This is a genomic window from Pseudomonas sp. zfem003, from assembly GCF_032621675.1.
GTDB classification, from domain to species: Bacteria; Pseudomonadota; Gammaproteobacteria; order Pseudomonadales; family Pseudomonadaceae; genus Metapseudomonas; species Metapseudomonas otitidis.
The window spans coordinates 279,874-728,108 of the sequence record NZ_JAVYJG010000001.1; the positions used below are offsets into that span (position 1 = coordinate 279,874).

405 protein-coding genes, 4 tRNA genes, 6 pseudogenes and 1 riboswitch (2 of these 416 only partly in view) are annotated in these 448,235 nt (G+C 68.0%); of the genes and pseudogenes, 218 read left to right on the forward strand and 197 right to left on the reverse strand.

The features are described 5' to 3' along the window. Positions 1-333, forward strand: the 3' portion of a protein-coding gene (locus RTK35_RS01290) for an RNA polymerase factor sigma-70 (protein ID WP_160481110.1). 228 nt of this gene lie to the left of the window's left edge; only the last 333 of its 561 coding nucleotides appear in the window; its start codon lies off the left edge, out of view; its stop codon occupies positions 331-333. A 193-nt stretch (positions 334-526) separates the two neighbouring features. On the opposite strand, the gene RTK35_RS01295 is transcribed toward RTK35_RS01290, so the two are convergent. Beyond that, entirely contained in the window at positions 527-1,531 is a 1,005-nt protein-coding gene (locus RTK35_RS01295; protein ID WP_308725587.1) for a GNAT family N-acetyltransferase, read from the reverse strand. 567 nt (positions 1,532-2,098) lie between these two features. Here RTK35_RS01295 and RTK35_RS01300 point away from each other — a divergent pair. From RTK35_RS01300 to RTK35_RS01355, 12 genes are all read left to right on the forward strand, one after another. Further along, positions 2,099-3,409: a nucleotide sugar dehydrogenase gene (locus tag RTK35_RS01300; protein ID WP_044404749.1), complete on the forward strand. Its 1,311-nt coding sequence runs from the start codon at positions 2,099-2,101 to the stop codon at positions 3,407-3,409. Between the two features lie 152 nt (positions 3,410-3,561). Beyond that, positions 3,562-4,989 (forward strand): mannose-1-phosphate guanylyltransferase/mannose-6-phosphate isomerase, encoded by a 1,428-nt coding sequence (locus RTK35_RS01305; protein WP_316907175.1) that lies wholly within the window; start codon positions 3,562-3,564, stop codon positions 4,987-4,989. A gap of 98 nt (positions 4,990-5,087) precedes the next feature. Further along, on the forward strand, positions 5,088-6,602 hold the full coding sequence (locus tag RTK35_RS01310; RefSeq protein ID WP_044404755.1) for a glycosyltransferase: 1,515 nt from the start codon (positions 5,088-5,090) through the stop codon (positions 6,600-6,602). Positions 6,603-6,617: 15 nt separating this feature from the next. Next, positions 6,618-7,766 (forward strand): PilZ domain-containing protein, encoded by a 1,149-nt coding sequence (locus tag RTK35_RS01315; protein WP_142009639.1) that lies wholly within the window; start codon positions 6,618-6,620, stop codon positions 7,764-7,766. 9 nt (positions 7,767-7,775) lie between these two features. Next, positions 7,776-9,230 carry a sel1 repeat family protein gene (locus RTK35_RS01320; protein WP_316907176.1) on the forward strand — a complete coding sequence of 485 codons (1,455 nt, stop codon included), beginning with the start codon at positions 7,776-7,778 and terminating at the stop codon, positions 9,228-9,230. Then, complete coding sequence (locus tag RTK35_RS01325; RefSeq protein WP_279801963.1) at positions 9,227-10,681, forward strand: ion channel protein AlgE; 1,455 nt, start codon at positions 9,227-9,229, stop codon at positions 10,679-10,681. The genes RTK35_RS01320 and RTK35_RS01325 overlap by 4 nt, the downstream gene beginning before the upstream one ends. 11 nt (positions 10,682-10,692) lie before the next feature. After that, entirely contained in the window at positions 10,693-12,120 is a 1,428-nt protein-coding gene (locus RTK35_RS01330; RefSeq protein WP_316907177.1) for an MBOAT family O-acyltransferase, read from the forward strand. 11 nt (positions 12,121-12,131) lie between these two features. Further along, complete coding sequence (locus RTK35_RS01335) at positions 12,132-13,238, forward strand: alginate O-acetyltransferase AlgX-related protein (protein ID WP_316907178.1); 1,107 nt, start codon at positions 12,132-12,134, stop codon at positions 13,236-13,238. Positions 13,239-13,261: 23 nt separating this feature from the next. Continuing rightward, positions 13,262-13,909, forward strand: coding sequence for an alginate O-acetyltransferase AlgF (locus tag RTK35_RS01340; RefSeq protein ID WP_044404773.1), 648 nt, complete (start codon positions 13,262-13,264; stop codon positions 13,907-13,909). Between the two features lie 69 nt (positions 13,910-13,978). Next, positions 13,979-15,370: an alginate O-acetyltransferase AlgX-related protein gene (locus RTK35_RS01345; protein ID WP_316907179.1), complete on the forward strand. Its 1,392-nt coding sequence runs from the start codon at positions 13,979-13,981 to the stop codon at positions 15,368-15,370. Continuing rightward, complete coding sequence (locus RTK35_RS01350; protein WP_316907180.1) at positions 15,361-16,476, forward strand: polysaccharide lyase; 1,116 nt, start codon at positions 15,361-15,363, stop codon at positions 16,474-16,476. Before RTK35_RS01345 ends, RTK35_RS01350 begins: the two co-directional genes overlap by 10 nt. Positions 16,477-16,490: 14 nt before the next feature. Continuing rightward, positions 16,491-18,002: a right-handed parallel beta-helix repeat-containing protein gene (locus RTK35_RS01355; protein ID WP_316907181.1), complete on the forward strand. Its 1,512-nt coding sequence runs from the start codon at positions 16,491-16,493 to the stop codon at positions 18,000-18,002. Between the two features lie 30 nt (positions 18,003-18,032). Here RTK35_RS01355 and RTK35_RS01360 read toward each other — a convergent pair whose 3' ends face one another. Then, a complete protein-coding gene (locus RTK35_RS01360) occupies positions 18,033-18,695 on the reverse strand; it encodes a class I SAM-dependent methyltransferase (RefSeq protein ID WP_316907182.1) in 663 nt (220 codons plus the stop codon). A 336-nt stretch (positions 18,696-19,031) separates the two neighbouring features. On the opposite strand from RTK35_RS01360, the gene RTK35_RS01365 reads away from it, so the two are divergent. Together RTK35_RS01365 and tam are read left to right on the forward strand one after the other, a co-directional pair. Next, positions 19,032-19,679 carry a phosphatase PAP2 family protein gene (locus RTK35_RS01365; RefSeq protein ID WP_316907392.1) on the forward strand — a complete coding sequence of 216 codons (648 nt, stop codon included), beginning with the start codon at positions 19,032-19,034 and terminating at the stop codon, positions 19,677-19,679. 48 nt (positions 19,680-19,727) lie between these two features. Then, on the forward strand, positions 19,728-20,498 hold the full coding sequence (gene tam / locus RTK35_RS01370) for a trans-aconitate 2-methyltransferase (RefSeq protein ID WP_182852654.1): 771 nt from the start codon (positions 19,728-19,730) through the stop codon (positions 20,496-20,498). Here the strand turns inward: tam and RTK35_RS01375 are convergent, their stop codons facing one another. Further along, entirely contained in the window at positions 20,499-20,861 is a 363-nt protein-coding gene (locus RTK35_RS01375) for a DUF3509 domain-containing protein (protein ID WP_044404789.1), read from the reverse strand. Between the two features lie 174 nt (positions 20,862-21,035). After that, the gene (locus RTK35_RS01380) at positions 21,036-22,922 is read right to left on the reverse strand and encodes a diguanylate cyclase (protein WP_316907183.1); all 1,887 of its coding nucleotides are present in this window, start codon (positions 22,920-22,922) and stop codon (positions 21,036-21,038) included. A 250-nt stretch (positions 22,923-23,172) separates the two neighbouring features. Here RTK35_RS01380 and RTK35_RS01385 point away from each other — a divergent pair, with 250 nt between their 5' ends. The 6 genes from RTK35_RS01385 to RTK35_RS01410 all read left to right on the forward strand — a co-directional run bounded on the left by RTK35_RS01385 (position 23,173) and on the right by RTK35_RS01410 (position 30,834). Beyond that, a complete protein-coding gene (locus RTK35_RS01385) occupies positions 23,173-24,879 on the forward strand; it encodes an amidase (RefSeq protein ID WP_316907184.1) in 1,707 nt (568 codons plus the stop codon). Between the two features lie 540 nt (positions 24,880-25,419). Beyond that, entirely contained in the window at positions 25,420-26,448 is a 1,029-nt protein-coding gene (locus RTK35_RS01390; protein WP_316907185.1) for an alpha/beta hydrolase, read from the forward strand. Positions 26,449-26,472: 24 nt separating this feature from the next. Next, complete coding sequence (locus RTK35_RS01395) at positions 26,473-27,522, forward strand: NAD(P)-dependent alcohol dehydrogenase (RefSeq protein WP_316907186.1); 1,050 nt, start codon at positions 26,473-26,475, stop codon at positions 27,520-27,522. A gap of 89 nt (positions 27,523-27,611) precedes the next feature. Beyond that, positions 27,612-28,505 carry a LysR family transcriptional regulator gene (locus RTK35_RS01400; RefSeq protein WP_316907187.1) on the forward strand — a complete coding sequence of 298 codons (894 nt, stop codon included), beginning with the start codon at positions 27,612-27,614 and terminating at the stop codon, positions 28,503-28,505. 171 nt (positions 28,506-28,676) lie between these two features. Next, a complete protein-coding gene (locus RTK35_RS01405; protein ID WP_301150886.1) occupies positions 28,677-29,900 on the forward strand; it encodes an MFS transporter in 1,224 nt (407 codons plus the stop codon). Between the two features lie 25 nt (positions 29,901-29,925). Further along, complete coding sequence (locus tag RTK35_RS01410) at positions 29,926-30,834, forward strand: LysR family transcriptional regulator (protein ID WP_279812119.1); 909 nt, start codon at positions 29,926-29,928, stop codon at positions 30,832-30,834. Positions 30,835-30,841: 7 nt separating this feature from the next. On the opposite strand, the gene RTK35_RS01415 is transcribed toward RTK35_RS01410, so the two are convergent. Then, positions 30,842-31,822: an XdhC family protein gene (locus tag RTK35_RS01415; RefSeq protein WP_301150885.1), complete on the reverse strand. Its 981-nt coding sequence runs from the start codon at positions 31,820-31,822 to the stop codon at positions 30,842-30,844. Positions 31,823-32,043: 221 nt separating this feature from the next. Between RTK35_RS01415 and RTK35_RS01420 the strand changes: the two genes are divergently transcribed. The 3 genes from RTK35_RS01420 to RTK35_RS01430 are packed head-to-tail and all read left to right on the forward strand — an operon-like array spanning position 32,044 to position 35,232. Further along, positions 32,044-32,490 (forward strand): (2Fe-2S)-binding protein, encoded by a 447-nt coding sequence (locus tag RTK35_RS01420; protein ID WP_142009679.1) that lies wholly within the window; start codon positions 32,044-32,046, stop codon positions 32,488-32,490. Positions 32,491-32,501: 11 nt separating this feature from the next. Then, positions 32,502-34,727: a xanthine dehydrogenase family protein molybdopterin-binding subunit gene (locus RTK35_RS01425; protein ID WP_316907188.1), complete on the forward strand. Its 2,226-nt coding sequence runs from the start codon at positions 32,502-32,504 to the stop codon at positions 34,725-34,727. A gap of 31 nt (positions 34,728-34,758) precedes the next feature. Further along, a complete protein-coding gene (locus tag RTK35_RS01430) occupies positions 34,759-35,232 on the forward strand; it encodes a cupin domain-containing protein (RefSeq protein ID WP_083422397.1) in 474 nt (157 codons plus the stop codon). Positions 35,233-35,276: 44 nt separating this feature from the next. On the opposite strand, the gene RTK35_RS01435 is transcribed toward RTK35_RS01430, so the two are convergent. The 5 genes from RTK35_RS01435 to RTK35_RS01455 all read right to left on the reverse strand — a co-directional run bounded on the left by RTK35_RS01435 (position 35,277) and on the right by RTK35_RS01455 (position 40,603). Beyond that, on the reverse strand, positions 35,277-35,729 hold the full coding sequence (locus RTK35_RS01435; RefSeq protein WP_316907189.1) for a cyclophilin-like fold protein: 453 nt from the start codon (positions 35,727-35,729) through the stop codon (positions 35,277-35,279). Between the two features lie 114 nt (positions 35,730-35,843). Continuing rightward, positions 35,844-36,557, reverse strand: a complete 714-nt coding sequence (locus tag RTK35_RS01440) for a TerC family protein (protein ID WP_316907393.1) — start codon at positions 36,555-36,557, stop codon at positions 35,844-35,846. A gap of 71 nt (positions 36,558-36,628) precedes the next feature. After that, the gene (locus RTK35_RS01445; protein WP_316907190.1) at positions 36,629-37,906 is read right to left on the reverse strand and encodes an OprD family porin; all 1,278 of its coding nucleotides are present in this window, start codon (positions 37,904-37,906) and stop codon (positions 36,629-36,631) included. Between the two features lie 67 nt (positions 37,907-37,973). After that, positions 37,974-39,278, reverse strand: a complete 1,305-nt coding sequence (locus RTK35_RS01450) for a CitMHS family transporter (RefSeq protein WP_044404795.1) — start codon at positions 39,276-39,278, stop codon at positions 37,974-37,976. Positions 39,279-39,505: 227 nt separating this feature from the next. After that, the gene (locus tag RTK35_RS01455; RefSeq protein ID WP_316907191.1) at positions 39,506-40,603 is read right to left on the reverse strand and encodes a 4-oxalomesaconate tautomerase; all 1,098 of its coding nucleotides are present in this window, start codon (positions 40,601-40,603) and stop codon (positions 39,506-39,508) included. Positions 40,604-40,741: 138 nt separating this feature from the next. Between RTK35_RS01455 and RTK35_RS01460 the strand changes: the two genes are divergently transcribed. Then, positions 40,742-41,686: a LysR family transcriptional regulator gene (locus tag RTK35_RS01460; RefSeq protein WP_074971267.1), complete on the forward strand. Its 945-nt coding sequence runs from the start codon at positions 40,742-40,744 to the stop codon at positions 41,684-41,686. Positions 41,687-41,725: 39 nt separating this feature from the next. On the opposite strand, the gene RTK35_RS01465 is transcribed toward RTK35_RS01460, so the two are convergent. From RTK35_RS01465 to RTK35_RS01480, 4 genes are all read right to left on the reverse strand, one after another. Then, positions 41,726-42,259, reverse strand: coding sequence for an AraC family transcriptional regulator (locus RTK35_RS01465; protein ID WP_160482161.1), 534 nt, complete (start codon positions 42,257-42,259; stop codon positions 41,726-41,728). A gap of 86 nt (positions 42,260-42,345) precedes the next feature. Beyond that, a complete protein-coding gene (locus RTK35_RS01470; RefSeq protein WP_316907192.1) occupies positions 42,346-47,757 on the reverse strand; it encodes an AAA family ATPase in 5,412 nt (1,803 codons plus the stop codon). Then, complete coding sequence (locus tag RTK35_RS01475; RefSeq protein ID WP_410478623.1) at positions 47,754-48,110, reverse strand: response regulator transcription factor; 357 nt, start codon at positions 48,108-48,110, stop codon at positions 47,754-47,756. The genes RTK35_RS01470 and RTK35_RS01475 overlap by 4 nt, the downstream gene beginning before the upstream one ends. A 55-nt stretch (positions 48,111-48,165) precedes the next feature. Then, positions 48,166-49,143: a response regulator gene (locus RTK35_RS01480; protein ID WP_279812100.1), complete on the reverse strand. Its 978-nt coding sequence runs from the start codon at positions 49,141-49,143 to the stop codon at positions 48,166-48,168. A 431-nt stretch (positions 49,144-49,574) separates the two neighbouring features. On the opposite strand from RTK35_RS01480, the gene ycaC reads away from it, so the two are divergent. Then, positions 49,575-50,198, forward strand: coding sequence for an isochorismate family cysteine hydrolase YcaC (ycaC, locus tag RTK35_RS01485; RefSeq protein WP_074971261.1), 624 nt, complete (start codon positions 49,575-49,577; stop codon positions 50,196-50,198). Here the strand turns inward: ycaC and RTK35_RS01490 are convergent. From RTK35_RS01490 to RTK35_RS01560, 15 genes are all read right to left on the reverse strand, one after another. Next, a complete protein-coding gene (locus RTK35_RS01490) occupies positions 50,179-50,622 on the reverse strand; it encodes a helix-turn-helix domain-containing protein (protein WP_236213603.1) in 444 nt (147 codons plus the stop codon). The genes ycaC and RTK35_RS01490 overlap by 20 nt on opposite strands. 170 nt (positions 50,623-50,792) lie before the next feature. After that, the gene (locus tag RTK35_RS01495; protein WP_236212353.1) at positions 50,793-51,743 is read right to left on the reverse strand and encodes a GlxA family transcriptional regulator; all 951 of its coding nucleotides are present in this window, start codon (positions 51,741-51,743) and stop codon (positions 50,793-50,795) included. A 114-nt stretch (positions 51,744-51,857) separates the two neighbouring features. After that, entirely contained in the window at positions 51,858-52,211 is a 354-nt protein-coding gene (locus RTK35_RS01500; RefSeq protein ID WP_316907194.1) for a RidA family protein, read from the reverse strand. A 91-nt stretch (positions 52,212-52,302) separates the two neighbouring features. Then, positions 52,303-53,721 (reverse strand): aldehyde dehydrogenase family protein, encoded by a 1,419-nt coding sequence (locus tag RTK35_RS01505; protein ID WP_268195043.1) that lies wholly within the window; start codon positions 53,719-53,721, stop codon positions 52,303-52,305. 16 nt (positions 53,722-53,737) lie between these two features. After that, entirely contained in the window at positions 53,738-54,781 is a 1,044-nt protein-coding gene (locus tag RTK35_RS01510) for a homoserine dehydrogenase (protein WP_160480308.1), read from the reverse strand. A gap of 218 nt (positions 54,782-54,999) precedes the next feature. Beyond that, positions 55,000-55,437, reverse strand: a complete 438-nt coding sequence (locus RTK35_RS01515) for an Lrp/AsnC family transcriptional regulator (RefSeq protein WP_316907195.1) — start codon at positions 55,435-55,437, stop codon at positions 55,000-55,002. 13 nt (positions 55,438-55,450) lie between these two features. Further along, a complete protein-coding gene (locus tag RTK35_RS01520) occupies positions 55,451-56,821 on the reverse strand; it encodes a pyridoxal-phosphate dependent enzyme (RefSeq protein WP_316907196.1) in 1,371 nt (456 codons plus the stop codon). Positions 56,822-56,834: 13 nt separating this feature from the next. After that, a complete protein-coding gene (locus RTK35_RS01525; RefSeq protein WP_044403897.1) occupies positions 56,835-57,725 on the reverse strand; it encodes a LysR substrate-binding domain-containing protein in 891 nt (296 codons plus the stop codon). A gap of 38 nt (positions 57,726-57,763) precedes the next feature. Then, positions 57,764-59,146, reverse strand: coding sequence for an amino acid permease (locus tag RTK35_RS01530; RefSeq protein WP_142009708.1), 1,383 nt, complete (start codon positions 59,144-59,146; stop codon positions 57,764-57,766). A gap of 201 nt (positions 59,147-59,347) precedes the next feature. Continuing rightward, the gene (locus RTK35_RS01535; RefSeq protein ID WP_316907197.1) at positions 59,348-60,625 is read right to left on the reverse strand and encodes a cystathionine gamma-synthase family protein; all 1,278 of its coding nucleotides are present in this window, start codon (positions 60,623-60,625) and stop codon (positions 59,348-59,350) included. Between the two features lie 187 nt (positions 60,626-60,812). Next, the gene (locus RTK35_RS01540; protein WP_160480315.1) at positions 60,813-62,651 is read right to left on the reverse strand and encodes an amidohydrolase; all 1,839 of its coding nucleotides are present in this window, start codon (positions 62,649-62,651) and stop codon (positions 60,813-60,815) included. Between the two features lie 115 nt (positions 62,652-62,766). Further along, the gene (locus RTK35_RS01545; RefSeq protein ID WP_316907198.1) at positions 62,767-63,375 is read right to left on the reverse strand and encodes an antibiotic biosynthesis monooxygenase; all 609 of its coding nucleotides are present in this window, start codon (positions 63,373-63,375) and stop codon (positions 62,767-62,769) included. After that, entirely contained in the window at positions 63,372-64,385 is a 1,014-nt protein-coding gene (locus RTK35_RS01550; protein ID WP_316907199.1) for an alpha/beta hydrolase, read from the reverse strand. Before RTK35_RS01550 ends, RTK35_RS01545 begins: the two co-directional genes overlap by 4 nt. Positions 64,386-64,398: 13 nt before the next feature. Continuing rightward, positions 64,399-64,827 (reverse strand): organic hydroperoxide resistance protein, encoded by a 429-nt coding sequence (locus RTK35_RS01555; RefSeq protein ID WP_074971238.1) that lies wholly within the window; start codon positions 64,825-64,827, stop codon positions 64,399-64,401. A 1-nt stretch (position 64,828) separates the two neighbouring features. Then, positions 64,829-65,482, reverse strand: coding sequence for a hydrolase (locus tag RTK35_RS01560; RefSeq protein WP_316907200.1), 654 nt, complete (start codon positions 65,480-65,482; stop codon positions 64,829-64,831). Positions 65,483-65,690: 208 nt separating this feature from the next. Between RTK35_RS01560 and RTK35_RS01565 the strand changes: the two genes are divergently transcribed. Both RTK35_RS01565 and RTK35_RS01570 read left to right on the forward strand, forming a co-directional pair. Further along, positions 65,691-66,254, forward strand: a complete 564-nt coding sequence (locus RTK35_RS01565) for an ankyrin repeat domain-containing protein (protein WP_142009718.1) — start codon at positions 65,691-65,693, stop codon at positions 66,252-66,254. Continuing rightward, positions 66,254-66,661 (forward strand): glycerate kinase, encoded by a 408-nt coding sequence (locus tag RTK35_RS01570; protein WP_142009720.1) that lies wholly within the window; start codon positions 66,254-66,256, stop codon positions 66,659-66,661. Before RTK35_RS01565 ends, RTK35_RS01570 begins: the two co-directional genes overlap by 1 nt. An 11-nt stretch (positions 66,662-66,672) precedes the next feature. Here RTK35_RS01570 and RTK35_RS01575 read toward each other — a convergent pair whose 3' ends face one another. The 14 genes and pseudogenes from RTK35_RS01575 to RTK35_RS01635 form a co-directional block, all read right to left on the reverse strand. After that, positions 66,673-68,601 (reverse strand): hypothetical protein, encoded by a 1,929-nt coding sequence (locus RTK35_RS01575; RefSeq protein ID WP_142009723.1) that lies wholly within the window; start codon positions 68,599-68,601, stop codon positions 66,673-66,675. A gap of 96 nt (positions 68,602-68,697) precedes the next feature. Next, entirely contained in the window at positions 68,698-69,066 is a 369-nt protein-coding gene (locus RTK35_RS01580; RefSeq protein WP_160480303.1) for a VOC family protein, read from the reverse strand. A gap of 87 nt (positions 69,067-69,153) precedes the next feature. Then, a complete protein-coding gene (locus tag RTK35_RS01585; RefSeq protein WP_316907201.1) occupies positions 69,154-69,843 on the reverse strand; it encodes a YafY family protein in 690 nt (229 codons plus the stop codon). Then, on the reverse strand, positions 69,833-70,978 hold the full coding sequence (locus tag RTK35_RS01590; protein WP_316907202.1) for a site-2 protease family protein: 1,146 nt from the start codon (positions 70,976-70,978) through the stop codon (positions 69,833-69,835). Before RTK35_RS01590 ends, RTK35_RS01585 begins: the two co-directional genes overlap by 11 nt. 9 nt (positions 70,979-70,987) lie before the next feature. Beyond that, the gene (locus RTK35_RS01595; RefSeq protein WP_316907203.1) at positions 70,988-71,485 is read right to left on the reverse strand and encodes a DinB family protein; all 498 of its coding nucleotides are present in this window, start codon (positions 71,483-71,485) and stop codon (positions 70,988-70,990) included. 122 nt (positions 71,486-71,607) lie between these two features. Further along, positions 71,608-73,290: a BCCT family transporter gene (locus tag RTK35_RS01600; RefSeq protein ID WP_316907204.1), complete on the reverse strand. Its 1,683-nt coding sequence runs from the start codon at positions 73,288-73,290 to the stop codon at positions 71,608-71,610. Between the two features lie 208 nt (positions 73,291-73,498). After that, positions 73,499-74,020 (reverse strand): annotated as a pseudogene (locus tag RTK35_RS30435) (methyl-accepting chemotaxis protein); the annotation flags it as partial. Between the two features lie 333 nt (positions 74,021-74,353). After that, positions 74,354-75,439: pseudogene (locus RTK35_RS30440) on the reverse strand (cache domain-containing protein); the annotation flags it as partial. 185 nt (positions 75,440-75,624) lie between these two features. Further along, positions 75,625-76,248: a hypothetical protein gene (locus RTK35_RS01610; RefSeq protein ID WP_316907206.1), complete on the reverse strand. Its 624-nt coding sequence runs from the start codon at positions 76,246-76,248 to the stop codon at positions 75,625-75,627. 35 nt (positions 76,249-76,283) lie between these two features. Then, entirely contained in the window at positions 76,284-76,856 is a 573-nt protein-coding gene (locus tag RTK35_RS01615; protein ID WP_316907207.1) for a DUF1993 domain-containing protein, read from the reverse strand. Positions 76,857-76,931: 75 nt separating this feature from the next. After that, positions 76,932-78,584: a ShlB/FhaC/HecB family hemolysin secretion/activation protein gene (locus RTK35_RS01620; RefSeq protein ID WP_316907208.1), complete on the reverse strand. Its 1,653-nt coding sequence runs from the start codon at positions 78,582-78,584 to the stop codon at positions 76,932-76,934. A gap of 2 nt (positions 78,585-78,586) precedes the next feature. Continuing rightward, complete coding sequence (locus RTK35_RS01625; protein WP_316907209.1) at positions 78,587-84,313, reverse strand: filamentous hemagglutinin N-terminal domain-containing protein; 5,727 nt, start codon at positions 84,311-84,313, stop codon at positions 78,587-78,589. Positions 84,314-84,427: 114 nt separating this feature from the next. Continuing rightward, positions 84,428-86,002 (reverse strand): sensor domain-containing diguanylate cyclase, encoded by a 1,575-nt coding sequence (locus tag RTK35_RS01630; RefSeq protein ID WP_316907210.1) that lies wholly within the window; start codon positions 86,000-86,002, stop codon positions 84,428-84,430. Between the two features lie 191 nt (positions 86,003-86,193). Continuing rightward, positions 86,194-87,156, reverse strand: coding sequence for a DMT family transporter (locus RTK35_RS01635; protein ID WP_309040928.1), 963 nt, complete (start codon positions 87,154-87,156; stop codon positions 86,194-86,196). A gap of 98 nt (positions 87,157-87,254) precedes the next feature. Here RTK35_RS01635 and RTK35_RS01640 point away from each other — a divergent pair, with 98 nt between their 5' ends. From RTK35_RS01640 to RTK35_RS01650, 3 genes are all read left to right on the forward strand, one after another. Then, the gene (locus tag RTK35_RS01640) at positions 87,255-88,139 is read left to right on the forward strand and encodes a LysR substrate-binding domain-containing protein (protein ID WP_316907211.1); all 885 of its coding nucleotides are present in this window, start codon (positions 87,255-87,257) and stop codon (positions 88,137-88,139) included. A 64-nt stretch (positions 88,140-88,203) separates the two neighbouring features. Continuing rightward, on the forward strand, positions 88,204-88,710 hold the full coding sequence (locus RTK35_RS01645) for a thioredoxin family protein (protein WP_316907212.1): 507 nt from the start codon (positions 88,204-88,206) through the stop codon (positions 88,708-88,710). Between the two features lie 124 nt (positions 88,711-88,834). Continuing rightward, positions 88,835-90,913 carry a PAS domain-containing sensor histidine kinase gene (locus RTK35_RS01650; protein WP_316907213.1) on the forward strand — a complete coding sequence of 693 codons (2,079 nt, stop codon included), beginning with the start codon at positions 88,835-88,837 and terminating at the stop codon, positions 90,911-90,913. Between the two features lie 7 nt (positions 90,914-90,920). Here the strand turns inward: RTK35_RS01650 and RTK35_RS01655 are convergent, their stop codons facing one another. Beyond that, entirely contained in the window at positions 90,921-91,790 is an 870-nt protein-coding gene (locus RTK35_RS01655; protein WP_172433474.1) for a LysR family transcriptional regulator, read from the reverse strand. 103 nt (positions 91,791-91,893) lie between these two features. Between RTK35_RS01655 and RTK35_RS01660 the strand changes: the two genes are divergently transcribed. After that, complete coding sequence (locus RTK35_RS01660; protein ID WP_172433473.1) at positions 91,894-92,319, forward strand: VOC family protein; 426 nt, start codon at positions 91,894-91,896, stop codon at positions 92,317-92,319. Positions 92,320-92,325: 6 nt separating this feature from the next. Here RTK35_RS01660 and RTK35_RS01665 read toward each other — a convergent pair whose 3' ends face one another. The 6 genes from RTK35_RS01665 to peaA form a co-directional block, all read right to left on the reverse strand. Next, positions 92,326-93,351 carry an AraC family transcriptional regulator gene (locus RTK35_RS01665; protein ID WP_172433472.1) on the reverse strand — a complete coding sequence of 342 codons (1,026 nt, stop codon included), beginning with the start codon at positions 93,349-93,351 and terminating at the stop codon, positions 92,326-92,328. Positions 93,352-93,442: 91 nt separating this feature from the next. Next, a complete protein-coding gene (locus RTK35_RS01670; protein ID WP_316907214.1) occupies positions 93,443-95,143 on the reverse strand; it encodes an AMP-binding protein in 1,701 nt (566 codons plus the stop codon). Positions 95,144-95,366: 223 nt separating this feature from the next. Further along, positions 95,367-96,488: a quinohemoprotein amine dehydrogenase subunit beta gene (gene peaD, locus RTK35_RS01675; protein ID WP_316907215.1), complete on the reverse strand. Its 1,122-nt coding sequence runs from the start codon at positions 96,486-96,488 to the stop codon at positions 95,367-95,369. Positions 96,489-96,517: 29 nt separating this feature from the next. Further along, entirely contained in the window at positions 96,518-96,841 is a 324-nt protein-coding gene (qhpC, locus tag RTK35_RS01680; RefSeq protein ID WP_044403960.1) for a quinohemoprotein amine dehydrogenase subunit gamma, read from the reverse strand. A gap of 1 nt (position 96,842) precedes the next feature. Continuing rightward, positions 96,843-98,273 (reverse strand): quinohemoprotein amine dehydrogenase maturation protein, encoded by a 1,431-nt coding sequence (peaB, locus tag RTK35_RS01685; protein ID WP_316907216.1) that lies wholly within the window; start codon positions 98,271-98,273, stop codon positions 96,843-96,845. 73 nt (positions 98,274-98,346) lie between these two features. Continuing rightward, complete coding sequence (peaA, locus tag RTK35_RS01690; RefSeq protein WP_316907217.1) at positions 98,347-99,912, reverse strand: quinohemoprotein amine dehydrogenase subunit alpha; 1,566 nt, start codon at positions 99,910-99,912, stop codon at positions 98,347-98,349. A gap of 407 nt (positions 99,913-100,319) precedes the next feature. On the opposite strand from peaA, the gene RTK35_RS01695 reads away from it, so the two are divergent. After that, entirely contained in the window at positions 100,320-101,813 is a 1,494-nt protein-coding gene (locus tag RTK35_RS01695; RefSeq protein ID WP_142009762.1) for an aldehyde dehydrogenase family protein, read from the forward strand. 75 nt (positions 101,814-101,888) lie between these two features. Here RTK35_RS01695 and paaX read toward each other — a convergent pair whose 3' ends face one another. Further along, positions 101,889-102,812: a phenylacetic acid degradation operon negative regulatory protein PaaX gene (paaX, locus tag RTK35_RS01700; RefSeq protein WP_044404127.1), complete on the reverse strand. Its 924-nt coding sequence runs from the start codon at positions 102,810-102,812 to the stop codon at positions 101,889-101,891. 88 nt (positions 102,813-102,900) lie between these two features. After that, positions 102,901-103,497 carry a phenylacetic acid degradation protein PaaY gene (gene paaY / locus RTK35_RS01705; RefSeq protein WP_208273972.1) on the reverse strand — a complete coding sequence of 199 codons (597 nt, stop codon included), beginning with the start codon at positions 103,495-103,497 and terminating at the stop codon, positions 102,901-102,903. 336 nt (positions 103,498-103,833) lie between these two features. Between paaY and paaF the strand changes: the two genes are divergently transcribed. The 6 genes from paaF (at position 103,834) to paaK (ending at position 110,035) form a co-directional block, all read left to right on the forward strand. Continuing rightward, complete coding sequence (gene paaF, locus RTK35_RS01710; RefSeq protein ID WP_316907218.1) at positions 103,834-104,607, forward strand: 2,3-dehydroadipyl-CoA hydratase PaaF; 774 nt, start codon at positions 103,834-103,836, stop codon at positions 104,605-104,607. Between the two features lie 41 nt (positions 104,608-104,648). Beyond that, positions 104,649-105,440, forward strand: a complete 792-nt coding sequence (gene paaG / locus RTK35_RS01715; RefSeq protein ID WP_316907219.1) for a 2-(1,2-epoxy-1,2-dihydrophenyl)acetyl-CoA isomerase PaaG — start codon at positions 104,649-104,651, stop codon at positions 105,438-105,440. A gap of 4 nt (positions 105,441-105,444) precedes the next feature. Continuing rightward, on the forward strand, positions 105,445-106,968 hold the full coding sequence (gene paaH, locus RTK35_RS01720; protein ID WP_316907220.1) for a 3-hydroxyacyl-CoA dehydrogenase PaaH: 1,524 nt from the start codon (positions 105,445-105,447) through the stop codon (positions 106,966-106,968). Then, positions 106,955-107,404: a hydroxyphenylacetyl-CoA thioesterase PaaI gene (gene paaI, locus RTK35_RS01725; protein WP_316907221.1), complete on the forward strand. Its 450-nt coding sequence runs from the start codon at positions 106,955-106,957 to the stop codon at positions 107,402-107,404. Before paaH ends, paaI begins: the two co-directional genes overlap by 14 nt. 7 nt (positions 107,405-107,411) lie before the next feature. After that, positions 107,412-108,617 (forward strand): 3-oxoadipyl-CoA thiolase, encoded by a 1,206-nt coding sequence (pcaF, locus tag RTK35_RS01730; protein WP_410478624.1) that lies wholly within the window; start codon positions 107,412-107,414, stop codon positions 108,615-108,617. Positions 108,618-108,721: 104 nt separating this feature from the next. Then, positions 108,722-110,035, forward strand: coding sequence for a phenylacetate--CoA ligase PaaK (gene paaK, locus RTK35_RS01735; protein WP_316907394.1), 1,314 nt, complete (start codon positions 108,722-108,724; stop codon positions 110,033-110,035). Positions 110,036-110,071: 36 nt separating this feature from the next. Here the strand turns inward: paaK and RTK35_RS01740 are convergent, their stop codons facing one another. Together RTK35_RS01740 and RTK35_RS01745 are read right to left on the reverse strand one after the other, a co-directional pair. Next, positions 110,072-110,803, reverse strand: coding sequence for a hypothetical protein (locus RTK35_RS01740; protein WP_316907223.1), 732 nt, complete (start codon positions 110,801-110,803; stop codon positions 110,072-110,074). A gap of 1 nt (position 110,804) precedes the next feature. After that, positions 110,805-111,197 carry a VOC family protein gene (locus RTK35_RS01745; RefSeq protein ID WP_107330723.1) on the reverse strand — a complete coding sequence of 131 codons (393 nt, stop codon included), beginning with the start codon at positions 111,195-111,197 and terminating at the stop codon, positions 110,805-110,807. Positions 111,198-111,362: 165 nt separating this feature from the next. Here RTK35_RS01745 and RTK35_RS01750 point away from each other — a divergent pair, with 165 nt between their 5' ends. Beyond that, the gene (locus RTK35_RS01750; RefSeq protein WP_316907224.1) at positions 111,363-111,719 is read left to right on the forward strand and encodes a DUF1428 domain-containing protein; all 357 of its coding nucleotides are present in this window, start codon (positions 111,363-111,365) and stop codon (positions 111,717-111,719) included. A gap of 8 nt (positions 111,720-111,727) precedes the next feature. Here RTK35_RS01750 and tssA read toward each other — a convergent pair whose 3' ends face one another. The 5 genes from tssA to RTK35_RS01775 all read right to left on the reverse strand — a co-directional run bounded on the left by tssA (position 111,728) and on the right by RTK35_RS01775 (position 119,285). Beyond that, a complete protein-coding gene (gene tssA / locus RTK35_RS01755) occupies positions 111,728-112,804 on the reverse strand; it encodes a type VI secretion system protein TssA (RefSeq protein WP_316907225.1) in 1,077 nt (358 codons plus the stop codon). After that, entirely contained in the window at positions 112,801-116,622 is a 3,822-nt protein-coding gene (locus RTK35_RS01760; protein ID WP_316907226.1) for a type VI secretion protein IcmF/TssM N-terminal domain-containing protein, read from the reverse strand. The genes tssA and RTK35_RS01760 overlap by 4 nt, the downstream gene beginning before the upstream one ends. Next, complete coding sequence (locus RTK35_RS01765; RefSeq protein ID WP_074971099.1) at positions 116,619-117,389, reverse strand: DotU family type IV/VI secretion system protein; 771 nt, start codon at positions 117,387-117,389, stop codon at positions 116,619-116,621. Before RTK35_RS01765 ends, RTK35_RS01760 begins: the two co-directional genes overlap by 4 nt. Before the next feature lie 18 nt (positions 117,390-117,407). Further along, positions 117,408-118,742 carry a type VI secretion system baseplate subunit TssK gene (gene tssK / locus RTK35_RS01770; RefSeq protein ID WP_208273986.1) on the reverse strand — a complete coding sequence of 445 codons (1,335 nt, stop codon included), beginning with the start codon at positions 118,740-118,742 and terminating at the stop codon, positions 117,408-117,410. Between the two features lie 66 nt (positions 118,743-118,808). Further along, complete coding sequence (locus RTK35_RS01775; protein WP_074971095.1) at positions 118,809-119,285, reverse strand: type VI secretion protein; 477 nt, start codon at positions 119,283-119,285, stop codon at positions 118,809-118,811. 204 nt (positions 119,286-119,489) lie between these two features. Here RTK35_RS01775 and tssB point away from each other — a divergent pair, with 204 nt between their 5' ends. The 13 genes from tssB to RTK35_RS01840 all read left to right on the forward strand — a co-directional run bounded on the left by tssB (position 119,490) and on the right by RTK35_RS01840 (position 134,516). After that, the gene (gene tssB / locus RTK35_RS01780) at positions 119,490-120,047 is read left to right on the forward strand and encodes a type VI secretion system contractile sheath small subunit (protein ID WP_044404012.1); all 558 of its coding nucleotides are present in this window, start codon (positions 119,490-119,492) and stop codon (positions 120,045-120,047) included. Between the two features lie 29 nt (positions 120,048-120,076). Beyond that, the gene (tssC, locus tag RTK35_RS01785) at positions 120,077-121,555 is read left to right on the forward strand and encodes a type VI secretion system contractile sheath large subunit (protein WP_074971091.1); all 1,479 of its coding nucleotides are present in this window, start codon (positions 120,077-120,079) and stop codon (positions 121,553-121,555) included. An 82-nt stretch (positions 121,556-121,637) separates the two neighbouring features. After that, complete coding sequence (locus tag RTK35_RS01790) at positions 121,638-122,135, forward strand: Hcp family type VI secretion system effector (protein ID WP_074971089.1); 498 nt, start codon at positions 121,638-121,640, stop codon at positions 122,133-122,135. A gap of 15 nt (positions 122,136-122,150) precedes the next feature. Then, positions 122,151-122,591: a type VI secretion system baseplate subunit TssE gene (gene tssE, locus RTK35_RS01795; protein ID WP_316907227.1), complete on the forward strand. Its 441-nt coding sequence runs from the start codon at positions 122,151-122,153 to the stop codon at positions 122,589-122,591. After that, positions 122,575-124,362 (forward strand): type VI secretion system baseplate subunit TssF, encoded by a 1,788-nt coding sequence (gene tssF, locus RTK35_RS01800; protein ID WP_316907228.1) that lies wholly within the window; start codon positions 122,575-122,577, stop codon positions 124,360-124,362. Before tssE ends, tssF begins: the two co-directional genes overlap by 17 nt. Beyond that, positions 124,326-125,366 carry a type VI secretion system baseplate subunit TssG gene (tssG, locus tag RTK35_RS01805; protein WP_142009789.1) on the forward strand — a complete coding sequence of 347 codons (1,041 nt, stop codon included), beginning with the start codon at positions 124,326-124,328 and terminating at the stop codon, positions 125,364-125,366. Before tssF ends, tssG begins: the two co-directional genes overlap by 37 nt. Next, positions 125,366-127,915 (forward strand): type VI secretion system ATPase TssH, encoded by a 2,550-nt coding sequence (gene tssH / locus RTK35_RS01810; protein ID WP_044404030.1) that lies wholly within the window; start codon positions 125,366-125,368, stop codon positions 127,913-127,915. Before tssG ends, tssH begins: the two co-directional genes overlap by 1 nt. Positions 127,916-127,939: 24 nt before the next feature. Next, a complete protein-coding gene (locus tag RTK35_RS01815; protein ID WP_316907229.1) occupies positions 127,940-128,395 on the forward strand; it encodes a putative adhesin in 456 nt (151 codons plus the stop codon). Between the two features lie 28 nt (positions 128,396-128,423). Next, positions 128,424-129,092: an endonuclease/exonuclease/phosphatase family protein gene (locus tag RTK35_RS01820; RefSeq protein ID WP_316907230.1), complete on the forward strand. Its 669-nt coding sequence runs from the start codon at positions 128,424-128,426 to the stop codon at positions 129,090-129,092. A gap of 46 nt (positions 129,093-129,138) precedes the next feature. Then, positions 129,139-130,578 (forward strand): hypothetical protein, encoded by a 1,440-nt coding sequence (locus RTK35_RS01825; protein WP_316907231.1) that lies wholly within the window; start codon positions 129,139-129,141, stop codon positions 130,576-130,578. Positions 130,579-130,714: 136 nt separating this feature from the next. Next, positions 130,715-131,665 carry a hypothetical protein gene (locus RTK35_RS01830; RefSeq protein ID WP_316907232.1) on the forward strand — a complete coding sequence of 317 codons (951 nt, stop codon included), beginning with the start codon at positions 130,715-130,717 and terminating at the stop codon, positions 131,663-131,665. A 150-nt stretch (positions 131,666-131,815) separates the two neighbouring features. Then, positions 131,816-133,822, forward strand: a complete 2,007-nt coding sequence (gene tssI, locus RTK35_RS01835; RefSeq protein ID WP_316907233.1) for a type VI secretion system tip protein VgrG — start codon at positions 131,816-131,818, stop codon at positions 133,820-133,822. 151 nt (positions 133,823-133,973) lie between these two features. Further along, the gene (locus tag RTK35_RS01840; protein WP_316907234.1) at positions 133,974-134,516 is read left to right on the forward strand and encodes a toxin-antitoxin system YwqK family antitoxin; all 543 of its coding nucleotides are present in this window, start codon (positions 133,974-133,976) and stop codon (positions 134,514-134,516) included. A gap of 18 nt (positions 134,517-134,534) precedes the next feature. On the opposite strand, the gene RTK35_RS01845 is transcribed toward RTK35_RS01840, so the two are convergent. After that, complete coding sequence (locus tag RTK35_RS01845) at positions 134,535-134,927, reverse strand: DUF4280 domain-containing protein (RefSeq protein ID WP_044404039.1); 393 nt, start codon at positions 134,925-134,927, stop codon at positions 134,535-134,537. A 369-nt stretch (positions 134,928-135,296) separates the two neighbouring features. Here RTK35_RS01845 and paaA point away from each other — a divergent pair, with 369 nt between their 5' ends. From paaA to paaZ, 9 genes are all read left to right on the forward strand, one after another. After that, positions 135,297-136,286 carry a 1,2-phenylacetyl-CoA epoxidase subunit PaaA gene (gene paaA / locus RTK35_RS01850; RefSeq protein WP_316907235.1) on the forward strand — a complete coding sequence of 330 codons (990 nt, stop codon included), beginning with the start codon at positions 135,297-135,299 and terminating at the stop codon, positions 136,284-136,286. 53 nt (positions 136,287-136,339) lie between these two features. Continuing rightward, positions 136,340-136,621, forward strand: coding sequence for a 1,2-phenylacetyl-CoA epoxidase subunit PaaB (gene paaB, locus RTK35_RS01855; protein WP_044404046.1), 282 nt, complete (start codon positions 136,340-136,342; stop codon positions 136,619-136,621). A 10-nt stretch (positions 136,622-136,631) separates the two neighbouring features. After that, positions 136,632-137,393, forward strand: coding sequence for a 1,2-phenylacetyl-CoA epoxidase subunit PaaC (gene paaC, locus RTK35_RS01860; protein ID WP_316907236.1), 762 nt, complete (start codon positions 136,632-136,634; stop codon positions 137,391-137,393). Next, the gene (gene paaD, locus RTK35_RS01865; RefSeq protein ID WP_316907237.1) at positions 137,380-137,904 is read left to right on the forward strand and encodes a 1,2-phenylacetyl-CoA epoxidase subunit PaaD; all 525 of its coding nucleotides are present in this window, start codon (positions 137,380-137,382) and stop codon (positions 137,902-137,904) included. The genes paaC and paaD overlap by 14 nt, the downstream gene beginning before the upstream one ends. A 64-nt stretch (positions 137,905-137,968) precedes the next feature. Then, entirely contained in the window at positions 137,969-139,045 is a 1,077-nt protein-coding gene (paaE, locus tag RTK35_RS01870) for a 1,2-phenylacetyl-CoA epoxidase subunit PaaE (protein WP_316907238.1), read from the forward strand. A 182-nt stretch (positions 139,046-139,227) separates the two neighbouring features. After that, complete coding sequence (locus tag RTK35_RS01875; protein WP_074971070.1) at positions 139,228-139,536, forward strand: DUF485 domain-containing protein; 309 nt, start codon at positions 139,228-139,230, stop codon at positions 139,534-139,536. Next, entirely contained in the window at positions 139,533-141,176 is a 1,644-nt protein-coding gene (locus tag RTK35_RS01880; RefSeq protein ID WP_107329814.1) for a cation acetate symporter, read from the forward strand. The genes RTK35_RS01875 and RTK35_RS01880 overlap by 4 nt, the downstream gene beginning before the upstream one ends. A 27-nt stretch (positions 141,177-141,203) precedes the next feature. Then, positions 141,204-142,439, forward strand: a complete 1,236-nt coding sequence (locus RTK35_RS01885) for an OprD family porin (protein ID WP_316907239.1) — start codon at positions 141,204-141,206, stop codon at positions 142,437-142,439. 59 nt (positions 142,440-142,498) lie between these two features. Continuing rightward, positions 142,499-144,559 (forward strand): phenylacetic acid degradation bifunctional protein PaaZ, encoded by a 2,061-nt coding sequence (paaZ, locus tag RTK35_RS01890; protein ID WP_316907240.1) that lies wholly within the window; start codon positions 142,499-142,501, stop codon positions 144,557-144,559. A gap of 208 nt (positions 144,560-144,767) precedes the next feature. Here the strand turns inward: paaZ and zapE are convergent, their stop codons facing one another. Further along, on the reverse strand, positions 144,768-145,871 hold the full coding sequence (gene zapE / locus RTK35_RS01895; RefSeq protein WP_142009818.1) for a cell division protein ZapE: 1,104 nt from the start codon (positions 145,869-145,871) through the stop codon (positions 144,768-144,770). A gap of 187 nt (positions 145,872-146,058) precedes the next feature. On the opposite strand from zapE, the gene RTK35_RS01900 reads away from it, so the two are divergent. From RTK35_RS01900 to RTK35_RS01925, 6 genes are all read left to right on the forward strand, one after another. Then, the gene (locus RTK35_RS01900; protein ID WP_142009820.1) at positions 146,059-146,622 is read left to right on the forward strand and encodes a hypothetical protein; all 564 of its coding nucleotides are present in this window, start codon (positions 146,059-146,061) and stop codon (positions 146,620-146,622) included. 134 nt (positions 146,623-146,756) lie between these two features. Beyond that, on the forward strand, positions 146,757-147,866 hold the full coding sequence (locus RTK35_RS01905) for a tetratricopeptide repeat protein (RefSeq protein WP_316907241.1): 1,110 nt from the start codon (positions 146,757-146,759) through the stop codon (positions 147,864-147,866). 195 nt (positions 147,867-148,061) lie between these two features. After that, positions 148,062-148,703, forward strand: a complete 642-nt coding sequence (locus RTK35_RS01910) for a response regulator (RefSeq protein ID WP_172433443.1) — start codon at positions 148,062-148,064, stop codon at positions 148,701-148,703. Beyond that, on the forward strand, positions 148,697-152,248 hold the full coding sequence (locus tag RTK35_RS01915) for an ATP-binding protein (RefSeq protein ID WP_316907242.1): 3,552 nt from the start codon (positions 148,697-148,699) through the stop codon (positions 152,246-152,248). Before RTK35_RS01910 ends, RTK35_RS01915 begins: the two co-directional genes overlap by 7 nt. Positions 152,249-152,354: 106 nt before the next feature. Next, positions 152,355-153,992: a hypothetical protein gene (locus RTK35_RS01920; RefSeq protein WP_316907243.1), complete on the forward strand. Its 1,638-nt coding sequence runs from the start codon at positions 152,355-152,357 to the stop codon at positions 153,990-153,992. 102 nt (positions 153,993-154,094) lie between these two features. Beyond that, positions 154,095-154,370 (forward strand): hypothetical protein, encoded by a 276-nt coding sequence (locus RTK35_RS01925; protein ID WP_044404075.1) that lies wholly within the window; start codon positions 154,095-154,097, stop codon positions 154,368-154,370. Positions 154,371-154,373: 3 nt separating this feature from the next. Here RTK35_RS01925 and RTK35_RS01930 read toward each other — a convergent pair whose 3' ends face one another. From RTK35_RS01930 to RTK35_RS01940, 3 genes are all read right to left on the reverse strand, one after another. Further along, positions 154,374-154,661: a hypothetical protein gene (locus tag RTK35_RS01930; protein ID WP_044404077.1), complete on the reverse strand. Its 288-nt coding sequence runs from the start codon at positions 154,659-154,661 to the stop codon at positions 154,374-154,376. 100 nt (positions 154,662-154,761) lie between these two features. Beyond that, on the reverse strand, positions 154,762-157,122 hold the full coding sequence (locus RTK35_RS01935; RefSeq protein WP_316907395.1) for a DNA polymerase II: 2,361 nt from the start codon (positions 157,120-157,122) through the stop codon (positions 154,762-154,764). Between the two features lie 57 nt (positions 157,123-157,179). Beyond that, on the reverse strand, positions 157,180-157,434 hold the full coding sequence (locus RTK35_RS01940; protein WP_316907244.1) for a hypothetical protein: 255 nt from the start codon (positions 157,432-157,434) through the stop codon (positions 157,180-157,182). Between the two features lie 307 nt (positions 157,435-157,741). Between RTK35_RS01940 and ppnN the strand changes: the two genes are divergently transcribed. Continuing rightward, the gene (gene ppnN, locus RTK35_RS01945) at positions 157,742-159,124 is read left to right on the forward strand and encodes a nucleotide 5'-monophosphate nucleosidase PpnN (RefSeq protein WP_044404085.1); all 1,383 of its coding nucleotides are present in this window, start codon (positions 157,742-157,744) and stop codon (positions 159,122-159,124) included. A gap of 187 nt (positions 159,125-159,311) precedes the next feature. Beyond that, the gene (locus RTK35_RS01950) at positions 159,312-160,508 is read left to right on the forward strand and encodes a sugar transporter (RefSeq protein ID WP_316907245.1); all 1,197 of its coding nucleotides are present in this window, start codon (positions 159,312-159,314) and stop codon (positions 160,506-160,508) included. On the opposite strand, the gene RTK35_RS01955 is transcribed toward RTK35_RS01950, so the two are convergent. The 3 genes from RTK35_RS01955 to RTK35_RS01965 all read right to left on the reverse strand — a co-directional run bounded on the left by RTK35_RS01955 (position 160,505) and on the right by RTK35_RS01965 (position 163,206). After that, positions 160,505-161,287 (reverse strand): APH(3') family aminoglycoside O-phosphotransferase, encoded by a 783-nt coding sequence (locus RTK35_RS01955; RefSeq protein ID WP_316907246.1) that lies wholly within the window; start codon positions 161,285-161,287, stop codon positions 160,505-160,507. The two genes, RTK35_RS01950 and RTK35_RS01955, sit on opposite strands and share 4 nt — an antisense overlap. A 111-nt stretch (positions 161,288-161,398) precedes the next feature. Next, positions 161,399-162,754 (reverse strand): chromate efflux transporter, encoded by a 1,356-nt coding sequence (gene chrA, locus RTK35_RS01960; RefSeq protein ID WP_316907247.1) that lies wholly within the window; start codon positions 162,752-162,754, stop codon positions 161,399-161,401. Positions 162,755-162,804: 50 nt separating this feature from the next. Further along, positions 162,805-163,206, reverse strand: a complete 402-nt coding sequence (locus tag RTK35_RS01965; protein ID WP_044404095.1) for a hypothetical protein — start codon at positions 163,204-163,206, stop codon at positions 162,805-162,807. Between the two features lie 207 nt (positions 163,207-163,413). On the opposite strand from RTK35_RS01965, the gene RTK35_RS01970 reads away from it, so the two are divergent. After that, positions 163,414-163,635, forward strand: coding sequence for a hypothetical protein (locus tag RTK35_RS01970; RefSeq protein ID WP_044404098.1), 222 nt, complete (start codon positions 163,414-163,416; stop codon positions 163,633-163,635). A 33-nt stretch (positions 163,636-163,668) separates the two neighbouring features. On the opposite strand, the gene fusA is transcribed toward RTK35_RS01970, so the two are convergent. Then, positions 163,669-165,771 (reverse strand): elongation factor G, encoded by a 2,103-nt coding sequence (gene fusA / locus RTK35_RS01975; RefSeq protein WP_044404101.1) that lies wholly within the window; start codon positions 165,769-165,771, stop codon positions 163,669-163,671. A 242-nt stretch (positions 165,772-166,013) separates the two neighbouring features. Between fusA and RTK35_RS01980 the strand changes: the two genes are divergently transcribed. The 3 genes from RTK35_RS01980 (at position 166,014) to RTK35_RS01990 (ending at position 168,396) form a co-directional block, all read left to right on the forward strand. Continuing rightward, complete coding sequence (locus tag RTK35_RS01980) at positions 166,014-166,661, forward strand: DsbA family oxidoreductase (protein ID WP_279803501.1); 648 nt, start codon at positions 166,014-166,016, stop codon at positions 166,659-166,661. A gap of 79 nt (positions 166,662-166,740) precedes the next feature. Further along, positions 166,741-167,373: a TetR/AcrR family transcriptional regulator gene (locus tag RTK35_RS01985; RefSeq protein WP_282885696.1), complete on the forward strand. Its 633-nt coding sequence runs from the start codon at positions 166,741-166,743 to the stop codon at positions 167,371-167,373. 39 nt (positions 167,374-167,412) lie between these two features. Further along, positions 167,413-168,396, forward strand: a complete 984-nt coding sequence (locus RTK35_RS01990; RefSeq protein WP_316907248.1) for an MDR family oxidoreductase — start codon at positions 167,413-167,415, stop codon at positions 168,394-168,396. Between the two features lie 313 nt (positions 168,397-168,709). Here RTK35_RS01990 and RTK35_RS01995 read toward each other — a convergent pair whose 3' ends face one another. Beyond that, on the reverse strand, positions 168,710-168,937 hold the full coding sequence (locus RTK35_RS01995) for a hypothetical protein (RefSeq protein WP_044404113.1): 228 nt from the start codon (positions 168,935-168,937) through the stop codon (positions 168,710-168,712). A 574-nt stretch (positions 168,938-169,511) separates the two neighbouring features. Beyond that, positions 169,512-170,525 (reverse strand): AraC family transcriptional regulator, encoded by a 1,014-nt coding sequence (locus RTK35_RS02000; RefSeq protein WP_208274039.1) that lies wholly within the window; start codon positions 170,523-170,525, stop codon positions 169,512-169,514. 313 nt (positions 170,526-170,838) lie between these two features. Between RTK35_RS02000 and antA the strand changes: the two genes are divergently transcribed. The 3 genes from antA to antC are packed head-to-tail and all read left to right on the forward strand — an operon-like array spanning position 170,839 to position 173,756. Then, positions 170,839-172,233 (forward strand): anthranilate 1,2-dioxygenase large subunit, encoded by a 1,395-nt coding sequence (gene antA / locus RTK35_RS02005; protein ID WP_236215383.1) that lies wholly within the window; start codon positions 170,839-170,841, stop codon positions 172,231-172,233. After that, a complete protein-coding gene (gene antB, locus RTK35_RS02010) occupies positions 172,230-172,721 on the forward strand; it encodes an anthranilate 1,2-dioxygenase small subunit (protein ID WP_316907249.1) in 492 nt (163 codons plus the stop codon). The genes antA and antB overlap by 4 nt, the downstream gene beginning before the upstream one ends. 15 nt (positions 172,722-172,736) lie before the next feature. Beyond that, a complete protein-coding gene (antC, locus tag RTK35_RS02015) occupies positions 172,737-173,756 on the forward strand; it encodes an anthranilate 1,2-dioxygenase electron transfer component AntC (protein ID WP_316907250.1) in 1,020 nt (339 codons plus the stop codon). Positions 173,757-173,760: 4 nt separating this feature from the next. Here antC and RTK35_RS02020 read toward each other — a convergent pair whose 3' ends face one another. Continuing rightward, on the reverse strand, positions 173,761-174,204 hold the full coding sequence (locus RTK35_RS02020; protein WP_316907396.1) for a sn-glycerol-3-phosphate transporter: 444 nt from the start codon (positions 174,202-174,204) through the stop codon (positions 173,761-173,763). 377 nt (positions 174,205-174,581) lie between these two features. On the opposite strand from RTK35_RS02020, the gene RTK35_RS02025 reads away from it, so the two are divergent. Then, positions 174,582-176,963, forward strand: a complete 2,382-nt coding sequence (locus RTK35_RS02025; RefSeq protein ID WP_316907251.1) for an autotransporter domain-containing protein — start codon at positions 174,582-174,584, stop codon at positions 176,961-176,963. Positions 176,964-176,978: 15 nt separating this feature from the next. On the opposite strand, the gene RTK35_RS02030 is transcribed toward RTK35_RS02025, so the two are convergent. From RTK35_RS02030 to RTK35_RS02040, 3 genes are all read right to left on the reverse strand, one after another. After that, positions 176,979-177,797 (reverse strand): shikimate 5-dehydrogenase, encoded by an 819-nt coding sequence (locus tag RTK35_RS02030; protein ID WP_316907252.1) that lies wholly within the window; start codon positions 177,795-177,797, stop codon positions 176,979-176,981. Positions 177,798-177,935: 138 nt separating this feature from the next. Continuing rightward, the gene (locus RTK35_RS02035) at positions 177,936-178,241 is read right to left on the reverse strand and encodes a BolA family protein (protein WP_044406615.1); all 306 of its coding nucleotides are present in this window, start codon (positions 178,239-178,241) and stop codon (positions 177,936-177,938) included. 12 nt (positions 178,242-178,253) lie between these two features. Further along, on the reverse strand, positions 178,254-178,763 hold the full coding sequence (locus RTK35_RS02040) for a DUF2059 domain-containing protein (RefSeq protein WP_044406612.1): 510 nt from the start codon (positions 178,761-178,763) through the stop codon (positions 178,254-178,256). Positions 178,764-179,048: 285 nt separating this feature from the next. On the opposite strand from RTK35_RS02040, the gene RTK35_RS02045 reads away from it, so the two are divergent. The 3 genes from RTK35_RS02045 to RTK35_RS02055 all read left to right on the forward strand — a co-directional run bounded on the left by RTK35_RS02045 (position 179,049) and on the right by RTK35_RS02055 (position 182,136). Continuing rightward, complete coding sequence (locus RTK35_RS02045; protein WP_316907253.1) at positions 179,049-180,056, forward strand: DUF2804 domain-containing protein; 1,008 nt, start codon at positions 179,049-179,051, stop codon at positions 180,054-180,056. Positions 180,057-180,131: 75 nt separating this feature from the next. Continuing rightward, positions 180,132-181,526, forward strand: a complete 1,395-nt coding sequence (locus tag RTK35_RS02050; RefSeq protein ID WP_044406606.1) for a class II fumarate hydratase — start codon at positions 180,132-180,134, stop codon at positions 181,524-181,526. Next, on the forward strand, positions 181,519-182,136 hold the full coding sequence (locus RTK35_RS02055; protein ID WP_316907254.1) for an NAD(P)H-dependent oxidoreductase: 618 nt from the start codon (positions 181,519-181,521) through the stop codon (positions 182,134-182,136). Before RTK35_RS02050 ends, RTK35_RS02055 begins: the two co-directional genes overlap by 8 nt. Here RTK35_RS02055 and RTK35_RS02060 read toward each other — a convergent pair. Next, entirely contained in the window at positions 182,133-182,948 is an 816-nt protein-coding gene (locus tag RTK35_RS02060) for a VanW family protein (RefSeq protein ID WP_316907255.1), read from the reverse strand. The genes RTK35_RS02055 and RTK35_RS02060 overlap by 4 nt on opposite strands. Before the next feature lie 79 nt (positions 182,949-183,027). Further along, positions 183,028-183,909, reverse strand: coding sequence for an AraC family transcriptional regulator (locus RTK35_RS02065; protein ID WP_316907256.1), 882 nt, complete (start codon positions 183,907-183,909; stop codon positions 183,028-183,030). Between the two features lie 134 nt (positions 183,910-184,043). On the opposite strand from RTK35_RS02065, the gene RTK35_RS02070 reads away from it, so the two are divergent. The 12 genes and pseudogenes from RTK35_RS02070 to RTK35_RS02125 all read left to right on the forward strand — a co-directional run bounded on the left by RTK35_RS02070 (position 184,044) and on the right by RTK35_RS02125 (position 201,108). Then, complete coding sequence (locus RTK35_RS02070) at positions 184,044-185,537, forward strand: CoA-acylating methylmalonate-semialdehyde dehydrogenase (RefSeq protein WP_316907257.1); 1,494 nt, start codon at positions 184,044-184,046, stop codon at positions 185,535-185,537. Between the two features lie 97 nt (positions 185,538-185,634). Further along, a complete protein-coding gene (locus RTK35_RS02075) occupies positions 185,635-186,882 on the forward strand; it encodes an ABC transporter substrate-binding protein (RefSeq protein WP_107331419.1) in 1,248 nt (415 codons plus the stop codon). 6 nt (positions 186,883-186,888) lie between these two features. Then, positions 186,889-188,052 carry an isobutyryl-CoA dehydrogenase gene (locus RTK35_RS02080; protein WP_044406590.1) on the forward strand — a complete coding sequence of 388 codons (1,164 nt, stop codon included), beginning with the start codon at positions 186,889-186,891 and terminating at the stop codon, positions 188,050-188,052. A 22-nt stretch (positions 188,053-188,074) separates the two neighbouring features. Beyond that, positions 188,075-188,893 (forward strand): enoyl-CoA hydratase, encoded by an 819-nt coding sequence (locus RTK35_RS02085; protein ID WP_044406587.1) that lies wholly within the window; start codon positions 188,075-188,077, stop codon positions 188,891-188,893. A 10-nt stretch (positions 188,894-188,903) separates the two neighbouring features. Next, complete coding sequence (locus RTK35_RS02090) at positions 188,904-190,007, forward strand: enoyl-CoA hydratase/isomerase family protein (protein WP_236215376.1); 1,104 nt, start codon at positions 188,904-188,906, stop codon at positions 190,005-190,007. 31 nt (positions 190,008-190,038) lie between these two features. After that, a pseudogene (locus RTK35_RS02095) lies at positions 190,039-190,978 on the forward strand (NAD(P)-binding domain-containing protein). Between the two features lie 85 nt (positions 190,979-191,063). Next, positions 191,064-193,025 (forward strand): bifunctional tRNA (5-methylaminomethyl-2-thiouridine)(34)-methyltransferase MnmD/FAD-dependent 5-carboxymethylaminomethyl-2-thiouridine(34) oxidoreductase MnmC, encoded by a 1,962-nt coding sequence (gene mnmC / locus RTK35_RS02100; protein ID WP_316907258.1) that lies wholly within the window; start codon positions 191,064-191,066, stop codon positions 193,023-193,025. A gap of 183 nt (positions 193,026-193,208) precedes the next feature. Then, positions 193,209-194,978, forward strand: a complete 1,770-nt coding sequence (locus tag RTK35_RS02105) for an N-acetylglutaminylglutamine amidotransferase (protein ID WP_316907259.1) — start codon at positions 193,209-193,211, stop codon at positions 194,976-194,978. A 5-nt stretch (positions 194,979-194,983) separates the two neighbouring features. Continuing rightward, complete coding sequence (gene ngg, locus RTK35_RS02110; RefSeq protein ID WP_308725424.1) at positions 194,984-196,747, forward strand: N-acetylglutaminylglutamine synthetase; 1,764 nt, start codon at positions 194,984-194,986, stop codon at positions 196,745-196,747. Between the two features lie 61 nt (positions 196,748-196,808). After that, a complete protein-coding gene (locus RTK35_RS02115; RefSeq protein WP_044406570.1) occupies positions 196,809-198,002 on the forward strand; it encodes an osmoprotectant NAGGN system M42 family peptidase in 1,194 nt (397 codons plus the stop codon). 62 nt (positions 198,003-198,064) lie between these two features. Continuing rightward, positions 198,065-200,818, forward strand: a complete 2,754-nt coding sequence (locus RTK35_RS02120; RefSeq protein WP_316907260.1) for a hybrid sensor histidine kinase/response regulator — start codon at positions 198,065-198,067, stop codon at positions 200,816-200,818. A 47-nt stretch (positions 200,819-200,865) separates the two neighbouring features. Then, positions 200,866-201,108, forward strand: coding sequence for a YheU family protein (locus RTK35_RS02125; protein ID WP_044406564.1), 243 nt, complete (start codon positions 200,866-200,868; stop codon positions 201,106-201,108). A 641-nt stretch (positions 201,109-201,749) separates the two neighbouring features. On the opposite strand, the gene RTK35_RS02130 is transcribed toward RTK35_RS02125, so the two are convergent. Genes RTK35_RS02130 through RTK35_RS02145 form a run of 4 tightly spaced genes read right to left on the reverse strand, consistent with a single transcriptional unit; the run spans position 201,750 to position 206,473 of the window. Further along, positions 201,750-202,625 carry an HlyD family secretion protein gene (locus tag RTK35_RS02130; RefSeq protein ID WP_044406561.1) on the reverse strand — a complete coding sequence of 292 codons (876 nt, stop codon included), beginning with the start codon at positions 202,623-202,625 and terminating at the stop codon, positions 201,750-201,752. Positions 202,626-202,636: 11 nt separating this feature from the next. Further along, complete coding sequence (locus tag RTK35_RS02135; protein ID WP_044406645.1) at positions 202,637-202,837, reverse strand: DUF1656 domain-containing protein; 201 nt, start codon at positions 202,835-202,837, stop codon at positions 202,637-202,639. A gap of 4 nt (positions 202,838-202,841) precedes the next feature. Beyond that, positions 202,842-205,025, reverse strand: a complete 2,184-nt coding sequence (locus tag RTK35_RS02140) for an FUSC family protein (protein WP_142009896.1) — start codon at positions 205,023-205,025, stop codon at positions 202,842-202,844. Further along, on the reverse strand, positions 205,025-206,473 hold the full coding sequence (locus RTK35_RS02145) for an efflux transporter outer membrane subunit (protein WP_316907261.1): 1,449 nt from the start codon (positions 206,471-206,473) through the stop codon (positions 205,025-205,027). The genes RTK35_RS02140 and RTK35_RS02145 overlap by 1 nt, the downstream gene beginning before the upstream one ends. 258 nt (positions 206,474-206,731) lie before the next feature. On the opposite strand from RTK35_RS02145, the gene RTK35_RS02150 reads away from it, so the two are divergent. Then, the gene (locus RTK35_RS02150; RefSeq protein WP_044406553.1) at positions 206,732-207,676 is read left to right on the forward strand and encodes a LysR family transcriptional regulator; all 945 of its coding nucleotides are present in this window, start codon (positions 206,732-206,734) and stop codon (positions 207,674-207,676) included. An 18-nt stretch (positions 207,677-207,694) separates the two neighbouring features. Here the strand turns inward: RTK35_RS02150 and RTK35_RS02155 are convergent, their stop codons facing one another. The 3 genes from RTK35_RS02155 to ptsP are packed head-to-tail and all read right to left on the reverse strand — an operon-like array spanning position 207,695 to position 213,242. After that, on the reverse strand, positions 207,695-209,422 hold the full coding sequence (locus RTK35_RS02155; RefSeq protein WP_316907262.1) for a fructose-specific PTS transporter subunit EIIC: 1,728 nt from the start codon (positions 209,420-209,422) through the stop codon (positions 207,695-207,697). Next, the gene (gene pfkB / locus RTK35_RS02160; protein ID WP_279804180.1) at positions 209,419-210,375 is read right to left on the reverse strand and encodes a 1-phosphofructokinase; all 957 of its coding nucleotides are present in this window, start codon (positions 210,373-210,375) and stop codon (positions 209,419-209,421) included. Before pfkB ends, RTK35_RS02155 begins: the two co-directional genes overlap by 4 nt. Then, complete coding sequence (gene ptsP, locus RTK35_RS02165; protein WP_316907263.1) at positions 210,375-213,242, reverse strand: phosphoenolpyruvate--protein phosphotransferase; 2,868 nt, start codon at positions 213,240-213,242, stop codon at positions 210,375-210,377. The genes pfkB and ptsP overlap by 1 nt, the downstream gene beginning before the upstream one ends. Positions 213,243-213,499: 257 nt before the next feature. Here ptsP and cra point away from each other — a divergent pair, with 257 nt between their 5' ends. Then, on the forward strand, positions 213,500-214,489 hold the full coding sequence (cra, locus tag RTK35_RS02170; protein ID WP_253123829.1) for a catabolite repressor/activator: 990 nt from the start codon (positions 213,500-213,502) through the stop codon (positions 214,487-214,489). A gap of 535 nt (positions 214,490-215,024) precedes the next feature. Here the strand turns inward: cra and RTK35_RS02175 are convergent. The 5 genes from RTK35_RS02175 to zwf all read right to left on the reverse strand — a co-directional run bounded on the left by RTK35_RS02175 (position 215,025) and on the right by zwf (position 219,979). After that, positions 215,025-215,432 carry a DUF4952 domain-containing protein gene (locus RTK35_RS02175; protein WP_309040332.1) on the reverse strand — a complete coding sequence of 136 codons (408 nt, stop codon included), beginning with the start codon at positions 215,430-215,432 and terminating at the stop codon, positions 215,025-215,027. Beyond that, positions 215,432-217,054 (reverse strand): NADP-dependent glyceraldehyde-3-phosphate dehydrogenase, encoded by a 1,623-nt coding sequence (locus RTK35_RS02180; RefSeq protein ID WP_284549451.1) that lies wholly within the window; start codon positions 217,052-217,054, stop codon positions 215,432-215,434. The genes RTK35_RS02175 and RTK35_RS02180 overlap by 1 nt, the downstream gene beginning before the upstream one ends. A 20-nt stretch (positions 217,055-217,074) precedes the next feature. Beyond that, positions 217,075-217,713 carry a bifunctional 4-hydroxy-2-oxoglutarate aldolase/2-dehydro-3-deoxy-phosphogluconate aldolase gene (locus RTK35_RS02185; protein ID WP_410478625.1) on the reverse strand — a complete coding sequence of 213 codons (639 nt, stop codon included), beginning with the start codon at positions 217,711-217,713 and terminating at the stop codon, positions 217,075-217,077. A gap of 90 nt (positions 217,714-217,803) precedes the next feature. Then, positions 217,804-218,520, reverse strand: coding sequence for a 6-phosphogluconolactonase (gene pgl, locus RTK35_RS02190; RefSeq protein ID WP_316907266.1), 717 nt, complete (start codon positions 218,518-218,520; stop codon positions 217,804-217,806). After that, on the reverse strand, positions 218,507-219,979 hold the full coding sequence (zwf, locus tag RTK35_RS02195; protein ID WP_107330213.1) for a glucose-6-phosphate dehydrogenase: 1,473 nt from the start codon (positions 219,977-219,979) through the stop codon (positions 218,507-218,509). Before zwf ends, pgl begins: the two co-directional genes overlap by 14 nt. 182 nt (positions 219,980-220,161) lie before the next feature. Between zwf and RTK35_RS02200 the strand changes: the two genes are divergently transcribed. After that, on the forward strand, positions 220,162-221,022 hold the full coding sequence (locus RTK35_RS02200; RefSeq protein WP_172435076.1) for a MurR/RpiR family transcriptional regulator: 861 nt from the start codon (positions 220,162-220,164) through the stop codon (positions 221,020-221,022). A 443-nt stretch (positions 221,023-221,465) separates the two neighbouring features. Here RTK35_RS02200 and RTK35_RS02205 read toward each other — a convergent pair whose 3' ends face one another. The 6 genes from RTK35_RS02205 to RTK35_RS02230 form a co-directional block, all read right to left on the reverse strand. Then, positions 221,466-222,368, reverse strand: a complete 903-nt coding sequence (locus RTK35_RS02205; RefSeq protein WP_410478621.1) for a D-hexose-6-phosphate mutarotase — start codon at positions 222,366-222,368, stop codon at positions 221,466-221,468. Between the two features lie 12 nt (positions 222,369-222,380). Then, a complete protein-coding gene (locus RTK35_RS02210; RefSeq protein ID WP_044406526.1) occupies positions 222,381-223,604 on the reverse strand; it encodes a maltoporin in 1,224 nt (407 codons plus the stop codon). Between the two features lie 143 nt (positions 223,605-223,747). Beyond that, positions 223,748-224,908 carry an ABC transporter ATP-binding protein gene (locus tag RTK35_RS02215; protein WP_142009923.1) on the reverse strand — a complete coding sequence of 387 codons (1,161 nt, stop codon included), beginning with the start codon at positions 224,906-224,908 and terminating at the stop codon, positions 223,748-223,750. Positions 224,909-224,955: 47 nt separating this feature from the next. Next, positions 224,956-225,801 (reverse strand): carbohydrate ABC transporter permease, encoded by an 846-nt coding sequence (locus tag RTK35_RS02220; RefSeq protein WP_142009925.1) that lies wholly within the window; start codon positions 225,799-225,801, stop codon positions 224,956-224,958. Then, entirely contained in the window at positions 225,794-226,702 is a 909-nt protein-coding gene (locus tag RTK35_RS02225) for a carbohydrate ABC transporter permease (RefSeq protein ID WP_208273559.1), read from the reverse strand. The genes RTK35_RS02220 and RTK35_RS02225 overlap by 8 nt, the downstream gene beginning before the upstream one ends. A 107-nt stretch (positions 226,703-226,809) precedes the next feature. Then, entirely contained in the window at positions 226,810-228,063 is a 1,254-nt protein-coding gene (locus RTK35_RS02230) for an ABC transporter substrate-binding protein (protein ID WP_107331673.1), read from the reverse strand. A 688-nt stretch (positions 228,064-228,751) separates the two neighbouring features. Between RTK35_RS02230 and RTK35_RS02235 the strand changes: the two genes are divergently transcribed. The 9 genes from RTK35_RS02235 to RTK35_RS02275 all read left to right on the forward strand — a co-directional run bounded on the left by RTK35_RS02235 (position 228,752) and on the right by RTK35_RS02275 (position 237,317). After that, entirely contained in the window at positions 228,752-229,489 is a 738-nt protein-coding gene (locus RTK35_RS02235) for a methyl-accepting chemotaxis protein (protein WP_410478626.1), read from the forward strand. Between the two features lie 14 nt (positions 229,490-229,503). Then, complete coding sequence (locus RTK35_RS02240) at positions 229,504-229,869, forward strand: response regulator (protein ID WP_044406509.1); 366 nt, start codon at positions 229,504-229,506, stop codon at positions 229,867-229,869. A gap of 1 nt (position 229,870) precedes the next feature. Further along, positions 229,871-230,188: an STAS domain-containing protein gene (locus RTK35_RS02245; protein WP_316907268.1), complete on the forward strand. Its 318-nt coding sequence runs from the start codon at positions 229,871-229,873 to the stop codon at positions 230,186-230,188. A 12-nt stretch (positions 230,189-230,200) separates the two neighbouring features. Next, positions 230,201-232,411, forward strand: a complete 2,211-nt coding sequence (locus tag RTK35_RS02250; protein WP_316907269.1) for a chemotaxis protein CheA — start codon at positions 230,201-230,203, stop codon at positions 232,409-232,411. Between the two features lie 12 nt (positions 232,412-232,423). Continuing rightward, positions 232,424-234,073 carry a methyl-accepting chemotaxis protein gene (locus tag RTK35_RS02255; protein WP_316907270.1) on the forward strand — a complete coding sequence of 550 codons (1,650 nt, stop codon included), beginning with the start codon at positions 232,424-232,426 and terminating at the stop codon, positions 234,071-234,073. Positions 234,074-234,083: 10 nt separating this feature from the next. After that, on the forward strand, positions 234,084-234,593 hold the full coding sequence (locus tag RTK35_RS02260; RefSeq protein WP_316907271.1) for a chemotaxis protein CheW: 510 nt from the start codon (positions 234,084-234,086) through the stop codon (positions 234,591-234,593). Next, positions 234,593-235,402 carry a CheR family methyltransferase gene (locus RTK35_RS02265; RefSeq protein WP_172433404.1) on the forward strand — a complete coding sequence of 270 codons (810 nt, stop codon included), beginning with the start codon at positions 234,593-234,595 and terminating at the stop codon, positions 235,400-235,402. The genes RTK35_RS02260 and RTK35_RS02265 overlap by 1 nt, the downstream gene beginning before the upstream one ends. 23 nt (positions 235,403-235,425) lie before the next feature. Next, positions 235,426-236,508 carry a chemotaxis response regulator protein-glutamate methylesterase gene (locus RTK35_RS02270; protein ID WP_316907272.1) on the forward strand — a complete coding sequence of 361 codons (1,083 nt, stop codon included), beginning with the start codon at positions 235,426-235,428 and terminating at the stop codon, positions 236,506-236,508. 167 nt (positions 236,509-236,675) lie between these two features. Then, positions 236,676-237,317, forward strand: coding sequence for a response regulator (locus RTK35_RS02275; protein ID WP_282885721.1), 642 nt, complete (start codon positions 236,676-236,678; stop codon positions 237,315-237,317). A gap of 3 nt (positions 237,318-237,320) precedes the next feature. Here RTK35_RS02275 and RTK35_RS02280 read toward each other — a convergent pair whose 3' ends face one another. Beyond that, a complete protein-coding gene (locus RTK35_RS02280; RefSeq protein ID WP_316907273.1) occupies positions 237,321-238,016 on the reverse strand; it encodes a dual specificity protein phosphatase family protein in 696 nt (231 codons plus the stop codon). Between the two features lie 167 nt (positions 238,017-238,183). Here RTK35_RS02280 and RTK35_RS02285 point away from each other — a divergent pair, with 167 nt between their 5' ends. Beyond that, positions 238,184-238,435 (forward strand): hypothetical protein, encoded by a 252-nt coding sequence (locus RTK35_RS02285; RefSeq protein ID WP_044406468.1) that lies wholly within the window; start codon positions 238,184-238,186, stop codon positions 238,433-238,435. Positions 238,436-238,438: 3 nt separating this feature from the next. Here the strand turns inward: RTK35_RS02285 and RTK35_RS02290 are convergent, their stop codons facing one another. Continuing rightward, positions 238,439-238,843: a hypothetical protein gene (locus RTK35_RS02290; RefSeq protein WP_074972655.1), complete on the reverse strand. Its 405-nt coding sequence runs from the start codon at positions 238,841-238,843 to the stop codon at positions 238,439-238,441. Between the two features lie 188 nt (positions 238,844-239,031). On the opposite strand from RTK35_RS02290, the gene RTK35_RS02295 reads away from it, so the two are divergent. Beyond that, the gene (locus tag RTK35_RS02295; protein WP_316907274.1) at positions 239,032-241,404 is read left to right on the forward strand and encodes a glucose/quinate/shikimate family membrane-bound PQQ-dependent dehydrogenase; all 2,373 of its coding nucleotides are present in this window, start codon (positions 239,032-239,034) and stop codon (positions 241,402-241,404) included. 2 nt (positions 241,405-241,406) lie between these two features. Continuing rightward, positions 241,407-242,528, forward strand: coding sequence for a lactonase family protein (locus RTK35_RS02300; protein ID WP_316907275.1), 1,122 nt, complete (start codon positions 241,407-241,409; stop codon positions 242,526-242,528). Here RTK35_RS02300 and RTK35_RS02305 read toward each other — a convergent pair whose 3' ends face one another. Continuing rightward, positions 242,529-242,861 (reverse strand): four-helix bundle copper-binding protein, encoded by a 333-nt coding sequence (locus RTK35_RS02305; RefSeq protein WP_182852505.1) that lies wholly within the window; start codon positions 242,859-242,861, stop codon positions 242,529-242,531. A gap of 150 nt (positions 242,862-243,011) precedes the next feature. On the opposite strand from RTK35_RS02305, the gene RTK35_RS02310 reads away from it, so the two are divergent. Continuing rightward, the gene (locus tag RTK35_RS02310) at positions 243,012-243,773 is read left to right on the forward strand and encodes an EAL domain-containing protein (protein ID WP_142009947.1); all 762 of its coding nucleotides are present in this window, start codon (positions 243,012-243,014) and stop codon (positions 243,771-243,773) included. Positions 243,774-243,889: 116 nt separating this feature from the next. Here RTK35_RS02310 and RTK35_RS02315 read toward each other — a convergent pair whose 3' ends face one another. From RTK35_RS02315 to RTK35_RS02325, 3 genes are read right to left on the reverse strand one after another with little or no spacing between them, the layout of a single operon-like run. Further along, complete coding sequence (locus RTK35_RS02315; RefSeq protein ID WP_316907276.1) at positions 243,890-245,302, reverse strand: efflux transporter outer membrane subunit; 1,413 nt, start codon at positions 245,300-245,302, stop codon at positions 243,890-243,892. A gap of 5 nt (positions 245,303-245,307) precedes the next feature. Continuing rightward, complete coding sequence (locus RTK35_RS02320) at positions 245,308-248,439, reverse strand: efflux RND transporter permease subunit (protein WP_316907277.1); 3,132 nt, start codon at positions 248,437-248,439, stop codon at positions 245,308-245,310. A 26-nt stretch (positions 248,440-248,465) separates the two neighbouring features. Then, complete coding sequence (locus RTK35_RS02325) at positions 248,466-249,614, reverse strand: MexC family multidrug efflux RND transporter periplasmic adaptor subunit (RefSeq protein ID WP_182852502.1); 1,149 nt, start codon at positions 249,612-249,614, stop codon at positions 248,466-248,468. A gap of 183 nt (positions 249,615-249,797) precedes the next feature. Here RTK35_RS02325 and RTK35_RS02330 point away from each other — a divergent pair, with 183 nt between their 5' ends. The 4 genes from RTK35_RS02330 to treS all read left to right on the forward strand — a co-directional run bounded on the left by RTK35_RS02330 (position 249,798) and on the right by treS (position 255,183). Beyond that, on the forward strand, positions 249,798-250,355 hold the full coding sequence (locus RTK35_RS02330) for a TetR/AcrR family transcriptional regulator (RefSeq protein WP_316907278.1): 558 nt from the start codon (positions 249,798-249,800) through the stop codon (positions 250,353-250,355). A 58-nt stretch (positions 250,356-250,413) separates the two neighbouring features. Next, positions 250,414-252,270 carry a PAS domain S-box protein gene (locus RTK35_RS02335; protein ID WP_172433397.1) on the forward strand — a complete coding sequence of 619 codons (1,857 nt, stop codon included), beginning with the start codon at positions 250,414-250,416 and terminating at the stop codon, positions 252,268-252,270. Between the two features lie 82 nt (positions 252,271-252,352). Further along, positions 252,353-253,033, forward strand: a complete 681-nt coding sequence (locus tag RTK35_RS02340; protein ID WP_172433396.1) for an HAD family hydrolase — start codon at positions 252,353-252,355, stop codon at positions 253,031-253,033. 89 nt (positions 253,034-253,122) lie between these two features. Continuing rightward, positions 253,123-255,183 (forward strand): maltose alpha-D-glucosyltransferase, encoded by a 2,061-nt coding sequence (gene treS, locus RTK35_RS02345; RefSeq protein WP_172433395.1) that lies wholly within the window; start codon positions 253,123-253,125, stop codon positions 255,181-255,183. A 1-nt stretch (position 255,184) separates the two neighbouring features. Here the strand turns inward: treS and RTK35_RS02350 are convergent, their stop codons facing one another. Next, positions 255,185-255,388, reverse strand: coding sequence for a hypothetical protein (locus RTK35_RS02350; RefSeq protein ID WP_044406437.1), 204 nt, complete (start codon positions 255,386-255,388; stop codon positions 255,185-255,187). Between the two features lie 270 nt (positions 255,389-255,658). After that, positions 255,659-256,591 (reverse strand): LysR family transcriptional regulator, encoded by a 933-nt coding sequence (locus RTK35_RS02355; protein ID WP_316907279.1) that lies wholly within the window; start codon positions 256,589-256,591, stop codon positions 255,659-255,661. Positions 256,592-256,675: 84 nt separating this feature from the next. Here RTK35_RS02355 and RTK35_RS02360 point away from each other — a divergent pair, with 84 nt between their 5' ends. Next, a complete protein-coding gene (locus tag RTK35_RS02360; protein WP_253125266.1) occupies positions 256,676-257,158 on the forward strand; it encodes a GNAT family N-acetyltransferase in 483 nt (160 codons plus the stop codon). Here RTK35_RS02360 and RTK35_RS02365 read toward each other — a convergent pair. The 5 genes from RTK35_RS02365 to RTK35_RS02385 form a co-directional block, all read right to left on the reverse strand. After that, positions 257,155-258,558: an ATP-binding protein gene (locus RTK35_RS02365; RefSeq protein ID WP_082078228.1), complete on the reverse strand. Its 1,404-nt coding sequence runs from the start codon at positions 258,556-258,558 to the stop codon at positions 257,155-257,157. The genes RTK35_RS02360 and RTK35_RS02365 overlap by 4 nt on opposite strands. 28 nt (positions 258,559-258,586) lie before the next feature. After that, on the reverse strand, positions 258,587-259,312 hold the full coding sequence (locus RTK35_RS02370) for a response regulator (RefSeq protein WP_069564733.1): 726 nt from the start codon (positions 259,310-259,312) through the stop codon (positions 258,587-258,589). 180 nt (positions 259,313-259,492) lie between these two features. After that, the gene (locus tag RTK35_RS02375; protein ID WP_316907280.1) at positions 259,493-260,452 is read right to left on the reverse strand and encodes a glucokinase; all 960 of its coding nucleotides are present in this window, start codon (positions 260,450-260,452) and stop codon (positions 259,493-259,495) included. Next, on the reverse strand, positions 260,449-262,275 hold the full coding sequence (gene edd / locus RTK35_RS02380) for a phosphogluconate dehydratase (RefSeq protein ID WP_316907281.1): 1,827 nt from the start codon (positions 262,273-262,275) through the stop codon (positions 260,449-260,451). Before edd ends, RTK35_RS02375 begins: the two co-directional genes overlap by 4 nt. 242 nt (positions 262,276-262,517) lie before the next feature. Continuing rightward, a complete protein-coding gene (locus tag RTK35_RS02385) occupies positions 262,518-263,324 on the reverse strand; it encodes a dienelactone hydrolase family protein (protein WP_316907282.1) in 807 nt (268 codons plus the stop codon). A 121-nt stretch (positions 263,325-263,445) separates the two neighbouring features. Between RTK35_RS02385 and RTK35_RS02390 the strand changes: the two genes are divergently transcribed. Continuing rightward, positions 263,446-263,874: a copper chaperone PCu(A)C gene (locus RTK35_RS02390; protein ID WP_160479624.1), complete on the forward strand. Its 429-nt coding sequence runs from the start codon at positions 263,446-263,448 to the stop codon at positions 263,872-263,874. Between the two features lie 4 nt (positions 263,875-263,878). Here the strand turns inward: RTK35_RS02390 and RTK35_RS02395 are convergent, their stop codons facing one another. The 3 genes from RTK35_RS02395 to gorA are packed head-to-tail and all read right to left on the reverse strand — an operon-like array spanning position 263,879 to position 266,252. Further along, positions 263,879-264,259, reverse strand: a complete 381-nt coding sequence (locus tag RTK35_RS02395) for a VOC family protein (protein WP_301150766.1) — start codon at positions 264,257-264,259, stop codon at positions 263,879-263,881. Between the two features lie 3 nt (positions 264,260-264,262). Beyond that, positions 264,263-264,886, reverse strand: coding sequence for a trimeric intracellular cation channel family protein (locus RTK35_RS02400; RefSeq protein ID WP_044406412.1), 624 nt, complete (start codon positions 264,884-264,886; stop codon positions 264,263-264,265). 7 nt (positions 264,887-264,893) lie between these two features. Beyond that, complete coding sequence (gene gorA, locus RTK35_RS02405; protein WP_282885733.1) at positions 264,894-266,252, reverse strand: glutathione-disulfide reductase; 1,359 nt, start codon at positions 266,250-266,252, stop codon at positions 264,894-264,896. A 102-nt stretch (positions 266,253-266,354) separates the two neighbouring features. On the opposite strand from gorA, the gene RTK35_RS02410 reads away from it, so the two are divergent. After that, the gene (locus tag RTK35_RS02410; protein ID WP_160479617.1) at positions 266,355-266,777 is read left to right on the forward strand and encodes a VOC family protein; all 423 of its coding nucleotides are present in this window, start codon (positions 266,355-266,357) and stop codon (positions 266,775-266,777) included. Between the two features lie 91 nt (positions 266,778-266,868). Here RTK35_RS02410 and galU read toward each other — a convergent pair whose 3' ends face one another. The 3 genes from galU to RTK35_RS02425 all read right to left on the reverse strand — a co-directional run bounded on the left by galU (position 266,869) and on the right by RTK35_RS02425 (position 269,483). Continuing rightward, positions 266,869-267,708 carry a UTP--glucose-1-phosphate uridylyltransferase GalU gene (gene galU / locus RTK35_RS02415; protein WP_074972625.1) on the reverse strand — a complete coding sequence of 280 codons (840 nt, stop codon included), beginning with the start codon at positions 267,706-267,708 and terminating at the stop codon, positions 266,869-266,871. Between the two features lie 48 nt (positions 267,709-267,756). After that, positions 267,757-269,118, reverse strand: a complete 1,362-nt coding sequence (locus tag RTK35_RS02420) for a UDP-glucose/GDP-mannose dehydrogenase family protein (protein ID WP_316907284.1) — start codon at positions 269,116-269,118, stop codon at positions 267,757-267,759. Between the two features lie 77 nt (positions 269,119-269,195). Next, entirely contained in the window at positions 269,196-269,483 is a 288-nt protein-coding gene (locus RTK35_RS02425; RefSeq protein ID WP_044406399.1) for a hypothetical protein, read from the reverse strand. A gap of 194 nt (positions 269,484-269,677) precedes the next feature. On the opposite strand from RTK35_RS02425, the gene RTK35_RS02430 reads away from it, so the two are divergent. Then, positions 269,678-269,869, forward strand: a complete 192-nt coding sequence (locus RTK35_RS02430) for a carbon storage regulator (RefSeq protein ID WP_044406396.1) — start codon at positions 269,678-269,680, stop codon at positions 269,867-269,869. 7 nt (positions 269,870-269,876) lie between these two features. Here RTK35_RS02430 and RTK35_RS02435 read toward each other — a convergent pair whose 3' ends face one another. Then, positions 269,877-270,578 (reverse strand): YoaK family protein, encoded by a 702-nt coding sequence (locus RTK35_RS02435; protein ID WP_107331521.1) that lies wholly within the window; start codon positions 270,576-270,578, stop codon positions 269,877-269,879. Positions 270,579-270,664: 86 nt separating this feature from the next. Beyond that, positions 270,665-271,543 (reverse strand): oxygenase MpaB family protein, encoded by an 879-nt coding sequence (locus RTK35_RS02440; protein WP_316907285.1) that lies wholly within the window; start codon positions 271,541-271,543, stop codon positions 270,665-270,667. Positions 271,544-271,627: 84 nt separating this feature from the next. Between RTK35_RS02440 and RTK35_RS02445 the strand changes: the two genes are divergently transcribed. After that, on the forward strand, positions 271,628-272,236 hold the full coding sequence (locus tag RTK35_RS02445; protein WP_316907286.1) for a TetR/AcrR family transcriptional regulator: 609 nt from the start codon (positions 271,628-271,630) through the stop codon (positions 272,234-272,236). 16 nt (positions 272,237-272,252) lie between these two features. Here RTK35_RS02445 and RTK35_RS02450 read toward each other — a convergent pair whose 3' ends face one another. From RTK35_RS02450 to uvrY, 7 genes are all read right to left on the reverse strand, one after another. After that, the gene (locus RTK35_RS02450) at positions 272,253-272,690 is read right to left on the reverse strand and encodes a hypothetical protein (RefSeq protein WP_282885738.1); all 438 of its coding nucleotides are present in this window, start codon (positions 272,688-272,690) and stop codon (positions 272,253-272,255) included. A 156-nt stretch (positions 272,691-272,846) separates the two neighbouring features. Continuing rightward, positions 272,847-272,933, reverse strand: a tRNA-Leu gene (locus RTK35_RS02455). A gap of 190 nt (positions 272,934-273,123) precedes the next feature. After that, positions 273,124-273,197 (reverse strand) — tRNA-Cys (locus RTK35_RS02460). A 43-nt stretch (positions 273,198-273,240) separates the two neighbouring features. Next, positions 273,241-273,316, reverse strand: a tRNA-Gly gene (locus RTK35_RS02465). Between the two features lie 68 nt (positions 273,317-273,384). Beyond that, on the reverse strand, positions 273,385-273,945 hold the full coding sequence (gene pgsA / locus RTK35_RS02470; RefSeq protein ID WP_044406387.1) for a CDP-diacylglycerol--glycerol-3-phosphate 3-phosphatidyltransferase: 561 nt from the start codon (positions 273,943-273,945) through the stop codon (positions 273,385-273,387). 32 nt (positions 273,946-273,977) lie between these two features. After that, complete coding sequence (gene uvrC, locus RTK35_RS02475; protein WP_069561179.1) at positions 273,978-275,801, reverse strand: excinuclease ABC subunit UvrC; 1,824 nt, start codon at positions 275,799-275,801, stop codon at positions 273,978-273,980. Further along, positions 275,801-276,445 carry a UvrY/SirA/GacA family response regulator transcription factor gene (uvrY, locus tag RTK35_RS02480; RefSeq protein WP_044406381.1) on the reverse strand — a complete coding sequence of 215 codons (645 nt, stop codon included), beginning with the start codon at positions 276,443-276,445 and terminating at the stop codon, positions 275,801-275,803. Before uvrY ends, uvrC begins: the two co-directional genes overlap by 1 nt. Before the next feature lie 853 nt (positions 276,446-277,298). Between uvrY and RTK35_RS02485 the strand changes: the two genes are divergently transcribed. The 7 genes from RTK35_RS02485 (at position 277,299) to RTK35_RS02515 (ending at position 282,526) form a co-directional block, all read left to right on the forward strand. Then, a complete protein-coding gene (locus tag RTK35_RS02485; protein ID WP_308725208.1) occupies positions 277,299-277,541 on the forward strand; it encodes a hypothetical protein in 243 nt (80 codons plus the stop codon). Between the two features lie 206 nt (positions 277,542-277,747). Beyond that, on the forward strand, positions 277,748-277,921 hold the full coding sequence (locus tag RTK35_RS30445) for a hypothetical protein (RefSeq protein WP_373323463.1): 174 nt from the start codon (positions 277,748-277,750) through the stop codon (positions 277,919-277,921). 577 nt (positions 277,922-278,498) lie between these two features. After that, entirely contained in the window at positions 278,499-278,987 is a 489-nt protein-coding gene (locus tag RTK35_RS02495) for a hypothetical protein (RefSeq protein WP_316907287.1), read from the forward strand. Between the two features lie 183 nt (positions 278,988-279,170). Then, entirely contained in the window at positions 279,171-280,118 is a 948-nt protein-coding gene (locus tag RTK35_RS02500) for a hypothetical protein (protein WP_316907288.1), read from the forward strand. Positions 280,119-280,154: 36 nt separating this feature from the next. Then, positions 280,155-280,559: a hypothetical protein gene (locus RTK35_RS02505; RefSeq protein ID WP_253124140.1), complete on the forward strand. Its 405-nt coding sequence runs from the start codon at positions 280,155-280,157 to the stop codon at positions 280,557-280,559. 1,457 nt (positions 280,560-282,016) lie between these two features. Further along, entirely contained in the window at positions 282,017-282,262 is a 246-nt protein-coding gene (locus RTK35_RS02510; RefSeq protein ID WP_142010144.1) for a hypothetical protein, read from the forward strand. Between the two features lie 12 nt (positions 282,263-282,274). Next, complete coding sequence (locus tag RTK35_RS02515) at positions 282,275-282,526, forward strand: hypothetical protein (RefSeq protein WP_142010146.1); 252 nt, start codon at positions 282,275-282,277, stop codon at positions 282,524-282,526. Between the two features lie 53 nt (positions 282,527-282,579). Here the strand turns inward: RTK35_RS02515 and RTK35_RS02520 are convergent, their stop codons facing one another. Beyond that, complete coding sequence (locus tag RTK35_RS02520) at positions 282,580-283,596, reverse strand: phage portal protein (RefSeq protein WP_316907289.1); 1,017 nt, start codon at positions 283,594-283,596, stop codon at positions 282,580-282,582. After that, positions 283,596-285,353 (reverse strand): terminase ATPase subunit family protein, encoded by a 1,758-nt coding sequence (locus RTK35_RS02525; protein WP_316907290.1) that lies wholly within the window; start codon positions 285,351-285,353, stop codon positions 283,596-283,598. Before RTK35_RS02525 ends, RTK35_RS02520 begins: the two co-directional genes overlap by 1 nt. A gap of 154 nt (positions 285,354-285,507) precedes the next feature. Between RTK35_RS02525 and RTK35_RS02530 the strand changes: the two genes are divergently transcribed. The 31 genes and pseudogenes from RTK35_RS02530 (at position 285,508) to RTK35_RS02680 (ending at position 307,916) form a co-directional block, all read left to right on the forward strand. Next, positions 285,508-286,347 (forward strand): GPO family capsid scaffolding protein, encoded by an 840-nt coding sequence (locus RTK35_RS02530; RefSeq protein WP_316907291.1) that lies wholly within the window; start codon positions 285,508-285,510, stop codon positions 286,345-286,347. A gap of 43 nt (positions 286,348-286,390) precedes the next feature. Beyond that, positions 286,391-287,410, forward strand: coding sequence for a phage major capsid protein, P2 family (locus RTK35_RS02535; RefSeq protein ID WP_316907292.1), 1,020 nt, complete (start codon positions 286,391-286,393; stop codon positions 287,408-287,410). A gap of 5 nt (positions 287,411-287,415) precedes the next feature. Next, positions 287,416-288,120 (forward strand): terminase endonuclease subunit, encoded by a 705-nt coding sequence (locus RTK35_RS02540; protein WP_316907293.1) that lies wholly within the window; start codon positions 287,416-287,418, stop codon positions 288,118-288,120. A gap of 100 nt (positions 288,121-288,220) precedes the next feature. Continuing rightward, a complete protein-coding gene (locus RTK35_RS02545) occupies positions 288,221-288,685 on the forward strand; it encodes a head completion/stabilization protein (RefSeq protein ID WP_316907294.1) in 465 nt (154 codons plus the stop codon). Next, positions 288,685-288,891 carry a tail protein X gene (locus tag RTK35_RS02550; RefSeq protein WP_142010165.1) on the forward strand — a complete coding sequence of 69 codons (207 nt, stop codon included), beginning with the start codon at positions 288,685-288,687 and terminating at the stop codon, positions 288,889-288,891. Before RTK35_RS02545 ends, RTK35_RS02550 begins: the two co-directional genes overlap by 1 nt. Before the next feature lie 35 nt (positions 288,892-288,926). Continuing rightward, positions 288,927-289,241 (forward strand): phage holin, lambda family, encoded by a 315-nt coding sequence (locus tag RTK35_RS02555; RefSeq protein ID WP_107331438.1) that lies wholly within the window; start codon positions 288,927-288,929, stop codon positions 289,239-289,241. Next, positions 289,238-290,059 (forward strand): N-acetylmuramidase family protein, encoded by an 822-nt coding sequence (locus tag RTK35_RS02560; RefSeq protein ID WP_316907295.1) that lies wholly within the window; start codon positions 289,238-289,240, stop codon positions 290,057-290,059. The genes RTK35_RS02555 and RTK35_RS02560 overlap by 4 nt, the downstream gene beginning before the upstream one ends. Further along, positions 290,056-290,421: pseudogene (locus RTK35_RS02565) on the forward strand (LysB family phage lysis regulatory protein); the annotation flags it as partial. The gene RTK35_RS02560 and the pseudogene RTK35_RS02565, both read left to right, overlap by 4 nt. Further along, complete coding sequence (gene lysC / locus RTK35_RS02570; protein WP_240634274.1) at positions 290,342-290,599, forward strand: Rz1-like lysis system protein LysC; 258 nt, start codon at positions 290,342-290,344, stop codon at positions 290,597-290,599. The pseudogene RTK35_RS02565 and the gene lysC, both read left to right, overlap by 80 nt. Then, positions 290,596-291,075 (forward strand): phage tail protein, encoded by a 480-nt coding sequence (locus RTK35_RS02575; RefSeq protein ID WP_316907296.1) that lies wholly within the window; start codon positions 290,596-290,598, stop codon positions 291,073-291,075. The genes lysC and RTK35_RS02575 overlap by 4 nt, the downstream gene beginning before the upstream one ends. After that, on the forward strand, positions 291,068-291,535 hold the full coding sequence (locus RTK35_RS02580) for a phage virion morphogenesis protein (protein ID WP_316907297.1): 468 nt from the start codon (positions 291,068-291,070) through the stop codon (positions 291,533-291,535). The genes RTK35_RS02575 and RTK35_RS02580 overlap by 8 nt, the downstream gene beginning before the upstream one ends. 256 nt (positions 291,536-291,791) lie before the next feature. Continuing rightward, positions 291,792-292,007, forward strand: coding sequence for a hypothetical protein (locus RTK35_RS02585; RefSeq protein WP_111264494.1), 216 nt, complete (start codon positions 291,792-291,794; stop codon positions 292,005-292,007). Further along, complete coding sequence (locus tag RTK35_RS02590) at positions 292,004-292,150, forward strand: hypothetical protein (RefSeq protein ID WP_160158581.1); 147 nt, start codon at positions 292,004-292,006, stop codon at positions 292,148-292,150. Before RTK35_RS02585 ends, RTK35_RS02590 begins: the two co-directional genes overlap by 4 nt. A 13-nt stretch (positions 292,151-292,163) precedes the next feature. After that, the gene (locus tag RTK35_RS02595; protein ID WP_316907298.1) at positions 292,164-292,991 is read left to right on the forward strand and encodes a phage antirepressor N-terminal domain-containing protein; all 828 of its coding nucleotides are present in this window, start codon (positions 292,164-292,166) and stop codon (positions 292,989-292,991) included. Between the two features lie 154 nt (positions 292,992-293,145). Next, positions 293,146-293,802, forward strand: a complete 657-nt coding sequence (locus tag RTK35_RS02600) for a hypothetical protein (protein ID WP_316907299.1) — start codon at positions 293,146-293,148, stop codon at positions 293,800-293,802. A 75-nt stretch (positions 293,803-293,877) separates the two neighbouring features. After that, the gene (locus RTK35_RS02605; RefSeq protein ID WP_316907300.1) at positions 293,878-294,462 is read left to right on the forward strand and encodes a phage baseplate assembly protein V; all 585 of its coding nucleotides are present in this window, start codon (positions 293,878-293,880) and stop codon (positions 294,460-294,462) included. Further along, a complete protein-coding gene (locus tag RTK35_RS02610) occupies positions 294,459-294,803 on the forward strand; it encodes a GPW/gp25 family protein (RefSeq protein WP_107331432.1) in 345 nt (114 codons plus the stop codon). The genes RTK35_RS02605 and RTK35_RS02610 overlap by 4 nt, the downstream gene beginning before the upstream one ends. Next, the gene (locus RTK35_RS02615; RefSeq protein ID WP_316907301.1) at positions 294,800-295,699 is read left to right on the forward strand and encodes a baseplate J/gp47 family protein; all 900 of its coding nucleotides are present in this window, start codon (positions 294,800-294,802) and stop codon (positions 295,697-295,699) included. The genes RTK35_RS02610 and RTK35_RS02615 overlap by 4 nt, the downstream gene beginning before the upstream one ends. Next, positions 295,699-296,316, forward strand: a complete 618-nt coding sequence (locus tag RTK35_RS02620) for a phage tail protein I (RefSeq protein WP_410478622.1) — start codon at positions 295,699-295,701, stop codon at positions 296,314-296,316. Before RTK35_RS02615 ends, RTK35_RS02620 begins: the two co-directional genes overlap by 1 nt. After that, the gene (locus tag RTK35_RS02625) at positions 296,313-297,515 is read left to right on the forward strand and encodes a phage tail protein (protein ID WP_316907303.1); all 1,203 of its coding nucleotides are present in this window, start codon (positions 296,313-296,315) and stop codon (positions 297,513-297,515) included. The genes RTK35_RS02620 and RTK35_RS02625 overlap by 4 nt, the downstream gene beginning before the upstream one ends. 12 nt (positions 297,516-297,527) lie before the next feature. After that, complete coding sequence (locus RTK35_RS02630; RefSeq protein ID WP_316907304.1) at positions 297,528-298,097, forward strand: phage tail protein; 570 nt, start codon at positions 297,528-297,530, stop codon at positions 298,095-298,097. Between the two features lie 68 nt (positions 298,098-298,165). Beyond that, positions 298,166-298,930, forward strand: a complete 765-nt coding sequence (locus RTK35_RS02635) for a hypothetical protein (RefSeq protein WP_316907305.1) — start codon at positions 298,166-298,168, stop codon at positions 298,928-298,930. A gap of 127 nt (positions 298,931-299,057) precedes the next feature. After that, positions 299,058-300,245, forward strand: a complete 1,188-nt coding sequence (locus RTK35_RS02640) for a phage tail sheath protein (protein ID WP_316907306.1) — start codon at positions 299,058-299,060, stop codon at positions 300,243-300,245. A gap of 45 nt (positions 300,246-300,290) precedes the next feature. Further along, positions 300,291-300,806, forward strand: coding sequence for a phage major tail tube protein (locus RTK35_RS02645; RefSeq protein ID WP_316907307.1), 516 nt, complete (start codon positions 300,291-300,293; stop codon positions 300,804-300,806). Positions 300,807-300,851: 45 nt separating this feature from the next. Further along, positions 300,852-301,148 carry a phage tail assembly protein gene (locus RTK35_RS02650; RefSeq protein ID WP_316907308.1) on the forward strand — a complete coding sequence of 99 codons (297 nt, stop codon included), beginning with the start codon at positions 300,852-300,854 and terminating at the stop codon, positions 301,146-301,148. Positions 301,149-301,156: 8 nt separating this feature from the next. Next, positions 301,157-301,276, forward strand: coding sequence for a GpE family phage tail protein (locus RTK35_RS02655; RefSeq protein WP_107328453.1), 120 nt, complete (start codon positions 301,157-301,159; stop codon positions 301,274-301,276). Beyond that, positions 301,266-303,842, forward strand: coding sequence for a phage tail tape measure protein (locus RTK35_RS02660; RefSeq protein ID WP_316907309.1), 2,577 nt, complete (start codon positions 301,266-301,268; stop codon positions 303,840-303,842). Before RTK35_RS02655 ends, RTK35_RS02660 begins: the two co-directional genes overlap by 11 nt. A gap of 5 nt (positions 303,843-303,847) precedes the next feature. Continuing rightward, positions 303,848-304,291, forward strand: coding sequence for a phage tail protein (locus RTK35_RS02665; protein ID WP_316907310.1), 444 nt, complete (start codon positions 303,848-303,850; stop codon positions 304,289-304,291). 8 nt (positions 304,292-304,299) lie between these two features. Then, a complete protein-coding gene (locus tag RTK35_RS02670) occupies positions 304,300-305,556 on the forward strand; it encodes a phage late control D family protein (protein ID WP_410478627.1) in 1,257 nt (418 codons plus the stop codon). A 225-nt stretch (positions 305,557-305,781) separates the two neighbouring features. Further along, a complete protein-coding gene (locus RTK35_RS02675; RefSeq protein ID WP_316907311.1) occupies positions 305,782-306,798 on the forward strand; it encodes a hypothetical protein in 1,017 nt (338 codons plus the stop codon). Beyond that, entirely contained in the window at positions 306,780-307,916 is a 1,137-nt protein-coding gene (locus RTK35_RS02680; RefSeq protein ID WP_316907312.1) for a hypothetical protein, read from the forward strand. Before RTK35_RS02675 ends, RTK35_RS02680 begins: the two co-directional genes overlap by 19 nt. On the opposite strand, the gene umuC is transcribed toward RTK35_RS02680, so the two are convergent. Together umuC and RTK35_RS02690 are read right to left on the reverse strand one after the other, a co-directional pair. After that, entirely contained in the window at positions 307,913-309,175 is a 1,263-nt protein-coding gene (umuC, locus tag RTK35_RS02685) for a translesion error-prone DNA polymerase V subunit UmuC (RefSeq protein ID WP_316907313.1), read from the reverse strand. The genes RTK35_RS02680 and umuC overlap by 4 nt on opposite strands. Position 309,176: 1 nt before the next feature. Then, the gene (locus tag RTK35_RS02690) at positions 309,177-309,608 is read right to left on the reverse strand and encodes a translesion error-prone DNA polymerase V autoproteolytic subunit (protein ID WP_316907314.1); all 432 of its coding nucleotides are present in this window, start codon (positions 309,606-309,608) and stop codon (positions 309,177-309,179) included. 159 nt (positions 309,609-309,767) lie between these two features. On the opposite strand from RTK35_RS02690, the gene RTK35_RS02695 reads away from it, so the two are divergent. Beyond that, a complete protein-coding gene (locus RTK35_RS02695) occupies positions 309,768-310,250 on the forward strand; it encodes a hypothetical protein (RefSeq protein ID WP_316907315.1) in 483 nt (160 codons plus the stop codon). On the opposite strand, the gene RTK35_RS02700 is transcribed toward RTK35_RS02695, so the two are convergent. From RTK35_RS02700 to RTK35_RS02720, 5 genes and pseudogenes are all read right to left on the reverse strand, one after another. Further along, positions 310,251-311,243, reverse strand: coding sequence for a hypothetical protein (locus RTK35_RS02700; protein ID WP_316907316.1), 993 nt, complete (start codon positions 311,241-311,243; stop codon positions 310,251-310,253). Positions 311,244-311,455: 212 nt separating this feature from the next. Beyond that, positions 311,456-312,346 (reverse strand): hypothetical protein, encoded by an 891-nt coding sequence (locus tag RTK35_RS02705; protein ID WP_316907317.1) that lies wholly within the window; start codon positions 312,344-312,346, stop codon positions 311,456-311,458. 3 nt (positions 312,347-312,349) lie between these two features. Beyond that, complete coding sequence (locus RTK35_RS02710) at positions 312,350-312,994, reverse strand: hypothetical protein (protein ID WP_316907318.1); 645 nt, start codon at positions 312,992-312,994, stop codon at positions 312,350-312,352. 86 nt (positions 312,995-313,080) lie between these two features. Beyond that, a complete protein-coding gene (locus RTK35_RS02715) occupies positions 313,081-313,287 on the reverse strand; it encodes a hypothetical protein (RefSeq protein WP_316907400.1) in 207 nt (68 codons plus the stop codon). A gap of 9 nt (positions 313,288-313,296) precedes the next feature. Further along, a pseudogene (locus RTK35_RS02720) lies at positions 313,297-313,488 on the reverse strand (helix-turn-helix domain-containing protein); the annotation flags it as partial. Positions 313,489-313,576: 88 nt separating this feature from the next. Between RTK35_RS02720 and RTK35_RS02725 the strand changes: the two are divergent. The 11 genes from RTK35_RS02725 (at position 313,577) to RTK35_RS02775 (ending at position 320,399) form a co-directional block, all read left to right on the forward strand. Then, a complete protein-coding gene (locus RTK35_RS02725; RefSeq protein ID WP_316907319.1) occupies positions 313,577-313,813 on the forward strand; it encodes a hypothetical protein in 237 nt (78 codons plus the stop codon). Between the two features lie 35 nt (positions 313,814-313,848). Beyond that, positions 313,849-314,322, forward strand: a complete 474-nt coding sequence (locus RTK35_RS02730; RefSeq protein WP_316907320.1) for a YmfL family putative regulatory protein — start codon at positions 313,849-313,851, stop codon at positions 314,320-314,322. Between the two features lie 77 nt (positions 314,323-314,399). Further along, positions 314,400-314,591: a hypothetical protein gene (locus tag RTK35_RS02735; RefSeq protein WP_107328439.1), complete on the forward strand. Its 192-nt coding sequence runs from the start codon at positions 314,400-314,402 to the stop codon at positions 314,589-314,591. 2 nt (positions 314,592-314,593) lie between these two features. After that, a complete protein-coding gene (locus RTK35_RS02740) occupies positions 314,594-314,872 on the forward strand; it encodes an ogr/Delta-like zinc finger family protein (RefSeq protein WP_107328438.1) in 279 nt (92 codons plus the stop codon). Further along, positions 314,869-315,219 carry a hypothetical protein gene (locus RTK35_RS02745; protein ID WP_316907321.1) on the forward strand — a complete coding sequence of 117 codons (351 nt, stop codon included), beginning with the start codon at positions 314,869-314,871 and terminating at the stop codon, positions 315,217-315,219. The genes RTK35_RS02740 and RTK35_RS02745 overlap by 4 nt, the downstream gene beginning before the upstream one ends. A gap of 66 nt (positions 315,220-315,285) precedes the next feature. Then, entirely contained in the window at positions 315,286-315,531 is a 246-nt protein-coding gene (locus RTK35_RS02750; RefSeq protein ID WP_142010268.1) for a hypothetical protein, read from the forward strand. Then, the gene (locus RTK35_RS02755) at positions 315,528-318,266 is read left to right on the forward strand and encodes a toprim domain-containing protein (protein WP_107328435.1); all 2,739 of its coding nucleotides are present in this window, start codon (positions 315,528-315,530) and stop codon (positions 318,264-318,266) included. The genes RTK35_RS02750 and RTK35_RS02755 overlap by 4 nt, the downstream gene beginning before the upstream one ends. Positions 318,267-318,318: 52 nt before the next feature. Then, positions 318,319-318,462: a hypothetical protein gene (locus RTK35_RS02760; protein ID WP_160158584.1), complete on the forward strand. Its 144-nt coding sequence runs from the start codon at positions 318,319-318,321 to the stop codon at positions 318,460-318,462. Between the two features lie 50 nt (positions 318,463-318,512). Beyond that, the gene (locus RTK35_RS02765; RefSeq protein ID WP_107328434.1) at positions 318,513-318,725 is read left to right on the forward strand and encodes a hypothetical protein; all 213 of its coding nucleotides are present in this window, start codon (positions 318,513-318,515) and stop codon (positions 318,723-318,725) included. 70 nt (positions 318,726-318,795) lie between these two features. Then, a complete protein-coding gene (locus tag RTK35_RS02770) occupies positions 318,796-319,095 on the forward strand; it encodes a hypothetical protein (RefSeq protein WP_316907323.1) in 300 nt (99 codons plus the stop codon). A 134-nt stretch (positions 319,096-319,229) separates the two neighbouring features. After that, positions 319,230-320,399, forward strand: coding sequence for an Arm DNA-binding domain-containing protein (locus RTK35_RS02775; protein WP_208274373.1), 1,170 nt, complete (start codon positions 319,230-319,232; stop codon positions 320,397-320,399). Between the two features lie 121 nt (positions 320,400-320,520). On the opposite strand, the gene RTK35_RS02780 is transcribed toward RTK35_RS02775, so the two are convergent. Beyond that, positions 320,521-320,608, reverse strand: a tRNA-Ser gene (locus RTK35_RS02780). A 131-nt stretch (positions 320,609-320,739) separates the two neighbouring features. Here RTK35_RS02780 and RTK35_RS02785 point away from each other — a divergent pair. The 7 genes from RTK35_RS02785 to RTK35_RS02815 all read left to right on the forward strand — a co-directional run bounded on the left by RTK35_RS02785 (position 320,740) and on the right by RTK35_RS02815 (position 324,965). Further along, positions 320,740-321,408 carry a Bax inhibitor-1/YccA family protein gene (locus tag RTK35_RS02785; RefSeq protein WP_044406370.1) on the forward strand — a complete coding sequence of 223 codons (669 nt, stop codon included), beginning with the start codon at positions 320,740-320,742 and terminating at the stop codon, positions 321,406-321,408. 103 nt (positions 321,409-321,511) lie between these two features. Then, positions 321,512-321,904, forward strand: coding sequence for a sulfurtransferase complex subunit TusD (gene tusD / locus RTK35_RS02790; RefSeq protein WP_316907324.1), 393 nt, complete (start codon positions 321,512-321,514; stop codon positions 321,902-321,904). Next, positions 321,904-322,263, forward strand: coding sequence for a sulfurtransferase complex subunit TusC (tusC, locus tag RTK35_RS02795; RefSeq protein WP_222901726.1), 360 nt, complete (start codon positions 321,904-321,906; stop codon positions 322,261-322,263). The genes tusD and tusC overlap by 1 nt, the downstream gene beginning before the upstream one ends. Further along, on the forward strand, positions 322,263-322,565 hold the full coding sequence (gene tusB / locus RTK35_RS02800) for a sulfurtransferase complex subunit TusB (protein WP_316907325.1): 303 nt from the start codon (positions 322,263-322,265) through the stop codon (positions 322,563-322,565). The genes tusC and tusB overlap by 1 nt, the downstream gene beginning before the upstream one ends. After that, positions 322,562-322,897 (forward strand): TusE/DsrC/DsvC family sulfur relay protein, encoded by a 336-nt coding sequence (locus RTK35_RS02805; protein WP_069561068.1) that lies wholly within the window; start codon positions 322,562-322,564, stop codon positions 322,895-322,897. The genes tusB and RTK35_RS02805 overlap by 4 nt, the downstream gene beginning before the upstream one ends. Continuing rightward, positions 322,894-323,889: a glycosyl transferase family protein gene (locus RTK35_RS02810; RefSeq protein WP_316907326.1), complete on the forward strand. Its 996-nt coding sequence runs from the start codon at positions 322,894-322,896 to the stop codon at positions 323,887-323,889. The genes RTK35_RS02805 and RTK35_RS02810 overlap by 4 nt, the downstream gene beginning before the upstream one ends. Positions 323,890-323,963: 74 nt before the next feature. Then, positions 323,964-324,965 carry a glutathione S-transferase family protein gene (locus RTK35_RS02815; protein ID WP_316907327.1) on the forward strand — a complete coding sequence of 334 codons (1,002 nt, stop codon included), beginning with the start codon at positions 323,964-323,966 and terminating at the stop codon, positions 324,963-324,965. Here the strand turns inward: RTK35_RS02815 and cysG are convergent. The 6 genes from cysG to ftsK all read right to left on the reverse strand — a co-directional run bounded on the left by cysG (position 324,953) and on the right by ftsK (position 332,543). Beyond that, positions 324,953-326,344, reverse strand: coding sequence for a siroheme synthase CysG (cysG, locus tag RTK35_RS02820; RefSeq protein WP_236210564.1), 1,392 nt, complete (start codon positions 326,342-326,344; stop codon positions 324,953-324,955). The genes RTK35_RS02815 and cysG overlap by 13 nt on opposite strands. 98 nt (positions 326,345-326,442) lie before the next feature. Continuing rightward, entirely contained in the window at positions 326,443-327,723 is a 1,281-nt protein-coding gene (serS, locus tag RTK35_RS02825; protein WP_316907328.1) for a serine--tRNA ligase, read from the reverse strand. Between the two features lie 16 nt (positions 327,724-327,739). Beyond that, a complete protein-coding gene (crcB, locus tag RTK35_RS02830; RefSeq protein ID WP_044406340.1) occupies positions 327,740-328,120 on the reverse strand; it encodes a fluoride efflux transporter CrcB in 381 nt (126 codons plus the stop codon). After that, a complete protein-coding gene (locus RTK35_RS02835) occupies positions 328,117-329,439 on the reverse strand; it encodes a replication-associated recombination protein A (protein WP_316907329.1) in 1,323 nt (440 codons plus the stop codon). Before RTK35_RS02835 ends, crcB begins: the two co-directional genes overlap by 4 nt. An 18-nt stretch (positions 329,440-329,457) precedes the next feature. Further along, a complete protein-coding gene (gene lolA, locus RTK35_RS02840; protein ID WP_160481815.1) occupies positions 329,458-330,084 on the reverse strand; it encodes an outer membrane lipoprotein chaperone LolA in 627 nt (208 codons plus the stop codon). 29 nt (positions 330,085-330,113) lie between these two features. Beyond that, positions 330,114-332,543, reverse strand: a complete 2,430-nt coding sequence (ftsK, locus tag RTK35_RS02845) for a DNA translocase FtsK (protein WP_316907330.1) — start codon at positions 332,541-332,543, stop codon at positions 330,114-330,116. A gap of 200 nt (positions 332,544-332,743) precedes the next feature. On the opposite strand from ftsK, the gene trxB reads away from it, so the two are divergent. The 4 genes from trxB to infA all read left to right on the forward strand — a co-directional run bounded on the left by trxB (position 332,744) and on the right by infA (position 335,496). Beyond that, entirely contained in the window at positions 332,744-333,697 is a 954-nt protein-coding gene (gene trxB, locus RTK35_RS02850) for a thioredoxin-disulfide reductase (protein ID WP_044406328.1), read from the forward strand. Positions 333,698-333,733: 36 nt separating this feature from the next. Continuing rightward, positions 333,734-334,417 (forward strand): leucyl/phenylalanyl-tRNA--protein transferase, encoded by a 684-nt coding sequence (gene aat / locus RTK35_RS02855; protein WP_316907331.1) that lies wholly within the window; start codon positions 333,734-333,736, stop codon positions 334,415-334,417. 53 nt (positions 334,418-334,470) lie between these two features. Beyond that, entirely contained in the window at positions 334,471-335,178 is a 708-nt protein-coding gene (locus tag RTK35_RS02860; RefSeq protein WP_044406323.1) for an arginyltransferase, read from the forward strand. Positions 335,179-335,277: 99 nt separating this feature from the next. Further along, positions 335,278-335,496, forward strand: a complete 219-nt coding sequence (gene infA, locus RTK35_RS02865) for a translation initiation factor IF-1 (protein WP_002553999.1) — start codon at positions 335,278-335,280, stop codon at positions 335,494-335,496. Positions 335,497-335,549: 53 nt separating this feature from the next. On the opposite strand, the gene clpA is transcribed toward infA, so the two are convergent. Then, positions 335,550-337,820 carry an ATP-dependent Clp protease ATP-binding subunit ClpA gene (gene clpA / locus RTK35_RS02870; RefSeq protein WP_074972572.1) on the reverse strand — a complete coding sequence of 757 codons (2,271 nt, stop codon included), beginning with the start codon at positions 337,818-337,820 and terminating at the stop codon, positions 335,550-335,552. 28 nt (positions 337,821-337,848) lie between these two features. Further along, positions 337,849-338,211 (reverse strand): ATP-dependent Clp protease adapter ClpS, encoded by a 363-nt coding sequence (clpS, locus tag RTK35_RS02875; RefSeq protein WP_044406310.1) that lies wholly within the window; start codon positions 338,209-338,211, stop codon positions 337,849-337,851. Positions 338,212-338,438: 227 nt separating this feature from the next. Between clpS and cspD the strand changes: the two are divergent. Next, positions 338,439-338,697: pseudogene (cspD, locus tag RTK35_RS02880) on the forward strand (cold shock domain-containing protein CspD); the annotation flags it as partial. Between the two features lie 79 nt (positions 338,698-338,776). Here the strand turns inward: cspD and icd are convergent. Beyond that, positions 338,777-340,033 (reverse strand): NADP-dependent isocitrate dehydrogenase, encoded by a 1,257-nt coding sequence (gene icd, locus RTK35_RS02885; protein ID WP_044406307.1) that lies wholly within the window; start codon positions 340,031-340,033, stop codon positions 338,777-338,779. Positions 340,034-340,398: 365 nt separating this feature from the next. Here icd and RTK35_RS02890 point away from each other — a divergent pair, with 365 nt between their 5' ends. The 10 genes from RTK35_RS02890 to RTK35_RS02935 all read left to right on the forward strand — a co-directional run bounded on the left by RTK35_RS02890 (position 340,399) and on the right by RTK35_RS02935 (position 351,614). Then, on the forward strand, positions 340,399-342,627 hold the full coding sequence (locus RTK35_RS02890; protein ID WP_316907333.1) for an NADP-dependent isocitrate dehydrogenase: 2,229 nt from the start codon (positions 340,399-340,401) through the stop codon (positions 342,625-342,627). 95 nt (positions 342,628-342,722) lie between these two features. Further along, entirely contained in the window at positions 342,723-343,169 is a 447-nt protein-coding gene (locus RTK35_RS02895) for an NUDIX hydrolase (RefSeq protein WP_044406298.1), read from the forward strand. A gap of 61 nt (positions 343,170-343,230) precedes the next feature. Further along, on the forward strand, positions 343,231-344,346 hold the full coding sequence (gene mnmA, locus RTK35_RS02900) for a tRNA 2-thiouridine(34) synthase MnmA (protein WP_316907334.1): 1,116 nt from the start codon (positions 343,231-343,233) through the stop codon (positions 344,344-344,346). Beyond that, positions 344,346-344,966 carry a high frequency lysogenization protein HflD gene (gene hflD / locus RTK35_RS02905; RefSeq protein WP_044406292.1) on the forward strand — a complete coding sequence of 207 codons (621 nt, stop codon included), beginning with the start codon at positions 344,346-344,348 and terminating at the stop codon, positions 344,964-344,966. The genes mnmA and hflD overlap by 1 nt, the downstream gene beginning before the upstream one ends. A gap of 108 nt (positions 344,967-345,074) precedes the next feature. After that, the gene (gene purB / locus RTK35_RS02910; RefSeq protein WP_044406289.1) at positions 345,075-346,445 is read left to right on the forward strand and encodes an adenylosuccinate lyase; all 1,371 of its coding nucleotides are present in this window, start codon (positions 345,075-345,077) and stop codon (positions 346,443-346,445) included. 61 nt (positions 346,446-346,506) lie between these two features. Next, positions 346,507-347,673, forward strand: coding sequence for a cupin domain-containing protein (locus RTK35_RS02915; protein WP_316907335.1), 1,167 nt, complete (start codon positions 346,507-346,509; stop codon positions 347,671-347,673). Continuing rightward, positions 347,666-348,091, forward strand: a complete 426-nt coding sequence (locus RTK35_RS02920) for a GNAT family N-acetyltransferase (protein WP_279802840.1) — start codon at positions 347,666-347,668, stop codon at positions 348,089-348,091. The genes RTK35_RS02915 and RTK35_RS02920 overlap by 8 nt, the downstream gene beginning before the upstream one ends. Before the next feature lie 8 nt (positions 348,092-348,099). Further along, positions 348,100-348,729: a histone acetyltransferase HPA2 gene (locus RTK35_RS02925; protein ID WP_172433312.1), complete on the forward strand. Its 630-nt coding sequence runs from the start codon at positions 348,100-348,102 to the stop codon at positions 348,727-348,729. Then, complete coding sequence (locus RTK35_RS02930) at positions 348,726-349,535, forward strand: secretin N-terminal domain-containing protein (protein WP_142010300.1); 810 nt, start codon at positions 348,726-348,728, stop codon at positions 349,533-349,535. The genes RTK35_RS02925 and RTK35_RS02930 overlap by 4 nt, the downstream gene beginning before the upstream one ends. 483 nt (positions 349,536-350,018) lie before the next feature. Further along, complete coding sequence (locus RTK35_RS02935; RefSeq protein ID WP_044406275.1) at positions 350,019-351,614, forward strand: isocitrate lyase; 1,596 nt, start codon at positions 350,019-350,021, stop codon at positions 351,612-351,614. 128 nt (positions 351,615-351,742) lie between these two features. Here RTK35_RS02935 and RTK35_RS02940 read toward each other — a convergent pair whose 3' ends face one another. From RTK35_RS02940 to RTK35_RS02950, 3 genes are all read right to left on the reverse strand, one after another. Next, on the reverse strand, positions 351,743-352,036 hold the full coding sequence (locus RTK35_RS02940; protein ID WP_052807592.1) for a hypothetical protein: 294 nt from the start codon (positions 352,034-352,036) through the stop codon (positions 351,743-351,745). Positions 352,037-352,137: 101 nt separating this feature from the next. Next, the gene (locus tag RTK35_RS02945) at positions 352,138-357,027 is read right to left on the reverse strand and encodes a PAS domain S-box protein (RefSeq protein WP_316907336.1); all 4,890 of its coding nucleotides are present in this window, start codon (positions 357,025-357,027) and stop codon (positions 352,138-352,140) included. A 14-nt stretch (positions 357,028-357,041) separates the two neighbouring features. Next, positions 357,042-358,772: a putative bifunctional diguanylate cyclase/phosphodiesterase gene (locus RTK35_RS02950; protein WP_253124109.1), complete on the reverse strand. Its 1,731-nt coding sequence runs from the start codon at positions 358,770-358,772 to the stop codon at positions 357,042-357,044. A gap of 235 nt (positions 358,773-359,007) precedes the next feature. Here RTK35_RS02950 and RTK35_RS02955 point away from each other — a divergent pair, with 235 nt between their 5' ends. Further along, positions 359,008-360,258 (forward strand): HD-GYP domain-containing protein, encoded by a 1,251-nt coding sequence (locus tag RTK35_RS02955; protein ID WP_074972558.1) that lies wholly within the window; start codon positions 359,008-359,010, stop codon positions 360,256-360,258. Between the two features lie 6 nt (positions 360,259-360,264). Here RTK35_RS02955 and RTK35_RS02960 read toward each other — a convergent pair whose 3' ends face one another. The 10 genes from RTK35_RS02960 to RTK35_RS03005 all read right to left on the reverse strand — a co-directional run bounded on the left by RTK35_RS02960 (position 360,265) and on the right by RTK35_RS03005 (position 371,116). Then, complete coding sequence (locus RTK35_RS02960) at positions 360,265-360,978, reverse strand: ABC transporter ATP-binding protein (protein WP_316907337.1); 714 nt, start codon at positions 360,976-360,978, stop codon at positions 360,265-360,267. Continuing rightward, on the reverse strand, positions 360,975-361,814 hold the full coding sequence (locus tag RTK35_RS02965; protein WP_316907338.1) for an ABC transporter permease: 840 nt from the start codon (positions 361,812-361,814) through the stop codon (positions 360,975-360,977). Before RTK35_RS02965 ends, RTK35_RS02960 begins: the two co-directional genes overlap by 4 nt. Before the next feature lie 22 nt (positions 361,815-361,836). Next, complete coding sequence (locus RTK35_RS02970) at positions 361,837-362,844, reverse strand: aliphatic sulfonate ABC transporter substrate-binding protein (protein ID WP_316907339.1); 1,008 nt, start codon at positions 362,842-362,844, stop codon at positions 361,837-361,839. A gap of 202 nt (positions 362,845-363,046) precedes the next feature. After that, complete coding sequence (locus RTK35_RS02975; RefSeq protein WP_316907340.1) at positions 363,047-363,700, reverse strand: methionine ABC transporter permease; 654 nt, start codon at positions 363,698-363,700, stop codon at positions 363,047-363,049. After that, positions 363,684-364,760 (reverse strand): methionine ABC transporter ATP-binding protein, encoded by a 1,077-nt coding sequence (locus tag RTK35_RS02980; protein ID WP_316907341.1) that lies wholly within the window; start codon positions 364,758-364,760, stop codon positions 363,684-363,686. Before RTK35_RS02980 ends, RTK35_RS02975 begins: the two co-directional genes overlap by 17 nt. A 535-nt stretch (positions 364,761-365,295) precedes the next feature. Beyond that, on the reverse strand, positions 365,296-366,090 hold the full coding sequence (locus RTK35_RS02985) for a MetQ/NlpA family ABC transporter substrate-binding protein (RefSeq protein ID WP_316907342.1): 795 nt from the start codon (positions 366,088-366,090) through the stop codon (positions 365,296-365,298). Between the two features lie 25 nt (positions 366,091-366,115). Beyond that, entirely contained in the window at positions 366,116-367,558 is a 1,443-nt protein-coding gene (locus RTK35_RS02990) for an LLM class flavin-dependent oxidoreductase (RefSeq protein ID WP_316907343.1), read from the reverse strand. Beyond that, on the reverse strand, positions 367,558-368,766 hold the full coding sequence (locus RTK35_RS02995; RefSeq protein WP_316907344.1) for an SfnB family sulfur acquisition oxidoreductase: 1,209 nt from the start codon (positions 368,764-368,766) through the stop codon (positions 367,558-367,560). Before RTK35_RS02995 ends, RTK35_RS02990 begins: the two co-directional genes overlap by 1 nt. 9 nt (positions 368,767-368,775) lie before the next feature. After that, complete coding sequence (locus RTK35_RS03000; protein WP_316907345.1) at positions 368,776-370,011, reverse strand: SfnB family sulfur acquisition oxidoreductase; 1,236 nt, start codon at positions 370,009-370,011, stop codon at positions 368,776-368,778. 181 nt (positions 370,012-370,192) lie between these two features. Next, entirely contained in the window at positions 370,193-371,116 is a 924-nt protein-coding gene (locus tag RTK35_RS03005; protein ID WP_316907346.1) for a LysR family transcriptional regulator, read from the reverse strand. Positions 371,117-371,220: 104 nt separating this feature from the next. Here RTK35_RS03005 and RTK35_RS03010 point away from each other — a divergent pair, with 104 nt between their 5' ends. Together RTK35_RS03010 and RTK35_RS03015 are read left to right on the forward strand one after the other, a co-directional pair. After that, entirely contained in the window at positions 371,221-371,898 is a 678-nt protein-coding gene (locus tag RTK35_RS03010; protein WP_316907347.1) for a type 1 glutamine amidotransferase domain-containing protein, read from the forward strand. Positions 371,899-371,942: 44 nt separating this feature from the next. After that, positions 371,943-372,245, forward strand: coding sequence for a putative quinol monooxygenase (locus tag RTK35_RS03015; protein ID WP_316907348.1), 303 nt, complete (start codon positions 371,943-371,945; stop codon positions 372,243-372,245). A gap of 18 nt (positions 372,246-372,263) precedes the next feature. Here RTK35_RS03015 and RTK35_RS03020 read toward each other — a convergent pair whose 3' ends face one another. After that, entirely contained in the window at positions 372,264-372,842 is a 579-nt protein-coding gene (locus RTK35_RS03020) for a hypothetical protein (RefSeq protein WP_316907349.1), read from the reverse strand. A gap of 190 nt (positions 372,843-373,032) precedes the next feature. Here RTK35_RS03020 and RTK35_RS03025 point away from each other — a divergent pair, with 190 nt between their 5' ends. Next, positions 373,033-374,988 (forward strand): acetoacetate--CoA ligase, encoded by a 1,956-nt coding sequence (locus RTK35_RS03025; RefSeq protein WP_316907350.1) that lies wholly within the window; start codon positions 373,033-373,035, stop codon positions 374,986-374,988. A gap of 711 nt (positions 374,989-375,699) precedes the next feature. On the opposite strand, the gene RTK35_RS03030 is transcribed toward RTK35_RS03025, so the two are convergent. From RTK35_RS03030 to RTK35_RS03055, 6 genes are all read right to left on the reverse strand, one after another. Continuing rightward, a complete protein-coding gene (locus RTK35_RS03030; protein ID WP_044403681.1) occupies positions 375,700-375,951 on the reverse strand; it encodes a DUF2790 domain-containing protein in 252 nt (83 codons plus the stop codon). 190 nt (positions 375,952-376,141) lie between these two features. Then, positions 376,142-376,396 carry a DUF2790 domain-containing protein gene (locus RTK35_RS03035; RefSeq protein WP_044403683.1) on the reverse strand — a complete coding sequence of 85 codons (255 nt, stop codon included), beginning with the start codon at positions 376,394-376,396 and terminating at the stop codon, positions 376,142-376,144. Between the two features lie 206 nt (positions 376,397-376,602). After that, positions 376,603-377,484: an HlyD family secretion protein gene (locus tag RTK35_RS03040; protein ID WP_044403685.1), complete on the reverse strand. Its 882-nt coding sequence runs from the start codon at positions 377,482-377,484 to the stop codon at positions 376,603-376,605. A gap of 6 nt (positions 377,485-377,490) precedes the next feature. Beyond that, positions 377,491-377,691: a DUF1656 domain-containing protein gene (locus RTK35_RS03045; RefSeq protein ID WP_044403687.1), complete on the reverse strand. Its 201-nt coding sequence runs from the start codon at positions 377,689-377,691 to the stop codon at positions 377,491-377,493. Beyond that, the gene (locus RTK35_RS03050; protein ID WP_279861019.1) at positions 377,681-379,861 is read right to left on the reverse strand and encodes an FUSC family protein; all 2,181 of its coding nucleotides are present in this window, start codon (positions 379,859-379,861) and stop codon (positions 377,681-377,683) included. The genes RTK35_RS03045 and RTK35_RS03050 overlap by 11 nt, the downstream gene beginning before the upstream one ends. Continuing rightward, a complete protein-coding gene (locus RTK35_RS03055; RefSeq protein WP_316907351.1) occupies positions 379,858-381,360 on the reverse strand; it encodes an efflux transporter outer membrane subunit in 1,503 nt (500 codons plus the stop codon). Before RTK35_RS03055 ends, RTK35_RS03050 begins: the two co-directional genes overlap by 4 nt. A 175-nt stretch (positions 381,361-381,535) precedes the next feature. Here RTK35_RS03055 and RTK35_RS03060 point away from each other — a divergent pair, with 175 nt between their 5' ends. Further along, on the forward strand, positions 381,536-382,480 hold the full coding sequence (locus tag RTK35_RS03060) for a LysR family transcriptional regulator (protein WP_044403693.1): 945 nt from the start codon (positions 381,536-381,538) through the stop codon (positions 382,478-382,480). Between the two features lie 8 nt (positions 382,481-382,488). Here the strand turns inward: RTK35_RS03060 and RTK35_RS03065 are convergent, their stop codons facing one another. Next, on the reverse strand, positions 382,489-382,701 hold the full coding sequence (locus tag RTK35_RS03065; RefSeq protein ID WP_222901693.1) for a hypothetical protein: 213 nt from the start codon (positions 382,699-382,701) through the stop codon (positions 382,489-382,491). 214 nt (positions 382,702-382,915) lie between these two features. Here RTK35_RS03065 and RTK35_RS03070 point away from each other — a divergent pair, with 214 nt between their 5' ends. Then, positions 382,916-383,140 carry a hypothetical protein gene (locus RTK35_RS03070; protein ID WP_160481231.1) on the forward strand — a complete coding sequence of 75 codons (225 nt, stop codon included), beginning with the start codon at positions 382,916-382,918 and terminating at the stop codon, positions 383,138-383,140. Between the two features lie 24 nt (positions 383,141-383,164). On the opposite strand, the gene RTK35_RS03075 is transcribed toward RTK35_RS03070, so the two are convergent. Together RTK35_RS03075 and pdxB are read right to left on the reverse strand one after the other, a co-directional pair. Then, on the reverse strand, positions 383,165-383,635 hold the full coding sequence (locus RTK35_RS03075; RefSeq protein ID WP_052807548.1) for a hypothetical protein: 471 nt from the start codon (positions 383,633-383,635) through the stop codon (positions 383,165-383,167). Between the two features lie 97 nt (positions 383,636-383,732). Next, positions 383,733-384,875, reverse strand: coding sequence for a 4-phosphoerythronate dehydrogenase PdxB (pdxB, locus tag RTK35_RS03080; protein ID WP_316907352.1), 1,143 nt, complete (start codon positions 384,873-384,875; stop codon positions 383,733-383,735). 260 nt (positions 384,876-385,135) lie between these two features. Between pdxB and RTK35_RS03085 the strand changes: the two genes are divergently transcribed. After that, complete coding sequence (locus RTK35_RS03085; protein WP_232104280.1) at positions 385,136-386,530, forward strand: MATE family efflux transporter; 1,395 nt, start codon at positions 385,136-385,138, stop codon at positions 386,528-386,530. A gap of 51 nt (positions 386,531-386,581) precedes the next feature. On the opposite strand, the gene tusA is transcribed toward RTK35_RS03085, so the two are convergent. Beyond that, a complete protein-coding gene (gene tusA / locus RTK35_RS03090) occupies positions 386,582-386,821 on the reverse strand; it encodes a sulfurtransferase TusA (RefSeq protein WP_044403704.1) in 240 nt (79 codons plus the stop codon). Between the two features lie 140 nt (positions 386,822-386,961). Here tusA and RTK35_RS03095 point away from each other — a divergent pair, with 140 nt between their 5' ends. After that, a complete protein-coding gene (locus tag RTK35_RS03095; RefSeq protein WP_316907353.1) occupies positions 386,962-388,494 on the forward strand; it encodes an alpha/beta hydrolase in 1,533 nt (510 codons plus the stop codon). A 9-nt stretch (positions 388,495-388,503) separates the two neighbouring features. Here RTK35_RS03095 and rlmM read toward each other — a convergent pair whose 3' ends face one another. Then, complete coding sequence (rlmM, locus tag RTK35_RS03100; RefSeq protein WP_316907354.1) at positions 388,504-389,556, reverse strand: 23S rRNA (cytidine(2498)-2'-O)-methyltransferase RlmM; 1,053 nt, start codon at positions 389,554-389,556, stop codon at positions 388,504-388,506. 382 nt (positions 389,557-389,938) lie between these two features. Between rlmM and RTK35_RS03105 the strand changes: the two genes are divergently transcribed. From RTK35_RS03105 to RTK35_RS03115, 3 genes are all read left to right on the forward strand, one after another. Next, on the forward strand, positions 389,939-391,009 hold the full coding sequence (locus tag RTK35_RS03105) for a DUF2157 domain-containing protein (RefSeq protein ID WP_316907355.1): 1,071 nt from the start codon (positions 389,939-389,941) through the stop codon (positions 391,007-391,009). Then, positions 391,009-391,806, forward strand: coding sequence for a DUF4824 family protein (locus RTK35_RS03110; protein ID WP_316907356.1), 798 nt, complete (start codon positions 391,009-391,011; stop codon positions 391,804-391,806). Before RTK35_RS03105 ends, RTK35_RS03110 begins: the two co-directional genes overlap by 1 nt. 64 nt (positions 391,807-391,870) lie before the next feature. Next, positions 391,871-393,355 (forward strand): sensor domain-containing diguanylate cyclase, encoded by a 1,485-nt coding sequence (locus RTK35_RS03115; protein ID WP_044413962.1) that lies wholly within the window; start codon positions 391,871-391,873, stop codon positions 393,353-393,355. Positions 393,356-393,376: 21 nt separating this feature from the next. Here the strand turns inward: RTK35_RS03115 and RTK35_RS03120 are convergent, their stop codons facing one another. From RTK35_RS03120 to RTK35_RS03135, 4 genes are all read right to left on the reverse strand, one after another. After that, positions 393,377-393,568 carry a putative motility protein gene (locus RTK35_RS03120; RefSeq protein WP_052807676.1) on the reverse strand — a complete coding sequence of 64 codons (192 nt, stop codon included), beginning with the start codon at positions 393,566-393,568 and terminating at the stop codon, positions 393,377-393,379. Positions 393,569-393,737: 169 nt separating this feature from the next. Further along, complete coding sequence (locus tag RTK35_RS03125) at positions 393,738-397,385, reverse strand: translocation/assembly module TamB domain-containing protein (RefSeq protein WP_316907357.1); 3,648 nt, start codon at positions 397,383-397,385, stop codon at positions 393,738-393,740. Then, positions 397,382-399,112: an autotransporter assembly complex protein TamA gene (locus RTK35_RS03130; RefSeq protein ID WP_377746404.1), complete on the reverse strand. Its 1,731-nt coding sequence runs from the start codon at positions 399,110-399,112 to the stop codon at positions 397,382-397,384. Before RTK35_RS03130 ends, RTK35_RS03125 begins: the two co-directional genes overlap by 4 nt. Positions 399,113-399,216: 104 nt before the next feature. Next, positions 399,217-399,879: a GNAT family N-acetyltransferase gene (locus tag RTK35_RS03135; RefSeq protein ID WP_074972525.1), complete on the reverse strand. Its 663-nt coding sequence runs from the start codon at positions 399,877-399,879 to the stop codon at positions 399,217-399,219. 155 nt (positions 399,880-400,034) lie between these two features. Here RTK35_RS03135 and xthA point away from each other — a divergent pair, with 155 nt between their 5' ends. Then, complete coding sequence (gene xthA, locus RTK35_RS03140; RefSeq protein WP_044413974.1) at positions 400,035-400,847, forward strand: exodeoxyribonuclease III; 813 nt, start codon at positions 400,035-400,037, stop codon at positions 400,845-400,847. 40 nt (positions 400,848-400,887) lie between these two features. Here xthA and RTK35_RS03145 read toward each other — a convergent pair whose 3' ends face one another. Beyond that, entirely contained in the window at positions 400,888-401,331 is a 444-nt protein-coding gene (locus tag RTK35_RS03145; protein WP_316907359.1) for a hotdog fold thioesterase, read from the reverse strand. Between the two features lie 44 nt (positions 401,332-401,375). Next, a complete protein-coding gene (locus RTK35_RS03150; RefSeq protein WP_316907360.1) occupies positions 401,376-403,043 on the reverse strand; it encodes an AMP-binding protein in 1,668 nt (555 codons plus the stop codon). A gap of 265 nt (positions 403,044-403,308) precedes the next feature. Here RTK35_RS03150 and RTK35_RS03155 point away from each other — a divergent pair, with 265 nt between their 5' ends. Continuing rightward, on the forward strand, positions 403,309-404,295 hold the full coding sequence (locus tag RTK35_RS03155) for a TerC family protein (RefSeq protein WP_316907361.1): 987 nt from the start codon (positions 403,309-403,311) through the stop codon (positions 404,293-404,295). 36 nt (positions 404,296-404,331) lie between these two features. Here the strand turns inward: RTK35_RS03155 and RTK35_RS03160 are convergent, their stop codons facing one another. From RTK35_RS03160 to RTK35_RS03175, 4 genes are read right to left on the reverse strand one after another with little or no spacing between them, the layout of a single operon-like run. Then, positions 404,332-404,769 (reverse strand): hypothetical protein, encoded by a 438-nt coding sequence (locus RTK35_RS03160; protein WP_160481245.1) that lies wholly within the window; start codon positions 404,767-404,769, stop codon positions 404,332-404,334. A gap of 27 nt (positions 404,770-404,796) precedes the next feature. Further along, positions 404,797-405,261, reverse strand: coding sequence for a phosphohistidine phosphatase SixA (sixA, locus tag RTK35_RS03165; protein ID WP_142008387.1), 465 nt, complete (start codon positions 405,259-405,261; stop codon positions 404,797-404,799). Next, complete coding sequence (locus RTK35_RS03170; protein WP_316907362.1) at positions 405,258-405,605, reverse strand: DUF4389 domain-containing protein; 348 nt, start codon at positions 405,603-405,605, stop codon at positions 405,258-405,260. Before RTK35_RS03170 ends, sixA begins: the two co-directional genes overlap by 4 nt. Positions 405,606-405,634: 29 nt before the next feature. Then, a complete protein-coding gene (locus tag RTK35_RS03175; protein ID WP_069560232.1) occupies positions 405,635-406,657 on the reverse strand; it encodes an NAD(P)H-dependent glycerol-3-phosphate dehydrogenase in 1,023 nt (340 codons plus the stop codon). A 364-nt stretch (positions 406,658-407,021) separates the two neighbouring features. On the opposite strand from RTK35_RS03175, the gene RTK35_RS03180 reads away from it, so the two are divergent. The 5 genes from RTK35_RS03180 to RTK35_RS03200 all read left to right on the forward strand — a co-directional run bounded on the left by RTK35_RS03180 (position 407,022) and on the right by RTK35_RS03200 (position 414,445). Then, positions 407,022-408,944: an ATP-binding protein gene (locus tag RTK35_RS03180; RefSeq protein ID WP_142008385.1), complete on the forward strand. Its 1,923-nt coding sequence runs from the start codon at positions 407,022-407,024 to the stop codon at positions 408,942-408,944. A gap of 208 nt (positions 408,945-409,152) precedes the next feature. Beyond that, positions 409,153-409,668 carry a 3-hydroxyacyl-[acyl-carrier-protein] dehydratase FabA gene (gene fabA / locus RTK35_RS03185; RefSeq protein WP_044413996.1) on the forward strand — a complete coding sequence of 172 codons (516 nt, stop codon included), beginning with the start codon at positions 409,153-409,155 and terminating at the stop codon, positions 409,666-409,668. Positions 409,669-409,679: 11 nt separating this feature from the next. After that, positions 409,680-410,897, forward strand: coding sequence for a beta-ketoacyl-ACP synthase I (gene fabB / locus RTK35_RS03190; RefSeq protein ID WP_044413999.1), 1,218 nt, complete (start codon positions 409,680-409,682; stop codon positions 410,895-410,897). Between the two features lie 170 nt (positions 410,898-411,067). Beyond that, positions 411,068-412,693 carry a methyl-accepting chemotaxis protein gene (locus tag RTK35_RS03195; protein ID WP_316907363.1) on the forward strand — a complete coding sequence of 542 codons (1,626 nt, stop codon included), beginning with the start codon at positions 411,068-411,070 and terminating at the stop codon, positions 412,691-412,693. A 129-nt stretch (positions 412,694-412,822) separates the two neighbouring features. Next, positions 412,823-414,445: a methyl-accepting chemotaxis protein gene (locus RTK35_RS03200; protein ID WP_316907364.1), complete on the forward strand. Its 1,623-nt coding sequence runs from the start codon at positions 412,823-412,825 to the stop codon at positions 414,443-414,445. Between the two features lie 11 nt (positions 414,446-414,456). Here the strand turns inward: RTK35_RS03200 and RTK35_RS03205 are convergent, their stop codons facing one another. The 10 genes from RTK35_RS03205 to RTK35_RS03250 all read right to left on the reverse strand — a co-directional run bounded on the left by RTK35_RS03205 (position 414,457) and on the right by RTK35_RS03250 (position 427,623). Further along, on the reverse strand, positions 414,457-415,143 hold the full coding sequence (locus RTK35_RS03205) for a hypothetical protein (protein WP_316907365.1): 687 nt from the start codon (positions 415,141-415,143) through the stop codon (positions 414,457-414,459). Positions 415,144-415,220: 77 nt separating this feature from the next. Beyond that, positions 415,221-418,040, reverse strand: coding sequence for a PAS domain S-box protein (locus tag RTK35_RS03210; RefSeq protein WP_316907366.1), 2,820 nt, complete (start codon positions 418,038-418,040; stop codon positions 415,221-415,223). A 134-nt stretch (positions 418,041-418,174) separates the two neighbouring features. After that, complete coding sequence (locus RTK35_RS03215) at positions 418,175-418,891, reverse strand: response regulator (protein WP_316907367.1); 717 nt, start codon at positions 418,889-418,891, stop codon at positions 418,175-418,177. A 100-nt stretch (positions 418,892-418,991) separates the two neighbouring features. Then, complete coding sequence (locus tag RTK35_RS03220) at positions 418,992-420,362, reverse strand: DUF1329 domain-containing protein (protein WP_305832502.1); 1,371 nt, start codon at positions 420,360-420,362, stop codon at positions 418,992-418,994. A 47-nt stretch (positions 420,363-420,409) separates the two neighbouring features. Next, positions 420,410-422,353 (reverse strand): DUF1302 domain-containing protein, encoded by a 1,944-nt coding sequence (locus RTK35_RS03225; RefSeq protein WP_316907368.1) that lies wholly within the window; start codon positions 422,351-422,353, stop codon positions 420,410-420,412. Between the two features lie 377 nt (positions 422,354-422,730). Continuing rightward, entirely contained in the window at positions 422,731-423,195 is a 465-nt protein-coding gene (locus RTK35_RS03230) for a DUF3859 domain-containing protein (protein WP_044414022.1), read from the reverse strand. Between the two features lie 133 nt (positions 423,196-423,328). Continuing rightward, positions 423,329-424,747, reverse strand: coding sequence for a short-chain fatty acid transporter (locus RTK35_RS03235; protein ID WP_044414025.1), 1,419 nt, complete (start codon positions 424,745-424,747; stop codon positions 423,329-423,331). 209 nt (positions 424,748-424,956) lie between these two features. Then, positions 424,957-426,135, reverse strand: coding sequence for an acetyl-CoA C-acetyltransferase (locus tag RTK35_RS03240; RefSeq protein WP_316907369.1), 1,179 nt, complete (start codon positions 426,133-426,135; stop codon positions 424,957-424,959). A 105-nt stretch (positions 426,136-426,240) separates the two neighbouring features. Then, positions 426,241-426,897, reverse strand: a complete 657-nt coding sequence (locus RTK35_RS03245) for a CoA transferase subunit B (RefSeq protein ID WP_044405779.1) — start codon at positions 426,895-426,897, stop codon at positions 426,241-426,243. 30 nt (positions 426,898-426,927) lie between these two features. Continuing rightward, complete coding sequence (locus RTK35_RS03250) at positions 426,928-427,623, reverse strand: CoA transferase subunit A (RefSeq protein ID WP_222901696.1); 696 nt, start codon at positions 427,621-427,623, stop codon at positions 426,928-426,930. Between the two features lie 120 nt (positions 427,624-427,743). On the opposite strand from RTK35_RS03250, the gene RTK35_RS03255 reads away from it, so the two are divergent. After that, entirely contained in the window at positions 427,744-428,661 is a 918-nt protein-coding gene (locus RTK35_RS03255; RefSeq protein ID WP_074969618.1) for a LysR family transcriptional regulator, read from the forward strand. A gap of 46 nt (positions 428,662-428,707) precedes the next feature. On the opposite strand, the gene RTK35_RS03260 is transcribed toward RTK35_RS03255, so the two are convergent. From RTK35_RS03260 to RTK35_RS03285, 6 genes are all read right to left on the reverse strand, one after another. Then, positions 428,708-429,310 carry a flavin reductase family protein gene (locus RTK35_RS03260; RefSeq protein ID WP_316907370.1) on the reverse strand — a complete coding sequence of 201 codons (603 nt, stop codon included), beginning with the start codon at positions 429,308-429,310 and terminating at the stop codon, positions 428,708-428,710. A 64-nt stretch (positions 429,311-429,374) separates the two neighbouring features. After that, positions 429,375-429,989, reverse strand: coding sequence for a LysE family transporter (locus RTK35_RS03265; protein ID WP_142010370.1), 615 nt, complete (start codon positions 429,987-429,989; stop codon positions 429,375-429,377). 65 nt (positions 429,990-430,054) lie between these two features. Then, the gene (locus RTK35_RS03270) at positions 430,055-430,858 is read right to left on the reverse strand and encodes a helix-turn-helix transcriptional regulator (RefSeq protein WP_142010373.1); all 804 of its coding nucleotides are present in this window, start codon (positions 430,856-430,858) and stop codon (positions 430,055-430,057) included. Between the two features lie 70 nt (positions 430,859-430,928). After that, a complete protein-coding gene (locus RTK35_RS03275) occupies positions 430,929-431,213 on the reverse strand; it encodes a hypothetical protein (RefSeq protein WP_074969609.1) in 285 nt (94 codons plus the stop codon). Positions 431,214-431,403: 190 nt separating this feature from the next. Next, on the reverse strand, positions 431,404-431,649 hold the full coding sequence (locus RTK35_RS03280) for a DUF1145 domain-containing protein (RefSeq protein WP_142010375.1): 246 nt from the start codon (positions 431,647-431,649) through the stop codon (positions 431,404-431,406). Between the two features lie 92 nt (positions 431,650-431,741). Next, positions 431,742-433,529, reverse strand: a complete 1,788-nt coding sequence (locus tag RTK35_RS03285) for an alkyl/aryl-sulfatase (protein WP_044405847.1) — start codon at positions 433,527-433,529, stop codon at positions 431,742-431,744. A 98-nt stretch (positions 433,530-433,627) separates the two neighbouring features. Between RTK35_RS03285 and RTK35_RS03290 the strand changes: the two genes are divergently transcribed. Next, the gene (locus RTK35_RS03290) at positions 433,628-434,548 is read left to right on the forward strand and encodes a LysR family transcriptional regulator (RefSeq protein WP_142010378.1); all 921 of its coding nucleotides are present in this window, start codon (positions 433,628-433,630) and stop codon (positions 434,546-434,548) included. A gap of 1 nt (position 434,549) precedes the next feature. On the opposite strand, the gene RTK35_RS03295 is transcribed toward RTK35_RS03290, so the two are convergent. After that, entirely contained in the window at positions 434,550-434,978 is a 429-nt protein-coding gene (locus RTK35_RS03295; protein ID WP_316907371.1) for a hypothetical protein, read from the reverse strand. A 306-nt stretch (positions 434,979-435,284) separates the two neighbouring features. Further along, positions 435,285-435,384, forward strand: a riboswitch (guanidine-I (ykkC/yxkD leader). 64 nt (positions 435,385-435,448) lie between these two features. On the opposite strand from RTK35_RS03295, the gene RTK35_RS03300 reads away from it, so the two are divergent. The 8 genes from RTK35_RS03300 (at position 435,449) to ptrC (ending at position 444,118) form a co-directional block, all read left to right on the forward strand. Continuing rightward, positions 435,449-436,516, forward strand: coding sequence for a putative urea ABC transporter substrate-binding protein (locus RTK35_RS03300; RefSeq protein ID WP_142010383.1), 1,068 nt, complete (start codon positions 435,449-435,451; stop codon positions 436,514-436,516). A gap of 70 nt (positions 436,517-436,586) precedes the next feature. Then, a complete protein-coding gene (locus RTK35_RS03305; RefSeq protein ID WP_284546642.1) occupies positions 436,587-437,402 on the forward strand; it encodes an ABC transporter permease in 816 nt (271 codons plus the stop codon). Next, positions 437,399-438,199, forward strand: a complete 801-nt coding sequence (locus RTK35_RS03310; protein WP_044405795.1) for an ABC transporter ATP-binding protein — start codon at positions 437,399-437,401, stop codon at positions 438,197-438,199. The genes RTK35_RS03305 and RTK35_RS03310 overlap by 4 nt, the downstream gene beginning before the upstream one ends. A 13-nt stretch (positions 438,200-438,212) precedes the next feature. Then, positions 438,213-438,941: an urea amidolyase associated protein UAAP1 gene (locus RTK35_RS03315; protein ID WP_142010387.1), complete on the forward strand. Its 729-nt coding sequence runs from the start codon at positions 438,213-438,215 to the stop codon at positions 438,939-438,941. Positions 438,942-438,951: 10 nt separating this feature from the next. Further along, complete coding sequence (locus RTK35_RS03320) at positions 438,952-439,587, forward strand: urea amidolyase associated protein UAAP2 (protein WP_172433277.1); 636 nt, start codon at positions 438,952-438,954, stop codon at positions 439,585-439,587. 212 nt (positions 439,588-439,799) lie between these two features. After that, on the forward strand, positions 439,800-443,441 hold the full coding sequence (gene uca, locus RTK35_RS03325; protein WP_316907372.1) for an urea carboxylase: 3,642 nt from the start codon (positions 439,800-439,802) through the stop codon (positions 443,439-443,441). A gap of 135 nt (positions 443,442-443,576) precedes the next feature. Further along, entirely contained in the window at positions 443,577-443,807 is a 231-nt protein-coding gene (locus RTK35_RS03330; RefSeq protein ID WP_316907373.1) for a DUF2789 domain-containing protein, read from the forward strand. 119 nt (positions 443,808-443,926) lie between these two features. Continuing rightward, on the forward strand, positions 443,927-444,118 hold the full coding sequence (ptrC, locus tag RTK35_RS03335) for a type III secretion system co-regulatory protein PtrC (protein WP_316907374.1): 192 nt from the start codon (positions 443,927-443,929) through the stop codon (positions 444,116-444,118). A 21-nt stretch (positions 444,119-444,139) separates the two neighbouring features. Here ptrC and RTK35_RS03340 read toward each other — a convergent pair whose 3' ends face one another. From RTK35_RS03340 to RTK35_RS03355, 4 genes are all read right to left on the reverse strand, one after another. Next, the gene (locus RTK35_RS03340) at positions 444,140-446,374 is read right to left on the reverse strand and encodes a xanthine dehydrogenase family protein molybdopterin-binding subunit (protein WP_316907375.1); all 2,235 of its coding nucleotides are present in this window, start codon (positions 446,372-446,374) and stop codon (positions 444,140-444,142) included. An 11-nt stretch (positions 446,375-446,385) separates the two neighbouring features. Further along, positions 446,386-446,844: a (2Fe-2S)-binding protein gene (locus RTK35_RS03345; protein WP_044403716.1), complete on the reverse strand. Its 459-nt coding sequence runs from the start codon at positions 446,842-446,844 to the stop codon at positions 446,386-446,388. Positions 446,845-446,966: 122 nt separating this feature from the next. After that, positions 446,967-447,893, reverse strand: a complete 927-nt coding sequence (locus tag RTK35_RS03350; protein WP_082078164.1) for an AraC family transcriptional regulator — start codon at positions 447,891-447,893, stop codon at positions 446,967-446,969. Positions 447,894-448,112: 219 nt separating this feature from the next. Continuing rightward, positions 448,113-448,235: the final stretch of a zinc-dependent alcohol dehydrogenase family protein gene (locus tag RTK35_RS03355; RefSeq protein WP_044403718.1), read on the reverse strand. It continues 903 nt past the right edge of the window; 123 of the gene's 1,026 nt are visible here — the last part of the coding sequence; its start codon lies off the right edge, out of view; the stop codon is at positions 448,113-448,115.

Sequence of the window (448,235 nt, forward strand, 5' to 3'; positions counted from 1 at the left end):
GACCACTACCGCAAGCAGGCCCTGGAACAGCGCTATGCCGGCACCGAGGAAGAAGGCCTCAACGTGGTGGTGATGCAAGGCGCCTCGCCCGAGGCTTCGCACATCAACTACGCCACCCTGGAACACATCGCCGACGCCCTCGGTGAGCTGCCGGCCCGTACCCGCTACGCCTTCGAGATGTACCGCCTGCACGGCGTGCCGCAGAAGGACATCGCCAAGGAGCTGGGCGTCTCGCCGACCCTGGTCAACTTCATGATCCGCGACGCCCTGGTTCACTGCCGCAAGGTGACCCGCGCACAGAACGACGCCGAACAACCCGAACGCATCGCCTGACCCTCCCGCCTGACGCGGGGCTTCCCTGCCCCGCTCCTTTCCACCAACCCGCACCCCGTCGCCTGGGCTTATGCCCGGGATCTGAACCGGGAGGACTCCCGGACTGAAGTCCGGGCTACGGATACTCCTCACCCCTGTAGTCCGGGCTACGGGTAGCGCCACGCTGTAGCCCGGGCTTCAGCCCGGGTGCGGCTCAGGCCAGCGTGCAGCGGTCGAAGAAACGCTCGCGGCTGATGGCCATGAGGGCGGCGCGCTTGTGGGGGAAGTCGAACTCCTTCTCGCGGTAGAACCCCAAGCCCTGCATGTGGCCGATCATCCGCGCGTTGTCGGCGCGGGGCTCGGCCACCACGCGGCGGGTGCGCGGATCGTCGAGGAACAAGTAGTGGGTCAGCCCCGCCAGCCAGGCGGCCACCTTGTGCGGCCCGCGATGCTGTTCCTCTCCCACCAGCATGTGGATGCCCCGGTCGTAGTCGTCCACGGCATAGAACGGTGCGATACGGTCCTCCTTGGCCCAGTAGGCCTCGAAGTAGGCGAACGGCTCGTCGTCGAAGCAGCCCACCAGGGTCAGGGTGTGCGGGTCGTCGGCCAGGCGCTGCAGGTAGGCGCGGTGATGGTCGAGACTGCCGCCCTCCTGCCAGAACGCCAGCACCCGGGGTGAGTTCTGCCAGCGGTTGAAGCGCTCCAGATCGGCCTCGATGTCCAGCGTGCGCAGGGAGAACCAGGCCCCCAGCCGCGCGTCGAAACGCCGGTACACCTCGCCACTCGGTTTGGGCGGCCGGCGTGGGTGGCGCCGCCCTTCGCTCATCACCAACCGCTCCGGGTATGCCGGCTGCGCCTGCACCCAGGGCGCCGGCCGCTGCCAGAACACCCCACGCTCGCACACGAACACGCCAGGCTCCTGCGCCGGCACCAGCCAGCCCTCAGCCAGCGCCTCTGCCGGAGCGACGCTCAACTGCCAGCGCAACGCCTGGCACCCAGGCTCACGGGCGAACCACAGGTAGCTCGCCAACCCCAGCGCATCAGCATCGGGCAGCGCAGGCTGCAGGGGTTTGAGCAGCGGCTGCTCGCCGGGCTGGGCGCCCAGCTCCAGGAGGGGCTGGCCATCCAGAAACAGGTGCAGACGGTCTTGGGATTCGTCGACGTCGAGGCGCCGCCCCCCAGGCAGGGGCAGGCTCGACAGGGGATGCTGTCGGGACATGGTGAGGCTCGCGAGTGATTGACTGTCCCTGATGAAACGCGGCAGACGACATGGAAATTAGGCAGGACCGTTCAACGGACACGCCCTGTAGAACATGCAGTCGACAGCCCTCACGCGCCTCTGCATCTACTTGAGAACAACTTAAACAACAATAAAGCGCGCTCCGAATAACAAAATTTCCAATTTAAAAAGTGCGCATCAAAACAACTAAAACAAACAATCCAGCCAATTTGAAAGCACCGCTCACACCTGGAATTTTCCTACTCTGAAACACAATTTCTTATAGCGAGTCGCGCTATAAAATAGATATTTTATTGACGCCAAAAATTAGGCGAGTTTGCGTAGGATTTTTGACGCCATGTAAAATGCGATTTTTAAATTATTGATTTAAATGGGAAATAAATTTTTTTCGACCAAGTGTTGAATACTGCAATTAATTCCTCTTAGTCTGGAAGAAGGTGCTTAATTCAGCCAGTGAAACATCCTCCAGAAGTGTCAGATAAAAACTACAAATGACAGCAGTCCTCCATGGAGGGGTGGCGATTCTTTTATTGTGCAGAGGGATATATGCAGATCAGCATTTTTGGTCTCGGTTATGTAGGCGCAGTCTGTTCGGCCTGTTTATCTTCCCGGGGACATGAAGTTGTAGGAGTTGATGTTTCCCGACAAAAGATCGACCTGATCAACACAGGAAAGTCACCCATCGTCGAACCGGGTCTCGAAGAATTGTTGCGCAAGGGGGTCGATGCGGGCTTGTTGCGCGGGACCACCGATGTGCGGGAAGCCATCATGGCCACCGACATGTCGTTCATCTGCGTGGGAACCCCGAGCAAGCGCAACGGCGACCTCGACCTGGTCTACCTGGAAGCCGTGTGCCGGCAGATCGGCGAGGCGCTGCGCGGCAAGTCCACGCGCCACACCGTGGTCGTGCGCAGCACCGTGCTGCCGGGCACCGTGAAGAACGTGGTGATCCCCCTCATCGAGGACTGCTCCGGCAAACGCGCCGGTGTCGACTTCGGCGTTGCCACCAACCCGGAGTTCCTCCGCGAGAGCACGGCGATCCAGGACTACGACTACCCCGCCATGACCGTCATCGGCGAACTGGATCGCGAGTCCGGCGACCTCCTCGAAGAGCTCTACCGCGAGCTGGATGCGCCCATCATCCGCAAGCCCGTGGAGGTGGCGGAGATGATCAAATACACGTGCAACGTGTGGCACGCGGTCAAGGTGAGTTTCGCCAACGAGATCGGCAACATCGCCAAGGCCTGCGGCGTCGATGGCCGCGAGGTGATGGACGTGGTCTGCCAGGACCACAAGCTCAACCTGTCCCGTTACTACCTGCGCCCGGGCTTCGCCTTCGGCGGCTCCTGCCTGCCCAAGGACGTGCGCGCCCTGACCTACCGCGCTGGCACCCTGGACGTCGAGCACCCGATGCTCGCCTCGGTCATGCGCAGCAACAAGGTCCAGGTGGAGCGCGCCTTCGACCTCGTCACCGCCTACGAGAAGCGCAAGATCGGCCTGCTCGGCCTGTCGTTCAAGGCCGGCAGCGACGACCTGCGGGAGAGCCCGCTGGTGGAGCTCGCCGAGATGCTCATCGGCAAGGGCTACGAACTGAAGATCTTCGACCGCAACGTCGAGTACGCCCGCGTGTTCGGCGCCAACAAGGACTACATCGAGTCGAAGATCCCCCACGTGTCGGCCCTGCTGCGCAAGGACCTGAACGAAGTGCTGGACGACTCCGACGTCATCATCCTCGGCAACAACGACCGCCAGTTCGGTGAAGTCCTGGCATCCGTTGCACCCGACAAGCAGGTCCTGGACCTGGTGGGTTTCATGCAGACCCCCAGCGGCCAGGGCAAGGAAGGCATCTGCTGGTGACCCCTGCCGCAGCGGTGCGTATCACCGCTGCGGCGTGACGCGACAGGCTGCCACGGGGCCACCACCGGCCCCACCGAGAAGCACGCCGTCGCCAGGCAACACGACGTTGAACGCCCTTGTGAACTGACTCTTGAACGCCCGGGAGAGACGGCATGATTCCGCTCATCTTGTCCGGCGGCAGTGGCTCGCGCCTCTGGCCGCTATCGCGCAAGCAGTACCCGAAACAGTTTCTTGCCCTGGTCGGCGAGAACACCCTGTTCCAGCAGACCGTGGAGCGCCTGGCCCTCGAAGGGCTCGAGCCGCCGATGGTGGTCTGCAACGAAGCCCACCGCTTCATCGTCACCGACCAGTTGGCCGGCATCCGCAGGAAGGTCCAGTCCATCCTGCTGGAGCCCTTCGGCCGCAACACCGCGCCGGCCGTGGCCATCGCCGCCCTGACGCTGCTCGAAGCCGGGCGTGACGAACTGCTGCTGGTGCTGCCGGCCGACCACGTCATCGACGACGTCCAGACCTTCCACAGTGCCCTGGCACGCGCCCGACTGGCGGCGGAGCAAGGCGCCCTGGTGCTCTTCGGCGTGCCGGCCACCAGCCCGGAGACGGGGTACGGCTACATCCGCACCGCCTCCCTCGGCAATGGCTTGCCCGAGGGCGTGCTGCCGGTGGAGCGCTTCGTCGAGAAGCCCGACCTGGCCACGGCACGGCGCTTCGTCGAGGCGGGCAATCACTTCTGGAACAGCGGCATGTTCCTGTTCCGCGCCAGCCGCTACCTGGAGGAGCTCAAGCAGCACGAACCCGGCATCTACGAGACCTGCCAGGCAGCCCTGGCCCGCAGCGAGCAGGACCTCGGCTTCCTCCGCATCGACCCGGCGAGCTTCGAGCACTGCCCCGACGACTCCATCGACTACGCCGTGATGGAGCACACCCGGCACGCCTGCGTGGTGCCCCTGGACGCCGGCTGGAGCGACGTCGGCTCCTGGTCCTCGCTCTGGGAGATCCAGCGCAAGGACGCCGCCGGCAACGTCACGCGCGGCAACGTCGTGCTGCAGAACAGCCGCAACAGCCTGGTCCACAGCGAGCACAAGCTGGTCACCCTGGTCGGCCTGGACGACGTGGTGGTGGTGGAGACCAAGGACGCCGTAATGGTCGCCCACAAGGACCGCGTGCAGGAGATCAAGCAACTGGTCGGGCACCTGGCGGAGGAGTCCCGCCCCGAGGCCGAGAGCCACAGCCGGGTGCACCGTCCCTGGGGTGCCTACGACAGCATCGACGAGGGCACGCGCTTCCAGGTCAAGCGCATCACCGTGAAACCGGGCGCCAGCCTCTCGCTGCAGATGCACCACCACCGCGCGGAGCACTGGATCGTGGTGTCCGGCACGGCCTTCGTCACCTGTGACGACAGGCAGTTCGTGCTCAGCGAGAACCAGTCGACCTACATCCCGGTGGCCTCGGTCCACCGCCTGACCAACCCCGGGAAGATCCCCCTGGAGCTGATCGAGGTGCAGTCCGGCAGCTACCTGGGCGAGGACGACATCAAGCGGCTGGACGACGTCTACGGGCGCACACCGGAACTGATGGACTGAGCGCAGCGGGGCCGTCACGGCCCCATTGTGGGGAGGCACGGATGCCAAGCGGCGCGCGTGCCAATGGAAGTCGTATCGAACGAATGGAGTAGTACTGGATGCACGCTTCAGACGCCGCGTCCTGCGGACGCCTGCGCAAGCTGATCGGTTGGACGTGCCTGTTCGCGCTGGTCGCCCTGGCCTCGGAGATGGTAGCCCCGGAGTACCTGGACCCGGCCCACCACAAGTTCATCTTCATCATCGGGGCCATCGGCATCTGGCGTTACAGCAACGCGGCCATCCACTTCCTGAGGGGGATGTACTTCCTGCACTGGAAGTTCCCGCGCATGCGCAAGCAGGTCGAGGCGATGGGTGACGAGGCGCTGCCGGACCACCTGTTCATGGTGGTGACCAGCTTCCGCATTCCCACCACCACCACTTTCAAGGTCTACCGCTCGGTGTTCCAGGAGGTGCAGCGCCTGGGTGTTCCCTGCACGGTGATCGCCTCCATCGTCGAGAAGGGTGACGAGAACTTCATCAAGGCGATCATGCGGGACGAGGTGCGCGAGCGCAGCGACATCAGGCTGATCATCGTGCGTGCCCGTGGCACCGGTAAGCGCGATGGCCTGGCCCACGCCTTCCGTGCGCTGTCGCGGCAGATGCCGCTGCAGAACTCGGTGGTGGGCGTGGTGGATGGCGACACCATCATGCTGCCCGGCTGCGTCGAGCGGGCGGTGAAGATGTTCGCCCTGCTGCCCAGCGTCGGCGGCCTGACCACCAACGAATACTGCGAGGTGGAGGGCGGCAAGCTGGTCAAGGAGTGGCACACCATGCGCTTCGTCCAGCGGCACATCAACATGTGCTCCATGGCCCTCTCCCGACGCGTGCTGACCCTCACCGGCCGGCTGTCGTTCTTCCGGGCCAGCGTGATGACCGACCCGGAGTTCATCCGCGACGTCGAGGCGGACTTCCTCGAACACTGGCGCCTGGGGCGCTTCCAGTTCCTCACCGGCGACGACAAGTCCTCCTGGTTCAGCCTGATGCGCGCCGGCTGGGACACCTTCTACGTCCCCGACAGCCACACCCTGACCGTGGAGCATCCGCCGGACAGCAACTTCTTCCGCGCGACCCGCCAGCTGATGTTCCGCTGGTACGGCAACTCGCTGCGGCAGAACTTCCGCGCCACCAGCCTGCTGGGCTGGGAGCGCCTGGGGGCCTTCACCCTGTACGTGCTCTACGACCAGCGCCTGTCCATGTGGACCTGCCTGATGGGCCTCACCGCCTCGGTGGCCGCCGCCCTGCTGTTCGGCGTGCAGTACCTGCTGGTGTACCTGTTCTGGGTGCTGCTGTCGCGGACGCTGGTGACGCTGCTGTTCCACTTCAGCGGCCACCCGGTGGATGCCCTGTATCCGTTCGTTCTCTATTACAACCAGATCGTGGGTTCGATCATGAAGGTGTACGCCCTCTTCCACATGGACCAGCAGAGCTGGACCCGCCAGAAGACCACCCTGAGCAACCGTGGCGTCAGCTTCGACGTCCGGCTCAACCGCTGGTCCTCCAAGGCCATGATGTTTTCCTCCATCGCGATCTTCCTGGGCGTCGTTTCGGTGCTCCTCGAACTCACTCAAATCTAAGCAGGCGCGACAGCCATGAGCAGCACGACCCTCATACCCGACAACGTCATCCACGAAGCCATCGACGAGCGCCAGCACGTGCGCACCCGCATTCCCGCCAAGGTCATCCTCAGCGGCGGCGGCCTCACCGGCCTGGAATGCGACATCCAGGACATCTCCCTCGGCGGCATCGGCCTCATCCATGCCCAGCCGCTCAAGCTCGGCACCCTGATGAACGCCTCCATCAAGCTGCGCCTGGCCAAGCTGGACCTGAACATCGACGCCAAGCTGAAGATCGTCTCCCAGCGCGGCAACGAGGTCGGCGCGCAGTTCGTCGAGCTGGACGCGCAGAAGCGCGACATCCTGCGCTACATCATCTCGTCCTACATGTCCGGCGAGATCGCCGACATCAACGGGCTGTTCAACGTCATGCAGCGCGAGAACTACATCAAGGAGCGCAAGCAGAAACACGCCCTCGCGCGCACCCCGCTGGACCGCCTCAAGGCCGCTGCCGGCACCCTCGCCTTCAGCCTCATCGGCCTCGCCGCCCTGGGCATCGTCAGCTACAAGGCCTACCTGCTGTTCTTCCGCATCCCCGCCGCGCAGGCCACGGTGAGCGCCGACGCCTACGTGCTCACCATGCCGGAGAACGGCTACGTCAAGTACCTGCTCAAGCCCGGCCAGCGCTCGGTCACCACCGGCGAGCCGCTGGCCAGCATCTCCACCCAGCTGGCCACCAGCTTCACCAGCCCGGCGGACATGGCCGCCCTCTCCAACCTCGCCCCCGGTGATGTCCAGGCCCTGCTCAACCGCGCCACCGTGGAGACCCTGATCAACAGCCCCTGCGACTGCGACCTGTACTTCCCCAGCCGCCGCCTGGACGGCTTCAACTACAAGCAGGCCCCCCTGGTGCACCTGCTGCCGAAGGACGAGGACCTCGTGGTGCGCGCCAGCGTGCCCTTCGCCAAGCTGCCCGACATGAACCGCGTGCGCGCAGTGGACATGAGCGTGTACGGCAGCGACCAGGTGATCGCCGGGGAGATCGTCGCCTCCAGCGTCGACGCCCAGACCCAGAGCGTGGTGCTGACCCTCAAGCCCGAGCAGCCCCTGCCCCGCGAGGCCTACCAGCAACCGGTGGCGGTGGACTTCTACCTCGGCCTGCCGCTGCTCGGCGCCACTCGCTGAGGCCAGACGATGAAGGGGAAATCCACTGTCCTGGTCGCAGCGATGCTGCTGGGCTGCGCCGGTCCGGCCGGTGCCGTCCAGAGCCTCGAACAGATCCGCTACGCCCTCTACAAGGACCCGAACGCCGACGTCATCGCCGACCTGCGCAGCCTCGCCGAGCGCGGCGACCTGGCGTCCAAGCTGCTGCTGGGGGACCGCCTCGCCGCCGGTGATGCCGCCAACGGCGAAGAAGCCCTCGCGCTGTACAAGGAGGCCTTCGCCGAGGGCCGTGGCGAGGTGCTCGCGCTGTCTTCGCTGAGCCGCCTGCTGGAGCGCAACCCGCGCATGCGCAAGGCCAATGCCGGCTACGTGCGCGAGGCGCTGGGCCGGTTCCCCCATGCCCGCGACCCGCGCACCCTGGATGCTGCCCTGGAGGTCTTCCTGGTCTTCCCCGAGTACTTCCAGGCGCCCCGCGTGGCCGAGCTGATCGGCCTCTACGAGTCGTCCTGCCTGGAATTCTGCCGGCCGCAGCTGTACAAGGCCGTGCTCGCCGAACGCCAGGGCCGCCGCGACGATGCCGAGCGCGGGTACCGCGCTGCGGTGTTCGTCGACACCCGCGCCGTGCTGCGCTACTACGACTTCCTCGGCGACGCGCAGGACACCGCCTTCCCCGCCTTCGCCAAGACCCTGTTCGAGCACAAGGAGCGCCTGCCCGTGGAAGCGGTGCACCGCATCGGTACCCTGCTGGACAGCATCTACTCCACCCAGAGCGGCCTCATCGCCATCGAGAACCGTGCCCTGCGGGAGGCCGACGCAGGCCTGGAAGGCGACGCCAAGACCGAGGCCAGCGCCGCCGATAAGGCCCGCGCGGAAGCCCAGGCCAAACTGCTGGCGCAGACCAATGCCGAAGTCCGCGCCTGGCTGGACAACGCCATCGAGCGCAACTGGGTGCCGGCCATGGTGAGCAAGGTCAACAACATGACCTCCTCCCCCCAGGACTTCACCGCCGACGAAGCCTTCGCCCTGATCGAGCGCATTGCCCGCACCGACCCGCTGCGGGCCAAGGCCCTCAAGGCCTCGGTGCTGATGGTCACCAACTGGCTGACCCTCGACCCGGAGAAGGCCCATGGGCTGATCCAGGAACTGCTCGACGCCAACTACCCCGAAGCCCAGCTGCTGCTGGGGGACCTCTACAGCCGAGGCGGCCTCGACGAGCCGGACCTGGACAAGGCCCTGGCGATCTTCCACCAGCAGGCGCTCAACGGCTCGCCCTCGGCCTACTACCGCATCGCCAGCCTCTACAACTTCGGCCGCGCCATCTGCCACGACAAGGTCAAGGCCCACGCCTACGCCGAGGCCGCCAAGGGGCTGGGCGAGTTCCGCGCCAACGGCCTGCTGAAGCGCCTGGAAAAGGAAATGAGCAGCGACGAGCTGCAGCGGGCCACCCTCGCCCGTGACGCGATCTACAAGGAGTACCGCCTGTGAACGAGTGGAAGGCACTGCTGTGCATCGGTGCCGTGACGGTCAGCGGCGCGGTCGCGGCCGCCGAAGAGGACGCCTTCGGCCCGGCCGCGACACCCGCCGACCCGGCTGCGCTGTCGCTGGACACCCTGCCCCCGGTGACCTCGGAGTTCTTCAACAAGCTCACCCTGCAGGGCGGCTACGGCCCCGAGGACTCGGTGCTGGGCGCCGACCGCAAGGGCTTCTACAGCCTGCGCTACGAGCCGAGCTACCACTGGTATTCCCCGGAGAAACGCTGGGCCAGATGGGAAGTCTTCGGCCGCGCCTGGATCAACTACGACTCCAGCCAGTCCGCCACGCCGCTGCAGGACGACAACTTCCAGCAGAGCACCCGCAACGAACGCCCGGAGCACTTCTACAGCGAACTGCGCGAACTCTATGTGCGCCGCAACCTGCTGGGGGACGACCCGCGCTTCTCCTTCTCCGCCGGGCGGCAGCGCTTCTACGACACCTACGGCATCTGGTGGGACGACAGCATCGAATCGCTGCGCTTCGATTACCGCGACGCCTTCTCCCATGGCTTCGTCGCCGTGGCGCAGAAGTTCTGGAACTACAACACCGACGTCAACAGCCTCGACCCCACCGAGGAGAACACGCGCTACGCCATGGGCGAGTACGCCTGGCGCTGGAGCGAGCGCAACTGGGTCGGCGCCCGCGTGCTCCACGAGAACGACCGGAGCAACGCCGACCCCGACGACGCCCAGGACTTCACCGGCACCCGCGCCGGGCTGTTCTTCAGCGGCGACGACCTGCGCGTCAGCCCGCTGTTCAGCGACTACCACCTGGAAGCGGTGCGCCTCCGGGGGCGCACCCGCACCACCGACGCCGACGGCGTCAGCGAGCGGGGCGACAGCCGTGGCTGGCTGATGCTGGGCGAGGTCGGCAAGCGCTTCCACGACGCGCCCTGGGAACCCCGGATCGCCCTGCGCGCGGGCCTGACCGACGCCCCGGACAACGAGGCCGACGGCTTCCGCCTGAACCGCATCCAGTCCGACCGCATCGTCAACCCGTCCAGCTACAGCACCCGCCTGGTCAGCTCCTTCGTGGCCCTGAACATGCGCAACCTGAAGTACTACGGCGTGGCCCTGGAAACCCGGCCCACGGCCCGCAGCTCGCTGGACATCCGCCTGAGCGACCTGTACCTGCGCGATGCCGACGGCGACCTGCCGGTGCGCGTCGACCAGCAGCAGGCCCGCGACCGCCGCCAGGCGATCCGCGCCGGACGCGGCAACGGCCAGCGCGACGTCGGCCAGGTGCTGGACCTGAACTACTACTGGAAGATGTTCCCGCTCGCCTACGAGGGCAAGCACCTCGACCTGAACGCGCTGGTCAGCGCCAGCTACCTCCGGGCCGGCGACGCCCTGGAGAGCGGCGACGACTTCCAGATCTCCTTCGGCCTCGTCATGCGCTACTGAGGGAGCATCCGATGATCTTCGCCTCCAACGTCTTCCTGTTCCTCTACCTGCCGGTCTTCCTGCTGGTGTACTTCCTCGCCCGGCCGGCGTGGCGCTCCAGCGTCATCGTCGCCGCCAGCTACCTGTTCTATGCCTGGTGGCGGCCGGACTTCCTGCTGCTGTTCGTCGGCATCACCTACTGGAACTTCTGGTTCGGCCTGCGCATCAGGCAACAGCAGGAGGCCGGCAACCGCCAGGCTGCCAGCCGCCTCCTGTGGCTGGGGGTGATCGGCAACCTCGCCACCCTCGGCTACTTCAAGTACGCCAACTTCGGTGCCGAGGTGCTGGCGGCGCTGCTGGCCCCGCTGGGCATCAACACCTTCACCCTGGAGCACATCCTGCTGCCGCTGGGCATTTCCTTCTATGTGTTCCATGCCCTGAGCTACATCATCGACATCTACCGCAAGGACGCCGAGCCGACGCGCAACTTCATCGACTTCGCCGCCTTCGTCGCCCTCTTCCCGCACCTGGTGGCCGGGCCCATCCTGCGCTACAGCCAGCTGGCACCGCAGCTGCGCCAGCGCACCCACTCCCTGGAGCTGTTCTCCATCGGCGTGGGGCGCTTCATGGTCGGTTTCATCATGAAGGTGCTGATCGCCGACAACCTGGCGCCGGTCAGCGGCCTGTTCATCGCCCAGGGCGAGCTGCAACTGGTGGAGAGCTGGTTCGGCCTGATGGCGGCCTGCTTCCAGCTCTACTTCGACTTCGCCGGCTACAGCAACATGGCCATCGGCCTGGCGCTGATGATGGGCTTCCGCTTCCCGGAGAACTTCAACCAGCCCTTCGTGGCCCAGAGCGTCACCGAGTTCTGGCAGCGCTGGCACATGACGCTGGCCCACTACCTGCGGGACTACGTGTTCATGCCGCTGGTGCGCAAGCGCGTGGCCGGGCCGATGCCGGCGCTGGTCCTCACCATGCTGCTGTCGGGCCTGTGGCATGGCGCCAGCTTTGCCTTCATCTTCTGGGGGCTGTTCTTCGGCGTGGCCATGGTGATCGAGCGCCAGCTGGACATCGCCACCAAGATCACTACGCCCTACCGCTTCTGGCGCAACATGCGCACGGCCGTGCTCATCCTCCTCAGCATGCCGCTGTTCTTCACCAACGACCTGCGCCACAGCCTGGACATCTACGCCGGCCTGCTGGGCCTGAACGGCCTCGGCAGCCTCGACCTGTACATCCTCGGCACCTCACGCATGGCCATGGCCTTCAACCTGGTGGCGCTGGCCTGGCTGGTGCTGGCCGGCCGCAACAACGTTCGCTACTACGCCGGACTGAAGGACGGCTACGTCATGCAGCACTTCGGCGGCGTCCAGGCCCTGGTGCTCTGGAGCGGCTTCTTCGTCGCCCTCAGCAGCCTGGCGGCGAACTCCTTCTCGCCCTTCCTGTATTTCCAGTTCTAGGAGCGGACCCGATGAAATTCCCCGTGATCACGTCGGCCAGCCTGTGGAATGGACTGCTGTTCATCGCCCTGCTGGGCGGCATGTTCCTCTACTCCCTGCCGGCCGTGTTCGGCTTCGGCAAGACCCAGACCGACACCTGGTCGCTGTTCGTGGACGGCAAGCTGCTGCGCAAGTTCGAGCAGTTCTACGACAAGCGTTTCTTCCTCCGCGAGCCGTCCGTGCAGGCCTGGGCGGACATCCGCTTCATGCTCTTCGGCGAAGCCACCAGCGGCGTGGTGCTCGGCCGCGATGGCTGGCTCTTCACCAACCAGGAATACCTGGTGACCCGCGACCTGCCCGCCAACCTGCAACAGCAGGTGCAGGCCATCGTCCAGGTACGCGACCGCCTGGCGGCGCACGGCAAGAAGCTGGTGCTGCTGCCCGTGCCGATGAAACTGGACATCTACGCCGCCCGCGCCCGCGTGCAACCCGACCTGCGCGCGGTGGCGCTGTACGACCGCTTCGTCGAACAGCTGAGAGCCGAAGGCGTCGACGTCACCCCAGTGCGCCACGCCTTTCTCGCTGCGCGGGACGGCCAGGCCCTGTTCCTGCCCAACGACACCCACTGGAGCCCCGAAGGTGCACGCCTCGCAGCAGCCACCTTCGCCCGGGGCAACCCCGCCCTGGTCGGCGCCACGGCCTACCGCTCGCAGCAGGTGGGCAGCAAGCCGCACAAGGGTGACCTGATGAACTACGTGCAATTCGACACCGGCCTGGCCGCCACGGATTTCGCCCCGGTCGACCTGCCCCTGTTCGAGACCCTCAAGGCCGAGCAGACGGTCAGCGATGCGGCGCTGTTCGACGACGAAGGCAGCCCGCTGCTGCTGGTGGGCACCAGCTACAGCAAGATCGACGACTGGAACTTCGTCGGTTTCATGAAGGAGTACCTGCACAGCGACCTGGTGACCCTGGCCCAGGAAGCCCGTGGTCCCTTCCAGGCCATGGAGCTGCTGCTGCAAGGGCCGCAACTGGCCGACCCCGGCCTCGACACGGTGATCTGGGAATTCCCGGTGCGCACCGTGCTCGCCCAGAACATGGTTGCCGCGCGCGCACGCGCCGAGCAGCCCAGCCACTTCTGATTCGACGACCAAGGAGACCCCTCATGCGAATCACCCTCCGTCTGCTGAGCGCACTGGCGCTGCTGCTGGCCATCCACCTGCCGGCCCAGGCCGCCAAGGATGCCAATGCCGACCTCTACGACGCCGTCGCCCCGGCCGACTCCGCCTTCGTGCGGGTGCTCAATCTCTCCGACAAGGGCATCGACGTGACCCTGAGCGGCAAGGTCAACCCGCAGAAGGTGCCGGCCGGGCAGATCGGCGGCTACCGCTTCGTGCCCCAGGGCAAGCACCGCATCGCCACCGGCACCCTGGCCGTCGAGCCCGAGCTGAAGGCCAACACCGCCACCACCCTGCTCTACACCGGCAGCGAGCTGATCGTCATCGCCGACGCCTTTGTCAACGAGCCGAAGAAAGCCCAGGTGGCCTTCTACAACCTCACCGGCCAGGACGTGGCGCTGAAGACCCGCGACGGCAAGCACGACATCGTCCAGGCACTGGGCAAGAACCAGACCGGCAGCCGGATGGTGAACGAGATCAAGATCGGCTTCGCCGCCTACGCCGGCGAACAGAGCCTGGCGCAGTTCGACGAACTCTTCCTGAAGAAGGGCCGCTCCTACAGCTACGTGCTGCTGCCCCAGGCCGGCGGCTACCGCACCCTCAGCCTGGCCAACAGCGTCGACCCCACCGAGTGATGCGACGACAGGGATCGGCGCCCGTCCCCACGGGCGCCCACCTCAACAACGGATGAACCCGCCTCGACCATGAAGAAGACCTTGCAGCACGGATTGGCCCTGTTCCTGGCCCTCGCCAGCCTCCCGGCGCTCGCTGCCGAGGCGCCCACCTGCGGCGACCTGGAATGCTTGCTCTGCCCCGGCCTGACCGATCCCCAGCAGTACGCCGAAGGCAACATGAAGCTCATGCGCGAGATCGCGCCGGGCAAGGACCGCTGGCTGTTCCGCTCCGTGGTCGACCTGACCAACGACTTCGGCATCCCCACCGCCATGGAGCCCGAGTTCGCCCGGCTGATGCGCACCTTCAAGGCCCAGGGCACCGACGTGGTCATCGCCATCCAGCCCACCCGCGGGCTGATGCACCGGGACAAGATCCGCCCCGACCGCGCCTACGGCTTCGACTACGCCAAGGCCAGCGCCAGCCTGCGCCACTTCGCGGGGCAGCTGCGGGCCGGCGGCGCCATCGTGCCGGACGTCATGCAACTGGTGGAGCACCCGCCGCAGAAGGAATACTTCTTCCGCCGTGACCACCACTGGACCCCGGCCGGGGCCGAGGCCACTGCCCGCCTGGTGGCCGACGAAGTCCGCCGGCACCCGCTGTACGCCGGCCTGGCGAAGAAGCACTACCAGACCGAGCCCGGCGTGATGGTGCCCAAGGACGGCACCATGAACCTGGCGCTCTCGCGCATCTGCGGCAACAACTACGGCTTCCAGTACGTGCGCGGCTTCCAGACCATCCCGGTCAGCGACGATGCCGACGCCCTGTTCGACGACGCCCCGGACCCGGAAGTGGTGCTGGTCGGCACCTCCAACTCGGCCGCACGGGAGGACGAAAGCAAGCAGTTCAACTTCGACGGTTTCCTCAAGCAGTACCTCGACGTGGACATCCTCAACTACGCCCTCCCCGGCGCCGGCCAGGACGGCGCGCTGCTGGAATACCTGCAATCGGACAGCTACTCGCCGGACAAGCCGCCCAGGCTCATCGTCTGGGAGCTGCCGGCCAACTACCGCCTGCAGGACCCGCTCAGCTACCGCCAGCTGATTCCCGCCATCAAGGGCGGCTGCCGCGCCGAGCCCCTGGCCCGCAACACGCTGCAAACCGGCGTATTGAAGGTCAACCAGCGCATCGAACTGCTCAGCAATGCTGGCGACCAGCGCCGCGACCTGGGCGATCTTGACGGTTTCCTCGACATCCGCATCAGCGACCGCAACCTCAAGGACTTCTACGTGATCGTCTATTACGACAATGGCGCCCGGGACAAGGTGTGGTTCCGCCGCGAGGCCGTGGTGACCGGTGGCCACTACTACCTGGAACTCAGCCGGGCCGAGGCGTTCAAGGGCGCCAACCTGCTTTCAGTGTTCATGGAGCCCACCGTGGACATCGCCCAGTCGACCCAGGTGGATATACAGCTATGTCGATGAGCCGCCACCTGCTCTGCGCCCTCGCCCTGCTGCTGGTGCTGCCCATGAGCCCGGCGCAGGCGGTCAACTCCCTCTGGGCCAACCAGGCAACGCCCCAGGCCGCCATGGTGGGTGACTACCGCAGCCTGGGCTGCCGCTACCCCGCCCCCGAGCCCTACACGGGCGCCTTGCAGTTCGAGAGCAAGTACGACCAGAGCGACGTCACCAAATCGCGCCTGAGCGCCACGCCCGACATGCAGGCCAAGAAGGTCCAGGCCCAGGTGAAGGGCTACATCGGCGGGCTGATCCGCGCCTCCAAGGAGTTCCAGCGGGCGAAGCGCCCCGAGCGGGCCAACCAGGCCCTCGCCTGCCTCGACACCTGGCTCGGACGCTGGGCCCACGCCCGCGCGCTGGAAAACCCCGACGCCAGCAAGACCGGCATCGCCGCACGCAAATGGGCGCTGGCTGCCATCGGCTCCACCCTGCTCAAGGTGCGTGCCCTCAGTGACGGCCGCTATGAGCTGGACAGCGAGCAGAAGGCCTGGCTGGAGCGCCTGGCGGAACGGGTGATCGCCGAGTACCAGCCTCGTCACGTTCCGGACTTCCCCTACTTCAACAACCATGACTACTGGGCCGGCTGGGCCGTGGCCTCGGTGGGGATGCTGGTGGAGCGCGAAGACTTCATCGCCTGGGCCGACTACAGCCTGCGGCGGGGCCTCGCCCAGGCCCAGCGGAGCAACAGCGGCGACTACGCCTACCTGCCCCTGGAAGTGGCCCGCGGCAAGCTCGCCAGCACCTACACCCAGTACGCCCTGGTCCCGCTGGTGCTGCTGGTGGAGAGCGCCGAAGCCAACGGCCGGCCCCTCAGCGGCGACGAGCGCCAGACGCTGTGGCTGCTGGCCAGCTTCGCCGCCCGCAGCCAGCTCGAACCCGAGAAGCTGCCGGAGCTGCAGGCACACGACCAGGACGAGGCCGCGCCCTACAAGCTCGCCTGGCTGATCCCCTACCTGCACCGCTACCCGGGCCATCCCTGGGCCCGGCGGCTCTACGACGAAATGGGCGGCGACGTGGACAACTACAGCCAGATCGGCGGCCCCATCAAGCCGATGTACCCGACCCAGGATTGAAAGAAGGACCGCACATGCGCCAGGTCATATTCCGCTCCGGCCGCCGCCTGCTCGCCGGCCTGTTGCCCCTGCTGCTGGGCCTTGATGCCCAGGCGGCCAGCTACCAGCCGCCCCACCCGGCCCTCAGCCTGCTGCCATGGGATGGCCAGCAGGCCGAGCTTCAGCACGCCCGTGACGTCATCGCCCAGGCGGTCCTCCCACCCCTGGAAACGGCCGTGCCCGCAGGCCGCGCACACGCCAGCCTGGAGACGATGTTCTCCTCCCAGCAGGGCAGCTGGTACTTCGAGCCCTTCGCCAGGAACGGCCTGTTCCGCGCCATCGCCGGCTACCAGGCCCACCACCCGCAAGCGGTGGTGATCAGCGGCGGCAGCCTGACCCTGGAACAGCTCTCCACCGCGCTCAACGACCCCCGCGTGCTGAAGCGGCACAAGGACGGATACCTGCTCAGCTACCCGCTGGTGATCGCCCCCGGCGCAGCCCTGCGGGTCGAAGGCAGCACGCTGTACCTGTACACCCCCTCCGGCACCGCGCTGATCAACCGAGGGCTGCTGCAGCTCAAGGGCGCCACCCTCTCCAGCTGGAAAGGCGAATCGGCAGGTGACACCCAGGCCCCGTATCGCCCCTTCGTGATGGCCTGGGCCGGCAGCACCCTGCACATCGAGGATTCACACCTGGAGCGGCTCGGCTACAACGCCAACTTCACCCGGGGCATCACCACGGCCCTGAGCCCCCAGCAGCCCACCTCCACGGCGCCGGCACGGGTGCTGGTGCGCAACAGCACCTTCAACGACCTGTCCACCGCCCTGGAGCTGCAGCACGCCCGCGCGCGGGTGCAGGGGTCGCGCTTCAGCGACCAGCAGCAGTACGCGGTGGACTTGAAAGACAGCCAGGTCGAAGTCCTGGGCAACCGTATCGACGGCGTGCAGAACAACAGCGGCCTGCGCGCGCGCGGCCAGGTCAGCGGCCTGATCGCCGACAACAGCGTGCTGAACACCGCCAAGGCCGGCATCGAAGTGGTGGAGCAGCAAGGTGCCCTGGGCATCCGCCGCAACCTGCTGGGCGCCTCCCACGGCACCGGCATCCTGCTGAACCAGCTGGCACCCGACGAACTCCGGCCGCTGCTGCTGGAGGGCAACCTCATCGGCAACACCCAAGGCAGCGGCATAGACGCCAGCAACGTCGGCGGCGCCCTGTTCCTGGTGGGCAACCAGATCGGCAACAGCCCCGAATACGCCATCAGCCTGCGCAACCCCCAACGCCTGCCCGGCCGCCTGGTACTCACCGGCAACACCCTGGGGGGCATCGGCAAGGCCATGGTGCGGGTAGAAGGGCTGGAGCAGATCGTGCTCGGCGGCAACCGTTTCCAGGGCAACCCGGTGTTGCAGAGCGCCTTCATCGGCGACCTGCTGCCGGTGCAGAGCCAGGTACTGGAAAGCACCGTCCGCCACCCCTGCCTGCTGCGCGTGGACACCGGAGCCAGCGCCCCGGCTGCTGAACTGTTGCTGGATGAGGGCTGCAAGGGCTGAGCGACGCAGTCGACCTATGAGACGGCCAGCTCACTCCACCTTGCGCAAGGTATACACCCGCCACATCGCCCAGCCCGGCAGGACGTCCTGGTGGCCGATGATCTCGAAGCCGGCTTGGCGGAACTCGGCCTCGACGTCGCTGCGGCGTGCGACGTGTCGGTCGCGGTCGCCACGGCCCAGCCGGCGGCGGCGCCAGGCGCGGTAGTTGCCGTCCACCCAGAGCGAGAGGATCAGCGTGTCACGGGTGACCCGGTGGAATTCCCGCAGCATGGCCAGGCGCTGCCCGGGTTCGCCGAGCCGGTGCATCAGGCGCATGCAGAAGATGCAGTCGACGGCGTTCTCGCCCAGGTCGATGTCGAAGGCGGAGGTCTGCAGCAGGCGGATGCGCTGCAGCACGTTCGCCGGCTGTTCGTGCAGGGCCACGTCCAGGCGGCGCGCGGATTCGTCGGCGCCGATGACGATGCGGTTGGCCCAGCCCACCAGCACCGGCCAGAAGCGGCCGCTGCCACAGGGCAGGTCGAGCACCAGGCAGGGCTCCCCGGCCAGGCGCAGCGCGCGGCGCGCCACCTGGTCCTCGCGCCAGTTGGCCAGCCGCCGCCAGAGGCTCGGCCGGGGCGCAGCCGCGTCCAGCGACGCGGGCACGAAAGCCGGCTCCAGGGTGCTGCCCGATTGGGCCCGACGGGGGTCAGTCATGCCATCCACTCCCAGTGACAGGGAGGGCCAGACTAGGGGCGCATCAATCAACCGGGTGTCAAAACCGCGTGAAAAAAACATCAATCGCCGTGCGGTTTTTCACAGCGGCATCGACGCTGTGTTTTTCACGCAAAAATGACACGCCCACACTTAAGGTCGGCGCCCATGCCCTCCTGCACGTCCGGCAGGGAGGGCCTGACCGTATAAGGACCGACCATGAACCACACCCCCGACGCCACCTTCCCTACCGAACTGGAGGCCGATACCCCGCCCCGCGCGACGGTCGTCTCGCGGCCGTTCAACTTCCGCCTGTGGGCGGTGCTGCCCCTGGTCTGCATGGCCGTCTTGCTGGTGCTCGACCCGACGCGCCTGGACTTCGCCATCGCCAGCGCCTTCTACGACCCGGCCACCGGCTTCGTCGGCGGGCACAGCTACTTCCTCGAAACCATCCTGCATGACCGGGTCAAGCAGGCCGTGATCGTGATGGCGGTGTTCGCCCTGGTGGGCTTCGTCGCCAGCCTGGTGTTCAAGCGCATGGCCGGCTGGCGCCGCTCGCTGGGCTACCTGGTGCTGGCGCTGGGACTGTCCACCGCCATCGTCACGCCGCTCAAGGCGCTGACCGAGGTGCATTGCCCGTGGGATCTCACGGCCTTCGGTGGCGAGGAGGTCTACACCCCGCTGCTGTCCCAGCGTGCGCCCACCGACCACCCCGGGCGTTGCTGGCCGGGCGGACACGCCTCCAGCGGCTTTGCCTTGCTGGCACTGTTCTTCTTTCTGCGGGACCGCCGCCCACGGCTGGCCCGTGCGGCCCTGATGGGCGCGCTGGTGCTGGGGTCGGTGCTGTCCCTGGGACGGATGATGCAGGGCGCGCACTTTCTCTCGCACAACGTCTGGACGCTGCTGTTCGACTGGATGATCTGCCTGGTCACCTACCGCCTGGTGCTCTACCGCCCGGCAGCATCGGAGCCACCCGCGCTGGCGTGAACAGGCGGCTGCGAGGATGATGGGCGCTTCCCGCCGGAGGAGCCCGCCATGACCTGGTCCGCCCAGCAGTACCGCAAGTTCGAAGACGAACGCACCCGCCCGGCCATCGAGCTGCTGGCGCGGGTGCCGCTGAACGACGTACGCACCGCCATCGACCTCGGCTGCGGCCCCGGCAACTCCACTCAGCTGCTGGTGGAGCGTTACCCGCACGCAGCCATCAGCGGGCTGGACAGCTCACCCGACATGCTCGCCGCCGCTCGCCAGCGCCTGCCGGGTGTGACCTTCCTCGAAGGCGACATCGCCCAGTGGACTGCCCAGGTGGCACCGGACCTGATCTTTGCCAACGCCTCCCTGCAGTGGCTGCCGGACCATGGCAGCCAGCTGCCGCGCCTGCTGGCGCAACTGGCACCTGGCGGCTGCCTGGCGGTGCAGATGCCCGACAACCTCGACGAGGACTCCCACCGCCTGATGCGCGAAGTGGCTGCCAGTGGCCCCTGGGCGGACGCCCTGCGCGAGGCGGCCGGAGCCCGGGAGGCGCGCCATGCGCCGAAGTGGTACTACCGCCTGCTGACCCAGGCCGGCGCCCGCGTCGACCTGTGGCGCACCACCTACTACCACCCGCTGGCGGGCGGCCCGGGGGCCATCATCGAGTGGCTCCGCGCAACCGGGCTGCGCCCCTTCCTGGCACCGCTGGACGATGCCGGCCAGCAGGCCTTCCTGGCGGCCTACCAGGCCGAACTGGCCGAGGCCTACCCGACCCTGGACGACGGCAGCGTGCTGCTGCCGTTCCCGCGCCTGTTCCTGGTGGCCCGGCGCTGATCAACGCACCGCGTCGGCAAGGGCCTGGCCCGGGCGGCGCACGGCGCGGCGGGCGAACAGGGTCTTGGCGGCGGTGAAGTGGATGGGGTCACCGGTGAAGGTGGGCAGCTCGGCACGCACCCACTGGTTGCCCTCGCCCTTCCAGCTCACTTCCCCGGCGGCCAGCTTCAGGTCGCGGGTCAGCTCACGGATGACACGGCGCACGCGCTGTTCACAGAACACCACGTCACCGTCGATGGCCTTGCGCAGGGGCTCTGCGTCACCGTGCTTGAGGCACAGCAGCAGCATGCCGTCGGGCCGGGGGGTGATGGCGATCTCGTAGCCGGGGAATGCCTGGAAGAGTTCCTGGATGGCGATGCTCATGGGGAGGCTCCTTGGGTTCGGTGTCCTCCCTTGGGTGCAGACCTCATGCCACACCGCCCCCGTGGCGGGTCCCCAGGCAAATCAGCCACTTGCGTGCGCTCGACATCACCCTGCCATTTGCAGGATGCAAGGGTGGCCCCTCCGGCGCAGGGTGTTCTGCAATGCCGAAGGCCGTCAGCCGTCGACCACCACCTGGTTGCGACCGCCTCGCTTCGCCTCGTAGAGCGCGGCATCGGCACGCTGCAACAACACCTCGGGGAGCTGGCCGGGCTGCGGCACCATCGCGGCCACACCGATGCTCAGGGTGACGCGGCCCAGGGGCGAGCGCTCATGGGGCAGGTGCAGCGCTTCCATGGCCTCGGCCACGCGGCGTGCCAGGCCCAGCGCCCCCTCGACGCCGCTGTTCTGGGCGAGGAAGACGAACTCCTCGCCGCCGTAGCGCGCCATCAGATCGCTGGAACGGCACAGCGTGGCGCTCAGGGCCTGGGCCACCTGGCGCAGGCAGGCGTCGCCGGCCGGGTGGCCGTAGTGGTCGTTGTAGGGCTTGAACCAGTCCACATCCATCACGGCCAGGGCCAGCGGCTCCCCGTTGCGCTGCGCATGGCTCCAGGCCTGGCTCAGCATCACGTCGAAGTGCCGCCGGTTGGCGATGCCGGTCAGGCCGTCGGTGAGGCTGAGGGTCTTCAGCCGACGATTGAGCACCTGCAACTCGTCGGTACGTTCGGCCACCCGTTGCTCCAGCAGCCGTTCCGACTGCTGCAGGGTCTCCACCAGTTGCTGCTGGGCGCGTAGCAGCTCGTCCTTCACCCGGGCCTTTTCGCGGCGCATGACGTTGTAGCGATCGGCCAGGGCGAAGGCCAGCAGCATCATCTCCATCGCCGAGCCGAGCTGGATGCCGTCCACGGTGAAGACGTTGGTGGGCAACAGGCCGATGGCCCGCAGGATGGTGGTGGTGCCCCCGGCGATGAGCAGGGCGAAGGCACCGATGAAGAAGTACGCGGTGCGCTGGCGCCTGAAGGCACAGGCCACGGCCACGCCGACGATCAGCAAGGCCGTGGCCAGGTTCAGCAGCACCGCCGCGCGGGCGAACACCGGCAGCGCCATCCAGTACAGCGCCGGGGTCAGCAGGTACAGCCCCACCAGCGCCAGCATCAGCCGGTCGGTACGCGGCAGGCTTTCACGGGTCTGCAGCATGCGCCGGGTGAACAGCAGCATGCCCACCAGGGCGAGGGACACGCCGGAGTAATAGGCCTCGTTGGAATTCAGCAGCAAGGCGTCCCAGGGCGACTCCGGTGCCAGGCCGTTCTTGCTGGCCAAGCCCAGCATCATCAGGCCGACGTAGATGACGTAGAACAGGTAGGTACGGTCGCGCAGCACGGCGAACAGCAGCAGGTTGAAAAGGATCATCGCGGTGGCGATGCCGAAGTACCACGCCTGGATCGCGTAGTCCTCGCGCTCGGCAACATGGAAGGCCGCCTCGTCCCAGAGCTTGAGCGGCACCAGCAGGCCGATCTTGGACGCCACCCGCAGGTACACCACCTGGGTCTCGCCAGGTGCCAGCAGCAGCGGGAAGACGAAGTTGCGATTGGGGTAGAGGCGGGTGTCGAACGGTCGGTCGCTGCCGGTGAGCACCGCGCGATAGCCCCCCTGGCCGTCCGGCAGGAAGGCGTCGACCTGGGACACGCGCGGGTTGTCCACCACCAGCATCCGGCGCAGCGGCACGTCGCCCGGATTGTGCAGCGCCACCCGCAGCCAGAACGCCGAACGGGTGAAGCCCAGCGCCAGGGCGTTGGCCGGCGCTCTCCCACCCTCGAAGCGCTCGGCCAGCGGCGGGCTGCGCACATCGTCCAGGCCGTAGCGGGCCTGCGGGTCCTCCAGCAGGCCCAGGGCGTCGGTCAGCGACAGCGGTTGCTCGCTCATCGCCGCGGCATCCACCACCTCCTCCGCCCGAGCAGGCGCGGTCGCCAGCACCAGGGCCACGAGCAGGCACGCCCAGAGACCGAAGAGGTTGGACAGGGAAAGCGTGTTCAGGAAGGCAGGTGCAGGATACGGCCGATTCATGCGGCGTTCTTTTCTGACAAGGCGGGGGAAGTCTACAAGAGGAAAAACCGCCTCGCCAAAACTCGCTGGCGGACGCGAACAGGCCACCCACATGCGAAAACGCGACCAGGAGATTCCGCCCGACGCCGCCAGATGCTAAATAGGTCGCCTCGACTCGCCCGGCCCACGGCCTGGGAGGCATCGAGCCCCGGGCCCTGCCCGCCGAATTCCGAACCACGCGTGCCACGCGGCACCTGCCAGCGGTGACCCCATGATCGAAGTAACCGAAGTTTCCATTGCCGACCTGCGCGCTGCGCTGGAGTCGGGCCGGACCACCGCCGTCGAGCTGGTGAAGGCCTACCTCGCCCGCATCGACGCCTACGACGGCCCGAACACCGCCACCGCCCTCAATGCCGTGGTGGTGCGCAACCCCGAGGCCCTCGCCGAAGCCGAGGCCTCCGACGCCCGCCGCGCCCGGGGTGAAACCCTCGGCCCGCTGGATGGCATCCCCTACACTGCCAAGGACAGCTACCTGGTCAAGGGCCTGACGGCCGCCTCCGGCAGCCCCGCCTTCAAGGACCTGGTGGCCTACCGCGACGCCTTCACCATCGAACGCCTGCGCGCCGCCGGCGCCATCTGCCTGGGCAAGACCAACATGCCGCCCATGGCCAACGGCGGCATGCAACGCGGCGTCTACGGCCGTGCCGAAAGCCCCTACAACGCCGGCTACCTCACCGCGCCCTTCGCCTCCGGCTCCTCCAACGGCGCCGGCACCGCCACGGCTGCCAGCTTCGCCGCCTTCGGCCTGGCCGAGGAGACCTGGTCCAGCGGCCGGGGCCCCGCCTCCAACAACGGCCTGTGCGCCTACACCCCGTCCCGTGGGGTGATCTCCATCCGTGGCAACTGGCCGCTGACCCCGACCATGGACGTGGTGGTGCCCTACGCCCGCACCATGGCCGACCTGCTGGACGTGCTCGACGTGATCGTCGCCGAGGACGCCGAGAAGCGCGGCGACCTCTGGCGCCTGCAGCCCTGGGTGCCGATCCCCTCGGTGAGCGAAGTCCGCCCCGCCCGCTACCAGGACCTGGCCGCCGGCACCGAAGCCCTGGCCGGCAAGCGTTTCGGCGTGCCGCGCATGTTCATCAACCAGGACCCGGACGCCGGCACCAGCGAGAACCCCGGCATCGGCGGCCCCACCGGCCAGCGCATCCACACCCGTCCCAGCGTCATCGCCCTGTGGGAGCAGGCGCGCCAGGCCCTGGAAGCGGCCGGCGCCGAAGTGCTGGAAGTGGACTTCCCGCTGGTCTCCAACTGCGAGGGCGACCGCCCCGGCACGCCCACGGTGTTCAACCGCGGCATCGTCGCCAAGGAGTTCCTCCACCACGAGCTGTGGGACCTGACCGCCTGGGCCTTCGACGACTTCCTCCAGGCCAACGGCGATCCGAAGCTCAACCGCCTGAAGGACGTGGATGGCCCGCAGATCTTCCCCCACGAACCCGGCACCCTGCCCAACCGCGAGGGCGACCTGGCGGCGAGCATGGCCGAGTACGTGACCATGGCCGAACGCGGCATCACCCCCTGGGACCGCATCGAGACCCTGCCCGACGGCCTGCGCGCCCTGGAGTACACCCGCAAGATCGACCTGGAGGACTGGATGCAGGCCCAGGGCCTGGACGCCGTGCTGTTCCCCACCGTGGCCGACGTGGCCCCGGCGGATGCCGACGTCAACCCGGCCTCCGCCGACATCGCCTGGAGCAATGGCGTCTGGGTCGCCAACGGCAACCTCGCCATCCGCCACCTGGGCGTACCCACCGTCACCGTGCCCATGGGTGTGATGGCCGACATCGGCATGCCGGTGGGCCTGACCTTCGCCGGCCGCGCCTATGACGACAACGCCCTGCTGCGCTACGCCGCCGCATTCGAGTCCACCGGCTCGCGCCGGATCGTCCCGCCGCGCACGCCCCCGCTGAAAGGCTGACCCCCCTGCACCCCGCCACCCGGCGGGGTGCTTGCATTCATGCTGCGAAAGGCTTCAACGCTGCAGGGCAGCGTCCTGGGCGAACGCCTCCGGCAGGCACTCCGGCACCACCCGCACCCGTGGCGCCATCAACGCGCGATACGGGTACTGGATGACCATTGCGCAGTTCCCCGGGTCATGGAATGCCTGCAACACCCCCTTCAACCGCCCCGCCTGCGGGTGCGGCGGCTGGCGGGGCGCCATGTCCCAGTCCGACGATGTAGCGCCCGAACTGTCGCCCAACTGCAGTGACCTGGACACCGCCCGCCCCTCGGCGAACGGGTTGCGCGGCTGACCGGGCGATTCAGGGGCAACGCCTGAAACGTGCGGAATTCCCCGAGAACCATGAGCTCGACCGAGGCGCCACGGTTGCGAGGCGCTCCACTGTGACGCACCGGATTATGCAATCTGGTGCATCGCCGCCTGCGCTAAAGCCCCCTTATTGGCCCGGCGCAGGCGCCCTAGAGTCCTGCTCTCAACGGCACCTGCTCGGAGCAGACCATGAAGACCTTCCTCCTGGCCCTCGGCCTCCTGTTCAACTCACTCGTGGCAACGGCAGCAGACATGTCCCATCAGGCAGACAACTTCTACACCAGCGACAAGGTCACCCAGCAACGGGTGACCTTCCTCGACCGGTACCGCATGCGCGTGGTCGGCAACCTGTTCATCCCCCGCGACATCGCCCCCGGCAGCCGCAACGCGGCGTTGATCGTTGGCCACCCCATGGGCGCGGTGAAGGAGCAGAGCGCCAACCTGTACGCCACCAAACTGGCCGAGCAGGGCTTCATCACCCTGGCCATCGACCTGCCTTTCTGGGGCGAGAGCGAAGGCCAGCCGCGCAACGCCGTCTCCCCGGACCTCTACGCCGAAGCCTTCAGTGCCGCCGTGGACTACCTCGGCACCCATGACCGGGTCGACCGCGAGCGCATCGGCGTGCTCGGCATCTGCGGCAGCGGCAGCTTCGCCATCGCCGCCGCCAAGATCGACCCGCGCATGAAGGCCATCGCCACCGTCAGCATGTACGACATGGGTGCGGCGAATCGCCAGGCACTGCACCACTCCCTGACGCTGGAGCAGCGCAAGCGCATCCTCGAAGAGGCCGCCCAGCAGCGCTACGTGGAGTACACCGGCGGTGCCACGCGCTACACCGGCGGCACGGTCACCCGTCTTGAGCCTGACACCGACCCGATCCAGCGGGAGTTCTTCGACTTCTACCGCACGCCCCGTGGCGCCTTCACGACTGCCGGGCAGAGCGCGGACCTGACCACTCGCCCCACCCTGACCAGCAACGTGAAGTTCATGAACTTCTATCCGTTCGAAGACATCGAAACCATCTCGCCGCGCCCCCTGCTGTTCATCACTGGCGCGGACGCCCACTCCCGCGAGTTCAGCGAAGACGCCTACCGCCGTGCGGCCGAGCCCAAGGAGCTGGTGGTGATCCCCGGCGCCGGGCATGTGGACCTGTACGACCGTGTGGGGCTGATCCCCTTCGATCGCCTGACCGCGTTCTTCCGCGCCCACCTCAAGTAAGCCCACCTGCTGAAGGAGCCCACCATGACCGTTCACGCCTACGGCGCCCATGCCGGCGACAAGCCGCTCGAACCCATGACCATCCAGCGCCGCGCGCCCGGCGCCCATGACGTGCAGATCGACATCGCCTTCTGTGGCGTCTGCCACTCCGACCTGCACCAGGTCCGCGCCGAGTGGGCCGGCACCCGGTTCCCCTGCGTGCCGGGCCACGAAATCGTCGGCCGCGTCAGCGCCGTAGGCGCCCATGTCTCGACGCTCGAACCGGGCGACCTGGTGGGTGTGGGCTGCATCGTCGACAGCTGCCAGCACTGCGCCGACTGCGACGCCGGCCTGGAGAACTACTGCGACGGCATGGTCGGCACCTACAACTTCCCCACCCCGGACGCGCCAGGCTGGACCCTGGGTGGCTACTCCGAGCGCATCGTCGTGCACGAACGCTATGTGCTACGCATCAGCCACCCCGAGGAGCAACTGGCCGCCGTGGCACCGCTGCTGTGCGCCGGCATCACCACCTGGTCGCCGCTGCGCCATTGGCAGGCGGGTCCGGGCAAGAAGGTGGGCATCGTCGGCATCGGCGGCCTGGGCCACATGGGCATCAAGCTGGCCCACGCCCTGGGCGCGCAGGTGGTGGCCTTCACCACCTCCGAGGGCAAGCGCGAGGCTGCCCTCGCCCTGGGCGCCGACGAGGTGGTGGTGTCGCGCAATGCCGAGGAGATGGCCGGCCACGCCGGCAGCTTCGACCTGATCGTCAACACCGTGGCGGCGCCCCACGACCTCAACCCCTTCCTGGCCCTGCTCAAGCGCGATGGAACCCTCACCCTGGTAGGCGCACCGGCCAGTCCGCATACCCCGCCGGAGGTGTTCAAGCTCATCTTCAAGCGCCGCAGCATCGCCGGCTCGATGATCGGTGGCATTCCCGAAACCCAGGAGATGCTCGATTTCTGCGCCGAGCACGGTATCGTCGCCGACATCGAACTGATCCGCGCCGAGCAGGTCAACGACGCCTTCGAGCGCATGCTCAAGGGCGAGGTGAAGTACCGCTTCGTCATCGACTCGGCCACCCTTTCCGCCTGACCGCCGACGGGCGCCCACCCCGGGCGCCCCTTGCGCCGGGGCCTCGGCCCCGCAAGAATTCCCGCACACCCTCCCCCGCCCGGACCGCCATGCCCCGCGAACCCTACAGCGACCTGCTCGCCCTGCTGGCCGTGGCCGAGGAGCGCAGCTTCACCCGTGCCGCCGCGCGCCTGGGCATGTCGCAATCCATGCTCAGCCACACCATCCGCAGCCTGGAGGCGCGGGTCGGCGTGCGCCTGCTGACCCGCACCACCCGCAGCGTCTCGGTGACCGAGGCCGGTGAGCAGTTGATCGCCGTGGTCGCGCCGCGCCTGCAGGCCATCGAAGCCGAACTGAGGCGGGTCACCGACCTCAGCGAGCTGCCGACCGGCACCCTGCGCATCACCGCCACCGAGCACGCCATCGAGACGCTGCTCTGGCCACGGCTGGAGCCCCTGCTGCCCCGCTATCCGCAACTGAACCTGGAGCTGCACGCCGACAACACCCTGGTGGACATCGTCCAGGAGCGCTTCGACTTCGGTGTGCGCCTGGGAGACAGCCTGGCCCGGGACATCACCGCCGTGCGCATCGGCCCGGACCTGACCTTCGCCCTGGTGGCAGCGCCCGCCTACCTCGCACGGCACCCGGCGCCCGCCACGCCCCAGGCACTGGCCGAGCACCGCTGCATCAACCTGCGCCTGCCCACCCGCGGCAACCTCTGGGCCTGGGAGCTGTGCCACGACGGCCAGGCCCTGAATGTCCGGGTCGACGGGCAACTGGTGTTCAACGAAGTGCGTGCCATCGTCAGCGCCGCCGTCGCCGGCTTCGGCCTGGCCTACGTACCGCTGGACCGGGTGCAGGCGCACCTGGATGCCGGGCACCTGGTGCCGGTGCTGCAGGACTGGTGGAGCACCTTCCCCGGCTACCACCTGTACTACTCGAACCAGCGCGAGCTGTCCCGGGCCATGCAGGTGGTGATCGAGGCCCTGCGCCCCCCGGACTGACGCGATTGTCCAATCCGGCTCATGGCCGCGTGCAACCCCTGCGGTTCTTCGCCGGTGCCCGGCTGCCTATGATGGCCCCCACCTGAACGAACGCCACTCCGGCCTTTCCCTACCTACCGCTCGCGGTGCTGCCCAGGCAGCGCCAGGGCCCATCCTTTCCGCGAGAATCCCATGCGCCCCATCCCGTCCACCCCGGGCAACACCGCCCTCGGCAGTGCCGTCGGCTCCCTGGCCCTCTGCGTTGCCCTGCTGATCGCCTCGGAGTTCATGCCGGTGAGCCTGCTCACCCCCATCGCCCAGGACCTGCACGCCACCCAGGGCCAGGCCGGCCAGGCCATTTCCATCTCCGGCCTGTTCGCCGTGCTGGCCAGCCTGCTGATCGCCCCCCTTGCCGGGCGCTACGACCGCCGCCGGGTGCTGATGGCCATGACCGTGCTGATGCTGCTGTCGCTGGTGCTGATCGCCCTGGCCCCCAGCTTCACCCTGCTGATGACCGCCCGCGCCCTGCTGGGCCTGGCCATCGGTGGTTTCTGGTCGCTCTCCACGGCAACCGTGATCCGCCTGGTGCCGGCAAGCGAGGTGCCCCGCGCCCTGGGCTGGATCTTCATGGGCAATGCCGTGGCCACGGCCTTCGCCGCCCCCATCGGGGCCTACCTGGGCGGCCTGTTCGGCTGGCGCGTAGTGTTCGGCGGCCTGGTGCCCCTGGTGCTGGCCACCCTCCTCTGGCAGCTGCACAGCCTGCCGTCGATGCCGCCCCGGGCGAGCATCCCGGTGGGTCGTCTGTTCGGCCTGCTGCGCCGGCGTCATGTGCGACTGGGCATGCTCGCCACCATGCTCACCTTCGCCGGCGCATTCGGGGCCTTCACCTACTTCCGCCCGTTCCTGGAGCACGCCACCGGCGTCGATGCCCGGCAGCTCTCGGGCCTGCTGCTGGGCCTGGGCCTGGCCGGGTTCGCCGGTACCCACTTCGCCAGCCACATGCTTCAGCGCGAGCGCCTCTACCCGCTGCTGCGCTACCTGCCCCTGGCCCTGGCCGTCGTCACCCTGGGCCTGGTCGAGCTGGGCCACTCGCTGGGGGCCGTGGCTGCGTTCATGGTCGGCTGGGGCGCGATCAATGCCGCCATCCCGGTGTGCTGGTCCACCTGGCTGGCCCGCGAGATCGACGACGAACCGGAGAGCGGCGGCGGCCTGATGGTGGCCGCCATCCAGCTGGCCATCATGCTCGGCGGCGCCCTCGGCGGGCAGTTGCTCGACCGCTTCGGCAGCAGCGCACCCCTGCTGGGAGGCGCCGTGATGCTGCTACTCTCCGGCGTGCTGATCGGCTCCGGCTGGCGCATCCGCAAACCGGGTCGCCAGCAGGCCGGGCACGGCCCTGCCATCGGTGATGCACGTTGATCCCCACCTGCCCAGGAGCCCCCGCATGAGCGACGACCTTCTCCGCGATGCCTTCAGCGGCCTGGTGGCCCTCGTGGCCGTAGCCCGCGAAGGCAGCTTTACCCGTGCCGCCGCCCACCTCGGGCTCTCCCAATCGGCCGTCAGCCACGCGGTGAAGGGCCTGGAACAGCGCCTCGGCACCCGCCTGCTGGCACGCAACTCGCGCACCGTCGCGCCCACCGAGGCTGGCGAGCGCCTGCTGCGCACCGTGGCCCCACGCCTGGCCGAGATCGACGCCGGCATGGCCGACCTGGCGGACCTGCGTGACAGCCCCACCGGCAGCATCCGCATCACCGCCTCCGACCATGCCCTGCGGACCGTACTGTTTCCCCGGCTGAAGCGCTTCCTGCCGCAACACCCGGGCATCCATGTCGAGCTGCACTCCAACAACCAGCTGGTCGACTTGGCCGCCGAGCAGTTCGACGCCGGCGTACGCCTGGGGGACAGCCTGGCCCAGGACATGATCGCCGTGCGCATCGGCCCCGACCTGCGCTTCGCCGTGGTGGCCACCCAGCGCTACCTCGAAGGGCGCGCCCTGCCGCACCACCCGGACGACCTGCAGGCGCACAGCTGCATCAACCTGCGGCTGCCCACTTATGGCGGGCTGTGGGCCTGGGAGTTCGGCCAGGGCGACCAGGCCTGCAACGTACGGGTGCCCGGCCAGCTGATCTTCAACAGCATCTACGACTGCCTCGACGCGGCCATCGCCGGCCTCGGCATCGCCTATGTGCCGGAAGACATCGCCCTGCCCTACATCCGCAGCGGCCACCTGCACTCGGTGATGCAGGACTGGTGCCCCTACTGGGCCGGCTACCACCTCTACTACCCCAGCCGCCGCCAGCCCTCAGGCGCCATGTCGGCGCTGATCGCCGCACTGAAGGTGGACGCCCGCTGAGGGCGCGTCAAAGCGCGTCCCGCGGCCGCCCCCGGTACACCCGCAGCACATCCGCCATCACCGCCAGGGCGATCTCGGCGGGCGTGCGGCTGCCCAGCGCCAGGCCGATGGGCATGTGCAACCGGGCGACCTGGGCCTCGTCCAGGCCGCCGGAGCGGCGCAGGCGCTCGGCCCGCGCGCGGGAGGTGCGCTGGGAGCCCATCACCCCGATGTAGAAGGCCGGCGTGCGCACTGCCTCGATCATCGCCAGGTCGTCGATGCGCGGGTCGTGGGTCAGGGCCACCACGGCGGTGGCGCGATGGCAGCCATCGGCGGCGATGAACAGCGAGGGCAGCACCGGCCGTACCTCCACGCCGGGCACAGCGAAGCCCGCCAGCGCCTCCTCGCGTGGATCGCAGACGATCACCTCGAAGCCCATGGCCTGGGCGAACTGGGCGCAGAACACCGAGACCGGGGAAACCCCGGCGATCACCAGGCGCGCCACCGGGCCGATGCGAATGGCGACACTGCGCTCGTCGGCAGCGGTCTCCACCCGGGGACCCAGACCATCGTCCGGCTCCAGGCGCAGGCCGCCGTGCTCCAGGTCCACGTGGCGACGGCAGGCACGCTGTCCGGCCAACGCCACCTGCAGCGCCTCCAGGTGCGCCCAGGTGTCCGGCACCGGCAGCAGGCGCTCCACCAACACCGCGAGAATGCCGCCACAAGGCAGGCGGATGCGCGCGCCCTGCGGCCCATCGGGGTCACCGTAGCGAATGCGCGTCACCGCCTGGTTGAAGTCACCGGCCACCAGCCGTTCGAGGAAGTCCTCCTCCACGCAGCCGCCGGAGAGCGAGCCGACATGCTGGCCATCCTCACGCGCCACCAGCATCGAGCCAGGCTCGCGAGGGGCGGAACCGAAGGTGGCCAGCACCGTGTTGAGCCAGATGACCCGGCCCTCGCGGGACCAGGCCAGGGCGCGTTCGATGACCAGCATGTCCAGCTGTTGCATGGCGGTGTCCTGAAACGACGGGAAAGTTCGCGACCCTAGCAGCGACGGGCCATGCGGCCCATATCGCCGCCTCGAATGTGGCCATGAACGGCATCGATGAATGGATTGTTCGATGCCGTGCATAGGGGCATTCGGCGGGGCGGCGTTTCCCCGGCGCCACGTCTTTGGGCTAATACCTGGCCCCACTCCTGCGTGCAGAACGCCCCACCGAGGACACGACGATGGAACTGATGATCAACGGGACCCGCCGCCAGGTGGACGCCAGCCCCGATACCCCGCTGCTGTGGGTGATCCGCGAGGAACTCGGCCTGACCGGCACCAAGTACGGCTGCGGCGCGGCCCAGTGTGGCGCCTGTACCGTGCTCGCCGACGGCCAGCCGCTGCGCGCCTGCGTGATGCCGGTGAGCGCCGTGGCCAACATGGCCATCACCACCATCGAAGCCATCGAGCAGGACCCGGTGGGCCAGCGCGTGGTGGAAGCCTGGGTCGAGCACCAGGTGCCCCAGTGCGGCTATTGCCAATCCGGCCAGGTGCTCACCGCCACCGCCCTGCTCAAGCGCAACGCCAGGCCCAGCCAGCAGGAGATCACCAACGCCATGGTCAACCTGTGCCGCTGCGGCACCTACAACGCCATCGCCGATGCGGTGCAGCAACTGGCCAAGGCCTGAGGAATACCGCCATGAACCTATCGCAGTTCCTCGGCACGCTGCCCATCGATGGCACGCCGCTCAACCTCTCACGCCGCCGGTTCGTCGGCGCCAGCCTCGGTGCCCTGGTGCTCGGCGCGCTGCTGCCGGCCCCGGTGCTGCGCGCGGCCGAAGCCGCCACGGTGAAACCCGGCACGCGCCTGCCGGCCTTCCTGGAGATCCGTGCCGACGGCAGTGCCCTGCTGCGCAGCCCCTTCGTCGAGGGCGGCCAGGGCATCTACACCGCTTTGGCACAGATCGTCGGCGAGGAGCTGGACATCGCTCCGGAACGCTTCAGCGTCGAGTGCGCGCCACCCGGGCCGGACTACCTGCTGGTCAACGGTGCCCGCTTCACCGGCGGCAGCTTCTCGGTGCGCTCCAGCATCGAGGTGATGCGCCGCCTGGGCGCCAGTGCGCGGCAGATGCTGCTGCAGGTGGCGGCCGCCAAGCTCGACGTACCGCTGGCCAGCCTCGACACGCGCCCTGGCGAGGTCGTCCACCCCGCCTCCGGCCGCACCCTGGACTATGGCGAACTGGCCACCCTGGCCGCCGCCCTGCCGCCTCCCGCCGAGGTGAAGCTGCGCGACAGGAAGGACTTCCGCTGGATCGGCCAGCCAGTCAAGCGCCTCGACGCCCGCGACAAGGCCACCGGCAAGGTGGCCTACACCATCGACCTCACGCTCGACGGCATGCTGCTGGCCGCCGTTCAGCACGCCCCGCGCATGGGCATGGAGCCGGAAGCCCTGGCCAACGAGGCCGAGGTCAAGGCCATGCCCGGCGTGCACTCCGTCCACCGCCTGCCTGGCGCCGTGGCCGTGGTGGCCCAGCGCTGGTGGCAGGCCCGCCGTGCGGTGGAAAGCCTCAGGGTGAGTTGGCGCGAGGCACCGGCAGGCACCGCCCACGCCATGCCGGCGGACTTCTCCTCGGCGGCCTTTCGCGAGCGCCTGGCAGCCACGCCGGGGCCGGGTGTGGTGGCCGAGCAGAGCGGCCAGCCCGACGCCCAGTTCGGGCCGCAGGCCACGGTCATCGAAGCCACCTACGACGCGCCCTACCTCGCCCATGGCCAGCTGGAACCGCCGTCCACCCTCGCCCGCTACAACGCCGACGGCACCCTGGAGCTGTGGCTGCCCAACCAGGCACCGGAGATGTTCCAACAGGCTGCCGCCAAGGTGGCCGGCCTGCCGCCGGAGAAGGTCATCCTGCACTCCCCGCCCCTGGGCGGCTTCTTCGGCCGGCACTTCCTCTACGGCACCGCCAACCCGTTCACCCAGGCCATCCTGCTGGCCAAGGCGGTGAAGGCGCCGATCAAGCTGATCTGGACCCGCGAGGAGGAGTTCCTCCGCGACGCCTTCCGCCCCATGGGCGTGACACGCCTGCGGGCCACCCTCGATGCCCAGGGGCTGCCCCACGCGCTGGTGGCCGAGACCATGGGTGAAAGCGCCACGGAACGCTGGTTCGGCCGGGTCCAGGGCAAGGCCAACGACAACGCCGTGGAAGGCCTGGCCGGCAAGGTCTACGCCATCCCCCACCGGCGCGTGTCGCAGGTGTACGTGGAGCACCCGCCCACCCTCGGTTTCTGGCGCTCGGTGGGCCACTCGATGAACGACTTCTTCTACGAGTCCTTCCTCGATGAACTGGCCGATGCCGGCCAGCAGGACCCCTATGCGCTGCGCCTGCACCTGCTGGCCGAGCAACCCCGGCACAAGACCCTGCTGGAAGCGGTGGCGGCGCTGTCCGGTGGCTGGAAGCGCGGCCCCTTCACCGCTGCCGACGGCAGCCGGCGGGCCCGGGGCGTGGCCATGGCCTCCCCCTTCGGCAGCGAAGTGGCGACCATCGCCGAGGTGTCCATCGAGCAGGGGCAGATCGTGGTCCACGACGTCTGGGTGGCCTTCGACCCCGGCTCCATCGTCAACCCGGCCATCGTCGAAGCGCAGGTGAAGTCGGCCGTGGCCCTGGGCCTGTCCTCCGCCCTGCTGGAAGAGGTGGTGTACGAGAACGGCCAGCCACGTGCCCGCAACTTCGGCGCCTATGCCGTGCTGCCCCAGGCGCGCATGCCCCGGGTACACGTACGCATCGTCGAGAGCGGTGCGCCCATGGGCGGCGTCGGCGAGCCGGGCCTGCCCGGCGTGCCACCGGCCGTGGCCAATGCCGTGGCCGCCCTCACCGGCCAGCGGCTACGCAGCCTGCCCCTGTCCCGGGCGCGCTTTGCCGACGCGTAAGTGTCGGCCCCAACCACACCGGAGAACCGCCATGAAGCACCCGTTCCGCACCACCCTGCTGCTCGCCCAGCTCTGCACCGGCACGGCCCTTGCCGGCGAGGCCGAAGGCATCCAGGTGCAAGCCAATGGCGCCCAGGCCAGCCAGAGCGGTCCGGCCGACTACTTCACCGGCCAGGCGGTGGTGGACATGCTCTTCACCGCCACCGACTACAGCCCGGCCAGCGGCGCCCACGTCACCTTCGCCCCTGGCGCCCGCACGGTGTGGCACAGCCACCCGCGCGGGCAGACCCTGCTGGTCACCTCCGGCCAGGGCTGGGTGCAGGAATGGGGCAAGCCACGCCGGGTCATCAACCCGGGTGACGTGGTGCGCATCGCACCGGGCGTCAAGCACTGGCACGGTGCAACGGCCACCCAGGCCATGCGCCACATCGCCCTGCAGGACGCCCAGGACGGCAAGGCGGTGGACTGGCTGGAACCGGTCAGTACCGAGCAGTACACCCCCTGAAACACCGCGGCGGCCCTTGGGCCGCCGCTTCGCTTTTACCGTCTTCAGGGTTCGAGCCGGCGGATCACCACCCTCAGCGGCCCGGCCTGGCGCAAGGCCTCCACCCCACCATCCAGCCGGCCCAGCCGCACCAGCCCGCGGGAAAAGCGGAAATCCCTGTGGAAGATCGCCAGGTTGCCCCAGGGCGCGTAGTAGGCCAGGTCACCGGCCCTGGGCGTGTATCCGTCGGGCGCGCCTTCGGTGGTCAGCCGCCTGGGCAGGTCGCTGATCTTCTCGGTCTCGGCGTAGTCCTGGAGGACCTGTTCCATCGGCAGCTGGGCGAGGAACTCGCGGGTGCTGGGCGTGTCGTCGAGGGTGGCGGTGAGGGTCGTATCGTCGAGCTCAAGGCGGATCTGCATGGTGGGCTCCTGGGCGTGAGTGGGGGCGGCAAGGGCCAGCAGGCTGGCCAGGGTCGAGGCCGACACAAGTGGCCGCCAGCGACGGCGCAGGTTGGACATTCGGGCTACCTCGTGGACAAGGGCGGTCGATCCGGAGGGTGCCGTCCGCTGTCCCGCCCTGCATCCTTCGCTGCCGAATGCCGCCATGAACCGGATCGCACAATGCCCAGCACCTCAGCCCTCTGGGTCGGCCTGCCCACTCTCAGCCGGGACGGTCGTTTGCCGGCGGCCCACCAGCAGCCCGCAAGCGATGACCAGCGCGGCAGCGGAGGCGGATGCCAGCGGCCGGACCCAGGCGGCCTCGGGCAACCAGCCGGCCAGGGCCACATCCGTCACCAGCATGCCGCCGGCAATCCAGCCCAGCAGGCCGCCGCCCAGCAGCACCACCTGGGGGTAGCGATCCAGCAGGCGCAGGACGAGCTGGCTGCCCCAGACGATGATGGGGATGCTGATCAGCACGCCCAGGCTCACCAGCAGCAGGTTGCCACCGGCCGCACCGGCCACGGCCAGCACGTTGTCCAGGCTCATCACCGCGTCGGCGACGATGACGGTCCTGATGGCAATGAACAAACCGGTGCCGGCCGCCACCTCGTGGGAGGCCTCCGGCTCGGGCTGCAGCAGCTTGATGCCGATCCACAGCAGCATCAGCGCCCCGGCCAGCTTGAGGAAAGGCAAGGCGAGCAGTTGCAGGGCGAAGAACAGCAGCAGGATGCGCAATGCGATGGCACCCGCCACGCCGCCGAGGATCGCCCGGCGACGCTGTGCCTCGGGCAGGTGGCGGCAGGCCAGGGCGATGACCACGGCGTTGTCGCCGCCCAGCAGGATGTCGATGGCGACGATCTGCGCCAGGGCCATCCAGAATTCAGGCTGTGTCAGCCAGTCCATCAGGGGTATCTCCTTGGGTTGCAGGGCGCCCGTCCGAGCGCCCGGGTGATCCGCTGGGCACGCAGCATCCGGCCCTACCAGAGGGCGATGTCGTAGGTCATGTAGAGCCGGTTGTTGTCGCGGTCGCGGCTGTAGCTGGAGCGGTAGGCGATGTGCCGCCACTTGAGGCCCAGCCCCTTGAGGGCGCCCGTCTGCACCACATAGGCCAGGTCGAGGTCACGCTCCCACTCATTGGCCGCCACCTCGGCCCCCCGCAGCACGGTGGTTCCATCCCGTCCCTTGAAGTAGCGCAGGCCGGCACTCAGCCCCGGCGCGCCGAGGGCGGCGAAGTCGTAGGCGTAGCCGAGCATCCAGGTGCGTTCGTCCTCCTCGACGAACTTGCCCACCCCGGCATTGCTGAAGCTGTAGACGGTGGAGCCTTCGACGAAGGGCAAGCCCCCTTCCCCATTCAGGCGCTGGTAGCCGGCGCTCAGGGCATGGCCATCGACGCTGTAGGTCAGCAGGGCGCTGAGCATGTGGTTGTCCAGCTCGCCGTTGCGGGCCTGCCCGACATCGCGGCTGCGGAAGTAGCGCAGGTCGCTGGTCAGGCTGCCGGGCCCCAAGGACAGGGTGTGCACCAGCCCCAGGTAGTGCTGCCGATAGAAGGCCTCCAGCTCGCCCAGGTAGTAGCTGAGCACCAGCGGCTTGCCGACCTTGTAGTCGCCACCGGCAAACCAGAAACCCTCGCCCCGGTCGCCGCCGTAGCCATCGGCCGTGAGGGGGCGGTCGTCGCTGGAATCGCGCTGGCGGCCCTCCCTCAGGTAGCCGGCGGTGAGGCTGAAGCCGGGGATGCCGACGCTGGACACCTGGGTGCCCTCGAAGGTCTGCGGCAGCAGGCGGGCATCGTTGCGCACCAGCACCGGCAGCCTGGGTTGCAGGGTGCCGTGCCGGAGGGTGGTTCCGCCCAGGCGCGCCTTGGCGGTGAGGCCCAGGCTGGAGAACTCGTCCGCCGCCCGACCGTCGTCATGGCGCGGCAGCAGCCCGGTACCGGCCCGTCCGCGTCCCGAGTCCAGCCTGACGCCCAGCAGGCCGAGGGCGTCGAGGCCGAACCCCAGCGGGCCTGGCGTATAGCCGGACTGGGCGTCCAGCAGGAACCCCTGGGCCCACTCCTCGCGGCGGGACTGGGCGCTGGCAGCGGCCCGGGGCGACATCCCGGACTCGTCCTTGAAGTCGTCGTTGAAGTAGAGGTTGCGCAGTTGCAGGGTGGCCTTGCTGTCGGCGAAGAAGCCCTCGGCAACGGCCTCGGGTGCAAGCGCGGCGGCCACGCAGGCGAGTACCGCGCCGCTGCGGCGCAGGGCGTGATGGGGAGACATGGTGCACCTCACGGGTGGGAAATCGCCCGCTCCCGGAAGGGAGCGGGACGCTGACGGACGGGAAGGCTCAGGCGACCAGGCTGATGGCGCCGCTGAGCAGGGCCAGTGCGGTGATGACCAGCGAGGTCAGCACCGCCCACTTCAGGGTGAAGCGCTGGAAGTCGCCAATGTCCCGGTCGACCATGCCGATCAGCAGCAGCGTGGAGGCGACCAGGGGGCTCATCAGGTGCACCGGCTGGCCCAGCACCGAGGCGCGGGCGATCTCCACCGGATCGATGCCGTAGGCCGAGGCCGCCTGGGCCAGGATGGGCACCATGCCGAAGTAGTAGGCGTCGTTGGAGAGGACGAAGGTCAGCGGCATGCTGGTGATGGCGACCACCAGCGGGAAGATCCGGCCCCAGCTGGCAGGGATCATCTGCACCAGGGAGTTGGCCAGGGCATCGACCATCTGGGTGCCGGAGAAGATCCCGGCGAACACACCGGCGGCGAACACCAGCAGCACCACGGTCATCGCATTGCCCGAGTGGGCGAGGATGCGCTCCTTCTGCTCTTCGAGGCGCGGGTAGTTGACCATCAGCGCCACCACGAAGCCGAGCATGAACAGCACCGCCGCGTTCATCAGCCCCATGACCAGGGCGGTCATCACCCCGATCACCAGCAGCAGGTTCAGCAGGATGCGGCGCGGCCGCTTGTGCGGGCTGTCCGCCAGGATGGCCTTGATGTAGCAATCGTCGCCGCCGGTCTTCAGGTGCACGCTGCCGATGCGCTTCAGCTCGCGGCGCCCCAGTACCCAGGCGGTGAACACCACCCACAGCGCCCCGCCGACCATGGTCGGCAGCATGGGAATGAAGTACGCGCTGGCATCCAGCCCGAGCACCGCGATGGCGCGGGTGGCGGGGCCGCCCCAGGGGCTCATGCCGCTCATGATGCTGAGCGAGAGCATGGCGATGCAGGCCAGGACCAGCGGGTTCATGCCGATGCGCCGGTACAGCGGCAGCATGGCGGCGACGGTGATCATGTAGGTGGTGGTGCCGTCGCCGTCCAGGGCGACCATGAGCGAGAGCAGCGCGGTGCCGATGGCGATCTTCACCGGGTTGCCGTTGACCGTCTGGAGGATGCGGCGGATCAGCGGGTCGAACAGCCCGGCGTCGATCATGATGCCGAAGAACAGGATGGCGAAGAGCAGCAGCGCGGCCGAAGGGGCGACCGTCTTCAGACCGTCGAGCATCATCTTGCCGAGTTCGGGGGCGAAGCCGCCGGCGAGCGCGAAGGCAATGGGGACCAGGGTCAGGGCCACGACCGGGGAAAGGCGTTTGGTCATGATCAGGTAGGTGAACACGACCACCATGGACAAACCGAGCAGAGAAAGCATGGCGTTGGACTCTTGTAGTTATTAGGTTCCTGCCTCGGGCGGGCGGCGCGAACCGCCCGCCATGAAGCCGCTGATCGAGGGAGCGGGCAAGGGCCCGTCAGGCTGTCGCGTCGGGGTACGGCCGCAGTGGCCGGCTGGATCGGAAGGGGTGTGCGAAGGCTGTGGCATGCATGTCGGTTACCCGTCTTGTGTTTGTTATGTCGGGGATGGGAGGTGAGGCCCGGCGGTCAGTGCAGGGCCTCGGGAAGGCGGTAGAACAGGCGCCCGTCCATGATCTTGCGGGCCGTCCGGATCAGTGAGACGCGGGCGATGTCCAGGGGATTGCCGCCGCGCAGCTCGACCTGCAGGTCGAGGTGGCCGGAGGGGTGCTCGATGCGCACCGCCTCCAGCGTCCGCCCCGCCTCGGTGCGGCCGCTGTCCAGGGCCAGGCGCTGGGCGAGGCTGCCCGGTACGTTGACCGCCGCGCCCAGGGCGATGGCCCCCGTCACCGCCAGCGCCTTGTGGCAGCGCTGGGGCACGAAGTAGCGGGCGCAGAGGGCGGCGTCGCCGTGGCGAGCGGGGCTCAGGAGGATGGGCTTGGGCAGGACCGAGCCGCTCACGTCGCCCATGCCCATGCGCCGCCCGGCTTCGAGGCGGATGCGTTCCAGCCGCGCGAGCAGCGCCCCGTCTGCATCCAGCACGGCGGGGTCGGCATGGCCGTCCACCCCCAGGTCAGCGGCGCGGATCAGCACCGTTGCCGTGGCGGCGTCGATGCAGCTGACCTCCACCCCGTCGATCCACTCCAGGGCCTGGCCGGTGGGCAGCAGCGCACCGGTCTTGGCACCGGCCACGTCGAGGAAGCTCAGGCGGATCCCCGCGGCGCGGCCCGGCACGCCGCTGATGCAGGTTTCGCCCTCGTACTCCACCCGGCCACGGGGCGTCGGTACGACGCACTCGATGATGCGCTGGGTGTTGAGGTTGAACACCCGCACCCGCGTCTCGCCGTAGGTCGGCGCCACCAGGCCGGTCTCGATGGCGAAGGGGCCGACGGCAGAAAGCATGTTGCCGCAGTTGGGGGTGTAGTCGACCCGGCGCTCGATGACGTCCACCTGGGCGAACAGGTAGTCCACGTCAGCGTCCTGCCGGGAGGAGCGGCCGACGATGGCCACCTTGCTGGTGAGCGAGTTGCCGCCGCCGATACCGTCCACCTGGAGCGGGTGGCCGGAGCCCATCAGGTCGAGCAGGACCTCGGTCCGCGCCTCGACGGATTCGGGCAGGTCGTTCATGTGGATGAAGGGGCCGCGGGAGGTGCCGCCGCGCATGATCATGCAGGGGATGCTGTTCATCATCTTGGTCTAACCCATGACCGTTTCAACGATGGACAGAGCTTGTCAGCGCCGTTTTAATGCTTCAAATGCAAATATCGACCACGATAAATAACCAAATCGGATTAATGCACAAACCAGCAAACGGACTGACCTTTCATGCATCGAATAGAGTTCCTTGACCTCGCCGCCTTCGTCCGGGTGGCCGAATCGCAGTCCTTCCAGGAAGCCGCCCAGGCCCTGCACCTGTCCCAGCCCGCCCTCTCCCGCCGTTTGCAGAAGCTGGAGGAAACCCTCGGCGCCAAGCTGCTGGAGCGCACCACACGGCGCACCTGGCTGACCGAGGTGGGCAAGGACTACCTGCCCCGCGCGCGGCGCATGCTGGAAGACTACGAGTCATCGCTGCAGGGCATCCGCGAGCTGAAGACCCACCAGAAGGGCACCGTCACCATCGCCTGCATTCCCACCGCAGCGTTCTACTTCCTGCCCAGTGTCATCCGCGTGTTCAACGAGGCCTATCCGGGCATCCGCATCCGCATCCTCGACGTCAGTGCCAACGAAGGGCTGGAACGGGTGGTGAGCGGCGACGCCGATTTCGGCATCAACATGATCAGCGCCCAGCACCCGGACGTGAGCTTCACCCCGCTGCTGCGGGACCCGTTCGTCCTCGCCATGCGCAGCGACCACCCGCTGGCCGCGCTACCGGAAGTGGGCTGGCCGGACCTGCAGAACGTCCGGCTGATCACCGTCAGCCGCGACAGCGGCAACCGCATGCTGCTGGACAGCGCCCTCTCCGGCCACGGCATCCGCCTCAACGGCTTCTACGAGGTGCAGCACCTGTCCACCTCCCTGGGCCTGGTGGAGAGCGGCCTCGGCGTGGCCATCCTGCCGCGCATGGCGATGCCCGACGCCGAGCACGAGAACCTCTGCTCACGGGACCTGCCACCCCCGCATATCGAACGCACCATCGGCCTGGTCCGCCGCGACGGCGAGCCGCTTTCCAGCACCGCCGAGCTGTTCATCGAAATGCTGCTCAGGCGCTGGCGCGAGACCGGGGAGCCACCGCAACCCGAACCCCGCAAGGGCCGGCGGCAACGGACGTGAACCGCCACCCTATCCTCAGGGCCATATCCCTGAAGGCAGTCAGGCGCGGGCCTGCTCGCGATTGAGCTGGCGCCAGTGCTTGGGCGTCATGCCCACCAGGCGGCTGAAGGTGCGGCTGAAATGGGCCTGGTCGGCGAAGCCGCATTCCAGGCTGACCTGGGCGATGGACAGGCGGTCCTCGGCCAGCAGCTGCTTCGCGGTGCGCACGCGCAGGTCCAGGGTCCATTCCTGGGGCGAGAGGCCGGTGGTCTTCTTGAACGCGCGGGAGAAGTGGCTGCGGGACATGGCGCACTGCTGCGCCACGTCGGCGATCAGCAGGCGGCTGTGCAGGCTGCGGGCGAGGATCTCCTTGGCCCGCTTCTCCTGCCAGGGCGACAGCGCGGCCCGTTCACCAGAGGTGCGCTCGGCGCCCCGGTAGCGCGCCAGCAGGTGGTCGCAGAGTTGCCGGCTGAGGGACGAAAGCACCGAGCCATCGCCTTGGGGCGCGCCCTCCAGGGCGGACTGCAGGCGTTGGGTCAGGCGGTAGGTCTCGGCATCCAGGGGGGTGTCGGCGACGAGCGTCAGTGCGGTCATGGCGGCTCTCCTTGGGGATGGGCAGAGCCTCGCCCGGCAGCAGCCGGGGCGTCCTTTGGCGAACCTGAAAAACCCTTAAACCGCCCTCACCCGGCCGCCAGCGGCAGGGTGAAGAAGAACAGGCTCTCGCCGCGCCGGCCACGGGTCGCGCCGAGCCGACCACCATGGGCGCAGAGGATCGACTCGCAGATGGCCAGCCCCATGCCCATGCCGCTGGCCTTGGTGCTGAAGAAGGCCTGGAAGATGCGCCCCTGGGCTTCCTCTGCCACACCCGGACCGCTGTCTTCCACCAGCACCAGCACCTCGCTCCCGAGAACCTGGCTCTCCAGCACCAGCCGACGGGTGCTGGGCGGCTGGCACTGCATGGCCTCCACGGCGTTCTGGATCAGGTTGCGCATCACCTGCTGCAGCTGGATGGCGTCCCCCTCGACGGTGACGCCGCTGGCCAGGCGCAGGCTGACGTCCACGTGCTTGTCGTCCAGCTCGGCGCGGGTGATCGCCAGCACCTGGCGGATCACCTTGCCCAACGCCAGGGGTCGCCGCTGGCTCGGTGCCTGGCGGGCCAGGGCGCGGGTGGCACGGACGATATCGGCAGCGCGACGGCATTCGGCGAGGATGTCGCGCAGGCCCTCCAGGGCCTCCTCCACCGAGGGCGAGTCGCGCTCCAGCCAGCGGATGCTGGCGCCGGCATTGGAAAGAATGGCGGCCAGGGGCTGGTTGATCTCGTGGGAGATGGAGGCTGCCAGCTCGCCGAGGATGGTGGCCTGGGAGGTGCGGTCCAGCTCGCTGCGCGCCGCGCGCAGCTCGGCCTCGGTGCGACGCCGCTCGGTCACATCGGAGACCACGCCGATGAAGGTCTCGTGTTCGGCGGGCTCCAGCACCAGCTCCAGGTAGCGCGGCGAACCGTCCATGGAGACGCTGCGGAACTCCAGGCGCGCACCCTGCCGCTCGGCCAGGGCGGTTTCCAGGGCCTGGCCGAAGCGCGCACGGTCGTCGGCATGCACCAGGGCGCCGGGCTGGCTGAGGTAGGCGCCGTCGGCCGGGGCCTCCAGGCGCAGTTCGGCCACCAGCGCGGCGGACCAGAACGACGGCTCCCGCCCCACCCGCCAGACGAAGGTGCCGTAGCGGCTCACCTCCTGCCCCAGGGCCAGCAGCGCCTGGGTGCGCCGCAGGGTGCTCTCGCTGTCGCGGCGCCGGCGGTTCTCCGCCAGCAGGTCGCCATAGAGCCGGGCATGGCTGAGGGAAATCGCTGCCTGGGCCGCCAGCAACGCCAGCAGGTCGATGCGGGCCGGGTCGATGGCGCCGGTGGTGAGGCGGTTCTCCAGGTACAGCGCGCCCACCACCTCGCGCTGCTTGAGCAGCGGCAGGCACAGCACGGTGCCGTTCTCCAGCTGCCCCAGGTAGGGGTCGCCGGTGTAGCAGCGCAGGGCGTAGGGACCTTCCACCAGCACCGGTTCGCGCCGTTCCAGGGCCTCGCGCACCAGGCCCAGGGGCGCCAGCCGGGCGGCCTCCGCCTCGGGCTGCAGGCGCACCGTCACCCCGTCGTGGTCGGCCTGGCCGCAGGCTTCCACGTGCAAGTTCCCACCCTCGTGGAGCAGCAGCGCGACGTAACCGGCACCGGCGTGCATCGCGGCGTTGGCCAGCAGCGTCTCGATCAGCGCCGCGGGCTCGATCTCGCGGGACAGCGCCTGGCAAGCCCGGGTGATGGACAGCCGGTCCAACTGCTCGGCGACCGGTCGGGGCCCATCACCCACGCTGCTGCCCTCGCAGAGGAAGGGGTGTGCCTGCTCCAGTTGCACCGCCAGGGTGTGGGCGCCCCAGCGCCGCCAGGCGGCATGGGCCTGGCGCAGGTGCTCACGGGCGGTGCCGGGCAGCTCCAGCGCTTCGTGGCAGCGGGCCGCCAGCTCGTGGCTCAGGCCCTTCAGGTGGATGGCACCACAGGCTTCGGCACAGGCGATGGCGCGCTCGTAGAGGCGCAGCGCCCGCACCGGGTCGCCTTCGGCGCGGGCCACCTCGGCCTCGGCCAGGGCCAGGCGGTCGGCGAAGTAGCGCGGGTTCAGCCCCGCCCACAGGCGCAGGCGGCGCAGCGGCTCGGCATAGTCCTGCGGCCGGCCGGTGGCGGTCTGCAGGGCCGCGCGGTTGAGCACGCTGAACATCGCCAGGTCGATCTGGTGGATGTGCACCGGCGCGGACCAGGTCAGCGCCCAGGCGGCGTCCAGGTGCACGGCCGCCTCTTCCAGCTGCCCTTCGAGGAAGGCCAGCAGGCCTTCGAACAGGCTCCACCAGAAGCGCAGCGGGCCCATGTGGCTCCAGGCCACCCGCTGGCGCAGGATCTCCACGTCCGGGATCGGCAGGTGGCCGCCGCCCTCCCCGGCCAGCCGGCGGATGTAGCGGGCCTGGGCGTGGAGGATGGTCTGCGCGTCGAGGAACTCCAGGTTGCGTGCCAGCTCCAGGCCGCTGTCGATCTGCCCCAGCATGCGTTCGATGGGGGCGCCCAGCACCAGCAGGTCCGAGACGATGTGGTTGTTGGCGTAGCAGGCGAAGCTGGGCGAGCCCTGGGCCAGGCTGGCGCGGTAGGCCTGCTCGGCGCATTCCAGGGCGAAGGGCAGCGACTGGGTCCAGACGCTCACCTGGTCCAGCGCCACCAGGGCCGAGACACGGCTGGCGGCGTAGGCCGGCTGCTCCGCCAGTCGCCGCGCCACGGCACTGAAGGCAAAGCCTTCGGCATGGCATTCGAAGCGCTCGGCCGCTGCCACGCCGAGCCACGCCAGGGCCTGCACGGCCGCTGTGCTGAGCCCGTGCTGCAGGGCCATGCGGGCGATACACGCGGTGGCCAGCAGCATCAGGTTCGGCTGGATGAACGACCCGGGCACCACCAGCGCGGCCAACAGCTCCATCACCGCCAGTGCCTCGGCATCCTGCGCCTCGGGCAGCTCGGCGAAGCACGCCGGCGGACGGCCGTCCAGTTCGGCCAGCAGGGCCTGCCAGGCTTCGGCGGCCTGCTCCGGCGTGGGCGCACAGGGGAACACCACGTCACGCTCGTCCAGGGCGGCGGCGACACACGCAAGGGCACCGGGGTAGTCACCCCGCAGGCAGTGGATCTCCACCCGCAGGCGCTGCAGGGCGATGCGCTCCAGGGCATCCGCCGTGTCGGCCAGCCGTGCTTGCAGGCGGGTATCGGCCGCCAGGTAGTCAGCACCGAGAATGAGCCCGTGGACGTGCAACAGCTCCACCTCGCGGGCACGGGCCGGGTCGTCCAGCCCCTGCAGCAGGGCCTCGGCCTGGTGCAGGTAGTCCAGCAGCGGGCCGGGGGCGACGGCGTCGGCGGCCAGGCAGGCGGCACGCAGCAGCAGGTCGACGAAGCGGCGCCGGTCCTCGGCATCCAGCGTGGCCGGGGTCACCCGCAGCACCTGGGCGGCCACCCGGAACACCGCCGCAGCGGGGGCCTGCGTGGCCAGCCCGGCCAGCAACTGGCGGGCGAAGCCGGCGTGCATGCCGGCCTGGTGCTGCGCCGGCAGTTGCCCGCGCACCGACTCCAGCAAGGCGTCGTGGGCGAAGGCCAGGCCCTCCGCCTGCTCCTCCAGCAGGCCGGCCTCCCGCGCGGGGTGCAGGTGATGGGCCACGGTATCGGCGGGCAGGCCGCTGGCCTGGGCCAGTTCGTCCAGCGGCGTGCGGTTGCCCAGCAGGGCCAGCGCTCCCAGCAATTCCCGGGTGTTCTCCGGCAGGCGCCGCAGGCGCACCTCCAGCAGGCTGGCCACGTCCACCACCGGGCCGTCGGCCATCAGTGGCGTATCGCCGGCCTCGCGCAGCAGGGCGGCGAACTGGGTGAGGTACAGCGGGTTGCCGTGCCCCTGCTGCTCCAGGTGCCCGGCCAGGCGGGCATGGGCCTCGGGCTGCAGGCTCAGGCCGGCGCCCAGCAGGTCGCCGATGCCCCGCGCGCCCAGGGGCGCCAGGTCGATGCGCACACAGCGCTCGCCAAGCCCCTCGCACGCGGCCAGCAACGGCGCGGCAAGGCTGCCCGCCCGGCATTCGGCAGGCCGGTAGGCGAGCACCAGCAGGCAGTGGTCGAAGGCCGAAGGGGCCAGCTCGCAGAGGAAGTCGCGGCTCTCCTCGTCGATCCACTGCAGGTCGTCGACGAACAGCAGCAAGGGATGCTCCCGCCGGGCCAGGGCGCCCAGCAGCCGTTGCAGCACACCGTGCAGGTAGCGTCGCGCTTCGCTGGGCGGCAATGCCTCGGCAGGCAAACGGCCATCGCCCAGCAAGGGCGCCAGCGGCGGAATGAGGCGCACCACCCGCTGGGCATGGGTGCCCACCACGCCCTGCAGGTGTTCGCGCCAGCGCTGGGCCTGGGCCGGTGTTTCGGCCAGCAGGCGCTCGCACAGGCCGCCGAACAGCCCGGCCAGGGCCTCGTAGGGCGCGCGGCGGCGGGACAGTTCGCATTTGGCGCTGGCGAACAGCACGCTGGCGTCATCCTCCTCGCGGCGGAAGCGGCGCATCAGCGAGGTCTTGCCGATGCCGGCCTCGCCCGCCACCAGCACGGCCCCGCCCTGCCCTTTGCGCAGGCGTTCGCGGACGGCGGCCAGGGTCGCCAGTTCGGCCTCACGGGCCACCAGCAACGCTGCACCGCCTGCCGTCCGGTGCAGCGCGGCGCCTTCGCGCCAGGCCTCCAGGCAACGGCGCAGCTCGCTTTCCACCTGGGCCGCCTGGCGCGGCCGGGCGTCGGCCTGCTTGGCCAGCATGGCGGCCAGCAGCGCATCCACTGCGGCGGGCACGCCGGGCCGCAGCTGCGAAGGTGCGGGCGCGGCGACGGCCGCATGGCGGTGCTGCCACTCCAGCGGGTCGCCCGCGACGAAGGGGTAGCGCCCGGTGAGCCACTGGAAGAAGCACACTCCCAGGGCATAGAGGTCGGCCTCGGGCGTGCCGTCGCGCTCCGGCGGCAGGTAGGCCAGTTGCCGGTCGTTGAGGGCCGGGCTCCCGGGAGCGGCGTTTTCCAGGGCGCCAGCCTGGCCGAAGCCGGTGAGGCGGATGCGCCCGTCGGGCATCAGGAACAGGTTGTCCGGGCACAGGTTGCGGTGCGCCAGGCCGCTGCGATGGACCTTGCCCAGCGCCTGGGCGGCGGCCAGGGCAAGGCGCAGGAAGGGCTCCACTGCCAGGGGCTCGCGGCAGGTGAGGGAGAGCGGCATGCCAGCGTCGTCGTCCAGCACCAGCAGGGTGCCGTCGGCGCCACCCAGGCGCGCCACCGGCAGCAACGCCCAGGCCGGGTCCAGGCGCGAACCGAGTGCGTATTCGTGATCCAGCCCGGCCAGCTCCCAATGGGCGGCCTGGGGGCCTGCACGCACCACCAGCCACTGGCGGCCGGTACGGCTGTCGCGCACCCGCCAGCGGCTCAGCTCGCCGTTGCGGTCCAAGGGCTGCCAATCGACACGGGCCAGCCAGTGCTCGTCGAAACAGGCGGCCAGGGCGTCGGGCAGGTCATGCAGCAGCGGCGGCGGGCTCACACAGCCCACCCGGGCAGGCCGGCCAGCGCGGCCAGCAACGCCTCGGCACTGAAGGGCTTGGCGAGAAAGGCATGGGCGCCACGGGCCAGGGCCGACTCGGCGCCCTGCGCGCCCGCCTCGGCGGACATGCAGATGACCGGTAGCGGGCAGCCGCGCTCGACCAGCAGCGCCTGCACCTCAGCGCCCTTCAGGCCAGGCATGCGCACATCGAGCAGCAGCGCATCGGCCTGCTCCGGCCAGTGTGAGGCGAGGAAGGCCTCGCCGGACTCGAAGCACACGGCGCGCAGGCCGACCGAGCGCAACAGGTTGTCGAGGCTCTTGCGGACCTTGGGTTCGTCGTCGACGACGCACACGACCTTCATGGCTAGCCCTGGGCAGAGGACAGGGGATGGCGGCGTGCATGCCGGGTCAGGCCGGTTCGGCGACCGGGTCGAACTGGGGCAGCATCCCCAGCGTGCGGCCCGCCACGAGCAGGTGTATCAGGTTGCTCGCGCCGAGTTTTGTCATGACGTGCTTTTTATGCATCTTCACCGTCACGTCCTGCAGGCCGAGCTGCTGGGCAATGTCGCGGTTCTGGCGGCCTTCCAGCAGCAACCGGAACACGTCGCGCTCCCGTGGGGTGAGGCTGGCATAGCGCGCCTGCACCGCCTGCCGGGCATGGCGCTGCTGGTGGAGGATGCAGGCCCGGCCCATGGCCTCGCCCACCGCCGCCAGCAACTGGGCCTCGTCCACCGGCTTGGTGAGGAAGCCCTCGGCGCCGGCCTTCATGGCCTTGACCGACATGTCGATGGTGCCGAAGCCGCTCATGAACACCACCGACAACGGCACGCCGCGCCGGGCCAGCTCGTCCTGCAGATCGAAGCCGCTGCCCTCGCGCAGGCGCACGTCCAGCAGCAGGCAGCCGGGGCGATCACAGGGGCAGCGGGCGAGGAACTCGGGCGCCGAGGCATAGGCCGTGGCTTCGATACCCGCCGAGCGCAACTGGCGGACCAGCGCCGTGCGCACGGCCGGCTCGTCGTCGATGACATGCACGTCGGCGCGCCCGAGCGGCGCAGCGGGCGCCGGTCGGACAGGCGGCTCGGCGGCCGCCACCACGGTTGCCTGCAGGTTGAGGCGATAGCCCCGGCGCGGCACCGTTTCCAGCAGGCGCGCATCCAGGCCCAGGTGCTTGCGCAGGGCCGAGACCTGCACCTGCAGGTTGTTCTCCTCCACCACCAGGTCGGGCCACGCCGCCTGCAGCAACTCGGCCTTGGTCACCAGGCGGTTGGGGGCGGCGAGCAGGGCTTCCAGCACATCGAAGGCGCGGCTGCCCAGGCGCACCGGGGCACCGTTCAGGAAGGCTTCTCTTCGCTCCAGCGAAATCCAGGCGTCACCCAGGCGGATCATGGTGGCAACTCGTCGTCGAACAGGCGGAAACAGGGCCGCTTTTCAGCGGAGCTTTTTCAACCTAGATGAAAGAAATTCCCATCTCAAGCGTTAACCACGCGATACGGAAATAAGAACAAATGTACAAGCCAGGGTGTCGCGCACCTGCTTCAATGACGTGCCACCCAAACCATCCAACCCCTCTGGAACGGGCCTTTCAGCCCACCCCGCTCGCTTCCGGAAAACGCCGGAACCGCCTCAGGGCACACCCGCCCTCCCCGCGTCCGCCGCCGTCGATCCCCCGCCTTCCCAATCGAGCACATCGATGCAAGCCGACGCCCTGTGCGCTCACCGATAGTGGCGGCAGCGCCCGTACCCACCCGCCGACGACCCGGGGGTGATACGGCGCCCCAATCGCCCCGCTGCGAGCCACCGCCACAAGGAGAAACACCATGTCCAAGCCCTACAACCGCCTGAACAAGGACGATGCGGTCGTCCTGCTGATCGACCACCAGTCCGGCCTGATCTCGCTGGTGCAGGACTTCACCCCCAGCGACTTCAAGAACAACGTGCTGGCCCTGGGCGACGTCGCCAAGTTCTTCGGCCTGCCGACCATCCTCACCACCAGCTTCGAGCAGGGTCCCAACGGCCCGCTGGTGCCCGAGCTGAAGGCCCAGTTCCCCGACGCGCCCTACATCGCCCGCCCCGGCCAGATCAACGCCTGGGACAACGAGGACTTCGTCGCCGCCGTGAAGAAGACCGGGCGCAAGCAACTGATCATCGCCGGCGTGGTGACCGACGTGTGCGTGACCTTCCCGGCGCTGTCGGCCATTGCCGAAGGCTTCGAGGTGTTCGTGGTGACCGATGCCTCGGGCACCTTCGACAAGACCGTGCAGCAGGCTGCCTGGGCGCGCATGAACGCCGCCGGCGTGCAGCTGATGAACTGGTTCAGCGTCGCCTGCGAACTGCACCGTGACTGGCGCAACGACATCGAAGGGCTGGGCAACCTGCTCTCCGAGCACATCCCCAACTACCGCAACCTGATGACCAGCTACTTCACTCTGATCGGCAAGTAAGCCGCGACGGGCGCGGGGCCGGGTGCTCGATGCCCCGGCTCATGCGCGCCCCGCTCTGCTCCCGCAGGCGCGCCAGCCGCCACTGGCTGGGCGGCGTGCCCACATGGCGGACGAACACCCGGGCGAAGTGCGCCTGGTCGGTGAAACCGCAGGCCTGGGCCACCTCGGCAACGGTGCGCTCGCCCAGCAGCAACTGCCGGGCACGGTCCAGCCGCGCGCGGGTCAGCCACTGGTGGGGCGACAGCCCGGTGCTGCCCTGGAAGGCGCGGGAGAAATGACAACGCGACAGGCCGCACTCACGGGCCAGCCAGGCCACCGTCAGCGAACGGTCGAGGTGGGCCGCGATCAGCTCCTTGGCCCGTTGCAGCTGCCAGGGCGCCAAGTGGATCGCCGTGCGGGCGCGGTCCTGCTCCTGTGTCTCCATGGCCCCTCCTCCCTTTTTCTGCGGACGCCGAAGCCCCATCCGGAAGGGATGGAGGGCGGCGCGCAATCGTGGAAGCCATGATGCCGCTCGGCCCTGCGGGCGAAAACGAAACCATGGGGAGCCAGGCGGACAACGAGGGGCGTAATTCGGACATGCCCCGGGTGAGGCCACTAGCCGAACTGGTGGCGGTACTGCGCGGGAGTGAGCCCGAGGCGTTCGGTGAACAGCTCGCGCATGCAGCGCACGCTGCCGAAGCCACTGCGGAAGGCGATGGTCTTGAGCGGCAGGTCGGTGCTTTCCAACAGGTGCCGGGCGTGGTCGATGCGCGCGTCGTGGATGAACGCGGTGGGGGTCATGCCCACCTCGCGGGTGAACAACCGGGCGAAGTGGCGGCTGCTGAGCCCGGCGACCCCGGCCAGCGTCTCGACGTTGAGGTCTTCCGCCAGGTGTTCCAGCACATGGCGCTGGGCACGGGCGATGGGGGTGTCCTCCCGCGCCACCTCTGCCAGCAGCGGGCTGAACTGGGCCTGGCCGCCCTGGCGCTTCATGGCCACCAGCAGCACCTTGGCCACGTCCACGGCGATCTTGCGGCCGTGGTCGTCGGCGAGGATCGCCAGGGCCATGTCGATGCCGGCGGTGATGCCGCCGGAGGTCACCAGCTCCCCGTCCTGCAGGTAGATCCGGTCCACCTCGACCTGGGCCCGGGGGAAGCGCCGCGCCAGGCGTTCGGTGTAGTTCCAGTGGGTGGTGACGCGACGCTCGTCCAGCAGCCCGGCTTCACCGAGGATGAACGCACCGGTGCAGATGGAGCCATGCCGGGGCGTGCGCGCCACGGTTTCGCGCAGCCAGGGCAGCATCTCCGGCTGGTCGAAGTTGTAGGCGCCGGGACCACCGGGGACCAGCAGCAGGTCCAGCTCGCGAGGCGCATCGTCCAGCAGGTGGTCCGCCACCAGGCGCATGCCGTTGGAGGCCCGCACGATGGCCTCGCGGGTGCTGACGGTGAACACCCGGTACTGCTGCTCGGGCGGCAGGTAGCGGTTGGCGATGGAGAACACCTCGACCGGGCCGGAGACATCCAGCATCAGCACGTCGGGGTACACGAGGACGGCGACATTCTTCATGTTCTTTTCGGGGGGAGCGTGTGCAACACAAGGAGCGAAAGCATACCTGCCCCTTGTGTTGCCGGCCTCCCCCGGTGTGACCGCGCCGTGCCCTGCGTCACGGCACGCCCCCCGCTAGGCGCCGGGCGACTGTCGATAGGCCAGCACCTGGACCTCCACCGCGTAGCCGCCCAGCGCACTGCCCACGCAGGCACGGACCGGCTTCGGACCTGCCGCCAGCCAGGCGTCATAGACCTCGTTGAAGGCTTCGAAGTCGCGGTAGTCGGCCAGCCAGGCCTGCACCCGCACCAGGTCCCGGCGACCGAGGCCGCCCTCCGCCAGCAAGGCGTCGATGTGCGCCAGGGCCTGGCGCGCCTGGGCGCGGATGTCCAGCGTCGGGTCGTCGGCACAGATGCCCGCCGTCTCGAAGAACGGCCCGTAGGCAACGGCCTGGGCCATGCGCGGGCCCTCGTGGAATCGCGTGATCATGCAAGGCTCCCTGAAAAAAACGCACCGGGCGACGCGGCGAGCGGCGTCGTCCGGTGCAAAGGACGACCGCAAAGGGTCGTCACCTGACGGTTCAGTTGAGGTCGTTGATGCAGACCACCTTGGGCTGCGTCATGTCCTCGTAGGCGAAACGCACGCCCTCGCGGCCCAGGCTGCCGTACTTGAAGCCGCCGAAGGGCATGGCGTCGAAGCGGTAGTCGGAGGAGTCGTTGATCATCACGCCGCCGGCCTCGATGCGCCGGGCCGCCCAGAGGGCGCGACGCAGGTCGCGGGTGAAGATGCCGGCGTGCAGGCTGTACTCCGGTTCGTTGGCCAGTGCAACGGCCTCCTCCAGGGTCTCGAAAGGCTCCAGCACCACCACGGGCGCGAACACTTCCTGGCGCCACAGGCGGCTGCGATGGTCCACCCCTTCCAGCACCGTGGGGTGATACAGCGCGCCCTCGCGGCGTTGGCCGCACAGCAGGGTCGCTCCTTCGGCGAGGGCCTCGGCCACCACCTGTTCGGTGGCACGGGCGGCCTGCTCGGTGATCATCGGGCCCATGTCGCTCTCGGCACGGGCCGGGTCACCCACCACCAGCGCGCGGGTACGGGCGACGAAGCGCTCGCGGAACTCGGCGTAGATCGAGGCCTGCACCAGAAGGCGCTGGGTGCCGATGCAGTTCTGCCCGGCGGCCCAGAACGCACCGGAGACACAGGATTCGACGGTGGCTTCCAGCTCGCAATCGTCCAGCACCAGGACCGGTGCGTTGCCGCCCAGGTCCATCGCCAGCTTCTTGAGGCCGGCGTTGCGGGCGATGTGCTCGCCGGTGACGAAACCACCGGTGAAGGAAATCATCCGCACCTCCCGGGCCGAGGTCAGCGCCTTGCCCAGTTCCGCACCGCCAGTGGCGATGGTCACCACGGCCTCCGGCAGGCCCGCTTGGCGCAGGCAATCCACCAGCTTGCAGGCCGACAGCGGAGCCAGTTCGGACGGCTTGAGCAGCACGCCATTGCCCCCGGCGATGGCCGGCCCGAGCTTGTGCGCCACCAGGTTGAGCGGGTCGTTGTAGGGGGTGATGGCGACGATCAGCCCCAGGGGTTCACGGGTGAACCAGCCCTGGCGGGACTCGGAGCCCTCGTAGGATTCGAAGGGCACCACCTCGCCGGCATTGCGCCGCGCCTCCTCGGCGGAAAGCTTGAGGGTGTTGATGCAGCGCTTCACCTCCTTCTGGGCCTGGCGCAGGGTCTTGCCGGCCTCGGCGACGATCAGCGCGGCGAAGGCGGCGGCCTCCTGTTCCACCCGGCGGGCGGCCTCCTCCAGGATGGCGGCGCGACGGTGCCGGGGCAGCGCCGCGCACTGGCGCACACCCTCACGGGCACTGGCCAGCAGGGCCGGCACATCGGCGGCGCCCAGGCAGGGCACGCTGCCGACAAGGCTGCCGTCGAAGGGGTTGTGGACGTCGATGCCGGAGGGCTCGACAGCGGTGGCCAAGGCCAGGGACGAAACGGTCATGGGCAGGCTCCTGGGCTTACGGACGGCCGTGGGTGGCATGGAGGGCGACGATGTCGGAGAGCAGCGCGAAGGCGGTCTCGATACGGCCGGCACCCGGTCCGGATACGGTGACCGCGCCCAGCAGTTCGGTGTTGAAGGCCACCGCGTTGGTGGCGCCGCTGATCCCGGCCAGCGGGTGGCCGAGATCCAGCTTGCGGGCCTCCACCCGCGCAGCCACCGAGCCATCGGCCTGGCGCTGGGCAGAGCCGATGAGCTTCCAGCGAGCCCCCTCCTCCCGGGCCTGGGCCAGGTCCGCCGGGGTCAGGGCGCTGATGCCGCTGCAGGCGACGTCGCTCACCGAGAGGTGGGCATCCAGCAGCTCGTTGGCGAGGATCACCACCTTCAGGCGCACGTCGTGGCCTTCCACGTCCGCCGTCGGGTCGGCTTCGGCGTAACCCAGTGCCTGGGCCTTGGCCACCGCCTCGTCGAAGCCGAGGCCTTCCTCCATGCGGGTCAGCACGTAGTTGGAGGTGCCGTTGAGGATGCCCTCGAAGCCGACCATGCCGGCTCCCGCCAGGGTCTGTCGTGCCATGCGGATCACCGGGGTGCCGCTCATCACCGCGCCCTCGTACTCGAAGGCCACGCCGTTGCGCTTGGCCAGGGCCTTGAGCTCGGCGCCATGCAGGGCAATCGGCCCCTTGTTGGTGGTGACCACGTGCTTGCCGCTCTCCAGGGCCCAGCGGCAGAAGGTGGTGGCGGGTTCGCCGTCCACCGGGTTGGTGAAGGTGGCCTCGGCGATCAGGTCCGCGCCGGACTGCTTGATCACGGCCTCGTTGAAGGCCTCAGCGGTGCCGCCCGGCAGGCTGGCCAGCGCCCCCTGGGTGGCGGGCAGGTTGGCCAGCTGGGCGGCGTCGAGGCCGTTGCGGTCGATGATGGAGCCGAGGAACAGGTCGGTGACCCCGACGATCTTCAGGCTGAAGCCCAGCTCGCGCTGCCAGGCCCCGTTGCGCTCGGCCACCAGGCGGGCCAGGCCACGGTTCACTCCACCAAAGCCCACGAGGGCGATCTTGTATTCGGTCATCAGGTGCCTCCAATCCGGCGTTTGCTCGATGGGGTCAGCCTAAGAGCCGGCCTGTGGCAGTTGAATAGGCCAATCTGCTGTATTCATTGGGCGTTCTGCCCAGTGCCGGAGCGGCCCCACGGCCCGCCCCCTGGTGCCGCGGCGGCGTGCACCAGGCGCAGACGAAAAGGCCCCGGCACGTGTGGCGTGCCGGGGCCCGGGTCGTGGAGCGAGGGGGGTCAGATGACGGCGGAAAGCACGAACGAGGTGACGGTATTGGCCACGCCGGGGATCCCGGCGATCTGCCGCCAGACGCCATGGACGCGATCCGGCGTAGCGGCCTCGACCCGCAGCATCAGGTCGAACTCGCCACTCATCACGTCGCACTGGGTCACCTCGGGAATGGCCCGCAGGTCCCGCAGCACCTCTTCACCGCGCATGCGGTCGTGGCGGTAGACGAAGATCACTGCGCTGATCAGTGCCGCTGCACGCCGCCCCTCGCCCACCTTGAGGGTGTAGCCCTGGATGACCCCGTCCCGCTCCAGGCGCTCGATGCGCTGGCGCACCGCGTTGCGCGACAGGTTCACCTTGGTGCCCAGCTCGGCGTGGGCGATCCGCGCGTTGGCGGTCAGCTCGGCCAGTATCCGCTCGTCCAGCGGGTCGAGGACGCGCTTCATCGCGGTCGCGTCCTCAGGCCCTGGCCAGGGCCTGGCGCAGGCCCTCCAGGTCCGTGCGGGCATGGCAGCGGGCGTGGGCGCGCGGCGCCGCGCGAGCCGGCAGCGGTGCCGGCCAGGCGCCCAGGCGGGCCAGCAGCGCGGCGGACTTCTCAGGCGCGATCTGGCCGAGGGTGACCATCGGGGTCACCACGCTGCGCCGGTAAAGCCGCGCGGCCAGGACGCCGGTGGCGGTGTGCGGGTCAATGGACAGGCCGGTGTCGCGGAACAGCGCGACGATCTCCGCCTCGGTCTGGGCGTCATCCACGGCGTAGGAGTCGATCAGCATCCGTGCCTGCAGCCAGGGTGCGTTGGCGATGCTCAGTTCGCCGCTCGCCTCCAGGTGCTCCATCAACCGGCGCACGGCCTGGTCGTCATGGTCGTAGAGCTCCCAGACCAGCCGCTCGACGTTGGAGAACACCGAGAAATCCATGGCCGGCGACAGCGTCGAGCGGGCCTCGCAGGTGCCGTAGCGGTTGCGGTGGATGAACTGGTGCAAGGCATCGTTGCGGTTGGTGGAGACAATGATCTGGTTCACCGGCAAGCCCATCTTCTGCGCCACGTAACCGGCATAGACCTCGGCGAAGCTGGCGGCAGGAATGCTGAAGCCGATGGGTCGCTGGCCGCCGCCCAACTGCAGCGCAGCGTGGAAGTAGAAGACGATCTGCGCCAGCACGCCGACCCAGTTGGAGGAGTTGAAGCCGATGGCCAGGTGCTCGCTGGGCCATTGGCTGAAGAGCCGCGACACCAGGCGCTGGCAGTCGTCGAAACTGCCCGCCACGGCGATGCCCTGAACCCGCGCGGACTCGGCCGCCTGCAACGCCACCAGGCGATCGCCTGGCACGCCCTGCTCGGGATAGAGCATCACCACCCGGCTGCGCGGGCACTCGCCGAAGGCGGCAACCGCCGCCAGGCCGGTGTCGCCGTTGGTGGCGCCGAGCACCAGGGCTTCACGCCCTTCCCATTCGAGGAAGTGACGGGCCAGGCGCGCGTGCAGCTGGGCAGCGAAATCCTTCGAAGAGCGGGTGGGTCCATGGAACAGCTCGAGCACCCATTCGTTGCGGTCCACCTGGCGCAAGGGAGCGATGGCGCGGTGGCCGAAACCCTGGTAGCAGGCCTTGAGCAGCCCGCGCAGGTCGTCCTCGGCGATGGCCTGGCCGACGAAGGGGGCGATCACCCGCCAGGCCAGCTCCTCGAAGGGCAGCCAGGACCAGGTGGCGATCTCCTGCACGCTGAACACCGGCAGGCTGGCCGGCACGAACAGGCCGCCGTCAGGGGCCAGCCCCGACAGCACGACGCTGCGGAAATCCGCGCGCACCGAGGCGCTGCGGGTACTCACGTAATGCATGTTCACTCCAAGCTCAGGTGGAACGGTGGGCCTGGGCCACCAGCCAGGTGGCGAAGGCCTGGGCGTCCGGATGCAGGTCGGTGCCGGAGCCGCTGACCAGGTAGAAGGACTCGCTGGCCTCGATGCGGCAGTCGAACAGCTCCACCAGGCGCCCTTCGCGCAGCAGGTCCTCGACCATGGAGGAACGCGCCAGGGCGATGCCCTGCCCCAGCTCGGCCAGGCGCAGGGTCGACACCAGGGTGTCGAACTGCGGGCCGGTGGCGTAGTCGACGTCATCGGCGCCGGCGCGCTGCAACCAGTAGCCCCAGCCCTCCTCGTAGCCCAGCACGTGCAGCAGCGGGTGGCGGGCCACGTCGCGCGGCTCGCGCAGCGGGCCCTGGGCCAGCAGCTCCGGCGCGCACACCGGGAACAGCGTGTCCCAGGTCAGCCGCTGGGAGACCAGCCCCGGCCATTGGCCGTGGCCCCAGCGGATCTCCACGTCGTCCTCGCCGTCCAGCTCCTTCACCCAGAGGTTGCTGATGTAGCGGATGTCCAGTTGCGGGTGGGCGCGGCGGAAGTCCGCCAGCCGGGGCGCCAGCCAGAAGTGCAGGAACGACAGGCTGCCACGGACCTTGATCGGCCGGCGCTTGTGCTGGCCGAATATCTCGTTGGTGCCCACCGCCAGCCGGGTGATGGCGTCCTGCACCACCGGCAGGTAGGACTGGCCTTCCTCGGTCAGCCCGAGGCCCCGGGGCAGGCGCTTGAACAGCGCCACCCCGAGGTGGCTTTCCAGCTGCCGGATTTGCTGGCTGACCGCCCCCTGGGTGAGGTGCAGCTCCTCCGCCGCGTGGGTGAAGTTGAGGTACCGCGCCGAGACTTCGAAGGCGCGCAGCCAGTTCAGGGGAGGCAGGGCTTTCGGGTGCATGGTCGGGACCTCGGGACGGCGCAATGGGAAGGCGTGGTTCAGGCCGCCCCCGGTACCCTTGCCGGGGCCACGGGCGAAGCCTGGCGCCGTTCGCGCAGCTTGCAGGTCACCCAGTAGACGAAGTAGCACCAGGCAATGAACGGCACGCCGAAGTAGAGCGCAACTCGCTGGGCCGGATCAAAGGCAATCCCGATGCACGCCAGGGCACAGCACAACAACGCGCCCAGCGGCACCCAGGGGTAGCCACGCACGCGGAAGCCCAGGTCCTCCAGCCGGCCGCCGTTGGCCAGGTAGTGGCGCCGGAAGGCCATCTGGCTGGCGGCGATGCTCATCCACACCACCACCACGGCCAGGCCGGAGATGGACACCAGGGCGAGGTAGACCGTGTCCGGCGCGAACACGCTGCTGAGCAGCGAGGCGATGCTGCCGGCCATGCTCACGACGATGGCGTTGAACGGCGTGCCCATGCGGCTGAGGGTGGCGAAGCGCTTGGGCATGTGGCCCTGGTCGCTGAGGGTCCAGAGCATCCGCGAGGCGGCGTAGAGCCCGGAGTTGGCGGCCGAGAGCAGCGCGCTGATGATCACGAAGTTCATGATGTCCGCCGAGTAGGGAATGCCGATGGACTCGAACACCGTGACGAAGGGGCTCTCCACCAGGCCGGCCTGCTCCCGGGGCAGCAACGTCGCCAGGACGAAGATGGTGCCGACGAAGAACAGCGCCAGGCGAACCACGGTGGTGCGGATCGCCTTCGGTACGTTGCGCTTGGGGTCGCGGGTCTCGCCCGCGGCGATGCCGATCAGCTCGGTACCGGAGAAGGCGAACGCGACCGCCAGCAGGGTCATGGCGATGGACCAGAAACCGGTGGGGAACAGCCCTTCGCGGGTGAAGTTGGCCAGGCCCGCGCTCTGCACGTGGCGGGTCTCGAAGACACCGAAGATGGCGCCGGCACCGACCACCAGGAAGGCCAGCACGGCCAGCACCTTGACCAGCGACAGCCAGAACTCGGTCTCGGCGAACAGCCGCACCGACACCACGTTGCTGATGAAGACGGTCAGGGCGAACAGCGCGCTCCAGATCCACACCGGGGTGTCCGGGAACCAGCGCACCATGAGGATGCCGGCGGCGGTGAACTCCGAGCCGATGGCCACCGCCCAGGTCAGCCAGTAGAGCCAGGCCACGGTGTAGCCGGTGCCCGCTCCGAGGTAGCGGGAGGCGTAGCTGCTGAACGAGCCGGTCTCGGGCATGTGCACGGCCAGCTCGCCCAGGCACATCATCACCATGTACACCATCACCGCGCCGATGACGTAGGCGATGACCGCGCCCAGCGGCCCCGCCTGGTTGACCGTGTAGCCGGAGGTGAGGAACAGGCCGGTGCCTATCACCCCGCCCAGCGCCAGCATGACGATGTGGCGGGTCTGCATGTCCTGTTTGAAATCAGGCCCCGATGTCGCTTTGTCGTTTGTTGTATGTAGGGACATAAGTTGAATCTCATGAAAGTGTGCGGACAAGGACGTTTCTGCGAACAACTTCAAGGCAGAACCAAACTGTTTGCCGTCAGGTTTTTCTTGTTATTCCTTTTCATGAAGGACTCGCTGACTCTCCGGCCAGGAGTGGGGCGAATGTCAGCGTTCCACCTCGGTGCGACATCCGGTCAGTGAAGGTTCGCCCTGGCGAGGTGCCACGGCGGCGAGTTCGGCGCGAACGCCGGCGAATGCGTGCTGCAGGTCGGCCAGCAGGTCCTCGGTCTCCTCGATGCCGACGGAAACCCGTACCAGCCCTTCGGAGATGCCCAGGGCCAGGCGCTCCTCCAGGGTGTTCTCCACGTGGCTGGTGGTGCGCGCGGGGCCGTAGATGGTCTCCACCGCGCCGAGGTTGCCGGCCCGGTGGGCGTAGCGCAGGCGTGGCAGCAGGCGGGTCACGGTGTCCATGCCGCCCCGCAGGACGAAGCTGACGATGGCGCCGAAGCCGCGCATCTGCCCACGGGCGATGGCGTGCCCAGGGTGGCTGGGCAGGCCCGGGTAGTTCACCGCCTCCACCAGGGGCTCGGTGAGCAGGTACTCGGCCAGGGCCTGGGCACTGCGCTGCTGCTGGCGCAGACGCAGGGCCAGGGTCTTGATGCCGCGGATGATCAGGAAGGCGGAGAAGGCATCCAGCGCGGCACCGTTGATCTCGCGGTAGTGCCGGACGCTGGCCATCAGGTGCTCGGCGCCGCAGGCGATGCCACCCAGGGCGTCACCGTGGCCGGAGAGGAACTTGGTGGCGCTGTGCACCACCACGTCCACCCCCAGGGCCAGCGGGTTCTGGTTGAGCGGCGTGGCGAAGGTGTTGTCGGCCACCACCAGGGCGCCGACGCGCTTGGCCGCTGCCACCAGGCGGCGGATGTCCAGCACCTTCAGGGTCGGGTTGGTGGGCGTCTCCAGGTACAGCAGGTCGCAGCCACGGGCGATCTCCGCCTCAATGGCCTGGGTGTCGAGGGTGTCGCAGAGCACCACGTCCACGCCCATGCGCGGGAGGAACTCTTCAAAGATCTTGTTGGTGCCGCCGTAGCTGTCGCGGGTCGAGACCACGCGCTTGCCCTGGCAGAGGAAGGTGTGCAGCACCGCGCTGATGGCGGCCATGCCGCTGCTGAAGGCGACCGCCGACTCCGCCTGCTCCAGTTCGCAGAGCTTGGCCTCCAGGGTGGTCACCGTCGGGTTGCCCATGCGGCTGTAGATGTAGCCTTCGCACTTGCCCAAGGCGACGTCGTACCAGTGGTCGACGTCCTGGTAGCCATAGGCGGCGCTGAAGACGATGGGCGTCTGGGTGGCGTTGTAGGGGTGGCCATCCTGCTCGCCCGCCCACACCACCTGGGTTCCGATACCCGCGATGGCGTCGCGGGGGCTTTCTAGGTTCTTGCTCATTTCCATTCCCGATCCGGCTAGACAAGGTCAGCAGCAGTGCTGTGTGCCGGCGAATATAGGGAATGGGCCACCCCCTGAAAAACGATGTTATCCGGGCCTGAGACCCGCTTTTTTTAATGGCTCCACGCCCGCCCCCCGGAATGAAAAAGCCCCGCACGAGGGCGGGGCCTGGAGGCGCGTCCTGGCCTCAGAAGGCGAAGCAGGAGCAGCCGAAGGCACCCCAGAAGGCGGTGAAGTCGCTCACCGGCACCTTCGACTGGCGGGCCCGCTCGTGGCTGTGGGCGTGGACGCTGCAGGCGCCGGCGCACTGGTGCACGGCGGCGACCGTCGGCGCGCCCGGCCGCCAGTGGCCCGGAACACGGGCCACCGGGGACCAGTCCGGCAGCACCGGCAGTTGCGGCGGGCCGAGGCGGTCGAACTCGGCGGCGGCGTGCACGACCTTGCCGTCGACGACGGTGAGGACCGACTCCAGCCACTTGATCTGCTCTTCCTCGATGCTGAAGAAGTCCGCCGAGAGGGCCACCAGGTCCGCCAGCTGGCCCACCTTGATCTGCCCCTTCTTGCCCTGCTCGCTGGAGAACCAGGCACTGCCCTGGGTGAACAGCTGCAGCGCGGTTTCCCGGGGCAGGCCCTGGGGCTGGAGGGCCAGGCCGCCGACGGTCTTGCCGCTGACCAGCCAGTACAGCGAGGTCCAGGGGTTGTAGCTGGAGACGCGGGTGGCGTCGGTGCCGGCACCCACCGGGATGCCCTCGGCGAGCATGCGCTGGATCGGCGGGGTCTTCTCGGCGGCCTGGGCGCCGTAGCGCTCGACGAAGTACTCGCCCTGGAAGGCCATGCGGTCCTGGATGGCGATGCCGCCGCCCAGCGCCCGAACCCGTTCGATGTTGCGCGGGCTGATGGTTTCGGCGTGGTCAAAGAACCACGGCAGGCCATTGAAGGGGATGTCACGGTCGACCTTCTCGAACACGTCGAGCATGCGCGAGATGGACTCGTCGTAGGTGGCGTGCAGGCGGAACGGCCAGCGCTGTTCCACCAGGTGGCGCACCACCGGCTCCAGCTCGGCCTCCATGCTGGCGGCGAGGTCCGGGCGCGGTTCGAGGAAGTCCTCGAAGTCGGCGGCGGAGAACACCAGCATTTCCCCGGCGCCGTTGTGGCGGAAGAAGTCGCTGCCCTGGCCGTACTTCACCGAGCCGGTCCAGCGCTTGAAGTCGTCCAGCTCTTCCTTCGGTTTCTGGGTGAACAGGTTGTAGGCGATGCGCACGGTGAGCTGGCCGTCGCGGGCCAGTTGCTCGATCACCTGGTAGTCGTCCGGGTAGTTCTGGAAGCCGCCGCCGGCGTCGATGGCGCTGGTGACGCCAAGGCGGTTCAGCTCGCGCATGAACTGGCGGGTGGAGTTGACCTGGTACTCCAGCGGCAGCTTGGGCCCCTTGGCCAGGGTGGCGTAAAGGATCATCGCGTTGGGCCGGGCGATGAGCATGCCGGTGGGTTCGCCGTTGCCGTCGCGGACGATCTCGCCGCCAGGCGGGTTGGGCGTGTTGCGGTCGTAGCCGACCACCCGCAACGCCGCGCGGTTGAGCAGCGCGCGATCGTAGAGGTGGAGGATGAACACCGGCGTGTCCGGCGCCGCGCGGTTGATCTCCTCCAGGGTCGGCATGCGCCGCTCGGCGAACTGGAATTCGTTCCAGCCGCCCACCACCCGCACCCACTGCGGCGAGGGCGTGCGGTCGGCCTGGTCCTTGAGCATGCGCAGGGCATCGGCCAGCGAGGGCACGCCCTCCCAGCGCAGCTCCAGGTTGTAGTTGAGGCCGCCCCGGATCAGGTGCAGGTGGGAGTCGTTGAGCCCGGGGATGACGGTGCGGCGGTTGAGGTCGACCACCTGGGTGGCGGGCCCGCGCAGGGGCATCACCTCGGCTTCGCTGCCAACCGCGACGAAGCGCCCGTCGCGGATGGCCACGGCGCTGGCGGTGGGTTTCTCGCGGTCCACGGTGTGGAACCGGCCGTTGTGGAGGATCAGATCGGGATGCATGGGGGAAGCTCCTTTGCCTTCGCCCGCGAACACCGGGAGCGCGGGCCACAGCGCGCCAGCGGCGCCGAGGATGGACGAGGCGGCAAGAAACCGCCGCCGGCCATTGGGGGTGGATTCATCGGTCATGGGGACCTCCGGGGCCGGGGCCTTCCAGCCAGGGCGCGAGCCAGCGGGTCACGCGCGGCATGAACAGGTAGACCACCAGCAGGACGATGCTGAGGGTGATCACCACGTTGCTCGGCAGGTAGCCACCCAGCCAGGGCCAGGCGGCGAATGCCGGCTGCCAGGCCCAGGGCACCAGCAGGCTGAGCGGCAGGATCACCAGGAAGCTGACGCAGGCCTGCTTCCAGCGTGGCGGCGGTGGCTGTTCGGCGCTGGCCGGGGCGAACCAGAACTCCCGCGCCGGGTTCAGCTCCAGGGCCTCGTCCTCCAGCAGCAGCGGCGAGATTTCCGCCACCAGCTGGCGTCGGGTCTCGGAACCGAGCCAGTCCTGCAGGCACTCCGGCCCGGTGAAACGCAGCACGCTGGTGAACAGCGGCACGCCCTGCTCATGGCTGCGGATCACGTCCACCCCGAGGTGCCCGGGGTAGCCCTGGGCGACACCGACGATGCGCCGCAGCCAGGCTTCGTACTGCGTGGCATGGGCGGCATGGACGCGATGGCGGATGAGCAGGGTGACCGGATCATCGCCCCCCTGCCCTTCACCGGGCCGGAGGGCACTCATTGCAGGTGCCGCCGCAGCTCGACCCCGGCCTGGCGCAGCGCGGTGTGCACCGTCGGCACGTGGGCCAGGGGGTTGAGCAGGCCGTAGTCGTGGATCATGCCGTTGTAGCGCACGGCGGTGACCTCGACGCCCGCTGCGTCCAGGTGGCGGGCATAGGCCTCGCCCTCGTCGCGCAGCACGTCGAACTCGGCGGTCTGCACCAGTGCCGGCGGCAGGCCCTTGAGCTGTTCGGCGCTGGCGCGCAGCGGCGAGGCATGGATGTCGGCGCGCTGCTGGGCGTCGGTGGTGTAGTTGTCCCAGAACCATTTCATCATCGGCTGGGTGAGGAAGTAGCCCTGGGCGAACTGGGTGTAGGACGCGTTATCGAAGCGAGCATCGGTCACCGGCCACAGCAGCAGCTGGAAGCGCAGCTCAGGCGCCCCCTGCTCCTTGGCCTTGAGCGCCACCACGGCGGCCATGTTGCCGCCGACGCTGTTGCCGGCCACAGCCAGGCGACTGCCGTCCACGCCCAGTTCCTTGCCGTGCTCGGCCACCCAGCGGGTGGCGGCATAGGCCTGGTCGATGGCGGTGGGGAAGCGGGCCTCGGGCGATGGGGTGTAGCCGACGTAGACGGCCACGGCGCCGGAGTTCACCACCAGGTCGCGGATCAGGCGTGCGTGGGTCGGGTAGTCGCCCAGCACCCAGCCGCCGCCGTGGAAGTACATGAACACCGGGGGCGTGCCCTTGGCGTCGGTGGGCCGTACCACGGTCAGCTTCAGGGGCTGGCCGTTGGCCTGGATGGTCCTCTCCTCCACCTTGATGCCGGAGAGGTCGACCTTCACCGAGTTCTGCGCGCCCACCAGCACGGCGCGTGCGTCCTGCGGGCTGAGGGTTTCCAGCGGTTTGCCGCCGCCCTTCTCCAGGGCTTCGAGAAAGGTCCGGGTGTTGTGTTCCACGCCGCTGTAGTCAGCGGCCTGGACCTGGCCGACGGCCAGGGCGATCAATGCGCTCAGCAAGGCTATGCGGGGCATGGTGTCTGCTCCTTCAGTCGATCAGGGTGAGGGTCACGTCGATGTTGTTGCGCGTGGCGTTGGAGTACGGGCAGACGATGTGCGCCCGCTCCACCAGGGTCCGCGCGGCCTCGGCATCGAGCCCCGGCAGGCTGATGCGCAGCTCGGCCTCGATGCCGAAGCCGTTGGGAATGGCGCCGATGCCGACCACGCCTTCGATGGACACGTCGGCGGGGATGGCCAGCTTGTCGCGGGCGGCGACGAACTTCATCGCCCCGAGGAAGCACGCCGAGTAGCCGGCGGCGAACAACTGCTCGGGGTTGGTCCCGACGCCGCCGGCGCCGCCCAGCTCGCGGGGCGTGGTGAGGGCGACGTCGAGCACGCCATCGGAGGAGATGGCGCGCCCGTCACGGCCACCGGTGGCCTCGGCGGAGGCGCGGTAGAGAACCTGTTCGATGCGCATCTCAGTGACCTTCCGAGGCATTGAACATGGTCTTGGCGTAGATCAGGCCGAGGCCGTAGGCGCCGCCGTTGGCGATGGCGGTCTTCACGGTCTGGTCGTAGGTCTCGCCACGGGCCCAGTCACGCTGCAGTTCCAGCAGGTATTGCAGGGCGGTCATCGGGCGGGCGCCCAGCTGCACCATGCGCTGGATGGCCATCTCGTGGGCTTCGCTGGAGACATCGCCGCAGGCGTCGGTGATGACGTACACCTCGAAGCCCTGGTCCAGCGCGGACAGGGCCGGGCCGACGATGCACACCGAGGTCCACAGGCCGGCGAGGACGATCCTCGGCTTGCCGATGCGGTTCACTTCCACGGCGATGCGCGCATCTTCCCAGGTGTTCATGGTGGTGCGGTCGATCACCTGATGATCCGGGAACACCGACTTGATCTCGTCGAAGATCGGGCCGGAGAAGCTCTTCTCCGCGACGGTGGTGAGAAGGGTGTCCACCCCGAACTCACGGGCGGCCTTGGACACCAGCGCGGCGTTGTTGCGCAGGGTCACCGCGTCGATGGACTTGGTGGCGAAGGCCATCTGCGACTGGTGGTCGATGAGGATCAGCGTGTGGTTCTTCGGGTCCAGCAGGGTCTTGCCGGGGGCGGCGATGGCGACGGCCATGGGGGTTCTCCAGGGAGGGATGAATGGAGACTCAAGCTTCCCCCAGGCCGTTTCCCGGGAATTGAAGGCGCGTGCTCGCATTGCAACGGTGTGCGGTTTTGTTTGAAAGGGCCGGGCCAGAGCGGCTGGGTGTATCCACCTCGACACGGGCCCTTGAGGCTCTATAGAGTCGGCGCGCGACTCCTCCCTACTCACTCAAGGAACGAACATGATCCGCCCACTTCTTGCACTGTCAGTGGCCCTTTTCGCGGGGTTTGCCCTGGCTGATACGGAACTCGGCCTGGCGGCCAAGGCAGGCGACCTGGCCAAGGTGCGCCAACTCACCGAAGCCGGCGCTGACGTGAACGCAACGAACGACGACGATCTCTGGGAACGAACCCCGCTGATGCAGGCTGCCCGCCTGGGGCGCACCGAGGTGGTCACCTTCCTGCTGGCCAAGGGGGCTGACGTCACCAAGCCCGGTGACGCCACGGGCGCATCGCCGCTGAAGGAGGCGGCCTACAAGGGGCATATCGAGATCGTCAGGGCCTTGCTGGCGGCAGGCGCGAAGCCGGACTTCAACGCCGATGACCAAGGCCGTACACCGTTGCTTTGGGCGCTCATCGGCAAGGAAACGAACACCCCTGCCGTGGTGGAGGCGCTGCTCAAGGCAGGCGCCAACAGCCAGGCCGTGTTCGAGTCGCTCGACGGCGCCAAGGTGACCGCAGCGGAATTCGCCCACAGGGCCGGCCCGGAGGTTGAAGCGGCGTTCACGCGCAACGCGCCGCACTGATGAACGCCCGTCTCCTGGTCATCGCCGTGACGCCATGCGGGTGTGACGCCGAGGGCGAACTGCTGGCTCAGCACGATGACGGCACACCGCTGCGTGCCTACTACCAGGGCAGCGCCCGGCAGGCGCTTGCGCGCTTTGTGCCGGGTCGCTGGATGGAGATAGAACTGACCGGCCGCCTGTGCCAGGCGCGAGCCACGGAGACCGGCGAGCCCCGCCTGGTCTGCATCGGCAACTCATTCCGCTTTCATGCATACGGCCCTGTCAGCGGATGGACACGGCGTGGCGATGACACACACCCCGTTCTCCAGGCCGGCTTTCCCCTCGCCCTGGACATCGAATCCCCCCCGCCCCGCGTCGAACTCGGGCAGTGGCTGGAGGTGACCGGCGAGCTGTGGGTGGAGGAATAGGCGCGAGGGCCTCAGGGCCTGCCCCCCACCGAGAAGCGTCCACCCGAATAGGTGCCCTGGTAGAGCCCCGTCTGCTGCCCGGTCAGGTTGGTCACCTCGGGCGGCAGTGTCCGGTAGCCGGACGCCTGGTAGTCGTAGCCGACCTTGACGACGATGACCCGTGCGTCCCCGGCGCCCTCCACCGTGGAGGGGTGGTAGCTGGAGAGCAGCACCTGGTGGATGCGGCTTCCCGGTTGGCGGTCCAGCTTCCAGGTAATGGGCTCGTAGGAGGACAGCACCAGCGTCAACGGCTTCTGGCTCTTGCGGACCTCCACGTCGATGACACCGGGATGGTGCTCGCCTCCGCCGTGCTGACCCCGTGCGGATTCGTACACGCCGATCACTTCGACCTGGGTATCGACCACCGGAACCTGAACCGGTGTCGTCCTGGACGGGGACGAGGCATCGCTTGGGGTCGGCAGTTGGGGACGCGGCGGCATCTGCCCAGTCAGCGCGAGCACATCAGGCATGGACGGCGGCACGGGCTGGCGGATGGGTGCAGGCCCCTGGGCTGCGATCTGCTCGATCCTGCGCTGCAACGCTGCCTGGGCCAGGCCATCACGCCAGGTGACGAGGTCGACCTCTTCCCCCACCGGCAACGTCTTGATCAGGCGGTAGCGGCTTGCATCGATGACCCCGAACACGCCCAGGGGCCGCACATAGGACAGCCCGGCAAGGTTCAGCTCCTCGGTCACCGGGGCCAAGCGTTGGAGGGCGGTATCGAGCACGAACGCCCGGACCGTGGCCTGGGAGAACGGCAAGGGGCTCCCACCGAACAGAAACTTGTCCGGGTCTGCGGTCGGTATCACCTTCAGCGCCTTGAAGGGACCGGTCTCGATGACCTCGTTCTTCAGCTCGCCAATGGAGAAGACAGCCAGGTTGTTAGACCTGAGCGGGCTCAGGTACTGCGTGCCATCGAGGCTGAAGGCCCCACCACCAGGCTCGCTGTCCAGGGCTGCGGCCGCCGTGTTGCGTGAGTCCTGGAGGCGTACCACGCGGACCTTCGGAGCGCTGGTGCGCTGCTCCAGGGCCAATTCGACGGCGCCACCCCGTCCGAACGCCACGTAGTGGTCCGGCTTGCCGGGAACGGGCGCCGCACGCTCCGGCTGGCGATAGAGCTCGGTATCGATGATCCGCCCTTGGCTGAAGTCGATGAACTGGGTGTGGGAACGCCCCTGGAACAGGGCGGTCTGCCCGTCCAGCCAGATAAACGAGTTCGGGTACGCACCATGGATCTGCGCGACGGTCCGCCCGGTTTCCGCCTCACGGATACGCAGCGATTTGGAACCATAGGAGACGAACAGGCGGCCATTCTCCGACAGCGAACCCACCCTCAACTGGCCATCGGAGGGCTCCCGGTAAAGCGCCTGGTCCCGTCCGACGTCGATCACCTGCAGGCTTCTGCGGGTCTGCAGCAGCGCAATGCCGGCCCGCTCGGCAAAGACGGCATCGACCAGGGGCGCGTCCCCCTGCAAGGCCTCGGGAAACTGGGCGGGGATTGCTCGCAAGGGCTCCAGACGCAACATCGCGCCGACCTCCAGCAGGGCGAGCCAGCGCTCGATCTTGCGGTCCTGCGCGGCAAAGCACGTGGGGTTTGCCACCCGCTGCCTGACGGTCTCGATGCGCTCGTACCAGGCTGGCAGGTAGCCCGGGGAGCAGGCCAGGGAGCGCTGGCGCATGCGTATCTCCATCTGCGCCGCCAGCCCGGCATTGCCAGCATCGCGCGCCAACGCGTCCACCCGCTGCCAGCGGGCCTGCATCTCGGGCGGCGGGGGAAACGCACGGGTCAGCTTGGCCTCGGGGGCCAAGGGCAGGTAGTGGGCGGAAAGCCAGGAGAAACCCGAGTAGCCCAGCACGGTGAGTACCATGCCGGCCACAAGGGCCAGAATCATTCGCTGCATGAGGTCGGGTCCTTCCGATTCGAGGGCGTGCACACGCTAGCAGAAAGCGCGGTGGCAAAGCAGGGATGCCACCGCAGTTTCAACACCCTCGGGGGATTACATCGCCAGGTGATACACCCGCAGGCGGTGGCCGTCCGGGTCGAGGCCGGTGAAGGTGTAGCCGAAGTCCATGGCCAGCGGTGCCTGGACGATCTCCACGCCCTGCTCGCGCCAGCGCTGGTGCAGGCGGTCCACCTCTTCGTCGCTGTCGACATGGACGCACAGCTCGCTGCCGCCGCCACGCACGGTGGTGACCGGCTCGACGCCGGTACGGCCCCAGAGGCCGAGCTTGAAGCCATTGGGGAAGACGAACAGGGCGAAGGTCGGGGATTGCTCGACGATTTCCCCCGTCAGCAGGCGCCGGTAGAAATCGGCGCTGCGGGCCGGGTCGTCGACGTACAGGTTGAGCAGGCTGGGGGCGATCATGGGTGGGACTCCTTGTGTGGAGCGACGGGTGTCGTCACTCGATGCGCACAGGCTAGGCCCCTCCCCTGTCAGTTTCTGGCAGCAGCCTCACTGCTCGGCGATGCCCTCCTGCGCGCGCCACTCACGCAGCAGCACCTGGCGCCGGCGCGGGTAGCGCTGGCCGAGGTCCTGCAGGGCCTCCACCCGGTCGAGGCGGAAGTGCCGCGTGGCCTGGCGCAGCTCGCACCAGGCCACCAGCACGCGGGCCTGCTCGAAGTAGCCCAGGGCGAACGGCCAGACCACCCGCTGCGAGGCCTGCCCGTCGGCATCGCGGTAGCCGAGCTGCACCCGATGCTCCCGGCGGATGGCATCGCGGACCTGCTCCAGCAGCGCGTCGGGCACGTCGCTGGCCGGCGCCGGGCCGATCAGCAGGGTGCTGGTTTCCAGCTCCTCGCGCAGGGCCGGTGGCAGCACGGCACCGACCTTGGCCAGCACGTCCCGCGCCGCCCCCATCAAACGGCGGTCGCCACGGCGACCGACCCAGCGCATGCCCAGCACCAGGGCTTCGATCTCCTCCAGGGAGAACATCAGTGGCGGCAGCTTGAAACCGGGGCGCAGCACGTAGCCCAGCCCCGCGCCACCTTCGATGTGGGCGCCCTGTTGCTGGAGGGTGGCGATGTCGCGGTAGAGGGTGCGCAGGCTGATGCCCAGCTCGTCGGCCAGCACGTGACCGGCCACCGGGTAGCGGTGACGCCGCAGGATCTGCAACAGGTCGAGCAGGCGCTGGCTACGGGACATGCAGCGCGCCTTCGGCGATCCGGCCCTTGAACAACGCGCGGACATGCCCGGCGAGTGCGAGCTGCAGGGGGTGGGACGAGCGAACCCTGGCGTTGGCCCCCAGCGCCACCGCCGCTTCCAGCTCGCGCTCGGCCCCGGCCTCGTCACCGCTGAACAGCGCCTGCAAGGCTCGGCAGCGGGCCGCCAGGGTCGGTGAGTACCAGGCCACCTCGCGGTTGTTCAGCACGGCGTCGAGGCCGTCGGCACGGCCACTGGCCATGGCCTGGCTGAAGGCCAGCTCGCCCCGCAGCAAGGCCACCACCGCCGCACACTCGGTACGCGCCTGGGGGTGCGCGGTGAGCAACACCTCCAGCTGGGCCTGCATGGCCGTCGCCGCTGCCCAATCACCGGCCGCCTGCGCGCGGTCCAGGCGGTAGGACAGCGCCACCAGCGGCATGGGCATCGGCTGCTGCTCCAGGCTCGCCAGGTCCGCCTCGGGCAGGGCCTCGGCAGGCACACCGGCCACGCTGAGGGCCAGCAGGCGGGCATAGGCGAACGCCGGGCCGGACTCGTCGGCGCCCCTCCAGGCCATGAACAGGCGAGCGCCATCGCTGGGCATGGGGCGCAGGGTGGGCACCAGGTTGGCCAGGCCCATGCTCAGGTTGCTGCTGGCCATGCCGAGGGCGATGCCGAAGGCCGGCGGCGAGTCGATGCAGAGCAGCGAGACCAGGGCCGCGAGCGCCGCCAGCAGCAGGTTGGCGCCGGGCCCGAGGGCGATCATGCGCAGGCGCGCACGGGGACCGCGCGGTGGCACGGCGTCGGCACAGAACACGTAGCCCCCCAGCCCGCGCAGGCGCTTCTGGCGGGACCAGCGCACCCGCAGACCACGGCGCATCGGCTGGATTTCCACCGCCAGCACCCGCACCAGCAACACCGTCAAGCCATCCCAACGGGCGCCCAGCCAGTGGCCGCCCTCATGCACGCACAGCGCCAGGGCGAGGTGCGCGAGGGTGAGCGCCACGGCGGCAATGGGGCCGCCGTCCAGGGCGATGCCGGAGACGACCCCGGTCACCATGGCGCCGCCCAGGGTCAAGGCGGCCTGCAGCAGCTTCATCAGCCATTCGAACACCTGGGCCAATCGCGCCGGTATCGTCACGGGGAGGCCTCAGCGCACCGGCGCATCAGAGGGTTGTCGACGCTCCGGCTGCACCGCGTGCAGGTACACGGTGTAGGTGTCGGCGGGATGGGGCACGCCGGCCAGGTCCAGGGCATGGGCGATGTTGCCCCGGTGGTAGGTGCCGTGGTTGAGCACGTGGAAGAGCATTTCCTGGCGGCTCATGCGCCCGGCCTGGCCGTCGGTGAAGCGGAAGGTGATCTCGCCATCGGCCGGGTCCTCGGCCTGGGCGGCGTACCACTGGCCGGACGCCAGCAGCCGCTCGCGCAGCACCGCGTAGGGCGGCACGGCCTGGCTGTTGGTGGCCGGGTGTGGCTCGGCCACGCCGCTCAGGCGGGCGCGGAACAGGTCTTCGACGATGACCATGTGGTTGAGCTGCTGCAGGGTGAAGGCCAGCGAATCGGCAAAGCGGCTGGCATCGATCAGGGCGATGGCGTCCAGGGTGCGCCGGTCCGCCCAGCATTTGTAGTGAAAGGCCTGAGCCAACATCCGTGTACCTCGCAGTCGCAGGGGAACGCGGAGGCCGCTCGCCCCCGCCAAGGTGCGGCAGTAGAGCGGAAATCCGCGCCCTCTGCCACCACCCCGTTCACGCCTGCGAGGTCCTGTGCGCCCTACCCGCCTGCCATGGAGCGGCGCACCTGGCCACGGGGCTCGCTGAGCAGGCCCTTGACCACCGCGACGCAACCCACCAGCAGGACGAAGGTGAACGGCAGGCCGGTGGACACCGCCATCGCCTGCAATGCCGCCAGGCCACCGCCGACCAGCAGGACGATGGCCAGCACACCCTGCAGCACGACCCAGAACACCCGCTGCACCACCGGTGCATTGAGCTTGCCGCCGGCGGTGATGGTGTCGATCACCAGGGAGCCGGAATCGGACGAGGTGATGAAGAACAGTAGCGCCAGGACGATGCCGACGAAGGAGGTGATCGCACTCCAGGGCAGGTGCGCGAGCATCACGAACAGCTTCAGTTCCAGGGCGGCCTCCTGCACCCCGGCGAGGCCACTGAACACCTGGTGCAACGCGGCGCCGCCGAAGGAGCTCATCCAGAACACCGACACCAGCGAAGGCACCAGCAATACCGCGATGAGGAATTCACGCACGGTGCGCCCCCGGCTGATGCGGGCGATGAACATGCCGACGAAGGGCGACCAGCTCACCCACCAGGCCCAGTAGAAGGCCGTCCAGCCCTGGCTGAAGGCGGCATCGCTGCGCTCCAGCGGGTTGGACAGCGCCGGCAGGTACTGCAGGTAGGCGCCGAGGTTGTCCAGGGTGCCGGCCAGCAGCACGCGGGTGGGCCCGGCGAGGACCACGAAGAACAGCAGCGCCACGGCCAGGACCATGGTCAGCTCGGACATGCGCTTGATGCCCTTGTTCACCCCGGCGGCCACCGAGGACAGCGTCACCAGGGTGATGGCCACGATCAGCACCACCTTGGCGGTGAGCGAGGCGCCGGTGCCGAAGAGGAAGTCGATGCCGGCCGCCGCCTGTTCGGCGCCCAGGCCCAGGGAGGTGACCAGGCCGAACAGTGTGGCGAACACCGCGAGGATGTCGATCACGTGCCCCGGCCAGCCCCACACCCGCTCACCGAGCAGGGGGTGGAAGATCGAGCGGATCGACAGCGGCAGCCCCTTGTTGAAGGAAAACAGCGCCAGGGCCAGCGCCACGATGGCGTAGATCGCCCAGGGGTGCAGGCCCCAGTGGAAGATGCTCGCCGCCATGCTCAGGCGCGCGGCCTCGGCGGGGTTGCCCGGCGCACCGGCCAACGGTGCCCAGTCGATGCGCGCCCCGCCCTCGCCCAGCTGCGGGCCGGCCAGGGCGGTCTGGTAGTGGGAGATGGGTTCGGCGACGCCGTAGAACATCAGCCCGATGCCCATGCCGGCGGCGAACAGCATGGAAAACCAGCTGCCGTAGGAGTAGTCCGGCCGGGCCTGGGTGCCACCGAGGCGCACCCGCCCCAGGGGCGAGACCACCAGGGCCAGGCACAGCACCACGAACACGTTCGCCGCACCGAGGAAGAAGCCGTTGAGGCGACCGGTGAGCAGGTCGCGCTGGCCGGTGAACACCGGTTCCACCGCCTCGCGGAACACCAGCGTCAGCACCACGAAGAGCAGCACGGTGAGCGCCGAGGTGAGGAACACTGCGCCGTGGATGTCGAACGGCACCAGCCAGTGCCCACAGAGATTGTCCTGGCCGACGCGGTAGCCGGTGAGGATCGGGTTGGCGTCACCCGAAGGTGGCGGGATGTCGCTCGACGCGGTGTCGGTTCGGTGGGACGCGGTGGCGTGGCTCAAGGGGCTGCTCCGTGGTCGTCGGCCGTGGGCTCGGTCAAGGCCGTCCAACCTAGCAAAGCGCGTTGCCGGGCCAGGGCCGACAAGCGGCATACAACCAACCAGAAGCGACACCCTGGCAGGAAGCCGGGCGATCAACAGCCACGTTCGCCCGGCCGGAAACGCCACCGCCGGCAGGGTGCCGGCGGTGGAAGGTACGAACTGGAAGGGCTCAGGCCTTGAAGCGCCCCACCAGCCCATGCAGCTGCTCGGAGAGCTGGGCCAGCTCGTGGGAGTCGCGCCGCGCCGATTGCGCGAGGTTCTCCACCAGCAGCGCATCGTCCTGGATCTGCGCGATGTGGCGGTTGATGTCCTCGGCCACGTGGTGCTGCTCCTCGGCCGCCGTGGCGATCTGGGTGTTCTGGTCGCGGATGTGGTCCACCGCGCCACGGATCTGCTCGAAGCTCTTGCTGGCGAGATCGATGCGCTCGACGCTGGCGCGGGACATTTCCAGGCTGTTCTGCATCTGTCGGGTCACGTCCTGGGTGCGCCGGGCGAGGCCACCCAGCAGGCTGTCGATCTCGCCGGTGGACACGGCGGTGCGCTGCGCCAGGGCCCGCACCTCATCCGCCACCACGGCGAAGCCACGCCCCTGCTCGCCGGCCCGCGCGGCCTCGATGGCGGCGTTGAGCGCCAGCAGGTTGGTCTGCTCGGCGATGGAGCGGATGGTGTCGAGGATGGCGTTGATGTTCTGGCTGTCCTTCTCCAGCTCCTGGAGGGATTCGGCGGACTGCTTCAGGTTCTCGCTCAGGCGCAGCACGCTTTCGGTGGCGCCTTCGATCTGGGTCTGCCCGGTGTGCACCTGGCGCTGGCCGTCGTCGGCGGAGGTGGCCGCCGCGCTGCAGGAGCGCGCCACTTCGTTGGCGGTGGCCACCATCTCGTTGAAGGCGGTGGAGACCATCTCCACGGCGCCACGCTGACGCTCGGCGACATCGGTCATCTCGCGGGCCACGCGGGTGCTGCCCTCGGAGGTGTGCCGCAGGGCCGCCGAGGCTTCGACGATGCGCTGCACCAGCTGGCGGATGGCGCCGAGGAACTGGTTGAACCAGCCCGCCAGCACGGCGGTTTCATCCTTGCCGGTGACCGAGAGGCTGCGGGTCAGGTCGCCCTCGCCCTGGGCAATGCCTTCCAGGCCATCGGCCACGCTGCGGATCGGGTTGACGATGAGGTTGGCGAACACCGCCCCGACCACCGCGAAAAGCACGACGAGCACCGCCACGATGATGCCGATCTGCCAGGCCAGGGCGTTGGCCTTGGCCATCACCTCGCCGTGTTCGATCAGGCCGATGAAGTGCCAGCCGAGCCCCTGGGAGGCCCAGACGTTGGCCATGTAGCGCTTGCCGTTGAGTTCCACCTGAGCGGAGCCCTGGGTGACCGCCAGTTTGGCGTAGCCATCGCCGAGGTCCTTGAGGGGCTTGAAGTTATGAGCGGAATCGCTCGGGTCGACCAAGACGTTGCCGTTGTCTTCCACCAGCATCAGGTAGCCGGTTTCGCCGATGTGGATCTGCTTGACCAGGTCGGTGAGCTGCTTGAGTGACACGTCCAGCCCCACCACGCCCGAAAGCTTGCCCTGGGCGTCGTTCACGGTATGCACAGTACCGATCAGCACGGCGTCGTCGGGCGCCCAGTAATAGGCGGCGGTGCGCACGGTGGTGCCCGGCTTCGCCACGGCGGCCTGGTACCAGGGGCGCACGCGCGGGTCGTAGTTCTTCAGGGTCGGGTCGGCGGGCCAGGTGGCATAGCCCCCGTCGATGCGACCGTAGGATAGGTAGGCGGTGGTCGGGTGGGATTTGGCGAAGTTGCCGAAGAGCGTTTCCAATGCCTTGCTGGTGTCGGTCAGCGGGCGGCTGGCGGCGTCATCGCCGGTATAGATCTTCAGGTCCGTGGCGGCTGCCACTTCCGGCAACGAGGCGATGTACTCGACGTTCTCGCTGATGCCTCGAAAGAACATGGTCATGGCGTTGTCGATCTGGCGGATCTCGCGGTTGCTGCCATCGAGGAAGTCCGCCTCGGCCTGGGACCGCAGGTTGTAGATCACCACCACGGCGACCAGCAGGATGGGTACGCACGCGATGGCCGCGAAGGCCCAGGTCAGCTTCTGCTTGATGTTCATTCCAAGTGCTCTCGAGAGTGGGTGTTCGCCACGTGCGGTACGGCGCGTCGCGGAGGGGAACGACCCGGCTATCGGCGATGCCCTCGCCTCCTTGAGGTCGCATGTCGTCCGTGACAAAACGATGTCGTTTACCGACGACTACCGCTGGAGCATAGGAGGAAATGGCGGGGTTTCCACGGTGGTGCTCAGGACGCTTCCTCACGACGAAGACGCTGCAGAAACGTCTCGGCATCTGCAGCCCAATCACTCTGGGAATGCTGCTCTGGGTACAGATAAACGCCGTAGAGCGCACTTGCACGACAGGGAAGCCGCGAGTAGTCCCAGGCCTTGTCGTCGGAAAAAACAAAACCCTCGGTCAGCTCTGCCAACGCGCCGGCGTAGAGACCATGAGCCAGCTGGATCAGCGCAGACGCCCCAAAATACCGGCTGAGGCGCCAGTAGTAACCGAGGGACAGGCCGTCCTCAATGCTCGAAGTCAATGCCATGGCAGGTGGGTGGTCGGCACACAGCCCACGCCAATACTCACGCTCAGTATCGTCGACACGTTCCATCGACAGAGAAAACGCACTTCCATCTCGCTCATCGCAAACCAGCAACTGCTGCCCCACGTTCATGACAGACGCATGAGTAGGCGCGACCTGTGCAAGCAAGGGCCCTCCACCCTCCCGGACGGTAGCGGTCAACGTTCGTATGGCGGGAAGCCCCAGGAACGCGAGCCTTTCACGGACACGTCGAGCGCCCAACTCCAGCAATTCCCCCAGGCAGGGCCGGTGGGGCGAGCCCGGATAAACCTCGAACGAGACAGCCATGAATGCTCCCTGGAACACGAACGCAGACGAAACCGTTACCCCTGCGGCACGGTCCCCGGCCGCAGGTAGGCGAACATGTGCGCGACGTAGTCGGCCTTGCCCAGCGCCACGCCGTGGTGGCGAAGGATGGCGTAGGCGGTGATGGCGTGGAAGTAGAACTGCGGCAGGGCCCAGTCCCGGGCGTACTGCTCGGCGCCCATGTCGAAGACCATGCCGTTGGGCAGTTCCAGGGCGATGGGCGCGTCCATCCGGCCATCCAGCGCAGCCGGTTCCAGTGCAGCCAGTTCGGCCAGGGCATCGCGCAGGCACGCCTGGGCCTGCTCCAGCGTGCCGGGGTGGTCATGGGCGGCCCAGGCCTGGCGACGGCGTTCCAGCCAGCCTTCCGGGATCGCCAGGCCGCGCAGCCGGTAGCAGGGTTCCAGCGCCTGGAAGGCGGCGAAGCGCACCTGGGCAGCCAGCGGGTACATGTCGGGGGCCAGCTTCAGCGCCAGCCAGGCGTCGGCGTCCTCGCCGTGCTCACGGGCATGAAGGGAGGCTTTCTCCAGCCATTGGGCCAGGCTGTTCAGCTGGTTCGAGAAGGTCGGGACGAGCAGGTGCGTCAGTGACATGGCGAACTCCTGGTGCAGGGGTTCGCCACTCTACGACGCCCGCGCTGCCCCTGACCATCAGGCGGGGGCAGCGGCTCAGAAGGCGCGCACCACCTGGGCCCAGACGCGCGGCGTGCGTTCCACGTCGCTCTCGGCTTCGGCGTTGCCCAGCTTCCAGGCAGCCACGGCGTTGACCTGCCAGCCATGGGCCGCCCACAGGGCGCCGAAACCGGCGCCGGAGAGGCTGCGGTGGTTGTCATCCGAAGTCCAGGTGTCCTTGTTCAGGCGCACTTCGCCGTGGTCGACGAAGGTGGACAGCTGCCAGGCCTCGGTGAGGGCGTAGCGCAGCTCGACGTTGGCCAGCCAGCCCTGGTCGCCGGAAGCCTCGCCCTGGGGGTAGGCGCGAACGCCGTAGGCGCCACCCAGGTAGAGCTTCTCGGAGCTGTCCAGATTGCCGTCGGCCCACTGGCCCTGGAGCTGGGTGTAGAGGCTGAAGCGGTCGCTGAGGCGCTGCAGGCGCACCAGGCTGGGGTTGAGCTTGTGGAAGCGTCCACGGGTGCCAGCGGTGGCGTCGTCGGTGCGCTGGGCCTGGGCGCCGTCGAGGGTCAGGCTGCCCTGGCTCCAGCCGAGGGCGAAGCTGTTGACCCCGCCGCCGAGCAGGTCGTCACGGCTGTTGCCGTTGAGGGTCAGGGTGACGACGCGGGCGTGCTTGTCGCTCTTCTCGTCGAACAGGTCGATGTCGTCCTTCAGGCGCTTGTCGTCGAACTGCAGCTGGGTGAACAGGCTGAAGTCCCGCGAGCGCACCAGCGGCTGGATGGCGTAGACGCTGGCGATGCGCGCGTTGCCGTGGGCGCGCAGGTCCTCGAAGTCCTTGCCCAGCTCGTAGTCCATGTCCGAGTAGGCGACACCGAACTGGGTGGCCCAGGGGCCGAGCGGCAACTGGTAGGCCACGCGGCCGTAGTGCTGGTCCTGGTCGCTGCCCATGGCCCGCAGGCTGAGACGGTCGCCGAGGTTGAGCGGGTTGTTCAGGTTCAGGGTGCCGCCCAGGCGGTACTGGCCGACGAAGCGGTTGCCGTAGTTGTCCATGTCCACCGAGCCGGTGACCAGGGGCGCCTGCTGCAGGCCCACCAGCAGGTCGGTGGTGCCGGTGCTGGCACCGGGGCGCAGGGTGGACTTCACCTCCACGCCGGGGGTGTCCTGCAGCAACAGCAGGCTGCGTTCCAGCGGCTGGCCTTGTACCGCGTCGCCGGCCTTCAGCGCGGAAAGCGGCGCCAGGGCGCTGCCGCCCAGGCCCACCGGGTTGTCCACCTTGATCTCGCCGTAGCGCCCTTCCAGCACGGCGATCTTCACCACGCCGCCGTCGATCTCCTGGGCCGGCAGGTAGGCGCGCGCCAGGGGGTAGCCCTGCTCGCGGTATCGCCGGGTGATGCGGTTGGCGGCGGCCTGCAGCTGGCCGACGCTGAGCTCCTTGCCGGGCAGGTCCGCCAAGAGGCCCAGCAGCTCCTCGCTGCCCAGCGCGCTGTTGCCTTCCAGGGTGAAGCCGTTGACCTGCAGGCGCGGGCCGGCGTCCGCCGCAGGGTCGGCGGGTGCGTCCGGCAGGTTGAGCGGCAGGGACTGCCGGGGGCTGAGCTGCAGGGGTTGCTGGTCGAGGCCCTGCTGCACCTGGCCGGCATCCGGCGCGGTGGCGGCGGAGACGGACAGGCTGATCAGTGAGGCGGCAAGGCCTGCCAGCACGGGGGTCGAACGCATCTTCAGATTCCTTCGGGAAGACGAATGCCGTTGTTGACGAGGTTGAGCTGCGCGCCGAACTCGGCCGGTGCGAAGAGTGCCGGGGTGACCACCACCAGGGGCCGCTCGGTTTCGCTGCCAGGCTGTTTGCCGGTCATCTGCGCCACCTGCACGCGCGGATCGCTGACGGTGCTGGAAGGCAGGGTCCCGGTGACGGTGAGCAGGCCGTCGACATAGCTGATGTCGTAGTTGGCCAGGCCACTGCCCAGGGCGTTGCTGGCGACGATGGCGTAGTTGCCGGCCGCAGCCCCTGCCCCGGCACCGCTGCTGGCCAGGCTGACACCGCTGACCTGGTCCCCCGCCACCAGCCCGGCGGTGGTGAAGCCGCTGAGGTTCGCCACCTGGCCGGCGGTCTTGCTGGCGTTGCTGGCGGTGATGGTGAGCGCGGCCTTGTCGATGGTCAGGGTGCCGGCGAGCATCTCGATGTCATAGCCGAACTGGCTGGAATAGAGCCCGCTCGCGCGCAGGTTGGCGCCGCTGTAGGTGCCGGCGTTGGCGCTGTTGGCGGTGTAGAGGGCGCTGCCGGAAACCAGGGCCGGGTCGTAGCCGATGGGGTACACCAGGGCGCCGGTGCTGCTGGTGGCGCTGCCGTCGTAGGTCTTGCTGGCGTTGCCGACGTTGACGCTGAGGGCAGTCATGAAGCTGCGCAGCAGCGGCGCGCTGTGGCCCTCGTACATGCGCCAGGTGGCGCCCGTGCCACCGGCATCATCGATGCTCCAGCCGGCCGCCACGAAGGGCGCCAGGCTGGTGAGCTGGGCGCTGGTTAACCCGGAGATGCCGCTGCCATTGCCGGCCCCGGCGCCCTGGACCAGGCCGCTGGTGGTGGTGTTCCAGAAGCTGCCGGTGGCGGTGCCGACATTGCTGCCCACCAGACCGCCGACCGCGCCGACGCTGGAGCTGGCCGTGCCTGTGGAATAGACACGCAGCAGGCTGCCGTCGTTGAACCCGACCAGGCCGCCTGCCGTGGCGCTGCCCTGGGCGCTGCCGGTGGCGTAGCTGTCGCGGATGGTGCCGGTGCTGGCGTTGCTGCCGGCCAGGCCGCCGCCATTCAGGCCGCCGCTGGCGCTGCCCGTGGCCAGGGACTCGCTGAGGGTCCCGGCGTTGGTGCCGACCAGGGCGCCGACGTTGCCCGTGCCGGTGACGGCGGTGTCGCTGCTGACCCGCTCGACCACCCCGGCGGCGGCGTTGTAGCCCACCAGGGCACCGGTGTAGCTGCCACCGGCCACGCTGCCACCCACCAGGTTGAGGTTGCCGACGTAGCCGGCGTTGTAGCCGAACAGGCCGCTGTAGGTGCTGCCGGGACGGTTGATGGCCAGGCCGCTGATGCGATGCCCCTGCCCGTCGAACCGGCCGGTGAAGGGGTTGGCCAGGCTGCCGATGGAGAGGAAGCCGGTGCCGCTGTTCCACAGCGCGCTGCTGGAGGCATTGATGTCGTTCGCCAGGACGAAGCGGCTGCCCGCCAGGCTGGTGGAGGCCAGGCCCTGCAGGCCATAGACATCGGTGATGCGATACGGCGTGGCGAGGCTGCCGTCACCGCCCAGGGCGCGCACGAAGGTGGCACCGGGGCTGAGGCGGAAGTCGGTGACGCTGAAGCTGGGCAGGCTGGCGGCCACCTGGCTCCAGGTGCCGCCGGTGAGATTCAGCACGCCGAGGTTGACGCCCCCGTTGCTGGTCGTGGTGCCGGCAGCAGAGAGGGTCAGGCTGCCGTTGGCGGCGTCGATGCCATCCCCCAGCAGGACGTTGCCGCCATTGCTGGTGCTGAGGGTCAGCCCGGCGTTGTCGCCCCAGGTCAGGCGGTCGGCCACGTTGAGGTTGCCGCCTGCCGACAGCTGGCGGGTGCCGCTGATGCCGAAGGCACCGCCGCTGTCGAGGCTGAGCAGGCCGCCGGAGCCGAGGTTGGTGTCCAGGCTGTAGTTGGCGGCGCTGGCAGCCAGGTAGAGGCCGTAGCCGCTGCTGGTGAGGGCTGAGAAGTCGCTGGACGAGAGGAACGCCAGGTCGGCATCGGCATAACTGCCGCGCGCGGCCAGGTAGCGGCTGCGGGTCGCCGAGAGGCTGCCCTGCCCCGTGGCCAGGCGCGCGGCGGAGCTGTAGACGTCCAGCCCCTGGATGCCGTTGGTGCCGATCACGTCGCCGAAGCCGGCACCGGTGTCGACGTTGCCATCCAGGTAGGCGATGGCGCCGTTGGCATCCAGGCCGCTGGCATCGCTGAGGATGTAGTAGTAGCCGTCCGCCCCGCTGCTGCCGCTGCCGATGGCAACGCCGCCGGATACGGCGGTCAGCGTCACGCCCGCCAGGGCCGTGCTGCCGCCATTGCTGAAGGCCTTGCCGCTGATGGCGATGGGCGTGGTGCTGTAGCGCCAGGTGAAGTACGGGTAGAGGTTGGCGCCGGTGCCCCATATGGAGGAGGAGAAGCCGGACGGCAGCCCACCCTGGAGTTGCGCGGTGGTACGCCCGGTGATGCCGGTCATCAGGCCGCCGAACGCGGCCTGCGACTGGCCACTGGTCTGGGTGTTCCAGTAGGCGTTGCTGATGGCGCCGTTGGTACCGTTGTTGTAGCCGACGAAGCCACCCAGCTGGGTGCCGCCGGCGACGTAGCCGGTGGAGTAGCTGTTGCTGATGGTGCCGTTGATGAAATTGACCCCGGCGAAGCCGCCGATGTTGCTCGCAGAGCCCTGGCCGATCACCGCGCCGGTGGCGTAGGAGTCGGTGATGCTGCCTTCGTTGTGGCCGACGAAACCGCCGACTGGCCCCGACGACGCCCTCACCGTGCCGGTGGCGTAGGACTGGCTGATGGAGCCACCGTCGCCGCTGTAGCCGTTGGCGCCCACCAGACCACCGACATAGCCGAGGTTGGCGGTCGTGTTGGTGCCGGTGACGTTACCGGTGGCATAGGAGCGGGTGATGCTGCCGCCGTTGACGTTGAAGCCGACCAGGCCACCGACCTGGTAGCCGGCCCCGGTGACATTGCCGGTGGCGGAGGCATCGGCGATGGCGCCGCTGTCGTTGGTGCCCACCAGCCCGCCGGTATTGGCTTCGCTGGTGCTGGTGCCGTTGACCGTGGTGCTGGCCGACGCGTTGCCGAGGGTGCCGCCCTGCATGTAACCGACCAGGGCACCGACGTTGTCTCTGCCGGTGACGTTGCCGCCCACCAGCTTGACGTTGGCCAGGGTCGCGCCGGAGGTGTAGCCGAACAGGCCGACATAGTCGGTGGCCGCGCGGTTGATGGCCAGGCCGCTGATGCTGTGGCCCTGCCCATTGAAGCTGCCGGTGAATTGCTGTGCGTTGCTGCCGACCGGGCGGAAACCCGACGCGCCCCATACCTCGCCGTAGTAGCCGCCGCTGGCGGCCATGGCGCTGGCCAGGCTCAGGTCGGTGCCCAGACGGTAACTAGCTGTCAGGTCCAGCCCCATCAGTTGCAGGGCGTGGGGGGTGAAGAGGGTCGTGGAGTATTCGTTGCGCAGCATCGGCCGGGTATCGCCTTCGAACATCACCCACATGTTGGTGAAGTCGAAGCCGGTGTAGGCCGACTGGTTGCGCACGGCGCTGGTCAGGCCGGTACCGCCGCCCAGGGAGCTGGACTGGCCGGTGCTGTTGATGTCCCAGTAGCTGGTGTTGACGGTGATGGTGGGCAGGTAGCCGCCACCGATCAGGCCGCCCGTGGTGGTGTAGCCGGTGACCTTGCCGCTGGCGTAGGTGTTGGTCAGCGTCGCGCTGGAGATCACCTCGCCCAGCAGCCCACCCGCAAACGCACTGGTGTTGCTGACCGTGGCGGTGACCGAGCCGGTGGCATAGGAGTCGGCCATGGCAATGCTCTGGACGCTGCCCGCCAGCCCGCCCACCACGGTCAGGCCGGTCACGTCGGCGGCCGAGGACGAGTAGCGGATGATGCCGTTGTTGACCGTGCCGGCCAGGCCGCCGACGAAGGCCCCGGAGCCGGACACGCTGCCGGTCATGTGGACGTTGCTGAGGGTGCCGCCAAGGGTGGCGGCGATACCGCCGACGTTCATCTGGCCGGTGATGCGGGCATTCGACAGGGTCAGGTCACGGACGTTGCCGCTCACGGTGCGGAACAGCCCGACGTCGCTCTCCGACCCGCGGTTGATGGTCAGCTTGTCGATGCTGTGGCCAAGGCCGGCGAAGTTGGTGCTCGCCCCATCCAGCGGGTTGAAGCCGGCGCCACCGTTCCAGCCCGCGGTGGCGCTGGCGTCGATGTCGTTGCCCAGGGCGTAGAAGCCCGTGCTGGTGATGTTCTGCAATGCGCCGATGTCATGGATCAGGACGTAGCCGGTGCCCGCCAGGCTGAGGCTGGCATTGCTGCCGGACAGGGTCACGCGGGCGCCCTTGTTCAGGCTGTAGCTGCCGCTGTAGGACATGGACAGCCCGGCGTTGTTGCCGGTGGCGGTGATGTCCTTGTTGATGATGATGCTGCCGGCGGCGTTGAGCGCCAGTACGGTGTTGGCGTTCCAGCTGATGGGCGCGTCCACGGTGATGTTGCCGGCCTGGCTGCCGCCGACGCCGGTGGTCACCGTCACCCCGGTGCTGGCCAGGGCGTTGGTGAGTGTGGTGACGTTGAGCACGCTGTCGTTGGCGTTGCCGTTGAAGCCGCCCATTCCGGAGCTGGTGGCGTTGGAAATGGTCACGTTGTAGGGGTCGATCAGCCACTCGCCGGTCTTGCCCTTGGGCGCCAGGGTGGTGACCTTCACGTCGTCGGCGATCTGCACGTGGGCACCACTGGTCTCGATGAAACCGCCGTTGCCGCCGTTGGGCGCGCTGGCATCGAGGGTGCCGGCCACCTTGACCACGCCGCCGTCGAAGTCGCCCATGAGCATGATCTTGCCGTCCTTCTGGCCCAGGGTGCGGGCCTCGATGACACCGGTGTTGTTGACCACGGTCTTGAGCAGCGCATCGCCCGCGTCGGCGGTGAGCAGCACCTTGCCGCCGTCGGCGCGGATCAGCTTGTGGTTCTCCACCAGCGCATCCGCTGCCGCCTCGTCCACCTGGACCTTGAGCAGGCCGTCACCGGCGAAATCCAGGGTCATGGCATTGCCGGCCGCCAGGGCCACGCTGCCCTGCTGGGCGACGATCACCCCCTGGTTGCTGACGGTGCCACCCAGCAGCGCCACGGCGCCGCCGTCGGCTGCGCTGAGGGTGCCCTGGTTGACCACGGCCGCCGGCGTGCCGTCGCCCTTGAAGCGGTAGTGGCCGCGTTCGAAATCCTGCGGGTCGATGTCCAGGGTCGAGGCTACCAGGCCGCCGACCTGGACCTGGGCACCGCTGCCGAACAGCACGCCGTTGGGGTTGACCAGGAACACCCGGCCGTTGGCATCCAGCTGGCCCATGATCTTCGAACCGTCGCTGCCCACCACGCGGTTGAGGGCGATGGCGTCACTGCCGGGCTGGTTGAAGGTCACCCGCTTGCCGGCGCCGATGTCGAAGCTCTGCCAGTTGATCGCCAGCTTGTTGCTGGACTGGTCGATGACCATCTGCTGGGCGTTGGGCTGGCTGATGGCGCCACTGCCGGAAACCACCTGGCCGCCAGTGGGCAGGTCGGCCGCCAGCGCCGCCACCGGAGCCAGCAGCGCGCACGCCAGGACCGCGCCGGACCCCGCCTTGCGCCGCCGGGCATGCTCATCGGCGACACACCAGGCACGCAGACGGGGATTCCAGACAAGCGAGAAGGCTCGATTCATGGCAGCAGTCCTTTGACGGCAAGAAAGGGCTCGGGAAAACCGCCGCTGTATACCACGCCGACTTTTGCGTAGGAATTGGCTGTCAGAAATTTTTTACAGTGAATATTTTTGACGTCAACTGATTGACTCGAACACCCGCGTTTCGTCCGCCATGACCCGGTTACGCCCGGCCTGCTTGGCCTGGTAGAGCAAGGCGTCCGCGCGCTTGAGCACGTCCTGCACGCTGCGCCCACCTCGAGGTGACCAGTGCACCACACCGAGAGACACGGTGATCTGGCCGACAGGCGCGATCGGCGTGGCCTCCTGCCGGCCGCGGAAGCGCTCGGCCACCTCCGCCGCCGTGCGCAGGGGCGCCTCGGGCAGCAGCAGGATGAACTCCTCGCCGCCGACACGACACGGCAGGTCCCGCTCCCGGCAACCCTGGCGCAACAGGTCGGCGAACTGGCGCAGCACATCGTCACCCGTGTCGTGGCCGAAGGTGTCGTTGACCCGCTTGAAGTGGTCGATGTCCAGGCTGATGACGGAGAACGGCGTGCCCAGCCGCTGCCAGGCCTGCAAACGCTCTTCCATGGCGCGCCGGTTGGCCAGCCCGGTGAGGGGGTCGCTCTTGGCCTGCAGGTCCAGTTGGCCGAGCTTGGCCCGGGTCACTTCCAGGCCCGCCAGCAGTGCCTGTTTGATCATCCACGCTTCGGCATACCAAGCCTTCACCCGCAGGGCCTTCTCCGCCCGCTCCGGCTGCGCGGCACTCTCGGCCAGTTGCCGCAGGGGGCGGCTGATGCGCGCGGAGATCCAGAGAATCAGTCCCACGCCCAGCAGGCTCATGGGCAGCAGCCCGGCCAGCAGGCGCTTCATCAGCTCTTCCACGGCCGCCTGAGTCTCGGCCAGGGGCTGCTGCGCCACCACGCCCCAGCCACTCAACGGCACGCTGGCGTAGCCGGCGAGCATCTCCACGCCCCGCGTGTTGACCGCCTGCATGGCGCCGCTCTCACCCTTGAGCACCGCGTCGACGATGGGGTTGGCGCCCAGCCGCTCGCCAACGCGGCTGGCGTCGGGGTGGAACAGCACCTTGCGGTCCGGGTCCACCAGGTAGACGTTGGAGGCGTCGTGGTGGAAGTGCTGGCTGACGAGCGAATCCAGGGCATTGGGCTTGCCCAGGTAGATGGTGCCGCCGATCAGCCCCAGGTACTGGCCGTCGTGCCCCCAGATGGGGTGGGAGACGAAGACGATGAGGTTGCCCGCCAGGGAGCGGAATGCCGGGCTGACCATCGCCCGGCGCTGCTGCAGGGCCTCCCGCGAGCGCAGGGCCTGGCCGTTGATGCCCAGGCTGTCTGGCTTGGAGGCCACCACGGTGCCCTCGGCGTTGGCCACCAGCACGGTGTTGAAGCCGTGGTCCTGCATCAGCAGGCGCTCGGCCTCCAGCGCCATCTGCTTCGTGTCGCCCGGCACGTTGCCCAGCAGTGTGGCGCTGAAGCGCAGGCGTTCCAGGTCTCCGGACAGGCTTTCATTGATGCTGGCGGCGAGCTTGGCCGCGTAGGCACGGTTGGCCTCCAGGGCGTTCTGCACCAACGCCTGGCGCTGGATGCCGTAGGTCACCAGCAGGTTATTGGCGAGCGTCGCCAGGGTCGCGGCAAGGGCGAACAGGAGAATGAGGCTGCGCAGGTTGAGCTTGGGGGGCGGCCCGAACGGCATGGGTCATGTCCCGATGGGCGATCACTCGAAGGGGACTGCGATCCGTGCAGCAGGTCCTTGGGGCAATCGCATCGTAAAGGTGGGCAAGCGGGCTTTGGACGAGGCCATCACAGGCCCGGTAAAAGCCCGGAAAACGTGTGGATTTTACGCTTCGGCCAAGGCGAAACCAAGGCCGAAACAGCGCAGTGCCATCACCCACGCGCCACAGAAGTCGGCGCTGCCGCTGCGCTCGGCGCCGGGCTGGCAGGCCGGAGGCGGGACACGCCGAACAGCACCAGGGCCAAACCCGCCACCTGGTAGAGCGACACCGCCTCGCCCAGCACCGCCCAGGACGCGAGGATGGTCAGCACCGGCCCCAGGTTGCCCACTGCAGCCGTCTGGGTCGCGCCCATGCGCTGGATCGCCAGGGCCATCCAATAGATCGGCAGCACCGTCGAGAGCAGCGCCATGAGCGCGGCATAGAGCCACACCTGCGCCGGCAGGTGCGTCAACTGGGTGATATCGGCCGTGATTGCGTAGTGCACCAGCACCATCAGCGCCGAGGCGCTCCCGGCCAGGCCGGCCAGGCGCATCGAGCCCAGGCGCCGCAGCATCATCCCCGCCCCCAGGTAATAGAGGGCGTAGGTCACCGCGCTGGCGAACACCCAGGCCGAGCCCACCAGCACCTGGCTGCCCAGGGTCGAGGTGCTCACGTCGTGGAACAGCGCCACCCCCAGCCCGGCATAGCAGATGCCCATGGCCAGCAAGGTGCGGCTGCCGGGGCGCTCGCGCAGGGCAACCATCTGGAACAGCATCACCAGGGTCGGGTAGGTGAACAGGATGAGCCGCTCCAGGCCGGCGCTGATGGACTCCAGCCCATAGAAGTCGAACAGGCTGGAGAGGTAGTACCCCACCAGCCCCAGCAGCAGGATGCGCCCTCCATCGGCGGGCGACAGGCGCGCCTCGCCCGTCCCGCGGCTCAGCCACAGCAGCCAGGCGAACAGCGGCAGTGCCAGCCCCATGCGCAGCGCCAGCACGGTGATCGCATCCACCGGGGCGGCGGCGTAGGACAGCTTGACGAAGATCGCCTTGAGGCTGAAGCCCGCCGCCGAGAGCACGGCGAACAGGCTGCCGTTGCGCAGGCCGCGCTGGTACAGGGAAAACAGAGCGTTCATGAGGCAGGCCATCAGCAGGTAGAGCCTTATTCTGGACAGAACGCGAGAGGGCTAGAATCGGTTTTTCCAGAACCACCCCTTATAGAAATCAGAACGCCATGCACTTCGACCTGTCCGACCTGCGCCTGCTGAGCGCCATCGCCGCCACCGGCAGCCTGAGCAAGGCGGCGGCCACCTTCCCCGTGGCGGTCTCTGCGGCCAGCACCCGGTTGCGCCAGTTCGAATCCCGCTGCGGCATCACCCTCTTCACCCGCCGCGCGGATGGCATGACGCCCACACCCTCGGGCCGCCTGGTGCTGGAGCGCTGCCACGCGCTGCTCAACGAAGCCCAGGGGCTCAAGGTGCTGCTGGAGGAACTGGCCGGCCAGCAGCGCGTCGTCGTCCACCTGGCCGCCACCACCGTGGCCAACAGCTCCTTTCTGCCGGGCGCCCTCGGCCCCTTCCTGGCGGACTACCCCGAGGTGGACCTGCAGCTCACCGAGCAGACCAGCCGCGATGTGCTGCGGGGCGTGCAGGCCGGCGACATCGACATCGGCGTGTACGACGGCAACCTGCCCACCGGCGGGCTGATCTCCCTGCCCTTCCGCGACGACCGCCTGGTGATGCTGGTGCCTGCCGGCCACGCCCTCGCGCCGCTGCGCAGCGTCCACCTGCGCGACACCCTGGGCTACCCCTTCGTGTGTCTGCCGGCGGAGCGCTCCATGCAGCGCTTCGTCGAGGAAATGGCCCGGCAGAACGGCCTGCCGCTGATGGTGCGGGTCCGCGCACCAAGCTTCGACGCCATCGCCCAGCTGGTGGCCCAGGGCGCCGGCATCGCCATGCTTCCGGAGGTCGCCGCCCACCGCCTGACCCAGGAGCTGCCGGTGGCCATCGCCACCCTGGAGGACACCTGGGCCACCCGCGAGCTGCGCCTGTGCATCCGTGGCACCGATGGCCTCGGCTCCCACGCCCGGCAGTTGCTCGGCTACCTGTCGCCGGGGTGAGGCGCAGTTGCCCCGGGTGGGCTTTTCTGCTGGGATGCCGCCTCACTTTCAACGGAGCATTCCCATGGCGACCTATCGCGAGCTGTTCGACATCGGCCAGTCCTACACCGAGTTCGTCGGCAGCGGCCTGCCGGCCGAGACCGCCGCAGCCGCCGCCATCGCCCAGCGCCTGGAAGACCAGGGGCCGGCCGCCACGCTGCTGCAGCGCATCGAGCAGATCGAACGCCGCTACCACCTGCTGGTGGTGGGCGAGATGTGGTGCCCGGACTGCCAGATCAACGTCACCGTGCTGGACGACCTGTGCCGCCGTCAGCCCCGCATCGACCTCGCGGTGATCACCAAGGGCCGCGCCGAAGACGACCTCAAGACCCGCCTGGGCCTGGAGCGCATCGCCATTCCCCTGGTGGTGGTGCTGGACGAGGCCTTCGAACCCGCCGGGCTGTTCATCGAGCGGCCGCGCCTCGTCCGCGAGGGTGACGAGGCCGTGCTGCGCGCCTACAAGGCCGGCGAACACCTCGACGCCACCCTGGCCGACGTGCTCGAACTCATCGAACAGGCCGAGCAGCGCTAGGCCCTCGCGCCTGCTCGCCGTCACCACCACGGCAAACAGGCATCGCGGAATCGAATTGTCCGGCCGCTTCGTGGTCAACTCCTCTGACCCGGCCATCCTCGCTGCTGCCCCTCGGAATCCTGACATGGACGCTACCCCCTTCCCCGCCGCCCCCGGGCCGATGAGCCAGCAGGTGCGCCAGCACGACTGGTCCCGCACCCCGCTCGGCCCGATCGAGCACTGGCCCGAGGCGCTGCGCATCAGCGTCGACACCATCCTGTCCTCGCACTTCCCCTGCTGCCTGGTATGGGGGCCGCAGCGCATCTCCATCTACAACGACGGTTTCGTGCCCATCCTCGGCAACAAGCACGAGCCGCTCGGCCGGCCCTTCGACGACATCTGGCGCGAAGCCTGGGACAGCATCGGCCCCATCGCCGAGCGGGCCTACCAGGGCCAGGCCACCTTCATCGAGGATTTCCCCGTGGAGCTGGACCGCCACGGGCGACCGGAGATGAGCTATTTCACCTTCTGCTACAGCCCGCTGCGGGACGCCGACGGCCGGGTGCTGGGCATGCTCGACACGGTGATCGAGACCACCTCCCGGGTCACCGCCGAGCGCCAGTTGCGCCAGCTCACCCACAACCTGGAGCGCCAGGTGGCCGAGCGCACCCGCGACCGCAACCGCCTGTGGAACCTCTCGCCGGACATCATGCTGGTGTCGCGCCAGGACCTGGTGATCACCGCCGCCAACCCCGCCACGCAGAACATCCTCGGCTGGAGCGAAGCCGAGCTGGTGGGCAGCAACTGCCTGGACCTGGTGCACCCCGACGACCTCGCCGACGCCTGGGCCGCCATCCACAGCCTGATCCAGGGCGAGCCCCTGCGGGACTACGCCAGCCGCATGCGCCATCGCGATGGCAGCTACCGCTGGATCAACTGGTCCTCCTCCTCGGGCGACGGCTTCATCAGCGCCATCGGCCGCGACACCACCGAGGAACGCGCCCGCGCCGACGCCCTGCGCCAGGCCGAGGAGCAACTGCGCCAGAGCCAGAAGATGGAGGCCGTCGGCCAGCTCACCGGCGGCCTCGCCCATGACTTCAACAACCTCCTCGCCGGCATCAGCGGCAGCCTGGAGCTGCTGCGCCTGCGCATCGCCCAGGGGCGCACCGAGGACCTTAACCGCTACATCGACATCGCCCGCAGCGCCGCCGAACGCGCCGCCACCCTCACCCACCGCCTGCTCGCCTTCTCCCGCCGCCAGGCCCTCGATCCGCGCCCCACCGACGTCAACCAACTGGTCGCGACGCTGCACGAACTGATCAGCCGGACCATGGGCCCGAACATCGAGGTGGAGTGCGTCGACGGCCCGGACCTGTGGACGGTGCTGGTGGACCCGAACCAGCTGGAAAGCGCCCTGCTCAACATCTGTATCAACGCCCGCGACGCCATGCCCAACGGCGGCCGCCTGTGCATCGGCAGCAATAATGTCGTGCTCGGCGCCCAGGCTGCCGGCGAGCGCGGGCTGGAACCGGGGGACTACCTGGTGCTGATGGTCAGCGACACCGGCAGCGGCATGAGCGAGGACGTCATCAGCCGAGCCTTCGAACCCTTCTTCACCACCAAGCCGGTGGGCCAGGGCACCGGCCTCGGGCTCTCGATGGTGTACGGCTTCGCCCGGCAATCCGGCGGGCAGGTGCGCATCGCCTCCACCCTCGGCCAGGGCACCAGCCTCAGCCTCTACCTGCCCCGCCACCACGGCGAGGCAGAGCCCGCGCCAACACCCCGCCCGGTTGAAATCCCCCGCGCCGAGCAGTGCACCACCGTACTGGTGGTGGACGACGAAGCGCCCCTGCGCCAGCTGATGCGCGAAGTGCTGGAAGACCTCGGCTACCAGATGCTCGAAGCCGCGGACGGCCCCGGGGCCCTCGCCCTGCTTGCCGGCGAGCGAGCGGTCGACCTGCTGCTGGCCGACGTCGGCCTGCCGGGGGGCCTGAACGGCCTGGAACTGGCCCGCCGCGCCCGCCTGCAACGCCCGGACCTGAAGGTGCTGTTCATCACCGGCTACGCCCAGAACGCCCCGTTCGGCAACGAACCCCTGCCCCCGGGGATGGAGGTCATGGCCAAGCCCTACGCCATCGACGCCCTGGCCAACCGCATCCGCCTGCTGCTCAAAGCCCCACCATCCGGCCAGCCCCCCGCCGAAGCCGGCCTGCGGGCGGTCTAGGGCCCGGCTATTTGGCGTCCTCCCCCGCCAGGCAGGCTGCGAACAGACGCTGCAGCGGCTGGCGGCGCTGGGCGTGGCGCGTGAGCAGGATGATCTGCCGGTGGAAGGTCAGCGGGCCGAGGCGGACCACGCGGATGGCGGCGTCGCGTTCCAGCCACAGGCCCGCTTCGGGGATCAGCGCGATGCCGAGGCCGGCCTCGACCATGCGTACGATGGCGTCCAGCTCGTCCAGTTCCAGCGCCACCTTCACGTCCAGCCGCTGCTGGCGCAGGAAGCGGGTGACCAGGCGCCCGCCGAAGGAGGTGCGGTCATAGCGCACCAGCGGCTGCTCGGCCAGCAGGCGCAGCGGGTCGTCGCCCTCCAGGCCGCGCGGCACCACCAGCACGAAGGCTTCCTCCCGCAGCACCTCGGCATGCAGTTCCTTGGGCAGTTCGAATGGCGGGCGGATGAGGATGGCCAGGTCCAGGTCGCCGGCATCCACCTGGCTCAGCAGGTTCAGCGAAACGCCGGGCACCAGCTTCGGCTCCACCGCCGGGGCGCGCTCCCGCAGGCGCAGCAGCGCGTCCGCCAGCAGCCCGGTCTGGGCGGTGGCGATGGCACCGATGCGCAGCTCCCCGGCATGGGCGCCCGCCTCGTCCGTGGCCGCCATGCGGGCGAACAGGTCGAGCATCTCCCGTGCCAGGGGCAGCGCCCGCTCACCGGCCGCGTTGAGCAGCGCCTGGCGGCCGGTGCGGTCGAACAGGCGCACGCCCAGCGCTTCTTCCAGGTTGCGGATCTGCGCGCTGACGGCGGACTGGGTGAGGCCGATGTGCATGCCGGCAGCGGCGAAGGTGCCATGGCGGGCCACGGCGACGAAGGTGCGGATCTCTCGCAGCATGGGGTGCCTCATTGATCGAAAACGTTCGTGCTCGGCACAAATAATCCTGGCTTTGCATCGAAATCTCCACATCTAAAATGGGCACACAAAACAGGAGCACAGCATGCAACTCGCCCCCTTCCACCTCGCAATCCCCGTTCACGACCTGCCCGCCGCGCGGCGTTTCTATGGCGAGGTGTTCGGCCTCGCCGAAGGCCGCTCCAGCGCGCAGTGGGTGGACTTCGACTTCTTCGGTCACCAGCTGGTGATCCACGAGCACCCGCCGACCACCAGCCAGCTCGCCGCCCACACCAACCCGGTGGACGGCCACGACGTGCCGGTGCCGCACTTCGGCGTGGTGCTCGCCTGGGAGGACTGGGAGGCCCTGGCCGAGCGGCTGCAACGCCTCGGCACGCGCTTCGTGATCGAGCCCTATGTGCGCTTCAAGGGCCAGGTGGGCGAGCAGGCGACGCTGTTCCTGCTCGACCCGTGCGGCAACGCGCTGGAGTTCAAGGCGTTCCGGGACATCGGCCAGCTGTTCGCCAAGTGAGGGGGCTCAGCCCGCCTCGGGGTGCACCAGCGCCCGGTACTGCCCGGGGGTGGAACCGGTCCACTTGCGGAACGCCTTGTAGAAGGCGCTGGCGTCGGCGAAGCCGAGCTCGAAGGCCAGCTCGGTGAAGTTGACCTCGCCCGCGTCCAGCCGGGCGACCGCCAGGTCGCGGCGCACCTGGTCCTTCAGCGCCTGGTAGGACTGCCCCTCCTGGGTGAGCTTGCGCCGCAGGGTGGAGGGCGCCATGTAGAAGTGCCCGGAGAGCGCCTCCAGGTCCGGCCAGCGCTCGGGGCGCAGGCTGCGCAGGTAGGTCTTGATGCGGGCGGCCAGGCTCTGGGGGTCGCGGTAGCGCACCAGGATGTTGGCCGGTGCACCGGCGAGGAAGCGCCGCAGGTCCGCCTCGTTGCGGCGCACCGGCTGGGCCAGGCAGTCGGCGTTGAACACCAGGCGCGTGGTGTCGCGGCCGAAGCGGAGGTGCGGGGTGAACATCACCCGGTAGTCCTCGATGTAGGCCGGCTGCGGCCCCCGTAGCTCGATGCCGAGGATCGGCAGGCGCCGACCGGCCAGCCAGCAGAGCAGGCCGTGGACCATGAGGAACAGGGTGAAGCAGGCGAAGGCCCGAGGCGGCGCGCCGCTGTCGTCGAGGACGATCTCCGCCAGGCTGCCGCGCCGCGCCAGGCGGGGCTGCAGGTCATCCAGCACCAGGGCGAGGAAGGTCAGGCTGGCCTGCAGCGCGTCCCCCAGGGTGGCGGCCTGCAGGGCGGTCCGGCTCATGTGGGCGAAGCTGCCGGACTTGAGCCGGCGGCTGTCCATGCCGAAGAACTCGTCATCCATCACCCGGGCGATCAGCAGCCACAGCTGGGCGTACTGCCTGGAGGCGACCCGACCGTAGGGCCGGGCCATCTGCTCGGCGGGAATGCCGGCCTGCTCCAGCAGCGCGGCGACGTCGCCCCCCTGCTGGCGAAGCACCTGCAGCGCTTCGTCGACGAGGCGGACGGAGATGGTGCCTTTCTCGGCTGACGTTCCTGTCATGGCGTTCCGGGGGTCATGGCGATTACGGGCGCCCAGTGTAGGAGATGGAAGGCGGGATAAGGAGCCGCGCAAGACGCGGCTCCCTGGGGCGCTAGCGGATCGCCGTCACCTTGCCGTCCCGGGGCGGCGTCAGCTCCTCGATGCTGATCTCGCGCATGCGGAACTTCTGGATCTTGCCGGTCACCGTCATGGGGAACTCGTCCACGAAACGGAAGTGCCGAGGCACCTTGAAGTGCGCGATGCGGGCCTTGGCCCAGGTCTTCAGCTCCTCCTCGCCGGCGCTGTGGCCGGGGTGGAACTTGATCCAGGCGACGATCTCCTCGCCGTACTTGCTGCAGGGAATGCCGATCACCTGCACGTCGGCCACGGCCGGGTGGGTGAAGAAGAACTCCTCCAGCTCGCGGGGGTAAATGTTCTCGCCGCCGCGGATGATCATGTCCTTGCTGCGCCCGACGATGCGCACGTAGCCGTCGTCGTCCATGGCCGCGAGGTCGCCGGTGTGCATCCAGCGGCCCGGGTCGATGGCGTCGGCGGTGGCCTGGGGGTTGTTCCAGTAGCCGAGCATCACGCTGTAGCCCCGGGTGCACAGCTCGCCGATGGTGCCGCGCGGCACGATGCGGCCCTCGGCATCGACGATCTTGCTCTCCAGCTGCGGCTGGGTGCGGCCGACGGTGGTGACGCGCAGCTCCAGCCCGTCATCCGGGCCGGTCTGCAGGGACACCGGGCTGGTCTCGGTCATGCCGTAGGCGATCTGCACCTCGCTCATGTGCATTTCGCCGATGACCCGGCGCATCACCTCGATGGGGCAGGTCGCGCCGGCCATGATGCCGGTGCGCAGGCTGGAGAGGTCGAATTCATGCCGCTGCGGGTGGTCCAGCTCGGCGATGAACATGGTCGGCACGCCGTACAGTACGGTGGCCTTCTCCTCCGCCACGGCGCGCAGGGCGGTGAGCGGGTCGAAGGCGTCGCCGGGGTAGATCATGGTGGCGCCGTGGGTCACGCAGCCCAGGTTGCCCATGACCATGCCGAAGCAGTGGTACAGCGGCACCGGGATCACCAGGCGGTCGTGCTCGGTTAGCCCCAGGCTCTCGCCGACCATGTAGCCGTTGTTGAGGATGTTGTAGTGGCTGAGGGTGGCGCCCTTGGGGAAGCCGGTGGTGCCGGAGGTGTACTGGATGTTGATGGGGTCGTCGAACTGCAGGCTGGCCTGGCGCTCGGCCAGCTCGGCCGGGGTGGCCTCCCCTGCCCGCTGCTGCAGGTCGGCCCAGGCGAGGAAGCCGGCCGGCGGTTCGGCGGCCAGGCTGATCACCCCGCGCAGTTCGGGCAGCGCCTCGCTGGCGAGCTGGCCGATGGGCGCGCTGGCCAGCTCCGGCACCAGGCCCTGGAGCATGGCGTGGTAGTCGGAGGTCTTGAAGGCGTCGGCGCAGATCACCCAACGGCAGCCGGACTGGCGCAGGGCGTACTCCAGCTCGCTGCTGCGATAGGCCGGGTTGATGTTGACGAGGATGGCGCCGACCTTGGCGCTGGCGAACTGGGTGATGCACCACTCGGCGCAGTTGGGCGCCCAGATGCCGAGCCGGTCGCCGCTCTGGATACCCAGGGCCATCAGCGCGCGGGCATGGACCTCCACCGCCTCGGCCAGGCTGCGCCAGCTGTAGCGCAGCCCCTGGTGGCGCACCACCAGCGCTTCGCGTTCGGGGAATCGGGCGACCGTGGCGTCGAATGCCGCGCCGATGGTCATGGCGAGCAGGGGCTTGTCCTGGCGCCCCCGGGTATAGCTCGGTTGATGCATGGCTGTCCCTTCTTGTCGTTGTGGTGGGATCGGGTCGTTCCGAGTGGCCTCCGATTCGGGCAGGGAGGCCGATTACCTTTACGTAAACGTCAATCTGGGTAAAGGGTTTTGTTCTGTCCAGTGACCCATTGGTCGTAGATGGCGCGAAATGAGGCGTGCGAACGCCTACGGCAGACCCACCCCGCTCCCGGGCGCAAGCCCGGGCCACGGGGGAGTCACCGGCCTAGCGCACGAATACCTGGGTGGTGGTGATGGCCATGTCGCCACCCGGCAGCTTGATGTTCTTCACCTTCTCCAGCCTGTCCGGATCGAAGACGGCGATGTCGTTGAAGGTGCCGGCCAGGTAGAGCTTGCTGCCCTGGGTGTTGAAGGCGATGCAGTAGTAGGAGTGATCCAGGTTGGCGGCCTTGATCAGCTTCTGCTGCTTGATGTCGTACTTGGCCAGGCGGTTGAGCACGCCGAACATCTGGTTCGGGTCCTTCGGCGAACGCAGGCCGGTGAAATACAGCTCGGTCAGCGGCGCGAAGTCCTCCACGGTGGGCTTGCCGGTCTTCAGGTCGATGCTCACGTAGCCGTAGACGAAGTCGGCGGTGGCCGGGTCCTGCTTCTCGTCCTTGAACCTGGTGGTGGTGTAGAGCATCGAGAACTCGTGCAACGGGGTCTGGTGCGGCCAGAAGTACAGCACGTCGGGCGGGCCGTAGTTGGGGCGCTTCCAGTTGCGACCGGGCACGGCGACTTCGTAGTGGCCGGTCTTCACGTCCATCTTGTAGATGTCGGGCCCGGCGATATACAGGGTGCCGTCATCGGCGGCGCGCATGATGTACAGCTGGCGCGGCACCGGGAAGCTGCGCACGGGCTGGGCGTCCAGGCCGGCGGCGGTGTCGAACACCTCCAGGCGCGGCTGCTGGACCTCGTAGTGGTCGCTGGCCATGCGGGTCGGGTTGACCACGCTGTACAGCTCCTTGCCGTCCGGGCTGAGGGCGAAGGCGAACATGGAGCGGGCCTTCTCGTCCGGTTTGCGCGAGAGCTTGGCGTGGAACACCGCGCGGCAGCTGTCGAGGTCGATGCCGTAGAGGTCGCCGAAGTGGTTGTTGAGCAGGTAGGCGGTCTTGCGGTCCGGCGACACCATGGCGGTGCCCGGTCCGAAGGCGTCGGGCAGGCGGCAGGTCTTGTAGAGGCTGTCACTGGCCAGGTCGAGCACGTGCAGGTTGTTCGGGTAGTTGGTGGCGATCATGTATTCCTGGCCGGCCTTGAGTGCCAGGCCAGCGTTGTCGGCGGCCAGGGCCTGGCCACCCAGGGCGAGCCCGGCGGCAACGGCCAGGCTGGCGAACGCATTGAGCTTCATCGGGTTTTCCCTCGTGTTCGGGTGGCCGGTCATTTGTCTTTGGGGAAGACAGTGCCGAGGTTGCGCCAGTCCTGCGAGGAGTCCTGCGCGCTGGCGTTCCAATCCTGGTAGGTGGTCATCATGTCCGGCACCTGGGCCGGCCACCAGCAGGGGTCGGAGCAGCCGTAGAGGTCGGCCTCCATGGGCTGGCACAGGGAGCTGACGCCCCCGAAGGCATCCACTTCCCAGCCCGGGTCGGTGGTCGCCGTGCAGCCGGCGACGGCACTCATGGCAACGACTTCTTCCAGGCGGTCTTCGGCTGCGGCCTGTTCGAGCAGGTGCGCTTTCTGGTTCAGCGGCTTGAGGTGTTTCATGTCAGTGCGCCTTCCGCGGAGTGATGGTGCGGCTGATGAAGGCCGGGTTGCCGGCCAGGATGCGGCTGTAGACCTCGATGCCGAAGTCCACCCAGTCGCGCATCAGTTCGCAGTAGTGGTAGGTCGGGTGCGTGGGATCGCCGTAGCGGGCGTAGCTCTCGTGGTAGCAGCCGCCGGAACAGAGGTTGCGGATGCGGCAGCTGTCGCAGCCGGTGCCGCTGCGGTCCAGGCGCTGGGAAAGGAAGTCGTTGAGCTCGGCCTGCTTCACCGCGCCGTGCACGTTGCCGAAGGTCGGCAGGCTGGAGCCGGTGAAGCGGTGGCAGAGGTTCAGCTCGCCCTTGTGGTCCACCGCCAGCATCTTCAGCCCGGCCCCGCAGGGCAGCGCCTTCTTCTGGCCCTCGTGGATATCGGTGATCAGCTGGTGCAGGTTGGAGAAGCCGATGTTGCGGTTCTCCAGCGCCGCCTCCAGGTAGCGCCGGCCCAGGGCCTTCATGTTGGCGAACACCTGCACCAGCTCGTCCGCCGTGAGGTTGAAGCTGCTGATATCACCGGAGGTGACCGGGGCGAACCCCACCTCGGCGAAGCCCAGCTCGTTGAACAGGTGGTCCCAGATGGTTTCCACGTCGGTGACGCCGGTGGTCAGCGTCACCCGCGCGCCCACCGGGCGGCTGGTGTAGCGCGACAGCAGCATCTCCACCTTGCGCCGGACCACGTCGTAGGTGCCCTGCCCGCCCACGGTGATGCGGTTGCGGTCGTGCACCGTCTTCGGCCCGTCGATGCTGATGGACAGCCCGAAGCGGTGGGCATTCAGCCAGTCGACGATCTCCTCGGTGAGCAGCGTGGCGTTGGTGGTCATGACGAACTCCACCTGCTTGCCCGCAGCGGCGAAGCGACGCTCGCAGTAGCCCACCATGTGCTCGATCAGCGGGCGGTTGGAGAGCGGTTCGCCACCGAAGAACACCACGCTGTAGCGGGCCTCGTCGGGGGACTCGCGCAGCAGCATCTCCACCGAAGCCTCGGCGGTTTCCACGGCCATCTTCTTGCCGGCCGAGGGCTTGTCGAGGTCTTCCTTGTAGCAGTAGGTGCAGCTCAGGTTGCAGCCGGTGTTGACGTTCAGCACCACGGTGTTGAGGGCGGTGCGGTCGACCTTCTTCAGGCCGATCTCCGGCGTCAGCGGCGAGCCGTCGCTCACCACTTCCAGCGCGATCAGCTCGCGCAGGGTCTCGTCGATCTCGGCCCCGGCGAAGCGCCCGCCCAGGCGTTGCACCAGCTCCTCGGGCGAGCAGCCCTGCTGGCGCAGGGCGTCGATGATGCCCCCGGTCAGCGCGTCGGTGGCGAACAGCGAGCTGCTGGGGATGTGGAACAGCATGCGGTCGGTGTTGACCTGCACCTCGTGCAGGTTGCGTTCGACCAGATTCAAGATTGCGCCCATGGCGACCTCCTGGAATTCGTCCCGATTCGTTTCGAATCCGGGCGGGGCAACCGCCCTGCCCGGTCCTTCCCAATCAGGGCAATGGCGGGTTGTTCCAGCGCTGGACAGTGACGATCAGGTGGCCTTCGCCCTTCTGCCCGCCCTCCTCCAGCTCGGCGATCACCTTCAGGTTGCCGGCGTTGTTGGTCATCATCTTGCGTTCCGGGTTGGGGCCGGCACCGCCGGGCACGAAGACGCCATCCTTCTGCATCACCCCGGCGAACTTCACGTCCTCGTCTTCCTTGGCCCGCTCATCGAACGGTTCCACCGACCATTTCGCCGGCAGGTAGCCGATGCGGTAGGCCTTGCCGGCGGCGTCGGTGCCCCAGGCCTCGGCCTCGAAGCGACCCTGGACCTTGGGCGTGGAGCCGCCGTTCTCGCCGATGCGGGCGATGGAGAACGCGGGCACCACCTTGACCTCGGCGATGTCCTTGTAGACCGCCAGGGTCACGCCCTTGAGCGCACCGATGGACACCTCACGCAGGCCGGGGGCGGCATCGGCGGCCGCCTTCACCTTCACCCGCACCTGGTCCGGGGTGCTGTCCAGCACCTTCACCACCTCCAGCCCGGCCCCCAGTTGCGGCGCACCCGAGAGGCCGCTGCCAACCAGGGTCAGCTCGGTTTCGCTGCCGGCCTTGACCTGCGCCGGCTGCACCGCCAGGAGCCGGGCCTGGCCCTGCTTCGCGGCGCTGAAGTCGAGGCCACGCTCGTCGTGCTCGCTCTCGAACATGCGGCCGGTCATCTGACCGTCGAGGGCGGCGAAGACCTGGCGCAGGGTGGTGTCGCCCACCTTCACGTTGCCGCGCCATTCGTAGCCGTTGTAGAGGATCGCCGAGCCGCTGCCGGTGAACGGCGAACCGTCGGCGTACTGGCCCTTCACGTCCACCTTGAAGGTGTCGGCACCATCGGCGGTCACGGTCATCACGCCGCGCACATCACCCTTGGCGAGCATGTGGCCGCTGAAGCTCCACTGGCCCGGCAGCACGTCGGCCTTGGGCCGGGCCTTCTGCCAGTCGGTCCAGGCCTGGCTGTCCAGCGGGAAGCGCTTGGCCAGGTCGGGCACGGTCTGCTTGAGGGCGATGTCCAGCCAGTCGCGGTCGCGGGACTGGGCCTGGTATTCGAGGGACGGCCACTGGCCGAGGTGGAAGTTGACCAGGTGCTCCCACTCCTTCGCCGGGCGCCGCTGCAGGGCGACACGGGCACCGGAGTGGCAGCGACCGCACATCTGGCTGAGGTGATCGTCGAACTGCTCGACGGTGTTCAGCCGACGCTCCATGGCGTAGCGCACGCCGTCGGTCTCGCTGGGCGCCAGGCCCTGCTTGTCGGCCAGGTACTTGACCAGGGTGCGACGGTCCTCGTCGCTGATCTTCAGGCCGTGCATCACCTGCATGCGGGCGATGCTCATCAGCCAGCCTTCGGGCGTCTTGCGCTGGTGGCTGATGCGGCTGTAGGTGTCGTTGCCCTCGGGGATGTGGCACCCCATGCACTTGGACTGGAGGAGCGCCGGCCCCTCTTCCGCCCCATGGGCCTGGGCACACAGCAAGGCTGCCAGGGTCAGCACCAGGCTGCCCGCTTGCCGCCGGAGTCGAGTCGTCTTCAAGGTCAGACCTCCACGGTTTTGTTCTTATGGGTCGCGCCGAACCGGGCGGCACAACTGTCGCAGCCGATACAGGATGTGTGCCACTTCCGATAAATCCTTCTGAATCAATGACTTGAGCGCGCAACGCAGCTTCACCGGGGCTGTGGCGAAACACCGCACGCGTCTAATTTCGAGACAGGCTGTTCCAGCCTGAGACGCCGCCACGGTGACACCCGAGCGCAGCGGGCGAGGCTGTTGCACGGGTTGTCTCACGCCGTCTCAAAGTGCAACAGCCCCAACGCGCCGGTGCCCACCTCATCGGCGCCACAGGTCACGGCAGACGGCGCCTGGCGCCCTCGCGCGCAGCTTGGCATGGCGGTTGCCCCATGGCGGTTCACCTCCTTCCCTGACAACAAGAGAGCGACCCCATGTCCGACCAGCTGCCCCTCCTGCCGGCCACCCGCGCCTTCCTCGACCGCCCGCTGAAGATGCTCATCGGCGACCAGTGGCAGGACGCCACCAGCGGCGCCACCCTGGACTTCCGCAACCCGGCCACGGGTGACGTTATCGGCCGCGTGCCCTCGGCCGACGCCGACGACGTGGACCGCGCCGTGCGCGCCGCCCGCCAGGCTTTCGATGACTCCGCCTGGAGCCGCATGCGCCCCCGCGAGCGGCAGAACCTGCTGTGGCGCCTGGCCGACCTGATGCAGCGCGATGCCCAGCAACTGGCGGAGCTGGAATGCCTCAACAACGGCAAGAGCGCGGCGGTGGCGCAGGTGATGGACGTGCAGCTGGCCATCGACTTCCTCCGCTACATGGCCGGCTGGGCCACCAAGATCGAAGGCAGCAGCGTCGACGTCTCCCTGCCGCTGATGCCGGACGACCAGTTCCACGGCTTCATCCGCCGCGAAGCCGTTGGCGTGGTGGGCGCCATCGTCGCCTGGAACTTCCCCCTGCTGCTGGCCTGCTGGAAGCTCGGCCCGGCCCTGGCCACCGGCTGCACGGTGGTGCTCAAGCCGGCGGACGAAACGCCGGTCACCGCCCTCAAGCTGGCCGAACTGGTGCTGGAGGCGGGCTACCCCGCCGGGGTGTTCAACGTGGTGACCGGCACCGGCCTGAACGCCGGCGCCGCCCTCACCCGCCACCCGGGCGTGGACAAGCTGACCTTCACCGGCTCCACCGAGGTCGGCAAGCAGATCGGCAAGGCCGCCATGGACAACATGACCCGCGTCACCCTGGAGCTGGGCGGCAAGTCGCCGACCCTGGTACTGGCCGACGCCAACCTGCAGGACGCCGCCGCCGGCGCCGCCACGGCGATCTTCTTCAACCAGGGCCAGGTGTGCTGCGCCGGCTCGCGCCTGTACGTGCAGCGCAAGCACTTCGACAACGTGGTGGCCGACATCGCCGGCATCGCCAACGGCATGAAGCTGGGCAACGGGCTGGACCCGAGCGTGCAGATGGGCCCGCTGATCTCTGCCCGCCAGCAGGACCGCGTGACCGGCTACATCAACCTCGGCCGCGAGCTGGGGGCCTCGGTGGTCTGCGGCGGCGAAGGCTTCGGGCCGGGGTATTTCGTCAAGCCGACGGTGATCGCCGACGTCGACCAGAAACACCGCCTGGTGCAGGAAGAGATCTTCGGCCCGGTGCTGGTGGCCATGCCCTTCGACGACCTCGACGAAGCCGTGCGCCTGGCCAACGACAACCCCTACGGCCTCGGTGCGAGCATCTGGTCCAACGACCTGGGCGCCGTGCATAGGATGATCCCGCGCATCAAGTCCGGCTCCGTGTGGGTCAACTGCCACAGCGCACTGGACCCGGCCCTGCCCTTCGGCGGCTACAAGATGTCGGGGCTCGGCCGCGAGATGGGCGCAGCCGCCATCGAGCACTACACCGAACTCAAGTCGGTACTGATGCGGTTGTAAGCGCAACGCCGGCCCCAACGCAGGGGCCGGCACAAGACCGGGCAGGCGGCCGGCCCGCCCATCTCGTTCAGCGTGCTAGCGCAGACCGCCAAAGCGCCGGTAGAAGCCCTCGCTGGCGTCGGGCAGAGGGCCGTCGGCGGTTTCCAGGTTGGCGTTCAGCCATTCCTCGGCCTTGGCGTAGATCAGGCGGTAGATGTTGCGGCACAGCTGCCGGGCCGATCGGCCTTCCCAGTCGCTGGGCAGCAGCTCGTCCGGCAGTTGCGGGTCGCGCAGCAGCAGGCGGCGGTATTCGTGGATCAGCAGCGTGCGGGCCAGCAGGCAGTCCTCGGGGTCCAGGCTTTCCTGCTCGCGCAGGGCCTGCCAGAGCGGGCGGAACAGCTGGATGAACTCGCGGTAGTGCTCGCCCAGTTCGTCCAGCCGCCAGCTCTCGCGCACCTGCATGCGCAGGGCCTTGGAGGCCAGCACATCCTGGGCGCTGGTCTCGAAGACGATGCTGTCCTCCAGGGCGTCCAGCTCCTGCAGGGTGGTGGTGAGGTCCACGCGGTCGCAGCGGGGGTTGGCCAGCACGGTCGGCGCGATGGCACCGAAGCCCTGCCACTCCAGCTCCTCGCGCACCTGCTTGCGCTTCTCCTGGGGCAGCTGCGACAGCACCACCAGGTGCCAGGAGCCATCCCAGGCCGGGATGCCGGAGCTGTAGACGCGCTTGAAGGCCTTCTCGAAACGCCGACGGCCGGTGCCGGTGAGGCTGTAGTAGCTGCGCCGCCCGACCTTCTCGGCACTCAGCCAGCCGTCCTTGGTGAGGCGGAAGATCGAGGTGCGGATCAGCCGCTCGTTGATGCCGATGGGCTCCAGCATCTGGATCAGGCTGCCCAGCCAGACGGTGCCGCCGTGGGGTTCGATGGCATCCCCGTAGAGGGTCATGATCAGCGAGCTGGCGCGAATGGGGGTCTGCTGCTGGAAGCGGGTGATGAGCTGGTCCAGGGGCGCGAGGGAGGTCATGGGCATACGGGGTCGTGAAGGGATGCCGACTATACCCGCACGCTTCACGATGGGGCCACAGGCGTTAGGGGGCCACAGACCGAACCCATCAGCGTGCCTCGCCCTTGGGCCGCAGGCCCGGGTCGCTCATGCGCGGCCGGCCGGGCTCCACCTCGGCCAGCGGCTCGCAGGGCTCGAGCGCCGCCAGGCAGCGCTGGGCCAGGCGCTGGTACTCGCGGGTGCCGGCCTGTTTCCAGGCCACCTCGTCATCGCTCAGCACACGGCGCACCTGCGCCGGGGAGCCCATCACCAGGGACTGCGCATCGCAGGTGAAACCCGCCTTGACGAAGGCCGTGGCGGAAACGAAGGAACGCGCGCCGATGCGCGCGCCATCCATCACCACCGCATTCATGCCCACCAGGGCGTCTTCGCCGATCTGGCAGCCATGCAACACCGCGCCGTGCCCGATGTGGCCGTTGCGCGCCACCACCGTGTCGCTGCCGGGGAAGCCGTGCATCACGCAGGTGTCCTGGATGTTGGCGCCCTCCTCCAGAACGATGCGCCCGAAGTCGCCGCGCAGGCTGGCCAGCGGGCCGACGTAGCAGTGCGGGCCGATGATCACGTCCCCGATCAGCACCGCGCTCGGGTGCACATAGGCAGTGGGGTGCACCACCGGAACCAGTCCATCCAGGCTGTAGCAGGCCATGGGCGTTTCTCCTTCTCAGGCTCAAGCCTTATTCGATTCAAAAATACGCAGCTCTTGTATCACATGGAAACACCTTCAAAAAAGCACCGGAATCACGACCAATCAGCCACTCAACGCTAAATAAAGGCCAATAAGTCCTGTAGCAGGTCCTTCACAACCACCAAGCCGCGATCTTTTAAGACACATTTTCTATTTTTTGATTTGTTGTTTTGTATCGCTTTATGCCTATACTGCCGCCACAACGGATGGCGACCCGTCGCGAACGCCCGGGTCACGCGCCATCTCACCAACAAGAGCGGCATGCCTGAGCCGCGCGTGCACCAGAGGACGTTCGTCATGCCTCGTACCCTTGCTGTCCTGCCGCCCGAACTGGGTGTCCGCCTGATCACCCTGCAGCGCCCCGAGGCGCTGAATGCGCTGAACACCGAGCTGCTCGGCGAACTGGCTGCCGAGCTGGACCTGGCCGAGCAGGACGCCCACACCCGCGCGGTGGTGATCACTGGCAGCCGCAGAGCCTTCGCCGCCGGTGCCGACATCCAGGAGATGGCCGAGCGCGACCTGGTGGGCATCCTCAATGACCCGCGCCAGGCCCACTGGCAACGCATCGCCCGCTTCGGCAAACCGCTGGTGGCCGCCGTCAACGGCTTCTGCCTCGGCGGTGGCTGCGAGCTGGCCATGCACGCCGACATCCTCATCGCCGGTGAAGACGCCCGCTTCGGCCAGCCGGAAATCAACCTCGGGATCATGCCCGGCGCCGGCGGCACCCAGCGCCTGCTGCGCGCCGTGGGCAAGTCCCTGGCCATGCAGATGGTGCTCACCGGCGAAGCCATCGACGCCCGCCACGCCCAGCGCGCCGGACTGGTCAGCGAGGTGACCCAACCCGAGTTCACCGTCGAGCGCGCCCTCGCCATCGCCCGGCTGATCGCCCAGAAGGCGCCACTGGCCGTGCGCCTGGCCAAGGAGGCCGTGCTCAAGGCCGAGGACACCGACCTCGCCAGCGGCCTGCGTTTCGAGCGCCATGCCTTCACCCTGCTGGCCGGCACCCGCGACCGCGACGAAGGCATCCGTGCCTTCCAGGAAAAGCGCCGCCCCGACTTCACCGGCCAGTGACCGCTGGCCGCCCTCTCCCGCCGCCCTGGAGCGCCCGAGACATGACCTTCGAACACATCCTCTTTTCCATCGAGGCGGGTGTCGCCACCCTCAGCCTCAACCGACCCGAGCAGCTCAACAGCTTCAACGCCCAGATGCACAGCGAGGTCCGCGAGGCCCTCAAGCAGGTGCGCCAGGACCCGGCGGTGCGCGTGCTGCTGCTGACCGGCGAAGGCCGTGGCTTCTGCGCCGGCCAGGACCTGGCCGACCGCAACGTCGCACCCGGCAGCGAGGCGCCGGACCTGGGGGCCTCCATCGAGCAGTTCTACAACCCGCTGATCCGCACCCTGCGCGACCTGCCCATGCCGGTGGTCTGCGCCGTCAACGGCGTCGCCGCCGGGGCCGGGGCCAACATCCCCCTGGCGTGCGACCTGGTCCTGGCCGCCCGCTCCGCCAGCTTCATCCAGGCCTTCTGCAAGATCGGCCTGATCCCCGATTCCGGCGGCACCTGGACCCTGCCGCGCCTGGTCGGCATGGCCCGTGCCAAGGCCCTGGCCCTGCTGGGCGAGCGCCTGAGCGCCGAGCAGGCCGAGCAGTGGGGGCTGATCCACCGCGTGGTGGACGATGCCGCCCTGCGTGACGAGGCCCTCAAGCTCGCCCGCCACCTGGCCACCCAGCCGACCTACGGCCTGGCGCTGATCAAGCGCAGCCTCAATGCCAGCCTGGACAACAGCTTCGACCAGCAGCTGGAACTGGAGCGCGACCTGCAGCGCCTGGCCGGCCGCAGCGAGGACTACCGCGAAGGCGTCAGCGCCTTCATGGCCAAACGCTCCCCGGTCTTCAAAGGACGCTGAACCCATGCCTGCCCTGCCCCAAACGTCCCTCGTCGCCGTGATCGGCGCCGGTGCCATGGGCGCCGGCATCGCCCAGGTGGCGGCCCAGGCCGGCCACCCGGTCCGGCTCTACGACAACCGCCCCGGCGCCGCCGCCCAGGCCGTGGACGGCATCGACCGCCAGCTCGGCCGCCTGGTGGAGAAAGGCAAGCTGGATGCCGCCGAGCGCCAGGCCATCGTCGCCCGCCTGCAACCGGCGGAGACGCTGGAAGCCCTGGCCGACGCACGCCTGGTGATCGAAGCCATCGTCGAGAACCTGGAGATCAAGCGCGCCCTGCTGCAGCAGCTGGAGGCGCTGTGCAGCCCCACCTGCATCCTCGCCAGCAACACCTCCTCGCTGTCCATCACCGCCCTGGCCGCCGGGCTCGCCCACCCGGGCCGGGTGATCGGCCTGCATTTCTTCAACCCGGCACCGCTGATGGCCCTGGTGGAAGTCGTCTCGGGCCTGGCCAGCGACCCGGCCCTGGCTGACGCCCTGTACGCCACCGCGCGCGCCTGGGGCAAGCAGCCGGTGCACACCCGCTCCACTCCCGGCTTCATCGTCAACCGGGTGGCCCGGCCCTTCTATGCGGAAAGCCTGCGCCTGCTGCAGGAGGGTGCCGCCGACTGCGCCACCCTCGACGCCCTGATGCGCGAGGCCGGCGGCTTCCGCATGGGCGCCTTCGAACTCACCGACCTGATCGGCCACGACGTCAACTACGCCGTCACCTGCTCGGTGTTCGACGCCTACTACGGCGACTTCCGCTTCCAGCCCTCGCTGATCCAGAAGGAGCTGGTGGACGCCGGCCGCCTCGGGCGCAAGAGCGGCCGTGGCTTCTACGACTACACCGAAGGCGCCCAGCGCCCGACGCCCGCCGCGCTCTCAAGCGAGCAGACCGTGGACGGCTGCGTGGTGGAGGGCCACCTGGGCGTGGCCGAGCCGCTGGTGGCGCGCCTGCAGGCCGCCGGCCTGGCGGTGACCCGCCGCAACGGCACCGGCCTGCTGCGGGTCGGCGATGCCGTGCTGGCCCTCTCCGACGGCCGCCTGGCCAGCCAGCGCGCCCGCGAGGACGGCCTGGCCAACCTGGTGCTGCTGGACCTGGCGCTGGACTACGCCGAGGCCAGCCGCCTGGGCATCACCTGGGCCGCCGGCACCTCCGCCCTCGCCCGCGACGAGGCCGTGGCGCTGCTGCAGCGCGCCGGCATCACCGCCACGCCGTTGGCCGACATCCCCGGCCTGGCCGTGCTGCGCACCGTCGCCATGCTGGCCAACGAAGGCGCCGATGCGGTGCTGCAGGGCGTCGGCTCGGCGGCGGACATCGACCTGGCCATGCGCGCCGGCGTCAACTACCCCAAGGGCCCGCTGGCCTGGGCCGACGCCATCGGCCTGGCGGCGCTGCTGCGCACCCTGGACAACCTGCAGGCGGCCTACGGCGAGGCGCGCTATCGCCCGTCGCTGCTGCTGCGCCGCCACGTCGCCGAAGGGAGGACCTTCCATGACCAACCATGAAGCCCTGTACCTGGCCGAGGCCTGCGGCAGCGCCCTGTTCGAGCGCGACACCGCCAGCCAGGCCATGGGCATGCGCCTGCTCTCCGTCGCACCCGGCCGGGCGCAGATGGGCATGACCGTGCGCGCCGACATGGTCCAGGGCCACGGCACCTGCCACGGCGGCTACCTCTTCGCCCTGGCCGACTCGGCCTTCGCCTTTGCCTGCAACAGCTACAACGAAGCCACCGTGGCCATCGGCTGCAGCATCGACTACGTGGCCCCGGCGCGCCTGGGCGACACCCTCACCGCCCAGGCCAGCGAGCAGAGCCGCAGCGGGCGCACCGGCAACTACGACGTGCGCATCGAGAACCAGAACGGGCAGCTGATCGCCCTGTTCCACGGCAAATCCTACAAAGTGCGCGGCACGGTGCTGGCGCAGGAGACCCCTGATGAGTGATGTCCAGATGAACGACGCCCTGATCATCGACGCCGTGCGCACCCCCATCGGCCGCTACGCCGGGGCGCTGTCCGGCGTGCGTGCCGACGACCTCGGCGCGGTGCCGATCCGCGCCCTGATGGCGCGCCACCCGGAACTGGACTGGAGCGCCATCGACGACGTGATCTACGGCTGCGCCAACCAGGCCGGCGAGGACAACCGCAACGTCGCGCGCATGGCCGCCCTGCTCGCCGGCCTGCCGCAGAGCGTGCCCGGCACCACCCTCAACCGCCTGTGCGGCTCCGGCCTCGACGCCGTGGGCAGCGCCGCCCGCGCCCTGCGCTGCGGCGAAGCCGGGCTGATGATCGCCGGCGGGGTGGAGTCCATGTCCCGCGCGCCCTTCGTCATGGGCAAGGCCGACACCGCCTTCTCCCGCCAGGCGGAGATCTTTGACACCACTATCGGCTGGCGCTTCGTCAACCCGCTGATGCAGGCCGGATTCGGCATCGACTCCATGCCGGAGACCGCCGAGAACGTCGCCGAGCAGTTCGGCATCTCCCGCGCCGACCAGGACGCCTTCGCCCTGCGCAGCCAGCAGCGCGCCGCCGCGGCCCAGGCCAGCGGGCGCCTGGGCAAAGAGATCGTCCCCGTGGAAATCCCCCAGCGCAAAGGCCCGCCCAAGGTGGTGAGCCAGGACGAGCACCCGCGCGGCGATACCACCCTGGAGCAACTGGCCAAACTGGGCACGCCCTTCCGCCTGGGCGGTTCGGTCACCGCCGGCAACGCCTCGGGCGTCAACGACGGCGCCTGTGCCCTGCTGCTGGCCAGCCCCGCCGCCGCCCGGCGCCACGGCCTCAAGGCCCGCGCCCGGGTGGTCGGCATGGCCACTGCCGGGGTGGAGCCGCGCATCATGGGCATCGGCCCGGTCCCGGCGACCCGCAAGGTGCTGGAGCTGACCGGGCTGTCCCTGGCCGACATGGACGTGATCGAACTCAACGAGGCCTTCGCCGCCCAGGGCCTGGCCGTGCTGCGGGAGCTGGGCGTGGCCGACGACGACCCCCGGGTCAACCCCAACGGCGGCGCCATCGCCCTCGGCCACCCGCTGGGCATGAGCGGCGCGCGCCTGGTGACCACCGCCCTCCACGAACTGGAAGAACGTCAGGGCCGCTATGCCCTCTGCACCATGTGCATCGGCGTCGGCCAGGGCATCGCCCTGGTCATTGAAAGGCGCTGAAACGCTACGCCCGAGCCCGGGCGAACAGCGCGGAGTATGCTGCTCGCCTGCACTCGCAGCCCCTCACCGGCTGTCGACTACAACAACAATTCGAGTGACCCATGATGAACACGATCGCCTCCACCGCCTTGCTCGATCCCATGGAAACCGCCAGCGTCGACGAACTGCGCCAGCACCAGCTGGATCGCCTGCGCTGGAGCCTGAAGCACGCCTACGACAACGTCCCGCTGTACCGCCGCCGCTTCGACGAGGCGGGCGTGCACCCGGACGACCTGCAGTCCCTGGAGGACCTGGCGCGCTTCCCCTTCACCGGCAAGAACGACCTGCGCGACAACTACCCCTACGGCATGTTCGCCGTGCCCCAGAGCGAGGTGGTGCGCCTGCACGCCTCCAGCGGCACCACCGGCAAGCCGACGGTGGTGGGCTACACCCGCAACGACATCGACACCTGGGCCGGCGTGGTGGCGCGCTCCATCCGCGCGGCCGGGGGGCGCAAGGGCGACAAGGTGCACGTGTCCTACGGCTACGGCCTGTTCACCGGCGGCCTGGGCGCGCACTACGGCGCCGAGCGCCTGGGCTGCACGGTGATCCCCGTGTCCGGCGGCCAGACCGAAAAGCAGGTGCAGCTGATCCGCGACTTCCAGCCCGACATCATCATGGTCACCCCGTCCTACATGCTGAACCTGGCGGACGAGATCGAACGCCAGGGCATCGACCCCCACGACCTGCCCCTGCGCCTGGGCATCTTCGGTGCCGAACCCTGGACGGCCGAGCTGCGCCGCGCCATCGAGGAGCGCATGGGCATCACCGCGCTGGACATCTACGGCCTCTCGGAAATCATGGGCCCGGGCGTGGCCATGGAATGCGCCGAGACCAAGGACGGCCCGACCATCTGGGAGGACCACTTCTACCCCGAGATCATCGACCCGGTGACCGGCCAGGTGCTGCCGGACGGCGAGTACGGCGAGCTGGTGTTCACCTCCCTGTCCAAGGAGGCGCTGCCGATGATCCGCTACCGCACCCGCGACCTCACCCGCCTGCTGCCCGGCACCGCGCGGCCGATGCGGCGCATGGACAAGATCACCGGGCGCAGCGACGACATGCTGATCATCCGCGGCGTGAACGTGTTCCCCACCCAGGTGGAGGAGCTGGTGCTGAAGGTGCGCGCCCTGTCGGAGAACTACGAGATCCACCTCTACCGCGACGGCAACCTCGACGGCATCGAGATCCACGTCGAGCCGCGCCCGGGCCAGGAGCCGGCTAACACGGCCCAGGAGCTGGCCCTGTGCAGCGAGCTGGGCAAGCTGATCAAGACCTACATCGGCATCAGCGCACGGGTGGTGCTGCGCCCGCCCTTCTCGCTGAAGCGCTCCGAAGGCAAGGCCTGCCACGTCTACGACCGGCGCAAGGCCGGCTGAGCCACCCCGCCGCCGGGAACGGGCCTGCGCCCGTTCTCAGCGGGGCGCGGGCTCGATCACGAAGCGATAGGGGTTGTCCGGCTCACTGAAGCGCAAGCGATAGGTCTCGGCCGAGGCGGCCCCGTCACTGCGCCGGTAATCCATCTGCACACCCGGCGGCAGGTCGCCCGGGCCTTCCAGGTAGCGGGTTTCGGGATAGAAGAAGACGCCATTGCCCCCCTCGCGCACCGCCCCGCAGGCGGCGAACAGCGGCGGCAGCACATGCAGGTTCCCGCCCCTCACCACCAGCACGCCGCTGTAGCGGGCCATGCGTCCGCTGCCGTTGTAGTGCAGCTCCAGGCACAGGTCCGTGCCCTGTTGCCAGGCGGTGACCGAGGCCAGCGATTCCGGGTCTTGGGGCGAGGTGCCGCCCCAGTCCGCCGGGGCGAGGTTCACCGCGTCCGCCAGCGACAAGGTGCGCCCGGCCACCGCCAGGCTGCTGCCATCGAACACCAGCGCCGGCCAGCCGGCCGGTGCCTCGCTGCCCAGCGCCCCGGGCGCGCTCCACAGCGCATCCGGGTAGCGCTCGGCCGCCACGCCGAGGGCGTTGGTCCACAGGCAATGACGGGGCTCGTCGGTGCAGGCCTGCTGCAACTCGAGCCCCTCACCCGGGAACAGGTTCCTGCCGAGCCCGGCATAGAACTCGTCATAGCCCTCGTAGGGCGCTGCGAGCAGCGGGCCGGCGGCCAGCCCCAGCAGCGCCCCCAGTGCCAGGTGCCGTGTGCGCACGTCAGCCCCCCACCGGGGTGCACAGTTCCACCAGCAGGCCGTCCGGGCAGCGCAGGTAGGACACCACCTGGCCCCAGGGCCGCGCCACCGGCGGCGCCAGCTCGCGGGCACCGGCCGACAGCGCGCGCTGGTGCGCGGCGGCCACATCGTCGGTGACCAGGCCGATCTCCATGCCCAGCGGCTGGGCGGAAGCATCGGCACGCACATGGCCGCCGGGGAAGTTGAAGTCGCCCAGGGCATGGTTGGCGAAGGCCAGGGTGGTGGCGCCGGTCTCCACCTCGCCGTAGTCGCCGGACTCGTGGAGGAAGCGCATCGGCAGCCCGAAGGCCGCTTCGAAGAAGGCCAGGGAGGCGGGTACGTCGCTGACGTAGAGGATGGTGTAGCCGAGTTTCATGGTCGTACGTCCGTGTTGGCTGGGAGGTCCGGCATCTTCCTCGCTCACCGCCGCGCCCACAAGCGACCCATTGGTCGGCACGCTTCCGCAGGGTGCCGAAACCCGTGTCGAATGAATCCAGGCACGCCGTACCGCCTGTCCATGAGTCCACCCAGGAGATCGACCATGACCCTCTACGTCGACGGCTATGTACTGGCCGTGCCAACCGCCTCCCGCGAGGCCTACCGCGAACTGGCCGAGCAGGCCGCCACTGTGTTCAAGGACTGCGGCGCCCTCAGCGTCTGCGAATGCTGGGGCGATGACGTCCCGGAAGGGACTCTGACGTCCTTCCCCATGGCCGTGCAGTGCAAACCGGAGGAAACAGTGGTGTTCTCCTGGATCACCTGGCCCTCGAAGGCCGTGCGCGACCGTGGCATGCAACGGGCCATGGAAGACCCGCGCCTGAAGACCGATCCCGCCGGAATGCCCTTCGACGGCAAGCGGATGATCTTCGGCGGGTTCGAGGTGCTGGTGAGCGCCTGACCGCTGCGCTACCTCAGCACCCCCAGCAACTGCCACAGGCGCCGCGACTCGGCGTCGGCGTTGAGCAGCTCGTCCAACAGGCTGCTCAGCGGCTGATGGCCCCACTCCACCGCGCGGCGGATCACATAGGGCACCGGGCTGTGGGGCTCGGTACGGGCCAGGAAGTCGGCAATCTGCGCCAGTTGCCGGTAGGCCTCCTCGCGGCTGCTGGGCGCACCGGCGGGCAAGGCGGCGACGGCGGCAGTGGCCGGCGCGGCCTCGTGCTCGGGGGTGGAAACGGGTTCCGGCATGGGCGGCACCTCGGGGACGTAGGGAAGACGTTCGTGGACGAAGGCATGCAGGGCTTCCAGAACGCCACGCAGCGGGCCGAAGCCCGGCGCCAGCTCGCCCAGCCACTCGTCACAGCCACGCTCAAGCCGTGACAGCTCAGCCAGTGCCTGGCCCAGCTCGGCGTCCAGGGTGACGAACTGCTCGGCGGGCAGTCGCCGCAGTGCCTCATCCAGCTTGCTCTGCTCCAGCCGCGCAGCCTCGGCAGCGGCCTTGGCCGCCTTGCTGTCACCGACCTGGACCTGGCGCTGCTTGAGGCCCTGCCAGTAGGCCAGGGTGACCTCGGCCAGGTCGCCCTCCACCACGCCCAGCATTGGGCAGCGGGTCAGCAGCAGTTCGTTGTAGCGCCGCGCCACCCACTCCAGGGGCGCCACTCGCCAGGAGCGGTCGTCATCCTCGGCACGCGGGTGCAGGTCGTCCGGGTAGAGCGCCCAGAGCCCGGCCAGCAGGCCCAGGGCCGGCGCCGCACCATGCAGGCCATGGCGCATCAGCCAGGCCTCGCCGAGCCAGGCGGCGAGCATCAGGTCCTTGCTGCGGCGACACAGCAGGTCGCCGGCCAGGGCCTCCACGCCGCTCCAGTCACCGCGCTTGAGTTCCGCCTGCCAGACGCCCTCGGGCAGCGACGGGTCGTCCTCGCGGCGCATCTGCCGCAGGCGGTCCATCTCGGGGGCGTGGCGCAGGTTCTCGCCGCAGGGATCGCCGTCGGAAATCGGTGCCAGCAGGTCGTCGAGGCTGGGGCCGGTGGGTTGCCAACTCATGGGGTTACCTGGGAACTGACGAAGGAATCGGGCCGCCAGCCGTCGAACGGCGAGCGCGGCGCGCGCACCGGCAAGGGCTGCAGCGACAGGGGCTGCTTGCCGCCCTGGGCCATCAGCGACAGGCGCAGGAACATCAGCGCCTGCGGCTCGCCCTGGGTCACGCCGCGCACGGGTACGCGCAGGGTCAGCGGGAAGTCGGTGTAATCCGGGCTGGGCTGGCGCTGCGCGACCACATGGGTGCGCAGCAGCCGCATCAGCGCCCAGGGCCCGCGGTACTCCCAGCCGACCTCCAGGTCGTTGACCGCCATGCTCGGCTGCAGCGGGTCGATGCCCGGCCGCTGGCCGCTGTCCTTGGCCCAGCGCAGCAGCAGGTGCAGCGGCTCGCCGGCATTCCACAGCAGGCGCCCGGGCTCGCCCGGGTAGTCCAGCTGGCGATCGGCGGCGTGCAGGGACCAGGCGATCACCTGGTCAGCCCCTCGCTCGGACTCGCGGTCGGTGCGCCAGCGCACTTCCATGTCCAGCCCCAGGGCGCCGGACTTGTCGCGCTGCAGCAGCGGTCCGAGCCAGGCCCGCGCCTGCTCCAGGCGGGTGAGGAAATCCTCGGCGGCGGGCCGGTCGGCGGCCTGCCCCCACTTGAGCCCCTCGCGGGCGGCGGCCAGGTGGGTGTCGATCAGCTCCACCAGGTGCTGCACCCGGGCCGGGTCGGCGTCTTCGGTCCGCAGGCTGTAGGCGAAGGGGAAGCGCCCCGCCAGGTACTGGTTGAAGTAGACCGCCAGGGCGTCCCAGGCCTGGGCGGCTTGCTGCCGCTGCAGGTCGCTGCAGCGCTGGGCGGCCTGGTCACGCAGCACCTGGGAGCGGCGCGCCAGGTCACCGGCGCCGGTGGACAGGGTGGCGGTGGTGAGCACCTGCTGGCAGGAGCCACGGTCCATCTCGACGAAGTCGCGGGCCACCAGTTGCTCGAACAGGGCCGGCGAGCTGGTGGGGTTCTGTGCCTTGTACTTGACCATTTCCTCGCTGAGGGCGGCGAGGCGGTGCACCCGGTCCTGCTCGGCGACGCTCAGCTCGGGCTGGTCCTGCAGCCAGGCCAGGGCCGGGGCGGCGCTTTCGCAGCTGCCCTGGATGGCGCCGAACTGCTGGGCGAGGCTGGTCTTCAGGTCCTGCACGTCGCTGGCGCGGAACAGACGCAGGCCCAGCTCGCGGGAGCCGTCCCACTGGGCGATGTCGTAGCGCTGGGTGAACAGCGGCATGCCGTCGATGCTGGCCAGCGCGCCGTTGACGTCGGCCATGGCCATCCGCGAGAGCTGCCCGCGCAGGCTCCCGGCGAGGTCGTGGCGCCCCACTTCCAGCAGCGCCTGGAGCACCTGCATGGCCTGGTCCACCGGTACGTCGAAGACCCGCCCGGTGGCACCCGGCGCACGCTCCGGCGAGGCCACCAGGCTGGCCCACACGGCACGGGCCACCGCTTCGCCGGCCGCACTGCGCATGCCTTCGCGGTAGTCCGAGGGGATCGGCGCCATGGCGCTGGCGACGAAGGCGCGGTAGCTCTCCACGTAGCTGAAGGCCTGGGTCAGGGCGCGGGCGTCGACGTTGCGCAGGCTGCGCGGGTTGGCATCGCCCGAGTCCTTGCGCAGGGCTGCCACCGTGAAGTCCCGCCGCAGCAGGTCGTCGATGGCGCGGTCCAGGGCCACCACGTGGTCCTGCAGGGCCAGGGTGTTGCCGGCCTGGCGTTGCAGCAGGCTCGCGTCGTTTCCGTTACCGGCGATCCATTGGCCATGGAAGCTGCGGCGCAGCTTGTTGGCTTCCTCGTTGAGCTCCTGCTCGACGGTGCTCCCCAGCAGGCTGCTCTGGCGCACGGTCTGCATCAGGTTGCCGTAGCCGGGCACCAGCTCCTCCCCATTGGTGTGGCTCCAGGCAGAGTTGGTCAGCGCGAGGATGTCCTGCAGGCGCGCGATGCGGGCACGGATGGTTTCCAGATCAGCCAGCGAACTGCCCTGCCCCCGGCGCAGGCTCTCCAGGTGGATGCGCAGGTAGGCCGCCGGCTCGACGAAGTTCTCCGCCAGGAAGTACTGGGTCAGCCAGAGCTTCATCAGGGACTGGAAGTTTTCCGTGATCGGCTCGCGCGCGTTGCGCAGGTCCAGCGGTGCCAGCCCGGCGCCGCCCAGGTTGCGCAGCACCTGGTCGTAGTAGGCGCGGCGATGCAGGCTGGCGCTGTTCAGCTCCATGCCCAGGGTGGTGTTGGCCAGTTGCGCCAGGGGCTCCAGCACGCCCTTGTCACCGGACAGCGCATCGCCCAGCCAGCGGTTCTGCTGCTCCAGGGCCGCAGCGCCATAGGCCAGGCTCCTTGCCTTGACGTAGTTGGGCCAGTCTTCCGGCACCTCGCCCTCGACATTGGTGCGGCGCTCCGTCGGGCGGATCGCCAGCAGGCGCTCCAGCTCCATCTGCTCCAGTTGCAGCACGGGCGACAGGGCCTCGCTGCGGGCCAGGGTGCGCAGCATTTCGTCCATGCGCGCGTTCTGGCTGGAGAACCAGGAGGTGGGGTAGACCAGCGCGGCGAAATGCCAGCGCGGCGCATCGCGCAGCAGGTTCCAGAAGCCCTGGATATTGCGCCGGGCCTGCTCCTGGCTGCGGGCCGGGTCCTTGAGCTGCACGTGGGCGTTCTGCGTGACCTGCACCAGGCGGGTCAGCTCGCGGGCATCCTGCCGTTCGTCATGCCAGACCCAGACCATGCCCAGCAGCCAGCACACGCCGACCACCCCGGCGACCACCGCCGTCACCCGCTGCCAGCGCTGGCGCAGGTAGAGGATGCGCGGAACGGCCTGGGCCAGCCCCTGCTCGGCGAGGAAGCGCTGGCGCCAGAGGCCGGCGGCGAAGGCCGGCTGCTGCGGCTGGCCCTCGCCCGTGCCGACTGCCCAAGGATCGGCCGGACCGCCGAGCGCACGCGCTCCGCTGAAGTAGATGCCCCGCAAACGCGGTGCCTCGCCCTGGGTGTTGCCCTGGAACACCGGCTCCAGCAGCGCCCGCAGGTGGGTACGCAGGCTGTCCAGCTGGCCCGGCAGGCGATAGAGGTCTTCCCCCAGCTCGCCACGCAGGGCGCCCACTTCCATCACCGTGGCCTGCAGGGCCTGCATCACCTGGTCGAGGCCATCGTCCAGCCAGTAGCCCTGCCAGCCGGCGTCCAGGCTGTAGGGCGAGGACCAGCCCAGCAGGCGCTCGCGGGCCTCGTCGGGCAGGGCGTCGAGCAGTTCGAGGAAGCCGGGCATGTCTTCCATACAGGTGACCATCACCTGCACCGGCAGGCTCAGGCCCAGGCGCTGCATCAGCTCGCTGAAGCGGCGGCGTGCGGTGATGGCATCCGACGCCAGTTGCGCCTCGTTCATCAGGCGCGACAGCGGCACCACCCAGATCACCCCGTCCAGCGGGCGCTGGCCACGCAGGCGCAGCAGCATGCCCAGCAGGCGGCGCCAGACGAAGGCCGGCGCGGTGCCGCCCTCCTCCGGCAGGAACAGGCTCTGCGGCACCACCAGCAGGCTGCCGTCCGGGTCGGCCCACCAGCGGCCGAACCAGGCCGGGCGGCCCACCGGGGCCAGTTGCCAGTCCGGGGCCAGCAGCGCGCCCTCGCGGGGGTCGCCCACCAGCATCAGCCAGGGCGTCTGGTAGCGGTCCTGGGTGCCCTGGTCGTGCTCCATCTTGCGCACAGCGTTGTAGAAGGTGCGGATCGCCGCGCCGGACTGGGTGCGCAGCCACCAGTAGAGGGCGCCGAGGGCCACCAGCGCGAGGATCACCAGGAAGACGGTCAGGGCGATGGCGAAGCCGCTCATTCGGCGCCTTCCTCTTCATCGACCAGTTGGCCCAGGTGCATCACCGGCTCCAGCTCGGACTGGATGTCGCGCCAGAACCCGTGGCCCACGGCGGTCAGCAGCAGGACGCCGGCGACCACCGCCAGGGTCAGGCGGAAACCGTCAGGCAGGGTGCGCCGCAGCGGCAGGCGCAGCGGCGCCGCCTGGGTCGGCCGCGCCAGGCTCTGCAGGGCCCCCTGGGGATCGGGCTCGCGGTGCCAGGCGAAGGTGAACAGCGCCCGCCGCCAGCGCTCGTGGAGCACCCGGCCGCGCTCCCCGCGCAGTTGCCCCTGGAAGCCCAGCACCAGGCATTGCAGGTAGACGTTGGCCAGGTCGCGGGTGGACGGCGAGCGGGTCTGCAACAGGGTGCGGATGGCCGCCGGCAGGCGCTCGCCGGCATTGCGCGAGCCGTAGAGGCGCATCTCCAGCGGGCGCTCCTGCCAGGTGGACTGGCCACGCCAGGGGGTGAACAGGAGGCTTTCATCCAGCAGCGCGACGAAGGCATAGACCGAGGCCTTGACCTGGTCCGCGGCGGAATCCCCGACCCGGGCAAAGCCGCTGCGCCACAGCCGGCGGACGATGCGCGTGGCGGCTTCGGCCACCTTCTCCACCAGTTGCGGCTCGGGGTCGTCGAGGTCTTCCAGCAGGTCCCAGGCCCCTCGCCATTCCAGCCAGGCTTCACGGAAGGCGAGGCTCAGGGGGGCCTCGCCGAACTCGGGCGGGTAAAGGGCCAGACTCCTTTCGGGCATGTGCGCGTCCTTGGCTGATCAGGCGGTCTCGGTGTCCTGGTTGACGAACAGCACCACCTGCCAGGGACCGACCTGGGCCGCCTGGCCGGGGACGATCAGGCAGAAGCGCTGCTCCGGGTCGAACCACTCCCCGGCGGCCTGGACCACGAACAGCCGGGTGTCCTCGCCCACGCCGTAGGCCAGTTGCTCGGCGCGGCTCATGCTCTGGTGGGGCAAGCCGCTCATGCGCTGGCGAGCCAGGGTGGCGACCTTCGATTGCGAGGCGATGATGGCCTGGCCGAGCCAGTCCAGCGCGCCCTGTTCACCGGCACCGGCGGGCATGCGCAGGCCGATTACCAGGCGCTGGCGGGGGGAGCGGGCGTCGGGCAGCTGGATGGCGAAGCCCTGCTCCAGGCCCTGGAACGGCAGGCAGCGGTAGCCGACGCGAATGCGCGCCAGGACCGCATCCAGCCAGTCGAGCACTTCGTCGTAGCCACGCTTGAGGTCCAGGTAGTCCAGGGGGGCGAATGCGGGTACGCCGGCCACCGGGTCCAGCGCGCACCAGGCGCCGGCCATGCCCACCAGCAGGCCGTGGAGGCGATCCGGGGTAGCGACGCGGCTGTTCAGCGCTGCTTCCACTTCCGGCAGGCGTGCCCACAACGCGGTGAGCTGGCGGCCGATCTCGGCACGGTCGTCGTCCTGCCCGGCCTGCTCGGCCTGGCGCAGGCGACCGCCGAGGAACAGGCACTTCTCCCGCGCCCGGGCGCAGAGTTCGGCCACCGCGCGACCGAGGTCGGATTCGGGGAGGATGCGCGGCGTCGGCGCGGCATAGGGCTGGCGCACGAAGCCGCCACCCTCCTTGGCAATGCGCAGCAGCGGCAGGCACACCGAGTCGGCCCGGCCGCTGTCGGTGACCAGGCGCGCGGCGGGCCGCCAGACCAGGATCGGTTCGGGGTGCTCGCCACTGGCCAGGTCCGGCACCGCCTCGCCCACCTGGGACTGCAGGCGACCGCGCAGCGGCAGCACCTGGCCGCTGCGGCCGAGGGGGTTGATGGCGAGGTAGACGGTGGTGCTGGCGGTGGGCGATTCGGCGATGGCGGGGCCGACGTCCAGCTCCAGGGTGGCGCCGTCGCCGGGCTGCAGGCTCACCGGCAAACCGTCGGGGAGGATGGCCTCCAGGGCCAGCACGCGGATGAGGCCGGCACTGAGCGCGGCGGGGTCGAGTTCGAGTTGGCTGAGCCCCCAGAACCAGGGGTTGGCGGCATGACCGAAACGGGCGGCGAGGACTTCGGCGCGCAATCCCTGCAGCTGGAAATGCTGGGGCAGCAACTGCATGCCCTCGTGCCAGCAGACTGCGTCAGGCAACACGTTCATACCACTCCCCTTCGACATCCTTGACCATCCCGCAGTGCGGTTTCCCGCTGTTTCAGGGGCTCGGGTTCACCGCCCGTCGTCACCCATCAGGCGCATCTCTCGGCTGTCGAACCTGAGCCACACACGGCTCTGCTCATCCAGCCGCAGGCGGTGAGCACCGGGAGTGTTATAGCCGGCGAAGACCAAAAGTCCAGCCGAGCGGCGGCCGGAAAACGGAAAGTCCTGGACCTGCATCAACTGCCCCGGAACCAGTTCCAGGCTCCACACGGAAAACTGCGTGCGGTAGTCGCGGCGGTACTGCTCGCGCTCGCTGAACCACTGCCGCGCGTTGACGCTGGAGAGCAGCTTGAACAGATCCGGGTCGTCCACCGCCACGAAGTCCACCGCCAGGGGGGTGTCGTCGTTGGCGCGGGGGGCGACATCGAGGGTGATTTCGTCGAGCTGGACGCGCGGCGCGAACAGCCAGGCGCAGCCAGCCAGGGGCAGTACGGCAAGGGCGAGCAGGAGGATTCGGAGGCGGAATTTGAAACGTCCGTGCTTCATGGAGGTCCGTTCTTGGTTTGCGTTTGCAAATTTATAAACCTGTTCTAGCGTGTCTGGATAGTTCGTCTGACAGACGAATCTGTAGGACCGCCACGGACAGGCACCGGCTCCAGGCCGCGTCGTTCCGGCGGCCTCGCAAGGGAGTGCAATGGCAGGCGTCGCCGAGGCATTGCGCTCGAAGCATTGCATCGGAGCCCCCTCACCATGGCAGAAAGCACGCAGCACAAGCTGGACCGGATCCGCCCGCCCCGCGTCCAGATCACCTACGACGTCGAGATCGGCAACGCCATCGAGAAGAAGGAGCTGCCCCTCGTGGTCGGCATCCTCGCCGACCTCTCCGGCAAGCCCGACAAGCCCCTGCCCAAGCTGATCGAACGTCGCTTCACCGAACTCGACCGCGACAACTTCAACGAGGTGCTCGCCTCCATCGAACCGCGCAGCACCCTGCAGGTGGAGAACACCATCAGCGGCGACGGCAGCAAGCTCAACGTCGAGCTGCGCTTCCGTCACTTCGACGACTTCGACCCGGTCAACATCGTCAAGCAGATCACCCCGCTGCGCCGTCTCTACGAGGCCCGCCAGCGCCTGCGCGACCTGCTCACCAAGCTCGACGGCAACGACGACCTCGACAAGCTGCTGCAGGAGGTGGTGAGCAACACCGAAGGCCTGCAGGAGATCAAGTCCGCCCGCCCCGAAGGCGAAGCGCCGGCCGCTGAAGGCGCCGCCGCAGCCGATGGCGAAGCACCGGCCGAACCGGCCTGACCGACCCCCGAATTCCCGGAGACAACGCAATGGCAACCGAAGCCGGTGCATCCAGCGAGAGCACGACCCAGACCCTGACCCTGCTCGACCGCATCATCGCCGAGGGCCGCATGGCCCACGACGAGAGCCAGCAGGGCTACGCCCGCGACCTGCTCGCGGAGTTCGCCACCCAGGTCCTCGACGAAGGCATGGCCATCGACAAGGACACCGTGGCCATGATCAACGACCGCATCAGCCAGATCGACAAGCTGATCAGCGACCAGCTCAACGAAGTCCTGCACCACCCCGAGCTGCAGAAGCTGGAAGCCTCCTGGCGCGGCCTGCACATGCTGGTGGACCAGACCGAGACCAGCAGCCGCCTGAAGCTGCGCCTGCTCAACGTCACCCAGAAGGAGCTGCAGAACGACCTGGAGAAGGCCGTCGAGTTCGACCAGAGCGCGCTGTTCAAGAAGATCTACGAAGAGGAATACGGCACCTTCGGCGGGCACCCGTTCAGCCTGCTGGTGGGCGACTACGCCTTCGGCCGCCACCCCCAGGACGTGGCCCTGCTGGAGAAGCTCTCCAACGTCGCCGCCGCCGCCCACGCGCCCTTCATCGCCGCCGCCAACCCCAAGCTGTTCGACATGAACAGCTTCACCGAACTGGCCGTGCCCCGTGAGCTCGGCAAGATCTTCGAGAGCCTGGAGCTGATCAAGTGGCGCAGCTTCCGCGAGAGCGAGGATTCGCGCTACGTCTCCCTGGTGCTGCCGAACTTCCTCCTGCGCCTGCCCTACGGCCCGGACACCAAACCGGTGGAAGGCATGGACTACGTCGAGGACGTCAACGGCACCGACCACTCCAAGTACCTCTGGGGCAACGCCGCCTGGCTGCTGGCCGCGCGCATCACCAGCGCCTTCGCCAAGTACGGCTGGTGCGCGGCGATCCGCGGGGCCGAGGGCGGTGGCGCGGTGGAAGGCCTGCCGGCCCACACCTTCCGCACCCTGTCCGGCGACCTGACGCTGAAGTGCCCGACCGAAGTGGCGATCACCGACCGCCGCGAGAAGGAGCTGAACGACCTCGGCTTCATCTCCCTCTGCCACAAGAAGAACACCGACATGGCGGTGTTCTTCGGCGGCCAGACCACCAACAAGGCCAAGGTCTACAACACCAACGAGGCCAACGCCAACGCACGCATCTCGGCCATGCTGCCCTACGTGCTGGCCGCCTCGCGCTTCGCCCACTACCTGAAGGTGATCATGCGCGACAAGGTGGGCAGCTTCATGACCCGCGACAACGTGCAGACCTACCTCAACAACTGGATCGCCGACTACGTGCTGATCAACGACAACGCACCCCAGGAGATCAAGGCCCAGTACCCGCTGCGCGAAGCCCGCGTGGACGTCTCGGAAGTCGCCGGCAAGCCGGGCGTCTACCGCGCCACCGTGTTCCTGCGCCCGCACTTCCAGCTGGAGGAGCTGACCGCCTCGATCCGCCTGGTGGCCAGCCTGCCACCGCCGGTAGCGGCCTGACCCGACGCCCCCGCCGGCCGCTCCGGCGGGGGCTCGCCTCTCTCACGATCCACCCCGTTTCCAGACCCAGGAGTTATCCGCGATGGATGCCATCATTCTCGACCTCGGCGACGACATCAAAGGCGACAGCCTGCTCGAGGGCTACACCGACAAGATCGAGTTGATGTCCTACAGCCACAACGTGGCGATGCAGGTCACCAACGACGTCAGCAACTCGGAGCGCACCTCCGGCAAGCCGCACATCGGCGAGTTCACCGTCACCAAGTTCGTCGACACCGCCACCCCCTCGCTCAACGAATACTGCTGCGCCGGCAAGCCCATCGCCACGGCCAAGATCACCATCGGCCGCAACGCCGCCGAAGGCGACGGCAAGCTGTTGCCGTTCATCATCTACACCCTCGACAACGTGGTGCTCTCCAACGTCAGCGTCAGCGGCGGTGCCGGCGGCAAGCCGGTGGAAACCCTCTCGCTGAACTTCACCAAGATCAAATGGGAGCTCACCGCGCAGAAGGACGACGGCACCAAGGAAGGCACCGCCGCCTCCACCTGGGACCTGGCCGCCAACAAGCTCGTCAAGTAAGGACGCCACCGCTCCATGCCGTACAGCGGACTGCTGCCCCCCCTGTTCGAGCGCCTCTCCGCCCAGGCGGACGAGGCGCCGGACTTCGACCGCGACGCCCTGGCCGAGTCCGTCCGCCTGGAGCTGGCGCGCCTGCTCAACACCCGTCGCCCACCCCGCGCGCCCGGCCGGCCACTGACCGTGCTGGACTACGGCATCGCCGACTGGAGCGCCCTGCAAGCCCTGCGGGTGGATGACCGGCGCCTGCTGCTGCGGGATCTGCGCGCCGCTGTGCAGCATTTCGAACCCCGCCTGCAGCTGAGCGAGATCGACGTCGAAGCCCTGCCCGACCAGCCCCAGCGCCTCGGCATCCGCCTGGCCGGGCACCTGCGCTGCGGTCGCCGCAGCTGGCCGGCGCTGTTCCTCCTCGCCCCCGGCGACGACGGCCTGGAGGTGCGCCATGAGCGACTCGATTGATGCCGACCTGCTGGACTACTACCAGCGCGAACTCACCTGGCTGCGCCACGCCGGCAACAGCTTCGCCCAGCGCTACCCGAAGGTGGCGCGGCGCCTGGAACTGGCCCCCGGCGAATGCCCGGACCCCCACGTCGAACGGCTGCTGGAAGGCTTCGCCCTGCTCAGTGCGCGGCTGCATCGACGCCTTGACGACGACTACGCCGAATTCAGCGACGCCCTGCTGGAGCAGCTCTACCCCCTGGTACTGAGGCCCCTGCCCTCCTGCGCCATCGTGCAGTTCGAACCCGACCCGACCCAGGGCAGCCTTGCCGAAGGCTACCGCCTGCCCCGCGACACGCCGCTGTTCGTCACCACCCGCGACGGTGCCAGCGTGCACCTGCGCACCAGCGCCGAAGCCGTGCTCTGGCCGCTGCGCATCCGCGAGGCGACCCTGCTGGACGGCGATGCCGCCGTGGCCTTCTCCGGCCACCCGCGCGCACGCTCGGCCCTGCGCCTGACCCTGGAATGCCTGGGCGAATTCGACTGGTCGCAACTGCCGGTGCGCCACCTGCGGGTGCACCTGGCCGCCTCGCCGATGACCAACGCCACCCTCTACGACCTGCTCGGCGCCCACAGCCTCGGGGTGTGGAACGGCGCCCCGGACAGCCCGCTGCAGCCGGTGCCCGGTGAAATCGCCCCGGTGGGCTTCGCCGAGGACCAGGCTCTGCTGCCCGACGAAGACGGCCAGCACCCCGGCCTGCGCCTGCTGGCGGAGTACTTCGCCTTCCCCGACAAGTTCGCCTTCTTCGACCTGCCGCTGCTGCCACCGGCCGGCGGCGGGCGCGACTGCCAGGTGCTGATCGCCTTCGACCGCGCCCCGATGGGCCGGCCGCACCTGCAGGCCAGTGAACTGCGCCTGGGCTGCGCCCCGGCCATCAACCTGTTCCCGCGCACCTCCGAGCCCCTGCGTCCGGACGGCACCCGCAGCGAATACCGCCTGGTGGCCGACGCCCACCGCGAGAGCAGCGTGGAGATCCACAGCATCCGCAGCGTCCGCGCCGCCACGCCCCAGGGCGTGCGCCGCGTACCGGCCTACTACGGCCACAGCCACGCCGGCGCCGGCCTCTACTGGCACGCCCGGCGCGTCCAGGGGCTGAACCCGGCACGCCCCGGCAGCGACCTGCTGCTGAGTCTGGTGGACACCGCCTTCGACCCGCTGCACGACGCCCCCGAATACAGCCTCACCGCCGAGCTGCTGTGCACCAACCGGCACCTGGCCGAGAACCTGCCCGCCGGCACCCGCCTGGGCTTCGAGCGACCCGGCCCGGTGGCCCTGGCCAGCCTGCTGGCACCGCCCACGCCGCAGAGCCTGCCGCGCCTCGCCGGCCCTTCGCGCTGGCGCCTGGTGTCCCAGCTCAGCCTCAACCACCTGTCCCTGGTGGAAGGCCCCGAGGCCCTGGACGCCCTGCGCGAGCTGCTGCACCTGCACAACCTGCGGGACGAAGCCGGGCCACGACGCCAGGTGGACGGGCTCGTGGAACTCACCAGCGAACGGGTGGTGGCGCGAGTCGGCGACGACGCCTGGCGCGGCTGGCGCAACGGCCTGGAGGTGCGCATCCGCCTCGACCCGCAGCACTTCGCCGGCAGCAGCGCCGTGCTGTTTTCCGCCGTGCTGGCGCAGTTCTTCTCCCTCTACGCCACGCCCAACCGCTTCGTGCGCACGGTGCTGGTGGAACACGACAAGGAGGTGCGGACATGGCAGCCCCAGGCCGGCAAGCCCCTCAGCCTCTGAGCCAGCGCCTGCGCGACAGGCCCCAGGCCTTCGAATTCCTCCAGGCCCTGTTGCTGCTGGAGCGCGAGCGCCCCGATGCCACGCCACTGGGCCAGGGCAGCAGCCCGGATGACGAGGCCCTGCGCCTGCGCGGGCCGCTCACGCCGACCTTCGCCGCCAGCCAGGTGGAACGCCTGGAGGAAAAGCCGGGGCAGCCCCCTGTGCTGAGCACCGCCGTATTCGGCCTCGGCGGCCCCGACGGCCCGCTGCCCTACGCCTACCAGGAATGGCTGCAACAGCGTGCCCGCCACAAGGACCACGCCCCGGCCGAATTCCTCGACCTGTTCCAGAACCGCCTGCTCGCCCAGCTCTACCGTGTGCTGGGTCGGCATCGCCTGGCCCTCGGCTTCCAGCCGCCCGAGCAAGCCCCCGTGCATCCGCCGCTGCTGGCACTGGCCGGCCTGCTGCCGCGCAGCCTGCAGCAGCGCATGGACCTGCCGGACGCCACCATCACCGCCCGCGCCGCGCTGTTCAACGGCCCGCGCCGCTCCCTGGCCGGCTTCGCCGTGCTGGTGCGCCACCAGTTCGGCGTGGCGGTGGACTACGAGGCCTACCAGGGCGCCTGGCGGGAGATCCCCCCGGCCAGCCGCAGCCGCCTGCAACGCGGCGGTCGCAACCTCGGCCTGGGCCGCGACGCCATCGCCGGCACCCGGGTGTGGGACGAGCACGCCGGCATCCGCCTCACCCTCGGCCCGCTGGGCACCGAGCAGGCCAATGCCTACCTGCCCGGCGGCGAGCAGCACCGGCGTCTTGCCGACCTCGCCGGGCTCTACCTCGGCCCCGACCTGGACTGTCACCTGCGCCTGCTGGTGCGCCCCGGCGCGCCGTTGCGCCTGGACCGCCAGCAACCGCCACGCCTGCGCTGGAGCGGCGGGCTGCACCTGGCCGCCGCCAGCACCTTGCAACGCATCGACACCCACCTGCGGCACAGCGATGCCGGCCTGCCGTCCAAGGAGACGCCCTGATGGAACTCGCCGCGCTCATCGGCCGCCTCAACGCCGACAGCCGCCGCGCCCTGGAGCGGGCTGCCCAGCGTTGCCTGCAGCGCACCCACCACTACGTGGAGATCGAGCACCTGCTGCTGGAGCTGCTGGATATAGAAGGCGGCGACCTCGCCTGGCTGCTGCCGCGCTTCGGCCTGGAGCGCGACGCCGTCGCCACCGAGATCAACCGCGCCCTGGAGCTGTTCAAGGCCGGCAGCACCCGCACCCCCGCGCTCTCCGCCCAGACCATCGGCCTGCTGGAGGATGCCGTGGTGCAGGCCAGCGTGCAGGGCCAGGCGAGCATCCGCTCCGGCCTGCTGCTCGTGGCCCTGCTGGACCGCGACGAACGCCGCAGCCTGCTGCTCAACAGCGCCTCCTCGCTGCTGCGCATCCCCCGTGAAGCCCTCCGCGCCAACCTGCTGGAATGGACCCAGACCTCCCGCGAGCACACCGGCAGTCCCGGCCCGGCTGGCAAGGCCCGCCCCGCCCAGGAAGCGCCACAGGACAGCGTGCTCGACCAGTACACCCAGGACCTCACCGCAGACGCCCGCGCCGGGCGCATCGACCCCATCGTCGGACGCGACGGTGAGATCCGCCAGAGCATCGACATCCTCCTGCGCCGGCGGCAGAACAACCCGATCCTGGTGGGCGCCCCCGGCGTCGGCAAAACCGCCGTGGTCGAGGGCCTGGCCCTGCGCATCGCCGCCGGTGACGTGCCGCCGCCCCTGCAGAACGTCATCCTGCGGGTGCTCGACCTCGGCCTGCTGCAGGCCGGCGCCGGGGTCAAGGGCGAGTTCGAGCAGCGCCTCAAGGGCGTGATCGACGCCGTGCGCAACAGCGAGCAGCCGATCATCCTGTTCATCGACGAGGCCCACACCCTGATCGGCGCCGGCGGCAGCGAAGGCGGTAGCGACGCCGCCAACCTGCTCAAGCCGGCCCTGGCCCGAGGCGAGCTGCGCACCCTGGCCGCCACCACCTGGCTGGAATACAAGAAGTACTTCGAGAAAGACCCGGCCCTGGCCCGCCGCTTCCAACTGGTGCAGGTGGAAGAGCCCGACGAGGCCACCGCCGTGGAGATGCTGCGCGGCGTCGCCGCCAAGCTGGAGCAGCACCACGGCGTGCAGGTGCTCGACAGCGCCATCCACGACGCGGTCAAGCTCTCCCACCGCTACATCTCCGGCCGCCAATTGCCGGACAAGGCCATCAGCGTGCTCGACACCGCCTGCGCCCGGGTCTCCCTCGGCCAGCACGACGTGCCGCCGCCGCTGGAAAGCCTGCGCCACCGCCAGCAGGCCCTGGGCGAGGAACTGCAACGCCTGCGCCGGGAACAGGCCACCGGCCTCGACCACCGCGAACGCATCACCGCCCTGGAGCAGGAGTCCACCGGCAACCAGGCCGCCATCCGCGAACTGGAAACCCGCTGGGGTGAAGAGCGCGAAGCCGTGCGCGAACTGCTGGAGGCCCGCCGCGAACTGCTGGCCCTGAGCGAGAGCGCCGACGCCAGCCACCCCGACGAAGCCCTCGACGAGCGCATCGACCACCTCGCAGCCGAACTTACCCGGCTGGAGGCCGGCCTCGACGCCATCCGCCAGGACGACCCCCTGGTGCCCGAGCAGGTGGACTCACGCACCGTGGCCGCCGTGATCGCCGGCTGGACCGGCATCCCCATCGGCAAGATGCTCGCCGACGAAGCCTACGCCGTGCGCACCCTCGGCCAGCGCCTGGGCCAGCGGGTCATGGGCCAGGACAGCGCCCTGGGCACCATCGCCCAGCGCATCCAGGCCTACCGCGCCGGCCTCACCGACCCGGCCAAGCCGGTGGGCGTGTTCCTGCTGGTGGGCCCCACCGGCGTCGGCAAGACCGAAACCGCCTACGCCCTGGCCGACGCCCTCTACGGCGGCGAACGCAACCTCATCAGCATCAACCTCTCCGAGTACCAGGAGGCCCACACCGTCAGCCAGCTCAAGGGCGCCCCGCCCGGCTACGTCGGCTACGGCACCGGCGGCGTGCTCACCGAAGCGGTGCGCCGCCGGCCCTACTCCGTGGTGCTGCTGGACGAAATCGAAAAGGCCCACCCCGACGTGCTGGAAGCCTTCTACAACGTCTTCGACAAGGGCGTGATGGAAGACGGCACCGGCCTGGTGGTGGACTTCAAGAACACCGTGATGCTCGCCACCAGCAACGTCGGCGCCGAACTGGTGCTGGACACCCCCACCGACCAGCTCGGCAGCGACGCCTTCAACGAACGCCTGCGCAAGGTGCTGCTCCAGGCCTTCCGCCCCGCCTTCCTCGCCCGCATGACCGTCGTGCCCTACCGCCCGCTGGACGAAACCACGCTGGAAGGCATCGTCCTGGCCAAGCTGGAAAAGCTGCGGGAACGCTACAAGGCCGCCACCGGCAAACAGTTCGACTTCGACCCCGCCATCGTGAAAGCGGTGCTCGCCAAGTGCAGCGCAGCGGGCGCGCGGGATATCGAGAATGTGCTGATGGCGCAGGTGACGGGGAAGTTGGCGGAGTGGGTGTTGGAATAGAACGACAGGAAAAGGAATCAGGAAATGCTCGGCATACCTTCCAAGCACAAACTGTGGATCGCCACGCCCAAGAAGGACTGGTCAGGAGGCACCATGGTGTTCGTCTTCGGCCATTCCGTATGGGGTGTATCCGATGGTTTTTTCACGCTTCCGAAGGGGTCACAGGTCGGTTTCTACAGCGACGCGGGCGAAAACATGAATGCCCAGCGGGCCAAGGCCATGCTCTGGGATATCAACGACCTGGAGAAACCAGACCACATCATTGCGCAATACAAGCAGGTCCAGAACCTGAGTCTGCTGCCCGCACCGGAGCACCTGGGCGGTGTTCGCGCGGCATTCGAATATTCCAGCATCAAGGGCAACGCGATCCCTATCATCACGTCCAATACGAGCTACGGCGTCACGCTGAAGACGATCGTCGAGGACTTCCCGAACAAGTACATCATCTGGCTCGGGTGTCGAGGCATGCAGATCATCTGAAATCCCCCATCACTGCCTGGAGACCTGCATGAGGATCGCCAGCTTCAATATCGAGAAGAACGGGAAGTCCTCTCCGGACATCAAACAAGGCCAAGTCAGCACCTTCATCGATAACTGTTGCTCCAACCAGTTCTGGGACGTCGACCTCGTCTTCATTTGTGAGATGCACTCCGCCCAGTTGGAGAACTATGTCCTCGCGCTGAGCAGCATGTATCCGACCTACAAGACCATCGGATTCCATGGAGGCCACTCGAACGGGTACATCGTGATGGCCAAGGAAAGCCAGAACATCGTGGTCGACAGCCAAGGACACCTCTTTGCCTTGAACAGGGACCTCATCGCCGTAGAGGCAACCGGCTGCAGTGGATACACCGGCTACGTGATCCTGGCGCACTTCAAGTCAGGCCAGAACAACATCACCAAATCGCAACTCCAGAGCTGCACTGGAATGGGGGGCAACTGGGTAGTTACGGGGGACATCAATTACGACTACAGCAAGTTCGGCCAGCTTGGTATTGCCGGGAGCGCCCATGAGTGCTGGAACGGGCAAGCCACTCAGGCGAAGGGCGGCATCCTCGATTGGGTATTGGCATCCACAAGCGTGACAGTCACCCCCCTCGACATCACTGGATTGGCAGGCACATTCGATATGTCAGGCCCAGACCATCGCCCGATCGTGTTTGACGTCACGGCCTGATGGCAGGTGATAGGACCGGAGAACCCTCAGTCAAAGGAGTGACAGCATGCCAACCAGGCTCATCATCGGTGCAGGGACCTCCGCAGCGGTCTTCCTGCAAACCATGGACACCGAATACGACACCGTCGTGGTCGGCGAGGACGGCCTCTGGGCCAAGCTGCCGGACCACCCCATGGGGCAGCCGTCCCACCTGCTGCACCTGCCGGGCACGCCTGTTCCCAGGGTCGGCATCGCCAATGGCGAGCAGGACCTGCAGGGATTCCTGGCCTCCGCCACCTATCAGGACCAGGTCTCCAGAATCGTCTCCGGGCATCGCTACGGCTACCAGCCCACGCGCCGTATCCGGCGGATCAGCCGCTCGCTGTCACAGCCAGGCAAGTTCGTCGCCTGGTTCAACCAGGACGCCGCGCTGATCGTCAACCAGGTCATCATCGCCACCGGCATCGGCCCCCAGAAGGGGCCACCCACGATAGAGGGCGTGCCCTCGCAGGATCTGGCGTTCACCCCGATCATCGAAGGCATCCAGTTCCTGGAGAACGAGGATGAGCGAACACCACGGATCGACCGGGCGATCTACGGCGGCGGGGCAACGTCTGCCTGGGTGGCGGCACTGGCCATGCAGACGTCGGAGCGCATGGGCTGGTTCGCCCGCAGCGGGGGCACCGAGTTCAGCGGCTCCGTCCTGCCCGGCAACCGCAATGCGCTGGTCATCAAGGCTTGTGAAGATCTGAACCTGAAAGCCCTGGAGAACATCGAGAAGATCGAGGTCGTCGGGACCAGACTCCGCATCCACGTGACCGGAAAGGACTACTGCTACCTCGCCGATCAGTTCATCTATTCCCTGGGGGGCGACGACCACACTGCCGCCAGCTCGATCTACGCCATGCTCGACGCGAACATCCGGGACACGCTGGTCCCCTACAAGGACATCAACGGCGCCCTGGGCCGGATCGGAGACGGCACGCTCGCCTGGACCACACCTGAGGATGGGCAAACCCAGAACCGGGTCATGATCGTCGGCGCCGCCACCTACAACTTCACCAAACCCAACACCCGGAAGCAGTCCGCCCCCATGGGCGACCTGCCCTGGAATGCCCAGGTCGCGGACGGTGTCGCAGTGGTCACCGCCTCCATCTCCGCGCTCAACACCTTCATCCCGATCAAGCAGCGCATGGGAAACAAAGGCGGGGATGGCTGGTACGACGTGGACATCACCGAGAACTTCACCAACCTGAACATCGCGGACCGGAACCAGCTGGCGGTTCTCTTCACGCTCATGTTCGACGAGTGGCATGCGGGTGCTATCGAGCTTCTGGTGAACAGAGTCATCGCGGAGCGCAGCAAGAAGGAACAGATAGCCCGAAATTCTCACGAAGTGTTCGGCATTGACCTGGGAACGCTCTTCGCCCTGGTGAAGGAGGTTGACCCCAGCCTTGAAAACCATGAGATCAGCTTCCGCTGCAGGTTGGTCGGGCTCACCGTATGACACTCCCCAGCCCATCTTGGAAAGCGGCACGACCAACACATTCCAAGGGGGTGAATATGAATGAATTTTCATGGAAAAAGCCCACTCGGCACGAAGCAGAATAGGGTTCCGAAACGAGCTTTAAAGGGATCTGAGCTTGAAAATACTCAACTGGAACACAAAACTCTGCGTGCAAAGCCAGGCCGATGTAATCGAGTGCTTCATCAAGGAAAAGAAGCCCGATGTCATCCTGCTTCAGGAAGTTGGCAGTGGCTCCGCTATCAGCAATTACCTGGACAATCTCGCCATCCAGGACTCCAGTAACTGGGCCGTCCTTACCGAGCCAGAAGGATACGGCGGCAAGAACTACTACGTTGTTTTCCGCAAGAAGCACATCACGTCCATTCCCAATAGCCTTACCCGCTTCAATCCCCAAATGGACCCTTCTTCGACCAAGCTCTATCAGTGGTCAGACCTGCTCTTTGGCCCTGTCAATGGCCGCAGCCCCGTTTATGCCGACGTTGAGTACAAAGGCCGAAAGTACCGAATTGCAAACTGGCATGCGCCTATAAAAAGACCCACTTACGGTGAACTTTCCCGCAACCTCAGTGGTGGCAACAATCTTGAGGCGCTCCTCGGCGTTGACTCTTCGCTGGCATTCGACCCCATGCGGAATGCCCGGCGCACGATCCTCGCGGGCGACCTCAACATCCACCAGTCGGTACTGGATTTCGATTGGCAGTACGAACTGGCCGGTTCGGACGACATGGATGAGGATGACGACAGCGATGACTACAGCTACACCGCCAAGAAGCGCAAGAAAATAACAAAAAGCCCCACCCGAAAAAGCAAGTCCAGGGGCATCACCAAACAGAAAAAGATGCCGGTACGCGAAAAGAAGGAATACATGAGGAACGAAACGCTATTTCACGACTACACATCCATCTCACCCACCTATACGAAGAGTCTTGAACATATTCTGTTCTCCTTCGATTCCGCCTTTGACCTGCACATCATGAGCCCAGGCGAAACTCAGACGATAAATGCCGAAGACGTCACCAACCTCAGCGACCACACGCTCATGTTCGTCAAGTTGACCGGAGCCTGACGCGAACCGCTGAAAGAGAGCCTGCCCACATGATCCCGATGGGGTGCTGAGCCGGGATATCACCAACGTCCGGCCTCTCTGCCCACCCTGCAACGGCGCGAGAAACGGCAACCCTCATCTCTACTGACCGCAAGGACGACAGGACACGCGATGACCCGAGCCACGGACTCCAACACCAGCCTCTCGCTCAACGCTGGCAGCCTTACCGATCTCTACCCCGAGGCAGCTTCAGGACGTGAAGCCTTGGGGCAGCTCGACGAACTCGTCCTGCTCGGCAACAGCGCCACTGCCCTCACCCTCCCCGACGCCATCGCCACCCACCTCACCCTCACCCTCCACAACGACGCCAACCAGCGCCCCCTCGACGCCCTGGCCGCAGAAATCCGCCAGCTCCCCGCCGATGCCACCGCCGACCGCTACCAGGTGGTGCTACGCCCCTGGCTCTGGTGGCTGACGTTGGCCAGCAACAACCGGGTGTTCCAGAACCTGTCCACCAGCGACATCGTCACCACGATTTTCAAGGCCCATGGCTTCACCGATTTCAAGCTGTCGCTCTCCGGCAGCTACGAGCCGCGCGAGTATTGCGTGCAGTACGGGGAGACGGATTTCGCCTTCGTTTCGCGGCTGCTGGAGGAGGAAGGCATCTTCTGGTTCTTCACCCACGAGGATGGCAAGCACACGCTGGTGCTGGGCGACAGCAGCGATGCCTTCGTGCCGATCCCCAACGGGCCGAAGGTGCCCTACCTGGGCCAGGGCATCGGCGTGCGTGAGCTGCATGGCATCCGTTCGGCACAGTACAGCGTGCAGGCGGTGAGCGGGGTGTACAGCGCCACGGACTACGCCTTCACCACCCCCACCACCTCGCTCTACAGCAAGGCCGAGGCGGTGGCCGGGCCGCTGTCGATGTACGAGCACCCGGGCGGCTACATCGCCAAGGCGCGGGGCGATGCCTTGACCAAGCAGCGCGTGGACGGGCTGCGCAGCCAGGAGAAGCGCCTGATCGGCGAGAGCGACTGCCGCTGGCTGGTGCCCGGCCACTGGTTCACCCTCACCGGGCATGACGACGCCAGCCTCAATATCGACTGGGTGGTGACTGCCGTCACCCACGACGCCAGCCACGAGCACTACCGCAACCGCTTCGAAGCCATCCCCAAGGCCACTGCCTACCGCCCGCCCCGGCTCACGCCCAAGCCACGCATGCACACCCAGACCGCGCAGGTGGTGGGCAAGGCCGGCGAGGAGATCTGGACCGACCAGTACGGCCGCATCAAGATCCAGTTCCCCTGGGATCGCGACGGCAAGAACGACGAAACCTCGTCCTGCTGGGTGCGCGTGGTGCTGCCCTGGAGCGGCAAGGGCTTCGGCATGCAGTTCATCCCGCGTATCGGCCAGGAAGTGATCGTCACCTTCATCGACGGCGACCCAGACCGCCCGCTGGTCACCGGCTGCGTCTACAACGGCGACAACACCCTGCCCTACGCCCTGCCGGACAACCAGACCCAGTCCGGCATCAAGACCAACTCCTCCAAGGGCGGCGGCGGTTTCAACGAGCTTCGTTTCGAGGACAAGAAGGACGCCGAGGAGGTCTTCCTCCAGGCGCAGAAGGACATGAAGGTCAACGTGCTCAACGACAGCACCGCCACCATCGGCCACGACGAGACCCTCACGGTGCAGAACGCCCGCACCCGTACGGTGAAGGAAGGCGACGAGACCATCACCCTGGAGAAGGGCAAGCGCACGGTGACCATCCAGACCGGCAGCGACACCCTCGACGTGAAGGACAGCCGCACCGTCAGCGTCGGCGCCGACCAGACCCACAGCACCGGCGGCAACTACAGCCACAAGGTGAGCGGCAACTACGAACTGACCGTGGACGGCAACCTCACCATCAAGGTGACCGGCACCCTCACCCTGCAGAGCAGCGGCGACTTCACCGCCAAGAGCGACAAGAACCTCACCACCCAGGCCGGCATGGCGCTCACCGACAAGGCCGGCACCTCGCTCACCAACCAGGCCGGCACCTCCCTGGACAACAAGGCCGGTACCACCCTGACCAACGACGCCGGCGTCAGCCTCACCAACAAGGCCGCTGCCGAACAGACCGTGGACGGCGGCGGCATGCTGACCATCAAGGGCGGTCTGGTGAAGGTGAACTGAGAGGGTGTCTACAAAATGGCTGCACTTGGCAATACTGCGTTGAAAACGATCTCGAAATGCTCATTTACAGCACGTAAACTCCGCTTTCTCGATCATTTTCGCCTTGTCTTGCCTTCGTTCGCCTATCTTGTAAACACCCTCTGAGGCGTCCATGGCCAACGGCAATCTCGACCTTACCCGTGGCGATAGCCGCCTCCAGGGCTGCCTGGAAGATGGCGCCCTCGACGGCCCGGTACGCATCCAGGAAGCCGGCCGCCCCCAGGCCCAGCTCCTCTATGCCAACGGCGTACTGCACGGCACCAGCACCCTCTACCACCCCAACGGCCAGGTGTCGGCGCTGCTGCCCTACATGGACGGTCGCCTGCAGGGCGTGGCCCAGTACTTCGCAGCCGAAGGCGGGCTGCAACGCAAGGTCGGCTACCGCCAGGGGCTGATGCACGGCGAAGCCAGCAGCTACTACCCGGACGGCAGCCTGGCCGAACTGGAGCAGTACCGCGACGGCGTGCGCGACGGCCTCTACCAGCGCTTCCACGGCAACGGCCAGCTGGCCCAGCGCAGCCGCTACCTCAACGGCAAGCCGCTGGACGAAGGCCAGGGCTTCGCCGAGGACGGCCGGCCGCTGGACGCCGAGGGCAAGCCGATCTCGCGGCTGCGCTGGTGGTGGAGGCGCTGGAGCGAATCGAGCGAGGTCTGATCCGACCCTGAGCGATACCTAGGGGATCAGCATCTGCATCTGGCCCGGCATGGCGACCTTGATCACCCCCGCCCAGTTGCACATCAGCACGCAGTTGGCATCCAGCGAAGGCATGTTGCCCAGCAGCATCGTCGGCGCCCCCGGTATCCAGGGTGAAGCCGTGGCGGGGATGCACGGCATCGGCGTCAGCGCGCCCAGTGCGGCAGCGGTGGCGGCGGCCACCATGGGGTTGGCGAGGCTCTGGCACATGCCGAAGGGCATGATGTTCACCAGCGGGATGTGATCCATGATGTTCGCCGCCGGCATGTTGTTGGTGAGCGTCCGGTTGACCGGCAGCACGTTCAGCACCGACGGCGCCACCCCGAAACTGCATTGCAGCGTCGCCCCGCTGCACACCTGCGGACATCCCATCGCACCCCCTCCTTTTGCTGGTCGGCAGTGACTCTAGACCAGCGTCCCGCCCTCCACCAGCGTCCCCATGCCGCTTTTTCGCCGACAAACCGGCGCAGCATTCCGTATCGCAAAATACGATACAGAATCTGGATCAAGACACCTCCCGCGCGCCCAGCCCAACGACCAAAAACCTCGCCCCAGAGCGTCAGCCCACGCTCAAAGCCCAGGAAAAACGCAGCATGCAAGGCTCAGGCATTGGAGCCGGCCATTTGCAAAGCGATACACGACCTCTACGCGATACATATTTTTATGTTTGATATTTGATTTCGTATCATTTAAAAAGAGCGCCATGGCCCTCCCACGAACCCTGCATGGCTGGAGAACGGCATGTACGCACAATTGGTAGAAACCGGCGCCAAGCGCGTGAAGGCGCTGGACGAGATGTCGCCCGAGGAACGCGCCTTCCAGGAGCGGATCGACGCCGAGATCAAGATCGAACCGAAGAACTGGATGCCCGACGGCTACCGCCAGACGCTGATCCGGCAGATTTCCCAGCACGCCCACTCCGAGATCGTCGGCATGCTGCCGGAAGGCAACTGGGTCACCCGCGCGCCGACCCTCAAGCGCAAGCTGCAGCTGATGGCCAAGATCCAGGACGAGGCCGGCCACGGCCTGTACCTCTACAGCGCCATGGAGACCCTCGGCGCCTGCCGCGACGAGGAGGTCGCCAAGCTGCACGCCGGCAAGGTGAAGTACTCCAGCATCTTCAACTACCCCACGCTGAACTGGGCCGACATGGGCGCCATCGGCTGGCTGGTGGACGGCGCCGCGATCGTCAACCAGGTGGTGCTGCAGCGCACCTCCTACGGCCCCTACTCCCGCGCCATGGTGCGCATCTGCAAGGAAGAGTCCTTCCACCAGCGCCAGGGCTACGAAATCCTCCTGCACATGATGCGCCACGGTAACCAGGCCCAGCGGGACATGGTCCAGGACGCCATCAACCGCCTCTGGTGGCCGGCACTGATGATGTTCGGCCCGAGCGATGCCGACTCCCCCAACAGCGCCCAGTCCATGGCCTGGAAGATCAAACGCCAGAGCAACGACGAGCTGCGCCAGCGCTTCATCGACCAGACCGTGCCGCAGCTGGAGTTCCTCGGCTGCACCGCCCCCGACCAGGACCTGAAGTGGAACGAAGCGCGCGGCCACTACGACTTCGGCGAAATCGACTGGAGCGAGTTCTACGAAGTGCTCAAGGGCAACGGCCCCTGCAACCACGAACGCCTCGCCACCCGCCGCAAGGCCATCGAGGACGGTGCCTGGGTGCGCGAAGCCGCCGTGGCCCATGCCCGCAAGCAGCGTGAACGCAGCGCCGCCTGACCTGACGACAAGAAGGGCGCCGGCACGACCCGGCCCCATGAGGAGATAGCCCCATGACTGAGTGGACCCTTTTCGAAGTTTTCGTGCGCAGCAAGCACGGCCTCAACCACAAGCATGTCGGCAGCGTGCACGCCGCCGACGCCCGCATGGCCATCGACAACGCCCGCGAGCTGTACACCCGCCGCAACGAGGGCGTGAGCCTGTGGGTGGTGCCCTCCGCACTGATCACCGCCTCCGCCCCGGACGAGAAGGAGCCGCTGTTCGACCCGTCCCAGGACAAGGTCTACCGCCACGCCAGCTTCTACGAGCTGCCGGCCGAAGTCGGCCACATGTGAGGCGCCTGCCATGACTGCCAAGCACGATCTCATCGACCTCCTGCTGCGCCTCGGCGACAGCGCCCTGATCCAGGGCCAGCGCCTGTGCGAGTGGTGCGGCCGGGCCCCGGCCCTGGAAGAAGAACTGGCGCTGATGAACGTCGGCCTCGACCTGGTGGGCCAGGCCCGCAACTGGCTGGACTACGCCGCCGAGCTGCTGGACGACGGCCGCGACGCCGACCACCTGGCCTACCGCCGGGACGAACGCGCCTACCGCAACCTGCTTCTGGTGGAGCAGCCCAACGGCGACTTCGCCGTCACCATGACCAAGCAGTTCCTCTTTGATGCCTGGCACTTCCAGGTGCTGCATGGCCTCTCCACCTCCGCTGACGAACGGGTCGCCGGCATCGCCGCCAAGGCGCTGAAGGAAGTCACCTACCACCTGCGCCGCTCCAGCGAATGGGTACAGCGCCTGGGCGACGGCACCGAGGAAAGCCACCGGCGCATGCTCGCTGCCGTGAGCGCGCTGTGGCGCTTCAGCGTCGAGCTGGTGAATGCCGACGAGGTGGAGCAGCGCCTGTTCGAGGCCGGCCTCGTCCCCGACCCGCAGCAGGTCGCGGCCGGCTGGCAGGCCAAGGTCGCCGACGTGTTCGCCCGCGCCACCCTGCCGCTGCCGGCGCCGGCCAGCCCCTTCTACCTCTCCGGTCGCAAGGGCCTGCACACCGAGCACCTGGGCCTGCTGCTGGCCGAGATGCAGTTCCTCCAGCGGGCCTACCCCGATGCGAGCTGGTGAGCTGATCGCCAGCGACCGCGCGCCCCTCGGCGCCGGCGACGTCACCCGTGCCTGGCAAGTGCTGGATGCGGTGATGGACCCGGAAGTCCCGGTGGTCAGCGTGGTCGACCTCGGCATCGTGCGGGCGCTGGAGCGCGACGGCGGCCGGCTGCACGTGGTGGTCACGCCCACCTACTCCGGCTGCCCGGCCACCGAGGTCATCGAGCGGGACATCGAGCAGGCGCTGCTGCAGGCGGGCTTCGTCCCGCGCCTGGAGCGCCGCCTGACGCCCGCCTGGACCACCGACTGGATCAGCACCGAAGGCCGCGAACGGCTGCGCGCCTACGGCATCGCCCCACCCGAGGGCAGCGCCAGCAAGCGCAGTCTGCTCGGGGAGGCGCCGGAGATCCGCTGCCCGCAATGCGGCAGCGCCCACACCGAACAGCTCAGCGAATTCGGCTCCACCGCCTGCAAGGCCCTGCACCGCTGCCGGGACTGCCTGGAGCCGTTCGATTACTTCAAGTGCATCTAGGCGGGCGAGCACGAACGGCGGCGCTCGCCTTCGTCCCCCGCGCGGCCAAGCCGCAGGAGAGAACATGAGCCAATTCCATAGCCTGACCATCAAGGACGTGCGCCCGGAAACCCGCGACGCCGTGTCCATCGCCTTCGACATCCCCGAGAACCTGGCCGAGGCCTTCCACTTCACCCAGGGCCAGTACCTGGTGCTGCGCACCGAGCTGGATGGCGAGGAGGTACGCCGCTCCTACTCCATCTGCACCGGCACCAGCGACGGCGAACTGCGCGTGGCCATCAAGCGCGTGGCCGGCGGGCGCTTCTCCACCTTCGCCAACGAGCGCCTGCAACCCGGCCAGCGCCTGGACGTGATGCCGCCGGACGGGCGCTTCTTCGTGCCCCTCGACCCGGCTCGCCACGGCCAGTACCTCGCCGTGGCCGCCGGCAGCGGCATCACGCCGATCCTGTCGATCATCAAGACCACCCTCGAGCGCGAGCCCCACAGCCGCTTCACCCTGCTCTACGGCAACCGCTCCAGCGCCTCCGCGCTGTTCCGCGAACAGCTGGAGGATCTGAAGAACCGCTTCCTCCAGCGCCTCAACCTGATCTTCGTGTTCAGCCGCGAGCAGCAGGACGTGGACCTCTACAACGGCCGCATCGACGCCGACAAATGCGGCCAGCTGTTCGCCCGCTGGATCGACGTGAAAGCCCTGGATGCCGCCTTCATCTGCGGCCCGCAGGCCATGACCGAGACCGTCCGCGACCAGTTGCAGGGCCACGGCCTGGCCGCCGAACGCATCCATTTCGAACTCTTCGCCTCCGAGGGCGCCGCCGCCCGCCGCGAGGCCCGCGAAGCCGCCCGCGCCGCCGACAGCGCCAGCAGCCAGGTCACCGTCATCAGCGACGGCCGCGCCCTGAGCTTCGACCTGCCGCGCAACACCCGCAGCGTGCTCGACGCCGGCAACGCCCAGGGCCTGGAACTGCCCTACTCCTGCAAGGCCGGGGTGTGCTCCACCTGCAAGTGCAAGGTCATCGAAGGCGAGGTGGAGATGGACAGCAACTTCGCCCTGGAGGACTACGAAGTGGCCGCCGGCTACGTGCTCTCGTGCCAGTCCTACCCGGTCAGCGACAGGGTCGTCCTCGACTTCGACCAGCCCTGAACCGACTCGCTCCGCAGGGTGGGCTTCGTCCCCAGCGCCCTCGGACAGCTCCGTAGGGTGGGCTTCAGCCCACCACGTCCCGTGCATCCATCGGTGGGCTGAAGCCCACCCTACGAGGAGACAGCTCCACTCGCTTCACCTGCGTTGCACCGCCTCTACAACCACAACAAGAGAGAGCACCCATGACCCCGCACGACCTCGAACGCATCCGACAGCACCCGGATTTCATCCAGTTGGTCCGGCGCAAGCAGCGCCTGACCTGGTCCCTCACCGGCGCCATGCTGGTCATCTACTACGGCTTCGTGCTGCTGGTGGCCTTCGCCCCCGGCGTGCTCGGCCAGTCCCTCAGTGGCGGCGTCACCAGCGTCGGCATGCTGGTGGGCGTCGGCGTGATCCTGCTGTCGTTCGCCCTCACCGGCATCTACGTCTCGAAGACCAACAGCGTCATCGACCCGCTCAACGACAAGGTCAAAGAGGTGCTCGCCCCATGAAAGCGCTCGCCTCCCTGCTGCTCGGCGCCGGCCTGCTGGCCTCGCCGCTGGCGTTCGCCGCCGATGCCGGCCGCCCGCTGAACTGGACGGCCATCTACATGTTCCTGGCCTTCGTGGTGTTCACACTCGGCATCACCCGCTGGGCCGCCCTGCGCACCCGCTCCACCGCCGATTTCTACACCGCCGGCGGTGGCCTCACCGGCTTCCAGAACGGGCTGGCGATCGCCGGCGACATGATCAGCGCGGCGTCCTTCCTCGGTATCTCCGCGATGATGTTCATGAACGGCTACGACGGCCTGCTCTACGCCCTGGGCGTGCTCGCCGGCTGGCCGATCATCCTCTTCCTGATCGCCGAACGCCTGCGCAACCTGGGCAAGTTCACCTTCGCCGACGTGGTCTCCTACCGCCTGGAACAGAGCCCGATCCGCATCACCGCCGCCTTCGGCACCCTCACCGTGGCGCTGATGTACCTGGTGGCGCAGATGGTCGGTGCCGGCAAGCTGATCGAGCTGCTGTTCGGCCTCAGCTACCTGCAGGCGGTGCTGCTGGTGGGCGTGCTGATGGTCTGCTACGTCACCTTCGGCGGCATGCTGGCCACCACCTGGGTGCAGATCATCAAGGCCGTGCTGCTGCTCTCCGGCACCAGCTTCATGGCCTTCATGGTGCTCCGGCATTTCGGCTTCAGCACCGAGGCGATGTTCGCCGCCGCCACCGAGGTGCACGCCAAGGGCACCGCGATCATGGCGCCGGGCGGGCTGCTGTCGAACCCCGTCGACGCCATCTCCCTGGGGCTCGGCATGATGTTCGGCACCGCCGGCCTGCCGCACATCCTCATGCGCTTCTTCACCGTCAGCGACGCCCGTGAAGCGCGCAAGAGCGTGTTCTACGCCACCGGCTTCATCGGCTACTTCTACCTGCTGCTGATCGTGGTGGGCTTCGGCTCCATCGTCATGGTCGGCACCAACCCCGAGTTCCGCGACGCGGCCGGCGCCATCATCGGCGGCGGCAACATGGTGGCGGTGCACCTGTCCCACGCGGTGGGCGGCAGCCTGTTCCTCGGCTTCATCTCCGCCGTGGCCTTCGCCACCATCCTCGCGGTGGTGGCCGGGCTGGCGCTCTCCGGCGCCTCCGCCGTGTCCCACGACCTGTATGCCTGCGTGGTGCGCAAGGGCAAGGCCAGCGAGCGCGAGGAAATGCGCGTCTCGCGCATCGCCACCCTCGGCATCGGCGTGCTGGCGGTGATCCTCGGGCTGCTCTTCGAGTCGCAGAACATCGCCTTCCTCTCCGGCCTGGTGCTGGCCATCGCCGCCTCGGTCAACTTCCCGGTGCTGTTCCTCTCCATGTTCTGGAAGGGCCTGACCACCCGTGGAGCGGTCGCCGGCAGCGTCGCCGGGCTGCTCTCGGCCATCGTCCTGCTGGTGCTCAGCCCGGCGGTGTGGGTCAACGTGCTGCACCACGAATCGCCGCTGTTCCCCTACTCCAACCCGGCGCTGTTCTCCATGGGCCTGGCCTTCTTCAGTGCCTGGGCGTTCTCGGTGACGGATGCCTCCGAGCGCGCCCGGCAGGAACGCGGCCGCTACCTCGCGCAGTTCATCCGCTCCATGACCGGCATCGGCGCCGCCGCTGCCAGCCGCCACTGAACCCACGGATTGACGGACACAACAACAATGAAACGCCTCAACCGGACCACACCGCTGCTCGCCACCCTGGCCCTGCCCCTGGCCACCCCGGCCCTGGCCGGCTTCGTCGACGACAGCAAGGCCAGCCTGGAGCTGCGCAACCACTACATCAACCGGGACTTCTGCCAGCACGGTGCGGCCCAGTCCAAGGCCGAGGAATGGGCCCAGGGCTTCACCGCGCGCATCGAATCCGGCTTCACCGAAGGCACCGTCGGCGTCGGCCTCGACGCCATCGGCCAACTGGGCGTCAAGCTGGATTCCAGCCGCGACCGGCGCGGCACCGGCCTGCTGCCCTTCGGCCCCACGAGCAAGGAGCCAGTGGACGACTACAGCGAACTGGGGCTGACCGCCAAGCTGCGCGTCTCCAAAAGCGTGCTGCGCCTGGGCACCCTGCAACCGCTGCTGCCGGTGGCCACCTACAACGACACCCGCCTGCTTTCTTCCACCTTCCAGGGCGGGATGCTGACCAGCCAGGAGCTGGACGGCCTGACCTTCAACGGCGGCCGCCTGACCCGCGCCAACCTGCGCGATTCCTCCGGCCGCGATGACATCGGCTACGGCGCCGCCACCAGCGACGCCTTCGACTTTGCCGGCGGCACCTACGCCATCAACCCGCAGCTGGCGGCCAGCTACTACTACGGCAAGCTCGACGGCATCTACCGCCAGCAGTTCGCCGGCCTGGTGCACACCCTGCCACTGCCGGGCGGCTTCAGCCTGAAGAGCGACCTGCGCTACTTCGACAGCCGGGGCGATGGTGCCGAACGCGCCGGGCGCATCGACAACCGCAACCTCAACGGCCTGTTCAGCCTCAGCCAGGGCGGCCACCGCCTCAGCGCGGCGTTCCAGCGCATGTCCGGCAGCAGCGCCTTCCCCTTCCTCAACGGCGGCGACCCCTACGTGGTGAACCTGGTGACCTACAACACCTTCACCCGCGCCGAGGAAGACGCCTGGCAGCTGCGCTACGACTACGACTTCGCCGCCCTCGGCGTCCCCGGCCTGACCTTCATGACCCGCTACGTCGACGGCCGCAACGTCAAGACCACCGGCGGTGATCGCGGCGAGGAGTGGGAACGCGACACCGACATCGCCTACGTCATCCAGAGCGGCGCCCTCAAGGGTGTCAGCCTGCGCTGGCGCAACGTCACCTTCCGCTCCGGCAACGGCCTGACCACCGACCTGGACGAGAACCGCCTGATCCTCGGCTACACCCTGGCCCTCTGGTAGCGCCACCCACGAGCCCCAGCCGGCACCCGGGGTGCCGGCCTTTTTCACGGAGAATCCCCATGAGCAACGCCCCCACCCTGCAGAGCTTCATCGGCGGCCGCTGGATCGGCCAACACGGTGCCCAGGTGCTGCGCAGCGCCCTCAACGGGCAACCGCTGTTCCGCACCCATGAAGAAACGCCGGACTTCGCCGAAGCCGTGGACTTCGGCCGCACCCGCGGCGTCCCGGCGCTCATGGCCCTGGACTTCCAGCAGCGCGCCGCGCGCCTCAAGGCCCTGGCGCTGTACCTCAACGAGCGCAAGGAGCAGCTCTACGCCCTCTCCCACCACAGCGGCGCCACCCGCGCCGACAGCTGGATCGACATCGAGGGCGGCACCGGCACCCTGTTCGCCTATGCCGGCGTCGGCGCCCGCGAACTGCCCTCCGGCAACCTCGTCCACGAAGGCCCGGCCCTGCCCCTGGGCAAGCAGAACCAGTTCGCCGGCACCCACATCCTGGTGCCGCGCGGCGGCGTGGCGGTGCACATCAACGCCTTCAACTTCCCCATCTGGGGGATGCTGGAAAAGTTCGCCCCCACCTTCCTCGCCGGCATGCCCTGCATCGTCAAGCCGGCCAGCGCCACCAGCTACCTGACCGAAGCCACGGTGCGCCTGATGCACGAGTCCGGCCTGCTGCCCGAAGGCAGCCTGCAACTGGTGATCGGCAGCACCGGCGACCTGCTGGACCGCCTCCAGGGCCAGGACGTGGTGACCTTCACCGGCTCCGCCGACACCGCCGCCAAGCTGCGGGTCAACGCCAACCTGGTGCGCCACTCCATCCCCTTCAATGCCGAGGCGGACTCGCTGAACTGCGCCATCCTCGCCCCGGAGATCACCCCGGACGACCCGGAGTTTGACCTCTTCGTCAAGGAAGTGGCCCGCGAGATGACCGTCAAGGCCGGGCAGAAGTGCACCGCCATCCGCCGTGCCATCGTCCCGGCGAGGCATATCGACGCCGTGGCCGAGCGCCTGCGCGAGCGCCTGGCCAAGGTGGTGGTGGGCGACCCGTCGGTGGAGGACGTGAAGATGGGCGCCCTGGCCTCCCATGCCCAGCAAGCGGACGTCGCCGAGCGGGTGAATGCCCTGCTGGCCGGCAGCGAGCTGCTGTTCGGCGCCCGGGACGGCTTCGCCCCCCGTGGCGAGGGCGCGGCCGAAGGCGCCTTCTTCGCCCCCACCCTGCTGCGCGCCCGCGACCCGCATGCCGAAGGCGGCGCCCACGACATCGAGGCCTTCGGCCCGGTGAGCACCCTGATGGCCTACGAGGACCTGGACGAAGCCGTCGCCCTCGCCGCCCGTGGCAAGGGCAGCCTGGTGGCCAGCCTGGTCACCAAGGACCCGGCCGTGGCCGCCCGCGTGGTGCCGGTGATGGGCGCCCTGCACGGCCGCGTGCACATCCTCGACCGCGAGGCCGCCGCCGAATCCACCGGCCACGGCTCACCGCTGCCGATGCTCAAGCACGGCGGCCCCGGCCGCGCCGGCGGTGGTGAGGAACTGGGCGGCCTGCGTGCCGTGAAGCACTACCTGCAGCGCACCGCCGTGCAGGGCTCGCCGAGCATGCTGGCCGCCGTCACCCGCGAGCACGTGCGCGGCGCCCGGGTGATCGAGACCGAGGTGCACCCGTTCCGCCGCTGGTTCGACGAGCTGCAGATCGGCGAGTCGCTGCTGACCCACCGCCGCACCGTGACCGAGGCGGACATCGTCAACTTCGGTTGCCTCTCGGGCGACCACTTCTACATGCACTTCGACGAGCTGGCGGCCAGGGACTCCCAGTTCGGCAAGCGCATCGCCCATGGCTACTTCGTGCTCTCCGCCGCCGCCGGCCTGTTCGTCTCCCCCGCCCCCGGCCCGGTGCTGGCCAACTACGGCCTGGACACCCTGCGCTTCATCAACCCGGTGGGCATCGGCGACACCCTCCAGGCGCGCCTGACCTGCAAGCGCAAGATCGACCAGGGCAAGAAGAGCCCAAAAGGCGAACCCCAGGGCGTGGTCGCCTGGGACGTGGAAGTCACCAACCAGCACGGCGAGCTGGTGGCCAGCTACGACATCCTCACCCTGGTGCTCAAGCGCCCGGAAGGCGCCTGATCAGCCTCGATTCTCCGTGAGCGATTCGACCGGCCTTGTGGCCGGTCTTTTTTTTGGCTGGGCTCCAGCGCCGTTGTTAGGCAGTCAAGTCGATTACGGACTCCGTCTCGCCTTCCCGGGCGAGCCCATTTGACGAAGACAAGCCCTGGGATCGCAGACCAGGGATCGGGACCGGAACGATGCGGTTCGCGAGCTCACCACCGGGGGCTCATGCGAATCGCGTCATCTGCATCTCCCGCAGACGGCTGAGGGTACGGCGGAAGGGGAAGGCCAACCCGCCCTCGGTGTAGAGCGCCTCCAGCGGCACGGCAGCCTCCAGGTAGAGCGGCACCCGGCGGTCGTAGCACTCGTCCACCAGGGCGATGAAGCGGCGTACACCGTCGTCCTTGGGCGACAGGCGCGGCAGCTGGCGGTCGCCGGCGGCGACCTTCTCGGCGGCGTCCTCGGTGCCACGGGCGATGCGCCCTTCCCGTTCGGCCGCACCCAGCACCGGCACCGCGCCGAGGAGGATGGCCGGGAAGCGGTCGCACAGCTCGATGAAGTCCAGCGCCGCCAGGGGCGCTTCGCACAGGTGGGCGTAGTCGCACCAGAGCACGCCCTCGCCACGCAGGCGCACCGTCACCTCGCGGTGGGCCAGTTGCAGCGGCGCGTCGGTGGCCGGCGCATTGCCGTTCAAGGTGCGGAACACCCCGGCCAGGGCGTCCGGATCGGCCACCCAGTAGCGCTGGGTCACCGCGCCCGGGTGCAGGCGGTGGTCCTGGCCACCGTCCACCTCCACCACGTCGGTGTGCCGCTCCAGGGCCCTGATGGCGGGCAGGAAGCGGTCACGGTTGAAACCGTCGGCATACAGCTGAGAAGGCGGCTGGTTGGAGGTGGCCACCAGGGTCACGCCCTCGTCGAACATCGCCTGCAGCAGGCGCCCGAGGATCAGCGCATCGCCGATGTCGCTGACGAACAGCTCGTCGAAACACAGCACCCGCACCTCGGTGGCCAGCTCACGGGCCAGGGCGAGCAGTGGGTCCGGCGTGCCGGTCAGGGCGAACAGCCGCTGGTGCACCCAGCGCATGAAGTGGTGGAAGTGCTGGCGCCGGGCGGGCACCGACAGGCTGGCGTGGAAGCGGTCCATCAGCCAGGTCTTGCCGCGCCCCACCGGCCCCCACAGGTACACGCCCCGCACCCTCGGCTCGCCGGCCTGCAGGGCCTGCTGGCAAACCTCCAGCAGCGTGGCGGCGCGGCGTTGCGCCGGGTCCTCGGCAAAGCCCTGGCGGGCCAGTGCGTCTTCGTAGGCCGCCAGCGGCGACAGCGCGTCCATGTAGAGCTCCCTCTGTGGAATCGCGGCGCAGTCTACCCGAGCGGCAAGGCCACGGTCGCCTGCGGCAGGCACTTGCCGCCCGTTGCCCCGGTGAAAACCGCCGCAGGCTCTGGCACGGGCGTTTCAGAAGCTGGCACAGCCCTTGCTCCCGGGGTGGCACAAGGAATTTTCCGAGAGGGAACTCACCATGAGCCTGTTCTCCGTCGACCCCACCCGCTCACGGGACGTCACCGCCGGCGCCCGGCTCACCAGCCGGGGCAATGCCGCCGCACCCACCGCGAGCGAAGCGCCCTCCAGGCAGGCGGCCAGTGCCCTGCGCCAGAACAGCCCCGCCCCCGACACCGGTGCCGCCCGGCGCGACGCGGCCTACGACGAAGCCTTCGCCCGTCTCAAGGTGGACCTGCAGAACAACGGCGAGCGCGTCCGCGACGACGTCTACCCCGATGCCGAGAGCGCCGCGGCCAGCGTCGAGAAGCCCGTCGCCAGCAAGGCCTCCCAGGAGTTCCATGCCTACATGGAGAAGACCGACTCGGAGAAGATCCGCGACAAGATCCTCAAGCAGATGGGGCTGACCGAGGAGGATCTGGAGAAAATGCCGCCGGAAAAGCGCGAGCAGGTGGAGAAGATGATCGCCCAGCGCATGACCGAGCTGAACGCCCTGCAGCAGCAACAGCAGAAGGAAGAGAAGGAGCCGGAGTCGATCCCCCTCAGCTTCCAGGACATCCGCCTGCGCAACCTGATCAACGGCTGACGCCCCCGGCCACCGGGGGATGACGACGGCTCCCCCGCGCACGGAACGCGAACAGGCGGCACAGACGCCTTGGAAGGCGCGCCACAGTCTGGAATGCTATGCGCCTTTCGAGCCGTATCCCCTTCTGTCACGCCATGAATTCGCGCCTTTCCCTGCTGTTCGCCGCCCTGCTCATCGCCAGCTGCAGCTCCGGTTTCCAACCCCTGCACTCCAAACCCGCCGCTCTCAGCGGCAACCGCCCCCTGCCACCGGAAAACCCGGTCTACGGCGTACCCAGCTATGAGGCACCGCTGGTGTGGGTGGTGGAGGCCCCCGCCACCGAGATCAAGGGCCGTACCCGCCTGGTCAAGCCCCGTGTCGAGCCGGCCGCCGAGACCCTGGCCCAGGCCGTGCTCGCCGACCAGCAAGGCGACAAGGAAACCGCCCTGCAACTGCTGCAGCAAGCCGCCGACGCCGGCAACGGCCGTGCCCATTACGAGCTGGCCCATCACTACCTGATGGGTGACGGCATACCCGCCGACCCGGCCCAGGCCCTCAATCACCTCAGCCAGGCCGATGCCCTGGGCAACGCCGAAGCCAGCCGCGTGCTGGCCTGGAACTACCTGCGCGGCACCGGCGTGCCGCAGGACCTGGACTACGGCAAGCGCCTGCTGGAGAAATCCGCGCGCACCAACGACCGCGCCCTGCGCGAGCTGAGCCTGCTCTACCTCGGCACCTGCCAGCCCGACCTGGCCGACCGCGAGCGCGGGTTGGCCCAGTTGAAGGTGGCCAGCGCCGCGGGCGACCGCATCGCCGCCTCGCTGTACCAGATGGCCCAGCAGCAGGACGCCGGCCAGCCGCTGCCGGCCAGCGCCGAGCAACCGGGGCTGCCCTGCCTGGCCAGCGACCCCGTGGCCCCTGCCGAACGCGACGCCACCGCCATCGCCCTCGACGCGGAACCGGTCTCCAGCGAAGCCGAGGCGGAAGCCACCAAGCGCCAGGCCCTCGCCGGTGACCCGCAGGCGATGTACGACTACGGCCAGCGCCTGCTCGACGGCACCTACCCGTCCCTGCAACCCGAGCTGGAGGCCTACGCCTGGTTCGCCGTGGCCGCCGACCACGGTCACCCAGAGGCACCGGCCCGGGTGGCCAGCCTGGCTCCGGTACGCAATGCCAGCGAACAGCAGCAGCCGGGCCTGGTGGAATCGATGATCGCCGCGCTGGACAGCGCCATCGTGGCCAACCCGGGCGGCCAGCCGGAGTGACGGGCGGGGTGGAGTGCCCGCCCGGCAGCCACCCCGAACGCAACGAGACTTTTCCGATTAAGCCTGTAAATGTAGGGTTTTTCCTACGACATAGAAGGGTATTACTTAATCCGGCCCAATGACGGGCTCCGCCTCTTTTCTGAACGCCACGAGTCACTAACATGCGCCCCGCCCCCATCCGAGCCGAGGCCATGCATGACTCTGAGAACCGTCATAGTCGATGACCACCCGATCACCCTGATCGGCCTGCGCGCCCTTCTGGCCGACGAATCCGACCTCGCCATCGTTGGCGAGGCCCATGACGTCGACGGCCTCTACCAACTCCTGGACCGGCAGGCCTGCGACCTGCTGATCACCGACCTGATGATGCCGGACAGCCGCCAGGCCGACGGCCTGCGCCTGGTGCAACACCTGCGCAACCGCTATCCGCAGATGGCCATCATCGTCGTCACCATGCTCGGCAACGCTGCCCTGGCCAGTTCCCTGCTGCGCCTGGGCATCCAGGGCCTGGTGAGCAAGCGCGGCCTGCTGGCCGACCTGCCCCGCGCGCTGCGCGCCAGCCTGCGCCGCCCGTTCCTTTCCGAGTCCATCCGCCGCCAGCTGGGCGAAAGCGAAGCCGAGCACGGCAAGCCCCTGGCCAGCGCCGAAGAGCTTTCCCCGCGTGAAGCGGAAGTGCTGCGCCTGTACGGCAGCGGCATGGCCATCGGCGAGATCGCCCTGCACCTGAACCGCAGCAAGCAGACCATCAGCGCGCAGAAGAGCAGCGCCATGCGCAAGCTGGGCATCGACACCAACGCCGGGCTGTTCCACTACATCCAGGAAGCCGGGCTGTGCTGAAGCGGCGCGCGCTGGCGCTGCTCGCCCTGCTGGCGTTGCTGGCAGGCCCGGGTTGGCACGCCCCCGCCGGCGCCACGCCACCGCTGGACCTGGCCCAGCTCGCCGAACTGGGCGCCGGCCTGCCCGAGCACCCGGTGCGCGTGGCAGTGGTGCGGCCCATCAGCCAGTGGCCGCAGTACCCCGGCAGCGCCATGCTGCGCGGTATCACCCACGACTACCTGGCGCGGGTCGGCGCCTTCGTCGGGCGCAGCATCGAGGAAGTCCCCTTTCCCAGCGTCGAGGCCGCCATCCGGGGCCTCAAGGCCGGCGAAGTCGACCTGCTGACCCGGGTCACCGGCTACGAACGGCGCGAACCCGGGCTGGCCTACAGCAGTCCCTACCTGGACGACACCCCGATCATCGTCGGCCGCCGCGACGACCCCTGCCTGCCGCCGGACCTGGCCGACAAGCGCGTGCTGGTGCTGGCCCAGTACCTGGACCCTGAACAGGTGCGCAACGCCTACCCCGCCGCCCACCTGGAGACGGTGCGCAGCACCGCCGAAGGTTTCGACCAGGTGCTCAGCGGCGAAGCCGATGCCTTCATCGGCGACAAGCTGAGGGTGGACCACCACATGCGCGCCCGACCCGGCGCAGCCCTGCAGAACAAGTTCGCTGCCAACCTCTCCAGCGGCGGCTTCAGCTTCGCCAGCCGTGCCGACGACACCCGCCTGCTGACCCTGGTGGACTACGTGCTCGGCACCCTCGACGAACACCAGCGCGAAATCATCCTCGCCCACTGGACCGCAGCGCCGCGCCTGTTCTCGCCCACCGGCGCCTTCGCCCTCGACAGCGCCCAGGAACGCTGGCTGGACCAGCAGCCCCGCCTGCGCCTGATCCTCGCCGAGGCGCCGCCCTACTTCTTCCGCGACGCCCGGGGCAAATGGTCGGGCCTGGGCCTGGAGCTGCTGAAGCAGCTCGGCGACACCTACCAGCTCAAGCTGGAACTGCTCGACAGCGAAGGTGCAGCCCGCGACCGCCAGCGCCTGGCGCGGGGCGAGGCCGAACTGGCCAGCACCCTCGATGGCAGCGCCAGCCCCGGCGTGTTCTACACCGAGCCCTTCGGCGCCCGCGGCTGGGCCTTCGTGGTCCGCCAGGACGCCAGCTCCCCCAGCTCCCTGGAGGCCATGACCGGCCGCCGCCTGGCCCTGCCCCGGCACCACCCGCTGATCGACTACCTGGAGAAGCGCTACCCCGCCATCACCCTGGTGCGCACCGAGAACGCGCCCCAGGCCATGGAGCGGGTGCGCCTGGGCGAGGTGGACGCCAGCCTGGACAACCTCGGCGGCAGCCCCAGCCACCTGCAGTGGCTGGAGCGCCAGGGGCTGCGCCTGGGCCAGCGCGTCGAGGCCGCATCGCCGGCGCAGATGCTGGCGGTCAGCGGCCAGGTGCCGGAGCTGCGCGGCATCCTCGACAAGCTGCTCGGCTCACTGGCCCAGAGCGGCGAATTCGGTGATGGCATCAAGTTGCTCGCTGCCCCTGCCAACGGCTGGCTGGAACGCCTGCCGGAAGACTTCTGGCACCTGTCGATCCTGGCCCTGGTGGTGGTGGCCCTGTCGCTGCTGTGGAACTGGCGCCTGCGCCGGGAGATCCGCCAGCGCCGCGAGGCACAGGAGCAACTCAGCGACCAGCTGGCCTTCCAGTTCTCCCTGCTCAACGGCCTGCCGACACCGCTCTACGTGCGGGACCTGCAGGGCCGGCTGAGCACCTGCAACCGCGCCTACGAGCAGTTCTTCGGCTGCGACCTGGAGCAGCTGCGCGGCACCACCGTGCGCCAGCAGGGCATCGCCCCGGCGAGCCTGGCCCAGGCCATGGAGGCCGAATACCAGTTGCTGCAACAGAACCGCCAGCCACGCTTCTTCGACGGTCGCATCGAGATCGACGGCCGCGAGCACGACCTCTACCAGTGGGTGGTGCCCTTCTACAGCGCCGGCGGCCAGTTGCAGGGCCTGCTCGGCGGCTGGATCGACATCAGCGACCGCAAGGCCCTGGAGACCGAGCTGCGCGAGGCCCGCCGCGACGCGCTGCAGGCCAGCGCCGCCAAGGGGCGCTTCCTCGCCACCATGAGCCACGAACTGCGCACCCCGCTCAACGCCCTGGTGGGCCTGCTGGAGCTGGAGGCCCGCGCCCAGGCCGCCCCCTCCGAGAACCTGCGCATCGCCCAGCAATCGGCCACCTCGATGATCGCCCTGATCGGCAACATCCTCGACCTGGACCGCATCGAGAACGGCCGCATGCAGCTGGCCCTCGAACCCGTGGCGCCGCTGCCGCTGCTGCGCGGCGCGCTCGACCTGTTCGGTGCCCAGGCGCGCAGCAAGGGCCTGGAACTGGAGCTGGACTGCAAGCTGCCGGCCGACCGCCGTTACCGGCTCGACCCGCTGCGCCTGCGCCAGGTGCTGTTCAACCTGCTGGGCAATGCGGTGAAGTTCACCGCCCATGGCCGGGTGCGCCTGGTGGCCCGGGTCGAGGACACCGCGCCGGGCCAATCGCGCCTGGTGCTGATGGTCAGCGACACCGGCATCGGCATTCCCCGCCACATGCAGGACCGCATCCTCGAGCCCTACCAGCAGGGCGGCGCACAGACCGCCCGCCACTACGGCGGCTCCGGGCTGGGGCTGAGCATCTGCCACCACCTGGTGGGCCTGATGGGCGGCCGCCTGTGGCTGGAAAGCGAACCCGGCCAGGGCTGCGAAGTGGGCGTGGAGCTGCCCGCCGCCTGGGAAGCCGCTGCCGAGCCGCTGGAGGCCCCGGTGGTGGAAGCCACCGGCGCCACCCGCGTACTGCGCGCCCTGGTGGTGGACGACCTGTCGATCAACGGGCTGGTGCTGGTGCAGCAACTGGAAGCCCTGGGGCACCAGGCGCGCTTCGTCGGCGACGGCGACAGCGCCCTGGCAGCCCTGGAGGAAGAAGCCTTCGACCTGCTGATCACCGACTGCAACATGCCGGACATGGACGGCTACGCCCTGACCGGCGCGGTGCGCGACCGCGAAGCCCAGGGCCAGCGCCCCCGGCTGCGCATCGTCGGCTACACCGCCAGCGCCCTGGCCGACGAGGCCCAGCGCTGCCACGAGGCCGGCATGGACGACCTGATGGTCAAGCCGGTGACCCTCGGCCGCCTGGCCGAAGCCCTGGCCTGCCAGGCCCAGGCCGAACCCGATGGCGAGGCCCCGGCAGAACAGCCGGGCGCGCTGTTCGACCTCGGCCACCTGGAAGGCATCCGCGGTGCCGACCCGACCCTGCTGGCGACCCTGATGGAGGAACTGCAACGCAACCTGGGGGACGAACTGGAACGCCTGGGCCAGATCCCCGACGGCACCAGCACCGAGCGCTACGTGGCGCAGACCGCCCACCGCCTCGGCGGGCTGGCCTGCACCATCGATTCGCCGGCCCTGATGAAGGCCTGCGAGGGCCTGCGCCGTGCCGAGGACGAGCACCGGCCAGCGGCCCTGGACGCCCTGCGCGGGGTGCTGCAGGCCTTGCTGGAGCAGGTTCGCCAGCGCACCGCCTGACGCTCGTCGGCCGGGTTGCGGACTGCGTCGGGCTCCCGGCACGTGGCGATTGCCCGCGCCGGGGGCTTCAGGTAAGAGGGGTGGTTTGCCGCCACGCCCCTTCCCGATGAAAAACTGGATCGCCTCCTTCTTCCGCATCGTCCGCGACGACAAGGGCCAGACCCAGGGCTACCCCATCCCCTGGGACCCGGCCCGGCCCAGCCTGTACAACGTCCTCCAGCCCTATGCCGAGGCCGCCGAAGGCCTGCCCGCCGGTGGCCTCGAACTGCCCGACGAAGGCGCCGGGGACGGCGATGGGCTGAGCTGGGCACCCGGCGCGCTGGACGGCGTGCTCGGCCACCACGCCGCCGGCGATGACCTGCAGGCCGCCCAGACCATCCACGACCTGCTGCTGGCCACCCTCGACGACCCGACCCCGAACCTGCCCCGGCTCTACCAGCAGGTGGCCGATGGCAGCGTGCTGGCCTTCATCGACCCGCTCATCGAACGCCTGCTGGCCCGCCCCGGCCTGCCCCGCGCACGGCTGCACGCGCTGGCCCTGTGGCTGGCGCGCAGCAGCCCGGATCGCGGCGCCGTGAAGTTCGCCCTGGCCCTGCTCGGCGCGCTGGACAGCGGCAGCCAGCGGGCGCTGTTCCTCACCTTCGGCCTGCACGAGGAGTTCACCCTGTACGCCGCCGTGGCCCTGGGCTGCAGCCTGGCGCCACCGGAACGCGAACGCGCCTGGTGGAGCCTGGCGCGCAAGGTCCATGGCTGGGGCCGCATCCACCTGGTGGAACGCCTGGCCGTGGCCCCCTCGCCCGAGGTGCAGGACTGGCTGCTGCGCGAGGGCTACCGCAACGCGGTGATGGTGGAATACCTCGCCTACCCCTGTGCGGTGGGTGGCAATCTGCTGGCGGCGCTCAGCGGCCAGGACGTCGACGACGGCCTGCTGGATGCCGCCAACGAACTGGTGGGTGCCCTGCTGGCCGGCGGCCCGGCGCGGGACATTCATGACTACGCCGACGGCGCCGAAGTGGTTCTGCTGCTGCTCGACCACCTGGCCCGCCGCCCGCCACGGGCCCTGGCCCACCTGATCGTTGCCGCCCAGGTCGCCGACTTCATCGAGAGCCCCCATACCGACTGGGACGCGCTGCATGAGCACGGCTGGAGCGAGGCGCTGCGCGAGGAAATCCTCCGGCGTGCGCGGGAGCTGTGCCAGCCGGAACGCTGGGAGGCCCTGGTGAACCAGGGCCTGGACGCAGCCGATGACGTGCGCTTCCACGAGGCGGCCCAGGCTGCCGGCCTCCTTGGCATCGACTGCTGGGAACGCTGGCTGGCCCGCCAGCGCGAAGGCCGCTCCAGCGCCTGGTACCACCTGATGCAGAGCGACGACCCGACCCGCATCGCCCAGGTGCTGGACCTGGCCCGCAAGCGCCTGGACCTGGCGGCCATCGCCAGCGGGCCGGGTACGGCCCTGGGGCTGGGCCTGGCGTACCAGGCCCACGGTGACCTGGACTTCATCATCCAGCGCCTGGGCGCTTTCCCCGGCCAGGGCTGGGACCTGCTGGACACGGCCCTGGCCAGCCCCGTGGTGCGCAACCGCAACATGGCGCTCAATGCACTGGAAGCCTGGAGCCGTGAAGACTGGCCGGCGGAGGCGGTGCAACGCCTGCGCCGCGCCCACGACCTGGAACCGGTGGAGGACCTGAAGCGGCGCCTGGGCGAGCTGTTGCAACCCCAGCTGGTGGAGCGCCCCGCGCCCTGACGGCGCCCTGTCATCAGGGCGCCAGCATTGCGCGACCACGGCGTTCTGATACGGTTCCCGCCTTTGGTCAGGGCGCGGCCCGTTGTATGGAAACGCGAACGGATGGAATGGCTGGTGACCTACCGCTACCGGGATGAAACCCGGTACATGCGCATGAACACGCGAGGCCTGCCGAACATCAAGGCCATCGCCTTCTCGATACTTTCCTTGGAACAACCCGGCCTACCCGCACCTTCCCGCCCGATCGACCGCATCGAGGGGTGGCTGGAGGAACTGGGCTACGTCATCACCGACATCCGCCTGCTGCGGCAGCGCCCGGGGCAGGCGCCGGTCGGGCCCTACAGCGAACTGCTCAGCCTCCGGCGCAACGAGGAGTGAGGCTCAACCCAGCTGGGAAGGGTCGATCATGTCGCATTCGAAGGTGAGCCAGCCGCCCTCGGCGTTGGCTTCGCCGCCGGCGATGGGGCCGTAGTAGGTCAGCCCGTTGCCCAGGGTGATGCAGACGTGGGTGGGCTCGTCGGGGGCGTCCAGCTGGCCGTTGAAGTGAACGCGCATCAGCCCGGGGGAAATGGACTCCAGGCCGATGTCGACGCCGGTGTTGTCCACCGCCTCGGTTTCGCGGCCCCGGTGTTCCGCGCTGACGGTCAGGGTGACGGTTTCCTGGTACATGCTCTGGCTCCTTGAGTGCAAATGCCCGCCAGAGTACGCGAGGCCCGTAAGCGCCGCCATAGGCGGCTTGCACCGGTCGCGAGGTGCGTCCCGTTTGCCCTCAGAACAGCTCCAGCTGGCCGTCCAGAAGCTTGTCGAAGTCCCCGCCGACGAAGGGCAGGATGGCGTCCGCCACCGGCTTGAGCTGGCGGCTGACGTAGTGCTCGTAGTCGATGGGCGTGCGCCGGGCCTCCAGCGGCTCGGGGCCGGCGAGGGCGATCACGTAGCTGATCCAGCCGCCGCTCTGGTACTGCCGGGGGCGCCCCAGGGCCTGGTTGTGCTCGTCCGCCAGGCGCGCGGCGCGCACGTGGGGCGGGACGTTGCGCTGGTAGTCGGAGAGCCGGCGGCGCAGGCGCTTGCGGTACACCAGCAGGTCGTCCAGCTCGCCGGCGAGGGTGCGCTGTACGTAGTCGCGCACCCAGGCCTGCCAGGGCTCGCCACGGAACACCCGCAGGTACAGCTCCTGCTGGAAGCGCTGGGCCAGGGGCGACCAGTCGGTGCGCACCGTCTCCAGGCCCTTGAACACCATGTCCTCGCGGCCATCACGGCGCACAAGGCCGGCGTAGCGCTTCTTGCTGCCCTCCTCCGCGCCCCGGATGCGGGGCATGAGGAAACGCTGGTAGTGGGTTTCGAACTGCAGCTCCAGGGCGCTGGTGAGTCCGAACTCGCGGGCCAGGTGCTCGCGCCACCACTGGTTCACCTCGGCCACCAGGGCCTTGCCGATGGCCACCGCCTCGGCCTCCTCATGGGCACGGCCGAGCCAGACGAAGGTGGAGTCGGTGTCGCCGTAGATCACCTGGTGCCCCTGGGCTTCGATCAGCTCGCGGGTGCGGCGCATGATCGCGTGGCCACGCAGGGTGATGGACGAGGCCAGGCGGGTGTCGAAGAAGCGGCAGCCGCTGGAGCCGAGCACGCCGTAGAAGGCGTTCATGATGATCTTCAGCGCCTGGGACAGCGGCGCGTTGCCCTCTCGCTTGGCCGCCTCGCGCCCCTGCCAGACGCGCTCGACGATGGCCGGCAGGCAATGCTGGGTGCGGGAGAAGCGGGCGCCGCGAAAGCCCTCCACCGAGGCTTCGTCACGGGGGTCGTGCAGCCCTTCCACCAGGCCGATCGGGTCGATCAGGAAGGTGCGGATGATCGAGGGGTAGAGGCTCTTGTAGTCCAGCACCAGCACCGAGTCGTAGAGGCCCGGGCGGGAGTCCATGACGAAGCCGCCGGGGCTGGCCTCGGGCTGCTTCTCCCCCAGATTCGGCGCGACGAAGCCCTGGCGGTGCATGGGCGGCAGATACAGGTGGGTGAAGGCCGCCACCGAGCCGCCGCTGCGGTCGGCCGGCAGGCCGGTGACGCTGGCCCGCTCCAGCAGGAAGTCCAGCAGCCGGGTGTGCTCGAAGATGCGTGTGACCAGCTCGCAGTCCTTGAGGTTGTAGCGGGCCAGGGCCGGCTTGTCCTCGGCGAACATGCGGTTGATCTCGGCCATGCGGTGGTAGGGGTCGTCGATGGCCTTGCCCTCCCCCAGCAGCTCCTGGGCGACGTTCTCCAGGCTGAAGGAGGCGAAGTTCCAGGTGGCCGAGCGCAGGGCCTCGATGCCGTCGATGATCAACCGCCCGGCGGCGTCGGCGAAGTAGTGGTTGCTGCGGCTGCCGTGCTCACGCCAGCCCATGACGTCGCCGCCGCGCCCGAGGCGCAGCGGCACCTTGAGCCGGCGCGCGTGGTCGTTGAGCACGCGCAGGTCGAACTGCACCAGGTTCCAGCCGATGATGGCGTCCGGGTCGTGCTCGGCCAGCCAGCGGTTGAGGCACTCCAGCAGCTCGGCGCGGCTGTCGCACCAGGCGAGGTCGAAGTCCACGCCACTGGCGTCGCCGTTGGGCGGGCCGAGCATGTACACCTGGCGCTGTCCGCAGCCTTCCAGGGCGATGGAGTACAGCTCGCCGTACTCGGTGGTCTCGATGTCCAGGGACACCAGGCGCAGGCGCGGGCGGTAGTCGGGAGCGGGCTTGAGCTGGGCGTCCAGCAGCAGGCCCTGGCCGTCGTCGCGGCCGCCGAACAGCACCGGGGCGGTGATGAAGCGCTCCATCAGGTAGCGCTCCGGGGGGCGGATGTCGGCTTCGTAGACGTCGACGCCGGCCTGGCGCAGGGCCTTGTCCAGGGCGATCAGCTGGCGGTGCTGGGTGCAGTAGAGGCCCAGCACCGGGCGTCGATGGAAGTCACGCAGGGCCAGGGGGCGCAGCTCGACGCCCCGCTCCTCGCGCAGCAGGGCTTCGGCGGCGGGGCGCTGCTCGGCGGGGATGAAGGCCACCGACACCTGGGGCGCCACGCGCACGCGGCGCGGGCCGGCGTCGGTGGCCAGCCAGAACTCCACTTCGGTGCCGGACGGCGTGTCGCGCCAGTGTCGGGTCAGCACGAACCCCTGTTGCAGCTCCACCATCCACCCTCGTTGCGTTCAGGGCGGTGATTCTACAGGGCCGGGGCCGGCTTGCCTTCAGGCGAGGCGAAAGGCCAGGTGGCTGCGGGCGGCAGCGGCGAATTCCTCGGCCAGGCCTAGGCTGAGGCGCTTGATGAGCCCGGCCGAGGCCAGCTGGCTGGCTTCCAGACCGGGGACGGTGAGCACGTCGTGGCGGCTGCGGTGGGTGAACTGCAGGGTGAAGGTGCCGTCCTCCTGGCGGGTCACGCCGCAGGCGTGGTCGGGCAGGTAGAGCTCGAACAGCCGCGCGATGTCGTCGGGCGTGAGGGTCATGGGGAAGCGTCCGCAAGGGTCGGAGGAATGACGCCAGAATAATCGCAGCGCAGCGGCTGTCCACCGTTGCGCAGGCAGCACGGACGGGCGGTGCGACCGTGCATCGGCCTTCATCGCCCTGCAACCAAAGCCTGTCCAGGCTTGTCACAGGGGATGCCCGTTGCGCGGGCACCGCACAGGATGCGTAGAATCCCCCTCCCGGCCCGTCCTCGCCCGGCAGCGAGCAGCGGCCGACTGCGCCAGCGCGGGAAAGCGCCCGGCGACTTTCACCCCCGGATGCCCTCGCATCCCAGCCATGGAATCTGAAATGCCGCAAAGACACGTGATCAATGCCTCGGTGAGCCCCAAGGGCAGCCTCGAGACCCTCTCCCAACGTGAAGTGCAACAGCTGAGCCAGGCCGGCTCCGGCAGCGTCTACACCCTCTTCCGCCAGTGCGCCCTGGCCATCCTCAATACCGGCGCCCACATCGACAACGCCAAGACCATCCTCGATGCCTACAAGGACTTCGAGGTGCGCATCCACCAGCAGGACCGGGGCGTGCGCCTGGAACTGCTGAACGCCCCGGCCGACGCCTTCGTCGACGGCGAGATGATCGCCAGCACCCGCGAGATGCTATTCAGCGCCCTGCGCGACATCGTCTACGCCGCCAGCGAGCTGGACAGCCTGCGCATCGATGTGGAGAGCTCCCAGGGCATCACCGACTACGTCTTCCACCTGCTGCGCAACGCCCGCACCCTGCGCCCGGGCGTGGAGCCGCGCATCGTCGTGTGCTGGGGCGGCCACTCCATCAGCACCGAGGAATACAAGTACACCAAGCGCGTCGGCCACGAGCTGGGCCTGCGCAACCTGGACATCTGCACCGGCTGCGGCCCCGGCGTGATGAAGGGCCCGATGAAGGGCGCCACCATCGGCCACGCCAAGCAGCGGGTGGTCGGCGGTCGCTACCTGGGCCTGACCGAGCCGGGCATCATCGCCGCCGAGGCGCCGAACCCCATCGTCAACGAGCTGGTGATCCTGCCGGACATCGAGAAGCGCCTGGAGGCCTTCGTCCGTGTCGGCCACGGCATCATCATCTTCCCCGGTGGCGTGGGCACGGCGGAGGAGTTCCTCTACCTGCTGGGCATCCTCATGCACCCGGACAACCGCGAGCTGCCCTTCCCGGTGGTGCTCACCGGGCCGAAGAGCGCCGCCGCCTACCTGGAGCAGTTGCACGCCTTCGTCGGCGCCACCCTCGGGGCCGAGGCGCAGGCGCGCTACCGCATCATCATCAACGACCCCGCCGAGGTGGCCCGCACCCTCTCGGCCGGGCTGAAGGAGGTGAAGCAGTTCCGCCGCGAGCGCAACGATGCGTTCCACTTCAACTGGCTGCTGAAGATCGACGAGCGCTACCAGCACCCGTTCGACCCCACCCACGCCAACATGGCAGCGCTGGACCTGAGCCGCGACCTGCCGCCCCACGAGTTGGCCGCCAACCTGCGGCGCGCGTTTTCCGGCATCGTCGCCGGCAACGTCAAGGCCACCGGCATCCGCCTGATCGAGGAGCACGGCCCGTACGAGATCCACGGCGACCCCGCGATCATGGACCCGCTGGACCGGCTGCTGCAGGCCTTCGTCGAGCAGCACCGCATGAAGCTGCCCGGCGGTGCCGCCTACGAGCCGTGCTACCGCGTGGTGCCGCGCCACGCCTGACCGACGACGCCCGCCCGGGGTGCAGTGCCCGGGCGGGCGGCGTAGAATCCGCCACGCGTCGTATCCCCCTCCATACCTACAACAAGCCCGCCGCTCCCCTCCCTGGCCATCCGCGCCGGGTGGCGAAGCCGTCGCCGGGTCCTGCCGCCGGGGTGCGTGAACCCACCTGAACGAGACGACCCCACCGATGGACACCCCTTCCGAGGACGCCCGCCAGGGCAACTGGCTGGCCGTGATGGCCCTGGCGCTGGCCGCCTTCATCTTCAACACCACCGAGTTCGTGCCCGTGGGGCTGCTCAGCGACATCGGCCACAGCTTCGGCATGAGCCCCGACCAGGTGGGCCTGATGCTCACCGTCTACGCCTGGGTGGTGTCCCTGGCCTCGCTGCCGATGATGCTGGTGACCCGCAACATCGAGCGGCGCCGCCTGCTGGTGGGGGTGTTCCTGCTGTTCGCCGCCAGCCACGTGGCCTCGGGCCTGGCCACCAGCTTCGCCACGCTGATGGCCAGCCGCATCGGCATCGCCCTGGCCCATGCGGTGTTCTGGTCCATCACGGCGTCCCTGGCGGTGCGCGTGGCCCCGCCGGGGCGCCAGGCCAAGGCGCTGGGGCTGCTGGCCACCGGCACCATCCTGGCGATGGTGCTGGGCATCCCCCTGGGGCGGGTGCTGGGCGAAGCCATGGGCTGGCGCACCACCTTCCTGGCCATCGCCGGGCTGTCGCTGCTGACCCTGGCCTTCCTGGCACGCACGCTGCCGCGCCTGCCGAGCCAGAACTCCGGTTCCCTGCGCAGCCTGCCGGTGCTGCTCAAGCGCCCGGCGCTGCTGGCGCTCTATGCGCTGACGGTGATCGTGATCACCGCGCAGTTCACCGCCTACACCTACATCGAGCCCTTCAGCCGCCAGGTGGCCGGGCTGGAGGGGCGCATGACCACCCTGCTCCTGCTGCTGTTCGGTGGCGCGGGGCTGTTCGGTTCGGTGCTGTTCAGCCGCTACAGCGAGGGCCGCCCACGGGCCTTCCTGCTGGCCTCCACCCTGCTGCTGGCGGTGTGCCTGTTCCTGCTGCTGCCACTGGCCTCGAGCGGGCTCGCCCTGGCCGGCCTGAGCCTGTTCTGGGGGGTGGCGATCCTGGCCTTCAGCCTGTCCCAGCAGTCAGCCGTGCTGCGCCAGGCCCACGACGCCACGGACGTGGCCATGGCGCTGTTCTCCGGCCTCTACAACGTCGGCATCGGCGGCGGTGCGCTGCTGGGCAGCCTGGTCAGCCGCCATGTCGGGCTGGCCCAGGTGGGGGTGGTGGGCGGCAGCCTGGCGCTTGCCGGCCTGGCCCTGGCAGCGTTCGCCTGCTGGCGCTACGCCGCGCAACTGGGGCCGAGGGCGGGCGTCTAGAAGAGTTCGTCGAGCTGCTGGAAGTAACGCCGCCGCTCCGGCTGGTCCGGATAGGGCAGCTCCGCCAGCAGGCGGTCGGCGAAGGCCGGGGAGATCTCTTCGCTCAGGTTGCGGTGGGCGAAGGCGATGTCCATCCAGGGATCGGCCACGCCGCCGCGCCCCAGGTCGATGAAGTACAGGCGGTCGCGCTTGTCGATGAACAGGTTGCTGTCCCCCAGGTCGCCGTGGGCGAACACCCGGCCCTCGTCGGGCAGGCCCTTGTGCAGCAGCGCCAGCAGGTCACCGGTGGTTTCCAGGCCGGGCCACTGGGTGAGGTCGACGTCGTCGGCCAGCAGCCGGTTGGCCAACAGGTGGTCCAGCTCCCGCAGGCGCTCAGCGATGCCGGCGCGCAGCGGGCAGCCGTCCACGGGTACGCCCTGCAGTTGCCGCAGCGCTTCCTGGAAGGCCGCCAGCACGCGCTCGTGCTGGCCGTCATCCACCAGGTCGTACAGGGGCACGCCGGGCACGGCGCGGGTGATCATGCAGGCGTGCTCCTCGCCCTCCTCCACCAGCACCAGTTCCGGCACCGGCAGGCGCCCGGTCAGCCAGTCGAGCACGGCGGCCTCGCTCACCACGCTGTAGGTGGTGGGGGCGTAGATGGCCGGTGACAGCTTGAGGAAGAAGCGCTCGCCGCGCTGCTCGAAGGCGTAGACGGGACAGGGCGATTCCCCCACTTCGTCACGTTCGAGGGGGGCGTCGCCAATGAAGCGAAGGGCCTGGGGCGGGAGGGGCAGGTTCATGTCGGAGTCCTTTGCCGAGCCAATGGGAGCAAGCCGGGCTTGCGAAACGGCAGCGAGCCTACTGCCGGGCCCGCTGTCGGAAAAGCTACAGATGGCCGCAGCCTGGGCGGATCAGATCCCCGCCCACTGCAGCAACAGCCCGAGCCCACCGGCGCAGGCGAGCACTTCGATCACCCCGCGCCGCCAGCGCAACAGCGCCAGGGCGGCGAGCCCGGCCAGCACGGCCGAGGCCCAGTCGAAGCGCCCGTCGAAGCCCGAGGGCCAGAACACGTGATAGCCGAAGAACAGCGCGAGGTCGAGGATCACCCCCACCAGGGCCGCGCTGATGGCCGTCAGCGGCGCGGTGAAGCGCAGCTCGCCATGGGTGGACTCCACCAGCGGCCCGCCGGCGAGGATGAACAGGAACGACGGCAGAAAGGTGAACCAGGTGACCAGCACGGCGGCGCCAGCGCCGGCAAGGAAGGCCTGCTCGGGGCCGAACACCTGCTGCGCATAGCCGCCGATGAAGGCGACGAAGGTCACCACCATGATCAGCGGGCCCGGCGTGCTCTCGCCGAGGGCCAGGCCGTCGATCATCTGGGTGGCGCTGACCCAGCCGTAGTGTTCGACCGCGCCCTGGAACACATAGGGCAGCACCGCGTAGGCGCCGCCGAACGTCAGCAGCGCGGCCTTGGTGAAGAACCAGCCCATCTGGGTGAAGGTGCCTTCGGGGCCGAAGGCCGCCAGCAGCAGCCCCATGGGCAGCGCCCACAACACCCCGCCCACCAGCAGCAGGACCGCCAGCCGACGCGGGTTGAAACGCGCGTGGGGTGGTGGAGGCGTGTCGTCGTCGATCAGGGCGGGCCCATGGTGGGCCACGCTGCCGGCGTGACCGCCCGGCTGGAAGCGCGAGGGCGCCAGGCGCCCGCCGATCCAGCCGACCAGGCCGGCGCCCAGCACCACCAGGGGGAACGGCGCATCCAGGGCGAACACGGCGAGGAAGGCGACCACGGCCAGCAGCTTGAGGCCCGGGCCATGCAGGGTGCGCGAGCCGATGCGCCAGGCGGCGTGCAGCACCAGCGCGGTGACGGCCGGTTTGATGCCCCGGAACACCCCGGCCACCAGGGGCTGCTCGCCATACACCAGGTAGGCCCAGGCCAGGCCAATCAGCAGCACCAGGGAAGGCAGCACGAACAGCACGCCTGCCAGCACGCCGCCGAGGGTGCGGTGCATCAGCCAGCCCAGGTAGGTGGCCAGCTGCTGGGCCTCCGGCCCGGGCAGGACCATGCAGTAGTTGAGGGCATGCAGGAAGCGCCGCTCGGAGAGCCAGCGCCGCCGCTCCACCAGCTCCTGGTGCATGATCGCGATCTGCCCGGCCGGCCCACCGAAGCTGATGAAGCCGAGCCGCAGCCAGAACGGCAACGCCTCGCGCAGGCTGACGGCGGTGGGTGCGACGGGGGTCAGGGGCTCGGCAGGGGTGTCGGGCATGGTGCGGCTCGGCGGGTCTATGGGGGCAGTCTGCACGTCGGACATGACGCTCAGGCGTCACGCAGCAGGTCGTGGGCGTCCAGCAGGCGCCAGGCGATCTCGGGGCGCTGCTCCAGGGCCCGGCGAATGGCCGCCGGCACGGACTGGCGCACCTTGCGGCACAGGCCCGGCATGGGCTCCAGGCGGATGTCGAGGCCACGCATGCTGCGCACCTCGTTGTGGCCCGGGCCCAGGTGCAGGCGTACGCCCAGCAGGTCGAACAGGCGCTGCTGCATGTGGTGGAGGTCGTCCAGGTCCCGCAGCTGCTCCAGGCGCTCCAGCAGGCGCTTCTCTTCCATGCGGGTGAGGCGCAGGGCACGCAGGTCGGCCCCCGGCGTTTCCAGCAGGCGGTCACGGTCGCAGTCGCAGGTGCCCGGTGGGCAGGGGGCGCGCAGGGGGAAGGCGTCGTTCATGGGGCAGCAGCATAGCCAGCAGCCGGGCTTCCGCGCCACGCCGTCATGCAGGTTGCCCGGCCTTCGCAGGCGGCATCGTGCAGGCTGCACGAAACCTGGGGCAGCGCGCCTGCGACAAGGCCGGCCGCACGGGCGTTGCCGTCCGTCGGGACGCTGGCACGGCCCCTGCATTGGCGGTCAGGTCCAAACACACCACGAGGAAGGACCATGTTCACCGCCATCAAGGACATCTACGACGCCTTTCCCGACCACAGCGTGGCCGTCACTCCGCGCCCCGACGGCAAGTGGCTGCTGTCGATGTGTCGCAACGACCGGCTGGAGCTGACCCGCGCCTTCGACGGCGAGGCGGTGTTCTGCAAGCGCCGCATGCACGCGCTGATCCGCGACGTGGCGCTGGAGATGGCCAGCCTCGCCCGCCGCTCCGCCTGACCCGGCGGGCCCGCTGGGGCCCGCCGGATCGGCTCAGGCATGCCCCTTGATGATGGCGTCGGCGATGTTGGCCGGCGCCTCGGCATAGCGGGAGAACTCCATGGAGTAGCTGGCCCGCCCCTGGGACATGGAACGCACCACGGTGGCGTAGCCGAACATCTCGCCCAACGGCACCTCGGCGCGGATCACCCGCCCCGCCGGCACTTCGTCCATGCCCTGGATAAGGCCGCGCCGGCGGTTGAGGTCGCCCATGATGTCGCCCATGTAGTCCTCGGGAGTGACCACCTCGACCTTCATGATCGGCTCCAGCAGCACCGCGCCGCCGTGCTGCGCCAGCTGCTTGGTGGCCATGGAGGCGGCGATCTTGAACGCCATCTCGTTGGAGTCGACGTCGTGGTAGGAGCCGTCGAACACGGTGGCCTTGAGGCCGAGCAGCGGGTAGCCGGCCAGCACGCCGTTCTTCATCTGCTCCTCGATGCCCTTCTGGATCGCCGGGATGTATTCGCGGGGGATCACGCCGCCCACCACTTCGTTGTGGAATTCGAGGGTGTCCTTGCCCTCCTCGCCCGGTTCGAAGCGCACCCAGCAATGGCCAAACTGGCCGCGCCCGCCGGACTGGCGGACGAACTTGCCTTCGATCTCGCAGCGATTGCGGATCTTCTCGCGGTAGGCGACCTGGGGCTTGCCGATGTTGGCCTCGACGTTGAACTCGCGCTTCATGCGGTCGATGAGGATGTCCAGGTGCAGCTCGCCCATGCCGGAGATGATGGTCTGCCCCGACTCCTCGTCCGAGCGCACGCGGAAGGACGGGTCCTCCTGGGCGAGCTTGCCGAGGGCGATGCCCATCTTCTCCTGGTCGGCCTTGGTCTTGGGCTCGACGGCGACGGAGATCACCGGTTCGGGGAAGTCCATGCGTTCGAGGATGATCGGCTTGTCGATGTCGCACAGGGTGTCGCCGGTGGTGACGTCCTTCATGCCGATCAGCGCGGCGATGTCGCCGGCCCGGCACTCCTTGATCTCTTCGCGGGTGTTGGCGTGCATCTGCACCATGCGGCCGACCCGCTCCTTCTTGCCCTTGACCGAGTTGAGCACCGAGTCGCCGGAGCTGAGCACGCCGGAGTAGACGCGAGTGAAGGTCAGGGTGCCGACGAAGGGGTCGGTGGCGATCTTGAAGGCCAGGGCGGAGAACGGTTCGTCGTCGGTGGCGTGGCGCTCGTCGTGGCGGTTCTCGTCGTCCGGGTGGGTGCCCTTGATGGCCGGGATCTCGGTGGGCGCCGGCAGGTAGTCGATGACCGCATCGAGCACCAGCGGCACGCCCTTGTTCTTGAAGGAGGAGCCCAGCACGGCGGGGACGATCTCGCAGGCGATGGTGCGCTGGCGCAGGCCGGCCTTGATCTCCTCCAGGCTCAGGGCTTCGCCTTCGAGGTACTTGTTCATCAGCGTCTCGTTGGCTTCGGCAGCAGCCTCCACCAGTTTCTCCCGCCAGGACTCGGCCTCGGCGAGCAGGGCCTCGGGGATCGCCTCCTCGCGGAAGCTGGTGCCCTGGTCGGCGTCGTTCCAGTAGATGGCCTTCATCTTCAGCAGGTCGATCTGGCCCTCGAAGTTCTCCTCGGCGCCGATGGGCAGCTGGATGGGCACCGGGGTGTGGCCGAGGCGCTGGCGGATCTGCCCGACCACCCAGAGGAAGTTGGCGCCGGCGCGGTCCATCTTGTTGACGTAGGCGATGCGCGGCACGCCGTACTTGTTGGCCTGGCGCCAGACCGTCTCGGACTGCGGCTCGACGCCGTCGGCGCCGCTGAACACCACCACGGCGCCGTCCAGCACCCGCAGGGAGCGTTCCACTTCGATGGTGAAATCGACGTGGCCGGGGGTGTCGATGATGTTGAAGCGGTGCTTGTCGTACTGCTTGGCCGAGCCGGACCAGAAGGCGGTGGTGGCGGCCGAGGTGATGGTGATGCCGCGCTCCTGCTCCTGCACCATCCAGTCCATGGTGGCGGCGCCGTCGTGCACCTCGCCCATCTTGTGGTTGACCCCGGTGTAGAACAGGATCCGCTCGGTGGTGGTGGTCTTGCCGGCATCCACATGGGCCACGATGCCGATGTTGCGGTAACGGTCGATGGATGTGGCGCGGGCCATGGCTCACCTCGTGATGGTCGGGATGGGTTCGGGACGGGAACGGCACGGCCGCTCGGGGACGCGAGCGGCGAAGCAGCCGGGATGGATTAGCAAGCATGGTTGAAGATGCCGCCGACGCAAGCCGCCAAGCGGCACCCGCCCGCTGTTTTTTTACTGCCTGCCGATGACAGCCGTGCGATACGTCGCGGTACGGGCTTTCGAGGCATAGACTGGGCGCCTTTCATCCTTCACGGAGCATGCCCATGAGCAAGGCCATCCACATCGACTTCGTATCCGACGTGGTCTGCCCCTGGTGCGCGGTGGGGCTGGGCGCGCTGCAGCAGGCCATCGCCAACCTTGGCGACGAGGTGGCGGTCACGCTCGCCTTCAAGCCCTTCGAGCTGAACCCCGACATGCCGCCGGAAGGCCAGGACATCGTCGAGCACATCCAGCAGAAGTACGGCAGCACGCCGGAGCAGGTGGCGGCCAACCGCGAGCACATCCGCCAGCGCGGCGCCGAGGTGGGCTTCCGCTTCGACATGCAGGCGCGCGGGCGCATCTACAACACCTTCGACGCCCACCGCCTGCTGCACTGGGCCGGGCTGGAAGGCCGCCAGCTGGCGCTCAAGCAGGGCCTGCTGGCCGCCTACTTCAGCGAGGGGCGCAACCCCAGCGACCGCGCGGTGCTGGTGGAGGTGGCCACAGCCGCCGGGCTGGATGCCGAGGCGGCACGAGAGGTGCTGGAGTCCGGCCGCTTCGCCGAGGAGGTGCGCGAGGAAGAACACTTCTACACGAGCCATGGCATCCGCTCGGTGCCGTCGGTGATCCTCAACGGCCGCCACCTGATCAGCGGTGGCCAGCCGGCGGAGTATTTCGAGCAGGCGATCCGCCAGCTCGTCGCTGCCGGATAAGGGGGGACGCGAGGCGGGTGCGAGCGATGCGACGCACCCGCCATTGATTTTATAGACAGTCGGTCTAATATCCCCCGCCATGACCGATTCCACACCCACGCCCCGTCGCGGCCGACCACCCAAGGTCAATCGCGACAACCCCGACACCCGCGACGCCCTGGTGCGTTGCGGCACCGAGATCCTCACCGAGCAGGGCTTCCTCAGCACCGGCATCGATGCGGTGCTGAGCCGCGTCGGCGTGCCGAAGGGCTCGTTCTACCACTACTTCCAGAGCAAGGAAGACTTCGGCCACGCGGTGCTGGCGAACTACGCCGACTACTTCGCGCGCAAGCTGGACCGCTGCCTGCTGGACGCGTCGCGCCCGCCGCTGGCGCGCATCGCCGCCTTCGTCGAGGACGCCAAGGCCGGCATGCAGCGCTTCGATTACCGCCGGGGCTGCCTGGTGGGCAACCTGGGCCAGGAGGTGACCCAGCTGCCGGAGGCCTTCCGCGAAACCCTGGAGGCCATCCTGCTGAGCTGGCAGCAGCGCCTGGCCCTGTGCCTGGAGGCCGCCAAGGCCGAGGGCGAGCTGGCTCCGGACACGGATTGCGCGCACTGGGCCGCGTTCTTCTGGATCGGCTGGGAAGGCGCCGTGCTGCGCGCCCGGCTGGTACGCGGCAATGCGCCGCTGGACTGCTTCATCCAAGGATTTCTCGCCGGGCTGCCGCGCTAGCCCGTCCCTTTCCCTAGGTTCTGCACGAGGAGACACCCGATGTTCAAAGGCATCCTGATCGACAAGGACGACACCGGCTACCGCGCTACGCTGGCGGAGCTGGACGAGGCGCAACTGCCCGCGGGCGAGGTCACCGTGAAGGTCGACTACAGCACCCTGAACTACAAGGACGGCCTGGCCATCACCGGCAAGGGCCCGGTGGTGCGCAGCTTCCCCATGGTCGCCGGCATCGACCTGGCCGGCACCGTGGAGGCCAGCGACAGCCCCGTTTTCAAGGCCGGTGACAAGGTGTTGCTCAATGGCTGGGGCGTGGGCGAAACGCACTGGGGCGGCCTGGCTCAGAAGGCGCGCCTCAAGGCCGACTGGCTGATCCCGCTGCCGGCCGGCTTCACCCCGCGCCAGGCGATGGCCATCGGCACCGCCGGCTACACCGCGATGCTCTCGGTGCTGGCCCTGGAGCGCAACGGCGTGACCCCGGACAAGGGCCAGGTGCTGGTGACCGGCGCCAACGGCGGCGTCGGCAGCTTCGCCATCGCCCTGCTCGCCCGCCTCGGCTACCAGGTGGCGGCCTCCACCGGCCGACCACAGGAAGCGGACTACCTCAAGCGCCTGGGTGCCAGCGAGATCATCGACCGCGCCAGCCTCGCCGAACCCGGCCGCCCGCTGGGCAAGGAGCGCTGGGCGGGCGCCATCGACTCGGTCGGCAGCCACACCCTGGCCAACGTCTGCGCCGGCATCCGCTACGGCGGCGCGGTCGCGGCCTGCGGCCTGGCCCAGGGCATGGATTTTCCCGCCAGCGTCGCACCCTTCATCCTGCGTGGCGTGACCCTGGCCGGCATCGACAGCGTGATGCGCCCGAAGGCCGACCGCATCGAGGCCTGGGAGCGCCTGGCCCGTGACCTCGACCTCGCGCTGCTGGACGCGATCACCCGCGAGATCAGCCTGGAGGAAGCCCTGCCGATCGCCCGCGAGCTGCTGGACGGCCAGGTACGCGGGCGCGTGGTGGTGGACGTCAACCGCTGAGGGGACGGCGATAAGCGCAGCCGATAGTCACTATTACCTAAGGTGATTTCCCGCCACGGGAGCCGGTGACTATCCTGCCACCCATCGACTCGCCGGCAGCCCTGCTGCCACCCGCCCCTGCTGGTGGCGGTCGCGAACCGATCGTGTATTGCTCCTAGCTCCTCCCATGGCCATCCCCCTTGGCCATCCATGCAGCCCGCCCCCCGGGCTGCTTTTTTTCGTCTGTCGAAAAGCCCGCCCTGCTTCGTCTCCACGTTTCAACGGCCATGAAAAAGCCCCGCTTGTGCGGGGCTTTGGGTAACGCCGACTCGCCTCAGGCGGTCAGCGCACGCTGGGCGCGGTCGATCACCTGCTGCAGCTGGCTGGAGTCACGGTAGTGCTCCGGGTAGAGGCGCTGGCTGTGGCAGGCAACACCGTACTCGCTGACGATGGTGAAGCTGAAGCCGCCCTTGCGGGACGGGGCGGTGATCTGGCACTGCAGCGGAGCGAATGCGCGGGTCAGGGTGGTGATGGCGTCTTTGGCCTGATGATGAATGGTCATGTTGTTATGTCCTGCATACAAGCGGCATGGCCGCGTAATAAAACTCCGAATCCGCCGCCCAAATGGGCGCAACGGATGATCCTTATCGGAGTGAATGAGTCGGCATTTGGTTCCACCCACGATAGGTGAGCCGACGAAGTACTTCGGGTGCCAGGTTGTAGCCGCGGCAAGGTTCTGGGCCGGCGGCTGTCCTGATCAGACTTCTGGATGGCTGGCCAGGAACGCGGGAACGCCATTGGGCGGGAAGTTGCGTTCAGGTGACCATCGAGGAGACCGGTGCCGTGGTGCGCGGGGACGTCGCGGAGTACAGCTGACCGGACTGACTTACAGCTAGGTACTAGGCGGCGGATCATACGGCATGCTCCGAAGCTTGGCTAGGCCCGGGGGCCCGAGTTTGTTTCCTGATCTTTCCTTTCAACGTTGACGAGGGCCCAAGGATCAAGCCTTTCGCCGTCTGTCGCCATGGGACGGGTCCTAATGGTGGCAGCGTCCGGGCCATGGTCGTCCGCCGCCCGTGACAGGTTGATGACGACCGGGTGACGACTCGAATTAAGCGGACGGACGGCCGCCCCGCTCAGCAGGAAGCGTCCCGCTGCGCCGCCAGGCGCTGGAGGGTGGCGCTGGGCGGCTCGCCGAAGAGCTTGCGGTACTCGCAGGAGAAACGCCCCAGGTGGGTGAAGCCCCAGGCCATGGCGATGGCCGAGACGTTGCGCGGGCTGTGGTCGTCCAGCAGCGCCTGGCGCACCGCCAGCAGCCGATGGCGCTTGAGAAAGGCCATGGGCGACACCCCGAAGTGCCGGCGGAAACCCTCGAACAGCTTGAAGCGCGATACGCCGGCAGCGCGCTCGATGTCTTCCAGGCAGAGGTTCTCCCGGGCGTGGGTGCGCATGAAGTCCCGCGCCCGGACCAGGTAATGCGGCAGCTGCGGGGCCTGGCGCGCCTGCAGCTCGTCGCTGTAGCTGTTCGGCTGGGCCAGCAGCAGCCCCTTGATGAAGGCGCTCTCCAGGTCCCGGGAGAACAACCCCTGGCCGTAGAGGGCCGCACCCCGTGCCAGTTCATCGGTGAGATGGCGGGCCATGCGCCACCAGGCACCCGTCGCCCCGTCGACCGCGTCCATCTGCGGCTCGAAGTGCAAGGGCTGGACGACGCTGCGCTCCAGCAAGGCCTCCAGCACCTCCACCAGCGCCCGTCGCGGGATGGCCACCTGCAGCTTGCGGCAGTTGCCGGCGATGGTCAGCCGCTGGCTCTGGTCGGGCGACAGCACCAGGCCCAGCCCGGGGTCGGAGCGCAGGCGACGGCCGGCGAGGTCCAGCTCCTGCTCGCCGCCCAGGGGCAGGCTGAGGCTGTAGCAGTCGAGGGTGGCCTCCTCGCCGACACCGATGGTGACGTCGGTGCCGTACTCCACATGGCCCAGGGTGATGGCGCTGGTGGGCAGGACATTGCCACTGTGGTGGAAGCGGATGCGCTCCGGGCGCGCGGCGTCCAGTCGGTGCGGCCCGCAGATGGCCGCCATCCAGGCTCGGGCGCCCGCCAGGTCGAAACGATCGGCGAGCAGGCCCCGGCAACGAGGGGATTCGTTCAGGTTCATCACGCGGCACCCATGAGGGTTTATGGAAGCGCGCTCTGGCGGCGCATTGCCAGGATCAAGGCAAGCACCATGCCACGGCCGTCCCACAGGCCGGAATCGAACCTTTGGGACAGGCTTCTTCAACTTTCCGGATAGACAAAACGGACGGGCACCCTGCCCCACCGCTCGAAGCGTTACCCCGAGGCTCGCGAGCGTTACCCCACGCCCCGCCGGGGTGCGGATTTTCCGGCGAGTGTTCGCCCACTAAGCGGATAGACCCCCGCCCCACCCGCGCCCCCTAATGCGCTCCACCGAATCACCGCCTGGAGCCCCCATGCCCACCACGACAAGAAGCCTCGACGACTGGAAGGCCTACATCACCGGCTGCCTGGACTTCCGCCCGCACGACGGCGTGTTCCGCATCGCCCGGGACATGTTCACCGAGCCGGCGCTGTTCGACCTGGAAATGGAGCTGATCTTCGAGCGCAACTGGATCTACGCCTGCCACGAGAGCGAGATCGCCAACGCCAACGACTTCATCACCCTGCAGGCCGGCCGCCAGCCGCTGATCGTCACCCGCGACGCCAGCGGGCAGCTGCACGCCCTGGTCAACGCCTGCCAGCACCGCGGCGCCACCCTCACCCGTGTCGGCAAGGGCAACCAGTCCACCTTCACCTGCCCCTTCCACGCCTGGTGCTACAAGAATGACGGCCGGCTGCTGAAGGTGAAGGCCCCCGGCGAATATTCCGAATGCTTCGACAAGGCCACCCGTGGCCTCCGCAAGGCCCGCATCGAGAGCTACAAGGGCTTCGTCTTCGTCAGCCTCGACATCCACGGCAGCGACCGCCTGGAGGACTTCCTCGGCGATGCGCGGGTGTTCTTCGACATGATGGTGGCCCAGTCCCCCACCGGTGAGCTGGAGGTGCTGCCCGGCCGTTCCAGCTACACCTTCGACGGCAACTGGAAGCTGCAGAACGAGAACGGCCTCGACGGCTACCACGTGAGCACCGTGCACTACAACTACGTGGCCACCGTGCAGCACCGCCAGCAGGTGGACGCCGCACAAGGGACCGCCAGCGCCACCCTCGACTACAGCAAGCTCGGCGCTGGCGATGCCGAGACCGACGACGGCTGGTTCTCCTTCCACAACGGCCACAGCGTGCTGTTCAGCGACATGCCCAACCCCAGCGTGCGCCCCGGCTACGCCAGCGTGATGCCGCGCCTGGTGGAGGCCTACGGCCAGGCCAAGGCCGAGTGGATGATGCACCGCCTGCGCAACCTGAACATCTACCCCAGCCTGTTCTTCATGGACCAGATCAGCTCCCAGCTGCGCATCGTGCGGCCGCTGGCCTGGAACAAGACCGAGATCGTCAGCCAGTGCATCGGCGTCAAGGGCGAGTCGGACGCCGACCGCGAGAGCCGCATCCGCCAGTTCGAGGACTTCTTCAACGTCTCCGGCATGGGCACCCCCGACGACCTGGTGGAATTCCGCGAACAGCAGCGCGGTTTCCAGGGGCGCCTGGAACGCTGGAGCGACATCTCCCGCGGGCACCCACGCTGGGCCACAGGGGCCACCCGCAACAGCGAGATCCTCGGCATCGCCCCGCTGATGACCGGTGTGGAGTGCACCCACGAAGGTCTTTACGTCAACCAGCACCGCCACTGGCAGCGCTTCCTCCTCGACGGGCTGGAACGCAAGGCCCTGCAACCCAAGGAGGTGACCGAATGAACGCGCCGCTGCAGCACCGGATCGAGCAATTCCTCTACCGCACCTGCGAGTTGTGCGACGCCCAGGACTGGGACGCCTACCTCGCGCTGTTCGACGAGCAGTGCGAGTTCCACCTGCCGCAATGGGACTCGGAGCACGTCTACACCCGCGACCCCAAGCGCGAGATGTCGCTGATCTACTACGCCAGCCGCGCCGGCCTGGAAGACCGGGTGTTCCGCATCCGCACCGGCAAGGCCGCATCCACCGTGCCCATGCCCCGCACCCTGCACAGCATCACCAACGTGCGCATTGCCGAGCAGGCCGATGGCCAACTGGAGGTGCGCGCCAACTGGCACACCCTGTTCCATCGCCTGGGCGAGAGCGGGCAGTTCTTCGGCCACGCCACCTACCGGCTCAAGCCCCATGGCGACAGCTGGCTGATCACCCACAAGCACATCCTGTTGCTGAACGACCGGATCAATGCCGTGCTCGATTTCTACCACCTCTGAACCGGACCCACGCCCATGGATCACAAGGTCGCCCTCAGCTTCGCCGACGGCACAACCCAGTTCCTCACCGTGCAGGGCAACGAGCGCCTGCTGGACGCCGCCCTGCGCCACGGCCTCAACATCCCCCTCGACTGCCGCGAAGGCGTCTGCGGCACCTGCAGGGGCCAATGCGAATCCGGCCAGTACAGCCTCGACTACGCCGATGAGGAAGCGCTGTCGGCAGACGAAGTGGCCCGCCGCTACATCCTGGCCTGCCAGACGCGGGTGCAGTCCGACGCCACCTTCCGCTTCGATTTCGACTCCAGCCTGTGCAACGCCGCACCGCTGGTGCACCGCAACGCCCGGGTCATCGCCCTGCAGCAGGTCTCGTCCGCAGCGGCGATCCTGGAAGTCGAGGCGGACGGTGCACCGCTGGACTATCTCCCCGGGCAGTACGCCCGGCTCCAGGTGCCCGGCACCGAGGCTCACCGCGCCTACTCCTTCGCCAACCGCCCCAACCCGGGCAATCGCCTGCAGTTCCTCATCCGCCTGCTGCCCCAGGGGGTGATGAGCAACTACCTGCGCGAACGCTGCCAGGTGGGCGACACCCTGCAACTGGAAGCGCCGCTGGGGGCTTTCTACCTGCGCCAGGTGGAGCGTCCGATAGTCATGGCCGCTGGTGGGACGGGGCTGTCGGCCTTCCTCGGCATGCTCGACACCCTGGCCGAACAGGGCTGCCAGCAGCCCATCCACCTGCTGCACGGCGTCCGCCAGGCGGCGGATCTCTGCGAACAGGCGCGGATCGAAGGGTATGCCGAGCGGCTGCCGGGCTTTCGCTTCACCCCGGTGGTCAGCGAACCCGGCGATGCCGACTGGAGCGGCGCGCGGGGCTACGTGCCCGAACACCTGGACGCCGATGCGCTGCGGGAACAGGCCTGTGACCTCTATGTGTGCGGGCCACCGCCCATGGTCGACGCGGTCAAGGGCTGGCTGGAGTCCAACGCACTGGGCCAGACCCGGCTGTACCTGGAGAAATTCCTCGACAGCAGCACCTGAGCCGCTAGAGGTAGACCCCGAGGTTCACCATCATCGCCGAGTTACCCAGCAGTACCAGCTCACCGCCCACCGGGCCCAGGCGGGCCCCGAGGGACGGGATCAGCACCGGCGCCACGCCGAAGCGGTTGAGCGGGATCTTGTCGCGGTACTCGCCGCGGTAACCCTGCAGCAGCCCGCCGGTCACCTTCAGGTAGACCGGCGCCACGTCACTGTCGAAACGCTTGCCCACGTAGGCGTACTGGCTGCGCTGGCGAAACGAGTTACGGAAGGTCGCCCCACCCGCCACCATACCGTCATCGGCCTGGTACTCCAGGCCGATGAGGTTCTGGTGGTTGTTGTGCTCGGGGTCCGGATGGAAGTGGCGGGTGTAGACGCTGGTCTGCAGGTACCAGGCCTCCTCGGCCGCCACCGGCAAGGCCAGCAGCAGCGACAGGCAGAGCGAAGACAGGAGTCCGCGACGGATCACGGCGTTCAGGACCTCGGGTCAGGTAAAGGCCCGACAGCCTGCCTGAACGAAGCTGAACGAGCCCTGTCCAGCGGCGTCTTCCTGCGGCGGGCTTGCTCAGGGATGTCCGATCCTGCCGCCTGGATGAAGGCGCCAGTTCCGCACAAGTACCCAGTCGATACCCGCTGCAGAACGCAAAGCGCAGAGTCACGTTGAAAGCAACGACCTCGGCACCCAGCGGGCCGGGGCCAAGCGCTTTTGCGACCCTACTCACGAAATGCCATCACTGTGCCTGTACGGTTCTTGACCCTCTCGACAGGTCACCTTAGGCTCGCCGCCCTTTCGCATACCCACCCACTCAGACAAGGATGCCTGACACGATGCACCTGCTCGCCCGTCGCCATCACCTCGCTCTCGCCATCACCCTTGCCACCCTGTCTCAGGTGGCAAAGGCCGATACCTTCGACATCACCAATGCGGCACCGGCGACTCTTTCCGGGACGTACAACGGACTGACCCTGACTGGCAGTGTCAATGCCAACCGGGAGTCGCTGATCGACGTGACAGGCCAGGTCAATGGTGATCTGGTCAACAACGCGGACATGACCATCAATGGGCTGGGTGTAACCGGCATCAACGGCACGCTGTACCTGGAAAATGGGCGCGTAACCGGGAACATGGTCAACAACGGCCAACTGGTCAGCCACGATATCGCTGACTACAACGTTTCACTGGCCGGAAGGATCAATGGCAGCTTCATCAACAACGGCCTGATCGAAAAGACCGGTGACCGTGTCCCCGGCACTCCCAACCTTTCCCTGAGCGGCGCAGTGATTACCGGAGACCTGATCAACACAGGCACCCTGCGTGCCACCGGCGACCGCGCGATTGCCCTCGAAATGGAAGGCAGCACCATAAGCCTGGTGGATAATCAGGGCACGATCTTCGCCGAGGGCACCAACGTAACCGCGTTGTCGCTCGGCACTGGCATGACCCTTGGCCAAAACAATCTGCTCAATCACGGCACCCTCGAGGCACGTGGCGCCGGCGCAACCGCCGCACGCATCGTCGACGACCACATGCTGACCAACTACGGCACCGTGCTCTCGGATGACGTAGCCGTGGACATCAGCACCGTCCGCGAGAGCACCTACCTCCAGGTGAGTGGCCTCACAAGCGGTGTGGTGGCGGTCAAGGGCCAGGGTGACAGCAACCTGTGGCTGGAAGGCGGAGAGATCCGCGGCAACATCACCGGCATCGGCGTCATCGAGATGCTCAGTGGTGACGTCACCTTGGATAGTGCGCTGATCAACGCACGCTATCTGGAAATGAGCGATGGCCGCCTGACCTTGACGCGTGCCGGTTCTATCCTGACCGGCGATCTTGAGTTGCTGGGTGCAGACCTCAATCTGATGCTGAGCAACGCCACCGACCCCAACACTCCGTTTCTCACCGTCCAAGGCCTTGTCGAGGTCGACCGTACGCATGGCAAAGAGAGCCGCATCCTCCTCACCCCCAAACCCAACGACTTCAGCCTGAGCGGCCCGCACACCTACCAACTGATAAGCGCCAACACCTGGACCGACACCCCCAACGCCCCAGAAAGCACCTCCGGCCTGCTGCGCGTCCTCAGCCACAGCTTCGATGGCCAGGTGCTCAGTGCCGAGGTGGAAACCCTCAGCGGTGTTTCCGCCGCCAGCCTGGTGGCCAACCAGGGCGCCTCGCGCCGCGCCCAGCGCGCCCTGGCGAGCTTCTCCGCGCAGATGCCGGCCCTGACCGCCGATGATCCGGTGTTCCTCAGCCTGGCCGCTGCCGATGCAGCCCGCACCGCCGAGATCGCCGAGCAACTGGCACCCGAATCCAACGGTGCCAATGCCCTCGCCCCCATCGCCGGCCTGCGCCTGCTGGAGAGCGCCACCCAGCAGCGCCACGAGCCGGCCGGCGACCCGGCACGCGGCCCCCGCGCCTGGGTCAGCCTGCTGGACAACCGTGGGCACACCGGCGAGCGCGACGGTGCCCGTGGCTTCGACCAGGACACCCAGGGCATCGCCCTCGGCCTGGAACAGGCCTTCGGTGACCAAGGCCTGGCAGGCATCGCCTACAGCCACTACCAGGGCAACAGCGACAGCCACACCGGCAACAAGCTGGACACCAAGGGCCACCTGGTCAGCCTCTACGCCCACCAGGGCTGGGGCCCCTACTTCGTGGATGGCAGCCTGTCCATGGGCTGGTTCGAGCACGACAGCCGTCGCTACATCACCGGCACCCGCGCCTCCGGCGACCAGGACGGCCAGCAGTACGGCGCCAGCCTGATCGGCGGCTACCGCCTGGAGCTGGACAGCCTGCTGGTGGAGCCCCGCCTCGGCATGCGTTACACCCGCGTGGAGTTGGACGGCTACCGCGAGCACGGCTCCTCCGCCGCGCTGAAGGTGGAAAGCTCGCGCTATGAAAGCGGCGAAGTCGGCGCCGGCCTGCGGGTGGCCGGCTTGTTCCCCCTGGCCAGCGGCCGCGTCACCCCGGAGGCCTCGCTGATGGCCTGGCACGACGGCATCGGTGACCGCAGCGATACCCAGGCGCGCTTCCTGGTGGGTGGCGAAACCTTCACCACCCCAGGCGTCCGCCAGGGCCGCGACACCCTCGAAGCCCGCCTCGGCGTGCGCTACGACCTGGGCGACCTGACCCTCGGTGCCGGCTTTAGCCGCACCCAGCGCAGCGACGCCCAGTGGAACAGCGCCGGCCTCACCGCCGCCCTCGCCTTCTGACCCAACGGCCCGCGCTCAGGCGCGGGCCACCGCTTCCGCCTGGCGGACCTGCTCCGGCGTGGGCCGCACGCCGGTGTAGAGCACGAACTGCTCCACCGCCTGCAGCACGATGACCTCGCCCCCGGTGATCACCCGCTTGCCCAGGGAACGGGCCAGGCGGATCAGCGGCGTCTCCACCGGGATCGCTACCACATCGAAGACCACTTCGGCCGCCGCCACCTGCTCGGCGCTGAACGCCAACTGGCCGGCCTCCGGGCCGCCGTCCATGCCCAGCGGCGTGACGTTCACCAATACCTGCGCCACATGGCCCTCCGCCGAGGGCACCCAGTCGTAGCCACAGGCCTGTGCCAATCCCTGCCCGGCCAACGCGTTGCGAGCCGCCAGGGTGCCCCGGGCGAAGCCGCTGTCGCGCAGGGCGACGGCCACGGCCTTGCCCATCCCACCACTGCCCCGCAGCAGCAGCGTCGAGGTGGGGTCCACGGCATGGCTGCGCACCAGGCTGGCCACGGCCAGGTAGTCGGTGTTGTAGCCCGTCAGGTGGCCCTCGTCGTTGACGATGGTGTTTACCGAGCCGATGACCGCCGCCGATGGGTCCAGGGCATCCAGATGGGGGATGCAGGCCTCCTTGAAGGGCATCGACACCGCGCAGCCCCGGATGCCCAGCGCCCGCACGCCGCCGATGGCCGCCGGCAGGTCCGTGGTGGTGAAGGCCTTGTAGACGTAGTCCAGCTCCAGCAGGTCGTAGAGCGCGTTGTGGAAGCGCGTGCCGAAGTTGCCAGGGCGGCCGGACAACGACATGCACAACCGGGTGTCCTTGCTGAGGATTCGGGCCATGAAGCCTCCTGTTTCGAGTGAAGCCAGGGCGCCACGCCCTGAAGCACCGCCCCTGAGGGGCAGGGGCGACGCCCAAATGAAAAGGCCGGAAGCCCCGCGGATCGCTCCGGGAAACCTCCGGCCTCGTTGCGACGACCGTCAGTGGTCGTGCTTGCTGCCGCCACGGCAGGTCGGCGAATCCGGGGCCGCACCCTGCTGCGCCCACTCCTCGGGGGTGTAGGTGTGCAGGGCCAGGGCGTGGAACTGCCCCATCAGCTCGCCCAGGGCCGCGTAGGCCTTCTGGTGGCGGCGCACCGCATTCAACCCGGCGAACACCGGGCTGACGATCACCGCCTTGTAGTGGGTTTCCTGGCCACGGCTGTGCATGTGGCTCTCGTCCAGCACGTCGAGGTGCTGGGGCTCGAGGGCCGCGAAGGCGGCCAGGATACGGTCACGCATGCTCATGGCGGGCTCCGATCACTTCTTCTTCTGATCCTTGGGTGCCAGCTCGTCGTTCATGTCCGACAGCAGCTTGTTCACTTCCGGCACGGCGGATTCCAGGCGGGACTGGGTCAGCTCGGCGGATTGCGCGGTCAGGGACGGCATCTTCTCCAGCACCTTCTTGCCCAGGGGCGATTCGTAGAAGGCGATCAGGTCCTTCAGCTCGGATTCGCTGAAGTTGGTGGTGTAGATCTTCACCAGCTCCGGCTTCAGCTTGTCCCAGCCCACGGCCTTGTCCAGGGCGGCGTTGGCCTTGGCCTGGTAGCGCTCCAGGGTGGCCTTCTTGTCGGCCGGCGCGTTGGCCTTCTGGAAGTTCTGGGCAAACATCTGCTGCACCTGGGCGTACACCGGCACGGTCAGCTTGTCGGCATGGGCGAGCTTGAGGAAGCGCTCGGCGTTGGCGGCATGGCTGGCGGCATCGGCGAACACCTGGCCACTGGCACAGGCCAGCACGATGGCGGAGCAAACGAGACGGAGCTTGGTCATTGGGGTTCCTTGGTATGAGCGGTACGGGCCGTGCCCGTGGGCGGGCCATTCTGCGCTCAAGCCCGGTGGGGGCTCAAGCCATGGATGCGGCCGTGCATCACGGCCAAACGCGGGTTGGGGGTGCCGTCCGTCCAGGGTCCGGCGCGGGCACTTGCCGGCTGCCAGTGCGCTGGGCATCCTTGCGCCCCACCGATGACAACACCGTGAACGGCACCCCAGCTTGGGCCGCCGTGTGCGCGTAATGTTCCCCGCCCCACGGAAGACAGCTGCCCACAGGGACCCTGAATGACCCGCCCCATCCCGGCCCCCGCCGAACGACAGCCCCTGTGCGACGCCCGTGGCCGCCTGGAGCCATCGGCCATCGGCTGGTCCGAGCGACCGCAGCTGGATTGCGCCATCCCCGGGCACTTCGGCCGGCGCAAGCGCTGGAACCACTGGTGCATCACCACCCCCGGCTGGATGCTCTCCGTCACCCTCGCCGACCTCGACTACATCGGCTACTGCGCCGCCTACTTCCTCGACCTGGAAACCGGCCGCGCCGTGACCCACTCCCAGCTGCGCGCCCTCGCCCTCGGCTGCCACCTGCCCGATGTGCCGGTGGCCAGCCACGGCTTCGAGCACCCGCGCCTGCACCTGCAGGTGGACGAACTCCCCGGCCGCGCCCGCATCAGCGTCGCCGTGCCGGACATCGGCGGCCAGCCACTGCAGGCGACCCTCGACGTGCAGCGCCCGGCGCACCTGGACTCGGTCAACCTGGTCGCGCCCTTCGCCAACGGTGGCTTCCACGCCAGCACCCGCCAACTCGGCCTGCCGGTCACCGGCAGCCTGCGCCTGGGTCGCCGGCAGTACCCGTGCATGCCGGGGCAGAGCTTCGCCGCCCTCGACTTCGGCCGGGGCGTCTGGCCGCTGAACAGCCACTGGACCCGCGCCGCCTTCGCCACCGTCGGCGGTATCGCCGGCAACTTCGGTGCGGGCTGGACAGACGCCAGCGGCGAGACGGAGAACGCCCTGTGGTTCGGTGGCGAACTGTCGCGCCTCAACGGCCCGGTGCACCTCAGGCAAGGCCCGGAGAACGGCCTGTCCCCCTGGCAGCTGAGCAGCGACTGCGAGCGCGTGCGCCTCACCTTCACCCCGCGCCAGCTGCACCAGGCCAACCCGCGCCTGGGCCCGCTCTACGCCGACACACGCCAGTGGTTCGGGCGCTTCGACGGGGTCCTGCTCAGCCCCACGGGCGAGCGCGTCCCCGTGGACAACGCCCTGGGCTGGGTAGGCCATACCCGCGCGCGCTGGTAATCCATCCCCCAGGCGTTGAACCCAAGGGCTCCGGCGCGGCCTAAACTGCGGAAAAACCGAACCTGGAGCCGCGCAATGAGCCGAACCGAAACCGACAGCCTGGGCCCCGTCAGCGTCGCCGAAGACGCCTACTGGGGCGCCCAGACCCAGCGCTCGCTGGAAAACTTCGCCATCGGCGAGGAACGCATGCCCCTCCCCGTGGTGCATGCCCTGGCCCTGGTGAAGAAGGCCGCCGCCCGGGTCAACGGCCGCAATGGCGGTATCAGCCCGGACATCGCCCGCCTGATCGAACAGGCCGCCGATGAAGTCCTCGCCCACCAGCACGACGACCAGTTCCCCCTGGTGGTCTGGCAGACCGGCAGCGGCACCCAGAGCAACATGAACGTCAACGAAGTGATCGCCGGCCGCGCCAACGAACTGGCCGGCGGCCCACGGGGCGGCAAGAGCCCGGTGCACCCCAACGACCACGTCAACCACGCCCAGAGCTCCAACGACAGCTTCCCCACCGCCATGCACATCGCCGTGGCCCAGGCCATCCACCGCGACCTGCTGCCAGCGCTGGCCGAGCTGACCGGTGGCCTGGCCGAGCAGGCTGCGCGCCATGCCCGCCTGGTGAAGACCGGGCGCACCCACCTGATGGACGCCACGCCCATCACCTTCGGCCAGGAGCTCTCCGCCTTCGTCGCCCAGCTGGACTACGCCGAGCGCGCCATCCGCAATGCCCTGCCGGCGGTCTACCAACTGGCCCAGGGCGGCACCGCCGTCGGCACCGGGCTCAATGCCCCCCACGGTTTCGCCGAAGCCATGGCGGCGGAACTGGCGGCGCTGGCCGGGCTGCCCTTCGTCTCCGCGCCCAACAAGTTCGCTGCCCTCGCCGGGCACGAGCCGCTGGTGGCCCTCTCCGGCGCGCTCAAGACCCTCGCCGTGGCCCTGATGAAGATCGCCAACGACCTGCGCCTGCTGGGCTCCGGCCCCCGGGGCGGCCTGGCGGAAGTCAGGCTGCCGGCCAACGAGCCGGGCAGCTCGATCATGCCCGGCAAGGTCAACCCGACCCAGTGCGAAGCGCTTTCCATGCTCGCCTGCCAGGTGATCGGCAACGACACCACCATCAGCCTCGCCGCCAGCCACGGGCACCTGCAGCTCAACGTGTTCAAGCCGGTGATCGCCCACAACATCCTGCAGTCCATCCGCCTGCTGGCCGATGGCTCACGCAACTTCCAGCGCCACTGCGTGGCCGGCATGGAGCCCGACGCCGCGCGCATGGCCGAGCACCTGGAGCGCGGCCTGATGCTGGTGACCGCCCTCAACCCGCACATCGGCTACGACAAGGCCGCGCAGATCGCCAAGAAGGCCTACGCCGAAGGCACCACCCTGCGTGAAGCGGCGCTGGCCCTCGGACTGGTGAGCGAAGCCGACTTCGACGCCTGGGTACGCCCGGAAACCATGCTGGAGGCCGGCCAGCATGGTTGACTCCTCCAAGCACGGTGCCACCCCGCTGGAAGGCGATGGCAAGCGCATCCTGATGATCCTCGGCTCGCCCAAGGACAACAGCCTGTGCGGCGCCCTGGGCGACGCCTATGCCCAGGGTGCCCGTGGCGAAGGCCATGTGGTGCGGGTGCTGAAGCTCAGCGAGATGGCCTTCGACCCGGTGCTGCGCCAGGGCTACGACCAGAACCAGCCCCTGGAGCCGGACCTGCTCGAAGCCCAGCGGCAGATCCACTGGGCCCAGCACCTGGTGTTCGTCTACCCAGTCTGGTGGGGCGGCGTGCCGGCCCTGCTCAAGGGCTTCCTCGACCGCGTGCTGCTGCCCGGCTTCGCCTTTCGCTACCGGGGCCCGCGCAGCTGGGACAAGCTGCTGCAGGGCCGCACCGCCGACCTGCTGGTGACCCTCGACACGCCGCCCTGGTATTTCCGCTGGGTCTACGGCGCCCCCGGGCACCGGCAGATGAAGCGCACCATCCTCGGCTTCTGCGGCATCCGCACCCGCCACCTGGCAGAGTTCGCCCCGGTGCGCACCTCCACCGAGGAGCAGCGCCAGGCCTGGCTGCGCCGCGCCGAAACCCTGGGCGCCCGCCCCTAGCCGGGCTCCAGCAGTGCCTCGTCCACCGCGTACTTCACCCGTACGCGGTTGCGATAGAGGCACTCGCTGGCCACCAGCCGTCCCTCCTGGCCCTTCTCGCGCACGTCCCGCCAGATCTCGTTGAGGCGCAGCACCTCGCCCCCTTCGCGGATGAAGCGGTGCCCGCGCTGGTAGACGTGGTAGCGGAACGGCCGGGGCGCCGAGCACAGCAGCAGCCCCTCCAACTGGTGCTCGGCCACCTTCAGCGACAGCTGGAAGGCCTGGTCGGTGGGGTTGTGCAGCACCAGGTCGATGTAGTTGTAGAAGATCGCCGCCCCGGAGCCGAACGGCAGCACCCGCCCCTCGTCCGGGAAGGGGTCGAAACTGTGGTTGGCCCGCTCCACCACCCGCAGCGGCGAGTGCAGCGCCATCCAGTGGATCAGGTTGCTCAACTGGCACACCCCGCCGCCAATGCCGGAACGCGCCTCGCCGAACGACAGCTCCATGCCCTCGACGAACCCGCGCCGCGCCGTGGGCCGGCCGAGCAACTGGCAGAAGGAGAAGTACTCCCCCGGGCCGATCACCACCCCGTCCATGCACGCCACCGCCAGGCGCAGGTTGATCACCTTGTTGTGCTGCAGCGCCAGGTCGCTGTCGCCCAGCCGGCGGATCAGCTTGGACGTGTGGCGGATGTAGCGGTACGGCAGGTGCGCATCCGCCACCCGCCCCAAGCGCCGGGACGACAGGCGCCAGTAGAGCGCACGCGCCAGGCGCCGCTGCCAGACGCGCAACGCGTAGAGCCAGGGGTGATAGAGGGAAAGCGGTTTGCGCATGGGAAGGGTCCGGGGCCGGGGCGCGCATTATGCCGCGCCGCCTGCCCGGTTTCAGGCACCGGGCCACACCCAAGGCCCGTCACCCCAGGTGCAGCGCCCGGTAATGGCTGGGCGCCATGCCCACCACCTTGCGGAACAGGCGGGAGAAGTAATAGGCGTCCTCGTAGCCCAGCTGCTCGGCGATCTGCCGCACCCCCAGGCTGCCCTCGTCCAGCAGGCGGCAGGCGTGGGCCATCTTCAGCTGGATGAAATCCTGGATCGGCGCGTGGCCGGTCAGGGCACGGTAGGTCTTGGCGAAGTGGAAGCGCGAGAGCTTGAACTGCGCGGCCAACTGGTCGAGGTTCAGCTGCTCGTGCAGGTGCGCACGCATCACCGCCTGCACCGCGTCCACGTCCAGCACCCGCCCGGACTTGAGAAAACCCCGCGCCGGCAGCACCGCCAGCGACGTCAGCAGCGCCTGCAACTGGTGGGCCGCATGCACATGGTGCCTGGGGTTCAGGCCCTGCTTGCGCAGCCCCAGCAACCCGTCGAAGTCCGCCAGCAGGCGCGGCTGGGCGCCGATGCGACGCAGGCCCGGCTCGCCGAGAAAGCGCAGGAAATCCGCCGCCAGCTCCCCCTTGAAGTGCACCCAGTAGATGCTCCACGGGCGCTGCAGGTCGGCGCCATAGGCGTGCATGCGGCCCTTGGGCAGCACCAGCAGGTCCCCGCCTGCCACGTCGAATCGTCCATCCCCGGTCTCCAGCCAGCCTTGCCCGGCACGACAGTAGATCAGCAGGTGGTCGTCCGGGGCCAGGCGCAGCATGCGGTGCCCCGCGGCGTCCGGGTAATAGCCCAGCGCCAGCGGGTAGCAGCCGGCTGCCAAGGGGTGGCGGGCCAGCAGGCGACGCAGGCGGGGCGGTGTGATCAGGCGGATGCCATCGGCCGGCAGCGGCCAGTTGGAGGTTTCCACGGAGCGGCTCATGGTTGTTCTTGTGGTGGCCAGCAATGCCAAGATCGTCCATCCCGGCGCCAAGATCGTCAATCCACAAGCGCCCGGCGCCCCGCTATAAACGGCACACAGAACAACAAAGGGCCCGAGGACGGGCGGAGGCACGCATGAGCAGGACGATTCCCCAGCTGATCGATGGCCAATGGCGCGAGAGCCGCGCCCGCGAGCTGATCGAAGTCACCGATCCCGCCACCCAGGCCGTGCTGGCCCTGGCGCCCCGCGCCACCGCCGAGGAGATCGAAGCCGCCGTGGCCAGTGCCCGCGACGCCTTCCTCACCTGGCGCGAAGTCCCCATCCCGGAACGCGCCCGCCTGATGCTGCGCTACCAGCACCTGCTCAAGGAGCACCACGACGAACTGGCCGAGCTGCTGGCCAGCGAGACCGGCAAGACCTTCGCCGACGCCAAGGGCGACGTCTGGCGCGGCATCGAGGTGGCCGAGCACGCGGCCAACGTGGCCAGCCTGATGATGGGCGAGACGGTGGAGAACGTCGCCCGCGAGATCGACACCGCCAGCTGGATCCAGCCCCTGGGCGTGTGCGTCGGCATCACCCCCTTCAACTTCCCGGCGATGATCCCGCTGTGGATGTTTCCCCTGGCCATCGCCTGCGGCAACACCTTCATCCTCAAGCCCTCCGAGCAGGACCCGCTGACCCCCAACCGCCTCGCCGAGCTGTTCCTCGAAGCCGGCGCGCCCAAGGGCGTGCTGCAGGTGCTGCATGGCGGCCGCGAACAGGTGGATGCCCTGCTCACCCACCCCGAAGTGCGCGCCATCTCCTTCGTCGGCTCGGTGCCGGTCGGCCAGCACGTGTACCGCACCGGCACCGCGCACATGAAGCGCGTGCAGGCCTTCGCCGGGGCCAAGAACCACATGGTGATCCTCCCCGACGCCAACAAGGAACAGACCCTGAGCAACCTCATCGGCGCCAGCTGCGGCGCCGCCGGCCAGCGCTGCATGGCCATCAGCGTCGCCGTCTTCGTCGGCCAGGCGCGGGAGTGGATCGGCGAACTGGCCGAGCAGATGGCCCAGCTGCGACCCGGCCACTGGAGCGACCCCCAGGCCGCCTACGGCCCGCTGATCAGCCAGCAGGCCCGCCAGCGCGTGCTGCGACTGATCGCCGAGGGCAAGGCCGAAGGCGCCGAATGCCTGCTCGACGGCTCCCACTGCGAAGTGCCCGGCTACCCCGATGGCAACTGGCTCGGCCCCACCCTGTTCCGCGGCGTCACCCCGCGCATGGGCCTGTACCGCGAGGAAATCTTCGGCCCGGTGCTGGCCTGCGTGGAGGTGGACACCCTCGACGAGGCCATCGCCCTGGTCAACGCCAGCCCCTACGGCAACGGCACCAGCCTGTTCACCCGCTCCGGCGGCGCCGCGCGGCACTTCCAGCACGCCGTGGAAGTGGGCCAGGTGGGCATCAACGTCCCCATCCCGGTGCCGCTGCCGTTCTTCTCCTTCACCGGCTGGAAGGGCTCCTTCTATGGCGACCTGCACGCCTACGGCAAGCAGGCGGTGCGCTTCTACACCGAGACCAAGACCGTCACCACCCGCTGGTTCGACGACAGCCCGGTGAGCGGCCCGAACATGACCATCCAGCTCAAGTAGCAAGCGGGTATCCGACAGCCTGTTAGACGAAAAGAGAATCTCAACCCATCCGGGACCGGCGTAAAAGGTTCCTCCACAACAACAAGGAGGAACCCCCATGCGCCGTTTGACTGCCACCCTGGCCCTCTGGGCCGGGATCACCGCCTGTGCGCAGGCTGCCGAGCCCATCACCCTCGGCCTCAACTACCCGCGCACCGGCTCGTACAAGGAAGAGGGACTGGCCCAGATGCGAGGCGCGTTGCTGGCCATCGACGAGATCAACGCAGCGGGCGGCGTGCTCGGCCGCACCCTGCGGCTGTCCGCCAAGGACACCGCCTCGCGCCCGGAAAAGGCCGTGAAGAACGTCGACAAGCTCGCCGACGAAGGCGCCGCCATGCTCTTCGGCGGCGCCTCCAGCGCGGTGGCCATCGCCTCCGGCGAACGGGCCCGCGAGCGCGGCCTGCTGTACTTCGGCACCCTCACCTACTCCAACGACACCACCGGCAAGAACGGCCACCGCTACCTGTTCCGCGAGTGCAACAACGCCTGGATGAGCGCCGGCGTGCTGGGCCAGTACCTGAGCAAGACCCTGCCCGGCAAACGCTACTTCTACGTCACCGCCGACTACACCTGGGGGCAGACCACCGAAGCCTCGCTGCGCAAGGCCACCGGCAGCCAGGACAGCGCCGGCCACCCCGGCGTGCGCGTGCCCTTCCCCGGCGCCCGCCTCAGTGACTACCGCGACGCCCTCGCCCAGGCCGCCGCCAGCGACGCCCAGGTGCTGGCCCTGGTGCTGTTCGGCGAAGACCTGGTGCGCGCCATGCGCATCGCCCGCGACCTGGGCCTGACCGAGCGCATGCAGATCGTCGCGCCCAACCTCACCCAGAGCATCGTCGAGCAGGCCGGCCCCGACCTCATGCAGGGCGTGATCGGCACCGAACCCTGGACCTGGCGCGTCCCCGCCCTTGAGAAGTCCGAACGCGGCCAGGCCTTCGTCGAAGCGTTCAAGACCCGCTACGGCATGTACCCCTCCAGCTCCGCCGCCTCGGCCTACAGCATCGTCCAGCAATGGGCCGATGCCGCGCGCCGCAGCAACAGCCTCGACAGCGAAGCCCTGATCAAGGCCCTCGAAGGCCATCGCTACAGCCTCCTCAAGGGCGAGCAGCAGTGGCGCGCCTTCGACCACCAGAACCTGCAGACGGTGTACGCCGTCCGGGTCAAGCACCGCGACGAGGTGTTCAAGGACCCGCTCAAGCAGGACTATTTCGAGATCGTCGACCGCCTCGACGCCAGCACCGCGCTTCCCAGCGAAGCCGACTGGCAGGCCGAACGGCGGGCCGCCGGCAAACCCCTGACCCTGCAGTGAGACGCCATGGATTTCGACCTCAGCGATGAACAACGCCTGCTGACCGACAGCGCCCGCGCCTTCGCCGCGCGGGAGCTGGCCCCCCACGCCGCCGACTGGGACCGCGAGCACCACTTCCCGGTGGAGGTCATCCGCCGGGCCGCCGAACAGGGCTACCTGGGGCTGTACATCGCGGAGGACGACGGCGGCCTCGGGCTCTCGCGGCTCTCCGCCGCGCTGATCTTCGAGCAGCTGGCCGCCGGCTGCGTGGCCACCACCGCCTACCTCACCATCCACAATATGGCCACCTGGATGCTCGCCTCCTTCGGCGACGCCGCGCTCAAGGCCCAGTGGCTGCCGGGCCTGCTGGACGGCCGGCTGCTGGCCTCCTACTGCCTCACCGAGCCCGACGCCGGCTCCGACGCCGCCCACCTGCGCACCCGCGCCCGGCGCGACGGCGAGCACTACGTGCTGGACGGCAGCAAGTGCTTCATCTCCGGCGCCGGCAGCACCCAGGTGCTGATCGTCATGGCGCGTACCGGCGAAGACGGCGCCAAGGGCATCTCCTGCTTCCTGGTGCCGGCCGACGCCGAAGGCATCCGCTACGGCCGCAACGAAGACAAGATGGGCTGGCGCGCCCAGCCCACCCGCACCATCGCCTTCGACGGCGTGCGCATCCCCGCCAGCCACCGCATCGGCCCCGAGGGCGAAGGGTTCGTCTACGCCATGAAGGGCCTCGACGGCGGCCGCCTGAACATCGCCAGCTGCTCCCTCGGCGCCGCCCAGGCCGCGCTGGAACAGAGCCTGCGCTACGTCGAGGAGCGCCGGCAGTTCGGCAAGCCCCTGGCCAGCTTCCAGGCCCTGCAGTTCAAGCTCGCCGACATGCTCACCGACCTCACCGCCAGCCGGCAGATGGTGCGCCTGGCCGCCCACCGCCTGGACCAGCGCCACCCCGAGGCCAGCCTCTACTGCGCCATGGCCAAGCGCTTCGCCACCGACCAGTGCTTCGAAGTGTGCAACCAGGCCCTGCAACTTCATGGCGGCTACGGCTATCTGAACGACTACCCTCTGGAGCGCTGGGTGCGCGACACCCGCGTGCACCAGATCCTCGAAGGCACCAACGAGATCATGCGCGTCATCACGGCGCGCCGTTTACTGGAACAGGGCGGCACACTCGACCGCCTGCTATGACGAATGCGTTAAGGAGATGCACATGAGCACCGCAGTCGAACCCTACAAGACCGGCGTCTTCGACCTCACCCACAAGCTCACCGTGGAGAAGCACGGCCACACCGCCCTGCTCACCATCAACAACCCGCCGGCCAACACCTGGGACCGCGAATCCCTCATCGGCCTCAAGCAACTGGTGGAGCACCTCAACCGCGACGACGCCATCTACGCCCTGGTGGTGACCGGCCAGGGGCCCAAGTTCTTCAGCGCCGGCGCCGACCTCAACATGTTCGCCGACGGCGACAAGGCCCGCGCCCGGGAAATGGCCCGGCGCTTCGGCGAAGCCTTCGAAGCCCTGCGCGACTTCCGTGGCGTGTCCATCGCCGCCATCAACGGCTACGCCATGGGCGGCGGCCTGGAGTGCGCCCTGGCCTGCGACATCCGCATCGCCGAGCGCCATGCGCAGATGGCCCTGCCCGAGGCCACCGTCGGCCTGCTGCCCTGCGCCGGCGGCACCCAGGCGCTGTCCTGGCTGGTGGGCGAAGGCTGGGCCAAGCGCATGATCCTCTGCGGCGAGCGCATCGACGCCGACACCGCCCAGCGCATCGGCCTGGTGGAGCAGGTGGTGGACAGCGGCGAAGCCCGTGGCACCGCCCTGCTGCTGGCGGCCAAGGTCGCCCGCCAGAGCCCGGTGGCGGTGCGCACCATCAAGCCGCTGATCCAGGGCGCCCGCGAACGCGCCCCGAACACCTGGCTGCCCGAGGAGCGCGAGCGCTTCGTCGACCTGTTCGACGCCGAGGACACCCGCGAAGGCGTCAACGCCTTCCTCGAAAAGCGCGAACCCAAGTGGCGCAACCAGTGAGAGCGATGCCATGAACGTGAAATTCGAAGAGCGCCACGGCCGCGACGGCGCGCGCATCGGCATCGCCACCCTGGACGCCGAGGCCAGCCTCAACGCCCTCAGCCTGCCGATGATCGAAGCGCTGGAGGCCCGCCTCGATGCCTGGGCCAACGACCCGGACCTGGTCTGCGTGCTGCTGCGCGGCAGCGGGCCCAAGGCCTTCTGCGCCGGCGGCGACGTGCGCCGGCTGGCGGAAGCCTGCCGCGAGCACCCCGGCGAAGTGCCGCCGCTGGCGGCGCGCTTCTTCGCCGACGAGTACCGCCTCGACCACCGCCTGCACACCTACCCCAAGCCGCTCATCTGCTGGGCCCACGGCCACGTGCTGGGCGGCGGCATGGGCCTGATGCAGGGCGCGGCGATCCGCATCGTCACCCCCTCCAGCCGGCTGGGCATGCCGGAGGTCAACATCGGCCTCTACCCCGACGTCGGCGGCAGCTGGTTCCTCGCCCGCCTGCCCGGGCGCCTGGGCCTGTTCCTCGGCCTCACCGCCAGCGGCATCAACGCCCGTGACGCGCTGGACCTGGGCCTGGCCGACCGCTTCCTGCTGGACGACCAGCAGGAGGCCCTGCTGGACGGCCTCGCCCAGCTCAACTGGCGCGAGCACAGCGGCGCCCAGCTCACCAGCCTGCTGCGAGCCCTGGAAGCCAGCGCCCGCCCGCAGCTGCCCGAGGCCCAGTGGCTGCCGCGCCGGGCCCGCCTCGATGACCTGCTGGACGTGGCCGAACTGCCCGCCGCCTGGCACGCCATCGCCGCCCTGCAGCACGACGAAGACGCCCTGCTGGCCCGCGCCGCCCGCACCCTGGTCGCCGGCTGCCCGCTCACCGGGCACCTGGTCTGGGAGCAGATCCGCCGCGCCCGCCACCGCTCCCTGGCCGAGGTGTTCCGCATGGAATACGCCATGAGCCTGAACTGCTGCCGCCACCCGGAATTCCCCGAAGGCGTGCGCGCCCGCCTGATCGACAAGGACAACGCTCCGCGCTGGCACTGGCCGAGCGTGGACAGCGTGCCGCGCAACGTGATCGAAGCCCACTTCGAGCCCACCTGGGAGGGCGATCACCCCCTGGCGGACCTCTAACCCCCTCCCACGCGACCCAAGGAGCACGACAATGACAACAATCGCCTTCATCGGTCTCGGCAACATGGGCCTGCCCATGGCCCGCAACCTCATCAAGGGCGGCCATGCGCTGCAGGTCTTCGACCTGGTCCGCGCCGCCATGGATCAACTGGTGGCCGAAGGGGCCAAGGCCGCCGTCGATGCCCGGGACGCCGTCCAGGGCGCCGAGGTGGTGGTCAGCATGCTGCCCGCCAGCCACCACGTCGAAGGCCTCTACCTGGGCGACGACGGCCTGCTGGCCGGGCTGCCCGCCGGCACCCTGGTGCTGGAGTGCTCCACCATCGCCCCCGAGGCAGCCCGGCGCGTGCATGCCGCCGCCCGCGAACGGGGCATCGCCCTGCTCGATGCGCCGGTCTCCGGCGGCACCGCCGGCGCCGCCGCCGGCACCCTCACCTTCATGATCGGCGGCGAGGCCGAGGCCCTGGAGCGGGCCCGCCCGCTGCTGGCGCTGATGGGGCGCAACCTGTTCCACGCCGGCCCGGCCGGCGCCGGCCAGGTAGCCAAGGTGTGCAACAACCAGGTGCTCGCCGTGCAGMKGCKCCGGCCAGGTAGCCAAGGTGTGCAACAACCAGGTGCTCGCCGTGCAGATGATCGCCACCGCCGAAGCCATGGCCCTCGGCGTCGCCAACCAGCTCGACCCCGCCGTGCTGGCCGAGATCATGCGCCAGAGCTCCGGCGGCAACTGGGTGCTGGAACGCTACAACCCCTGGCCGGGGGTGATGCCCAACGCCCCCGCCAGCAACGGCTACCAGGGCGGCTTCATGGCCGAACTGATGGCCAAGGACCTCGGCCTGGCCCAGGAGGCCGCCGGCCGCAGCGCCAGCAGCACCCCCATGGGCGCCCTGGCGCTGCAGCTCTACCGCCTGCTGCTCAAGCAGGGCAAGGGCCGCCAGGACTTCTCCGTGGTGCAGCAGCTGTTCGCCCCGGAGTGATATCGAGGCAGGCGTCGACCTGCCGCAGCGCACCGCGCCGATGCGATCGGCTACCATGCGCGCTTCGTTACAACCGGGGCGCCCCATGTCCGACTTCCATCACGCCCTGCTCGACTGGGACGAGCAGGGTCAGCCACTGTCCCGCGAGTTCGGCGACGTCTACTTCTCCCCCGAATCCGGCATGGCCGAGACCCGCCACGTCTTCCTCGACGGCAACCAGCTGCCGGAGCGCTTCGCCGCACTGCCCGAAGGCGGTCGCCTGGTCATCGGCGAGACCGGCTTCGGCACCGGCCTGAACTTCCTCTGCGCCTGGCAGTTGTTCCGCGAGCAGGCCCCGGCCAGCGCCCGCCTGCATTTCGTCAGCGTGGAAAAATTCCCCCTCGCCCATGCCGACCTGGCCCGCGCCCTGGCGCTGTGGCCGTCCCTCGCCCCCCTCGGCGATGAACTGCTGCAGCAGTACCGCGCCATCAACCCCGGCTTCCAGCGCCTGCTGCTGGACGGCGGTCGCGTGGTGCTGACCCTGCTGGTGGGCGACGCCCTGGATTGCCTGCCGCAGCTGGACGCGCGCATCGACGCCTGGTTCCTCGACGGCTTCGCACCAGCCAAGAACCCGCAGATGTGGTCGCCCGACCTGTTCACCCAGCTCGCCCGCCTCAGCGCACCCGGCGCCACCCTGGCCACCTTCACCAGCGCCGGCTTCGTCCGTCGCGGCCTCCAGGCGGTGGGTTTCGACATCAAGCGCACCCCCGGCTTCGGCAAGAAGTGGCACATGACCCGGGGCCGCTACAACGCCGTACCGGTCGCTGCCGAACGCCCCTGGTACGCCCGCCCGCCGGCCCACCAGGGGCCGCGTCGGGCGCTGGTGATCGGCGGCGGGCTGGCCGGCTGCGCCAGTGCGGCCAGCCTGGCCGCGCGCGGCTGGCAGGTCACCCTGCTGGAGCGCCACGCCGGCCTGGCCGAGGAAGCCTCCGGCAACCCCCAAGGCGTGCTCTACCTCAAGCTGTCGGCCCACGGCACAGCCCTGTCGCGGCTCATCGTCAGCGGTTTCGGCCATACCCGGCGCCTGCTGGAACACCTGCAGGCCAATGAGGACTGGCAAGCCTGCGGCGTGCTGCAGCTGGCCTTCGAAGACAAGGAACGCGAACGCCAGGCCGCCCTCGCCCGGGCGTTCCCCAGCGGGCTGCTGCGCGCGCTGGACCAGGTCGAGGCACAAGCCCTGGCCGGCATCGCCCTCCCCGCTGGCGGCCTGTTCTACCCCGAGGCCGGCTGGGTCCACCCGCCAGCCCTGTGCCGCTGGCTCGCCGCCCAGCCGGGCATCGAACACGCCCTGCACCGGGAAGCCCTGGAGCTGGTGCGCCAGGACGGCACCTGGCAGGCCCGCGCCGGCGACGCCGTGCTGGCCGAGGCGCCCGTGGTGGTGCTGGCCGGCGCCGCCGAGGTGCTGCGCTTCCCGCAGACCACCGGCATGCCGCTCAAGCGCATCCGCGGGCAGATCACCCGCCTGCCCGCCACCCCCGCCAGCGCCGCGCTGGCCACGGTGGTCTGCGCCGAGGGCTATGTCGCCCCGGTGCGCCACGGCGAGCACACCCTCGGCGCCAGCTTCGACTTCCACAGCCAGGACCTGGCCCCCACCGCCACCGAACACGCCGGCAACCTCGACCTGCTGCGGGAAATCTCCACCGACCTCGGCACCCGCCTGCACGTCGACCAACTGGACCCGGAGCAGCTCCAGGGCCGCGCCGCCTTCCGCTGCACCACCCCGGACTACCTGCCCCTGGTGGGCCCGCTGTGCGACGCCGACGCCTTCGCCGAGGCCTACGCCGTCCTCGCCCGCGACGCCCGCCAGGTGCCGGACACCCCCGCCCCCTGGCTCGACGGGCTCTACCTCAACAGCGGCCACGGCTCCCGCGGCCTGATCACCGCCCCCCTGGCCGGCGAGCTACTGGCCGCCTGGCTCGACGACGAACCCCTGCCGCTCCCCCGCGACGTCGCCGAAGCCTGCCACCCCAACCGCTTCCTGTTGCGCCGGTTGATCAGGGGGCAGTAACGCCCCCGCTTTCCCGCCCGTCCCGTTCCGCGTTCGCCCCGATGCGCCGCCCCGGCCATCGGCGCGAGGGTTCGTGCCTGCCCGCTCATAACCAATCGATCTGAACCGATCGCACATACCCCTGTCGGACCTCTATGCACCCTCGCGGTGCACCCTCCCCAACGGACACACCGGTAAGGAACTATGTGCGGCATTTCTGGAGAACTACGTTTCGATAACCGACCCGCCGACCTGGCTGCGGTCGAACGCATCACCCACCACATGGCCCCGCGCGGGCCGGATGCCTGGGGCTTCCACAGCCAGGGACCGGTCGCCCTCGGCCACCGTCGGCTGAAGATCATGGACCTGTCCGACGGCTCCGCCCAACCCATGGTCGAGCCCGACCTGGGGCTGGCCATCAGCTTCAACGGCGCGATCTATAACTTCCCCGAGCTGCGCGAAGAGCTGCAGGCGCTGGGCTACCACTTCCGCTCCAGCGGCGACACCGAGGTGCTGGCCAAGGCCTGGCATGCCTGGGGCAAGGACATGCTGCCGCGCCTCAACGGCATGTTCGCCCTGGCGATCTGGGAGCCCGGCAGCCAGCGCCTGTTCCTCGCCCGCGACCGCCTCGGCATCAAGCCGCTGTACCTGTCCTGCACCGGCGAGCGCCTGCGCTTCGCCTCCAGCCTCCCGGCCCTGCTCAAGGGCGGCGACATCGACGGCAGCCTCGACCCCGAGGCGCTGAACCACTACCTCAGCTTCCACGCCGTGGTGCCGGCGCCGCGCACCCTGGTCAAGGGCATCGAGAAGCTGCCGCCCGCCACCTGGCTGATGGTCGACGCCCAGGGCAACCGCGACCAGGCCACCTGGTGGAGCCTCGCCTACGGCCACGATGCCGACGAAGCCGGGCTGGAACTGGCGGACTGGCGCGACCGCCTGCTGGCGAGCCTGCGCGAGGCCGTGTCCATCCGCCAACGCGCCGCCCGCGACGTCGGCGTGCTGCTCTCCGGCGGGGTGGATTCCAGCCTGCTGGTGGGCCTGCTGGCCGAAGCCGGCGTGAAGGACCTGCTGACCTTCTCCATCGGCTTCCAGGACGCCGGGGGCGAGCGTGGTGACGAGTTCGAATACTCCGACCTCATCGCCCGCCACTACGGCACCCGCCACCACCAGTTGCGCATCGGCGAGCACGAGATCATCGAGCAATTGCCGGCTGCCTTCCACGCCATGAGCGAGCCCATGGTCAGCCACGACTGCATCGCCTTCTACCTGCTTTCCCGCGAGGTGTCCCGGCACTGCAAGGTGGTGCAGAGCGGCCAGGGCGCGGATGAACTGTTCGGCGGCTACCACTGGTACCCGCCGCTGGTGGACAGCCGCGATCCGTTCGCCACCTACCGCAACGCCTTCTTCGACCGCAGCCACGCCGAGTACCGCGACACGGTGATGCCCGCCTGGCAGACCGGCGACCTGGCCGGCGACTTCGTCCGCGAGCACTTCGCCCGCCCCGGCGCCGACGACCCGGTGGACAAGGCCCTGCGCCTGGACAGCACCGTGATGCTGGTGGACGACCCGGTGAAGCGGGTCGACAACATGACCATGGCCTGGGGCCTGGAAGCCCGCGTGCCGTTCCTCGACTACCGCGTGGCCGAGCTGTCGGCGCGCATCCCGTCGCGCTTCAAGCTGGGCGACGGCGGCAAGCAGGTGCTCAAGGAGGTGGCACGCCAGGTCATCCCCCACGCCGTGATCGACCGGCCCAAGGGCTACTTCCCGGTGCCCGGCCTCAAGCACCTGCAGGGCCGCACCCGCGACTGGGTGCGCGAACTGCTGCTGGAAGGCGGCAACGATCGCGGGCTGTTCAACCGCGCCAGCCTGGAACGGCTGCTGGCCCACCCCGAGGAGGACCTCACCCCGCTGCGCGGCTCGCGCCTGTGGCAGCTGGCGGCCCTCAACCTCTGGCTCAACGAACAGGGAATCTGAACGACATGAAAGCCCACACCGGCCAGCCCTACCTGCACAGCCAGCGCCTGATGCGCGGCCAGGCCCCCTCCTACGAGCGCCTGCAGGCACGCCTGGCGGAAGAACACCAGACGCCCCCGGAAGACCCGGTGCAGATGCTGCACTGCGGCTGGGGCCGCCTGCTGCTCGGCCACACCTATGCCGACCCGGCCAGCCTGGCCCGGGAGCTGCTGGCCGAAAGCCCCGGCGAGCGCGACATCGCCCTCTACGTCGCCGCGCCCCAGCAGGTGCTGGCCCAGGCACCACAGCAGCTGTTCCTCGACCCCTCCGACACCCTGCGCCTGTGGTTCACCGACTACCGCCCGGCGCGCCGCGCCTTCCGTGGCTTCCGCATCCGCCGGGCCCACAGCGACGAGGACTGGCAGGCCATCAACCAGCTCTACCGCAGCCGCGGCATGCTGCCCGTGGACCCGGCGGCCATCACCCCGCGCCACCTGGGCGGTCCGGTCTACTGGCTGGCGGAGGACTCCGCCAGCGGCCAGGTGGTGGGCAGCGTGATGGGCCTCAACCACCGCAAGGCCTTCCACGACCCGGAAGGCGGCTCCAGCCTCTGGTGCCTGGCCGTGGACCCGCAATGCGCCCGCCCCGGCGTGGGCGAAGCGCTGGTGCGCCACCTGGTGGAGCACTTCATGAGCCGCGGCCTGGCCTACCTGGATCTCTCGGTGCTGCACGACAACCGCCAGGCCAAGGCGCTCTACGCCAAGCTCGGCTTCCGTGACCTGCCCACCTTCGCCATCAAGCGCAAGAACGGCATCAACCAGCCACTGTTCCTCGGCCCCGGCCCGGAGCAGACCCTCAACCCCTACGCCCGCATCATCGTCGACGAGGCCCACCGGCGCGGCATCGAAGTGCGCGTGGACGATGCCGCCGCCGGCCTCTTCACCCTCAGCCAGGGTGGCCGCAGCGTGCGTTGCCGCGAGTCGCTGTCGGACCTGACCAGCGCCGTGAGCATGACGCTCTGCCAGGACAAGACCCTCACCCACCGCGCCCTCGCCCGCGCCGGCCTCAACCTCCCCGCCCAGCGCCTGGCCGGCAGCCGCGAGGAGAACGCCGCGTTCCTCGCCGAGCACGGCACCCTGGTGGTCAAGCCGGTGGATGGCGAACAGGGCCAGGGCGTCGCCGTCGGCCTGCGCCGCATCGAGGACGTCGAAGCCGCCATCGCCGAAGCCCGTCGCTACGACGGCCGCGTGCTGTTGGAAAGCTGCCACGAAGGGATGGACCTGCGCATCGTGGTGATCGGCTTCGAGGTGGTGGCCGCCGCCCTGCGCCGCCCAGCCGAAGTGGTCGGCGACGGCCAGCGCAGCATCCGCGCCCTGATCCAGGCCCAGAGCCGCCGACGCCAGGCCGCCACCGGTGGCGAGAGCCGCATCCCGCTGGACGCGGAGACCGAGCGCACCCTGCGCGACGCCGGGCACGGCTACGACGACGTGCTGCCCGCCGGCCAGCGCCTGGCCGTGCGCCGTACAGCCAACCTGCACACCGGCGGCACCCTGGAGGACGTCACCGGCGTACTCCACCCGACCCTGGCCGATGCCGCCCTGCGCGCCGCCCGCGCGCTGGACATCCCCGTGGTGGGGCTGGACCTGCTGGTACCCGCCGCCGACCAGCCCGACTACGTCTTCATCGAAGCCAACGAACGGGTCGGCCTGGCCAACCACCAGCCGCAACCCACCGCCGAACGCTTCGTCGACCTGCTGTTCCCGCTCAGCCGCCAACCGGGCACCCCCTGATCGTGCCGGGCGCCGGCCCCCAACCGGCGCCCCGGCCCGCATGCCCCACAGAGGAGCCACCATGAGCCAGACCCTTCCCGATCCCGACCTCGCCTACCTGCAGAAGGTGCTGCTGGAGATGCTCGCCATCCCCAGCCCCACCGGCTTCACCGACACCATCGTGCGCTACGTCGCCGAACGCCTGGATGAGCTGGGCATCCCCTTCGAACTGACCCGCCGGGGCACCATCCGCGCCACCCTCGCCGGCCGCCAGAACAGCCCCGACCGCGCCGTGGCCGCGCACCTGGACACCATCGGCGCCATCGTCCGCCAGGTGAAGGACAACGGCCGTCTGGCCCTGGCCCCGGTGGGCTGCTGGTCCAGCCGCTTCGCCGAGGGCAGCCGGGTCAGCGTATTCACCGAAACCGGGGTGATCCGTGGCAGCGTGCTGCCGCTGCTCGCTTCCGGCCACGCCTTCAACACCGAGGTGGACAGCATGCCCATCAGCTGGGACCACGTGGAGCTGCGCCTGGACGCCTACAGCTCGACCCGCGCCGACTGCGAGTCCCTGGGGGTGTCCATTGGTGATTTCGTCGCCTTCGACCCACTGCCGGAGTTCACCGAGAGCGGCCACATCAGCGCCCGCCACCTGGACGACAAGGCCGGCGTCGCCGCCCTGCTCACCGCCCTCAAGGGCATCCGCGAGGCGCGGCTGGTGCCGCCCATCGACTGCCACCCGCTGTTCACCATCACCGAGGAGATCGGCTCCGGGTCCGCCGGTGCCCTGCCGTGGGACGTCAGCGAGTTCGTCGGCATCGACATCGCCCCCGTCGCACCCGGCCAGCACTCCAGCGAACACGCCGTCAGCGTCGCCATGCAGGACTCCTCCGGCCCCTACGACTACCACCTCTCCCGGCACCTGCTGAAGCTGGCCGAGCAGAACGCCGTGGCAGTTCGTCGCGACCTGTTCCGCTACTACCACAGCGACGCGCAGTCGGCGATCGCCGCCGGCCACGACACCCGCGCCGCCCTCCTGGCCTTCGGCTGCGACGCCACCCACGGCTACGAGCGCACCCACATCGACAGCCTGGAGGCCATGGCCCGCCTGCTCGGCGCCTACCTCATGAGCCCGCCGGTGTTCGCCAGCGACGCCAACACCGCCCAGCACTCCCTGGAGCCGTTCAGCCACCAGCTGGAGCACAGCGCGCAGATGGAGAACGACACCCGCGTACCGACGGTCGGCAGCCTCCTCGGCAAGGGCGAAAACGACGCTTGAAGGCCATCGCGCATACGGGCAAAGTGCCAGGCCACAGGCGATAACAACTACGAGGTCAACGGATGCCTCGCCTCTGTCTGGCGCTTCTGCTCCTGTGCGTCATCGGACCGGTCTGGGCGCTGCAGGGCGCCCCCCTCGACCGTGATGAACTACGCCTGTCCCTGAGCCCCTTCGCCGCCTATGTCGAAGACCCCGACGGCAGCCTCGGCGCCGAGCGGGTGCGCCAGCTGCCCGACGAGGCCTTCACTCCCGTCCACGGCGAGCACGCCAACCTGGGCAAGAACGCCTCGGTGTGGTGGTTCAGGGTCCGCCTGGTCAACAGCCGCCCCCACCCGGTGGCCGGCTACCTGGAAGTCAACTACCCGCTGCTGGACCACATCCGCCTCTACGCCTACGGCCCCGACGGCCGCGTCAGCGAGCAGGAAACCGGCGACAGCTTCGCCTTCGCCCAGCGCCCGGTGCAGGTGCGCAACTTCTGGTTCCCCCTGGAGGTGCAGCCGGGGGTCAGCACCGTGCTGCTGCGGGTGGAGAGCACCAGCACGCTGTTCCTGCCGCTGTTCTTCAGCACCTACGGCGCCAGCGCCGCCGCCCAGGAGAACTTCATGGGGTTCAACGGCGCCTTCTACGGCGTGCTGTTCGCCATGTTCTTCTACAACCTGTTCCTCTACCTTTCGCTGCGCGAGTCCGCCTACCTCTGGTACCTGGCCTACAACCTCAACGTCGGCCTGCTCGCCGCCTGCTTCGACGGCATGCTGTTCAAGCTGCTGCCCGAACACGTCGCGCTGCAGTCGGTGAGCATCTACATCCTCATGTACCTGCACTGCCTCACGGCCGTGCAGTTCAGCCGCCACTTCCTCCACGCACGCGCCTACTTCCCGCGCCTGGACAACTGCCTGCGCGGCGCCATGCTGCTCACCCTGCTGGCCTTCGCCTCCGCCCCGCTGGTGGGCCTGGCGGCCTGGAACATCCTCGCCAGCCTCACCGTCTCGGCGGTGTCCCTGCTGCTGCTGGCCACCGGCGTCTACGTCTGGCGGCGCGGTGTGCGCTACGGCTCCTACTACACCCTGGCCTGGGGGATCATGCTGTTCGCCTTCATCCAGGCCACCACCGGCTCCCTGGGCGTGGAGGTGCTGGGCATCTTCGGCGCCACGGCGGTGAAGATCGGCGTCACCATCGAACTGATCACCCTCTCCATCGGCCTCGCCGACCGCATCAACACCCTCAAGGAAGAAGGCTACCGCTCGCGCCAGGCCGCCGAGCAGGCCCACGTCGAGAGCCGCGCCAAGAGCCGCTTCCTGGCCAAGATGAGCCACGAGATCCGCACCCCGCTCAACGGCGTGCTGGGCATGTTGCACCTGCTGAAGGAAACCTCGCTGGACCGCACCCAGCGCTTCTACGTCGACACCATCTCCAGCTCGGGGACCGCGCTCATGGCCGTGATCAACGACATCCTCGACTACGCCCGCATCGAGTCCGGCAAGCTGACCCTGGAGCACATCGAGTTCGACCTGGAGCAACTGGTCTCCGACGCCCTCAGCCTGTTCACCGCCCAGGCCCTGGACAAGCGCCTGCGCCTTTATGTCAGCCTGGAGAACGGCGTACCCCGGCGGGTCCAGGGCGACCCCACGCGGCTCAAGCAGATCCTCATGAACCTGCTGAGCAACGCCCTCAAGTTCACCGCCGAAGGCCACGTCGCCCTCAACGTCAGCCGCCGCAACAACAGCCTGGGCGAACCGCGCCTGGTGTTCGCCATCAGCGACAGCGGCATCGGCATCCGCACCGAATCCCTCTCCCAGCTGTTCGACTCCTTCGCCCAGGGCGACTCCAGCACCACCCGCCGCTACGGCGGCAGCGGCCTGGGCCTGGCCATCAGCAAGGAGCTGGTGGAGATGATGGGCGGCCGCATCGAAGTGCAGAGCACCCCCGGCCAGGGCACCCGGTTCTCCTTCGACCTGCCTCTGCAGGCCGTGGAGGAAACCGACGAACTGCCGGCCCTGCTGAACGGCCGCACCGCCCTGCTCACCTCCCTCGACGGCCTCGGCCTGGACACCCTCGGCCGCCTGCTGGGCCGCTGGGGCATGCGCACCGAGCGCTGCCAGGACCCGGAGCGCCTGCGGGACTACCTGGAAGACTTCGCCGTGCCGCCGCTGCTGGTGCTCATGGCGCCCTGGCCAGGCAGCGTCACCCATTGGCTCGACAGCCTGCGACCCAGCCTCGCCAAGGGCCAGCGCGTGCTGCTGCTGTGCCCGCCCGAACAGTGCCAGAACCTGCCCCCCAGCGAGGGCCTGCAGCTGCTGGCCATGGCCCAGCCGCTGGCGGTGCTGCCGCTGCGCCAGGCCCTGCTCGACCTGTACCGCGAACAACCGGCCACGCCGGCGCCCGCACCGGCACCTCAGCACCCCGAGGCGGACCGCGCGCCCTGCGTGATGGTGGCCGAGGACAACCCGGTGAACCAGCTGGTGGTCCAGGGCTTCCTCAAGCGCCAGGGCTACCGGGTGCGCACCGTGGCCAACGGCGTGGCCGCCGTGGCCGAGTACGAGCGCGACCCGCAGGGCATCTCGCTGATCCTGATGGACTGCGAAATGCCGGAGATGGACGGCTTCGAGGCCACCCGCCGCATCCGCGTGCTGGAACGCAACCGCCACCTGGCCCCGGTGCCCATCGTCGCCCTCACCGCGCACATCTTCGACGAACACCGCGAAGCCGGCGCCGCCGCCGGCATGGACGACTTCCTCGGCAAGCCCCTCGACGCCCACCAGCTCTACACCACCCTGGACCGCCATCTGGCGCGCCAGCGCGTGGAAGACGAGAGCTGAACGCCCGCAGGTGCTACGATCGCGCCCCCGCTCCACGAGGCCCACCCATGCTCATCCCCCACCACCTGCTGGAACCCGAGACCCTGACCCGGCTGATCGAGGACTTCGTCACCCGCGACGGCACCGACAACGGCGACGAGACCCCGCTCGACACCCGCGTCGCCCGCGTGCGCAAGGCCCTGGAGAAGAAGCAGGCGGTCATCCTCTTCGACCCCGACAGCCAGCAATGCCAGCTGATGCTGCGCAGCGAAGTGCCCAGGGAACTGCTGGTGGAAGACGAGGACGAGTGATGCGCCGGCTCGACCACCTTTCCCCGGGCTGAAGCCCGGGCTACGGCCGATCACGCCCCGTCGCTGGGCGAATGAATTCGCCCCTGCAGGCTTGCCCCATTCGCCGGGCACACGATCCCCCGGAAGCACCCGTAGCCTGGGCTTCAGCCCAGGGCCACGCCGGCATCCCCGGTGAAATGCCCAATTGAAGCATCGGCTCACCTCTTCCCGGGCTGAAGCCCGGGCTACGGCCGACCACGCCCGCGTCACTGGGCGAATGAATTCGCCCCTACAGGGTTGCCCCATTCTCCGTGCGCACGATCACCCGGAAGCACCCGTAGCCTGGGCTTCAGCCCAGGGCCACGCCGGCATCCCCGGTGAAATGCCCAAGTGACGCACCGGCTCCCGCCCTCCCCGGGCTGAAGCCCGGGCTACGGCCCGCCACGCCCGCGTCACTGGGCGAATGAATTCGCCCCTACAGGGTTGCCCCATTCGCCGGGCACACGATCACCCGGAAGCACCCGTAGCCTGGGCTTCAGCCCAGGGCCACGCCGGCATTCCCGGTGAAATGCCCAAGTGATGCACCGGCTCCCGCCCTCCCCGGGCTGAAGCCCGGGCTACGGCCGATCACGCTCCGCGTCGCTGGGCGGATGAATTCGCCCCTACGGGTTTGCGCCATTGGCCGGGTGCACGATCACCGTGGCGGTGATGCCGGCGGCGAGGAGCACGCCCTCGGGCACCTTGTCGATGTGGATGCGCACCGGTACCCGCTGGGCCAGGCGCACCCAGTTGAAAGTGGGGTTCACGTCGGCCACCAGCTCGCGGCTCTGGGGGTTGTCGCGGTCGTAGATGGCGCGGGCGATGCTCTGCACATGGCCTTCCAGGCGCTCGCCGCTCATCAGCTGCAGCTCCGCCGGGTCGCCCACGGCGATGTGCGGCAGCTTGGTTTCCTCGAAGTAGCCGTAGACCCAGTAGGACGCCTCGTCCACCACCGCCAGCTTGGCCTCGCCGATGCGCGCGTAGTCGCCGGCGTGCACGGTCAGGTTGGTCACGTAGCCGTCCACCGGCGCGCGCACGTCGGTACGGGCCAGGTTCAGCCGGGCCGCCTCCAGGTTGGCCTGGGCCTGCTGGTAGTCCGCCTCGGCGGCCAGCGCGGTGTTGCTGGCGTCGTCCAGGCTCTCGCGGGAGACCACCTGCTCGTCCATCGCCGCGCGGCGGTGGGCGCTGAGCCGGCGCATGTCCAGCACCGCCTTGCGGGCGTTCACCTGGGCTTCGGCCTGCTTCACCGCCAGGCGGTAGTGCTCGGGGTCGATGCGCATCAGCAGGTCGCCCTTCTTCACCCGCTGGTTGTCGGCCACCGGCACCTCCACCACCACACCGGACACATCCGCCGCGACGTTGATGATGTCGGCGCGCACGCGGCCGTCGCGGGTCCAGGGGCTGTCCATGTAGTTCACCCAGAGGGTGCGGCCGATGAACACGGCCAGGAGCAGGACGAGAAGGGTCGCCAGCAGGCTGAAGACGGATTTGAGGGTCATGGTGGGCTCGATCAACGGTAGACGAACAACGAAAGCCCGCCGAACAGGCAGGCGAACAGGCTCACCCGGAACAGCACCGGGTGCCAGGCGAAGCGGTACAGGCCGGCGGCGGCCAGCACCCGGTCCAGAGCCCAGCAGGCCAGCGCGGTGGCGATGAACAGCAGGGTCAGGGTCGGCATGTAGACGCCGTGGAAGGCGATCTCGCGGGGCAGGCTGTCAGGCAGCATGGGCAGGCGCTCCGGCAGGGGCGGACCCGCGCAGGGGCGACTGCGGGTCCAGCAGGGAGGTACGGATGAAGTGCAGGTAGCTGAGCACACGGCGCAGGCGGGACTGCTCGAAGTCGGCGCCGCCGGGCTCCTCGGTGGCGCGCACGGCGTCGATGGCCTGTTCCACCGCCAGCCGGGCCCGTTCCAGGTTGCCCGCCCCCGGTTTCATGAACAGCCGCGCCAGGGCCCGGCCCATGGCCCGCACGGCCTGGCGCCAGGGCTGGTCCTCGGCGTAGCACGGCGCCGCCGGCAGCAACGCCTGCTCGCGGCGCAGCTCCAGCACCGCGTGGCCCACCTCCAGCACCTGGAAGGTCCAGCGCAGCAGGCCGCGCTGCACCTCGGGCCGCCCGCTGGCGACGCCGTAGGCCTGGTTGAGCAGGTCCCGCGTGCCGCTGTCGAACGCCGCCGGCAGCAGCTCGCCGCGCTCGCTGGTGGCCAGCACCACGCGCTGGCGCAGGTCGCGCTCCAGGCGCCGCCAGAGCCAGGCACTGGTGGGCGGCAGGATCACCGCCGTGACCACCGCCGCCAGGGCCTGGGCGAGGATCAGCGCCAGGTACTCGTTGAGCATGCGCCCCGGGTCGTAGACCGTGAGGTTGGCCGGGATCGCGCCGAAGCTGAAGAACACCAGCAGCCCCAGGCCGTAGCCTGCCCACTGCGGGCGCACCGAGAGGAAGGCGCCGAAGGCGAACACCGGCGCCACCGCCAGGGCCAGCAGCGGGAAGCCGTCCAGGTGCGGCAGCACGAAGAAGGTCACGGTGAAGCCGAGGATGGCCGCCAGCACCGTGCCCATGGCCATCTGCATCGCCATCCGCGCCGGATTGGGCGCCGCCGACACCAGTGCCGCCACGGCGGCGGCGTTGAGCACGAAGCTGCTGCCGCTGGGCCAGGCGGTCTCGATCCAGAACAGGCCGAACACCAGCACCATCAGCGCGGTGCGCGCCCCGGCCACCAGCGCCGCCAGGGAGCTGGCCTTGGCGGCGAAGGACGGTTTCCAGTTCTCCCGCTCGTGGCGGTGGGACGCCAGGGACGCATGGGTGCGGGTGTAGCCCTGCAGCTCATCGGCGAAGCGGTAGAGCAGTTCGGCGGCGGTGTCGAAGTCCAGCCGCTGGGCCTCGTCGGCACCGGCGGCGAGCAGCCGGGCACGGGCATCGCGGATGCGCTGCTTGAGCTGCTGGCGGCGGTCTTCCAGGCGCTCGGCCAGGGCCAGGGCGTCCTGGTCGGTGAGCGGGCGCTCGCGCCAGGGCCCGAGCACCTCGCGCACGCCGGCCAGGCACGGCTCCAGGGCCTGCAGCACCGTGCCGTCGCCCTGGGCCCGCAGCCGTGCGAGCAGCTGATGCAGGGCGTGATAGCGGGTGGTCAGGGCCATGAACTCGCTGTTCAGGCGTGACAGCCGGCCGCTGCGCAGGCGCATGTGCGGGTCCTCGAAGCCGGTGGCGCTGCGCAGCGCCTCCAGCCCCACCGCCTGGCTGGCGAAGGCCACGTTGGAGGCCTCGAAACGCTGGCGGTCGCCGCCGTCCAGGTGCTCCAGGACGAACGCGGCGAAGGCGCCGAAGCGCTGGTAGAGGGCGTTGCGCATGGCCGCGCTGGAGGTCTGCGGGAGGATCAGCGCGCTCACCAGGCTGGCGCAGCCGATGCCCAGGGCGATCTCCAGGATGCGCCACAGCGCCTGCATGAATGCCGCCTCCGGGTGGGTGGTGGCGGGCAGGCCGATGAGGGTGGCGGTGTAGCCGGCCAGCACGCAGGCGTAGGAGCGGAAGTCGCGGTAGCGGGTGGCGCCCACGGTGCACAGGCCTATCCACAGGGAGGACACCAGCAGGAACAGCACCCGCTCCTGGGCGAACAGCGCGATCAACGCCACCATCACCGTCAGCCCCACCAGGCTGCCGAGGATGCGGTAGAAGCCCTTCGCCAACACCTGGCCGCTCTGCGGCTGCATGACGATGAACACCGTGATGGTCGCCGTGCTCGGCTGCGGCAGCTCCAGGCGCATGGCCAGCCACAGGGTGACCAGCGCCGCCAGCAGCACCTTGCCGATGTAGACCCAGGTGACGCCGTCGCTGCGCGCCCACTCGAAGAAGGCCCGGCGCCAGGCCTCGGCATCCGGCAGGCGCAGGCCGCCGTGGGAAGCGGCCATCAGCGTGCCTCCGGGGTGCGCAGCGGCACCCGCTCAGGCAGCAGGTGGGCGTCGTCCGGCGCCTGGTCCGGCTCGCCCAGGCCGCCACCGAGGGCGATCACCAGGCCGGCGTGGGCCGCCAGGCGACCGGCATGGACCTGCTGCGCCACCTCCTGCTGCTGGAACAGGCGGGTCTGGGCGTTGAGCACGTTGAGGTAGTCGGTCAGCCCGCCCTGGTAGGCCTGGGTGGCCAGTTCGTAGGTGTGCTGCGCGGCGGCCACCGAGTCATCGGCCAGCTGCTGCTGGCGGGCCAGGCTGCGCACGCGGATCAGTTGGTCGGACACGTCCTGCAGGGCCTGCACCAGGGTGCCGTTGTAGCGCGCCACAGCCGCGTCGTAGGACGCCGAGGCTTCGCCCAGCAGGGCCCGGCGCCGGCCACCGTCGAAGACCGGCAAGGACAGCGCCGGGCCGATGCCGTAGTTGAATTTCTGCCCCCGGAGGAACTCCAGCATGCCGCCGCCCACGGCGTTGTAGCCGACGCTCGCCACCAGGTCGACGTTGGGGTAGAAGTCGGCCTCCGCCGCGTCCACCCCACGGGCTTCGGCAGCCACCTGCCAGCGGCTGGCCACCAGGTCCGGGCGGTGCCCCAGGAGCTCCACCGGCAGGCGCGCCGGCAGGCCCGGCTCGGCCGCCAGGGACAGGCTCGGGCGGCGCAGCTCGGCCGCCGCGCCGGGCCCCTTGCCGGCTAGGGCGGCCAGCTGGTTGCGGCTGAGGGCGATGGCCTCCTCCACCGCTTCCAGGCGGCGGCGGGTCTCCGGCAGCGGCACCTCGGCCTGGCTCACCTCGAACTGGGTGCCGAGCCCCCCGCCCAGGCGCCGCCGGGCCAGGTCGAGAATGGCCTGCTGCTGGTCCAGCAGCGCCTGGGCGATGTCCCGCTCGGCGTATTGCAGGGACAGCTGCACGTAGGCGCGCACCACGTTGCCCTCCAGCTCCAGCTGGGCCATGCGCGCCTGGGCAGCGCTCATGCGGGCGAGGTCCTGGTAGTGCTCGGCGATGCTGGACTCGCGCCCCCAGAAGTCGAAGGCGTAGCTCAGCCCCAGGGCGGCCTCGTTGTTCCAGGTGGTGGTGCGGGCCAGCTCGCCGGGGCCGTAGAAATAGTCCGTGGGCCAGCGGTGGCGGCTGAGGGACGCCTTGGCGTCGACCTGGGGCGACTCCACCGCCTCGGCGGCGCCGGCCAGGGAGGCGGCCATGCGCACCCGCGCGCGGGCCTCGGCCAGGCTCGGGCTGCCGGCCAGGGCCTGGTCGATCCAGGCGTCCAGCTGCGGGTCGCCGAAGGCCTGCCACCAGCGCTGCCGGGGCCAGCCGGCATCCTGCCCGGCCTGGGCGATGGCAGCATCCAGCTGCAGGTGGTCGGGGGCCAGGCGTTGTTCGGAGGGGGCGATGCCCTGGGTGGAAAGGCAACCGGCCATTGTTGAAAAAATGACAACGGCGCTGGCGGACCTCAGTCCTCTGGCGAGACGACGCGGCACGGTGGGGTGTCCTGGGATGGTGTGGCTGGATTGGAGCGGAGAGCAGGCACCGACGGGTGCCCGGTGGAGCAGATTCTAGGGATCGGCCCGCACCGGCATAAGCGGGGCATTCGGTGAATGACTATTACCGGATCAGTAACAATCCGCCGGCCCGGCCGCGTGATAATGGCGCCCCCAGCCCTCACCCCGAGCCGCCCCATGGACACCCTGCAGACCATGCGCGCCTTCAGCTGCGTCGCCGACACCGGCAGCTTCACCGCCGCCGCCCAGCAGCTGGGCACCACCACCGCCAACATCTCCCGCGCCGTGGCCCACCTGGAAGGCCACCTGAAGGCGCGCCTGCTCAACCGCACCACCCGGCGCATTGCCCTGACCGAGGCCGGCCAGCGCTACCTGCTGCGCTGCCAGCAGATCCTCGCCTATGTGGAAGAAGCCGAAGCGGAGGCCGGCGACGCCCATGCGCGCCCGGCCGGGCGGCTGCGGGTGCATTCCATGACCGGCATCGGCCAGCACTACGTGATCCGCGCCATGGCCGGCTACCGCCAGCAATACCCCGACGTGAGCTTCGACCTGACCCTGGCCAACCGGGTGCCGGACCTGCTGGATGAAGGGCTGGACGTGGCCATCGTGGTCGCCACCGAGCTGCCCGACTCGGGGCTGGTGTCCCAGCGCATCGGCGCCACCTACAGCATCCTCTGCGCCTCCCCCGGCTACATCGCCGAGCGTGGCGCCCCGCGCACCCCGGCGGACCTGGCCCAGCACGAGTGCCTGCTGCTGATCAGCCCGGTGATGCCCTTCGACCGCTGGCACTTCGTCGGCCCCGACGGCGAACAGATGATCACCCTCGGCAACCCCAGCTTCCAGGTGAACGTGGGCGATGCCATGACCGAGGCCATCCGCTCCGGCATGGGCATCGGCGTCCTGCCGCTGTACTCGGCCATGGACGGGCTACGCGACGGCTCTCTGGTGCCGGTGCTGCCCCACTACCGCCTGCAGTGCCTGAACATCTACGCGCTCTACCCCTCGCGCCAGTACCTGGACGCGAAGATCAAGACCTGGGTGACCTACCTGCGCGAGACCCTACCCGACGCGCTGCAGGCCGACGAGGTGGAGCTGGCCGGCATTCGCGCCCGCGCCGGTTGAGCGGCGCGGGCGACGGGCTCAGGCGCCCGCCTTCTCCATTACCAGGTCCGGCGCGGCGGCGGGCTTGAGCAGGGCGTAGAGCACGGCGGTGAGCAGGCTGCCGGCGACGATGGCCAGCAGGTACGGCAGCACGTGGTTGATGGCGTTGGGGATGAGCAGCACGAACAGCCCGCCGTGGGGTGCCATCAGCTTGCAGCCGAAGTACATGGACAGCGCCCCGGTGAGCGCACCGCCGGCGATGCTGGCCGGGATGACCCGCAGCGGGTCCTTGGCCGCGAAGGGAATCGCCCCCTCGGAGATGAAGCACAGCCCCAGCACCAGCGCCGCCTTGCCCGCCTCCCGCTCGCTCTGGGCGAACTTGCGCCGCGCCAGCAGGCAGGCCAGGCCCAGGCCGATGGGCGGCACCATGCCGGCGGCCATGGTGGCGGCCATCGGCGCGTAGCTCTGGGAGGCCAGCAGGCCCACCGAGAAGGCGTAGGCGGCCTTGTTGATCGGCCCGCCCAGGTCCACGCACATCATCCCGCCCAGCAGCACGCCGAGGAGGATGGCGTTGGTGGCGCCCATGCCGTCGAGGAAGCGGGTCAGCGCGGCGAGCATGCCGGCCACCGGCGTGCCCACCACGTAGATCATCACCAGCCCGGTCACCAGGCTCGCCAGCAGCGGGATGATCAGGATCGGCTTCAGCGCCTCCAGGCTCTGCGGCAGGTGCAGCCAGCGGTTGATGGCGCGGGCGCAGTAGCCGGCGATGAAGCCGGCGACGATGCCGCCGATGAAGCCCGCCCCCAGGGTGCCGGCCAGCAGCCCGCCGATCATCCCCGGTGCCAGGCCCGGCCGGTCGGCGATGGAATAGGCGATGTAGCCGGCCAGCAGCGGCACCATCAGCTTGAAGGCGGTGTCGCCGCCGATCTGCATCAGCGCAGCGGCCAGGGTGCCCTGCTCCTTGAACGCCTCGATGCCGAAGACGAAGGACAGGGCGATCAGCAGGCCCCCCGCCACCACCATCGGCAGCATGAAGGACACACCGGTGAGCAGGTGCTTGTACAGGCCCTTGGCCTCGCCGCCCTTCTCCGCCGCACGCGGTGCGGGGCCGGAGGAGGCCTCCGCCTGCAGCTCGCGGGCTTCGGCCAGGGCGCGCTCCAGGGTCGCCTCGGCCTGTTTGAGGGCCACGCCGGTGCCGCAGCGGTAGACCCGCTTGCCGGCGAAGCGCGCCAGATCCACCTCGATGTCGGTGGCCAGCAGCACCACGTCGGCGCGGGCGATGGCGTCCGCCGGCAGCGGATCACGGGCGCCCACCGATCCCTGGGTTTCCACCAGCAGGTCGTAGCCCAGGCGCTGGGCGGCCTGCTTGAGGGCCTCGGCGGCCATGAAGGTGTGCGCCACCCCGGTCGGGCAGGCGGTCACCGCCACCAGGCGCGGGCGCTGGACGCGGGCGCCGACCTCGGAGGGCTCGCGCAGGGCCGCGCGGGCCTCGGCGCGACGCAGGAAATGCTCGGGTGCCTGCAGCGCCTCCACCGGGCTGGAGAGGAACACCCGCTTGCCGCTGAAGCGCGACAGGTCCACCTCGCCGGTGGCCACCACCAGCACCCAGTCGGCGGCGGCCAGGTCGGTGGCGGACAGCGGTGCTCCGCCGGGCATCTCCACGCAGGTGCTCCAGCCCAGGCGGCGGGCGGCGGCGTCCAGCAGGCGGGCGCTGATCAGGCTGGTGACGGCCCCGTTGGGGCACGCCGTGACTAGGGCGAGTTTCATCGGGAGACCTCGTGCTGTGCGGGGGCATCGACCAGGGTGACGGCGCCTTCCAGCGCGGCCAGCTGGGCCCGGTCGTGAATGCCGAAACCGATCTGGGTGACGGCCTGGGCGGCAATGGCGGTGGCGTGGCGCAGGGTCTGCTGCGGCGACCAGCCGCTGAGCAGGCCGTGCAGCATGCCGGCCAGCAGCGAATCCCCGGCGCCGACGGTGCTCGCCACCTGCACCCTGGGCGGACGGGCTGCCAGCACCCCGCCCGGGTTGAACCAGCGCACCCCGTCGGCGCCAAGGGACAGCACCAGGTGCTCGATGCCCATCGCGTGCAGGCGCTGGGCCTCCAGGGCCTGGGCGGCGGCGTCATCCAGAGGGTGGCCGCAGGCGTCCGCCAGTTCCTCCTGGTTCGGCTTCACCAGCCAGGGCGCGCAGTCGAGCCCGGCACGCAGTGCCGCGCCGCTGGTGTCCAGCGCCACCCGGGCACCCAGCCCGCGCAGGCGCTGCAGCAGCGTCCGCAGCCAGTCCGGGTCCACGCCCCGGGGCAGGCTGCCGGCCACCACCACCAGGTCGTGGCCCGGCACCAGGCTGTCCAGCCGCTCCAGCAGCGCGGCCCTGGCGGCCGCGTCGACTTCGGGGCCGGGGCCGTTGATGTCGGTGATGCGGCCGTCGTCCTCGGCCAGCTTGAGGTTGCTGCGGGTCTCCCCGTCGACGCGGACGAAGGCATCGTGGAAGCCGCGCCGGGCGAACAGCGCCTCGAACGGCTGGGCGTTGTCGGCACCGAGGAAGCCGGCCACCGACAGGCTGTGGCCGAGGTCGGCCAGCACCTGGGCCACGTTGAGGCCCTTGCCGGCGGCGTGGGCCACCAGGGCATCGCCCCGGTTCACTGCGCCCGGCACCAGCTGGCGCAGGCGCAGGGTGAGGTCCAGCGCGGGGTTGAGGGTCAGGGTGAGGATGCGTGCCATCAGAATCGCTCCGCCAGTTCGCGCACGGCTTCGGCGCTTTCGGCCTGCAGGGCCACGGCGGCCAGCTCCTGGGCGGCCGCCTGGCTCATGGCGCGGATGCGCGCCTTGATTTCCGCAATGCTGCGTGCGGACACGCTCAGCTCGTCCACCCCCAGCCCCACCAGCAGCGGCACCGCCAGCGGGTCGGAGGCCAGTTCGCCGCACACGCCGGCCCACTTGCCGTGGGCATGGGCGGCGCGCACGGTCATGTCGATCAGCTGCAGCACCGCCGGGTGCAGCCCATCGGCCTGGGCGGACAGGGTCGGGTGGCCACGGTCGATGGCCAGGGCGTACTGGGTCAGGTCGTTGGTGCCGATGCTGAAGAAGTCCACCTCGCGGGCCAGTACCGGCGCCAGCAGGGCGGCGGACGGCACTTCCACCATGATCCCCAGCTGCACGTCGGCATGGGGCAGCTCGCCCAGCAGCTCACGGGCCATGTCCCGCGCCTGGCGCCACTCGCCGACGCTGCCGACCATGGGGAACATGATGCGCAGCGGTCGGCCCTCGGCGGCCTGCAGCAGCGCGCGCAGCTGGGTGCGCATCACCTGCGGGCGCTGCAGGGTCAGGCGCACGCCGCGCAGACCTAGGAAGGGGTTCTCCTCGGTGGGGATGGGCCAATAGGGCAACGGCTTGTCGCCGCCCACGTCGAGGGTCCGCGCCACCAGCGGGCGCCCGTCCAGAGCGTCGAACACGCGGCGGTAGTCGGCCTCCTGGGTGGCCAGGTCGGGGGCCTGGGCGTGGGCCATGAAGATGAACTCGGTGCGCAGCAGGCCGATGCCCTCGGCCCCCTGGGCCACGGCCGCCGCGGCGCCCTGGGCGTCACCCAGGTTGGCGCAGACCTCCACTGCATGGCCGTCGCGGGTCACCGCCGGCTCCAGCTTGTGGGCCTCGGCCTCGCGCAGCAGGCGCTCGCGTTCGCTGCGCTCCTGGCGGGCACGCTCCAGCAGCGCTGCCTCGGGTTCCACCACCAGGCGCCCTCGCCCGCCGTCCAGCAGCAGCATGGCGCCCGGCGCCAGGGCCAGGACCCGCGCGCCCGCGCCCACCAGCGCCGGGATGCCCAGCGCCCGCGCGACGATGGCGCTGTGGGAGGTGGCGCCACCCCGGGCGGTGAGGATGCCGGCGACCCGCTCGCGGTCCAGGCGGGCCACGTCCGAGGGGGCCATTTCGTCCAGCACCAGCACGTAGGGCTCGCGGGGCTCGGGCACCTCCTCCACGCCGCACAACTGGGCCAGCACGCGCCGGCCGACGTCGCGCAGGTCGGCGGCGCGCTCGGCCAGCAAGGCATCCTGCAGGGCCTCCTGCTGGCGGGCCGCCTCGCCGATGACCGCATTCCAGGCGGCAGCGGCACTCTCGCCACGGGCCAGGCGCGCGTCCACGTCCTCCACCAGGGAGGGGTCGGCGAGCATTTCCAGATGGGTGACGAAGATCTCGCGGATGGCCTTGACCTCGCTGCGCGCCACCAGCGCCTCGATCTCGCCCCGCACCTGGGCCAGGGCCTGCTCCAGGCGCTGGCGCTCCTGCGCCGGGGACTCGCCCCGGGCCGGGTAGTCGAAGGCCCGCGCCACACGGACATGGGCCGGGCCGATGGCGATGCCGGGGGACGCCGACACGGCCGCCAGCACCTCGCCGGGCTGCGGTGCAACGGCCTCGGCAGCGGGCGCCTCGGGCGCTTCCGAGGGTGCCTCGGGTCGCGCTGCGTCCAGCGGCTCCACGGTTTCGCCGAGGCCGGCCAGGATGGCGTCGCGCAGGGCCGGCAGGGCCTCGTCGGCGATCGCCGGTTCGGCCAACAGCTCCAGCACCTGCCCACGGCGCACGCCCAGCGCCAGCAGTTTGCTCAGGCTGCGGGCGCTGACGGCGGGCTGGCCGCTGTCGGCGACACGGATGCGGATCTCCCCGGCAAAGGCCTTGGCCGCCTGGGCCAGCTCCTTGGCGGGGCGGGCATGCAGGCCGTGGGCGTTGGCCAGGGGCACGCGCAGGCTCGGCCAGTCGGCGATGGAGTCACCGCCGAGGGTTTCCAGCAGTGCACGGCTGGATACGGCGTGCACGATCTCGCCGCCGCGCCCTTCCACCAGCAGGCTGCACAGGCGCTCCAGCAGCGCCTGGTGGGCATCCCCCAGGCTCGCCAGGCAGAACAGGCCGGCCAGGGGCTGGCCCTGGTACTGCAGGCCCCCCGCCGGGGCGACGAAGGCCAGGCCCGGCCGCTCGACGGCCTGGTCGGTGTCCAGCCACCAGAGGCCGTCGCCCAGGGGCAGCGGCTCACGCTGCAGCAGGGCCGCCGCAAAGCCCTTGTCGACGCACCCGGCGCGGCGCAGCAGGCGGGCGCCTTGCAGGGCCAGTTCGTCGAGGTCTTCGGCCTCGCTGCCGAGGGCGATCAACTGGTCGTCCAGCGCCAGGTCACGGGGAGCGCCCTGCAGCAGCTGGAGGATGGCCTCGGGGCTCTCGGCCGCGCGCAGGGCCTCGCCCAGCTCGCCTTCGCCGAGAGCACGGGTCAGCAGTTGCAGCAGGCGCAGGTGCTCATCGGACTTGGCGGCGATGCCGATGGCCAGGTACACGCGCTGGCCATCGCCCCACTCCACGCCGCCGGGGAAATGCAGCAGGCGTACGCCGGTGGCGTGCACCAGGTGGCGGGTCTCGGGGGTGCCGTGGGGAATCGCGATGCCCTGGCCGAGGCAGGTGGAGCCCTGCGCTTCGCGGGCCTCCAGCGCAGCCAGGTAGCCGTCGGCGGCCAGGCCGTCCGCCACCAGCCGCTGCGCCACCTGGCGCAGGGCGTCGGCCTTGTCCGTCGCGGCCAGGCCCATGGACACCTGTCCGGGGGTCAGTTCGAGCATGCGTGCCTCCAAACGGGCCTCGGGGCCCTCTTGTCGTTGTGCCATCTGCATCAGCTTAGGTGCTGCCTTCCGTCACGCCGGGCAGGTGCGTGCGGTCCGTGACCACGCCAGGCAGGACGTGGAAACATCTGGACAAGGGCCTTGCTGAATCGTTTCACTAAGCGTGGGCGGCACGGTAACCGATATCCTTCGCCGCTTGAAGTGCCCGGCGGACGAAATGTGCATCCGCCCGCCGCACCCCAGTGAGGACCCCGAACGTGAAACTCAGCGACATCGCCCGCCTGGCCGGCGTCTCCCTCACCACCGCCAGCTATGTGGTCAACGGCAAGGCCGAGCAGAAGCGCATCTCCCCCGCCACGGTGGCGCGAGTGCAGGCGGTGGTGGAGGCCCACGGCTTCCGCCCCGACCCCCAGGCCGCCGGTTTGCGCCGGGGGCAGACACGCACCCTCGGGTTCATCCTCCCGGACCTGGAGAACCCCAGCTATGCGCGCCTGGCCAAGCTGCTGGAGCAGCGGGCGCGTGCCCAGGGCTACCAGGTGCTGATCGCCAGCTCGGACGACGACCCGGCCAGCGAGCGCCAGTTGCTGGAGCTGTTCGCCGCCCGCCGCTGCGACGCACTGGTGGTCGCCAGTTGCCTGCCGCCCGAGGACCCGACCCTGGCCGACCTGCTGGCCGAAGGGCTGCCGGTGATCGGCGTCGACCGGGTGCTGGACCCGACGCGCTTCGGCTCGGTGGTCAGCGACGACCGCCCGGCCAGCCAGCAGCTCACCCACAGCCTGCTGGCGCCCGGCCTGCGCCAGGTGGCGCTGCTGGGCGCCCGTCCGGAGCTGAACATCAGCCGCGAGCGGGAGGCAGGCTTCCGCCTGGCGCTGGAGGGGTTCGCGGGTGAGGTGCGGGTGATGCAGGGCGCCCAGTTCAGCCGCGAATGCGGGCGCCAGATGATGGAGTCCCTGCTGGACGAACAGGCCCACCTGCCGGACGCCCTGGTGACCACCGCCTATGTGCTGCTGGCCGGGGTGCTGGATGTGCTGCGCGAACGCGGCGCCTGGCCCCGGGCGTTGCGTGTCGGCACCTTCGGCGACACCCAGTTGCTGGACTTCCTCCCCCTGCCGGTGAACGCCATGCGCCAGCAGCACGAACTGATCGCCGATGCCGTCCTGGCCCAGGCCCTGCGAGCCATCGCCGGGGACTACCAGCCCGGCGTCACGGCCGTCCCACGGCAATTGCATGTGCGGCGTAACGGCTGACAGGTCGCACGGACTTCAGTTCGGGGAATGCCCCAACCTCCACGCCCTGGGCTGAAGCCCAGGCTACGGGACGGGCCAGATGTCCATCGCCAATGCATTCTCTGTCGCAAGAAATACCGGCTGGCATAACTCTGTAGGGGCGACTTCAGTCGCCAAGCAGGCCGCAGTTGAGTAGCCCGGACTTCAGTTCGGGGCATGCCCCAACCTCCGCTTCCTGGGCTGAAGCCCAGGCTACGGGTGCCTGTAAACGACTGCGGGCTCAAGCGCTGGGTAGCCCGGACTTCAGTCCGGGGAATGCCGCAACCTCTGCTCCCTGGGCTGAAGCCAGGCTACGGGTGCCGGTAAACGACTGCGGGTTCAAGCACGGGGTAGCCCGGACTTCAGTCCGGGGAGTGCCACAACCTCCGCTTCCTGGGCTGAAGCCCAGGCTACGGGTGCCGGTAAACGACTGCGGGTTCGAGCACGGGGTAGCCCGGACTTCAGTCCGGGGAACGCCCGACCTCCGCACCCTGGGCTGAAGCCAGGCTACGGGCGGTCAGGGTTCTTCGAGGAAGAGGGTGACGCGGACGTGGAAGCGGTCGATGCGGGTCCAGTCCTTTTCCAGGGTTTCGCCGGAGCCCATGCCGATCTCGTAGCCGTAGGGCCGGCCGGCGGGATGGGGGGCGTAGACAGACGGGGCCTCCCAGCCGCAGCAGACGAAGCGCAGCGGCTGCAGGCCGAAGCGCTGTTCCAGCCGGGCTTCGAGCGCTCGGGCGTCGCGCCCGGGGATGCTGTACTCGGCCACCCGCTGGCGCAGCTGGCCGCCCTCCTCCAGGCGGCAGCCGTCGAACTGCAACCCGGGCGCGCTGACGCCGAGGGCCGCCAGGTAGTCGCCGCACCCCGGCTCCTCGCCCCAGGCCAGCAGCGGCAGCAACGCCACCGCCAGCAGCACGCCGCGACGCATCAGAAGATGTAGTCCGTGCTGATGAAGCTGGATTCGCGGTTGCCGAGGATGCGGCTGACCAGCGCCTTGTTGTCCGCGTTGAAGCGGGTCGCCACCAGGGTGCGGATGGAGAAGGTACGCAGGGCGTCATGCACCGACAGGGTGCCTTCGGCGGAGTTCTTGCGGCCGTTGAAGGGGAAGCTGTCCGGGCCGCGCTGGCACTGGGCGTTGATGTTGATGCGCCCCACCTGGTTGGCGAAGGTGTCCACCAGCCGCCCCACTTCGGCGGGGTCGTTGCCGAAGATCGACAGTTGCTGGCCGTAGTCGGAATCCAGCACGTAGTCGATCACCGTCTGCAGGTCGCGGTAGGGCACCACCGGCACCAGCGGGCCGAACTGCTCCTCGTGGTAGACCCGCATGGCCGGGGTCACCGGGCACAGCAGCGCGGGGTAGAAGAAGCTCTGGTGACGCCGGCCGCCGCCCTCGTTGACCACCTGCGCGCCCTGCTCCAGGGCATCGCGCAGCAGGCCGTCGAGGTAGTCCACCTTGCCCGGTTCCGGCAGCGGGGTCAGGGCCACGCCGTCGTCCCAGGGCATGCCGGGGCGCAGGCGCGCCAGGCGCGCGCTGAACCGGGTCAGGAAGGGTTCCAGCACATCCTCGTGGACGAAGAGGATCTTCAGTGCGGTGCAGCGCTGGCCGTTGAACGACAGCGCGCCGGTGACGGCCTCTTCCACGGCGTTGTCCAGGTCCACCTGGGGCAGCACGATGCCGGGGTTCTTCGCGTCCAGCCCGAGGGCGGCGCGCAGGCGGTGCGGGCGCGGGTGCAGCTTCTTCAGGTCGGCGGCGCCGGAGTGGGTGCCGATGAAGGCGAACACGTCCACCTTGCCGCTGGCCATGATGGCGCTGACGGTCTCGCGGCCCTTGCCGTAGATGATGTTGATGACGCCGGGCGGGAAGCTGTCGCGGAACGCCTCCAGCAGCGGGCGCATCAGCAGCACGCCGAACTTGGCCGGCTTGAAGACCACGGTGTTGCCCATGATCAGCGCCGGGATCAGCGTGGTGAAGGTTTCATTCAGCGGGTAGTTGTACGGCCCCATGCACAGCGCCACGCCCAGGGGGACGCGGCGGATCTGCCCGAGGGTGCCCTGCACCAGCTCGAAGCGGCTGGAGCGGCGGTCCAGCTCCTTGAGCGCCTCGATGGTGTCGACGATGTAGTCGCAGGTGCGGTCGAACTCCTTCTCGGAGTCCTTGAGGTTCTTGCCGATCTCCCACATCAGCAGCTTCACCACCGCCTGGCGCTGCTGGCGCATGCGCGCCAGGAAGCGTTCCACGTGGGCGATGCGCTCGGCCACCCGCAGGGTCGGCCAGGCGCCCTGCCCCTTGTCGTAGGCACGCACGGCGGCGTCCAGCGCCTGCAGGGCGGCCTCGGCATCCAGCAGCGGGGTGCTGCCGAGCACCACCTGCTCCTCGCCCTGCGGCCCCTTGAGGTAGACCGGGCTGCGCACCGGGGCCAGGGGGCCGGCCCAGTGGCGCAGTTCGCCATCCACCAGGTAGTCGCGTTGTTCGACGGGCTCGCCCAGGCGCCAGGCCTCGGGAATCTGGTCGGCGTGGGGGAACAGGGTCTCGGCGGTGAACAGGGACATGGCGCGCTCCGGGTAGGGGTTCAGGCCAGCAGGGCCAGGGCTTCGGCGGTGGTGCGGGTGATGCGGTCCCAGTCGCCGGCACGCTGCCAGGCGCTGTCCAGCATCCAGCTACCGCCCACGCACATGACGTTGGGTTGGGCCATGTACTGCACCAGGTTGTCCGGCCGCACGCCGCCGGTGGGGCAGAAACGCACCGCCGGGAACGGGCCGCCGAAGGCCTTGAGCGCGGCGGCACCGCCGCAGATCTCCGCCGGGAACAGCTTGAAGCGCCGGTAGCCACGGGCGTGGCCGAGCATGATCTCGGAGGCGCTGCCCACGCCCGGCAACAGCGGCAGTGGACTGTGCAACGCGGCATCGAGCAGTTCGGCGGTGCAACCGGGGCTGACGAGGAACTGGGCGCCAGCGGCCTCGGCCTCGGCCAGCATCGCTTCGTCCAGCACGGTGCCGGCGCCCACCAGCAGGTCCGGGCGTTGCGCCCGCAGCAAGCGGATGGCGCCCAGGCCATGGGCCGAGCGCAGGGTCACTTCCAGCACCTTGAGGCCACCGGCGGCCAGGGCGTCGGCCAGCGGCAGGATGTGGGCTTCGTCTTCGATGGTGATGACAGGCAGGATGCGCGCCTCGGCGCAGAGCCGGTCGATCATCTCCACCTTCTCGGCCATGCTCGGCACGCGGCGAACGGCGGTTCGCGGCTTGTGGATGGTGGTCATGGCATTACTCCCGTTGCGTGAGCCCTTGAGACGGATGGAGCCTCAGGGGCACCAGTAGATCGACAGCGGCCGGCGCAGGAAGGCGCGGATCGGCATGGCCTCCACGTCCTCGCCCTGCAGCGCGGCGGCCAGGGTGTCCAGCTTGCCGCGCCCTTGCAGGGCCAGCAGGGTCAGGCGGCTGCCTTGCAGCAGGGCCAGGGGCAGCGTCAGGCGCTGGTGGGGCACGCTGGGTGCGCGGGTCGCCAGGCACCGGGCGCGGCAGGCCGGGTCCAGGGCCTCGGCCAGGTTCGGGCTGCCAGGGAACAGCGAGGCGGTGTGGCCGTCTTCGCCCATGCCCAGCACCAGCACGTCGATGGGCTGCGGCAGCGCTTCCAGGGCCTGGTCGGCCAGGCGCGCGGCCTCCTCCAGGGTGGCGGCGGCCTGGTAGAGGCCGACGAAGCGGGCCTTGGCGGCTTCGCCCTGGAGCAGGTGGCGCTGCACCAGCCCTTCGTTGCTGTCCGGGTGGCTCACCGGCACCCAGCGCTCGTCGGCCAGGCCGACGGTCACGGCGGACCAGTCCAGCCGCGCTTGCGCCAGGCGCTCGAGGAAAGCCACCGGACTGCGCCCGCCGGACACCACCAGGGTGGCGCTGCCGCGTGCGGCCAGGGCCTCGCGCAGGGCCTCGGCCACGCGCTGGGCCAGGTGCCCGGCCAGCTCGGCGGCATCCGCCAGGGCTATCGGCTCCACGGCCGGGGGGAATCGGAGATCAGAGATCGCCATACCAACTCCTTCCGTCTCGGGTGATCAATGCGATGGAAGCCACCGGGCCCCAGGTGCCGGCGGCATAGGGTTTGGGGGCATCGCCCAGCTGCTTCCAGCCTTCGATGAGCTGGTCGCACCACTGCCAGGCGTATTCGATTTCGTCCTTGCGCACGAAGAGGTTCTGGTTGCCCTGCATCACCTCCAGCAACAGGCGCTCGTAGGCATCGGGGATGCGCGCGCTGCGGTAGGTGTCGGAGAAATTCAGTTGCAGCGGGCCGCTGCGCAGCTGCATGCCCTTGTCCAGGCCCTGCTCCTTGGTCATCACCTGCAGGGAGATGCCTTCGTCCGGTTGCAGGCGGATGATCAGCCGGTTGCTGATCAGCGGCCGCTGCTCGGGGGCGAAGATGTAGTGCGGTGGTTCCTTGAAGTGGATGACGATCTGCGACAGCTTCTGCGGCATGCGCTTGCCGGTGCGCAGGTAGAAGGGCACGCCGCTCCAGCGCCAGTTGCGGATGTCGGCCCGCAGGGCGACGAAGGTCTCGGTGTCGCTGTGGGTGTTGGCGTTCTCTTCCTCCAGGTAGCCCGGCACCGCGCGGCCCTGGCTGCTGCCGGCGATGTACTGGCCGCGCACCACCTGCTGCGCCACCTGGGCGGCGGTGATGGGCGCCAGGGCCTTGAGCACCTTGACCTTCTCGTCGCGGATGCTGTCGGCGGAGAGGTTGCTGGGCGGGTCCATGGCGATCAGGCAGAGCAGCTGCAGCAGGTGGTTCTGCACCATGTCACGCAGCTGGCCGGCCTCGTCGAAATAGCCCCAGCGCCCTTCGATGCCCACCTGCTCGGCCACGGTGATCTCCACGTGGGAGATGTGGTGCTGGTTCCACTGGGTCTCGAACAGGCTGTTGGCGAAGCGCAGGGCGATCAGGTTCTGCACCGTCTCCTTGCCCAGGTAGTGGTCGATCCGGTAGATGCGGCTCTCCGGGAAGTGCACCGCCACGGCGTCGTTGATCCGCCGGGAGGACTCCAGGTCATGGCCGATGGGTTTCTCCAGCACCACCCGGGTGTTCTGCACCAGGCCCACCTGGGCCAGGCCTTCGCAGATGGCGCCGTACACCGAGGCCGGGGTGGCGAAGTAGGCGATCAGCGGCTCGTCCGCCCCCACCCGCTCGGCCAGCTCGCGGTAGCCCTCGGCGTGGAGGAAGAAGTCCATCGACAGGTACTCCAGCCGCGCCATGAAGCGTGCCACCTGGTCGGGGTCGATCTCGCGCTCGGGCACGTGGCGCTCCAGGTGCTCGGCGATGGCGGCCTGGCGGGCGCCGTTCTCGTCGCTTTCACGGGCCAGGGCGAGGATGCGGGTGCGCGGGTGCAACAGTCCCGCGCGGTCCAGCTGGTAGAGCGCCGGGAACAGCTTGCGCAGGGCCAGGTCGCCAAGGGCGCCGAACAGGGCAAAGGTGCAGGGTTCTACAGTGATGGCAGCCATGATGTTTTGTTCTTCTACAAGGTTGAGAGAGATTTACACCGCCAGAATTCGCAACACAAGAAAAAATGTAGTAATAAACACAACATTTAGTCACACCCCTGTTACCTCTGGCTGGCGACTGTGGCCCTCAGTACGATAGGCCACCGTTTCCGCAGGCCCTGCTAAGGAACCCCATGGACCGCATGCGCAATCTCCTGGAGCAGATCCAGGGCCGTCTCGACGAACTCAACAAGGCCGAACGCAAGGTCGCCGAGGTGATCCTGCAGGACCCGCAGCAGGCCACCCGCTTCAGCATCGCCGCCCTCGCCCAGGCCGCCCAGGTCAGCGAGCCCACGGTGAACCGCTTCTGCCGCTCCTTCGGCGTCAACGGCTACCCGGAGCTGAAGATGCAGCTGGCCCAGAGCCTGGCCAGCGGTGCGGCCTACGTCAGCCAGTCGGTTTCGGCCGACGACGGCCCCGAGGCCTACACGCGGAAGATCTTCGGCAGCGCCATCGCCTCCCTGGACAGCGCCTGCCAGAGCCTCGACCCGCAGCTGATCAGCCGTGCGGTGGACCTGATGATCCAGGCCCGGCAGATCCACTTCTTCGGCCTCGGCGCCTCGGCCTCGGTGGCGCTGGATGCCCAGCACAAGTTCTTCCGCTTCAACCTGGCCGTCTCGGCCCACTCCGACGTGCTGATGCAGCGCATGCTCGCCTCGGTGGCCCACACCGGGGACCTGTTCGTGATCATTTCCTACACCGGGCGCACCCGCGAGCTGGTGGAGGTGGCGCGCCTGGCCCGGCAGAACGGCGCCTCGGTGCTCGGCCTCACCGCCGCCGGCTCGCCGCTAGCCAAGGCCAGCACCATCAGCCTCAACATCCCGTTGCCGGAGGACACCGACATCTACATGCCGATGACCTCGCGGATCATCCAGCTCACCGTGCTCGACGTGCTCGCCACCGGCGTGACCCTGCGCCGGGGCATCGACTTCCAGCCGCACCTGCGCAAGATCAAGGAAAGCCTTAACGCCAGCCGCTACCCGGCGGACGAAGAGCCGGCCTGAGCCCCGCCCCAGAGGGTACGACGGACCACCACCGCCTCGTCCCGGGCTGAAGCCCGGGCTACATCGTGTGCCACCCTCTTGTTGGGCAGACCCGCCTGGGCGGGATTGATTCGGGTCCGATGATCGGGCGGTAGCAGCACGGGCGTGGCACGGTGGCCTGGGTTGTACCCCGTGCCTCGGGCGACGCCCCCGATCAGGAACGTAGCCCGGACTTCAGTCCGGGAAATCCGCGCCAACCGTTCCCGGGCTACCCCGTCGATTGATTCGAGCCAATGGTCGGGCGGTAGCACCGCCCTCGTAGCATGGGCTGAGCTGTGCGAAGCCCATCACGGGCGTGGCACGGTGGCCTGGGCTGTAACCCCGTGCCTCGGGATGCTGATGGGGTTCGCACCGCTCACCCGCATCCTACGGCGTGCCTTCCATTACCTCATGCAATGCCCGGGCTACCCCGCAATCCAGGCCTTCAGCGCCAACCTGGCCTCGTCCCCCGGTGCCAGGACCCGCCCCGGGTCGCCGCAGGCGGCGGCCTGCACCGACAGGAACCCCAGGCTCTCCGACCAGCTCACCTCGGGCAGCGGCCTGCTGCCGGGGTGCCAGACCACGGTGTGGGGGTTGTCGCCACCGTCGATGCGCAGCCGTCGTTGCCAGCCCGGGTCCTGCAGGGTCAGCGTCCCGCCCTGCTGGAAGCGCCTGTGCACGCCCTCGGTGACCCGCAGTTCGCCGGCTTGCCGACAGGGCTCTCGGGCCAGCAGGTCGTGCCCGTCGGCGCCATCCAGGCCGAGCAGCGCCACCCGCGCCACATCCGACACCCGCCAGTAGGCGTGCAGGGCCTGGCTGAGGACGCACGGCTCGCTGTCACGGTGGGTCGTCACCAGTTCCAGGCTCAGGGCATCCCCCAGGCAGGCCCGCAGCGCCACCTGCCAGTCGTGCAACTGCAGGCGCCACTCCAGGCGCACACCCTGGGCGTCGGCGTCCTTGCCGACCAGCCGCCAGTCGGAGAGCCGCGCCCAGCCGTGGTGGGGCCAGCCGCTTTCCACCGGATGGCGCCCGAACCAGGGCCAGCACACCGGCACGCCACCGCGAATGGCGCCCACGCGCGGCCAGTGACGGGCGCACCAGAGCACCGGACGCTCGCCGCGCGGCTGGTAATGCAGCAACTGCCCACCCTGGCGGCTGAAGACCGCCGAGCAGCGGGGATGCTCCACCAGCAGCAGCTCGCGCCCCTGGTGTTCACACCAGCGGAACAGCTGCCCGCTCGCCGGTCGCAGCAGGGCGTCGAGGGGATGCGCGCCGCCCTCCCCCGCCTGCCCTGCACGGCGCGCCCCGTCGCGCTCAGCAGCCGCCACGGGCCGCTCCCGTCACTTCCACCAGTACTCCACCTGCACGCCGAAGTTGGAGCCGTGCAGCGCATCGCCGAAAGCCCCGGTGTCGGACAGCGCCGAGCCGGCGGCCAGCTCGCTGGCAGCGCGCTGGGCGGCCTCGTTCCAGCTGGCGTAGGTGTAGTAGAGGCGGAACTCCGGACGCTGGGAGAACCCCGGCCCGGACGGCGACCAGGTGGGCGCCACGGTGAACTTGGTGAGCTTGCGGGTGCCGCCGGGGGCCTCCACCTGGTCGCGGCCCAGTTCGGTCACCAGCTTGAACTGGTCGGTGAAGGCGTAGACCGGGCGCACGCCGATGGACAGCCAGTTCTGGTCGTCGCCGTCCGGGCGGGTGTCCTTCTGGTAGACCACCTCGAACTGCCCGCCGAAATGCGGCGTCACCTGCCAGTCGAAGAACTCCACCAGGCGCCAGCTCTTGTTGGCGTTGTCCAGGGTCGGGTCGCCGGTGTAGCCCAGCGCCGTGCCGGGGCCGCGCCCGTATTGCAGGGCCACGGTGTTGACCCCGCCGAGGAAGGCCTGCTGCTTGTGCTGCGCCGAGACCGACCAGCCGCTGTGGGCGCCGGTGCTGTCGGGCTTGTCGATGTAGCTGACGCCCAGTTCCACTTCGCCGCCGGGGTTGGTCTGGAAGCCGCCGACGTTGAAGTCGTGGCGGTTGATGTAGGGCTTCTGCTCGTAGTTGTCCTTGCGCGAGAACACGTAGCTGTACTTCAGGTCGCCGATGGCCACTTCGTCGAAGCCGAAGCCCGTGGCGCTCTGGTTCCAGTAGTAGAAGTCGGAGATGTGGATGTCGTTGCGCTTGTAGAAACGGCGCCCCGCCCAGAACGAACCGCCGTTGAGCGCGGGCATGTTGCTCCACTCGGCGTACATCTGGTTCATCCGCGCGAAACCGTAGTCACCGGTGAACTTCGGCGTGTGCCCGTACTGGTTGTACAGCTGCGCCATGCCCTCGATGCTGACCACCGAGCCGTCGTCCAGCTTGAGCAGGTCCTGGCGCAGGTCCAGCTCCATGTACTGCTCGCACTCGTTGCCCAGGCGGTACTTCGACTGCGCCCCCGGCAACTGGAAGCAGGACTGCGTGCCCCCTTCGCTGGAACCGCCGGCGCCGCTGCGCACGTACCCGCTGAACTCGACCGCCTGGGCCAGCCCGGAGGCGGCGAACAGCGTGCAGGGCAGTACCCACAAACCTCGGATCTTCGTGTTCATGTCCACTCCATTCTTATTGTTGTGTTGCGATGGAACGTTCCCTTGGTGCCCTCGCAGGGTGGGCATCAGCCCACCACGGGGCGATCGGCAGGGCTGAGACGAAGCGCCCTGCCTGCCGTGGCCCGGCGTTGCCGGGCCATGGTTCAACGCCCCTTCAGCTGCGCCACGTTGGCGGGCAGCCCGGGGCTGCTGGAAGGGCCTGCCGGGCGCAGCCGCTCGCCGCTGTTGGCGTCGAACAGCAGCACCTTGCTCGGATCGATATGCAGCGTGAGGGTTTCACCTGGCCGAGGAACGGTATCCGGACCGAGGCGGCAGCAGACCTTGGTGCGGTTGAGACTGGTGAACACCAGGGTGTCCGGGCCGGTGGGCTCGACCACCTCCACCTCGACCCGCACGCCCGGGGCGCCACGGCTGTCCGGCGCGGCGCCGAGGATCTGCTCAGGGCGTATCCCGAGGATCACGTCGCGCTCCTCGAACCCCGCCCCGCGCTCGCCCAAGGGCAGCTCGCAGCGGTCCTGGCCGCTGTCCAGCAGCGCCCACAGCTGGCCGTCGCGGCGCTGCAGGCGCAGGGGGATGAAGTTCATCGGCGGCGAGCCCATGAAGCCGGCGACGAAGAGGTTGGCCGGGTCGTTGTAGATCTGCTGCGGGGTGCCGAACTGCTGGATGACACCGTCCTTCATCACCGCCACCTTGTCGCCCAGGGTCATGGCCTCGATCTGGTCGTGGGTGACGTAGACGGTGGTGGTCTTCAGCCGCTGGTGCATCAGCTTGATCTCGGTGCGCATCTCCACCCGCAGCTTGGCGTCGAGGTTGGAGAGCGGCTCGTCGAACAGGTAGATCTTCGGCCGCCGCGCCAGGGCCCGGCCCATGGCGACGCGCTGCTGCTGCCCGCCGGAAAGCTGGCCGGGCTTGCGCTCCAGCAGGTGCTCGATCTGCAGCAGCTTGGCCACGCGGCTCACCTCCGCCTCGATCTCGGCGGGCGGCAGCTTGCGGATCTTCAGGCCGAAGGCGATGTTCTCGCGCACGCTCATGGTCGGGTACAGGGCGTAGGACTGGAACACCATGGCGATGTCCCGGTCCTTGGGGCTCATGCCGCTGATGTCCTGGCCGTCCACGAGGATGGCGCCGCCGCTGATGGCTTCAAGCCCGGCGATGCAGTTCATCAGGGTGGATTTGCCGCAGCCCGAAGGCCCGACGAGGATCAGGAACTCCCCCGAGTCGATGGACAGTTCGATGTCCCGGAGGGTGTCCGCCAGGCCGCTGCCGTAGCGTTTGTTCACGTTGCGCAGTTCGAGGGTTGCCATGTCGATCTCCACTAATCAGAAGCGCCGCGAACGGGCGCAGCCGCTTTTCAGCCCTTCACCGCACCGGCCGTGAGGCCGCGCAGGAAGTACTTGCCGGCGAATACGTAGACGAGCAGGGTCGGCAGGCCGGCGATCATCGCGGCGGCCATGTCGACGTTGTATTCCTTGGCCCCGGTGCTGGTGTTCACCAGGTTGTTGAGGGCCACGGTGATGGGCTGGCTGTCGCCGCTGGCGAACACCACACCGAAGAGGAAGTCGTTCCAGATCTGGGTGAACTGCCAGATCAGGCAGACCATGATGGTCGGCACCGACATGGGCAGCAGGATGCGCCCGAAGATGGTGAAGAACCCCGCGCCGTCGAGCCGCGCCGCCCGCACCAGGGCATCGGGAATGCTCACGTAGAAGTTGCGGAAGAACAGCGTGGTGAAGGCCAGGCCGTACACCACGTGCACCAGCACCAGGCCACCGGTGGTGTTGGCCAGCCCCAGCTTGCCGAGGGTGAAGGAGGCCGGCAGCAGCACCACCTGGAACGGCAGGAAGCAGCCGAACAGCAGCGCACCGAAGAACAGCTGCGAGCCGCGGAAGCGCCACATGGACAGCACGTAGCCGTTGAGCGCGCCGAGCAGCGTGGAGATCAGCACAGCCGGCACGGTGATCATCACCGAGTTCCAGAAGTAGCCGCCGACGCTGGCCCAGGCCTTGGCCCAGCCGACCAGGGTGAAGGCATCCGGCAGGGACAGCAGGTTGCCGGCGCGGATGTCGTCGGGGGTCTTGAAGCTGGTCAGCAGCATCACCACCAGCGGCACCAGGTAGAGGGCGCAGGCGACGATCAGGGTGGCGTGGATGGCCAGGCGGCTGACGCTGAGCGGGGACTTTCCGGCCAGGCTAGTCATGGCGCTTGTTCCTCAGTTCGGAATACAGGTAGGGCACGATGATCGCCAGCACGGCGCCGAGCATGAGCATGGCGCTGGCGGCACCGAGGCCCATCTGCCCACGGGTGAAGGTGTGGGCGTACATGAACATCGCCGGCAGGTCGGAGGCGTAGCCGGGGCCGCCGGCGGTCATCGCCGCCACCAGGTCGAAGCTCTTGATGGCGATGTGGGCGAGGATCATCAGCGCGCTGAAGAACACCGGGCGCAGGCTCGGCAGGACGATGCGCAGGTAGATGGTCGGCAGGCTGGCGCCGTCCACCTGGGCGGCACGGATGATCGACTGGTCGACCCCGCGCAGGCCGGCGAGGAACAGCGCCATGACGAAGCCGGAGGATTGCCACACGGCGGCGATCACCAGGCAGTAGACGACCCGCTCCGGGTCCACCAGCCAGTCGAGGCGGAAGCCTTCCCAGCCCCAGTCGCGCAGCAGCTTGTCCAGGCCCAGGCCGGGGTTGAGCAGCCACTTCCAGGCGGTGCCGGTGACGATCATCGACAGCGCCATGGGGTACAGGTAGACGGTGCGGATGAAGCCTTCGCGGCGGATGCGCTGGTCCAGCAGCACGGCGAGGAAAACGCCGATCACCAGACTGATGGCGATGAACAGCCCGCCGTACACCAGCAGGTTCTGGCTGGCCACCCACCAGCGGTCGTTCTCCCACAGGCGCTGGTACTGCTGCAGGCCCACCCAGCTGTAGCTGGGCATGAAGCGCGAGTTGGTGAAGGACAGGACGAAGGTCCAGAGGATGTAGCCGTAGAAGCCCACCAGCACGATGAGCATGCTCGGCGCCAGCACCAGCTTGGGCAGCCAGCGCTGCAGCGCATCCAGCGGTGAGGCCTTGGCGAAGACGGCGGTCGAACTCATGGGTCGCTCCGGGTTGGCAGGTGGCGCGCTGAGGCGCGGGAAATTCGGCACGGCCGGGCCCGCAGCGCAGGCAGCGGGGCCTGCGCCGTGGGCGGGTCAGTCGGCGGTTACTGGACGGCCTGGATCGCGGCAGCCAGTTGCTGGGCGGCCTTCTTCGGATCGGCGGCGGGGTCGTTGAAGAAGTTGGTCACCACGTCGAACACCGCGCCCTGCACGTAGCTGGAGGCGGCCATGCCGTGGGACAGGCTGGGCTGCAGGCCGTTGCCGGCAGCGGCGGCCTTGAAGTCCTTCATGGACTGCTGGGCGCAGGCGTCGAAGCTGGACATGTCCTGGTCCAGGCGCACCGGGATCGAGCCCTTCTCCTGGTTGAAGAACTGCTGGAACTGCGGCTCCATCACCGTCCGCGCCAGGTCGTTCTGGGCCTTGCGGTTCTCCGCATCGCTCAGCTTGAACATGGCCAGGGAGTCGATGTTGTAGGCGAAGCTGCCCTGGGTGCCGGGGAACGGCAGGCACTGGTAGTCCTTGCCCGCCACCTTGCCGGCGGCGGTCCACTCGCTCTTGGCCCAGTCGCCCATGATCTGCATGCCGGCCTTGCCGTTGATCACCAGACCAGTGGCGCTGTTCCAGTCACGGCCGGCGGCGTCGGCGTCGATGTAGCCGCGCAGCTTCTTCAGCGCGGCGAAGGCCTGGACCATGGGCTCGCCGGTGAGGGTCGCCTTGTCCTGCTCGACGAAGGCCTTGTGGTAGCCCTCGGGGCCGAGGATGGCGAACACCAGGTCCTCGAACACGGTGCCGTCCTGCCAGGGCTGGCCGCCGTGGGCGACGGGGATGAAGCCGGCGGCCTTGAGCTTGTCCGCGGCGGCGAAGAACTCGTCGAGGGTGGTGGGCGGCGTGGCGCCGGCCTTCTTGAACACCTCGGGGTTGATCCACAGCCAGTTGACCCGGTGCACGTTCACCGGCACCGCCACGTAGTGGCCGTCGTACTTCATGATGCTGGCCACCTGCTTGGGCAGCAGCGTGTCCCACTGGCCCTCCTCGGCCACCTCGTCCATCTCGGTGAGCAGGCCCAGCTCGCCCCATTCCTGGATGTCGGGGCCCTTGATCTGCGCCGCCGAAGGCGGGTTGCCGGACACGGCGCGGGTCTTCAGCACGGTCATGGCCGCCTCGCCACCGCCACCGGCGACGGCGAAGTCCTTCCAGGTGTGGCCTTTCTCTTCGACGAGTTTCTTCAGGGTGTCGGCCGCGCGCTTTTCGCCGCCGGAGGTCCACCAGTGCAGGACTTCCACTTCGCCGGCGAGGGCGGACAGGGGGAACAACGAAGCGAGGGAGATGACAGCAGTCAGGCGAGACAGAGCATTCATGGGCAATACCTTGTTGTTCTTATTGGTCATGCAAGTCGCTGCTTGCGCTGACCAGCAGTCTAAACACGCCCCGAAAGGCCCTGGGTAACAAAGGGATTGTCGATGGTCACGGGGCCGTTACAAAGCGCCGTGTGAACGCAAACGCCTGACCGGCTTGGCAAAATCCGCAACCCGACACAGAAGCGCCGCACCTCCACGGTCCCTCCCCCGGCGCCCGTCGGTACGCGACCGGGTGCCCCGCCCCCTGCCAGCACCCCTAGGGGCCCTAGGGGGAATCCCTATATCGAGCCCCCCAGGCGCGACCTATCTTTGCGCTCAATCCGCATCTCACAGGACGTGTCCCGTGCTGGCCTACTCCCTCCTCTGCCTCGCCCTCCTCCTCGGCTTCGCCGGCCTCGGACTCGGCCAGCCCTGGGTCACCGGAGCCGGCCTGGCCCTGGCGGCGGGCGCCGCCGTTGCCTTGCGTCCACGCAGTGCGCCGCCGACTCGCGCCCCTCAGCTGGATGACCTGCCGAGCACGCCGGTGCAGGCCGATTGCGTGCCGCTGCTGACCAGCGTGCTGCCGGCCTGGGGGCAGAACCTCAGCCAGGTGCGCGAACTGGTGTCCAGCAACATCGGCCAGCTGTTCCAGCACTTCTCCAGCCTCGCCCAGCGCCTGGACCAGACGCTGCAGCGCTCGGAGAACGTGGTGGGCGGCTCCGGCGTCGCCGACAACCTGCGCCATGCCCAGCAGCGCCTGGACGAGGTCACCACCGCCTTCCACAAATCCGCCGATCGCAAGACCGAACTGCTTAACACCATCGGCCACCTGGACAGCTACGCCACCGAGCTGCAGAGCATGTCCAAGCACGTCCAGGACATCGCCAGCCAGACCAACCTGCTGGCCCTCAACGCCGCCATCGAGGCCGCTCGCGCCGGTGACTACGGGCGTGGCTTCTCGGTGGTGGCCGACGAGGTGCGCAAGCTCTCCAGCCTCTCCGCCGAGACCGGCCAGCGCATGGTGGAGAAGGTCGGCGAGATCAACCAGGCCATCCGCGGCACGGTCAACGCCGCCGCCGAGCTGTCCAGCAGCGAGGAAAACAACCTGCGCTACCTGGACCAGGTGGCCGGGGAAATCATGAAGGACCTGGGCGCCAACCTCGACGAACTGGCCGAGAGCGCCATCGCCCTACAACAGGACGCCCGCACCACCCAGGGCGACATCCAGCAGATCATCGTCGGCATGCAGTTCCAGGACCGCACCGACCAGATGCTCGACCACCTGCAGCACGACATCGAGCGCCTGCGCCACGCCGTGCAGAGCCAGGACCCGATCCTCGGCGAGCCCCATCGCTGGCTGGCCGAGCTGCGCCGGCAGTTCACCACCGACGAAGAACGCACCGGCCGGCGCGCCAAGCCGGCCGACAACGAAGTCACCTTTTTCTGATCCGGGAGCCACACATGAGCAAGACCATCCTCATCGTCGACGACTCATCCTCGATGCGACAGCTGGTGAAGATGACCCTGGGCGGCGCCGGCCACCAGGTCATCGAAGCCGTCGACGGCCGCGACGCCCTGACCAAGCTCAACGGGCAGAAGATCAACCTCATCATCAGCGACGTGAACATGCCCAACCTGGACGGCATCAGCCTGGTGAAGGAGATCAAGAACAGCAAGGACTACCGCTTCACCCCCATCGTCATGCTCACCACCGAGAGCGAGCAGGCGAAGAAAGCCGAAGGCCAGGCCGCCGGCGCCCGTGCCTGGATCGTCAAGCCGTTCCAGCCGCAACAGCTGCTGGCCGCCGTCGAGAAGCTGGTGGGTTGAGATGCTCACGGTCCATGTGAAAGCCCCGGGGCACCTCGAGCTGGAGGGCAGGCTGACCATCTACGAGGTGGCCGACGCCCACGCCGAGCTGACCGCGCGGCTGGCCGAGCAGGCGGCCGACCAGCCCTGGCGGCTGGACCTGCATGCCCTGGAAGACCTCGACAGCGCCGGCCTGCAACTGCTCCTGGCGCTGCGCCGGCAGGTGCTCGGCAATGGCGCCATGCTGGTCATGGAAGGCATCCAGGGCGGCCCCCTGGAACTCATCACCCTGCTGCGCCTGGAGCACCTGCTCCCGGCCGCCGCCGCACCCACGGCCTGAGCGGAGACCGCCATGCTCAACGGAGACCAGTGGAGCCAGCTGCTGCAGGGGTTCATCGAGGAAGCCCGCGACCTCAGCCAGCAGGCCGAGGAATACCTGCTGCAGCTGGACCAGCAGCCCGACGACGCCGAAGCCATCAACGGCCTGTTCCGCGCCATGCACACCCTCAAGGGCTCGGCCGGACTGTTCTCCCTGACCCCGCTGGCCAGCTTCACCCACCACCTGGAAAACCTGCTGATGGCGGTGCGCGACGGCCAGCGCCGCCTGGAGCCGTCGCTGGTCTCGCTGATGCTGCGCTGCCTCGACGAGATCGTCTCGATGATCGCCCTGATCGACGCGGAGACCGGCGAGTTGCCGGTGGACGAAGCGCACCAGGCCGAGCTGCTGGCCGCCCTGGCGGCGCACCTGGGCGAGCCCCTGGCCACCGCACCCGAGACGCACGAAGCGCCGGCAGCCGCCCAGGAAGAGCGCGGCAGCGGCGCCTGGCACCTGTCGCTGCGCTTCGACGGCGACCTGCTGCGCAACGGCTTCGACCCCATGTCGTTCATCCAGTACCTGGGGCGCCTGGGCACGGTCACCAGCCTGGAAGTGCTCGACGACAACCTGCCGCCCTTCGCCGAGATGGACCCGGAAACCTGCTACCTGGGCCTGGAGATCGACCTGGACACCCCGGCGAGCAAGGCCGAGATCGAGGACGTCTTCGAGTTCATCCGCGACTTCTGCACCCTGCGCATGCTGCCGCCGGCCAGCACCCTGGACGATTGCCTGCGGCTGATCCAGGCCCTGCCGGAAGCCGACGAGCGCATCGGCGGCATCCTCGTCGCCGCCGGCCTGCTCACCGAACACGAACTGCAGCAGGGCCTCGCCGTCCAGGCCAGCGCCCCGGCGGAGAAACCGCCCCTGGGCGCGGTGCTGGTGGAACAGGGCCTGGTGGCGCCCCAGGCGGTGGACGCCGCCCTCGCCCGCCAGCAGAAGACCCGCCGCGACGGCGAGCGCCGCGCGCCGAATACCGAAAGCACCCTGGTGAAGGTGGCAGCCCACAAGCTCGACGAACTGATCAACCTGGTGGGCGAGCTGGTGATCAGCGCCGCCGCCGCCCGCATGCAGGCCCAGGAACATGGCAACCCGCAGTGCCAGGAGAGCGCCCAGACGGTGAACCAGCGCGTGGAGCAGATCCGCGAGGCGGCCCTGAAGCTGCGCATGATCGAGATCGGCGACACCTTCAACCGTTTCCATCGGGTGGTGCGCGACGTCAGCCAGCAACTGGGCAAGGACATCCGCCTGGAGATCCGCGGCGCCGATACCGAGCTGGACAAGACGGTGATCGACAAGCTCGCCGACCCCCTCACCCACCTGGTGCGCAACGCCATCGACCACGGCATCGAACCCGCCGAACAGCGCCTGGCCGCCGGCAAGAGCGCCGAGGGTCACCTGGGCCTGAACGCCTTCCACGAGTCCGGGATGATCGTCATCGAGGTCAGTGACGACGGGCGCGGACTGAACACCGCGCGCATCCGCGAGAAGGCCATCGAGCGCGGCCTGCTGGAGCCGCAAGCCAACCCGCCGGAACACGAGGTGCAGCGGCTGATCTTCGCCGCCGGCTTCTCCACCGCCGACAACGTCTCCGACCTCTCCGGCCGGGGGGTCGGCATGGACGTGGTGCGCAGCGCCATCGAGGCCCTGCGCGGCAGCATCGAGATCGACTCACGCCCCGGCCAGGGCTGCGTCTTCCGCATCCGCCTGCCGCTGACCCTGGCCATCATCGACGGCTTCCTCGTTAGCCTGGGCGGCGAGCATTTCGTGGTGCCGCTGAACCTGGTCACCGAATGCCTGGAGCTGGACGAGACGCGCCTCGGCCGCCGTGCCTACGGCCACATCGAACTGCGCGGCCGCCCGCTGCCCTGTATCGACCTGGCCGCCCACTTCGACCTGCCCAGCAGCCCCCACGGTCGCCGCAACATCGTGGTGGTCAGCCTCGGGCGGCGCCAGGCCGGGCTGATCGTCGACGAGCTGCACGGCGAGTTGCAGACGGTGATCAAGCCCCTCGGCCTGCTCTTCGAACACCTTCGCGGTATCAGCGGCTCCACCATCCTCGGCTCCGGCCAGGTGGCGCTGATCCTCGACATCGCCAGCCTGCTCCAGCACCTGCAACAGAACGCGGACGCAGAACCGCGCACCCTCGCCCATCCCGTACCAGCACGGCCCGATCTCGCGGGCCAGTAGGAGAGCCTCACCATGCAATTCGTCCGCAACATGAAAATCGGGGTCCGGCTGATCGCCGGCTTCTCCCTGGTGGTGCTGCTCACCGCCGCGGTGGGTGGGCTGGGTATCGTCAACCTGTCCAAGGTCAACGACCTCACTGACAAGATGTACCTCGGCGAGGTCGGCGCGCTGAAGACCATGATGAAAGCCAACATGGACCTCATCTACACAGGCCGTCACTTGCGCAGCAACCTGCTGGCCACCACCCAGGACGACCGCCAGCGCACCGCTGACCAGGTGGAAAGCTCGCTGAAAAGCCTGCACCAGAACCTCGACAAGGCCCGCGACAGCTTCAAGAGCGAGCAGTCCATCGCCAAGCTGGCGCAGATGGAGGCAAGCCTGAACGAGTACGAGGATGTGGTGCGGCGCATGCTGGCCCTGAACCGCAATGCGCCGTTGGCGGAGGCCACCGAGCTGACCGCGCTGATGCCCGAGCTGCGCCAGCACGGCAATACGGCGGACAAGCTGCTCACTGACCTGGTCGACCAAAAGGACGCCCGCGCCAAGGAGGCCAACGACACCATCACCGAGATCTACCTCGGTTCGCGCACCCAGCTGATCGTCCTGATGGTCATCGCCGCCGTGATCGGCTTCGCCATCGGCATCTTCGTCACCCGCTCCATCACCCGCCCGCTGAACCGCGCGGTGGCGGTGGCCGACAACCTGGCCGAGGGTGACCTGTCCACCGAGATCGAGGTGGACAGCCGCGACGAGACCGGCCGCCTGCTGGCCTCCATGCAGCACATGACCGAGCGCCTGCGCACCGTCATCAGCGACGTGCGCAGCGCCGCCGACTCGCTGTCCTCGGCCTCCGAGGAAGTCAGTGCCACCTCCCAGTCCCTCAGCCAGGCCGCCACCGAACAGGCCGCCAGCGTCGAGGAAACCACGGCCTCGGTGGAGCAGATGTCCGCCTCCATCGCGCAGAACACCGAGAGCGCGCAGATCACCGACGGCATCGCCGGCAAGGCCGCCAACGACGCCGTGCAGGGTGGCCAGGCGGTGGGCGAGATGGTTCAGGCGATGAAACAGATCGCCAACAAGATCGGCATCATCGACGACATCGCCTACCAGACCAATCTGCTGGCCCTCAATGCCGCCATCGAGGCCGCCCGCGCCGGCGACCACGGCAAGGGCTTCGCGGTGGTCGCCGCCGAAGTGCGCAAGCTCGCCGAACGCAGCCAGGTGGCCGCCCAGGAGATCGGCGGCGTGGCCAGCAACAGCGTGCAACTGGCCGAGCAGGCCGGGCACCTGCTGGACGAGATCGTGCCGAACATCCAGAAGACCTCCGACCTGGTGCAGGAGATCACCGCCGCCTCCCGCGAGCAGAGCACCGGCGCGTCGCAGATCAACATCGCCATGGGCCAGATGAACCAGATCACCCAGCAGAACGCCTCCGCCTCCGAGGAGCTGGCCGCCACCGCCGAAGAGATGAACGCCCAGGCCGGGCAGTTGCTGGAGCTGATCAACTACTTCCGCCTCGAAGCCAACGCTGCACGGTCCGCGGCGCCGACACGGGCCGAGCGCCCTGCCGCCGCCGTGCGCGAATTGCGCCGGCCGACCACTGCCGTGGCCCGCAAGCCCCAGCCGGTGGCCGACGAAGGCCACTTCGTGAACTTCAACTAAGGGGGACGGCATGAGCGAACTCCAGGCAGTCCTGGCCAGCGAGGCGGAGGAAAGCGTGCAGCACCTGTCGTTCCGGGTGCGTGACGCGCGCTACGCGCTGCCCATCGACCTGGTGCGGGAGATCATCGAATACGGCCAGGTCACCACCGTGCCGATGATGCCGGTCTTCATCCACGGGGTGATCAACCTGCGCGGCAACGTGGTGCCGGTGATGGACCTGGCAGCGCGCTTCGGCCAGAACCTGAGCGTGCCGAACAAGCGCACCTGCATCGTCATCATCGAGCTGGACCTGGACGAACAGCACCAGCGCATCGGCCTGGTGGTGGACGCGGTGGACGCGGTGCTGGACATCGAGCCCGACCAGGTGGAGCAGGCGCCCCCCTTCGGCGCTGGCATACGCACCGACTTCATCGCCGGGATGGCGCGGGACGAGCGCGGCTTCACCATCATTCTCGACGTGCGGCGCGTGCTGTCGCTGGAGGACATCCGCCAGTTGAGCCTCGCCCAGCAGGCCGGCTGATGCCCCACCAGCACCTGCCCAAGCTCAGCGACGCCGACTTCCGGCAGTTGCAACAGCTGATGCTGGAGGCTTCGGGCATCCACATGACCGACCAGAAGCGCATCCTCATGGCCGGCCGCCTGATGGGCCGGCTGCGGGCGGTGGGCGCGGGCACCTTCACCGATTACCTGCGCCTGCTCGGCGACCCCGCCAACCAGGACGAGCGACGCCTGGTGGTGGACCTGCTGACCACCAACGAGACCTATTTCTTCCGCGAGCCGCAGCACTTCAAGATGCTCGGCGAATGGGCCGCCCACCAGCGCAAGCCGCTGCACCTGTGGAGTGCGGCCAGCTCATCCGGCCAGGAGGCCTTCAGCATGGCGATGACCCTCGCCGAACATGCCCGGACCAAGGACTGGTCCATCTTCGCCAGCGACCTCAGCCTGCGCATGCTGGAAAAGGCCCGCAGCGCCACCTACCCCATGGAGCAGGCCGAGCACTTCCCCCCCGGCTGGCTGCAGCGCCACTGCCTGCGCGGCGTGGAGGAAAGCGCCGGGCTGTTCCGCATCAGCCAGGCGCTGCGTCATCGGGTGATGTTCGCCGAGCTCAACCTGACCCGGCCGATCCCCCGGGAGATCGGCCCCTTCGACGTGATCTTCCTGCGCAACGTGCTGATCTACTTCGGCCAGGACGAGAAGCGCGGCATCGTCGAGCGGCTGGTGGAGCGCTTGCGTCCGGAGGGCCTGTTCTTCATCGGCCACGCCGAAAGCCTGCACGGCTTCAAGCTGCCGCTGCGGGCGGTCCGCCCCTCGGTCTACCAACGCACATGAATCCGGCCAGGGGGAACGCCGCCATGATCAAGGTTTTCATCGTCGATGACTCGGCCCTGGTGCGCCAGGTGCTCACCGCTTGCCTCGACAGCCACCCTGGCATCCAGGTGATCGGCCAGGCCGCCGACCCGTTGTTCGCCCTGGACAAGATGCGCAAGCAATGGCCCGACGTGCTGGTGCTGGACGTGGAGATGCCGCGCATGGACGGCATCACCTTCCTGCGCAAGATCATGGCCGAGCGCCCGACCCCGGCGATCATCTGCTCGACCCTGACCGAGAAAGGCGCGGCGGTGACCCTGGACGCCCTCGCCGCCGGTGCCGTGGGGGTGTTCACCAAGGCCCGGCAGGGGCTGAAGGACAGCCTGCAGCAGATGTCCGGCGAGTTGATCCGGCAGATCGAGGCCGCCGCCCGCAGCCGCCCGCATGCCATGCCCAGCACCGCCGTGCCGGCCGCCGCCCCTCCCAGGGAGGCGCCCGCTCCCCGCCCCACCGCCCTGTCCACCACCGACCGGGTGGTGGCACTGGGCACCTCCACCGGAGGCACCCAGGCCCTGGAAGTGGTGCTGCGCCAACTGCCGGTGGACTGCCCGGGGATCGTCATCGTCCAGCACATGCCGGAGAAATTCACCGCCGCCTTCGCCCAGCGTCTGGACAGCATCTGCGCCATCGACGTGCGGGAGGCAAAACACATGGATCGGGTGCGCCCGGGGCTGGCGCTGGTGGCCCCCGGGGGCAAGCACATGCAGCTCAAGCGCAGCGGTGCCCAGTACCTGGTGGAGGTGCTCGACGGCCCGCCGGTGAACCGCCACCGACCTTCGGTGGACGTGCTGTTCCGCTCGGTGGCGCGCCACGCCGGGCACAACGCCATGGGCGTGATCATGACCGGCATGGGCGACGACGGCGCTCGTGGCCTGCTGGCCATGCGCGAAGCCGGCGCCCGCACCGTGGCCCAGGACGAGGCCAGTTGCGTGGTGTTCGGCATGCCCAAGGAGGCGCTGCGCATGGGCGCGGCCCAGGTGACGGAGCCGCTCGGCCGTCTGTCGGAAGTGATCGTGCAGTACGCCCGCGGCCAGCCCAGCGCCCGCGCTCACGAAAGCGCACGCTAGGGCCTTCCGCTCCCCGGCCATCGATGATGGCCGGTTGCTACCGTTCGTCCGGACCAAAGAGGCGAACTTTTGCGAACGGTGCTACTCCGTAGCTGTACGGTCTGCCCTTTTTCAGGGCACGCCGCACGTCTGGAGTACCCGAGTCTCGCAATGAGCAAGGAGCGCCCATGACCTGTCGACTGCTATTGGCCGACGACCACGCCCTGATCCGCGTGGGTGTCCGCGCCATGGTCAACGAACTGGAAGGCTACGAAGTCGTCGGCGAAGCGGAGGATGGCGAACAGGCCGTCGCCATGGCCGAGCGGCTGCGACCCGACATCATCCTCCTGGACATCTCCATGCAGGGCCTCGACGGCCTCGAAGCCCTGCAGCGCCTGGGCCACCAGGTGCCGGAATCCCGCGTGTTGATGCTCTCGATGCACGCCGAGGCGGAGCTGGTGCTGTCCGCCCTGAAGAAGGGCGCCTGCGGTTACCTGCTCAAGGATGCGGCCATGTCCGAACTGCACATGGCCCTGAAGGCCGTGGACCGGGGCCAGTGCTACCTGAGTTCCGCCGTGGCGCAACCGGTGATCGAACAGGCCCTGGCGACCCACGACGAAGTGGACGCCGAGCTGACACAGCGCCAGGTGGAGATCCTCCGGCTGATCTGCCGGGGCGCCTCGACCCGGGCCATCGCCGACGGGCTGGGCCTGAGCGTGAAGACGGTGGAGGCGCACCGGGCGCAGATCATGAAGCGCCTGGACATCCACGACGTGCCCGGGCTGGTCCTCTACGCGGTGCGCAAGGGCATCATCCGCCCGGACGACTGAGGATCACTGAACGGTGGTGGCGTCTTCCCGGGCGAGCCCGAAGGTCTGCCGCCACCACTGCCCCACCTGGCAGGTGGCCAGGGCGCGGGTGCTGCAGGCACCGCTGGAGAGCGCCTGGCGCAGGCCGTCGATGTCGGCGCGGTTCACGTAGGCAATCGCATCCTCCATGTCCATCGGGTCGCCGAAGCCGCCGGCACGCATCTCTTCCAGCGCCTGGTCGCGGCTCCAGCCCTGCAGCAGGATGCGGTACATGGCCGCCATCAGCCCGGTGCGGTCACGCCCGTGCTTGCAGTGCATCAGCACCGGGCCACGGCCTTCGGCCTGCTGCACCACGCGCATCACCTGCAGCACATCGTCATCGCTGACCCGGTCGGCGTGCAGCGGGATGCTCACCCGCTCCACCGGGCTGTCGCCCAGCCATTCGCGGTCGTCGTCCTTGATGAAGCTGATCACCGTGCGCACCCCCAGGCCGTTGAGCTGGGGCAGGTCGCCACGGCTCGGCAACGCGCTGCGGTAGAGGGTCGGGGTCATGCGGTAGAGGTTGATCGCCGGGTTCACCGGGGTGGCCCAGGTGGGGCCGGGGATCGGGCTGCCGGGGGTCTCCAGGGATAGCGTACGGGCCTGGGCGGCGGTGACGCAGAGCAGCAGGAGCGCTGCCACGGCGGCGAAGGTGAGGGAGAAGTGGGGGCCTCGGGACATGGGCGCTTCCTCGTTCAGGTCGCCCACAGACTGGCCAATGGGCCGTAAAGCGCCCATCAAAAGATCGTGAAAAAAACGTTGACCCACCTGCGGACCGATGGGTGCCACGGAGGGGGGTGGCTGGTCTAGAATCCCTACGCATAAATCCGACTGCGCCCTATCAGTCCATGGATATACAAAGCCGTACCCAGCTCCTGCGTGCCCTGATCGACCAACTCAGCGAGGAACACCCTCGCGATGCCCGCCACCTCGACGGCGACCCCCAGCGGGTGCTGATCGGCCTGCGCGATCTCAACGAACTCGGCCTGATCTGCGCCCAGCTCGACTGGTCCGAGTCCTGCGATGCCCAGGGTCTTCTGCTGGCCGACGCCCGGGCCATCACACTCACCCGCCGTGGCGTCGCCTTCCGCCAGGGTTGAGCCCTACTCCACCGCTGACAGTTCGGTGTTGAGCGACATCGAGGTGTAGGGGCGGTCGTCGAAACGCCGGTACTTCTCCAGCCACGCCGCATAGGCCTCGCCATCGCCGGCGTAGCGACCGCTGCTGCGGTAGCGCAGGCCGTCCACCAGGCGCCGCTCGATCACCGCCGGGTGTGCCGGGTGGCGCTGGGTGGTGAACAGGTACACGGTGCCGTCGCGCTCGTTCTTGATGATGGTCACCTGGTTCGACGAGGAATAACGGATCGCCGGCAGGGTCAGCGCGCGGTTGTAGTCGGCCCGCCATTGCTGCTCGCTGATGGGCGCCGGCAGGCTCGGGGTTGCCTGGGCCTCGGCGGCGTTGTCGCCCGCGCCGAACAGCCCCAGCAGGAATGCGAAGATCGTGTCCATGATGTGCCCCTCGTGAGGTCCCTACCTGGGTGAGAGGCGCAGCGCCCTCCCCGGTTCAGTAAATATATGTGCCGCCCGCTTGCGGGCCCCTTCTGCTCAACCGGCCTGAACCAATCCCGCCTCCGGGGTTCGATCTTTCATCACCGCCCGGCAGCCCGGCCGGGCCCCGTCGATGAAACGGAGGCCCCATGCACACCCCCCACGCTCGCAATGCCCTGCTCCCTCGTATTCTGGGCGTCGCCCTGCTGGCCATGGCCATTGCGCTGGTGGTGGGTGGCGGCCAGCTCATCGGCCTCGGCGGCTCCTGGTACTACCTGCTGGCCGGGCTCGGCGTGGGCGCCAGCGCCCTGCTGCTGCTCACCCATCGTGGCCAGGCGCTGCTGGTATTCGCCGCTGTGCTGGCGGGCTCCACTGTATGGGCCTGGTGGGAAGTGCACCTTGACTGGTGGCAACTGGTGCCGCGCCTGGCGCTGTGGTTCGTCGTCGGCCTGGTGCTCTGGTTGCCCTGGGTGCGCAACAGCCTGGCGGATGCCGGGCGCCTGCCGGCCAACGCCCTGCTGGTGGCCCTGGTGCTGGCCGGGGGCACGGCGCTGGCCGCGCAATTCACCGAGCCGCATCGCTTCCCCGGCATGATCGACCGCGCGGCGCCGGCCAGCGCCCCGACGACGCCACCTGCCCAGCCCGCCGGAGACTGGCAGGCCTACGGGCGCAGCAACGCCGGCGACCGATATTCGCCCCTGGACCAGATCACCCCGGAGAACGTCGACCAGCTGGAGCTGGCCTGGAGCTACCGCACCGGAGACCTGCCCGGCCCCGACGACCCGCAGGAGACCACCGCCGAGAACACCCCGCTAAAGGCCAACGGCCTGCTCTACGTGTGCACGCCCCACAGCCAGGTGATCGCCCTCGACCCGGACAGCGGCCGGGAGATCTGGCGCTTCGATCCGAAGATCAGCACCCAGGACGCCGACAGCTTCAAGGGCTGGGCCCACATGACCTGTCGCGGCGTCGCCTACCACCAGCAGGACACGCCCGGCAGCGGCCAGCGCTGCGAACGCCGGCTGTTCCTGCCCACCGCCGACACCCGCCTGATGGCCCTGGACGCCGACGACGGCAAGCCCTGCGAGGACTTCGGCGACAAGGGCTCCATCGACCTCACCCGAGGCATCGGCAGCTTCACGCCCGGCGGCTACTACTCCACCTCGCCGCCCGGCGTCAGCCGCGACCTGGTGATCATCGGCGGGCACGTGACCGACAACGTCTCCGAGGACGAACCCTCTGGCGTGATCCGCGCCTACGACGTGCGCGACGGCCACCTGGTGTGGAACTGGGACCCGGGCCGCCCCGACGACACCGCGCCGCTGGCCGAGGGCCGCACCTACACCCGCAACTCGCCGAACATGTGGTCGGTCATGAGCCTGGACGAGGAACTGGGCCTGCTCTACCTGCCCATGGGCAACCAGACGCCGGACCAGTGGGGCGGCCGCCGCACCCCGGCCTCCGAGACCTACAGCGCCGGCGTCACCGCCCTGGAGATCGCCACCGGCAAAGTGCGCTGGACCTTCCAGATGACCCACCACGACCTCTGGGACATGGACGTCGGCGGCCAACCGACCCTGGTGGACCTGCCGGGGCAAAAGCCCGGTGACGCCCCGCGCCCAGCGCTGATCGCCTCCACCAAGCAGGGCAGCCTCTACGTGCTCGACCGGCGCACCGGCCAGCCCATCGTCCCGGTGAAGGAAACCCCGGTGCCCCAGGGCGCCGCCAAGGGCGACTTCACTGCCCCCACCCAGCCCATGTCGGCCCTCAACCTGATGCCGCCGCCCCTGCGCGAGCGGGACATGTGGGGCGGCACACCGTTCGACCAGATGCTCTGCCGCATCCAGTTCCGCTCCCTGCGCTACGAGGGCATCTACACCCCGCCCTCCGAGCAGGGCAGCCTGGTCTATCCGGGCAATTTCGGCGTGCTCGACTGGGGCGGGATCGCCGTCGACCCGGTGCGCCAGGTCGCCTTCCTTAACCCCAACTACATGGCCTTCACCTCCCGGCTGATCCCCGCCGAGCACGCCCGGGACGAGCCGGCGCGCAAGAGCGAGATCGAAGGCGTGCAACCCAACACCGGCGCGCCCTTCGGCGCCGTGCTGGCGCCCCTGCTCTCGCCCCTCGGCCTGCCCTGCCAGAGCCCGCCCTGGGGCTACGTGGCCGGGCTGGACCTGACCACCCTGGAGATCGCCTGGAAGCACAAGAACGGCACCGTGCGCGACAGCTCCCCGCTGCCGTTGCCCTTGCCCATGGGCGTGCCCAGCCTGGGCGGGCCCATCGTCACCGCCGGGGGTGTCGCCTTCCTTGCCGGCACCCTCGACCAGTACCTGCGGGCCTACGACCTGCGCACCGGGGAGCAGCTGTGGCAAGGCCGCCTGCCCGCCGGCGGCCAGGCCACCCCCATGACCTACACCGGCAAGGACGGACGCCAGTACGTGCTGGTGGTGGCCGGCGGCCACGGCTCGCTGCACACCCGCCAGGGCGACTACGTGCTGGCCTTCGCCCTGCCCCGGCGTTGACCATGGGGCGCCTGCTCGGCCTCGCGGCCCTGGCCTTGCTCACGGGCTGCACGCTACGGCCGCCCGCCCCGCTGCAACTCGTGGTGGGCTGCAGCGGCCCCACCTGCCCGGGCCTGCTGCGCTATGCCTTCGATCCCCAGTCGGGCCGTCTGGAGGCGAGCCCGGCGCAGCGCCTGCCCCTGGCCAATGCCACCTGGCTGGTGGTCGACCCTGGCCGGCCCCTGCTGTTCGCCGTCGACGAGCAACCCCAGGGGCGCGTGAGCAGCCTGGGCATCGGCGCCCGGAGCGAGCTGACGGTGCTCGACAGCGTCGACAGTGGCGGCGCCGAGCCCACCTACGCCAGCCTCAGCGAGGATGGCCGTGCCCTGTTCGTCGCCCACTACGCCACCGAACCCCGGCCCGGCGGCAGCCTGTCGTTGCTGCCGGTATCGGATACCGGCCGCCTGGGCCCGGTGCGACAGCGCTGGCACCAGCCCTTCGAGCAACCGGGCTCGCTGCGCCAGGGTTCCTCCCACCTGCATGCCGCCGTGGCCATCGACCGGCAGCTGCTGGTCACCGACCTGGGGGCGGACCGGGTGTATGCCTTCGACTACCGAAGCACCGCGAAGGGCCCGACGCTGACGCCTGCCGATCCCCCCTACCTGGCCGTACCGACAGGCAGCGGCCCGCGCCACCTGGTGTTCGACGCCCGTGGCCGGCACGGCTACCTCAGCCTGGAACTCGGCAACCAGGTCGCCCTGCTGGAGCGCCAGGGCACACGGCTCACCTACCGTGGGCAGGTGGACCTCGACCCCGCACCGGCTGCAGGCGACAACCGCCTGGGGGCCCTGCACCTGTCGCAGGATGGGCGCTTCCTCTACGTGGCCCGGCGCGGGCTACACAACCAGATCGTGACCTACCGGGTGCGCGAGGATGGCGGCCTGGACGAGCTCCAGCGCCACGACAGCGGCGGCGAAGAGCCGAGGGAGTTCACCCTCTCCCCCGACGGACACTTCCTGCTGGTGGCCAACCAGCGCAGCGACCGCATCACCGTCCTGCGCCGCGACCCGGCCAGCGGCCGCCTGCAGGATGTGGTGCAGGAACTGCAGACACCGGCGCCGGCCACCTTGCGCTTCCTGCCCTGATCAGGCGGCGCGGGCCACGCTGCCGCACAGCCGGGCACAGGCCTCGCAGGCATCGGCACAGGCCAGGCACCAATCCGGGTCATGGCGCTGGCACTCCTGGGCGCAGAGCCGGCACAGCGTCGCGCAGAAGTGGCCGAACGGCGCCGCCTGGGGGCTCTCCGCCGACACCAGCTCGGTCATCACCAGGCAGGTGTCCGCGCATTCGCGGCCCAGTTCGACGCAGCGTTCGAGGTCCTCGCCGCTTTCGTCCAGGCGGCTTTCGCTGACCAGCCGGGAACAGGCCTCGATGCAGGCCCGGCAGGCTTCAAGACAGGCTTCGCGTGGTGTTTCCATGGGCATTCTCCTGGGTTCGATACAGGTTCGGTGGCTGCAACACTCCCGGGTTCCCGTCGGCCGACCGGCTGTCACGCCACGCAGGGCCAGGGACGTCTAGCATTCAGACGTGATGGGATTCACACTTCGCTTCCCTTCTGGAGAGCCTGCATGGACACCCCGACCGACCGCCCAAGCCCCTGCGCCCACTGCCGTGACGGCAACGCACTCGACTTCGACTTCAGCATGGCGTTCCAGCCCATCGTGGACCTGCGCGACGGCAGCCTGTTCGCCTACGAAGCCCTGGTGCGCGGGCTCGACGGCCAGGGCGCGGGCAGCGTGCTGGAGCGGGTCACCGACGCCAATCGCTACGCCTTCGACCAGGCCTGCCGGGTGAAGGCGGTGGAGCTGGCCGCGCGCCTGGACGTGCCCTGCTTCGTCAGCATCAACTTCCTGCCCAATGCTGTTTACCAGGCTGCCACCTGCATCCGCGCCACCCTTGAGGCCGCACGCCGCTTCGGCTTCCCCACCAGCCGGCTGATCTTCGAGATCACCGAGGGCGAGGAGCTGGTGGACAAGGCCCACCTGAAAAGCATCATCGCCGAGTACCGCAAGCAGGGCTTCAAGACCGCCATCGACGACTTCGGCGCCGGCTATTCCGGCCTCAACCTGCTGGCCGAGTTCCAGCCGGACATCATCAAGCTGGACATGGCGCTGATCCGCAACATCGACCAGGACCCGGTACGCGAGGCCATCGTCCGGGGCATTCTCGGCGTCTGCCAGGCACTATCCATCGAGGTCATCGCCGAGGGGGTGGAGACCGACGAGGAGCTGGCCAAGCTCCGGGCGTTGGGTGTTCACCTCTACCAGGGCTTCCTGTTCGCCCGACCAGCGTTCGAGCAGTTGCCGGAGGTGAGGTGGCCGGCGGCCTGACCCCCTGCGCAAAAAAAGCGCCCCGTAGGGCGCTGGAAGGCCACACGGCGAAAGGAGCCTCGCCGGTGGGGTCGTCGAACCCACCCCGGGAGGGCGTGGGCAGGTTCGGCAAGGGTTCATCGCACCACCGGCGTTTCCTCCGACCAGCTACCCCCCAGGGCACGGAACAGGTCCACCAGGGCCAGTTGCCGCTGGGTGCGGGTTTCGATCAGGGCCAGTTCGTTGCCGAAGCTGGTGCGCTCAGCGTCCAGGTAGCGCAGGTGGCTGTCCACCCCACCCTCGTAGCGCGCACGGGCCAGCTTGAGGGTTTCCCGGCTGGTGTCGGCCAGGGCGCTGCGGGCGGCCTCTTCGCGGCGCAGGGTATCGTTGGCGACCAGGGCGTCGGCCACTTCGCGGAATGCCACCTGCACGCTGGCCTCGTAGGCAGCCACGGCTGACTCCTTGCGCACCTCGGCCAGGTCGAGGTTGGCGCGGTTGCGGCCGGCGTCGAACAGCGGCAGCGTCAGGGTCGGCACGAAGCTCCAGCTACGCGAGCCGCCGTCGAACAGGCCGGACAGCTCGGCGCTGGAGGTGCCGAGGCTGCCGGTGAGGCTGATGCGCGGGAAGAACGCCGCCCGCGCGGCACCGATGTCGGCATTGCGCGCCTTGAGGCGGTGCTCGGCAGCGAGGATGTCGGGGCGGCGCTCGATCAGCGCCGACGGCGTGCCGGGGGCGATGTCCTGCAGCACCCGGGCGGCCTCCGGCAGCGGCTCGGGGACGTCCCGGACGGCCTCGGCGGTGCCCAGCAGCAGCACCAGGGCATTGAAGGCCTGGCGCCGTTCGCGCTCGATGCGCTCCAGCTCGGCATTGGACTGCTCCACCAGGCCCCGGGCCTCCTGAAAGTCCAGGGCGGTGGCGGTGCCGGCCTGGCGCCGCCGCTCGGTCAGGGCGAAGGAGGCCTCGCGGCTGGCCAGGGTCCGCCGGGTCAGCTCCAGCCGGCGCACCGCACCGTCATAGGTGAGGTAGGCCTGGGACACCTCGGCCACCAGCGCCACCCGTGCAGCGCGGCCGGCGGCTTCGGTGGCGAGGTACTGCTCCAGCGCCGATTCGCTGAGGCTGGCGACCCGGCCGAACAGGTCCAGCTCGTACTCCGGCACCGCCAGGCCCACCTGGTAGCTGTGGCTGACCGATGAGGTACCACTGCTGGAAAGATCCCCCGGCACCCGCTGGCGATTGCCCGAGGCCGTGGCGCCCAGGCCGGGCACCCGGTCGGCGCGCTGGATGCGGTACTGGGCGCGGGCCTGCTCGATGTCCAGCAGGGTCTGGCGCAGCGAGCGGTTGTTGTGCAGGGCGATGCCCACCAGGCGACGCAGTTCGGGGTCGGTGATGAAGCCCTGGCCGTCCACCCGCTCCACGGTGGACGGGGACGCCGTGGCACCGCTCCAGGCGCCCGCCACCGGCGCCTCGGGGCGCTGGTAGCTGGGTGCGAGGGAGCAGCCGCCCAGGGCGAGGGCCAGCAGGGTCGATGCGATGAAAACAGGGGTACGCACGGCAATCACTCCTGGGCCGGGACGGGTTGGGCAACGGGGGCCGGCCGGCTGCGCAGCAGCGACAGCACCCAGACGAAGCAGACGGGCACGAACACCACCCCCAGCAGCGTGGCGCCGAGCATGCCGCCGATCACGCCGGTACCGATGGCGCGCTGGCTCGCTGCCCCGGCGCCGGTGGCCAGGGTCAGCGGCACCACGCCGAGGATGAACGCCAGGGAGGTCATGACGATGGGCCGGAAGCGCAGGCGCGCGGCTTCGATGGCCGCCTCGCCCAGGCTGCGGCCCTGCTCCCACAGTTCCTTGGCGAACTCGACGATGAGGATCGCGTTCTTCGCCGCGAGGCCGATGATGGTGATCAGCCCCACCTTGAAATACACATCGTTGGCCAGGCCGGCGACGATCACCGCCAGCACCGCGCCCAGGGCGCCGATGGGCACGATGAGCATCACCGTGAAGGGGATCGACCAGCTCTCGTACAGCGCCACCAGCAGCAGGAACACCACCAGGATGGCAAGGGCGAACAGCTGGGTCGCCTGGCCGCTGGCGACCTGCTCCTGGTAGGAGAGCCCGGTCCACTGGTAGCCGATGCCCTCGGGCAGGCGCGAAGCCAGGCGCTCCATCTCGGCCATGGCCTCGCCGGAGCTGACGCCGTACCTGGCGTCGCCAGCGATGCGGATGCTGGGGTAGCCGTTGTAGCGCACGATCTGCACCGGCCCCTCTTCCCAGCGCGGGGTGACGAAGGTGGCCAGCGGCACCTGCTCGCCCCGGTCGTTGGGGACGAACAGGCGCAGCACGCTTTCCGGGGTCATCCGCGCGCCCTGCTCCGCCTGCACCACCACGCGTTGCTGGCGACCGCTGTTGGAGAAGTCGTTGATCACCGCCGAACCGAAGGCGGTGGACAGGGTGCTGTTGATCGCCTCGAAGCTGACCCCGTGGGCGCGGGCCTTCTCGCGGTCGATGTCCAGGCGCAGCTGGGGCGCCTCGGCCAGGCCTTCCATCATCGCGTAGAGGATCTTGGGGTTGCCGTTGGCCTCGCCGAGCAACTGGTCACGGGCGGCCAGCAGGGCCTCGCGGCCGAGGCCGGCGCGGTCCTGCAGGCGCAGGGCGAAACCGCCGGAGTTGCCCAGGCCGTCGATGGGTGGCGGCATCACCGCCATCACGCTGCCGTCCTCGGGGGCGGCGAAACGGGCGTTGACGGCGGCGGTCTCCGCCTCGGCGGACTGCTCGGGCCCGCGCTGGGACCAGTCCTTGAAGGTGGGGAATGCCAGCGCGGCGTTCTCCCCCTGGCCGGAGAAGCTGAAGCCCATCACCAGGAAGCTGTTGGCAATCGCCTCGCGGGACTGCAGGAAGGCCTCCAGCTGCTGGGCGGTGGCGTCGGTACGGGCGCGGGTGGCCCCCGGAGGGAGCTGCACGTCGACGATGTTGTAGCCCAGGTCCTCCGCCGGCACGAAGGCCTCCGGCAGGCGCACATAGCTGTAGCCGAGCACGGCGACGAGGCCGAGGTAGACCAGCATGAAGCGGCCCGCACGGCGCACCAGCCTGTGGTTGAGCAGCGTGTAGCGCTCGGTGAGCGCGGTGAAGAAGCGGTTGAAGGCGCCGAAGAAACCGCGCTTCTGGTGGTGACCACCTTCGATGGGCTTGAGCAGCGTGGCGCACAACGCCGGAGTGAAGGTCAGCGCCAGGAAGCCGGAGAAGAGGATCGACACCGCCAGCGAGAGGGAGAACTGCTGGTAGATCACCCCCACCGAGCCCCCCATGAAGGCCAGGGGCAGGAACACCGCCGCCAGCACCAGGGTGATGCCGACGATGGCGCCGGACACCTGCTGCATCGCCTTCACCGTGGCCGCCACCGGGGGCAGGCCTTCCTCGGCCATGATCCGCTCGACGTTCTCCACCACCACGATGGCGTCGTCCACCAGGATGCCGATGGCCAGCACCATGCCGAACATGGTCATCATGTTCACCGAGAACCCCAGCCCGTACATGATCGCCAGGGTGCCCAGCAGGCACACCGGCACCACGATGGACGGGATCAGCGTGTAGCGCACGTTCTGCAAGAACAGGAACATCACCAGGAACACCAGCACCATGGCTTCCAGCAGGGTGTGGATCACCTTCTCGATGGCCACGTCGACGAAGCGCGAGGTGTCGTAGGGCACCGAATACTCGACGTCATCGGGGAAGTTCGCCGAGAGCTCGGCCAGCCGCTGCCTGACGGCCTCGGCGGTCTGGATGGCGTTGGCACCCGGGGCCAACTGGATGGCGCCGGCCACCGCCGGCTTGCCGTTCAGGCGCGCGGCGAAGTTGTAGTTCTCGCTGCCCACCTCGATCCGTGCGACGTCCGCCAGGGTGACGCGGGAGCCGTCGGCATTGGCCCGCAGCATGATGCGCCCGAAGGCCTGGGGATCGTCCAGGGTGCCCTTCACCGCCAGGGTGGCGGTCAGCTCCTGCTCGGTGCTGCCCGGGGAACTGCCGAAGGCGCCTGCCGGCACCTGCACGTTCTGCCCACGGATGGCGCTGCCGACGTCGTCGATGGAGAGCCCGTAGCCCACCAGCTTCTGCGGGTCGACCCAGACCCGCATGGCGGCCTCGGAGGAGAAGAACTGCAGCTTGCCCACCCCGGGCACCCGGCGCAGTTCGTTGTTGATGTGGCGCGCGGCATAGTCGCCCAGCGCCGTGGTGTCGGCATGCTCGGCACCGGGCTTGTAGTTCAGCGCGTAGATCAGCAGGAAGCCGGCACTGGCCTGTTCCACCTGCACACCCTGGGTGAGCACCGCCTGGGGCAAGCGCGCCTCGGCCTTCTTCAGGCGGTTCTGCACATCCACCTGGGCCAGCTGCGGGTCGGTGCCCGGCTGGAAGGTCACCGTCACCTCGGCGCTGCCGTTGGAGTTGCTGGTGGACTCGAAGTACAGCAGGTCCCTTGCACCATTGAGCTCCTCTTCGATCACGCTGGTGACCGAGTCCACCAGCACCTGGGCGGAAGCCCCCGGGTAGGTGGCGCCGATGGAGATCTGCGGCGGCGCGACGCTGGGGTACTGCGCCACCGGCAGGGCCGGGATGGCCAGCAGGCCGGCCAGGGAGATGAACAGCGCCACCACCCAGGCGAACTTGGGCCGATTGATGAAGAACTGCGACATTCAATGATCCTCGCGACGGCCGGCGCTCACTGGCGCGCCGCCTGTTGGTCCGCGGCCGGGCGCACCACCACGCCGGCCCCCGGTTGCAGGCCGGCCAGCCCGCTGACGATGACCTGGTCCCCCGGCTGCAGGCCGTGCAGCACCTGCCAGCGGGCGCCCTGCATCACGCCGGTTTCCACCGCGCGGGCTTCGGCACGGCCGTCGCTGCCGACGACCAGCACCTGGGCGACGCCGTCCGCGCCACGCTGCACCGCACGCTGCGGCACCAGCAGCGCCTTGCGGTCGATGCCCTGAGGGGCCAGCACGCGCACGTACATGCCCGGCAGCAACAGCTTGCCGGGGTTGGCGAAGCGCCCGCGCAGGGCCACCTGGCCGGTGCCGGGGTCCACCGACACATCGGTGAACAGCCACTCGCCGGTGGCCTCGTGGTCGGTGCCCTCAACCCGCAGGCTCAGGGGCAGGTCGCCGCTGCCGTCGAGGCCGCCGGCCTTGAGCGACTCGCGCAGGCGCAGCACCTCGGCGGCGGGCTGGGTGAAGTCGACGTAGACCGGGTCCAGTTGCTGGATGCGCGCCATCAGGGTGGCGTCGCCCTGCCCCACCAGCGCGCCTTCGGTGACCAGCGCACGGCCGATACGCCCGGAGATGGGCGCCGTCACCGAGGCGTAGCCCAGGTTCAGCCGCGCGGTCTCGACGTCGGCGCGGGCCGAACGGGTCGCCGCCTCGGCACTGCGCAGGTCGGCGGTGGCGCTGTCGTAGTCCTGCCGGCTGACCGCCTCGATCTTCACCAGCGGCTCGTAGCGGCGAACCCGCGCACGGGCTTCGTGCAGCGTCGCCTCGGCCCGGGCCAACTCGCCTTCGGCACGTGCCAGGGCAGCCTTCAGCGGGGCCGGGTCGATCTGGAACAGCAGGTCGCCGGCCTTGACGTCGGCGCCTTCCTCGAAGCGCTTCTGCACCACGATGCCGGCCACCCGCGCCCGCACCTCGGCCACCCGCACCGGCTCGACGCGCCCGGGCAGCTCGGCGACCCGGGCCAGGGGCTCGGCCCGTACCACCACGGTCTGCACCTCGCGCGGCGGCATCTCGCCCACCGCGGCCTCGCCCGCCTGTTCACACCCGGCGAGCATCACGCCCGCCACCACCAGGGAAAGGATTCCCGTACCGCGCCACCTGCCCATGCTTCACCTGCACCTTGGCCTTGAACCTTGAAGGGCGCGAATAATCCTATGAAAAACCATATGAGTCAATTTTGTCTCACAGGAGACTTTGTTAAACAAAATTGCACAGTGCCATTGAGGATTGGGACTTTTCCTGCACAATGGCGCCCTCCCTGTCCGTTGAATCGAGCCCGAGGACATGCCATGCCGCAGCCCCACCAAGACGAACGCCTGCTCAAGGCCCTCGCCGTGGCCTTCGTGGACCGACCACGCGCCACCCTCAAGGACCTGGCCGAGGCCGCCGGGGTCAGCAAGGCCACCCTGCACCGCTTCTGCGGCACCCGGGACAACCTGGAAGAGATGCTGATGAGCTACGGCGCCGAGGTGCTGCACCAGATCATTTCCGAGCCGGCCCTGCAGCAGGGAGACCCGCTGACCGGCCTGCGCACGCTGATCCGCGAGCACCTGGCGAACCGCGAGATGCTGGTGTTCCTGATGTTCCAGTACCGCCCAGAGACCCTGCATTCGGAGCTCGAGGCGAGCCGCTGGCAGCCCTATGTGGATGCGCTGGATGCCTTCTTCCTGCGCGGTCAGCAGGACGGCCTGCTGCGCATCGATACCCCCGCGCCGGTGATGACGGAACTGTTCATCTCGCTGATCTACGGCATCGCCGACGCCGAGCGCCGGGGGCGCGCCGCGCCGGCCCAGTCGGCCCTGGCCGTCGAGCAGTTCTTCCTCCAGGGCACGGCCCGGGCTTCATGAACAGGTGCCGGGTGACGCTCTACTAGGCTGTAGCAAGGCCAAGCGAACCCGGACACCCATGAGCAACGTTCAACACGAAGCCGAACGCCTCCAGCTGCTGCGCAGCCTGGAAATCCTCGACACACCGCCTGAGCAGGTGTTCGACCGCATCACCCGCGTGCTGGCCAGCACCCTGGGGGTACCCATCGCCCTGGTGTCGCTGGTGGATGAACACCGCCAGTGGTTCAAGTCCCGAGTGGGGCTGGACGTGCAGGAGACGCCGCGCGACGCCGCCTTCTGCGTCCACGCCATCGGCGGCAGCGGCACGCTGGTGGTGGAGGACGCCCGCACCGACGTGCGCTTCCGCGACAACCCCCTGGTTGTCGGCGCCCCTCACATCCGCTTCTACGCCGGCACGCCGATCCGCACCCGCGAGGGCTTCGCCCTGGGCACCCTGTGTGCCATCGACGACCGCCCCCGGCAGCTCACCGACGAACAGCGCCGGGTGCTGGAAGACCTGGCCGCCCTGGTCGCCCGCGAGTTCCACCTGCGCGAGGCGGCCCTCGACTCGCGGCGCCTGGCCCGTGAGGCCGAAGGCCGCTTCGAGATGCTGTTCGAGCGTGTCGGCTCCGGCCTCGCCGTGGTCAGCCCCGAAGGGCGCTGGCTGCGGGTCAACCAGGCGCTGATCAAGCTGCTCGGCTACAGCCGCGAGGAGCTGGCCGGCATGAACTTCGCGGATGTCACCGTGCCCGAAGACCTGGATGCCGACCTGGTCCAGGTGGAGCGGCTGATCCGGGGCGAGATCGACCGCTACGAGCTGGAGAAGCGCTACGTGCGCAAGGACGGCCGCCCCATCTGGGTGAGCATCACCGTGACCAAGCAGCTCGACCGCCGTGGCGCCCTGGAGCACTTCCTCGCGGTGATCAACGACATCGATGCACGCAAGCACACCGAAGCCCACCTGGCGGAGCTGCAACGCACCCTGGAACAGCGCGTCCACGAACGCACCCAGGCCCTGGCGGAGCGCGAGATGGAGCTGCGCGCGGTGCTGGAGCACACCCAGGACGCCTACGTGGCGATGGACAGCGAGGGCTGCATCAGCGCCTGGAACCGCGCCGCCGAGGCGCTGTTCGGCTGGACCCGGGACGAAGCCATCGGCCAGGCCTTGCACGACCTGCTCATTCCCGAGCCCATGCGCCAGGCGCACCTCGACGGCCTGCGCCATTACCTGCGCACCGGCGAGCACCAGGTGCTGGGCCGGCGCATCGAATTGGACGCCCTGCACAAGGACGGCCGCCTGATGCCCCTGGAGGTGCACATCGACGCCCTGCGGGCCGGCGGCAAGGTGCTGTTCAACGCCTTCCTCCACGAGATCAGCCAGCGCAAGCAGCGCGAAGCCCGCCTGCGCCGCGAGGCCCTGCAGGACCCGCTCACCGGCCTGCCCAACCGCCGCGCGCTGTACGACCACCTGCCGGCGCTGATGGCGCGTGCCGATCGCCACGGCGAGGCCTTCGCCCTGATGTTCCTCGACCTGGATGGCTTCAAGCAGGTCAACGATGCCCTCGGCCACGACGCTGGCGATGCGCTGCTGCGCGAAGTGGCCCGTCGCCTGCGCGCCAGCCTGCGCAGCGCCGACCAGGTCTACCGCCTGGCGGGCGACGAGTTCACCTTGCTGGTCCATCCCCTGGGCGACCGCCCGGCGGTGCATGCCGTGGCGGAGAAGGTGCTGGCCGCCATCCGTACGCCCTACCAGCTGGAAGGACGGAGCGCCGAGGTGCAGGTGAGCATCGGCGTGGCACTGTTCCGCCCCGGCGACGGGCGCAGCCACGCCCAGCTGATCAAGGACGCCGACGCGGCGATGTACCAGGCCAAGCAAGAGGGGCGCGACCGCTACCGCATCGCCAAGGCCGACCTGGCCTGGGCCAGCGGCACCTAGCCGCGCGAAACCAGGCGACAGCACCACGCGGATCGTTCAGCATGCGGGCTCCCTCCACGGCACCGACACAGGAGACTCGCCGATGGACCCGACCCGCATCGCCGGCTTCCTGCTGGACCTCGACGGCACCCTGGTGGACACCGAGACCATCAACCTCGCCTGTTCCCTGCACGCCCTCGAATCCCTGGGCCTGCCGGACGCCGCACAGCTGTGCGAAGGCCTGGTGGGCATCGACTGGCCGGCCTACCGCCAGCGCCTGTTCGACCACTACGGCGCCGACTTCCCGCTGAACGATTTCGGCGCCGCCTACCTGCGCCACAAGACCCTCATGCTGCAGGACGGCCTGCCGCTCAAGCCCGGCGTCGTCCCCCTGCTCAGCGCCATGCGCGAGAGCGGCCGGCCGATGGCCATCGCCACCTCCTCCCACCGCCGCTCGGCCCACGAGCACCTGGCCCTGGGCGGCATCGACGGCTTCTTCGACGTGGTGGTGACCCGCGACGACGTCGACCTGGGCAAGCCCGACCCGGCGCTGTACCTGCTGGCGGCCCAGCGCGTGGGCCTGGCCCCGGCGGACTGCCTGGCGGTGGAGGACTCCATCCCCGGGGTGGCCGCCGCCCATGCTGCCGGCGTACCGACGCTGATGGTGCCGGACATGACCCAGCCCCCCGAAGACACCCGGCGCCGTTGCCTGGCCGTGCTGCCCGACCTGCACGCGGTGCTCGACCTGCTGCGCCGCGAAGGCGTGCTGGGCGGAGCCGGCTGACGCGTCGCAAGGTGAACGAAGCTCCACTCCCTGCGCTCTGAACTGGAGGACGCCGCGATCGGCGCGGCGCACCGGTCCGGAGGAGCGCCATGCACGACCCCGAGTACCTCGACTGGCTGAGCCAGCGCTCGATGCTGGAAAGCGCGCGCCAGCGAGCCCGTCTCTACGCCGGCCAGCCACGCCTGTGGCAGCAGCCCTACGCCCTCACCCGCCCCCGCAGCGTCACCGCCGTGGCTTCGGTGTGGTTCACCGCCTACCCCGCCTCGATCATCGCCCCCGATGGCATGAGCGTGCTCCAGGCCCTGGCGGACGAACGTCTGTGGAGCGCCCTCTCGGAACTGGGGGTGCAGGGCATCCACACCGGCCCGTTGAAGCGTGCCGGCGGCCTCTCGGGCCGCGACTACACCCTGACGGTGGACGGCAACTTCGACCGCATCGGCCTGGACATCGACCCGCGCTACGGCAACGACGAGCAGCAGGTGCACCTCAGCCGGGTGGCCGCCGCGCACAACGCCGTGACCATCGACGACTGCATCCCCGCCCACACCGGCAAGGGTGCCGACTTCCGCCTGGCAGAGCGCGCCGTGGGCGACTACCCCGGCCTCTACCACATGGTGGAGATCCCCGAGCAGGACTGGACCCTGCTGCCGGACGTGCCGGAAGGCCGTGACGCGGTCAACCTCCCGCCGGACGCGGTGGACGCCCTGCGCGAGCGCAACTACATCGTCGGCCAGCTGCAGCGGGTGATCTTCTTCGAACCCGGGGTCAAGGAAACCGACTGGAGCGCCACGCCACCGGTGGAGGGCGCGGACGGCAAGCGTCGGCGCTGGGTCTACCTGCACTACTTCAAGGCCGGCCAGCCCTCGCTGAACTGGCTGGACCCGAGCTTCGCGGCCCAGCAGCTGATCATCGGCGACGCCCTGCACTCCATCGACGTGCTCGGCGCGCGGGTGCTGCGCCTCGACGCCAACGGCTTCCTCGGCGTGGAGCGCCGCGCCCAGGGCACCGCCTGGTCGGAGAGCCACCCGCTGTCGATCACCGCCAACCAGCTGCTCGGCGGGATGATCCGCAAGGCCGGGGCCTTCAGCTTCCAGGAGCTGAACCTGACCCTGGACGACATCGCCGCCATGTCACGGGGCGGCGCCGACCTCTCCTACGACTTCATCACCCGCCCGGCGGCCCAGCACGCGCTGCTGACCGGCGACACCGAGTTCCTGCGGCTGATGCTGCAGCAGATGCACGCCTACCAGATCGACCCGGCCTCGCTGATCCACGCCCTGCAGAACCACGACGAGCTGACCCTGGAGCTGGTGCACTTCTGGACCCTGCACGCCACCGACACCTACCAGTACAAGGGCCAGAGCCTTTCCGGGGCGCTGCTGCGCGAGCAGGTACGCGGCGAGATGTACGAGCGCCTGGCGGGGCCGGAGGCCCCCTACAACCTCAAGTTCGTGACCAACGGCGTGGCCTGCACCACCGTCAGCCTGATCACCGCCGCCCTGGGCCTGCGTGACCTGGAGGCGCTGACGGCGGACGACATCGCCCGCATCCGCCGGCTGCACCTGCTGCTGTTGATGTTCAACGCGCTGCAGCCGGGGATCGTCGCGCTGTCCGGCTGGGACCTGGTAGGCGCCCTGCCCCTGGCCGCCGAGCAGGTCGCGCCGCTGATGGCCGATGGCGACACCCGCTGGATCCATCGCGGTGCCTACGACCTGGCCGACCTGGCGCCGGACGTGGACCGCTCCACCGAAGGCCTGCCCCGGGCGCGCAGTCTCTACGGCAGCCTGGTGACGCAGCTGCGCGACCCGGACTCCTTCGCCGCCCAGGCCCGCCGTTTGCTAGCCGTGCGCCGCGCCTACGGCATCGCCTCCAGCCACCAGCGCCCGTTGCCGGAAACCCGCCATCCGGGGCTGCTGGTGATGGTCCATGACCTGCCGGCCGGGCGCGGCACCCAGATCACCGCACTGAACTTCAGCGGCGAACCGCTCAGCGAAGTGCTGACCCTGGCGGACGTGCCGCCGGGGCCGGTGGTGAACATCCTGGATGAGCGCCTGGAGGGCGACCTGTCGGAACGGGGGGAGCTGCTGATCGAGCTGGAGGCCTACGAGGGGCGCGCCCTGCGCATCGCCACCAACGCGCCGATGCTCTAGCTCAGGCGCGCTGGTCGATGCGCTCGCGCAGGGTGCGCAGGTCGGCGGCGTCCTGGTGCATGCGCTGGATGATCTCCAGCAGTTGCTGTTTGAGGTGGGCATCACCGATGCGTTCGGCGGCCTTCATCACGGCGATGGCGGCGTCTTCGTTGTTCATGGCGATGGTGTCCAGGAGCTTGCGGCAATCACGTACGGCACGGGTCACGGCGGGGGTCCGAGGGGAAAACTGCGCGCATCCTGCCGGAGGGATGTTGCGATCTGATGTCAGGAGCGGCCTGTCGGAATTTCACAATGCGCTTTCAGGTCGGGAAACCGCGGCAGGATGCGCAGGCGAAAAAAAACCGACCTTTGAAGGTCGGTTCCTGCCCAGCAAGGGCACGATCGATGTGGAAACCACGATATGCACGCACCCACTGCCCGTTGGGTGCAGGGGCATGATCGCGCCCCGCGATGACGGGCCGATGACAGCGGCGTTTCAGTCCGGCGAACGCGAGCGGATCGGCAGCGCCTGAAGCTGCTCCAGCATCCACGCATGGGCGTCGCGGCCGGCGTAGCGGGCGTGGCTGTAGAGCCGCAGGGTGTAGCACGGGATGGCGAAGGGCGCCGGGTAGAGGGCGATGCCGGCCACGTCCCGCAGGGTCTCGGCGGCGTGGCCGGGGGCGGTCATCAGCAGGTCGCTGGCACCGATGATGAAGGGCGCGGCGAGTACCGACGGCAGCCACAGCGCCACGTCGCGGCGCAGCCCCATGCGAGCCAGCACCTGGTCGATCACCCCGCTCGGTTCGTTCCATGGCGTCACCACCGCATGGCGTTCGGCCAGGTAGGCGTCCAGGCCGGGCGCGCCCTGCACGCGGGGGTGGTCGCGCCGGGCGATGACCTGGTAGGCGTCGCTGAACCAGTCCAGCGCCTGGATGCCGGCCGGCAACTGGTCCTGCTCTTCGCCGTAGCCCAGGGCGAAGTCGATGCGGCCGCTGGCCAGGTCGTCGATGGAGACCTTGCGCTCGGCGTGCACCAGGCGCAGCTGGATGCCCGGGGCGAGGCGCTGCAGTCGCTCCACCAGGGCCGGCATGAGGGCGAAGGCGGTGTAGTCGGTGACGGCGAAGACGAAAGTGCGCTGGCTGCGCGCGGGGTCGAACGGATCCCACTGTTCCAGCCCCTCGCCGAGGGTGCGCAACGCGGCCGCCACCGGGCCGGCGAGTTGCTCGGCCCGCTGGGTCGGCTGCATGCGGTTGCCCTGGCGCAGGAAGAGTTCGTCGTCCAGGGCCTGGCGCAAGCGGGCCAGGGCATGGCTGAAGGCCGAGGCGCTGATGGCCAGTTCGCTGGCGGCGGTGCTGACGTTGCGGTGGCGATGCAGGGCGTCGAAGGCCAGCAGCAGGTTGAGGTCGAGGCGGCGCAGCAGGTGATGCACAGCATTCAGCTCCTGATGACATAAATGCACTTCATGCAGCTTACCAGCACCGCTAGCATGGGCGTCCCTTTACTGGAGAGCCCCATGAACATCGAGATTCGCCCCGCCCAACCCGGCGACGCCCAGCAGATCCTGGATTTCATCATCGAACTGGCCGACTACGAGCGTGCCCGCCACGAGGTGATCGCCAGCGTCGAGGACATCCAGCACACGCTGTTCAGCGAGGGCGCGCCGGCCAAGGCGCTGATGTGCCTGTGCGACGGCCAGCCCATCGGCTACGCGGTGTACTTCTACAGCTACTCCACCTGGCTCGGGCGCAACGGCATCTACCTGGAAGACCTCTACATCACCCCGGCCAAGCGCGGCGTGGGTGCCGGCCGCGACCTGCTGCGCGCCCTGGCCCGGGAGGCGGTGGCCAATGGCTGCGGTCGCCTGGAGTGGAGCGTGCTGGACTGGAACCAACCGGCCATCGACTTCTACCAGGCCATCGGCGCCAAACCCCAGGACGAGTGGGTGCGCTACCGCCTGGATGGCGAGGCGCTCAGCGGCTTCGCCGCCGGCGCCTAGGGCGCGTCAGCGCCTGTGCGCGGCAGGCGCAGGGTGACCCGCAGGCCGCCCTCGCGCAGGTTGCGCAGGCTCAGCTCGCCGCCGTGGCTATGGGCCAGGCTGCGGGCGATGCCGAGGCCCAGGCCGTAGCCCTGCTGCTGGCCGGCCAGGCGGAAATGCGGTTCGAACACCTGTTCCAGCTTCTGCTCCGGCACCCCCGGCCCCTCGTCGTCCACGTGCAGGACAAAGGCCTCGGGGCCGTCCTCCACCCGCAGGTGGGCGCGCTCGCCGTACTTCAGGGCGTTGTCCAGCAGGTTGCCGATACAGCGCCGCAGCGCCAGCGGCTTGCCGGGGTAGCGCTCGAGGGCGGCGCCGTCGAGGGTGACCCGGCCGTTGGCCAGGTAGGGCTCCACCAGGCCGTGGAGCAGGTGGTTGAGGTCCACCTGTTCGATGTTCTCGTGGATGTCGGTGTCCTTCACGCACTGCAGTGCGCCCTTCACCAGCAGCTCCAGCTCGTCCAGGTCGCGGTTGAACTTGGCCTGCTGGGCCTCGTCCTCCAGCAGCTCGACCCGCAGGCGCAGGCGGGTGATGGGGGTGCGCAGGTCGTGGGAGATGGCACTGAACAGCTGGCTGCGCTCGCTCAGGTAACGGCTGATGCGCTCGCGCATGGCGTTGAAGGCGCGACTCACCTCCACCACTTCGCTGCCACCGGCCTCGGGCAGCGGGCGCACCTCGGCGCCCAGGTTCATTTCCCGCGCAGCCGCCGCCAGGCGCTTGAGGGGGCGGCTCTGCCAGCGCACCAGCAGGCCGATGAATAGCAGCAGGAAGGCGCTGGTGATGAGGATGAAACCCCATTGCTGGGCTGGCAGGCCCTGGTCTTCCAGCCCGGCGTAGGGCTCGGGCAGCAGCGAGGCGAGGTACAGCCACTCGTTGGGGCTGATGCGGATCTGCGTCACCAGCACCGGCGGGTCGAGGGGCTCCAGGGTCAGGGCGTAGTGGGCCCAGGAGCGCGGCAACTCGTCCAGCTTGAGGCCGCTGTTGAAGAGCCGCAGGTCCTCCGGGTCGACGAAGTGCAGCGACATCTCCACCGGCTTGCCCAGGCGCTCGCGCAGCACCGCCTCCACCTCGGCGAGCACCGCCTGCTTGCGCGGGGTTTCCGGCAGCACACGCATGGCCAGCGGCTTGTCGTTGAGGGAGACGAAGAAGCGCGTGCCGCCCATGCTGCGCAGCTGGTCCAGCACCATGGGCCGGTAGCCCAGGGGCAGCGAGCGGATGTAGCTGACGCTGGCGGCCATGGACTGGCCGAGGCTGCGGGCACTGATCAGCAGGCCCTCCAGCTGGCTGGCACGCAGCTGGGAGACCCAGATCAGGCTCGACAGGGCCTGGGCCAGCACCACCACCAGCAGGGTGAGCAGCAGCATGCGGGCCAGCAGCGAACGCGGCACGGCCCTAAGCACGGCGGGAGGAAACCTGGGCGGCGAGCAGGTAGCCGGCACCCCGCACGGTGCGGATCAGCCGGGGCGCCTTGCCGGTGTCGCGCAGGCGCTGGCGCAACCGGCTCACGGCCATGTCGACGATGCGCTCCAGGGGCATCACCTCGCGACCACGGGTGGCGTTGGCGATGGTGTCGCGGTCGAGGATCTGCTGCGGGTGGTCGAGGAACAGCTTGAGCAGGGCGAAGTCGGCGCCGGAGAGGATCACCTCCTCGCCGTCGCGGTGGAACAGGCGGTGGCTGACCATGTCCAGGCGCCAGGCGTCGAAGCTGACCACCTGGGCCTCGCGCTCCTGGCCGAAGCCGACCCGGCGCAGCAGGGCCTTGACCCGGGCCTGCAGCTCGCGGGGGCTGAAGGGCTTGCCGATGTAGTCGTCGGCGCCCAGCTCCAGGCCGATGACCCGGTCGGCCTCGTCGGAGCTGGCGGTGAGCATGATAATCGGCACCTGGGCCAGGCGCGGGTGTTCGCGCACCCAGCGGCAGAGGCTGAAGCCGTCCTCGTCGGGCAGCATCACGTCGAGGATCGCCAGGTCGGCGCCGGCCTCGTCCATGGCGGCACGAAAGCCCGCGCCATCGGCGACGGTGCGCACCTGGAAGCCGGCGCGGCTGAGGAAGGCCTGCAGCAGTTCGCGAATTTCCTGGTCGTCATCCACCAGGAGGATGTGCTTTCCGGAAGGGCTCATGTCGGCCGTCCTTTGTTGTTATCGGTCATGTCCGTTTGGATGCGAGGCGCTGAGGCCGCGATCTTTCATCCCGCTGTCGGCGGCGGCGCATCGCCATCGGTGGACCGATGAAGCGCGGTCCACCCTACAACAGGTCGCCTGCCGGGAACGTGCCTCGCGTCCGCTTCCCGTGACTGCGCCTCACGCCTGCATCGCCTGCTGCAGCGCCACGCCGGCACCTTCCAGGCCCGGGTACTCGGCCGTCACCAGCCACACGGGGATGCCCTCCAGGTAACCGCTCATGCAGCCCTTGCTGGCGAAGGCGCGGGCGAAGCCGCTGGCCTTGAAGAACTCGGCGAAGCGCGGCACCACGCCGCCCACCACATAGACCCCGCCCCGGGCGCCGAGGGTGAGGACGTTGTTGCCCGCGACGCGGCCGAGCCAGGTGCAGAACTGCTCCAGCACCGCCCTCGCCTCGGGGTCGTCGGCCAGGGCCGCCGAGGTGATGGCCGCCGGGCTGTCCAGGTGCGGCGCGCTGCCATCCAGGGCGCAGCTGGCGCGGTAGAGCTGCAGCAGGCCGTTGCCGCTGAGGACGTTCTCGGCGCTGACATGGCCGAGGCGCTGGTGCAGGTGCTGCCACAGGGCGGCCTCGCGGACGCTGCCCACCGGCAGGTCGACGTGCCCGCCCTCCCCCGGCAAGGCCGTCCAGCGGCCCTCACCCAGGGGCAGCAGGGTGCCGACGCCAAGCCCGGTACCGGGCCCGATCACCACGGCGGGGCGATCCGCTTCGGGGGTGCCGGGGCACACCTCCTGGCGCTCCTCGGGGCGCAGACGGGTCATGCCCAGGGCCATGGCGGTGAAGTCGTTGACCAGCAGCAGGCGCTGGATGCCCAGGCGCTGGCAGAAGGCGGTCCGGTTGAGCCGCCAATGGTTGTTGGTGAAGCGAAAGTCTTCCCCGCCCACGGGGCCGGCACAGGCCAGGCAGACGGCCTCCAGCTCGGCGAGGGGCAGGTCGAGCCCGGCCAGGTAGTGCTGGATGGCCGACTCGGGGTCCGGGAAATCAGCGGTGGCCAGCACCTTCACGGCGTCGAGGCGCTGTTCCCGCCACAGGGCGAAGCGGGCGTTGGTCCCGCCGATGTCACCGACCAGCGCCAGGCTCACTTGAGGCCCTCCAGGCTGTGGGTGAAGGCACTGGCGCCCTCTTCGGCGGAGCTGAAGGCGGCCCGCATGAAGGCGAACAGCTCACGGCCACAGCCGACTTCGGCCTGGTGCATGGGCGGCGCGGGCTCGCGGGCGGCGAACTCGGCGGCGTCCACCTTCAGTTCCAGGGTGCCGGCCACGCCATCGACGCGAACGATATCGCCGTCGCGCACACGGGCCAGGGGGCCGCCGTCAAAGGCTTCGGGGGTGACGTGGATGGCGGCGGGGATCTTGCCGGAGGCGCCGGACATGCGCCCGTCGGTGACCAGTGCGACCTTGAAGCCACGGTCCTGCAGGACGCCGAGGAAGGGAGTCATCTTGTGCAGCTCGGGCATGCCGTTGCAGCGCGGCCCCTGGAAGCGCATGACCGCCACCAGGTCGCGGTCCAGCTCGCCGGCCTTGAAGGCATCGGCCAGGGCCTGCTGGTCGTGGAAGACCCGCGCCGGGGCCTCCACCACACGGTGTTCGGGGGCGACGGCGGAGACCTTCATCACCCCGCGGCCGAGGTTGCCCGTCATCACCCGCAGGCCGCCCTCCGGGGAGAACGGCCGCGCGGCGGGCCGCAGGATGTTCTCGTCCAGGCTCGCAGCGGCGCCTTCGCGCCAGACCAGGCGGCCGTCCTCCAGGAAGGGCTCCTGGGTGTAGCGCCGCAGGCCACGGCCGGCGACGGTCTCGACATCTTCATGGAGCAGGCCGGCATCCAGCAGTTCGCGCACCAGGAAGGCGACGCCGCCGGCGGCCTGGAAGTGATTGATGTCGGCCTTGCCGTTCGGATAGACGTGGGCGAGGGTCGGCACCACTTCGGACAGCTCGGCCATGTCCTGCCAGTCCAGCTGGACACCGGCAGCGCGGGCGATGGCCGGCAGGTGCAGGGTGTGGTTGGTGGAGCCGCCGGTGGCGTGCAGGGCGACCACGGCGTTGATCAGCACGCGCTCGTCGACGATGTGCCCCAGCGGCACGAACTGGCCGGCCTGGCGGGTCAGGCGGGTCACCTGGCGCGCGGCTTCGGCGGTCAGGGCCTCGCGCAGGGGCGTGCCGGGGTTGACGAAGGAGGCGCCCGGCAGGTGCAGGCCCATGATCTCCACGAGCATCTGGTTGGTGTTGGCGGTGCCGTAGAAGGTGCAGGTGCCGGGGCTGTGATAGGCCTGCATCTCCGCCTCCAGCAGCTCGTCGCGGGTGGCCTTGCCTTCCGCGTAGCGCTGGCGGACCTCGGCCTTCTCCTTGTTGGAGAGGCCCGAGGGCATGGGGCCGGCGGGCACGAACAGCGACGGCAGGTGACCGAAGCGCAGGGCGCCCATCATCAAGCCGGGGACGATCTTGTCGCACACGCCGAGGAACAGCGCGGCGTCGAACATGTTGTGGGACAGGGCGATGGCGGTGGACATCGCGATCACTTCGCGGCTGGCGATGCCCAGCTCCATGCCCGGCTCGCCCTGGGTGACGCCGTCGCACATGGCCGGCACGCCTCCGGCGACCTGGCCCACGGAGCCGATCTCGCGCAGGGCCTGGCGCAGCACCTCGGGGTAGGTCTCGTAGGGCTGGTGGGCGGAGAGCATGTCGTTGTAGGCGGTGACGATGGCGACGTTGGCCGAGTCCATCAGCCGCAGGCGCTGCTTGTCGATACCGCCGCAACCCGCCACGCCGTGGGCGAAGTTGGCGCACTGCAGGCTGCCCCGCTGCGGGCCCTTGCTGGCCGCTTCCTGGATCATCGCCAGGTAGCGTTCGCGGGTCGGTCGGCTGCGGGCGATGACCCGCTCGGTGACTTCCAGGATGCGAGGATGCATGTCAGGGGCTCCAGGGGGATATCTTGTTTTAATTGCATCAAGATAACGCAGGAAAACAAAATATCACCACATGCACATGGATATTTTGTTATTCGAACAACATTTTTCAGCTTCAGCCTGTCGTTCTGGTCTGACCGCACACCCCGGCCGAGGTGCCGGTCTGGCGACGGACGCGCGATCCGGGCCGCGCGCCCCTGCAGAGCGGATGGAGCGGCGCCAGGGACGAGCCCTGGCGCGGCGTTTCAGCGGGGGAAGATTTCCTTGAAGAAGCCTTGCATGTCGGCCCAGGAGTTCTCGTCGGCCACCTTGCTGTAGGCCAGGTCCGGGCCTTTCTCGCTGCCGTGGCCGGCGTGGCTGAGGCGGTCGGCATCGGGGTTGGTGAAGCCGTGCTTGGCCTTGGGCTGGAGGACGAAGCGGTAGTTGGCCTCGGCGGCGTCCATCTCGTCCTTGAAGGCGGCGACGTCGGCCTTGGTAACCATGCTGTCCTGCCCGCCGTGCTCCACCAGGATGCGCGCCTTGACGCTGCCCTTGGTGGCGGGGGTGGCGGTGGCGAGGGCGCCGTGGAAGCTCACCACGCCGGCCAGCGGGACGCCCTGGCGGGCCATGTCCAGCACCACCTTGCCGCCGAAGCAGTAGCCGATGGCGGCCAGGCGGCTGCTGTCGGTCAGGGGCTGCTGCTTGAGCAGGTCGAGGCCGGCAAGGAAGCGCGCCTTGGCGGCAGGGGCGTCCTTGAGGGCCGCCTGCATGAAGGCGGCGGCGTCGGCCGGGTGCTCGGTGTTCTTGCCTTCGCCGTACATGTCGATGGCCAAGGCGCTATAGCCCAGTTCGGCGAGGTCGCGGGCACGACGCTTGGCGTAGTCGTTCAGGCCCCACCACTCATGCACCACCACCACGCCCGGGCGCTTGCCCTCGATGGCGTCGTCGTAGGCGTAGTAGCCCACCAGGGCGGTCCCGTCGGCGGCCTTGTAGTGGAGCTCCTTGGTCTTGACCTCGGCCTGGGCGATGCCCGCGAAGGCCAACAGAGCGAACAACAACGACAATCTGGGCATTTCGATTCCTCTCCGGGTTCAGCGAAGCTGGGCAGCGTGCAAGTGTCGCGGTTTTTCCGGGCTTTCGCCAACCGCCATTGCCAGGTGAAATAGCGCTCCCCCATGCCTTGCCGAGGTTGCCATGCGTCGTTCGTCGTTCCTTCTGCTGTTCGCCCTCGCCTGCCCCTGGGCCCTGGCCGATGGGCCACGGGCGGGGAACCTGGAACTGGGGCCAGCCTGGAGCCGGGCCTCGACCTGGGACGCCACGGCGCGGGAGGTCTACCTGGACATCCACGACCGGGGCGGCGATGGCGACCGGCTGAGCGGCGCCAGCTCGCCCCTGGCCTGGCGGGTGGACCTGCAGACCACCGTGCGCATCGGCGAGGCCCGCCGGGTGATGACCCTGGTGTCGTTCGGCATCCCCGCCGGGGGCACGCTGGCGCTCAAGCCGGACGGCAGCCACCTGACACTGGTGGGGCTGCGCCAGCCGGTGACGCCCGGCCAGCGCATCCCGCTCGTCCTGCGCTTCGAGAAAGCCGGCGAGGTGCGCGTGGAGGCGACGGCGCAGTGACGGCTCAGGCGAGGTAGCGGCCGATCTCGATCAGGTTGCCGTCCGGGTCGCGAACGTACACCGACTCGATGGGCCCGAGGGCGCCGGTGCGGCGCACCGGCCCCTCCTCCACCGCCACGCCTTCGGCGGCCAGGTGGGCCAGCAGGCGCTCCAGGGGCCAGGTGGTGACCAGGCACAGGTCGATGGCCCCCGGCAGCGGGTGCGCGGCCTTGGGCTCGAACTCCCGTCCGGCCTGGTGCAGGTTGAGCTTCTGCTGGCCGAAGGCCAGGGCGCTGCGCCCCTCGCCGAACACCTCGTGACGCATGCCCAGCACGCGCTGGTAGAAATCCACGGTGCGGGGGATGTCGGCGACGGTGAGGACCAGGTGATCGATGCGTTCCAGCATGGGTCAGTGCCTGTCGAGGAGGTGGAAACGGGGCAGCGAGAGCCCCCAGCGGATGGCGGCCAGGCGGGTGCCGAGCACCACGGCCATGGCGATGCCGGTGTCGAGCCAGCGCGGCAGCCCGACGGCCAGCAGCCCGATGAACACCAGGGAGCCGGCGATGCAGGCGATGGCGTAGATCTCCTTCTGGAAGATCAGCGGGATCTCGTTGCAGATCACGTCGCGCATCACGCCCCCGGCGACGCCAGTGATGACGCCCATGATCACCGCCGTACTCAGGGGCACCTGGTGCTGCAGGGCGACCTCGGTGCCGTAGACGGTGAACACGGCCAGGCCGAAGGCATCGGCCACCAGCAGCCCGGTCTCGTGGATGGGCCGGGTGAGGCGGACCCAGAGCACGGTGCCCACGGCGGCCAGGGAGGCGACGAGGATGTAGGTGTCGTCACGGATCCAGCTGACCGGGTGGTTGCCGAGGATGACGTCGCGCAGGGTGCCGCCGCCCAGGGCGGTGATGATGGCGATCACCAGCACGCCGAACAGGTCCATGGACTTGCGCCCGGCCATGAGTGCGCCGGTGATGGCGAAGACGGCGACGCCGAAGAGGTCGGACAGGTAGAAGAGCTGCTCCATGGACCGATCAGTTCCCCACCGGGGTGCGCATGGTGACGAATTCCTCGGCGGCGGTCGGGTGCACGCCGATGGTCTCGTCGAAGATGCGCTTGGTGGCGCCGGCCTTGAGCGCCACGGCCAGGCCCTGGATGATCTCGCCCGCCTCGGGGCCGACCATGTGGCAGCCGAGTACGCGGTCGCTCTCGGCGTCCACCACCAGCTTCATCAGGGTGCGCTCCTGGTTGTCGGTGAGGGTCAGTTTCATGGCGCGGAAGCGGCTCTCGAACACCTTGACCTTGTGCCCGCGCCCCCGTGCCTGCTCTTCGGTCAGGCCGACGGTGCCGATGTTGGGCAGGCTGAAGACGGCGGTGGGGATGTTGTCGTAGTCCACCGGCTGGTACTCGGCCGGGCGGAACAGGCGGCGGGCAACGGCCATACCCTCGGCCAGGGCCACCGGGGTGAGCTGCACGCGACCGATGACGTCGCCAAGGGCGAGGATCGAGGGTTCGGTGGTGCGGTACTCGTCGTCCACCTTGATGAAGCCGCGCTCGTCCAGCTCGACGCCGGTGTTCTCCAGGCCGAGGTTGTCCAGCATCGGTCGGCGACCGGTGGCGTAGAACACGCAGTCGGTCTCCAGGCTGCGGCCATCCTTGAGGGTGGCGAGCAGGCTGCCATCGGCCTGCTTCTCGATGCGGGTGATGTCGGCGTTGAACTGCAGGTCGAGGCCCTTGCGGGTCAGCTCGTCACGCAGGTGGGTGCGCACGGCGCCGTCGAAGCCGCGCAGGAACAGGTCCTGGCGATAGAGCAGCGAGGTCTTGGCGCCCAGGCCGTGGAAGATCGAGGCGAATTCGACGGCGATGTAGCCGCCGCCCACCACCAGCACGCGCTTGGGCAGCTCGCGCAGGTGGAAGGCTTCGTTGGAGGTGACGGCATGCTCGCGGCCGGGAATGTCCGGCACCTGGGGCCAGCCACCGGTGGCGATGAGCAGGTGCTCGGCCGTGAAGCGCTGCTCGCCGACCGCCACGGTGTGGGCGTCGAGGATGCGTGCATGGCCTTCCAGCAGGGTGACGCCGGCGTTGACCAGGAGGTTGCGGTAGATGCCGTTGAGGCGGTGGATTTCCTTGTCCTTGTTGGCGATCAGGGTCGCCCAGTCGAACCCGGGCTCGCCGACGGACCAGCCGTAGCCGCGCGCCTGCTCGAAGTCTTCGGCGTAGTGGGCGCCGTACACCAGCATCTTCTTCGGCACGCAGCCGACATTGACGCAGGTGCCGCCCAGGTAGCGGCTTTCCGCTACCGCGACGCGGGCACCGAAACCGGCTGCGAAGCGAGAGGCACGTACGCCGGCGGAACCGGCGCCTATGACGAAGAGGTCGAAATCGTAGGCCATGGCAGGGGGTCTCCAGAAACAGGCGGCCAGCATACCTGAACCCGTGCCCCTGACCAGTTGCCGCGCCTATCCTTGAGCCTGGTACGCCGAAGGAGGAGCACCATGCGCCCTACCCTCACCCATCTCGCCCTGCACGTGCCCGAGCTGGAGCCGTGCATCGCCTTCTATGAACGTTATTGCGGCATGCGGGTGATCCACTCGCGCGCCGGCAAGGGCTCGCGCATCGTCTGGATGGCGGAGCCGGGCCAGGAGCACCGTTTCATCTTCGTGATCATGCCCGGCGGGCGCCCGCGTGACCTGGCCGCCGACGACTACAGCCACTTCGGCTTCGCCCTGGAAAGCCGCGAGGCGGTGGATGCCCTGGCCGCCCGCGCGGCGGCCGAAGGCTGCCTGGTGTGGGCACCCCGGGACGAGCCCTTCCCGGTGGGCTACTACTGCGGCCTGCGGGACCCGGCGGGCAACTATGTGGAGTTCAGCTACGGGCAGCCACTGGGGCCAGGCTCGGAGGGGATGGTGATTCCCTGAGGCAGGCTTCCCGGGCTGAAGCCCGGGCCACGTGGAGTGCGGATACGACAAGGCCGCCCGGAGGCGGCCTTGGGTGACGCGGTGGAGCCTATCAGTAGGCCTTGCCGGTCTTGTAGAGGTTCTCGAAGCAGTAGTTGGTCGCGTCGATGTAGCCTTCGGCACCGCCGCAGTCGAAACGCTTGCCCTTGAACTTGTACGCCAGCACGCAGCCGTCCTGAGCCTGCTTCATCAGGGCGTCGGTGATCTGAATTTCGCCGCCTTTGCCCGGCTCGGTCTCTTCGATCAGCTTGAAGATGTCCGGGGTCAGGATGTAGCGGCCGATGATCGCCAGGTTGGACGGGGCGTCTTCCGGCTTGGGCTTCTCGACCATGCTGTTCACGCGGTAGATGTCGTCGCGGATCATCTCGCCGGCGATCACGCCGTACTTGGAAGTTTCCTCCGGCGGCACTTCCTGGATGGCGACGATGGAGCAGCGGAACTGGTTGTACAGCTTGACCATCTGGGTCAGCACGCCATCGCCGTCGAGGTTCAGGCAGAGGTCGTCCGCCAGCACCACGGCGAAAGGCTCGTCGCCGATCAGCGGACGGCCGCTGAGGATGGCGTGGCCCAGCCCCTTCATTTCCACCTGGCGGGTGTAGGAGAAGCTGCACTGGTCGATCAGGCGGCGGATGCCGACCAGGTACTTCTCCTTGTCGGTGCCCTTGATCTGGTGTTCCAGCTCGTAGCTGATGTCGAAGTGGTCTTCCAGGGCGCGCTTGCCACGGCCGGTGACGATGGAGATCTCGCTGAGACCGGCGTCCAGCGCCTCTTCAACCCCGTACTGGATCAGCGGCTTGTTCACCACCGGCAGCATTTCCTTGGGCATGGCCTTGGTGGCGGGCAGAAAACGGGTACCGTAACCAGCGGCCGGGAACAGGCATTTCTTGATCATGTTGAACCTTGAATAAGGTGGGTGTGGGCTGAATGCGGCGAAGTCTAATCACGCCGCTGTCGCCTTACAATGCCCCGCAGGTGGGCGTCCGACGCCGCGATAGAGGAATCCCAGGTCGGCCAGTTGCAACGGGTCGTAGAGATTCCTGCCATCGAAGATGACCGGCACCTTCATCAGACCGCGAATCCGCTCGAAGTTCGGTTGGCGGAACTGCTTCCATTCGGTCACCAGCACCAGGGCTTCAGCCTGTTCCACCGCCTGGTAGGGGGACTCGCCCAGCCACAGCCGGCCGCTGGCGAGGGCGTCCGGGTAGCGGGCTGCCACGGCCTCCCGCGACGCTGGGTCGCAGCCGCGCACGAGGGCGCCAGCGGCCAGCAGGGCGTCGATCAGCACCAGGCTGGGCGCTTCGCGGATGTCATCGGTGCCCGGCTTGAAGGACAGCCCCCACACCGCCACCACCCGTCCGTGCAGACGCCCCTCGAAATGCGCCACTAGCGCCTGGAACAGCAGGGCCTTCTGCTCGGCATTGCGCGCCTCCACGGCCCGCAGGATGCCGGGGTCGATCCCCTCCTGTTCGGCGCAGCGGATCAGCGCCCGCACGTCCTTGGGGAAGCACGAGCCGCCGTAGCCGCAGCCGGCATAGAGGAAGTGCGTGCCGATGCGCCGGTCACTGCCCACGCCGCGCCGCACCTCCTCGATGTCGACGCCCAGGCGGGCGCAGAGCCCGGCCATCTCGTTCATGAAGGAGATGCGCGTGGCGAGGAAGGCGTTGGCGGCGTACTTGGTGAACTCCGCGGCGCGGGTGCCCATGCAGAGGATGCGGTCGTGGTTGCGCGAGAACGGCGCGTAGAGGCGCCGCAGCAGTTCGCGAGCTGCCGGGTCGTCGGTGCCGATGACGATGCGATCGGGGCGCATGAAATCATCGAGGGCAGCCCCCTCCTTGAGGAACTCGGGGTTGCTCGCCACCTGGATGCGAAAGGCCTTGCCCCGGGCGGCGAGTCGCCCGTTGATGCACGCGGCGACCCGCTCGGCGGTGCCGACGGGCACGGTGGACTTGTCCACCACCAGGCACGGGCGCTGCAGCACCCGCCCCAGTTCGTCCGCCACCGCGAGCACATGGCTCAGGTCGGCGGAGCCGTCCTCGCCGCTGGGGGTGCCCACGGCGATGAAGGCGACGTCTGCCTGCTCCAGTCCCTCGGCCAGGCGCGCGGTGAAGTCCAGCTGCCCGCTCTCCAGGTGCTGCGCCAGCAGGGGCGCCAGGCCCGGTTCATGGATCGGTGACTCGCCCCGACGCAATTGCGCCAGGCGCGACGGGTCGCGCTCGACACAGCGCACCCGGTTGCCCATTTCAGCAAAGCACGCCGCCGTCACCAGCCCCACATAGCCCGCCCCGATCACGCATATCCGCATGGCTGCACCTCCGCTGTCGTTGCAGGGATTGCAACGGACTCCGGTGGCAGGGGCGTGACAGCGAGGTGACGGCGAGGTTATCCGGAGCCGCCCTCGTCGACGGGCTGCAGCTCGACTTCGACCAGGCCTTCCACCGGCTCTTCCGGTGGGCCGCCGCCGAAGTCGCCCAGGGCTTGCCAGTGCTCGTCGAGGCCGGCGCTGATGGCGGCGAGGTGGTCGATCATGCGGCGCCCGGCCTGGCGCGCTGCGTCATCCTCGCTGCGCATCAGCTCGAAGGACATTTCGGTCATGGCGGCCGACAGGTGGGTAAGGCTGCGGGTGGTGAGGCCGAGCAGGCGGATCAGATGCTGTTCACGGGTGTCCATTCCACGTCTCCTGGTTCCTTCAGGCAGTCTCAGGCTAGACCATCCGCTGCCGTGCACCGTTCGACCGTGCGTCGCCTGGCGGGGTTCACCGGGTGGAACTTGATCGGGCCAGCGCAGGTCAGGTGTTCAAGCCCGCTGTCGCTGCGAACTGCCGCAGCGACCCTCGCAACCGATTCCCGTCAGGAGAGCCTGATATGCAGCTCCTCATCCGTTCCGTCGGCGAACGTTTCGTCATCGAAGGCGGCATCACCCTGGAGGTGATCAGCATCCATGGCCACCAGGTGAAATTCGGCATCGTCGCGCCCAAGAATGTCGCCGTGCACCGCAAGGAGGTGTATGAGCGCATCCAGGCCGGCGTGCCCCATCCGCGCAAGATGACGGCCTGAGCACCGTTCAGCGGGGCATGTAGCCCCGCTGCCAGGGACGCGGCACCCACAGCGAGGCAATGGCCAGCAGCGCCGCGAGCCCGGCGCTGAAGGTGAGCGCCAACAGGCCCATGCGGAACTCCAGGAATGCGCCCAGCACGGCGCCTGCCAGCATCCCGGCCCAGGGCACCAGTTGGACCCGCCACCCTTCCCGCCGCTCGCCCAGCAGCCAGCGACCGAGTCCTCGACCGAAACGCGACAAGGCGCCCGTGACGTAGGTGAGCCCGATGGGCAGGCCATTCACCTGCTCGACCACGGCGTTGAGCATGCCCATGGCCAGGATCGACAGCACCACCGCCGGCACTCGCCAGGCAAAGGGCCAGAGGGCTGCAATGGCCAGGAGCGTGGCGATCACCGCCAGCAGCGGCGCGGCGCGGCGACCGGAAAAACGCGCGACCACGACCCCGAACGCGTTGCCCAGCACGAAGCAGAGCACCGCCAGGGCCAGGCGCCCGAAGGCGGCGAGGTGCCCCTCGCTCAGGGACACGGCCATCCGCGTGGTATTGCCGCTCATGAAGGAGACGAAGTCGCCGGTGGCGAGAAAGCCGATGGCGTCGGTCATCCCTGCCAGTACGGAAAGCCCGGCCACCAGGCCCAGCCCGACACGTCCACGCACCTTGCGCAAGTGAAAGCGTCGCGCGCTGCCACGGGGGATCGGGGATGGAAGCATGGGGGGCACCTCACTGCTCAGTGCGACGGCCGGGACTGCCTGGCCGCGAAACGGGAGGTCGAATTGTCCGCTGCCCGCCGTGGCCGTCAAGTCCGGGTGGCCGGGTGCCCTCCGGTGGCAGCCCGGCGAGCACGCCGCATCGCACGCCGCGCCCGTGGGAAATAGCCCCACTCCCGGGGCAACACGCGCCAGGCCAGCCGCAGGATGCCGGCGAGCAACCGCAACCGGCGTTGGTCCCATTCCGTCCACCGCAGCCCCAGGCGTACCCGCAGCACGGGCGGCAAGGTGCCCCGCGCCACCCAGCGCACGCCGCCCACCAGCAGAGGCTGCAGGCACCACCACAGCGGACCGCGCATCCAGGGATAGGGCGCGGGCAGGCGCCCGGTCGAGCCGAAGTACCAGGTGGTGATCTCCGTCGCCTGCAGGCGCTGCTCCAGCATCTGCTGCCAGTACACCCGGAATGCCGCGTAGTTCGCCGGCACCTCCCCCATCGGCAGGCCGTAGAGGGCGTACCAGTGGACGGACTCCTGGTAGAGGCGCTCGCATTGCTGTTCGTCCAGGGGCGTGCCGAGCCATTCCTGCAGGGCGATCTGCGCTTCGAAGAAGGTGGCGTGGGCCCAGTAGAACAGCTCGGGGCTAAGGGCGTGATAGGGGCGTTCCTGCCCGTCCCGGCCCTTGATATCGCGGTGGAAGGCGCGCACCTGGCGCGCGGTACCGGCAGCCAGCTCACCGTCGTAGACCACGCCGAGGATGGGCGGGATGGAGCGCAGCAAGCGGTTCCAGGGGTTGGCGAACAGGTCGGAATGCTGGAGCACGCCGGCAGCCAGCCCCGGATGCATGTTCTGCAGGATGCCGGTGCGACCGATCAGCAGCAGGCCACGCAGGTCACCGAAGTAGCGCCAGGTCAGGGAATCCGGCCCCAAGGGGCTCGGCTGGGCGGGTGGAACGGTGTCAGGTGCGTGCATGAAGGCGGCTCCGGCAGGTTCTTGGAAACGCCTTCACGCTAATGCGACTATCCGCTCGCATTCAATTCGCGTCCGGAGCCTGTCATGCGCAAGCAGCCCCGCCAGCAACGCTCGCAACAGATGGTCGCCGACCTGGTGGAGGCTTGCGCCCGAGTCATCGCCCGCGAAGGCCTGCCACGCCTGAGCACCAACCTCATCGCCGCCGAGGCCGGGGTCAGTGTCGGTTCGCTCTATCAGTACTTCGACTGCAAGGAGGCGCTGGTCGAGGCGCTACTGGACCGGATGAGCCAGGACCTGGTGGGCGTCATCCGCGACAACGCCTCGGCCCTGCTGGCGCACGACGTCCACGCTGCGGTGGAGCGGCTGTTGCAGGCGGTATTCGCATTCCTCGACCGCAACGCCAGCCTGCACCTGGAACTCGCACGGCACTGGCAGGACCTGCGCACGCTGAGGGTGGTCGACGAGATGGAACAGCACCTGTTCGATTTCTGCCGCCTCTACCTATTGCGCCACCTGCGGGAAATCCCCATCGAGAACCCGCTGCCCGCCTTGTACGTGGTCATCAACAGCGCGCTGATGACCATCATCCGCTTCATGAGCCACCCTCACCCACCGCTCACCCGCGCTGAACTGATCGGGGCGTTGAGCGACATGTTCGCGGCCTATGTTAAGAGCCTGGGTGAAGTGAAGTGAGCGCGCGAACTGCGCGTCAAACCAGGAACAGGCCGACCTGATTGACGGCAAACCCCAGGAAGAAGCCTAGGAACCCGGCGGAGAACAGCCTGGACTCCCGACGCCACTTGCGCCGCCGACTCACGACGCCGAGCGCCACGACTCCGGCGGCGGCACCCGGCAGCGACAGCAGGTGAGCAATCCCCAACAGGCCACTACTCCTGACGTCGGGATGCGAGTTGACCCAGACATAGACTGCAAGGCTGAGCCCTGCAGCCAGAACGGCGCCGCCGGCGAAAAATGGCCTGGGATTGGCCAGCACTGCCGTGACGAACGCACCCCCAATGACCGCCAGGTAATACCAGAGGCCGATGAACAGTACGTCGCCCCTGATGTCGATCAGCGCTGCGAACACGGCCACAAAGATCACGCCGATGGCGATATCCAGGCTTCGTGCCTTGATGAAATCCCGCATGACTCACATCCCTGTCGTGTATCGGAAGTCCGGGAGTATAAGCACAGGGCCTTTTCACATCAGAGGGGCATCAGGACGTGCGGACCGCTCCCCAAATTGCGGAGCCAGAAACAACAAGGGCCTGCCCGAAAGAATCGTGCAAGCCCTTGATTTACATGGTGCCCGAAGCCGGGGTCGAACCGGCACGCTGTTGCCAGCGAGGGATTTTAAGTCCCTTGCGTCTACCGATTTCGCCATTCGGGCGGTAGCGCTCAATGCGATACGGAGCCAAGCCCCGTTTTTGCGAGGGCAGGAATATATACACCCCCTCCCCCGCACGCAAGCATTCGCAAGTCCATGACCGGACAGCAAAAAAGCCCAGCCACAATGAGAACGCCAACACGCTGCGGAAATGAAAAAGCCCCGTAGACGTGAATCTACGGGGCTTCTCATATGGAGGCCGAAGTCGGAATCGAACCGGCGTACACGGATTTGCAATCCGCTGCATGACCACTCTGCCATCCGGCCTTAAATGAAGACGCCGCTTTGAGGCGGCGTCTTCATGACAATCTGGAGCGGGAAACGAGACTCGAACTCGCGACCCCGACCTTGGCAAGGTCGTGCTCTACCAACTGAGCTATTCCCGCTTTGTCTTGGTGACGGGCGCCATTCTATAGGATCGTTAGCAGCCGTCAACCCCTTGATTCAAAAAAGTTTATTTATCTTTCGGCTCGGTGCTCAGGTGCGGCCAGGCGGCCAGCAGGTAATGCAGCATCGACCACAGCGTCAGCGCGGCGGCGATGATCAGCAGCAGGAAGCCGAGCACCACCCAGAAGCTCACCACCGGCGGATTGGCCAGCAGAATGACCAGCGCCAGCATCTGCGCCGCCGTCTTCCACTTGCCGAGGTTGGAGACTGCGACCTGGGCACGCGCGCCCAGCTCTGCCATCCATTCCCGCAGCGCCGAGACCACGATCTCCCGCCCGATGATGATGGCCGCCGGCAAGGTCAGCCACAGCGTGTGGTGCTCCTCGACCAGCAGCACCAGCGCCACCGCCACCATCAGCTTGTCCGCCACCGGGTCTAGGAAGGCCCCGAACGGGGTGCTCTGCTCCCAGCGACGCGCCAGGTAACCATCGAACCAGTCGGTGACCGCCGCGATGGCGAACACCGCGCTTGCGGCCATGTGGCTCCCCGAAAACGGAAGATAGAACAGCAGGATGAAGACGGGGATCAGCAGAACACGCAGAACGGTGAGCAGGTTTGGAATATTCATCGTCACAGCAAGACCGAAAAAGAGGGGGCATTCTACTCGCTGTGCAGGGCCGCATAAATCGACTCGGCGAGCTTTTTGCTGATGCCAGGTGCCTTGGCGATCTCCTCGATACTGGCGCGGCTCAATTCCTGCAACCCACCGAAATGCTTGAGCAGCTCGCGCCGACGCTTCGGCCCTACTCCCGCCACCTCCTCCAGACTGGAGGTCCGACGGGCCTTGCCGCGTCGCGCACGGTGGCCGGTGATGGCAAAGCGGTGTGCCTCGTCGCGAATCTGCTGGATCAGGTGCAGCGCAGGCGCGTCGGCCGGCAGGGTGAACTCGTTCTCCGGGCCGTTGAGGTAAAGCGTCTCGAAGCCCGGCTTGCGGGTCACGCCCTTGGCCACCCCGAGCAGGATGAGTTCCGGCACTGCCAGCTCCTGCAACACCTCCCGCGCCATGGCCAGCTGGCCTTTGCCGCCGTCCACCAGCAGCACGTCCGGCAGCTTGCCCTCTCCATCCTTCAACTTGCTGAAGCGTCGGGTCAGCGCCTGGTGCATCGCCGCATAGTCGTCGCCGGCGGTCACGCCCTCAATGTTGTAGCGGCGGTAGTCGGACTTGAGCGCCCCTTCCGGGCCAAACACCACGCAGGACGCCACGGTCGCCTCGCCGCTGGAATGGCTGATGTCGTAGCACTCCAGCCGCTGCGGCGGCTCGGCCAGGCCGAGCACCTCGCCGAGCGCTTCGAACTTGTCCGCCATGTGCTGGCGGTTGGCCAAGCGCGCTGCAAGGGCCTGCTCGGCGTTGGTGACCGCCAGTTGCTGCCAGCGAGCGCGGTTGGTCCGCACCCGGTGGCTGATGCTGAGTTCGCGCCCGCGCGATTCGGCGATGGCTTCGATCAGCGTCGGGAAATCCTCGTGGACGGTATTGACGATCAGCTCCTGCGGCAGATCGCGCTCATGGCTGCCCAGGTAGTACTGCGCAATGAAGGCCACCAGCACGTCCCCCACTTCTTCCTCGATCGCCACCTGGGGGAAGAAGTTCTTGCTGCCCAGCACGCGCCCACCCCGGACGCTGATGAGGTGCACACAGGCGCCGCCTGGGTTGACGATGGCGGCGACCACATCGACGTCGCCAGTGCCCCCCTCGATGCTCTGCTGGTCCTGCACGCGCCGCAGCATCGACACCTGGTCGCGCAACTCGGCAGCCCGCTCGAACTCCAGGTTCATCGCCGCCTGCTCCATGCTGCTGGTCAGCTCGGCTGCCAGGGCATTGCTCCGCCCTTCCAGGAACATCACGGAGTGGCGCACGTCCTCGGCGTACTCGTTCGCCTCCACCAGGCCGACACACGGTCCTTTGCAGCGCTTGATCTGGTATTGCAGGCATGGCCGGGTGCGGTTGCGGAAGTAGCTGTCCTCGCACTGGCGCACGAGAAACGCCTTCTGCAGCAGGTTCAGGCTTTCACGGATGGCCCCCGCACTGGGGTAAGGCCCAAAGTAGCGCCCCTTCTGCTTCTTCGCCCCACGATGGATGCTCAGCCGCGGGAACTCGCCATCGGAGAGGTGCACATAGGGATAGGACTTATCGTCCCGCAGCAGGATGTTGTAAGGCGGCCGCCATTCCTTGATGAGCGTCTGCTCCAGCAGCAGCGCTTCCGTCTCGTTGGCAGTGATGGTGGTCTCGACCTGCGCGATGCGGGCCACCAGGGCAGCCGTCTTGGGCGCCAGACCGGTCTTGCGGAAGTAGCTGGCGAGGCGCTTCTTGAGGTTCTTGGCCTTGCCGACATAAAGCAGCTTGCCGCCCTCGTCGAACATCCGGTAAACCCCCGGACGCCCACTGCAGGCGGCAAGAAAATCACTTGCATCGAATGTGGGTTGCATCAGCTGACGGCGTCCACCATGCCGTGGCGAACCGCCAGCAGAGCCAGCTCGACATCGCTGGAGATGGAGAGCTTGTCGAAGATCCGGTAGCGGTACGTGTTCACCGTCTTCGGCGACAGGCACAGCTTGTCGGAAATGGTCTGGACCTTCTGGCAGTTGGCAATCATCAGCGCGATCTGGATTTCCCGCTCCGACAACAGGTCGAACGGCGAACCACTCGTCTGCGGTTGGAAGGACTTCAGCGCCAACTGCTGGGCAATCTGCGGACAGATGTAGCGCTGCCCGGCGAAGACCTGGCGAATCGCCTGGACCATCTCCTCAAGCGCAGCGCCCTTGGTGAGGTAGCCCGCCGCACCGGCCTGCAGCAGCCGGGTCGGAAACGGATCCTCTTCGCACACCGTCACCGCCACCACCTTCAGATCGGGGTAGCTGCGCAGCAGCTTGCGGGTCGCTTCGAGACCGCCAATGCCGGGCATCTTCACATCCATCAGCACCACGTCGGGCTTGAGCTCGCGCGCCTTCTTCAGCGCTTCCTCGCCGCTCTCGGCCTGCCCCACCACCTGCAGCCCATCGATGTCCGAGAGCATGCGGCTGATGCCTGTTCTAACCAGATCGTGGTCATCGACCACCAGTACCCTAATCAAGCGACACCTCGCAGTGCACCGCCCGCCAAACTGGGGAGCGTCACATGGAAAGGCCGATACATTAGCAAGTCGGAGCGCTCAGACCTAGCGCGACCGCCACCGTCAAATCACAAGCGCCAGGAAAACATAAGCAGCAAGGACTGACAATCGAGTCCGCCTATCACCACCGGAGGAGTCCGCCGCAGCGGGCGCCCTCACCAAAGGGAAAATCGCCTCTGGAACTTCAGCGTAGGACGCCCTGACAGGGCGAGTCAGGCGCCTTGACGACCGGCTACGGGCAGACCGGAAACTGCCGAAGCGCCAGGTACAGAAATCGCCTATCGCAATGCCATCGCGCTTTAGGAAATAAAGAGACCGACGCCCCCCAAAATCACGGCCGTCAAAAAGCAAGAGCAAAGCCATTGGAAGCGCAGCCACAAAAGAGCCAGCGGTGCCCAGCCGGCAAGCGTCAGCGCCGCACGGTACTGATGGAGCCGCAGCCTGGAGAACGCCACCGAAAAGCCAGGACGCAGTAACTGAAAGGGCTGGAAGCACATCGAGAGCTACGTCATCGACGCATGAAAGAAAACCCGCAACGCCCCGATAGACCCAAGCCACTGCCGATTGACACCCTCTTCCCCACGCCCTAACGTTGCCGCGCTGCCCAACCTGGGCAGTCGGGATTGGCGTCCCGCACAAGGGAAGGAGCATGGCCAAGGCCAGGCTCCTGGCATGGTCGCACCCAAGTTATGGGAGGGCCGTGCAGGGCATCTTTGGATGCGCCGGTTCTCTTGACGGTACGCCAACCTGCACGGCCCGCCCTCCCTGATTGGCGTCAGGGCGCGGTTTCTTGCCCCCAAGAGATAACGACACCATGCCCACCTCATCCCTGCATGCTCCTAGCGATCTCCGTCACCTGACCCTCTACGAAGCGGCCTACGTGCGCCAACGCGCGTTGCTCGGCATGCTCGGCTTCCTGTCCAACATTCCCGACCACGGCACGCCATCACCCGAACTGCTGGGCGGCGCATTCGCCTGCCTGGAGTACCTCGCCGAAGATGCCGCCCGGCTCTACGAGGCCGCTCAGAACGAGGCGAAAGATCACCCGACAGGCTGACCAGGTCAGCCTCATCTGGCACCCGCGCCGACGGCGACCGGCACCACGACCCGGTGGCCGGCGGTGGCGATAACCTCAAAGACCGACGCACTGCGCGCCGCCCGCAGCGAGTGGAACCACCTGCATCGAGGCAGCGCCAGCCTCAGCTACAGACTGACCAAGGACTGGCCAGCCTCATCCCAGAACTCACCTACACCCTGCAGGACGTGAAAGACGCGATCGACACCATCGCCTGGCACGGCGGCAATATGCAGCACAGCCTCACTGCCGACGGCGGCTACACCACCAGCCTGGAGCTGGAGAGCAAACTGCCCGAAGACTTGGTGGACGCGCTGTACGAGGAAGTGCCCAGCAACTACAGCAGCGTGATCGCCTACTAATGGGGCCGGAAGAAAGCTCGCGTCACCGCTGGCGACCAGAACAAGCCGAAGCGCTTACGGCATCTGTATGCGAGCAAGGCGAATGCGGAGCGGGCGGTGGAGAGGGAGTTAACGCAGCAAAATCAGACTTAACCCGCAGCGGGGTGGCGAGTATGATCCTCGCGCATCCACCAGGGAAAGGCGGACCATGGAAGACACAACCAACCCATTCACAAGCAAGGGCCATTCATATCTGGCCTCGACATGTTCCGGCCTGTTACAACCTCAAGGCTGGCCTCTTACACTCCCTCTCCTGCAATCGCATCAGCCTGGATTTCTCCAGCACGTGGGCACAGCAGTCCAGGTGCGCCTTACAGGGCTGTGTGCCTTCGTATCGCCGCTGAGCGGCCGGACTCAAACAGACAACGCACTAAGGGTTTGAAAACCCAGCCTTGCTGCGGGCGGCTGCCCCATCAGCCACCAGTTGCGCAACATCATCCCCATCAATTTCTGCCACTGAGATTTATATATGTGTGATTTGGGCCCTCTGGATTTCAAAGAGCTTTCTGAACTGGACAAACTAAGCCGGGACCAGCTAATGGAGCTTGAGTTTAGCTGCTCGTGCTTATTAGAAGCGGAGTACAAAAACTACACCAATGAAGAATGTGACCACGCCGCAAAAATTCAGCGCTATGCGCGGAACCTGCTGGGCGGCAAATATAAAATAAGAGCTCAGCATGAAGATGCATTCTTTAGCATTAAAGTGCTTCTACATGGGGAAACCGAAATCACTCAGGAACATTTCGCCAAGGCCGTCGAGGAAACGATTGAAGCACTCAAGACGGGCTACGCAGAAATTATCGAAGAGTACGAGCTTGCGGATAACATACCGGGCTTTGAGCTGGAGTGGTGTGTCCTCAAGTCTTTCCCGAATGTAGTTGAGAAAGACTCCGCTCAGTTCAAACATTGGGAAGCGACAATCGGCCGAGAGGTAACTGACGCCGAATTCAAAAGGGCTCGTGATCTGTCGCTTGAAATCATTGAGGCCTACAACGCTTACATCGCTCTTGAGGCTGAGGAGGACTAGGTTCCCCTCGGGGCTGCTACGGATAACCTGAAGTAGTCCCTTCTCCCCGTCGAGATCAGCCGGCAGCTGAGTCCCCAGCCAAACGCGCCCCATGCTCTGCCCTGACAAAGCTCTAGCTCGGAGGCTTTGCCCGAAGCACCCCCTACAATCGGGCGTCTCTGCGTTCTAGCACCAAGGATGATGATGGTTTTTTTCTACTGGCTGACACTGGTCTGCGTCGTTACACCTGCTCTGCTCGGCCTGCTGTGCCGCTCTCTCTACAAGCGTCGAGTCGTGCTGAGCTCTGCCATCCGGGCGCTGAGCGAGAGGGAGTTGGTGGCAAGAGGGATCATCGTCTCCGTAGGGGCAATGGTGATTCTGTACGGGCACATCATATGTGGAGGCGATGCCCCTTTCTTGCTGATGATATTAGCCCCTTTCCCCATCTACATCTGTACGGCTCGCTTGTTCTATCTTTGCTTCAAAGCTCAAATTCTTACTTACTCGAAGCCCCTGTTGGTCAGGGGATTTGCACTAGTGATGTTCATAGTGGCGTGGCTCTGCAATGTTTATACCGATAACGTCTTCCTCCAATACACCCGAATTCTTCCGTCCGACCTACCAGCAGCTAAAGCAGGTGTACAGATTATCGTGACAGCTCTTGTGTGGGTCACATTGCTCAGTATTCCGGCAGCTATCCTCTACTGTGTAGTAGGAATTCTCCAAGACGTATTGAGCTCTGATAGACCGCCTAGAAAGGCGCTGCTGTGCCTGAATCCACCCACTCACTATGCTCTGCCACGCCAACCACGCGCAGTGATGCGCATCCTTTTCTTGGGCCTGGTAATTACCGGCGTCACACCGCTCAACCAAGTGATTTACACGAGCAGGAGTCCGGCCTTCGAACCGTTCGTGCGCAACCTCATCGTGTACGCCTCGTTCCACCTGAAAGACAGCCAGTGCACCAACAACCAACCCGAGGGCAGCTACTTTGCCCCCCTCGGCTACGAGCGTCTGGCCATCGCGATTCCGGATGAGGAGAAGGGCTACCTGTTCAAGACCCTCAAATGTCCGAACGGCGACGCGGCCAAGTCGCCGGAGAAGAAGCCGCAGATCTCTGTGCCCCTGGAGCTTGATCAGCAGGCGCTGTAGGTTCGCTTTTTACACCCGAGGGAACGAAGGAACGCCATGATCCCAACCCATAGCAAGGAGCGGCTGCCCCAGGGGTTTACCTATCCCCTGGGGGCCCAGGTGATAAACGAACTGATCGGCGACGTGCCCCAGTTCGGCAAGATCGAGCTGTGCTTCAACTGGAAGGACGACTTCCGCGCTTCACGCTGGCGCAAGCGCATCCAGGAGCGCGGGTTAGTTCGGCTCGCCGCGATCAACTACCTGTCCATCTGGGACGAATGGCGAATCTACTTCTATTCCGTACCCTCCGACTGCAGCGTGGCGGCCAGAGACTTTCTGCTTGCCGGAGCCCTAGCACAGGTGGGAGACACCCTGCGTGGCCTGGCCAACTCGCCCCGACACTTTCACCATGATGTAACGTGGCAACTACCCCCTGTCGCCAACAAACAGAGCACCTCATAGCCCTGTCGATCAGTCTCACCCTCGAGCACCACGCGCGTACTCGCAGCAGAGCGGCGACTGTAGCTAAGCCTGAACCCACCCTGGCCGCATGAAGTCCGCCAGCGAAATCGACGATCCTGGGCGCGCGCCGAAGCTGTCAGGCACACCGACAAGCGCATCACGGATGACCGTATATCGCCGCGTCGGCGGGGTCATCGCCCCTACCCACTGACCTGAAGTTGCGGAAACGGCCTATCCAGTTGCGGAAACGATCGCTGACGACATCCGCTGGAATTGCGGCCTGCAAAAACGCCAAGACCCCGAATATCGGGGCCTTGGCGTCTATGTGTATGGCGGAAGCGGTGAGATTCGAACTCATACGCGCGGCGTTAGCATGGCTGTAACCCGCATGAATCGTGGCCTCTGGCGCAGAAAGTGCCATCTTTTTGTTCCCAGACTGTTCCCAAGCGCCATCCATGCATCGGGACCGTGAACCGCGTTCCCCATGGATTCGGCTCATTTCGGTTGACCCAACCGAATCGGGTAATAAAGGTTAGCGACACCCCTGAACAATGCTTAAACCCCTCTGGAGCGGGGCTTTCAAGAGTTTGAAGAAAGGTAATTTCTTGGTAATCAATTGGTTAGCTGATTACCCGTACTGGCAGTCAGCTGAAACTTCTTACAAATCCTTTAAAATCAATAGATTAGAGAAAAATAACCTTTCTACTTACTTGTCATTACCCGCTGAGGTTATGCCCGAAACCCAGCAGCCACACCTCTTCCGGGCATGCCAGACGTAGCACCTAACCGAAATTACCCAGTTTTGGCGGCGCCCCTGAAAAAGGTCGCTTGAGAACTAACCCAGTAAGTCCGTGGAGCGCAGGGAAATGAAGGGTGATTCTGGCGCTACGACAGGCAAGAAGCGCAGTTACTGGACTGCCTGGCGCCGTATGCAGGGCTGCAGAAAAAGCGACCTATTTAGACCGCAGGCGTGGCGGGGGGACGACTGCGCGCGCCAACTACGCCGCAAGGACTCAGGCGCCTAAATTTTGACGAATTTATGTGCATTCCAGGCGAAAGACGGAAAGCCGTCATCCCGACGAACGGCAATGTCAGCGAAACCACTGAATCTGTAAGGGTTTTCTGCGACAACCGAATGGTTATCCACAGATTGTTCAGTTCTTCTCGCCTTGCAAAGGCAAATCGGAACTATAAGATGGGGTTCGTAGGCCGAAACCACCACTACATGTTGTGTTTTCGAACTACGACTGCGTAGCGGGAAGACTACGAACGGGAGCGCTTCCGTCGACCAAAACCTGGCGACCCCGTCCGTACCACCTGACCCCATACGACAGAAACGACGCTGGCTCAGATAGGGGTGTCAATTAAGCGTGTAGGTGGCGACTCCGTCAATCCACCACTGCCGAACGGCATCTCCTCCGGGCCAGCACCTTCCTCTGCCCACCCGGAGAAATCCAATGGCAAATCGCAAACAAACTTCCGGCGACGTTTCCAAGCTCGCCTCTGAAACTCTCCGCAATCCCAACGCCTCCGCCACTGCTAAGAGCCTGGCGGCTTCTGCCTTGGCGCAAACCTCCACAACCAAGGAGACCGGCAAGGATATGGAAGCCAAAGCCTCCAAGGTTCTGCAATCCGAGAAGTACAGCGATGAGACCAAAACCCTTGCGGCTTCGGTGCTCTCGCAATCGGATAAGAAGCGATGAGTGGTGAAGAAAATGGCTATCTTCTTCATTGAGTACGATCTGCGCAGGAAGCGGGACTACAAAGCCCTTACTGAAGAACTGGCACGATTCGGTGCCATCCGCGTCCTCGAGTCCCTCTGGTGCTTTCAGCGTGTAAACGCGAGTGCTACGGGACTGCGAGACCACTTCAGGAACTTCATGGATGCGGACGACGGCATAATCGTCTCCGAAGTTGGCGAATGGGCAAGCTACAACACCAATGGCAACCCGAACCAACTCAGGTAGCCACTAAGGGCCCCATCGGGGCCCTTAGTCCGTCAAGTCAGCCCGTGACCAGCCTATTGAGAGGCAGCGGCCTCTGCCCTAAACCCTAGTTCCCACTCAAACCTCACCACCTCCTCCCCCGCCCACTCATTAACCTCCTGGAGTCGCGCCTGTAGCGGCTCCAGTTCGTTCTGCACCCATACCTCCGTCGCGTCCTTGATCGAGCCGAAGCCGCCGGCGTTCTGCGGGACGATGCCCATCAGCTGTGGAGGGATCCGCAGGCCGGCCAGCATGTCGTCGCGGGTGATGTTCTTTATCGAACCGAACTCATCCTTGGCCGCCACCTCGCTGACGGGGATCAGCTGCAGCCCCTCCTTCTTGCCGTTCGGGGCGTAGACGAACAGGTTGCGGAAGTTGCCTGGCCCCTTGGCGTTCTTCAGCGCGTTGCGCAGGGCATCGATGTCCTCCTCCTTCTGCGCCGCGTCGGTCATGTAGAGGATGAAGCCCGCGTGCGACCCGTTGTTGTAGTACTTGCGGCGGAACAGCGTGGCCGACTCGTTGAGCAGGCCGGACTGCAGGGCCGCCAGCCACTCGGGCATGCCGTACACCTCCTGGTGGATGTCCGCCTCGCGCAGGTGGCAGATGGTCCCCTTCTCGAACTCGTGCTCATCCTTCCAGCCGCGCACCAGATAGTAGCGGTCGAGATCCTCGCCCCGCCGCATGTACTTCGCCAGGCAGGGCTGCAGGGCCACGGACGTGCCGAGCATGGACCGGCGGCGCTCCAGGTAGGCATTGCCGGACCAGAGCCAGTCCAGGGCGAACTGCTCGAAGGCCGTCCGGGACAGCAGCCGGTGGGGGACGAACGCCCGGGCCAGCATGTTGCGCTTGAAGGTCAGCCCCGACTGCAGGTACACGCTCGCCGAGATCGACCGGGACAGACCGTCCAGCGACAGCGGCGGCTCGTACCAGCGCCCGTTGAAGGCGCATTCCAGGTAATCGAAGATCTCGCGCCCGCTGAGGACCGGCGTCGGGTCGCCGAAGGTGAAGGCCTCGACGCCTGCAGGCGCGCCGGCTGGGGTTTGGGTGGTCATCATTGCAGCTCCATAAAGCCGGTGTTGGATGTCGTCTGCCCTTCGAGTGGCTCGTTCTGCAGGGCATGGAACAGGGCCCAGGCCAGGTCGGCATGGCCCGTGGTTTCGGTGCGGCCGGCGGTGTAGGTCATGTGGCGACCGCTGGCGGTCATGGTCTTGCGGATGGCCATCAGCGCCTGGGCGAAGTCGGTCCAGCCGGCGTCGAACTCCAGCCGCCCCTTGTGGATCACGTCGTAGGCCTTCAGCACCAAGCGCGTCTTCACCTCGGGCGAGTAGCTGAAGGTCACCAGGTTGGGGAAGAACTGCTTCACCAGCTGGGCCACGCCCGAGCCCATGCCCGTGGTATCGATGCCAATGTAGGTGACCCAGAAGCGCTCGGTGATCTCCTTGATCACCTTGGCCTGGGCGGCGAAGTCCATGCCCCTGAACTGGTGCTTCTCCAGCACCCGGAAGGCCCCGCCCGGCACCTGCGGCGGGGCCACCACCACCAGGCCGGCGGTGTCCCCGGTCTCGGCCGGGTCGTAGCCCACCCACACCGGCCAGCTGGCGTAGGGGCGCTTGGCGAAGGGCTTGTATTCCCCTTCCCACTTCACCCAGCTGTCCACCATGCAAGGCTGCAGCATGGCCAGGGGGAAGACCGACGCCCCGTCGTCCACGAACTCGCACATCAGCAGGTTGGCGAAGGCCTCGGGCGAGTACTCGAAGCGCAGCTCATCGATATCGAACAGGTCGCAGCCCCGGTCCGCCGCGTCCAGGATGGTGACGATCTGTCGCCAGTTCTTGTCCTCGCACAGACGCCCCTGCTGCAGCGCGCCGTGGCTCACGTCCACCTTCAGGTGCTGCGCCGCCGGCTTGCCCAGGTTGAACACCTCCCCGGTCCAGAACGTGTATGCCTCGTGGGCCATGCTCGACGGCGTCGAGAAGTACGTCTTGCGCCACCTCTTGTGCATCGCCATGCCGCTGGCGACCTTGTTCAGCTCTTGGAACTTGAAGGTCCAGAAGAACTCGTCGAAATAGAAATTCCCGTGATAGCCCTGGACCGTGCGCGCGTTGGTACCGAGGAAGTGCAGCTCCGCGCCATTGGGCAGGATGATCGGGTCGCCGGTGAGATCAACGCCCGTCACCTCGCGGGCAAAGGCCTGGATATAGGCCTTGAAGATGTGCGCCTGATTCTTCGAGGCCGACAGGAAGATCTGGTTTCGGCCCGTGCTAAGCGCATCGATCAACGCCTCCCGGGCGAAGTAGTAGGTCGCGCCGATCTGGCGTGACTTCAGGATCACCCGGGTGCGCTGGTTGCCGGCCCGGTACCAATCCTTCTGGTAGTCGAAGCAACCATCGAGGAAGGCCTCGACCAGCCGCTCCATCTGGTCCTCGCTGAACTCGTTGCGCCGGGGCTTCGCCTTCGGCCCCGCATTGCGCTTGGCCAGCTCCGGGTTGAGGTCCGTTTCGCTGCCACCGCCCTGGTAGCGCTCAATCCGCGCCTGCCGCTCCATCTGCCGATGGAGCAGATCGATCTCCTTGTAGTCCGCCCCCGTCTTCGGATCCTTGAGGATCAGCTGCACCAGGCGCGCCTCCGTCGCCGCCTGGACCCGCTGCAGCGCAGTCGCCCGGTCCCACTCATCCCGGGCCTTCCAGCTGTGCAGGGTCTTTTCCTTCTCGCCCAGCAGGTCGGCGATGTCGGTGACGCGCCACCCCATCCAGTACAGGTGCTTGGCGTGGCGTCGAGGGTCGGTCGGGAGGCTGGCGATAGCGTTCATGGCGCCGATGCTGCCGCCCGCGCGCGAAGCACACCCGCACCGCCCCTTGTATCCCCTGCCCCTACAAAGCTCGCGCGTTGCCCGCCCAGAGCCGTCTGCCGACCATGCCCCTCAACGCCGACTGCGGCAAAGCAGCTGAAACCGAGGACACCCCATGAAGAAATTCCGCTCGAAGTGGCTCCGCGTTGCCGTGGAAGGCGCCACTACCGACAAGCGCGTGATCAAGCGCAGCTGGCTGGAGCAGGCCGCCAAGAACTTCAGCCAGAACACCTACGGCGCCCGCATCTGGCTGGAGCACTTCCGCAGCCTGCTGCCCGACGGCCCCTTCAAGGCCTACGGCGACGTCGTCGCCCTCAAGACCGAAGAGGTGGAGATCTCCGGCCAGAAGAAGCTCGCCCTCTACGCCCAACTGGAGCCCACCAGCGAACTGCTCGCCCTCAACAAGGCCAAGCAGAAGATCTACACCTCCATCGAGCTCGACGAGAACTTCGCCGACAGCGGCGAGGCCTACATGGTCGGCCTCGCCGTCACCGACTCCCCGGCCAGCCTGGGGACCGACGTCCTCACCTTCTCCGCGCAGAAGCCCGAAGCCAGCCCCTTCAGTGGCCGCCACTACTCCGAGACCTCGATGTTCTCCGAGGCCATCGAAGCCGATCTCGAATTCGAAGAAGTCACCGACCAGGTGGGGCTGTTCGGCAGCCTCAAGACCGCCATCAGCGACCTCATCAGCAAGGGCAAGGACAAGGAAGGCAGGGATGCCACTTCCTTCAAGGAACTGGGCGAGGCCCTGGAGGGCCTAGTCACCTTCGCCACCCAGCAGCAGGAGCACGCGGTCAAGGCCGACACCGCCATCGCCAACCTGACGAAGGCGGTAGAGACCATCACCACCGACTTCGCCGCCCTGAAGGAGCAGCTCGGCAAGACCCAGGACCTCAGCCAGAAGCAACGCCCGCCGGTCACCGGTGACAAGCAGCGCGTCGTAACCGACTGCTGACCCCCACGGACAGCCAGCAGCCAAGGAACAACCGGAGAGCCCCATGCGCAACGAAACCCGCAAAGCCTTCAACGCCTACCTGGACCAGGTGGCCAAACTCAACGGCGTCGACAGCGCCACCACCAAGTTCGCCATCGAACCCAGCGTCCAGCAGAAGCTGGAGCAGCGCATGCAGGAATCCAGCGAGTTCCTCGGCCAGATCGGCATGATCGGCGTCGACGAACTGATCGGCGAAAAGGTCGGCATCGGCGTCAGCGGCACCATCGCCAGCCGCACCGACACCACCGGCGACGGCGTGCGTACCCCGCGCGAAGTGCAGGCCCTGGACAACCAGAAGTACGAGGCCAAGCAGACGGATTTCGACACCGCCATCCGCTACGCCCTGCTCGACGCCTGGGCCAAATTCCCGGAGTTCCAGGCCCTGCTGCGCGACGCCATCATCAAGCGCCAGGCCCTGGACCGCATCATGATCGGCTTCAACGGAACCAGCGCCGCCGCCAACACCAACCGCAGCACCAACCCCCTCCTGCAGGACGTCAACATCGGCTGGCTGCAGCAGTACCGCAACAACGCCCCGCAGCGCGTCCTCAAGGATGGCAAGGCCGACGGCAAGATCGTCATCGGCAACGGCGCCGCCGCCGACTACAACAACCTCGACGCCCTGGTGTTCGACGCCGTGGCCAACCTGCTAGACCCCTGGCACCGCAAGGACCCCGGCCTGGTGGTGATCCTCGGCAGCAACCTCGTGCACGACAAGTACTTCCCCCTCGTGAACAAGGAGCAGCCCGCCTCCGAGAAGCTCGCCACCGACATGATCCTCTCGCAGAAGCGCATGGGCGGTAAGCAGCCGATCGAGGTGCCCTACGTGCCCGACGGCGCCATGCTCATCACCACCCTGCCCAACCTGGCCATCTACTGGCAGCTCGGCGGCCGGCGCCGCTACATCCAGGAGAACCCGGCCAAGAACCGCATCGACAACTTCGAATCGAGCAACGACGCCTATGTCGTCGAGGACTACGGCCTCGGCTGCCTGGTCGAGAACATCGAGCTGCTGGAGGCCTGACCACCATGGCCCTGAGCCCCGCCAAACGCCACTTCATCAAGACCTCGGCCGCCATGGCGGCCGAGGCCACCCCCCACGGCGACACCGTCGAAGGCCTGCAGGCCTACGAACAGCAGCTCGCCCAGCTGCACCAGGACCGCCTTCGCCTCAGCCAGGTCCAGGGCAACGAGCGCAAGGCCGAACTCAAGCGCCAACTGGTCCCCGCCTACGCCCCGTACATCGAAGGCGTGCTGGAGGCAGGGCAAGGCGCCCAGGACGACGTGCTCGGCTACCTCATGGTCTGGCGCATCGACATCGGCGACTACCAGGGCGCCCTCGACATCGCCGAGTACGTCCTGCAGCACGGACTCGCCCTGCCGGATCGCTTCGAACGCTCCAGCGGCTGCCTGGTCGCCGAAGAGATTGCCGAAGCCGCCCTCAAGGCGCAGAAGACCAAGGACAGCTTCGACCTCGACGTACTGCACCGCACCCTCGCCCTCACCGACGACCAGGACATGCCCGACGAGGCCCGCGCCAAGCTCTACCTCGCCGCCGGCCGCGCCACCCTCGAAGGGCTCACCCAAGACAACCCAGGCCCGCCCGGCAAGCTCCAGGCCGGCGCCGACCTGCTCAAGCGCGCCATCGAGCTGCACAGCATGTGCGGCGGCAAGCAAGCCTTCGACGCAGCCACCAAGCTGCTCAACAAACTCGCCGCCCAGCAGGGCGGCTAACCGAGCGGTCCCCCGCAACCCGGGCGGCTCGGGGCCGATCAGCAGGACCTCCTCCCTTGCTGTGACGCCCCGACCACCGCCCTCCACGCGAGAGCAGCACATGAGCGGTTTCGTCGGCGGCGACACCACCCCCGCGAGCTTCACCCTGGCCAATGACGGCTTCTGGCCGGACATCGACGCCGACCACCTGCGCGAAGCCCAGCGCATCGCCGGCACCATCACCAACGCCCGCCTGGAGCTGGCCACCGTCAACGCCATGCTCAGCGTCAACAGCGACCTGGTCACCCGCCGGGCCGAATGGACTGCCAAGGGCCACGCCACCCTCGCCGACGTCCCCAGCCCGAGGATCAACGGCGTCAGCGCCCTGGTCCACGCCTACCAGCGCGCCGTGTACTGCGCCACCAGCGCCGAGATCGCCGAGCGGTACCGCAGCTACGACGCCACCAACAGCGGCGAGCAGAAGGCCGCCGAAGAGGTGGACAGCATCGCCGAGTACCGCCGCGACCAGCGCTGGGCCATCCGCGACCTGCTGGGCATCGGCCGCACCACCGTGGAGCTGATCTGATGAACAGCGTCCGCGCGCTCCAGGGCGACACCGTCGACGCCATCTGCTGGCGGGTCTACGGGCGCACCGCCGGCCTCACCGAAGCGGTGCTGGAGGCCAACCCCGGCCTGGCCGACCTCGGCCCGGTCATTCCCCAGGGCCACCGGGTCACCCTCCCCGCCCAGGCACCCCAACCCCAACGGCCAACGGTGAACCTATGGGACTGAAACCCACCCCCACCCCACCCACTGGAACGACGCGCATGCCTGACCGTCCCGAAACCTGGGCCTGGCTCGCCGCCTGGCTGGAACACAACTGGCCCGGTGTCTACGCCGGCCTGCTCGCCGCCCTCATCGCCGGCCTGCGCGTCATCTACGGCGGCGGCACCCTGCGCCGGGTGCTGCTGGAATCCCCGCTGTGCGGCCTGCTGGCCCTGTCCGTGAGCCACGGCCTGGGCCTGGTGGGCATCCCGCCCGGATCCGCGCCCTTCTTCGGCGGCGCCATCGGCCTGCTGGGGGTCGAAGGCGTCCGCGCCCTCGCCCGCCGCTTCTTCAACCGCAAGGTGGACTCCCTATGACCCCGCTCAAACACGGCGACCGCTCCCAGGCCGTCGCCCAGCTGCAGAAAGCCCTCGTTGCCCAAGGCGCCACCCTCGCCGTGGATGGCGACTACGGCGACGCCACCGAGCAGGCCGTGCGCGCCTACCAGGCCCGCATCGGCCTGGTGACCGACGGCATCGCCGGCGACAAGACCCTCGCCGCCCTCGCCGGACAGGACACCGGCCGCCTGCTCAGGCACGCCGACCTGGTGGCCGCCGCCAAACGCCTCGGCATCGAGCTGGCCGCGCTCTACGCCGTCAACGAGGTGGAGAGCCGAGGCCAGGGCTTCCTCGCCAACGGCCGCCCGGTGATCCTCTTCGAGCGCCACGTCATGCTCGCCCGCCTCAAGCTGACCCGCGCCCCGGACGACGACGTACAGCAGCGGGAGCAGCGCGCCCTGGAGCTGGCCGCCAAGTTCCCCAACCTGGTCAACGCCGCACCCGGTGGCTACGCCGGCGGCACCGCCGAACACCAGCGCCTGGCCAGCGCCCGCCAGCTCGACGACACCTGCGCCCTGGAGTCCGCCAGCTGGGGCCTGTTCCAGATCATGGGCTACCACGCCACCGGCCTCGGCTACCCCAGCGTCCAGGCCTTCGCCGAGGCCATGCAGCGCAGCGAGGCCGAGCAGCTCGACGCCTTCGTCCGCTTCATCGAAGCCGACCCGGCCCTGCACAAGGCCCTCAAGGGGAAGAAGTGGCCCGAGTTCGCCCGCCGCTACAACGGCCCCGCCTACGCCCGCAACCTCTACGACGTGAAGCTGGAGCGCGCCTACGCCCGGCACGAGGCCGCCGCGTGAGCCCCCTGCGCCAGGCCCTCTACGGCCTCGCCCTGCTGGCCGCCCTGGCCCTGCTGCTGTGGACCCAGCAGCTGCGCAGCCAGGCCGAAAGTGCCCGGGCCGAGCGCGACGGCCAGGCCCTGCAGCAGGCCCGCGAGCGCATCGAGCGCCAGGCGCAGACCATCACCCAGCTCGACCAGGCCCTGCAGGCCGAACGCACCGCCCAAGCACAGCTGCGCACCCTCCAGGCCCAACTGCGCCAGGGCCTGGCCCAGCGCGAGCGCACCCTCAAGGAACTGACCCATGCCGACCCCGACCTGCGGACCTGGTCCGCTCTGCCTCTGCCTACTGCTGCTCGCCGGCTGCGCGAGCGCCCCGCCCTCAGCGGAGCGGACGCTTACCGTGACTGGCTGTCCCGCAGTGGTGCCGTGCCAGCTGCCGGCGACGGCACCGAGCGCTAACGGCGACCTGCTCAGCGACAGCGAGCGCCTCGAAGCCGCCTGGGCCGACTGCGCCGCCCAGGTGGACATGCTCTACCGCCACCAACAGGGCCAGCCATGAACAAACCCTCCAGCCTGCGCCGGCACCTGCTGGCCAGCGTCCCCGACCTGCAACGCAACCCCGACCGCCTGCTGGTGTTCATCGACAACGGCACCCTGCGCTGCACCGCAGCCAGGTCCCTCTCGTGGGAGTACAACTACGACCTGCAGGTGATCCTCACCGACTACGCCGGCGACCCGGACCTGATCATGCTGCCGCTGCTCGGCTGGCTGCGGGTCAACCAGCCCGAGCTGCTCGCCAACCTCGACCGCGCCCGCGAGGCCGTCAGCTTCGAGGTGGACATCCTCGACAACGACAAGGCCGACGTCGCCTGCACCCTGCGCCTCACCGAGCGCGTGGTGGTGAGCCACGACGCCAACGGCCAGGTGCAGCTCAGCCACCCCGGCGAACCCCAGCCCAGCGAAGCCCTGCTGGACCCCGACTGGCCCGCCCCGGGCCAAGGCAACCAGGACCTGTGGTACGTGCCCCATGGCTGACCAGCTGGACGACCTGAGCGACTGGCTCACCCCGCTCATCACCCGCCTGCAACCCACCGAGCGCACCCGCCTCGCCCGCCAGGTCGCCCAGGGCCTGCGCCGCAGCCAGCAGCAACGCATCGTCACCCAGCGCAACCCGGACGGCAGCGCCTACGCCCCGCGCAAGCCCCGCGAGCTGCGCGCCAAGGCCGGGCGCATCAAGCGCAAGGCCAGGATGTTCACCAAGCTGCGCACCGCCCGCTACCTCAAAGCCCAGGGCCGCGCCGACGGCGCCGTGGTCGGCTTCACCGGCCGCATCGCCCGCATCGCCCGCGTGCACCAGTTCGGCCTGCGCGACCGCCCCGCCCCCGGCGCCCGCGACGTGCAGTACGCCAAGCGCGAGCTGCTCGGCCTCACCGATGCCGAGCGGGACCTGGTGCGTGACCAGGTGCTGGCCCACCTCACCGGCACAGTCCCTTGACGGTCCACAGCCCCGGCGCTATCGTCGGCCCGTCGTTGTAAATCCAGCGACACGAGCTTGGCCGCTCGTTTTCGACAAAGGCGCACGGCGCCGAATAGGCGTTTTTTTGTGCCCGCGTTATGGCGGGCCGTGCGCGGGACACCTTCGGGTGTGCCGGGTTCCTTTGTCCCCGGTCGGCCAACCCGCGTACGGTTCGTCACCCTCGCCTGCTTGGCCGCAGGCGGTGGCGAACTCCAACAGACAAAGGAGTTCCACCATGTCCGAGAAGCGCCCCTACGGCCTCACCGAAGACGATCAGTTCAAACTCCACCGCGCCCGCAACGTCCTGCGCCTCCTCCAGTACCTCTCCGAAGCCGACAAGCAAGGCCCCCTTGAGCCCGAACTGCTGGGCAGCGCCTATGGCCTGCTGGCTGAGCAGCTCGATGCGGTGATCGCCAGCAGCGAGCACCGGACCGGGAGGGCACGCGCATGAGCCGCCTCCGCCACCTGCTCGCCCTCTGCCTGCTGCCCCGAGACGAGCGCGCCCTGTTGCAGCACCTGCGCCATCTGGCCGAAGCTGACCGCCGCTTCATCCTGCGTGCCGTGGCAGCCCTGGCCCAGCACCCCGCCGCCTGACAAGGAGACCGTCATGAGCACCGCGCAGCAACTGATCCCGGTTCCGTTCTATGAAGACACCGTCGTGCTGGTAGGGCAGGACGATCACCCCTATGTGGCAATGAAAACGGTCGTTACCAACATGGGACTGGATTGGAAAAGCCAGCACGTAAAGCTGAAAGCCAATTCTGAGCGCTGGGGTATGGTGGAAATCACCACACCTTCCGTAGGTGGCCCACAGGTCTCTTCCTGTTTGCCTCTGCGCAAGCTCGCCTCATGGCTGATGACCATCAGCCCCAACAAGGTGAAGCCCGAACTGCGCGACAAAATCGTCCGCTACCAGAACGAATGCGACGACGCCCTGTGGGACTACTGGACCAAGGGCAGCGCCACCCGCCCAGGGGCACAGCCGGCCACCCAGCGCATCGCCCTCTCCCGCCACCGCCTCGCCCTGGGCAAGGAACTGCTGCGCACCCGCGATGCCGGCATGCGGCAGATGATCCACCAGCAGCTCGACGAGGTGTCCCGCGCCATGGGGCTGCCCACCCCGCCCATCGACAGCATTGGCCAGGCCGCCCCGGCCGTGCCCGACCTGCTCGCCCCCTTCTGGGCCGCCCTCGCGGCCCTGGACGCCAAAGGGGTGGCCTACAACCACGCCCGCGCGCCCGACCTGCTGGCCGTCAACCTCCCCGAGCTGGCCCGCCTGTTCCTCGAGCACGGCCAGCCCCTGCGCCTGGACAACGCCCTGCGCACCGCGCTCTGGCACAGCCCAACGCCCCGCTGCCTGCACAAGAACCACCCCCTGGCCAGCCGGCTCACGGGCAAGACACTGCGGTGCTGGGTGTTTGAGAGTCCGGGTTGAGGAAGTAGCTACTCCATTCGGGCCGCACGCCACACGCAAGCTGTTCGAGCTCGACTGATGCCAACCAAAGTGTTCCAGGATGCAAGCCCAGGCAGCCTGCATTAACGGTTGTGCTCGTGTAAAGTTTCCAGCCTTTCAATCGCAAGGAGGCCGCATGCAATACTTTGAACACTCTTACACATTCATAGTCGACATTATTGAATGCACTTACGAAGCAATAATAATAAACAAAGAAATTATCACCATTCTGATAGCATATTTATCCTTCCTCGTTGCAGCTCAGGTCCTTAGCCTTACTTCAATGCAGGTTAGCAGCCAGAGAAAGTACAACAGACTCATGGTTCGCCCCCATCTGGATGGGACATCTTGCATAGACGATGAGAACAAAAAATTCAGCTATGAAATTGCCAACAACGGCATTGGCCCGGCCATCATCATGCATGCGGAAATCTACTATAAAGGTGAGCTCGTCACGTCCGAGGACCCTGTAGAATCAGCAATGCAGCTCATCGAAGTGGAGCATAATGAGTACATCGAAGGGTGGGGGCATCACAAGGTAGCGCTGGGAACCCATTTAAAGCCTGGAGACACTATTTCGCTCATCGAAGTAGACTTCAAAGAAATCAACTTATCCACCCCATTCAATGAATTCCTCACTGAAAACGTCATATTGAAAATATGGTTCAAATCAATTTATGACGAATACTTCTTTTACTCTTCTGATGAAGAGCCGATAAAAAATCTTGAGCCCTTACCAGAAGATGAACGCCGCTACCCGGCAAACGCGAAGAAAAACAAGCTCGCCAGCTGAGCCACAGTCTGTAGGCCGAGGTCCAACAAGCTCTTCTTGATGCACCGCGCGCACTAGCCCGCCACCATCGGCGGCATGAACGATCTCGCCACCCTCGCCCGCCTGCTGGAAAACCTCATCCGCCTCGGCACCGTCGCCGAGGTGGACCATGCCGCTGCGCGGGTGCGGGTGCAGAGCGGGCAACTGCTCACCGGCTGGCTGCCCTGGCTGGCCCCTCGCGCCGGGGCCGACCGGGAGTGGAACCCGCCCACTGCAGGCGAGCAGGTCCTGGTGCTCAGCCCCTCGGGGCAGACGGCCCAGGGCGTGGTGCTCTGCGGCCTGTTCAGCACAGCCATGCCCGCCAATGGCGACCGCCCCGCCCTGCAACGCATCACCTACCGTGACGGCGCGGTGATCGAGTACGACAGCGTCGCGCACCACCTGCGCGCCACCCTGCCGGCCGGCGGCAGCACCGAGCTGGTGAGCACCGGCGGCATCAGCATCACCGGCGACATCACCCACCAGGGCAACTACACCCAGACCGGGGACTACACCCAGGCCGGCAGCCAGAACGTCGCCGGCACCGTCACCGTGAGCGCAGACGTGGTCGCCGCCGGCGTGAGCCTGGTCAGCCACGTGCACCTGGGCAACCTGGGCGCGCCCACGAGCCCGCCGCTATGAACCGCCACACCGGGGCCGCCATCAGCCGGCGCGAGCACATCCGCCAGAGCATCGGCGACATCGTCACCACCCGTATCGGCAGCCGCGTGCAGCGCCGGGAGTACGGCTGCCTGCTGGTGGACCTGATCGACCAGCCCGGCAACGCCGCCACCCTGCTGCGCTGCTACGCCGCCATCGCCATGGCGCTCATGCGCTGGGAGCCGCGCGTGCGCGTGGACCGCGTGCAGCTCACCCAGCTCAGCCAGGCCGGACAGTACGTGCTGGAGCTGGAGATCACCGACCGGGAAAGCCTGGACGCCGGCAGCCTGAGCGTGCCGCTCAACCTGGGGGCCGTGGCATGAAGACCTTTACCCCCATCGACCTGGCCCAGTTGCCCGACCCCAAGGTGGTGGAGCAGCTGGACTACGAGCAGATCCTGGAGCAGCGCAAGGCCGCGCTGCTGGCCCTGTGGCCAGAGGCGGAGCGCGCGGAGATCGCCGCGCGCATGGCGCTGGAGTCCGACCCACTCAACAAGCTGCTGCAGGAGAACGCCTACCGCGAGCTGGTCTGGCGGCAGCGGGTCAACGAGGCCGCCCTGGCCACCCTGCTGGCCAAGGCCCGGGGCGCCGACCTGGACCAGGTGGCCGCCAACTACAACGTGCGCCGCCTGGTGGTGACGCCCGCCACCGACCAGGCCCCGGCGGTGATGGAGGGTGACGACGCCCTGCGCGAGCGCGCACAGATGGCCTTCGAGGGCCTGAGCACCGCCGGCCCGCGCAACGCCTACGTCTACCACGCCCGCAGCGCCGACGGCCGGGTGGCCGATGCCACCGCCGTGAGCCCGGCGCCGGCCGAGGTGGTGGTCACCGTGCAGGCCCTGGCCGGGGACGGCAGCGCCCCGGCGGACCTGCTGGCAAAAGTGCTCGCCGCCCTCTCCGACGAGGACGTGCGCCCGGTGGCCGACCGCGTCACCGTGCAGGGCGCGCAGATCCTCCCCTACAGCGTCACCGCCACCCTGTACCTGGCCAGCACCGGCCCCGAGGCCGAGCCCATCCTGGCGGCGGCGGAGGCCCGTTGCAGGGCCCTGGTCAACGCCCGCCGGCGCCTGGGGGTGGAGGTTTCCGCCTCGGCGGTGCATGCCGCGCTGCACGTGGAGGGAGTGCGCAAGGTGCAGCTCAACGGCTGGGCCGACATCGTGCCCACGGCCTACCAGGCCGGGTACTGCACCGGCATCCACCTCAGCCTAGCGTCGCTGTGATGGCCCGCCCGCTGCTGCCCGGCAACGCCACCGCCCTGGAGCGCCTTGCCACCCAGGCCCTGGCCGAGATCGAGCGGGTACCGGTGCCCATCCGCGACCTGGTGAGCCCCGAGCGCTGCCCGGTGGCCCTGCTGCCCTACCTGGCCTGGGCGTTCTCCGTGGACCGCTGGGAAGCCGGCTGGAGCGAAGCCACCAAGCGCCAGGTGATCCGCTCCGCGTGGTTCGTGCACGCCCACAAGGGAACCATCGGTGCCCTGCGCCGGGTGGTGGAGCCGCTGGGCTACCTGATCCGCGTCACCGAGTGGTGGCAGACCACGCCAAAGGGCGTCCCAGGCACCTTCGCGCTGGACATCGGCGTGCTGGATTCCGGCATCACCGAGGCCATGTACGAATCCCTCACGCTGCTGATCGACGACGCCAAGCCCCTGAGCCGCACCCTCACCGGCCTCGCCATCAGCCTGGAAGCGCGCGGCCCCGTTGCCCTTGGCGCGGCCGTGCTGGATGGCGAAACCCTCACCGTGTACCCCTACGCCCCCGGCCCCATCGAGGTCAGCAGCCCCACGCTGGTAACGAGCGGCACCTCCCACCTCATCGACACCCTGAGCGTCTACCCATGAGCCAGACCTACTACGCCATCCTCACCGCCCTCGGCGAGGCCAAGCTGGCCAACGCCGCGGCTCTCGACCAGCCCCTGCAGATCAGCAAGATGGCCGTCGGCGACGGCAACGGCAGCCTGCCCACGCCCGACCGCACCCAGACGGCCCTGGTGCGCGAAACCTACCGGGCCAACCTCAACACCCTGCAGGTGGACCCGGCCAACGCCAGCCAGGTCATCGCCGAGCTGGTCATCCCCGAGACGGTCGGCGGCTGGTGGATCCGCGAGCTGGGTCTGTACGACGCCGCCGGCATCCTGGTGGCCGTGGCCAACTGCCCGCCCAGCTACAAGCCGCAACTGGCCGAGGGCAGCGGTCGCACCCAGGTGCTGCGCATGGTGCTGGTGGTGAGCAGTACCAGCGCCGTGGAGCTGAAGATCGACCCCAGCGTGGTGCTGGCCACCCGGGCCTACGTGCAGATCACCGTCGATGCACTGAGAGCGGACCTGGTGAGCGCCATCGGGCAAGCCGTTGCCGACACCACCAACACCTTGATGCCGCAAATCAACGCCAAGCTGCCACTCGTGGGTGGCAACGTGTCCGGCTTCGTCAATTTCAACCGATCCATCACGGGGGGATACGGCACCACCACGGGTACCGGTAACGCCTGGGCGGCGCCTATCTGGGCGATGGGTCCGGGGTATTCGGGGGGCGCCGCTGGCACGACGTTCAGCCCGGCCGGCCTGTACGGCATTGCGTGGTACCGCTCTGGAGCCTATGGCGAGGGCGCCTACCTGTACGTGAACGGCACGGCCGTGGGCGCGATGGGGCAGACCGGCATCTTCACCGTCGGGGGGTTCCATGGAAAAGGCACGGGCCTGACCGAGATCCCGCCTGCCGCCATTTCGCCGGTGTCGATCCACGGCACGGCGGAGAGTTACAGCGTGACCCTGCCCGGCGGGCTGATTCTGAAGTTCGGGACGTTCTCCAGGGCGACCGTCTTCAGCGAGGGCGAACTCATCACCATCACCTTCCCCGATGCATTCCCGAGCAGTTGCCTGTGGGGCGGCGCGATGCCGGTCAACACCAGCGGCACCGCGAACGCCGAGTCCATGTACCTGCGCAAGTCCATGACCAAGACCAATGCCGTCATCATGGTCGAGCACGTCACGTCGGGCGGCATGAACGGCAAGGAATTCGCTTGGTTCTTCGTCGGCAAATAGGAGCTGAACACCATGCCTTTCTACGACCCCGCCAGCGGCGGCTTTTACTCCGATGACCGCCTCGACATCCCGGACGGTTCCGTCGAGATCACCGAAGAGCGCCGCACCCTGCTGATCAACAGCGGGCGCCCAATCGTCCTGGGCGCCGATGGTCTGCCGGAGCCTCAGCAGGCGGTGGCCATCACCCTGCAGCAGATCTTGGAGAGCGTGGACCGAGCTGCCGACCAGGCCCGTGAAGCGGTCGCCGGTGATCCGCTGCGCGCCGTTGAATACGACCGAGCCCGCCTTGAGGCCGAGCAGTTCGCCGCCGCCGACTACCAGGGCGAAGTGCCCCGCATGGTCGCCGCCTGGGCCCTCAACGGGCGCACCGCCCGCCAGGCCGCCGACAGCATCCTGGCCGAGGCCGCCGCCTACACCGAGGCGCTCTACCAGATCCGCGAAACACGCCTGCAGGCCAAGGAGCTGATCCGCCAGGCCATGGCGGAAGGCGACAGCGCCCGGGCCGAGGACATTGCCGCCGAGACCGTTGCTGCCATGGAGGCCGCCGTGCAGGGGGTGGGCAAAGGTGCCGAGGCAACGTGATAGCCATTTGCAGTCAATCAGTTACGGCTATTAGCATCGGCGCCGCCTCTCAACAACAAGGAGCCGTTATGAGTTCACGCAAGCCCAAGAGCCGCACCAGGCTGCCCAGCAAGCAGAAGCAACCTACCCGCATGCAGGTGTTCTGCAAGAAGTACGAAGACTTTGTGCTGCTGCCCTACTTCGTGTGGTTCTTGAATGCCTTCGGCATGGGCGGGGTGGATCGCCTGATCTCCAAGCACGCCAACGACTACGCCCTTGAGCGCCTGGAACGGCTGATCGAAGAGCTGCAGCGAAAAATCGACAGCAACCTGCTCCAACCAGGCTCAGAAGAATTCGTCGCCGCGCTGCACCAGAGCATCAACGCGCTGATGGAAACCACCAGCACCGAGAAAGCCAAACTCTTTGCCGTGGTACTGGCGGACACCTGGAACAGCGCCAACGCCAGCTGGACCGAGGTGTCCCAGACGCTGAAACTGATTCGCGAGCTGGAAGACGTCCACATCATGCTGCTCAGAGAGGCGCTGAAGGTCCACAACACCCTCGGCCCGCAGGCGACGTTCACCGTCAGCAAGCGCTACCCGCGCAGCACCCCGATTGATCTCCGGCTGCCCAACGTGAGCACTGAGCTGCTGGAGCTCTGCGTATCCGACCTGATCGCCAAGGGGCTGATCAACGACTCATTCGTCGATAACGAGGCGATGAGCACCGCCGAGCGCTTCGCCTCAATGACGCCGGGCCGGCTGGTCTATTGCATTTCGGAGCTGGGCATCTGGTTCCTCAAGCGCCTGCACGAAACCACCTCCGAGCCGGTGACAGCGCTGGCCACCCACTGACCGATACGCCCCGGCCCGCCGGGGCGTTCCCACTCTGTAACCCCCTCCCCTACAACCCCCGCCGCTCGCCGCGCCGTCGCGCGCGCGGCAGCCTGTGCCCTGTCATTCCACAATGCAGGCACCGACCATGGCCGACTACCTCCACGGTGTGCGCGTCCTCGAAATCAACGAGGGCACGCGCCCGATCCGCACCATCCCCACCGCCGTCATCGGCCTGGTCTGCACCGGCGCGGACGCCGACAACGCGACCTTCCCCCTCGACACCCCGGTGCTCATCACCAACGTGCAGACCGCCGTCGGCAAGGCCGGCACCCAGGGCACCCTGGCCGCCAGCCTGCAGGCCATCGCCGACCAGACCAAGCCGCTGACCATCGTGGTGCGCGTGGCGGACGGCACCGGCGAGACCGAGGCGCAGAAGGCCGCCTCGCTCAAGTCCCACCTCATCGGCACCACCACCGCCGACGGCAAGTACACCGGCATGAAGGCCCTGCTGGCCGCCAAGGGCCGCCTGGGGGTGGTGCCGCGCATCCTCGGCGTGCCGGGGCTGGACAGCCAGGAGGTGGCCGCCGCCCTGGTGAGCATCGCCAAGGACCTGCGCGCCTTCGCCTACCTCAGCGCCCACGGCTGCAAGACCAAGGAAGAAGCCGTCGCCTACCGCAACAACTTCGGCGCCCGCGAATGCATGGTGATCTGGCCCGACTTCCAGCGCTGGAGCACCACCGAGAGTGCCACCGTCACCGCCCCGGCGGTGGCCATCGCCCTGGGTTTGCGGGCCAAGATCGACCAGGAGATCGGCTGGCACAAGACGCTCTCCAACGTCGCCGTGGACGGCGTCACCGGCATCAGCGCCGACGTCTGGTGGGACCTGCAGAACCCCGCCACCGACGCCAACTACCTCAACAGCAACGAGGTCACCACCCTCATCCAGGAGGCCGGCTTCCGCTTCTGGGGCTCGCGCACCTGCTCCGAAGACCCACTCTTCTGTTTCGAGAACTATACCCGTACCGCCCAGGTGCTGGCCGACACCATGGCCGAGGCACACTTCTGGGCCGTGGACAAGCCCATGACCCCGGGCCTGGTCAAGGACATCATCGCCGGCATCAACGCCAAGTTCCGCGAGCTGAAGGCCGCCGGCTACATCATCGACGGCCAGGCCTGGTACGACTCCGAGGCCAACGACAAGGACACCCTCAAGGCCGGCAAGCTGTTCATCGACTACGACTACACCCCCGTGCCGCCGCTGGAGGACCTGACCTTCAAGCAGCGCATCACCGACCGCTACCTGGTCGACTACGCCGCCCAGATCAACGCCTGACCCACGTCCGGCGCGGATCTGGCCGCGCCGTAGGAGAGCGCCCCCATGGCCCTGCCCAGCAAACTCAAGAACATGATGCTATTCGTCGACGGCAACTCGTACGGCGGCGTCTGCAAGTCCGTCACCGTGCCGGTGCTCGCCCGCAAGATGGAGGCCTTCAGGGGCGGCGGCATGAACGGCCCGGTCAAGGTGGACCTCGGCTTCAGCGACGACGGCCTGCAGATCGAATGGACCCTCGGCGGCCTCGACGTAGCGGTGCTGAAGCAATACGGCGCCGTGGGCGCCGCCGCGATCCCCCTGCGCTGGGCCGGCGCCTATCAGCGCGACGACACCGGCCAGGTCATGGCGGTGGAGATCCAGGTGCGCGGCCGGCACGAGACCATCGACAGCGGCGAAGCCACCCCGGGCGAAGACACCGAGGTGAAGATCACCAGCGCCCTCAGCTACTACAAGCTCACCATCGACAACGCCGAAGTGATCGAGATCGACCTGCTCAACTTCATCGAGAAGGTGGACGGCAAGGACCTGCTCGAAGCCCAGCGCCAGGCCCTGGGCCTGTAACCCCCGCGCCCCGCGCGGGGCGCCCCTACCCCGAGGAATCCCCCCATGAGCACCAACCCCAACAGCGTCGAGCTGGAAACCCCCCTCAAGCGCGGCGAGCACACCTTCTCCACCATCGAGCTGCGCAAGCCCACCGCCGGCGAGCTGCGCGGCGTGCACCTGGCCGAACTGGTCCAGCTCGACGTGGACAGCCTGATCAAGGTCATCCCGCGCGTCAGCGTGCCCACCCTCACCGACCTGGAGGTGCGCGGCCTGGACCCGGCCGACCTGCTCGCCCTGGGCGCCAAGGTGGTGGCTTTTTTGCTGCCGAAGGCGGCGATGGACAGCTCCCCCGCCGCGTAGAGGACGCCATGGCGGACATCGCCGTGGTGTTCCACTGGGCCCCGGCCGACATGGACGGGCTCACCCTCACCGAACTGACCGAATGGCGCGAGCGCGCCCGGCTACGGAGCCAGCCAGATGGCCGCTGACCAGTTGCAACTCCAGGTCATTCTCTCCGCGCTGGACCGCGTCACCGCACCGCTCAAGCGCATCCAGGGCGGCTCCGTCGGCGTCGCCCGCGAGCTGAAGGCCGCCCGCGACCGCCTCAAGGAACTCAACGCCCAGCAGCGCGACGTCTCCGCCTGGCGCGCCCAGTTCAGCGCCGCCCAGGACACCGAGCGCGCCCTGGGCGCCGCCCGCGCCCGGGTGCAGGCCCTGAGCCGGGAGATGGCCAACAGCACCGTGCCCACCCGGCAGATGACCCGCGACCTGCGCAGCGCCATCCGCGAGGCCACGGCCCTCAAACGCCAGCACGGCGAGAACCAGGTGCAGCTCCAGGGCCTGCGCAGCAAGCTGGCCGCCGCCGGCATCGACACCCGCAAGCTGGGCAGCGCCGAGCGCGACCTGCGCGGGCAGATCAGCGCCACCACCCGCGCCATCGGCCAGCAGGAGGAGCGGCTCAAGCGCATCACCACCCAGCAGAAGCGCCTGGCCGCCGCACGTGGCCAGTACGACGCCTCCCAAGCCCTGGCCGGCAGCATGGCCGGCGTGGGTGCCGGATCCGCCGCTGCAGGCGCCGCCCTGGGCGCGCCGGTGCTGGGGGTGGCCAAGACGTACATCGCCTTCGAGGACGCCATGCTCGGCGTCGCCAAGCAGGTGGACGGCGCGCGGGACGACTCCGGCCAGCTCACCAGGACCTACTACGAGATGGGCGATGCGCTGAAGGCGATGTCCGAGCGCATCCCCATGGCATCGACGGAGCTGGCCGCCCTGGTGGAAGGCGGGGCGCGCATGGGCATCCAGGGCAAGGATGAGCTGCTGAAGTTCGCTGGTGTGGCCGCCAACGCTGCCACCGCTTTCGAGCTGCCGGCGGACCAGATCGGCGAAGACCTGGCGCGCATCGCCAACCTCTACAAGCTGCCGATCAAGAACATCGACCAGCTGGGCGACGCCATCAACTACCTGGACGACAACGCCCAGTCGAAGGGCGGCGACATCATCGACGTGCTGCAGCGCGCCGCAGGCGCCACCGCCACGGCGGGCATGAGCTTCAAGGACGCGGCCGCCCTGGGCAGCACCTTCCTCAGCCTGGGCGCCACGGCTGAAACGGCCGGTACCGCCACCAACGCCATGATCCGCGAGCTTTCCAACGCCAGCATCCAGCCCAAGCGCTTCAAGGACGGCCTCAAGGCCCTGGGCCTGGAGGCCAAGCAGGTGCAGGCGGACATGTCCCGCGATGCCACCGGCACCATCCTCAAGGTGCTCGATGCCCTCAACAAACTGCCCAAGGAACAGCAGAGCACCGTCACCACCCAGCTCTTCCTCAAGGAGCACGGCAAGGACGCCGCCAAGCTCGCCGCAAACGTCGGCGAGTACCGCCGCCAGCTCGCCCTGGCCAACTCGGAGAAGGCCAAGGGCTCTATGCAGCGCGAGGCGGACATCCGCGCCGAATCCATCTCGGCCCGCCTGCAGATGGCGCAGAACCGCGCCTTCAACCTCGCCGCCACCCTGGGCGAAACGCTGCGGCCTTCGATCATCCGCCTGATCGAAGGCTTCAACCGCATCCTCGAGCGCGTCACCAAATGGGTGGAGGCCAACCCCGAGCTGGCCTTCACCATCCTCAAGGTGGTGGCGGGCCTGGCGGGCCTGGCCACGGTGTTCGGCACCCTCACCCTGGGCATCGCCTCCCTGCTGGGGCCGTTCGCCATGTTCCGCTACGCCATGATGCTGGTGGGCATCAAGGGCGGCGGCCTGGCCAGCGTGCTGCTCAAGCTGGGCCGCACCGTGCTGCCCATCGTCGGCCAGGCCATCCTCTGGATCGGCCGCACGCTGATGATGAACCCCATCGGCCTGGCCATCACCGCCATCGCCGTGGCGGCGCTGCTGATCTACAAGTACTGGGACCCGATCAAGGCCTACGTGATGAGCCTGTGGGCCGAGATCAAGGCCGGCTTCGACGGCGGCATCGGTGGCATCACCCAGCTCATCATCAACTTCAGCCCCCTGGGCCTGTTCTACCGCGCCTTCGCCGGCGTGATGAACTACTTCGGCGTGGAGATGCCGGGCAAATTCACCGAGTTCGGCAGCATGCTCATGCAGGGCATGGTCAACGGCATCACCAACGGCCTGGCCGCCGTGAAAGGCGCCATCACCGGCGCCGCCGACAGCACCATCACCTGGTTCAAGGAGAAGCTCGGCATTCACAGCCCCTCGCGGGTCTTCGCCAGCCTGGGCGGCTTCACCATGGCCGGCCTGGTGCAGGGCCTGGCCGGTGGCGAGGGCGACGTGCTGGGGCAGATCAGCAGCACCGCCCGGCGCCTCACCGAGGCCGGTGCCAGCGTGCTCAGCGGCGGCTTCAGCTTCGACAGCCGCCCGCCCGTGGCCAGCGCCGGCGGCGGCGCCCTGGCCCGTGGCGGCGACACCTACAGCATCACCATCCACGCCGCGCCGGGCATGGACCCGCACGCCATCGCCCGCGAGGTGCGCGCCGAACTGGCCCGGCAGAAGGCCGCCGGCGCTGCCCGCACCCGCTCGCGCCTCACCGATTCGGAGTAACCGCCATGATGATGGCCCTCGGCATGTTCGTGTTCGGCCTGCCCACCCTCGCCTACCAGGAGCTGCAGCGGCAGACAGAATGGCGCCACCCCAGCAGCAGCCGGGTGGGCACCAACCCGGCCCGGCAGTTCGCCGGCCGGGGCGACGACACCCTCACCCTGCCAGGCATCCTCCTGCCCGAGCTGGCCGGCAGCCTGCTCAGCCTCGACGCCCTGCGGGAGATGGCCAACACCGGCCGCGCCTACCCCATGGTGGAGGGCAGCGGGCGGATCCTCGGGCTGTGGGTGATCGAGCGGGTGAGCGAGACGCGCAGCCTCTTTTTCCCCGACGGCACCCCGCGCCGCATCGAGTTCAGCCTGGGCCTGACGCGGGTGGACGACGGCCGCACCGACCTGCTCGGCGCCGCCAGCGCCACCGGCGTGAACATCCTGCGCAGGATCCTGCTGTGATCGAGGGCCTGGTGGATGCCGCCCTGGGCATCCTGCGCGACGCGGCCCGCAGCGCCCTGGGCGACAACGACTACCCCGCGCCCATCTTCCGCCTGAGCGTGGACGGCCTCGACATCGCCCAACAGGTGAGCCCGCGCCTGATCAGCCTCAGCCTCACCGACAACCGGGGCCTGGAGGCGGACCAGCTGGACATCAGCCTCAGCGACCACGACGGCCTGCTGGCCATCCCGCCCAAGGGCGCCGTGCTGCGCCTGTGGCTGGGCTGGACCGATACCGGCCTGGTGGACAAAGGCACCTTCACCGTGGACGAGACCGAGCACAGCGGCATGCCCGACGTGCTCAACATCCGCGGCCGCAGCGCGGATCTGCGCAAGCAGCTCAAGGTCAAGCGCGAGCTGAGCTACAGCGGCACCACCCTGGGCGAGGTGATCCGCCAGATCGCCCAGCGCCAGGGCCTGGTGCCCGTGGTGGCCGAGGCCCTGGACGCCCAGCCGGTGCTGCAGCTGGACCAGGCCAACGAGTCCGACGCCAACCTCCTCACCCGCCTTGGCGAGGACTACGACGCCGTGGCCACGGTGAAGGCCGGCCGCCTGCTGTTCCTCGGCGGCAACGGCGGCAAGACCGCCAGCGGCGCCGAGCTGCCCCGCATCACCCTCACTCGCGCCGACGGCGACCAGCACCGCTACCTGGTGGCCGACCGCGAGGCCTACGACGGCGTGCGCGCCTACTACTACAACGTCAACAGCGCCAGGAAGGAGGAGGCCATCGCCGGCGGCGGCGACAACCTCAAGGACCTGCGCCACACCTACAGCGACCAGGCCAGCGCCCTGCGCGCCGCCCGCAGCGAGTGGAACCGCCTGCAGCGCGGCAGCGCCACCCTCAGCTACAGCCTGGCCAAGGGCCGCCCGGACCTCATCCCCGAACTCACCTACACCCTGCAGGGCGTGAAGGACGAGATCGACGCCATCGTCTGGCACGGCGGCAACGTGCAGCACAGCCTCACCGCCGACGGCGGCTACACCACCAGCCTGGAGCTGGAGAGCAAACTGCCCGAAGACCTGGTGGACGCGCTGTACGAGGACGTGCCCGGCGACTACACCGGCGTGATCGCCTACTACCGGGACAAGAAGACGGGGAAGGAAGCCAGCGTCACCGCTGGCGACCAGAGCAAGCCCAAGCGCCTGCGGCACCTGTATGCGAGCAAGGCGAATGCGAAGCGGGCGGTGGAGAGGGAGTGGAGAAAAGCCACATCCCAGAGTGTTTGATTTCGGAGTCTCGATGTGTAAGCTCACCGCAAACTGAACCTAATAGGTACCTCTATGTTTCTTCATATAATGGAAGACTCGCGGGTCAACTGCATCTCTGTCCTCACATGCATGCCAACAGTTGAATACCTGAGTCGTATTCAGGATGTGTATAAAGAGAAAGGAAGGATTGATGGACAAAGAAGCGCTCTAAAAACAAAAACCGCAATCACTATTCGGAACAGAATGGTTGAAGACATTCAGAACGGAGCGATTTTACCGCCGATTGTTCTTGGAATACTCACAGAGCCATCGGAGATCGAGAAAATCCGCCAATTCAGCGACTATAGTGAGTTTTTCAGATTTTTAGATGAAGTAGACATAGACAGAATATCCATCATTGATGGCATGCAGAGAACCACTGCAATCCTCGACGCATTTAAATCTGGAAATCTACCAAATCTCTCACAAACGAGAGTTGAATTCTGGATTGCAGAAAATGTAAATTCATTGATCTACCGCATGCTAGTTCTCAACACCGGGCAAGTTCCCTGGGATATCGGTCGCCAACTTGAAACAATTTACTACCAGCTTTTGATTCAGATAAAAAATAAACTAGGCGATGAAATCAAGATTTTCTTAGCGGACAGTAAAAAAAGGCGCGCCCAACCTGGGCAGTATCAAAGCAAAATCATTGTCGAACTTTTCCTTCTGTTTTCCTCACGCAAGAGCGAAATTGAAATCAAGGACAAGATATCTGAGGACTTTGTTCGTCTTGACGCCATTGAAGCAAGCGCCTCAAATGACTCCCTTGATTATTTCATAACCACGCTTTCCTTAATGATAAAGCTTGATAAGAGCTTTTCCCGTCTGTCCACATCCGCACAGTCCAACGATGTAGACTCTGACAGAATTAGCAATGGCAAAGATATTTTCAAAAGCTTTCCAGCAATGGCAGGATTCTGCGCTGCTTGCGCTATTTTCATACTTGACGAGCCTGGCTTCCAAAGAACTTCCATGGAAGCTAAAGCGAAACAGGTTGAGCTTGACAGTGCCATTTCTAATTTTTGCTTGAAATTGGAAAAACTTTCACTTGAAGAGCTTAGGAAATTCCTTGAAATTGAGCTCCTTAATCAGAAACTACTGCAACGCAGTACTCAGGTTGGCCGTTTTGAGAGAGAGTTCTTTAAGAAAGCTTTTGCCTCTCTAATTCGTAATCACGAACGCCTCACTGATCTCGGGCCGTGCTGGATGGCGCACTGATGCCAAAAATTGAGGAAATTTATACCAAGATTTTCAGCGAACTAGTTCGCTTTGCAGGTGTACCTCCTAAAGTCAAGCTTAAGACAATTGAACTCACCAAAGAAAGACAAGAGACGCAATTTCCACGCCTGAAATCCGTAATGCGTTCCGCCCCGGAAGTTCTTCCATTACACGGCAGAAGCTTTATTACGAGATTCACTTGCGAGAACAATGTATATCTCGCAATAAACCTCAACAATCTAGCCAAGCACGAAAAAGAAATAGTTAGCGACCACTTCCTTGAGCTAGGCATTTGCGAATACGAGATAGAAGAGTGCTTTTTCTTATACCTAAGATACCACTTGGAAGGCATATACCATCTAAAGCCTGAATTTAGCTCAAAGGAATTCGCCGACAACGTACTTTCTATTTGCGAATTCCCTGATTATGCAGGCCATGACATCTCAGATCTCATCTCATACCATGCAGACATCGCAGTATATGAAATATCAAAAAATAGCATTTATACCAAGTCAAGCCTATGGAGCATTGCATCTAACCTCACAGCAAGCTCCGCAACACTAAGAGCACCTCATATCGATGATGGGCTGGCATTAAAACTCAACAAAATCCAAATGGACTCACCACAACTTTCTGAGAATATATACACCGCCCTCACATCTTTGCATTGGAAATACACCTTCTTCGAGATGTACAAATGTATAGAGGCTCTATTTTTTCTCCCTTTCGGGCTCAGAGCAAAGACCGCACTAAAGCTCAATACAGCTCTTGATGCACACTTACTTATAAGCGAAGTAACCAAAAATTTTAAAGAAAAGGAAAAAGACAGCATCATTGCCCTTTTCGAGCTGATTGATCAGAACATTATAAGCAGCATATCTAATCGAAATATTAAAAGCTTCAAGGAACTGGAAGCCAGCCCTACACACATCAACATTGCGACAAGGATTTACAAAATCCGAAATCAACTTGTTCATCAAGCAGATTACGAAGACAGGACGCCCCTTGATCTGAAAAACGAAAATTGGCCTGCCTTAATTGAGCTTTTGATTGAATTGATTTCTTATTTGTATAGTTCACACCAACTCGAAATCACCAGATCGTCTAAGACGCATTAGGCAATCACCCGTATCTCACTCCACCGACTCACATACCCCGGCGACTTGAGCGCCTGTTTCATCGCCCACCCCGCCTCGTAGGGCACCGCTGCCAAGCGCACGGTGCCGCGCCCCATGCGCTGGTTGATCCGGTCCAGCGTTGCCATCAGCTCCGCGCTGCGCGGCCGGGGGCTGGGAGCGAACAGGTCGGCCTGGATCTGCCCAGGCCGCACGAAGTCCATCAGCAGCACCCCCGCCTTCTGGTACCGGTAGCCAGGCTGGTAGATCGCCTCCAGCCCGGCCAGGGCGGCGCGCACCAGGTCGCGGGTGTCGTGGGTGGGGTACGGCAGCGGCACGCTGGCGGTGCGTGCGTACTGGCGTTCGGTGGGGTTGAACACCCCGGTGCGGATGTACACCTGCAGGCGCTGGCAGTAGTCGCCCTGGCTGCGCAGCTTCTCGCCGGCGCGGCTGGCGTAGGTGGCCACCGCCTCGCGCAGCGGCTCCAGGGCGGTGAGGCGTTCGGAGAAGGACCTGCTGCAGGCGATCATCTGTTTCGGCTCAGGGCCGTCGTCCAGGGCGTAGCAGGCCTCCCCGCGCAGCTCGCGGATGGTCTTCTCCACCACCACGCTGAACAGCTTGCGCATGGTAGTGGCGTCCTGCTGGGCCAGGTCCCAGGCGGTGCGGATGCCCATGGCCTCGAAGTGCCCGAGCAGCTTGCGCCCCACGCCCCACACCTCGCTCACCGGCGCATCGCGCAGCAGGGCCTCGCGCTGCTCCGGCCGGGTGGCCACCACCACGCCGCTGCGCGACCGCCTCTTCGCGGCCCAGTTGGCCAACTTGGCGAGAGTCTTGGTGGTGGAGATGCCGATGCCCACGGGCATGCCCACCAGGCGCGCCACCTCGGCCTTGATGTGGCGGCCGTAGGCGGCCAGGGGCTGGTTGAGGCCGGTGAGGTCCAGGAAGGCCTCATCGATGCTGTACACCTCCACGCGCGGCGCCAGGCCGCGCAGCACGTACACCACCCGCGCGGAGATGTTGCCGTACAGGGCGTAGTTGGAGCTGAACACTTCGATGCCGTGCAGGGCGATGCGCTCGCGCAGCTTGAAGTAAGGCTCGCCCATGGCGATGCCCAGCGCCTTGGCCTCGTTGCTGCGGCTGATCACGCAGCCGTCGTTGTTGGACAGCACCACCACCGGCAGGCCGCGCAGATCGGGGCGGAACAGCCGCTCGCAACTGACGTAGAAGTTGTTGCAGTCCACCAGGGCGAAGACGCGGGGCATGTCAGGCGCTGGCGAGGGCGTGGATGTTGTGGGTGACCACGCCGAACACCTCCAGCTCGTCCTCGGCGGCGAGGCGGATGTCCGGGTAGGCGGGGTTGGCCGAGCGCAGCACGGGCAGGCCGTTCTCCAGCTCCAGGCGCTTGCAGGTGAAGTCCCCGCGCACGATGGCCACCACCACCTGGCCCGGGCGCGGAGTAAGGGAGCGGTCCACCACCAGGGTATCGCCCCGGTAGATGCCGGCGCCGGTCATGCTGTCCCCGCCTACGCGCAGGTAGTACGTCGCCGCGGGGTGACGCACGAACAGGTCGAGCACATCCAGCTCGGCCTCGATGTGGTCATCCGCCGGCGAGGGGAAGCCGGCGGACACCAGGCAGGAGAACAGGGGCAAGCGCACGTGGCCGCTTTTGTAGCGGCCAAGCAAGGTCAGGGGCATGGGGGCATTCCGATACTACTGGATGAATATACAGATAGCAGGCTGTAGGAAAGCTCGCAACTTGACCAGACAAACGCCACCTTCGCGGCCCACGGCGTTGCCTGGCGCCCTGCCCCGCACTAGCCTGCCAACCCTCTACCCCGCACAGGAAAGGACTCCATGCACGCCCTGCGTACCGCCTGCCTCATTCTCGCTGCCGCCCTGGTGGCCACCTACGCCACCCTCGCCCTCATCGAGCGCCCCGCTCGCCCGCAGCCGATCACCCGGCCGCCGCTGCAGTTCCAGGAGCAGGACGGCGAGCTGAGGGTGTGGGGCGCCTGGGAGCTGGTGAAGGGCGACAGCGCCTACGACGTGCGCGCAGTGGAGATCCGCTGCTACAAGGCCCAGGGCCAGTGCATCAGCGCCACCGCCCTGGTGCTGAACCACAACGAAGGCCAGGACGTGGAAGCCCAGGCCCACCTGTTCACCATCAGCGAATGGACGGCCCAGCGGCTGGAGGCCAAGGCCGGGCCCGGGAAGGATGACTGCAGCGAATGGACCCTCGCCCTGTACCCGGCCGACCGCAGCGGGAAGCTGAACTGGAAGGGATCGGCCGGGTGCGAGGTGGATGCCGGGGAGGCGGTGTTGGTGGGGGATGAGTAATCAGTTGCGCCGCTCAAGGATCTTTTGGATCGGCTCCAAGCCGTCAAAAGTCGAAGGCAGTTTGTCATCCTGCATGACCAGGCCGCTGAAGATGAGTGTCTCGAATTTATCAAGTGCGGCGGGATTGCCTTCCTTGATTTTCTTCGAGTAGTCCGCGTAACTCTGAATGAATGAGCAGAGCGTGCGGCGTAAATCAATCTGGAGCAATTGTGCCTTTATCGAATTGGCACTATGCAAGGCGATCCGAAAGAAATAAATCAAGATCAGTTCAAGACCACCGATAGTAATGAGCAGCGGTACATTTAATTCATCCCCACCGGGAAGCAATGCGCCTAATAGCTTTACCAGCAACGGTGCAACAACCGCTATTCCAAGCCATTTCACAAGGGTATTTTGCTTATCTAACTCACCCTGCTTTGCCTCGCGCATTGAGTTAAACCCCTCATACAGACCTACAAAATTATAGGCCACCTCGCGCTTTCTAAGTTCCTCATCCATTTTTTCAACTTCCGAAGAAAGTTTTTTCAGGCCCTCCACCCTTGTATTATATTTATCAATTTCTTCGAGATACTTCTTAACAAGATCAATATCAATTTTGCTTCTCGCAAAATCAAGCAGCGAAGCTACAAGCCTCATCTCAGAATTCACCAGCATCAGACTGCCCTGCGGTGAAAGCTTTTCGCGCAAATTTAGAAAGACGATCGGAACAGTCGCACCATTATCATAAGTAAAGCCCGAAGCCAAATTAAGAGAAAACACTAGGCAATACAGTTTCTCCTGATCATCCTGACCTAACTCACCAAGAGAGCCAAACTTATCAAGCAACTCTCTCAAGCCGCCCATTAAAGACCCCGAGAATATTTGAGGTATTTCCCGCCCTGCGTACATAGCAATCAGATACTTAAGAGTCTCAAGCGTAATACCTTGCATCTCCTCCGAATTAAGACGTACTTTCTCCCAAGCACCTTTAAGATCCGAATAATTTCTCAACATTTCTTATTTCCTTGTCGACAGACAACTTAAACTGCAATTGATTTCAACTTAACGGCAAGAACAGCATTGTCGATATTGTTGTAGTTTGGTGACATCACAATACCGCCATCATCTAGCCACCAGCAACGGAGTCCCCAAAGAAAACGCCGGCATGTAGCCGGCGTCTGTAGAGAATGGCACAGAGCTGAGCATAGTAAGTACAGCATCAGGCCTCAGTGTCCGTAGGGTTTGGGTTGCCAAGTTCTTACCGCCAGAGCACGAGGCGAATCCGCAGCATCTACAGCAGCCATTAGCTCAGCAGCAGAAGCAAAAACTGGGGGGCTAAGAGGGTCTAAATTTGCGCCCTCCATAATATCAGTTTTAATTAATGGCCTATCCGGCCTTTTCGCTTTCAACCGTGGAATCGCTTCACCACTCAACTTCTTTAGAAGCTCTTGATGCTTAAAAATAGACTCTTCCAATACTTTAATATAGCCTTCTGTCGCGACATACAAATTCTTTAGCCTTTTTGGACCAAGCTGATTTTTCAAATCGAACAGCGACACAAAAAGACTCTCATCATCAGCGATTTTCTGCCGACACTCTTCGTAAAGCCTGTCACGCTGTTTCAAATTTTGCAGACAGGCCAGATAGCGCGCTTCGCACATCGCGACCTCATTCAAAAGATCCGCGCAGTCTAGTTCCAACAATACGGGATTGAGCATGGCCTGAGAGTTAGCTCTTGACTCAGCCCCCAACGGCAAAGCGGGAATTGATATAAATCTCATAAAATCGTTCTGAAACGGGACTATTGCAATCTCTCTAAAGGTGTACATCTCATTCAACTGCGAAAGAAGATTTGTCACCCCAGAGTTATAATCCAAAACCAACTTATCAAGCTCTTTGTCTTTCTCATTTATCTTCTGCGCATATACACTCATTACCGCACCAGCCGCTGCACCGCCAAGACCTGCAGCTAACGGACCAATGATATCTTTAAAAAAAGCTATATTATCCGCAGACATCAGCTTTTTCCCGACATCGTAGAACGAGAAAAATGCCAGAAATATAAATATCGTCGAGACAGCCCCAAGAATTATTCCAATAATAATTCCCAGCCTCATCCTTTAACCCTGCTTGTAGGCAACGTTTGCGCCAGACGCCTTCAACGCCTCAAGCAGATCGTTTTGCCCTTTATCGCCGAAGTACACTTTCTCGAAGTCCTTCCGCCAGTTGTCGAATTGGATCTCGCCTGCCTGCTCGGGCACCACCAGGTCGCTGAGCTGCTCGGCTGGTATCAGGCTGCGCACAGCCGCTAGGGCCTGCTCGCGGGTGGCGCTGACCACCAGTTGCGGGCTGCTCTGCAGCTCGCGCTTGGCCGGGTTGAGGGTCAGGCGCATGGGCACCACGGTGACGGTGACCGCCTGGGCCGGGGTGTGGATCAGGGTGCGGTAGATGCCGTACAGGGCTGCACGGTTCATGTCGCGCGGCAGGTTCTCGGCGATGTCGCCCTGGACGATCTGCGGCGCGAGGCGGATGTGCAGCGGCTCGGTGGACAGCACGGCGAAGGTGTCGATCTCGGCACTGAAGTCGCCCATGTCGTCAATCATGGCGGCCACGTCAGGGTACTGGGAGGCCTTGAGTGTGCTGGCGGCCTGGGTCGGCGCCGGGGCGCTGGCCTGGGACTGTTCGGTGGGTGGGGTGCCGCCATCACAGCCGGCCAAAGACAGGAGCGCTGCCGCGAGCAGCGCCAGGGGCATTCCCTTGGACATCCTTGTTTCTCCGCTGGTTATCTGATCAAGCCACGGGTGGTAGGCAGTGGGTCAACGCCGCACCGACTGTTCCCGGTGGGAACAGATCATGCCAGCCGTTTACTTGCAGCGACAACCGCCTCCAACTCCGCGACACGTTGCTCAAGGGTTGTCAGACGTTTCTTCTCTTCGGCATGCCGCTGGACGTCTCGCTGGGCTTCTTCGTCCAGCTCACGCCACAGATTCAACAGCGCTTGCTCCCGGGGGCTGGCGGAGTCGGAGGGTGTTGTCTGACCGAGATCGGCACGCAACATGGGCCCCTCCCCTGTCAGCAACCAGTCAATCGAGATTCCCAAACGGGACCCAATGGTGATGAGCGCCTCCGGTCTGGGATCACGGTGCCCACCAGCCCAGTTCTGCATTGAGCTGTAGGAAATATCGCACCTGGCGGCAGCCTGCTTGAGCGAGAGACCAAGGCTCTCGACGGCCTGCCGTATTCTCTGGCCAATTCCCATATGGGAAATATCCTCTTGACTAATCCCGATTGGGAATCTAACTTGCACCGCATTGGGAACATCTTAGCCAAGCGGGGCACGCCATTCCATGAACAAACGACAGATTCACGCCCGGCTCATCGAGCAGGGCCTCAGCTTCCGCCAGTTCGCGCTCAAAAAGGGCTATGAGCCGCGCACGGTGACGCAGACCGTAGAGCGCTGGGCAGAGTCGGCGGAGCTGCCGAACGGGCGCATTGCCTTCTCCATCATGCGGGACCTCTCCCAGTTGCTCGGGACGGAGCTGATTCCGGGCTTGCTGACGCATCCCTTCGCGAAGGTGAGCTGACCGTAGCGGTCGGCCTGGCTGGGGGAAACGAGAACATGAAGCACGCGATTCTTGATAGCCGCCGCAAGGCGGTGATGAGTGCGGTGGCGGCCTTTCCGGGGGGCCGCGAGTGTGCGGCGGCGCACCTGGGGCTGGAGCTGAAGCGGCTGGACAACCAGGTGTACGAGAACCCGGGGCACCGGCCGCTCTCGGACGAGCAGGTGCGGCAGATCGAGCTGATTGCCGGGACGCGCTTTCTGCCGGACTACCTCTGCCGGCTGTACGGCGGTGTGTTCGTGTCGATGCCGGAGGCGGCGGAGCTGGACAACATCGACCTCTACGCCCGTGCCCTGGCCACGGATGTGGCGGAGGGCAAGGTGGACCAGATCATCGCCAAGGCCCTGGACGACGGGCGCATTACCGAGTCGGAGCTGGCGCAGATCATCGCGGCGCACCGTGCGCACATTGCGGCGCGGCATGCGGAGGTGGGGGCGGTGATCACCCTGCACCTGCAGGCGGGTGAGCCATGAGCGGGCCCTGCGCATGTTGCCGGCCACGCCTGGTGGCGGCCGATCCAGCCTTCACATCCATTTGCGGGAGAACACCCATGGCACACCTCAGTGATGACGTCAGAGCACAGTTGATCCGCCTGCTGGACCGCGCGCAGGAGCGTCTGGACACCTTGAGGGAGGTGGTGGCGGAGGTCGATGGGGGCGATGCCGGCAGCGAGATCCGCCTTGCGCTGGGTGATGCGCTGGTGCCGCTGAACATTGCGCTGGAAGTGGCGGAGCCCCTGTAACGATGAGCACCTACAAACTGGTTTGCCCGCACTGCGCGGGGCGCATGCGCATCCGCACCAGTGAGGGGACCCATGTGTTTCTGCGGGTGGCGTACCTGCAATGCACCAACGAGGCCTGCGGCTGGTCGGCGCGGGCGGAGTTCGAGATGACCCATGAGATGAGCCCTTCGGGCATGCCCAACCCGTCCGTGCGGTTGCCGGTGGCTCCGGTGGCGCTGCGGCGGGAGGCGATGCGCCAGGCGGGCGACAAGCAACTGGACCTGCTGGAGGTACCCCGATGAGCGCCCTGCCCCACGATGTGGACACTCAGGACTACCAGGAACAGATGCTGCGTGCGGCGCTGGCCTATCTGCGGCGCCATGCCGATGAGCACCTGGGCGACGAGCAGCTGCTGCAGCGGGCGACGCTGCACCTGACCCTGGCGCTGGAGGTGCCGCTGTTTCTGGCCCAGCGCCTGGTGGAGCGGGCCTTTGCCCGGCTGCGGGAGGCGAACTGGGTGGAGGTGGACCTGTCGGCGGCGCCGGACCGGGATGCGATCTGCCTGATCGATTGCCGCAACGGCCAGAAGATCTTCGTGCAGCGGCGCATTCTGCCCTCTGCCTTTCTCGCGCGCTTCACCACTCCCTGATCACTGATACGCCCAGCCCGCGCTGCGGGTTTGGGGTTGTTGCATCCGCAATTCGAGGGTCATGCCATGTACAAGCCGGTTGCGATCCACCTGGACCTGCCCCGGACCTGGGCCGAGGCGCTGCTGAAGAGCCTGCGGGCGGAGCTGAACCGGGCCATCAACGAGCACTGGTACGACGACCGCTACCGCTCGGTGCCGGCGGCGCTGCGGGCGCGCCGCATCCTCGATGATTACCCGGCGCTGGCCGGCAACAAGCGCACCATCGGTGCGCTGATTGCTGCGCTGCGCGCCTCTGCCAAGGCCACACGATGAAGTCGATGCCGAGAGAGATCCGCCTGGAGGTGCTGCGCCGCCTGGAGCACACCTACGGGCTGGTTCGCGCGAGCAATACGCAGTACCTGCGCAAGGGCACCTGCCCGGCCTGCGGGAGAAAGGAGCTGTACAGCCGCCATGACGAGCCGTGGTTCATCAAGTGCGGCCGGGAGAGCAAGTGCGGTGAGCAGTGGCATGTGAAGGAGCTGTTTGAGGATCTGTTCGATGACTACAGCAAGCAGCACCCGGCGACGGAGCTGGCGCCGCACGCTTCGGCCGATGCCTATCTGCAGTTCGCCCGGGGCTTTGACCTGGGGCTGATCAAGGGCTGGTACACCCAGGAGAACTACTACAACCGGGACCTGGGCATCGGCAGTGCGACGGTGCGCTTCGCGCTCGAGCACGGTGGCTACTGGGAGCGGCTGATCGACCGGCCGCACCGCTTCGGCAAGATGAAGGCGCGCTTTGCGCCGGGGCAGTCGCCCCGGGGCCATTGGTGGGTGCCGCCGTGTGTGGACCTGCTGGAGGCGGGCGAGCTGTGGGTGGTGGAGGGCATCTTCGATTGCATCGCTCTGCTCCACCACGGGATTGCGGCGGTGTCGGCGATGAGCAGCGCGCACTTCCCCTTCGAATCGCTCAAGGCGCTGGCCAAGGCCCGTGCGGAGGCCGGCAAGCGGCTGCCGAGGCTGGTGTGGGCGCTGGACAACGAGCCCGGTGCGCACCGCTATACGCGCAAGCACGCGGCCATGGCCCGGGAGCTGGGCTTCCCTTGTGAGGCGGCGCAGATCCCGCAGCGCGAGCGCAAGGCGGACTGGAACGATCTGCACCAGCGCTGGCAGTTCATCGATGACCCGGCCCGGCGTGCGGAGGCCATGGACCGGGACCTGAAGGCGGCCCGCTACCACGGGGCGCTGCTGCTGGCGGAGAACGCGAGCGAGAAGGCGCTGCTGATGTACAACTGGCGCGAGCAGGGGGAGTTCCACTTCGGGCATGAGAACCGCCTGTACTGGTTCAAGCTGGACATCGAGAAGTTCAACAGTGCGATGCGCGGGCTGGAGGATACGGAGGACCAGGACGAGCAGGTGCTGAACCACAAGCAGAAGCGCGAGAAGGCGCTGCGCCAGGCGGGCTGTGTGGTGGAGATCGCCAACTGCTACCCGCAGGCGCTGTACTTCCAGCGCAACGAGATCACGGACGAGAGCTGGTACTACTTCCGGGTGGACTTCCCGCACGACGAGCCTTCGGTGCGCAACACCTTCACGGGGGGCCAGGTGGCGGCGGCCAGCGAGTTCAAGAAGCGTTTGCTGGGCATGGCGGCGGGGGCGGTGTTCACCGGTACCGGGGCGCACCTGGACAAGATCATGAAGGAGCAGCTGTACGGGCTGAAGACGGTGCGCACCATCGATTTCATCGGCTATGCGAAGGACCACGGCTGCTATGTGTTCGGGGACCTGGCGGTGCGCGGTGGGGTGGTGGAACAGGCGAATGCGGAGGACTACTTCGAGTTCAAGGGGCTGCGCCTGAAGTCGCTGCAGAAGTCCATCAAGCTGGAGATCGCGCGCACCGATGAGGGCTACCGCCGGGAGTGGCTGGACTGGCTGTGGCTGTGCTTCAACACCCAGGGGCTGATCGCGCTGGCGTTCTGGTTCGGTTCGCTGTTTGCGGAGCAGATCCGCGCGGAGTTCCAGTCCTTCCCGTTCCTGGAGGTGACGGGCGAGGCCGGGGCGGGCAAGTCGACGTTGCTGATGTTCCTCTGGAAGCTGCTGGGCCGGCCAGATGAGGAAGGCAAGGATCCGTCGAAGATGTCCAAGGCGGGCCTGCGCCGCTGGCTCAGCCAGGTGTCGGGGATGCCGCTGGTGATGCTGGAGGCCGACCGCAGCGACAGTGCGGGCAATGCGGCCAAGGCCTTCGACTGGGACGAGTTCAAGCCGATGTTCAACGGCGGCAGCCTGGGGGTGACGGGGGTGAAGACCGCCGGCAACGAGACCCATGAGCCGCCCTTCCGTGGGGCGCTGGTGATCAGCCAGAACGCGACGGTGCAGGCCTCTGAGGCGATTCTGACGCGGATCGTGCGCTTGCACTTCGTGCGGCCGGAGGTGACCAGCGCGAGCCGGGCGGCGGCGGACAACCTCAACCACCTGCAGGCGATGGAGGTGAGCCACTTTCTGCTGATGGCGGTGCGGGCGGAGCAGAAGGTGCTGCAGGTGTTCCGCGAGCGGGTGAAGGCGCACGAGCAGGCGCTGCGCGGCCTGAAGGAGATCCGCATCGAGCGGATCATCAAGAACCACGCGCAGTTGATGGCGCTGACCGATGCGATGCGCGAGGTGGTGCCGCTGAGTGACCGCCAGCACGAGGCGGTGCTGCGCGAGCTGACGGCGATGGCGGTGGGCCGCCAGTACGCGGTGAACGCGGATCCGCAGGAGGTGGCGGAGTTCTGGGAGGTGTACGAGTACCTGGAGTCGCTCTACGACGAGCCGCTGGTGAACCACAGCAAGAAGCCCGGGGTGATCGCCATCAACCTCAACGAGTTCTGCGAGCGGGCCGCGGAGCACAAACAGAAGCTGGCCGATGCGGCGACGCTGCGCGCGCTGCTGGTCAACAGCCGGTCCCGCCCGCTGATCGACAAGAACAAGGCCGTGGACAGTGCGGTGCGCGCGGCCTTCAACAGCCGCAACAACGCCTGCAACCAGCGCTGCACGACGGTGAAGTGCTGGACGTTCAAGGACCAGGCCTGATCCCCCGCCAGGGCGCGGCAACGCTCTGGCATCAACCCCAAGGAGAAGCACCATGCAAACCCACGATAACCAACAGGAACGCCAGCACAGCCGTGCGGAGTGGATCTACACCCTGGGCAGCAGCGCGGTTGCGCTGTTCGCCATGGGCTTCATCGCCTACCAGGCGCCGGGCGTGCTGCTGGCGCTGATGCCCTGACCGGATCGCCCGGGCGCGGCAACGCCTGGGCGCGCTTGAGGAGACCCGCGATGCAGCAGCTCTATGCAGAGATCAAACCCACCAGCAAGTACGCCTACCAGGCCGAGTGGTGCCGCAGCCAGGGCTACGGCTATCCGTTCAAGGTGCGGATCGCTCCGGACAAGGACGGCTACACGGTGAAGGGCGGCTACGGCGGCCGGTACCGGATGGAGGATGTCGATCTGTTCGTGTTCGACGGGGAGACGAAAGTCCGCCTCGGCTGACCGCCAGAAACAAGAAGGCCCCGGCGAGCGGCAACTCACCAGGGCCTGACCAACCCCAAGGAGAAGCACCATGCAAGCACAAGCCCCCGAAGTCAGTGGCACACAGGCTACCACTGCTGACGACCGCCAGACCATGGCCACTGCGGTGTGTACCGAGCCCATCACCATCAACGTGCGCCAGAGCACCGGGACCTACATCGCCAGGGCGCGCGGCTACAAGCCCACCGCGAGCTGCACCTCCGGCGCGGCCCAGGCGGCCGAGGCGCTGGCCAGGAAGCTGGGCCTGGCACCCGATCTGCTCCAGGAGCACCCACGCGAGGGCCTCGACTACGGTTGCTCGCGCTTCACCCACTGCGGCCGCAAGGCGTGATGCCCCAGGCCCGGCGCCCTTCGGCGCTGGGCCATCCAACAAGAATCGACGATGCGCAATTCTCGGCCCCTTGCGGGGCCGAGCCTTCACGGTGCCCCTAGACTGGCGCCGCTTTCTTCTGTGTGGGGACGCAGATGGCTGATGGTGTCGAGGTGCGCGGCAGGACCGTGCGCGTGTATTTCCGCTATGACGGCGAGCTGTGCAGGGAGCCCTTTCCCGGGGAGGCCACTCCGGAGAACATCGCCCAGGCCGAGCGCCTGGTGGGGATGATCAATTACGAGATCAAGGCGGGCACCTTCAGCTATGCCCGGCACTTCCCAGACTCTCCGAAGGTCAAGACCAACACCCTCGGCCACTACATCGACCTGTGGCTGGACATCAAGCGCAACAAGATGGCCCCCAGCGGCTTTCGCGGCTATTGCAGCCGGGTGGAGACCCACATCCGCCCGCGCTGGGGCGACTGCCAGGCGGACACCATCGACCACCTGGACGTGCAGGACTGGGTGCAGAACACGCTGATGCCCAAGCTGCACAACAAGACGGTGCGCGAGGTGGTGAGCAACCTGCGGCAGATCTTCCGTCTGTACCGCACGCGCAACCGATCTGCGCATGACCCAACCGATGGCATCGAGATCACCCTGCCGGACGCCGAGGACCCGGATCCGTTCACCCGGGAGGAGATCGAGAGCATCCTCGGCACGCCCACTCATCGCCAGGCGGAGCTGAATCTCATCGAGTTCATGCTGTGGAGCGGCCCACGTGTGAGCGAGGCGCTTGCGCTGGCCTGGGAGGACGTCGACCTCGAGGCCGGTACGGTGACCTTCCGGCGCGCCAGGGTGCGCAGCCAGTACAAGGTGACCAAGACGCGCCGCTCAACCCGAAAGGTGCAGCTGCTCGCCCCTGCCCTGCGCGCGCTGCAGCGCCAGGCGCCGCTGACCCGGAACCTGAAGCCGGTGCCGATCGAGGTGATCGACCGCGACAACCGCACCAGGAAGGCGCAGAAGGTGCGCTTCGTCTTCCACAACACGGCCAGCGGCGAAGCCTTCTCGACGTCGGACACGCTGCGCAACGGATGGTGGAATGGGCACCTGAAGAAGGCCGGCGTCCGCCAACGCGGCCCGAACCAGTGCCGCCACACCTTCGCCAGCCAGATGCTGTCCAGCGGAATCGCCACACCGGAGTGGATCGCCGACCAGATGGGCCACACGTCCACGGCGATGATCTTCAAGCACTACGCCAAGTGGATCAGCACGGACGGGCCAGACGTCGTCGGCCTGCTGAACCAGGCGCTAAAACTGATCTGAAAGCAACAAAAAAGGGGGCCTCGAAAGGCCCCCTTTTTCATGCGCTGTTCCCAAAATGTTCCCAAATCGTTCCCTTTTGCGGGTTTCGATTTAAAAACCTCAATGAAAACAACTACTTAGATGGCGGAAGCGGTGAGATTCGAACTCACGGATAGTTTCCCATCGGCGGTTTTCAAGACCGCTGCCTTCAACCACTCGGCCACACTTCCGCAATTGCGGGCGGCAATAGTACCCGAACGCAACACGCTGTCAAACTCTGTCACGTGGGACGTTCGTGCGCTCTGTTATCATTTCGCCCGACTGCGGTCACGGACCTTACAAACTTGCAGGAGTCATGCAAATGAGCGATCACGATTACGCAATCAGCCAGGCGCAGGCCGGCGACCTCGAAGTCAGCCGGGTGCTGCGCAACACCTATGGCCTTCTGGCGCTGACCCTGGCCTTCAGCGGCCTGGTCGCCTACGTCGCGCAGCAGATGCGCGTCGGCTACCCGAGCATCTTCGTGGTGCTGCTGGGCTTCTACGGTCTGTTCTTCCTGACCGTGAAACTGCGCAATTCCGCCTGGGGCCTGCTGTCCACCTTCGCCCTGACCGGCTTCATGGGCTACACCCTCGGCCCCATCCTCAACCGCTACCTGGGCATGCCCAACGGCGGTGAAGTAGTAGCCTCGGCGTTCGCCATGACGGCGCTAGTGTTCTTCGGCCTGTCGGCCTATGTGCTGACCACCCGCAAGGACATGAGTTTCCTGGGCGGTTTCATCACCGCCGGGTTCTTCGTCCTGATCGGCGCCATGCTGGCCAGCTTCTTCTTCGACATCAGCGGCCTGCAACTGGCGATCAGCGCTGGCTTCGTGGTGTTCTCCTCGGTCTGCATCCTGTTCCAGACCAGTGCGATCATCCACGGCGGCGAGCGCAACTACATCATGGCGACCATCAGCCTGTACGTGTCGATCTACAACCTGTTCGTCAGCCTGCTGCAGATCTTCGGTGTGATGAGCGGCGACGACTGAACCCGCAGCCTCAAGGAAAGCCCGCTTCGGCGGGCTTTTTCTTGCCTGCAAAACGACGGCCCAAGCCTTATCATGGCGCCCTGCATTCAAGACGATCTGCTCCATGAAATTCGCCATCGCCCTCTTCTCCCCGCCCCACTCGCCAGCTTCTCGCCGGGCGCTGCGCTTCACCGAAGCCGTGCTCGCGGCCGGCCATGAAGTGGTGCGGCTTTTCTTCTACCAGGACGGCGTGCACAGCGCCTCGGCCAACATCGTCGCACCGCAGGATGAAACCGATACGGCGCGGGAGTGGCAGACGCTGGTCGCGGCTCATCAACTGGACGGCGTGGTGTGCATCGCCGCCGCGTTGCGCCGGGGCGTGCTGAATGCCGAGGAGGCGGCGCGGTACGGCCGAGAGGCGGCCAACCTGGCGGGTGGATGGACACTTTCCGGCCTCGGGCAGTTGCACGAGACCGCTCAACTGGCAGACCGGCTGGTCTGCTTCGGAGGGGACTGATGGCCAAGTCCATGCTCATCATCAGCCGTCGCGCACCAGGCTCTGGCCCCAGCGCCCGCGAGGCGCTGGACATCGCGCTGGCCGGTGGTGCCTTCGATCTGCCGCTGGCCATGCTGTTCATGGATGACGGCGTCTTCCAGCTGACGCCTGACCAAGCTCCCCACCATATTCAGCAGAAAGACCTCAGTGCCAATCTGCAGGCCTTGCCACTGTTCGGGATTGAGGAACTGTTCGCCTGCGCCTACAGCCTGCAGGAACGCGGGCTGGATGCCTCGCACCTGGCCCTGCCTGCCCAGCCACTGGATGACGAGGCGCTGCGCGCCCTCATCGCGCGCCATGACCTGGTGGTGACCCTCTGATGAGTACGCTGCATATCCTTTCCCACTCACCGTTCGGCGACAGCCGCTTTGCCAGTTGCCTGCGCGTGCTCGGCCAAGGCGATGCCCTGCTGCTGACGGGTGAGGCAGTCCAGGCCCTGCGCCAAGGCTCCGCTCCCAGGCTGAAGCTGGACCAGCTCTCTGCCCAGGTGGCGCTGTTCGCCCTGGAGGAAGACATCCTGGCCCGTGCCCTGACCGACCTCCCCTGCCATTGCACCGCCTTGGACTACCCGCGCTTCGTGGCGCTGTGCCTGGACTACGACAAGGTGAACAGCTGGCTATGAACACCCTGGAGCATGACGGCCGCAACCTTGCACTGGACAAGGACGGCTACCTGGAAAACCTCTCCGACTGGAGCCCTGCCGTCGCCGAAGCGCTGGCCCGCAGGGAGGAACTGGTACTGACACCAGCCCATTGGGAAATCCTCGAACTGTTGCGCGCCTTCTACGACGAGTTCCAGCTGTCACCGGCCAATCGCCCGCTGATCAAGTACGTCGCCCAGAAGCTGGGCCCGGAAAAGGGCAACAGCCTGCACCTCAATCACCTCTTCAAGGGCGCTCCTGCCAAGCTTGCCGCCAAGCTCGCCGGCCTGCCCCGACCGACGAATTGCCTATGACGCCCGCAGCCCCGATTGAACACCCGTTCGCCCAGTTCGTCCGCATCCTCGGCAAAGGCAAACGCGGCGCCCGTGGCCTGACCCGTGAAGAAGCTCGCGATGCCATGGGCATGCTGCTGGACGGCGAAGTGGAAGAGGCCCAGCTCGGCGCCTTCCTGATGCTGCTGCGGCACAAGGAGGAAAGCGCCGAAGAGCTGGCGGGTTTCACCGAAGCCTTCCGTGCACGCAATGACGCCCCTCGCCTGCCAATCGACCTGGATTGGCCCAGCTATGCGGGCAAGAAGCGCCATCACCCCTGGTTCCTGCTGGCGGCCAAGGCCCTGGCCCAGGGTGGGTACCGCATCCTGCTGCACGGTGGCGGCCTGCACACGGCAGGGCGGGTCTATACGGAACAGTACCTGGAGTGCCTGGGCATTCCCGACTGCGCAGACTGGTCTGCTGTCGAAGCCGCACTGGCCCGTCACAACATCGCCTTCATTTCCCTGGGGGCCTGGGCGCCGCGTCTGCAACGGATGATCGACCTGCGCAACGTGCTCGGGCTGCGCTCGCCCATCCACTCACTCGCACGCGTGCTGAACCCGCTCCAGGCCCGCTGCGGCCTGCAGAGCATCTTCCACCCGGGCTACCAGGCCGTGCATCGCGAGGCGAGCCGCTTGCTGGGCGACACCTCGGTGGTGATCAAGGGCGAAGGCGGCGAGATCGAGGTCAACCCCGACAGCGCCTGCACCCTGTTCGGTACCCGCGATGGCGAGGTATGGGACGAGGACTGGCCGGCGCTGTCCGCACTGCGTCATGTGAAGCCTGAGCGCCTGGCCGTCGACCAACTGCTGGGCCTATGGCACGGAAGCCGGGACGACAGCTACGGCCAGTTGGCTGTCACGGCCACCATGGCGCTCGCCCTGCGCGGCCTGGGCCACGACCGGGACGTGGCATTTGCCGAGGCCGAGCGGCTGTGGGCACAGCGCAATCCATCGATACCGTCGATAACCTGAACCCGGATTCTTCATCCCTCTGCCCGCCTCATCGCCTCTAGACTGGCGCCTCGCATATCAACGAGGTCAGGACAATGGGATTGCTGGTCGACGGCACATGGCACGACACCTGGTACGACACGTCCGGGGATGGGCGCTTCAAGCGCGAGGACGCCCGGCGCCGCAACTGGATCACCCGTGACGGCGAGCCAGGTCCGAGTGGTGTCGGCGGCTTCAAGGCAGAGGCCGGGCGCTATCACCTCTACGTATCCCTGGCGTGCCCCTGGGCTCACCGCACCCTGATCGTGCGTCGCCTGAAAGGGCTGGAATCGCTGATCGGTGTTTCAGTGGTGAGCTGGCTGATGCGGGAAAACGGGTGGACCTTCGACCAGGCACAGGGCTCAACCGGCGACGTGCTCCACGGCCTGGACTTCCTGCACCAGCTCTATACCCGGGAAGACCCGACCTACAGCGGCCGGGTGACCGTGCCGGTACTCTGGGACACACAGCAGCAGCGGATCGTCAGCAACGAGTCATCTGAGATCATCCGGATGTTCAACAGCGCCTTCGATGAGCTGACCGGCAACACGCTCGATCTCTACCCTGCCCCGCTGCGGGCCGATATCGACGCCTTGAACGAGCGCATCTACCCGGCGGTGAACAACGGTGTCTATCGGGCCGGCTTCGCCACCACCCAGGCGGCCTATGAAGAGGCGGTGACCACGCTGTTCGGGGAGCTGGATGCCCTGGAGGCGCGACTGGCTGAGTCCCGCTACCTGGCGGGCCAGCACCTCTCCGAGGCCGATTGGCGGCTGTTCACCACCCTGATCCGATTCGACGCGGTCTACCACGGGCACTTCAAGTGCAACCTCAAGCGCCTGGCGGACTATCCCAATCTTTCAGGCTGGTTACGGGAGCTGTACCAATGGCCCGGGATTGCGGAGACGGTGGACCTCACCCATATCAAGGGCCACTACTACGCCAGCCACCGGACCATCAACCCGACCGGGATCATCCCCCTCGGGCCCGAACTCGACCTGCTGAGCGCCCACGCTCGCGATCACCTGCCGGGGCGCGGCATTGCTCAGTCCGCCTGAGCGCCTTCGAACCAGGCGAGCTGGTCACGCAGCTTGACCACCTCGCCGACGATCACCAGCGTCGGCGCGTGGACTTCGTGCTCGGCCACCAATTGCGGCAGGTTGCCCAGGGTACCGGTGAACACCCGCTGGTTGCGGGTGGTGCCTTGCTGCACAAGCGCCGCCGGCGTGTCCGCTGAGCGGCCATGGCGCACCAACTGCTCGCAGATGATCGGCAGGCCCACCAAGCCCATGTAGAACACCAGCGTCTGGCCGGGCGAAGTCAGGTCAGCCCAGGGCAGGTCGCTGCTGCCATCCTTCAGGTGCCCGGTGACGAAGCGCACCGACTGCGCATGGTCGCGGTGAGTCAGCGGGATGCCGGCGTAAGCGGCGCAACCGGAGGCAGCGGTGATGCCCGGCACCACCTGGAAGGGGATGCCATGGGCGGCCAGTTCGCCGATCTCCTCGCCACCCCGGCCGAAGATGAACGGGTCACCACCTTTCAGCCGCAGCACCCGCTTGCCCTGCTTGGCCAGGTCGATGAGCAGGCGATTGATCTGCTCCTGGGGGACGGCATGGTCCGCGCGGCGCTTGCCCACGTAGATCCGCTCGGCGTCACGCCGGCACATCTCGATGATGGGCTCGGCCACCAGGCGGTCGTAGAGCACCACATCCGCCTGTTGCATCAGCCGCAGGGCGCGGAAGGTGAGCAGGTCCGGATCGCCCGGGCCAGCCCCCACCAGGTACACCTCGCCCAGAGGCTTGGGCGCACCGCCCGCGACCCGCTCGGCGAGCATTCGCTCGGCTTCGGCGGGCTGCCCAGACAGCACGCGTTCGGCGATAGGCCCCTGGAAGACGTCCTCCCAGAACACCCGGCGCTGCTGCACGTCGGGGAACAGCTGCTTGACCTGCTGGCGGAAGCGCTTGGCCAGGCCAGCCAACTGGCCATAGGCGGATGGGATCCAGGTCTCGATCTTGGCGCGGATCAGCCGGGCCAGGACAGGCGCATCCCCCGCACTGGACACCGCGACGATCAACGGCGAGCGGTCGACGATGGCAGGGAAGATCACGCTGCACAGGGCCGGCGCATCCACCACGTTGACCGGCACACCGCGCGCCTGGGCATCGCGGGAAATCTGTGCGTTGAGCGGCTCGTCATCGGTGGCGGCAATGACCAGCACCGCCCCCTCCAGGTCACCCGAGGCATACCCACGGTGATGCACCAGCCCCTGGGACTGCTCGACCAATGCCACCAGTTGGCTGTCGATCTCCGGCGCCACAACCCGCAGGCAGGCGCCGGCGTCTGCCAGCAGGCGCGCCTTGCGCAGGGCGATCTCCCCACCCCCGACGACAAGCACATGACGACCCTGGAGGTTGTGGAACAGCGGTAGGAAATCCATGGATAAGCCCTGGGTGAATCGGGAAGAAACAGCCCGCGTCGGCAGAGGCCGAGACGCGGGCTGGACAGGCTGACAGGCGCCGGTGCGGGCGCGGGCAATCAGCCGATGCTGTCGATGCCGCCCATGTAGGGCTTGAGCACCTCGGGCACGCGAATGCTGCCGTCCGCCTGCTGGTAGTTCTCCAGCACCGCCACCAGGGTCCGGCCTACGGCCAGGCCGGAGCCGTTGAGGGTGTGGACCAGCTCCGGCTTGCCGGTTTCCGGGTTGCGGTAGCGCGCCTGCATGCGACGGGCCTGGAAATCACCGCAGTTGGAGCAGGAGGAAATCTCGCGGTACTTGTCCTGGCTCGGCACCCAGACTTCGAGGTCGTAGGTCTTGGTGGCGGAGAAGCCCATGTCCCCGGTGCACAGGGCGAGCACGCGGTACGGCAGCTCCAGCAGTTGCAACACGCGCTCGGCATTGCCGGTCATGGATTCCAGGGCTTCGAAGGACTTGGACGGCTCGACGACCTGCACCATCTCGACCTTGTCGAACTGGTGCTGGCGGATCATGCCGCGGGTGTCACGGCCGGATGCACCCGCCTCGCTGCGGAAGCACGGGGTGTGGGCGACGAACTTCAGCGGCAGTTGCTTGGCGTCGAGAATCTCGCCCGCCACGATGTTGGTCAGGGACACTTCGGCAGTGGGGATGAGGTAGAAGTCGGCCTCGTTCTCGCGGCTGATCTTGAACAGGTCTTCCTCGAACTTCGGCAGCTGGCCGGTACCCTGCAGCGCGGGCGCCTGGACCAGATAGGGGGTGTAGGCCTCTTCGTAGCCATGATCACCGGTGTGCAGGTTGATCATGAACTGAGCCAGGGCACGGTGCAGACGGGCGATAGGGCCGCGCAGCAGGGCGAAGCGGGCGCCGGAGAGCTTGGCGGCGGTTTCGAAGTCCAGCCAGCCATGCTGCTCGCCCAGGGCGACGTGGTCCTTGACCTCGAAATCGAAGCTGCGCGGGGTGCCCCAGCGACGAACCTCGACGTTGCCCTCTTCATCCGCGCCCACCGGAACGGACTCATGCGGGATGTTGGGGATGGTCAGCAGCAGGCCATCCAGCTCGGCCTGGATGCGGTCGAGTTCACGCTTGCCCTCTTCCAGCTCGCTGCCCATGCGGTCCACATCGGCCAGCAGCGGTGCAATGTCCTCACCGCGCTGCTTGGCCTGGCCGATGGACTTGGAGCGGGCATTGCGCTCGGCCTGCAACTGCTCGGTGCGGGTCTGCACGGCCTTGCGCTGGTTTTCCAGGGATTCGAGGCGCGCCACGTCCAGTTGGAAGCCACGGGCGGCGAGGCGCTGGGCCACGTCCTGGGTCTGGGTGCGTACCAGTTTGGAGTCGAGCATGTGAGGTTCCCGTCTATCAGAATTTGGTCAAAGTCAGGCCTGCCCAGGTCGCAAGCAGACCACCCAGCACGCTGATTGCCGCATAGCCGAGGGCCAGGGGAACCTGGCCGCTCTCCAGCAGGCGCAACGTGTCGAGGGAAAACGAAGAAAACGTCGTCAGGCCGCCGAGAAATCCGACGATCAAGCCTGCACGAAGCTCGATCGGCACCTCCGGCCGCTGCAGGAACAGGCCATAAAGGAAGCCGATGAGCAGGCAGCCGACGATATTGACGGCAAGAGTACCGAGGTAGAAGTGCCGAGGCCAGTGCGCCGAGACCCAGTTGGCCGTGGCGAAGCGCAGCAGGGTGCCAGCTACGCCGCCCAGGGAGACGGAGAGCAGCAAGGGTAGCGGCGTCATGGACGTCTCCTCCTCGGGCTACGGGCATCGAGCGTGGCGAGGTGCTCGAGCTTGTCGCGGATCTTGAGTTCCAGGCCTCGGGGCACCGGCTCGTAGTAACGACGCGGCTCGAGGTCTTCGGGGAAGTAGTCCTCCCCGGCGGCATAGGCATCGGGCTCGTCGTGGGCGTAGCGGTAGTCGTCCCCGTAGCCGAGCTGCTTCATCAGCTTGGTCGGCGCGTTGCGCAGGTGCAGCGGCACCTCGCGGGAGCCGTTCTCGGCCACGTCGCGCATGGCGGCCTTGAAAGCCGTGTAGACCGCGTTGCTCTTGGGCGCGCAGGCCAGGTAGACGATGGCCTGGGCCACGGCCAGCTCGCCCTCGGGGCTGCCGAGGCGCTCCTGCACATCCCAGGCGGCGAGGCACAGGCTGAGCGCCCGTGGATCGGCGTTACCAATGTCTTCGCTGGCCATGCGTACCACGCGACGGGCGATGTAGAGCGGATCGCAACCGCCATCGATCATCCGCGCGTACCAATAGAGCGCGCCGTCGGGACTGGAGCCGCGCACGGACTTGTGCAAGGCGGAAATCTGGTCGTAGAAGGCCTCGCCCCCCTTGTCGAACCGCCGGCGGCTGTCACCCAGCAGGTTCTGCAGCAGTTCGGGAGCGATCTCGCTGCCATCTTCGGCGAGGTCAGCGGCGTTCTCCAGCAGGTTGAGCAACCGGCGACCGTCGCCATCCGCCGCTGCGACGAGAATGGAGAAGGCTTCATCCGAGAGGCTCAGCTTGCGCTTGCCCAGCCCCTTCTCCTCATTGAGCGCCCGCCCGACGAGGCGGCGCATCGCCGGCTCGTCGAGGCTCTTGAGCACGTAGACCCGAGCACGGGACAGCAGCGCATTGTTCAGCTCGAAGGAGGGGTTCTCGGTGGTGGCGCCGATGAAGATCAGCGTGCCGTCTTCCACGTAGGGGAGGAACGCATCCTGCTGGGACTTGTTGAAGCGGTGCACTTCATCGACGAAGAGGATGGTGCGCCGACCATACTGGGCGGCCTGCTGGCGGGCCATCTCGACGGACTGGCGAATCTCCTTCACGCCCGAGAGCACGGCGGAGATGGTCTCGAAATGCGCATCGCTGACCTGGGCCAGGAGCTTGGCCAGGGTGGTCTTGCCCACCCCGGGGGGCCCCCAGAAGATCATCGAGTGAAGCGCGCCCTGCTCCAGGGCCTCCCGCAGGGGCTTGCCCGGCGCCAGGAGGTGCTCCTGCCCGACGTACTCGTCCAGCGTGGTGGCGCGCAGGCGCGCGGCCAGTGGCTGGGCGAGGGGTTCGTTGCGGAACAGGTCCATGGGACGCGGTGGGCTCCGTTATTCCTGGATGACGTCGGCGCCTTCGGGGATCTTGAAGTCGAACTGCGCGGCATCGAGTTTCTGGTTCATCTTCACCCCGAGGAACAGGATGTTGGTGCGCTGGCCGACGCTGTCGATCAGTTGCATGTCGTTGATCACGCCGCTGCGGAAGGACAGGCGCAGGGTGTCGAACAGGGTGTCCTTGGCCTTCGGCTTGAGGATGAAGTCGACCACGTCACCGCCTTCCTTGTGGGTGATCTCGAAGTTCTCGCTGATCTTCGAAACATCGCCGGACAGCAGCAAGGCTGGGGTGTGGGTCAGGCGCTGGTCCAGGGTCTGGATGGTGACCTGCTGCAGGTCCGGGTCATACAGCCAGACCTTCTCACCATTGGAGACGAGCAGCTGCTCCATGGGCTCGTCGGTGTGCCAGCGGAACAGTCCGGGTCGCTTGAGCGCCAGCTCGCCGGAGGTTTCCTGCAGCTGGGTGCCGGAGCCGTCCAGGGTCAATTGGGAAAAGCGGCCAGTGATGGTCTGGGCCTTGTTGAGCATCTCGGTCAGGCGGGAAATGGCTACCTGGTCGTCTGCCTGCACCTGGGAGGCGACAAAGCCGAGGGCAGCGACGAGCAGCATGCGGATCAGGCGCATGGGAATCCTCTTGAGTGAACCGTTCAGGGTTAATCGCGGATCGGCGCGGGAGCGACCACGTCGCGCGAGCCGTTGGAGTTCATCGGAGTGACCACGCCGGCCATCTCCATGGCTTCGATCATCCGGGCAGCGCGGTTGTAGCCGATCTTCAGCTTGCGCTGGACTGCCGAGATGGAGGCACGACGACTTTCGGTGACGAAACGTACGGCTTCGTCATACAGCGGGTCATCCTCGCTGCCCTCGCTACCACCCTCACCACCTTCGAAGCTCCCGGAGGCACCACCGCCCTCCTCCACACCGGCGAGGATGTCTTCGATGTAGTCGGGTGCGCCGCGCAGCTTCCAGGCTTCCACCACACGGTGCACTTCGTCGTCGGAGACGAAGGCGCCATGGACACGGATCGGCAGGCCGGTGCCCGGCGGCAGGTAGAGCATGTCGCCGTGGCCCAGCAGCTGCTCGGCGCCGCCCTGGTCGAGGATGGTGCGGGAGTCGATCTTGCTGGAGACCTGGAACGCCATGCGGGTGGGGATGTTCGCCTTGATCAGGCCGGTGATCACATCCACCGACGGACGCTGAGTGGCGAGGATCAGGTGGATGCCCGCTGCCCGCGCCTTCTGGGCGATACGGGCGATGAGCTCTTCGACCTTCTTGCCGACGATCATCATCATGTCGGCGAATTCGTCGACGACCACGACGATGGTGGGCAACTGCTTCAGCAGGGGTGCTTCATCTTCCATGCTCTCGCGACGATAAAGCGGGTCGGGCAGCGGCGTGCCGGCCTCTTCGGCGTCCTTCACCTTGCGGTTGAAGCCCGCCAGGTTACGCACCCCCATCGCGGCCATCAGCTTGTAGCGGCGCTCCATCTCGGCAACGCTCCAGCGCAGGGCGTTGGCCGCTTCCTTCATGTCCGTCACCACAGGACAGAGCAGGTGCGGGATGCCTTCATAGATGGAGAGTTCGAGCATCTTGGGGTCGATCATGATCATCCGCGCCTGTTCCGGCGTGGACTTGAAGAGGATCGACAGGATCATGGCGTTCACGCCCACCGACTTACCGGAGCCGGTGGTACCGGCCACCAGCAGGTGAGGCATCTTGGCGAGGTCGGCGATGACAGGCCGACCGCCGATGTCGTGCCCCAGGGCCAGCGTGACCGGCGATTTGGCGTCGTCGTACTCGGTGGACGACAGCACTTCGGAGAAGCGCACGATCTGCCGGTCTTCGTTGGGGATCTCGATACCGACGGTGGTCTTGCCGGGAATGACCTCGACCACGCGTACGCTGATCACCGCCAGGGAACGGGCCAGGTCCTTCGCCAGGTTGGAGATGCGACTGACCTTGACGCCAGCCGCCGGCTGGATTTCGAAGCGGGTGATCACCGGGCCCGGGTGGACGGACTCCACCATGACCTCGACGCCGAACTCCTTCAGCTTGATCTCCAGCAGGCGCGACATGGCCTCGAGCGACTCCGGCGAGAAGCTCTTCTGCTTCTTCTCGGCAGCGTCCAACAGGGAGATGGGCGGCAAGGTTCCTTCCACTGCGCTGTCGATGAACAGCGGGACCTGTTTCTCCTTCTGGACGCGTTTGCTGGGCTCGGCGGGCTTGGGTGGTGGCGGCGGTGCGATGGTGGGCGCCGGACGGCTTTCCCGCTCGGTCATGTGCTTGGCAAGGGATTCCTCGCGCTCGATCAGGCGTTCCTTGACCTTGGCCTGCTCGCGGGTGTCCTTGACGACCGGGGCTGCCACCTCGGTGACGCGGTAATCGACCTCGCGGAGCTTGGCAACCAGCTGCTTGCGCTCCATGCGGGCGTTCCACCAACGGGTGATCAGGCTCTGGATCAGCTCCACCAGATCGAGGGTGATCTTGCCGGTCAGGTCCATCACCTTGAACCACGACAGGTCGGTGAACACAGTGAGGCCAAACAGAAACAGGGCAAAGAACAGCAGCGTACTGCCCTGCACGTTCAACGCATTGACCGAGAGATGGGCGAGGCTCTCGCCCAACGCGCCACCGGCAGAAGCCGGCATGCCGACGCTGTCCTGAAAGTGGATATCGGCCAGCGCGGCACCGGCCAGTACCAGAAAGACCAGACCAATCAATCGCCAGGAGAACAACCAGCCGCTCCAGTCGATGGGCTGGTGACGGTGGCGGAAGACCTGCAGCGTCTTGACTCCCAGCAGCAACGGGAAGACATAGGCGAAATAGCCCAGCGCCATGAACAGGATGTCGGCGGACCAGGCGCCCAGACGGCCAGCGGCATTCTGGACCTGCTCGACGTTACTGGTGTGGGTCCAGCCCGGGTCGGTGGAATCGTAGGTAAGCAGCGCCATCCAGAGATAGAGGCACAAGGCGCCCAGCGCAATCAGCGCTCCCTCTTTCAAGCGAGAGTGCAATTGCTGTCGCCAGACTGGAATCTGGGCAGAGGGGGTGGAATTCTTCAAACGCCTGGTTTCCTGCGCCATTGGCGCGTCCAAGATTCGATCAGGGGCGAAAAAGACGCCCATTGTACGGGTTTAACGCTCGGACGCCACAGCGCACACGGCGCTGCGGGTGCGTTTTGCTGACGCTTCCTGCTTCGGTGTAGCATAGCCCGCAGCGTCTTGCGCAGTGCTCAATTGGAGCACGCATTCTCTTTTGTGACAAAGACTTATGAGGCCTTTTTATGAGCGACGTCAAGCATTCACGCCTGATTATCCTGGGCTCCGGCCCAGCCGGTTATACCGCTGCCGTGTATGCTGCACGCGCCAACCTCAAGCCCACCGTCATCACCGGTATCCAGCCTGGCGGGCAACTGACCACCACCACTGAGGTGGACAACTGGCCCGGCGATGTCGAGGGACTGACCGGCCCGGCGCTGATGGAGCGCATGCAGAAACATGCCGAGCGCTTCGACACCGAGATCCTCTACGACCACATCCACACCGCCGAGTTGCAGCAACGCCCCTTCATCCTCAAGGGCGACAGCGGCACCTACAGCTGTGACGCGCTGATCATCGCCACGGGCGCCTCCGCTCAGTACCTTGGCCTTCCATCCGAGGAGGCATTTGCCGGCAAGGGCGTTTCGGCCTGCGCCACCTGCGACGGCTTCTTCTATCGCAACCAGGTTGTCTGCGTGGTGGGCGGCGGCAACACCGCCGTCGAAGAGGCGCTCTATCTGTCCAACATCGCCAAGGAAGTGCACCTGATCCACCGCCGCGACAAGCTGCGCTCGGAGAAGATCCTGCAGGACAAGCTCTTCGAGAAGGCAGCCAACGGCAACGTCCGTCTGCACTGGAACCAGACCCTGGACGAGGTGCTGGGCGACAAAACCGGTGTCACCGGCGTACGCCTGAAGAGCACCGAGGACGGCTCCACCCAGGAGCTGCAGCTGGCAGGCGTGTTCATCGCCATCGGGCACAAACCGAATACCGACCTTTTCCAGGGCCAACTGGAAATGCGCGACGGCTACCTGGTGATCCGTGGTGGCTCAGAGGGCAATGCCACGGCGACCAGTATCGAGGGTGTCTTTGCCGCCGGCGACGTAGCCGACCACGTCTATCGCCAGGCAATCACCTCGGCAGGCGCAGGCTGCATGGCGGCCCTGGACGCCGAGAAGTTCCTCGACGACAGCCACTGACGACGAGGCCGGGCGGCCATGCCGCCCTCCCCTTCCATGCTGACCTGGCTCAATCGCGAAACCTACGACTTCCCTCCACTGGAGCGCGCACTGCGTGAGCCCAACGGCTTGCTCGCGGCAGGTGGCGATCTGAGCGCGGAGCGCCTCCTCGCCGCCTATCGCCACGGTTGCTTCCCTTGGTTCCAGGAGGGGCAGCCGCCACTCTGGTGGTCACCCGACCCACGCACCGTCCTATCCCCCCACGAAGTCCACGTATCACGCAGCCTGGCAAAAATCCTTCGCCAGGGCAGGTTCGACGTGAGCTTCGACACGGACTTCGCAGCCGTGATCCAGGGTTGCGCAGGCCCTCGCAGCTATGCAGACGGAACCTGGATCACCGACGCCATGCAACAGGCCTATATCGAGCTGCACCAGAGGGGCTTCGCCCACTCGGTGGAAGTCAGGCTGAACGGTGAACTGGTGGGCGGCCTCTATGGCCTGGCCATCGGCAAGCTGTTCTTTGGCGAATCCATGTTCAGCCGGGCAGACAATGCTTCGAAGGTCGGCTTCGCCACGCTGGCCACCCACCTCGTCAAGTGGGGATTCGTATTGATCGACTGCCAGATGCCCACCTCGCACCTCCAGAGCCTGGGCGCCTACGCCATCCCCCGCAGCGAGTACGGCCGCTACCTCCAGCTGTATCTGGACCAGCCGAACACCGCCGACTGGACCGTCGCCTAGGCGAGTCGCCAACCCTGACATACACTTGCGGAAGGCTTTTCCGAGGTTCCGCCATGACCGAGCTGGCCCGCTTGAAGTTCTATGCCACTCAGCCACACCCATGCAGCTATCTGCCCGGGGAACAGGCCACTACGCTGTTCCTCGACCCCAGCCAGCCCATGGACGTGGACGTCTATGCCGAGCTCTCGGAAATGGGTTTCCGCCGCAGCGGAGATCACCTGTACCGCCCCCACTGCCAACGCTGTACCGCCTGCGTTCCTGCCCGAATCCCCGCCGCTCCGTTCAGCCCCGACCGCCAGCAGCGCCGCATCCTCAAGCGGAACGCGGATATCGAAGTACGCGGAGTGAAACCCTCCTTCACCGAGGAGTACTACGCGCTCTACGTGCGCTACATCGAGGAACGCCATGCCGACGGCGACATGTACCCCCCGAGCCGCGACCAGTTCTCGACCTTCCTGGTCCGCGATCTTTCGTTCTGCCGCTTCTTCGAGTTCCGCCTGCAAGGACGCCTGGTCGCAGTAGCCGTTACCGACGTCCTGCCGAACGGTCTTTCCGCCGTCTACACGTTCTACGACCCTTCGGAAGAACGGCGCAGCCTGGGCCGCTTTGCGATTCTCTGGCAGATCGGCGAAACCCTGCGCCTGGGCCTTGAAGCCGTCTACCTCGGGTACTGGATCAAGAACTGCCGCAAGATGAATTACAAGACCCAGTACCGTCCAATCGAGCTCTTCGTGAACCAGCGCTGGGTCACTCTGACCTGAAGCCCTTGGCGAGCGGTGGCATTTTCGGGCACAATGCACGCCGTTTTTGCCAGGCGCCGATTGCACCCGGCCATTCTTTGATACCGAGGGCTCTACTGCATGTCGAAAGAAGACAGCTTCGAAATGGAAGGCACTGTCGTCGACACCCTACCCAACACCATGTTCCGCGTGGAGTTGGAAAACGGGCACGTCGTCACCGCGCACATTTCCGGCAAGATGCGCAAGAACTACATCCGCATCCTGACCGGTGACAAAGTTCGCGTCGAGCTGACTCCCTATGATCTGAGCAAAGGCCGCATCACCTACCGCGCCCGCTGATCGGATCCAGAAAAAAGCCCGGCAATCGCCGGGCTTTTTCGTTTGCCTGACTATCAGGCCATCTCGGCCGTCGTCTCGAACTCGAAAGCCAGCTCATCCCCCTTCACATCGACGTGCACCACGCCGCCGTGATCGGCCAGCTCACCGAAGAGGATCTCCTCCGCCAACGGGCGCTTGATCTTGTCCTGGATCAGGCGAGCCATGGGGCGAGCCCCCATCTGTACATCGTATCCGCGCTCACCGAGCCATTCCCGCGCCTCGTCACTGACAACCAGCTGGACACGCTTGTCCTCCAACTGGGCCTGCAATTCGGTGAGGAACTTGTCGACCACGTTCTTGATGGTCTCCATCGACAGACGACCAAACTGGATGATGGTGTCCAGGCGATTGCGGAACTCGGGCGTGAAGCTCTTCTTGATCACTTCCATCGCATCGGACGAGTGGTCCTGCTGGGTGAAGCCAATAGACGCTCGCGCAGCAGTCTCGGCGCCGGCGTTCGTGGTCATGATCACGATCACGTTGCGGAAGTCAGCCTTGCGCCCGTTGTTGTCGGTGAGGGTGCCGTGGTCCATGACCTGCAGCAGCAGGTTGAAGACCTCGGGATGCGCCTTCTCGATCTCATCCAGCAAGAGCACGCAATGCGGCATCTTGGTGATGGCCTCGGTCAGCAATCCACCCTGGTCGAACCCGACGTATCCAGGAGGCGCGCCAATGAGACGCGAGACGGTGTGCCGCTCCATGTACTCGGACATGTCGAAGCGCACGAGCTCGATCCCCAGCGCTTTCGCCAGCTGGCGTGCAACCTCGGTCTTGCCCACGCCGGTAGGGCCGGCGAACAGGAAGGAACCGACTGGCTTGTCCGGGGACTTCAGACCGGCACGGGAGAGCTTGATGGCCGTCGACAGCGAATCGATGGCAGCATCCTGACCGAAGACGGTGAGCTTGAGGTCACGTTCGAGATTGCGCAGCAGTTCCTTGTCAGAACTGGTGACGTGCTTGGGCGGAATGCGCGCGATCTTCGCGACAATATCTTCCACCTGAGCCACCTCGATCCGAGCCACGCGCTTCTCTTCCGGCTGCAGGCGCTGATAGGCGCCCGCCTCATCGATCACATCGATGGCCTTGTCAGGCATGTGGCGATCGTTGATGTAGCGAGCCGCCAGCTCTGCTGCAGCACGCAGCGCTTCATCGCTGTACTCGATGTGGTGGTGCTGCTCGAAGCGCGGCTTGAGCCCTTTCAGGATGCCGATGGTGTCCTCGACGGAAGGCTCGACCACATCCACTTTCTGGAAGCGCCGAGCCAGCGCCCGATCCTTCTCGAAAATGCCACGGAATTCCTGGAAGGTCGTCGAGCCGATGCAACGGATTTCACCCGAGGACAGGAGCGGCTTGAGAAGGTTGGATGCATCCATCACCCCTCCAGATGCCGCACCCGCACCGATGATGGTGTGAATCTCATCGATGAACAGGATCGCATGGGGGCGCTTGCGCAGCTCGTTCAGCAGGGCCTTGAAGCGCTTCTCGAAGTCGCCACGGTATTTCGTCCCGGCCAGCAACGCACCGAGATCCAGGGAGTAGACAACACTGTCGGCCAGCAACTCCGGCACCTGGTTGTCCACGATGCGCTTGGCCAGCCCCTCGGCGATGGCAGTCTTGCCGACGCCAGCCTCACCGACCAGCAACGGATTGTTCTTGCGACGACGCGCCAGGATCTGCGCTACACGCTCAACCTCATTCTCGCGCCCCACAAGCGGGTCGATGCGTCCTTGCCGAGCAAGCTCGTTCAGGTTGCTGGCATAGGCATCGAGCGGATGGCCTGCCGAAGAAGACTCGCCGCCCTCCTCATCCTGCATTTCCTGCTCGCTTTCGTGCTGCTCGCCATGACCCGGAACCTTGGAGATGCCATGGGCGATGTAGTTGACCACATCGATACGGGCGACACTCTGTTGCTTGAGCAGGAAGACGGCCTGGCTCTCCTGCTCGCTGAAGATGGCGACCAGCACGTTGGCACCGGTGACTTCACGCTTGCCGGAGCTCTGAACGTGGAAGACTGCACGCTGCAGGACGCGCTGGAAGCCGAGCGTCGGCTGGGTTTCACGATCCTCGTCGTGCTGAGGGATCAGCGGCGTGGTGGAGTCGATGAACTCCTGAAGGTCACGCCGGAGCTTATCCAGGTTGGCGCCACAGGCGCGGAGGACGGCGGAAGCAGCATCATTGTCCAACAGGGCCAGCAGCAGGTGCTCGACCGTCATGAACTCATGACGTTTTGCGCGTGCTTCCTTGAAGGCAAGATTGAGGGTGACTTCGAGCTCGCGGTTCAACATAGCTTCACCTCATACCCAAGTGGCCGGATTAACCGTCCTTCTCGATCTCACAGAGCAGCGGATGCTGGCTCTCTCTCGCGTATTGATTCACCTGCATAGCCTTGGTTTCAGCAATATCGCGCGTGTACACACCACATACGGCCCGCCCTTCGGTATGGACGGTCAGCATGACCCGCGTCGCCACTTCGCGGTCCAGGTTGAAGATGGTTTCCAGCACCTCGACCACGAAATCCATCGGCGTGTAGTCATCATTGAACATCACCACCTTGTACATGGATGGTGCCTTCAGGGCAGGCTTGGCTTCCTGAAGCACCAGGCCGGCATCATCACCGCCGATGTGCTCGGGGTGATCCTGATTGAATGTTAGTCGAATCTGGCTGCTTGCATGCATGCTGGAAAAAGCTTCTTGGCCGATGGAAAGGAACGCCCCATGGAGTTTGACCCGCTTCTCAGCCGGTCGCCGCATCGCCTTGACTAAAGGCAAAAGGGTGTTACAAACAAGGGATACCCACCTACGGGTATCAAGGGTTCCGCACCTTCGTCCGCCCGGTCGGGCCTGGCGCGGGGTCGTAGTGGATGATACTCCAGTGATGGAGTCCTTTGCAGAGGGATATCAGCATGGTTAGCGGTAAGGTCAAGTGGTTCAACAACGCCAAGGGGTATGGATTTATCCTCGCTGAAGGCCGAGATGAGGACCTGTTCGCCCATTACTCGGCGATCCAGATGGAGGGCTACAAGACCCTCAAGGCTGGCCAGCCGGTAAGCTTCGACATTATCCAGGGCCCCAAGGGCCTGCATGCCGTGAACATCAGCCCTGTCATGGCGACCAGCGACACCCATGGCACCACTGCAGTTGCCACTGCCAAAGGTAGCACCGTCGAAGCCTGACCCTGAAAGCTGGGGAAACGAAAAGGCCGGTCAAGTTGACCGGCCTTTTTTTGTTGCACTCCTATCGATCACATGTGCGTGATGATGGCGTCGCCGAACTCGGAGCAGGATTGCAGCTTGGCACCGTCCATCAGACGCTCGAAGTCGTAGGTGACGGTCTTCGCCGCAATGGCACCGTTCACGCCCTTGATGATCAGGTCCGCAGCCTCGCCCCAGCCCATGTGGCGGAGCATCATTTCGGCGGAAAGAATCACCGACCCCGGGTTCACCTTGTCCAGGCCTGCGTATTTAGGCGCAGTGCCGTGGGTCGCCTCGAACATCGCCACCGAGTCGGACAGGTTGGCGCCCGGAGCGATACCGATACCCCCTACCTCAGCCGCCAGGGCATCGGACAGGTAGTCGCCGTTGAGGTTGAGGGTCGCGATCACGTCGTACTCGGCCGGGCGCAGCAGGATCTGCTGCAGCATGGCGTCGGCGATGACGTCCTTCACCACGATGTTCTTGCCAGTGCGCGGATTCTTGAACTGCATCCACGGCCCACCATCCAGCAGTTCGGCACCGAACTCCTGGCGCGCAATCTCGTAGCCCCACTCTTTGAAGGCGCCTTCGGTGAATTTCATGATGTTGCCCTTGTGCACAAGGGTCACGGAGCTGCGGTCATTGTCCACCGCGTACTGCAGGGCCTTGCGAACCAGGCGCTTGGTGCCTTCCTCGGAAACGGGCTTGATACCGATACCGCAGTTCTCGGTGAAGCGGATCTTCTTCACGCCCATTTCCTCGGTGAGGAACTTGATGACCTTCTCGGCCTCGGGGCTGCCCGCCTTCCATTCGACACCCGCATAGATGTCTTCGGAGTTCTCGCGGAAGATCACCATGTCCACGTCGCCGGGCTTCTTGACCGGGCTCGGCACGCCTTCGAACCAGCGCACGGGGCGCAGGCAAACGTAAAGATCCAGCTCCTGGCGCAGGGCCACGTTGAGGGAACGGATGCCACCGCCCACCGGCGTGGTCAGCGGGCCCTTGATGGATACGACATAGTCGCGCACGGCCTCCAGGGTTTCCTTGGGCAGCCAGGTGTCCTGATCGTAGACCTGGGTGGCCTTCTCGCCGGCATAGACCTCCATCCAAGCGATCTTGCGCTCACCGCCATAGGCCTTGGACACGGCAGCGTCCACGACCTTGATCATTACAGGGCTGATGTCGACACCAATACCATCGCCCTCGATGAAGGGAATGATGGGGGTATTCGGTACGTTCAGGGACATATCCGCGTTAACGGTGATTTTGTCACCGACTGCCGGAACCTGGATCTTTTGGTATCCCATGCTGAGCTCCATATTGTGGTTTGAGAATGCTCTTGCGGCCCGTGAGCCTACTCCAAACGGGCGGTCATCGACCATATCTTCCTTAGTCGAAACATCGTGCCAGAGCCAGCCAACCGAAAGGAATGGTACACTGCGCGCCGTGACCTCATGGTCACCTGGGTCGAGCAGTCTGGGACCAGGCTCAACTGACCCTGAAGCGGCCAGACCACCATCATGATCGGGCCGAGCAACGCTCTACTGGCGCTCCATTACCCCTCCGCGGCAATTCTCGGCACTGCTCAACATCGGATCCGTTTGAGCGACTGCATCTACCGGTGCGCTACGAGAGTCTGTGCGCGTCCAGCATAGAAGAGAGTCAAACGTTAATGCCCAACCGTCCGAAGATTACCTACACCTTCACCGACGAAGCCCCAGCGCTCGCCACCTACTCCCTCCTCCCCATCGTCAAGGGATTCGCCGCCTCCGCCGGCATCGACGTGGAGACCCGCGACATCTCCCTCGCCGGACGCATCCTCGCCACATTCGCCGACACCCTCCCTGCCGACAAGCGCATCGAGGATGACCTGGCCTACCTGGCGACCCTTGCGACCGCTGCCGACGCCAACATCATCAAGCTGCCGAACATCTCCGCATCGGTACCGCAGCTGAAGGGCGCCATCGCAGAACTCCAGGCACTGGGCTACAACGTCCCCAACTTCCCTGAAGATCCGCAGAGCGAAGAAGAGAAGGAAATCCGCGCGCGCTACACCAAGGTGCTGGGCAGCGCCGTGAACCCGGTCCTGCGCGAAGGCAACTCCGACCGCCGCGCCCCGGCAGCCGTCAAGGCGTACGCCCGCAAGCACCCGCACTCCATGGGCAAGTGGAGCATGGCCTCCCGCTCCCACGCCGACTACATGCGTGGCGGCGACTTCTTCTCCAGCGAGCAGTCCATCACCATGGCCAAGGCCGGTGACGTTCGCATCGAATTCGTCGGCAAGGACGGCCAGGTCGAGCTGAAGAAAAAGCTGGCCCTTCAGGATGGCGAAGTGCTCGACAGCATGTTCATGAGCTGCAAGAAGCTGCGCGCCTTCTTCGAACAGACCCTGCAGGACTGCAAGGAAACCGGCGTCATGTGGTCCCTGCACGTCAAGGCCACCATGATGAAGGTCTCCCACCCCATCGTGTTCGGCCACGCCGTCAGCGTTTACTACAAGGACGTCTTCGACAAGTACGGCGACCTGTTCAAGGAACTGGGCGTCAACCCGAACAACGGCATCAGCAGCGTCTACGACAAGATCAAGGCCCTGCCCGCCTCCCAACAGGAAGAGATCCTGCACGACATCCACGAGGTCTACAGCCACCGCCCCGAAATGGCGATGGTCGACTCCGTCAAGGGCATCACCAACCTGCACATCCCCAGTGACGTGATCGTCGACGCCTCCATGCCGGCCATGATCCGCAACTCCGGCCAGATGTGGGGCAAGGACGGCAAGCAGAAAGACACCAAGGCCGTGATGCCGGAAAGCACCTACGCCCGCATCTACCAGGAAATGATCAACTTCTGCAAAACCAACGGCGCGTTCGACCCCACCACCATGGGCAGCGTACCGAACGTCGGCCTGATGGCGCAGAAGGCCGAGGAATACGGCTCCCACGACAAGACCTTCGAGATGACCGCAGACGGCACCATGCGCGTCGTTGCCGCCGACGGCAATGTCCTGATGCAGCACGAAGTGGAAGCCGGCGACATCTGGCGCGCCTGCCAGACCAAGGACGCCCCGATCCGCGACTGGGTCAAGCTGGCCGTCACCCGTGCCCGCCAGTCCAACACCCCGGCCATCTTCTGGCTGGACCCGGAGCGCGCCCACGACCGCGAACTGCAGAAGAAGGTCGAGCTGTACCTCAAGGACCACGACCTGACCGGCCTGGACATCCGCATGATGGGCTACAACGAAGCCATCCGCGTCTCCATGGAACGCATGATCCGCGGCCTGGACACCATCTCGGTGACCGGCAACGTCCTGCGTGACTACCTGACCGACCTGTTCCCCATCATGGAACTGGGCACCTCGGCCAAGATGCTCTCCATCGTCCCGCTGATGGCGGGCGGCGGCATGTACGAAACCGGCGCCGGCGGTTCCGCGCCCAAGCACGTGCAGCAACTGGTGGAAGAGAACTACCTGCGCTGGGATTCCCTCGGCGAGTTCCTGGCCCTGGCCGTCTCCCTCGAAGAGACAGGCATCAAGACCGGCAACGCCAAGGCCAAGCTGCTGGGCAAGACCCTCGACGAAGCCACCGGCAAACTGCTGGACAACAACAAATCCCCGTCCCGCAAGGTCGGTGAGATCGACAACCGCGGCAGCCACTTCTACCTGGCGCTCTACTGGGCCCAGGCCCTGGCCGCCCAGGACGAAGACGCCGAACTCAAGGCCCACTTCGCCCCGGTCGCCAAGGCCCTGACCGAGCAGGAAGCCGCCATCGTCGCCGAACTCAACGGCGTACAGGGCAAGCCTGCCGAAATCGGCGGCTACTACCGCTCCAACCCCGAGCTGACCAGCCAGGTGATGCGCCCCAGCGCCACCTTCAACGCGGTCATCGACGGACTGGTCGCCTAAACGACCTGCAGTACCAGAAACCCCGGGCATGTCCCGGGGTTTCTTTTTCCAGCGCAGCCCTGCGAACATGTCGCCCCCTCAGAAGGAGCCACACCATGACCTGGCAACCCCACATCACCGTCGCCACCGTGGTCGAAGACCAGGGCCGCTTTCTCCTGGTCGAGGAAGAAGCCGACGGCCGGGCTGTCCTGAACCAGCCCGCCGGCCACCTCGAAGCCGACGAGACACTGCCCCAGGCCGCCCTGCGGGAAACCCTCGAAGAGACCGGCTGGGAGGTTGAACTCACCGCCGTCACCGGCATCTACCTGTACACCGCCCCCAGCAATGGCGTGACCTACCAGCGCGTCTGCTTCGCCGCCCGCCCCCTGCGCCATCGCCCCGACCTGGCACTGGACGACGGTATCATCGGCCCGCGTTGGCTCACCCGCGACGAGCTGGCAGCCCAGCAGGACCGCTGGCGCAGCCGCCTCGTCCTGCGCTGTGTCGACGACTACCTGGCGGGTGAACGCTTTCCGCTGGCCCTGATCCGCGACCCGGCCTGATCGCCCCCATTCGCCGCAACTGGTAGAATCCCGTTCTTTTTTGCAGCAGCAACAGATTCCTATGTCCGATAAAGCCAACACCCGCGTCATCGTCGGCATGTCCGGCGGCGTAGACTCCTCGGTTTCCGCTCTCCTACTGATGGAACAGGGCTACCAGGTGGAAGGCCTGTTCATGAAGAACTGGGACGAGGACGACGGCACCGAGTACTGCACCGCCAAGGAAGACCTGGCCGACGCCCAGGCCGTGTGCGACCGCATCGGCATCAAGCTGCACACCGCCAACTTCGCCGCCGAGTACTGGGACAACGTGTTCGAGCACTTCCTCGCCGAATACAAGGCCGGCCGCACGCCGAACCCGGACATCCTCTGCAACCGCGAGATCAAGTTCAAAGCCTTCCTCGACTACGCCCTGATGCTCGGCGCCGACCTCATCGCCACCGGCCACTACGTGCGCCGCCGCGATATCGACGGTCGCACCGAACTGCTCAAGGGCCTGGACCCGAACAAGGACCAGAGCTACTTCCTCCACGCCGTCGGCGGCAAGGAGATCGCCCGCACCCTGTTCCCCGTCGGCGAACTGGAAAAGCCGGAAGTCCGCGCCATCGCCGAGAAACACGGCCTGGCCACCGCGAAGAAGAAGGACTCCACCGGCATCTGCTTCATCGGCGAACGCCGCTTCAGCGACTTCCTCAAGCAGTACCTCCCCGCCCAGCCAGGTGACATCGAGACCACCGACGGCGACGTCATCGGCCGCCACCACGGTCTCATGTACCACACCATCGGCCAGCGCCAGGGCCTGGGCATCGGCGGCATGAAGGACGCCAGCGACGAGCCCTGGTACGTCCTCGCCAAGGACGTCGCCCGCAACGTCCTCGTGGTCGGCCAGGGTAATGAGCACCCGTGGCTGTTCTCCCGGGCCCTGCTCGCCTCCGAGATCTTCTGGGTCAACCCCATCGAACTGGACGCCCCGCGCCCGCTCACCGCCAAGGTGCGCTACCGCCAGGCCGACCAGGCCTGCACCCTGGAGAAGACCGCCGACGGCTACCGCGCCGTCTTCGCCCAGCCCCAGCGCGCCGTCACCCCCGGCCAGTCCGTGGTCTTCTACGACGGCGAGGTGTGCCTCGGCGGCGGCGTGATCGAGAGCGCCGAGCCCTGGTACAGCGAGGAACGTACCTGATGGCCCCGTTGAACGAACAGCTCATTGCCCTCGGCGGCGTCTTCGAAGCCGCCGCCCTGGTCGACCGCATCGCCAAGACCGGGCAGATCAGCGAAGCCCCCCTCGCCTGCATGATCGGCAGCCTGCTGGTGCGCGACCCGAAGAGCACCCTGGACGTGTACGGCGGCGACGACATCAACCTGCGCGACGGCTACAAGGCCCTGGTCAGCGCACTCGAACGCGAGCCCGCCAGCCTCCAGCGCGAGCCCCTGCGCTACGCCCTGTCGCTGCTCACCCTCGAACGCCAGCTGGCCAAGCGCGACGATATGCTCGACCAGATCGGCAGCCGCCTTGACCAGATCCAGCAGCAGGTCCAACACTTCGGCCCGGCCCACGACAATGTCGTCGCCTCCTGTGCCTCGCTCTACCAGGACACCCTCAGCACCTTCCGCCAGCGCATCCAGGTGCATGGCGACATGCGCTACCTGCAGCAATCCACCAACGCCGCCAGGATCCGCGCCCTGCTGCTCGCCGGCATCCGCTCAGCCCGCCTCTGGCGCCAGCTCGGCGGCCACCGCTGGCAGCTGCTGTTCAGCCGTCGCAAGCTGCTCGCCGAGCTCTATCCCCTGCTGCGAGGGTGAGCCCAGCGACCGGTCGCCGGAAGGTGACCGGTCGGGCACGGCGACCGGGTCGGTTTTCATGTATGATGTGCGCCCTTTTCGTTGACCGACCTGCCCGAGACCCCCTCCATGCAGCTCTCTTCGCTCACTGCGGTTTCCCCCGTCGATGGCCGCTACGCCGGCAAAACCAGCGCCCTGCGTCCGATCTTCAGTGAATACGGCCTGATCCGTTTCCGCGTCCAGGTCGAAGTGCGCTGGCTGCAGCGCCTCGCCGCCCACGCCGGCGTCCCGGAAGTGGCGCCCTTCTCCGCCGAAGCCAACGCCCTGCTGGACAAGCTCGCCGAAGACTTCCAGCTCGAGCATGCCGAGCGCATCAAGGAAATCGAACGCACCACCAACCACGACGTGAAGGCCGTGGAGTACCTGCTCAAGGAGCAGGCTGCCACGCTGCCGGAACTGGCCAAGGTCAGCGAGTTCATCCACTTCGCCTGCACCAGCGAGGACATCAACAACCTGTCCCACGCCCTGATGCTGCGCGAAGGCCGCGACCAGGTGATCCTGCCGCTCATGCGCCAGCTGGCCGATGCCATCCGCGATCTCGCCGTGCGCTTCGCCGACGTCCCCATGCTCTCCCGTACCCACGGCCAGCCCGCCTCGCCCACCACCCTCGGCAAGGAAATGGCCAACGTCGTCTACCGCCTGGAGCGCCAGATCGCCCAGGTGGCCGCCGTCCCGCTGCTCGGCAAGATCAACGGCGCCGTCGGCAACTACAACGCCCACCTGTCCGCCTACCCGGACATCGACTGGGAAGCCAACGCCCGCGAATTCATCGAAGGCGACCTGGGCCTGACCTGGAACCCCTACACCACCCAGATCGAGCCCCACGACTACATCGCCGAACTGTTCGATGCCGTCGCCCGCTTCAACACCATCCTCATCGACTTCGACCGCGACGTCTGGGGCTACATCTCCCTCGGCTACTTCAAGCAGAAGACCGTTGCCGGCGAGATCGGCTCCTCCACCATGCCGCACAAGGTCAACCCGATCGACTTCGAGAACTCCGAAGGCAACCTCGGCATCGCCAACGCCCTGTTCCAGCACCTGGCCAGCAAGCTGCCGATCTCCCGCTGGCAGCGCGACCTGACCGACTCCACCGTGCTGCGCAACCTCGGCGTCGGCTTCGCCCACAGCGTCATCGCCTATGAAGCCAGCCTCAAGGGCATCGGCAAGCTGGAGCTGAACGCCCAGCGCATCGCCGAAGACCTGGACGCCTGCTGGGAAGTCCTCGCCGAGCCGGTGCAGACCGTCATGCGTCGTTATGGTGTCGAGAACCCCTACGAGAAGCTGAAGGAACTGACCCGCGGCAAGGGCATCAGCCCCGAAGCCCTGCAGACTTTCATCGACGGCCTGGCCATCCCTGCCGAAGCCAAGGCCGAACTGCGCAAACTGACCCCGGCTGCCTACATCGGCAACGCCGTGGCCCAGGCCAAGCGCATCTGACGGGCAACCGCCTCCATACGCCCGGCCGTGCCGGGCGTTTTTATTTCACAGGTTCACTGCCATGACTTCCGATCTTCCCCTGCAAATCCTCGGCGGCATCTCTGCCCGCGAATTCCTCCGTGACTACTGGCAGAAGAAGCCGCTGCTGATCCGCCAGGCCATCCCAGGCTTCGAAAGCCCCATCTCCCCCGATGAGCTGGCCGGCCTGTCCCTGGAAGAGGAAGTCGAGTCGCGCATCATCCTCGAACACGGCGAGCGCCCCTGGGAGCTGCGTCGCGGCCCCTTCGCCGAGGACACCTACCAGAACCTGCCCGAGCGCGACTGGACCCTGCTGGTGCAGTCCGTCGACCAGTTCGTCCCGGAAGTCGGCGAACTGCTGGAGCACTTCCGCTTCCTGCCCAACTGGCGCATCGACGACGTCATGATCAGCTACGCCGCCCCGGGAGGCGGTGTCGGCCCGCACTACGACAACTACGACGTCTTCCTGCTCCAGGGCCACGGCCACCGCCGCTGGCGCATCGGCCAGATGTGCAACGCCGACAGCGCGCTGCTGCCCCACGGCGACCTGCGCATCCTCGCCGAATTCATGGGCACCGATGAGTGGGTCCTGGAACCCGGCGACATGCTCTACCTGCCGCCGCGCCTCGCCCACTTCGGCACCGCCGAAGACGACTGCATGACCTACTCGGTCGGCTTCCGCGCCCCCAGCGCCGCCGAAGTGCTCACCCACTTCACCGACTTCCTCGCCCAGTTCATCCCGGACGAGGAGCGCTACAGCGACGCCGACATCCAGCCGGTCGAAGACCCGCACCAGATCCAGCAGGACGCCCTTGACCGCCTCAAGGCCCTGATCGCCGAGCACATGAGCGACGAGCGCCTGCTGCTGACCTGGTTCGGCCAGTTCATGACCGAGCCGCGCTACCCCGAACTGGTCACCGGCATCGAAGTCGATGAAGAAGCCTTCGTCGGCGCCATCGAAGACGGCGCCGTGATCATCCGCAACCCCAGCGCGCGCATGGCCTGGTCGGAAGTGGACATCGGCCTGGTGCTGTTCGCCAGCGGCCAGAGCCGCCTGCTGCCCTCCTCCCTGCGCGAACTGCTGCGCCTGGTGTGCTCCAGCGATGCACTGCACATCGAGAACCTCGGCCGATGGCTGGCCGACGAAGACGGGCGTAAGCTTCTGTGGGAACTGATCAAGCAAGGAAGTCTGGAGTTTGCCGATGAGTGAGATTCACGTCCGAATCGCCGACTGGCAGAAGGACAACGCTGACTTGCGACGCATCCGCGAGGCGGTCTTCATCGCCGAGCAATCCGTGTCGCCTGAACAGGAGTGGGATGCCGAGGATGCCGACGCCGTGCACTTCCTCGCCCTCGAGCACGAGTACGCCATCGGCACCGCGCGCCTGTTGCGCGACGGCCACATCGGTCGCGTTTCGGTCCTCAAGGATTGGCGCGGCCTGCATGTCGGTGATCGCCTGCTCGAAGCGGTGATCGCCGAAGCCGAGCGCCGCGGCCTCAAGCAGCAGATGCTCTCGGCCCAGGTCCACGCCACGCCGTTCTACGAGCGCCATGGCTTCCGTGTGGTCAGCGAGGAATTCATCGAAGCCGGCATCCCCCACGTGGATATGGTGCGCGACAGCCAATAGAGGTCCCCATGGAATCGAACGTCCCGGAAAACGAAGAGATCGAGGCCGAGCTGCCTGCCATCGAATTCCATTCACCGGGGCGTTTCGATGTCCACAACCCGGTTCCGGACCTGCGCGAACCCGCCCCCTGGGAACCCGCTCCCTTCGTGCTCGGCCAGCACGACGCCCTGCAGCGCTTCGCCAAACCCGAGGAAGCCCGCTCCCACGCCCTGGCGCTCCTGCAACAGGCCCAGCGCAGCCTCAACCTCTACACGCCCGACCTGGAAGCCTGGCTCTATCACCACAGCAGCATCCAGACAGCCTGCACCCGCTTCCTCCTGGCCAACCCGCGCAACCGCCTGCGCATCCTGATCCGCGACGTGACCCGCCCGGTGAAGGAAGGCCACCGCCTGCTCAACCTCGTGCGCCGCCTGTCCAGCAACAGCCAGATCCGCCGGCTCAACCCGGACCACGCCAGCGAAGAGTGCGCCTACCTGCAGGTGGACGACCGTGGCCTGCTGATGCGCCCGGAGCTGGACAGCTTCGCCGGCTACGCCCTGTACAACGACCCCGGCCGCTGCCGCCTGCGCCAGGTCCAGTTCGACCAGGCCTGGGACCAGAGCGTCAGCGACCCCGACCTGCGGAGTTTCCTGCTATGACGCCACGCGCCCTGCTCGCCGCCCTGTGCCTGGCCCTGAGCCTGCCCCTGCAGGCCGCCACCGAAGTCATCCCGCTCAACTACCGCACCGCCGAGGACGTGATGCCGGTGGTGCAGTCGGTGATCGGCAACGAAGGTCGGGTCAGCGCCTACGGCAACCAGCTGATCGTCAATGCCTCCCCGCAGAAGATCCAGGAACTGCGCGGCGTGCTCGACAAGCTCGACACCGCCCCACGCCGCCTGCTGATCTCGGTGGACACCAGCGACAGCAACTACCAGGACGACCAGGGCTACAGCGTCAACGGCTCGGCCAGCGTCGGCGGCGTCGACGTCCAGGCCGGCCGTGGCGAAGTCAACGGCCGCGACCAGGTGCGCATCATCCGCCGCAGCACCGACAGCCGGGGCGGCGGCGTCCAGCAGGTCCAGGCCACCGAGGGCTACCCCGCCCTCATCCAGGTCGGCCAGAGCGTGCCCATCACCAGTGCCAGCACCGGGCCCTATGGGCAGGTCTACACCAACACCGAATACCGCAACGTCACCCGCGGCTTCTACGTCACCGCCAGCGTCACCGGGCAGACCGTGCACGTCAGCCTCAGCAGCAACCGCGACCGCCTCAGCCAGTCCCAGCCGGGCGCCATCGACATCCAGAGCACCGACACCCGCGTCAGCGGCCGGCTCGGCGAATGGATCACCGTCGGCGGCGTCAACGAATCCAGCCAGAGCGACAGCAGTGGTTTCCTGCACCGCCAGACCACCCAGGGCAGCGAAAACATGACCCTGCGCCTGAAGGTCGACAGCCTCGACTGAGCCCCCTCCAACTGACCATCCAGTCGCACACACGACTTTTGTAGTAGTCACAAAAAAACACTACAAAAACGTTTGACGAACACTTGTTTGAGGCGCATGATGGCCCCGCTCCCGCTAACCAGGGGCCCTGAAACGGGCCTCCGGGCCGTGCTCCAGACCGACGAGCCGACCCGTGTTGTGTAGCCCAAAAGGCAGTGCGACGAGGTTGCGACTGGAACGAGGTTGTCCTGAGGGACGGGGAAGCACCGCGAAACTGGCAGACGAAACTTCACCCCTATTCGTGCGTCAAGGCATCCACGAGCCGAAAGCGCCACGGGTAGCGATCACCGAAGCCGCCTGCACCGTTCGTCTCAACCCCTCCCTCCGAGTTCACACTCGCTCTGGTCACATTCTCAGCGTACTGCGGTGAGCAACCCGCCATGGCCTTCCAGGTCCTTGCACGGGGAAGTTGGTGCTCAACCATACACATTTGAAGGATTGACCATGTCCGCATATCAGAACGAGATCAAAGCCGTTGCCGCGCTGAAAGAGAAGTACGGCAGCAGCTGGAGCGCGATCAACCCCGAGTACGCAGCTCGCATGCGTGTGCAGAACCGCTTCAAGACCGGTCTGGACATCGCCAAGTACACCGCGGCCATCATGCGCAAGGACATGGCCGAGTACGATGCCGACTCCTCCGTCTACACCCAGTCCCTGGGCTGCTGGCACGGCTTCATCGGTCAGCAGAAGCTGATCTCCATCAAGAAGCACCTGAAGACCACCAACAAGCGCTACCTCTACCTGTCCGGCTGGATGGTTGCCGCCCTGCGTTCCGACTTCGGTCCGCTGCCCGACCAGTCCATGCACGAGAAGACCGCTGTCGCCGGCCTGATCGAAGAGCTGTACACCTTCCTGCGCCAGGCTGACGCCCGCGAACTGGACCTGCTGTTCACCGCCCTGGACGCTGCCCGCGCCGCCGGTGACAAGGCCAAGGAAGCCGAAGTACAGGCCCAGATCGACGGCTACGAAACCCACGTCGTCCCGATCATCGCCGACATCGACGCTGGCTTCGGTAACCCGGAAGCCACCTACCTGCTGGCCAAGAAGATGATCGAAGCCGGTGCCTGCTGCATCCAGATCGAGAACCAGGTTTCCGACGAGAAGCAGTGCGGCCACCAGGACGGCAAAGTGACCGTTCCCCACGAAGACTTCCTCGCCAAGATCAACGCCGTTCGCTACGCGTTCCTCGAGCTGGGTGTGGACGACGGCGTGATCGTTGCCCGTACCGACTCCCTGGGTGCCGGCCTGACCAAGCAGATCGCCGTGACCAAGCAGCCGGGCGACCTGGGCGACCAGTACAACTCCTTCCTGGACTGCGAAGAGATCTCCGCTGCCGAACTGAAGAACGGCGACGTCGTGATCAACCGCGAAGGCAAGCTGCTGCGTCCCAAGCGCCTGCCGTCCAACCTGTTCCAGTTCCGTCAGGGCACCGGCGAAGACCGCTGCGTACTGGACTGCATCACCAGCCTGCAGAACGGCGCCGACCTGCTGTGGATCGAAACCGAGAAGCCGCACGTTGGCCAGATCAAAGGCATGGTTGACCGCATCCGTCAGGTCATCCCGAACGCCAAGCTGGTCTACAACAACAGCCCGTCCTTCAACTGGACCCTGAACTTCCGCCAGCAGGTGTTCGACGCGTTCGTCGCCGAAGGCAAGGACGTTTCCGCCTACGACCGCGCCAAGCTGATGAGCGTCGAGTACGACGAGACCGAACTGGCCCAGGTTGCAGACGAGAAGATCCGTACCTTCCAGCGTGACGGTTCCGCCCACGCCGGCATCTTCCACCACCTGATCACCCTGCCGACCTACCACACTGCGGCCCTGTCCACCGACAACCTGGCCAAAGGCTACTTCGCCGACGAGGGCATGCTGGCCTACGTGAAGGGTGTTCAGCGTCAGGAGCTGCGCCAAGGCATCGCCTGCGTCAAGCACCAGAACATGGCTGGCTCCGACATCGGCGACAACCACAAGGAGTACTTCGCTGGCGAAGCGGCTCTGAAGGCAAGCGGTAAAGACAACACCATGAACCAGTTCCACTAATAGGAGCTGTTCACCGGCGGGCCCTCGGGCCCAGCCGGATGCCTCAAGGCCCCGGTAGCGATACCGGGGCCTTTTTTATTTGCACCTGCTGACCAGGGCGGAATACTCCCGCCTCGCCCGCCCCCGCCTTACTGGCCGTTGACCAGCCGCAGGCGCTTCTCGGTGAACACGCAGATCACCCCCGCGTTGTTGTGCATCACCGGATGGTTGAAGTCGCAATAGGCCGCCGCCACGCTCAACGGCAACTGCTCGTTGCCCCAGCGGGCCGGCTTGAACCAGGCCAGCTCGCCCTCCTTGCACAGCCGTGCATCGGCGTCAGAGGTGAAGGTGCACAGCGCCGTCTGGTCCACCTGCTTGTCCAGGCAGGCGGTCAACGGCAGAACCATCAGAAGGGCCAGGAAGGGCTTGAAGGGAAGACGCATGCTGCTCACACCTCGGCAGTGGTTGAAGTGCCGATTTGAGCGAGCCGGTGCCCGCCAGTTCCGCAGCGCCGAGAAGAATTCGGTATCAGGCCCGATACCCTTCAGTCCGGCGAAGACGCCGCATCACTGGGCAACAGGTCACGGGCCAAGGCCTGGGCGCCCTGGAAGTCCAGGCGCTCCACCCGCGCGGCAAAGGCCGCTGCCGCCTCCCGCAGGCTGTCCGGAGCACGCCCTTTAAGCTCCCGCGCGCGGTCCAGCGCCTGGATCGATCCGCTGGCCAGCAGCTCCAGCGTCTGCTGCAGCGCCTCACGCCAGGCGTCCTCATCCAGCGCCGGCAGGGGCTCCTGCCCCTGGCCAGTCGACGCATCCACCTGGAACTGCTCAAGCAGTTGCTGGTTGCTCTCCACCAGCAGTGCACGCATCTGCAGCAGCCAGCTCGGGTCTTCGAGGAAGGGAGCAGCCGTATCCGGGGTCAATCCACGGCCCCGGCTCTCCAGCTCCATGGCCAGGTGTGAAAGCGCCCTGGCTCCCATCGTCCCGGTACTGCCCTTGATGCCATGCAAGGCCGCCAGCACACCGCGCAGGTCGCCATCATCACGGGCCTGCTGCAACTGCTCCAGCTGACGCTCGGTCTCCTCGCGGAAGCTGACCAGCACCGTCTGCAGCAATGGCAGGTTGTCGGCAAAACGCGACAGGATCGATGCCGGCGGCTCCAGCAACACCTGCGCACCCGGGTCGGGTCGGGGGGGCGGAGGCTCCGGTAGCGCCGGGGTAGCCCCACCGGTCCAGAACAACAGCACCCGGGTCAGTTGCTGGATGTCCACGGGCTTGCCGACGTGATCGTTCATCCCCGCTTCCAGGCAGGTGCGCCGGTCCTGCTCCGAGGCATTGGCGGTCATGGCGATGATCGGCAGGGTGCGGCACCGTTCATCCAGGCGGATGCGCCGGGACGCCTCCAGGCCATCGATGTCCGGCATCTGGATGTCCATCAGCACCGCATCGAAACGCTCCGGCTCCGCCAGCACCGTCTGCACCCCCTCCAGGCCGCCCTCGGCCAGGATCACTTCCGCGCCCTCGCCCATCAGCAGCTCCGAAGCCACCTGGCGGTTCAGCGCGTTGTCCTCCACCACCAGCAGGCACAACCCAGCAAGGTGCCGGACCCGCGCTACACCGGCGGTAGGCTGGCCCACCGCCCCCTCCTCGCCCCAGATCGCCCGTTGCACAGCAGTGGCCAACTGCTGGGGCGTCACCGGCTTGGTGAGGAACGCCGCAAACGGTGCCCGTCCCTTCTGCTGCTGGTCCGCCAGCACCTCGCTGCCGTGGGCGGTGATCATCACCACCCGGGGTGCTGCAGCCCCCAGTGCCGCCAGGGCACGGCTGCTGGCCAGCCCGTCCAGCCCCGGCATGCGCCAGTCCATCAGCACCAGGTCGAACGGATCGCCCCGCCGCGCCGCCTGCTGCACCGCCGAGACAGCCGCCTCACCCGACATCACGTATTCACTGCGCCACCCCAGGGACAGCAGCGTGCGCAGCAGCACCTCCCCCGCCACCGGGTTGTCGTCCACCACCAGCAGGTGCAGCGGCGCATCCACGCACGGGCACTCGCTGCGCAGGGCGGCGACCGGCTCGCTGATGCCCAGCCGCACATCGAACCAGAAACGGCTGCCTTCTCCCGGCCGGCTTTCCACCTTCAGCTCGGCCCCCATCAGCTCCACCAGGCGCTTGCAGATCACCAGGCCCAGCCCGGTGCCGCCGAAGCGGCGCGTGGTGGACGCCTCGGCCTGGGTGAAGCCATCGAAGATCCGCTCCAGCTGCTCCGGGCTGATGCCGATGCCGGTGTCGCTGATCGACACCTGCAGCAACACCGAGGAGTCGTCGCAGGCCAGTTGACGGAAGGCCACCACCACCTGGCCACGGCTGGTGAATTTCAGGGCATTGCCACCCAGGTTGATCAGCACCTGCTGCAGGCGGAAGCTGTCCCCCACCAGGTGCAGCGGCAGGTTGGCGTCGAGGTCGAACATCACCTCGACATCCTTGTCGCCCTGGTTACCCGCCAGCACCACTGCCAAGTCGCGCATCAGCGACTCCAGCTCGAACGGGTGCGGATCGAGCTGCAGCTTGCCGGCTTCGATCTTCGAGTAATCGAGAATGTCGTTGAGCAGCCCCAGCAACGAGCGCGCCGCTGTCTGCGCCTTGAGCACGTAGTCCAGCTGGCGGTTGTCCAGCCCGGTGCCCTGCACCAGGTGCAGCATGCCCAGCACCGCATTCATCGGCGTGCGGATTTCATGGCTCATGTTGGCGAGGAAGAAGCTCTTCGCCGCGCTGGCCGCATCCGCCTTGTCACGCGCATCCCGCAGGCGCGACTCCAGTTCGCGCTGGGCGGTGATGTCGAGGTTGATCCCGGTCACCCGGGTGGGCCGGCCCAGGGAGTCCCGTTCGATCTGAGCCGCCGCCTGGATGTAACGCACCTGCCCGTCCGGCCGCACGATGCGGAAGATCGGGTCATAGACGGCGGTCCCGGCGATGGCCCCTTGCAACTGCGCCACCACCCGGTCCATGTCGTCCGGGTGCACACGCTGGCGCCAATGGTCGAACGTGAGGCCTTGTTCCCGCAGGCTGCGCGGCTGTCCATACAGCTCGAACATGCGGTCGTTCCAGTGCAGCCGGTTGTCCTCCAGGAACCACGACCAGATGCCCAGGCCCGCCACCTCCGAGGCCAGCAGCAGCTGGTCGCGGGTGGCCACCAGCTCCTTGCGCTGGCGATGCTGCTCGCTGAGGTCGGTCACCACGCAGACCATGCGCTGCTCGCCACCCACCAGCATCGGTGCCAGGGTGACCTGCATGGGGAAGGCGCTGTCGTCACTGCGCCGCCCCCACAGCTCCATCCCGCTGGGCCCCAGACCCTCCACCGGCTGCTCGTAGCCCGTGAGCAGTTCGTGGAAGCGCTCCAGGGACACGGGCTCGATCAGGTCCTCGATGGAGCGCCCGACCATATGCTCGGGCGATACCCCGAACACCACGCCACCCGCCGGGTTGAAGGTCTGGATGCGCCCCTCGCCATCGAAGGTGATCACCGGGTTCACCGCCGTATCCAGCACAGCACGGGTGGTCGCCAGGCTCTCCGCCAGGCGCCGCTCGGTGGCCTTGCGCTCGGTGATGTCGAGGGAAATGCCCAGGTAGCCGGTGATGCGCCCCTGCTCATCGCGCATCGCGGTCACCACCAGGGTCACCGGGAAGCGGCTGCCATCCTTGCGCACATAGGTCCACTCACGTGCCTCGGAACCTTCCAGCTCAGGCACCTGGACGAACACCCGGAACCCCTGCACCGGCTTGTCGTAATAGGCGGAAAGCTCCCGGCCACGGGCCACCACCTCTTCGGTCACATGCAGCAGCGCCGGCGTCTGGCGCCCCACCAGTTCCTCGGCCGAGTACCCCAGCAAGCGCTCGGCACCGCGGTTGAACACCCGGATCAGCCCGTCCGGGTCGGTGGCGATGATCGACACCTCGGTGGCCGCGGTCAGCACGCCGTCCAGCAGCACATTGGTGCGCAACAGCTGGGCCGTGCGCTCGGCCACCTGGGTCTCCAGGCTGGCATTGAGCTCGAGGATGCGCGCCTCTGCCTGCTTCTGCGCCGTGATGTCACGCACCGTGCGCGAAATGCCCACCACCCGGCCCAGGCCATCCAGGATCGGCGCGATCGACAGGGCCACATGCACCAGGCTGCCGTCCTGGCGCCGGTAACGGGTTTCGTAGAGGCTGATGCGCTCCCCGACCAGCGCCTGGCGCAGCAATGTCTCTTCCTGCTCGTGGCCGCGCTCCGGCACCACCAATGCGGCCAGATCCTGGCCGATGGCCTGCTCCGCGCTGTAGCCGAGGATCGCCTCGGCCCCCTGGTTCCAACTGGTGATCACGCCACCCAGGGTCTGGCCGACGATGCCATCGGCCGAGTTCTCGACGATGGCCGCCAGCCGCGCCTGCTCCGCCAGCACCTGGTGCTTGCGTCGGCGGCTCATCAGGCTCGCCCCCAGCAACGCCGCCAGCAGCAGGCTCAGCCCTGTCCCCGCCACCCACACCATCGCCGGAGGCGGCAGCGCCAGACGCTCGACAAACGACGGCAGCGCAGCCAGTTCGATCTCCCAGCGACGGCCGTAGAGATCCCGCAGGACCTTCTCCTGGTGGATTTCCGGCGCCTCGACCAAATCCGGCGCGCTCTCGTAGAACAGCGGCTCGTCCGAATCCTCGGTGATGTCCCGCAGGCGCAGGCGCATCGTCTCGTCCACCACCTCCAGCCCCTGCAGCACCTGCTCGGTGATCAGCGGCGAATAGCTCCAGCCCATGGCCTGACGCTCCCGCTCAGCCTCGGTCGCCGGCACCACCCCGCTGCGGTAGATCGGCATCAGGATCAGGAACGACTGGCGCGGCTTGCCCAGGGACTGCACCAGGGTGATCGGTGCCGTCAGCCGCACCTCACCACTGCGCATCGCCGACAGGGCCGCTTCACGGCGGTTACGCTCGGAAGCGATGTCCAAGCCAATGGCGGGCTCGTTGCCTGCCAGGGGCTCGATGTACTGGATGATGAAGTGCTCGCCCGGGTGGTCCGTCAGTTCATGGATGTCGAAATCCGCCGGCCCGTCGGCCCGCGCCTTGACCAGGAAACCGGCCAGCTCGGCCTGTGGCACACGGCGGATCAACCCGAAGCCCCGCGCACCCGGAAACTCTTTGGTGATATCGCGGGAGCGGGCATAGCGCTGGAAGATCTCCCGCGTCATGCCCCACTCCCCAGCGGTCAGCAGGCTGCCCCGAGCCCCACGCAAACCGTACTGGTAAAGCTCCAGGCGCTTCACAACGCCATCTGCGGCACGCTCGGTGACGTCATGCAGGGCCTCGTGCAGACGATCCTGGTTGGCGCGCTCCAGCAACCCCGCCAGCAGGCCAGTCACCAGCAGGCCGGCCAGCGCCGTGAGGAGCATGGCAACCAGTGGAACGGACACCTGCCCGCGGTTTCTCACTCGGCCTCCCCCTCGCCATCCAGAGTGGTCCAGCAGCGCGGGTGCTCACAGTGCTCGGCGAGGAAGCCACAGGCGTCCTCGTAGGGCAGCGGCCGGCAGAACAGGTAGCCCTGCATCAGCCGGCACCCCAGCTCCTGAAGACGCCGGGCCTGGCGCGGACACTCCACGCCCTCGGCCACCAGTTCCAGGTCCAGCGCCTGGGCCAGGCGGATGACCGCCTCGATGATGGCCGCATCGCTGCGGTCGGTGAGCATCTCGCGGACGAAGCTCTGGTCGATCTTCAGCACATCGATGGGCAGGCGCTTGAGGTAGGCCAGGCTGGAGTAACCCGTGCCGAAGTCATCGATGGCGATGCGCACGCCGATCTCCTTCAGCGCCAGCAGGGTGGCACGGGTGCGGTCGATGTCGTGGGCCAGCACCCCCTCGGTGATTTCCAGTTCCAGGTGGTTCGGCGGCAGGCCCGACTCCTCCAGGATGGCCGTGACCATGCCGAGGAAGCTCTCCTCACGGAACTGCACCGCCGAGATGTTCACGCTCATGCACACCGGCCAGCCCATGGCGATCATCCGCTGGGCATCGTTGCAGGCCTGCAGCATCACGAACTTGCCAATGGGGATAATCAGCCCCGTCTCCTCCGCCAGGGGGATGAAGTCCGCCGGCGACACCAGTTGCCCATCGGAGGTGCGCCAGCGGACCAATGCCTCCACGCCGCTGGGGCGGCCGTCGGAGACGTCCACCTTGGCCTGGTAGAACACCTCGAACACCCGCTGCTCCAGCGCCCGGCGCATATGCCGTTCGAGCATGTGGCGGGCCCGGGTGCTGTTCTCGATCTGCTCGGAGAAGAAGCGGAAGCGATTGCGGCCCTCCTGCTTGGCCTGATACATCGCCGCGTCCGCATAGCGGTAAAGCGACTCGAAATTGTCGCAATCATCGGGGAAAAAGCTGATGCCGATGCTCCCCGACAAGTCATAGCGGTTGCCGTTGATCAGCAGCGGCTGGGCGATGATCCCCAGCAGCCGGTCGGCAAAATCCCCCACCGCATCGAAGCCCTGCACGTCCGGCAGCAGCACCACGAACTCGTCACCGCCCTGGCGGCTCACCGTGTCCACCGAACGCACCGCTGCAGACAGCCGATGGGCCACCTCGCGCAGCACCTGGTCCCCGATGGAATGGCCGATGGTGTCGTTGAGGAACTTGAAGTTGTCCAGGTCCAGCATGAGCATCGCCACCCGCCCCTCGCTGCGCCGGGCCTTCTGGATGGCCTGGGCCGCACGGTCCTGCAGCAGGGCGCGGTTGGGCAGACCGGTCAGGGCATCGAAGCAGACCACCCGCTTGGCCTGCTCGCGCAGATCCAGGTGGGCACGCACATGGGCGCGCACCAGCGGCAGGTTGAGTGGCTTGCGGATGAAGCCCAGGGCACCGCTCTCCAGCGCCTTCAACTCGTTCTCCGGCCCGCTGTGGGCGGTGACGAACAGCACCGAGGCCCCGCGCAACTTCGGGTCCGACTTGATCGCCCGGCAGATCTCGAAGCCGTCCATCAGCGGCATCTGGATGTCCAGCAGCACCACGTCCGGGCGGCAGGCCCGCGCCACATCCAGCGTTCCCGTTCCCCCGTTGGCGACATGAATGGACGCCAGGTCGCGGATCGCCTCGCTGAGGATGAGGACGTCGCTGGCCTGGTCATCGATGATCAGGATCACCGGCTCGGAGCTGAAAGAATCCTGCATTCCCTGCTACTCGCTTTCCCTGATTGACAGAGAGACTAGACGAATATGGCACGGGGCCATTGGGCCACCGGACGGTCGTCGGGCGAAGACGGAACGCCGCATGCCGCGCGGCGCCTTCACTCAAGATAGAACAGCCGTGCAAGCTTGCAGGCGGCGTTTCAAAGCCGGCCATCGCCCGCCTATAGTGAGTGTCAGCCGGCCCTGCCGAGCGCCTTTCCCCCGTCAGAGTAGTGCCATGACACTCAAACGCATCGCCACCACCGACCTGCAATTGGGCATGTACGTTCAGGAGTTCTGCGGTTCATGGATGGACCACCCGTTCTTCCGCGCCAAGTTCGTGGTCAAGACCGACAAGGACCTGCAGCGCATCCGCAACAGCGATGTTCATGAAGTCTGGATCGACACCGACAAGGGCCTGGATATCCACCAGGACCAGCCCAGCGTCAGCGTCGAGGAGGCCGAAGCCGAGATCGACGCCCGCCTGGCCGCCGCCGAGCAGGCGCCGCCCATCGAGCGTGCCGACCTGGAAAGCGAAGTCAGCCGTGCCGCCATGCTCTGTGCCAAGGCCAAGGACGCCGTGGTGAGCATGTTCAGCGACGCCCGCATGGGCAAGGCCATCAGCGTCGACGACGCCCAGGGCCTGGTGCAGGAGATTTCCGACTCGGTGCTGCGCCACCCCAACGCGCTGATCAGCCTGGCGCGGCTGAAGACCGCCGACGAATACACCTACATGCACTCCGTGGCCGTGTGCGCCCTGATGATCGCCCTCGCCCGCCAGCTCGGCCTGGGCGAGGCCCAGGTGCGCGAGGCCGGGCTGGCCGGCCTGCTGCACGACATCGGCAAGATGGCCATCCCCATGGACGTGCTGAACAAGCCCGGCAAGCTCACCGACGACGAGTTCCAGTGCGTGCGCAAGCACCCCGAGGAAGGCGCGCGCATCCTGCTGGAGAGCCACCAGGTCAGCGCCCTGGTGCTGGACGTCTGCCTGCACCACCACGAGAAGGTCGACGGCACCGGCTACCCGCACCGCCTGGCCGGCGACCAGATCAGCCTGCTGGCCAAGATGGGCGCGGTCTGCGATGTCTACGACGCCATCACCTCCGACCGCCCCTACAAGCGTGGCTGGGACCCGGCCGAATCCATCCGCCGCATGGCCGAATGGAGCAAGGACCACTTCGACGAGCTGGTTTTCCAGGCCTTCGTCAAATCCATCGGCATCTACCCCACCGGGTCCCTGGTGCGCCTGGAGAGCGGGCGCCTGGGGGTGGTGATGGAGCAGCACGAGAAGTCCCTCACCACGCCCAAGGTCAAGGTGTTCTATTCCGCCCGGCTGAAGACCGCGATCCCCCAGGAAGTGGTGGACCTGGCCAAGCTCGCCGGCCGCGACCGCATCGTCGGCCGCGAATCCCCGGCGGACTGGAACTTCCGCAACCTCGACGAGCTCTGGTCCGGCATCCCCGATCCCCGGCGCAAGACCACCGGCTGAGGGTCACTAGAACGCGTGGGCCCGGTGCAACGCCGTCAGCGCCTCGGCACGCAACTGCGCCAGCAGCGGGTCGCGCCGGTCGCGGGGGCGTGCCAGCGGCACCTCCAGCGTCTCCAGCACCCGCCCCGGGCGACTACCCATCACCAGCACGCGGTCGCCCAGGTAGAGGGCCTCGTCCACATCGTGGGTGACCAGCAGCAACGCAATGCCGTGGTGCGCAGCCAGGGCCAGCAGCAAATCCTGCAGCTTCATCCGGGTGAAGGCATCCACCGCGCTGAAGGGCTCGTCCAGCAGCAGCACCCGGGGCCGCGAATACAGCCCCCGGGCAATGGCCACGCGCTGGGCCATCCCGCCCGACAGTTGCTTGGGCAGGGCCTGCTCGAATCCCTCCAGCCCCACCTCGTGGATCAGCTGCGCCACCCGGGGCCGGTCGTAGGCCCGGTCATCGGCGAAACCGATGTTCTCCGCCACCGTCAGCCAGGGCATCAGGCGCGGCTCCTGGAACACGAAGGCCACCTCGCCCTCACCGCGCAGCGCCTGGCCGCTGTAGTCGCGCTCCAGGCCGGCGACGATGCGCAGCAGGGTGCTCTTGCCGCAGCCACTGGGGCCCAGCAGGCTCACCACCTCGCCCTCGGCCAGTTGCAGGTGCACGTCCTGCAGCACCGTGTGCCCGGCGAACGCCTTGCGCTGTACGCGGAAATCCAGCAGGGGCAGGCTCATGGTTGCGCCTCCCCGCCTTCGCCGGCGAAGGCATCGCGCCAGGCCAGCAGGCGCCGCTCCAGCGTCGCCAGCAGCCCATCGCTGAGCTTGCCCAGCAGCGCCAGGACGATGATCGCCGCCAGTACCAGGTCCGGCCGCGAGGTTTCCCGGCCGTCGGTCAGCAGGTAGCCCAGGCCCCGGGTGGCCGCGATCAGCTCGGCCGCCACGAGGAACATCCAGGCCAGGCTGAGCCCACCCCGCAACCCCGTGAACAGCCCCGGCAGGGCCGCCGGCAACAGGATGCGGCGGGCCAGCCGAAGCCGCCCGAAGCCGTACATGCGCCCCACCTCCACCAGCTTGCGGTCGATGTTGCGAATCGCCGCCACCCCGTTCAGGTAAACCGGGAAGAACGCACCGATGGCGATCAGCACCACCTTCGAGCGCTCGTCGATGCCCAGCCACAACAGCAGGAGCGGCACCCAGGCCAGGCTGGGAATCGCCCGCAACGCGGCCAGGGTCGGCTCCAGGTAGGCCTCTGCCTCGCGGCTCAGGCCCACCCAGGCAGCAGCGGCCAGCGCCAGGGACGCCCCCACGGCGAACCCGGCGGCCACGCGCCCCAGGCTGACCCCGATATGCCCCCACAGCGGCCCGGCCGCCAGCTCCTGCAGGGTCAGCAGGATGTCGCTGGGGGCCGGCATCTGGTATGCCGGCACCCAGCCCGCACGCACGGCCACTTCCAGCAGCAGGATCGCCGCCAGGGGAATCGCCAGCCCCTTGGCCCGCACCACCAGCGCGGCCAGTGGCAAGGCGGGTCGCCAGGGGCGCGGCGCCGCCAGGGTCTTGCTCTTGCTGCTCATCGGGCGCTCCTGGGGCACTGCATCACTGGCGGGCGATGGCCTGGGTGCCAAAGCTCGGGTCGATCAACTGGTCCACCACCTGGGCCACGTCCACGCCACGGCGTACCAGGCCCTCGCTGGCGAGGATCGGCGCCGCCGCCTTCAGCGCAGCGATGTGCTCCGCGCCCGGCTGGGCGTTGGAGAAGTCGGTGCGCGACAGTTGCAGCCGCGCCACCTCCAGCGGCAGGCCGGACTCCTTGGCCAGCAGCTCCGCCAGCGGCTCAGGGTTCTCCCGCGCCCACTGCCGGGCCTTTTCATAGGCCTGCAGCACCTGCTTGATGGTCTGCGGGTGTGCGGCGGCGAAGCCCTCGGTCACGCTCACCACCCCGTAGCTGTTGAAGTCCAGGTTGCGGTAGAGGATGCGCGCCCCCGACTGCAGCTGGCTGGCGGCCAGGTGCGGGTCGAGCCCGGCCCAGGCGTCCACGTCACCACGCTCCAGGGCCACGCGGCCATCCGGGTGCTGCAGGTGCACCAGCTCCACGTCGTCCTTGCCCAGGCCGGCCTGTTCCAGGCTGCGCAGGGTGAACAGGTACGGATCGGTGCCCTTGGTCGCGGCGATCTTGCGGCCCTTGAGGTCGGCCAGGGTCTTGATCGGCGAGTCCTTGCGTACCGCCAGGGCCGTCCACTCGGGGCGGCTGGCGATGTACACGGTCTTGATCGGGCTGCCGTTGGCACGGCTCAGGACGGCCGCCAACCCGGCGGTGGAGGCGAAGTCGATGCTGCCGCCGTTAAGGTACTCCAGCGAACGGTTGCTGCCCTGGCTCAGCACCCAGCTCACCCGCGTATCCGGGCCCAGGGCCTGCTCCAGCCAGCCGAAATGGCGCAGCACCAGGCTGGTGGGCGAGTAGTAGGCGTAGTCGAGGCGGACCTGCTCAGGCGGCGTCTCGGCCTGGGCGGCCAACGGCGAGGCGAGTGCCGCGCAGGCGGCCAGCAGCCCGACTACGCGACCGAGAAAACCGGGCCGGCGGGCCCGCAGGGGGAAATGGCTCATGGGAAGCTCCTGACAGAAGTCGCGCGACGCTCCTTATTCGATCCAGCTATCCATAGCCGTCATCACGCTTTGATCAGGGAATATGCAGCCACCATGCCAACCCTCCGCGCCCCGGCCGGCGCGGCCTGGCGCCCTGCCCTGCCTCGCCCTGCTGTACACCCGGCAACAGCCTGTTGCCGGACTGTTGCTCCAGCAACAGCCCTCAGGCCCGCTTGTTCAGCAACCGCGCCAGGCGGTCGCCGCCGAACTGGATGAGGGTCACCAGCAGCACCAGCACGATGATCACCGTGAGCATGATCTGCGTGTCGAAGCGCTGGTAGCCGTAGCGGTACGCCAGGTCTCCGAGCCCGCCCGTGCCGATGGCGCCGGCCATGGCGGAGGAGTTGATCATGGTCACCAGGGTGATGGTGAAGCCACCGACGATGCCCGGCCGCGCCTCCGGCAGCAGCACGTTCCAGATGATGTGGCGACGCTGGCAACCCATGGCCTGGGCCGCCTCCACCAGACCGAAATCCACCTCCCGCAGGCTCACCTCGGCGATGCGCGCGAAGAACGGCGTGGCAGCGATGGTCAGCGGCACCACCGCGGCCCAGACGCCGTAGCTGGTGCCGACGATCAGCCGGGTGAAGGGAATCAGCGCCACCATCAGGATCAGGAAGGGCACCGAACGCAGCACGTTCACCACGCTGCCCAGGGTGCGGTTCAGCACACGCGCCTCGAAGATCCCGCCCGGCCCGGTGGTCACCAGCACCAACGCCAGCGGAATGCCCACCAGCAGCACGATCAGCGACGAGGCGCCGATCATCAGCAGCGTATCCAGCAGCCCGGTCCAGAGCCGATCAAGCATGGGCGACATAGCCGCGCACCTCCGCCTTGTCCGCCAGTTGGTGAGCGCGCTCCAGCACCTGCGTACTGCCCAGCTCGGCCAGGCCGACCCGCACCAGCAGGTGCCCCTGCGGGCGTCCCTGGATGCGGTCGATGCCGCCGTGCAACAGGCTCACCCGCGCGCCCAGGCCCAGGGCAATGGCCAACAGGTCCGGCTCGCGGCCACTGGCACCCGTGAAGTGCAGGTCCAGCAGCAGGTCACCGCCGGGCACCGGTTCGTTGGCCAGGCGGCCTTGCAGGTCGTCCGGCAACTCGTGGCGCAGGGTGCCCAGCAGGGTGCGGGTGACCGCGTGCTGCGGGTCGCCGAACACCTGCCAGACCTCGCCCTGCTCCACCACCCGCCCCCGCTCCAGCACCACCACGCGGTCGCAGATCTCGCGGATCACGCCCATCTCGTGGGTGATCAGCACGATGGTCAGGCCCAGGCGCCGATTGATGTCACGCAGCAGCGCCAGGATCGACTGGGTGCTTTCCGGGTCCAGCGCCGAGGTGGCCTCGTCGCAGAGCAGGATCTCCGGCTGGTGCACCAGCGCGCGGGCGATGCCGACCCGCTGCTTCTGCCCGCCAGAGAGCTGCGCCGGGTAGGCGTCGCGCTTCTCCGCCAGGCCCACCAGGGCCAGCAGCTCGGCGACCTTGCGCTCGATATCGGCCTTGGCCACGCCGGCCACCTTCAGCGGCAGGGCGACGTTCTGCCAGACGGTCTTGGCCGACATCAGGTTGAAGTGCTGGAAGATCATGCCGACGCGGCGACGCAGCAGCACCAGCTGCTTCTCGTCGAAGGTGCCGATGTCTTCCTCGTCTATCACCACCTGGCCCACCGAGGGTTTCTCCAGGCGGTTGAGGGTGCGGATCAGCGACGACTTGCCGGCGCCGCTGCGGCCGATGATGCCGAACACCTCGCCCCGGCGGATTTCCAGGTCGATGCCCTGCAGCGCCTGCACCGGCCCCCGGCTGCCCGGGTAGGCCTTGCCCAGCCCCTGCAGCCGGATGTGCGGCAGGTCCAGGCAGATGTTGCGATTGAAACTGACCATGTGGGCCTCTCGAAAATCTGTTTAAAGCCCGAAAAGCGGAACCGCGGGAGGCAGTAGCCCAGGCTTCAGCCCGGGGGTATCCGGCACAGCTCCCGGGCTGAAGCCCGGGCTACGCGCGTCCACCAGAACCCACCCCTCGACCAAACCGCACGGCGAACCTCCGTAGGGGCGACTGAAGTCGCCCCTACAGTGGGAGCGGATTCATCCGCGATGCAGGCCGAAGGACTGCCCTACCGGGGCCGCCCGGGAGCGCTGCGCGCTCCTTTCGCGAATGAACTCGCTCCCACCAGAACCCGCCCCTCGACCAAACCGCACGGAAAACCTCCGTAGGGGCGAATTCATTCGCCAGGCAGCCCGCAGGGCGGCTCCTCGACCCCATGGGCAGCGCTGCTGCCCCTGGGCGACTGAAGTCGCCCCTACAGTGGGAGCGGATTCATCCGCGATGCAGGCCGAAGGACTGCCCTGCCGGGGCCGCCCGGGAGCGCTGCGCGCTCCTTTCGCGAATGAATTCGCTCCCACGCCTATCCCAGGGGCGTCACTGCCAGCCGGGCTGGTAGAGCGAGCCATGAGCCTTGTCGAGTGCGGCACGCACCTGCGGCGAGTGCTGGTACACCTCGACGAACTTCGCCAGGCGACCGTCGTCCTGGTAATCGCCACGGGTGACGAACTGGATGACGTACTCCTTGTTCTCGATGCCGTCGAAGAGCAGCGCGCTGTTGGGGTCGATCGTGCCGGCCAGGCGGATGTAGTGCGGGTAGCCCTGGGCCAGGTCGACGTCGTCCAGGGCGCGCACCAGCTGCACGGCCTCCAGTTCGATGATGTCGATGTGCTTGGGGTTGTCGACGATGTCATCCAGGGTCGCCTTGTAGCCCACGCCTTCCTTGAGTTTCAGCAGGCCGGCCTTCTGCAGCAGCTGCAGACCACGACCGCCGTTGATGGGGTCGTTGGCGATGGCCACCTTGGCGCCCTCAGGCAGATCAGCGATGGCCTTGTACTTCTTCGAGTAGAGGCCGACGTTGTTGATGATCCCGGGGGCGAAGGCCTTCAGGGTGAACCCGCCCTCCTTGTTAGCGTTCTCCAGGAAGGGCGTGTGCTGGAAGTAGTTGGCGTCGATGTCGCCATTGGCCAGGGTGATGTTCGGCGTGTTCCAGTCGGTGAACTCCACCAGCTCGACCTTGAGGCCCTGCTTGGCGGCCTCCTCCACCGCCACTTCCAGGGGCGGGGCGAAGGCGGCGGTGGTACCGAGCTTGAGGGGCTTGTCGGCGGCCTGGGCGATGCCGCTGGCCAGGAGCAGGCCAAGGGCCAGGGTCTTGAGGGTGTGCTTGGGCATGGTTTCTATCCGTGGGTAATGGGGTTCAGGTCGTGGGAGCGAATTCATTCGCGATGGAAGGCGCAGCCTTCCCCTGGGAGTCCGGGGTCGCCCCTTCGGGCCGATTCGCGAATGAATTCGCTCCCACACGGGCTCCACGATGGTCCGCCGGCAACTGATCCCCCGCGCCAAACACCTTGTGGCGCAAGGTGCCGTCGGCATAGGCGGTCTTGTAGGCACCTCGGGCCTGCAGCTCCGGCACCACCAGGTCGATGAAGTCGGCGTAGCTCTCCGGGGTGACGATGCGGGTCAGGTTGAAGCCGTCCAGCCCGGTCTCGTCGATCCACGCCAGCAGCTCGTCGGCCACCTGGGTCGGCGAACCCACCAGCAGGACGTAGCGGCCACCCAGGGCGTGCTGCTCCAGCAGGTCGCGGCGGGTCAGGCTGTTGTCACGCAGCTTGCTGGCAGCGGACTCGATGGCGTTGGTCTTCATATAGGGAATCGGCTCGTCCAGCGCGAAGCGGGCGAAGTCGATGCCGGTGGAGCTGGCGAAGTGGGCGACGCCCGCCTCGGCACTGGCATGGGCCAGGTACTCGGCGTGCTTGGCACGGGCCTCGGCCTCGGTGGGCGCGACGATCACGCTGATGCCCATGAACACCTTCACCGCCTGCGGATCACGGCCGGCGGCCACGGCGGCGGCGCGCACCTTGTCCACCTGGGCGCGGGTCGCGGCCTTGTTGCTGCCGCTGATGAACACGCACTCGGCATGCTCGCCGGCAAAGCGCAGGCCGCGCACCGAGGAGCCGGCCTGGAACAGCAGCGGCGTGCGTTGCGGCGAGGGTTCGCAGAGGTGGTAGCCCTCCACGTCGAAGAACTCGCCGTGGTGCACCACCTTGTGCACCTTGTCCGGCTGGGCGTAGACCCGGCGCTGGCGGTCGTTGACCACCGCCCCGGCTTCCCAGCTGCCTTGCCACAGCTTGTAGAGCACCTCCAGGTACTCGTCGGCCTGGTCGTAGCGGCGGTCGTGCTCCACCTGCTGGCTGCGGCCCATGGCACGGGCCCCGCTCTCCAGGTAGCCGGTGACGATGTTCCAGCCCACGCGCCCCTCGCTCAGGTGGTCCAGGGTGCTCATGCGCCGGGCGAACAGGTACGGCGGCTCGTAGCTGAGGTTGGCGGTGACGCCGAAGCCCAGGTGGCAGGTCACCCCGGCCATGGCGGAGACCAGCAGCAGCGGGTCGTTGACCGGCAGCTGGATGCTCTCCTTCAGGGTCAGGTCGACATTGCCCTGGTAGACGTCGTAGACGCCGACGATGTCCGCCAGGAACAGCCCGTCGAACAGCCCGCGCTCCAGCAGCTGCGCCAGCTCCGTCCAGTAGGAGAGCCTGCGGTAGTCCGTGGAGCGGTCGCGCGGGTGGGTCCACAGGCCGTGGTTGATGTGCCCCACGCAGTTCATGTTGAAGGCGTTGAGGAGGATCTGCTTGCGCGCCATCAGATCGTCCCCCGGCGCGGCGGCAGCACGCCATTGAGGTAGTAGTTGCCCACCGCGTGGTACTTCCAGCGCACCGGGTCGTGCAGGGTGTGCACCCGGGCGTTGCGCCAGTGGCGGTCGAGGTTGTGCTCGGCGAGGCTGGCGCGGGTGCCGGCCAGTTCGAACAGCTTGCTGCCGGCACTGAGCGAGACCTCGGTGGTCAGCGCACGGGCCTCGGCTACCCCCAGGGACGCAGCGGCCACGCTGTCGGCGGTGGGCTCGGCGCTGGCGGCATCCAGCAGCCGGCCGGCGCGGTCGAGGATGGCCTCGGCGGCGTGCAGGCGGATGGCCAGGTGGCCGAAGGCGTGGATCAGCAACGGGTCGTCGCTGGCCTTGTCGACCCCGGCGTCGATCCACGGCCGCGAGCGGGTGCGGACGAAGGCCAGCGCATCCTCGTAGGCGGCGCGGGCGATGCCGACGTCGATGGCGGCATGGAGGATCTGGGCGAAAGGCCCGACCGTGGTCGGGTGCTCGAAGGCGGCCTGGAAGGACACCAGGTCCTCGGCCGCCACCGGCACGTCGTCGAACACCACCGAGCCGCTGCCGGTGGTGCGCTGGCCAAAGCCCGACCAGTCGTCGATCACCGTCAGCCCCGGCGCGTTGCGCTCGGCAAAGGCCAGGTACTGGTGGCCATCCTCGGCCACCACCAGGGTCGGCACGCGGTGGGCGTAGAGGGCACCGGTGCAGTAGAACTTGCGGCCACGAATGCGGTAGCCCTCGCCGTCCCGCACCAGCTGGGTGGTGCGGTCGTTGGCGGTGCGGGTGCCGATCTCCGCCAGGGCGTTGCCGAAACGCTCGCCGGCCAGAGCGGCAGCGAACAGGCGGCGCTGCTGTTCGGGACTGCCGTTCACCCGCAGCACTTCCAGGGCATAGAAGTGGTTCTGCGGGATCTGCCCGAGGGAACTGTCGGCGGCGCTGATCAGCGCGATGACCCGCGCCAGGGTGACGTGGGACACGCCGGCCCCGCCGAACTCGCGGGGCACGCTGATGCCCCAGAGGCCGGTGCGGCTGAACAGCTCCAGTTCGTCCAGAGGCAGGCGGCGCTCGCGGTCGCGCTCGGCAGCGCCGGGTCGGAACAGGTCGGCCACCTGGCGCGCCACCTCCAGGGCTTCGGCGTCGTCACGGATGATGGCCACGGGGGCGTGTGGGTGGGGATGGGCAATGGTCATGGCGCCTCCTCAGATCCAGGAATGGCGGGCCGGGAAGGCGCCGTTCAGGTGGTAGTTGCCGACGGCGTGGACCTTCCAGCGCACCGGGTCGTGGAGGGTGTGCACCCGGGCATTGCGCCAGTGCCGGTCGAGGCCGAACTCGGCGAGGGTGGCGCGGCTGCCGGCCAGCTCGAACAGCTTCTCGCTGGCCAGCAGACTGATCTCGGTGGTGAGCACCTTGGCCTCGGCCACGGCGATGGAAGCGCGGGCGGCCGCTGCGGCGTCGATGGGCGCGGCGGCCACTTCGTCGAGCACCTGGCCGGCGCGCTCCAGCAGCGCGTTGGCGGCGTTCAGTTCGGTCTTCAGGCGGCCGATCTCGGCAATGGTGTACAGCTCCTCGCTGGCACGCTCGACGCCGGCGTCCACCCAGGGCCGCGAGCGCTCGCGGATGAAGGCGATGGCGTCGTCGATGGCGGCCTCGGCGATACCGGCGTCGATGGCCGCCTGGATCAGCTGCGACAGTGCGCCCTGGATGCTCGGCACCTCGGCCAGGCGACTGTTGTGGAACACCAGGTCGTCCGCCACCGGTACGCGGTCCAGCAGCACGGTGCCGCTGGCGGTGGTGCGCTGGCCGAAGCCGGACCAGTCGTCGACGATGGCGAGCCCCGGCACGCCCCGCTCCACCAGGGCCAGCACGCCGGTGCCGCTGTCATCCAGGGCCTTGACCGCCACCCAATGGGCGAACAGGGCCCCGGTGGAATAGAACTTCTCGCCGCTCACCTCCAGGCCGGCGTTGCCCCGGGTGATGCGCGCCTTGATCTCCAGGGTGTGCTTGGTATTGCGCTCGGGCCCGGCATTGGCCAGGCGGCGCCCTGCGAGGATGCCGGCGAACACCTGGCGCTTCTGCGCTTCACTGCCGACGTTTTCGATCACGCTGAGCAGGCCGAACTGGTTCTGCGGGATCTGCCCCAGTGCCGGGTCGGCGGCACAGAGGATGCGGAACACCTCGGCGAGGGTCACATGGGAAACCTCGGCACCCCCATAGGCGCGGGGGATGCGAATGCCCCCCAGGCCCAGGCGGGTGAAGAGTTCCACTTCGGGCCAGGGCAACTGGCGGTCGCGGTCACGCTGGGTGGCGCCAGCCCGGGCCTGCCTGGCCACTTCGTGGGCGGCGTGCAGGGCCTGGGCGTCGTTCTCGATCAGCGCCGCCGGGAGTAGCGGGGGCGCCTGGTCACGCGGGTCCTTGGGTTCGGAAGGGTGGGTCATGGGTCCGTTCTCGATCATTCCTGTTGCGCCGCGAGCAGCCGCGTACGCTTGCGAGGAGATCGATTGCACAACCCGTGCCTGAAAAATAATCCTTATTAATCAGCGAGTTATTTAAAACGAACAACTGTTGGAATCTGCACAGCAGGGCAAATTGCTGAACATCTGTTGCCCCAGCAACAGTTCAGCCCTGCAAGCGCCGGGCAGCCTCCTGGATCTGCTGGCGGACCCAACGCCGCAACGGGTCACTGGCCGTGCGCTGGTGCCAGATCTGCATCACCTCCACCTTCGGCAGGGCCAGCGCCTCCGGCAGCGCATGCAGGCACAACGACGGGTCGCGGGCCACCGCGTCCTCGGCCACCGAGCGCAGGCAGGTCAGCAACAGGTCGGTGCCGGGCAACAGCCGGGGCGGCGCCAGGAAGCTGGAGAGCCCCGCCGCCACCCGCCGCTGCCGACCGAGTGCGGCCAGGGCCTGGTCGACCCGCCCGGCCAGGTCGCCGGTGAGGGTGGTGAGCAGGTGTTCGCAGGCGACGAAGGCGTCGAGGTCCAGCCCCCTGGCCAGGTGCGGGTTGTCGCGCCAGGCCAGCACCACGAAGTCCTCGCTGAGCAGGCGCTGCTGATGGAAGGTGTCCGGCAGGTCGGCATAGAACCCGGCGATGGCCAGGTCACAGGTGCCCTTCTCCAGCTCCTCGCGGGGGAGCAGGCCACGGGTGTTGTGGGTCACCAACACCAGGTTGGGTGCCTCGCGGCGCAACACCGGCAACAGCTCGGGCAGCAGCGTCTGCTCCATGTAGTCGGTGCTGTAGAGGTGGATGCGCTCGGCGCGCTGGAGAAAGTCCTGGCCGTCGCTGTGTTCGTAGAAGGCCTCCAGTTCCGCCACCAGGCACTGGATGCGCGGTGCCAGCTCGTGGGCCCGGGGCGTCGGCGTCAGTCCGCGCGGCGCACGCACGAACAGCGGGTTGCCCAACTGGTGGCGCAGCTTGTTCAGCTTGTGGCTCAGGGCCGGCTGGCTCAGGGTCATGCGCTCAGCCGCCACCGAGGCGTTGCGCTCCTGGTAGAGCACATGGAAGACCAGCAGCAGGTTCAGGTCCTTGTTGGCGATATTCACTTTTTGGATACCAGGAATAAGAGCTTTCGAATTATCGAATCCTACGCCCTCTCCTAGGATGGTCGCCAACCTGAAACAACGCCCCCACGGGCGGGAGACTGCACATGAAAAAGATCCTGATGGTCCTCACCTCCCACGACCGCCTCGGCGAAACCGGCCTGGCCACCGGCTTCTGGCTGGAAGAGTTCGCCGCGCCCTACTACCACTTCCTCGATGCCGGCATGGCCCTGACCCTGGCCTCGCCCAAGGGCGGCCAGCCGCCACTGGACCCGAAGAGCCACGACGAGAGCGCTCAGACCGACGCCACCCGCCGCTTCGACGCTGATCCGGCCTCGCGCCAGGCCCTGGCCAGCACCCTGCCCCTGGAAGCCGTGCGCGCCAACGACTACGACGCGCTGTTCTACCCCGGCGGCCACGGCCCGCTCTGGGACCTGGCCGAGGACGCCCGCTCCATCGCCCTGATCGAAGCCTTCCTGGCCCAGGGCAAGCCGGTGGCTGCGGTGTGCCACGCTCCCGGCGTGCTGCGCCATGTGAAGACAGCCGACGGCCAACCGCTGGTGCGTGGCAAGCAGGTGACCGGCTTCAGCAACAGCGAAGAAGCCGCCGTGCAGCTCACCGAGGTGGTGCCCTTCCTGGTCGAGGACATGCTGCGCGGCCATGGCGGCCTCTACAGCCGTGCCGATGACTGGCACAGCCATGTGGTGGTGGACGGCCTGCTGGTGACCGGACAGAACCCGGCCTCGTCCGATGCCACGGCAGACGCCCTGCTGAAACTGCTGTGAACCCATTGGGGAGGCGTCGCGCCTCCCCCTTTCGAGGAGACGCCATGAGCATCGCCCTGTTCGCCACCCTGAGCCCCCTGCCGGAGCACCGCGAGGTCGTCCTGCAGGCCCTGGAAGCCCTGGTCCAAGGCACCCGCAACGAGCCCGGCAACCTGCGCTACGACCTCTACGCCGGGGATGACGGCAGCCTGCAACTCCACGAGCTGTACCGCGACCAGGCCGCCATCGACGCCCACCGCGCCAGCCCGCACTACCTGGCCTTCCGCGAAGCCGCCGTGGCCGGTGGCTGGATGGCCGCCCCCACCCAGGTGGTGCAGGCCGTACCGGTGAACGTCGCCCAGAGTTGAACGGGCGACCCGGCGCGCCTACTTGCCACTGATCAGCCGGTAGCGCGCCAGGTCCTTCGGGTCGAGGACCCGCATCTGGCGCGGGTCGATGCGCTGCATGTCGTCCAGCAGGCTGTCGGGAATGCCCATCTCGCGGAAGTACGCCGAGGCGTTGTAGCGCACGCCCTGGTACAGCGCCGCATCCCGCGAGGCGTCACCGTGGGCGTAATACGGCCGGTGCAGCCCCACCGAACCGCGCACGGCCTTGTTGCGGCCGGCCGCCAGCAGGTAGACGCAAGTGCCCTGGCACAGGCCGGTGGACGGCACCAGGGTGTCGAAGCCGGTCTCGCGCACCAGCCGACCCATGCGAATCGCCTCGGGCACGCTGCCGCCAATGCTGTCCAGCATCAGCACCTTGCGCGCGAAGTTGCCGGGGTTGCCCAGCACCCCCTTCATCAGCGCGTCGTAGTCACCCGGCGCAATCTCCTCCGACACCTTGGCCACCAGCATGCGACCGATGGTCGGGTGCTGCACCGCCTCCACCTCCACCCGCGCCTCGGCCTGCAGCACGAACAGGCCAACACACAGGGCAGCAAGGCGGGGCAATGGGCGGGTCATGGGCAAAGGTCCTGGAAAAATCAGAAGGTGCGGAAGATACCTGCCACCAAGGCCGGGCGGAAGCGTCCTGCTCTTCTGGGATCTAAGGTTCTTTGAGGTTGTCATTGCAGTTGAGCGCATCGACGCCCGGCTTTCCCCCGGCGTCTGGAGGGCCCATTATTCGGGCATTCCCGTGCACGAGGATGTCCCCATGAGCCAACCCCTCTGGAGCCCGAGCCCTGAGCGAATCGCCGCCACCCGGATGGAAGCCTTCCGCCGCCACGTTGCCGACCGCCATGGCGTGGCCGTGCCCGACTACGCCGCGCTGCACGCCTGGAGCGTGGCGGATCGGCCGGCGTTCTGGTCGACCCTGGCCGCGTGGTTCGGGGTGCGCTTCCACCAGCCGCCCCGCGCGGTATTGGAAGAAGGCCCGGCCATGCCGGATGCGCGCTGGTTTCCCGGGGCGACGCTGAACTTCGCCGAGCACCTGCTGCGGCGCCGCGATGACGCGCCGGCGCTGGTGGCGGTGGACGAGGACGGCAGCCGGGTGCAGCTCTCCCATGCCGAGCTGGCCGCCCAGGTCGCCGGGTTGCAGCGCAGCCTGCGGGAGCTGGGCGTCGGGGTGGGGGATCGGGTGGCGGCCTTCATGCCCAACACCTGGCAGACGGTGGTGGGCATGCTCGCCAGCGCCAGCCTGGGGGCGACCTGGTCGTCCTGCTCGCCGGACTTCGGCACCCAGGGGGTGATCGACCGCTTCGGGCAGATCGAGCCCAAGGTGCTGATCGCCGCCGCCGGCTACCACTACGCGGGCAAGACCCTCGACCTCACGCCCAAGCTCAACGAGATACTCGCCCGCCTGCCCAGCCTGGAGCAGTTGCTGGTGGTGCCCCATGCACGCCCGGACGCCAGGGCGGAAGACTTCCAGACCCCGGCGCGGGTGGCGCTGTGGGGCGACTTCTACCAGCCCGGCGGCGAGCCCGTGTTCGTTCCCGTGCCCTTCGACCAGCCGCTCTACATCCTCTACTCCAGCGGCACCACCGGCGTGCCCAAGTGCATCGTCCACGGCGTCGGCGGCACCCTGCTGCAACACCTGAAGGAGCACGGCCTGCACTGCGACCTGAAGGCCGAGGACACGCTGTTCTACTACACCACCTGCGGCTGGATGATGTGGAACTGGCTGGTCTCCGGCCTCGCCCTGGGCGCCACCCTGGTGCTCTACGACGGCTCGCCTTTCCACCCCGCCCCGGAACGCCTGATCGACCTGATCGACGCCGAAGGCATCAGCCTCTTCGGCGCCAGCGCCAAGTACATCGCCGCCCTGGAGAAGGCCGGCGTGGAGCCCTGCCGCAGCCACCGGCTGGAACGCCTGAAGACGGTGCTTTCCACCGGCTCGCCCCTGGCCCACGAAGGCTTCGACTACCTCTACCGCCACTTCAAGGCGGACCTCTGCGTGTCGTCCATCTCCGGCGGTACCGACATCGTCTCCTGCTTCACCCTGGGCAACCCGGTGCTGCCGGTGTGGCGCGGCGAGCTGCAATGCAAGGGCCTGGGCATGGATGTGCAGGTGTGGGACGAACAGGGTCAGCGCCTGGTGGGCGAGAAAGGCGAGCTGGTCTGCGCCCGGCACTTCCCGTCGATGCCGGTGGGGTTCTGGAACGACCCGAACGGGGAGAAGTTCCACGCGGCCTATTTCGAAACCTTCACCGGCGTCTGGGCCCACGGCGACTACGCCGAGGAAACCGCCCATGGCGGCCTGGTGATCCACGGCCGCTCGGATGCGGTGCTCAACCCCGGCGGCGTGCGCATCGGCACCGCCGAGATCTACCGCCAGGTGGAGAAGATCGAGGAGGTGCTGGAATCCATCGCCATCGGCCAGGACTGGCAGAGCGATGTGCGGGTCGTGCTGTTCGTGCGCCTGCGTGAGGGCGTGGCGCTGGACGAGGCCTTGCAGGCGCGCATCCGCCGGGTGATCCGCGACAACACCACGCCGCGCCATGTGCCGGCGAAGATCGTGGCGGTCAGCGACATCCCCCGCACCATCAGCGGCAAGATCGTCGAGCTAGCGGTGCGCAACGTGGTCCACGGTCGTCCAGTGAAGAACACCGACGCCCTGGCCAACCCCGCCGCGCTGGAGCAGTTCCGCGACCGCGCGGAATTGGCTGACTGACAGGCACCCGCACGTGGAAAACGGCCGAGGCGGCCACCACCGCCCGGCCTACCCCATCCAGGGAAATGGCCGACGGGGCAGCCGAACGAAGGGAAATTCCACGTCGAGCGTTCGCGAGCAAAGCTCGTTCCCACCACCTCGGCAACCCGAGCCGCCTTGCGCAGGGTGGGCCGGGCGGCACTCCGCTTCAGCCCACCATCGACGTCACCGTGATGCCGGTGGTGAACGTGGAGCGCGCCACGTATGCGGTAGCCCGGACTTCAGTCCGGGGCGGCAAGCACCATTCCCGGGCTGAAGCCCGGGCTACGTGTCTGCATGGTGCTATCGGGTATTCCCGCTCGATGGGCTTCACTGCGCTCAGCGCCATCCCACGAGGTATCTGAGTCCGGCTACGCGCCGCGTTCCGTAGGATGCGGTGAGCTCGGCGAACCGCATCAGGTCGTTGCACGGTACTGCCGGGGACTCCTGTTTGATGGGCTTCGCTGCGCTCAGCGCCATCCTACGGGGTGCCGGCCCGGGCTACGTTTCGCGCCCTGTAGGATGCGGTGAGCTCGGCGAACCGCATCAGGTCGTTGCTCGGTGCCGCCGGGTACTCCGGATTGATGGGCTTCGCTGCGCTCAGCGCCACCCTGCGAGGTGCCAGAAGCCGGATTGCGGCATGCAAAAAGCCCGGCACATGGCCGGGCTTTTTGGGTGGATCAGGGGGGCGGCTCAGTTGGAGCAACCGTTGCCGAACACGCGGTATTCCACGCGGTGGATTTCGCCCTGGCGGTCTTCGTAGACCATGTGGGCGGGGACGACCTCGCAGACGTCCGGGATGCGGCTGTGGGAGATGACCTTGGCCACATCGAGCTTCATGCCGTAGTGGTAGGTCTTGGTCTGGATGCCGTCGTCCATGGCGGGTGTGGTCGCGAGGGCCAGGGGCGAGAGAAGCGCCAGGGCCAGGGCGGTCAGTACTTTCATGGGCAGTCCCCGTAGGTCTGGAGGGTGGTCGCCGGCCGGGTGGCAGGCGGCGAATTCACGCTATCGGCAGCCTGGATGTCCTACAGGCTGTACGCCTGCCCCCACGCGGCAGGTACGTCCTACAAAACGCGGCCCCCTGAAACGACAATGCCCGGCTCATCGGGCCGGGCATTTGTCAGGGAGCGGGCGGTCAGCCGTTGGAGCAGCCGTTGCCGAACACCATGTACTCCAGGCGGTGCACCTTGCCCTGGTGGTCCTCGTAGGTCAGGTAGGCCGGCACCACGCCGCACACATCGGGAACTTCGCTGCGGGAAATCACGCGGGCGATGTCCAGGTCCATGCCGTACTGGTAGTGCTCGACCTCGGCGGGAACGGTCTGGTCAGGCGAGGCAGCGAAGACGAGCGGAGACAGGCCGGCAAGCGCCAGCAACAGGAAAGCTTTCATGGGTTCTAGTACTCGATTGCCTTGAGAAGGGCTTCGGCCCGCCCTCCACGAGCGGGCCGAAGGTATTGCGCGACACCGCACACGAACGGTGAAGTGGATCAAGCATGTGCCTCTGTCGTGGGAGGCGGAATCCATTCTAATGCCCGTCCCACGGGGCTTACAGGGCGATCCAGCACAAGGACTGTGACGTGCTGGTCAACAATCCCTCAGGCGCCGGGCAGGCCCTGGCGTGACTCGTCCACCACCACCGTGCAGGTCATCCCGGCGGACAGCTCCAGCCCCTCGGGCACCTCGTCCAGGTGGATGCGCACCGGCACCCGCTGGGCCAGGCGCACCCAGTTGAAGGTGGGGTTCACGTCGGCCACCAGCTCGCGGCTTTCCGGGTTGTCGCGGTCGTAGATGCCACGCGCCACGCTGTCCACGTGGCCGAGCAGGCGCTCGCCGCTCATCAGGCGCATCTCCACCTTCGCGCCCTGGCGGATGCGCGGCAGGCGGGTCTCCTCGAAGTAGCCGTTGACGTAGAAGGAGTGCGCATCCACCAGCGCCATGCCGGCTTGCCCGGCGTGCACGTAGTCGCCCCGGTAGAGGTTGAGGTTGGTCACGTAGCCGTCCACCGGGGCGCGGACTTCGGTGCGTTCCAGGTCCAGCCGCGCGGCGTCGAGCCGGGACAGCGCCTGGCGGTAGCGGGCCATGGCGCCGTCGGCCAGGTGGCCGGCGTCCTCGCGGTTCTCCCGCGAGACCACCAGGTCGTCCATGTCGGCTCGCCGGCGGGCGTTCAGCCGGCGCATCTCCAGGTCGGCCTTGCGCGCGGCCACCTCGGCTTCGGCGTCACGCACGGCCAGCTCGTAGTGGGCACGGTCGATGCGCACCAGCACGTCGCCGGCCTTGACCCGCTGGTTGTCGCGCACCGGGATCTCCACCACCAGCCCGGCCACGTCGGGGGCGATGTTGATCACGTCGGCCCGTACCCGGCCGTCGCGGGTCCAGGGCGAGTCCATGTAGTGCTGCCACAGGCGCTGCACCAACAGCACCGCCAGGGCGAGGATGAGCAGGGTCGCGCCGACACTGATGATTCGTTTCACGGACAGGGTCTCTCAACGGTAGGTGGCCAGGGCCAGGGAGGCGTACAGGCAGGTGAACAGGCAGACCCGCAGCAGCACGGGGTGCCAGGCCAGGCGGTAGAGGCCGAGCCGCGCGGCGACGCGGTCGATCAGCCAGCCGCCGACCAAGGTGATCAGGAACAGCAGGGTCAGGCTCGGCAGGTAGACGCCGTGCACGGCGATTTCACGGGGCATGGGCGGGTACCGGGGCGGTGCCGGCGTCCTGGTGCTCGGCCCAGGGTGCCAGGGGGTCCAGCAGGGAGGTGCGGATGAAGTGCAGGTAGCTCTGCAACCGGCGCAGCGGCGAGGTCTCGAACTGTGGCGCGCAGGGCTCGGGGGTGGCGCGTACCGCCTCAATGGCCTGTTCGACGGCCTGCAGCGCACGCTGGCGATTGACCTCGCCGGGCTGGATCAGCAGGCGGATCAGCGCCCGGCCCATGGCGCGCACGGCGTGGCGCCAGGGCATGGATTCGGCATAGCAGGACAGCGCCGGCAGGCGCGCCTGCTCCAGGCGCAGTTCGATCACCGCATGCCCCACCTCCTGCACGGCGAACATCCAGCGCAGCAGCCGGCGCTGGATGTCCGGACGCCCGGCGGAGAAGGCATAGGCCTGGGCCAGCAGGTCACGGGTGCCGCTCTCGAAACCGCTGACCAGCCCACGGATGCGCCCGCTGACGGTGTGCACCGCGCACATGCGCAGGTCGTGCTCCAGGCGCCGCCACAGCCAGGGCCGGTTGGGTGGCAGGATCAGCGCCGCCGCCAGGGTCGCCACGGTCATCGACAGCAGCACCGCCAGGTACTCGTTGAGCAGCCGGTAAGGGTCGTACTGCACCAGGTTGCCCGGCAGCGACAGCAGGCAGAACCACACCAGCAGCCCCACGCCGTAGCCGGACCAGGCCGGGCGCGACAGCAGCAGCGCGCCGAGGGCGAAGGTGGGCGCCAGGGCGCAGCAGAGCATGACGAAGCCATCCAGCGAGGGCAGCACGCAGAAGGTGGTGAAGATGCCCGCGAGGGCGCCGCCGGTGGCGCCCAGGGTCAGTTGCAGCGCCAGCCGCTTGGGGTTGGAGGAGGACGAGGCCAGGGCCGAGATCATTCCCACCGTCATCGTGAAGGTCTCCCCGGCGGGCCAGGCGGTGGCCATCCAGAAGGTGCCCAGGGCGAGGATCAGCAGGCTGCTGCGCATGCCCGCCACGGCGGCGGCCAGGGGGTTGGCGCGGGGGCGGAAGCTCTCCTGCCAGTCCTCACGATGGTGGCGGTGTTCCAGCAGCGAGGCCAGGGTCATGGCGTAGCCGTGGAGGTCGTCGACGAAGCGGAACAGCAGCTCGGCGGCGGTATCGAAATCCAGCGCGCCGGCCTCGTCCACCTGGCGCTCGGCCAGCCAGCCGCGCCCGCTGCGGATCAGTTGCATCAGCTCCTGCCGGCAGGCGGCCAGGCGTTCGGCGAACTCCTCCGCCTCGGCGTCGCTGCCCAGGCGCTCGCGCTGCGCGGCCAGCAGCGCCGAGACCTCGCCCAGGCACGGCTGCAAGGCCTCGCGCACCAGGTGGGCGCCGCCCAGGTGCAGGCGCTTGAGCAACTGGTGCAGGGCGTGGAAGCGCGTGGAAAGGACCATGAACTCGTTGTTCAGCCGCGCCAGCCGCCCGGCGCGCATGCGCATGTGCGGGTCCTCGAAGGTGGTGGCGTTGCGCATGTTCTCCAGGCCCACGGCCACGGCGGCGAAGCGCGCGTTGAGCGCTTCGAAGCGCTCGCTGTCGAGGCTGCCGGCCAGGCCTTCGCAGGCGAATGCGGCAAAGTCGCGAAAGCGCGCCTGCAAGGTTCCGCGCAGGTCGGCGCTGGTGGTCTGGGGCAGCACCAGGGCGCTGACCAGGCCGGTGCAGAGGATGCCCAGGGTGATCTCCAGCACCCGCCACAGCGCCGACATGAAGGCGCCTTCGGGGTGCAGGGTGGCGGGCAGGCCGATGATCACGGCGGTGTAGCCGGCCAGCACGCAGGCGTAGCCACGGAAGTCCCGGTAGCGTGCCGCGCCGGCGGTGCACAGGCCGATCCAGATGGCGATGGCCAGCATGAACAGCACCCGCTCCTGGTTGAACAGGGCGATCAGCGCCACCATCACCGTCAGCCCCAGCAGCGTGCCGATGATGCGGTAGAAGCTCTTGGCCAGGACCTGCCCGCTCTGCGGCTGCATGACGATGAACACGGTGACCAGCACCGTGCCGGGCTGCGGCAGCTCCAGGCGGTAGGCCAGCCACAGGGCGATGAAGGCAGTGAGCAGGGCCTTGAAGATGAAGACCCAGGTGACCCCTTCGGTACGGGCCCAATGGGCGAGGTCACGGCGCAGCGCCGTGGTCCAGGTAGCGTCGATGTTCATGGGCGTGCCAGGCGGAAGCGGGGTTCGGAGGGCGTCAGGTGTTCAGGGGCGGGGCCGGCTTCCTGCGGGAGGCCACCGCCCAGCTGCAGCAGCAGGTCGGCCTGGGCGGCGAGGCGCCGTGCGCGCACCTGCTGTTCCACGCGCTGGGCCTCGAACAGGGCCGGCTGCGCCTGCAGCACCTCGCTGTAGTCGGTCAGCCCGCGTTGCTGGGCCAGCAGGGTCAGGTCGCAGGCGTGTCGCGCCTGGGCCACGGAGACTTCCGCCAGGCGCTGTTGCTGGTGCAGCGACTCCAGGCGCACCAGGGCATCGGCCACGCCCTTGATGGCCTGCACCAGGGTCTGGTCGTAACGCCCCACTGCCAGGTCGTAGCCGGCGCTGGCTTCGGCCAGTTGGCCGCGCCGCCGCCCGCCGTCGTAGACCGGCAGGGACAGCGCCGGACCGAGGCCCCAGGTGAGCTTGTCGTAGCGCAGGAAATCCAGCACGCCGCCCTGCACCGCCGAGGTGCCAAGGCCGCCGAGCAGGTCGACGTTGGGGTAGAAATCCGCCTTGGCCGCCTCGATGCCCTTGGCTTCGGCCGCCACCTGCCAGCGTGCCGCCACCAGGTCCGGGCGATGGCCGAGCAGTTCCAGGGGCAGGCGCGGCGGCAGGCCGATGTCCCTGAGCAGCGCCAGGCGCGGCCGTGTCATGGCTTCGGCAGCCCCCGGCCCCTCCCCTGCCAGTGCGGCGATCAGGTTGTGATCGAGGGCGATGCTTTCGCGCAGTTCGTCGATCTGCCGCTCCACGGGCGGGATGCCCATTTCCGCGCGGGTCACCTCCAGGCGGGTGCCGATACCGTCGTGGCGACGGCGCTTGGCCAGCCCCACCAGTTGCTGGCGCTGGGTCAGCTCGGCCTGGGCGATGTCCAGCTGGCTGTGATGGAGCGCGAGGCCAATGTAGGCGCGCACCAGGTTGCCCTGCAGTTCCAGGGCTGCCAGCCGGGCTTCGGCGACGCTGGCGCGGGCGCGGTCCACCGCCGCCTCGCCACGGGCACGCTCGCGGCCCCAGAGGTCCAGCGGGTAGCTGAAGCCGAGCTGGCTGGTGTTGTTCCACGAGCTGGTGCGCGCCAGGTCGCCGGGGCCATAGAAGGCGTCGTCGGGCCAGCGCTTGCGCTGCACGTTGGCGGCCAGGCCGAGGCTGGGCGATTCGTCCGCCTCCACCACGTGGGCCAGGGCCCGCGCCTGGCGGACCCGGGCGGCGGCCATGTCCAGGCTCGGGCTGCTGGCCAGGGCGCGGTCCATCCAGGCGTCCAGCTGCGGGTCGCCGAAGGCTCGCCACCACTGGCTGGCGGGCCAGCCGGCCTGGGCCTCGGCCGAGGCGATGGCGGCCCCCACCTCCAGCGCGGCCGGGTCGGGGACCTGGCTGGCCGGGGCGATGCCGTTGGAGTCGATGCAGGAACAGAGGAGCGGGAAACAGACGTACAGGCTGACCCGGAGCAAACCGGGCCGATCGATGCGGGGCACGTGCGGCGAATCCTGATGGCATGGGCTCTGGTGGCCCGTAACGGCGGCGATTCTATGTGTCGCCCGGGGGTCAGGATAAGCACACGGATAGGTGATTCATTGTGTACTCAGCGGCCATAATCGGCGGCACCACTTCATGCCAGAATTCGCGCCCCGTTCCGGGCCGGAGCCCTTGATGGACATCCTCTTCAACATGCGTGCCTTCGTCTGTGTCGCGGAGACCGGCAGCTTCACCGCCGCCGCCCAACGACTGGACCTGACCACCTCCTACGTTTCCCGCGCGGTCGCCACCCTGGAGACCCACCTGCGAACCCGCCTGTTGCACCGAACCACCCGCCGCATTGCCCTCACCGAAGCCGGCCAGCGCTACCTGATGCGTTGCGAGCAGATCCTCGGCTACATCGAGGAGGCCGAAGCCGAAGCCAGCGAAGCCCACGCCCGCCCCGCCGGCAACCTGAAGGTCCATGCCATGACCGGCATCGGCCAGCACTACCTGATCGAAGCCATCGCCCAGTACGCCGAGACCTACCCGGACGTGAGCTTCGACCTGACCCTGGCCAACCGCACCACGGACATCCTCGACGAGGGTTACGACATTTCGGTGGTGATCGCCCAGGAGCTGCCGGACTCAGGCTTCATCTCCAAGCAGCTGGGCACCACCTACAGCGTGCTCTGCGCCTCCCCCGGCTACATCGCCAAGCACGGCGCGCCACGCCAGCCCGCCGACCTGCTGGGGCATCGCTGCCTGCGCCTGGTGAACTCGGTGATGTCGCTGGACAAGTGGACCTTCGATGGCCCGGACGGGCAGCAGATGATCACCATCACCCAGACGCCCTTCCAGGTGAACACCGCCGATGCGCTGACCGAGGCGCTGCGGGCGGGCATGGGCATCGGCGTGCTGCCGGTGTACTCGGCGGTGCACGGCCTGCGGGACGGCAGCCTGGTGCGGGTGCTGCCCCATCACAGCCTGTTCCCGCTGGGCATCTACGCGCTGTATCCGTCGCGGCAGTTCCTCGATGCGAAGATACGCACCTGGGTGGAGTTCCTCCGCGACTTCCTCCCCGGCCGCCTGAAGGCCGACGAGTCGGTCTTGCTGGAGCACAGCGCAACGCTGGGTTGAGCCTTCCGTCAGGCGGCGAGCGCAGCACTCTGGCGCTTGCGCCGCTTGGCGCTCTCCAGCAGCCAGATGGCCTGGCTGGCCTGGGCATCGGCCAGGCTGACGAAGGGGCCGGCCTTCACCGCGCCATCCAGCACCACCAGCCAGCACGCCAGGTGGCCGGCGCGGCGCAGGGTTTCGGGGACGGCTGAGCCGACCAGGGACATGATCTCGGCACTGTGCATGCTGGACTCCAGGGCGATGTGGACGATGGCGCCACTCTAGGAGCCGGCCTGGCGGTGCGGAAATCAGTCCGCTCGATAGTTTTCATGGGGCGCCACGATGCCGCCACCGCCCTGCCCGCGCTGACCGGCGAGGAGTTTCTGAAGCCGCCAAATGCCCCGCACCTTCACGGCATTCCGCCGTCCAACATCGGACAGCCGCAAGCGGAGACGCGAGATGCCTGGCAGCAATCGATACGAAATCATCTACCGGCTCCACGGGAGCCCGCAGGCGTTCATCGTCGAACTGGACGGACCGCCCAGCAGCGCCGATATCCATGCGCTGCTGGTGGAGCGACACGGCATTCCACTGGGGGAGACGCCGCCGAGGGACAACCGGGACTACCTGCGCCTGACCACCGGCCACGGCATCCAGGACGTGGCGGTCAGGCGCAAGTACTGACGGCCACGCAGGCCGTCGGCAGGATCAGCTGAGGGTGCCGAGGTTGAAACCGGTGACCGAGGCCAGGGTACCACGCCACAGGGTCAGCCCGGTGCAGGTCAGGCCGCCGGCGGCGTAGACACTGACATCACGCAGGTGGATGTACTGGGGCGGCAGCAGGTTCGGGTCTTCCCCGGTGGACTTGGCCATGACGCCGAGCTTGGCGAAGGTGGCGCGGATGTCCTCGCGGCCCTCTTCCGGCCAGGAGTGGGCGTATTCCTGGGCGAACAGGTCGAAGTAGCTCTCCACGGAGATCAGCGTGCCGCTGACCAGGCCCGCGCCGACGGTGAGGGTGATGCCCACTTCCACGCCGAGCTCGTTGGCCTGGCGCACCAGCATCTGCAGGAACCAGTCCATGCTGCGCCCCGTCCACTCGAAGTCCTTCGCCGTGCTCAGGTCATAGCTGCTGAGGATTTCGGCGGCATTCGACTTGGGGGTGTTCTGGGTGTCGCTCATTCGTCCATCTCCGTGGTTGCGGGGCTTGAAGTCCAAGGGTTATAGCACGGCGCCGGCGACAGGCAGGCGCCGCCGTTGCGCGGCAGCGCGCCGCAGGTCAGGCGAGGGTCGCGCCAAGGGCGCGGATGCAGCGCTGCAACGCGGGCGACTCGCCCAGCAGGCGCACCCGCAGGCCGTCGATCTCGCGGCGCACCGGGTAGTGCTTGCGCAGTGCGTCGAAGGCAGCGCGACGCTGGGCGGCGTCCCCCACCAGGCTGCGGCGGAAGTCGGCGTCGTCCCGGCGCGGGTCGTACACCGCGCGGCAGAGCATGGGCAGCGCCCACTGCGGTTCGGCGCTGGCATCCAGAACCAGTTCGGGCAGCCAGGGCGCCGGCAACAGGTCGGACAGGCGCACCGTCTCGGGCTGCTTCAGGGCCCGGCAGAAGGCCTGGTAGATCTGCTCGGTGCCGCGCAGCTTGCCGTCCAGGCTGTAGCCGGCGATGTGCGGGGTGGCGATGCGGCACAGCGCGGCCAGTTGCGGGTCCGCCTCGGGCTCGCCCTCCCACACGTCCAGCACCACGCGCAGGTCCGGGCGCCGGCCCAGCACGTCGCGCAGGGCACGGTTGTCCACCACCGCGCCACGGGCGGCATTGATCAGCCAGGTGCCTTCGCGCAGGGCGGCCAGGCGGGTGGCATCGAGCAGGTGATGGGTGGGGTGGTCGCCGGATTTTTCCAGCGGGGTGTGCAGGCTGATGGCGTCGCAGCGCGCCAGCAGGGTGTCCAGGTCCACGTAGTCGCCACCCTCGGCAGCCTGGCGCGGTGGGTCACAGACCAGCACGGTCCAGCCCAGCTCGCGCAGCACCTGCACCAGGCGCCCGCCCACCTGGCCGGCGCCAACGACGCCATAGGTGCGGCTGGCCGGGTCGACGCCGGCGTCCTCGGCCAGGGTCAGCAGGCTGCCCAGCACGTAGTCCACCACGCCCCGGGCGTTGCAGCCCGGCGCACTGGACCAGGCGATGCCGCCCGCGTCGAGGGCCTGGGTGTCCAGATGATCGGTGCCGATGGTGCAGGTGCCGACAAAGCGCAGCGCGCTGCCTTCCAGCAGGGCGCGGTTTACGTGGGTCACCGAGCGCACCAGCAGCACCTCGGCATCACCCAGGGCGGCGCGGTCGATGGCCCGACCGGGCAGGCGGCGGATGGTGCCGAAGCCTCCGAAGAAGGCATCGACCAAGGGAATGTTCTCGTCAGCGAGGATCTGCATGGGGGCACTCCATGGGCGGGGTGGGCATTCTACGGAATCCGTCGCGCAAGGTCCTACAGCCCTTTCCTGACCCATGCGTCAACGCGTAGACTACGCGGTCTTTCGCCTCCGCTGATTCCCCATCGCCGGCAGTCCCCCTGCCACGGCCGCTTCAGCGCCCGCTGCGAGCCCATCGCAGCCAGGCGGCCCGCCCTGGGCATAAGCAAGACGGACGCCACCGCCGTACCGGTGAACGCTACACAGCCATGGAAAGACCTCCCGTGACCATCCGAACTCGCCTCGACCGTACCCGTCGCGAACTCCGAGCCCTATTCACCCTCGCCCTGCCGATCATGATCGCCCAGCTCTCCCACTCGGCCATGGGCTTCGTCGACGCCGTGATGGCCGGCCGCGTGAGCCCCCGCGACCTGGCCGCCGTGGCCCTGGGCAACTCCATCTGGATACCCGTGTTCCTGCTGATGACCGGCATCCTCCTGGCCACCACCGCCAAGGTGGCGCAGCGCTTCGGCGCCGGCCAGCAGGGCGAGATCGGCCCGCTGGTGCGCCAGGCCCTGTGGCTGGCCGTGGCCGTGGGCCTGGGCGGCGCCGGCCTGCTGCTGTGCGCCGAGCCGGTGCTGCACCTGATGGGCGTGGAGGAAGACCTGATCGCCCCGAGCATGGGCTACCTGCACGGCATCGCCTACGGGCTGCCGGCGGTGGCGCTGTACCAGGTGCTGCGCTGCTTCAGCGACGGCCTGGGCAGGACCCGCCCGAGCATGGTGCTGGGCATCTGCGGGCTGCTGCTGAACATCCCGCTGAACTACGTGCTGATCTACGGCCACCTGGGCTTCCCGGCCATGGGCGGCGTGGGCTGCGGCTGGGCCAGCGGCACGGTGATGTGGATGATGTTCCTGGGCATGCTCGGCTGGGTGCGCTTCGCTCGCGTCTACCAGGGCAGCGCCCTGTTCGCCCGCTTCGAGCGGCCCGACTGGTCGGTGATCCGCCGCCTGCTGTCGGTGGGCCTGCCCATCGGCATCGCGGTGTTCGCCGAGTCGAGCATCTTCGCGGTGATCGCCCTGCTGATCGGCGGCCTCGGCGCCAACGTGGTGGCCGGCCACCAGATCGCCCTGAACTTCAGCTCCCTGGTGTTCATGATCCCCTACTCCCTGGCGATGGCCGTCACCGTGCGCGTCGGCCAGGCCCTGGGCCGTGGCGAGCCCCGCGAGGCGCGCTTCGCCGCCGGCGTGGGGATGGCCACCGCGCTGGCCTACGCCTGCCTCTCGGCGAGCCTGATGATGCTGCTGCGCCAAGGCATCGCCGGCATCTATACGCCGGACCCGGAGGTGATCGCCATGGCCGCCTCGCTGCTGGTGTTCGCCGCGCTGTTCCAGTTCTCCGACGCCATCCAGGTGACCGCCGCCGGTGCGCTGCGGGGCTACCAGGACACCCGCGCCACCATGGTCATCACCCTGTTCTCCTACTGGGGCATCGGCCTGCCGGTGGGCTGGCTGCTGGGGCTGACCGACTGGCTGGGCGAAGCCAGCGGCCCGCGCGGGCTGTGGCAGGGGCTGATCGTCGGCCTGACGGTGGCGGCGGTGATGCTCAGCTACCGCATCACCGGCAGCGCCCGGGCGCACATCCGCCACTTGAGCCAGCGACCGACCGCTGCGGCCTGATCCGGCGATAGCGTCGCCACAACGCAACAGGGCCCTTTCGGGCCCTGTTTGTTAATCGGCTTTCTTGCGAATCCAATACAGATAGGTACCTGCTTCTTCCGCCTGGTCCACCAGCTCGTGGCCGAGGAACATGCAGAACTTCGGAATGTCGCGGCGGGTCGAGGGATCGGTGGCGATCACCTTGAGCAGGCCGCCGGCCTGCAGGTCGCGCACCTTGTTGTGCAGCATCATCACCGGCTCGGGGCAGTTGAGGCCGGTGGCGTCGAGAATGGCATCGGGCTGATCGGTCATGGGGCACTCCGTCGAAGGGGCGCTATTGTCGCGCAAAGCGCCGCGTCCGCCCACTCCCAGAGCCCGACCTTGGATGGGCCGCCGGACGGAACGCAACGGTGGTAGCCTGCCGCGCCACGCCCACCACATGCCCAACCACCATGCGCCCGACCTGCCTGCTGCTTGCCCTCCTCCTGCTCGGCGGCTGCGCCGCCCGTGACCACCTGCCCGACTACAGCGCCCAGGCCGGCAAGGCCCTGCCCGCCACCTGGTACGACGCGGTGATCATCGCCCGTGACGGCACACGGCTCTCCGCCACCGTGTTCCAGCCCGCCCTCGCCGCCGGGGAAACCGCCCCGCTGGTGGTGCACACCCACGGCTGGGGAGGCTGGCGGGTCACCGGGCCGGACGGTTTCTACGGCCAGCGCATGATCTCCGGGCGCACCGCCCTGCGGGCCTGGCGCGCCGGCTACTGGGTGGTCAGCTACGACCAGCGCGGCTGGGGCGGCAGCGAAGGCGACATCGAGATGATGGACCCGCGTTATGAAGTGCAGGACGCCCTCGCCGTGGTGGACTGGGCCAGCGCCCACCTGCCGCGCCTGACCGAGGACGGCCCCGGCGACCCGCGCGTGGGCATGCTCGGGGAAAGCTACGGCGGCGCCGTGCAACTGCTGGCCGCTAGCGAAGACCCGCGCATCGACGTGCTGGTGCCCATCGCCACCTGGTACGACCTGGCCGACGCCCTCGCCCCCGGCGGCCGCCTCAAAGTGGGCTGGACCGGCGTGCTGGTCAGTCTCGGCCTGGCCACCGGCTACGACCTCGGCAAATTCATCCAGGCGCCCTACCTGCGCAGTGCCGGCGGCGAGCTGACCGAGCCGGTGCGCGACGAACTCCACGCCCATAGCCTGGCGGCCTACTGCGAACAAGGTCGCCGTCCGCGAGCCGACGCCCTGCTCATCCAGGGCCTGCGCGACACCCTCTTCCCCCTCGACCAGGGCCTGGCGATCCGCGACTGCCTGCGCCAGGGCAGCGCCGACGTGCGCCTGCTGGGCATCCAGGGCGGGCACATCCTGCCGCCACCGCTGCAGCGCTGGAGCGGCCTGCCGCCCTTCAACAACGAACCGGTGCTGCACTGCGACGGCCAGGCCCTCAACCTCGAAACCGCGGTGGTGAACTGGTACGAAGACCGCCTGCGCGGCCGTCACGGCGCGGCGGACAGCATCCCGCGCCTGTGCCTGAGCCTGTCCACCGACGAGGGCCTGGCCCTGCACGAAGCACCCCGCCAGGACAGCCCGCTGCCGCTGCCGGAAACCCGCCTGCGCCCCGCCACCAGCGGCTGGCTGCAGCCGGCGGCATTCGTCGAACTCAAACGGATCGAACAGCCGGCTGCCCTCGTGGGACCGACCCTGCTGCACCTGCACCCCCGGCAGGACGATCACGAAGTCTTCGCCGCCCTCGCCGTGCGCCGGGCCAACGGGGATGTGGAGGTGCTGAGCGAGCAGGTCACCCCGCTGGCCGCGCGGGCCGACGTGCGCCTGCCTTCGGTGAGCACCCGGCTGCAACCGGGAGACCACCTCGGCCTACGCTTCAGCGGCTTCAGCGGGCAGTACCTGTTCAACGGGTCCTGGTGGCCGGGCCAGGTGAGCCTGGCCGGTGAAGTGGAGCTGCCGGAGCTGCAGCCCCTGCCCCACTGAGCGGCAGCCTCAGCCGAGGCGCCGCAGGTGGCAGGTGACTTCCTCGCGGTCGTGGTAGAGCTGCTTGCAGGCCATCGCCACCTTGATGCGGCGCGCCTTGAAGCTCTCTTCCAGGCGTTGCAGCAGGCGCTGCACTTCCGCATAGCGCTGCTTCATCGGCAGCTTGAGGTTGACCACCGCCTCGCGGCACAGGCCCTCGCCGATCCAGGTCTCCAGCAGCGCCGCGTTGCGCGCTGGTTTCTCGACGATGTCGCAGACCATCCAGTCCACCGGCTGCTTCGGCTTGTAGGTGAAGCCGTCGGCCCGCAGGTGCTGCACCAGGCCGGTGTCCATCAGGCTCTGGGCCATCGGACCGTTGTCGATGGCGGTGACCAGCATGCCGCGCCGCACCAGCTGGTAGGTCCAGCCGCCGGGCGAAGCCCCCAGGTCGACGCCGGTCATGTCGCCGGACAGGCGCGTCTCCCACTGCTCGCGGGGGATGAAGGTGTGCCAGGCCTCTTCCAGCTTCAGGGTCGAGCGGCTGGGCGCCTCGCGGGGGAACTTCAGGCGCGGGATGCCCATGGGCCAGAGGGCCGAGTTGTCCGGCTCGGCCAGCCCGACGAAGACCTCGCGGCCACTGCGGAACGTCAGCAGCAAGCGCGGCAGGCGCGGGTCGTCCCGCAAACGCCCGGCCTTCTCCAGCGCCTTGCGCAGCGGGCCCTCGAACTTCTTGCAGAAATTCGACAGCTCCTTGCCTTCATTGGTGTCCAGCACCTCCAGCCAGAGGCTGCCGCACACCGGGGACGCGCCCAGGTGTTCCAGCAGCACGCTGATGCGGTCGGTCTCCGGCAACGCGAGGAACTCACCCCGGGCCCACTGGCGCGGGAAGATCAACCGGGCGAAACGCTGCCCCAACATCAGGCGCTCGGCACCGCCGGGCTCCTGGCAGATGAATTCGGCATGGGCGCTGCCGGCCTTGCCCTTGGCGTAGCCGGACACCTCCAGGCGCGCAGCCAGGTCGGTGATCTCGGCGCAGACCTCGCCCTCGAAGCCGGGCCGGCAGTGCAGTAACAGGGTGTTCATGGTGGTGTCTCCTCGGGCGCGCACTATAGAGCCGGCGCAGGAGATTTCACACAGACAAAAATAAAAATTCCCACCATAGAAAGACAAATCTAGATCTCAACGGCTCGGCAAAAACCATTGCCCATCGAAACAGATAAATAGCGGCTAAAGAACGAGAAGCGTCCCTATTATCACAATGCAAGAGGAGGCCCAGCAGCGATAGGACTCTGGCGGCGCTAAAGGTACCGCTCTCAATCAGTGGGTACGAATACCTACCTTTCTCGAAACCCTGCCTTGTACGCCCAATTTCGCCGGGGTTTTCTCAACTTCACGTCGGCCCGATTGCTCGGTTGTTCGGCCGAGCCTAGAGTGCTCGGCGGCACCGCACGCACAAGGACCCGCCATGCCCGCCGTCACCCATGAGGACGCACAACGTCGCGCCGACGACATCCAGGCTTTCTACCGGGAGGTGGAGCGCCTGCACGAGGAGCAGGCGCTGCTGCTCGACCCCGGCCAGCTCGACCAGCTCGGCGATCACCACCGCCAGGTACTGGCCGACCTGCGCAGTCTCTACGACATCGACCACGACACCCAGACCCGTCGCCTGTCCCTGGGCATGCGCATCGCCTCGCTGCTGGGGGCGCTGGCCCTGGGCGCGAGCCTGCTGTTCTTCTTCTATCAGTTCTGGGGGCTGTTCAGTGAAACCGTGCAGGTGGCCATCCTGGTCGGCGCGACCCTGGGCACCCTGGGCCTGACCGCGCTGGTTCGGCGCCGTGACAGCACCGGCTACTTCAGCAAGCTGGCGGCCATGCTGGCCTTCGTCGCCTTCGTGCTGAACCTGGTGATGCTCGGGCAGATCTTCAACATCACCCCTTCGGACAAGGCCTTCATCGCCTGGGGCGCCTACGGGCTGCTGCTGGCCTACGCCTGCAATGCACGCCTGCTGCTGGTGGCCGGGCTGCTGTGCCTGATGGCATTCATCTCGGCGCGGGTGGGCACCTGGGGTGGTGGTTACTGGCTGTCCATGGGGGAGCACCCGGAGAACTTCCTGCCGGCGGCGGTGGCGGTGTTCCTTGTTCCGCAGTTCCTGTCCCAGGTGCGCTTCGGCGGATTCGCCGCGACCTATCGCCTGGTGGGGCTGATCACCTTCTTCCTGACCCTGCTGGTCCTGGCCAACTGGGGCCGCTCCAGCTACCTGCCCCTGGACAGCGACCTGATCGAGGGTGGCTACCAGCTCGGCGGCTTCGCCCTCGCGGCCCTCGGCATCTGGCTGGGCGCTCGGCGTGACTGGCCGGAGGTGATCAACGGCAGCCTGACCTTCCTGGTGATCTTCCTCTACACCAAGCTCTTCGACTGGTGGTGGGACCTGCTGCCGAAGTACCTGTTCTTCCTGCTGCTGGGCCTGATCGCCCTGCTCATCCTGGTGGTGCTGAACCGTCTGCGCCGCAGCTGGCTGAAGGGAGGTGCCCGCTGATGAACAGCCTGAATCGCTACGCCCTTTCCGCTGCCCTCGGCCTGGTCCTGGTGGTCAACGGCCTGGCACTGGCCGGGGTCTGGCACAACCGCACCGGCAAGCCGGACAGCCGCCTGGAACTGTCCCAGCGCGAGCTGAGCCGGGACTATTCGGACTTCGGCTGGTCCGGCGAGAACAGCGGGCTCGGCCTGCGCCTGGACTGGCGCACGCCTCGGGATGCGGACGAGCAGGAGATTCTCCTCGACCGTGCCGTGCTGGAGGAAATCGGCCTGCCCCTCGAAGGACAGGAGGGGCACTACGACACCCACGAGAGCAGCACCTACGCCGTGCTCGAACTGGATGGCCCCGCCTGGAAGGCAGAGCTCGGTCGCGCCGAAGCCCGGCTGAAGGACGCCACGAAGGCCCTGGCGCGCAAGCGCAACGAGGAGAACACCGCCCTGGAGGCCACCTATCGCAGCCAGTTCGAGTACGAGCGCGACCGCGCCAGCCGCCTGTTCGTGGTGGCCGCCGGCAGCGATGCGGAAGCCCTGCGCCAGCGCTACCCGGACCGCAAGCGCTATGCGCTGGTGAAGGCACGCCTCTATGCCTGGTACGACCACAACCAGACACCGCCGCGCCTGCAGGCCCGGGTGAGCCGACTGGAGGTGGATGCGCTGCAGGTGCCTTACCGCTGGCGCCAGCAGGTGGAGGAGCGGCTGGTGGGCGCCTACGACGAGCCGATCAAGCCGATGCGCCTGAAAGTGGCCTACGGCAAGCGCCTGGAACCCTGGATCGAGGATGTCAGCCTGCTGCGCTGAACGCCGCGGATGACGCGGGCGGGGCAAGTGGCTAGCATGTGGCCACTTGCCCCAGGACGCTCCGATGTCAGCCCACCTGCCCCGCTTGCGTAACCAGCGCTTCCTCGTTGCCCTGCTCGTTCTCCTGCTGACCTGTGGCTTCACCGTCACATCGCTGGTCAGCTACTACGCCTCCCTCGAGTCGATCCGCGACGGCATCGTCAACACCGAGCTGCCGCTGACCTCGGACAACGTCTATTCCGAGATCCAGAAAGACCTGGTGCGGCCCATCCTGATCTCCTCGATGATGAGCCGCGACACCTTCCTGCGGGACTGGGCCATGCAGGGCGAGCAGGACCCGGAACGCATGACCCGCTACCTGCGCGAAGTCCAGGAGCATTACGGCGCCTTCACCAGCTTCTTCATTTCCGAGCGCACCGGCACCTACTACCAGTCACGGGGCGTACTGAAGAAGGTTTCGCCGGACGAGCCCCGGGACGTCTGGTACTACCGCGTGCGGGACATGGAGACGCCCTACGAGATCAACGTCGACGTGGACATGGCCAACCAGGACCGGCTGACCATCTTCATCAACTACAAGGTGCTGGACTACGACGGCCGCTTCCTCGGTGCCACTGGCGTGGGCCTGACAGTGGACGCGGTGGTGAAGCTGATCGACGACTACCAGCAGCGCTACCAGCGGACCATCTACTTCACCGACACCACCGGCCGTGTGGTGCTCACCAGTGCCCAGGGCGGGCCGGAAGGCAGCCGCGTGGGCCAGGGCCTCGGGGAACTGCCGGGCCTGGCCCCGGTGGTACGAGCGGTGCTGCACCAGCGCGGCGGCAACCACCAGTACCACGCCCCCGACGGCGAGCATTACCTCAATGCCCGCTTCATCCCTGAGCTGGACTGGTACCTGTTCGTCGACAAGACCGAAGAAGGCGCCCTGTCGCCGGTGCGCAACGTGCTCTACCTCAACCTGGGCATCAGCCTGGCGGTGACCCTGGTGGTACTGGTGCTGCTGTACCTGATGGTGCGCCGCTACCGCGACCGCATCGCCGCGCTGGCCACCACCGACAGCCTTACCGGGTTGCCCAACCGTCGCGGATTCGACCTGCTGGCGGGCCAGGCGCTGCAGGAATCACTGCGTGACCAGCGTCCGCTGACCGCACTGCTGCTGGACCTGGACCATTTCAAGGAACTCAACGACACCCACGGGCACCTGGCCGGTGACCAGGTGCTGCAGGGCTTCGCCGAGAACCTGCGAGCGGGCGTGCGCCAGGCGGACATTCTCTGCCGCTGGGGCGGCGAGGAGTTCATCCTGCTGCTCAAGGACACCGGCAGTGCCACGGCATTGCAGCTGGCGGAAAAGCTGCGGGAGCGGGTTGCCGAGGCGCACCATCATTTCGACGGTGGCGAGACAGCGGTGACCGTGAGCATCGGGCTGTCCGAACTGCGCCCCGGAGACACCCTGCACAGCCTCATCGCCCGCGCCGACCGGGCGCTCTACCGTGCCAAACAGGCCGGGCGCGACCGCACCTGCAGCGAGACCGCCGGACAGGAATAAAGAGAGGGAAGCTGCCGAGGTTCAGGCGGTGACGTCGATGACGTTGCCCAGGTTCGGCGGGTTGCTGTTGCTCACCGGTGCGGGCAGCGCCTCCAGCAATGCCAGGGCACTCTGGGACTGCAGGTCGACGGACTTCTTCAGCACCGAGACCTGAACCTTCATGGCGAGCTGGGCGGCACTGGCGTCGGAGATGGAGCTGGCGGAAACGTCCACGGCGACCTCGCACGTCAACGGGGGAAGATGACGGGATTCTGAGGCCATGCCGGCGCCCCGAAAAGCACCGTCAGTCGCCTGGAAGGCCCGCCGTTGCGCTTGCAGCGGCACGGGAAGCCAGGGGACTCAAGCCCGGGCTCCCGGCCAAAACCTCGATCACGGCTGCCTGCTAGAAGTCCCGCTTGTAGAACAGGTCCAGCGAGCTGGCCAGGCCGCTGGCGGCTTCCAGGTAGAGGCGCCGGGTCAGTTCGTAACGCAGCGCCACCACGCTGGTGGGTTCCAGTACGCCAAGGCCATAGCGGATGCTGAGGCGGTCGGTGAGCACGCCGGTGGCGCCGTCGTCGCCGATCTGGAAGTCCTTGAGGCCAAGCTTCTGCGCCAGGTCGCTGGTCAGCGAAGAACTGCCGGACAACCCCAGCGCCAGGGCGGCCTGTCCCAGGGCGTTGCCGTCGCTGCCGCGCTCCAGGGGGCGCCCCAGTACCAGATAGGACAGCGCCTGTTCCTGGCTCATGGCCGGGGTGGAGAACACCTGGGTGGTCGGCTCGTCGGCACGCCCGTTGAGGCGGATGCCGGCGGTGACGTCGCCGATCTTGCGCACTGCTTCCACGTCCAGATAGGGCTGGTCCAGCGGGCCGGCGAACAGCAATCGCGCGCGGCGCAGGTCGAGGCGCTGGCCGTAGGCGCGGTAGCGGCCGTTCTTCAGGTTCAGTTCGCCGCGCGCAGCCAGGTTGTCGCCGACCTTGAGGTGCCCGGCGAGGTCGGCGGTCAGACCGAAGCCGCTGAAGCTGAGCCGTTCCTGGCCCACTTCGACGTTGACGTCCATGGCCAGTTGCAGCGGGGTTTCCTCGTCCTGCTCGCCCACCAGGTGGGCATCCGACGAGACCCGCACGGCCTGGGGCGGCAGTTCGCGGATCTTGATGGTGCCCCGGGGGACGCGCACGGTGCCGGACAGTGCCAACCGGCCCTCTGCCATGCGCACCCGCAAGTCGGGGTCGACATCGAGGTTGGCGTAGGGCTCCACCACCACCGGCAGGCTGTTGCCGCGCAGGGCCAGGTCCACATCCAGGCCCTGGCTCCAGGCGACGCTGCCGCCCAGGCTGCCCTGGCCCTTTTCGCCACCGCTCCAGGTGCCGGACAGCTCGACCCGCTCGCCGGCGATGCGCGCATCCAGCGTGAGGTCTTCGATCCGCGTGGGCAGCTCGCCACCGGCCAGGCGGCCTCCGCCCAGGCGCACCTGCCCGATCACGTTGGGTGCCAGCAGGGTGCCACCGAGGGTGCCGCTGCCATCGAGGCGCCCTTCCAGTTCCTCCACGCCGCGGGCGAAGGGACGCAGCACGGCGAGGTCCAGGCCCTCCAGCTGGAAGTCGCCCTGCAGCGGCTTGCGGGTCGGGCGCGGGTCGATGCGGGCGTCCAGGCGCAGGCGGCCGAGCTTGCCGCCTTCGAACAGCAGGCGGCTGTCCACCTGCTGCGGGCGCAGGCTGCTTTCCAGGCGCAGGCTCTGGTAGGGGAAGTCCAGCCATTGGCCCTTGGCCCCCTCCTCCCGCACCCGCAGCACACCGCTGCCGGCATCCAGCAGGATGCGGCCGCTGGGGCCGGTGGACGGCAGTTGCAGCCGCAGGTCGCCGTCCAGCTGCCCCTGCCAGGCGAAGTCGTCCGGCAGCCAGGGCGCCAGGCTGGCCAGGGGGAAGTCCCGCAGGCGGTAGTCCAGGTTGGGTTCGGGCATCAGGCGTTGCTGGCCGGCGCAGAGGCTGGCTTCGCCGGAGCGCCAGCAATGGGCGCCCAGGTCCAGGCGGCCGTCGGCCAGGCGCTGCAGCGAGGCGGCCTGCTCCAGGCGCCAGTCCTGGGTGCCGAGCCGCACGTCGCCACGGCTGAGGCGGCCGCGCCAGTCGCCGTCCTTCAGTTGCCCGTCGAGGGCCAGGCCAAGCCCTAGGTCGGGGCCCTTCAGGCTCAGCTCGGCCTGCTGCCGCTGGAGCGTGCCCGAACCGGTCAGGCGCAGGTCACCCAGGGCGCGCTCGCCGGATTCGAGGTCGTCGGCATCGAGTTGCAGGGTGCCGTTCTGCCGGGCATCCAGCCTGGCCTGGAGCCGCAGTTGACGCAGGCGCTGGGGACCGAGGCCGATCCGCTGGCCATCGAGGGCCAGTTGGCCCTGGGGCGCGTCAAGGCTGCCGGCGAGGTCGAGGCGCCCCTTGAGGCTGCCGAACAGGCCGGGCCAGAGCTGACCAAGCCGATTGAGGGCGATGTCCAGCCGGCCATTGAGGCGCTCCTCCAGGCGGCCCTGGCCTTCGATGCGGTTGTCGCCCAGGCGTGCCTGGACCTGCTCCAGCGTCCAGCGCTGCCCTTCGCCACGGGCCTTGGCCAGGAGCACGGCGGGCTGGCCGCGCAACTGGCCCTTGAGGTCGAGGTCCGCCGTGAGGGCGAGGCGATCCGCCATGCGCCCCTGGCTGGCCAGGTTGCCGGCCAGGCGACCGGGCAGTTCGGCGACCCAGTAGGCGGGGTCGAGGTCCTTGAGGGCGAGCTGGGCGTCCCAATCCACAGCGCTGGCGAAGCCCACCTGGACGCGCCCCTGGGCCTTGCCCTGGCCAGCGGTCAGGCGCAGGTCGGCCAGCTCCACCTGGCCCAGGTCACCCTTGAACGGGCTGGCGAGGGTGAAGTCACCGGCCGGCCCCTTCAGGGCGGCATCGAATTGCCCGTGGTAGTGGCCGTCGAGGTACTGCACCTGGCCGTCGAGGCGCTGCAGGCTGACGGGCGGCTCGTCGATCGCGGGATACAGCCGGTGCCAGGGGAAGTCACGCCAGGCGATGCGGGCATCCAGGGCCAGGGCCTGTTGCCAGTCGATCCGCCCGTTCAGGTCGAGCGTCTGCTCCGGCGCAGCCATCAGGGCCAATTGCTTGAGGACCGCCCCCTTGGCGTCCACACGGCCGGCCAGGTCGAGGCGTACGTCACCGCCTTCGCCCGGCAGGCTGGCGTGCCCTTCGACCGCGTAGCCCTGCGCCAGGTCGCCCCGGGCCTGGAGGGTGAGCCGCTGTAATTGCAGAGTGTCGGGCAGGCCCGCCGAGGCCTTGAAGGCGTCCACCTTCAGCGTGGCGGAGGCTGGGAGGTGGTCGGCCAGGGGCTGCAGTTCGCCTTCCAGGCGGCCTTGCAGGTAACCGGCGCTGTCGGCCTGGACGGTCAGTTGCCCTTGCAGGTCGCCCTTGGCGTGCAACGCCAGTGACCAGACCTGGCCGCCTGGGGCCGGCAAACCGAGGGTGCCGGTGGCTTCCAGCGGCCAATCCCCACTGGGGGCAAGGTGCCCTTGCAGGTCCAACGCGAGGTCGTCACGGCGAAGGCTGACACGTTCCAGGGTGAGCCCGTCCGCCAGCCAGGTGGCGCGAAGCTGGAGATCGGCCAGCAGCGCCTCGCCATCCAGGCTGAGGCGCCCCAGGCGGGCCTCGCCCAGGCGGATGCCGACCGGCAGCGCGAGGGCGGGCAGGCGGACGGGGCCTTCGTCAGTGCTGCCGCCCTCCCCCGGGAACGACAGGGCCACCTCGTCGGCGGCCAGCTGGTCGATGCACAGCGTCATGCCCAGCAGGCAGCCGGGCTGCCAGTCCAGGCGCGGGGCCGTGATAGCGACCACGCTTTCGCCCTGGCGCCACACCACACGCTGTGCCTGCCATTGGCCGCCCAGGTGGCCGCTGAAACCCTCCACCGCCAACCCCGGTACCAGGCCCAATGCCCAGCGTGCGCCGCTCTCGCTGCCCAGCAGCCAGGCTCCGGTCGCTCCCACGCCACCCAGGGTGAGCCCCAGGGCGAGCAACGCCCCCTTGACCACGCGCCTCACAGTTCCGGCCCCATGGAGAAGTGGATGCGGAAGCCGCCGGGATCATCCAGGGCTTTGGCCAGGTCGAGGCGGATGGGCCCGACCGGGGAGACCCAGCGCACGCCGATGCCGGCGCCGGTCTTGAGCTTGTCCTTGAGGTTGTTGACGGCGTTGCCGCGGTCGACGAAAGCCGCGATGCGCCAGCGCTCGGCGATGGGGTACTGGTATTCGGCGCTGCCCACCACCATGTAGCGGCCGCCGACCTTGTTGCCCTGGCGGTCCTCCGGGGAGAGCGTCTGGTAGTCATAGCCCCGCACGCTCTGGTCACCGCCGGCGAAGAAGCGCAGCGAGGGCGGGATGGCGCCGTAGTCGGTGGTGGCGATGCCGCCGGCCTGGACCCGGCCCAGCAGGCGATGGCCACCCGGCAGGGTGTAGAGGCCCTTGGCCATGGCGCTGGCGTAGGTCATGTCGGCGTCGGACAGCACGCCTTCCTTGGCGGCGCGCACGTCCAGTTGCAGGTGGTAGCCCTGGTTGGGGTCGAGGCGGTTGTCGCTGCGGGTGACGCTGTAGCCGATGCCGGGGATGAGGAAGCTGCTGCGCCCGTTGGGGCTGCCGTCGCCGAAGTCGTAGATCTCCTGCTCCCAGCGCAGGGAGACGACCCGCTGCCAGTCGTCCGGCAGCTTGGACTGCCATTGGCTGCCCAGGGTGAAGCGGCGGCTTTCGACGTCGGTGAGCTGTTCGCGCTGAAAGCCGCTGGTGAAGCGCAGGCTATCGGTCAGCGGCGGGTCGAGGGGGATTTCGTACCAGGTGCCGACGCTCTGCCGTGCCGTGGAGATTTCGCTTTCTGCCCCGAGGCGGTGGCCTTGGGGGTTGATCCAGTGGCGGGTCCAGTTGGCCCGGGCACGGGGACCGACGTCGGTGGAGAAGCCGACGCCCAGGCCCAGGGTGCGGGGTTTGACGGCACCGAGACGCACCTTCACCGGGATCAGCCGGCCAGCACCGGGCTCGGGCTGGGCGTCCACCCGCACTTCCTCGAAATAGCCGCTGGCCTGGAGGTTCTGGCTGAGCTTGGCGACCTGGTCGGCGTCGTAGGGCGTGTTGGGCGGGAACGGCACCAGGCGCGCCAGCAGGTCGGAATCGAAGGGGGTGTCGCCATCGAAGGCGACCCGGCCGAGTGCGTAGCGCGGCCCGCTGTCGTAGATCAGTTCGATATCGGCGACACCGGCACGGGGGTCGATGTCCAGCCGCTGGGAGCGGAAGCGGCCATCGAAGAAACCGTAGCGCAGAGCCTGGCTCTGGATGAGTTTCTTGGCGTCTTCGTAGAGCCCGTGGTTGAGCGGCTCGCCCGGGGCCAGGGCCTTGCTTTTCGGCACCTTGAAGGCCTTGAGGCCGGCGGCCTCGCCTTCCACCCGCACCGTCACCTGGCGCAGGCGGACAGGCTCGCCCGGCTGCACGTCCAGTTGCAGGACCGGGTCCTTGCCGGGGCGTACCTGGCTGTCGATCTCCGCCTGGTAGTAGCCGAGCGCCTGCGCCGCCTGGCGCGCCTGCTCCTCGGCGGCACGGCGGAAACGACGCAGGGCGGTTTCATCTCGATCCCCCAGGCTGCCGATGAAGGCTTCGATATTGGCCTTCAGCTCGGCATTGGCCGGGGACACCTTCACTTCCAGCGAGGCCTTGGCCAGCGCGAGCGGGCACAGGGCCGACAGCGCGAGTGCCATTAGGCCGCGCATTCCTTGACGAACATTCATGCGCGGGATGCTAGCACGGCGTTCCGCTGCCTTTCTTCAGTCACAGACGCCTCGTCGGCCGAGGATTTCATGGCGCGATGTGTCGGGCTGACAACCATGGCGGCTCAGGCGCTCACGCCAACGCCTTCCAGCGCCTGGGCCGGGTTGGGGTGGAAGAAGACCCGCTCCAGCACCGGCCCGACGGCGACCTCACCGAGCAACTGGTAGCCCTGGCGCTGGTAGAAGTCGAGGTAGCGCGGGTTGCCGGTATCCAGCACCACACCTTGCGAGCCGGCGTCTTCGGCGCACCATTCGTGCAGCGCCTGGAGCAGTCGCTCGCCCAGCTGGCGCCCCTGGAACTCCGGGTGGATGCCGAGCAACGGCAGCACGTGGTACGGGCCGGGCGGCAGGCAGGCGAGCACCGCCTCGTGGTATTCGAGGAAGCGCCGGGTGCAGCCCAGGCCGGTGGTCAGCAGCATGCGCAGGCGCCAGCCCCAGCTTTCGGTGATGTCCAGCCGGCGCTGGGGCGGGGCGATGAGGGCGATGCCCACCAGGCGCTCTTCGATCAGCAGGCCGATGGCCGGCAGCTCCTCGATGAAGTGCTGCTTGACCAGCTCCCGCACCGTGGCGCGTACGCGCTGGTCATAGCCGGGTCGGTTGGCATCCAGCAGGTAGGCGTAGGTGGGCTCGTGCCGGTAGGCGTGGTAAAGCAGCGAACGGGCCTCGCGGCTGTAGCCGCGGTCGAGCAGGCGCACTTCGACCGGCGCTTGGGTGACGTATCCGGGCATGCACGGTGTCCTCGTTGTTCTGGTTATGGTCGCCGCGATGGGCAGTTGCCCCGGCTGGCTGAAAAGCTAGCAGCCCCCCTGCCCCGCCGCCATGTGCTGGCAGGCCCGGCGGGCGTTGGGCTAGGATTCGATACTTTTTCCGGATGGCTGCCCCCATGAAGATCGTTTCGTTCAACATCAACGGCCTGCGCGCCCGCCCCCACCAGTTGGAGGCGCTGATCGCCAAGCACCAGCCCGACGTGATCGGCCTGCAGGAGACCAAGGTGGCCGACGAGCAGTTCCCGGAAGCGGAGATCCGCCAGCTCGGCTACCACGTCCACTACCACGGGCAGAAGGGCCACTACGGCGTGGCGCTGCTGTCGCGCCAGGCACCGCTGGAGTTGCACAAGGGCTTCCCGGGGGATGACGAGGACGCCCAGCGCCGCTTCATCTACGGCACCTTCGCCGACGAACAGGGCAACCCGGTGACGGTGATGAACGGCTACTTCCCCCAGGGCGAGAGCCGCGACCACCCGGTGAAGTTCCCGGCCAAGCAACGCTTCTACGCCGACCTGCAGGCGCTGCTGGAAAGCCGCTTCGCCCCCTCCCAGCCGCTGGTGGTGATGGGCGACATCAACATCTCGCCGGAAGATTGCGACATCGGCATCGGCGAGGAGAACCGCAAGCGCTGGCTGAAGACCGGCAAGTGCAGCTTCCTGCCGGAAGAGCGCGAGTGGCTGGCCACCCTGAAAGGCTGGGGCCTGGTGGACAGCTTCCGCCACCTCCACCCCGAGGTGAACGATCGCTTCAGCTGGTTCGACTACCGCAGTCGCGGTTTCGAGGACACCCCCAAGCGCGGCCTGCGCATCGACGTGATCCTCGCCAGCCAGCCGCTGCAGGCGCGCCTGCGCGATGCCGGGATCGACTACGACCTGCGCGGCATGGAGAAACCCTCCGACCACGCGCCGATCTGGCTGGACTTGGCATGAATGAAAAGGGGCCGCTGAAGCGGCCCCTTTCTTTTGCACATCAGCTGCGCGACGGCTCCTCCCCCAGGGGCACGATGGCCATGGTCAGCCGCGAGATGCAGCTGGGCTTGCCATCGTCGCCGCTGAGGCGGATGTCCCACACATGGGTGGAGCGCCCCAGGTGCACCGGCCGGGCAACCGCAGTGACCCTGCCGCTGCGCAGACCGCGCAGGTGGTTGGCGTTCACTTCCAGCCCTACGCAATAGAAGCGGCTGGTGTCGATGCACAGGTAGGCGGCGGTGGAGCCGAGGGTTTCGGCCAGCACCACGGACGCGCCACCGTGGAGCAGCCCGTAGGGTTGGTGGGTGCGGCCGTCCACCACCATGCTGGCGGTGATCGAGCCCTCGTCGAAAGCTTCGAAGCGGATGTCCAGCACCTCGCCGATGGTGTTGCGCAGGGTGGCGTTGAGGCGGTCCAGATCGGGGGTTTCGCGCCACAGGCTCATGTCGACTCCTTTTTAGGTGGGCGCCGGGGTGACCGACGCGGACTTCAGTCGTGCCAGAGCACTGTTTCGCGCCGCTCGATCCACTCAGGGAAACGCGGCCCGTAGGTGCCTTCGACGACGTTGCGCTTGATCTTCAGGGTCGGCGTGAGGAAGCCGTTGTCCACCGCCCAGACGTCCTTCACCAGCACCAGGCCGAGCAGGCGCTCGTGCTTGTCCAGCGCCTGGTTGACCTCGTCGAGCAGGGCCCGGAGGCTGCCTTCCAGCTGTTCACGGGTACCGTTGCCGGCCTCCTGGCGCCCCACCTCGGAGAGCACGCAGAGGGCCATCGGCTGCGGCAGGCCGTCGCCGACCACGCACACCTGCTCGATGCGGGTGTGCACGGCCAGGCGGTTCTCGATGGGTGCGGGGGCGACGTACTTGCCCTTGCTGGTCTTGAAGATTTCCTTGATGCGGCCGGTGAGCCGCAGGTTGCCGTCGGCGTCCTGCTCGCCCTTGTCGCCGGTGCGCAGGAAGCCGTCGGAGGTGATGGTCTCGGCGGTGCGTTCCGGGTCCTTGTAGTAACCCTGCATGGTGGCGCCGCTGCGGACCTGGACTTCCCCTTCCTCGCTGATGCGCACTTCGACGTCGGGGCTGTTGCGGCCGATCCAGCCGGTCTTCTGCTCACCGGGGCGGCAGACGTGGGAATAACCGCAGTTCTCGGTCATGCCATAGACCTCCAGCACGTCCAGGCCCAGGCGCTTGTACCAGTGCAGCAACGCCTCGGGCACCGGGGCCGCACCGCACAGAGCAACGCGCACGGCATCGAGCCCCAGGCCGGCGAGGACCTTGCGCCCGATGAAGCGGCCGATCAGTGGCAGGCGCAGCAGACGGTCCAGCTTCTGGGCGGGCATCTTCTCGAAAACGCCCATCTGGAACTTGGTCCAGATGCGCGGCACGCCGAAGATCGCCGTGGGCCGCGCGCGGCGTAGGTCGCGGAGGAAGGTGTCGAGGCTTTCGGCGAAGAACACCGTCTGCCCGGCATAGAGGGAAGCCATCTCGACGAACATCCGCTCGGCGACGTGGCACAGCGGCAGGTAAGACAGCAGGCGATCGCTCTCACCGGTATTGAACAACTGCACGCCATGCTCAGCGGCGAAGGCGAAGTTGCCGAAGCCCTGCATGACGCCCTTGGGCGTGCCGGTGGTGCCGGAGGTGTAGATGATGGTGGCGAGCTGCTCGGGACGGGTGCGGGGGTTGTCGCGGATGGGGGTGGAATCCAGCAGGTCCGACCAGGCGTAGTCGAAGGTGCCCTCGGGGTGGATGGGCAGCGCAATGGTCGCCACACCCTCGGGAATCCCGCCGCTCATGGCCGGCCAGTCGTCCAGCTTGCCGATGAACGCCAGGGCGCTTTCGGAGTGCTCCAGCACCTGGCGGACGGACTCACCAGTGAGGTTGGGGTACAGGGGCACCGAAACGTGCCCGGCCATCCAGATCGCCAGGTCGGCCACGATCCAGTGGGCACAGTTCTTGGAAATGATCGCGATGCGGCTGCCCGGTTGGAGGTCGCGCCCCCTGAGCCAACTGGCGGCGCGTCGCGCCTGGTCGCCGACATCGCCCCAGGTCAGCTCTTCCACCTGGCCGCCTGCCATGGGCTGCACCAGGTAACGCTTATTGGGATGACGTGCTTCACGCTCGAAGAACATGTCGAGCGGCAAACGGACTGCATCAGCCACAGGGCCTCCTCCTTTCTTGTTCTTGTGAATCGGGGACAACCAAGCACTTGCTTGGGCGACTATTCCACGCACGCCATCCCAGGTGCAAGTTAAGAAATGTATCGACCGTGACCTCTGCCGGGGGCATACACAATTTGCAAAAAGGTCTGCTTGAGTGGGTATGAGGCGGTCCGTATTCTCGCCGCCATGACGCCGGGCCCCTCTGACGGTTAGCGCCGCCATGTCGGAGTCATAGTTGGTTCAATTCGACTGAAAGGAGGGGCTCATGACTGCCCTAGATCAATTTCTCTTTGCTGACTTCCTCGGCACCTCAACCTGGCTCTGGCTGGTCTTCATCGCCATAGTCGTGTCTCTGCTGGCCTTCGACCTCGGCGTGCTCCATCGCAAGGAGCGCGAGATCGGTGTGAAGGAAAGCCTGATGCTTTCTGCCGGCTACATCACCGCAGGCCTGCTGTTCGGCCTCTGGGTCTGGCACCAGAAAGGCGCTGACGCGAGCATGGACTACGTCACCGGCTTCCTGATCGAGAAGTCGCTGTCGATGGACAACGTGTTCCTGATGGCGATGATCTTCAGCTTCCTGGCCATCCCGCGGCAGTACCAGCACAAGGTGCTGTTCTGGGGAATCATGGGCGTGATCGTGCTGCGTGGCGTGATGATCGCCCTGGGCGCCGCACTGATCCATGAGTTCAGCTGGATCCTCTACGTGTTCGGCGTGTTCCTGGTCATCACCGGCGTGAAGATGTTGTTCGCCAAGGTGGACGACGAGCCGAACCTGGCAGAGAACCGCTTCGTGCGCTTCCTGCGACGTCACATGCGGATTACCGACCAACTACACGGCCAGCGCTTCTTCGTCCGCCAGCCGGACGCCAGCGGCCGTGTGGTGCTCTGGGGGACGCCGCTGCTGCTGGCCCTGGTGATGATCGAGCTGGCCGACCTGGTGTTCGCGGTGGACAGCGTCCCGGCGATCTTCGCCATCACCCAGGACCCGTTCATCGTCTACACCTCCAATATCTTCGCCATCCTCGGCCTGCGGGCCCTGTACTTCGCCCTGGCGGCGCTGATCCACCGCTTCGCCTACCTGAAGTACGCCCTGGCCCTGGTGCTGGTGTTCATCGGCGGCAAGATCTTCCTGGTGGGCTTCATCGGCAAGATCCCCCCGGCCATCTCCCTGGGTGTGACCCTGAGCCTGCTGATCGGCGGCGTGCTGGTCTCGCTCTGGAAGACGAGGGGTAACAAAGCCCCCAGCCACTGACCCGACAGCGCCCGGCCCCTTGGCCGGGCGTTTCGTTCAGGGGGACTCGGGGTTGGGGAACCAGGCCTCCAGGCCCGGTTTGTCGGTGTCGACCTTCGGGTCGTAGATGTAGCCCGAGACCCTTGGGTAGTTGTCCAGGTCGTTGCGCCAGAGCAGCGTCCCTTCGTACGGATGGCCATCGCGCTCGACGGTGATGCGCAGCTGGGTGGCGGTATCGACGAGCTCCGACTCGACGAAGGTCGCCCGCCCGGTCCAGACCTCATCGCCCACTTCCCAGTACAGCGCCATCTCGCCCTCATGCAGGTAGACCTTGAGGTCACCGCTGTAGGGCGTGCCACTGTCCGGCAGGCGGCCCACCACCCAGTAGCGGCCGACGAAGTAGGACGGGTCGGGGTGATCGGCAGCGCCCGCGAACGGGATGCAGGCAACGGCCAGAAGCCAGGCGAGTGCCTGGCGGGTGAAATCACGGATCACGGCAGTCTTCCTTGAGCCCCGGCGGGGTCACAGGCGATGGGGATGGTGAAGCGCACGCAGGTCCATCACCCCGGCCAGGGGCATTGCGCCGTCGAGTTCGGCCAGGCTGGCGGTGCTCATGGCCAATGGCTGCTGGCGATGGCCGTGGACGAGCAGGCCGGCCAGTTCCCCTACGAACGGGTTGTGGGTCACCAGCAGCAACTGGCTCTCCTCCCGCCGAGCCAGTCGGTCGAGCGCCTCGCGCGGATCGCTTTCCGGGGTCAGCCAGCCCTCCACCAGCACCGGCCCCTGGAATGCCAGGGCCTCGACCACCAGTTCGGCCGTCTGCCGGGCGCGCAGGTAGGGGCTGACGATGATCGCGTCCAATGGCACTCCCGCCAGGCGGGCTGCAGCCTGCAGCACCTCCTGGCGGCCGTTGCGGGTCAGCGGTCGCTCGGCATCGGTGGCGGCCCGGGGCTCAGCCTCGCCGTGGCGCAGCAGCCAGAGCTTCACAGCTTCGGCTCTTCGTCACGCACCGGGTGGGGCGCCGGGGGCACGCGGTGGGCGGCCTCGCCTTCCGGCGCGCGCGGGGTCGGCCAGTCGGCGAACGGCCAGGGCTTTTCCTCGGTATTGAAGGTGCCGAAGCGGCCGATCTGGGCCAGGTACTGGCTGAGGCTGTCACCGAAGGCCATCAGCCCGCCGTTGGGCGCGCCGTAGAAGGCGCGGTAGCCCAATTGGGCCAGCACCACCACGCCGAGCACGATCTCGGCCAACTGCCAGACGATGACGAAGATCAGCATCCACAACACACGCAGCAGGATGGACTCGCGCTGCAGGTCTTCTTGCTCATTGCTCATGGTTAGCTCCTGGTCCTGGGGCGGCTGGTTCAGAAGCCGCTGGTGGGGATGAAGTCGACGTCGGTCTTCGGCTCACCACGCATCAGCACCTCGATCACCTGGGCCAGGGTGCGCCCTTCGAAGAGGATGGCGTGCAGGCCGGAGACCAGCGGCATGTAGACCTGCAGCTCCTCGGCACGGGCCTTCAGCACCTTGAGGGTGTTGACCCCCTCGGCCACCTCGCCCAGGCGGGCCACGGCATCCTCCAGGGACAGCCCCTCGCCCAGGGCGAAGCCCACCTGGTAGTTGCGGCTCTTGGGCGAGGAGCAGGTGACGATCAGGTCACCGACACCGGCCAGGCCGAGGAAGGTCATGGGGTTGGCGCCGAGCTTGACGGCGAAGCGGGTCATCTCGGCCAGTGCCCGGGTGATCAGCATGCTCTTGGTGTTCTCGCCCATGCCCAGGGCGGCGGCCATGCCGGCGATGATGGCGTAGACGTTCTTCAGCGCGCCGCCCAGCTCCACGCCGAAGCGGTCGGCGCTGGCGTAGACGCGGAAGGTCTTGCCGTGCAGGGCCTGCTGCACGCGCTGGCAGAGCTCGGCGTCTTCGCTGGCCACCACGGTGGCGGTCAGCGCGTGATCGGCCACTTCCTTGGCCAGGTTCGGGCCGGAGAGCACGCCGATGCGCGCCTTGGGCGCCACGTCTTCGAGGATCTGGCTCATCAGCTTGAAGCTCTGGGCCTCGATGCCCTTGGTCAGGCTCACCAGCAGCTTGCCTTCGAGCTGCTCGGCCACCGGCTCCAGGGCCTTGCGCAGGGCGCTGGAGGGGATGGCCACGAACACCAGGTCGCAGGCCGCCAGCACGGCCGGCAGGTCGGAACTGGGGCTGACCCCGGGGTGGATCTTCACCCCCTTGAGGTAGCGGGGGTTCTCGCGGTTCTGGCGAATCGCCTCGGCCTGCTGGGGGTCGCGCATCCACTGCAGCACGCTGTTGCCGTTCTCGGCGAGGAGGTTGGCAATGGCGGTGCCGAAGCTGCCGCCACCCAGCACTGCGATCGATTGATCTCGAGTCATAACCAGTCCATGTAGAGCCACCCGGGTGGCGAATCCGCGCATTATACGGAGGCCCGAGCGACCAACCAGTCTCAAACCGGGCATCTGCCACTGGTCAAGCCGCGGGGGAGCGACGAAAATCCCGCACCCATGTGACCGCTTCGTGGTTTTACGGTGCCGAACGCCCGCCGAACGGCCATCACTCAACCTGGCAAGCCCTGCGCCGAGACCCCTGCATGCCTCCACGCCCCTCGCCCGCCTCCTCTACCCGACGGCTCGCATGCCGCCAAGGTGACGCGGGCGCCCGGGCGAGCGACCAAAGCGGAAACGCCCGGGGGCTGACGCACCTTGACTCCACGCTGACGGGCCCAGGAGGCACCACCCCATGACCCGCAGCTGGGACATCCACACCCGCACCCAACTCATCAGCCTCGGCCCCGCCCTGCTGCTGACCTTGCTGCTGACCGGCTTCTTCACCTTCGCCCGGCTGCAGGACCTGCGCCAGGAGCTCAACCACACCGGCCAGTTGATCGCCAACCAGTTGGCGCCGGCAGCCGAATACGGCGTGATCGCCGGCAACCGTCCGGTGCTGGAAGGCCTGCTCAAGGCCACCCTGGACACCCCCCATGTGCGTTTCCTGGAAGTGCGCGACCAGGACGACGCCATCCTCGCCTACGTCGAGCAGCCGGGCACCCTCGAACGCAACGGTGCGCAGGTGGAGATCTTCCATGCGCCGATCCGGCTGCAGCAGGTGCAGCTGGGCAACGAGACGCTATTCCATGCCGGGCGTGGCGACAGCAAGCTGGCGACCGGCTACCTCGGGCGCGTGGTGGTCGGCATGTCCAACGATGCGTTCAGCAGTCGCCAGCAGGAGATCCTGCTCAAGGCCACGCTGCTGGCGCTGTTCGCCCTGATCCTCACCTTCCTGGTGGCGCGCCGACTGGCCATCCGCCTGTCACAGCCCATCAGCGCCATGGGCCAGGCAGTGGAGGCCATCCAGGCCGGCAACTACCAGGCCAGCCTGCCGGTGATGGAGGAAGGCGAACTGGGTGACCTGGCCCGGCACATCAACAACCTCGCCAGCGGCCTCGATCGCGCCAGCCGGGAACAGCGCCAGGCCATCGACCAGCTGATTGCCGCGCGGGAAGAAGCCGAGCAGGCCAACCGCGCCAAGTCCGACTTCCTGGCGATGATGAGCCACGAGCTGCGCACCCCGATGAACGGCGTGCTGGGCATGCTGCAACTTCTTGAAACAACCGAAATGACCCAGGAGCAGGCCGAGTACGCCGCTCTGGCCACCGAGTCCACCGAGCACCTGCTGAAGGTGATCAACGACATCCTCGACTTCTCCCGCATCGAGCGGGGCGCGCTGGAACTGGAGCGCATCGCCTTCAACCTGCTGGAGCTGGTCAACGGTTCGGTGCAGGTGTTCCAGCACAGCGCCCAGCAGCGCGGCCTGGCGTTGATCGTGGAGACTCAGCCCGGCCTGGAACAGGTGGAAGTCCAGGGCGACCCGACGCGCATCCGGCAGATCCTGGTGAACCTGGTCGGCAACGCCCTGAAGTTCACCGAAGAGGGCAGCATCCGCGTGGTCACCCAGTGGCAGGCGCTGGACGACCAGGTGCTCTGGCTCACCTGCGCCGTGCACGACAGCGGCATCGGCATTCCCCCGGAACGGCTGGAGCACATGTTCGACGCCTTCCAGCAGGCCGACAGCTCCATTTCCCGGCGCTACGGCGGCACCGGCCTCGGCCTGCCCATCGCCCGCACCCTGGCCGAGCGCATGGGCGGCACCCTGCGCGCCGAAAGCCACCAGGGCCAGGGCTCGGTGTTCACCCTGGAGATCCCCCTGCCCTTCCGCCAGCAGGTGAATCGAACGGACGGCCCCTACCCGGACCAGGCCGCGGCGGGCAACGGCCAGGACGTGCTGCTGGTGGAGGACAACCCGGTCAACCAGACCGTGATAGAAGCCATGCTGCGCAGCCTCGGCTACCGCGTCAGCCTGGTCAGCGACGGTGCCCAGGCCGTGCAGGCGGCTTCTCGCACGGGGTTCGCCGCCATCCTCATGGACTGCCGGCTACCGGTGCTCGATGGCTATGAAGCCACCCGTCAGATTCGCGGCATGAATGGAGGCACCCGGGTCCCCATCATCGCCCTCACCGCCAACGCCCTGCAGGGCGACCGCGAAGCATGCCTGGAAGCGGGTATGAACGATTACCTCGCCAAGCCGTTCAAACGGGCAGACCTGCAGCGTGTGCTGCAGCGCTGGCTGGGCGGCGCGACCGATTGCCCCCCCGACCTTCGGTGAGTGGGCAACGGGTGATAAAGTGCGGCAGGCTGTGCCCTCGAACCCCACCTTGCGCGACCCGGGACGATCGGAATGCAGGTGTACGAGTGTACTCTGTGACTTTCACTGCAACGCAACAGTCTATGACTAGTCTGCCGATTCGGCGCTATGCGCACGGCAGTGGACGAAATGCCAAGCCCTGCAGTACGGGGACCATTTAGGAGCTCGCATGACAAGACAAAACGCCTATTCCCGGGAAGACCTGCTGCGCTGCAGTCGCGGTGAGCTGTTCGGACCTGGTAATGCGCAACTGCCCGCCCCCAACATGCTGATGATCGACCGGATCGTTCACATCAGCGAAACCGGCGGGAAGTACGGCAAGGGCGAAATCGTCGCCGAGCTCGATATCAACCCCGACCTGTGGTTCTTCGCCTGCCACTTCGAGGGCGACCCGGTGATGCCGGGCTGCCTGGGCCTCGATGCCATGTGGCAGCTGGTGGGCTTCTACCTCGGCTGGCAGGGCAACCCCGGCCGCGGCCGTGCACTGGGCTCGGGCGAGGTGAAGTTCTTCGGTCAGATCCTGCCGACCGCCAAGAAGATCACCTACAACATCCAGATCAAGCGCACCATCAACCGCTCGCTGATCCTCGGCATCGCCGATGGCACCGTCAGCGTCGACGGTCGCGAGATCTACAGCGCGGAAGGCCTCCGCGTCGGCCTCTTCACTTCAACTGACAGCTTCTAAGGGTTATCCGCATGCGTCGCGTCGTGATCACCGGCCTGGGCATCGTTTCCTGCCTGGGCAATGACAAGGAAACCGTTTCCGCCAACCTGCGTGCCGGCCGTGCCGGTATCCGCCACAACCCGGCCTACGCCGAGATGGGCCTGCGCAGCCACGTTTCCGGTTCCGTCGACCTGAACCTGGAAGAGCTGATTGATCGCAAGATCTTCCGCTTCATGGGTGACGCCGCCGCCTACGCCTACCTGGCGATGGAACAGGCGATCAAGGACTCCGGCCTGACGCCCGAGCAGATCTCCAATCCCCGCACCGGCCTCATCGCCGGTTCCGGTGGCGCCTCCACCGTCAACCAGATGGAAGCCATCGATACCCTCCGCGAGAAGGGCGTCAAGCGCATCGGCCCATACCGCGTGACCCGCACCATGGGCAGCACCGTTTCCGCGTGCCTGGCCACCCCCTTCCAGATCAAGGGCGTGAACTTCTCCATCTCCTCCGCCTGCGCCACCAGCGCGCACTGCATCGGCCAGGCCATGGAGCAGATCCAGCTCGGCAAGCAGGACGTGGTCTTCGCCGGCGGCGGCGAAGAAGAGCACTGGAGCCAGAGCTGCCTGTTCGACGCCATGGGCGCCCTCTCCACCCAGTACAACGACACCCCCGAGAAGGCCTCCCGCGCCTACGACGCCAAGCGTGACGGCTTCGTCATCGCCGGTGGCGGCGGCATGGTGGTGGTCGAGGAACTGGAGCACGCCCTCAAGCGCGGCGCCAAGATCTACGCCGAGATCGTCGGCTACGGCGCCACCTCCGACGGCTACGACATGGTCGCCCCGAGCGGCGAAGGCGCGGTCCGCTGCATGCAGCAGGCCCTGTCCACCGTCAAGGCCCCGATCGACTACCTCAACACCCACGGCACCTCCACCCCGGTGGGCGACGTGGCGGAGATCCGCGGCGTACGTGAAGTCTTCGGCGACAAGGCCCCGGTAATCAGCTCCACCAAGAGCCTGTCCGGCCACAGCCTGGGTGCCGCCGGCGTCCACGAGGCGATCTACTGCCTGCTGATGATGGAAGGCAACTTCATCGCTGCCTCGGCCAACATCGACGAGCTGGACCCGGAAGTGGCCGACATGCCGATCCTTCGCCAGGTTCGCGAAGACGCCAAGCTGGACACCGTCATGTCCAACAGCTTCGGCTTCGGCGGCACCAACGCCACCCTGGTGCTGCAGCGCTTCAAGGCCTGACCGGCCCCCGGCGACACCTGAAGGCCCGTATCCCCGGATACGGGCCTTTTTCATGCCCCACGTAAAACCGCATCAGACCTTTCCCAAACCCCACCGCCGCATTTAAGTCCCGCGCAACGCCTCCGCTCTTTATGCCCGTACGCCCACGCGCATCCCCGGAGGAGCCTCCCATGTCCCTGCGCAACCTGAGCATTTCCATCCGCGCCGCCTGCGGCTTCGCCGTCATCACCCTGTTGCTGGTGGGCCTGGGGCTCTTCTGCCTGTCGCGGATGTCCACCATGGACGAAGCCACCTATCAGGTATCCAAGATCTGGCTCCCCAGCGTCGAGTACTCCAGCCAGCTCGGCTACCTGATGGCCGAATACCGCCTCAGCGAGATGAACCACATCCTCAGCCGCGAGGCCGAGCAGATGAGCCGCCAGGAAGTGCGCATGGCCAAGATCCGCGAGGAGCTGGACGAGATCGAGCGCATCTACCAGCCCCTGTTCCTGCTGCCGGACGAGAAGCGCCTATTCGCCGAATACCGCCAGCGCAAGGAAGCCTACCTCCAGGGCCACGACCAACTGCTGCAGCTCTCCCGCAGCAACCATGCCGACGACGCCTACGAACTGATGCGCGGCCCCCTGCGCAAGGCCTATGAGGACGTCCACGCCACCCTCACCGAGCTGATCAAGCTGAGCAACCTCGAAGCCGACCGCTCCGGCGATGCCAGCGCCAGCACCTATGAAGGCGCCCGCACCGCCGTCAGCCTCGTGCTGGTACTCGCCGCGCTGCTCGCCGTCGCCACGGCCTGGTTGCTCACCCGCAGCATCGTCGTGCCGATCCGCAATGCCGTGGAAGCCGCCCGCACCGTCGCCAGCGGCGACCTCACCGGCACCATCGACATCCAGGGCCGGGACGAGCCCGCGCGGCTGATGCAAGCCCTCGCCGAGATGCGCAACAGCCTGCACCAGACCATCCGCCACATCACCGACTCCTCCAGCCAATTGGCCGCCGCCGCCCACCAGCTCAGCGTGGTGACCGACGAAACCAACCAGGCCATGAACCGCCAGCACGACGAAACGGAGATGGCCGCCACCGCCGTCAACCAGATGACCGCCGCCGTCGAAGAGGTCGCACGCAATGCCGCCTCCACCTCCGAAGCCTCGCGCCTCTCGGAAGAGTCCGCCGAAGGCGGCCGCCACCAGGTCGCCCAGACCGTCCAGGCCATCCGTGCCATGAGCAGCGAAGTCAGCCAGACCAGCAGCATCGTCGGCGGCCTGGCCGACCAGGCCCAGGGCATCAGCAAGGTGCTCGACGTGATCCGCGCCATCGCCGAGCAGACCAACCTGCTGGCCCTCAACGCCGCCATCGAGGCCGCCCGAGCGGGCGAAGCAGGCCGGGGGTTCGCCGTGGTCGCCGACGAAGTCCGCGCCCTCGCCCACCGCACCCAGGAATCCACCCGCGAAATCGAACAGATGATCGCCAGCATCCAGACCGGCACCGGCAACGCCGTCAGCGCCATGAGCCAGAACGACGAACGCGCCCGGGAGATTCTCAAGATCGCCGAAGCCGCCGGCCAGGCCCTGGACGTGATCGCCGCCCAGGTCAGCGCCATCAACGAACGCACCCTGGTGATCGCCAGCGCCGCCGAAGAGCAGGCCCAGGTCGCCCGCGAGGTGGATCGCAACCTGGTCAACATCCGCGACCTCTCCGCCCAGACCGCCACCGGCTCCAACCAGACATCCAGCGCCAGCCAGGAACTGTCCCGCCTGGCCGCCGACCTCAGCGCCGTGGTTGCCCGTTTCACCGTCTGACGCCATCCGGGCCTGCCCGGAGGCAGGCCCTCGCTTCCCCTGAAAAGCCCACAGATCGGGCTCCGCAGGCCAACAAGAAAACCTATACTCCTCCGCGTCCCCCCGCCTGGCCCCCACGGAGAAGTGCCCATGTTCCTGCGCCAGTTCCCCATCGCCCCGCGCGCCGCCTCGAGCTTTGCCCTCATCACCCTGCTGCTGATACTCACCGGCCTGTTCTCGCTGAACCGCATGGCGGTGATCAACGACGCCTCCACCGAAATGAGCCAGAGCTGGATCCCGAGCCTCAGGAACCTGGCCAAGCTGGAACTGCTGGTCACCGAAATACGCCAGGTGCAACTGGGCCACGTGCTCGCCGAAGCGGCCGCCAAGCCCGCTCTTGAGCAGCGCCTTCAGGAGCTGGAGGCCAACCTGGCGAAGACCAGCCAGGCCTACGAGAAGGACATGGATGCCGGCCGGGACACCGAACTGTTCCGCGCCTTCCAGCAGCAGTACAAACGCTTCCAGGACGAGTCCACCCAGCTCCTGGGCCTCTCCCGCAGTGGTGACAGTGCCGGCGCCAACCGCCTCGTCCAGGGCTCGCTGCTGGAGAACTACCGCGCCACCATCAGGACCTTGCAGGCCCTGCTGGACTACAACACCGAAGGCGCCGAGCAGGCCAACGTAAAAGCCGACCAGGACTACGCCAGCGCCAAGACTGCCGTGCTCAGCGTGCTGGCCCTGGCGGTACTGGCCACCGTGCTGCTGGCCTGGCTGCTGACCCGCAGCATCACCCAGCCGCTGCACATCGCCGTGCGCGCCGCCGACGTGGTGGCAGGCGGCGACCTCACCGGCCCCATCGACACCACCGGCCGGGACGAACCCGCCCAACTGCTCGCTGCCCTGAAGAAGATGCAGCAGCAACTGCGCGGCACCATCGAGCAGATCAGCCACTCCGCCACCCAGCTCGCCTCGGCCGCCGAGGAAATGAGCGCCATCACCGAGGAAAGCAACCGCACCCTCAGCCAGCAGCACGACGAAATCCAGATGGCCGCCACGGCGGTGAACGAGATGACTGCCGCCGTCGAGGAAGTGGCCCGCAACGCCGCCGGCACGTCCGAAGCCTCCCGGGCTTCCGAACAGTCGGCCCATGCCGGGCGCAGCCGAGTCGAGCAGACCGTCCAGGCGATCCGCCACATGAGCGACGACGTTGCCCAGACCAGCCAGTTGGTGGAAGGCCTGGCCGAACGCGCACAGAACATCAGCAAGGTGCTCGACGTGATCCGCGCCATCGCCGAGCAGACCAACCTGCTGGCCCTCAACGCCGCCATCGAGGCCGCCCGCGCCGGCGAGCAGGGGCGCGGCTTCGCCGTGGTCGCCGACGAGGTACGCGCCCTCGCCCACCGCACCCAGGAATCCACCCGTGAAATCGAACAGATGATCGGCAACATCCAGAGCGGCACCGGCGAGGCGGTCAGCGCCATGAGCCAGAACGACCAGCGTGCCCGCCAGATGCTGGAGATCGCCGAAGCCGCCGGCACCGCCCTGGTGGAGATCGCCGAGCAGGTCAGCCACATCAACGAGCGCACCCTGGTGATCGCCAGCGCCGCCGAAGAGCAGGCCCAGGTCGCCCGCGAGGTGGACCGCAACCTGGTCAACATCCGCGACCTGTCCACCCAGACCGCCACCGGCGCCAACGAAACCTCCACCGCCAGCTACCAGCTCTCGCGCCTGGCCCTGGAACTCAACGCCATGGTGGCGCGCTTCACCGTCTAGTCCGCCTGGCCTCAGGCTGCGTGGCGCACCCCGTCACGCGGCGCACGCTCCAGCCTCAGCACCCGCCCGGATGACCGGGCGCGGCCCCGCACCATCGTCCACCCCACCACCAGGCTCGCCAGCAGCGCCAGCCCCAGGTGCGCAACCCCCATGGCCGGGCTGCCCCAGGCACACAGCAGCACACCGAGCCCGGACGCCAGCCGTGCCTCACCGCGCAGGCCACGGGCCAGGGCGGGGATCGCCCGGACCGAGCCGCCCGGCAACCGGCGCCAGGCCGCCACCAGCCCCGATCCGGACAGCAGATCCGCCAGCACCAGCGCGTAGGCCAGCAACGCCGCCCCCAGGCCGAAGGCCGCGGAGAGCACCAGCCGCAGGGACGGGTTGTCGAACTGCCAGGCCTCACCCCCCAGGGGCTGCCAGAACGCCATGACCAGCAGCGCCACCGCGCTCACCATCAGCAGCCGCACGCGATGGCTGCGGCCAGCGGCCAGCAGCACGGCCGCCACCAGCCCCACCAGCAGCAGCCCGTCCAGTGCCAGGGCGTGCCAAGGCGGCACTGCCAGCGGCCCCTCCAGGTGGAAAGGCGCCAGCGGCAGGCCGGCGAGAAAACCGATGGCGACGAGGAAGGTGGCCAGGGCGACCAGCCAGCTGGTCAGGCCGAGGGAAACGGCGGCGATGCGTCCGGAGAGGGTGTCCATGATGTCGGTCCTTGATGGCCGGTGGCGGATGGTTACAGCCTGCACCGCCCCTGTATCCGTACTGTGGCTGCCGCCGCTCAGTTTGTTTCAGTACGGTAACTGCCCGCCTCCAGCAGTTCGCCCAGCAGCGTATGCAAGCGGGCCTGGTCCAGCGGCTTGGTCAGCATCGCCCGCACGCCCTGGGCGCGCACGTCCTCCTCCACCAGGCTGTCGCTGAAGCCGGTGTAGAGCAGGATCGGCAGGTCCGCACGGGCCGCCAGCAGGCGCCGCGCCAACTGCATGCCGGTCAACCTCGGCATGCTCTGGTCAAGAATCACCAGGTCCCGCGCGTAAGGGTCGGCCCCCAGGTGCAGGCTGGCCTGCTCCGGGTCGCTGAACAGCTGCACCTCCAGCCCCCAGGTGGCCAGCAGGTCACTCATGAACTCGCCCACCAGCGGGTCGTCGTCCACCACCGCCACCCGCCCCTGCAAGGCCGCACGAACCGGAACATGCTCCGCCGGGCAGCAGGCCATCCCCTGCGGAAGCTGCCCGTCCTCGTGGGCCGGCAACAGCACGCGGAACACCGCCCCCTGCCCCGCGCCACCCTCCAGCAGGATGTGCCCGCCGTACTCATGGACAATGCCGTGGACCATGGACAAGCCCATGCCACTGCCCTGGCCGCTGGCCTTGGTGGAGAAGAACGGCTCGAACACCTGCGAACGCAGGCCCGCATCAATGCCCGGGCCGCTGTCGCTCACCGTCAGGCTGACGAAGGGCCCCGCCACCCGCTGCTGGCAGGACGCGCACACGCCATCGCCCAGGTGCTGCCGCTGCAGCTCGATGCGCAAGCGCCCGACACCGCCCATGGCGTCCCGGGCGTTGATACAGAGGTTCATCAGCACCTGCTCCAGCTGCACCGGGTCCGCCAGCACCGGCGGCAGATCGGCCGCCAGGTGGGTCTCCAGCTCGACGGTGGCCGGCAGGGTGGATTCCAGCAGGCGGATGAAGCTGCCCAGCAACCGGTCCAGCGCCGTCACCTGGGGCGTACCCCGGCTGCCACGGCTGAAGGTCAGCATCTGCTGGATCAGGTCGCGGGCCTTCTCCGCCGAACGCTGCACCCGTGTCAGGTACTTGCCCAGGCGCCCGTCGCGCAGGGACTCGGCATGCTCCTGCGCCATCACCGTGTAGCCCAGCATGCTGGTCAGGAGGTTGTTGAAGTCGTGGGCAATACCCCCGGTCAGGTGCCCGATGGCTTCCATGCGCTGGGCCTGGCGCAACTGCTGCTCCAGGCGGGTCTTCTCCTCCTCGGCCTGGCGCCGCTCGGTGATGTCGCGCAGGTAGCAGATGTAACGAGGGCCTTCGTCACCATTCACATGGGTCAGGGCCAGTTCCGCCGGGAACTCCTCGCCGGAGGCACGGCGCGCCACCACTTCCAGGCGCTTGCCGAGGAAGCTGCCGTTGCCGGTCTGCGCGTAGCGCTCCAGGTCCTGTTCGTACATCACGTGGAACCGCTCGGGGATGATCAGCTTCAGCAACCCTCGCCCCAGCGCCTGGTCCCGGGCGATGCCGAAGCAGCGCTCGGCAGCCGGGTTGAAGGCCAGGATGCGCCCGGCGCCGTCCATGCTGATGAAGCAATCCAGCGCCGTGTCGGTGATGGTGCGGTGCTGCAGTTCGCTGGCCCGCAGCGCCTGCTCCGCCTCCTTGCGCTGGGTGATCTCGCGGCAGAACACCAGGATGCGGTCCACCCCCGAAAGGGTCACCCGCTTCAGGGTCACATCGTCCCAATGCAGGCTGCCGTCGCGGTTGCGCCGGTGCCACTCGAACCGCTGCGGCTCGCCCGCCGCCGCGCGGGCCAGGAAGCCCGCAGCCTGGCGCCCGGTGTAGGGTTCGTAGCCGGCGCTGAAGGCATCGATGTCCAGCCCGATCATTTCCTCGTAGCTGTAGCCGACCGTCGCGCAGGCACGCGGGTTGGCATCCACCAGCGCTCCGGTCTCCACATCCAGCACCAGGATGGCGTCCTCGGAGCCGGCGAAGATCGCCCGGTAGCTGGCCTCCGCCTCCAGGCGCTCGATCTCCGCCGCCGCCCGTACCGAGAAGATGCGCAGCACCGACTCGGCGCGCTCGCGCTCCTTCATCGGGCCCAGGCGGCCAGCGGCGATCAGCCCCAGCGGCCGGCCATCGGTGGCAAACAGCGGGTAGCCGGCGTAGCTGTCGACCCCATAGGCACGGAAGACAGCGTCATTCGGGTACAGCGCCTGCAACCCGGTGCCGACGAAATGAAAGGCCCGTCCCTGCACGTCGCCGCAGGGTGAACCGCTCAAGGGGTAGGTCGAGTTGGCCTGCAGCGAGCCGTTGTAATACATCGCCAGGGTGGTGAGCTTGTGCGGTCCCTCGTCGCTGATGCGGCTGACGAAGGCGAAGTCGGCCCGGAGCGAGCGCACCATGTAGCGGGCGATCGCCTCGAACACCTCGTTACCGGTGGCCGCCGAAATCCCCAGGGCCACGTAGCGCAGCACCTCCTCGACGCTCTTGCGCGAACTGATGTCGGTGGAGATGCCGCACACCGCCGTGACCCGCCCCTCCGCATCGAACAGCGGGAACTTGCTCGACAAGTAGGTGCGCACCACGCCGTTGAACGGCAGGCGCTCCTCGAACTCCTGCTCGCGACCCAGTTCCACCACCTTCTGGTCATTGGCCCGCAGCACATCGGCCAGCTCGGCCGGGAAGAACTCATGGTCGACATGCCCGATGACCTGCTCGGCAGTGACCTTGAACACCTGCTCGAACGCCCGGTTCACCAGGCGCAGGCGCCCTTCCAGGTCCTTCACGTAGATGACCGCGCTGCTGTTGTCGACGATCTGGCGCAACTGGTGTTCGGCGGCGCCGTCGAACAGCGGGCGGTGGGCCGTCTGGCTCATCGGAAGGCCTCCAGGAGCCTCTTGGGTGAACGGAGTATAGAGAGCCGCCCCGAGGGATTTCAGGGGGTACAACGCGGTTGAAACAATTGAAACAAACGGCGGCCTGGCGCCGAGCAGAAGCACCAGGCGCGGGGTCAGCTCGGCACGAACATGTACCCCACCCCGCGCAGGGTGCGGATCACCTGGGGTTTGTCGGGGTCGGTCTCGAGCTTGCGGCGGAGGCGGGCGATGCGGATGTCGATGGAGCGGTCGAAGGGGTTCCAGTCGCGGTTCTGGGTGAGGTTGAGCAACTGGTCGCGGGACAACGGCCGGTTGGGCCGTTGGGCGAAGGCCTGGAGCAGGTCGAACTCCATGGCCGTGAGGGGAATTTCCGCGCCCGAGGCGTCGAACAGCTGGCGGCGCTCCAGGTCAAGGCGGCAGGCGCCCAGTTGCAGGCGGGTATCGGGTTCGACGGGGGCAACGGCCTCTGCCACGGCAGCGGACGCCGGGGCGCGCTGGTAGCGGCGCAGCACGGTCTTGATCCGGGCCAGCAGTTCGCGGGGGTCGAAGGGCTTGGCCACGTAGTCGTCGGCACCCACTTCCAGGCCGATGGTGCGGTCCACGGCGCTGCCGGCGCCGGAGACCATGATCACCGGCAGGTCGTGGTGCTCGCGCAGGTAGCGGGCGAGGCTCAGGCCGTCCTCACCGGGCAGGCCGACGTCCAGCAGCACCAGGTCCGGCAAGCCGGCTGCCAGGGCCGCGCGCATGCTGCCGCTGTCACAGGCCGTCTCCACCTGGTAGGCGTGGCCGCCCAGGTAGTCCTGCAGCAGCTCGCGCACCTCGGCATCGTCGTCCACCACCAGAATCCTCACCGGCGCCACCATGGTCCTCGCTCATCCCTTTGGTTGGAATCGCGCGACTATAACGCGGCGCCGGGTCGGCGAGCAGTCCCGCCGTGGGGCGGAACTGCGGTCAGCGCGAGGCCTTGCGCCTCAGGGCGGCCGGGGTGAAGGCCGCGTCACCGGGGGACGGCTGGCTGAAGTCGACGGTGCCGGGCTCTTCGTTGTCCAGCCACTGCACGCCGTAGCGGCGGGCCTGGAGGTCGTGGAAGGTGTCCAGTGCGGTCCACACCGTGGGCACTTCGTAGAAGTTTTTCAGGTAGGCCATCGACACCCGCCAGAGGTCGCCCCGGCCGTCGTACTGGTCCACCACTGCCGCGCCCCAGCTGTCCTCGTCGAGGAACAGCGTGCGCCGTGAGTAGATGTGCCGGGCGCCCGGCTTGAGCTTGCCGTCCACCACCCACACCCGGTGCAGCTCGTAGCGGGTGTACTTGGGGTTGATGTGGCCGGGCTGCAGCAGGTCCTTGTACTTCACCTCGGGGCTGGTGACCTTGTAGTTGTTGTAGGGGATGTAAATCTCCTGCTTGCCCACCAGGGTCCAGTCGTAGCGATCCGGCGCGCCGTTGTACATGTCAGTGTCATCGGCGGTGCGCAGGCCGTCGGTGGACTCGATGGGCGTGTCGTAGGCCAGGGTCGGCGCCCGCCGCACACGGCGCTGTCCGGGGTTGTAGCCCCAGGCCTGGCGTGGCTCCTTGACCTGGTCGAGCATCTCCTGCACCAGCGCGCCGTTGCCGGCCAGGCGCGCCGGGGCGGTGGTGAAGCTGAGGTAGTAGAACAGGGTGTTCTGCAGGCCCGCGTAGCTGCCCTTGGGGTCGTAGAAGCGGAACAGCGCCTCGTCCTCGGAGGTGACCAGGGAGTAGGCGCCATTGCGCTGCACGCCCGCCTCCGCCGAGCGCCGCACGATGTAGGTGCCGCGATAACGGGTGATGTGGTTCCACACCGCCTCCAGGCCGTTCTGCGGGATCGGGAACGGCACGCCGCCGTAGGCGTCGGCAAAGCCATTGCCGCCGTTGAGCAGCTTGGCACTGGTGGCGTTGCGGCGGATGTTGTCGTAGACCCACTGCGGCGCCGAGCCGGAGCGCCGGGTGGCGTAGACCGGCATCTGGAAGGTCTCCGGGTAGGCGTTGAACAGCGCCACCTGGCCCGGCGTCAGGTGCGCCTTGTACTGCTCCAGGTTGGCCTTGGTGATGGTGAACTGCGGGGTATCGCCGGCGAAGGGGTCGACATGGTGCTGGCCGGGCCCCTTGTAGCCGGCCGGGGCCTGGGTCAGCCCGCCGGCCCAGGCGGGAATGGTGCCGGCGGCGTTGCCGGCCTTCTCGGCGCCGAAGGGGGTCAGCCGGTTGTCGAGCGCGGCGGCCTGGTCGGCCGTCACGGCGGCGCCGGCCTCGGAGGTGATGGTTGCTAGCACGCAGGCGGCCAGCAGCAGCGAAGGTTTGCTCAGCATGGGGGTCTCCCTGTCAGGTGACAGCCCGGCCACGGCCGGGCGCGTGGTCAGAACGAGTACTTGGCGGTGAGCGAGACGTTGTCGCGGTCGCGGGTGCTGTTGTTGCGCCCGGCGCCGTAGTACTCGGTGTACTGCAGGCCCACTTCGAAGCTGTTCAGGTAGCTGGCGTCCACGCCGATGGTGTGAGCCTTGCGCCCTTCGATGAAGTTGCCGGTGCGGTCCGAGTTGCCCTTGAAGTCGTGCTGGAACACCACGTAGGGCGAGAGCTTCACCCCGGCATAGACGTCGTTCCAGCTACCGGACAGCAGCAGCGTGTAGCCGTAGCTGTCGCGGCTGATCTGGTCGCTGTCGGTGGTGCGCTCATCCTCATAGGCCTTGTCGGTGGCGCTGGTGAACCTGCGCACCGAGCCGTCGAAGGCGGTGTACTTCAGGCTGCTGCCACGGATGTGCTGGGACGCCAGCTCGGCCACGCCGATCACCGAGTCGAAGCTCAGCGCCGGTCCGAAGTTGTAGAGGGTGGACAGGGAGGTGTTGTAGGTCTCGGCACGCTCGTAGTTGTCGAAGATCGAACTGCGGCAGAGCTGCTTGCCGGATACCTGGGCGCAGGCGGCATTGCCTGCGACGCTGGCGTCGTAGATGTTGGTCAACCCGTTGACCCCCTGCCCCAGCAGGTCGCTGAGGAGGTCGTCAGTGGCGGCGATGGCGATCGGCGCGTTGGGGCGATAAGCGATCTCGCCGGACACCGAGGCATCCCCCACCGTGGTGTTGAAGCTGAAGCCGTACATGCGGATGTCTTCGACATAGCGCCGCCGGGCCTGGGCATTGCTGGCCATGTCCAGCGTTGCCAGCCCTGGGCCGGCCGGCCCGAAGCCTGCCAGGCCAGCCATGTCCACACCGTTGTAGCCGGTCAGGTCGATGGCGATCTGCGGCTCCTTGGCGTGGTAGTTGACGAAATAGAAACCGAACTCGGTGGAGTTCAGCTCCTCCGCCATGTAGCGGAAGGCGACGCCGAACTGACCGCTGTCGTCCGCCTGCAGGTCCTTGCCGATATTGGCGACCTTGAAGGTCCCGTTCTCCGCGTTGACGTAGGCATTGGGCCCGTAAGCGCCATTGCCGATGGCACCCGCCGCTACCGCCAGGGGGTGCAGGCCCATGATCGCCAGCAGGTCGGGGTTGGCCGTGGTGGTGTACGCCGTATGCCCGCCATCGGCGAACAGGTCGGTGTCGGAGAAGTAGGTGCCCACCGGGTCCAGCCGGGTCTCCTTCCACTTCCACTGGTAGAAGGCCTCCATGGACAGGTTGTCGGTCAGCCCCAGGTTGAAGCTCAGCGCCTCCATCGGCACCAGCACTTCCTTCAGCTCCGAGCCAGGCAGGTGGAAGCGCGCCGCATCCACCGGGTTCACGGTGTTCACCCCACCCCGGTAGAACACCCCCTCGCCCCAGTTGATGACCTGGCGTCCCACCTTGGCGCCCAGGGGCATGTCGCCCACGTCCCAGTTGCCGAACACGTAGGCATCCAGCACCTCGGCCTTGCGCCCGGCCACGTGGCGGGTGCCCTGGGTGAAGCGGTCGTCATCAGGGAAGGACTGGCTGGGCCGCTCCACGCCACCGGTGGTGCCGTAGTAGTCGTTGCGCTTGTCCATGATCTGGCTGTCGTAGTACGCCGTGCCGCGCACGAAGGCGCCGTAGTTGTCGTACTTCAGCGAGAGGTCGGACGTGGCCTTGTACACCTCGGAGACCAGCCCGGTATCGAAATTGCGATTGCCGTCGTCGGCGTTGATGTCGCTGATGTTGTCCTTGTCCCGCCCCTGCACCCGCCACATGGCGCCGTAGGACAGCGTGGTGTCGATGGAGCCGGTGAGCTGGTTGTCCAGCAGGCTGAACTCCACCGCCTGGGCCGAGCCCGCCACCAGCAGGGGCAGCAGCCCCCAGGCGACGCCAGCGGGCCCTGATCGATGGGGTGCGACAGGATTGCGGATGAACCTCTTCATAGCGACGTACCTCCCTTGACGGCCAAGATTTCGGGCCGGCTCTGCGTCCGGTCCTGTTGTTGTTCTTCTCTCGGCTGCGGAACGGCGTCCGGGCACACGGGCAGGCCTCGGCATCGCTCTCGCAGGTGTCCATCCTCGTCGCGGGGGGTGCACGCCGGCGACGGTCACGCTGTTCTTGTTGTTGGAGCGGGGAGCGAATCTGGTACGAAAGTGCAAGTACGGTAACAAAGTATGTCCGAGCCTGCCAATACGCCAGTCATCCGCCCAACCAACAGCCGGGCAGTCGTCATTCGGGGAGGGAAATCACAGGCGCCTCGGGCGCGACGGGCCTGGCCCGTGGGGAGGGACCGCCCGGCGGAACCGGGCGGCGAAGGCGGTCAGCGGACCTCGAAACGCTTCTCGGCGAGCAGCCGGTCACCCTGGAACACCATGAAGTGCCAGGCACCGGGCACCACTTCGTGGGTCTCGGTGAACTCGTAGGCCATCACGTCCTGGGGGGCGCCCGGGGCCATCTTCTGGATCACCTCGAACTTGTCGTGGCGCTGGCCGTCGGGGGTGGTCACGCCCGGGGTGAGGTACAGCAGAGTCAGCGGCGTGTCGTTCTCGCGCTTGCCGACCAGGGTGTAGCGCAGGCCGAACTTGGTGCCGAGCCGGGCGGGCACCACCTCGGTCTGCTGGATGCTCTGGTCGCTGCTGGTCAGCACGCGCTCGCCGGGCTTGAAGTCCTGGTAGCGGCTCTCGAACACGCCGTATTCCACCGGCCCGTCCACCCGGACATCGGCCCAGGCCGCTCCGGACGCCAGGCCGAGGGCGATCAGTGCACTCAGTCGGGTTGCTTTCATGTCGCGCTCCTTGGTTGGGATGGCGGCAGGCTATGACACGTTCATGACCGACTGATGACAGCTTGCCGACCGCCCTCCTCCCCAGCGCCAGCCGGCGACGACACGGGCGTGATGCCCGCGCCGCCGCCCGTCCTCAGGGCATCACCGGCGGGATGTAGGCCAGGGTCCGCCCCAGCGCCCAGAGCATCACCAGCACCAGGGGCGCATGCACCAACAACTGCACGAAGGAGAAGCCGATCAGGTCACGCGCCTTCAGCCCCAGCACGCCCAGCAGCGGCAGCATGTAGAAGGGGTTGATCAGGTTCGGCAGCGCCTCGGCGGCATTGTAGATCTGCACCGCCCAGCCCAGGTGGTACTGCAGGTCGTTGGCCACCTGCATCACGTAGGGCGCCTCGATGATCCACTTGCCGCCGCCGGAGGGGATGAAGAAGCCCAGCACCGCCGAGTACACGCCCATCAACAGCGCGTAGGTGTCGTGGCTGGCGATCTGCACGAAGAAGGTGGAGATGTGGTGCGCCAGGGTCTGGCCGTCGCTGCCGTTCACGGTGGTCATCAGCGCGGCGATGGAGCCGTACAGCGGGAACTGGATCAGCACCCCGGTGGTGGTCGGCACCGCCCGGGCAACAGCGTCGAGGAAGCTGCGCGGGCGCCAGTGCAGCAGCGCGCCAGCCATGATGAACAGCAGGTTGTAGGTGTTGAGGCCGGAGATGGCGGTGATCGCCGGCTTGCTGGCGAACTCCTGGGCCAGCCAGCCGCCGGCCAGGGCCACCAGCAGGATGATCAGCAGCGGGCTGTGTTCCAGCCACTCCCCCGGACGGGTCGGCTTGGCCTGGCGCGGCGCGGTGAAGCTCGGGTCCACCCCGCAGGCCTTGGCGTCACGGGCATTGGCAGCGCTCGGCGCGGTCATGTAGGCCACCACCAGGGACACCACGATGAGCGCCAGCAGCATGACCCCGGATTGCCAGAGGAAGATCGTCTCGGTGAACGGAATCACCCCGGTGATCGCCAGGATCGACGGCGGCAGGCTGGCCGGGTTGGCCTGCAACTGCGCCGCCGACGACGACAGGCCCAGCGCCCACACGGCGCCCAGGCCCAGGTAGGCCGCCGCACCGGCGGCGCGGTAGTCCATCTTCAGCTCCTCCCGGCGTGCCAGGGCCCGCACCAGCAGGCCGCCGAACACCAGGGACAGGCCCCAGTTGAGCAGCGACGCGAGCATGGACACCAGCGCCACCCAGGCCACTGCCGAGCGGCCGTTCTTCGGCACCCGCGCCAGGCGGTCGATGAGTTTCGACGCCGGCCCGGAGCTGGCGACCACATAGCCGCCGATGACCACGAAGGCCATCTGCATGGTGAAGGGAATCAGGCTCCAGAACCCGTCGCCGAAGGCCTTGGCCGCCTGGCTGGCAGGCGCGCCCATGGCCAGCACGGCCAGGGTCACCAGCATCACGGCCGCGGCGGCGAAGACCCAGGAATCGGGGAACCAGCGCTCGGCCCAGGCGGAGCACCGCATGGCAAAACGGGCGGAGCGGCTTTCTTGGAGTTGCGTGACCATCGGTCTACCTCACTGTTGTTCTTGTCGGCCAGGCATGGAGGGCACCGGCACTGGATAGGGGTGGAACGGCTCGGGGGTCTGCGCCCCCTGTAGGTCTGAAACGACGACACCACGCCAGGGCGTGGTACGTCCCGCCCCGCGCAGGTGCGCGGAGCGTTGCGTGAACAAGCGTGTAGCCAGGCCGACCGGGGCGTCGGCCCGGCAGAGGATCAGCGCTCGATGGCCAGGGCCACGCCCTGCCCGCCGCCGATGCACAGGGTTGCCAGGCCCTTCTTCGCATCGCGCTTGATCATCTCGTGCAGCAGGGTCACCAGCACGCGACAGCCGGAGGCACCGATGGGGTGGCCGAGGGCGATGGCGCCGCCGTTGACGTTGACCTTGCTCGCATCCCAGCCCAGCTCCTGGCCCACGGACAGGGCCTGGGCGGCGAAGGCTTCGTTGGCTTCGATCAGGTCCAGCTCGCCGAGGTTCCAGCCGGCTTTCTCCAGGCAGCGGCGGGTCGCCGAGACCGGGCCGATGCCCATGATCGCCGGGTCGACACCGGCACTGGCGTAGCTGGCGATGCGTGCCAGCACCGGCAGGCCGAGGGCCTTGGCCTTGTCGGCGCTCATCAGCAGCACGGCAGCGGCGCCGTCGTTGAGGCTGGAGGCGTTGCCGGCGGTAACGCTGCCGTCCTTCTTGAACGCCGGCTTGAGCTTGGCCAGGGACTCGGCGGTGGTGCCGGCACGGGGCTGCTCGTCGGTGGCGAAGGCGATGGGCTCGCCCTTCTTCTGCGGGATCAGGATGGGGGTGATCTCATCCTTGAAGCGCCCACCTTCGATGGCCGCGCAGGCCTTCTGCTGGGAGGCGGCGGCGAAGGCGTCCTGGGCTTCACGGCTGATACCGTACTTTTCCACCAGGTTCTCGGCGGTGATGCCCATGTGGTAGTCGTTGAAGGCGTCCCACAGGCCGTCCTGGATCATGGTGTCCACCAGCTTGGCGTGGCCCATGCGCAGGCCTGTGCGGGCACCGGGCATCACGTAGGGGGCGAGGCTCATGTTCTCCTGGCCGCCGGCGATCACCACCTCGGCATCGCCACAGCGGATGGCCTGGGCGGCGAGGTGCAGGGCCTTGAGGCCGGAGCCGCAGACCTTGTTCAGGGTCAGGGCCGGCACGGCGTGGGGCAGCCCGGCGAGGATGGCGGCCTGGCGGGCGGGGTTCTGGCCGGAGCCTGCGGTGAGCACCTGGCCGAGGATGACCTCGTCGACCAGGGCCCCGTCGAGGCCGGTCTGGGCCAGCAACTGGCGGATCACAGCAGCGCCCAGCTCCGGCGCGGGGATGTTGGCCAGCGAGCCCTGGAAGCTGCCGACGGCGGTACGGGTGGCGGCAACGATGACGACGTCTTGCATGTCGATTCCTCCTCTCGGCCACGCCACGACGGACCTGGCCGGTCAATAAAAAACCGCCCCGGGAACCGCCATGCGTGGTGGTGGCGCGTCGGGGCGGCAGGGTAATCAGAAGCTCATTTCGATCACATCGTCCGGCACCACCAGCGGGCCGGCGGTCTTGGCGACGATCTCCTCCACGCTCACCCCGGGGGCGCGCTCGCGGAGGATGAAGGTACCGTTCTCGATCTCCAGGTAGGCCAGGTCGGTGAGCACCTTGCGGATGCAGCCGCACCCGGTCAGCGGCAGGCTGCAATGGCGCAGCAGCTTGGACTCACCGTCCTTCGATGCATGGGTCATGGTGACGATGATGTTGTCGGCACCGGCCACCAGGTCCATCGCGCCGCCCATGCCCTTGACCAGCTTGCCGGGGATCATCCAGGAGGCGATGTTGCCGTTGACGTCCACCTCGAACGCGCCCAGCACGGTGAGGTCCACGTGCCCGCCGCGGATCATCGCGAAGGACTCGGAGGAGTCGAAGATCGCCGCACCCTTGACCGCCGTGACGGTCTGCTTGCCGGCGTTGATCATGTCGGCGTCCACTTCCGCCTCGGTGGGGAAGGCGCCCATGCCCAGCAGGCCGTTCTCGGACTGCAGCATCACTTCCATGCCCTCGGGCACATAGTTGGCCACCAGGGTGGGGATGCCGATCCCCAGGTTCACGTAGTAGCCGTCCTTCAGTTCGCGGGCCACGCGCTGGGCCATCTGTTCGCGGGTCAGTGCCATGTCGGTTTCCTCGGATTCGTCGTGTCGTGGTCAGCGAGTGGTGCGCTTTTCGATGCGCTTCTCGAAGGAGCCCTGGATGATGCGGTCGACATAGATGCCCGGGGTGTGGATCTGCGCCGGGTCCAGCTCGCCCGGCTCGACGATCTCCTCCACCTCCACCACCGTGATGCGCCCGGCGGTGGCCACCACCGGGTTGAAGTTGCGCGCGGTGTGGCGGTAGATCACGTTGCCGTAATGGTCGGCCTTCCAGCCCTTGACGATGGCGAAGTCACCGGTGATGGACGGTTCGAGGATGTAGTGACGGCCGTTGAACTGGCGCGCTTCCTTGCCCTCGGCCACCGGGGTGCCGTAGCCGGTGGCGGTGTAGAAGGCCGGGATGCCGGCGCCGCCTGCGCGCAGCTTCTCGGCCAGAGTGCCCTGGGGCGTGAGTTCCACCTCCAGCTCACCGGAGAGCAGTTGCTGCTCGAACAGCGCGTTCTCGCCCACGTAGGAGGCGATCATCTTGCGGATCTGCCGGTCCTCCAGCAGCACGCCCAGGCCGAAGCCATCGACGCCACAGTTGTTGGAGACCACGGTGAGGTCACGCACCCCGCGCCGCCGGATCTCGGCGATCAGATTCTCCGGAATGCCGCAGAGGCCGAAGCCCCCGGCCAGGATGGTCATGCCATCGGTGAGCCCGTCGAGGGCTTCCGCGTAACTGCCTACACGCTTGTCGAGTCCGCTCATCGCTGATCCTCTGTTGTTGTTCTGCCTGGCCAGCCGGCCGGTGAGTGGGATGCAGCTTCTCGCGCACGGACTCATTTGTTAATTTTGTTTTTCCTCAGTATTGATCCGAAATCCTGATAAATGACTGTCAAGCAACTGCGCGCCTTCCTCGCCGTCGCCCAGAGCCTGAGCTTCGCCCAGGCCTGCGAACGCCTGCACCTGTCCCAGCCGGCCCTGTCCCTGGCGATCAAGACCCTGGAGGAATCCCTCGGCGGGCAGTTGCTGGTGCGCACCACCCGCAGCGTCGCCCTCACACCCGAGGGCGAGACCCTGCTGCCCATCGCCCGGCGCCTGCTGGCCGACTGGGACGACGCCGAAGAGCTGCTGCACCAGCACTTCACCCTGCAACTGGGCAAGGTCGCCATCGCCGCCATGCCCTCCTTCGCCAGCAACCTGCTGCCGGTGGCGCTGAAGGCATTCCGCGACCGCCACCCGAAGGTGAACGTCGCCGTGCATGACGTGATCAACGAACAGGTACTGGAAATGGTGCGCAGCCACCGCGTGGAACTGGGCATCGCCTTCGAGCCGTCGAGCCTGGAGGGCCTGGCCTTCACCCCCTTCTACAGCGACCGCTTCGTCGCCGTGGTGCCGGCCGGCTGCGCGCTGGCCGAGCGCGACACGGTGAGCTGGGCGGAGCTGCTGGGCGAGCCCTTCATCACTCTGCAGCGCCCCTCGGCCGTGCGCCTGCTGCTGGAAGACAGCGTCGCCGCCCGCCACGGCCACCTGCCCGTCGCCTTCGAAAGCCACCAACTGGTCACCGTCGGCCGCATGGTCGCCCAGGGCCTGGGCGTCAGCGCCGTCCCCAGCCTGTGCATCCAGCAGATGGAAGAACTGGGCGCCCGCTGCGTCCCCCTCGACACCCCGCAAGTGGAACGCCGCGTCGGCCTGCTGCGCCTCGCCAGCCACCAACTCTCCACCGCTGCCCAAGCCCTGGCCGACGTGCTGCTGCACCTGCGCGATTGGGAGCACCAGCTGACCCCAGCGCGCCGAGCGCGCTAGAGCGGAAGAGCTGTTTCGGTACTCACAAGGTAAGCGGGCATATGCCCTATTCCCCGCTCAACAACGCCTTCCCATCAACCCCCTCACCGATCACCAGGTAATGCCCGCCGGCGACGTGGTGGAGGGTGCGCAGGTCGTCCTGGCCGTCGAAATGCCAGCGGCCTTCGCTGAATACCCGGCTGTCGGCCTGGGCAGCGATGACTTCGCCGAGGAACAGGTCGTAGCCCTGCTGAATGTGCACCTCGGGCAGCAGGCGGCATTCCAGCCAGGCGACACAGCCTTCGATCAGCGGCGCGGCGACCTGCTCGCCCGGGAAGTGCCCGACCTGCCAGGTGGCGAACTTGTCGTGCCCGGCGGCGTCCAGTTCATGGCCCGAGCTGGAGCCGAGGGTCTGTACCAGGTCCACCTGGTGGCGGGCCGGCACACTGAGCACGAAATGGCCGTCGGCCTCCAGCAGGCGCCGGGTCCAGGTGGACTTGTCCAGCACCACGGCCACCTTCGGCGGGTCGAAATCCAGGGGCATCGCCCAGGCAGCGGCCATGACGTTGCGCTTGCCGCCATGGGCGGCGCTGACCAGCACGGTGGGGCCGTGGTTGAGCAGGCGATAGGCCTTGGCGAGGGGGACGGGACGGCGGAATTCAGCGGACATGACACGCTCCAGCAGGGACACGGGCCCGGCAGCCTGCCTCAGCGTGGGCAGCGCCGTCCAGTGGCTACAGCCCGCGCAGGGCGAGCGCTGCCAGGCCCAGCAGGAGCACGCCGCACAGGCCGTGGCTAGCCCGCTGCCAGAAGGCCGAGGCGTTGCGCCGCAGCCAGGCCACCAGGCCGGCGCAGAGGAAGCAGCAGGCCACCGAGGCGGTCATGAAGCCGGCAAAGAAGGTGGCGGTCTGGGCCAGGCTCGGGGCCTCGCCGACGATGCCGGCCAGGGCACTGCCCAGGGCGCCCCAGTAGACGATGTTCTTCGGGTTGGTCAGGGAGATCGCTGCGCCGGTCAGCAAGGCACCCCGGTCCGCCGCAGGCGCGGCTGCGTCGTCGGCCTCCGGCAGCCGCCAGGCATCCCCCAGGCTGCGCCAGCCGAGCCAGGCGAGGTAGGCGGCACAAGCCAGGGTCAGCGGCACGCGCACCGCGTCCTGGGCCAGCAGCAGGGTCAGCCCGGCCAGCCCCAGCAGCGCCCACAGGGCATCGCCGGCCAGGGAGCCCACCTGCACCATCAGCGCCGGGCGAAAGCCATGCAGCAGGCCTCGGCGCAGGGTCTCGGCCAGTACGGCACCGGGCGACAGGCAGAACGCCACGCCGAACAGAAAGGCGGAAATGAACACCATCGACATCGAATACTCCCAGGGCACGGCCAGAAAGGCGCGAGTATGCCGGCTCGCCCTAGGGCGGACTTGGATCAGATTGCAGCCTGGCCGCGCAGGCGCCGTCCCAGTTCACCGGGGGTGATGCCGTAGGCGGCGCGAAAGTGCCGGTTGAGGTGGCTCTGGTCGGCGAAGCCCAGGGCGTGGGCCACGTCGGTGGCCGGCACGCCCGCCCGCAGCAGCCCACGGGCGCGGCAGGTGCGCAGTTGCATGGCCCACTGGCGCGGGCTCAGGCCGGTTTCCTTCTGGAAGGCGCGCAGCAGGTGGAAACGCGAGACGCCCACCAGCGCAGCCATTTCCTCCAGGTCGGGCGTGTCCTGCAGGCGGTCGGCCAGCAGGGCCTGGACCCGGGCCACCGGGCCGCGCCCGAGGGAGGTGGTGCGCGGCAGGCGTGCGGCGCAGGCATCCACCAGGTGCGCCAGCGCCTCCAGCAGGCGCTCCTCGGCACGCTCGCGGGCGTGGGGGTCGGCCTGCAGGCCCAGCACGACCGCTTCGCTCAGGCACTGGCCCAAACGCGGCTGGCGCCAGCAGGCACGCTCGAATTCCAGGTGGGCCAGGCCGAAGTCGGCAGCCAGTCGGTCTGCGCAGAGGTAGAGGCCGGCGAAGCGCCAGGGCTCGCCCTCCTTCACACCGCCGCCCTGGATCTGGCCGGGGTTGTAGAGGGTGATGTCGCCCGGTTGTGCGCTGAAGGTGCGCCGATCCAGCCACACCTCTTCCACGCCGACGAGGTTGACCCCGATGACGCATTCGTCGTGGCTGTGCTTGGCGAAGCGATGGCCGGTGCCGCTGCAATGGGCGACTTCCATCCGGCCCAGCATGGCCTGTCGGGAAGAGAACATCGCATCCGGCCCAGGTGGGAAAGGCGCCGAGCATACGGCGCCCGCCACCGGGCCGGCAATGTGCAGGCGGTCAGGCCACCTGGGCCGGGGACGGCTCGGCGACGCTGCGGCCCAGTGGCAGGTGGGCCACGGGCAGGCTGTGCAACGCGGTATCGGCTTCCAGGCGCAAGGCATCGGCCTCGTCGAGCAGTTGGCGCCACTGCTGGGCGTCGATCACGGCGAAATCGTGCAGCGCATCGATGTAGCCACGCGCCACCGCGAAGCGGTAGGCGAGCGCCCGGCGGTCCGGCGCGCTGCGCATCAGGGCCAGTTGCGTGCGCGCATTGTTCAACGCCAGTTCGGCGGAAATCTTCATGGTGTGGACTCCTTGCATGCGTCCTCGCAAGTCGGCACCCCCTGGCGCATCGACAGGGTTTTGAACACGCCACCCCGCTCCAGGTTCAGCCAATCGTTCAACGGACGGGACCCCGCCAGGTGCGACGGGGTCCGACATCTCCTACGCAGTTGCCATTACAGGGCCATGACAGGCGGGATGGCCCCCGGCCTCAACGCAGGCCGCGCAGGTGCAGGAAGCCGAACAGCAGGACCTGGATACGCTCCAGCCAGGGCGAGGGCCGGGCCCGCAGCTTGCGGTTGAACAACGCGGCCTCGCCGACATGGGCCAGCAGGACCAGGGCGGATACCAGCAGCAGCGGCCGGTGCAGGGTCTCGCCGAAGGGGTAGATGACATTGAGCAGCGCCACCAGCCAGAACATGGCCAGCGCGCCCTTGAGGAAGGAAGGCAGGTGCATGGTGTCTCCATCGTGAGGGGCGGGAGACAGAGTGTGCCGCCTGGCGGCGGCACGGCTCTCCGCACTTTTGGTTGGCAGGCGCCCTGCCCGGCTCAACGCACGGTGAGGGCGATGGGGGCGTCCTCGAAGTCGAAGCAGCCGAGGAAGGTCTTGATGTCCAGCAGGTTGCCGTCGACCTTCACGTCCCCCAGCAGCGCGCCCTTGAGCAGGCTGTTCTCGCCGCTGATGACGGTGTCCAGGTAGCGCTTGTCGAGGGTCAGGCGCAGGGGCACGGCGGGGTCGATGCCGGACTTGAGCTGGGCCACGCCGCGGCGCACCTCCAGGGTCCAGGCTTCGTCGATGTCGGGGAAGGCGAAGCCCAGGGCCAGTTCGACGTCGCCGCTCTTCTCCGGGTCGATGCGCGTCACCCAGTTCTGCAGGAAGATGCGCGCCGGCAGGTTCTTCAGCATGTCCGGGGAGAGGAAGGCCGCGCGCACCCGGCGGGACATTTCCAGCGCCACGTCGCCCTCCAGCTTGCCTTCCAGCTCCATGGCACTCATCAGGTACCAGTTGCGCCAGTTGATGTTCATGCTGGCGTAGCCCAGGCGGCGGAAGCTGCGGGCCTTGATGTCGCGGGCGAGTTTGTCGTCGTGGTCGACGCGGATGGCGTAGCCGGACAGTTCGGCCGCCCATTGCCAGTCGCCCTTCAGGTAGGCGTCGCCGGCCGCCATCAGCACCTTGTCGCGACCGCCCATGAGGGCGATCAGGCGCTTGGCCTTCTCCGCCGGCGGGATGGGGTCGAGGTCCACCGGGTCGCCCTGGAACCAGCCCAGGTAGCCCTGGTAGATCTGCCGCACGCTGTGCTTCACGGTGCCGTAGTACTCGCGCAGGTAGGGCGTGTAGCCAGCCAGGTGCGGCGGCAGCTTGACCTTCTCCACCAGCTCGTCGGGGGTCAGGCCCTTGTTCATCCAGCGCACGGTCTGGTCGTGGATGTAGGCGATGGCGTCGCGGGTCATGCGCAGCACCTCCTCCACCTTCTCCCGCCCGCTCACCGGCTGGCCGTGCAGCGGCACCATCACGTCGGCCTGGAAGGCCCGCAGCTTGTCCAGGCTCGCCACCCACACCACCGGGTCGCGGAACTTGGTGCCGCGCAGGGTGTGGACGTTGGGCAGGGTCGGGCCCTGGGTCACCTCGGCGCTGATGAGCACGCGGTTGTCCGGCAGGTAGAGGACGATTTCGTCCGGCGCCTCGCTGGGCACGTGAAGGAACTGCACCTTCAACCCGGCGATGGTGGTGTCGAGGCTGTCGCGGAAGGTGTCGGTGGGGGCGATGAAGGTGGAGGCACCCTCGTGGGCCAGCGGGCCGAGGCCGGCGTTCATGTCGCGCTTGTCCTCGTCGGAGAGCGCAACGCCGAAGCTGTAGCCCGAGCGCATGGCGAGGATCGGCCCCACCAGCGAGCCCTGGGTGACGACGTTGTCCAGCAGGGTTTCCTGGGCGTAGATGCGCACCTCGCCGCTCTTCACCTGCTCTTCGCTGACGAAGGCCTTCACACCGTTGATGTGGTCCGGGTGGAAGTGGGTGTAGACGATGGCCTTGATGGGCTTGTCGCTGATCTTGCGGAACTCGGCGAGGACCTTGCGCGACTGGTCCACCGACTCGCCGGTGTCGACGATGATCAGCCCCTCGGGCGCCTCGATCATCACGCTGTTGGCGAGGTTCCAGCCCACCGCCGACCAGACGTTGTCGGCCACCTGGTAGACCTTCTGGTTGAAGTGCCGGGTGTGTTCGGCCAGTTCGGGGTTGATGCTGGCTTTCAGGGTTTCGTCGGGCAGGGCGGCGTCGGCCCCCAGGGGCAGGGTCGCGGCCAGCAGCAGGCCGCTGAAGCGGGTAGTCAGTCGCATGGTCGGCTCGTTGTTGTTGTGGATGAGCGCAGACAGGCTGGCAGCGGCCGAATGATAATGCCAATGCATTCTTATCCAGCTTTCAATGCAGGTAACGCATGAGCGACCTTCGCCAGCTCCGTCACTTCGTCGCCCTGGCCGAACACGGCCACTTCGCCCGTGCCGCCGAGGCGGTGAACCTCAGCCAGCCGGCCCTGAGCCGCAGCATCCAGGCCCTGGAGAACGGCCTGGGCTGCCGCCTGCTGGACCGGGGGCCGCGCCAGGTGAGCCTGACCGCCCACGGCCGGCTGGTGCTGGAGCACGCCCGGCGCCTGCTGGACGGCGACCGCGCGCTGCGCAGTGCAGTCTCCCAGCTGGACAACCTGGGCAGCGGCGAACTGCGCCTGGGTGCCGGCCCCTACCCCGCCGCCCGCCTGGTACCCCGGGCGCTGGGGCGCTTCGCCGGGGCGCACCCCGGGGTGCGGGTGCAACTGGCCATCGATACCTGGTACAGCCTGCACCAGCGCCTGCTGGACGATGCCCTGGAGCTGTTCGTGGCCGATGTACGGGAACTGCGCGACGACCCGCAGCTGGAGGTCACGCCGCTGCGCAGCTGGCCCGGGGTGATCTTCTGCCGGCCGGGGCACCCGCTGCTGGGCCGGCGCCGGCACCGGCTGACGGCGGCCGACCTGGCAGCCTACCCGCTGGCCGGCACCCAGGTGCCCGCCGAGGTGGCGCAGGCCCTGGGGCAGTTGGCGGAAAGCGGCCAGCCGCTGGGCATCGAGTGCGACAACTTCATGGTGCTGAAGGCGCTGGTGGCGGAAAGCGACGTGCTGAGCATGGCGCCACTGGACGTGGTGGCCGAAGAGATCGAGGCCGGACGCCTGGCCCTGCTGGAGCTGGCGCCCGGCCTGCTGTCGCAACGCTCGGCCTACGGCCTGGTCAGCCGCGCCGGGCGCACCCTGTCACCGGCGGCCGAAGCGATGCGCGCGCTGATCCTCGACGAGGACGCCCGCACCCCACCGGCCCTGCCCGGCTGAGCTAGCGCCCCCAGCCGCCGCGACCATCGTGGTCGTGACGGTCGTGGCGGTCACGGCCCTGCCAGTAGCGGGGTCCGTCGTCCGGCTGCCCGCCCCAGTTCTGCAGGCGCGGGGTGTAGTCGTGGCGGCGTTCGTCCCAGTCGTTCCGAGGTTGCTGGCGCCAGTCCTGGCGCTGGTACTCATGCCGCTCGTAGCGCGGCGGGTCGCGCCGTTCCGGCCAGCCGCGCACCACAGGTGGCGGAGGCGGCGGTGCATAGCGGCGCTCGCGGATGATGTAGGTGGGGTACGTGGGGTAGCCGGGATAGGACTCGATGCGGTAGTAGCCGCCGGACTGGCGCGGGTACTCGCGGTAGTCGTCGTAGTCATAGGCGGCGCAGCCCGTCAGGGGCAGGCCCAGTAAAGCCATCAGCAACAGGGTTCGATTGGACATGGCGGCCTCCTTCGACCGCTGGGACGGTGCCCACGAATGTCGGCACCCGGGATTGCTCCCACCGGATTCGACAGCGGGCCGGTGCAGCGGTGTGCAACCTGCCGTCGGCAAAATCCTTTACGGCGTATTTCCACGCACCACGGCGAGGCAGCGCGCCCCATCCCTGGGCGCCGGAGGGCGGCCGACGAACCACGGGGCGGCGCCTGGCCCTTCTGCTGCGGGCCTTTGCCCGTGTTGGCACGTCCTTCGCTTTGTGGCTGGCGTGCAGGAGCTACCCGGCCCACCGGGATCGCGGCACCACAATTTGCAATGGCTGGCTAGGGTTCCGGTCCGCGCAGGCGGATGACTGGTCCGAGAGCTGGCGACCTCCAGCGAGGTTACACGGCGGGACAAAAGCCCGGGAGAACGCGCCCCTTGATCGGGATGTGCCGCGCCGCTCCGCCCGCCCTCAACCGAACTGGAGGTACCCCATGCGCAAACCCCGTCTGTTCGCCCTCGCTGCCGCCGCCCTCGCTGCGGCCTTCAGCCTCAACGCCTCCGCCGCCCAGAAGAGCAACTTCGACGTCTGCTGGACGATCTACGCCGGCTGGATGCCGTGGGAGTACGGTGCCACCCAGGGCATCGTCGACAAGTGGGCGAAGAAGTACGGCATCGAGATCAAGGTCACCCAGCTCAACGACTACGTCGAATCCATCAACCAGTACACGGCGGGCCAGTTCGACGGTTGCACCATGACCAACATGGACGCCCTGACCATCCCCGCCGCTGGCGGCGTGGACAGCACCGCGCTGATCGTCAGCGACTTCTCCAACGGCAACGACGGCATCGTGCTCAAGGGTGAAGGCAAGACCCTCGGCGACCTCAAGGGCCTGCCGGTGAACCTGGTGGAGCTGTCCGTCTCCCACTACCTGCTGGCCCGTGCCCTGGAGCGTGCCCACCTGGCCGAGAAGGACGTGCAGGTGGTGAACACCTCCGATGCCGACATCGCCGCCGCCTTCGACACCGACGAGGTGCAGGCGGTGACCACCTGGAACCCGATGCTCGCCGAGATCAAGGCCAAGCCCGGCACCAGCCTGGTGTTCGACTCCAGCAAGGTGCCCGGCGAGATCATGGACATGATGGTGGTGAACACCGAGACCCTGAAGGACAACCCGGCCCTGGGCAAGGCGCTGACCGGCGCCTGGTTCGAGATCGTCGCGCTGATGAAGGCCGGCACTGCCGAGAGCACCGCCGCCCTGACACACATGGCCAAGGCCTCGGGCACTGACCTGGCGGGTTACCAGGCCCAACTGGACGCCACCCGCCTGTTCGGCACGCCGGCCGAGGCCCTGGAGTTCGTCACCAGCCCGAAACTGCCGGCGACCATGGACAAGGTGGCCACCTTCTCCTTCGCCCACGGCCTGCTGGGTGAAGGCGCCAAGGACGCCCACGCGGTGGGCATGAGCTTCGCCAAGGGGCTGGTCACCGGCGACAAGGCCAACGTGAAGCTGCGCTTCGACCCGACCTACGTGCAGATGGCCGCCGACGGCACGCTCTGAGCCGCCCCCAACCGCTGGCGGGCGCCACCCCGGCCCCGCCTGCGCCGCCCCACGCCACCGAGTGCTCGCCATGCGCCTGATCAACCGCCACCCGGACCGTGCAGGAAGGCTGCTGCTGATCCTGCTGCCCTTCGCCCTGCTGCTGTTCGCCTACTTCACCGGGTCGGCGGCGCGGCTCACGGAAAACCCCAACGACAAGCTGCTGCCCAGCGCCACGCAGATGGTCGACGCGGTGCAGCGCCTGGCCTTCACCGAAGACAAGCGCTCCGGTCAGTACCTGTTCTGGCAGGACAGCGCCTCCAGCCTCAAGCGCCTGGCCATCGGCCTCGGCATCGCTGCCCTGCTGGGCCTGTGCCTGGGCATCGCCGCCGGCACCCTGCCGCTGTTCAGCGCGCCGCTGTCGCCGCTGCTCACGGTGCTGTCGATGGTGCCGCCGCTGGCGATCCTGCCGATCCTGTTCATCGTCTTCGGCCTCGGCGAGCTCTCCAAGGTGATGCTGATCGTCATCGGCATCACCCCGGTGCTCGCCCGCGACCTGGAGCAGCGCGCCCGGGAAATCCCCCGCGAACTGCTGATCAAGGCGCAAACCCTGGGCGCCAACACCTGGACCCTGATCCTGCGCGTGGTGCTGCCGCAGTTGCTGCCGCGCCTGCTCATCTCCCTGCGCCTGGTGCTGGGCTCGGCCTGGCTGTTCCTCATCGCCGCCGAGGCCATCGCCTCCACCGACGGCCTCGGCTACCGCATCTTCCTGGTCCGCCGCTACCTGGCCATGGACGTGATCCTGCCGTACGTGGTGTGGATCACCCTGCTCGCCTGGCTGATGGACCTGGGCCTGCGCCAGCTCACCCGCCTGGCCTTCCCCTGGTACGAAGGAGCCAAGGCATGAGCGCCTTCATCGAAGTGAAGAACCTGTGGCAGGCCTACGGCGACCAGGTGGTGCTGGAGAACCTCAACCTCAAGGTGAACGAAGGCGAGTTCTGCACCCTGGTCGGCGCCTCCGGCTGCGGCAAGTCCACCTTCCTGCGCATGCTGCTGGGCCAGGAGACACCCAGCCGGGGCCAACTGCTGCTGGACGGCCAGCCCCTGGTGGCCGAGCCCGACGCCAGCCGCGGCGTGGTGTTCCAGCGCTACTCGGTGTTCCCCCACCTGACGGTGCTGGACAACGTCGCCCTCGGCCTGGAGCTGCCCCGCTCGCCGCTGCTCGGCCGCCTCTTCGGCAGCGCCCGGCGCGAGGCCCGCGAGCAGGCCGCCGCCATGCTGGCCAAGGTCGGCCTCGGCCACGCGCTCGGCAAGTACCCCGCGCAGCTCTCCGGCGGCATGCAGCAGCGCCTGGCCATCGCCCAGGCCCTGGTGATGAAGCCCCGCGTGCTGCTGCTCGACGAGCCCTTCGGCGCCCTCGACCCGGGCATCCGCAAGGACATGCACGACCTGCTGCTGGGCCTGTGGCAGGAAACCCGGCTGACCGTGTTCATGGTCACCCACGACCTCTCCGAAGGCTTCAGCCTCGGCACCCGGCTGATGGTCTTCGACAAGGTCCGCCACGACCCGCACGCGCCCAACGCCTACGGCGCACGCATCACCTACGACATCCCCCTGAACAGCGACCGCCGCGCCGCGCGCGCCGCCGTCGAAGCCCTGCCGGAGCGGGTCACCCGCGCCCTGCAGACCGCCCCGGCCCATTGAAAGGAGCCTGCCCATGACCGCATCCCTGGCCCTGCGCCCCACCCTCTATGAAGAAACCGTCCCCGGCGGCGGCCACACCTCCTTCGTCCTCAAGCGCGGCCAGTTGCTGCGCATCAGCGACATCGAGGGCGGCGCCAACGTCAGCCTGCTGCTGTTCAACGCCAACGAGAAGAGCGAGCGCCTGAACCTGCCGGACAGCCTCAAGTGCCAGCACACCGCCAAGCTCACCGCCGGCCACTGCCTGTACTCGGACATGGGCCGCGTGCTCGCCGCCATCACCGCCGACAGCTGCGGCTGGCACGACAGCTTCGGCGGCGTGCTCAACGCCGAGGAAGTGCGCGAGAAGTACGGCCAGGGCCGCTACCAGGAACTGCGCAACGGCTTCTTCCGCAACGGCGTCGACAACCTGCTGGTGGAAATGGGCAAGTGGGACCTGAACCTGCAGGACCTGCTCATGTGCCTGAACCTGTTCAGCAAGGTCACCGTGGACGCCGACGGCTGCTTCCACTTCGCGCCCGGCAACAGCCAGGCCGGCGACTGCATCGAGCTGTACGCGCCGATGGACACCCTGGTGGTGCTCACCGCCCTGCAGCACCCCATGGACCCCGACCCCGTCTACGCGCCCAAGCCCGTGCAGCTGGCCTGGCACAAGGTCGAGAGCGACGGCATCACCCTGCTCTGCCGCACCTCGCGCCCGGAAAACGGCCGTGGTTTCCACAACACCGAACGCCTGTACATCTGAGGGCCGCCCGATGAACCCGACTCCCAGCGACAAACACCCCGAAGCCGCCGTCTACACCGCCGTGATCGCCGCCGGCGAACCCTTCATGACCGAAGTGAAGGCCGGCCAGACCCTGCGCCTGCTCGACCTCGAAGGCAACCAGGCGGTGGACACCCTCTTCTACAGCGCGCGCAACCCGCGCGAGCGCTATGACGTGCAGCGCACCCTGCGCAAGCAGAACCGCGTCTACCTCGGCCCCGGCAGCGTGCTCTGGTCCAACCTCGGCAACCCGATGCTGAGCATCGTCGCCGACACCTGCGGCCGCCACGACACCCTCGGCGGCGCCTGCGCCCAGGAAAGCAACACCGTGCGCTACGCCCTCGGCACCCGCTACATGCACAGCTGCCGCGACAACTTCCTGCGCGCCAGCCTGCACGACGGCCGCCTGGCCAAGCGCGACATCAGCGCCAACATCAACTTCTTCATGAACGTGCCGGTCACCCCCGAAGGCGGCCTCACCTTCGAGGACGGCATCTCCGCCCCCGGCAAGTACGTTGAGCTGCTGGCCCACATGGACATCATCCTCCTCATCTCCAACTGCCCGCAGCTGAACAACCCCTGCAACGGCTGGAACCCGACTCCGGCGCAGGTGTTGGTATGGGAGTGAAGAAGCAGCGGCAAGGGGTGAGCGGCAAGCTGCAAGGGGTGCGGCGTTGGCTGTTCCTCCTGTGCCAGAGCCGTTCAGGGCAATGCCTCGGCAAGAACCCCGGACCTCGACCGTAGGAGCGAGCTCTGCTCGCGAAGCCTCGCCAGCCACGGACGACCGTGGTGCAGACGAACACGGCGGGACGGCCCGTCATCCCTTTCGAGGGCTCCGCAATGTTTGAAAAACTCCTGATCGCCAACCGCGGCGCCATCGCCTGCCGCATCCTCCGCACCCTGCGCCAGCTCGACGTGCGCGGCGTCGCCGTGTACGCCGAGGCGGATGTCGCCAGCCTGCACGTCCAGCAGGCCGACGAGGCCCACAGCCTGGGCGACGGCCCGGCCGCCAGCACCTACCTGGTGGTGGACAAGATCCTCGCCGTGGCCCGCCAGAGCGGCGCCCAGGCGATCCACCCGGGCTACGGCTTCCTCTCCGAGAACGCCGCCTTCGCCGAAGCCTGCGAGGCGGCCGGCATCGCCTTCGTCGGGCCGACGCCGCAGCAGCTGCGGGTGTTCGGCCTCAAGCACACCGCCCGTGCCCTGGCCAAGGCCGAGGGGGTGCCGATGCTCGAAGGCACCGAACTGCTGGAAAGCCTCGACGCGGCGCTGGTGGCCGGCGAGCAGGTGGGCTACCCGGTGATGCTGAAAAGCACCGCCGGCGGTGGCGGCATCGGCATGCGCGTATGCCGCTCGGCCAGCGAGCTGAGCGAAGCCTTCGAGGCGGTGAAGCGCCTGGGGCAGAACAACTTCAGCGACGCCGGGGTGTTCATCGAGAAGTACATCCAGCGGGCCCGCCACCTGGAAGTGCAGGTGTTCGGCGATGGCCAGGGCGAGGTGATCGCCCTCGGCGTGCGCGACTGCTCGGTGCAGCGGCGCAACCAGAAGGTGCTGGAGGAAACCCCCGCGCCCAACCTCCCCGCCGGCATGGCCGAGGCGCTCTGCGCTGCCGCCATCCAGCTGGCCAGGGCGGTCAACTACCGCAGCGCCGGCACCGTGGAATTCGTCTACGACAGCGAGGCCGAGCGCTTCTACTTCCTCGAAGTGAACACCCGCCTGCAGGTGGAGCACGGCGTCACCGAACAGGTCTGGGGCGTCGACCTGGTGCGCTGGATGGTCGAACTGGCCGCCGGCACCCTGCCCCCGCTCGCCGAGCTGGCGAAGGGCCTGCGCCCCAGCGGCCACGCCATCCAGGCGCGGCTCTACGCCGAGGACCCGGGCCGAGACTTCCAGCCCAGCCCCGGGCTGCTCACCGCCGTGCGCTTCCCCGAGGCGGACGGCCGCGCCCTGCGCATCGACACCTGGGTGGAAGCCGGCTGTGAGATCCCGCCCTACTTCGACCCGATGATCGCCAAGCTGATCACGTGGGCAGCGAACCGCGATGAGGCCAGCGTCGCCCTCGACCGCGCCCTGGCTGACACGCAGCTCTACGGCGTGGAAAGCAACCGCGACTACCTGCGGCAGATCCTGGCCGACGCGCCCTTCGCCAGCGGCCAGCCCTGGACCCGCTGCCTGGAACACCTCGCCTACCGCGCCCACACCGTCGAGGTGCTCGGCGCCGGCACCCAGACCACGGTGCAGGACTACCCCGGCCGCCTCGGCTACTGGGCCGTGGGCGTGCCGCCATCCGGCCCCATGGACAGCCGCGCCCTGCGCCTGGGCAACCGCCTGCTGGGCAACGAGGAAGGCGCCGCCGCGCTGGAAATCACCATGAGCGGCCCCACCCTGCGCTTCAACACCGACGCGGTGGTGGCCGTCACCGGCGCACCCATCCCGCTCAGCCTCGACGGCCAGCCGCAGCCACTGGACACCGCCCTGCTGGTGCCCGCCGGTGCCACCCTCGCCCTCGGCACCCTTGCCGGCGCCGGTGCGCGCAGCTACCTGTGCCTGCGCGGCGGCCTGCAGGTGCCGGACTACCTGGGCAGCAAGAGCACCTTCACCCTCGGCCAGTTCGGCGGCCACGGCGGCCGCGCCCTGCGGGCCGGCGACGTGCTGCACCTGGCGCCATTGGCCGACCGCGCAGCCGGCGCCCGCCTGCCCGAGGCCCTGTACCCACCGCTGCCCGAGGTGCGCCGCCTCCGCGTGATCTACGGCCCCCACGGCGCACCGGAATACTTCACCCCGGCCTCCATCGAGACCTTCTTCGCCACCGCCTGGGAAGTGCACTTCAACTCCAGCCGCACCGGCGTGCGCCTGATCGGCCCGAAGCCGGAATGGGTGCGCGAGAGCGGCGGCGAGGCCGGCCTGCACCCCTCCAACATCCACGACAACCCCTACGCCATAGGCGCCGTTGACTTCACCGGCGACATGCCGGTGATCCTCGGCCCGGACGGCCCCAGCCTGGGCGGCTTCGTCTGCCCGGTGACGGTGATCGAGGCCGACCTCTGGCAGCTCGGCCAGCTCAAGGCCGGCGACAGGGTCCGCTTCGAGCCGTTGGATATCGCCACGGCGCGGGCCTTGGCCAAGGCAGGTGACCGCGAATGCACCACCCTCCGTGGGAGCGAATTCACTCGCGACACAAGCGGCCATGAAATCGCGGATGAATCCGCGCCTAGAGGTGCGGCCGAGCTTTCGAGCCCCATCGTCCTGGACCTCGGGCAGGACGCCACACGCCTGGTCGCACGCCTCTCCGGCGATACCCACCTGCTGCTGGAGATCGGCGCGGCGGAGCTGGACCTGGTGCTGCGCTTCCGGGGCCACGCGCTGATGCAGGCGCTGGAGGCCGAGGCGCTGCAAGGCGTCATCGACCTCACCCCCGGCATCCGCTCGCTGCAGGTGCACTACCAGCCGGAGACCCTGCCACTGGAACGCCTGCTGCAAGTGGTCGCGGGGCTCTGGGACGGCGTCTGCGCCGCTGACGATCTCAAGGTTCCTTCGCGCATCGTCCACCTGCCGCTGTCCTGGGACGACCCGGCTTGCCAGCTGGCCATCGAGAAATACATGACCACGGTGCGCAAGGACGCACCCTGGTGCCCGAGCAATCTGGAGTTCATCCGCCGCATCAACGACCTGCCCAACCTCGACGAGGTGCAGCGCACCGTGTTCGACGCCCGCTACCTGGTGATGGGCCTGGGCGACGTCTACCTCGGCGCACCGGTAGCCACGCCGCTGGACCCGCGCCACCGCCTGGTGACCACCAAGTACAACCCGGCACGCACCTGGACGGCGGAGAATTCCGTGGGCATCGGCGGGGCGTACATGTGCGTCTACGGCATGGAAGGCCCCGGCGGCTACCAGTTCGTCGGCCGCACCCTGCAGATGTGGAACCGCTACCGCGAAGTGGCCGCCTTCGACGGCAAGCCCTGGCTGCTGCGCTTCTTCGACCAGATCCGCTTCTACCCGGTGAGTGCCGAGGAGCTGCTGCACATCCGCCGCGACTTCCCCCTGGGGCGCTTCCCGCTGCGCATCGAGCACAGCGAGCTGCGTCTGGCCGACTACCAGGCCTTCCTCGCCGCCGAGGCCGAGGGCATCGCTGCCTTCCGTGCCCAGCAGCAGGCGGCGTTCAACGCCGAGCGCGAACGCTGGATCGCCTCCGGCCAGGCGCATTTCGACAGCGAGGACCCGGCGCCGGAGCTGCGCGAAGACGCACCGCTGGACGCCGGCCAGCACGCCATCGAAAGCCACATCGCCGGCAACCTCTGGCAGGTGCAGGTGGAGGCCGGTGCCAGCGTGAAGGCGGGCGATGTGCTGGTGATCCTGGAGTCCATGAAGATGGAGATCCCCCTCACCGCCCCGCGCGATGGCGTGGTCCGCGAAGTCCGTGTGCAACCCGGCTCCCCGGTGCGCGCCGGGCAACGGGTGGTGGTGCTGGAGGAGGAATGATGATCGAAGTGCAATACAAACCCCATCTATGTTGTGCCGGATGTCATGGCACAGCCAGGGGGAGACGTTGCCCTTGCCACAAGAACCAAGTCACTGGCCCTGAGTCCAACCACGCAGACCCAACAGGAGACCACCATGGACACCACGCCCCATACCCTCGCCACCCTGTTCGAACAGCTCGGGCTGGACGCCAGTCGGCCGGCCATCGAGGCCTTCATCGCGGGCCATCGCCTGGAGGAGAGTCGGAAGATCCATGAAGCGCCGTTCTGGAACGAGGCCCAGCGGGATTTCCTGCGCAGCGCCCTCGGCCAGGATGCGGACTGGGCGGTGAAGGTGGACGAGTTGGCCGTGCGCCTGAGCGCCTAGCGCCGGGTCCATCGATGGGGCTGATGGCGACCATCAGCCCCTTTCAGTTCTGCGCCCGGGAGCGCAGCGGCATCATGCCTCGGGTCGGGCACCTGCCCCGCTGAAACGAGGATCGAGCCATGTCCTTCCCCCACGCCTGCAACGACAACAGCTACCTGGTCACCCACGTGACCAAGGATGAGTTCCGCCTGCACTTCGAGACCGAGGTGGCGCTGTGCCGCGAGGACGGCACCTTCGAGATGCTCCAGGTGAGCACGCCCATCGCCGAGCGTCGCGCATTGCGCCAGCTGATTCGCGGCGAGGCGGCCTGATAGGGCCACCTCGCCGGCCGGTCAGGCCTTGACCTGGCTGGGGAACGGCAGCTTGCGCAGGCGCACGCCGGTGGCGGCGTAGAGCGCATTGGCCACTGCCGGTGCCAGGGGCGGCACGCCCGGTTCGCCGACGCCGGTGGGCTTCTCGGCGGAGGGCAGGATGTGCACCTCCACCACCGGCATCTCGTTCATCCGCAGCACCTGGTAGTCGTGGAAGTTGGATTGCTCCACGCGCCCTTCCCGCAGGGTGATGGCGCCGTGCAGAGCGGCCGCGAGGCCGAAGCCGATGCCGCCCTCCATCTGCGCCTTGATCACGTCCGGGTTGATGGCCAGGCCGCAATCCACCGCGCAGACCACCCGATCCACCCGGAAGCTGCCATCAGCCTTGACCGTCACCTCCGCCACCTGGGCCACGTAGCTGCCGAAGGATTCGTGCACGGCAATACCACGGCCACGCTTCTCGCCCTCCGCGCCCGGCTTGAGCGGCTGGGACCAGCCGGCCTTGTCGGCGACCAGTTCCAGCACGCCCCGATGGCGCGGGTGTTTTTCCAGCAGCCCGTGGCGGAAGGCATACGGGTCCTTGCCGGCGGTGGTAGCGGCTTCGTCCACCAGCACTTCAGCGGCGAAACCGGTGTGGGTGTGGCCCACCGAGCGCCACCACTGCACGGGGACGCCGATGTCGCTGGGGGTGCTCAGCTCCACCTGCAGATTGGGGACGGCGTAGGACAGGTTGGAGAGGCCCTCCACCGAGGTCTGGTCGACGCCGTCCTTGATCATCACGGCCTCGAAGCCGGTGCCCTTTATGATGGATTGCCCGACGATGCGGTGGTGCCAGGCGGTCAGCCGGCCTTCGGCATCCAGCGCAAGGCGTGCGCGGTGCAGGTAGGCCGGGCGGTAGTAGCCGCCACGGGTATCGTCCTCACGGGTCCATACCAGCTTGACTGGCGCCTTCACGCCCTTGTCCCAGGCGGCCTTGGCGATGGCCACGGCTTCCAGCGGGTAGTCCGACACCGGGTTGGCGCGGCGACCGAAGCTGCCGCCGGCGTAGAGCTGGGTGATGGTGACCTTCTCCGGGGCGATGCCGAGCAAGCGCGCCACCGAAGCCTGGTCACCGGTCTGCCACTGCTCGCCGTTCCACAGTTCGCAGGCGCCTTCGGAGAGGCGCACCAGGCAGTTCATCGGTTCCATGGCCGAGTGGGCCAGGTAGGGGAATTCGAACTCTGCCTCGATGCGCTGGTGGGCTTTGGCGAGGACCGGCTCCACCTCCCCTTGGCGGGTGGCGACAGTGCCCGGTTGGGCAGCGGCGTCACGGTAGCGGGCGAAGATCTCCTCGCTGCCGAGGGTGAAGGCACGCTGTTCGTCCCACTCCACCGCCAGGGCATCCCGGCCGCTGCGGGCAGCCCAGGTGTTGTGCGCCAGCACGGCGACGCCGGCACGACCGTGGGGTAGGTCGCGGAACTCCACCACCTCCACCACACCCGGCACGGCCTTGGCGCGGGTGGCGTCGACCTTGGCCGGCACGGCACCGAAGCGCGGCGGGTAGGCCACCACGGCCACCAGCATGCCGGGCAGCTTGAAGTCCTGGGTGAACACGGCGCGGCCGTCGGTCTTGTCGGGGCTGTCCTTGCGCGGTACGGCCTGGCCGATGAGGCGGAAGTCCTTCGGGGCCTTGAGGGGGACGCTGGCCGGTACGCTTTCACGGGCGGCGGCCTCGGCCAGTTCGCCGAAGCCGGCCTTGCGACCGCTGGCGGCATGGCTGATGACGCCCTGCTCGACGCGCAGGGAATCAGCCGGTACCTGCCATTGCCGCGCGGCGGCGGCCACCAGCATGGCGCGGGCGGTGGCACCGGCCTTGCGCATCTGCTCGTAGGCATTGGCGATGGAACTGCTGCCGCCGGTGCCCTGGAACGGCCCGAACGCAAGATTGTTGTAGCGCTTGGCGTCGGCAGGCGCGCCCTCCACCACGACCCGGCTCCAGTCCGCGTCCAGCTCTTCGGCCACCAGGGTGGCGAGGCCGGTGTAGGCGCCCTGCCCCATCTCCACGTGCTTGGCAATCACCGTCACCTGGCCGCTGCGGTCGATGCGCACGAAGGCATTGGGCTCGAAGCTGCCGTTGCCGGCCAGCAGTTCGGCGGCATCCAGCAGGGGCGAGAACAGCACCCCCAGGGCCAGCCCGCCACTGCCGCGCAGGAAGGTGCGGCGGCTGACGTTGAAGATGCCGGTCTCCGGCGCTGCGTCCTGCTCGAAGGTGCTCATGGCGTCGCTCCTCATGCCAGCTGCCCGGCGGCTTCGTGGATGGCCGCGCGGATGCGCACATAGGTGGCGCAGCGGCAGATGTTGCCGCTCATGGCGGCGTCGATGTCGGCATCGGTGGGCGTACGGTTGCCACTGAGCAGGGCGGTGGCCGCCATGATCTGCCCGGACTGGCAGTAGCCGCACTGCACCACATCGAGCTTGCGCCAGGCGGCCTGGACGGCGCGGCCGACGTCGTTCTCGGCCACCGCTTCGATGGTGGTGACCTTGCGCCCCACCACGCTGGAAACGGGGGTGACGCAGGCGCGCGTAGGCTGGCCGTCGACGTGCACGGTGCAGGCGCCGCACAGCGACATGCCGCAGCCGTACTTGGTGCCGGTCATGCCGGCCACGTCTCGCAGGGCCCACAGCAGGGGCATGTCGGGCGCCACGTCGAGCGCGGTGTCCTGGCCATTCAGGTTGAGGGTAATCATCGGTTGGCCCACCTCTTCGGGATCGGGTTGGTCGTCATCGGCCGCACGCGGCCTGGCTGGTTTTCTTCAGACTAGAAGGCCGCCGCTGGCCCCGGTGCCGGGGCGACGAAGCGGCGGCCGGTTCAGGCACTCTGCCGCAGGCGGGCGATGTCGCGCTGGGGCGGCGCGCCGAACAGCCGGCTGTATTCGCGGCTGAACTGCGAGGGGCTCTCGTAGCCGACGCGGCCGCCGGCGGTGGCGGCGTCCAGGGCTTCGCTGAGCATCAGCCGCCGCGCCTCCTGCAGGCGCAGCTGCTTCTGGAACTGCAGCGGGCTGAGGGCGGTGACCGCCTTGAAATGGTGATGCAGCGCCGAGCTGCTCATGTTCACTTCGCTGGCCAGGGCTTCGATGGACAGCGGCCGGTGGTAGTGGGTCTTCAGCCACGCCACCGCGCGGGCGATGCGCTGGGCCTGGCTGCCGGCGCAGGCGATCTGCCGCAACTGCGCGCTGCGCTCGCCCATCAGCAGGCGGTAGAGGATCTCGCGCTTGATCAGCGGTGCCAGCACGGGGATGTCGGCCGGGGTGTCCAGCAGGCCCACCAGGCGGATCAGCGCGTCCTGCAGGCCGCCGTCCAGGCTGCACACCGAGATGCCCCGGGCGGACGCCGACAGCGGCGGCGGCTCGGCGATCTGCAGCAGCATCTCGCTGATGGCGGCGGGCTCCAGGTCCAGGCGCATGCTGAGGTAAGGCACCTCGGGCGTGGCTTCGAGCACCTGGCCGATCACCGGCAGGTCGAGGGAGACGATCAGGTACTGGGACGGGCCGTAGCGGTAGCACTCGCCGTTGAGCTGGGCTTGCTTGCTGCCCTGGACCACCACACCCAGGGCGGGCTCATAGAGGCAATGCAGCGGTTCGCTGGGCGTGCTGGCGCGGAACAGCCAGAGGCCGGGAATGGCGGTGGCGCTGCCGCCCTCCTCCCTGGCGAATCGTTCAATCAGCCGGGCGAACCGGTCCTGAGCTCCGAGGGGGGCGGTGAAAACAGGGTCGGCGTTGGAGACGGATGAGTTCATGGTTAGGGCTTCTCCCGGCAAGGCTTCCGACTCTAACCTCGGGGAAAACCGGCGTCTCGCACGCGAGTAGAAACAGGCAGGATCGTGCAAGAATCCGGCAGGAATCGACTACCCGGGCAAGGAGGTGGGACGGCAGACTGCAGTCCTGGCTGAAACCACCACCATCCACAACGCAATCCGGCGCACAAGGCGCCGGATCGAAGAGGTCGCAGGAACAGGTCAGTCGGCGACGCGCATCACCACCCGTCCGCCGGGCGGGCAGGTTTCCATGTAGCGGCTGGCCTCGATGAAGTCCTCGAATTCGAAGACCCGGTCGATGCTCGGCTTGAGCAGGTGGTCGCG

What these genes read in the sequence shown, in the direction of transcription:
- RTK35_RS02805 (WP_069561068.1), top strand. Translation starts at nt 322,562, where the DNA reads ATGAACACCCTGGAGCATGACGGCCGCAACCTTGCACTGGACAAGGAC.
- paaG (WP_316907219.1), top strand. Translation starts at nt 104,649, where the DNA reads ATGACCTTCGAACACATCCTCTTTTCCATCGAGGCGGGTGTCGCCACC.
- RTK35_RS02890 (WP_316907333.1), top strand. Translation starts at nt 340,399, where the DNA reads ATGCCCAACCGTCCGAAGATTACCTACACCTTCACCGACGAAGCCCCA.
- RTK35_RS01365 (WP_316907392.1), top strand. Translation starts at nt 19,032, where the DNA reads ATGGCCGTCTTGCTGGTGCTCGACCCGACGCGCCTGGACTTCGCCATC.
- RTK35_RS01500 (WP_316907194.1), bottom strand. Translation starts at nt 52,211, where the DNA reads ATGATCACGCGATTCCACGAGGGCCCGCGCATGGCCCAGGCCGTTGCC.
- RTK35_RS03255 (WP_074969618.1), top strand. Translation starts at nt 427,744, where the DNA reads ATGACTGTCAAGCAACTGCGCGCCTTCCTCGCCGTCGCCCAGAGCCTG.
- RTK35_RS02950 (WP_253124109.1), bottom strand. Translation starts at nt 358,772, where the DNA reads ATGCAGGATTCTTTCAGCTCCGAGCCGGTGATCCTGATCATCGATGAC.
- clpA (WP_074972572.1), bottom strand. Translation starts at nt 337,820, where the DNA reads ATGTTGAACCGCGAGCTCGAAGTCACCCTCAATCTTGCCTTCAAGGAA.
- RTK35_RS02140 (WP_142009896.1), bottom strand. Translation starts at nt 205,025, where the DNA reads ATGGCCGCTTCCCACGGCGGCCTGCGCCTGCCGGATGCCGAGGCCTGG.
- RTK35_RS02555 (WP_107331438.1), top strand. Translation starts at nt 288,927, where the DNA reads ATGCCTGACCGTCCCGAAACCTGGGCCTGGCTCGCCGCCTGGCTGGAA.
- RTK35_RS01995 (WP_044404113.1), bottom strand. Translation starts at nt 168,937, where the DNA reads ATGACCATTCATCATCAGGCCAAAGACGCCATCACCACCCTGACCCGC.
- RTK35_RS02755 (WP_107328435.1), top strand. Translation starts at nt 315,528, where the DNA reads ATGAAGTCGATGCCGAGAGAGATCCGCCTGGAGGTGCTGCGCCGCCTG.
- RTK35_RS02765 (WP_107328434.1), top strand. Translation starts at nt 318,513, where the DNA reads ATGCAGCAGCTCTATGCAGAGATCAAACCCACCAGCAAGTACGCCTAC.
- RTK35_RS01665 (WP_172433472.1), bottom strand. Translation starts at nt 93,351, where the DNA reads ATGACAGGAACGTCAGCCGAGAAAGGCACCATCTCCGTCCGCCTCGTC.
- RTK35_RS02080 (WP_044406590.1), top strand. Translation starts at nt 186,889, where the DNA reads ATGGATTTCGACCTCAGCGATGAACAACGCCTGCTGACCGACAGCGCC.
- RTK35_RS02365 (WP_082078228.1), bottom strand. Translation starts at nt 258,558, where the DNA reads ATGCTGCTGCTCACCCTGCTGGTGGTGGTGCTGGCCCAGGCCCTGTCG.
- RTK35_RS02050 (WP_044406606.1), top strand. Translation starts at nt 180,132, where the DNA reads ATGAGCCGAACCGAAACCGACAGCCTGGGCCCCGTCAGCGTCGCCGAA.
- galU (WP_074972625.1), bottom strand. Translation starts at nt 267,708, where the DNA reads ATGATCAAGAAATGCCTGTTCCCGGCCGCTGGTTACGGTACCCGTTTT.
- RTK35_RS03250 (WP_222901696.1), bottom strand. Translation starts at nt 427,623, where the DNA reads ATGAGCGGACTCGACAAGCGTGTAGGCAGTTACGCGGAAGCCCTCGAC.
- RTK35_RS02560 (WP_316907295.1), top strand. Translation starts at nt 289,238, where the DNA reads ATGACCCCGCTCAAACACGGCGACCGCTCCCAGGCCGTCGCCCAGCTG.
- paaB (WP_044404046.1), top strand. Translation starts at nt 136,340, where the DNA reads ATGACTGAGTGGACCCTTTTCGAAGTTTTCGTGCGCAGCAAGCACGGC.
- tssB (WP_044404012.1), top strand. Translation starts at nt 119,490, where the DNA reads ATGGCAGAAAGCACGCAGCACAAGCTGGACCGGATCCGCCCGCCCCGC.
- RTK35_RS02970 (WP_316907339.1), bottom strand. Translation starts at nt 362,844, where the DNA reads ATGAGCCATTTCCCCCTGCGGGCCCGCCGGCCCGGTTTTCTCGGTCGC.
- RTK35_RS01340 (WP_044404773.1), top strand. Translation starts at nt 13,262, where the DNA reads ATGCGAATCACCCTCCGTCTGCTGAGCGCACTGGCGCTGCTGCTGGCC.
- RTK35_RS02390 (WP_160479624.1), top strand. Translation starts at nt 263,446, where the DNA reads ATGCGTCGTTCGTCGTTCCTTCTGCTGTTCGCCCTCGCCTGCCCCTGG.
- RTK35_RS02245 (WP_316907268.1), top strand. Translation starts at nt 229,871, where the DNA reads ATGCTCACGGTCCATGTGAAAGCCCCGGGGCACCTCGAGCTGGAGGGC.
- pfkB (WP_279804180.1), bottom strand. Translation starts at nt 210,375, where the DNA reads ATGGCACGCATCCTCACCCTGACCCTCAACCCCGCGCTGGACCTCACC.
- RTK35_RS01400 (WP_316907187.1), top strand. Translation starts at nt 27,612, where the DNA reads ATGCCCCGCGAACCCTACAGCGACCTGCTCGCCCTGCTGGCCGTGGCC.
- paaZ (WP_316907240.1), top strand. Translation starts at nt 142,499, where the DNA reads ATGAGCAACGCCCCCACCCTGCAGAGCTTCATCGGCGGCCGCTGGATC.
- rlmM (WP_316907354.1), bottom strand. Translation starts at nt 389,556, where the DNA reads ATGAACACCCTGTTACTGCACTGCCGGCCCGGCTTCGAGGGCGAGGTC.
- RTK35_RS01415 (WP_301150885.1), bottom strand. Translation starts at nt 31,822, where the DNA reads ATGCAACAGCTGGACATGCTGGTCATCGAACGCGCCCTGGCCTGGTCC.
- RTK35_RS02770 (WP_316907323.1), top strand. Translation starts at nt 318,796, where the DNA reads ATGCAAGCACAAGCCCCCGAAGTCAGTGGCACACAGGCTACCACTGCT.
- RTK35_RS03050 (WP_279861019.1), bottom strand. Translation starts at nt 379,861, where the DNA reads ATGAACATCGACGCTACCTGGACCACGGCGCTGCGCCGTGACCTCGCC.
- RTK35_RS03025 (WP_316907350.1), top strand. Translation starts at nt 373,033, where the DNA reads ATGAGCCAACCCCTCTGGAGCCCGAGCCCTGAGCGAATCGCCGCCACC.
- RTK35_RS02285 (WP_044406468.1), top strand. Translation starts at nt 238,184, where the DNA reads ATGGATATACAAAGCCGTACCCAGCTCCTGCGTGCCCTGATCGACCAA.
- RTK35_RS02960 (WP_316907337.1), bottom strand. Translation starts at nt 360,978, where the DNA reads ATGAGCCTGCCCCTGCTGGATTTCCGCGTACAGCGCAAGGCGTTCGCC.
- tssE (WP_316907227.1), top strand. Translation starts at nt 122,151, where the DNA reads ATGCCGTACAGCGGACTGCTGCCCCCCCTGTTCGAGCGCCTCTCCGCC.
- RTK35_RS02980 (WP_316907341.1), bottom strand. Translation starts at nt 364,760, where the DNA reads ATGGTCAGTTTCAATCGCAACATCTGCCTGGACCTGCCGCACATCCGG.
- RTK35_RS01900 (WP_142009820.1), top strand. Translation starts at nt 146,059, where the DNA reads ATGAGCCTGTTCTCCGTCGACCCCACCCGCTCACGGGACGTCACCGCC.
- tam (WP_182852654.1), top strand. Translation starts at nt 19,728, where the DNA reads ATGACCTGGTCCGCCCAGCAGTACCGCAAGTTCGAAGACGAACGCACC.
- RTK35_RS02370 (WP_069564733.1), bottom strand. Translation starts at nt 259,312, where the DNA reads ATGAGCCCTTCCGGAAAGCACATCCTCCTGGTGGATGACGACCAGGAA.
- RTK35_RS03275 (WP_074969609.1), bottom strand. Translation starts at nt 431,213, where the DNA reads ATGAAGATTTCCGCCGAACTGGCGTTGAACAATGCGCGCACGCAACTG.
- RTK35_RS02000 (WP_208274039.1), bottom strand. Translation starts at nt 170,525, where the DNA reads ATGAACCTGAACGAATCCCCTCGTTGCCGGGGCCTGCTCGCCGATCGT.
- ngg (WP_308725424.1), top strand. Translation starts at nt 194,984, where the DNA reads ATGAAAGCCCACACCGGCCAGCCCTACCTGCACAGCCAGCGCCTGATG.
- RTK35_RS01985 (WP_282885696.1), top strand. Translation starts at nt 166,741, where the DNA reads ATGACCGATTCCACACCCACGCCCCGTCGCGGCCGACCACCCAAGGTC.
- RTK35_RS02955 (WP_074972558.1), top strand. Translation starts at nt 359,008, where the DNA reads ATGACACTCAAACGCATCGCCACCACCGACCTGCAATTGGGCATGTAC.
- RTK35_RS02935 (WP_044406275.1), top strand. Translation starts at nt 350,019, where the DNA reads ATGTCCGCATATCAGAACGAGATCAAAGCCGTTGCCGCGCTGAAAGAG.
- RTK35_RS02735 (WP_107328439.1), top strand. Translation starts at nt 314,400, where the DNA reads ATGGCACACCTCAGTGATGACGTCAGAGCACAGTTGATCCGCCTGCTG.
- RTK35_RS03310 (WP_044405795.1), top strand. Translation starts at nt 437,399, where the DNA reads ATGAGCGCCTTCATCGAAGTGAAGAACCTGTGGCAGGCCTACGGCGAC.
- RTK35_RS01640 (WP_316907211.1), top strand. Translation starts at nt 87,255, where the DNA reads ATGCACTTCGACCTGTCCGACCTGCGCCTGCTGAGCGCCATCGCCGCC.
- RTK35_RS01560 (WP_316907200.1), bottom strand. Translation starts at nt 65,482, where the DNA reads ATGGCCGTCGCCATCGCCGCCCCCGGCAAGACCCTGCTGGACCCGAAG.
- RTK35_RS02860 (WP_044406323.1), top strand. Translation starts at nt 334,471, where the DNA reads ATGACCGAGCTGGCCCGCTTGAAGTTCTATGCCACTCAGCCACACCCA.
- lysC (WP_240634274.1), top strand. Translation starts at nt 290,342, where the DNA reads ATGCCGACCCCGACCTGCGGACCTGGTCCGCTCTGCCTCTGCCTACTG.
- RTK35_RS03200 (WP_316907364.1), top strand. Translation starts at nt 412,823, where the DNA reads ATGTTCCTGCGCCAGTTCCCCATCGCCCCGCGCGCCGCCTCGAGCTTT.
- RTK35_RS01695 (WP_142009762.1), top strand. Translation starts at nt 100,320, where the DNA reads ATGTCCGACCAGCTGCCCCTCCTGCCGGCCACCCGCGCCTTCCTCGAC.
- RTK35_RS03320 (WP_172433277.1), top strand. Translation starts at nt 438,952, where the DNA reads ATGAACCCGACTCCCAGCGACAAACACCCCGAAGCCGCCGTCTACACC.
- RTK35_RS03095 (WP_316907353.1), top strand. Translation starts at nt 386,962, where the DNA reads ATGCGCCCGACCTGCCTGCTGCTTGCCCTCCTCCTGCTCGGCGGCTGC.
- zapE (WP_142009818.1), bottom strand. Translation starts at nt 145,871, where the DNA reads ATGGACGCGCTGTCGCCGCTGGCGGCCTACGAAGACGCACTGGCCCGC.
- RTK35_RS02535 (WP_316907292.1), top strand. Translation starts at nt 286,391, where the DNA reads ATGCGCAACGAAACCCGCAAAGCCTTCAACGCCTACCTGGACCAGGTG.
- RTK35_RS03145 (WP_316907359.1), bottom strand. Translation starts at nt 401,331, where the DNA reads ATGAGCCTGTGGCGCGAAACCCCCGATCTGGACCGCCTCAACGCCACC.
- RTK35_RS02330 (WP_316907278.1), top strand. Translation starts at nt 249,798, where the DNA reads ATGCCGCAGCCCCACCAAGACGAACGCCTGCTCAAGGCCCTCGCCGTG.
- peaB (WP_316907216.1), bottom strand. Translation starts at nt 98,273, where the DNA reads ATGGGCGCAATCTTGAATCTGGTCGAACGCAACCTGCACGAGGTGCAG.
- RTK35_RS03170 (WP_316907362.1), bottom strand. Translation starts at nt 405,605, where the DNA reads ATGAGCAATGAGCAAGAAGACCTGCAGCGCGAGTCCATCCTGCTGCGT.
- tssF (WP_316907228.1), top strand. Translation starts at nt 122,575, where the DNA reads ATGAGCGACTCGATTGATGCCGACCTGCTGGACTACTACCAGCGCGAA.
- lolA (WP_160481815.1), bottom strand. Translation starts at nt 330,084, where the DNA reads ATGCGCCTGATCCGCATGCTGCTCGTCGCTGCCCTCGGCTTTGTCGCC.
- pgl (WP_316907266.1), bottom strand. Translation starts at nt 218,520, where the DNA reads ATGGCGATCTCTGATCTCCGATTCCCCCCGGCCGTGGAGCCGATAGCC.
- RTK35_RS01845 (WP_044404039.1), bottom strand. Translation starts at nt 134,927, where the DNA reads ATGGGATGTCCGCAGGTGTGCAGCGGGGCGACGCTGCAATGCAGTTTC.
- RTK35_RS02995 (WP_316907344.1), bottom strand. Translation starts at nt 368,766, where the DNA reads ATGACCATTGCCCATCCCCACCCACACGCCCCCGTGGCCATCATCCGT.
- tssH (WP_044404030.1), top strand. Translation starts at nt 125,366, where the DNA reads ATGGAACTCGCCGCGCTCATCGGCCGCCTCAACGCCGACAGCCGCCGC.
- ptsP (WP_316907263.1), bottom strand. Translation starts at nt 213,242, where the DNA reads ATGCTCGAACTGACCCCCGGACAGGTGTCCATGGGCCTGGCCGCGACG.
- mnmC (WP_316907258.1), top strand. Translation starts at nt 191,064, where the DNA reads ATGTCCGACTTCCATCACGCCCTGCTCGACTGGGACGAGCAGGGTCAG.
- RTK35_RS02335 (WP_172433397.1), top strand. Translation starts at nt 250,414, where the DNA reads ATGAGCAACGTTCAACACGAAGCCGAACGCCTCCAGCTGCTGCGCAGC.
- RTK35_RS03075 (WP_052807548.1), bottom strand. Translation starts at nt 383,635, where the DNA reads ATGAGCGACACCCAGAACACCCCCAAGTCGAATGCCGCCGAAATCCTC.
- RTK35_RS02835 (WP_316907329.1), bottom strand. Translation starts at nt 329,439, where the DNA reads ATGGACCTGTTCCGCAACGAACCCCTCGCCCAGCCACTGGCCGCGCGC.
- RTK35_RS01545 (WP_316907198.1), bottom strand. Translation starts at nt 63,375, where the DNA reads ATGAGTGCCCTCCGGCCCGGTGAAGGGCAGGGGGGCGATGATCCGGTC.
- RTK35_RS02730 (WP_316907320.1), top strand. Translation starts at nt 313,849, where the DNA reads ATGAAGCACGCGATTCTTGATAGCCGCCGCAAGGCGGTGATGAGTGCG.
- RTK35_RS03350 (WP_082078164.1), bottom strand. Translation starts at nt 447,893, where the DNA reads ATGAACTCATCCGTCTCCAACGCCGACCCTGTTTTCACCGCCCCCCTC.
- RTK35_RS02920 (WP_279802840.1), top strand. Translation starts at nt 347,666, where the DNA reads ATGAGTGAGATTCACGTCCGAATCGCCGACTGGCAGAAGGACAACGCT.
- RTK35_RS01620 (WP_316907208.1), bottom strand. Translation starts at nt 78,584, where the DNA reads ATGCGTTCGACCCCCGTGCTGGCAGGCCTTGCCGCCTCACTGATCAGC.
- RTK35_RS01750 (WP_316907224.1), top strand. Translation starts at nt 111,363, where the DNA reads ATGACCCTCTACGTCGACGGCTATGTACTGGCCGTGCCAACCGCCTCC.
- RTK35_RS02915 (WP_316907335.1), top strand. Translation starts at nt 346,507, where the DNA reads ATGACTTCCGATCTTCCCCTGCAAATCCTCGGCGGCATCTCTGCCCGC.
- RTK35_RS02630 (WP_316907304.1), top strand. Translation starts at nt 297,528, where the DNA reads ATGCCTTTCTACGACCCCGCCAGCGGCGGCTTTTACTCCGATGACCGC.
- RTK35_RS02230 (WP_107331673.1), bottom strand. Translation starts at nt 228,063, where the DNA reads ATGAATGCTCTGTCTCGCCTGACTGCTGTCATCTCCCTCGCTTCGTTG.
- RTK35_RS02125 (WP_044406564.1), top strand. Translation starts at nt 200,866, where the DNA reads ATGCTCATCCCCCACCACCTGCTGGAACCCGAGACCCTGACCCGGCTG.
- RTK35_RS03345 (WP_044403716.1), bottom strand. Translation starts at nt 446,844, where the DNA reads ATGATTACCCTCAACCTGAATGGCCAGGACACCGCGCTCGACGTGGCG.
- ptrC (WP_316907374.1), top strand. Translation starts at nt 443,927, where the DNA reads ATGTCCTTCCCCCACGCCTGCAACGACAACAGCTACCTGGTCACCCAC.
- crcB (WP_044406340.1), bottom strand. Translation starts at nt 328,120, where the DNA reads ATGACGCCGCTACCCTTGCTGCTCTCCGTCTCCCTGGGCGGCGTAGCT.
- RTK35_RS01745 (WP_107330723.1), bottom strand. Translation starts at nt 111,197, where the DNA reads ATGAAACTCGGCTACACCATCCTCTACGTCAGCGACGTACCCGCCTCC.
- RTK35_RS02215 (WP_142009923.1), bottom strand. Translation starts at nt 224,908, where the DNA reads ATGGCAACCCTCGAACTGCGCAACGTGAACAAACGCTACGGCAGCGGC.
- RTK35_RS01575 (WP_142009723.1), bottom strand. Translation starts at nt 68,601, where the DNA reads ATGCAGCGAATGATTCTGGCCCTTGTGGCCGGCATGGTACTCACCGTG.
- RTK35_RS03240 (WP_316907369.1), bottom strand. Translation starts at nt 426,135, where the DNA reads ATGCAAGACGTCGTCATCGTTGCCGCCACCCGTACCGCCGTCGGCAGC.
- RTK35_RS02925 (WP_172433312.1), top strand. Translation starts at nt 348,100, where the DNA reads ATGGAATCGAACGTCCCGGAAAACGAAGAGATCGAGGCCGAGCTGCCT.
- RTK35_RS03300 (WP_142010383.1), top strand. Translation starts at nt 435,449, where the DNA reads ATGCGCAAACCCCGTCTGTTCGCCCTCGCTGCCGCCGCCCTCGCTGCG.
- RTK35_RS03070 (WP_160481231.1), top strand. Translation starts at nt 382,916, where the DNA reads ATGCCTGGCAGCAATCGATACGAAATCATCTACCGGCTCCACGGGAGC.
- RTK35_RS02660 (WP_316907309.1), top strand. Translation starts at nt 301,266, where the DNA reads ATGGCCGCTGACCAGTTGCAACTCCAGGTCATTCTCTCCGCGCTGGAC.
- RTK35_RS01520 (WP_316907196.1), bottom strand. Translation starts at nt 56,821, where the DNA reads ATGCATTACGTGAGTACCCGCAGCGCCTCGGTGCGCGCGGATTTCCGC.
- paaA (WP_316907235.1), top strand. Translation starts at nt 135,297, where the DNA reads ATGTACGCACAATTGGTAGAAACCGGCGCCAAGCGCGTGAAGGCGCTG.
- RTK35_RS01980 (WP_279803501.1), top strand. Translation starts at nt 166,014, where the DNA reads ATGAGCAAGGCCATCCACATCGACTTCGTATCCGACGTGGTCTGCCCC.
- RTK35_RS01635 (WP_309040928.1), bottom strand. Translation starts at nt 87,156, where the DNA reads ATGAACGCTCTGTTTTCCCTGTACCAGCGCGGCCTGCGCAACGGCAGC.
- infA (WP_002553999.1), top strand. Translation starts at nt 335,278, where the DNA reads ATGTCGAAAGAAGACAGCTTCGAAATGGAAGGCACTGTCGTCGACACC.
- RTK35_RS03020 (WP_316907349.1), bottom strand. Translation starts at nt 372,842, where the DNA reads ATGACCCGCCCATTGCCCCGCCTTGCTGCCCTGTGTGTTGGCCTGTTC.
- tssK (WP_208273986.1), bottom strand. Translation starts at nt 118,742, where the DNA reads ATGAACGTGTTGCCTGACGCAGTCTGCTGGCACGAGGGCATGCAGTTG.
- RTK35_RS01540 (WP_160480315.1), bottom strand. Translation starts at nt 62,651, where the DNA reads ATGCATCCCGATCTGATCCTCCACAACGGCCGGTTCCACACCGTGGAC.
- RTK35_RS01775 (WP_074971095.1), bottom strand. Translation starts at nt 119,285, where the DNA reads ATGAAGCACGGACGTTTCAAATTCCGCCTCCGAATCCTCCTGCTCGCC.
- RTK35_RS01350 (WP_316907180.1), top strand. Translation starts at nt 15,361, where the DNA reads ATGTCGATGAGCCGCCACCTGCTCTGCGCCCTCGCCCTGCTGCTGGTG.
- antA (WP_236215383.1), top strand. Translation starts at nt 170,839, where the DNA reads ATGCCCACCACGACAAGAAGCCTCGACGACTGGAAGGCCTACATCACC.
- RTK35_RS02130 (WP_044406561.1), bottom strand. Translation starts at nt 202,625, where the DNA reads ATGACCCTCAAATCCGTCTTCAGCCTGCTGGCGACCCTTCTCGTCCTG.
- RTK35_RS02705 (WP_316907317.1), bottom strand. Translation starts at nt 312,346, where the DNA reads ATGAGGCTGGGAATTATTATTGGAATAATTCTTGGGGCTGTCTCGACG.
- RTK35_RS01310 (WP_044404755.1), top strand. Translation starts at nt 5,088, where the DNA reads ATGCACGCTTCAGACGCCGCGTCCTGCGGACGCCTGCGCAAGCTGATC.
- RTK35_RS02505 (WP_253124140.1), top strand. Translation starts at nt 280,155, where the DNA reads ATGATCCCAACCCATAGCAAGGAGCGGCTGCCCCAGGGGTTTACCTAT.
- RTK35_RS02325 (WP_182852502.1), bottom strand. Translation starts at nt 249,614, where the DNA reads ATGGGCAGGTGGCGCGGTACGGGAATCCTTTCCCTGGTGGTGGCGGGC.
- RTK35_RS02340 (WP_172433396.1), top strand. Translation starts at nt 252,353, where the DNA reads ATGGACCCGACCCGCATCGCCGGCTTCCTGCTGGACCTCGACGGCACC.
- RTK35_RS02485 (WP_308725208.1), top strand. Translation starts at nt 277,299, where the DNA reads ATGCCCACCTCATCCCTGCATGCTCCTAGCGATCTCCGTCACCTGACC.
- RTK35_RS03220 (WP_305832502.1), bottom strand. Translation starts at nt 420,362, where the DNA reads ATGCTGAGCAAACCTTCGCTGCTGCTGGCCGCCTGCGTGCTAGCAACC.
- RTK35_RS01930 (WP_044404077.1), bottom strand. Translation starts at nt 154,661, where the DNA reads ATGTACCAGGAAACCGTCACCCTGACCGTCAGCGCGGAACACCGGGGC.
- RTK35_RS02895 (WP_044406298.1), top strand. Translation starts at nt 342,723, where the DNA reads ATGACCTGGCAACCCCACATCACCGTCGCCACCGTGGTCGAAGACCAG.
- RTK35_RS02175 (WP_309040332.1), bottom strand. Translation starts at nt 215,432, where the DNA reads ATGCGTCGCGGCGTGCTGCTGGCGGTGGCGTTGCTGCCGCTGCTGGCC.
- RTK35_RS02640 (WP_316907306.1), top strand. Translation starts at nt 299,058, where the DNA reads ATGGCCGACTACCTCCACGGTGTGCGCGTCCTCGAAATCAACGAGGGC.
- RTK35_RS02740 (WP_107328438.1), top strand. Translation starts at nt 314,594, where the DNA reads ATGAGCACCTACAAACTGGTTTGCCCGCACTGCGCGGGGCGCATGCGC.
- RTK35_RS01390 (WP_316907185.1), top strand. Translation starts at nt 25,420, where the DNA reads ATGAAGACCTTCCTCCTGGCCCTCGGCCTCCTGTTCAACTCACTCGTG.
- RTK35_RS02185 (WP_410478625.1), bottom strand. Translation starts at nt 217,713, where the DNA reads ATGGCCGAGAAGGTGGAGATGATCGACCGGCTCTGCGCCGAGGCGCGC.
- RTK35_RS02430 (WP_044406396.1), top strand. Translation starts at nt 269,678, where the DNA reads ATGCAGCTCCTCATCCGTTCCGTCGGCGAACGTTTCGTCATCGAAGGC.
- RTK35_RS03195 (WP_316907363.1), top strand. Translation starts at nt 411,068, where the DNA reads ATGTCCCTGCGCAACCTGAGCATTTCCATCCGCGCCGCCTGCGGCTTC.
- RTK35_RS01385 (WP_316907184.1), top strand. Translation starts at nt 23,173, where the DNA reads ATGATCGAAGTAACCGAAGTTTCCATTGCCGACCTGCGCGCTGCGCTG.
- RTK35_RS03270 (WP_142010373.1), bottom strand. Translation starts at nt 430,858, where the DNA reads ATGTTCTCTTCCCGACAGGCCATGCTGGGCCGGATGGAAGTCGCCCAT.
- RTK35_RS02690 (WP_316907314.1), bottom strand. Translation starts at nt 309,608, where the DNA reads ATGCCCCTGACCTTGCTTGGCCGCTACAAAAGCGGCCACGTGCGCTTG.
- RTK35_RS03245 (WP_044405779.1), bottom strand. Translation starts at nt 426,897, where the DNA reads ATGGCACTGACCCGCGAACAGATGGCCCAGCGCGTGGCCCGCGAACTG.
- RTK35_RS02675 (WP_316907311.1), top strand. Translation starts at nt 305,782, where the DNA reads ATGGTTGAAGACATTCAGAACGGAGCGATTTTACCGCCGATTGTTCTT.
- RTK35_RS03290 (WP_142010378.1), top strand. Translation starts at nt 433,628, where the DNA reads ATGAGCGACCTTCGCCAGCTCCGTCACTTCGTCGCCCTGGCCGAACAC.
- RTK35_RS03235 (WP_044414025.1), bottom strand. Translation starts at nt 424,747, where the DNA reads ATGGTCACGCAACTCCAAGAAAGCCGCTCCGCCCGTTTTGCCATGCGG.
- RTK35_RS01585 (WP_316907201.1), bottom strand. Translation starts at nt 69,843, where the DNA reads ATGTCCCGTAGCCAGCGCCTGCTCGACCTGTTGCAGATCCTGCGGCGT.
- RTK35_RS02530 (WP_316907291.1), top strand. Translation starts at nt 285,508, where the DNA reads ATGAAGAAATTCCGCTCGAAGTGGCTCCGCGTTGCCGTGGAAGGCGCC.
- RTK35_RS01435 (WP_316907189.1), bottom strand. Translation starts at nt 35,729, where the DNA reads ATGTCCAACCTGCGCCGTCGCTGGCGGCCACTTGTGTCGGCCTCGACC.
- RTK35_RS02515 (WP_142010146.1), top strand. Translation starts at nt 282,275, where the DNA reads ATGGCTATCTTCTTCATTGAGTACGATCTGCGCAGGAAGCGGGACTAC.
- RTK35_RS01950 (WP_316907245.1), top strand. Translation starts at nt 159,312, where the DNA reads ATGGACACCCCTTCCGAGGACGCCCGCCAGGGCAACTGGCTGGCCGTG.
- RTK35_RS02520 (WP_316907289.1), bottom strand. Translation starts at nt 283,596, where the DNA reads ATGACCACCCAAACCCCAGCCGGCGCGCCTGCAGGCGTCGAGGCCTTC.
- fabB (WP_044413999.1), top strand. Translation starts at nt 409,680, where the DNA reads ATGCGTCGCGTCGTGATCACCGGCCTGGGCATCGTTTCCTGCCTGGGC.
- RTK35_RS02030 (WP_316907252.1), bottom strand. Translation starts at nt 177,797, where the DNA reads ATGGCCCGAATCCTCAGCAAGGACACCCGGTTGTGCATGTCGTTGTCC.
- RTK35_RS01660 (WP_172433473.1), top strand. Translation starts at nt 91,894, where the DNA reads ATGCAACTCGCCCCCTTCCACCTCGCAATCCCCGTTCACGACCTGCCC.
- RTK35_RS01610 (WP_316907206.1), bottom strand. Translation starts at nt 76,248, where the DNA reads ATGGCTGTCTCGTTCGAGGTTTATCCGGGCTCGCCCCACCGGCCCTGC.
- pdxB (WP_316907352.1), bottom strand. Translation starts at nt 384,875, where the DNA reads ATGCAGATCCTCGCTGACGAGAACATTCCCTTGGTCGATGCCTTCTTC.
- RTK35_RS03210 (WP_316907366.1), bottom strand. Translation starts at nt 418,040, where the DNA reads ATGAGCCAGACGGCCCACCGCCCGCTGTTCGACGGCGCCGCCGAACAC.
- paaE (WP_316907238.1), top strand. Translation starts at nt 137,969, where the DNA reads ATGAGCCAATTCCATAGCCTGACCATCAAGGACGTGCGCCCGGAAACC.
- RTK35_RS02270 (WP_316907272.1), top strand. Translation starts at nt 235,426, where the DNA reads ATGATCAAGGTTTTCATCGTCGATGACTCGGCCCTGGTGCGCCAGGTG.
- RTK35_RS02580 (WP_316907297.1), top strand. Translation starts at nt 291,068, where the DNA reads ATGGCTGACCAGCTGGACGACCTGAGCGACTGGCTCACCCCGCTCATC.
- RTK35_RS01445 (WP_316907190.1), bottom strand. Translation starts at nt 37,906, where the DNA reads ATGTCTCCCCATCACGCCCTGCGCCGCAGCGGCGCGGTACTCGCCTGC.
- RTK35_RS03035 (WP_044403683.1), bottom strand. Translation starts at nt 376,396, where the DNA reads ATGAAAGCTTTCCTGTTGCTGGCGCTTGCCGGCCTGTCTCCGCTCGTC.
- RTK35_RS01505 (WP_268195043.1), bottom strand. Translation starts at nt 53,721, where the DNA reads ATGACCGTTTCGTCCCTGGCCTTGGCCACCGCTGTCGAGCCCTCCGGC.
- RTK35_RS01420 (WP_142009679.1), top strand. Translation starts at nt 32,044, where the DNA reads ATGGAACTGATGATCAACGGGACCCGCCGCCAGGTGGACGCCAGCCCC.
- RTK35_RS02275 (WP_282885721.1), top strand. Translation starts at nt 236,676, where the DNA reads ATGACCTGTCGACTGCTATTGGCCGACGACCACGCCCTGATCCGCGTG.
- RTK35_RS03330 (WP_316907373.1), top strand. Translation starts at nt 443,577, where the DNA reads ATGGACACCACGCCCCATACCCTCGCCACCCTGTTCGAACAGCTCGGG.
- RTK35_RS01555 (WP_074971238.1), bottom strand. Translation starts at nt 64,827, where the DNA reads ATGCGCATCGAACAGGTTCTCTACCGCGCCTCCGCCGAGGCCACCGGT.
- paaH (WP_316907220.1), top strand. Translation starts at nt 105,445, where the DNA reads ATGCCTGCCCTGCCCCAAACGTCCCTCGTCGCCGTGATCGGCGCCGGT.
- ftsK (WP_316907330.1), bottom strand. Translation starts at nt 332,543, where the DNA reads ATGGCGCAGGAAACCAGGCGTTTGAAGAATTCCACCCCCTCTGCCCAG.
- RTK35_RS03115 (WP_044413962.1), top strand. Translation starts at nt 391,871, where the DNA reads ATGTCAGCCCACCTGCCCCGCTTGCGTAACCAGCGCTTCCTCGTTGCC.
- RTK35_RS01840 (WP_316907234.1), top strand. Translation starts at nt 133,974, where the DNA reads ATGGCCAACGGCAATCTCGACCTTACCCGTGGCGATAGCCGCCTCCAG.
- RTK35_RS01880 (WP_107329814.1), top strand. Translation starts at nt 139,533, where the DNA reads ATGAAAGCGCTCGCCTCCCTGCTGCTCGGCGCCGGCCTGCTGGCCTCG.
- RTK35_RS02650 (WP_316907308.1), top strand. Translation starts at nt 300,852, where the DNA reads ATGAGCACCAACCCCAACAGCGTCGAGCTGGAAACCCCCCTCAAGCGC.
- RTK35_RS01920 (WP_316907243.1), top strand. Translation starts at nt 152,355, where the DNA reads ATGAAAAACTGGATCGCCTCCTTCTTCCGCATCGTCCGCGACGACAAG.
- RTK35_RS03315 (WP_142010387.1), top strand. Translation starts at nt 438,213, where the DNA reads ATGACCGCATCCCTGGCCCTGCGCCCCACCCTCTATGAAGAAACCGTC.
- RTK35_RS02435 (WP_107331521.1), bottom strand. Translation starts at nt 270,578, where the DNA reads ATGCTTCCATCCCCGATCCCCCGTGGCAGCGCGCGACGCTTTCACTTG.
- RTK35_RS03110 (WP_316907356.1), top strand. Translation starts at nt 391,009, where the DNA reads ATGAACAGCCTGAATCGCTACGCCCTTTCCGCTGCCCTCGGCCTGGTC.
- RTK35_RS02810 (WP_316907326.1), top strand. Translation starts at nt 322,894, where the DNA reads ATGACGCCCGCAGCCCCGATTGAACACCCGTTCGCCCAGTTCGTCCGC.
- RTK35_RS03175 (WP_069560232.1), bottom strand. Translation starts at nt 406,657, where the DNA reads ATGACTCGAGATCAATCGATCGCAGTGCTGGGTGGCGGCAGCTTCGGC.
- hflD (WP_044406292.1), top strand. Translation starts at nt 344,346, where the DNA reads ATGGCCCCGTTGAACGAACAGCTCATTGCCCTCGGCGGCGTCTTCGAA.
- RTK35_RS02500 (WP_316907288.1), top strand. Translation starts at nt 279,171, where the DNA reads ATGGTTTTTTTCTACTGGCTGACACTGGTCTGCGTCGTTACACCTGCT.
- RTK35_RS02070 (WP_316907257.1), top strand. Translation starts at nt 184,044, where the DNA reads ATGAGCAGGACGATTCCCCAGCTGATCGATGGCCAATGGCGCGAGAGC.
- RTK35_RS02745 (WP_316907321.1), top strand. Translation starts at nt 314,869, where the DNA reads ATGAGCGCCCTGCCCCACGATGTGGACACTCAGGACTACCAGGAACAG.
- RTK35_RS03305 (WP_284546642.1), top strand. Translation starts at nt 436,587, where the DNA reads ATGCGCCTGATCAACCGCCACCCGGACCGTGCAGGAAGGCTGCTGCTG.
- RTK35_RS02120 (WP_316907260.1), top strand. Translation starts at nt 198,065, where the DNA reads ATGCCTCGCCTCTGTCTGGCGCTTCTGCTCCTGTGCGTCATCGGACCG.
- RTK35_RS03180 (WP_142008385.1), top strand. Translation starts at nt 407,022, where the DNA reads ATGACCCGCAGCTGGGACATCCACACCCGCACCCAACTCATCAGCCTC.
- RTK35_RS02260 (WP_316907271.1), top strand. Translation starts at nt 234,084, where the DNA reads ATGAGCGAACTCCAGGCAGTCCTGGCCAGCGAGGCGGAGGAAAGCGTG.
- RTK35_RS02700 (WP_316907316.1), bottom strand. Translation starts at nt 311,243, where the DNA reads ATGTTGAGAAATTATTCGGATCTTAAAGGTGCTTGGGAGAAAGTACGT.
- RTK35_RS01625 (WP_316907209.1), bottom strand. Translation starts at nt 84,313, where the DNA reads ATGAATCGAGCCTTCTCGCTTGTCTGGAATCCCCGTCTGCGTGCCTGG.
- RTK35_RS01515 (WP_316907195.1), bottom strand. Translation starts at nt 55,437, where the DNA reads ATGAAGCGCGTCCTCGACCCGCTGGACGAGCGGATACTGGCCGAGCTG.
- RTK35_RS03000 (WP_316907345.1), bottom strand. Translation starts at nt 370,011, where the DNA reads ATGACCCACCCTTCCGAACCCAAGGACCCGCGTGACCAGGCGCCCCCG.
- RTK35_RS02715 (WP_316907400.1), bottom strand. Translation starts at nt 313,287, where the DNA reads ATGTTGCGTGCCGATCTCGGTCAGACAACACCCTCCGACTCCGCCAGC.
- RTK35_RS02495 (WP_316907287.1), top strand. Translation starts at nt 278,499, where the DNA reads ATGGAGCTTGAGTTTAGCTGCTCGTGCTTATTAGAAGCGGAGTACAAA.
- RTK35_RS02035 (WP_044406615.1), bottom strand. Translation starts at nt 178,241, where the DNA reads ATGAGCATGCGTGACCGTATCCTGGCCGCCTTCGCGGCCCTCGAGCCC.
- RTK35_RS01320 (WP_316907176.1), top strand. Translation starts at nt 7,776, where the DNA reads ATGAAGGGGAAATCCACTGTCCTGGTCGCAGCGATGCTGCTGGGCTGC.
- RTK35_RS02200 (WP_172435076.1), top strand. Translation starts at nt 220,162, where the DNA reads ATGCGCAATCTCCTGGAGCAGATCCAGGGCCGTCTCGACGAACTCAAC.
- RTK35_RS02775 (WP_208274373.1), top strand. Translation starts at nt 319,230, where the DNA reads ATGGCTGATGGTGTCGAGGTGCGCGGCAGGACCGTGCGCGTGTATTTC.
- RTK35_RS02265 (WP_172433404.1), top strand. Translation starts at nt 234,593, where the DNA reads ATGCCCCACCAGCACCTGCCCAAGCTCAGCGACGCCGACTTCCGGCAG.
- paaX (WP_044404127.1), bottom strand. Translation starts at nt 102,812, where the DNA reads ATGACCTCCCTCGCGCCCCTGGACCAGCTCATCACCCGCTTCCAGCAG.
- RTK35_RS02320 (WP_316907277.1), bottom strand. Translation starts at nt 248,439, where the DNA reads ATGTCGCAGTTCTTCATCAATCGGCCCAAGTTCGCCTGGGTGGTGGCG.
- RTK35_RS02115 (WP_044406570.1), top strand. Translation starts at nt 196,809, where the DNA reads ATGAGCCAGACCCTTCCCGATCCCGACCTCGCCTACCTGCAGAAGGTG.
- RTK35_RS03340 (WP_316907375.1), bottom strand. Translation starts at nt 446,374, where the DNA reads ATGAGCACCTTCGAGCAGGACGCAGCGCCGGAGACCGGCATCTTCAAC.
- RTK35_RS02760 (WP_160158584.1), top strand. Translation starts at nt 318,319, where the DNA reads ATGCAAACCCACGATAACCAACAGGAACGCCAGCACAGCCGTGCGGAG.
- RTK35_RS02385 (WP_316907282.1), bottom strand. Translation starts at nt 263,324, where the DNA reads ATGCCCAGATTGTCGTTGTTGTTCGCTCTGTTGGCCTTCGCGGGCATC.
- RTK35_RS01970 (WP_044404098.1), top strand. Translation starts at nt 163,414, where the DNA reads ATGTTCACCGCCATCAAGGACATCTACGACGCCTTTCCCGACCACAGC.
- RTK35_RS02545 (WP_316907294.1), top strand. Translation starts at nt 288,221, where the DNA reads ATGAGCGGTTTCGTCGGCGGCGACACCACCCCCGCGAGCTTCACCCTG.
- ycaC (WP_074971261.1), top strand. Translation starts at nt 49,575, where the DNA reads ATGTCCAAGCCCTACAACCGCCTGAACAAGGACGATGCGGTCGTCCTG.
- RTK35_RS01965 (WP_044404095.1), bottom strand. Translation starts at nt 163,206, where the DNA reads ATGAACGACGCCTTCCCCCTGCGCGCCCCCTGCCCACCGGGCACCTGC.
- tusA (WP_044403704.1), bottom strand. Translation starts at nt 386,821, where the DNA reads ATGACCGATCAGCCCGATGCCATTCTCGACGCCACCGGCCTCAACTGC.
- RTK35_RS02615 (WP_316907301.1), top strand. Translation starts at nt 294,800, where the DNA reads ATGAAGACCTTTACCCCCATCGACCTGGCCCAGTTGCCCGACCCCAAG.
- ppnN (WP_044404085.1), top strand. Translation starts at nt 157,742, where the DNA reads ATGCCGCAAAGACACGTGATCAATGCCTCGGTGAGCCCCAAGGGCAGC.
- RTK35_RS01875 (WP_074971070.1), top strand. Translation starts at nt 139,228, where the DNA reads ATGACCCCGCACGACCTCGAACGCATCCGACAGCACCCGGATTTCATC.
- RTK35_RS01405 (WP_301150886.1), top strand. Translation starts at nt 28,677, where the DNA reads ATGCGCCCCATCCCGTCCACCCCGGGCAACACCGCCCTCGGCAGTGCC.
- RTK35_RS02255 (WP_316907270.1), top strand. Translation starts at nt 232,424, where the DNA reads ATGCAATTCGTCCGCAACATGAAAATCGGGGTCCGGCTGATCGCCGGC.
- RTK35_RS02145 (WP_316907261.1), bottom strand. Translation starts at nt 206,473, where the DNA reads ATGGCCGGTTGCCTTTCCACCCAGGGCATCGCCCCCTCCGAACAACGC.
- RTK35_RS01375 (WP_044404789.1), bottom strand. Translation starts at nt 20,861, where the DNA reads ATGAGCATCGCCATCCAGGAACTCTTCCAGGCATTCCCCGGCTACGAG.
- RTK35_RS02155 (WP_316907262.1), bottom strand. Translation starts at nt 209,422, where the DNA reads ATGAAACTCGCCCTAGTCACGGCGTGCCCCAACGGGGCCGTCACCAGC.
- RTK35_RS02410 (WP_160479617.1), top strand. Translation starts at nt 266,355, where the DNA reads ATGCGCCCTACCCTCACCCATCTCGCCCTGCACGTGCCCGAGCTGGAG.
- zwf (WP_107330213.1), bottom strand. Translation starts at nt 219,979, where the DNA reads ATGGCTGCCATCACTGTAGAACCCTGCACCTTTGCCCTGTTCGGCGCC.
- RTK35_RS02655 (WP_107328453.1), top strand. Translation starts at nt 301,157, where the DNA reads ATGGCGGACATCGCCGTGGTGTTCCACTGGGCCCCGGCCGACATGGAC.
- RTK35_RS02610 (WP_107331432.1), top strand. Translation starts at nt 294,459, where the DNA reads ATGAACCGCCACACCGGGGCCGCCATCAGCCGGCGCGAGCACATCCGC.
- chrA (WP_316907247.1), bottom strand. Translation starts at nt 162,754, where the DNA reads ATGCCCGACACCCCTGCCGAGCCCCTGACCCCCGTCGCACCCACCGCC.
- RTK35_RS02575 (WP_316907296.1), top strand. Translation starts at nt 290,596, where the DNA reads ATGAACAAACCCTCCAGCCTGCGCCGGCACCTGCTGGCCAGCGTCCCC.
- tssI (WP_316907233.1), top strand. Translation starts at nt 131,816, where the DNA reads ATGACCCGAGCCACGGACTCCAACACCAGCCTCTCGCTCAACGCTGGC.
- RTK35_RS01815 (WP_316907229.1), top strand. Translation starts at nt 127,940, where the DNA reads ATGCTCGGCATACCTTCCAAGCACAAACTGTGGATCGCCACGCCCAAG.
- paaD (WP_316907237.1), top strand. Translation starts at nt 137,380, where the DNA reads ATGCGAGCTGGTGAGCTGATCGCCAGCGACCGCGCGCCCCTCGGCGCC.
- RTK35_RS02725 (WP_316907319.1), top strand. Translation starts at nt 313,577, where the DNA reads ATGAACAAACGACAGATTCACGCCCGGCTCATCGAGCAGGGCCTCAGC.
- uca (WP_316907372.1), top strand. Translation starts at nt 439,800, where the DNA reads ATGTTTGAAAAACTCCTGATCGCCAACCGCGGCGCCATCGCCTGCCGC.
- gorA (WP_282885733.1), bottom strand. Translation starts at nt 266,252, where the DNA reads ATGGCCTACGATTTCGACCTCTTCGTCATAGGCGCCGGTTCCGCCGGC.
- RTK35_RS02445 (WP_316907286.1), top strand. Translation starts at nt 271,628, where the DNA reads ATGCGCAAGCAGCCCCGCCAGCAACGCTCGCAACAGATGGTCGCCGAC.
- trxB (WP_044406328.1), top strand. Translation starts at nt 332,744, where the DNA reads ATGAGCGACGTCAAGCATTCACGCCTGATTATCCTGGGCTCCGGCCCA.
- RTK35_RS03280 (WP_142010375.1), bottom strand. Translation starts at nt 431,649, where the DNA reads ATGCACCTGCCTTCCTTCCTCAAGGGCGCGCTGGCCATGTTCTGGCTG.
- paaI (WP_316907221.1), top strand. Translation starts at nt 106,955, where the DNA reads ATGACCAACCATGAAGCCCTGTACCTGGCCGAGGCCTGCGGCAGCGCC.
- antB (WP_316907249.1), top strand. Translation starts at nt 172,230, where the DNA reads ATGAACGCGCCGCTGCAGCACCGGATCGAGCAATTCCTCTACCGCACC.
- RTK35_RS02025 (WP_316907251.1), top strand. Translation starts at nt 174,582, where the DNA reads ATGCACCTGCTCGCCCGTCGCCATCACCTCGCTCTCGCCATCACCCTT.
- RTK35_RS02240 (WP_044406509.1), top strand. Translation starts at nt 229,504, where the DNA reads ATGAGCAAGACCATCCTCATCGTCGACGACTCATCCTCGATGCGACAG.
- tssG (WP_142009789.1), top strand. Translation starts at nt 124,326, where the DNA reads ATGGCAGCCCCAGGCCGGCAAGCCCCTCAGCCTCTGAGCCAGCGCCTG.
- RTK35_RS02090 (WP_236215376.1), top strand. Translation starts at nt 188,904, where the DNA reads ATGAACGTGAAATTCGAAGAGCGCCACGGCCGCGACGGCGCGCGCATC.
- RTK35_RS01565 (WP_142009718.1), top strand. Translation starts at nt 65,691, where the DNA reads ATGATCCGCCCACTTCTTGCACTGTCAGTGGCCCTTTTCGCGGGGTTT.
- pgsA (WP_044406387.1), bottom strand. Translation starts at nt 273,945, where the DNA reads ATGAATATTCCAAACCTGCTCACCGTTCTGCGTGTTCTGCTGATCCCC.
- RTK35_RS02605 (WP_316907300.1), top strand. Translation starts at nt 293,878, where the DNA reads ATGAACGATCTCGCCACCCTCGCCCGCCTGCTGGAAAACCTCATCCGC.
- RTK35_RS01820 (WP_316907230.1), top strand. Translation starts at nt 128,424, where the DNA reads ATGAGGATCGCCAGCTTCAATATCGAGAAGAACGGGAAGTCCTCTCCG.
- RTK35_RS03295 (WP_316907371.1), bottom strand. Translation starts at nt 434,978, where the DNA reads ATGTCCAATCGAACCCTGTTGCTGATGGCTTTACTGGGCCTGCCCCTG.
- tusB (WP_316907325.1), top strand. Translation starts at nt 322,263, where the DNA reads ATGAGTACGCTGCATATCCTTTCCCACTCACCGTTCGGCGACAGCCGC.
- RTK35_RS01490 (WP_236213603.1), bottom strand. Translation starts at nt 50,622, where the DNA reads ATGGAGACACAGGAGCAGGACCGCGCCCGCACGGCGATCCACTTGGCG.
- RTK35_RS01990 (WP_316907248.1), top strand. Translation starts at nt 167,413, where the DNA reads ATGTTCAAAGGCATCCTGATCGACAAGGACGACACCGGCTACCGCGCT.
- RTK35_RS03230 (WP_044414022.1), bottom strand. Translation starts at nt 423,195, where the DNA reads ATGAAAGCAACCCGACTGAGTGCACTGATCGCCCTCGGCCTGGCGTCC.
- RTK35_RS02815 (WP_316907327.1), top strand. Translation starts at nt 323,964, where the DNA reads ATGGGATTGCTGGTCGACGGCACATGGCACGACACCTGGTACGACACG.
- RTK35_RS01335 (WP_316907178.1), top strand. Translation starts at nt 12,132, where the DNA reads ATGAAATTCCCCGTGATCACGTCGGCCAGCCTGTGGAATGGACTGCTG.
- peaD (WP_316907215.1), bottom strand. Translation starts at nt 96,488, where the DNA reads ATGAAGCTCAATGCGTTCGCCAGCCTGGCCGTTGCCGCCGGGCTCGCC.
- RTK35_RS01760 (WP_316907226.1), bottom strand. Translation starts at nt 116,622, where the DNA reads ATGAGCGGCTTCGCCATCGCCCTGACCGTCTTCCTGGTGATCCTCGCG.
- RTK35_RS03135 (WP_074972525.1), bottom strand. Translation starts at nt 399,879, where the DNA reads ATGCCCGGATACGTCACCCAAGCGCCGGTCGAAGTGCGCCTGCTCGAC.
- serS (WP_316907328.1), bottom strand. Translation starts at nt 327,723, where the DNA reads ATGCTCGACTCCAAACTGGTACGCACCCAGACCCAGGACGTGGCCCAG.
- RTK35_RS01580 (WP_160480303.1), bottom strand. Translation starts at nt 69,066, where the DNA reads ATGATCGCCCCCAGCCTGCTCAACCTGTACGTCGACGACCCGGCCCGC.
- RTK35_RS03130 (WP_377746404.1), bottom strand. Translation starts at nt 399,112, where the DNA reads ATGAATGTTCGTCAAGGAATGCGCGGCCTAATGGCACTCGCGCTGTCG.
- RTK35_RS01395 (WP_316907186.1), top strand. Translation starts at nt 26,473, where the DNA reads ATGACCGTTCACGCCTACGGCGCCCATGCCGGCGACAAGCCGCTCGAA.
- RTK35_RS02750 (WP_142010268.1), top strand. Translation starts at nt 315,286, where the DNA reads ATGTACAAGCCGGTTGCGATCCACCTGGACCTGCCCCGGACCTGGGCC.
- RTK35_RS02450 (WP_282885738.1), bottom strand. Translation starts at nt 272,690, where the DNA reads ATGCGGGATTTCATCAAGGCACGAAGCCTGGATATCGCCATCGGCGTG.
- tusD (WP_316907324.1), top strand. Translation starts at nt 321,512, where the DNA reads ATGAAATTCGCCATCGCCCTCTTCTCCCCGCCCCACTCGCCAGCTTCT.
- RTK35_RS02295 (WP_316907274.1), top strand. Translation starts at nt 239,032, where the DNA reads ATGCACACCCCCCACGCTCGCAATGCCCTGCTCCCTCGTATTCTGGGC.
- RTK35_RS02075 (WP_107331419.1), top strand. Translation starts at nt 185,635, where the DNA reads ATGCGCCGTTTGACTGCCACCCTGGCCCTCTGGGCCGGGATCACCGCC.
- tssA (WP_316907225.1), bottom strand. Translation starts at nt 112,804, where the DNA reads ATGAGTTGGCAACCCACCGGCCCCAGCCTCGACGACCTGCTGGCACCG.
- RTK35_RS03285 (WP_044405847.1), bottom strand. Translation starts at nt 433,529, where the DNA reads ATGCGACTGACTACCCGCTTCAGCGGCCTGCTGCTGGCCGCGACCCTG.
- RTK35_RS02055 (WP_316907254.1), top strand. Translation starts at nt 181,519, where the DNA reads ATGGTTGACTCCTCCAAGCACGGTGCCACCCCGCTGGAAGGCGATGGC.
- RTK35_RS02985 (WP_316907342.1), bottom strand. Translation starts at nt 366,090, where the DNA reads ATGCCCAAGCACACCCTCAAGACCCTGGCCCTTGGCCTGCTCCTGGCC.
- RTK35_RS01295 (WP_308725587.1), bottom strand. Translation starts at nt 1,531, where the DNA reads ATGTCCCGACAGCATCCCCTGTCGAGCCTGCCCCTGCCTGGGGGGCGG.
- RTK35_RS03205 (WP_316907365.1), bottom strand. Translation starts at nt 415,143, where the DNA reads ATGGACACCCTCTCCGGACGCATCGCCGCCGTTTCCCTCGGCCTGACC.
- paaC (WP_316907236.1), top strand. Translation starts at nt 136,632, where the DNA reads ATGACTGCCAAGCACGATCTCATCGACCTCCTGCTGCGCCTCGGCGAC.
- RTK35_RS02590 (WP_160158581.1), top strand. Translation starts at nt 292,004, where the DNA reads ATGAGCCGCCTCCGCCACCTGCTCGCCCTCTGCCTGCTGCCCCGAGAC.
- RTK35_RS02360 (WP_253125266.1), top strand. Translation starts at nt 256,676, where the DNA reads ATGAACATCGAGATTCGCCCCGCCCAACCCGGCGACGCCCAGCAGATC.
- RTK35_RS02105 (WP_316907259.1), top strand. Translation starts at nt 193,209, where the DNA reads ATGTGCGGCATTTCTGGAGAACTACGTTTCGATAACCGACCCGCCGAC.
- RTK35_RS01765 (WP_074971099.1), bottom strand. Translation starts at nt 117,389, where the DNA reads ATGCCCGAAAGGAGTCTGGCCCTTTACCCGCCCGAGTTCGGCGAGGCC.
- RTK35_RS02395 (WP_301150766.1), bottom strand. Translation starts at nt 264,259, where the DNA reads ATGCTGGAACGCATCGATCACCTGGTCCTCACCGTCGCCGACATCCCC.
- RTK35_RS02550 (WP_142010165.1), top strand. Translation starts at nt 288,685, where the DNA reads ATGAACAGCGTCCGCGCGCTCCAGGGCGACACCGTCGACGCCATCTGC.
- RTK35_RS01595 (WP_316907203.1), bottom strand. Translation starts at nt 71,485, where the DNA reads ATGTTGGCTCAGGCCTTTCACTACAAATGCTGGGCGGACCGGCGCACC.
- fabA (WP_044413996.1), top strand. Translation starts at nt 409,153, where the DNA reads ATGACAAGACAAAACGCCTATTCCCGGGAAGACCTGCTGCGCTGCAGT.
- RTK35_RS01525 (WP_044403897.1), bottom strand. Translation starts at nt 57,725, where the DNA reads ATGCACCCGAAAGCCCTGCCTCCCCTGAACTGGCTGCGCGCCTTCGAA.
- RTK35_RS03060 (WP_044403693.1), top strand. Translation starts at nt 381,536, where the DNA reads ATGGACATCCTCTTCAACATGCGTGCCTTCGTCTGTGTCGCGGAGACC.
- RTK35_RS01630 (WP_316907210.1), bottom strand. Translation starts at nt 86,002, where the DNA reads ATGCCGTTCGGGCCGCCCCCCAAGCTCAACCTGCGCAGCCTCATTCTC.
- RTK35_RS01790 (WP_074971089.1), top strand. Translation starts at nt 121,638, where the DNA reads ATGGATGCCATCATTCTCGACCTCGGCGACGACATCAAAGGCGACAGC.
- RTK35_RS01465 (WP_160482161.1), bottom strand. Translation starts at nt 42,259, where the DNA reads ATGACCGCACTGACGCTCGTCGCCGACACCCCCCTGGATGCCGAGACC.
- RTK35_RS02990 (WP_316907343.1), bottom strand. Translation starts at nt 367,558, where the DNA reads ATGGCGCGCAAGCAGATCCTCCTCAACGCCTTCAACATGAACTGCGTG.
- RTK35_RS01430 (WP_083422397.1), top strand. Translation starts at nt 34,759, where the DNA reads ATGAAGCACCCGTTCCGCACCACCCTGCTGCTCGCCCAGCTCTGCACC.
- RTK35_RS01905 (WP_316907241.1), top strand. Translation starts at nt 146,757, where the DNA reads ATGAATTCGCGCCTTTCCCTGCTGTTCGCCGCCCTGCTCATCGCCAGC.
- RTK35_RS01450 (WP_044404795.1), bottom strand. Translation starts at nt 39,278, where the DNA reads ATGCTTTCTCTGCTCGGTTTGTCCATGGTGGTCGTGTTCACCTACCTG.
- RTK35_RS02665 (WP_316907310.1), top strand. Translation starts at nt 303,848, where the DNA reads ATGATGATGGCCCTCGGCATGTTCGTGTTCGGCCTGCCCACCCTCGCC.
- RTK35_RS01510 (WP_160480308.1), bottom strand. Translation starts at nt 54,781, where the DNA reads ATGACCGAATACAAGATCGCCCTCGTGGGCTTTGGTGGAGTGAACCGT.
- RTK35_RS02425 (WP_044406399.1), bottom strand. Translation starts at nt 269,483, where the DNA reads ATGGACACCCGTGAACAGCATCTGATCCGCCTGCTCGGCCTCACCACC.
- RTK35_RS01315 (WP_142009639.1), top strand. Translation starts at nt 6,618, where the DNA reads ATGAGCAGCACGACCCTCATACCCGACAACGTCATCCACGAAGCCATC.
- RTK35_RS02400 (WP_044406412.1), bottom strand. Translation starts at nt 264,886, where the DNA reads ATGGAGCAGCTCTTCTACCTGTCCGACCTCTTCGGCGTCGCCGTCTTC.
- RTK35_RS02225 (WP_208273559.1), bottom strand. Translation starts at nt 226,702, where the DNA reads ATGAGTTCGACCGCCGTCTTCGCCAAGGCCTCACCGCTGGATGCGCTG.
- RTK35_RS02645 (WP_316907307.1), top strand. Translation starts at nt 300,291, where the DNA reads ATGGCCCTGCCCAGCAAACTCAAGAACATGATGCTATTCGTCGACGGC.
- RTK35_RS03010 (WP_316907347.1), top strand. Translation starts at nt 371,221, where the DNA reads ATGAAAAAGATCCTGATGGTCCTCACCTCCCACGACCGCCTCGGCGAA.
- RTK35_RS03015 (WP_316907348.1), top strand. Translation starts at nt 371,943, where the DNA reads ATGAGCATCGCCCTGTTCGCCACCCTGAGCCCCCTGCCGGAGCACCGC.
- RTK35_RS01885 (WP_316907239.1), top strand. Translation starts at nt 141,204, where the DNA reads ATGAAACGCCTCAACCGGACCACACCGCTGCTCGCCACCCTGGCCCTG.
- xthA (WP_044413974.1), top strand. Translation starts at nt 400,035, where the DNA reads ATGAAGATCGTTTCGTTCAACATCAACGGCCTGCGCGCCCGCCCCCAC.
- RTK35_RS03065 (WP_222901693.1), bottom strand. Translation starts at nt 382,701, where the DNA reads ATGCACAGTGCCGAGATCATGTCCCTGGTCGGCTCAGCCGTCCCCGAA.
- RTK35_RS02085 (WP_044406587.1), top strand. Translation starts at nt 188,075, where the DNA reads ATGAGCACCGCAGTCGAACCCTACAAGACCGGCGTCTTCGACCTCACC.
- RTK35_RS01535 (WP_316907197.1), bottom strand. Translation starts at nt 60,625, where the DNA reads ATGAGCAAGAACCTAGAAAGCCCCCGCGACGCCATCGCGGGTATCGGA.
- RTK35_RS01655 (WP_172433474.1), bottom strand. Translation starts at nt 91,790, where the DNA reads ATGCTGCGAGAGATCCGCACCTTCGTCGCCGTGGCCCGCCATGGCACC.
- RTK35_RS02310 (WP_142009947.1), top strand. Translation starts at nt 243,012, where the DNA reads ATGGACACCCCGACCGACCGCCCAAGCCCCTGCGCCCACTGCCGTGAC.
- RTK35_RS03265 (WP_142010370.1), bottom strand. Translation starts at nt 429,989, where the DNA reads ATGTCGATGGTGTTCATTTCCGCCTTTCTGTTCGGCGTGGCGTTCTGC.
- RTK35_RS02940 (WP_052807592.1), bottom strand. Translation starts at nt 352,036, where the DNA reads ATGCGTCTTCCCTTCAAGCCCTTCCTGGCCCTTCTGATGGTTCTGCCG.
- RTK35_RS02625 (WP_316907303.1), top strand. Translation starts at nt 296,313, where the DNA reads ATGAGCCAGACCTACTACGCCATCCTCACCGCCCTCGGCGAGGCCAAG.
- RTK35_RS01345 (WP_316907179.1), top strand. Translation starts at nt 13,979, where the DNA reads ATGAAGAAGACCTTGCAGCACGGATTGGCCCTGTTCCTGGCCCTCGCC.
- paaY (WP_208273972.1), bottom strand. Translation starts at nt 103,497, where the DNA reads ATGGCCTGCTACAGCCTGGATGGACTGGTTCCGGTGGTGCACCCCACT.
- RTK35_RS01460 (WP_074971267.1), top strand. Translation starts at nt 40,742, where the DNA reads ATGCATCGAATAGAGTTCCTTGACCTCGCCGCCTTCGTCCGGGTGGCC.
- RTK35_RS01645 (WP_316907212.1), top strand. Translation starts at nt 88,204, where the DNA reads ATGGCGACCTATCGCGAGCTGTTCGACATCGGCCAGTCCTACACCGAG.
- RTK35_RS02540 (WP_316907293.1), top strand. Translation starts at nt 287,416, where the DNA reads ATGGCCCTGAGCCCCGCCAAACGCCACTTCATCAAGACCTCGGCCGCC.
- RTK35_RS01825 (WP_316907231.1), top strand. Translation starts at nt 129,139, where the DNA reads ATGCCAACCAGGCTCATCATCGGTGCAGGGACCTCCGCAGCGGTCTTC.
- RTK35_RS01305 (WP_316907175.1), top strand. Translation starts at nt 3,562, where the DNA reads ATGATTCCGCTCATCTTGTCCGGCGGCAGTGGCTCGCGCCTCTGGCCG.
- paaK (WP_316907394.1), top strand. Translation starts at nt 108,722, where the DNA reads ATGAACACGATCGCCTCCACCGCCTTGCTCGATCCCATGGAAACCGCC.
- RTK35_RS02595 (WP_316907298.1), top strand. Translation starts at nt 292,164, where the DNA reads ATGAGCACCGCGCAGCAACTGATCCCGGTTCCGTTCTATGAAGACACC.
- RTK35_RS01330 (WP_316907177.1), top strand. Translation starts at nt 10,693, where the DNA reads ATGATCTTCGCCTCCAACGTCTTCCTGTTCCTCTACCTGCCGGTCTTC.
- RTK35_RS02510 (WP_142010144.1), top strand. Translation starts at nt 282,017, where the DNA reads ATGGCAAATCGCAAACAAACTTCCGGCGACGTTTCCAAGCTCGCCTCT.
- RTK35_RS01940 (WP_316907244.1), bottom strand. Translation starts at nt 157,434, where the DNA reads ATGACCCTCACGCCCGACGACATCGCGCGGCTGTTCGAGCTCTACCTG.
- RTK35_RS02620 (WP_410478622.1), top strand. Translation starts at nt 295,699, where the DNA reads ATGGCCCGCCCGCTGCTGCCCGGCAACGCCACCGCCCTGGAGCGCCTT.
- RTK35_RS01615 (WP_316907207.1), bottom strand. Translation starts at nt 76,856, where the DNA reads ATGTCACTGACGCACCTGCTCGTCCCGACCTTCTCGAACCAGCTGAAC.
- RTK35_RS02045 (WP_316907253.1), top strand. Translation starts at nt 179,049, where the DNA reads ATGACCCGCCCCATCCCGGCCCCCGCCGAACGACAGCCCCTGTGCGAC.
- RTK35_RS02040 (WP_044406612.1), bottom strand. Translation starts at nt 178,763, where the DNA reads ATGACCAAGCTCCGTCTCGTTTGCTCCGCCATCGTGCTGGCCTGTGCC.
- clpS (WP_044406310.1), bottom strand. Translation starts at nt 338,211, where the DNA reads ATGCATGCAAGCAGCCAGATTCGACTAACATTCAATCAGGATCACCCC.
- RTK35_RS01480 (WP_279812100.1), bottom strand. Translation starts at nt 49,143, where the DNA reads ATGATCCGCCTGGGTGACGCCTGGATTTCGCTGGAGCGAAGAGAAGCC.
- RTK35_RS03155 (WP_316907361.1), top strand. Translation starts at nt 403,309, where the DNA reads ATGACTGCCCTAGATCAATTTCTCTTTGCTGACTTCCTCGGCACCTCA.
- RTK35_RS01300 (WP_044404749.1), top strand. Translation starts at nt 2,099, where the DNA reads ATGCAGATCAGCATTTTTGGTCTCGGTTATGTAGGCGCAGTCTGTTCG.
- edd (WP_316907281.1), bottom strand. Translation starts at nt 262,275, where the DNA reads ATGCATCCTCGCATCCTGGAAGTCACCGAGCGGGTCATCGCCCGCAGC.
- antC (WP_316907250.1), top strand. Translation starts at nt 172,737, where the DNA reads ATGGATCACAAGGTCGCCCTCAGCTTCGCCGACGGCACAACCCAGTTC.
- icd (WP_044406307.1), bottom strand. Translation starts at nt 340,033, where the DNA reads ATGGGATACCAAAAGATCCAGGTTCCGGCAGTCGGTGACAAAATCACC.
- RTK35_RS02785 (WP_044406370.1), top strand. Translation starts at nt 320,740, where the DNA reads ATGAGCGATCACGATTACGCAATCAGCCAGGCGCAGGCCGGCGACCTC.
- tusC (WP_222901726.1), top strand. Translation starts at nt 321,904, where the DNA reads ATGGCCAAGTCCATGCTCATCATCAGCCGTCGCGCACCAGGCTCTGGC.
- RTK35_RS02180 (WP_284549451.1), bottom strand. Translation starts at nt 217,054, where the DNA reads ATGTCCCTGTTCACCGCCGAGACCCTGTTCCCCCACGCCGACCAGATT.
- RTK35_RS01495 (WP_236212353.1), bottom strand. Translation starts at nt 51,743, where the DNA reads ATGAAGAATGTCGCCGTCCTCGTGTACCCCGACGTGCTGATGCTGGAT.
- RTK35_RS02150 (WP_044406553.1), top strand. Translation starts at nt 206,732, where the DNA reads ATGGACACCCTGCAGACCATGCGCGCCTTCAGCTGCGTCGCCGACACC.
- tssC (WP_074971091.1), top strand. Translation starts at nt 120,077, where the DNA reads ATGGCAACCGAAGCCGGTGCATCCAGCGAGAGCACGACCCAGACCCTG.
- RTK35_RS01550 (WP_316907199.1), bottom strand. Translation starts at nt 64,385, where the DNA reads ATGCCCCGCATAGCCTTGCTGAGCGCATTGATCGCCCTGGCCGTCGGC.
- RTK35_RS02600 (WP_316907299.1), top strand. Translation starts at nt 293,146, where the DNA reads ATGCAATACTTTGAACACTCTTACACATTCATAGTCGACATTATTGAA.
- RTK35_RS02525 (WP_316907290.1), bottom strand. Translation starts at nt 285,353, where the DNA reads ATGAACGCTATCGCCAGCCTCCCGACCGACCCTCGACGCCACGCCAAG.
- RTK35_RS01910 (WP_172433443.1), top strand. Translation starts at nt 148,062, where the DNA reads ATGACTCTGAGAACCGTCATAGTCGATGACCACCCGATCACCCTGATC.
- RTK35_RS03260 (WP_316907370.1), bottom strand. Translation starts at nt 429,310, where the DNA reads ATGTCCGCTGAATTCCGCCGTCCCGTCCCCCTCGCCAAGGCCTATCGC.
- mnmA (WP_316907334.1), top strand. Translation starts at nt 343,231, where the DNA reads ATGTCCGATAAAGCCAACACCCGCGTCATCGTCGGCATGTCCGGCGGC.
- paaF (WP_316907218.1), top strand. Translation starts at nt 103,834, where the DNA reads ATGCCTCGTACCCTTGCTGTCCTGCCGCCCGAACTGGGTGTCCGCCTG.
- RTK35_RS02585 (WP_111264494.1), top strand. Translation starts at nt 291,792, where the DNA reads ATGTCCGAGAAGCGCCCCTACGGCCTCACCGAAGACGATCAGTTCAAA.
- RTK35_RS02060 (WP_316907255.1), bottom strand. Translation starts at nt 182,948, where the DNA reads ATGCGCAAACCGCTTTCCCTCTATCACCCCTGGCTCTACGCGTTGCGC.
- RTK35_RS02290 (WP_074972655.1), bottom strand. Translation starts at nt 238,843, where the DNA reads ATGGACACGATCTTCGCATTCCTGCTGGGGCTGTTCGGCGCGGGCGAC.
- RTK35_RS01530 (WP_142009708.1), bottom strand. Translation starts at nt 59,146, where the DNA reads ATGCAGACCCGCCACATCGTCATGCTGGCGCTGGGCGGGGTGATAGGC.
- RTK35_RS01570 (WP_142009720.1), top strand. Translation starts at nt 66,254, where the DNA reads ATGAACGCCCGTCTCCTGGTCATCGCCGTGACGCCATGCGGGTGTGAC.
- RTK35_RS02930 (WP_142010300.1), top strand. Translation starts at nt 348,726, where the DNA reads ATGACGCCACGCGCCCTGCTCGCCGCCCTGTGCCTGGCCCTGAGCCTG.
- RTK35_RS02300 (WP_316907275.1), top strand. Translation starts at nt 241,407, where the DNA reads ATGGGGCGCCTGCTCGGCCTCGCGGCCCTGGCCTTGCTCACGGGCTGC.
- RTK35_RS03030 (WP_044403681.1), bottom strand. Translation starts at nt 375,951, where the DNA reads ATGAAAGTACTGACCGCCCTGGCCCTGGCGCTTCTCTCGCCCCTGGCC.
- RTK35_RS02965 (WP_316907338.1), bottom strand. Translation starts at nt 361,814, where the DNA reads ATGAGCAGCAAGAGCAAGACCCTGGCGGCGCCGCGCCCCTGGCGACCC.
- cysG (WP_236210564.1), bottom strand. Translation starts at nt 326,344, where the DNA reads ATGGATTTCCTACCGCTGTTCCACAACCTCCAGGGTCGTCATGTGCTT.
- RTK35_RS02210 (WP_044406526.1), bottom strand. Translation starts at nt 223,604, where the DNA reads ATGAACACGAAGATCCGAGGTTTGTGGGTACTGCCCTGCACGCTGTTC.
- RTK35_RS02065 (WP_316907256.1), bottom strand. Translation starts at nt 183,909, where the DNA reads ATGAGCCGCTCCGTGGAAACCTCCAACTGGCCGCTGCCGGCCGATGGC.
- RTK35_RS03225 (WP_316907368.1), bottom strand. Translation starts at nt 422,353, where the DNA reads ATGAAGAGGTTCATCCGCAATCCTGTCGCACCCCATCGATCAGGGCCC.
- RTK35_RS01425 (WP_316907188.1), top strand. Translation starts at nt 32,502, where the DNA reads ATGAACCTATCGCAGTTCCTCGGCACGCTGCCCATCGATGGCACGCCG.
- RTK35_RS02635 (WP_316907305.1), top strand. Translation starts at nt 298,166, where the DNA reads ATGAGTTCACGCAAGCCCAAGAGCCGCACCAGGCTGCCCAGCAAGCAG.
- fusA (WP_044404101.1), bottom strand. Translation starts at nt 165,771, where the DNA reads ATGGCCCGCGCCACATCCATCGACCGTTACCGCAACATCGGCATCGTG.
- RTK35_RS01360 (WP_316907182.1), bottom strand. Translation starts at nt 18,695, where the DNA reads ATGACTGACCCCCGTCGGGCCCAATCGGGCAGCACCCTGGAGCCGGCT.
- RTK35_RS02220 (WP_142009925.1), bottom strand. Translation starts at nt 225,801, where the DNA reads ATGACTAGCCTGGCCGGAAAGTCCCCGCTCAGCGTCAGCCGCCTGGCC.
- RTK35_RS01455 (WP_316907191.1), bottom strand. Translation starts at nt 40,603, where the DNA reads ATGAACAGCATCCCCTGCATGATCATGCGCGGCGGCACCTCCCGCGGC.
- RTK35_RS03105 (WP_316907355.1), top strand. Translation starts at nt 389,939, where the DNA reads ATGCCCGCCGTCACCCATGAGGACGCACAACGTCGCGCCGACGACATC.
- treS (WP_172433395.1), top strand. Translation starts at nt 253,123, where the DNA reads ATGCACGACCCCGAGTACCTCGACTGGCTGAGCCAGCGCTCGATGCTG.
- qhpC (WP_044403960.1), bottom strand. Translation starts at nt 96,841, where the DNA reads ATGAAACACCTCAAGCCGCTGAACCAGAAAGCGCACCTGCTCGAACAG.
- RTK35_RS01355 (WP_316907181.1), top strand. Translation starts at nt 16,491, where the DNA reads ATGCGCCAGGTCATATTCCGCTCCGGCCGCCGCCTGCTCGCCGGCCTG.
- RTK35_RS02710 (WP_316907318.1), bottom strand. Translation starts at nt 312,994, where the DNA reads ATGTCCAAGGGAATGCCCCTGGCGCTGCTCGCGGCAGCGCTCCTGTCT.
- RTK35_RS01410 (WP_279812119.1), top strand. Translation starts at nt 29,926, where the DNA reads ATGAGCGACGACCTTCTCCGCGATGCCTTCAGCGGCCTGGTGGCCCTC.
- purB (WP_044406289.1), top strand. Translation starts at nt 345,075, where the DNA reads ATGCAGCTCTCTTCGCTCACTGCGGTTTCCCCCGTCGATGGCCGCTAC.
- RTK35_RS01380 (WP_316907183.1), bottom strand. Translation starts at nt 22,922, where the DNA reads ATGAATCGGCCGTATCCTGCACCTGCCTTCCTGAACACGCTTTCCCTG.
- RTK35_RS02305 (WP_182852505.1), bottom strand. Translation starts at nt 242,861, where the DNA reads ATGGAAACACCACGCGAAGCCTGTCTTGAAGCCTGCCGGGCCTGCATC.
- uvrC (WP_069561179.1), bottom strand. Translation starts at nt 275,801, where the DNA reads ATGCAACCCACATTCGATGCAAGTGATTTTCTTGCCGCCTGCAGTGGG.
- RTK35_RS01670 (WP_316907214.1), bottom strand. Translation starts at nt 95,143, where the DNA reads ATGCATCAACCGAGCTATACCCGGGGGCGCCAGGACAAGCCCCTGCTC.
- aat (WP_316907331.1), top strand. Translation starts at nt 333,734, where the DNA reads ATGCTGACCTGGCTCAATCGCGAAACCTACGACTTCCCTCCACTGGAG.
- RTK35_RS01925 (WP_044404075.1), top strand. Translation starts at nt 154,095, where the DNA reads ATGGAATGGCTGGTGACCTACCGCTACCGGGATGAAACCCGGTACATG.
- pcaF (WP_410478624.1), top strand. Translation starts at nt 107,412, where the DNA reads ATGAACGACGCCCTGATCATCGACGCCGTGCGCACCCCCATCGGCCGC.
- RTK35_RS03045 (WP_044403687.1), bottom strand. Translation starts at nt 377,691, where the DNA reads ATGCCCCGTGAAATCGCCGTGCACGGCGTCTACCTGCCGAGCCTGACC.
- RTK35_RS02420 (WP_316907284.1), bottom strand. Translation starts at nt 269,118, where the DNA reads ATGCGGATATGCGTGATCGGGGCGGGCTATGTGGGGCTGGTGACGGCG.
- RTK35_RS02975 (WP_316907340.1), bottom strand. Translation starts at nt 363,700, where the DNA reads ATGTCGCCCATGCTTGATCGGCTCTGGACCGGGCTGCTGGATACGCTG.
- RTK35_RS02695 (WP_316907315.1), top strand. Translation starts at nt 309,768, where the DNA reads ATGCACGCCCTGCGTACCGCCTGCCTCATTCTCGCTGCCGCCCTGGTG.
- RTK35_RS02250 (WP_316907269.1), top strand. Translation starts at nt 230,201, where the DNA reads ATGCTCAACGGAGACCAGTGGAGCCAGCTGCTGCAGGGGTTCATCGAG.
- RTK35_RS01650 (WP_316907213.1), top strand. Translation starts at nt 88,835, where the DNA reads ATGGACGCTACCCCCTTCCCCGCCGCCCCCGGGCCGATGAGCCAGCAG.
- RTK35_RS01955 (WP_316907246.1), bottom strand. Translation starts at nt 161,287, where the DNA reads ATGAACCTGCCCCTCCCGCCCCAGGCCCTTCGCTTCATTGGCGACGCC.
- RTK35_RS02440 (WP_316907285.1), bottom strand. Translation starts at nt 271,543, where the DNA reads ATGCACGCACCTGACACCGTTCCACCCGCCCAGCCGAGCCCCTTGGGG.
- umuC (WP_316907313.1), bottom strand. Translation starts at nt 309,175, where the DNA reads ATGCCCCGCGTCTTCGCCCTGGTGGACTGCAACAACTTCTACGTCAGT.
- RTK35_RS02280 (WP_316907273.1), bottom strand. Translation starts at nt 238,016, where the DNA reads ATGTCCCGAGGCCCCCACTTCTCCCTCACCTTCGCCGCCGTGGCAGCG.